This window comes from Myxococcales bacterium, from assembly GCA_016716835.1.
Classification (GTDB): Bacteria; Myxococcota_A; Polyangia; order Haliangiales; family Haliangiaceae; genus JADJUW01.
In genome coordinates this window covers 634,386-1,095,758 of sequence record JADJUW010000001.1, presented here as the reverse complement: position 1 = coordinate 1,095,758, position 461,373 = coordinate 634,386, and the positions used below count along the sequence as shown (strand labels likewise).

413 protein-coding genes, 8 tRNA genes and 9 pseudogenes (2 of these 430 running past the window's edge) are annotated in these 461,373 nt (G+C 63.6%); 178 read left to right on the top strand and 252 right to left on the bottom strand.

Annotated elements, in window-relative coordinates:
• The 9 genes from bamA to IPL79_04835 form a co-directional block, all read left to right on the top strand.
• A protein-coding gene (gene bamA, locus IPL79_04875) for an outer membrane protein assembly factor BamA (GenBank protein ID MBK9070322.1) crosses the window boundary here: on the top strand, positions 1-2,500 show its 3' portion. 23 nt of this gene lie to the left of the window's left edge; only the last 2,500 of its 2,523 coding nucleotides appear in the window; its start codon lies beyond the left edge, outside the window; the stop codon is at positions 2,498-2,500.
• 21 nt (positions 2,501-2,521) lie between these two features.
• A complete protein-coding gene (locus IPL79_04870; GenBank protein ID MBK9070321.1) occupies positions 2,522-3,049 on the top strand; it encodes an OmpH family outer membrane protein in 528 nt (175 codons plus the stop codon).
• Positions 3,050-3,259: 210 nt separating this feature from the next.
• Positions 3,260-3,709, top strand: a complete 450-nt coding sequence (gene fabZ / locus IPL79_04865) for a 3-hydroxyacyl-ACP dehydratase FabZ (protein ID MBK9070320.1) — start codon at positions 3,260-3,262, stop codon at positions 3,707-3,709.
• On the top strand, positions 3,709-5,049 hold the full coding sequence (locus IPL79_04860) for a hypothetical protein (protein ID MBK9070319.1): 1,341 nt from the start codon (positions 3,709-3,711) through the stop codon (positions 5,047-5,049). The genes fabZ and IPL79_04860 overlap by 1 nt, the downstream gene beginning before the upstream one ends.
• Positions 5,046-5,858 carry an MFS transporter gene (locus IPL79_04855; protein MBK9070318.1) on the top strand — a complete coding sequence of 271 codons (813 nt, stop codon included), beginning with the start codon at positions 5,046-5,048 and terminating at the stop codon, positions 5,856-5,858. Before IPL79_04860 ends, IPL79_04855 begins: the two co-directional genes overlap by 4 nt.
• Positions 5,846-6,280 carry a hypothetical protein gene (locus IPL79_04850; protein ID MBK9070317.1) on the top strand — a complete coding sequence of 145 codons (435 nt, stop codon included), beginning with the start codon at positions 5,846-5,848 and terminating at the stop codon, positions 6,278-6,280. Before IPL79_04855 ends, IPL79_04850 begins: the two co-directional genes overlap by 13 nt.
• Positions 6,277-6,951, top strand: a complete 675-nt coding sequence (locus tag IPL79_04845; GenBank protein ID MBK9070316.1) for a hypothetical protein — start codon at positions 6,277-6,279, stop codon at positions 6,949-6,951. The genes IPL79_04850 and IPL79_04845 overlap by 4 nt, the downstream gene beginning before the upstream one ends.
• A gap of 288 nt (positions 6,952-7,239) precedes the next feature.
• Positions 7,240-7,413 carry a hypothetical protein gene (locus IPL79_04840; protein ID MBK9070315.1) on the top strand — a complete coding sequence of 58 codons (174 nt, stop codon included), beginning with the start codon at positions 7,240-7,242 and terminating at the stop codon, positions 7,411-7,413.
• A gap of 25 nt (positions 7,414-7,438) precedes the next feature.
• A complete protein-coding gene (locus tag IPL79_04835) occupies positions 7,439-8,716 on the top strand; it encodes a tRNA cytidylyltransferase (GenBank protein ID MBK9070314.1) in 1,278 nt (425 codons plus the stop codon).
• A 246-nt stretch (positions 8,717-8,962) separates the two neighbouring features.
• On the opposite strand, the gene IPL79_04830 is transcribed toward IPL79_04835, so the two are convergent.
• The 3 genes from IPL79_04830 to aroC are packed head-to-tail and all read right to left on the bottom strand — an operon-like array spanning position 8,963 to position 11,881.
• Positions 8,963-10,420, bottom strand: coding sequence for an acetate--CoA ligase family protein (locus IPL79_04830; GenBank protein MBK9070313.1), 1,458 nt, complete (start codon positions 10,418-10,420; stop codon positions 8,963-8,965).
• Between the two features lie 32 nt (positions 10,421-10,452).
• Positions 10,453-10,779, bottom strand: a complete 327-nt coding sequence (locus IPL79_04825; GenBank protein MBK9070312.1) for a Rieske (2Fe-2S) protein — start codon at positions 10,777-10,779, stop codon at positions 10,453-10,455.
• Between the two features lie 22 nt (positions 10,780-10,801).
• Entirely contained in the window at positions 10,802-11,881 is a 1,080-nt protein-coding gene (gene aroC / locus IPL79_04820) for a chorismate synthase (GenBank protein ID MBK9070311.1), read from the bottom strand.
• A gap of 91 nt (positions 11,882-11,972) precedes the next feature.
• Between aroC and IPL79_04815 the strand changes: the two genes are divergently transcribed.
• Positions 11,973-14,423, top strand: a complete 2,451-nt coding sequence (locus IPL79_04815) for a hypothetical protein (protein ID MBK9070310.1) — start codon at positions 11,973-11,975, stop codon at positions 14,421-14,423.
• Between the two features lie 20 nt (positions 14,424-14,443).
• On the opposite strand, the gene IPL79_04810 is transcribed toward IPL79_04815, so the two are convergent.
• Genes IPL79_04810 through IPL79_04770 form a run of 9 tightly spaced genes read right to left on the bottom strand, consistent with a single transcriptional unit; the run spans position 14,444 to position 23,418 of the window.
• Positions 14,444-15,067 (bottom strand): threonylcarbamoyl-AMP synthase, encoded by a 624-nt coding sequence (locus IPL79_04810; GenBank protein MBK9070309.1) that lies wholly within the window; start codon positions 15,065-15,067, stop codon positions 14,444-14,446.
• An 18-nt stretch (positions 15,068-15,085) separates the two neighbouring features.
• Positions 15,086-15,694 (bottom strand): RlmE family RNA methyltransferase, encoded by a 609-nt coding sequence (locus IPL79_04805; protein MBK9070308.1) that lies wholly within the window; start codon positions 15,692-15,694, stop codon positions 15,086-15,088.
• A 43-nt stretch (positions 15,695-15,737) separates the two neighbouring features.
• Entirely contained in the window at positions 15,738-16,472 is a 735-nt protein-coding gene (gene rplC / locus IPL79_04800) for a 50S ribosomal protein L3 (protein MBK9070307.1), read from the bottom strand.
• A 55-nt stretch (positions 16,473-16,527) separates the two neighbouring features.
• Positions 16,528-17,334 carry a TatD family hydrolase gene (locus IPL79_04795; protein ID MBK9070306.1) on the bottom strand — a complete coding sequence of 269 codons (807 nt, stop codon included), beginning with the start codon at positions 17,332-17,334 and terminating at the stop codon, positions 16,528-16,530.
• Between the two features lie 14 nt (positions 17,335-17,348).
• Positions 17,349-18,374 carry a HEAT repeat domain-containing protein gene (locus tag IPL79_04790; protein ID MBK9070305.1) on the bottom strand — a complete coding sequence of 342 codons (1,026 nt, stop codon included), beginning with the start codon at positions 18,372-18,374 and terminating at the stop codon, positions 17,349-17,351.
• 42 nt (positions 18,375-18,416) lie between these two features.
• Positions 18,417-18,833, bottom strand: coding sequence for a PilZ domain-containing protein (locus IPL79_04785; protein ID MBK9070304.1), 417 nt, complete (start codon positions 18,831-18,833; stop codon positions 18,417-18,419).
• 24 nt (positions 18,834-18,857) lie between these two features.
• Positions 18,858-20,906 (bottom strand): methionine--tRNA ligase, encoded by a 2,049-nt coding sequence (gene metG / locus IPL79_04780; GenBank protein MBK9070303.1) that lies wholly within the window; start codon positions 20,904-20,906, stop codon positions 18,858-18,860.
• A 12-nt stretch (positions 20,907-20,918) separates the two neighbouring features.
• The gene (locus IPL79_04775) at positions 20,919-22,529 is read right to left on the bottom strand and encodes a hypothetical protein (GenBank protein MBK9070302.1); all 1,611 of its coding nucleotides are present in this window, start codon (positions 22,527-22,529) and stop codon (positions 20,919-20,921) included.
• A complete protein-coding gene (locus IPL79_04770; GenBank protein MBK9070301.1) occupies positions 22,507-23,418 on the bottom strand; it encodes a hypothetical protein in 912 nt (303 codons plus the stop codon). The genes IPL79_04775 and IPL79_04770 overlap by 23 nt, the downstream gene beginning before the upstream one ends.
• A gap of 121 nt (positions 23,419-23,539) precedes the next feature.
• On the opposite strand from IPL79_04770, the gene IPL79_04765 reads away from it, so the two are divergent.
• Positions 23,540-24,889, top strand: coding sequence for a pyridoxal phosphate-dependent aminotransferase (locus IPL79_04765; GenBank protein ID MBK9070300.1), 1,350 nt, complete (start codon positions 23,540-23,542; stop codon positions 24,887-24,889).
• 208 nt (positions 24,890-25,097) lie between these two features.
• Here IPL79_04765 and IPL79_04760 read toward each other — a convergent pair whose 3' ends face one another.
• From IPL79_04760 to IPL79_04735, 6 genes are read right to left on the bottom strand one after another with little or no spacing between them, the layout of a single operon-like run.
• Positions 25,098-26,042: a hypothetical protein gene (locus IPL79_04760; GenBank protein MBK9070299.1), complete on the bottom strand. Its 945-nt coding sequence runs from the start codon at positions 26,040-26,042 to the stop codon at positions 25,098-25,100.
• A gap of 48 nt (positions 26,043-26,090) precedes the next feature.
• Positions 26,091-26,285 carry a hypothetical protein gene (locus tag IPL79_04755; protein MBK9070298.1) on the bottom strand — a complete coding sequence of 65 codons (195 nt, stop codon included), beginning with the start codon at positions 26,283-26,285 and terminating at the stop codon, positions 26,091-26,093.
• Positions 26,266-26,706 carry a hypothetical protein gene (locus tag IPL79_04750; GenBank protein MBK9070297.1) on the bottom strand — a complete coding sequence of 147 codons (441 nt, stop codon included), beginning with the start codon at positions 26,704-26,706 and terminating at the stop codon, positions 26,266-26,268. Before IPL79_04750 ends, IPL79_04755 begins: the two co-directional genes overlap by 20 nt.
• Positions 26,691-28,202 (bottom strand): N-acetylmuramoyl-L-alanine amidase, encoded by a 1,512-nt coding sequence (locus IPL79_04745; protein MBK9070296.1) that lies wholly within the window; start codon positions 28,200-28,202, stop codon positions 26,691-26,693. Before IPL79_04745 ends, IPL79_04750 begins: the two co-directional genes overlap by 16 nt.
• A 50-nt stretch (positions 28,203-28,252) precedes the next feature.
• Positions 28,253-29,722: an FHA domain-containing protein gene (locus tag IPL79_04740; protein MBK9070295.1), complete on the bottom strand. Its 1,470-nt coding sequence runs from the start codon at positions 29,720-29,722 to the stop codon at positions 28,253-28,255.
• Positions 29,719-30,423 carry a DUF1287 domain-containing protein gene (locus IPL79_04735; GenBank protein MBK9070294.1) on the bottom strand — a complete coding sequence of 235 codons (705 nt, stop codon included), beginning with the start codon at positions 30,421-30,423 and terminating at the stop codon, positions 29,719-29,721. Before IPL79_04735 ends, IPL79_04740 begins: the two co-directional genes overlap by 4 nt.
• A 91-nt stretch (positions 30,424-30,514) precedes the next feature.
• Between IPL79_04735 and IPL79_04730 the strand changes: the two genes are divergently transcribed.
• Entirely contained in the window at positions 30,515-31,921 is a 1,407-nt protein-coding gene (locus IPL79_04730; protein ID MBK9070293.1) for a PD40 domain-containing protein, read from the top strand.
• Here IPL79_04730 and IPL79_04725 read toward each other — a convergent pair.
• Positions 31,899-32,630, bottom strand: coding sequence for a hypothetical protein (locus tag IPL79_04725; GenBank protein MBK9070292.1), 732 nt, complete (start codon positions 32,628-32,630; stop codon positions 31,899-31,901). The genes IPL79_04730 and IPL79_04725 overlap by 23 nt on opposite strands.
• Positions 32,631-32,681: 51 nt before the next feature.
• Between IPL79_04725 and IPL79_04720 the strand changes: the two genes are divergently transcribed.
• On the top strand, positions 32,682-33,464 hold the full coding sequence (locus IPL79_04720) for a sel1 repeat family protein (GenBank protein MBK9070291.1): 783 nt from the start codon (positions 32,682-32,684) through the stop codon (positions 33,462-33,464).
• 255 nt (positions 33,465-33,719) lie between these two features.
• Here the strand turns inward: IPL79_04720 and IPL79_04715 are convergent, their stop codons facing one another.
• Genes IPL79_04715 through IPL79_04685 form a run of 7 tightly spaced genes read right to left on the bottom strand, consistent with a single transcriptional unit; the run spans position 33,720 to position 38,252 of the window.
• Positions 33,720-34,397, bottom strand: a complete 678-nt coding sequence (locus IPL79_04715; GenBank protein MBK9070290.1) for a YcbK family protein — start codon at positions 34,395-34,397, stop codon at positions 33,720-33,722.
• Positions 34,398-34,399: 2 nt separating this feature from the next.
• On the bottom strand, positions 34,400-35,272 hold the full coding sequence (gene larE / locus IPL79_04710) for an ATP-dependent sacrificial sulfur transferase LarE (protein ID MBK9070289.1): 873 nt from the start codon (positions 35,270-35,272) through the stop codon (positions 34,400-34,402).
• On the bottom strand, positions 35,273-35,728 hold the full coding sequence (locus IPL79_04705; protein ID MBK9070288.1) for a Mov34/MPN/PAD-1 family protein: 456 nt from the start codon (positions 35,726-35,728) through the stop codon (positions 35,273-35,275).
• A gap of 11 nt (positions 35,729-35,739) precedes the next feature.
• Positions 35,740-36,114, bottom strand: a complete 375-nt coding sequence (locus IPL79_04700; GenBank protein MBK9070287.1) for a hypothetical protein — start codon at positions 36,112-36,114, stop codon at positions 35,740-35,742.
• A gap of 21 nt (positions 36,115-36,135) precedes the next feature.
• Positions 36,136-36,840 (bottom strand): ThiF family adenylyltransferase, encoded by a 705-nt coding sequence (locus IPL79_04695; protein ID MBK9070286.1) that lies wholly within the window; start codon positions 36,838-36,840, stop codon positions 36,136-36,138.
• A complete protein-coding gene (cysK, locus tag IPL79_04690; protein MBK9070285.1) occupies positions 36,841-37,785 on the bottom strand; it encodes a cysteine synthase A in 945 nt (314 codons plus the stop codon).
• Between the two features lie 20 nt (positions 37,786-37,805).
• On the bottom strand, positions 37,806-38,252 hold the full coding sequence (locus tag IPL79_04685) for an Rrf2 family transcriptional regulator (GenBank protein MBK9070284.1): 447 nt from the start codon (positions 38,250-38,252) through the stop codon (positions 37,806-37,808).
• Positions 38,253-38,390: 138 nt separating this feature from the next.
• Between IPL79_04685 and efp the strand changes: the two genes are divergently transcribed.
• The 3 genes from efp to IPL79_04670 all read left to right on the top strand — a co-directional run bounded on the left by efp (position 38,391) and on the right by IPL79_04670 (position 40,725).
• Positions 38,391-38,963 carry an elongation factor P gene (efp, locus tag IPL79_04680; GenBank protein ID MBK9070283.1) on the top strand — a complete coding sequence of 191 codons (573 nt, stop codon included), beginning with the start codon at positions 38,391-38,393 and terminating at the stop codon, positions 38,961-38,963.
• 178 nt (positions 38,964-39,141) lie between these two features.
• Positions 39,142-40,116 (top strand): EF-P lysine aminoacylase GenX, encoded by a 975-nt coding sequence (genX, locus tag IPL79_04675; protein ID MBK9070282.1) that lies wholly within the window; start codon positions 39,142-39,144, stop codon positions 40,114-40,116.
• 108 nt (positions 40,117-40,224) lie between these two features.
• Positions 40,225-40,725 (top strand): hypothetical protein, encoded by a 501-nt coding sequence (locus IPL79_04670; GenBank protein ID MBK9070281.1) that lies wholly within the window; start codon positions 40,225-40,227, stop codon positions 40,723-40,725.
• A 10-nt stretch (positions 40,726-40,735) separates the two neighbouring features.
• On the opposite strand, the gene IPL79_04665 is transcribed toward IPL79_04670, so the two are convergent.
• From IPL79_04665 to IPL79_04630, 8 genes are all read right to left on the bottom strand, one after another.
• The gene (locus IPL79_04665; GenBank protein ID MBK9070280.1) at positions 40,736-41,260 is read right to left on the bottom strand and encodes a methylated-DNA--[protein]-cysteine S-methyltransferase; all 525 of its coding nucleotides are present in this window, start codon (positions 41,258-41,260) and stop codon (positions 40,736-40,738) included.
• A gap of 12 nt (positions 41,261-41,272) precedes the next feature.
• Entirely contained in the window at positions 41,273-41,998 is a 726-nt protein-coding gene (locus IPL79_04660) for a VIT family protein (protein ID MBK9070279.1), read from the bottom strand.
• Positions 41,999-42,006: 8 nt separating this feature from the next.
• Complete coding sequence (uvrA, locus tag IPL79_04655; GenBank protein ID MBK9070278.1) at positions 42,007-44,964, bottom strand: excinuclease ABC subunit UvrA; 2,958 nt, start codon at positions 44,962-44,964, stop codon at positions 42,007-42,009.
• Between the two features lie 321 nt (positions 44,965-45,285).
• Positions 45,286-48,192, bottom strand: coding sequence for a DEAD/DEAH box helicase (locus IPL79_04650; GenBank protein MBK9070277.1), 2,907 nt, complete (start codon positions 48,190-48,192; stop codon positions 45,286-45,288).
• A 281-nt stretch (positions 48,193-48,473) separates the two neighbouring features.
• Positions 48,474-50,228, bottom strand: a complete 1,755-nt coding sequence (locus tag IPL79_04645) for a hypothetical protein (GenBank protein ID MBK9070276.1) — start codon at positions 50,226-50,228, stop codon at positions 48,474-48,476.
• Entirely contained in the window at positions 50,225-50,770 is a 546-nt protein-coding gene (locus IPL79_04640; protein MBK9070275.1) for a hypothetical protein, read from the bottom strand. Before IPL79_04640 ends, IPL79_04645 begins: the two co-directional genes overlap by 4 nt.
• Before the next feature lie 158 nt (positions 50,771-50,928).
• Entirely contained in the window at positions 50,929-52,731 is a 1,803-nt protein-coding gene (locus IPL79_04635; protein MBK9070274.1) for a sigma 54-interacting transcriptional regulator, read from the bottom strand.
• Positions 52,731-53,645 carry a hypothetical protein gene (locus IPL79_04630; protein MBK9070273.1) on the bottom strand — a complete coding sequence of 305 codons (915 nt, stop codon included), beginning with the start codon at positions 53,643-53,645 and terminating at the stop codon, positions 52,731-52,733. Before IPL79_04630 ends, IPL79_04635 begins: the two co-directional genes overlap by 1 nt.
• Before the next feature lie 109 nt (positions 53,646-53,754).
• Between IPL79_04630 and IPL79_04625 the strand changes: the two genes are divergently transcribed.
• The 7 genes and pseudogenes from IPL79_04625 to IPL79_04595 all read left to right on the top strand — a co-directional run bounded on the left by IPL79_04625 (position 53,755) and on the right by IPL79_04595 (position 63,199).
• Positions 53,755-54,417 carry a site-2 protease family protein gene (locus IPL79_04625; GenBank protein ID MBK9070272.1) on the top strand — a complete coding sequence of 221 codons (663 nt, stop codon included), beginning with the start codon at positions 53,755-53,757 and terminating at the stop codon, positions 54,415-54,417.
• A 9-nt stretch (positions 54,418-54,426) separates the two neighbouring features.
• The gene (locus IPL79_04620) at positions 54,427-55,335 is read left to right on the top strand and encodes a segregation/condensation protein A (protein ID MBK9070271.1); all 909 of its coding nucleotides are present in this window, start codon (positions 54,427-54,429) and stop codon (positions 55,333-55,335) included.
• A 55-nt stretch (positions 55,336-55,390) separates the two neighbouring features.
• Entirely contained in the window at positions 55,391-56,335 is a 945-nt protein-coding gene (scpB, locus tag IPL79_04615) for an SMC-Scp complex subunit ScpB (GenBank protein ID MBK9070270.1), read from the top strand.
• A 16-nt stretch (positions 56,336-56,351) separates the two neighbouring features.
• Positions 56,352-57,599 (top strand): rRNA pseudouridine synthase, encoded by a 1,248-nt coding sequence (locus tag IPL79_04610; protein MBK9070269.1) that lies wholly within the window; start codon positions 56,352-56,354, stop codon positions 57,597-57,599.
• Positions 57,600-57,677: 78 nt separating this feature from the next.
• Positions 57,678-59,132 (top strand): metalloprotease TldD, encoded by a 1,455-nt coding sequence (tldD, locus tag IPL79_04605; protein MBK9070268.1) that lies wholly within the window; start codon positions 57,678-57,680, stop codon positions 59,130-59,132.
• Positions 59,129-60,518 (top strand): annotated as a pseudogene (locus IPL79_04600) (TldD/PmbA family protein). Before tldD ends, IPL79_04600 begins: the two are co-directional and overlap by 4 nt.
• Before the next feature lie 179 nt (positions 60,519-60,697).
• On the top strand, positions 60,698-63,199 hold the full coding sequence (locus IPL79_04595) for a protein kinase (protein ID MBK9070267.1): 2,502 nt from the start codon (positions 60,698-60,700) through the stop codon (positions 63,197-63,199).
• Here the strand turns inward: IPL79_04595 and IPL79_04590 are convergent.
• The 4 genes from IPL79_04590 to IPL79_04575 are packed head-to-tail and all read right to left on the bottom strand — an operon-like array spanning position 63,196 to position 66,740.
• Positions 63,196-64,143 (bottom strand): hypothetical protein, encoded by a 948-nt coding sequence (locus IPL79_04590; GenBank protein MBK9070266.1) that lies wholly within the window; start codon positions 64,141-64,143, stop codon positions 63,196-63,198. The genes IPL79_04595 and IPL79_04590 overlap by 4 nt on opposite strands.
• 34 nt (positions 64,144-64,177) lie before the next feature.
• Entirely contained in the window at positions 64,178-64,996 is an 819-nt protein-coding gene (locus tag IPL79_04585) for a 3'(2'),5'-bisphosphate nucleotidase CysQ (protein ID MBK9070265.1), read from the bottom strand.
• Between the two features lie 8 nt (positions 64,997-65,004).
• Positions 65,005-65,847, bottom strand: coding sequence for a MaoC family dehydratase N-terminal domain-containing protein (locus IPL79_04580; GenBank protein MBK9070264.1), 843 nt, complete (start codon positions 65,845-65,847; stop codon positions 65,005-65,007).
• Positions 65,848-65,894: 47 nt separating this feature from the next.
• A complete protein-coding gene (locus tag IPL79_04575; protein MBK9070263.1) occupies positions 65,895-66,740 on the bottom strand; it encodes an HAD family hydrolase in 846 nt (281 codons plus the stop codon).
• Positions 66,741-66,844: 104 nt separating this feature from the next.
• On the opposite strand from IPL79_04575, the gene IPL79_04570 reads away from it, so the two are divergent.
• Positions 66,845-67,987: a hypothetical protein gene (locus IPL79_04570; GenBank protein MBK9070262.1), complete on the top strand. Its 1,143-nt coding sequence runs from the start codon at positions 66,845-66,847 to the stop codon at positions 67,985-67,987.
• Between the two features lie 79 nt (positions 67,988-68,066).
• Positions 68,067-68,140 (top strand) — tRNA-Met (locus IPL79_04565).
• 471 nt (positions 68,141-68,611) lie between these two features.
• Here IPL79_04565 and purN read toward each other — a convergent pair.
• Both purN and IPL79_04555 read right to left on the bottom strand, forming a co-directional pair.
• On the bottom strand, positions 68,612-69,193 hold the full coding sequence (purN, locus tag IPL79_04560) for a phosphoribosylglycinamide formyltransferase (protein MBK9070261.1): 582 nt from the start codon (positions 69,191-69,193) through the stop codon (positions 68,612-68,614).
• Between the two features lie 3 nt (positions 69,194-69,196).
• Positions 69,197-70,231, bottom strand: a complete 1,035-nt coding sequence (locus IPL79_04555; GenBank protein MBK9070260.1) for a phosphoribosylformylglycinamidine cyclo-ligase — start codon at positions 70,229-70,231, stop codon at positions 69,197-69,199.
• A 47-nt stretch (positions 70,232-70,278) separates the two neighbouring features.
• Here IPL79_04555 and IPL79_04550 point away from each other — a divergent pair, with 47 nt between their 5' ends.
• Both IPL79_04550 and IPL79_04545 read left to right on the top strand, forming a co-directional pair.
• Positions 70,279-70,959 (top strand): hypothetical protein, encoded by a 681-nt coding sequence (locus IPL79_04550; protein MBK9070259.1) that lies wholly within the window; start codon positions 70,279-70,281, stop codon positions 70,957-70,959.
• 46 nt (positions 70,960-71,005) lie between these two features.
• Positions 71,006-71,602 carry a Crp/Fnr family transcriptional regulator gene (locus tag IPL79_04545; GenBank protein ID MBK9070258.1) on the top strand — a complete coding sequence of 199 codons (597 nt, stop codon included), beginning with the start codon at positions 71,006-71,008 and terminating at the stop codon, positions 71,600-71,602.
• 272 nt (positions 71,603-71,874) lie between these two features.
• Here the strand turns inward: IPL79_04545 and IPL79_04540 are convergent, their stop codons facing one another.
• Positions 71,875-72,183 (bottom strand): hypothetical protein, encoded by a 309-nt coding sequence (locus IPL79_04540; GenBank protein MBK9070257.1) that lies wholly within the window; start codon positions 72,181-72,183, stop codon positions 71,875-71,877.
• Between the two features lie 193 nt (positions 72,184-72,376).
• On the opposite strand from IPL79_04540, the gene IPL79_04535 reads away from it, so the two are divergent.
• The gene (locus tag IPL79_04535) at positions 72,377-73,246 is read left to right on the top strand and encodes an acetyl-CoA carboxylase carboxyltransferase subunit beta (GenBank protein MBK9070256.1); all 870 of its coding nucleotides are present in this window, start codon (positions 72,377-72,379) and stop codon (positions 73,244-73,246) included.
• The gene (locus IPL79_04530; protein ID MBK9070255.1) at positions 73,227-74,549 is read left to right on the top strand and encodes a bifunctional folylpolyglutamate synthase/dihydrofolate synthase; all 1,323 of its coding nucleotides are present in this window, start codon (positions 73,227-73,229) and stop codon (positions 74,547-74,549) included. The genes IPL79_04535 and IPL79_04530 overlap by 20 nt, the downstream gene beginning before the upstream one ends.
• Here the strand turns inward: IPL79_04530 and IPL79_04525 are convergent.
• A complete protein-coding gene (locus IPL79_04525) occupies positions 74,546-75,796 on the bottom strand; it encodes a serine hydroxymethyltransferase (GenBank protein ID MBK9070254.1) in 1,251 nt (416 codons plus the stop codon). The two genes, IPL79_04530 and IPL79_04525, sit on opposite strands and share 4 nt — an antisense overlap.
• Positions 75,797-75,876: 80 nt before the next feature.
• On the opposite strand from IPL79_04525, the gene trpE reads away from it, so the two are divergent.
• The 7 genes from trpE to trpA are packed head-to-tail and all read left to right on the top strand — an operon-like array spanning position 75,877 to position 82,554.
• Positions 75,877-77,436: an anthranilate synthase component I gene (trpE, locus tag IPL79_04520; protein ID MBK9070253.1), complete on the top strand. Its 1,560-nt coding sequence runs from the start codon at positions 75,877-75,879 to the stop codon at positions 77,434-77,436.
• The gene (locus tag IPL79_04515; GenBank protein MBK9070252.1) at positions 77,417-78,025 is read left to right on the top strand and encodes an aminodeoxychorismate/anthranilate synthase component II; all 609 of its coding nucleotides are present in this window, start codon (positions 77,417-77,419) and stop codon (positions 78,023-78,025) included. The genes trpE and IPL79_04515 overlap by 20 nt, the downstream gene beginning before the upstream one ends.
• Complete coding sequence (trpD, locus tag IPL79_04510) at positions 78,015-79,055, top strand: anthranilate phosphoribosyltransferase (protein MBK9070251.1); 1,041 nt, start codon at positions 78,015-78,017, stop codon at positions 79,053-79,055. Before IPL79_04515 ends, trpD begins: the two co-directional genes overlap by 11 nt.
• Positions 79,052-79,843 carry an indole-3-glycerol phosphate synthase TrpC gene (trpC, locus tag IPL79_04505; protein MBK9070250.1) on the top strand — a complete coding sequence of 264 codons (792 nt, stop codon included), beginning with the start codon at positions 79,052-79,054 and terminating at the stop codon, positions 79,841-79,843. The genes trpD and trpC overlap by 4 nt, the downstream gene beginning before the upstream one ends.
• On the top strand, positions 79,840-80,517 hold the full coding sequence (locus tag IPL79_04500) for a phosphoribosylanthranilate isomerase (protein ID MBK9070249.1): 678 nt from the start codon (positions 79,840-79,842) through the stop codon (positions 80,515-80,517). Before trpC ends, IPL79_04500 begins: the two co-directional genes overlap by 4 nt.
• 7 nt (positions 80,518-80,524) lie before the next feature.
• Entirely contained in the window at positions 80,525-81,742 is a 1,218-nt protein-coding gene (gene trpB, locus IPL79_04495) for a tryptophan synthase subunit beta (GenBank protein MBK9070248.1), read from the top strand.
• Positions 81,739-82,554 (top strand): tryptophan synthase subunit alpha, encoded by an 816-nt coding sequence (trpA, locus tag IPL79_04490; protein MBK9070247.1) that lies wholly within the window; start codon positions 81,739-81,741, stop codon positions 82,552-82,554. Before trpB ends, trpA begins: the two co-directional genes overlap by 4 nt.
• A 190-nt stretch (positions 82,555-82,744) precedes the next feature.
• Here trpA and IPL79_04485 read toward each other — a convergent pair whose 3' ends face one another.
• From IPL79_04485 to IPL79_04475, 3 genes are read right to left on the bottom strand one after another with little or no spacing between them, the layout of a single operon-like run.
• On the bottom strand, positions 82,745-83,266 hold the full coding sequence (locus IPL79_04485; protein ID MBK9070246.1) for a DUF721 domain-containing protein: 522 nt from the start codon (positions 83,264-83,266) through the stop codon (positions 82,745-82,747).
• A 6-nt stretch (positions 83,267-83,272) separates the two neighbouring features.
• Positions 83,273-83,872, bottom strand: coding sequence for a PilZ domain-containing protein (locus IPL79_04480; protein ID MBK9070245.1), 600 nt, complete (start codon positions 83,870-83,872; stop codon positions 83,273-83,275).
• Positions 83,869-84,597: a polyprenol monophosphomannose synthase gene (locus tag IPL79_04475; GenBank protein ID MBK9070244.1), complete on the bottom strand. Its 729-nt coding sequence runs from the start codon at positions 84,595-84,597 to the stop codon at positions 83,869-83,871. The genes IPL79_04480 and IPL79_04475 overlap by 4 nt, the downstream gene beginning before the upstream one ends.
• Before the next feature lie 159 nt (positions 84,598-84,756).
• Here IPL79_04475 and IPL79_04470 point away from each other — a divergent pair, with 159 nt between their 5' ends.
• Together IPL79_04470 and IPL79_04465 are read left to right on the top strand one after the other, a co-directional pair.
• Positions 84,757-85,551: an aminotransferase class IV gene (locus IPL79_04470; GenBank protein ID MBK9070243.1), complete on the top strand. Its 795-nt coding sequence runs from the start codon at positions 84,757-84,759 to the stop codon at positions 85,549-85,551.
• Between the two features lie 9 nt (positions 85,552-85,560).
• Entirely contained in the window at positions 85,561-87,300 is a 1,740-nt protein-coding gene (locus tag IPL79_04465; protein ID MBK9070242.1) for a cyclic nucleotide-binding domain-containing protein, read from the top strand.
• 19 nt (positions 87,301-87,319) lie between these two features.
• Here IPL79_04465 and IPL79_04460 read toward each other — a convergent pair whose 3' ends face one another.
• Complete coding sequence (locus tag IPL79_04460) at positions 87,320-87,607, bottom strand: hypothetical protein (GenBank protein MBK9070241.1); 288 nt, start codon at positions 87,605-87,607, stop codon at positions 87,320-87,322.
• Positions 87,608-87,710: 103 nt separating this feature from the next.
• On the opposite strand from IPL79_04460, the gene IPL79_04455 reads away from it, so the two are divergent.
• From IPL79_04455 to odhB, 7 genes are all read left to right on the top strand, one after another.
• Positions 87,711-88,397 carry an HAD-IB family hydrolase gene (locus IPL79_04455; protein ID MBK9070240.1) on the top strand — a complete coding sequence of 229 codons (687 nt, stop codon included), beginning with the start codon at positions 87,711-87,713 and terminating at the stop codon, positions 88,395-88,397.
• Between the two features lie 22 nt (positions 88,398-88,419).
• Positions 88,420-90,030 (top strand): DUF2088 domain-containing protein, encoded by a 1,611-nt coding sequence (locus tag IPL79_04450; protein ID MBK9070239.1) that lies wholly within the window; start codon positions 88,420-88,422, stop codon positions 90,028-90,030.
• A 13-nt stretch (positions 90,031-90,043) separates the two neighbouring features.
• Positions 90,044-94,609, top strand: a complete 4,566-nt coding sequence (locus tag IPL79_04445) for an AMP-binding protein (protein ID MBK9070238.1) — start codon at positions 90,044-90,046, stop codon at positions 94,607-94,609.
• The gene (locus tag IPL79_04440) at positions 94,606-95,583 is read left to right on the top strand and encodes an NAD-dependent epimerase/dehydratase family protein (GenBank protein MBK9070237.1); all 978 of its coding nucleotides are present in this window, start codon (positions 94,606-94,608) and stop codon (positions 95,581-95,583) included. The genes IPL79_04445 and IPL79_04440 overlap by 4 nt, the downstream gene beginning before the upstream one ends.
• A gap of 20 nt (positions 95,584-95,603) precedes the next feature.
• Entirely contained in the window at positions 95,604-96,362 is a 759-nt protein-coding gene (locus IPL79_04435; protein MBK9070236.1) for a pyridoxine 5'-phosphate synthase, read from the top strand.
• 98 nt (positions 96,363-96,460) lie between these two features.
• Positions 96,461-99,259: a 2-oxoglutarate dehydrogenase E1 component gene (locus IPL79_04430; protein MBK9070235.1), complete on the top strand. Its 2,799-nt coding sequence runs from the start codon at positions 96,461-96,463 to the stop codon at positions 99,257-99,259.
• A gap of 38 nt (positions 99,260-99,297) precedes the next feature.
• Positions 99,298-100,518, top strand: a complete 1,221-nt coding sequence (odhB, locus tag IPL79_04425; GenBank protein ID MBK9070234.1) for a 2-oxoglutarate dehydrogenase complex dihydrolipoyllysine-residue succinyltransferase — start codon at positions 99,298-99,300, stop codon at positions 100,516-100,518.
• Here the strand turns inward: odhB and IPL79_04420 are convergent.
• The 5 genes from IPL79_04420 to IPL79_04400 form a co-directional block, all read right to left on the bottom strand.
• Entirely contained in the window at positions 100,501-101,778 is a 1,278-nt protein-coding gene (locus IPL79_04420; protein MBK9070233.1) for a hypothetical protein, read from the bottom strand. The two genes, odhB and IPL79_04420, sit on opposite strands and share 18 nt — an antisense overlap.
• Positions 101,779-101,812: 34 nt before the next feature.
• Positions 101,813-102,256, bottom strand: coding sequence for a hypothetical protein (locus tag IPL79_04415; protein ID MBK9070232.1), 444 nt, complete (start codon positions 102,254-102,256; stop codon positions 101,813-101,815).
• Positions 102,257-102,347: 91 nt separating this feature from the next.
• A complete protein-coding gene (gene rpmB / locus IPL79_04410) occupies positions 102,348-102,584 on the bottom strand; it encodes a 50S ribosomal protein L28 (protein ID MBK9070231.1) in 237 nt (78 codons plus the stop codon).
• 22 nt (positions 102,585-102,606) lie between these two features.
• On the bottom strand, positions 102,607-102,780 hold the full coding sequence (gene rpmG / locus IPL79_04405) for a 50S ribosomal protein L33 (protein ID MBK9070230.1): 174 nt from the start codon (positions 102,778-102,780) through the stop codon (positions 102,607-102,609).
• A 164-nt stretch (positions 102,781-102,944) separates the two neighbouring features.
• On the bottom strand, positions 102,945-104,648 hold the full coding sequence (locus IPL79_04400) for a SpoIIE family protein phosphatase (GenBank protein MBK9070229.1): 1,704 nt from the start codon (positions 104,646-104,648) through the stop codon (positions 102,945-102,947).
• A 245-nt stretch (positions 104,649-104,893) separates the two neighbouring features.
• On the opposite strand from IPL79_04400, the gene IPL79_04395 reads away from it, so the two are divergent.
• Genes IPL79_04395 through IPL79_04370 form a run of 6 tightly spaced genes read left to right on the top strand, consistent with a single transcriptional unit; the run spans position 104,894 to position 113,319 of the window.
• Positions 104,894-109,486, top strand: coding sequence for an aldehyde dehydrogenase family protein (locus tag IPL79_04395; GenBank protein MBK9070228.1), 4,593 nt, complete (start codon positions 104,894-104,896; stop codon positions 109,484-109,486).
• A gap of 7 nt (positions 109,487-109,493) precedes the next feature.
• Positions 109,494-110,699: a hypothetical protein gene (locus tag IPL79_04390; protein MBK9070227.1), complete on the top strand. Its 1,206-nt coding sequence runs from the start codon at positions 109,494-109,496 to the stop codon at positions 110,697-110,699.
• The gene (locus IPL79_04385) at positions 110,696-111,163 is read left to right on the top strand and encodes an aminotransferase class III-fold pyridoxal phosphate-dependent enzyme (protein ID MBK9070226.1); all 468 of its coding nucleotides are present in this window, start codon (positions 110,696-110,698) and stop codon (positions 111,161-111,163) included. Before IPL79_04390 ends, IPL79_04385 begins: the two co-directional genes overlap by 4 nt.
• On the top strand, positions 111,151-111,951 hold the full coding sequence (locus IPL79_04380; protein ID MBK9070225.1) for an aspartate aminotransferase family protein: 801 nt from the start codon (positions 111,151-111,153) through the stop codon (positions 111,949-111,951). Before IPL79_04385 ends, IPL79_04380 begins: the two co-directional genes overlap by 13 nt.
• Before the next feature lie 16 nt (positions 111,952-111,967).
• Complete coding sequence (locus IPL79_04375) at positions 111,968-112,684, top strand: CoA transferase subunit A (protein MBK9070224.1); 717 nt, start codon at positions 111,968-111,970, stop codon at positions 112,682-112,684.
• A gap of 8 nt (positions 112,685-112,692) precedes the next feature.
• Entirely contained in the window at positions 112,693-113,319 is a 627-nt protein-coding gene (locus tag IPL79_04370) for a 3-oxoacid CoA-transferase subunit B (GenBank protein ID MBK9070223.1), read from the top strand.
• Here the strand turns inward: IPL79_04370 and IPL79_04365 are convergent.
• Together IPL79_04365 and IPL79_04360 are read right to left on the bottom strand one after the other, a co-directional pair.
• A complete protein-coding gene (locus tag IPL79_04365; protein ID MBK9070222.1) occupies positions 113,316-114,542 on the bottom strand; it encodes a sigma-70 family RNA polymerase sigma factor in 1,227 nt (408 codons plus the stop codon). The two genes, IPL79_04370 and IPL79_04365, sit on opposite strands and share 4 nt — an antisense overlap.
• A 136-nt stretch (positions 114,543-114,678) precedes the next feature.
• Positions 114,679-115,056: an NUDIX domain-containing protein gene (locus tag IPL79_04360; protein MBK9070221.1), complete on the bottom strand. Its 378-nt coding sequence runs from the start codon at positions 115,054-115,056 to the stop codon at positions 114,679-114,681.
• 146 nt (positions 115,057-115,202) lie between these two features.
• Between IPL79_04360 and IPL79_04355 the strand changes: the two genes are divergently transcribed.
• The 4 genes from IPL79_04355 (at position 115,203) to IPL79_04340 (ending at position 116,863) form a co-directional block, all read left to right on the top strand.
• Positions 115,203-115,496, top strand: coding sequence for a hypothetical protein (locus IPL79_04355; protein MBK9070220.1), 294 nt, complete (start codon positions 115,203-115,205; stop codon positions 115,494-115,496).
• Positions 115,493-116,176, top strand: a complete 684-nt coding sequence (locus IPL79_04350) for a hypothetical protein (GenBank protein MBK9070219.1) — start codon at positions 115,493-115,495, stop codon at positions 116,174-116,176. The genes IPL79_04355 and IPL79_04350 overlap by 4 nt, the downstream gene beginning before the upstream one ends.
• A gap of 54 nt (positions 116,177-116,230) precedes the next feature.
• A tRNA-Val gene (locus IPL79_04345) sits at positions 116,231-116,303 on the top strand.
• Positions 116,304-116,470: 167 nt separating this feature from the next.
• Positions 116,471-116,863: a RidA family protein gene (locus IPL79_04340; protein MBK9070218.1), complete on the top strand. Its 393-nt coding sequence runs from the start codon at positions 116,471-116,473 to the stop codon at positions 116,861-116,863.
• A gap of 9 nt (positions 116,864-116,872) precedes the next feature.
• Here IPL79_04340 and IPL79_04335 read toward each other — a convergent pair whose 3' ends face one another.
• The 5 genes from IPL79_04335 to infA form a co-directional block, all read right to left on the bottom strand.
• Positions 116,873-118,360 (bottom strand): D-alanyl-D-alanine carboxypeptidase, encoded by a 1,488-nt coding sequence (locus IPL79_04335; GenBank protein MBK9070217.1) that lies wholly within the window; start codon positions 118,358-118,360, stop codon positions 116,873-116,875.
• Between the two features lie 8 nt (positions 118,361-118,368).
• A complete protein-coding gene (locus tag IPL79_04330; protein MBK9070216.1) occupies positions 118,369-118,647 on the bottom strand; it encodes a hypothetical protein in 279 nt (92 codons plus the stop codon).
• Positions 118,644-119,039, bottom strand: coding sequence for a Smr/MutS family protein (locus IPL79_04325; GenBank protein MBK9070215.1), 396 nt, complete (start codon positions 119,037-119,039; stop codon positions 118,644-118,646). Before IPL79_04325 ends, IPL79_04330 begins: the two co-directional genes overlap by 4 nt.
• Before the next feature lie 98 nt (positions 119,040-119,137).
• Entirely contained in the window at positions 119,138-120,436 is a 1,299-nt protein-coding gene (locus tag IPL79_04320; GenBank protein MBK9070214.1) for a serine/threonine protein kinase, read from the bottom strand.
• A 149-nt stretch (positions 120,437-120,585) separates the two neighbouring features.
• On the bottom strand, positions 120,586-120,804 hold the full coding sequence (gene infA / locus IPL79_04315; protein MBK9070213.1) for a translation initiation factor IF-1: 219 nt from the start codon (positions 120,802-120,804) through the stop codon (positions 120,586-120,588).
• A gap of 143 nt (positions 120,805-120,947) precedes the next feature.
• On the opposite strand from infA, the gene IPL79_04310 reads away from it, so the two are divergent.
• From IPL79_04310 to IPL79_04290, 5 genes are read left to right on the top strand one after another with little or no spacing between them, the layout of a single operon-like run.
• Positions 120,948-122,645, top strand: coding sequence for a hypothetical protein (locus IPL79_04310; GenBank protein MBK9070212.1), 1,698 nt, complete (start codon positions 120,948-120,950; stop codon positions 122,643-122,645).
• Positions 122,645-123,976: an NAD(P)-binding protein gene (locus tag IPL79_04305; protein MBK9070211.1), complete on the top strand. Its 1,332-nt coding sequence runs from the start codon at positions 122,645-122,647 to the stop codon at positions 123,974-123,976. Before IPL79_04310 ends, IPL79_04305 begins: the two co-directional genes overlap by 1 nt.
• Entirely contained in the window at positions 123,973-125,373 is a 1,401-nt protein-coding gene (locus IPL79_04300) for an NAD-dependent succinate-semialdehyde dehydrogenase (GenBank protein MBK9070210.1), read from the top strand. Before IPL79_04305 ends, IPL79_04300 begins: the two co-directional genes overlap by 4 nt.
• Positions 125,370-126,668, top strand: coding sequence for a bifunctional phosphopantothenoylcysteine decarboxylase/phosphopantothenate--cysteine ligase CoaBC (gene coaBC / locus IPL79_04295; GenBank protein ID MBK9070209.1), 1,299 nt, complete (start codon positions 125,370-125,372; stop codon positions 126,666-126,668). The genes IPL79_04300 and coaBC overlap by 4 nt, the downstream gene beginning before the upstream one ends.
• Before the next feature lie 53 nt (positions 126,669-126,721).
• On the top strand, positions 126,722-127,108 hold the full coding sequence (locus IPL79_04290) for a hypothetical protein (GenBank protein ID MBK9070208.1): 387 nt from the start codon (positions 126,722-126,724) through the stop codon (positions 127,106-127,108).
• A gap of 7 nt (positions 127,109-127,115) precedes the next feature.
• Here IPL79_04290 and IPL79_04285 read toward each other — a convergent pair whose 3' ends face one another.
• Entirely contained in the window at positions 127,116-127,712 is a 597-nt protein-coding gene (locus IPL79_04285) for a superoxide dismutase family protein (protein ID MBK9070207.1), read from the bottom strand.
• 74 nt (positions 127,713-127,786) lie between these two features.
• On the opposite strand from IPL79_04285, the gene IPL79_04280 reads away from it, so the two are divergent.
• Positions 127,787-127,860: transfer RNA gene (locus tag IPL79_04280), tRNA-Arg, on the top strand.
• A gap of 251 nt (positions 127,861-128,111) precedes the next feature.
• Here IPL79_04280 and dnaK read toward each other — a convergent pair.
• From dnaK to IPL79_04265, 3 genes are all read right to left on the bottom strand, one after another.
• Entirely contained in the window at positions 128,112-129,668 is a 1,557-nt protein-coding gene (dnaK, locus tag IPL79_04275) for a molecular chaperone DnaK (protein MBK9070206.1), read from the bottom strand.
• 358 nt (positions 129,669-130,026) lie between these two features.
• The gene (locus IPL79_04270) at positions 130,027-130,989 is read right to left on the bottom strand and encodes a hypothetical protein (protein ID MBK9070205.1); all 963 of its coding nucleotides are present in this window, start codon (positions 130,987-130,989) and stop codon (positions 130,027-130,029) included.
• Between the two features lie 151 nt (positions 130,990-131,140).
• Positions 131,141-131,425, bottom strand: a complete 285-nt coding sequence (locus tag IPL79_04265) for an HU family DNA-binding protein (protein MBK9070204.1) — start codon at positions 131,423-131,425, stop codon at positions 131,141-131,143.
• 172 nt (positions 131,426-131,597) lie between these two features.
• On the opposite strand from IPL79_04265, the gene IPL79_04260 reads away from it, so the two are divergent.
• A complete protein-coding gene (locus tag IPL79_04260; GenBank protein ID MBK9070203.1) occupies positions 131,598-132,059 on the top strand; it encodes a hypothetical protein in 462 nt (153 codons plus the stop codon).
• A 14-nt stretch (positions 132,060-132,073) separates the two neighbouring features.
• On the opposite strand, the gene IPL79_04255 is transcribed toward IPL79_04260, so the two are convergent.
• Together IPL79_04255 and IPL79_04250 are read right to left on the bottom strand one after the other, a co-directional pair.
• Positions 132,074-133,243, bottom strand: a complete 1,170-nt coding sequence (locus IPL79_04255) for a PQQ-binding-like beta-propeller repeat protein (GenBank protein ID MBK9070202.1) — start codon at positions 133,241-133,243, stop codon at positions 132,074-132,076.
• Positions 133,240-134,022 carry a hypothetical protein gene (locus IPL79_04250; protein ID MBK9070201.1) on the bottom strand — a complete coding sequence of 261 codons (783 nt, stop codon included), beginning with the start codon at positions 134,020-134,022 and terminating at the stop codon, positions 133,240-133,242. Before IPL79_04250 ends, IPL79_04255 begins: the two co-directional genes overlap by 4 nt.
• 96 nt (positions 134,023-134,118) lie before the next feature.
• Between IPL79_04250 and IPL79_04245 the strand changes: the two genes are divergently transcribed.
• A complete protein-coding gene (locus IPL79_04245) occupies positions 134,119-134,703 on the top strand; it encodes a hypothetical protein (GenBank protein MBK9070200.1) in 585 nt (194 codons plus the stop codon).
• Here the strand turns inward: IPL79_04245 and der are convergent.
• Genes der through IPL79_04210 form a run of 7 tightly spaced genes read right to left on the bottom strand, consistent with a single transcriptional unit; the run spans position 134,672 to position 141,039 of the window.
• Positions 134,672-136,180 (bottom strand): ribosome biogenesis GTPase Der, encoded by a 1,509-nt coding sequence (gene der / locus IPL79_04240; GenBank protein MBK9070199.1) that lies wholly within the window; start codon positions 136,178-136,180, stop codon positions 134,672-134,674. The two genes, IPL79_04245 and der, sit on opposite strands and share 32 nt — an antisense overlap.
• A complete protein-coding gene (era, locus tag IPL79_04235) occupies positions 136,177-137,145 on the bottom strand; it encodes a GTPase Era (protein MBK9070198.1) in 969 nt (322 codons plus the stop codon). The genes der and era overlap by 4 nt, the downstream gene beginning before the upstream one ends.
• A gap of 44 nt (positions 137,146-137,189) precedes the next feature.
• A complete protein-coding gene (locus IPL79_04230; protein MBK9070197.1) occupies positions 137,190-137,417 on the bottom strand; it encodes a hypothetical protein in 228 nt (75 codons plus the stop codon).
• 49 nt (positions 137,418-137,466) lie between these two features.
• Positions 137,467-137,952 carry a GNAT family N-acetyltransferase gene (locus IPL79_04225; GenBank protein MBK9070196.1) on the bottom strand — a complete coding sequence of 162 codons (486 nt, stop codon included), beginning with the start codon at positions 137,950-137,952 and terminating at the stop codon, positions 137,467-137,469.
• Complete coding sequence (locus IPL79_04220; protein ID MBK9070195.1) at positions 137,949-138,971, bottom strand: D-alanine--D-alanine ligase; 1,023 nt, start codon at positions 138,969-138,971, stop codon at positions 137,949-137,951. The genes IPL79_04225 and IPL79_04220 overlap by 4 nt, the downstream gene beginning before the upstream one ends.
• Positions 138,968-139,633, bottom strand: a complete 666-nt coding sequence (gene lipB / locus IPL79_04215) for a lipoyl(octanoyl) transferase LipB (protein ID MBK9070194.1) — start codon at positions 139,631-139,633, stop codon at positions 138,968-138,970. Before lipB ends, IPL79_04220 begins: the two co-directional genes overlap by 4 nt.
• Complete coding sequence (locus IPL79_04210; GenBank protein MBK9070193.1) at positions 139,633-141,039, bottom strand: restriction endonuclease; 1,407 nt, start codon at positions 141,037-141,039, stop codon at positions 139,633-139,635. The genes lipB and IPL79_04210 overlap by 1 nt, the downstream gene beginning before the upstream one ends.
• A gap of 101 nt (positions 141,040-141,140) precedes the next feature.
• On the opposite strand from IPL79_04210, the gene IPL79_04205 reads away from it, so the two are divergent.
• Positions 141,141-143,267 carry a transglycosylase domain-containing protein gene (locus tag IPL79_04205; GenBank protein MBK9070192.1) on the top strand — a complete coding sequence of 709 codons (2,127 nt, stop codon included), beginning with the start codon at positions 141,141-141,143 and terminating at the stop codon, positions 143,265-143,267.
• A 29-nt stretch (positions 143,268-143,296) separates the two neighbouring features.
• On the opposite strand, the gene IPL79_04200 is transcribed toward IPL79_04205, so the two are convergent.
• The 18 genes from IPL79_04200 to IPL79_04115 all read right to left on the bottom strand — a co-directional run bounded on the left by IPL79_04200 (position 143,297) and on the right by IPL79_04115 (position 159,545).
• Positions 143,297-144,034, bottom strand: a complete 738-nt coding sequence (locus IPL79_04200) for a metallophosphoesterase family protein (protein ID MBK9070191.1) — start codon at positions 144,032-144,034, stop codon at positions 143,297-143,299.
• Between the two features lie 63 nt (positions 144,035-144,097).
• Positions 144,098-144,727 (bottom strand): hypothetical protein, encoded by a 630-nt coding sequence (locus IPL79_04195; protein MBK9070190.1) that lies wholly within the window; start codon positions 144,725-144,727, stop codon positions 144,098-144,100.
• Between the two features lie 86 nt (positions 144,728-144,813).
• Positions 144,814-145,746 (bottom strand): hypothetical protein, encoded by a 933-nt coding sequence (locus IPL79_04190; protein MBK9070189.1) that lies wholly within the window; start codon positions 145,744-145,746, stop codon positions 144,814-144,816.
• On the bottom strand, positions 145,740-146,438 hold the full coding sequence (locus IPL79_04185; GenBank protein MBK9070188.1) for a zf-HC2 domain-containing protein: 699 nt from the start codon (positions 146,436-146,438) through the stop codon (positions 145,740-145,742). The genes IPL79_04190 and IPL79_04185 overlap by 7 nt, the downstream gene beginning before the upstream one ends.
• A gap of 8 nt (positions 146,439-146,446) precedes the next feature.
• Complete coding sequence (locus IPL79_04180) at positions 146,447-147,052, bottom strand: sigma-70 family RNA polymerase sigma factor (protein ID MBK9070187.1); 606 nt, start codon at positions 147,050-147,052, stop codon at positions 146,447-146,449.
• Between the two features lie 106 nt (positions 147,053-147,158).
• Positions 147,159-148,238, bottom strand: a complete 1,080-nt coding sequence (locus IPL79_04175) for a hypothetical protein (protein ID MBK9070186.1) — start codon at positions 148,236-148,238, stop codon at positions 147,159-147,161.
• Between the two features lie 113 nt (positions 148,239-148,351).
• Entirely contained in the window at positions 148,352-148,864 is a 513-nt protein-coding gene (locus IPL79_04170) for a hypothetical protein (protein ID MBK9070185.1), read from the bottom strand.
• 17 nt (positions 148,865-148,881) lie between these two features.
• Positions 148,882-149,676 carry a 5'/3'-nucleotidase SurE gene (gene surE / locus IPL79_04165; protein MBK9070184.1) on the bottom strand — a complete coding sequence of 265 codons (795 nt, stop codon included), beginning with the start codon at positions 149,674-149,676 and terminating at the stop codon, positions 148,882-148,884.
• 18 nt (positions 149,677-149,694) lie between these two features.
• Positions 149,695-149,771: transfer RNA gene (locus IPL79_04160), tRNA-Pro, on the bottom strand.
• 51 nt (positions 149,772-149,822) lie between these two features.
• Entirely contained in the window at positions 149,823-150,125 is a 303-nt protein-coding gene (locus IPL79_04155; protein ID MBK9070183.1) for an integration host factor subunit alpha, read from the bottom strand.
• 191 nt (positions 150,126-150,316) lie between these two features.
• Complete coding sequence (locus IPL79_04150) at positions 150,317-152,734, bottom strand: phenylalanine--tRNA ligase subunit beta (protein ID MBK9070182.1); 2,418 nt, start codon at positions 152,732-152,734, stop codon at positions 150,317-150,319.
• 105 nt (positions 152,735-152,839) lie between these two features.
• On the bottom strand, positions 152,840-154,228 hold the full coding sequence (locus IPL79_04145) for an alpha/beta fold hydrolase (GenBank protein MBK9070181.1): 1,389 nt from the start codon (positions 154,226-154,228) through the stop codon (positions 152,840-152,842).
• Between the two features lie 626 nt (positions 154,229-154,854).
• Positions 154,855-155,868, bottom strand: a complete 1,014-nt coding sequence (gene pheS / locus IPL79_04140; protein MBK9070180.1) for a phenylalanine--tRNA ligase subunit alpha — start codon at positions 155,866-155,868, stop codon at positions 154,855-154,857.
• A 51-nt stretch (positions 155,869-155,919) separates the two neighbouring features.
• Complete coding sequence (gene rplT / locus IPL79_04135; protein MBK9070179.1) at positions 155,920-156,258, bottom strand: 50S ribosomal protein L20; 339 nt, start codon at positions 156,256-156,258, stop codon at positions 155,920-155,922.
• A 40-nt stretch (positions 156,259-156,298) separates the two neighbouring features.
• Positions 156,299-156,493: a 50S ribosomal protein L35 gene (gene rpmI / locus IPL79_04130; protein ID MBK9070178.1), complete on the bottom strand. Its 195-nt coding sequence runs from the start codon at positions 156,491-156,493 to the stop codon at positions 156,299-156,301.
• Between the two features lie 132 nt (positions 156,494-156,625).
• The gene (locus IPL79_04125) at positions 156,626-157,357 is read right to left on the bottom strand and encodes a translation initiation factor IF-3 (GenBank protein MBK9070177.1); all 732 of its coding nucleotides are present in this window, start codon (positions 157,355-157,357) and stop codon (positions 156,626-156,628) included.
• Positions 157,358-157,541: 184 nt separating this feature from the next.
• Entirely contained in the window at positions 157,542-159,347 is a 1,806-nt protein-coding gene (gene thrS, locus IPL79_04120; GenBank protein ID MBK9070176.1) for a threonine--tRNA ligase, read from the bottom strand.
• Positions 159,348-159,473: 126 nt separating this feature from the next.
• A tRNA-Val gene (locus IPL79_04115) sits at positions 159,474-159,545 on the bottom strand.
• Positions 159,546-159,686: 141 nt separating this feature from the next.
• On the opposite strand from IPL79_04115, the gene IPL79_04110 reads away from it, so the two are divergent.
• Complete coding sequence (locus IPL79_04110; protein ID MBK9070175.1) at positions 159,687-161,456, top strand: serine/threonine protein kinase; 1,770 nt, start codon at positions 159,687-159,689, stop codon at positions 161,454-161,456.
• An 11-nt stretch (positions 161,457-161,467) separates the two neighbouring features.
• Here IPL79_04110 and xerD read toward each other — a convergent pair whose 3' ends face one another.
• Entirely contained in the window at positions 161,468-162,370 is a 903-nt protein-coding gene (gene xerD, locus IPL79_04105) for a site-specific tyrosine recombinase XerD (protein MBK9070174.1), read from the bottom strand.
• Positions 162,371-162,476: 106 nt separating this feature from the next.
• Between xerD and IPL79_04100 the strand changes: the two genes are divergently transcribed.
• The gene (locus IPL79_04100; GenBank protein MBK9070173.1) at positions 162,477-163,904 is read left to right on the top strand and encodes a hypothetical protein; all 1,428 of its coding nucleotides are present in this window, start codon (positions 162,477-162,479) and stop codon (positions 163,902-163,904) included.
• Here the strand turns inward: IPL79_04100 and IPL79_04095 are convergent.
• Complete coding sequence (locus tag IPL79_04095) at positions 163,870-165,387, bottom strand: hypothetical protein (GenBank protein ID MBK9070172.1); 1,518 nt, start codon at positions 165,385-165,387, stop codon at positions 163,870-163,872. The genes IPL79_04100 and IPL79_04095 overlap by 35 nt on opposite strands.
• 122 nt (positions 165,388-165,509) lie before the next feature.
• Positions 165,510-165,926, bottom strand: a complete 417-nt coding sequence (locus IPL79_04090) for a hypothetical protein (GenBank protein ID MBK9070171.1) — start codon at positions 165,924-165,926, stop codon at positions 165,510-165,512.
• Positions 165,927-166,518: 592 nt separating this feature from the next.
• On the opposite strand from IPL79_04090, the gene IPL79_04085 reads away from it, so the two are divergent.
• Positions 166,519-167,574, top strand: coding sequence for a hypothetical protein (locus tag IPL79_04085; protein ID MBK9070170.1), 1,056 nt, complete (start codon positions 166,519-166,521; stop codon positions 167,572-167,574).
• A 50-nt stretch (positions 167,575-167,624) separates the two neighbouring features.
• Here IPL79_04085 and IPL79_04080 read toward each other — a convergent pair whose 3' ends face one another.
• The 13 genes from IPL79_04080 to IPL79_04020 all read right to left on the bottom strand — a co-directional run bounded on the left by IPL79_04080 (position 167,625) and on the right by IPL79_04020 (position 186,588).
• A complete protein-coding gene (locus IPL79_04080) occupies positions 167,625-168,962 on the bottom strand; it encodes an MBL fold metallo-hydrolase (GenBank protein MBK9070169.1) in 1,338 nt (445 codons plus the stop codon).
• A 113-nt stretch (positions 168,963-169,075) separates the two neighbouring features.
• Positions 169,076-169,939: a hypothetical protein gene (locus tag IPL79_04075; GenBank protein ID MBK9070168.1), complete on the bottom strand. Its 864-nt coding sequence runs from the start codon at positions 169,937-169,939 to the stop codon at positions 169,076-169,078.
• A 66-nt stretch (positions 169,940-170,005) separates the two neighbouring features.
• Entirely contained in the window at positions 170,006-172,723 is a 2,718-nt protein-coding gene (mutS, locus tag IPL79_04070) for a DNA mismatch repair protein MutS (GenBank protein ID MBK9070167.1), read from the bottom strand.
• Positions 172,724-172,795: 72 nt separating this feature from the next.
• On the bottom strand, positions 172,796-173,542 hold the full coding sequence (locus tag IPL79_04065; GenBank protein ID MBK9070166.1) for an SPOR domain-containing protein: 747 nt from the start codon (positions 173,540-173,542) through the stop codon (positions 172,796-172,798).
• An 87-nt stretch (positions 173,543-173,629) separates the two neighbouring features.
• Positions 173,630-176,767, bottom strand: coding sequence for a hypothetical protein (locus IPL79_04060; protein MBK9070165.1), 3,138 nt, complete (start codon positions 176,765-176,767; stop codon positions 173,630-173,632).
• Positions 176,760-178,163, bottom strand: a complete 1,404-nt coding sequence (locus IPL79_04055; protein ID MBK9070164.1) for a beta-propeller fold lactonase family protein — start codon at positions 178,161-178,163, stop codon at positions 176,760-176,762. Before IPL79_04055 ends, IPL79_04060 begins: the two co-directional genes overlap by 8 nt.
• A complete protein-coding gene (locus IPL79_04050) occupies positions 178,160-180,850 on the bottom strand; it encodes a pyruvate, phosphate dikinase (protein ID MBK9070163.1) in 2,691 nt (896 codons plus the stop codon). The genes IPL79_04055 and IPL79_04050 overlap by 4 nt, the downstream gene beginning before the upstream one ends.
• Before the next feature lie 3 nt (positions 180,851-180,853).
• The gene (locus IPL79_04045) at positions 180,854-181,114 is read right to left on the bottom strand and encodes a hypothetical protein (GenBank protein MBK9070162.1); all 261 of its coding nucleotides are present in this window, start codon (positions 181,112-181,114) and stop codon (positions 180,854-180,856) included.
• A 193-nt stretch (positions 181,115-181,307) separates the two neighbouring features.
• Complete coding sequence (locus tag IPL79_04040; GenBank protein ID MBK9070161.1) at positions 181,308-182,969, bottom strand: glycine--tRNA ligase subunit beta; 1,662 nt, start codon at positions 182,967-182,969, stop codon at positions 181,308-181,310.
• The gene (locus IPL79_04035; GenBank protein MBK9070160.1) at positions 182,962-183,942 is read right to left on the bottom strand and encodes a glycine--tRNA ligase subunit alpha; all 981 of its coding nucleotides are present in this window, start codon (positions 183,940-183,942) and stop codon (positions 182,962-182,964) included. Before IPL79_04035 ends, IPL79_04040 begins: the two co-directional genes overlap by 8 nt.
• A 98-nt stretch (positions 183,943-184,040) precedes the next feature.
• Positions 184,041-184,766, bottom strand: coding sequence for a DNA repair protein RecO (gene recO / locus IPL79_04030; GenBank protein MBK9070159.1), 726 nt, complete (start codon positions 184,764-184,766; stop codon positions 184,041-184,043).
• Positions 184,767-184,777: 11 nt separating this feature from the next.
• The gene (locus tag IPL79_04025) at positions 184,778-185,770 is read right to left on the bottom strand and encodes a helix-turn-helix domain-containing protein (protein ID MBK9070158.1); all 993 of its coding nucleotides are present in this window, start codon (positions 185,768-185,770) and stop codon (positions 184,778-184,780) included.
• Complete coding sequence (locus tag IPL79_04020; protein ID MBK9070157.1) at positions 185,767-186,588, bottom strand: tetratricopeptide repeat protein; 822 nt, start codon at positions 186,586-186,588, stop codon at positions 185,767-185,769. Before IPL79_04020 ends, IPL79_04025 begins: the two co-directional genes overlap by 4 nt.
• 286 nt (positions 186,589-186,874) lie before the next feature.
• Here IPL79_04020 and IPL79_04015 point away from each other — a divergent pair, with 286 nt between their 5' ends.
• The 3 genes from IPL79_04015 to IPL79_04005 all read left to right on the top strand — a co-directional run bounded on the left by IPL79_04015 (position 186,875) and on the right by IPL79_04005 (position 189,729).
• On the top strand, positions 186,875-187,711 hold the full coding sequence (locus IPL79_04015) for an alpha/beta hydrolase (protein ID MBK9070156.1): 837 nt from the start codon (positions 186,875-186,877) through the stop codon (positions 187,709-187,711).
• Between the two features lie 98 nt (positions 187,712-187,809).
• A complete protein-coding gene (locus IPL79_04010) occupies positions 187,810-188,442 on the top strand; it encodes a TetR/AcrR family transcriptional regulator (protein ID MBK9070155.1) in 633 nt (210 codons plus the stop codon).
• A 51-nt stretch (positions 188,443-188,493) separates the two neighbouring features.
• Complete coding sequence (locus IPL79_04005; protein ID MBK9070154.1) at positions 188,494-189,729, top strand: serine/threonine protein kinase; 1,236 nt, start codon at positions 188,494-188,496, stop codon at positions 189,727-189,729.
• 29 nt (positions 189,730-189,758) lie between these two features.
• Here IPL79_04005 and IPL79_04000 read toward each other — a convergent pair whose 3' ends face one another.
• The 4 genes from IPL79_04000 to IPL79_03985 form a co-directional block, all read right to left on the bottom strand.
• Positions 189,759-190,979 (bottom strand): PQQ-binding-like beta-propeller repeat protein, encoded by a 1,221-nt coding sequence (locus tag IPL79_04000; GenBank protein ID MBK9070153.1) that lies wholly within the window; start codon positions 190,977-190,979, stop codon positions 189,759-189,761.
• A 73-nt stretch (positions 190,980-191,052) separates the two neighbouring features.
• On the bottom strand, positions 191,053-191,592 hold the full coding sequence (locus tag IPL79_03995; protein MBK9070152.1) for a hypothetical protein: 540 nt from the start codon (positions 191,590-191,592) through the stop codon (positions 191,053-191,055).
• Between the two features lie 1,349 nt (positions 191,593-192,941).
• Positions 192,942-193,247, bottom strand: a complete 306-nt coding sequence (locus IPL79_03990) for a transposase (GenBank protein MBK9070151.1) — start codon at positions 193,245-193,247, stop codon at positions 192,942-192,944.
• Positions 193,248-193,337: 90 nt separating this feature from the next.
• Entirely contained in the window at positions 193,338-193,688 is a 351-nt protein-coding gene (locus IPL79_03985) for a transposase (GenBank protein ID MBK9070150.1), read from the bottom strand.
• 111 nt (positions 193,689-193,799) lie between these two features.
• Between IPL79_03985 and IPL79_03980 the strand changes: the two genes are divergently transcribed.
• On the top strand, positions 193,800-194,222 hold the full coding sequence (locus IPL79_03980; protein ID MBK9070149.1) for a hypothetical protein: 423 nt from the start codon (positions 193,800-193,802) through the stop codon (positions 194,220-194,222).
• A gap of 179 nt (positions 194,223-194,401) precedes the next feature.
• Here the strand turns inward: IPL79_03980 and IPL79_03975 are convergent, their stop codons facing one another.
• Positions 194,402-194,617, bottom strand: coding sequence for a hypothetical protein (locus IPL79_03975; protein MBK9070148.1), 216 nt, complete (start codon positions 194,615-194,617; stop codon positions 194,402-194,404).
• Complete coding sequence (locus IPL79_03970) at positions 194,607-194,891, bottom strand: BrnT family toxin (GenBank protein ID MBK9070147.1); 285 nt, start codon at positions 194,889-194,891, stop codon at positions 194,607-194,609. Before IPL79_03970 ends, IPL79_03975 begins: the two co-directional genes overlap by 11 nt.
• A 115-nt stretch (positions 194,892-195,006) precedes the next feature.
• On the opposite strand from IPL79_03970, the gene IPL79_03965 reads away from it, so the two are divergent.
• On the top strand, positions 195,007-196,311 hold the full coding sequence (locus tag IPL79_03965) for a hypothetical protein (GenBank protein ID MBK9070146.1): 1,305 nt from the start codon (positions 195,007-195,009) through the stop codon (positions 196,309-196,311).
• A gap of 333 nt (positions 196,312-196,644) precedes the next feature.
• Here the strand turns inward: IPL79_03965 and IPL79_03960 are convergent, their stop codons facing one another.
• The 7 genes from IPL79_03960 to IPL79_03930 form a co-directional block, all read right to left on the bottom strand.
• A complete protein-coding gene (locus IPL79_03960; protein ID MBK9070145.1) occupies positions 196,645-197,397 on the bottom strand; it encodes a hypothetical protein in 753 nt (250 codons plus the stop codon).
• A 178-nt stretch (positions 197,398-197,575) separates the two neighbouring features.
• On the bottom strand, positions 197,576-198,805 hold the full coding sequence (locus IPL79_03955; protein MBK9070144.1) for a hypothetical protein: 1,230 nt from the start codon (positions 198,803-198,805) through the stop codon (positions 197,576-197,578).
• A complete protein-coding gene (locus IPL79_03950) occupies positions 198,757-199,293 on the bottom strand; it encodes a hypothetical protein (protein ID MBK9070143.1) in 537 nt (178 codons plus the stop codon). The genes IPL79_03955 and IPL79_03950 overlap by 49 nt, the downstream gene beginning before the upstream one ends.
• A gap of 325 nt (positions 199,294-199,618) precedes the next feature.
• The gene (locus IPL79_03945) at positions 199,619-200,299 is read right to left on the bottom strand and encodes a hypothetical protein (GenBank protein MBK9070142.1); all 681 of its coding nucleotides are present in this window, start codon (positions 200,297-200,299) and stop codon (positions 199,619-199,621) included.
• Positions 200,300-201,192: 893 nt separating this feature from the next.
• The gene (locus IPL79_03940; GenBank protein MBK9070141.1) at positions 201,193-202,551 is read right to left on the bottom strand and encodes an AI-2E family transporter; all 1,359 of its coding nucleotides are present in this window, start codon (positions 202,549-202,551) and stop codon (positions 201,193-201,195) included.
• Positions 202,552-202,598: 47 nt separating this feature from the next.
• Positions 202,599-204,290: a 30S ribosomal protein S1 gene (locus IPL79_03935; GenBank protein MBK9070140.1), complete on the bottom strand. Its 1,692-nt coding sequence runs from the start codon at positions 204,288-204,290 to the stop codon at positions 202,599-202,601.
• A 161-nt stretch (positions 204,291-204,451) separates the two neighbouring features.
• Entirely contained in the window at positions 204,452-205,123 is a 672-nt protein-coding gene (locus IPL79_03930) for a (d)CMP kinase (protein MBK9070139.1), read from the bottom strand.
• Between the two features lie 81 nt (positions 205,124-205,204).
• Between IPL79_03930 and IPL79_03925 the strand changes: the two genes are divergently transcribed.
• Genes IPL79_03925 through IPL79_03900 form a run of 6 tightly spaced genes read left to right on the top strand, consistent with a single transcriptional unit; the run spans position 205,205 to position 210,301 of the window.
• The gene (locus tag IPL79_03925) at positions 205,205-205,990 is read left to right on the top strand and encodes a hypothetical protein (GenBank protein MBK9070138.1); all 786 of its coding nucleotides are present in this window, start codon (positions 205,205-205,207) and stop codon (positions 205,988-205,990) included.
• 4 nt (positions 205,991-205,994) lie between these two features.
• A complete protein-coding gene (locus IPL79_03920; protein MBK9070137.1) occupies positions 205,995-206,183 on the top strand; it encodes a hypothetical protein in 189 nt (62 codons plus the stop codon).
• Between the two features lie 14 nt (positions 206,184-206,197).
• A complete protein-coding gene (locus IPL79_03915) occupies positions 206,198-206,563 on the top strand; it encodes a hypothetical protein (protein ID MBK9070136.1) in 366 nt (121 codons plus the stop codon).
• Positions 206,563-207,897, top strand: a complete 1,335-nt coding sequence (locus IPL79_03910) for a hypothetical protein (protein MBK9070135.1) — start codon at positions 206,563-206,565, stop codon at positions 207,895-207,897. The genes IPL79_03915 and IPL79_03910 overlap by 1 nt, the downstream gene beginning before the upstream one ends.
• On the top strand, positions 207,894-208,865 hold the full coding sequence (locus tag IPL79_03905) for an AAA family ATPase (GenBank protein ID MBK9070134.1): 972 nt from the start codon (positions 207,894-207,896) through the stop codon (positions 208,863-208,865). The genes IPL79_03910 and IPL79_03905 overlap by 4 nt, the downstream gene beginning before the upstream one ends.
• The gene (locus IPL79_03900; GenBank protein ID MBK9070133.1) at positions 208,862-210,301 is read left to right on the top strand and encodes a DUF58 domain-containing protein; all 1,440 of its coding nucleotides are present in this window, start codon (positions 208,862-208,864) and stop codon (positions 210,299-210,301) included. The genes IPL79_03905 and IPL79_03900 overlap by 4 nt, the downstream gene beginning before the upstream one ends.
• Before the next feature lie 130 nt (positions 210,302-210,431).
• Here the strand turns inward: IPL79_03900 and smc are convergent, their stop codons facing one another.
• Complete coding sequence (smc, locus tag IPL79_03895; GenBank protein ID MBK9070132.1) at positions 210,432-214,271, bottom strand: chromosome segregation protein SMC; 3,840 nt, start codon at positions 214,269-214,271, stop codon at positions 210,432-210,434.
• 253 nt (positions 214,272-214,524) lie between these two features.
• Here smc and IPL79_03890 point away from each other — a divergent pair, with 253 nt between their 5' ends.
• The 18 genes from IPL79_03890 to IPL79_03805 all read left to right on the top strand — a co-directional run bounded on the left by IPL79_03890 (position 214,525) and on the right by IPL79_03805 (position 238,725).
• Positions 214,525-216,195 (top strand): hypothetical protein, encoded by a 1,671-nt coding sequence (locus IPL79_03890; protein MBK9070131.1) that lies wholly within the window; start codon positions 214,525-214,527, stop codon positions 216,193-216,195.
• Between the two features lie 89 nt (positions 216,196-216,284).
• Positions 216,285-217,469, top strand: a complete 1,185-nt coding sequence (gene ftsY, locus IPL79_03885) for a signal recognition particle-docking protein FtsY (protein ID MBK9070130.1) — start codon at positions 216,285-216,287, stop codon at positions 217,467-217,469.
• A gap of 402 nt (positions 217,470-217,871) precedes the next feature.
• A complete protein-coding gene (locus IPL79_03880) occupies positions 217,872-218,738 on the top strand; it encodes an outer membrane beta-barrel domain-containing protein (protein MBK9070129.1) in 867 nt (288 codons plus the stop codon).
• 35 nt (positions 218,739-218,773) lie between these two features.
• Positions 218,774-219,616 (top strand): outer membrane beta-barrel domain-containing protein, encoded by an 843-nt coding sequence (locus tag IPL79_03875; protein ID MBK9070128.1) that lies wholly within the window; start codon positions 218,774-218,776, stop codon positions 219,614-219,616.
• An 86-nt stretch (positions 219,617-219,702) separates the two neighbouring features.
• A complete protein-coding gene (locus IPL79_03870) occupies positions 219,703-221,733 on the top strand; it encodes a hypothetical protein (protein MBK9070127.1) in 2,031 nt (676 codons plus the stop codon).
• Between the two features lie 65 nt (positions 221,734-221,798).
• Complete coding sequence (locus IPL79_03865; GenBank protein ID MBK9070126.1) at positions 221,799-224,369, top strand: hypothetical protein; 2,571 nt, start codon at positions 221,799-221,801, stop codon at positions 224,367-224,369.
• Positions 224,370-224,381: 12 nt separating this feature from the next.
• On the top strand, positions 224,382-227,552 hold the full coding sequence (locus IPL79_03860) for a BamA/TamA family outer membrane protein (GenBank protein ID MBK9070125.1): 3,171 nt from the start codon (positions 224,382-224,384) through the stop codon (positions 227,550-227,552).
• Positions 227,553-227,846: 294 nt separating this feature from the next.
• The gene (locus IPL79_03855; GenBank protein MBK9070124.1) at positions 227,847-228,302 is read left to right on the top strand and encodes an acyl-CoA thioesterase; all 456 of its coding nucleotides are present in this window, start codon (positions 227,847-227,849) and stop codon (positions 228,300-228,302) included.
• A complete protein-coding gene (locus tag IPL79_03850; GenBank protein MBK9070123.1) occupies positions 228,299-229,069 on the top strand; it encodes a folate-binding protein YgfZ in 771 nt (256 codons plus the stop codon). Before IPL79_03855 ends, IPL79_03850 begins: the two co-directional genes overlap by 4 nt.
• 11 nt (positions 229,070-229,080) lie before the next feature.
• A complete protein-coding gene (locus IPL79_03845; protein ID MBK9070122.1) occupies positions 229,081-230,304 on the top strand; it encodes a hypothetical protein in 1,224 nt (407 codons plus the stop codon).
• A 9-nt stretch (positions 230,305-230,313) separates the two neighbouring features.
• A complete protein-coding gene (modB, locus tag IPL79_03840) occupies positions 230,314-230,985 on the top strand; it encodes a molybdate ABC transporter permease subunit (protein MBK9070121.1) in 672 nt (223 codons plus the stop codon).
• Positions 230,982-231,716, top strand: a complete 735-nt coding sequence (locus IPL79_03835) for an ATP-binding cassette domain-containing protein (protein MBK9070120.1) — start codon at positions 230,982-230,984, stop codon at positions 231,714-231,716. Before modB ends, IPL79_03835 begins: the two co-directional genes overlap by 4 nt.
• Before the next feature lie 63 nt (positions 231,717-231,779).
• Complete coding sequence (locus tag IPL79_03830; protein ID MBK9070119.1) at positions 231,780-233,153, top strand: insulinase family protein; 1,374 nt, start codon at positions 231,780-231,782, stop codon at positions 233,151-233,153.
• The gene (locus tag IPL79_03825; GenBank protein ID MBK9070118.1) at positions 233,150-234,616 is read left to right on the top strand and encodes an insulinase family protein; all 1,467 of its coding nucleotides are present in this window, start codon (positions 233,150-233,152) and stop codon (positions 234,614-234,616) included. Before IPL79_03830 ends, IPL79_03825 begins: the two co-directional genes overlap by 4 nt.
• A 26-nt stretch (positions 234,617-234,642) precedes the next feature.
• Positions 234,643-236,283, top strand: coding sequence for a hypothetical protein (locus IPL79_03820; protein ID MBK9070117.1), 1,641 nt, complete (start codon positions 234,643-234,645; stop codon positions 236,281-236,283).
• A gap of 52 nt (positions 236,284-236,335) precedes the next feature.
• Complete coding sequence (locus IPL79_03815) at positions 236,336-237,382, top strand: hypothetical protein (GenBank protein ID MBK9070116.1); 1,047 nt, start codon at positions 236,336-236,338, stop codon at positions 237,380-237,382.
• Between the two features lie 96 nt (positions 237,383-237,478).
• Positions 237,479-238,213: a hypothetical protein gene (locus IPL79_03810; protein ID MBK9070115.1), complete on the top strand. Its 735-nt coding sequence runs from the start codon at positions 237,479-237,481 to the stop codon at positions 238,211-238,213.
• 50 nt (positions 238,214-238,263) lie between these two features.
• Positions 238,264-238,725 (top strand): hypothetical protein, encoded by a 462-nt coding sequence (locus IPL79_03805; protein ID MBK9070114.1) that lies wholly within the window; start codon positions 238,264-238,266, stop codon positions 238,723-238,725.
• 386 nt (positions 238,726-239,111) lie between these two features.
• Here IPL79_03805 and tkt read toward each other — a convergent pair whose 3' ends face one another.
• The gene (gene tkt, locus IPL79_03800) at positions 239,112-241,100 is read right to left on the bottom strand and encodes a transketolase (GenBank protein MBK9070113.1); all 1,989 of its coding nucleotides are present in this window, start codon (positions 241,098-241,100) and stop codon (positions 239,112-239,114) included.
• A 115-nt stretch (positions 241,101-241,215) separates the two neighbouring features.
• Here tkt and modA point away from each other — a divergent pair, with 115 nt between their 5' ends.
• On the top strand, positions 241,216-241,992 hold the full coding sequence (gene modA, locus IPL79_03795) for a molybdate ABC transporter substrate-binding protein (GenBank protein ID MBK9070112.1): 777 nt from the start codon (positions 241,216-241,218) through the stop codon (positions 241,990-241,992).
• Between the two features lie 16 nt (positions 241,993-242,008).
• Positions 242,009-243,292: an MFS transporter gene (locus IPL79_03790; protein ID MBK9070111.1), complete on the top strand. Its 1,284-nt coding sequence runs from the start codon at positions 242,009-242,011 to the stop codon at positions 243,290-243,292.
• On the opposite strand, the gene IPL79_03785 is transcribed toward IPL79_03790, so the two are convergent.
• From IPL79_03785 to IPL79_03770, 4 genes are all read right to left on the bottom strand, one after another.
• Positions 243,274-243,349: transfer RNA gene (locus IPL79_03785), tRNA-Glu, on the bottom strand. The two genes, IPL79_03790 and IPL79_03785, sit on opposite strands and share 19 nt — an antisense overlap.
• 34 nt (positions 243,350-243,383) lie before the next feature.
• Positions 243,384-244,040: a histidine phosphatase family protein gene (locus IPL79_03780; protein ID MBK9070110.1), complete on the bottom strand. Its 657-nt coding sequence runs from the start codon at positions 244,038-244,040 to the stop codon at positions 243,384-243,386.
• Positions 244,041-244,044: 4 nt separating this feature from the next.
• Positions 244,045-244,119, bottom strand: a tRNA-Glu gene (locus IPL79_03775).
• A gap of 13 nt (positions 244,120-244,132) precedes the next feature.
• Positions 244,133-244,204 (bottom strand) — tRNA-Lys (locus IPL79_03770).
• 169 nt (positions 244,205-244,373) lie between these two features.
• Here IPL79_03770 and IPL79_03765 point away from each other — a divergent pair.
• Genes IPL79_03765 through IPL79_03755 form a run of 3 tightly spaced genes read left to right on the top strand, consistent with a single transcriptional unit; the run spans position 244,374 to position 247,869 of the window.
• Positions 244,374-244,982, top strand: a complete 609-nt coding sequence (locus IPL79_03765) for a 5-formyltetrahydrofolate cyclo-ligase (GenBank protein ID MBK9070109.1) — start codon at positions 244,374-244,376, stop codon at positions 244,980-244,982.
• Positions 244,979-246,550, top strand: a complete 1,572-nt coding sequence (gene rny / locus IPL79_03760; protein ID MBK9070108.1) for a ribonuclease Y — start codon at positions 244,979-244,981, stop codon at positions 246,548-246,550. Before IPL79_03765 ends, rny begins: the two co-directional genes overlap by 4 nt.
• A 35-nt stretch (positions 246,551-246,585) precedes the next feature.
• Complete coding sequence (locus IPL79_03755) at positions 246,586-247,869, top strand: tyrosine--tRNA ligase (GenBank protein MBK9070107.1); 1,284 nt, start codon at positions 246,586-246,588, stop codon at positions 247,867-247,869.
• On the opposite strand, the gene IPL79_03750 is transcribed toward IPL79_03755, so the two are convergent.
• Positions 247,866-250,571, bottom strand: a complete 2,706-nt coding sequence (locus tag IPL79_03750; GenBank protein MBK9070106.1) for a hypothetical protein — start codon at positions 250,569-250,571, stop codon at positions 247,866-247,868. The genes IPL79_03755 and IPL79_03750 overlap by 4 nt on opposite strands.
• A 115-nt stretch (positions 250,572-250,686) precedes the next feature.
• Between IPL79_03750 and IPL79_03745 the strand changes: the two genes are divergently transcribed.
• Positions 250,687-252,597: an ATP-binding protein gene (locus IPL79_03745; protein MBK9070105.1), complete on the top strand. Its 1,911-nt coding sequence runs from the start codon at positions 250,687-250,689 to the stop codon at positions 252,595-252,597.
• A gap of 15 nt (positions 252,598-252,612) precedes the next feature.
• Here IPL79_03745 and IPL79_03740 read toward each other — a convergent pair whose 3' ends face one another.
• The gene (locus IPL79_03740) at positions 252,613-253,932 is read right to left on the bottom strand and encodes a VanW family protein (GenBank protein MBK9070104.1); all 1,320 of its coding nucleotides are present in this window, start codon (positions 253,930-253,932) and stop codon (positions 252,613-252,615) included.
• A 246-nt stretch (positions 253,933-254,178) separates the two neighbouring features.
• Here IPL79_03740 and IPL79_03735 point away from each other — a divergent pair, with 246 nt between their 5' ends.
• Complete coding sequence (locus IPL79_03735) at positions 254,179-255,924, top strand: hypothetical protein (protein MBK9070103.1); 1,746 nt, start codon at positions 254,179-254,181, stop codon at positions 255,922-255,924.
• Here IPL79_03735 and IPL79_03730 read toward each other — a convergent pair.
• Both IPL79_03730 and IPL79_03725 read right to left on the bottom strand, forming a co-directional pair.
• Complete coding sequence (locus tag IPL79_03730) at positions 255,914-256,165, bottom strand: hypothetical protein (protein MBK9070102.1); 252 nt, start codon at positions 256,163-256,165, stop codon at positions 255,914-255,916. The two genes, IPL79_03735 and IPL79_03730, sit on opposite strands and share 11 nt — an antisense overlap.
• Positions 256,162-256,749: an SDR family NAD(P)-dependent oxidoreductase gene (locus IPL79_03725; protein ID MBK9070101.1), complete on the bottom strand. Its 588-nt coding sequence runs from the start codon at positions 256,747-256,749 to the stop codon at positions 256,162-256,164. The genes IPL79_03730 and IPL79_03725 overlap by 4 nt, the downstream gene beginning before the upstream one ends.
• Positions 256,750-256,826: 77 nt before the next feature.
• On the opposite strand from IPL79_03725, the gene ychF reads away from it, so the two are divergent.
• Positions 256,827-257,921, top strand: a complete 1,095-nt coding sequence (gene ychF / locus IPL79_03720; protein ID MBK9070100.1) for a redox-regulated ATPase YchF — start codon at positions 256,827-256,829, stop codon at positions 257,919-257,921.
• Between the two features lie 9 nt (positions 257,922-257,930).
• On the opposite strand, the gene IPL79_03715 is transcribed toward ychF, so the two are convergent.
• The 5 genes and pseudogenes from IPL79_03715 to guaB all read right to left on the bottom strand — a co-directional run bounded on the left by IPL79_03715 (position 257,931) and on the right by guaB (position 262,911).
• Positions 257,931-259,121 (bottom strand): AI-2E family transporter, encoded by a 1,191-nt coding sequence (locus IPL79_03715; protein ID MBK9070099.1) that lies wholly within the window; start codon positions 259,119-259,121, stop codon positions 257,931-257,933.
• A gap of 19 nt (positions 259,122-259,140) precedes the next feature.
• A complete protein-coding gene (locus IPL79_03710) occupies positions 259,141-259,452 on the bottom strand; it encodes a PEGA domain-containing protein (protein MBK9070098.1) in 312 nt (103 codons plus the stop codon).
• Positions 259,453-259,475: 23 nt separating this feature from the next.
• Positions 259,476-259,817, bottom strand: coding sequence for a hypothetical protein (locus IPL79_03705; protein ID MBK9070097.1), 342 nt, complete (start codon positions 259,815-259,817; stop codon positions 259,476-259,478).
• A gap of 41 nt (positions 259,818-259,858) precedes the next feature.
• Positions 259,859-261,405 (bottom strand): annotated as a pseudogene (guaA, locus tag IPL79_03700) (glutamine-hydrolyzing GMP synthase).
• Positions 261,406-261,417: 12 nt separating this feature from the next.
• Positions 261,418-262,911 (bottom strand): IMP dehydrogenase, encoded by a 1,494-nt coding sequence (gene guaB / locus IPL79_03695; GenBank protein ID MBK9070096.1) that lies wholly within the window; start codon positions 262,909-262,911, stop codon positions 261,418-261,420.
• 137 nt (positions 262,912-263,048) lie between these two features.
• Here guaB and IPL79_03690 point away from each other — a divergent pair, with 137 nt between their 5' ends.
• From IPL79_03690 to IPL79_03680, 3 genes and pseudogenes are all read left to right on the top strand, one after another.
• Positions 263,049-263,774, top strand: coding sequence for an EI24 domain-containing protein (locus tag IPL79_03690; protein MBK9070095.1), 726 nt, complete (start codon positions 263,049-263,051; stop codon positions 263,772-263,774).
• Positions 263,775-263,885: 111 nt separating this feature from the next.
• Positions 263,886-264,602 (top strand): annotated as a pseudogene (locus tag IPL79_03685) (ATP-binding cassette domain-containing protein).
• Positions 264,603-264,686: 84 nt separating this feature from the next.
• Positions 264,687-265,418: an ATP-binding cassette domain-containing protein gene (locus IPL79_03680; protein ID MBK9070094.1), complete on the top strand. Its 732-nt coding sequence runs from the start codon at positions 264,687-264,689 to the stop codon at positions 265,416-265,418.
• Between the two features lie 353 nt (positions 265,419-265,771).
• Here IPL79_03680 and IPL79_03675 read toward each other — a convergent pair whose 3' ends face one another.
• From IPL79_03675 to IPL79_03665, 3 genes and pseudogenes are all read right to left on the bottom strand, one after another.
• A complete protein-coding gene (locus IPL79_03675; GenBank protein MBK9070093.1) occupies positions 265,772-266,419 on the bottom strand; it encodes a hypothetical protein in 648 nt (215 codons plus the stop codon).
• A gap of 3 nt (positions 266,420-266,422) precedes the next feature.
• A pseudogene (carA, locus tag IPL79_03670) lies at positions 266,423-267,546 on the bottom strand (glutamine-hydrolyzing carbamoyl-phosphate synthase small subunit).
• Complete coding sequence (locus IPL79_03665) at positions 267,543-268,856, bottom strand: amidohydrolase family protein (protein MBK9070092.1); 1,314 nt, start codon at positions 268,854-268,856, stop codon at positions 267,543-267,545. Before IPL79_03665 ends, carA begins: the two are co-directional and overlap by 4 nt.
• 87 nt (positions 268,857-268,943) lie before the next feature.
• On the opposite strand from IPL79_03665, the gene IPL79_03660 reads away from it, so the two are divergent.
• Complete coding sequence (locus tag IPL79_03660) at positions 268,944-269,663, top strand: competence/damage-inducible protein A (protein ID MBK9070091.1); 720 nt, start codon at positions 268,944-268,946, stop codon at positions 269,661-269,663.
• A gap of 24 nt (positions 269,664-269,687) precedes the next feature.
• Positions 269,688-270,962, top strand: a complete 1,275-nt coding sequence (locus IPL79_03655; GenBank protein MBK9070090.1) for a histidine--tRNA ligase — start codon at positions 269,688-269,690, stop codon at positions 270,960-270,962.
• Positions 270,963-270,977: 15 nt separating this feature from the next.
• On the opposite strand, the gene IPL79_03650 is transcribed toward IPL79_03655, so the two are convergent.
• Genes IPL79_03650 through IPL79_03635 form a run of 4 tightly spaced genes read right to left on the bottom strand, consistent with a single transcriptional unit; the run spans position 270,978 to position 275,029 of the window.
• Entirely contained in the window at positions 270,978-272,129 is a 1,152-nt protein-coding gene (locus IPL79_03650; GenBank protein ID MBK9070089.1) for a metallophosphoesterase, read from the bottom strand.
• Entirely contained in the window at positions 272,126-273,490 is a 1,365-nt protein-coding gene (locus IPL79_03645; GenBank protein MBK9070088.1) for a hypothetical protein, read from the bottom strand. The genes IPL79_03650 and IPL79_03645 overlap by 4 nt, the downstream gene beginning before the upstream one ends.
• The gene (locus tag IPL79_03640) at positions 273,411-274,349 is read right to left on the bottom strand and encodes a hypothetical protein (protein MBK9070087.1); all 939 of its coding nucleotides are present in this window, start codon (positions 274,347-274,349) and stop codon (positions 273,411-273,413) included. The genes IPL79_03645 and IPL79_03640 overlap by 80 nt, the downstream gene beginning before the upstream one ends.
• A 14-nt stretch (positions 274,350-274,363) precedes the next feature.
• Positions 274,364-275,029 carry a hypothetical protein gene (locus IPL79_03635; GenBank protein MBK9070086.1) on the bottom strand — a complete coding sequence of 222 codons (666 nt, stop codon included), beginning with the start codon at positions 275,027-275,029 and terminating at the stop codon, positions 274,364-274,366.
• 89 nt (positions 275,030-275,118) lie between these two features.
• Between IPL79_03635 and IPL79_03630 the strand changes: the two genes are divergently transcribed.
• The gene (locus IPL79_03630; GenBank protein ID MBK9070085.1) at positions 275,119-276,627 is read left to right on the top strand and encodes a serine/threonine protein kinase; all 1,509 of its coding nucleotides are present in this window, start codon (positions 275,119-275,121) and stop codon (positions 276,625-276,627) included.
• A gap of 14 nt (positions 276,628-276,641) precedes the next feature.
• Here IPL79_03630 and IPL79_03625 read toward each other — a convergent pair whose 3' ends face one another.
• Together IPL79_03625 and IPL79_03620 are read right to left on the bottom strand one after the other, a co-directional pair.
• On the bottom strand, positions 276,642-279,023 hold the full coding sequence (locus IPL79_03625; GenBank protein MBK9070084.1) for a carboxypeptidase regulatory-like domain-containing protein: 2,382 nt from the start codon (positions 279,021-279,023) through the stop codon (positions 276,642-276,644).
• Between the two features lie 7 nt (positions 279,024-279,030).
• Entirely contained in the window at positions 279,031-279,279 is a 249-nt protein-coding gene (locus IPL79_03620) for a hypothetical protein (GenBank protein MBK9070083.1), read from the bottom strand.
• A gap of 26 nt (positions 279,280-279,305) precedes the next feature.
• On the opposite strand from IPL79_03620, the gene IPL79_03615 reads away from it, so the two are divergent.
• Positions 279,306-279,974 (top strand): histidine phosphatase family protein, encoded by a 669-nt coding sequence (locus IPL79_03615; GenBank protein MBK9070082.1) that lies wholly within the window; start codon positions 279,306-279,308, stop codon positions 279,972-279,974.
• Positions 279,975-280,003: 29 nt separating this feature from the next.
• Here IPL79_03615 and IPL79_03610 read toward each other — a convergent pair whose 3' ends face one another.
• The gene (locus tag IPL79_03610; protein MBK9070081.1) at positions 280,004-280,288 is read right to left on the bottom strand and encodes a DUF2007 domain-containing protein; all 285 of its coding nucleotides are present in this window, start codon (positions 280,286-280,288) and stop codon (positions 280,004-280,006) included.
• A gap of 224 nt (positions 280,289-280,512) precedes the next feature.
• Here IPL79_03610 and IPL79_03605 point away from each other — a divergent pair, with 224 nt between their 5' ends.
• Positions 280,513-281,274: a hypothetical protein gene (locus IPL79_03605; GenBank protein ID MBK9070080.1), complete on the top strand. Its 762-nt coding sequence runs from the start codon at positions 280,513-280,515 to the stop codon at positions 281,272-281,274.
• A 12-nt stretch (positions 281,275-281,286) separates the two neighbouring features.
• Here the strand turns inward: IPL79_03605 and IPL79_03600 are convergent, their stop codons facing one another.
• Positions 281,287-281,583 (bottom strand): hypothetical protein, encoded by a 297-nt coding sequence (locus tag IPL79_03600; GenBank protein MBK9070079.1) that lies wholly within the window; start codon positions 281,581-281,583, stop codon positions 281,287-281,289.
• On the opposite strand from IPL79_03600, the gene IPL79_03595 reads away from it, so the two are divergent.
• Positions 281,485-281,967: a hypothetical protein gene (locus tag IPL79_03595; GenBank protein MBK9070078.1), complete on the top strand. Its 483-nt coding sequence runs from the start codon at positions 281,485-281,487 to the stop codon at positions 281,965-281,967. The two genes, IPL79_03600 and IPL79_03595, sit on opposite strands and share 99 nt — an antisense overlap.
• Positions 281,968-282,043: 76 nt before the next feature.
• On the opposite strand, the gene IPL79_03590 is transcribed toward IPL79_03595, so the two are convergent.
• Entirely contained in the window at positions 282,044-282,328 is a 285-nt protein-coding gene (locus IPL79_03590; GenBank protein ID MBK9070077.1) for a DUF2007 domain-containing protein, read from the bottom strand.
• Between the two features lie 141 nt (positions 282,329-282,469).
• On the opposite strand from IPL79_03590, the gene IPL79_03585 reads away from it, so the two are divergent.
• Complete coding sequence (locus IPL79_03585; GenBank protein ID MBK9070076.1) at positions 282,470-283,042, top strand: YdeI/OmpD-associated family protein; 573 nt, start codon at positions 282,470-282,472, stop codon at positions 283,040-283,042.
• A 12-nt stretch (positions 283,043-283,054) separates the two neighbouring features.
• On the opposite strand, the gene IPL79_03580 is transcribed toward IPL79_03585, so the two are convergent.
• Entirely contained in the window at positions 283,055-283,825 is a 771-nt protein-coding gene (locus IPL79_03580; protein MBK9070075.1) for a hypothetical protein, read from the bottom strand.
• Positions 283,826-284,056: 231 nt separating this feature from the next.
• Between IPL79_03580 and IPL79_03575 the strand changes: the two genes are divergently transcribed.
• A complete protein-coding gene (locus IPL79_03575; GenBank protein ID MBK9070074.1) occupies positions 284,057-284,977 on the top strand; it encodes an SRPBCC family protein in 921 nt (306 codons plus the stop codon).
• Here the strand turns inward: IPL79_03575 and IPL79_03570 are convergent.
• Positions 284,974-285,108, bottom strand: a pseudogene (locus IPL79_03570) (N-acetyltransferase). The gene IPL79_03575 and the pseudogene IPL79_03570 sit on opposite strands and share 4 nt — an antisense overlap.
• Before the next feature lie 136 nt (positions 285,109-285,244).
• Between IPL79_03570 and IPL79_03565 the strand changes: the two are divergent.
• Positions 285,245-286,183, top strand: a complete 939-nt coding sequence (locus IPL79_03565; GenBank protein ID MBK9070073.1) for a hypothetical protein — start codon at positions 285,245-285,247, stop codon at positions 286,181-286,183.
• Positions 286,184-286,222: 39 nt separating this feature from the next.
• Here IPL79_03565 and IPL79_03560 read toward each other — a convergent pair whose 3' ends face one another.
• Together IPL79_03560 and IPL79_03555 are read right to left on the bottom strand one after the other, a co-directional pair.
• On the bottom strand, positions 286,223-286,630 hold the full coding sequence (locus IPL79_03560; GenBank protein MBK9070072.1) for a DUF1398 family protein: 408 nt from the start codon (positions 286,628-286,630) through the stop codon (positions 286,223-286,225).
• Between the two features lie 80 nt (positions 286,631-286,710).
• Positions 286,711-287,385, bottom strand: coding sequence for a hypothetical protein (locus IPL79_03555; GenBank protein ID MBK9070071.1), 675 nt, complete (start codon positions 287,383-287,385; stop codon positions 286,711-286,713).
• A gap of 88 nt (positions 287,386-287,473) precedes the next feature.
• Here IPL79_03555 and IPL79_03550 point away from each other — a divergent pair, with 88 nt between their 5' ends.
• Both IPL79_03550 and IPL79_03545 read left to right on the top strand, forming a co-directional pair.
• A complete protein-coding gene (locus IPL79_03550; GenBank protein MBK9070070.1) occupies positions 287,474-288,202 on the top strand; it encodes a class I SAM-dependent methyltransferase in 729 nt (242 codons plus the stop codon).
• A 272-nt stretch (positions 288,203-288,474) separates the two neighbouring features.
• The gene (locus IPL79_03545; GenBank protein MBK9070069.1) at positions 288,475-289,236 is read left to right on the top strand and encodes a hypothetical protein; all 762 of its coding nucleotides are present in this window, start codon (positions 288,475-288,477) and stop codon (positions 289,234-289,236) included.
• Positions 289,237-289,252: 16 nt separating this feature from the next.
• Here IPL79_03545 and IPL79_03540 read toward each other — a convergent pair whose 3' ends face one another.
• Both IPL79_03540 and IPL79_03535 read right to left on the bottom strand, forming a co-directional pair.
• Positions 289,253-289,879 carry a hypothetical protein gene (locus IPL79_03540; protein ID MBK9070068.1) on the bottom strand — a complete coding sequence of 209 codons (627 nt, stop codon included), beginning with the start codon at positions 289,877-289,879 and terminating at the stop codon, positions 289,253-289,255.
• A 7-nt stretch (positions 289,880-289,886) separates the two neighbouring features.
• The gene (locus IPL79_03535) at positions 289,887-291,677 is read right to left on the bottom strand and encodes a M61 family metallopeptidase (GenBank protein ID MBK9070067.1); all 1,791 of its coding nucleotides are present in this window, start codon (positions 291,675-291,677) and stop codon (positions 289,887-289,889) included.
• Between the two features lie 169 nt (positions 291,678-291,846).
• Here IPL79_03535 and IPL79_03530 point away from each other — a divergent pair, with 169 nt between their 5' ends.
• The gene (locus tag IPL79_03530) at positions 291,847-293,433 is read left to right on the top strand and encodes a radical SAM protein (protein MBK9070066.1); all 1,587 of its coding nucleotides are present in this window, start codon (positions 291,847-291,849) and stop codon (positions 293,431-293,433) included.
• A gap of 72 nt (positions 293,434-293,505) precedes the next feature.
• Here IPL79_03530 and IPL79_03525 read toward each other — a convergent pair whose 3' ends face one another.
• Positions 293,506-294,174, bottom strand: a complete 669-nt coding sequence (locus tag IPL79_03525; GenBank protein ID MBK9070065.1) for a hypothetical protein — start codon at positions 294,172-294,174, stop codon at positions 293,506-293,508.
• A gap of 308 nt (positions 294,175-294,482) precedes the next feature.
• Between IPL79_03525 and IPL79_03520 the strand changes: the two genes are divergently transcribed.
• On the top strand, positions 294,483-295,313 hold the full coding sequence (locus tag IPL79_03520; GenBank protein ID MBK9070064.1) for a hypothetical protein: 831 nt from the start codon (positions 294,483-294,485) through the stop codon (positions 295,311-295,313).
• 56 nt (positions 295,314-295,369) lie between these two features.
• Here IPL79_03520 and IPL79_03515 read toward each other — a convergent pair whose 3' ends face one another.
• On the bottom strand, positions 295,370-296,755 hold the full coding sequence (locus IPL79_03515) for a hypothetical protein (GenBank protein MBK9070063.1): 1,386 nt from the start codon (positions 296,753-296,755) through the stop codon (positions 295,370-295,372).
• Between the two features lie 263 nt (positions 296,756-297,018).
• On the opposite strand from IPL79_03515, the gene IPL79_03510 reads away from it, so the two are divergent.
• Both IPL79_03510 and IPL79_03505 read left to right on the top strand, forming a co-directional pair.
• Entirely contained in the window at positions 297,019-298,767 is a 1,749-nt protein-coding gene (locus tag IPL79_03510) for an amidohydrolase (GenBank protein MBK9070062.1), read from the top strand.
• 129 nt (positions 298,768-298,896) lie between these two features.
• Entirely contained in the window at positions 298,897-299,100 is a 204-nt protein-coding gene (locus tag IPL79_03505; protein MBK9070061.1) for a hypothetical protein, read from the top strand.
• 124 nt (positions 299,101-299,224) lie between these two features.
• On the opposite strand, the gene IPL79_03500 is transcribed toward IPL79_03505, so the two are convergent.
• Positions 299,225-300,037, bottom strand: a complete 813-nt coding sequence (locus IPL79_03500; protein MBK9070060.1) for a hypothetical protein — start codon at positions 300,035-300,037, stop codon at positions 299,225-299,227.
• A gap of 419 nt (positions 300,038-300,456) precedes the next feature.
• Between IPL79_03500 and IPL79_03495 the strand changes: the two genes are divergently transcribed.
• The 4 genes from IPL79_03495 (at position 300,457) to IPL79_03480 (ending at position 303,779) form a co-directional block, all read left to right on the top strand.
• Positions 300,457-300,885 carry a hypothetical protein gene (locus IPL79_03495; GenBank protein MBK9070059.1) on the top strand — a complete coding sequence of 143 codons (429 nt, stop codon included), beginning with the start codon at positions 300,457-300,459 and terminating at the stop codon, positions 300,883-300,885.
• Between the two features lie 339 nt (positions 300,886-301,224).
• Entirely contained in the window at positions 301,225-301,842 is a 618-nt protein-coding gene (locus IPL79_03490; GenBank protein MBK9070058.1) for a hypothetical protein, read from the top strand.
• Positions 301,843-301,974: 132 nt separating this feature from the next.
• Positions 301,975-302,832 carry a hypothetical protein gene (locus IPL79_03485; protein MBK9070057.1) on the top strand — a complete coding sequence of 286 codons (858 nt, stop codon included), beginning with the start codon at positions 301,975-301,977 and terminating at the stop codon, positions 302,830-302,832.
• 74 nt (positions 302,833-302,906) lie between these two features.
• Complete coding sequence (locus IPL79_03480; GenBank protein MBK9070056.1) at positions 302,907-303,779, top strand: hypothetical protein; 873 nt, start codon at positions 302,907-302,909, stop codon at positions 303,777-303,779.
• 27 nt (positions 303,780-303,806) lie between these two features.
• Here the strand turns inward: IPL79_03480 and IPL79_03475 are convergent, their stop codons facing one another.
• Positions 303,807-304,100, bottom strand: a complete 294-nt coding sequence (locus IPL79_03475; protein ID MBK9070055.1) for an SRPBCC family protein — start codon at positions 304,098-304,100, stop codon at positions 303,807-303,809.
• Positions 304,101-304,529: 429 nt separating this feature from the next.
• Between IPL79_03475 and IPL79_03470 the strand changes: the two genes are divergently transcribed.
• Positions 304,530-305,525, top strand: coding sequence for a PPC domain-containing protein (locus tag IPL79_03470; protein ID MBK9070054.1), 996 nt, complete (start codon positions 304,530-304,532; stop codon positions 305,523-305,525).
• 10 nt (positions 305,526-305,535) lie between these two features.
• On the opposite strand, the gene IPL79_03465 is transcribed toward IPL79_03470, so the two are convergent.
• Positions 305,536-308,400: a TIGR03960 family B12-binding radical SAM protein gene (locus IPL79_03465; protein MBK9070053.1), complete on the bottom strand. Its 2,865-nt coding sequence runs from the start codon at positions 308,398-308,400 to the stop codon at positions 305,536-305,538.
• Between the two features lie 271 nt (positions 308,401-308,671).
• Between IPL79_03465 and IPL79_03460 the strand changes: the two are divergent.
• From IPL79_03460 to IPL79_03450, 3 genes and pseudogenes are all read left to right on the top strand, one after another.
• A pseudogene (locus tag IPL79_03460) lies at positions 308,672-309,168 on the top strand (glutathione peroxidase).
• A gap of 357 nt (positions 309,169-309,525) precedes the next feature.
• The gene (locus IPL79_03455) at positions 309,526-309,897 is read left to right on the top strand and encodes a hypothetical protein (protein ID MBK9070052.1); all 372 of its coding nucleotides are present in this window, start codon (positions 309,526-309,528) and stop codon (positions 309,895-309,897) included.
• 14 nt (positions 309,898-309,911) lie between these two features.
• Positions 309,912-310,967: a tetratricopeptide repeat protein gene (locus IPL79_03450; GenBank protein MBK9070051.1), complete on the top strand. Its 1,056-nt coding sequence runs from the start codon at positions 309,912-309,914 to the stop codon at positions 310,965-310,967.
• Positions 310,968-310,973: 6 nt separating this feature from the next.
• Here the strand turns inward: IPL79_03450 and IPL79_03445 are convergent, their stop codons facing one another.
• From IPL79_03445 to queD, 3 genes are all read right to left on the bottom strand, one after another.
• On the bottom strand, positions 310,974-311,753 hold the full coding sequence (locus IPL79_03445; GenBank protein MBK9070050.1) for a hypothetical protein: 780 nt from the start codon (positions 311,751-311,753) through the stop codon (positions 310,974-310,976).
• 77 nt (positions 311,754-311,830) lie between these two features.
• On the bottom strand, positions 311,831-312,649 hold the full coding sequence (locus tag IPL79_03440) for an endonuclease/exonuclease/phosphatase family protein (protein ID MBK9070049.1): 819 nt from the start codon (positions 312,647-312,649) through the stop codon (positions 311,831-311,833).
• Positions 312,650-313,009: a 6-carboxytetrahydropterin synthase QueD gene (queD, locus tag IPL79_03435; GenBank protein MBK9070048.1), complete on the bottom strand. Its 360-nt coding sequence runs from the start codon at positions 313,007-313,009 to the stop codon at positions 312,650-312,652.
• Between queD and IPL79_03430 the strand changes: the two genes are divergently transcribed.
• On the top strand, positions 313,008-314,315 hold the full coding sequence (locus tag IPL79_03430) for an MFS transporter (protein ID MBK9070047.1): 1,308 nt from the start codon (positions 313,008-313,010) through the stop codon (positions 314,313-314,315). The two genes, queD and IPL79_03430, sit on opposite strands and share 2 nt — an antisense overlap.
• A gap of 42 nt (positions 314,316-314,357) precedes the next feature.
• Positions 314,358-315,371 (top strand): serine hydrolase, encoded by a 1,014-nt coding sequence (locus IPL79_03425; protein ID MBK9070046.1) that lies wholly within the window; start codon positions 314,358-314,360, stop codon positions 315,369-315,371.
• An 11-nt stretch (positions 315,372-315,382) separates the two neighbouring features.
• Here the strand turns inward: IPL79_03425 and IPL79_03420 are convergent, their stop codons facing one another.
• The 6 genes from IPL79_03420 to IPL79_03395 all read right to left on the bottom strand — a co-directional run bounded on the left by IPL79_03420 (position 315,383) and on the right by IPL79_03395 (position 322,049).
• Complete coding sequence (locus tag IPL79_03420; GenBank protein MBK9070045.1) at positions 315,383-315,646, bottom strand: DUF2132 domain-containing protein; 264 nt, start codon at positions 315,644-315,646, stop codon at positions 315,383-315,385.
• 92 nt (positions 315,647-315,738) lie between these two features.
• Positions 315,739-317,196: a hypothetical protein gene (locus IPL79_03415; protein ID MBK9070044.1), complete on the bottom strand. Its 1,458-nt coding sequence runs from the start codon at positions 317,194-317,196 to the stop codon at positions 315,739-315,741.
• A 211-nt stretch (positions 317,197-317,407) separates the two neighbouring features.
• A complete protein-coding gene (locus IPL79_03410) occupies positions 317,408-318,886 on the bottom strand; it encodes a hypothetical protein (protein MBK9070043.1) in 1,479 nt (492 codons plus the stop codon).
• Positions 318,887-319,190: 304 nt separating this feature from the next.
• A complete protein-coding gene (locus tag IPL79_03405) occupies positions 319,191-320,138 on the bottom strand; it encodes a hypothetical protein (GenBank protein ID MBK9070042.1) in 948 nt (315 codons plus the stop codon).
• Between the two features lie 33 nt (positions 320,139-320,171).
• Complete coding sequence (locus tag IPL79_03400) at positions 320,172-321,077, bottom strand: hypothetical protein (protein ID MBK9070041.1); 906 nt, start codon at positions 321,075-321,077, stop codon at positions 320,172-320,174.
• Between the two features lie 3 nt (positions 321,078-321,080).
• Positions 321,081-322,049, bottom strand: coding sequence for a hypothetical protein (locus IPL79_03395; GenBank protein ID MBK9070040.1), 969 nt, complete (start codon positions 322,047-322,049; stop codon positions 321,081-321,083).
• 213 nt (positions 322,050-322,262) lie between these two features.
• On the opposite strand from IPL79_03395, the gene IPL79_03390 reads away from it, so the two are divergent.
• The 13 genes from IPL79_03390 to IPL79_03330 all read left to right on the top strand — a co-directional run bounded on the left by IPL79_03390 (position 322,263) and on the right by IPL79_03330 (position 337,413).
• Positions 322,263-322,610 carry a hypothetical protein gene (locus tag IPL79_03390; protein ID MBK9070039.1) on the top strand — a complete coding sequence of 116 codons (348 nt, stop codon included), beginning with the start codon at positions 322,263-322,265 and terminating at the stop codon, positions 322,608-322,610.
• Complete coding sequence (locus tag IPL79_03385) at positions 322,534-323,955, top strand: hypothetical protein (GenBank protein MBK9070038.1); 1,422 nt, start codon at positions 322,534-322,536, stop codon at positions 323,953-323,955. The genes IPL79_03390 and IPL79_03385 overlap by 77 nt, the downstream gene beginning before the upstream one ends.
• Positions 323,956-324,001: 46 nt before the next feature.
• A complete protein-coding gene (locus IPL79_03380) occupies positions 324,002-325,522 on the top strand; it encodes a ribose-phosphate pyrophosphokinase (GenBank protein MBK9070037.1) in 1,521 nt (506 codons plus the stop codon).
• Between the two features lie 19 nt (positions 325,523-325,541).
• On the top strand, positions 325,542-326,459 hold the full coding sequence (locus IPL79_03375) for an alpha/beta hydrolase (GenBank protein ID MBK9070036.1): 918 nt from the start codon (positions 325,542-325,544) through the stop codon (positions 326,457-326,459).
• A 146-nt stretch (positions 326,460-326,605) separates the two neighbouring features.
• Complete coding sequence (locus tag IPL79_03370; protein MBK9070035.1) at positions 326,606-329,131, top strand: hypothetical protein; 2,526 nt, start codon at positions 326,606-326,608, stop codon at positions 329,129-329,131.
• A gap of 520 nt (positions 329,132-329,651) precedes the next feature.
• Positions 329,652-330,467, top strand: a complete 816-nt coding sequence (locus IPL79_03365; protein MBK9070034.1) for a hypothetical protein — start codon at positions 329,652-329,654, stop codon at positions 330,465-330,467.
• A gap of 540 nt (positions 330,468-331,007) precedes the next feature.
• Entirely contained in the window at positions 331,008-331,253 is a 246-nt protein-coding gene (locus IPL79_03360; protein ID MBK9070033.1) for a hypothetical protein, read from the top strand.
• Entirely contained in the window at positions 331,250-331,408 is a 159-nt protein-coding gene (locus IPL79_03355; protein ID MBK9070032.1) for a hypothetical protein, read from the top strand. Before IPL79_03360 ends, IPL79_03355 begins: the two co-directional genes overlap by 4 nt.
• A gap of 7 nt (positions 331,409-331,415) precedes the next feature.
• Positions 331,416-331,814, top strand: coding sequence for a hypothetical protein (locus IPL79_03350; GenBank protein MBK9070031.1), 399 nt, complete (start codon positions 331,416-331,418; stop codon positions 331,812-331,814).
• A gap of 508 nt (positions 331,815-332,322) precedes the next feature.
• Positions 332,323-333,327, top strand: a complete 1,005-nt coding sequence (pdhA, locus tag IPL79_03345; GenBank protein ID MBK9070030.1) for a pyruvate dehydrogenase (acetyl-transferring) E1 component subunit alpha — start codon at positions 332,323-332,325, stop codon at positions 333,325-333,327.
• A 2-nt stretch (positions 333,328-333,329) separates the two neighbouring features.
• The gene (locus tag IPL79_03340) at positions 333,330-334,310 is read left to right on the top strand and encodes a pyruvate dehydrogenase complex E1 component subunit beta (GenBank protein ID MBK9070029.1); all 981 of its coding nucleotides are present in this window, start codon (positions 333,330-333,332) and stop codon (positions 334,308-334,310) included.
• 13 nt (positions 334,311-334,323) lie between these two features.
• Positions 334,324-335,784, top strand: a complete 1,461-nt coding sequence (locus IPL79_03335; protein ID MBK9070028.1) for a 2-oxo acid dehydrogenase subunit E2 — start codon at positions 334,324-334,326, stop codon at positions 335,782-335,784.
• 135 nt (positions 335,785-335,919) lie between these two features.
• The gene (locus IPL79_03330; protein ID MBK9070027.1) at positions 335,920-337,413 is read left to right on the top strand and encodes a hypothetical protein; all 1,494 of its coding nucleotides are present in this window, start codon (positions 335,920-335,922) and stop codon (positions 337,411-337,413) included.
• Here the strand turns inward: IPL79_03330 and IPL79_03325 are convergent.
• Positions 337,385-338,161, bottom strand: a complete 777-nt coding sequence (locus tag IPL79_03325) for a sigma-70 family RNA polymerase sigma factor (GenBank protein MBK9070026.1) — start codon at positions 338,159-338,161, stop codon at positions 337,385-337,387. The two genes, IPL79_03330 and IPL79_03325, sit on opposite strands and share 29 nt — an antisense overlap.
• Entirely contained in the window at positions 338,154-341,318 is a 3,165-nt protein-coding gene (locus IPL79_03320; protein MBK9070025.1) for a protein kinase, read from the bottom strand. The genes IPL79_03325 and IPL79_03320 overlap by 8 nt, the downstream gene beginning before the upstream one ends.
• 36 nt (positions 341,319-341,354) lie before the next feature.
• On the opposite strand from IPL79_03320, the gene lpdA reads away from it, so the two are divergent.
• Both lpdA and lipA read left to right on the top strand, forming a co-directional pair.
• Positions 341,355-342,773, top strand: coding sequence for a dihydrolipoyl dehydrogenase (gene lpdA / locus IPL79_03315; protein ID MBK9070024.1), 1,419 nt, complete (start codon positions 341,355-341,357; stop codon positions 342,771-342,773).
• Between the two features lie 43 nt (positions 342,774-342,816).
• Positions 342,817-343,755 (top strand): lipoyl synthase, encoded by a 939-nt coding sequence (gene lipA, locus IPL79_03310; protein ID MBK9070023.1) that lies wholly within the window; start codon positions 342,817-342,819, stop codon positions 343,753-343,755.
• A 23-nt stretch (positions 343,756-343,778) separates the two neighbouring features.
• On the opposite strand, the gene IPL79_03305 is transcribed toward lipA, so the two are convergent.
• From IPL79_03305 to IPL79_03290, 4 genes are all read right to left on the bottom strand, one after another.
• Positions 343,779-345,260 (bottom strand): serine/threonine protein kinase, encoded by a 1,482-nt coding sequence (locus IPL79_03305; GenBank protein ID MBK9070022.1) that lies wholly within the window; start codon positions 345,258-345,260, stop codon positions 343,779-343,781.
• Positions 345,261-345,325: 65 nt separating this feature from the next.
• Positions 345,326-346,222 (bottom strand): serine acetyltransferase, encoded by an 897-nt coding sequence (locus tag IPL79_03300; protein ID MBK9070021.1) that lies wholly within the window; start codon positions 346,220-346,222, stop codon positions 345,326-345,328.
• On the bottom strand, positions 346,219-347,154 hold the full coding sequence (locus IPL79_03295; GenBank protein ID MBK9070020.1) for a hypothetical protein: 936 nt from the start codon (positions 347,152-347,154) through the stop codon (positions 346,219-346,221). Before IPL79_03295 ends, IPL79_03300 begins: the two co-directional genes overlap by 4 nt.
• A gap of 31 nt (positions 347,155-347,185) precedes the next feature.
• Entirely contained in the window at positions 347,186-349,876 is a 2,691-nt protein-coding gene (locus IPL79_03290; protein MBK9070019.1) for a hypothetical protein, read from the bottom strand.
• Between the two features lie 20 nt (positions 349,877-349,896).
• Between IPL79_03290 and IPL79_03285 the strand changes: the two genes are divergently transcribed.
• The 7 genes from IPL79_03285 (at position 349,897) to IPL79_03255 (ending at position 356,573) form a co-directional block, all read left to right on the top strand.
• On the top strand, positions 349,897-352,653 hold the full coding sequence (locus tag IPL79_03285; protein ID MBK9070018.1) for a PBP1A family penicillin-binding protein: 2,757 nt from the start codon (positions 349,897-349,899) through the stop codon (positions 352,651-352,653).
• 63 nt (positions 352,654-352,716) lie between these two features.
• Entirely contained in the window at positions 352,717-353,178 is a 462-nt protein-coding gene (locus tag IPL79_03280; GenBank protein MBK9070017.1) for a hypothetical protein, read from the top strand.
• 148 nt (positions 353,179-353,326) lie between these two features.
• Positions 353,327-353,983, top strand: a complete 657-nt coding sequence (locus IPL79_03275) for a MotA/TolQ/ExbB proton channel family protein (GenBank protein ID MBK9070016.1) — start codon at positions 353,327-353,329, stop codon at positions 353,981-353,983.
• Positions 353,984-354,086: 103 nt separating this feature from the next.
• The gene (locus IPL79_03270) at positions 354,087-354,827 is read left to right on the top strand and encodes a hypothetical protein (protein ID MBK9070015.1); all 741 of its coding nucleotides are present in this window, start codon (positions 354,087-354,089) and stop codon (positions 354,825-354,827) included.
• Positions 354,827-355,387: a biopolymer transporter ExbD gene (locus tag IPL79_03265; protein ID MBK9070014.1), complete on the top strand. Its 561-nt coding sequence runs from the start codon at positions 354,827-354,829 to the stop codon at positions 355,385-355,387. Before IPL79_03270 ends, IPL79_03265 begins: the two co-directional genes overlap by 1 nt.
• 77 nt (positions 355,388-355,464) lie before the next feature.
• Positions 355,465-355,962, top strand: coding sequence for a hypothetical protein (locus IPL79_03260; GenBank protein ID MBK9070013.1), 498 nt, complete (start codon positions 355,465-355,467; stop codon positions 355,960-355,962).
• 35 nt (positions 355,963-355,997) lie between these two features.
• Entirely contained in the window at positions 355,998-356,573 is a 576-nt protein-coding gene (locus tag IPL79_03255; protein MBK9070012.1) for a hypothetical protein, read from the top strand.
• 57 nt (positions 356,574-356,630) lie between these two features.
• Here the strand turns inward: IPL79_03255 and IPL79_03250 are convergent, their stop codons facing one another.
• From IPL79_03250 to dnaE, 7 genes are all read right to left on the bottom strand, one after another.
• A complete protein-coding gene (locus IPL79_03250) occupies positions 356,631-357,434 on the bottom strand; it encodes a transposase (protein MBK9070011.1) in 804 nt (267 codons plus the stop codon).
• A gap of 307 nt (positions 357,435-357,741) precedes the next feature.
• The gene (gene rlmB / locus IPL79_03245) at positions 357,742-358,482 is read right to left on the bottom strand and encodes a 23S rRNA (guanosine(2251)-2'-O)-methyltransferase RlmB (protein ID MBK9070010.1); all 741 of its coding nucleotides are present in this window, start codon (positions 358,480-358,482) and stop codon (positions 357,742-357,744) included.
• Between the two features lie 270 nt (positions 358,483-358,752).
• Positions 358,753-359,451 (bottom strand): orotidine-5'-phosphate decarboxylase, encoded by a 699-nt coding sequence (gene pyrF, locus IPL79_03240; GenBank protein MBK9070009.1) that lies wholly within the window; start codon positions 359,449-359,451, stop codon positions 358,753-358,755.
• Between the two features lie 20 nt (positions 359,452-359,471).
• Entirely contained in the window at positions 359,472-361,205 is a 1,734-nt protein-coding gene (locus tag IPL79_03235; protein ID MBK9070008.1) for a proline--tRNA ligase, read from the bottom strand.
• A 51-nt stretch (positions 361,206-361,256) separates the two neighbouring features.
• Positions 361,257-363,086 (bottom strand): penicillin-binding protein activator, encoded by a 1,830-nt coding sequence (locus IPL79_03230; GenBank protein ID MBK9070007.1) that lies wholly within the window; start codon positions 363,084-363,086, stop codon positions 361,257-361,259.
• Between the two features lie 57 nt (positions 363,087-363,143).
• Positions 363,144-363,506 (bottom strand): hypothetical protein, encoded by a 363-nt coding sequence (locus tag IPL79_03225; GenBank protein ID MBK9070006.1) that lies wholly within the window; start codon positions 363,504-363,506, stop codon positions 363,144-363,146.
• Between the two features lie 183 nt (positions 363,507-363,689).
• Complete coding sequence (dnaE, locus tag IPL79_03220) at positions 363,690-367,202, bottom strand: DNA polymerase III subunit alpha (GenBank protein ID MBK9070005.1); 3,513 nt, start codon at positions 367,200-367,202, stop codon at positions 363,690-363,692.
• A 101-nt stretch (positions 367,203-367,303) separates the two neighbouring features.
• On the opposite strand from dnaE, the gene IPL79_03215 reads away from it, so the two are divergent.
• Both IPL79_03215 and IPL79_03210 read left to right on the top strand, forming a co-directional pair.
• The gene (locus tag IPL79_03215) at positions 367,304-368,866 is read left to right on the top strand and encodes a 3,4-dehydroadipyl-CoA semialdehyde dehydrogenase (protein MBK9070004.1); all 1,563 of its coding nucleotides are present in this window, start codon (positions 367,304-367,306) and stop codon (positions 368,864-368,866) included.
• Positions 368,863-369,621, top strand: a complete 759-nt coding sequence (locus IPL79_03210; protein MBK9070003.1) for a hypothetical protein — start codon at positions 368,863-368,865, stop codon at positions 369,619-369,621. The genes IPL79_03215 and IPL79_03210 overlap by 4 nt, the downstream gene beginning before the upstream one ends.
• Before the next feature lie 647 nt (positions 369,622-370,268).
• On the opposite strand, the gene IPL79_03205 is transcribed toward IPL79_03210, so the two are convergent.
• From IPL79_03205 to IPL79_03185, 5 genes are all read right to left on the bottom strand, one after another.
• Positions 370,269-371,060 carry a class I SAM-dependent methyltransferase gene (locus IPL79_03205; GenBank protein MBK9070002.1) on the bottom strand — a complete coding sequence of 264 codons (792 nt, stop codon included), beginning with the start codon at positions 371,058-371,060 and terminating at the stop codon, positions 370,269-370,271.
• A gap of 113 nt (positions 371,061-371,173) precedes the next feature.
• Positions 371,174-371,656 (bottom strand): DUF2314 domain-containing protein, encoded by a 483-nt coding sequence (locus tag IPL79_03200; protein MBK9070001.1) that lies wholly within the window; start codon positions 371,654-371,656, stop codon positions 371,174-371,176.
• A 107-nt stretch (positions 371,657-371,763) separates the two neighbouring features.
• Complete coding sequence (locus IPL79_03195; GenBank protein MBK9070000.1) at positions 371,764-372,132, bottom strand: hypothetical protein; 369 nt, start codon at positions 372,130-372,132, stop codon at positions 371,764-371,766.
• Between the two features lie 78 nt (positions 372,133-372,210).
• On the bottom strand, positions 372,211-372,573 hold the full coding sequence (locus tag IPL79_03190; GenBank protein ID MBK9069999.1) for a hypothetical protein: 363 nt from the start codon (positions 372,571-372,573) through the stop codon (positions 372,211-372,213).
• A 272-nt stretch (positions 372,574-372,845) separates the two neighbouring features.
• Positions 372,846-373,523, bottom strand: a complete 678-nt coding sequence (locus tag IPL79_03185; protein MBK9069998.1) for a hypothetical protein — start codon at positions 373,521-373,523, stop codon at positions 372,846-372,848.
• Positions 373,524-373,758: 235 nt separating this feature from the next.
• Here IPL79_03185 and IPL79_03180 point away from each other — a divergent pair, with 235 nt between their 5' ends.
• The gene (locus IPL79_03180; GenBank protein ID MBK9069997.1) at positions 373,759-374,814 is read left to right on the top strand and encodes a glycosyltransferase family 2 protein; all 1,056 of its coding nucleotides are present in this window, start codon (positions 373,759-373,761) and stop codon (positions 374,812-374,814) included.
• 19 nt (positions 374,815-374,833) lie between these two features.
• Here IPL79_03180 and IPL79_03175 read toward each other — a convergent pair whose 3' ends face one another.
• The 6 genes from IPL79_03175 to priA form a co-directional block, all read right to left on the bottom strand.
• Positions 374,834-375,610 (bottom strand): hypothetical protein, encoded by a 777-nt coding sequence (locus IPL79_03175; GenBank protein MBK9069996.1) that lies wholly within the window; start codon positions 375,608-375,610, stop codon positions 374,834-374,836.
• A gap of 180 nt (positions 375,611-375,790) precedes the next feature.
• Complete coding sequence (locus tag IPL79_03170; GenBank protein MBK9069995.1) at positions 375,791-376,465, bottom strand: ribulose-phosphate 3-epimerase; 675 nt, start codon at positions 376,463-376,465, stop codon at positions 375,791-375,793.
• A 4-nt stretch (positions 376,466-376,469) separates the two neighbouring features.
• Positions 376,470-377,846: a methyltransferase domain-containing protein gene (locus tag IPL79_03165; protein ID MBK9069994.1), complete on the bottom strand. Its 1,377-nt coding sequence runs from the start codon at positions 377,844-377,846 to the stop codon at positions 376,470-376,472.
• Positions 377,843-378,619 (bottom strand): methionyl-tRNA formyltransferase, encoded by a 777-nt coding sequence (locus IPL79_03160; protein ID MBK9069993.1) that lies wholly within the window; start codon positions 378,617-378,619, stop codon positions 377,843-377,845. The genes IPL79_03165 and IPL79_03160 overlap by 4 nt, the downstream gene beginning before the upstream one ends.
• Before the next feature lie 3 nt (positions 378,620-378,622).
• Positions 378,623-380,581, bottom strand: coding sequence for a DUF4388 domain-containing protein (locus IPL79_03155; protein ID MBK9069992.1), 1,959 nt, complete (start codon positions 380,579-380,581; stop codon positions 378,623-378,625).
• A gap of 54 nt (positions 380,582-380,635) precedes the next feature.
• On the bottom strand, positions 380,636-383,071 hold the full coding sequence (priA, locus tag IPL79_03150; GenBank protein ID MBK9069991.1) for a primosomal protein N': 2,436 nt from the start codon (positions 383,069-383,071) through the stop codon (positions 380,636-380,638).
• Positions 383,072-383,173: 102 nt separating this feature from the next.
• Between priA and IPL79_03145 the strand changes: the two are divergent.
• Positions 383,174-385,812 (top strand): annotated as a pseudogene (locus IPL79_03145) (polysaccharide deacetylase family protein).
• On the top strand, positions 385,809-386,810 hold the full coding sequence (locus IPL79_03140; GenBank protein ID MBK9069990.1) for a hypothetical protein: 1,002 nt from the start codon (positions 385,809-385,811) through the stop codon (positions 386,808-386,810). The pseudogene IPL79_03145 and the gene IPL79_03140 overlap by 4 nt, the downstream one beginning before the upstream one ends.
• Here IPL79_03140 and IPL79_03135 read toward each other — a convergent pair.
• On the bottom strand, positions 386,807-387,703 hold the full coding sequence (locus IPL79_03135) for a UTP--glucose-1-phosphate uridylyltransferase (GenBank protein MBK9069989.1): 897 nt from the start codon (positions 387,701-387,703) through the stop codon (positions 386,807-386,809). The two genes, IPL79_03140 and IPL79_03135, sit on opposite strands and share 4 nt — an antisense overlap.
• A gap of 59 nt (positions 387,704-387,762) precedes the next feature.
• Here IPL79_03135 and IPL79_03130 point away from each other — a divergent pair, with 59 nt between their 5' ends.
• Positions 387,763-388,524, top strand: coding sequence for a hypothetical protein (locus tag IPL79_03130; GenBank protein ID MBK9069988.1), 762 nt, complete (start codon positions 387,763-387,765; stop codon positions 388,522-388,524).
• A gap of 417 nt (positions 388,525-388,941) precedes the next feature.
• Here the strand turns inward: IPL79_03130 and IPL79_03125 are convergent.
• The 6 genes and pseudogenes from IPL79_03125 to IPL79_03100 form a co-directional block, all read right to left on the bottom strand.
• A pseudogene (locus IPL79_03125) lies at positions 388,942-390,552 on the bottom strand (2-hydroxyglutaryl-CoA dehydratase).
• A gap of 15 nt (positions 390,553-390,567) precedes the next feature.
• Entirely contained in the window at positions 390,568-394,149 is a 3,582-nt protein-coding gene (locus IPL79_03120; GenBank protein MBK9069987.1) for a CoA activase, read from the bottom strand.
• A 164-nt stretch (positions 394,150-394,313) separates the two neighbouring features.
• Positions 394,314-394,523: a hypothetical protein gene (locus tag IPL79_03115; protein MBK9069986.1), complete on the bottom strand. Its 210-nt coding sequence runs from the start codon at positions 394,521-394,523 to the stop codon at positions 394,314-394,316.
• 6 nt (positions 394,524-394,529) lie between these two features.
• On the bottom strand, positions 394,530-394,952 hold the full coding sequence (locus tag IPL79_03110; GenBank protein ID MBK9069985.1) for a TetR/AcrR family transcriptional regulator: 423 nt from the start codon (positions 394,950-394,952) through the stop codon (positions 394,530-394,532).
• 2 nt (positions 394,953-394,954) lie between these two features.
• Complete coding sequence (locus IPL79_03105) at positions 394,955-396,133, bottom strand: phosphatidylserine/phosphatidylglycerophosphate/cardiolipin synthase family protein (protein ID MBK9069984.1); 1,179 nt, start codon at positions 396,131-396,133, stop codon at positions 394,955-394,957.
• Positions 396,134-396,192: 59 nt separating this feature from the next.
• Positions 396,193-397,854 (bottom strand): hypothetical protein, encoded by a 1,662-nt coding sequence (locus IPL79_03100; protein MBK9069983.1) that lies wholly within the window; start codon positions 397,852-397,854, stop codon positions 396,193-396,195.
• A 14-nt stretch (positions 397,855-397,868) separates the two neighbouring features.
• Here IPL79_03100 and IPL79_03095 point away from each other — a divergent pair, with 14 nt between their 5' ends.
• Complete coding sequence (locus tag IPL79_03095) at positions 397,869-398,528, top strand: hypothetical protein (protein MBK9069982.1); 660 nt, start codon at positions 397,869-397,871, stop codon at positions 398,526-398,528.
• Between the two features lie 148 nt (positions 398,529-398,676).
• Here IPL79_03095 and IPL79_03090 read toward each other — a convergent pair whose 3' ends face one another.
• Positions 398,677-398,847 carry a hypothetical protein gene (locus IPL79_03090; GenBank protein MBK9069981.1) on the bottom strand — a complete coding sequence of 57 codons (171 nt, stop codon included), beginning with the start codon at positions 398,845-398,847 and terminating at the stop codon, positions 398,677-398,679.
• 286 nt (positions 398,848-399,133) lie between these two features.
• Between IPL79_03090 and IPL79_03085 the strand changes: the two genes are divergently transcribed.
• The 3 genes from IPL79_03085 (at position 399,134) to IPL79_03075 (ending at position 401,391) form a co-directional block, all read left to right on the top strand.
• A complete protein-coding gene (locus tag IPL79_03085) occupies positions 399,134-399,289 on the top strand; it encodes a hypothetical protein (protein MBK9069980.1) in 156 nt (51 codons plus the stop codon).
• A gap of 74 nt (positions 399,290-399,363) precedes the next feature.
• Positions 399,364-401,034: a leucine-rich repeat domain-containing protein gene (locus tag IPL79_03080; protein MBK9069979.1), complete on the top strand. Its 1,671-nt coding sequence runs from the start codon at positions 399,364-399,366 to the stop codon at positions 401,032-401,034.
• Positions 401,035-401,091: 57 nt separating this feature from the next.
• Entirely contained in the window at positions 401,092-401,391 is a 300-nt protein-coding gene (locus IPL79_03075) for a four helix bundle protein (protein MBK9069978.1), read from the top strand.
• Between the two features lie 421 nt (positions 401,392-401,812).
• Here IPL79_03075 and IPL79_03070 read toward each other — a convergent pair whose 3' ends face one another.
• Positions 401,813-402,310: a hypothetical protein gene (locus IPL79_03070; GenBank protein ID MBK9069977.1), complete on the bottom strand. Its 498-nt coding sequence runs from the start codon at positions 402,308-402,310 to the stop codon at positions 401,813-401,815.
• Positions 402,311-402,406: 96 nt separating this feature from the next.
• Positions 402,407-403,741, bottom strand: a complete 1,335-nt coding sequence (locus IPL79_03065; GenBank protein ID MBK9069976.1) for a lanthionine synthetase C family protein — start codon at positions 403,739-403,741, stop codon at positions 402,407-402,409.
• 1,605 nt (positions 403,742-405,346) lie between these two features.
• Here IPL79_03065 and IPL79_03060 point away from each other — a divergent pair.
• Positions 405,347-405,574: a four helix bundle protein gene (locus IPL79_03060; protein ID MBK9069975.1), complete on the top strand. Its 228-nt coding sequence runs from the start codon at positions 405,347-405,349 to the stop codon at positions 405,572-405,574.
• A gap of 59 nt (positions 405,575-405,633) precedes the next feature.
• On the top strand, positions 405,634-406,653 hold the full coding sequence (locus tag IPL79_03055; GenBank protein MBK9069974.1) for an SEL1-like repeat protein: 1,020 nt from the start codon (positions 405,634-405,636) through the stop codon (positions 406,651-406,653).
• Between the two features lie 236 nt (positions 406,654-406,889).
• Here IPL79_03055 and IPL79_03050 read toward each other — a convergent pair whose 3' ends face one another.
• From IPL79_03050 to IPL79_03040, 3 genes are read right to left on the bottom strand one after another with little or no spacing between them, the layout of a single operon-like run.
• A complete protein-coding gene (locus IPL79_03050) occupies positions 406,890-407,669 on the bottom strand; it encodes a trypsin-like serine protease (protein ID MBK9069973.1) in 780 nt (259 codons plus the stop codon).
• A complete protein-coding gene (gene polA / locus IPL79_03045; GenBank protein MBK9069972.1) occupies positions 407,666-410,452 on the bottom strand; it encodes a DNA polymerase I in 2,787 nt (928 codons plus the stop codon). The genes IPL79_03050 and polA overlap by 4 nt, the downstream gene beginning before the upstream one ends.
• Positions 410,449-411,336 carry an ABC transporter substrate-binding protein gene (locus IPL79_03040; GenBank protein MBK9069971.1) on the bottom strand — a complete coding sequence of 296 codons (888 nt, stop codon included), beginning with the start codon at positions 411,334-411,336 and terminating at the stop codon, positions 410,449-410,451. The genes polA and IPL79_03040 overlap by 4 nt, the downstream gene beginning before the upstream one ends.
• 122 nt (positions 411,337-411,458) lie before the next feature.
• Here IPL79_03040 and IPL79_03035 point away from each other — a divergent pair, with 122 nt between their 5' ends.
• Positions 411,459-411,788, top strand: a complete 330-nt coding sequence (locus IPL79_03035) for a hypothetical protein (protein ID MBK9069970.1) — start codon at positions 411,459-411,461, stop codon at positions 411,786-411,788.
• Entirely contained in the window at positions 411,770-413,026 is a 1,257-nt protein-coding gene (locus IPL79_03030; GenBank protein MBK9069969.1) for a PQQ-dependent sugar dehydrogenase, read from the top strand. Before IPL79_03035 ends, IPL79_03030 begins: the two co-directional genes overlap by 19 nt.
• 18 nt (positions 413,027-413,044) lie before the next feature.
• On the opposite strand, the gene IPL79_03025 is transcribed toward IPL79_03030, so the two are convergent.
• From IPL79_03025 to IPL79_03010, 4 genes are all read right to left on the bottom strand, one after another.
• Complete coding sequence (locus IPL79_03025; protein MBK9069968.1) at positions 413,045-414,184, bottom strand: hypothetical protein; 1,140 nt, start codon at positions 414,182-414,184, stop codon at positions 413,045-413,047.
• 3 nt (positions 414,185-414,187) lie between these two features.
• On the bottom strand, positions 414,188-415,525 hold the full coding sequence (locus IPL79_03020; GenBank protein MBK9069967.1) for a metallophosphoesterase family protein: 1,338 nt from the start codon (positions 415,523-415,525) through the stop codon (positions 414,188-414,190).
• Positions 415,525-416,757 (bottom strand): hypothetical protein, encoded by a 1,233-nt coding sequence (locus IPL79_03015; protein ID MBK9069966.1) that lies wholly within the window; start codon positions 416,755-416,757, stop codon positions 415,525-415,527. The genes IPL79_03020 and IPL79_03015 overlap by 1 nt, the downstream gene beginning before the upstream one ends.
• Before the next feature lie 102 nt (positions 416,758-416,859).
• Positions 416,860-417,456 (bottom strand): hypothetical protein, encoded by a 597-nt coding sequence (locus IPL79_03010; protein MBK9069965.1) that lies wholly within the window; start codon positions 417,454-417,456, stop codon positions 416,860-416,862.
• 142 nt (positions 417,457-417,598) lie between these two features.
• Between IPL79_03010 and IPL79_03005 the strand changes: the two genes are divergently transcribed.
• The gene (locus tag IPL79_03005) at positions 417,599-418,720 is read left to right on the top strand and encodes a M20/M25/M40 family metallo-hydrolase (protein MBK9069964.1); all 1,122 of its coding nucleotides are present in this window, start codon (positions 417,599-417,601) and stop codon (positions 418,718-418,720) included.
• Positions 418,717-419,871 (top strand): hypothetical protein, encoded by a 1,155-nt coding sequence (locus IPL79_03000; GenBank protein ID MBK9069963.1) that lies wholly within the window; start codon positions 418,717-418,719, stop codon positions 419,869-419,871. Before IPL79_03005 ends, IPL79_03000 begins: the two co-directional genes overlap by 4 nt.
• 26 nt (positions 419,872-419,897) lie before the next feature.
• On the opposite strand, the gene IPL79_02995 is transcribed toward IPL79_03000, so the two are convergent.
• Positions 419,898-420,413, bottom strand: coding sequence for a hypothetical protein (locus tag IPL79_02995; protein MBK9069962.1), 516 nt, complete (start codon positions 420,411-420,413; stop codon positions 419,898-419,900).
• 77 nt (positions 420,414-420,490) lie between these two features.
• On the opposite strand from IPL79_02995, the gene IPL79_02990 reads away from it, so the two are divergent.
• The gene (locus IPL79_02990) at positions 420,491-421,528 is read left to right on the top strand and encodes a hypothetical protein (protein MBK9069961.1); all 1,038 of its coding nucleotides are present in this window, start codon (positions 420,491-420,493) and stop codon (positions 421,526-421,528) included.
• 20 nt (positions 421,529-421,548) lie between these two features.
• Here the strand turns inward: IPL79_02990 and IPL79_02985 are convergent, their stop codons facing one another.
• Positions 421,549-422,430, bottom strand: coding sequence for a hypothetical protein (locus IPL79_02985; protein ID MBK9069960.1), 882 nt, complete (start codon positions 422,428-422,430; stop codon positions 421,549-421,551).
• Between the two features lie 26 nt (positions 422,431-422,456).
• Entirely contained in the window at positions 422,457-424,271 is a 1,815-nt protein-coding gene (locus tag IPL79_02980; GenBank protein MBK9069959.1) for a hypothetical protein, read from the bottom strand.
• 388 nt (positions 424,272-424,659) lie between these two features.
• On the opposite strand from IPL79_02980, the gene IPL79_02975 reads away from it, so the two are divergent.
• The 7 genes from IPL79_02975 to IPL79_02945 all read left to right on the top strand — a co-directional run bounded on the left by IPL79_02975 (position 424,660) and on the right by IPL79_02945 (position 433,704).
• A complete protein-coding gene (locus tag IPL79_02975) occupies positions 424,660-425,109 on the top strand; it encodes a hypothetical protein (GenBank protein ID MBK9069958.1) in 450 nt (149 codons plus the stop codon).
• A 149-nt stretch (positions 425,110-425,258) separates the two neighbouring features.
• Positions 425,259-426,443 (top strand): hypothetical protein, encoded by a 1,185-nt coding sequence (locus IPL79_02970; GenBank protein MBK9069957.1) that lies wholly within the window; start codon positions 425,259-425,261, stop codon positions 426,441-426,443.
• On the top strand, positions 426,440-427,267 hold the full coding sequence (locus IPL79_02965; protein ID MBK9069956.1) for a uridine kinase: 828 nt from the start codon (positions 426,440-426,442) through the stop codon (positions 427,265-427,267). The genes IPL79_02970 and IPL79_02965 overlap by 4 nt, the downstream gene beginning before the upstream one ends.
• 15 nt (positions 427,268-427,282) lie before the next feature.
• Positions 427,283-428,074: a uridine kinase gene (locus tag IPL79_02960; protein MBK9069955.1), complete on the top strand. Its 792-nt coding sequence runs from the start codon at positions 427,283-427,285 to the stop codon at positions 428,072-428,074.
• A 197-nt stretch (positions 428,075-428,271) separates the two neighbouring features.
• Complete coding sequence (locus tag IPL79_02955) at positions 428,272-432,219, top strand: serine/threonine protein kinase (GenBank protein ID MBK9069954.1); 3,948 nt, start codon at positions 428,272-428,274, stop codon at positions 432,217-432,219.
• The gene (locus IPL79_02950; GenBank protein ID MBK9069953.1) at positions 432,206-432,685 is read left to right on the top strand and encodes a hypothetical protein; all 480 of its coding nucleotides are present in this window, start codon (positions 432,206-432,208) and stop codon (positions 432,683-432,685) included. Before IPL79_02955 ends, IPL79_02950 begins: the two co-directional genes overlap by 14 nt.
• 107 nt (positions 432,686-432,792) lie before the next feature.
• Complete coding sequence (locus IPL79_02945) at positions 432,793-433,704, top strand: DUF481 domain-containing protein (protein ID MBK9069952.1); 912 nt, start codon at positions 432,793-432,795, stop codon at positions 433,702-433,704.
• Between the two features lie 65 nt (positions 433,705-433,769).
• On the opposite strand, the gene IPL79_02940 is transcribed toward IPL79_02945, so the two are convergent.
• The 43 genes and pseudogenes from IPL79_02940 to IPL79_02730 form a co-directional block, all read right to left on the bottom strand.
• Positions 433,770-434,204, bottom strand: coding sequence for a winged helix-turn-helix transcriptional regulator (locus IPL79_02940; GenBank protein MBK9069951.1), 435 nt, complete (start codon positions 434,202-434,204; stop codon positions 433,770-433,772).
• 174 nt (positions 434,205-434,378) lie between these two features.
• A complete protein-coding gene (locus IPL79_02935) occupies positions 434,379-435,440 on the bottom strand; it encodes an efflux RND transporter permease subunit (protein ID MBK9069950.1) in 1,062 nt (353 codons plus the stop codon).
• A gap of 78 nt (positions 435,441-435,518) precedes the next feature.
• Positions 435,519-437,546: an efflux RND transporter permease subunit gene (locus IPL79_02930; protein ID MBK9069949.1), complete on the bottom strand. Its 2,028-nt coding sequence runs from the start codon at positions 437,544-437,546 to the stop codon at positions 435,519-435,521.
• A gap of 38 nt (positions 437,547-437,584) precedes the next feature.
• Positions 437,585-438,673, bottom strand: a complete 1,089-nt coding sequence (locus IPL79_02925) for an efflux RND transporter periplasmic adaptor subunit (GenBank protein MBK9069948.1) — start codon at positions 438,671-438,673, stop codon at positions 437,585-437,587.
• 52 nt (positions 438,674-438,725) lie between these two features.
• Positions 438,726-440,150 (bottom strand): TolC family protein, encoded by a 1,425-nt coding sequence (locus tag IPL79_02920; protein ID MBK9069947.1) that lies wholly within the window; start codon positions 440,148-440,150, stop codon positions 438,726-438,728.
• A gap of 173 nt (positions 440,151-440,323) precedes the next feature.
• Positions 440,324-440,881, bottom strand: a complete 558-nt coding sequence (locus tag IPL79_02915) for a hypothetical protein (protein ID MBK9069946.1) — start codon at positions 440,879-440,881, stop codon at positions 440,324-440,326.
• Positions 440,878-441,159, bottom strand: coding sequence for a hypothetical protein (locus IPL79_02910; GenBank protein MBK9069945.1), 282 nt, complete (start codon positions 441,157-441,159; stop codon positions 440,878-440,880). Before IPL79_02910 ends, IPL79_02915 begins: the two co-directional genes overlap by 4 nt.
• On the bottom strand, positions 441,156-441,680 hold the full coding sequence (locus IPL79_02905; protein MBK9069944.1) for a hypothetical protein: 525 nt from the start codon (positions 441,678-441,680) through the stop codon (positions 441,156-441,158). The genes IPL79_02910 and IPL79_02905 overlap by 4 nt, the downstream gene beginning before the upstream one ends.
• Positions 441,638-441,802: a hypothetical protein gene (locus tag IPL79_02900; GenBank protein ID MBK9069943.1), complete on the bottom strand. Its 165-nt coding sequence runs from the start codon at positions 441,800-441,802 to the stop codon at positions 441,638-441,640. The genes IPL79_02905 and IPL79_02900 overlap by 43 nt, the downstream gene beginning before the upstream one ends.
• The gene (locus IPL79_02895; protein ID MBK9069942.1) at positions 441,795-442,112 is read right to left on the bottom strand and encodes a flagellar biosynthetic protein FliO; all 318 of its coding nucleotides are present in this window, start codon (positions 442,110-442,112) and stop codon (positions 441,795-441,797) included. The genes IPL79_02900 and IPL79_02895 overlap by 8 nt, the downstream gene beginning before the upstream one ends.
• A gap of 71 nt (positions 442,113-442,183) precedes the next feature.
• Entirely contained in the window at positions 442,184-443,689 is a 1,506-nt protein-coding gene (locus tag IPL79_02890; GenBank protein MBK9069941.1) for a hypothetical protein, read from the bottom strand.
• A gap of 246 nt (positions 443,690-443,935) precedes the next feature.
• Positions 443,936-444,397 (bottom strand): 50S ribosomal protein L17, encoded by a 462-nt coding sequence (gene rplQ / locus IPL79_02885; protein MBK9069940.1) that lies wholly within the window; start codon positions 444,395-444,397, stop codon positions 443,936-443,938.
• A gap of 33 nt (positions 444,398-444,430) precedes the next feature.
• Positions 444,431-445,444, bottom strand: coding sequence for a DNA-directed RNA polymerase subunit alpha (locus IPL79_02880; GenBank protein ID MBK9069939.1), 1,014 nt, complete (start codon positions 445,442-445,444; stop codon positions 444,431-444,433).
• A 61-nt stretch (positions 445,445-445,505) separates the two neighbouring features.
• Positions 445,506-445,892, bottom strand: a complete 387-nt coding sequence (gene rpsK, locus IPL79_02875) for a 30S ribosomal protein S11 (GenBank protein MBK9069938.1) — start codon at positions 445,890-445,892, stop codon at positions 445,506-445,508.
• Between the two features lie 52 nt (positions 445,893-445,944).
• Positions 445,945-446,328: a 30S ribosomal protein S13 gene (rpsM, locus tag IPL79_02870; GenBank protein MBK9069937.1), complete on the bottom strand. Its 384-nt coding sequence runs from the start codon at positions 446,326-446,328 to the stop codon at positions 445,945-445,947.
• Positions 446,329-446,340: 12 nt separating this feature from the next.
• Positions 446,341-446,454, bottom strand: coding sequence for a 50S ribosomal protein L36 (gene rpmJ / locus IPL79_02865; protein MBK9069936.1), 114 nt, complete (start codon positions 446,452-446,454; stop codon positions 446,341-446,343).
• Between the two features lie 12 nt (positions 446,455-446,466).
• Positions 446,467-447,267 (bottom strand): type I methionyl aminopeptidase, encoded by an 801-nt coding sequence (gene map, locus IPL79_02860; protein ID MBK9069935.1) that lies wholly within the window; start codon positions 447,265-447,267, stop codon positions 446,467-446,469.
• An 11-nt stretch (positions 447,268-447,278) separates the two neighbouring features.
• A complete protein-coding gene (gene secY, locus IPL79_02855; protein ID MBK9069934.1) occupies positions 447,279-448,604 on the bottom strand; it encodes a preprotein translocase subunit SecY in 1,326 nt (441 codons plus the stop codon).
• Between the two features lie 34 nt (positions 448,605-448,638).
• Complete coding sequence (gene rplO, locus IPL79_02850; protein ID MBK9069933.1) at positions 448,639-449,085, bottom strand: 50S ribosomal protein L15; 447 nt, start codon at positions 449,083-449,085, stop codon at positions 448,639-448,641.
• Between the two features lie 6 nt (positions 449,086-449,091).
• Entirely contained in the window at positions 449,092-449,277 is a 186-nt protein-coding gene (gene rpmD, locus IPL79_02845) for a 50S ribosomal protein L30 (protein ID MBK9069932.1), read from the bottom strand.
• A gap of 3 nt (positions 449,278-449,280) precedes the next feature.
• Positions 449,281-449,781, bottom strand: coding sequence for a 30S ribosomal protein S5 (gene rpsE, locus IPL79_02840; protein ID MBK9069931.1), 501 nt, complete (start codon positions 449,779-449,781; stop codon positions 449,281-449,283).
• A 15-nt stretch (positions 449,782-449,796) separates the two neighbouring features.
• The gene (locus tag IPL79_02835) at positions 449,797-450,177 is read right to left on the bottom strand and encodes a 50S ribosomal protein L18 (protein MBK9069930.1); all 381 of its coding nucleotides are present in this window, start codon (positions 450,175-450,177) and stop codon (positions 449,797-449,799) included.
• Between the two features lie 65 nt (positions 450,178-450,242).
• A complete protein-coding gene (rplF, locus tag IPL79_02830) occupies positions 450,243-450,779 on the bottom strand; it encodes a 50S ribosomal protein L6 (GenBank protein ID MBK9069929.1) in 537 nt (178 codons plus the stop codon).
• A 3-nt stretch (positions 450,780-450,782) separates the two neighbouring features.
• Positions 450,783-451,181 (bottom strand): 30S ribosomal protein S8, encoded by a 399-nt coding sequence (gene rpsH, locus IPL79_02825; GenBank protein ID MBK9069928.1) that lies wholly within the window; start codon positions 451,179-451,181, stop codon positions 450,783-450,785.
• A 7-nt stretch (positions 451,182-451,188) separates the two neighbouring features.
• Positions 451,189-451,368 carry a type Z 30S ribosomal protein S14 gene (locus IPL79_02820; GenBank protein MBK9069927.1) on the bottom strand — a complete coding sequence of 60 codons (180 nt, stop codon included), beginning with the start codon at positions 451,366-451,368 and terminating at the stop codon, positions 451,189-451,191.
• On the bottom strand, positions 451,365-452,021 hold the full coding sequence (rplE, locus tag IPL79_02815; GenBank protein MBK9069926.1) for a 50S ribosomal protein L5: 657 nt from the start codon (positions 452,019-452,021) through the stop codon (positions 451,365-451,367). The genes IPL79_02820 and rplE overlap by 4 nt, the downstream gene beginning before the upstream one ends.
• A gap of 48 nt (positions 452,022-452,069) precedes the next feature.
• Complete coding sequence (gene rplX / locus IPL79_02810; protein ID MBK9069925.1) at positions 452,070-452,387, bottom strand: 50S ribosomal protein L24; 318 nt, start codon at positions 452,385-452,387, stop codon at positions 452,070-452,072.
• Positions 452,387-452,755 carry a 50S ribosomal protein L14 gene (rplN, locus tag IPL79_02805; GenBank protein ID MBK9069924.1) on the bottom strand — a complete coding sequence of 123 codons (369 nt, stop codon included), beginning with the start codon at positions 452,753-452,755 and terminating at the stop codon, positions 452,387-452,389. The genes rplX and rplN overlap by 1 nt, the downstream gene beginning before the upstream one ends.
• Positions 452,752-453,033 carry a 30S ribosomal protein S17 gene (rpsQ, locus tag IPL79_02800; GenBank protein ID MBK9069923.1) on the bottom strand — a complete coding sequence of 94 codons (282 nt, stop codon included), beginning with the start codon at positions 453,031-453,033 and terminating at the stop codon, positions 452,752-452,754. Before rpsQ ends, rplN begins: the two co-directional genes overlap by 4 nt.
• A gap of 11 nt (positions 453,034-453,044) precedes the next feature.
• Positions 453,045-453,272, bottom strand: a complete 228-nt coding sequence (gene rpmC / locus IPL79_02795; protein ID MBK9069922.1) for a 50S ribosomal protein L29 — start codon at positions 453,270-453,272, stop codon at positions 453,045-453,047.
• On the bottom strand, positions 453,269-453,685 hold the full coding sequence (gene rplP, locus IPL79_02790; GenBank protein MBK9069921.1) for a 50S ribosomal protein L16: 417 nt from the start codon (positions 453,683-453,685) through the stop codon (positions 453,269-453,271). The genes rpmC and rplP overlap by 4 nt, the downstream gene beginning before the upstream one ends.
• A 3-nt stretch (positions 453,686-453,688) precedes the next feature.
• The gene (rpsC, locus tag IPL79_02785) at positions 453,689-454,345 is read right to left on the bottom strand and encodes a 30S ribosomal protein S3 (protein MBK9069920.1); all 657 of its coding nucleotides are present in this window, start codon (positions 454,343-454,345) and stop codon (positions 453,689-453,691) included.
• A 2-nt stretch (positions 454,346-454,347) separates the two neighbouring features.
• Entirely contained in the window at positions 454,348-454,689 is a 342-nt protein-coding gene (gene rplV / locus IPL79_02780; protein MBK9069919.1) for a 50S ribosomal protein L22, read from the bottom strand.
• Positions 454,690-454,794: 105 nt separating this feature from the next.
• A complete protein-coding gene (gene rpsS, locus IPL79_02775; protein MBK9069918.1) occupies positions 454,795-455,070 on the bottom strand; it encodes a 30S ribosomal protein S19 in 276 nt (91 codons plus the stop codon).
• Between the two features lie 35 nt (positions 455,071-455,105).
• The gene (rplB, locus tag IPL79_02770) at positions 455,106-455,930 is read right to left on the bottom strand and encodes a 50S ribosomal protein L2 (GenBank protein ID MBK9069917.1); all 825 of its coding nucleotides are present in this window, start codon (positions 455,928-455,930) and stop codon (positions 455,106-455,108) included.
• Between the two features lie 5 nt (positions 455,931-455,935).
• Positions 455,936-456,268, bottom strand: coding sequence for a 50S ribosomal protein L23 (gene rplW / locus IPL79_02765; protein ID MBK9069916.1), 333 nt, complete (start codon positions 456,266-456,268; stop codon positions 455,936-455,938).
• Between the two features lie 4 nt (positions 456,269-456,272).
• Entirely contained in the window at positions 456,273-456,899 is a 627-nt protein-coding gene (gene rplD, locus IPL79_02760) for a 50S ribosomal protein L4 (GenBank protein ID MBK9069915.1), read from the bottom strand.
• 27 nt (positions 456,900-456,926) lie between these two features.
• Positions 456,927-457,232: a 30S ribosomal protein S10 gene (rpsJ, locus tag IPL79_02755; protein MBK9069914.1), complete on the bottom strand. Its 306-nt coding sequence runs from the start codon at positions 457,230-457,232 to the stop codon at positions 456,927-456,929.
• 37 nt (positions 457,233-457,269) lie between these two features.
• Positions 457,270-459,332, bottom strand: a pseudogene (fusA, locus tag IPL79_02750) (elongation factor G).
• A gap of 73 nt (positions 459,333-459,405) precedes the next feature.
• The gene (rpsG, locus tag IPL79_02745; GenBank protein MBK9069913.1) at positions 459,406-459,894 is read right to left on the bottom strand and encodes a 30S ribosomal protein S7; all 489 of its coding nucleotides are present in this window, start codon (positions 459,892-459,894) and stop codon (positions 459,406-459,408) included.
• 21 nt (positions 459,895-459,915) lie between these two features.
• On the bottom strand, positions 459,916-460,296 hold the full coding sequence (locus IPL79_02740; GenBank protein ID MBK9069912.1) for a 30S ribosomal protein S12: 381 nt from the start codon (positions 460,294-460,296) through the stop codon (positions 459,916-459,918).
• 140 nt (positions 460,297-460,436) lie between these two features.
• Entirely contained in the window at positions 460,437-460,829 is a 393-nt protein-coding gene (locus IPL79_02735; protein ID MBK9069911.1) for a serine/threonine protein kinase, read from the bottom strand.
• A gap of 68 nt (positions 460,830-460,897) precedes the next feature.
• A protein-coding gene (locus IPL79_02730; GenBank protein ID MBK9069910.1) for a hypothetical protein crosses the window boundary here: on the bottom strand, positions 460,898-461,373 show its final stretch. Its footprint extends 664 nt past the window's final position; 476 of the gene's 1,140 nt are visible here — the last part of the coding sequence; its start codon lies beyond the right edge, outside the window; its stop codon occupies positions 460,898-460,900.

Here is a 461,373-nt window from a genome sequence, read left to right as displayed (position 1 = left end):
TATGCGCGCCGGCGCGCTGACGTTTGCGGCGTATTTCATGGTGCCTACCGCCGCGGCGCAACCAACGCCTGAGACGCCAGCCGACGCCGCGCCGCCCGCGGCGCCCGACGTAGGCAGCGGCATGGTGTCGCTCGCGGGCAAGTGCATCGAGCGCATTGAATTTGCCGGCAATCGCATCATCGAGTCCGACGCGATCGCCGCGACGCTGATCAGCGAAAAAGGTAAGCCGCTTGAGCTCGCCAAGCTGCGCGAGGACATTCGCGCCATCTGGCGCATGGGGCAGTTTGCCGACGTCAGCGTCTCGGCGGAGCTGGTCGGCGACAGCCTGGTGCTGACGTACGAGGTGCGCGAACGCCCGCTCATCCACAAGGTTTTTATCTCCGGCAATTCGGGGGTGGGGCTCGAGGCTATCAACGAAGTGATCGATCTCAAGCTCGACACCATCCTCGACGTCGCGGCGGTCAAGACCAATCGCGATCGCATCGCCGCGCTGTATCGTCGCAGCGGGTTTTATCTGTCGAGCGTTAGCTATGCGACCAAGGCGGTCAACGACGCCGAGGTCGACGTCTATTTCGAAATCACCGAACAGACGCGCGTCGAAGTGCGCGAGGTGTTATTCATCGGCAACAACGCGGTGCCCGACGCCGAGCTGCGCGGCATTATCGCGACGCGGCGCCCGACGGTGATGGCCGCCTTGTTTGGCAAAAAGGCCAGCGCGGATCCAGACGCGCCGCCGCCGCCCGGCGTTTATGACGAGAGCGCGCTGTCGCGCGACTTGCAAATTATTCAGGCGCACTACTGGGACAAGGGCTACGCCGAGGTCGCCGTCGGCGAGCCGCAGCTGCGGCTATCGCGCGACAAGCGTTACATGTACGTCGCCATCCCCATCAACGAGGGGCCAATCTACTCGTTTGGCGAGATCAAGTTCTCCGGCGAGCTGCTTGGCGATGTGGCCGAGCACCACAAGCGCATCGGCGCCAAGGTCGGCGCGCAGTTCTCCCGCGCGGTGCTCGCCGCGGACCGCGAGCGCGTCGCCGCCTACTACATGGACCAAGGCTATGCCTACGCCAACGTCAACCCCAACATCGAAACCGACCCCAAGAAGCGCCTCGTCAAGCTTTCGTACGACATCGAGCGTGGCAAGAAGGTGTTCGTCGAGCGCATCAACATCCGCGGCAACTCCAAGACGCGCGACAAGGTGATTCGGCGCGAGATGACCCTCTCCGAAGGCGACCTCTACAGCGCCACCAAGCAAGACATTAGCCGGCGGCGCATTCAGGCGCTGGGCTACTTCGAGGACGAGCGCGTGCAGATTTCGACCTCCAAAGGCTCCAACGACGAGTTCATCGTCCTCGACGTCGAGGTCGCCGAACGCTCGACCGGGACGTTCCAGATTGGCGCTGGCTTCTCGTCTGACGAGGCCTTCATCCTGCAAGCGCAAATCGCCGACAACAACATGATGGGGCGGGGCCAAGCGTGGCAGATTCAAGCCCAGGTTTCCGGGCAGCGCCAAATCTTGTACGGCCGCTTCCAGGACCCTTATTTTCTCGATAGCCAGTGGACGCTTGGCGTCGATCTATACAACCAAAGCCGGGGCTTTGGCTCATTTGCCCGCAACGCGCTCGGTGGCAGCTTGACGCTTGGCTACCCGCTTTCGTATGAAGCGCGCACGTTCCTCACCTGGCGCGCCGAAGACGTCTCGGTGACGACCGGCGGCAGCGGCTTTACAAGCTTTGGCGCCTCGCGCGCGCCCGTCGAAAGCTCGACCGTTGCGAATCTGTATCGCGGCGGCTTTACCTCGTCGTTGCGCGCGGCCTTTTCGTGGGACTCGCGCAACAACCGGCTATTTCCGAGCAAGGGCTGGTATCACAACATTTTTGTCGAGGTCGCCGAAAAGGTCCTGCTCTCGGACAACGTCTTCGTGCGCTATGGCGGATTCTCGCGCTATTACCGCCGGCTTGGCGGCCCCTTTGTGCTCAAGCTCAATGCCGAGGTCGGCGTCACCACAAGCCGCGATCCGCTCGGGGTGCCAATTACCGAGCGCTACCTCGTGGGCGGCATCAACGACATCCGCGGATTTGGCCTGCGCGAGCTTGGGCCCCGATTGCGCACTAGTCGGCCAGGCGACCCAGGCCAGGGGCTGGGGGAGATCTCACTTGGCGGCAATCTCCAGATGATCTGGAACAGCGAAATCGAGTTTCCGCTGCTTAAGCAGCTCGGCGTTTCCGGCGTGGTGTTTTTCGATGCCGGCAACGCCTACAACCTCGAGGACCGGTACTGCTCGGGGCTATCTGGCGACAGCAACGGGACTTCGATTAAGTTCGACCCGTGTTTTTCGATGCCAAAGTCACTAATCGATGGTATTCGGACGTCAGCAGGCTTTGGCTTTCGCTGGCAGTCGCCGATTGGGCCACTTCGATTTGAATGGGGCATCCCGCTCGATCGTCAACCGTCTGAACGCCCCATCTTGTTTGAATTCACGATTGGTAACTTCCTGTAATTACTTGGAGAAGCTCGCATTATGACCAAGACATCGAACGTAATCTTGCTCGGCGCCGCGGTGCTGCTGAGCCCATTTTTTATCGATTTTGCACGCGGGGCGGTGGCTGCAAGTGGCGGCATGAAGGTTGCCGTGATCGATCTCGATCGCACGCTGCAAGAGACGCCGGCCGGCAAACGCGCGAGCACGGCCTTTGAGAAGGGGCGCCTGGCCAAACAAACCGAGCTCGACAAGAAACAAAAAGAGCTGCAGCGCATGGGCGCCGATCTCGACAAACAGAAGGCGGTCCTTAAGCCCGACGTCGAGGCGGCCAAACGAGGCGAGCTCGAGAAGAAATTTGTCGAGCTGCAGGAACTCTACGTCAAGCTGGAGCGCGAGCTCGCTGGAGACCGACAGAAGCTGATTACGGACATCCTCAAGAAGGCCAGCCCGATTATTGAAGAGGTCGCGCAAGCCGAAGGCGTCACCTTAGTGGTCGACCGCAGCGCGGTCATATTTGCCGATAAAAGCGTCGATCTGACCGACAAGGTCAACGCCCGCATGAAATAGCCGCATAGGGCCCGCGAATAAACAATTCAATCGCGCTCGTGGCGGATCCCTCCCGGATCGCATCGTTGCTCCTCGGTCACGTACCTACGGGTACGCTCCCTCGTCGCGCCTTGCGCTCCGGGCGCCTCAACCACGCGATTCGATCGAATTGTTCATTCGCGGGCCCTTGGGTTGTGCTGTAATGCCGCGGTGACCATTTCCGCGGCTACGTTGGTTGATTCGCCCAAAGCGGTGCTGGACATCTTGCCGCACCGCTTCCCGTTTTTGTTGATCGATCGTGTGATCGAGGCCAACGAGACGCGGTTGGTGGCGATCAAAAACGTAAGTTTCGGCGAGCCGGTGTTCCAAGGCCATTTCCCCGGCTTGCCGGTGTTCCCCGGCGTGCTGCAGCTTGAAGCCATGGCCCAGGCCGGCGCGCTGTTTGGCGCCTGCATTGCCGCCTTTGATCCTCAGGTCGACGCCGTCGTCTTAATGGCGATGGATGAGGTGAAGTTCCGCAAGCCGGTGGTGCCCGGCGATCAGCTGCGCATCGTGGTCGAGCCGCTGCGCAAGGGGCGCATCTTCAAGTTTAAAGGCACCTGCTTCGTGGACGACGCGGTGGTGTCGCAGGCGGTGATGTTGGCCGGCGCGGTTAACAAGAACAAGTTGCAGGCGAGCTGATGCGGCTTGCGATGTGTTGCTTCGTTGGGCTTGCGGCTTGCTCCGAGCGGGCGCCGCGAGAACGCCCACGCGCCGACGTGCCGGCGGTGCAAGTGGCGGCCTCGGCCGAGGCGATGCCCCTGGTCGAGGTGCGCGCGCGCGAGCCCAACGACACGTGGGAGGCGGCGACGCCGCTGGCGGTGGGCGAGCAGGCGCACGACGCGATGAGTGCGGCAAGTGATCGCGATATTTTTGCCCTCGCCATCGACCGCCCGCGCGTGATCGCGGTGACGCTGAGCGCGCTTGCGGATGCGGATCTCGTGCTCGAAATTTCGGACACCAGCGGCACCGTGTTGGCGATTGCCGATACTGGCCCCGCCGGCACGGTCGAAGGCGTGCCCAACCTACGACTCGAGCCGGGGCGCTACGCCATCACCGTCACCGAATTTGTCAAAAAGGCGGCGCGCCCGCGCAAGGGCGCTAAAGACGCGGCGCCGGCAACTCCCGCGTCGCGCGACCCCGGGCAGGCCAAGTACACCCTTGCGATCGCCGACGCGGCGGTTGCGCTAGAGGACGAACGCGAGCCCAACGAAACCGCCCCGCAAGCAAGTCCGCTCGCGCTTGCGGAAAGCAAAAAAGGCTTTGTCGGCTGGCGTGGCGATCGCGATGTCTGGCAGCTGGCGACCGAGGGCCTTAGCGTCGACAACGTAATCGATGTGCAGGTTATGGGCGTGCCCGGGGTCACCTTGACCGTGGAGGTGCTCGGCGCCGACGAAGTTGCCGAGCCGTTGATGTCGCGACGGGCCAAGACGACGGGCCCATTTTTTCTGCGCGGGCTGCCGGTGGCCGCAGGCGCGGCGTGGTTGCGCATCTCTGGCTCGCCGGCCAATCCGCTGACCAGCTACGAGGTGCAATTTTTCGCCCGCTACGCCGAGCCCGATGTCGGTGCCGATGCCCCGGCGGAGTCCGAGCCCAATGATCGCGCCGAGACGGCGACGCGGCTGAGCGAGCAAGGTGTCTTGGGCTGGCTCGATCAAGGCGACGTCGACGTGTTCGAAGTAGAGGCGCAACTTTCGGCGATTGAAGTTGTCGTCGTGCCCAGCGAGTTCATGGATGTTGCCTTGGAAGAAACCGCCGGCGGTAAGGTGTTGCGCACGGCCAATGCGGGCGCGCTTGGCGTAAGCGAGCGCTTGCCATTGGCCGCGGGGCGTGCGGCTAGCTTCGCCGTGCGCCCCGTCAAGCGCCGCGGCGAGACCACGCTTGGTGGCGGCGAGGCTCGGTATAAAATCGAGCGCATCGAGGTCACCCCGGCGCCCGCGGCGTTGGCCCCAGGTGACGATGCGCCGGAGCCCTCGCCGTGAAGTTGACCGGCGGCTGGATCGTCGCCGGCTTGGCCGTGGCCAACCTCATCAGCTATGCCAGTCGCAACGCGCTCGCGCCGGTGCACGATGCGCTCGTAGAAAAATATGCGCTGAGCAATCAATTCCTCGGCATCCTCGACGCGGCGTTTATTTTTGCCCACGCCTTGGCCACGCCCGTCATGGGGTGGCTCGGCGATCGCGTGCACCGCACGCGCTTGCTGGTGTGGGCCGTCGCCCTCGCCAGCCTTGCCTTGGCGCTGGGCGCGATCGCGCCGTCGCCGTGGTTGCTGCTGGCTACGCGCGTGATCGGTGGCATGTCGACCGCGGCGGTGGTGCCGGTCGCCAACTCAATCCTCGGCGAGCTCGCGATGTCGCGCGGCGCGCTGGACGGGCGCGGCAAGGCGCGCATGCTCGCGACGTTTAGTCTGGGCCTGTTGTTTGGCGCGGTGGCGGCGTTTGGGCTCGGCACAACCCTGCCGTATCCGTGGCATCTGGTCGCCATTGGCGGCCTGGGGCTGGTGGTCACGCTGCTGCTGACCACCCTCGACGTGCCGGCTTTTCGTGGCGACGCGCAACACGCCGCGACGCGCGTGGGTTCCAGCCTAACGCAGCTCATCGGCGCCATGGCCGAGGTCGGCCGAAATGGCGCCTTGAGGCGCCTCGTCGTCAGCGCCACGCTGATGGCGTTTGGCGCCGGGGCCTATAACAAGTGGTTGCTCCAGTATTTGCTCCACGAGCGCGGTTTCTCGAACGATGCCGCGAGGAACCTTTTGGCGCCTCGATCGCGGTCGGGGTGGTGGGCATCCTGATCGGCGGCGCGGTCTCCGACCGCTGGCGCCGCACGCGCATCGCCGGGCGTCTCTATGCGATGGCGATGTCGATGGCGCTCACCGTGCCTTGCTCGTATCTCGCGCTACGCGGCCCGGATGTCACGTTTATCCCCGCCTGCCTGCTAAACATGTTTTTCATTTCTTGGTATCACGGCCCGATGGCGGCGACGATCGACGATTTGGCACCGCCCGGCATGGCGGCAACGGCGCAGGGCCTCGTAATCTTTTTCATGCATGCGGTCGGGACCAGCCTTGGCATTTACTCGGTCGGGTTGCTGGCCGATTCGTATCGGCTTTCGACGGCGCTGATGCTGCCGCTGGTCGCGATCATATTTGCCGCGGTCGCCATGATGAGGTCGACGGGGCGCTTTGTCACGCATATGGAGGGAGCCACGACATGAACAAGTTTTTACAACTGCAGCTATGCGGCATGCTCATGGTTGCCTGTGCCCTCCATGGTGGTTGCGGCGCGCGGCAGGGTGGCCCTGGCGGGGCCATCGCCTCATACCGCCGTGCCCTCGAACGCGGCAAGTTTTCCGTCGCCTACGATATGATGTCAGCCGAGTATCGCGCCCGCGTCAGCGAGAACGAATTTGTCGAGCTGATGAAGGCCTCACCCACCGACGTCGCGGCGACGGTCAAAGAACTAGGCGGGTCGTTTTCGACCGCCGAACGCGCGACGTTTCGTTATGGCGTGGGTGAATCGATCGAACTCATCGTCGAGCAGGGCCAATGGCGCCTCGCCCACGACCCAAGCCAGCTCTACGACCAAAGCACGCCGCATGCCGCGGTGAGAGCCTTCGCGCGTGCGTATCGTTTTTCAAAATGGGACGTCATGCTGCGGCTGGTGCCGTTGCCGTATCGCGATGCCATGTCGGTCGAGACGGTGAAAGCACAATTTACGGGCGAACAGAAAAACCAAATGGATACACTCGTGGAGCTGCTCGAGACGGCCCCCATCGAGGGCGTCGCCGTGGACGGCGCAGAGGCGACGTTGTCGCTCGGGCTTGCCGGGACGGTGAGGCTGGTTCGCGAAGCCGACGGCCGGTGGTGTCTACGCGACATACAATAGGCGCAAGAGACTGCCATTGGCGGGGATGTAGGCGGGCCGCGCCCTGAGGCTCAAACACGGCACAATGCGGCGCGCACGGGCGCGATGTGACGACAATTGTCACCAGCAAGTGTGGATCGCACAGCCCACAACGTCTCGCCAAAAGGATAGGAGCTTTTGTAGTTACCATGCGTTAGTATGAAGGTATGGGTTCAAGCAGGGTAGGCGTAAGACTTGCAGTAGGTTGCCGTGAGGCATTCATACGGCCCAGAAACGACGTCGCAACGTAACGAGAAAGGCGGGTGACCAATGTTAGATCCATGGATTATCGAAGAGATTCTTCGTCGCGAGCGCGAACAACGTCGCGACGAATCCGCCCGGATCGAACTGCCCGTCGACGCCCCGTCGTCGCGTGAGCACATGCCACCCCCAGCCAAGCCTGCCGAAGAATCCGAGCGCGGCGTCGTCGTTATCGACATGTAGCGGTTTTGCCTGTACGTAGGGCTCCATGACGACAACGCTGGCGGCGCAGCTCGCTGGGCAGCTCCCCGCCGATGTGGCGGGCGTTTGCGCCACGCTCACGCAGGCGGGCCACGCCGCGGTCGTGGTTGGCGGAGCGGTGCGCGATGCGCTCATGGGCCGGCTGGCTGCGGATTGGGATGTTGCAACGGACGCCGCGCCGGCGACGGTGCAGCGGCTGTTCCCGCGCACGATCGCCACCGGCCTTGAACACGGCACGGTGACGGTGCTCGCGGGGCCCAAGCGGCGGTGCGTCGAGGTGACGACCTTTCGCGGCGAGGGCGTCTACCTCGATGCGCGCAGGCCGAGCTCGGTGACGTTTGGCGTGCCGTTGCGCGAGGATCTGGCACGCCGCGATATCACCGTTAACGCGATCGCGTTTGATCCTGCGACGCAGACGCTCATCGATCCATTTGACGGCATCCTCGATATTGAGCGCAAGGTGATCCGCGCCGTTGGCGACCCGGTGGCGCGCCTGGCGGAAGATGGCCTGCGCGTGATGCGGGTCGTTCGCTTCGCCGCGACGCTGCATTTTTCGATCGAGCCGGCGACGGAGGCGGCGCTGAGCGAGGCGTTGCCATCATTGGCGAAGGTCGCGGGCGAGCGTATCAAGAGCGAGATGTGGAAGCTGCTCGCGGCCCCCGCGGTGGCGCCGATGCTGCAGCTGATGGCGAGGCGCGGCATCGCGCAACAAGTTGCCCCCGAATGGGCGCTTGCGAACGTGGCGGCGCTGGCCCCAGTCTTGGATGCGAGCGAGGCCGCCATGCGGCTCGATGCCATCGAACGCCTCGCCATCTTGATCGCGTCGGCATCTGCCGGCGATCCTGATCGCGCGCACGCCGCCGCCATTGCCCTGGCCATGCGGTGGCGCTGTTCCATCGCCGAGCGCCAGGCGCTCGCGGCGGTGGCGCGCGGCCTCGTCGAAAGCGAGTCGGTGAGCGAGGGCCTGGCCGCGGCGTCGTGTTTGGCACGCGCAGGGCGGCCGCATGTTGCGGCGCTGATGCGCGCGCTTCGCGCGATGGGCGCGTCCCTGCCGCGGACGCGTACGGCCCATGGCACCATGCAAGCAGGCCTTGATGCGGGGCTGGCGTTGTCGACCAAGGAGCTGCCTCTCGACGGCGCCGACTTGATGGCACTGGCCCAGCGCCCCGCGGGCGTCTGGGTCGGACAAACCTTGCAAGCCTTGCTTGCCTGGACCTGGGAGGCGCCGGCCGAGCGCACCAATGCAGCGGCCCTCCGCGCGCACGCGCTATCCATGATGGCATAGGGGGCGTCCCCGGTAAGCCACCTCGTTGCGCTGCTCACGACGCGCCAGACTACCGGCAGGTGGCGCACGTTTCTTCCGCGAGCATAGATTGCAGGGCGGTGGGGCTAGCACCAAGGGCTGTGGATACCACAGCCGTCTCGCACTACCCCGGAGGGCCGCTATCTGCGAGCAGGAAGACACGTGCGCCCACCTGCCGGTCCACCCACACTATCTGCGAGCAGGAAGACACGTGCGCCCACCTGCCGTTCACCGTGGAAACGTCGCGCCCGCGCGCAAGATATACGCGTCGGCGACGACGGAGGCCGCAGGCGAGCTCGCGACGACCACGCGGTCGAGCACGAGTTCGGTGATTTCGTTGCCGAGTTGGAACGCGAGATGCGACGCGCGCAGCATGATGTCGGCAAAGCCATCTCGGTCGAGCGCAGCCTCGCCGGCTCGCGTCGTCGTGACCAAGTTCGCCAAGTGCTCCGCGTCCTTGGGTGAGAGCGGAATCGGCACGATTTCGGGTGCGCGTCCCGCGCCAGGGTCGAGCACCATGGACCAGCCGAGCTGGCCGAGTTGCAAGAAGCGCAGGCGCGCGTTGCGCCCGACCGGCACGCTGGCGCGGACGACGGCGGCCGCCTCGGCCTCGCCCGCCTTCATCACGGACAGAAAGGCGCGGCGGACATCGGCGGCAGAAACAATGCCGCTTTCGACAACGGCGCCTTTGCTTTCGGGCAAGGCGTCGGCGCCCCATCGCTTCATCTCAACCGGATAGCCGATGGTCTTGGCAATGCGCAAGGCGGCCGAGGGCGTGGAGGCGATTGCCTGGCGCGTGACCGCGACGCCAAATGCGGCGAGAAAGACCTTCGTCTCGTGATCGCCGAGCTTGGCCTGCCGGTCAGCCAGCGCCATGCGTGCGCGGGCAAAGCGAACCTCGTCGACGGCGGGCGGCACAGCTTGTGCGCGTGAGCGACGCCGCTCTGCGGCTTGGCCGCAGCACATGGCCGCCAGCATGGCATTGCGCACGCCACGCAGCGCCCGCGGGGCGGCGTCGGCTGCACTTGGCAACACCGCGACGGGCACAACCATCGCGTTGGTTGCGCTGCGGGTCGCCGGCGCGCCGTCGTCGTTGGCGTCGATGAGCACGAGCTGGGCGGGCCCGGCGCCGCGCGTCGGCATGAGCTGCAGTTGTTGCCGTCGGCCTGCAAGCTCTAGGTCCGCCACGACCGTGGCGGCGACGCGCTCCATCCAGCTGCCGGGGGCGGCGACCAGCGCCACCGCCGCGCCTTGCGGCATGCCATGCCAGGCGCACAGCGCGATGACCTCGGTCCACACATCGGGGTCGTCGCAGACCACAGCGCCAAGCGACCACAAAAACGACGCGCCTGCGATCCGCTCGAGCGCGCGATCAGAGAGGCGGTCGCTGCTCTTTTCAGACGGTGCCAGGCGAGGCACGCAAACAATGAGCTGGCTGCCCGCCGATTGGGCGGCCGCGGCGAGCGCAACCAGGCCGCCCACCTGGCTCGCCTCGCGATCGCAATAGTACGCAATGATGGCGCCATCGCGGGCGGCGCGCTGCAGCGCGAGCAGCGATTCATGCGCATCGCAGGGTAGGCCGCGCGATCGCAAAACCTCGCACACCTCGGGCAACTGCGCGCCGCCTACCGCAACCAGCGTGGCGTCCGGTCGCGTGTTGGCGTTATGTGCCGCGGCAAGTCCCATATGCGCGCAAGATTGCTCGCGCTCTTGGCAAGCTAACGAGATCTCGCGGTGGGGTCAAGCAAACCGTCGTCACCGGCCGGCAAGGGGACCAGGCCGGGGCAGCCAGCGCGCGCCGTTGGCACGACAATCACCCCGTCTGCCAGCCTAAATTCCCAATTGTGCCGCGGGCATACAAGATTGTCTTGGTCGATGTAGCCTTCCGATAACGGCGCGTATTGGTGGGGGCAGCGGTCTTCAAAAACCGCGAGCCCGCCGCTGTGACCGCGCGCCACCACCAGCTCGCGGCCGTCCGCGGTTGCCGCCAGGACCTCGCCGGGCCGGCAACGCGCAAGCGCGGTTTTGAGGGAGGGTCGCGACATGAATAAGTGAATGCGTAGTTGGTTATGCATGCAGCTGATGCCGTTGGCGCAGCATCATGTCGACGAGCACGAGCGCCGTCATCGCCTCGACGATCGGCACCGCACGCGGTAGCACGCACGGATCGTGTCGCCCCTTGGGCGCTAAGGTGGCCGCATCGCCGCCCGGCGTGATGCTGGCTTGCGGCTGCATGATGGTGGCGGTGGGTTTAAACGCGATGCGCATCTCGATGCATTCGCCATTGGAGATGCCGCCTTGAATGCCGCCCGAGCGATTGGTCTTGGTGCGCACCTTGCCGTCGAAGTAGAACTCATCATTGTGCTCGCTGCCGCGCAGGCGTGTGCCCGCAAAGCCCGAGCCGATTTCAAAGCCCTTCACCGCCGGCAAACTCATCATGGCGCGCGCGAGCTCGGCATCGAGTTTTTCAAAGACCGGCTCGCCCCAGCCCGCAGGCACGCCGCGCGCGATCGCGGTGATGACGCCGCCGAGGGAATCGCCCTGTTTGCGCGCGGCCTCAATCGCGGCCTGCATGGCGGCGGCAGCGGCAGGCGCGGGGCAGCGCACTAGGTGCCTGTCGACGTCGCCGCGTGAGATGGCGAGGAGGTCGAGCGGTTCCTCAATGCCGATCGTATGCACCTGCGAGACCCACGCGACGATCTGTACGCCCAGTGGCGCAAGCACGGCCTCGGCAATTGCGCCCGCGGCGACGCGCGCCGCGGTTTCGCGCGCGCTGGCACGGCCCCCCCCGCTTGCGGCGGCGATGCCATATTTGGCGCGATACGTGTAGTCGGCGTGCGAGGGCCGCAAGATGGCCTCGGTGGCGTAATCCTTAGGGCGCGCGTCGGCGTTGCGGATCAAGAGGCCAATCGGCGTGCCAAGCGCCACGCCGTCGGCGACGCCCGAGAGCAGCTCGACCTCATCAGCTTCCTGCCGCTGCGTGGTGAGGTGACTCTGACCTGGACGCCGGCGATCCATTTGCGCCGCGATCGCCGCGAGGTCGATCTTGGTTTGCGCCGGGCAACCGTCGATGATGGCGCCAAGGCCAGCGCCGTGAGACTCGCCAAAGGTCGTCACGCGAAACGCACGGCCAAAGGTGTTGCCCATGCCATATTCTAGCGAGTGCCGGCCGATGGCGCGACGAGGTGGTGTACATTAGTGTCGCCTTAGGGCGCGCGGCGCCGACAGGACGATAGCGATGACGGACGAAGAACAACGGTTGCGTTCGGCGGTTGCCCGCGATCCCGGGGGCGCGGCGTTCCTGGCGTTGGGTGAGCTGTTGTTTGCTAGGGGCGATGCGGCCGAGGCGGTGTTGGTGCTTGAGCAGGGCTTGGCTCACGCAACGCGCGGCGCGCACCTTGAGGAGGCAAAAGAACTTTTGGCGCTCGCGATGCGTCGACCTCGCGGAGGCACTGGCCTGCTTGAGGGCTTGCGCAAGACGGCGCCGCCACCCCCACCGCTCAAGGCACCAGACACGATGCCCTCGGGTGCGCCGTCGGGCATGTTGCTTGCCTCGCCACCGGCGGCACCGCCCACGGTTGTGACCAGCGCGCCAAGACCGCCCGCAGCGCCGCCCCCCATACGCGTCACCGCGCCGCCACCAGTCGCGCCGCCGGTGCTCGCGACGTCCCCGATCGTGCCGCCCCCGCCACTTGCACCGCCGCGCGTCACCGCGCCGCCTCAGGGGCGACCATCCTCACCGGGTTCCAAGCACGTCCCAATGCCAACGCCACAAGATATCGTCGGGCTAGCGGCGAGGCCTCGGGTGGTCGGCGGCGAAAAGCCCGTCGATGCGGCGACGGCGGCGCTGCACTACGCCGCCTCGATGGGGCATGAGCATCTACCGGCCTTGTTGCGTGGAGGCCTGCTTAGCGTTCCAGGGATTTTCTTGCCGCCTTCGCAGTTGCAGGAACGCCGACGGCAACGCCGCCAACGGCGATGGGCGCTGCGCTTGGTTGCGGTTGCGGCCGTGCTGACGCTCGCGCTCGTGGGCATCTTTTTTAAGTCGCGTATCGAACAACAAGCCCGAGATGCCGCCGCACGCGATGTGCTGGCGCTTGCCGAGACGAGCTTGGTGGCCGGCAGCTACGACGCGCTGGCGAGCGCCCAAGCCAAACTCGAGACGCTCGTCGCGCGCGATCGCCGCCTGCACCACGAGCTGGTCTTGCTCAGGGTGCGCGCCGCGCGTGAGGTCTTGTTTGGTATCGCCCCGGGTGCCATGCCGGCGGCGATTCTCAGCTCGAGCGAGCCGGCGGCCGTGGGCGGGCGGGCGATCTATGCGCTCGCCCACGCCCTGGCGAGTGGCGAGGGCGATGTGGCCGCCTTCGAAGCGCTCGCGGGCTCAAGCGATCCGTTGGCGCGATGGCTGCGCGCGCGCCACCTCGCCAGCCGCGACCAAGCACAAGCGTTGGCGCAATTTGACGCGATGACGCCACAGGTGCCGATGGCGGCCATCGATCGCGCGGCGTTGTTGCTCGATAGCGGCGAGCTCGCGACCGGTGAGGCCTTGCTCGCCTCGCTCGAGGCTGCGGGCAAGGCCGCCGACGGGGCGCAAGACCAAGCGCTGGTATGGGTGGAGCAGGCCATCTTGCGCGCCGAGCGCGGCTACGAGATCGCGGCCGCCTTTGATATCCTCAACGTTGCGCTCGATCGCGAGCTGGGGCCGCGTATCGCCAACATGCGTTGGTATGCGCAGGCCTATGCCTCGCTGATGCTCGACGATTTCGGCGGCGCCGAGACTGCCATCGCAAAAGTAGCGGCGCCCTTCGAGCCACGCCTGCGGGCGCGGCTCGGCATCCTGCAAATCTTGCTCGGCGATATCAGCTCCGCGCGCGACTTGCACGCGCTGCTTCCCGTCGGCGACGCCTCGGTGTTGGCAGGTGAATTCCGCGCGGCCATCGCGCTGACGCAAGGCAGGCCCACCGAGGCCTTGCGCGCGCTTGGCGCGCCGGGCGCGACCCAGACGGTGCGCGCCGCCATCTTGCGCGCGCAGGCGATGATCGACCTTCGCGACTTTGCGGGCGCGAAGGCCGTGCTGGCGCCAAGGCGCGCCATTGCCGTCGATAGCCTCGAGGTCGAGGTGTACTATCAAATGGCCACGTTGCTCGCGACCGCGGGGGCGAGGGACACCGCCGAGCTTGAGCGCATTTCGCGGCGCAGCAAGTCCAAGCTTGGGCGGCACGTGCTGGCGGTGGCGCTGCTATGGCAGGGCCGCTGCGAAGAAGCCGAGCGTCAGCTGCGGCGAGCCACCGAGGATATTTCTCCCGAAGAGCCAAACCCGATGCTCTATCGTTCGTGGGCGGCGATGGCCGAGCAGCGGCTTTGCGTCGGCGACCTTGCGGGCGCGCGGCAATATGCGCAGCAGACGCTCGAGCTAGTCGACTGGTATGCCCCCGCTAAGGCGATCGACTCGACCGCGCTCGTGCTAGCGGGCGAAGGCAAAAAGGCGCGCGAGGCGCTGCTTGCGTTCGAGGCCACGCCCGAGGTGCTGTGCGGCCGTTGCGAAGTCGCGCTGGCGCAAGTTTTGGTCCCCGACGTCGCTACCGCGACGCCCGCTGATCTGCAACGCGCGACCGCCGCCGTGGATCGCGCGGTGGCCAAGGGCGCGGGCGACGTGGCAGCCGCCGAGCGCACGCGCCTTGGCCTGTAGGGCAGGCGGCGCGACCCTTGCTAGATCAAGTCGTCGATCTCGCCCGCGCCTTGGCGAAGCACGACGACCTCGTCGCCTTCGATTGAGAGCACGGTGGACAGCTCGCCCGCGGTGCGCGCCGCATCGACGACTAGGTCGATGCCATGTGGAAACGCCTCTAGCACGTCGTCGGCATCGGCGCACGGAGCCTCGGCATCGGGTGCCATGGCGGTCGTGGTCAAGAGCGGTTCGCCAAGCTCTGCGATGATGGCGTGGACGATGGCCTGCGCAGGCACGCGGATGCCAACCGTCTTGCGCTTGGCCTCGGTGAGCGTCCGGGGCACTAGCTTCGTGGCGGGAAGCACCAGCGTGTAGGGCCCAGGAAACAGCCGCTGCGCCAGCCGAAACGCCGTTTCTGAGAAGATCGCAAATTTCGACGCCATCGCGACGTCCGCGCACAGCAAGGCTAGGCGCTGGCTGCGCGGCAGCTGGCGCATGTTCGCAATCGTTTCTTGCGCGCCCTTGGCACCCAGCGCGCATCCGAGCGCAAAACAGGTATCCGTCGGGTACGCGACGATTTCGCCGCGACGCAAGGCGGCTACCAGCTGCGAGATCTTGCGCGGCGGCGGGTCGCCCCAGGCGTCAAAGAGGATCCGCTCGGCCATAATGAACTCTAAGCCTCGCTAGCGGCCTTTGAAGCCCTTAGCGACGACGTACTGCTCGATCGAGATCGCGCGGCTGGAGCTCGGCTTGGCGGTCTTGACCGTCGTAAAGTGCTTGCGACACGCGGTCAGGAGCTGGGCAAACGCCGGGCCTTGGAACAGCTTGGCGACGAAATGTCCGCCTGGGCTCAGCGTCTGCAAGGCCAGCTCAAGGGCATGCTCAAACAGCGCCTCGGACCGCGACTGGTCGGCGTGGCGGATGCCCGTGGTATCGGGCGCCATGTCCGACATCACGACGTCAAAGGCCGTTAGATCGCCGAGCAGCTGCGCCACCGGCGTGTCGTAAATGTCGCCGACGACGACGCGCGTGCGCGCAATGCCCGCGGCCAGCGGCAGGCGGTCGATGCCGACCAGCACGCCGCGTTCGCCGACGCGCGTGGCGGCGTACTGCAGCCACGAGCCAGGTGCGCAGCCAAGGTCGAGCACGCGATCGCCGGCGCGAAACAGCGAGAAGTCCTGGTCGAGCTCCTGCAGCTTATAAACCGCGCGCGCGCGGAACCCTTCCTTTTTCGCCTTTTGGTGAAAATGGTCGCGGCGAACCGCGGGGTCTCCCATATTGCGTTTCGCCATACGCGCGACCTAGTTAGCACAACAGGCGCGTGGCCTGGGCGGCTTATTTGCCCTTGGCGGCGGCCTTGGAGGCCTTCAGTGGGTTCTTCGAACGAACCTCTTCCTTGCCCATGCCCTTGCGCTTGTACTCGGCGCGCGTTGCGGCGTGGGTGACAACCACGTAGCCATTGGCTGCGCCAGGGATGGCGCCGCGAACGAGCAAGCAATTCTCTTCGTCGAGAATGCGGAATAGCTGGAGGTTTTGCACCTTCTTGGTGTCGACGCCCATGTGACCCGACATGCGCTTGCCTTTGTGCACGCGCTGCGGGGTGAGGCGGCAGCCGATCGAACCGCCGTGGCGGAAGTATTCGTGCGTACCGTGGGTGGCGCGAAAGCCTTCCATGTTGTGGCGCTTCATGACGCCTTGAAAGCCTTTACCTTTGCTGGTGCCGGTGACGTCGACGGGGCCATTGACCTCGAAGACATCTTTAGGCGCCAGCGATTGGCCGATTTCATATTTGGCGAGGTCTTCCGCGTCGAGCCGAAGCTCGCGGATAAAGCGCTGTGGCTTTTGGCCAGCGGCTTTATAGGAACCAAGCGATGGGCGGTTGGCCAAACGCAGCGGCTTCTCGTCAAACCCAAGCACCAAGGCCGTGTAGCCGTCGCGTTCCATCGTGCGCTTATCGAGCACGACGCACGGACCAACTTGAATCACGGTGACAGGTACGCGTTCGCCGTCGTCAGCGAACACTTGCGTCATGCCAATTTTTTTTCCTAATAATCCCATGCGTTGTGCCATGGCGGTCTCCTCTAGCGGGGGGGTACGAGTAAGGTCGTAACGTATACAGGCGGGTCTATACGGAGTCAAGCGCTGGGGCATCTGCGATCGAAAACGCGGCCAGCGTATTTGCCCACGTTTTTTGTGAAAGATATTGAGGTGTTACGCCAAGCTCGGCAGCGACGACGGCCGCCGTGTGTACCAAATAGCTCGGCTCGTTGCGGCGGCCTCGCATTGGCACCGGGGCCAGATATGGGCAGTCGGTTTCCAGCAGTATTTGGTCGTGCGGCACCATCGCGAGGGCGGCGCGGATGTCGCCCGCGGTCTTATATGTTGCGATGCCAGAAAACGACACGTAGTAGCCGGCCTCGGCATAGATGCGCGCGTCATCGGGCGAACCGGTGAAACAATGGATAATGACGCGCAGGCCATGCGCATGCGCGCGCAAGATGGCCTGGGCCTCGGCATGGGCGTCGCGAATGTGGCAGACGACGGCCTTGTCCACCTCGCGCGCCAGCTCGATGAAGCGCACGAAGGCGTCGTGCTGTAGCCCGCGTGGCGCATGGTCATAATAGAAGTCCAGGCCCGTCTCGCCGACGGCGACGACGCGCGGGTGCGCCGCGAGTTGCCGCAGCGTGTCCCACCAGGCATCCGTCATCGCGGCGACGTCGTGTGGATGCGTCGCGACCGTCGCCCACACGTTGGGGTGCGCGGTGGCCAACGCGACGGCGCGGTGCGCCGAGGAAATGTCGCCCACCGCCCCGATCGCGATCATCGCGCGAACGCCGGCCTCCCGCGCGCGCGCCATGGCGACGTCGCGATCGACATCAAACTCGGGGCCGTCGACGTGGCAATGGCTGTCAAAAAATTGCAGCGGCTGCATGGTGAGTTGATCGCTTAGGCGGGCTGTGCGCTGAGCGCGTTAATTGCGCCATGAATGCGTTTGCGCGCGGGCCATCCCTGCCAGCTGCGCGCGAAATCTCGCAACGCCGCGATCGCCCACGTACCACCAACGCGTTCAATTTGGCCCAGCGCGGCCTCGCGCAGCTGTAGCTTCCAGCGCGTCGCATTGGCGAGCAAGACCTGGCGGGCCGCCTCAGCCTCGCTCGCTGGACGGGGTGGCTCCCACGTGGTCGCGAGCAAGGCGCCGGCCGCACACACGGCGACGACGGCGAACGCGCCCCGCATCGTCAAGGCGGTTGCCAGCGCATCACCTGCCGCCGGCGTCGCCAAGGTTGCCAGGGCATCGATGGCGTACATCGCCTCTTGCTCGCGCGCCAAGGCGCCGCGCAAGATCTCGACGCCACGGTCGTCATGCAACTCGGCCAGCGCACACGCGGCCTCAAGCTGCACGTCGCGAACGTGGTGTTCAAGCAAGCGACTCAGATGTCCCGCCGCGCGACCATCGCCGATGGCGCCGAGCGCGAGCGCGGCGGCCGCGACCACTTGCGGATCTTGGTCGGCAAGCGCCGCGATCACATGGTCATACGCCGACGCCGGATCGATTTCAGCCAGCGAGGTAATAGCTTGGTAGCGCACGTCGGGGAGCTCATGTGAGCTAGCGGCCAACAGGGCGGGAAACGCGCTGCGATCGCCGATGGCGCCGAGCGCGATGAGGGCGGCTTGCCGCACCGGCGAGGCCTGGTCGTCGATGGCGGCGATGAGGGCGGCGATGACTTGCGGGGTCGGCCGCTTGGCGCCGATCGCACCGAGGGACGCCGCCGCCTCGGCGCGTACCTCCAGTCGGCTATCGGTCAGGGCGCGCAGGAGGGCGTCATGTACCTGCGCAGCTTCTTCCGCGGTGGCGCCGGTCGCGTCGCCCAGCGCATGAGCGGCGAGCGCGCGCGCGCGGGGTGAGCCATGGCCAATATCATGAAGCGCGGCCTCCAGCGTGATCGTGTTGCTCGGCAGCAGGTAGCTCACCGGCGATATCTAACACGAGAAATATGACAAATGTAGGCGAATCTACTGGCGGTGCACCAGGGCGGCGATGGCGGCCCGTCCATCGAGCGGCATCGCCTCAAACAGCACCCCAAACCCCGCGGCAAAAAACGTGGTGCCGCTCGCGGTTTCGAAGGAGCAGTCGGCGTCGCGGCGCCACATGACCCAGCCAACGCCTTCGAGCTGGCCAATGCCGTCGAGCGCAAAACTCAACGAAATGCGCGACAGCAGCGGCAGCGGCGGCCCAACCACAAAGGCGCCATTGGTTGAGATATCGCGGATGGTGCCGGAGAACTGGCGGCCCATGTGTTCGCGGCTCGCCTCGACCCGTGAGTAAACCGCCGCCAGCGACGGATGGAGCACGGGGTCGCTTTGCGCGATATTGGCGAAATGGACCGGCGCGTTGACGATGATGCGTTTTGCGATGCGTTGTTCCGACATGGCACTCCTTGGCGCTGCTAGGCGCTATCGTACACGCGTTCCGGGGGCGGCGTCGCCGTCTATGGCGCCAAGTCCGGCGATCGTCTCGTCGCCGGCGGCGAGCAGCATGCCTTCGGAGCGAATGCCTCGAATCGTCGCGGGCGCGAGGTTGGCGACCACGATGACCTGCTTGCCGGGCAAATCGCTAGGTTGATAACGCTCGGCGATCCCGGCGACAATGGTGCGCGGTGTGGCCTCGCCAACATCGACGAGGAGCTGGAGCAGCTTTTTGGCCTTGGGCACGGCCTGCGCCTCCAAAATGCGGCCGACGCGAAGCTCGATCTTACCGAATTCGTCGAACGTGATAGGGGCCGACGCGGCAGCGACAGCGGGGGCGGCAGGGGTGCGGGCTGCCGCAATGGGCCTTGTAAGCGCGGCTGATGCCGCTTCTTGGGCAATTGCAACCGGCGCCGCCGCATCCTGCGCCGGCGTGAGGCTGGCAATGGTGGCGGCGCGCTTGGCGGCATCGAGGCGCGGAAAAAGCGGCGTCGGATCGCGCACGTCGGCAAACGAAACCGTGGTCGGCAAGGCGACCGCAGGCCACAATAACGACGCGCCTTGCCCGACGAACTCGGCCATTAGGCCCGCGGTGCGAGGCATCACGGCCGCGATGAGGGCCGCGATCGACGAGATTGAAATCGCGAGATGCGCCAGCACCTCGGGCAAGGCAGGATCGTTTTGCTTGGCCATGGTCCACGGCGCGGTGGCATCGACGAAACGATTGGCCTCGGCGATGTAGCGCCAGATCGCCTCTAGTCCGCGCGCCATCTCAAAGCGCTCGAAGTGCAGGCGCGCCTGCTCAATGGTTGCTGCGCGCACCTTGGTGAGCGCGACCACCGGGGCCAGCGCGGAGGTGGCGGGCACGTTGGCAGCGCCCACCCCGAACTTGCGAATCATGGTGAGCGAACGGCTCACCAGGTTCCCAAGGTCATTGGCGAGGTCGGCGTTAAAGCGATCGAGGAGCGATTCATAGGTGAAGTCTCCGTCGTTGCCCAGCGGCACCTCGCGCATGAGATAGTAGCGCAGCGCATCGAGGCCAAGCCGCTGATCGCCGCCGCACAACGCGCCGAGCTCACGGCCTACGACGAGGGGGTCGACCCGCGTCGCCGGCAACGATTTGGAGATTTTCTCGCCGCGCACGGCCCACCAGCCATGCGTCAGGATGGTTTCTGGCAGCGGCAGGCCGGCCGCGAGGAGAAAGCACGGCCAGTAAACCGCATGGAAACGCAAGATGTCTTTGCCGATGAGGTGCACCTGCGCCGGCCACCAACGCTTGTACCCCTCGCCATCGATGTCGCCGAGCGCCGACATATAGTTGGTGAGGGCGTCCATCCATACATAGATGACGTGCGCCGGATCGCCGGGGACGGGGATGCCCCACGAAAAGCTGGTGCGGCTGACCGATAGGTCGCGCAAGCCCCCGCGCACAAAGCTCAGCACCTCGTTGCGGTATTGCTCGGGCAAGATGAAATTCGGATGCGCCTCGATATGGGCCAAGAGCGCGTCTTGGTATTTCGACATCGCAAAAAAGTACGACGGCTCCTTGGCCACCCAGGTGACCGGCTTTTTGTGGGTCGTGCAGACGTAGGCGTCGTCGACGCGATCGAGTTGGCTTTCGGTATAAAAGGCCTCGCACCCGACGCAATACCAGCCCTCGTACGAGGCGAGATACAAGTCGCCCTTGGCGGCAATGCGCTGCCACAGCGCCGCGACGGTTTTTTTATGCCGCGGCTCGGTGGTGCGAATAAAATCGTCGAGCACGATGCCGAGCTCGTCCCAGCATGCGGCAAAGCGCGGCGCGACGTCGTCGACGTGTTGCTGCGGCGAGATGCCGCGCGCGGTGGCGGTCGCCTCGATTTTTTGCCCGTGCTCGTCGGTGCCGGTTAGAAACCTCGTTGGTCGCCCGAGCTGGCGCGCAAAGCGGGCCAGGGCATCGGCGACCAAGGTGGTGTAGGCGTGGCCGAGGTGAGGGACGTCATTGACGTAATAGATGGGCGTGGTGATGTAGAACGGCGCACGGCTGGGAGTGGTCATGATCGGAGGGCCTTAGTCTTGCTCTGACTCTTGCTCGCGCGACGGGTCATCGTCGTGGCCGTCGTTTGCGTCGTGATCGTCGCTGCCATTGGCGGGCGGGGCAGCGGCGACGATATCATCGTCGGGCTCGTCGTCGACGTCGTCATCGCTTTCGGTTTCGTTCAGCTCGCCCAAGTGGGCAAGCGACGCCAGCTCTTGCGACGGCGCGCGCGTTCGCGCCTTCGCCGGGGCATCGCCTCGCGCCGCACCGGGCGATCGCGAGCGGTCGCCGGCGCCGCCTTGTTGCGACGGAAACTTCGCAGTCACCTCGCTGGCGGGATGCATCTGAGAATCGCCAGGGCCATACGCGACGCGAATGCGCTGGCGCAAGACGTCGACTTCGACGACGCGGCCTTCGCCAACGCTGGTGAGCACCCGCTTGCCGAGCCGCGGCAGGCCTTTGCGCATTTCGGTATAGCCGGCCTGCTCATAGACCAGACAGCACTTCAGGCGTCCGCACTGGCCCGAGACTTTGTTAGAGGTCAGCACGAGGCCTTGGTCTTTGGCCATCTTGATTGAAACCGGCACGAAATCGGGCAACCACGTGGTGCAACAAAGCGGCAGGCCACACGAGCCGATGCCACCCACGGCTTTGGCCTCGTCGCGCACGCCGAGCTGGCGTAGCTCGATACGGGCGCCGGTCTTGGCGCCATAGCGATGGGCAAATTCGCGCATATCGAGGCGATCGTCGCAGGTATAGTAGACGGTCAGCTTTTGGCCTGGTTGGCCCTCGATGCGATAGACCTTGCCCGCGAGCCGCAGTTGTTTGGCGATTTCTTTGGCGGCCATTAGCAGCTCGGCCATTTGCGCCAAGCGTCGTTGCTCGTTGGCAAGGTCGCTCGGGGTCGCGGCGCCAGTTAGCGTGCCCTGCGGTTTTTCGCGCTGCATGGTGCGGCTGCCATCGCTGCGCAGGATGCCGACGCGCGGGCCACGGTCAAATTGCACCGTTACCTGCGAGCCCATCGGCAACGCCGCAAGCGCCGCCGTGGCAGGCGCCTCGCAGGCCATCGTGCGACCCGCGCTTGGAAACGTCACGCGCGCGGTATGGCGCACCGGCACGTCGCCGACCGCGCCGACTTTACCGACGAGGTAGTTGCCATCGTCGGCCGGCAAATCGGCAGCGAGGGTCACGTCGGTTAACGGTTCGTCGTCGATGCCCCATGACTCGGTGGGCGGCGAAATACTCATGCCCATATCGTCTAGGATGGGCGCGGCTTCGCTAGCGAAACCGGCGGCGGCAGCGACGGCGGGCATGTTGGCTTGCAAGCTGCGATCGCGTCGGTCGCCGCGTTCGCCGCGGGCGCTGCGCTCGCTGCGGGGTCGCGGCGCGGCCTGGGATGCCGTGGGCGATGGTCGGTCGCCTCGTTCGGGCCGCGGCTGACGTTCGGGGCGTGCGGCGCGCGGCTCGCTCGTTGGTGCGCGATCGCCGCCGGCGCCAACGCTTGCGCCGCTGGCTTCGGCGCCGCCACCACCACCGCGACGTCGCCGTCGGCGTCGACGTTTTTCGCCGCCTGCGTCGCCGCCGTCGGCAGTTTCAGCGCCGGAGCTCGGCGCGTTAGCTTTAGGTTGATCGGAATCCGTCATGCAGTTCTCCTGTCGTGCGCATTTGCAGCAGCAGCGACTCAAGCGTCAGGGTGGGGGCAGCATTGTGTGAGGTAAGCGCGCGACCGGCCGCTAACGCCTGCTGGCCGCATAGGGCCCATGCATGGGCCACGCGGTTGGCGTTTGCACGCCCGGCTTGCAAGACCTTGCGACTCTGTGCGCTCGCCGTGCGCAAGATGGCGTCGATCAGCGAAATCGCCGCAGCGCGCTCGGCACCGCGCTCGCCGCCGTGCTGCGCGACGAAGTCGGAGATGCCGCAAAGGCCGCTGCTGCGCAAGACCGCGAGCAAGCCAGCGTCGAACCCTTCGTCCTGGGCACGCGCAGCCACCCCCGTCTCTTCGACACCGCGGCGCTGCTCGATAATGACGTGGCGCTGGCAGCGCGAGCGAATCGTCGGCATGACGCTCTGCTGCGAGCGCGCGCACAGCATAAAAATCGTGCGCGCCGGAGGCTCCTCAAGCGTTTTGAGGAGCGCGTTGGCCGCAGCACCCAGCAGCGCCCCCGCGTCGGCGATGACAAAGACGCGCACGCGCGCCTCGTGCGGCGGCATGGCCATGCTCGCGGAGATGGCGCGCACGGTCTCGATCGGGATCGCGCCGGCGGCCCCCTCGCCAGCAACGGTAATCACATCGGGATGCACGCCGTGACCAATACGCTCGCAGGCGGCGCAGGTGCCACACGCCACCGGCGCTTGCCCCAGTCCCGCCGGCCCGCCGGCGTCGCAGTTAAAATCCGCGGCGAGCGCCATTGATACTCCAAGGGCTGCCGTCAAATTGCCGGTTAACAGATGAGCATGGTGCAGCGCGCCCGACGCCCATGACTGGCGCAAAACCTGATGAGCCCGACAGCTTGGCTCTAGGGGCGGATGCATGAGCCCACGCTACCATAATCGCTGCTCAAATTAGCGGTGCCGGATCGGCCGTTAGCGTTCAAGCATTTCTGCGGGGCGGAGGCGCCCAGCCCTCGCGCAATCGGCTAAAGTGCCCGGCAATATGGCCTCCACCAAGCAATCCGCCGACGCTGCTGCGCGTGTGCCGCGCACCACCACCGTGCCGCCGTATGGCGTGACCGGGGCGGGCGCAGGCGAGACAGGTTTTTCCGCCTTTCGCGATGTGCCCAAGACGGGCGTTATCTTTGTCACCACCGAAGCGACCAAGCGAGGGTTCTCGCCGACCGCCGAAGACTGGTGCAATCTCGGCCAAGGCATGCCCGAGGCCGAGGAATTGGCTGGCGCCCCCGCGCGCGTGAAGCAGGTCGTGGTCGACATGGCCGATCAAGAGTACGCGCCGGTCGCCGGCATCTGGGAGCTGCGCGAAGCAATCGCCTCGCTCTATAATCAGATGTTTCGTCGCGGCATGCCGAGCCAATACAGCGCCGAGAATGTCGCCATCTCTGGTGGCGGACGCGCGGCGCTCACCCGCGTTGCGGCCTCGCTGGGCCACATTAACCTCGGGCATTTTCTGCCGGACTACACCGCGTACGAGGAATTGCTCGACGTGTTTCGCCTATTCTCGCCGATTCCGATCATGCTCGAGGCCGAGCGGGGCTATCAGTTTACGGCCGAGGAGTTGCGCCGCGAGGTGCTCGGCCGCGGGCTGGCGGCGGTCTTGTTATCCAATCCATCCAATCCCACCGGGCGCGTGATCGGTGGCGGTGAGCTTTCGCAGTGGCTGGGCGTCGCGCGCGACCTCGATTGCACGCTGATTATGGATGAGTTTTATTCTCACTACATTTGGCGCCCCGACCTAATCGGTGAGCACGGCATCGTCACCGCGGCGCAATATGTCGAAGACGTCGATCGCGACCCGGTGGTGATCCTGGACGGCCTGACCAAGAATTGGCGCTATCCAGGTTGGCGTGTGACATGGACCATTGGCCCCAAACGAATCATTGATTCGGTAACCTCGGCGGGCTCGTTTCTCGACGGTGGCGGCAGCCGCCCCTTGCAGCGCCGCGCGATCGAGCTGCTCACGCCCGAGAACACGATGGCCGAGACCCGCGCCATCGCGCAGGAATTCGGCCGCAAGCGCACGCGCATGGTCGAAGGCCTGCGCGCGCTTGGCCTAGTCGTCGAGGCGCCACCCGAAGGCACGTTTTATGTATGGGCCGGCACACAAAACTTGCCGGCCTCAATCAATACCGGCATGACGTTTTTCCAGGCCGCGCTCGAGCGCAAGGTCATCGTCGTGCCCGGTGATTTCTTCGACGTCGACCCCGGCAAGCGCCGCCGCGGCCGCAACATGCGGTTTCACCAGCATCTCCGCTTTTCCTTTGGGCCAACCATGGCCAAGCTCGACACCGCCCTGGCGCGCCTAAAAGACATGATCGCCAGCGCGACGTAGACTCGCAAGATGCGCGCACCGCTTCTGCGCTGTCCTACCGGCAGGTGGCGCACGTTTCTTCCGCGAGCATAGATTGCAGGGCGGTGTGGCAAGCACCAAGGGCTGTGGATACCACAGCCGTCTCGCCGCGCTCCGGAGGTCCGCTATCTGCGAGCAGGAAGACACGTGCGCCCACCTGCCGGTCAGCGTGCTATCCCCGACAAGCCGCTCAGAGCCGCAAGGCTAGGCCCAGCTGCGCGCTGATGTTGTCGCTGGCGTCGTCGAGGTTGTCAAAGCCGGCCGTCGCCCAGAAGTCAAACCGCGTCGAAATATTGTAGAGCATGCGGCCCTTGAGCTCGACGCCGGTTGGGTCGTCGCCAAAGTTAATTAAGAGCAGGCCAAATTGGCCGCCCACCGACAGCTTGTCGCTTTGCTGGTACATCAGGCCTGGGACGATGCGGATGGTGCCACGCGGGACCACGCCGTTGTTGGCTTGCGCCGCGGCGAGCGCAATGTTGGTGCCTTCGCTGAGCAACGAAGGAAAAAATTTGTGGACGCGAAATGAAACCACGTCTTCCAGGCCGACCAGGGCAAACCGCGAATTTAGCCTGACGTGGATCGGCGCGCCGATCGAGACGCCGGCGGCATACGGATCGAGATACATCGGCACCGTGGCGCGCACCGCCACGCCGTCGACGATGACGACTTGCAACTCGGCGCCGATCGACTTACCAGGCTCGACTGAGAAGGATGATCCACCGCCGTTAGTAGGCTTGTCATAGGCTGAAACACCGCCGTAGAGCAGACCAAATTGGACGCGCGGGGTAATGCCGTAGCGCAAACGCAGCAGGCCGCCCGCTTCTGGCAGCGAGGTCGCCTTGATCGACAATGCGATTTCGCCGACGCCGCCAGGCAGGCTGACCGGGCGGTCGACCTCGCGCCCTGGATAGCCGAGGACGGCACGCGCGGGCGGAGGCGGCGGCGCTTCTTCTTCGTCGCCAAAGCTTGGGGCCTGAGGGATGTCATCCTCGGGTTCTTCAAACGGCGTCGCCTCTTCTGCCGCGGGCGTAGGCGTCGGCGCCACCGGGTCGGCGCCCGCCGCTGCGTCAGGCTCGGCAACCACGAGGGAGGTAAAAAGCAACGTTGCGCAGGCGAAGGCGGCGCGGCCGCTCATAGAAATCCAACGTGGGCGTAGAGCTATCATGACGTAAAGTATACGGCACTACATGTGGCCGATCCAACGCGGCGGTCGTCGATTCCCGGTGGGGAGACTGCCATCGCCCGAGATCGGCGGCGGCGTGTTGTTCGTCGCCTGCTGGGCACCCGTCCGCAACCACTTTGTCGGCAACAGCGCCGTGAGCAGCGCGCCCAACATAAGTCGTCGCCGACCGCTGCCTTTATTCGATAAGCGCGTCATATCCGGTCGCCATTTCTTCGAGGGTGAGATCTTTGTAGGGGTCGACGTCCGCGAGGTCCGCGTCCGAGACGGCGTCGTCACCACGGCTGTCGCCAAAGTCGTCGGTGACGCCGTCGGGGGTGACGCTGGCGTCTTTGGCGAGCACGGCATCTTGCGGCGCAGCGGCGGCCTCGGCCAAGGCCGCATTGACGTAGCGCACAAAGCTAATTGGATGATAGTGGTAGACCACGCCATCGCGCGGCAAGCCCGCGTGGCGCGCGACCTGCTCGTCCCACCAAAGCGCGGGCAGCACCTCTCCCTCGACGCGCTCGGCGAGTTCGCCGGCCTCCATCGCGCGCCCTTGTGGCGTGGCGGCCAGGGCCTCCAGCCATGACGGCTCGGCCGTCCATTCTGAGGTGTTGTACGTCACCAGCCAGCGCAAGAGATCGCGATCGCCAGGCTTAGAAAAAGGTCGGTCAGTTCGTCGCGCGAAAAATCGCCGTTGCCATCGGCATCGACGAGCGCGACTAAGTCGGCAACATCGCAGAACCGACCGCCCGCGCTGCCATCGTACATGGTCCATGGCGAGGGCGAGGCGTCGCGAAATAGCTCGCCTGGCGAAAAGATCGAAAAATGAAGTTGCGCGCGCAGTAGCTCGGCGGGGCCGGCGAGGCCGACATAGCCAAGCACCTCGCCGCCTTCGACGGGCTCATCACAAAGAATAATCTCGCCAGCCTTGGATGGTTTTTTGCCCATTGCCGACGCCAGCCAGCGTGGCGGTGGGCGCGTCGCTTCAGCTTGGCGTTGCACGTCGGCGAGATGCATGTAGAGCGAATAAAACAGCAAGGGCTGCGGGCCGACGTTCATGCGGTGTTTGACGAGCGCGAAATTCGTGCTGCCCACCGCGCTCGTGCCGCCCATGCGCGCCGCGACGACGCGGCCGCTAAACGGCGAAAAAACCGGCGCCTGGTGGGTGGTCACCAAATGCACGCCGCCGTGCCACAGGCGCGACTGCCCCCACGGGCCAAACGGAAAGAAGCCGCCGTCGGCCGTTTCTTCGTTGGCGCGATAGAGCTCGTTAACCGCCGAGGCGACGGCCTCGGCCGTGGCCGGCACCTCGGGTTTTTCGCGCGCGTCCTTGGCGGCGGGAATGGCGAGCGGAAAACACATCGCGCCGCGCAGCGCCTCGCAAAACGCCTTTAGATCAAACGGGCCAGGGTCCCACTTGCGCGTCGTGCAATGATAATGCCCGAGATAGCCGCTATAGCCTTGCCCACCCTCGAGCATGCCCCACGCCTGATGCCCCGGCAGCTCTTGCGGGTATTCAAGTGGCAAGTTAGGCAGCAGCCGCGACAAACCGCCGGCCAGCGCGCGCATAGCTCGGTATTGTGCCTCGGTATAGTCAAAGGCCAAGTAGGTGTGGTTGTGCACCTTGACCGGACGGACGTCGCGTTTTTGCCCGCGATTGGCGTAGTACGACGGATCTTTCAGCGCATCGCCGCGGTTACTCAGCTCGACGCCAATGCTGTGCGGGTTGAAGTCCGCGGCGTGATAGCCATTGTAGGCGAGGTCTAGCGTCTGATAGATGGTGCCATCGTTGTCGATTAGAAAATGACACGAGAGCCCGCGCTCATTGTGGAGCACGTTCCAGCACGTCGCCGAGTCAGGGCAGCCGTCGTGGTGCACGACGAACTGGCGGATGACGGCGCGCACGGCGGCAAGCGGGGGATGGGCGCCGTAGCGGCGCAAGGCCGCGCGATACGAATAGCGTCGCGCGCGCTGGTTTTTAACGTCCTTGCCAAACGGATAGATGCCGTCGGCGCAAGCGTTGGAGCCAACGCAACGCTCGGCGCTGGCGTCCCAAAATGGCGCTTCCGCAAAATTGACGATGGGCGCATCAATGGAGAAACGCTGGCCCGCGATGATGAGGTCGCCCACGATGGCAAGCTTACCTAATCGCGGTGGGGGCGGCTACCGGCGCGGCCTGACTACGTCTGCGCCATCACGCGCCATTGGGTGGCGCCCAGCCCGACGATGGTGCCAAGTCTTAGCGTGCCTTGGGTGACCCGTACGCCGCCGATAAACGTGCCATTGGTGGAGCCGAGGTCGCGGATCACCCAGTTGCCCTCGCGATCGACGCGAATCTCCGCATGCTGATCGGAGACGCTGGGGTCGGCGATGGTGACGCGGCACCCTCGATGCTTGCCGAGTACGTCGCCGACGCTCACCTTCGCCGTGGCGCCGGGGGTCGGGCCGCGCAGGCACACCCAGGTTTGTTGCGGCAAGGGCGCGCCGCCGCGCCGCTTGGTGCCAGTGCGCCGCCACGCGAGGAGTAGCGCAAGCACGAGCACGGCGCCCAGCGGGTACGGCGCGAGGCGCCATAGTTGCGCCGCGAGCGGCCTCGTAACCGGTGCCGCCATACATGCCGTATCGCTGCACGCGCCCTCGATGAGGGTGCACGTCACGCCGCAGCTGGGTGCTCGCCACGCCAGCTCATTGGTCTTAACCTCCGCATCGCCAATGATCGCCAGGGCCCGCACATCGGCGGCGCCGGCAGGCGGCAGCACGAACGCGGTCAGGACGTACGCTTCGGCGAGTTCGGCGGCGAGCCGCGACATCTGCTCGCGGAACGCCTGCGCGGCATCGGTGCGCACCCACCGCAACGTGCCCAGGCTTTGCTTGGCGAGCTCGCCGAGATTTAGTAGCGGCTCCTTGCTCCCCGTGGGCGCATAGGCGACGGCAAAAAGGCGCACGCCCTTGCGCGCCGCGCGCACGCCCAGCGCCGTGATGCGGTCGCGATCAAGCGCGCCATCGATGCCGTCGGACACGACGATGACCACGCGCCGAACCAGCACGCCGGGGCGATCCGAACGGTAGCGTTCGACGGCCGCGATCGCGCGCTCGACGGCATCGGCAAACGCCGGGCTCGCCGCCTCTTCGTCGGGCGCGATCGCTTGCAGCGCCGCCTTGGCCCCAGCGACCGTGGCCATGCGACTCGTGCCGCCGATCGTAGTGGCGTAGGTCAGCACCGCGACGCGGTCGTCCTTGCGCAGCGCCGCAAGAATCTCTTCATCAAGCGCGTGCGCAATCAAAGGAAGCACCGTGCCAAAGTCGGGGGACGTGGAAATCACCAGCGCGAGCGCGGTTTCGACGTCTGCGGCGGACGCGCGCGAGATGACCACCGGCACGTCTAGCTCGCGCTGCCCCATGATCAGCCGCCATCCACCACCGCCGGACGCGGTTGCGATTGCGCGCGGGTTGCCCGTGGCATCAACCGCGCGCACCAAAAGCTGCAACATGGCGCGCCCGGGCAAGGGGCTAGGCTCGATGCGCAGCGCATCAAGGACCACCGGCGGGCGGACGGACGGCGGGTCGGCAAACGCGCGGCCCCATGGCCCTTGCTGCCACGACGCCATGGCGCAGACGACAAGCCCGCAGGCCATGCCGGCCCGCTTCATAGACGAAACCGATGGGTGATGAGCATAGCGCGCAGCAGCGGCAGCTCCGCCACGGGCGTGCGTGATGACAGCGCGCCAATCACCAGCGGGACCCCGTCGACCCAGCGATCGCTAGCAATACCGACATGGTCGGGCCCTTTCATGGCCCGCATCGTATCAAAGAAAATGATGTCCCCGGGCAACACGGGATCCGCTGGGTCATCGCCGCGTGGGCTGCGTTGCGCCACGTGACGCAAAAAGTACGGCAGCAAGGTTTTTACGCGGCGATGGTCGATATTTGGATCGCGTCGCCTCACCATCGGGTAGGCGCTGGGCGCGCGCGCGATGTCGCGCCACAGCTCGAGCTGGAGGTCAACGCCGGCATGGCGCAGCGCGCGCACCAAGACGTCGGCGCAGGCGGCGCGATCGGCCGGTATATCGCCGCGCGGAAACGTGAGCGAATAGTAAGCCGCGTCGTAGGTCGCGCGGTGTGCCAGGACCTTTTGGGCGCCGACGAGCACGTCCTGGCCGTTTGGAATGCCGTCGCCATCGTGGTCCGCGACCCAAATGCCAATGTCGACGCGGGCGGGCCAAAGAGCGCTCGGCGGCGCAACTTCACCGATCGCGCGCGCCGCGTCAAGCAGCCACAGGGCGGCGGCCATCACGAAAACCAGGCCGCGGGCCCTGGGTCCGCTCGTCCGTTCCGTGCGCGACTGCTTCACCCCGGCACCATAGCGCAAACGGCCGCAAGCCAGGGGCGACGGCGACGGGCGGCGCCATTGACGCGCGCGCGGGCCAGGCCTAAGGTGCCGCATGGACTTTTCGTCATTTCCGCCCGAACAAGAGCAGAGCTTTGTCGTCTACGAACAACACATGGTGGACGGCCTCGCCAAAGCCAAGACCGCCGCGATCGTTACCGCCGTCGCCTTGGTGGTGATGATCGCAGGCATCTTTTTCGCGGTGCCGCCCAAGCGCGTAGCTGAGACGACCGAGACCACCCCTGCCGAAGTTACCAAGACCGCGGGCCCGCGGCGGCGCCCGCCAGCAAGTAAGTTGTTGCGGCGCTCAGTGAGCTTCCGCATTTTTTTTTCGCGCGCGCTCGGCGTCTTGCCAGGCGCGGCTATTGCCCTAAGTGCGCTGCCCAGCTGCCAAAGCCCAACGGGGGGGCGGGCCGTCACCGCGGCGGGCGAGCGCCAGGAGCACGCGGTGGCCATTGTCACCGAGCGGCGGGCGGGTGGCAGGTTGGTGGCAATCGGCGGCAGCGGCGATCGTTTGTATGAGGTGGTGGAGGCGGCGCAAACCTCGGTCATTGACCGCGCGGCGAGCGTATCGGCCGATGGCAAGCGTCTCGTGTTTGCCTCCTCGCGTGGGCGCGACAGCGTGCATCAGTCAAGCTTGTGGGTCGCCTCCCTTGAAGGCCCCGTAGGCGTGCCATCGACGCCCGTGCGGCTAACGGTTGATGCGGCCATCGATACCGACCCGGTGTGGCTGGCCGATGGGCGCACGGTGATATTTGCTAGCAACCGCGGCGGCACATTTGATCTTTGGCGCATCGACGCATCGCTCGAAGGCACGGCGACCAAGCCGGAGCGCCTGACAGACGCGCCAGGCGATGAGCTGATGTTGTCGGCGCGCGCCGACGGCGCGGTGGCGTATACGTCGATCGTGCGCGTCGCGGGCGGGGCCGCGCAAAGTACGATCGAGGTGCGCTTGCCGGATGGGACGATCGAGCCGTGGACGCAAGGCCCGGCCGATACGACGCCAACGTTTGGCGCGGCGGGGATTTATTTCTCGGCGCCGCATGCGCGGGGCGGCGCCGTCGACGCGGATATCGCGTTTGTCGCCTCCCCGGGCGCCACGCCGCGCTGGGTGGTCGAGCTCGGCGGCACCGATGAGAGCGGGCCTTCGCTGTCGGCGGACGAACGCTGGATATTTTTTACGTCGGTGGTGCGCGGGGAGGGCGGCAAGCCGGTGTGGTCATCGGTGGCGCACCTCGATCAGCGTGAAAAACCGCCGCAAGCGCGTATGCTAGTCGATCGCGCGGGTGCGGTGATACGCAGCTCGCCGGCGGCTTTGGCTGGCCCTCACGACGCGGCGGCGCTTCATCGCAATCCGCCGTATCTCGATGAATTGCTGCGCATTCATGCCGACCTACGGCGCATCGGCGAGCGGGACTTGCGTACGCCAGCGCCGACCGCTACCCCAGCGGATCCGCGATAACCTCATTTTTGGCGGCGGCGCTGCTGCTGGCGCTTACGGTGCCGCCAAACGTCAGCTGCGGCGCCGCGGCTTGAATCGATGGCTTGCCGGTGATCTTGACTTCAGACGAGCCAATGACCGCAATCTCTTGCATGCCGGTGGCGGTAAGGGTGGTGCTCGCGACCAGCTCGACCTCCTTGCCGGCAATGACGACGCGGCCCTGCATCGAAGTCAACGCAACATCGCCGTCGGTCTTGATCGCGATGCCGTCCTTGCTCAGCGTCATGGTGGTTTTATCGCCGGGCGCAAATAGCCGAATCTCGTCGGCCTTGTCGTCAAACTCGATGCGCGCCCCTTTTTCGTTAGATGCCAAGGTTAGGAGCGAGCTTTCCGCGTCGGCGGCGTCATGCGGCGGTGGACGCTGCGCCGACCACAGCATGCCGAGTACCACCGGCCGGTTGATGTCGTCGTGCTCAAAGGCAACGAGCACCTCGTCGCCGACATTGGGCAAGAAGAACCAACCGCTCTGCGGTCCTGCCCCAGGCGCGACCAAGGGTGCCCACGCGCCCATGAGATCGTCGGCGAACAGCGGATATTTGCAGCGAACCCGCGCTAGCCCTTCCGGATCACAATTATCGGTAACGACACCCAACGTGGTGGTGGGGATCTCCGTCCTCGCCCTGGCCCCCGCATCGCGCGCGCGTCCCGCCATCTCTTCGACGATCTTCACGGCCAGACTATAGCCGGTTGTCAGTGGCCGCGAAAGCCTCTAAAACGCGGCATGCGTCTCGAAGCGGCACTGCTTATCATCGTTTGCGCGGCGGCCTGCGAGGGCGGCACGGCGTCACAAAAAAATGACGCCTCGCCGCGCACCGAGGCGCAGGCGCGCATTCCTGCCACGCCCGCGTTGCGAGAGGGGTTGGCCGTTTTGCTTGCGGCATGTGAGCGCCGCGACGGCGAGGCGTGTCGCAATGCAGGCGTGATCACCAGCGAGGGCATTGGCGTGTCGCCCGATCCCGCCAAAGCCGCGACACTATTTGCCCGCGCATGCGAGCTAGGCTCCGCGGCGGGATGCAACAACCTGGGCCTCGCGTATGCGCTTGGGCTAGGCGTGGTCGCCGATGCCCCCAAGGCCGCGAGCTTGTATGATCAGGGCTGCGCCGCGGGCAGCTCGCTTGCGTGCCGCAACTGGGCGTTGATGGCGCTCGACGGCAAGGGCCTTGCGCGCAACCCCGCGCTCGCCGAGCAGCGACTCACCGCGGCGTGCGAGAGCGGGCTGGCGCTGGCGTGCTCGTCGCTGGGCGCCGCATATCGCGATCAGAAGCTCGCGTCGGCCGATCCGGCGAAAAGCTCGGTGCCGTGGTTTGTGCGCGCTTGCAACAACGGAGACGCCAGCGCGTGCCGCATCGTGGGTGAGGCATACCTGCGTGGCAGCGGCGTACCCAAGGGCGCGGCACCGGCGGCCATGTGGCTCGGTTTGGCGTGCGATCAAGGTGAACTTCGAGCGTGCGAGCTGCTTGGCAAAACGCAACCATCGCCGGCGCAAGATAACGCAACGCGCTAACTAGTCGGAATCGCGGCAGTTCATGATGCGCTGCACCATTTGCGCGCACAGTTTATCCACAGCCGTTAGCGTCATTTCCGTTAAGTAGTCAAAATGTCAAGTAACATTTTGCCGCAGGCGATGTGGACAACTGAACGTCCGGAGCACGGACAGATGTGTCCGCCGACCGGACGGGTGTCAGGCTAGGGGGGCCAAAGCTCCTACTTGTCCTACATGGTTCGCGCGTCGAAAAAACCGCTAGATTCTGGCACCCAACTAGCGGCCAGACCACGAACGAATCGGACCGCTGTCGACGTGAACAAATCCGCTCGTCCGATAGATGCCGACCCCACCAAGCCGCTTGCCGCGAATCCATTTTGACAAGGCTCGGGGCGAAACATCTGGCAGCCGAATATCGACCGCGTTGCCCTTGGTGTGTTGGCTGTCGCGCGCGACCTCGCGGCCTTTCTTGCGCAGCATAAGATTATACTTGGGCGAGCGGTAGCCCGAAATAATGTCGATCCGTGACGCCTTAAAGTGGCGCGCAGCCTCGAGCGCTAGCCGCAGCGGGCGCTGGTCGAGCGCCTCGATTTCTTCATCCGTAAAGTGGCAGCGCAAGAACGCCCGCACGCGGGCGGGCGAGGGCGGTGAAATGTCTCCGCGCAATGGCACCTCGACGACGAGCCATTCCTTGGTCCAAAGGTTGTGCAGGTTGACGAGCCTCACCGCGGGCGCGCGGCTGCGCCGAGCGTCGCGGGCGCGCGCGTGCTTGCGATGTGGCTGCTTGGCCTCGTCGGCCTTCGCGGTCAGATACAACGACTTTTTGTCCGGCGAGCCCGCGGCCGCCAACGGCGGCGGCGCCACCGCCGCCGAGTTGGCCCGCGCCGCGCTCGTTACCAGCGCCATGAGCTGCGCCGCGAACAACCACCCAGCGACGTGCCATCGAGGCAACATGGTTACGGCACCACGCGCGTGCCGCGGCGGGCAAGTTGAATGAGCGGTGGCGCGAGGGCTTCGTTGAGCGAGCCGGAGCGAAAGCCCTGCAAATCGAGCGCAATATAGGTGAAGCCATGCTGCTTGCCGAGCGCGACGATTTGTTGTCGCAGCGACTCATCGGCGAGGCGGGCCATGCCAGCGGCGTCGAGCTCGAGTCGCGCGACTTGCTCGTGAAACCGCACGCGCAATTGGCCAAAGCCCAGCGCCCGCAGGGCGTCTTCAAAGCCATCGACTTGCGCGAGGCGATCCGTCGTGATGCGCGTGCCATACGGAAACCGCGACGACAGGCAGGCAAGCTGAGGCTTATCCCAGGTGCGTAGCCCAAGCCGTTGCGACGCGGTGCGAATCTCCTGCTTGTAATAGCCCGCGTCGACCAGCGGCATGATGGCGCCTTGTGCCTGCGCCGCCGCAATGCCAGGCCGAACGTCGCCCAAGTCATCGAGGTTGGTACCGAGCGCGATGGCCGTAATGCCAAGCGACGCCGCCAGCGGCCGCGCGATGTCCATTAATTCTGACTTGCACATCGCGCAGCGATCGGTTGGGTTGTCGGCAAAGCCTGGCCGCGCCAGCTCGTGCGATGGTGCCAGGACGTGGCGCTCACCGAGGCCAAGCTCGCGCCCCAGCGCCTCGGCATCGCGCGCCTCGCTGCGTGCCATGGTGGGCGAGACGGCGGTGATCGCGTACGCGCGATCGCCAAGCGCATCGACCGCGGCTTTGAGCAAGAAGGCCGAGTCGACCCCACCCGAAAAGGCGACCATGACGCGCTCGTGCGCTCCCAGCAGGCGATGCAGGTGGGCGAGTTTGCTGTCGACAGGCGTTGTGGCCACGACCATTTATATCACGTTCCAGCGATCCGTCTCGACGAAGTCGCGGGCCTCATCGCACCATGCAAAGACGGCCACCTCGGTAACGCCGCGTGCCGCGACGCCAACCACGATGTGGGCGACGGGGTAGGCTGGCCCATCGCCCCACGGGTCAAGGGCGCAGGCGCGATCGGTCGGCGAAAAATACGCGCGGCCGTTGGGATGCGAGTGATAGACCGCGAGAGGCAGGTCGCCGCCGGCAAAGGCCGACGCAAACGCGATCAAGTCGTCGCCGTCGATGACATACGCGGTCTCGGCGCTGCGGTTGATGGTGGTGGGATGCGCCGCGGTGGCCTGCGCGTTGTGGCATGGGCGCAGCGACGTCGCCGTCAGCCAGCCGCAGCATTCGTTCGGATAGGCGGCGCGCGCGGCGTCATAGAGCGCGGCGCGCAACGCCTCACTGACGACAATCTGGCGCGCTTCCATGGTCAGCGCCCTCAGGTGGATTCGGCCACGGCCAAGAGCAGGCGGCCAATTTGCCACAGCGCGACCTCGGGCGCCGCTGACAAACCTGGCAGCTCGCGCGCGTCTGCGGGTGCGCTCGCCACCACCGACACGCGCGCATCGGGTCGTAGGCCGCGTAGCAATGCACACAGCTGCCTCGCGTCGTCGTTATCAGTCGCGCCAACTAACGATAACTCGCCGAGGCCCGCGGCAATCAAATAGGTTAGCGCCAGTGATTCCCCGCCGTGCCCCGCAAACGGCACCGCGACGTGCGCGTTGCAGATGCGCGTTTGGCCGGCATCGCCTACCGCGGCGAGCACGAGCTGCCGGCTATAGCGTAGGCGTTGCGTTGGAGATAGTGGCTGCATGGGGGGCCGGGCCTTAGCGTCTTACGAATTGTTGGCGTAAACGGCCAGCGGCGCGCGGCGGTGCTGGCATGCGCAGCCAACGCGCTGCTGGAAGGTTGTGCGGCGCCACGGCGGACCTTCGCCGTCAAGGCTAGCGCTAGTTAACGAGCCGAAGGGCACGGTCGTGGGCGAGCGCAGGAGCTGCATCGCTGCTTGCACCGCGAGTTGGGCGACGATGCCGCAGATGGGTGCCAGCACGCCGGCGCTGGCGCACGTGTCGGCGTCGTCGGGTGGCGCCTCGAACAAGCAGCGATAACAAGCGTGACCCGGCGCGCCGATAAACAGGTTGCCTCCCGTGCCAATAGCTGCCGCGATCAGGTAGGGCACGCCATGCGCGATCGCCTGATCGCAGGCGAGGAATTTCGCCACCGGGCTATCGCTGGCATCGATGATTAGCGCGACGTCCGCCAGCAAGCGGCGCGCATTCGTCGCAACAAACCGGACCGCCTCTACCTCTATATCAGGCCCGCCGGCCTCGCCGCCGGCCTCACGCAAACGCTCGCGCAGCGCGACGACCTTGGGTCCCCCGACATCGTCATCGCAAAACTGGATCTGTCGCGGCAAATTCGAGAGCTCGACGACGTCGTCGTCGACGATGCGCAAGGCGACGCCGTGCGAGGCTAGGCCAAGCGCTATGGGGCCGCCGAGGGCGCCGGCGCCGATTACCAGGCAGCGGGGCCCTGGCATTTAGGCGAAATGTCCTTCCATGGAGAAGTAGCGCTCGCCGGTGTCGCACAACACCGTTACGACGCGCTTGCCAGGGCCGAGTTCCGCAGCGAGCTGCCGTGCGACAAATACGTTGGCGCCGGCAGAGATGCCAACCAAGAGGCCTTCTTGCTTGGCGAGCTGCCGCGACGTCTCATAGGCCGCGCGTTCATCGACCGCGCGGATCTCGGTGACGACGCTGCGATCGAAATTGCCCGGTATGAAGTTGGCGCCGATGCCTTGGATCTTGTGTGGGCCTGGCTTGCCGCCCGACAGCACGCGGCTGGTGCTGGGTTCGACCGCGACGATTTTCACGCCGGGCGAAACCTTGCGCAGCACGGCGCCGACGCCGCTAATCGTGCCCCCGGTGCCGACCCCGGCAACAAATGCATCGACGGGGCCCACTGCCGCCATCTGGGCGAGAATTTCCGGACCCGTGTGGAGGCGATGCGTCGCGGGGTTGGCCGGATTGCGGAATTGATCGAGGATGATCGCGTGTTTATCGGCGGTGCGAATTTTATGCGCGGCCTCAACGGCGCCTTGCATGCCGTGTTCGGCAGGCGTGAGCACTAACTTAGCGCCATACGAGGCGAGCAGCTGGCGGCGCTCAAGGCTCATCGATTCCGGCATGGTTAATATGAGCGTATAGCGGCGGGCCGCAGCGACGAGCGCTAGTCCAATGCCGGTGTTGCCGCTGGTTGGCTCAACCAGGGTCGAAATTCCGGGCTCAATCTGGCCCGCAGCCTCGGCCGCATCGACCATCGCCAGCGCAATGCGGTCTTTGACCGAGCCGCCTGGACTAAAGTGTTCGCACTTGCACCACACCTCCGCCGACCCGGCGAGCTGATGCGCGAGCCGTATCATCGGCGTGTTGCCAATGAGTTCGAGCGGGCTGCGTATTGCGCGATGGGGTGGGCGACCTGACATCATGGATGACTCGTTAGGGGCTAAATAAAGTACATCGCAGGGGCGCCAGTTCGCGGCACGCCTTGCGCCGCCGCGCGCTCGACCAGATCGGCGAACGTAATCGCGTCAAACCAACTCGCCATGGCGCTGGCAAATTCGCGCCACAGCGGTGAGGTGACAATTTCGCTAGCCTTGGGCCCGCCGTCGTCAAAGACGACCCAGGCATCGACCGGGCCCTCGATCGCGCGCACGACATCGCCAAGCCGCAGCTCGCGCGCCGTTCGCCGCAGGGTGTATCCGCCCTTGGGGCCGCGCTTGGCATCGACAATTCCAGCGCGCTTTAGGTCCTGAAATATCTGCTCGAGGTAGCGCAGGGGAATTTCCTGGCGCGCGGCCACGTCTTTGGCCAAAACCGTATCAGATTCGCTGAAGTAGGCCATGTCGAAGACGGCGCGGACGGCGTATTGGGTTTTCGTGGATAGCTTCATGGCTACATTTCCGACCGGGACGATCGGAAATATACCGTGACCCTGCCAGGGCGGTCAATTGCGATCCCTGGCACCGCCGCGCCTAAGCCCGCAAGTTGGGTTGATTTTGCACGGGGCGCTTAGTACAGCATGCGCCATATGTACGATACCTCCGACATTCGCAAGGGCCTCAAGGTACTCATGGACGGCAACCCATACACCGTCGTCGAGTTCCAGTTCGTCAAACCGGGCAAGGGCGCCGCGTTTACTCGGACCAAGTTCAAAAATCTGCTCACCGGCGCGGTGGTCGAGCGCAACATTCGCTCCGGTGAAAAGCTCGAGCCGGCCAACGTCGAGCAGCGCACGATGCAATACCTCTATCGCCAAGATGATGAGCTCACGCTGATGGACGAAACCAACTTTGAGCAAATCAATGTTGCGATCGAACTGGTAGGCGATGCCCATGATTTGCTCAAGGACAACATGCCTTGCGACGTGCTGTTTTTTAACAGCCGCCCAGTCTCCGTGGAGCTACCGACCTTCGTTCAACTTGAGGTCACGGCTTCGGAGCCGGGCGCGCGCGGCGATACCTCGGGCAACGTGCTCAAGCCAGCCACGCTGGAGACGGGCGCCGTCGTTGGCGTGCCGCTTTTTATTAGCGTGGGCGATCTGCTTCGCATTGACACTCGTACGCACGAATATGTCGAGCGCCTTAAACAAGCCGGTAAATAGGCCGCTTGCTGGATTCGGCCCGTGGCGGCGTTAGGCTTCCCGCTCGGATTCGGTCATGTACCGTCGTACACTCCCTCATCCTCGGGGGCGCCTGCCTTGCCACGAACCAAACCAGCTTCGCTCTAGGTGCTAGCGGAGAGCGCGTACGATGAAGCAGAGAGCTCCTGAGCAGGAGAGGTTGACGGAGGGGCGGAAGCGGAATTTGGTGCGGCGGGCGGGGATGATGCGGGCGCTGCGGGGGTTCTTTGAGGAAAGAGATTTTTTGGAGGTCGAGACGCCGGTGTTGGTGCCGACGCCGGGGCTTGAGGTTCATTTGAAGGCGGTGGGGGCGGATGGTGGTTATTTGATCACGTCGCCGGAATATCAAATGAAGCGGCTGTTGGTTGGTGGGCTGGAGCGCATCTATCAGGTTTGCAAGTGCTTTCGCGCGGGCGAAGAGGGCAGGCATCATTCGAGCGAGTTCACGATGCTGGAGTGGTATCGCGCCGGTGCGGAGCTTGATGAGATTGTGGCGGACACCGAAGCGCTGGTGGCGCACGTGGCGACGGCGGCGCATGGCAGGCCGGTGGTGCACGTCGCTGGCCGCGCGTTTGACGTAACGCCGCCATGGCCGCGCATGACGGTGGCGCAGGCGATGGCGCAGTTTGCCGGCATTGAACTAAAGGCGGGCGAGCCGGCGGCGACGTTGGCCGCGCGCGTTCGCGCCGCGGGCGTCGATCTCGGCACCGCGACGGCATGGGACGACGTCTTTTTTACGGCATGGGTCGAGCGCGTCGATCCTGCGCTGGCGGCGCTGCCGCATCCCATCATCGTCGAGGCGTGGCCGGTGGAGCTTGCCGCCTTGGCCAGGCGTATCCCCGGCGCGCCCCATCTCGCTGAGCGCTTTGAGGCCTATATCGGCGGCCTTGAGCTGTGCAACGCGTTTGGCGAGCTGACCGATCCGGTTGAACAGCGCGCGCGCTTCGAGCTAGACCTCGCGCAGCGCCGCGCTCGCGGCTTTGCCGAGTATCCCATCGACGAAGCGTTTTTAGCAGCGCTCGCCGAGGGCATGCCGGCCGCCAGCGGCATCGCGCTTGGCGTCGACCGCCTTGCGATGCTGCTTTGTGATAGCGAAATGCCGGGCGTGTTGACGTTTAGCGCAAACGAGCTGTAGACGCGCTGAATAATATGTTTCTTCAGGGAAGATCGTTTGCGATCGTGCGGCGTTAGACCGTGGATGCTCAATGTCTATAGGTTGTGCTTGCTTGCTTTGTTAGGGAGCATGCTTGCTTGCTCAGCCCGGCCCCCGGCCGCGTCGCAGGCCGCTAGCTCGGCCTCGGCTAGCCCGTCGCCACAGCCAGTGCTAGCTGGCAACGTCGCCGTCGCAGCGGCGAAATGCGATCCTCGCCTGGTCGTGGTGGTTGACCCGCAACTGCACGCTGGTGCTATTGAGGGCATCTACGCGTCGCTGCGCTGGTGCGCCTACGCTGAAGATAGCGCCGAGTTGGATGCGCTTTCAGTGTGGCGCGCACTCGAGAGCGAGCAGCGTAGCGCCGGCTGCGATTGCGAAACCGCAGGCCTGAGCCAAGGCATCATCAAGCTATCGCTGGCCGAGGGTCGCGTGGTAGCAAGCGTCATGTGCGGCAGCATTTGGAGCCCCGTGGCCGAAGACGAATTTTTGCCTCGCAAATTTGATATGCCTGGTGCGGCGGGCAGTTTGCCGCGGCTGGTGACGCAAGTGCTCGACCACGGGTGGTCAGGACGGTCCGTTTGCCAGCCGTAACATTTTACGATCAGAGCGACAACGCGTCGCCAGGGCGAGCCAAGCGCTCGCGCCGCAGCAGTTCGCGCTTGCGCTCGATGCCCCAGCGGTAGCCCGCGAGCGCGCCATCGCTGCGCACGACGCGATGGCACGGGATGGCAATCGCGATGGGATTGGCGCCGCAGGCCTGCGCCACGGCGCGCGTGGCTGATGGCCGGCCGATCGCTTGCGCCAGGTGGCCATAGGTGACGGTTTTGCCGGCGGGTATGGCGCCTAGCGCGTGCCACACGAGTTTCTGAAATTCAGTGCCGACGGGCTCGAGCGGAGGGGCTGCCACCACTGGCGCCCCGTCGACGAGGGCACGCGCGGCCGACATCATCGACGCGACCGCATCACCATCCGCGATGAGGTGGGCGCGCGGAAATCGCGCCGCCAGATCGGCGATCAGCGCATCGTCGTCGTCTCCGAGCAACAAGGCGCACAGGCCACGGTGATTCGCCGCGACCAAGACGCGGCCAAGCGAACATGCTGCGATCGCGTAATGGAGCGTCATCATCGCCATTGTCGGTTACGAGATCGAAACGCCGAGCAGGTGGCCAATCGCCGCGGTGAGGCCCATGGCGAGCGCGCCGCCAAGGGTTACGCGCAAAGCCGCGCGGGTAACAGGCGCGCCGCCGAGATAGCCGCTGAGCGCGCCGAGGCCGGCAAGGCTGGCCAGCGAAACGCCAAAGATCATCGCGATGCGCAGTGAGGCAGGTGCTGCGAGCAAGGCGGCAATCGGTACAAACGAAAACGTCGCAAAGCTAGCGGCGGAGATCCACGCCGCCTGAAATGGCCGCGCCAGCGTCGCGTGATCGATGCCGAGTTCGTCGCGCATGTGCGCACCTAGACCATCGTGCGCGGTTAGTTGCACCGCAACCTGCCGTGCCAGCGTCGCATCGAGCCCCCGCCGCTGATAGATCATGGTCAGCTCGTCGAGCTCGATCTCGGGCAATTCCTCGAGCTCCTTGCGCTCGCGCGCGATGTCGGCGTTTTCCGCATCTCGTTGTGAACTTACCGAGACGTACTCGCCGACGGCCATCGACATCGAACCGGCGACGAGGCCCGCGACGCCCGCGACGAGGATGGCGTCCTTGGACGCCGAGGAGGCCGCGACGCCGAGCAACAAGCTCGCCGTCGAGACAATCGCGTCGTTGGAGCCAAGCACCGCGGCGCGCAGCCAGCCGGCGCGGCCAATGCGATGGCGTTCGCCATGGGCGGGTGGGCGCAGGTCGTGGGCGTTGAGATGGCGCATGGGACTCCTTAACCGCGGCTAGCCGCAAGGCCCACTTTACGCTTGCTGGCGTGCGCCGGTTTGCCCGGTGCCACGGCGATCGCCGCCGGCGCGCGTTTTTTCGCGGCCAACAGATCTTTGAGAAAGCGCCCAGTGTGGCTCGCCGCGACCTTGGCGACGGCCTCGGGGGTGCCGCAGGCCAGCATTTCGCCGCCTCGGGAACCGCCCTCGGGGCCCATATCGATCACCCAGTCGCAGGACTTGATGACATCGAGATTGTGCTCGATGACAAGCACTGTATTGCCGCCCTCCACCAAGCGCTGCAGCACCTCGAGTAGCTTTTTGACGTCGCCAAAATGGAGGCCCGTCGTCGGCTCATCGAGCAAGTACAAGGTGCGTCCGGTCTGCACCCGCGCCAGTTCCTTGGCTAATTTTACCCGCTGCGCCTCACCGCCCGAGAGCGTGGTAGCCGCCTGGCCTAGCGAGAGATAGCCAAGGCCGACATCGACCAGCGTCCGCAGGATCCGCGACAGCTGCTTGTGGTGCGCGAAAATCTCGGCCGCTTCGTCGATTGGGGTCTCTAGAATCTCTGCGATATTTTTATTTTTGAAGCGCACGCGCAGCGTGGCGTCGTTGTAGCGCTTGCCCTTACAAACCTCGCAGGTGACGAACACGTTGGGCAAAAAGTGCATCTCGACCTCGCGCATGCCGGCGCCTTCGCAGCTTTCGCAGCGACCGCCGCCATTTTTTGCCGACACGTTGAACGAAAAGCGCCCGGCCTGATAGCCATAAGTCTTGGCCTCTTGAGTCTGCGAATAGACCTCGCGAATAATGTCGAACGCCTTGGTGTACGTGGCGGGATTGCTCCGCGGCGTCCGCCCAATTGGCTTTTGATCGATAACGATGACCTTGTCAATTTGCTCAAGGCCCGTGAGCGACTTGTATGGCCCGACGCGCTCGATGCTGCCAGTGAGCTTGCGATTAAGCGCCGGGTAAAGCGTGGCGTTAATCAGCGATGATTTGCCGGCGCCCGAGACGCCGGTGACCGCGACCATCACGCCAAGCGGAATGTCCGCATCGACATGCTTGAGGTTGTGTTCGGTCGCGCCCTTCAGCGAAATCCAGCCCTTGGCGGCGCGCCGCTGCGCCGGTGCCAGGATCGCATCGCGGCCGGAGAGAAACTTGCCTGTCGGAGAATCGGCCGCCGCCGCGATCGCTGCCGGCACGCCCTCCGCGATCACGCGCCCGCCGTGGCGACCGGCGCCGGGGCCAAAGTCGACGACCCAATCGGCGGCCTCGATCGTCGCCTCGTCATGCTCGACCACCAGCACGGTATTGCCCAAATCGCGCAGCCGGTGCAGCGTCGCGATCAGCCGCTCGTTATCGCGTTGGTGCAGGCCGATGCTCGGCTCATCGAGCACGTACAGCACGCCCGAGAGCTCCGAACCGAGCTGAGACGCCAAGCGAATCCGCTGCGCCTCGCCGCCCGAGAGCGTGCCGGCGTTGCGATTGAGCGTCAGGTAATCGAGGCCGACGTCGAGCAAGAACGCGAGGCGGTTGCGGATTTCCTTCACCACCTCGGTCGCGATCTGCGCCCTGTTGCCGGTTAGCCGCAGCGTCGTGACGAATTCGCTGGCGGCGCGCACGGTCATGCTTGTCACGTCGACGATAGATTTCTCCGCGACATAGACATGGCGCGATTCGGGGCGCAGGCGCTCGCCGCCGCAGCCGGTGCAGGCAATCGCGCGAAAAAAGGTCTCATAGTACTGCCGCGCGCGGTCGGAGTTTGACTCGCGATGGCGGCGCTCCAGTTGCGGCAGCACGCCCTCAAAACGCATGTCCCACGCGCCGTTGCCGTGCTTACCTTGCCACTCGACTTTCACCCGGTCGTCCCCCGCGCCATACAAGATGACGCTCTGGTGTTTTTCGCTCAGCTTGTGCCAAGGTTTGTCGAGGTCGATCTTGTGCGCCTTGGCCACGGCCTTGACGATATTGATCGTCCACCCCGAGTCCTTGGACACGCTGTCGCCCCACGTGGCAATCGCGCCGTCGCGGATGCTCTTGCTGGCATCGGGCACCACCAGCGCGGCATCGGCCGCCATGCGCTCGCCCAGGCCATTGCACTGCACGCACATGCCCAGCGGCGAATTAAACGAAAACGATTGCGGCGATAGTTCCGGAAAGCCAATGCCGCATTTGGCGCAGGCGTTATCTTCGGAGTAGGAGCGCAGGTTGCGCTCGCCGGCGATTTCCGCGAGCAGCTTGCCGCCACCCTCGCGCAGCGCGGTCTCCACCGAGTCGGTGAGGCGGTTCTTGTTCTCCTTGCTGATGGTGACGCGGTCGACGACGATTTCGATCGAATGCTTCTTCTGTTTTTCGAGCGCGGTGACGTCTTCGAGCCGCACCACCATGCCGTCGATGCGCACGCGGACAAAGCCCGCCTTCTTGGCGTCTGCCAGCACGTCGCGAAACTCGCCTTTGCGATTCTCCGCCTTCGGCGACAAGATCGTCACCTGGGCGCCGGCGGGTAGCGACGCTAGCTCGTCGACGATTTCAGAGGCCGAGCGCGCGCTGACGGCGCTGCCGCATTGGTGGCACATCTGGGTGCCAACGCGCGCGAACATCACGCGCAGGTAGTCGTAGATTTCGGTGACGGTGCCGACCGTCGAGCGCGGGTTAGACGTTGCCGATTTTTGCTGGATGGCGATGGTTGGCGACAGCCCCGAGATGCGCTCGTATTTGGGCTTTTCCATCTGGCCCAAGAATTGGCGCGCGTAAGCCGACAGCGATTCGACGTAGCGGCGCTGGCCCTCGGCATAGAGGGTATCGAACGCCATCGATGACTTGCCTGAGCCCGAGGGTCCGGTGATGACCACCAGCTTGTGCTTGGGAATCTCGAGCCGATCGACTTGGAGGTTGTGCTCGCGCGCACCCTCGACAATAATCGAATGTAGATTGTGCTGGTCGGAGCGAGCAGAGCGAGACATCGCGTGCAGGCTATGTCAAATGACCGCTTAGTCAAGGCGGCTACTGCTCAAAAGTGCAGCGACGATCTCGGACTAGGGCTGTCCCTAAAACCGGCAGGTTGGCGCACGTGTCTTCCTGCTCGCAGATAGCGACCCTCCGGAGCGCGGCGAGACGGCTGTGGTATCCACATCCGTCGGTGCCACGAACACCGCCGTGCAATCTATGCTCGCGGAAGCAACGTGCGCCACCCGCCGGTATGATAGCGCGCCGCTGACTTTTTGGCTTACTTCATCCGAAAGTGCTTTGGACTGGGAGGCCTATTAGGGGCACCCCCAGGTCGGTTAGGCAGTGAACGCTACGGCGACGCCTTTGACTTTTTTCTTGCCAGGCTTCTTGAGCAGCGTCGTCGCTACGACGTCGGTGACGCGAATCACGGCCGAGTCATCGCGCAGCATTACGGACGCGATGTCGGCGCTCTTGTCGCCCGCGAGCTCGCGCACGAGGTCGCGGATCGAATCCGCGGTCATGCCATGTGACTTGCCGACGTTGATGACGATGCGGCTTGGGCTGCCCGCGGCGGGCTTGCTTGCCGCGGCGGGTTTGTCTGGCCCCTTGGTCTTGGCGGCAGGTTTTTCGCTCTTGCCGGCATCTTTCTTGCTCGGGCGTTTGGCGTCCTTCGCTGCAGGTGTAGCTTTAACGGTCGCCTCCTTTGCAACGTCCTTCGTCGCGTCCTTGGCCGTCGCTTTGGCGGCTGGAGCCGGCTTGGTGCCGACTGCCTTGCCGTGTTTGGCGCCGGCGGTTTCCGTCACTGCGGCAACTGGTGCAGCGGGCTTGGCTTGCTTGTCCTCGGCCCAGGTTTCCCAGAATTCGCGCGCAGGCGCCTTTGGTCCCGCCGAGTTCGCGGCGCCGGCCGCGATGTCTGCGTCAATGGCTTTGCTTGCCGCGGCAACTTGCGCGGCGCGGTCGTTTTGCGGCGGACGCGGCTCGCCGCCACGGCCGGCTTGGGCGCGATGATCGGGCCCACGGTCGCGGCCGCCGCGCCCGCCTTCTTGTTGGCCGCGTTGTTCGTCGCGAGGTGGTCGCGGTCCACGTGCGTCCTGCCCGGCTTGTGGCGCTGCCGGTGGCGTGGCGTCTTTACGGTGATCGATATGGGCGGGACGCGCAGGCGCCGTGTGGCGATCAGCGCGATCGCTACGATCGCTGCGTTCGTCGCGCCGAGGCTGCGCGTCGCGATTTGGTGCAGGGGCGCTGCCATCTCGCGAAACCCGGTTGATGCGGCCGCCAAATTGCTTTTCGCTGCCGCCTTGGACAGGGGCAGTTTCGGCAGCCACCGCTGAAGTGGTGGGTTGAGCCGCGCCGGCCGTGATCGCCGCCGCTGGTGCGCGATCGCGGTCATGCCGCTCTGGGCGGTCGCTACGTTCTGGGCGAGCGCTGCGCTCTGGACGGTTGTCTCGGTCCGGACGGTCGCTTCTCTCTGGACGTGCGCCGAACTCTGGACGGTCGCTACGCTCTGGGCGGTCGCTGCGCTCGGGGCGGTCACTACGCTCGGGACGTGCGCCGAACTCAGGACGGTCACTACGCGCTGGGCGGTCGTTGCGATCATGTCGCTCGGCACCCTCGCTGCGCGCCGGCCGATCGCCGCGATCGCCTCGCGCATCGCGATCTGAGCGCTCGCCAAAGCGAGGACGGTCGCCGCGGTCGCCGCGCTCGGGACGATCACCATAACGCGGGCGATCGCCGCGGTCGCTGCGCTCGCCGCGATCACTGCGTTCGCCTCGCTCGTCGGCACTGTCGTCTCGCATCATCTTAGGCGCCTGCTTAGCCAAGCGCTCGCCAATGAGCAGCGCGATCAAGCGTTCAGCATCGCCGTCGGTAAGAATACGTTGCGCGACGGTGCGGTGCTCCGCCGTCGGTTCGCCAACCAGCGCGCGCCGCAGCGCCGACATGGCATCACGTGGCTGCGCGTAAATTGGTGGCAGCGGCGCGGGCAGCTTGCCCTCGAGGATGGAATCGGGCGGCAGGATTAGCTCTTGCGGCTTAATCTTGTGTTGCAACTTCAGATACCAGAACGACCCCAGCTCCTTGGGGCCAACCAGCGAAACCGCCGTGCCGTGTTTGCCAGCGCGGCCGGTGCGGCCTGTGCGGTGAACATAGATGTCGGGCGCATCGGGAAAGGCGTAGTTGACGACCAGCGACAGGTTCGAAATATCGATGCCGCGTGCCGCGACGTCGGTTGCGACGAGGAAGCGAAGATTGTGCTGCCGCATGCGTTCCATCACGCGCTCGCGGTCGGCCTGCGACAAATCGCTGGAAATCGCTTCGGCGTCGAGGCCTTGCTTGCGCAAGAAGCGCGCGACGGCGGTGGTCTCATCCCGCATGTTGCAGAAAATGATCGCGCTCTCGGGGTTTTCCTTGAACAAGATCTTGAGCAGGTCGCGCATGCGGGCGATGCCGCTGACGACGTAATACTGGTGCGTAATATTCGCGACGCCGACGTTGTCGCCCGACAGCGAGATGGTCTCGGGCTTGGTCATGTAGCGCTTGGCATAGCGGCCGACTTCGTCGGGCATGGTCGCCGAGAAGAGCAGCGTCTGGTGCTGCTTGGGCAGCTGCTTGGTGATGCGCTCGATGTCTTCGAAAAAGCCCATCGACAGCATTTCGTCGCATTCGTCGAGGACGAAGGTGCGCAGATGGGAGACGTCGAGCGTCTTGCGTGCGAGATGGTCGAGCACGCGGCCCGGCGTGCCGACGACGATATGAACGCCTTCTTGCAACGCGCTAATTTGTTTGCCGATCGGCGCGCCGCCGTAAATCGCCTCGACGCGCACGCCGCGATGCTTGCCGAGATAACCGAGTTCCTTGGCGACCTGGATCGCAAGCTCACGCGTCGGCGCGAGCACGAGCGATTGCACGCCGGTTAGGTCGGTGTGCACCGCGTTGATGATGGGCAAGCCAAAGGCCGTGGTCTTGCCCGTGCCGGTGCGCGACTGCACCATGAGATCTTTGCCGGCGCTGACCGGGCCAAACACCGCGAATTGCACCGGGGTCGGCGTGACGTAGCCGAGGTCGTCGAGCGAAAGCTGCAGCTCGGGGTGCAGGTTAAGCGCCGCAAACGTAGGCGCGACAACTTGCTCGTCGCCGCTTGGTTCGTCGGCGCCCGCATCGGGCTTGCCCGCTAGCAGGGCATCGGTGGTGGCGAGGAGGTCAGCGTTGGGGGATTCGGGGAGCAAAGATATATTGGTTGACATAGGTGGCTTCCGTGCAGGCTGCGACGTGTTTGGTGCGCCTTGTGTTGTGTCCGTGCGTTGCCGACGTGCCGCCATACCGCGCATGCGTGTTGTCCATTTCTAGGACGGTGCGGGGGAGGCGTGCGTGGGAGGGCATACGGGTGGACGTATCTGCTGATTGTCTGTCTAGTGCTATTTGGGGGGACCATAGTCGCATGGCCCTGTCGCGTCAACCGTCGACTGGCGCTACTGCGGCCAGTCACGCAAACGGGGCGCCTGAGCCTGTTTGTCGGGGTTAGCCGCTACAGCGCGGGCAGCGAATTTGGGATGACTAGCAGCACGTCGCCATTGGCATCGGTGATCCCCGACGCAACGACAACTTCAGGCAGCTCGCAGCTCGGCGGCGCGAATTCGCTGTTGAGGCATGGGTTAATCGAATTTACCCGGTAGAGCGTGATGCGAGCCCCCTCGGCCGGGCGGCCATTGGGAAAGATGGCGCGCGCGTGGGCGGCGCTGGCGCTGGGCAACGACAGGTCGATTTCCCTCGAGGCGGCGGCGCCGAGTTCGAGCACCGTTGCCCAACGCGGCAAGGGTGTTGGCGACGCCTCAGGTGGCACGATACTTAGCCGCCAATTCCCAAGGTCGTGCCACGACGTGTCGACCCACAGCACGTATGACCCGTCGGGCGCCGTCAGGGTTGCGGCCGCGGCTTGCGCGCTTATGATGGCCTGCAGCTCGGGAGGCTTGCTCCACAGCGTGCCGACGCTGGGCACAAGCGTTAGCGTCGCGCCCGCTACCGGTTCTCCCAGCGCCATCAAGCGACCCACGACCGAGGTGCGGCTCGGCAGCACGTGCTCTTGTTTTAGTTGCGCGAGGGTGACTGGCTTGCGATAGAGGCTGCCGATTTCACCCGCGCCCGCGTGGATCACCGTGAGGTAGTACGTGGCGGCGTCGGTGGGCACCTGGAGGACTTCTGGTCCTGTCGCATCGATTGGGACCTCGACGCGAAACATGGCCGTCGCCGAAGCATTGGGCGCCGGATCAAACTGCGCCTCGATGATGACCCGGCCGGCCTCGGGGACCACCTTGGTGCCGCTGCTCGCATAGCCCGCGGCCTCAATCGTGACGAACGTCGACGGCGTAATGGTGACCGTGACGTCGCCCGCGACGGTCTCGCCGTCGCCAAGCGCGATTGGCGTTTTGTACGTCGGCGCGATGGTCAGCGGGCCCGGTGCCACCACGAGGTCGGCCTGCGACAAAGCCAGCGGCGACACGGGCACTGAAAATTCACCGTCGGCATTTGTGGTCACCACCGCGGAGATGCGCTCGCCCGCGCGGTCGGTGGCAAACCTGCCGTGCAGCGATACTTCATAGCCAACGGCGGGGGCCGCATTGCTCAGCACGACGCGGCCAACGACGCGACGCGCCTGACCGTCGATTAACACGTTAAGCGGCGAGAGCACCGAGAAGGGCGTGGGAACGGCAATGCGCGTGCTTGGCAGCCATGCGCTCCACGCCGCGCCCTCAGCATTCATCGGGGTGATCGCAAGCGAGGCCGTCTGCGCCGGCGCGCTCTGTGCGGCCACACTGAACTGAAACACGCCTAGCGCCGCCTGATCGACGGGCAACGCCGTATAGCTTGAGGGGCCTCCCACAAAGGCGCTGCGCTGCGATAAGGTGAGCAAGGCCTGCACCCCATCGAGGCCAACGCAGGCATCGCACGCGGTGGCGAGCGCACCGGGCAGCACGATGGTATCGGCCAAGGCATAGGTGCCCAGCTCGCCCGCGCCCGAGATAAACACGTTGGGATACGACGCCTGCGACGCATTCGTGCTCGCGCCGGCAGGCGAGACGACGACCCCGAACGCGCCGCCTGGTGGGTCGCCGTAGCACTGGTTCGCGAGACAAATTTGGTCGCTCGGGCAATCGCTGGAGGTTTGGCACGATGCGGGCGGCGAGGTTGCGTCCTCGGGTAGGGCGATGCAGCCCGATAACGCGACGGCTACACCCACCGCCGTGCCGAGCGCCCGTGAGGACGCATGGAGCAAGCGCATCATAAGACGGCCTCCACGTTGGCCTTGCCGGGTAGATTGTCGCCGTCGTCTGCGCCGCCGCCGCTATCGTCGGTCAGGCTGTCGACGCACAAAAGTGAGTATACCTTTTCATAGCGGTAGCCGGGCTCAGGCACCGCGCGAAACAAGTCGTCGCCGGTGCCGAGCGCGGGCTCGCGATCGTAGGCATCGACGAGCAAGGTGCGGCTGATGCCGATATCACCAGGCAGACATACGCCGCGGATGTCACATGAGATCGTGCGGTCGGTGTTTTCGCCGACGACAACCGGCCCGACGCGGCAGCTCGGCGTGCGCGTCGGTTGCGGATCAGGCAGACCGTAATCGACAAACAGTTGCACGAACAGCGCGTCGGACAGATCGAGGTCGCGCACCAGCAGCGTCGCGGTGCCGGCGCCGCGCACCAGCGTGACGGGCCCAGGCCACGGCAGCTCATCACCGGTGGGACCGCGCACCGAGAGAATGACCGGCGGCGAGTTTGACTCGGCCGGCGGTTCTAGCTCAAGCGTTGGCGGAAAGCAGCCCAGCATGGGTATGAGCCCTATAACAAGCATACGGCGTGCCAAGCGGTGAATCCGAGTTTGCTTGTGGTTATGAGTAGATAAGCGAGTCGCGTCGAGCAACTGCAGCCCTAGCGCGACACTACCCTGACACGGATGTCCGCGTTCGCGTCGATAGCGCCTAATCATCATTCCAGGTCCTCGCCCTCGGCGCGCTCGATATAGCGATAAATTGTGCGTGGATCGACGTCCAGGTCGCGCGCGGTTTGGCTGCGATTGCCGCGGTTGCTGGCGAGCACGTCGCGCACATACTGCCGCGCAAAATGTTCTTTGGCGTCGGCGAGCGACATCGGCTTGGCCGCCGCCGCATCGGCGAAGCCAACGTCGGCGAGATCGATGATGGGACCACTCGAAAAAACCACTGCGCGGCGCAGGCGGTTTTCGAGCTCGCGAATATTGCCCGGCCAACCATAGCGGCGAAACGCAGCGACGGCTGACGGCGAGAGCGACCAGGCGGCAGCGCCGGTCTCCGCCGCGAGCTTGCCGAGGATGGTGCGCGCGATGATGACGACGTCGTCGCCGCGATCTCGCAGGGGCGGCAGGTCGATATGCACCACGTTGAGGCGGTAAAAAAGATCTTCGCGGAACCGCCCGGTCTTGACGTCGGCCTCGAGGTCGCGGTGCGTCGCGGTAACAATACGGATGTTGACGGCTTCGGGCTTTTCGGCACCGACGCGCATGATCACGCGTTCCTGCAGCGCCCGCAGCAGCTTGACCTGCAGCCCCAGCGCAAGCTCACCGATTTCGTCGAGAAACAGCGTGCCGTTTTGCGCCGCGCCGAACATGCCGAGCTTGGTGGCAACCGCCCCCGTGAAGGCGCCCTTGACGTGGCCAAACAGCTCAGACTCCAGCAGCTCGGCCGGGATGGCCCCACAGTTAACGGCGACAAAGGGGCCGGCGCGCCGTGGCGACCGGCGATGGATTTCGCGGGCAATCAGCTCCTTGCCGGTGCCGGTCTCGCCGGTAATGAGGACGGAGACCTCGGTCGCTGCGACCTTATCGACGCGGGCAAAGACGGCCTGCATGGCGGGGCTGGTCCCCACGAGCTGGCCAAACCGCGGCTCGGCGATGCGCGACTTTAACTGGGCGGTCTCGCCGCGTAGTTGCGCCACGAGCATCGCGTTGCCGATAAGCAGCGCCGCCTGCGAGGCAAACGTCGAGACCAGCCCCTGCGTCTGCGTGGTGAAAAAATTCGCGACGGAATGGCTGCCGAGATAGATCACGCCAAGCAAGCGGGTGCGATCGAGCAGCGGCACGCACAGCGCGCTGCACAGCCCCAGCGCGACAATGCTCTTGGCGCCGGCCAGCTCGTGCTGCAACGAACTCTCGACCAACACCGGCGCGCGCGTCTCGACGCAGCGCGCGACGATGGAATCCGACATTTGCTCGACCGCGTGCGCGACGTTTTCGCGCTTGACGTTGCGGGCGACCGCGACCTCGAGCACGCCGTCGCGGCTGGTCAGCAAAAAGCCGCTGTGCGCGCGCGAGAGCTCAATGAGGGCGTCAATTAGTTCTTCGAGCAAGGCGTCGACGTCGTCGCGGCCAGCCAGCGCCGCCGAAAAGGCCGCCAGCTTGCGATAGGCGTCGATCTCAAGCTGGCTGGCGTTAGCGGGCCCACGGTCGGCGAGGGGGGGCGGCGCCGCCTCGAATAGGCGAAACGAAAATTGGCAGATGCCAATCGAAAACACGTCGCCATCGCGCAGGGTGTGGCGTCCACGTTGCTTGTCGTTGACGAGCAGCTCCAGCTTGCGGTCGGTGGTTTTGAGTTCAAACGCCGTGCCGTCGCTGCGGATGACGGCATGGCACGGCGAGGCCAGGGGGTCGCTGATGACAATATCGCTCGCCGGGTCACTGCCAATGGTCAACTCGGGCCCCCGCAGCGCAAACACGCGCGGCGCTTGGCCAGGAACAAGGTATTGCAGCTCGGCCATTAGCGTTCCCAGACCAAGCCCAGCCCCGCAGCCAGCCCGCGGTGCTGCTCGAGGTCAACCATCGGCAAAAGGCGCGGGCCCTTGCGGCGAGACGATTTGGCCCTTGCGGTCGCCGCGGCCGCGGGCAGCGTTTCCTGCATCAGCGACTCGTCGGCCTGAATTTGTACCCGCGGTTGGTAGTTGACCAAGGCGTCGACGACGCTCCACGCGTAGAGCGCATAAAACGTTACGCCAAAGGCAATGCCAGCTTGTTGCAACGAGCGCACCGTGCGTGCGTCCTCGGGCGGCACGGCACCCTTGTAGCCATACGTGCCAACGAGATAGCCCCACACCGCGATCGATGCGCCGCCGGTGGCCGCCTGCCCAACAAACGAAATCATCGCCTTGGTGCGCTGTTTATTTTGAAATTGGCCGGCGCCCAGGGGTACAAAATTAACCACGTACGAGCGTCGTTCGACAAAGACCAGGCTCTCGCGAAACTTACGCAGGCGGTCTTTTTCGGCCGCCAATTCGCGTTTATCATCTTCGCGTTGTTCGCGCTCGACCAAGGCACGCTTGGTCTCGCGAAAAAAGGCGACCGTCTCGGCTGCATAGACGAGCGGGTCGATGTCGGTCCCGCGGTCAAGGAACAGCGCTTCCTCAAATTCGCGCCGCGCCGCCGCCGCGTCGCCAGCCTGCAAGCGACACGCGCCGAGCAGAAGGTGCGCCTCGATGAGATCGTTGGTGCGCGCCAGCCGCGGCGTTGGGTACAAAATATCAGAAAGTCGGGGCGCCGCCTCGGCACAGGCGGCACGGCGGAAGGCGGCGCGCGCCTCGCTGAGCTGCTCAGGCGGCGTCGGGTCCGCGGCGGCGGTGGCGATGCCGACGAGCGCGCACGCTAGTGTCGCAACCCAAGGATGCAGCCGAAACGCCATCGCGGCGATGCTAACACAAGGGGGCACAGCGCGGTCGCCCCAAATCGCCGCCGACGATCGCCGCGAGGAGGCGATTGCAACCTCGACCAAGCCCGGTCATAGTGCCGCCATGGACACTAGTCCTGAAAACATTCGCTTTGTGATCCAGGCCATGGTCATCCTGGTCTTGTCGATCGGCGTCCACGAATTTGGCCACGCCTTCGTCGCCGATCGCTTGGGCGACGGCCTACCGCGCAGCCAAGGCCGCGTGACGCTCAATCCGCTGGCTCACGCCGATCCGATCGGCACCTTTATGTTTCCGCTGTTTGGCATGCTAGCCGGCGCTGCGGCGCCTGGTTGGGGTCGCCCGGTCATGGTGCAGCCGACACGCTTTACGCGGCGATTTTCGATGGACATCGGCCACTTGTTTGTCGCCATCGCCGGGCCCGCGATGAATTTATTGTTTGGTTCGCTGATCGGTGTGCTGCACATCGTGCTCATCAAGACCGGCGTCTTGGGCGGGGGCTCGCCCCTGCATGGCGCGCTGCAGCTCGGGGTGGTCCTGAACTTCATGCTGATGATGTTCAATCTCATTCCCATCGCGCCGCTTGACGGCGGCACGGTCTTACGCGGCCTGCTCTCAACCAAGGCGCGACATACGTACGACCAGGTCGCCGTCTATGGCCCGTTTATCGTGATTGGCTTTATGATCCTGCCGCCGCTGCGCGGCTTCATTACCGGCCCGGCGCAGTTCCTCGCGCGCCAACTTTACTCACTCGGTGGCATAGGGTAACGAGCTGGGATGGCGGCACCAACCACGAGGCAGGGCGGCGACACGTATAGTGTCGAGCTCGAAATGTTCGAGGGGCCGCTCGATCTGTTGCTGCACCTGGTAAAAAAGCACGAACTCAATATTCTCGATATCCCCGTCGGCTTTGTCACCGAAAAATACCTCGCCTACCTCGACGCCTGGCACAATTTAGACGTCGATGTTGCCGCCGAATATTTGGTGATGGCGGCGACGCTTTGCTACATCAAGAGCCGCGAGCTCTTGCCGCGCGATGCCGTAGTGGACGCCGACCCGGGCGAGGACGAACTCCTGGCCGGCGAAATGATCGACCCGCGGGCGGAGCTGATTCGCCGCCTGCTCGAGTATCAAAAGTACCGCGAGGTGGCCGATGGCCTCGGCAATCGGCCCGTGGTCGGTCGCAACGTTTGGATGCGCGGCGCCGATACCGAAGATGTCGTGGCCGAAAACGTCAGCCCGGACGCCGTCGCGCCGCTGGCGCCGTTTCCGGTCGGCAAGCTGATCGAGGCCTTCGATCGCCTGATGCAACGCGCCAAGCTCAAGGTCAGCCACAACGTCATCATCGACCGGCTTTCGGTCAGTCAGAAAATCGCCGAACTCACCGAGCTGATCGAGCGCGAGGCGAGCGTTAGCTTTTTTGCGCTATTTTCGTTTATCCGCGATGGGCGCGAGGTCAGCGCCGAGGAGCTGCGGCACGAGGCCGTGGTGACGCTATTGGCAATTTTGGAGCTCGGCAAGTTGCGGCTCATTCGCATCTCGCAGGCTTTGGTGAGCGATGACGCCGTAGGCGAGGGTGCCGAAGGTGGCGAACGCTTGGGCGGCGATATCATGATCGAACGCGCCACCGACGACCTGCGATCGCGGGTTTCCGAGACCGTCGCCGGCGCCGACGAGTATCGCTAGGGGGCTAGCGACGATTCCGGTTGGGCCTGTCAGGGGGCCGTGATAAGCCCCTGCCGTGGCCCGAAATAAGCGAGCGCGCAAGCAAACTGGCCAGGCAGAGGCCCCCGAGGCCGTTGCCGACGTAACGACCGAGGTGGTCGAAACGGCGAACGACGATGAAGCCCCCGTGGGCGACGCCACGCTTATGGCGGCCGCCGAACCGACCGCAGGCGACGACGCGTCTGAGCGTGGCGAATTGGCGGCGGATGGCCAGTTAGACCAAGAGGCAGGCGATTTGGCAGCCGATGCGCCCGACGATGCACCGCTCGACCTCGCCGCAGACGACGATGAAACCGATGCCTCGGCGCTCTCGGATGACGACTGCAAGCGCCTGATTACGGCGCTGGTATTTGCCTCGGACCGGCCGCTGCCGCTGCCGCGAATTCGCCAGCTTTTGCGGATGCGCGATATGAAACGCGTGACACGACTGGTCGCCGAGTTGGTGGCCAGCACACAGGACGATGGCATCGTTTTGGGCGAGGCGTCGTCGGGCTTTCAGTTCCGCACCAACCCGCGCTTTTCCGGTTGGGTGCAGCACATCATCGCGGGCCGCCCGGTGCGCCTGTCGCGCGCGCAGCTCGAAACGCTTGCCATCGTCGCGTATCGCCAGCCAATTACGCGGCCGGAGATCGATGACATCCGCGGCGTCGATTCAGGCGCCACCCTAAAGATTTTGCTCGAGCGCAATTTAATTAAGATGCTCGGCAAGCGCGAAGAAGCAGGGCGGCCCATCTTATATGGGACGACGCGAGAGTTCCTCGATTTCTTCAGCTTAGGGGACCTTCGCGACTTGCCTACGCTGCGTGAATTCACCGAGCTTTCGCCCGAAAACCAGGCCTTGCTGGAACGTCAGCAGCCGCTTGCGGGCGACGATCTCGACCCAGGTACGCCCGCGGTAGAGGTCTTGGCGCAATTGCCTGACTTCGATGACGTCGACGAGGGCGAAGTCGCGATGAATTAGGTACAACGCACGCGTTATGTCGAGTAAAATTAGATTGCAGCGGTTCATTGCCCAAGCTGGCATCGCCGCGCGGCGCAAGGCGGAGGACCTCATCGTCCAAGGCCGCGTCAAGGTCAACGGCAAGGTCGTGACCGAGCTCGGCACGCAGGTCGATCCGACCACGGACATGGTGTCGGTGGACGGGCAGGGCCTGCACAAAGAAGACGCCGTCTATATCTTGTTCAATAAGCCCAAGGGCTGCATCACGTCGCTGGCCGATGATGAAGGCCGCCTGACGGTGATGGACTATCTGCCGAACTTGCCGGCCCGCGTTGCCCCGGTGGGGCGACTCGATTTCTACACCGAGGGCGTGCTCTTGCTAACCAACGACGGCGAGCTCGCGTCACGCCTGCTTGCGCCCAAGCACCACGTCGAGAAGACGTATCACGTCAAAGTGCGCGGCACGCTTTCAGAGCTCAACATCAAGCAGCTGCGGCGCGGCGTCACGCTCGACGATGGCAGTAAGACCATGCCGGCCGAAGTTTCGATGCTGCCAGGCGAGAGCAAGCACAGCTGGGTGGCGATCACCCTGCACGAGGGCAAGTCGCGGCAGATTCACCGCATGATGGAGGCGGTTGGGTTCACCGTAACCAAGCTACAACGCGTCGCCTTTGGCAATTTGACGCATTTTGGCCTGCGCGTCGGCGATGCCCGCGAGCTGAACCAACACGAGCTTAACGAGCTGCGCACGCTAGCCGGGCTAGGGCCCAGCAAGGGCGTCGCGCGCGGCAAATGGACCGCCAAGCGCGAAGACACCGAGCTGGCGCGTCGTGCGCATGCGCGGGGTCAGCTCGAAGCGGCTGCGGCGGCTGGCGCCAGCGAACCCGTTAAAGGCCCGAGCGCCGCACCGCCGCCGCGCGCGCCGCGGCCATCGTCGACGGGGCCTCGTGGTGGCGCGGAGCGCGGCTCCGATCGCGGGACGGGTCGCGCTGCCGATCGCGGCGGACGCAGCAGGCCTGGCGGCGCCGCGAGCAAGCGCCCCGGATCGGATAGGCCGCAGGCTGGTCGCCCCGCGCTCGCACGCGATAGTCGACCCGCGCGCACGGCTGGAGCATCGCGCGCGGCTGGGGCATCGCGCACCGCTGGGGCATCGCGCACGGCTGGGGCGTCGCGCAGCGCCGCAACTGCCAAACCCAAGACTCGCACCTTATCCTCCACCGCCAGCGGCCGCAGCGCGCCACGCGATAAAAAGCCGGCGGCCCGAGCGCTTAGCAAACGGCGCTAGCGCGGGTCCTGCCGCAATAGGCAGCGAGTATGCGCCGCGGCGATCGCTCGTGTGCGCATTTGTGATTACACTACCGCCATGCCTGTTAACGCACCCCTTGGGCTTCGCGCCCCCTTTGCCCCTGGAGGCCTGCACGCCATCGATGACGCGCTCGCGACGTCGCTGCTAGACGCCGCGCTGCAAAGTGGCGGTGACTATGCCGACCTATATTTTGAATTTCGCGTTAGCGCCGACTACGCGCTCGAGGAAGAAAAGGTCAAGACCGTTGGCCGCGGCGTTTCGCTCGGCCTTGGCGTCCGCGTCTTGGCTGGCGACGCCACCGGCTATGCCTATACCGAGGATTTGCGACCAGAGCGCATGCTGCATGCGGCGCGCACCGCCGGGCAAATCGCCGCGACGGGCGCGCGGGTGGCACCGGTGGCGGCTAACACCGCCCAGGTTGCCGATTACTACGCGGTTCCAACGCTGTCGCTGGTGGTGCCCGTCGCCGAAAAATTAGCCTTGCTCAGGGCTGCCGATCAGGCGGCGCGCGCCTACGATCCGCGCATCGAAAAGGTCGAGGCTTCGTTCGCCGAGAGCCTGCGCGAGGTGCTGGTGATTACCTCGGATGGCCGCCGCGCCACCGATCTGCAACCGATGATTCGCTTTGGCGTGCGCGCCGTCGCGGAAGACGGCGGCAAGCGCCAAGCCGGCAGCTCGGGCGGCGGCGGACGCCTGGGCCTTGAATACTTTGGCCAGGCGGAGCGCGATGCCGCGGCGCACGGGCGCGAAGCCGCGCGCATCGCCATCACCATGCTGGGCGCCGTCGACGCGCCGGCGGGCGATATGCCGGTCGTGCTTGCGGCGGGTGATTCGGGCATCTTGCTGCACGAGGCGGTGGGGCACGGCCTCGAGGCCGATTTTAATCGCAAGAAAACCTCGAACTACACCGACCAGATCGGCCAGCGCGTCGCCTCAGACCTTTGCACCGTGGTCGATGACGGCACCATTGGCGATAGCCGAGGCACCATCAACGTCGACGACGAAGGCTATCTCCCTAAGCGAAATCTACTCATCGACAAGGGCATCCTGGTTGGCTACATGCACGACCGCCTCAGCGCTCGCCATTTTGGCGTCGCGCCGAGCGGCAATGGGCGGCGCGAATCGTTTCAGTCCATGCCGCTGCCGCGCATGACGAACACGCTGATGCTCGGCGGGCAGGAAGACCCCGCGGACATCATTGCCTCGGTGACGCGAGGCGTGTACGCCAAGCGGTTTTCGGGTGGGCAGGTCAATATTTCCAACGGCGATTTCGTGTTCTCGTTGACCGAGAGCTACCTCATCGAAAATGGCAAGATCACCGCGCCGCTCAAAGGCGTCAATCTAATCGGCAATGGGCCCGCCGTGCTGCGGCAGCTCGACCGCCTGGGCAACGACTATACGCTTTCGGATGGCATGTGGACGTGTGGCAAGGATGGCCAGTCGGTGCCGGTTGGCGTCGGCACGCCGACGGTCCGCATCGCAAGCATCACGGTGGGAGGCACGCAACGATGAGCACCGCAATTAACGAAAACGAACTAAAAGAACTACGCGACCTCTCCCAGCGCGTCGTCGAGCTTTCGCGCGCTGCGGGCGCCACCGACGCCGAAGTGCTGACGCGCTCGGGCAGCGAGCTGACGACCAAGATTCGGCTCGGCGAGCCCGAGCTGGTGCAAGAGGCGGGTAGTCGCGCGCTAGGGCTGCGCCTCTTTTGTCGGCGATCGCAAGGCGATCACGTACACCTCGGATTTGCGCCTCGACTCGTTGCGCGACTTTATCGCCTCGACCGTCGAGCTGGCGCAATATGCCGAACCCGACGACGTCGGCGGCTTGCCGGAGGCGGCCGAAATGGCGAAGGAGTTTCCGGAACTCGATCTGTATGACGCCGCCATGCCTGAAATCTCGGCGGCGTGGGCGCTTGAGCAGTGTCGGCGCGCCGAACGCGCGGCGATGGCGCATGACGCGCGGCTGCACAATTCCGATGGCGCAACGTGGTCGTCGACGATCGGCGCCACTGTATTTGCCAACTCGCGCGGCTTTGTTGGCGGCTACCGCGGCTCGTATGGCTCACTCGTCGTCGAGCCGATTTGCGACGACGACAAAGACCCAACCAAGAAGCGCAATGGCCATTGGTGGACGGCGGGGCGCTTCTTGGCGCAGCTTGAGTCGCCCGAGGCCGTTGGCGTTGAGGCCGCGCGCCGCACGCTGGCTCAGCTCGGCACGCGCAAAATTGCGACGCAGGATTGCCCTATCGTGTTTGACCCCGAGGTGGGGCGCGCGATCGTCGGGTCGGTCTTTTCGGTTACCAACGGCGCGGCGATGTGGCGAAAGTCGACCTACCTCGTCGGCAAGGAGCACCAGCAGATCGCCTCGCCGTTGCTAACCATCGTCGACGATCCGCATCTGCCGCGCGGGCCAGGCTCCAAGCCCTTTGATGGCGATGGCTTGGCAACGCGGCGCAACGTCGTCGTCGATCGTGGCGTCTTGGCGACGGTGCTGTGTGACGTCTACAGCGCGCGGAAATTGGGTCGCGCTTCGACTGGGTCAGCGGGTCGAGGCATTGGCGGCAATCCCGGACCTACCACGAGCAACCTCATCATGGCGGCCGGCAACATGACCCGGCAGGCGCTGCTGCGGGACACGAGACGCGGCCTCTACGTCACCAGCCTAATGGGATTTGGCTTTAACCCGACCACGGGCGACTTCTCACGCGGCGCGCAGGGCTTCTGGATCGAAGACGGCGAAATGGTTCACCCGGTGAGCGAGGTGACGATTTCCGCCAACTTCGCGGAAATCCTTGGCCGCATCGACGCCGTCGCCGACGACCTCGTGATTCGCAGCTCGACGGCGTGCCCGACATTTCGCGTGTCAAGCATGACGGTGGCTGGCGGCGCAACGTAACCCGCTAGCGGTGCAGGTAGGAACGGCGCCTACAGCGCGGCGAGGTAGGCTGTCGCGATAGCTGCTGCGTTGACCGCAATCGCCTTGACCCGGGCTGAGCTACCTGAAAAACTTAGATTTAGGTGCATCCTTTAGCCTCTAGCGTCGCAGAGGGACAACGTCTCGGAAAGTACGAGATCGTGCGTCCGCTCGCCACCGGCGGGATGGCCCAGCTCTATCTCGCGCGCATCGCCGGCATCGGCGCGTTCGAGCGCTACGTCGTGGTCAAGGTGATCGTGCCCGGGCGCGCCGCCGACGCGATGGCGATCAAAATGTTTCTCGATGAGGCGCGCCTCGCGGCGAGCCTGCACCACAATAATATCGCACAAGTCATCGAGGTTGGTGCGGAAAATAATTTGCACTACTTCGTCATGGAGTACGTCCACGGGCAAGACCTGCGCGCGATCCTAGCGCGCTGTGGCGAGACCGGCCGGCGCATCCCGCTCGAGCTGGGCCTGTTTATCGTCGCGGCGGCGGCGGCGGGGCTGCAACACGCCCACGATCGCAAGGGGCCCGACGGCATGCCGCTGAAGATCGTCCACCGCGACGTGTCGCCGTCCAACGTAATGATCGACTACGACGGCGCGGTGAAGATGGTCGATTTTGGCATCGCCAAGGCGTCCGAGCGCTCCGCCGAAACGCAGGCGGGCACCATCAAGGGCAAGTTTGCGTACATGTCGCCCGAGCAGTGCCGCGGCCTCGAGCTCGATCGGCGCAGCGATATTTTCGCGCTCGGCATTATCTTGTACGAGACCACCACGCAGCAGCGCGCGTTTCGCGCCGACAGCGATTTCGAGACGATGCAGCGCATCGTGCACGGCCGTTATCGCAAGCCGACGTCGCTGTATCCCGACTTTCCGCTTGGGCTGCAGGCAATCATCGAGCGTGCGCTCGCGGTTGATCCCAAGGCGCGATACCAGCACGCGGGCGAGCTCGCCGAGGCGATCGAGCAATTCGCCGTGGGGGAGCGCCTGGCGCTATCGTCGCGGTCGATGTCGCGATTCATGAAAGAGCTGTTTGGCGAGGTGCCTGAGCCGTGGATCGGGCATCGCGCGGCCTCGGCGCCCGTGCTCGCCCCGCCGCGCGAGTACACCGTATCCGACGCCGAGGCGCGGGCGCTGCGCTCGTCGCAGGCGCCCATCAACATGGACATGGATACCGAGGCCGACGATGGCCTCGATATGGACGCGCCGACGATGCCCGTGCCGCTCACGCGTGAAGGGCGCGTCGACGAGGCGCAGCTCGAAAAGAATCGCCGCCGCGCGAGAATTGATCAGCTGGTGACAAGCCCGCCGTCGGCGCCGCTTGCCGCCGTGCCGACCCGAGTCGATCCGCCGCGCCCGGTCGATGACGGCGATACCGAACGCCAGCCTAAGGGCGCGACCACGAGGACCGCGGGCGGCGCCATCGCGAGCGCGGGACCCGTGCGGCTTACCAAGCCGGTCGCGGATGTCGCGAGCGTCGTGCTTGAGCCGCAAGGGGGCGCGCCGGCCGAAAGGCCTGCGCCTGCCGCGAGTAAAAAAATGCCGATGCCGATCGCGCCCGCGACGGCCGGCAAGACGGCGGCGGTCCCGGTCGCGCCAGCGCCGATTGCGGTGCCTCGCCTAGCATCGACCGGATCGACAGTGCCGCCACCGTTCGCATCGCCGGCCGCACCGCCTGCTGTTTCGCCTGCTGTGGTACCAGCCGCCGCAGCGTCCCTTGTTGGCAAACGCCCGGATACGCGTCAAGGCCATTTCGCGCCACCACCGGGTGCAACGCCGACGGCCGATGCGGCCACGGGCTCGCCCGCTGCCAATGTCACCAGCGCCGACATTGGCGCTTCAACGTCGCCCGCCGTGGTCCCCCCGCCGCCATCGCGACCGGCTGCGCCTGCGGTTTCGGCAACCATCCCAACGGCACAGCCTGCCGCAAGCTCGGCGCCTACGTCGTCAGTGACCGACCTCGTGCTGGGACTGCCCGCCGGGATGTCCAGCGAGCCGGTGCACGTCGCGGCGCTCGGCGGCCAGGAGTTGTCGGAATTAGCCGTGCAACGCCCCGCAACGTTTTCGGCGGACACGAGCAGCGCGTTCGCCAAGCAGTTGCGTCCAAGCCGGCGGTCGCTATGGTTGTGGCTCGCGATAGCAGCGGTTGCCGTCGTCGCCGTGGGATACGCCGCCTTTGGCGGTGGCGGTAAAGACCAAAATGGGCGCGGCGCTATCATCGATGCCGGTGGAGCGCTGCAGCTACCGGATGCGGCCTTGCCCGTTGACGCCGCGATCGCGATCACGCCCGACGCGCAAGGTGCCGTGCCCCCCGTCGACGCACCTTCGGTCGATGCGCCGGTTGTAGATACGCCTAAGACGCGCGTGGTGCGCATCACGTCAGTGCCCAAGGGCGCACAAGTCTATGTCGGTCGCAAAAGAGTTGGGAAGACGCCGCATGAGCTAACCGTCGGGGTTAACGAGGCGTTCACCGTGACCTTGAAGTATTCGAGATATCGCGATGAGGTGGTTGAGATTGCCGCGGGCGAAACTAGCCAACACGTGAAATTAGACAAGAGGTCGAGCTCAGGGCCTGGACGAACCACGACGAAACCTGGAGATCCATGTGCATTTGGTACTCCCTCGTGGAACGCCATGGCGTGCAAAAAGAGCCGCTAGAACGTACCGACGAGCACCGCCGAGACGCCGCCCTCGGCATCGATCGAAGGCACTAGCGTGACCGACGTGCGCCCCGCCTTGGCTTGCTTGTGGCCTAACCAATACAGCACCACGCCGCCGGCGAGCGCCGCGCCGCCGATGGCGCCAAAAATAAACCCGCGCCTGTTGTAGAGCTTGCCCTTGGTGTTGAGGTCGTCGGCCCGTTCCGTGTCTTTGCAATCTGCATCGGCAGCGCAGGCCGCGGAATCATCGGCCAACTGGCCGCCGCGATAGATGCCGTAGTAGCCAGCCACGGCGCCGGTGCCCAGGCCAGCCGCCGCAAGGCCTATACCAAGCAGCTTCTTGGTACGCCCTGGGCGGGCCGGGGTGCGGGGTTTCGTCACTGGCACTTTCACATCGGGCTTGCCGAGATCGGGCTTATCCAGCGGCGGCTTTTCGACGTCGGGATCGTCGCTTTTAGCCCAGCTTGGGTTCTTGGTCTCAAGCGCCAGCTTGCGCTCGATGGCCAGTGCCGTGTATTCGCCTGCCTGTTGCTCGGGAGGCAACGCGGCGCCCGCCTCAAGATAGCCTGCGTAATATAGGTAGGCCGCGCGCTCGTCTCCAGCCTCAATCGTGGCGACCGCGTCGTTGACCGCGTCGACCAAGGGCGACGTCGGCAGCCGCGCATTGAGCAGCAGATAATGGTGCAGCGCCTTCGTCGGCTCGCTGGTGCGCTCAAAACACTGCGCGAGGTCGAACAGCACATAGTTGTTCTGGGTCAGCGCCAGCGCCTCGGCAAACTTGGGCAGCGCCGCCGCGCAGTCGCCTTTATCTTTTTCGGCCTTGGCTTTGTCGTAAAGCGCTTCGCCCTTTTTCTGGTCCTTGCGGCTCGGCTGCGCCGTCGCCACCAGGGGGCCGGCCAGCAGCACAAAGATGGCGGCCCACGCGGTGGTTCGCAGTTGCATGCCTAGCAGGGTAGCAGACCGGCCGGCATCTTAGCTACTTGCGAGCGAAGAGGGGGCGCAATTTCGCGACGACCTCGGCGTGGATGTGCCCATTGGACGCGACCAGGCCCTCGCGGAGGGCCAGCTCGGGCGCGGCGTAGGACAACATGGCTGGGGCCAGCGTCGACAGCTCGCCCCCAGCGCCGCGTAAAATTGCCTCGGGCGCGCATGTATCCCACAGCCGACAACGCGGCCGCGGATTGACGTAGAGATCAAACTCGCCGCAGGCAATGAGGCACAGCTTAAGCCCGATGGAGCCAATGTTGAACTCATGCTGCACCGCCAGCTCGTCCTTGACCGCGTCGACATCCGCCGTGCGCCGCGACCGCGATGCGACCAATCTGGCATCGCTGGCCTCGGCCACGGTCGAGACCGCGAGGATCTCACGCCGCGCGCCGGGGCGTTCGCGATAGGCGCGGCCCTTTACCGTGTAGTACATATTACCGGTCGTCGGCTGATACACCGCGCCGAAGGCTGGATGGCCGGCGATGGCGAGCCCGACCATGATCGTAAAGCCGTCGCGCCCGCTGACGTAATCGCTGGTGCCGTCGATCGGGTCGATGTACCAGATGCGATCGCCGCCACGGCCCGCAATCTCATCGACCGCCTCCTCGCTGACAATGCGATCGTCAGGAAACAGGCGGTGCACCTCGGCCATCAGCTGCGCTGAGGCCTCGAGGTCGGCGTTGGTGACGACATCGCCGGGGGACTTTTCGCGTTGCGTAAGTCCCGCGTCGCGCATCGCGATGACGCGCGCTCCGACCTCGCGCATGGTGGCGAGCAAGACGGCCTGAGACGTCGGCGTCAGCGGCATAGCGCAGCTTACGCCGCCGCGATCGTGGCGGTGCTGTGCGAGAGCACGGCCTTACCATCTTGGTTTTTGACTTGCACCGCAAACGTGCCGTCGCCATTTGCCCAGCCCTCGGTGGTTAGCGTGTCGCCGGGAAACACCGGCGCCGCAAAGCGCGCGCCAAACGAGGTTAGCTTGGCGACGTTGCCGCCCGCAGCGTGGCGCAAGACGGCGCGCCCCGCGATGCCGTACGTGCACAGCCCGTGCAAGATCGGCCGTGCGAAACCGACCTGGGTCGCGAACATGGGCGAGATGTGCAGCGGATTGTAGTCGCCCGAGAGGCGATACAGCGCCGCCTGGTCAGGCGACGTCGTCTCGGTTACGGCAAAGTCGGGCGCACGGGTTGGCAGCTCGCCGCTGCCAGCATCGGGACCGCGTTCGCCGCCAAACCCGCCGGCGCCACGAATGAAGATCGAAAATTTGTTGGTAAATAGCGGCTCGCCCCGCTCATCCGTGGTGTCAGCACGCACCACCGCGAGCGCGCCCTTGCCCTTGTCGAAAATGCCTTCGACCACCGCGCGGGTCTCCAGCGATCCGGACGGCGGAATGGGACGCAGCAAATTGATCGCTTGCTCACCGTGCACGACCATCGCCATGTTGGCGCCGAGGCGGCCACACACCGAGAGCATCGCCGAAAACGACGGCACCACCGCAAACGTCGGCAGCACCTTGGGGCCGTTCATTTCAAAGAGAAAGTCGAGCTCGGCGGCGGTGGTGGCGCCGACCCCGAGCGCGTAGAGCACGCAATCCTTCCACGCATACTTATGTGTCAGCGGATCGGATGGTTTGCCAATGAGATCAAAATTGAGCGCCATGGCGCATGCTTAACATGCGCGTGGGCGCCGTGCCATGGGGCGGCGCCTTAGGCGAGCTGCCGCAGCGCCGCCGCAACCTCGGGCAGCGAGCGCACCACTTGCCCGCGGGCGTGCGCGCTGACGTAGGCGATCTCGTAGGGCGGCGTCGCGTGATTTGCCATCAGGATCACCCGCGCGCCCATCGCCAGTGGCATGGCGAGGTCGAGCTCGAAAATGTCGCCCACCACCACGAGGTCCGCAAACGATTCGTTCGCCGCCGCAAGCAAGCGCGACAGCACGTCAAAATACGACTTGCGTCGCAGCAAGATGGGGCGCGCCAGGCCTGGCATGGTTAGCGCTTCGGGCATCGCATCCGCCTTCGGTACCACGACAAATTTTCCCGCATCGCCGACCACGCGCGGCGTCAGCCACGCGACCTCGCCGCTGCCCCCGTCGAGCTCGGCGATCTTGCCGCAGACATGGGTGGTGTTGGAGTTGGTGACGACATGCACATTTTGCGCGCGCAGGCCGGCGAGGAGCGGCCGCGCGCCGTCGCGAAACACCGAGCGCGTTTTTTCGTAGTTGTAGCGATACAGGACCGAGCGCAAGAGCGGCTCGCGATCGCTGGCGGTCTTAAAGGCCCCGTAGTGATCAAAAATGGCATCGGCGACCAGGGCCATGCGCAGATAGGGGTCTACCGAGGCGGGCGCCACCGCATAGCCGCCCCAATAAAACGCGTGGTCGCTCGGTCGGCTGACAATATCGGCGATCACCGCCTCCGAGCGCGCCGCAACCTCGGCGTCATCGGGCGATTTGCCGACCAAACGTGCGATATCTTCCAAATAGCCGCGCACAAACGGCGCGCCCTCCGCCTCGGCGTCAGTTAAGGTGCCATCGAAATCGAAAACAATCACGGCGGCAGGCTAGCACAAGCGGCGCGGGCGGGCGGCCGCGATCGCACCCACAATCAGGCGCGCGCGCGTTGCCGCACCCGCGCAAATGCCGCTAGTGTCGGGCCATGAAGCATTTGGCGGCATGGCGGTTGGCATGGCTTGTGAGCTGCGGCTTGGCGGCGGCCGCTTGCAACCAGGCAGGGACCGAGCCGCCGCCCCCGCCACCAACGCCATCGATATGCGGCAATGGCGTTATTGAGGAGCCGGAGCAATGCGACGACGACGATACCATCGGCGACTTGACGTGCGATAGGTGGTGCGAGCTCGCGTGTGGCAACGGCACCGTCGACGACGGCGAGGCCTGCGATCCGGTGACCGGTGCTGGTTGCCCGACGACCTGCGACGACGGCGACCCGTGCACGCTCGACGCGGTCGCCGACGTCGACTGCCAGTCAGCATGCCTACACACCGCGGCGAATACGGAGGTCTGTTGTAGCAGCGGCAGCTCGGTCGGCTCGCCCGCGTGCGAGTCCACGGTGTATGCCTATCGTCTGACGTCGTTTAAGCTGCGCGATCCGCACGCGTTTATCGAGCTCAGCGTTTGTAGCGACATTACCGATGTCGGCTCGCTCGCGATCAATCGCCAGTATGCTGACAACATTAACGAAGACAATGACAGCGACGGCTATCTCGACTACTCGCCGGTGCTCCTACTCGAAGCTGCCCCGATCCTCGCGACGGCGGGCGACGAAATTGCCATGCATTTTAACTTCGCCAATTGCATCGCCGGCGGCGCCTGCTCGCCGAGTGGCCTCGACATTGCCGCGCCTGCGATCGTGGTGGCCAGTGGTACCTGCCTCGACATCGACGAAGGCACGCTTGGCGGCTATACACCGGGGCTCGTCGAGCCTGCCGCCGCTTGCATCGTCAGCACGCCGACCACCGCCTCGCTGTCGCTGGGCGGCATTCCGCTGGTGCTCGAGCAAACGCAAATTTCAGCGACGTTGGTGGGAGACCCCGCACAAGGCATGATCAATGGTGTGATTCGGGGCTTTCTTACCGAGGCCACGGCCGACGCGACGGTCATTCCGCTCAGCCTGCCGCTCGTCGGTGGCAAAAAACTCTCGATCATGCTGCCGGGCGGCACGCCTGGCAACGGGAAAAACTGTGCGCTGCACGACGACCGCGACACTTATGACGGTCAGCTGGGCTGGTGGTTTTACGTCAACTTCACCGCCGTCCGAGTCGACTGGCTAGTAGCTCCGTAATACTTTATTTGCAGGCAGTCCTTGACGCCTCAGGGCCGCCATGGCATATCGCAGCTCTCAGCTCGTCTGAGCACCTTATTGCGGGGTGGAGCAGCCTGGTAGCTCGTCGGGCTCATAACCCGAAGGTCGTTGGTTCAAATCCAGCCCCCGCTACAACAGTCGCGACCGGGTACGCGCTTGATGGCCAGTGCGATGCGAATCGCCAGACTTGCCATGCCGCGGGCAAGGGCGCGCTTGCCGCCACGGCGCGACCCATCTTTGGCCTTGCGATGCGGCGTCCCAACAGCCAGCGCCAGCTGTGCACGCGACCTGCGTTTCGGTATTGTAACCGGCAATGCCAATTGATTCGGCATTAGTAGAATGTTTTGCCCTTTCGGGGCGCGTTCAAATACCGGGTACAAACCGGGTACATGCTGACTTCGGGTTTTGTTCTTTCCTGCATGTCCGGCCCATCAGCTCCCCGCCCGGGCCCCTGGAAAGCCCGGGGCGGGGGACGCTGCAGAAAGGCTGCTAAACCAGATCTTGAGCGAGAGTGTCGAACTACTGAGCGCCGGGGCGCTGGCTATTTACAGCCGCGCCCGGCGCCTATTGGAACGAGTAAGTGAATGAAATCGAAGCGGGCGCCTACGTTGCTGCCGCGAGGCGTGTGATCACTTCGCACAAAAGTGGCGCTTCCTGCGCAGCGATGCGGCGGTGAAGTGAATCGGGGGTGTCGCCGGGCTCGATGGCGACGTGCCGCGAGGCGATGGGCGCGCCGGTGTCCATGCCGGCGTCGACGAAGTGCACGGTGCAGCCGGTGGTGGGCACGCCGGCGGCGAGGGCTTGCGCGGGCGCGTCCATGCCGGGAAAGGCTGGCAGCAGCGAGGGGTGAACGTTAATGGTCGGGCAGGCGATGCCGTCTAAGAAGGTGGAAGTCAGCAGACGGCGAAAACCAGCGAGCACTACGAGGTTCGGACGGTAAGGCGCCATCGCGGCAAGCATCGCGGTTTCATACGCGGCGCGATCTGGGTAGTCGCGATGCGGCAGCACGAGTTGTGGGCACGTTGGCGTGAGCTGCGTTGCGAGCGCGCGCACCGGCGCGTCGGGCACGTTGACGACGAGGCAGGCGAGTTCAAAGCGCGACGGCTCGGCGGCGCAGAGTTCGACTAGCGCGGGCAGCAACGTGCCTCGTCCGGACGCCAACACTGCGAGCTTAAACGGGCGCATTGGCTATCCGATAAATTGCACGGGGTCGCCGCCATCGCGAGGCACTAATTGCCCAATGCGCCGCGCGCCGTGCGGCGCAAGCGCCGCGAGTGCCGCGGCTTCGTCGCCGGAGCGCACAGCGATCACCATGCCGACGCCGCAATTAAACGTCCGCAACATTTCGTGGGCGTCGACACCGGCCGAGGCGATGAGATCAAAAATCGGCGGCGTTGGCCAGCTGCTGCGCCTAAACGCAAACGCCAGCGACGCGTCGGCAAACATGCGCGGCGGGTTCTCGATAAGCCCACCACCCGTGATGTGCGCCGCGCCCAAGAAACTAACGCCCGCGGTTGCGAGCGCGGCAAAGGCCTTCGTGTAAATGAGGGTTGGCTCCAGCAGCGCATCGGCGACGGTCTGGCCGCCGAGCTTTGCCGGCGTCGCATCGAGCGGTAGACGCAAGACCTCGAGCAAAACCTTGCGTGCCAAGGAATGGCCATTGGAATGCAGGCCCGACGAGGGCAGGCCGAGTACGACATCGCCGGCCTGCAAGTTCGCTTGCGGCCGAATCTCGTTGCGCTCGACCACGCCGACGCAAAAGCCGGCCAGGTCGTATTCGCCGTCTTGATACATGCCGGGCATCTCGGCGGTTTCGCCACCGACCAGGGCGCAGCCGGCCTGTTTGCAACCATCGGCGATGCCGGCGATGACGTCTGCGGCAACGTCGACCGAGAGTTTGCCGCTGGCAAAATAGTCGAGAAAAAGCAGCGGCTCGGCGCCGGTGACTAAGAGGTCATTGACGCTCATGGCGACCAGATCGATGCCAATCGTGCGATGCCGGCCGGTGGCAAAGGCGGTCTTGAGCTTGGTGCCAACGCCGTCGGTGCCGGTCACGAGAATTGGCTCGCGGTATTTCGTCGGGATGCTGGCGAGCGCGGCAAAGCCGCCGATGCTGCTGAGCACCTCGGGCCGCATGGTGGCCTTGGCGAGCGGGCCGATGCGGTCGACGAGCCGACCTCCGGCGTCGATGTCCACGCCCGCATCCTTATACGAAATCGACATGCGCGCAGTGTCCCATACGTCGCCCGCGCCATCCATCTTTTGACACCATGAACATTGCGTCCTACACTTCGCAGATGGCGGTTGATGCGGTGATCCTAGCAGACGACGCCGCCGGCGCGCGGCGGGCGCTGGCGACGCTGCCATGGCGTCGGCTGCGCAGCACGATCCTCGTCGCCCCCGCGGGCATCGAACTTCGCGCCATCGCGCTCGACGCCGGCGCGACGTTTGTGCCGGCCGGCGCTGGCTACGGCGCCAACTGTTTGGCGGCGCTCGCCAAGTTGCAGGCCATGCCGGTCGCGCCTGACGTCGTCGTCTTTGTCCCCGCAAGCAAGCTCGCGAACGCGGCTGGCGTGACGCAGCTCATCGACGCACTCGCGGACAACACCGTCGATGTGGCGCTCGCGGTCCCGGCGGGCGGCCACATGTCGCCGACGTGGTTATTGTCGAAGTTTGTCTCCGGCGTTTATGCCCGCCGCGTGTCGTCGATTAGTGGCTACTACGCAATTGCCTACGCCGCGTTGACGGCCCTGGGCATGAGCGCCTCGGGACGCGGCTGGGACGTTGAGCTCGTGGTGCGTGCCATGCGGCTCGATCTCCGCTTGGCCGAGGTGCCGATCGCATATGGCCTCGGCGATGGAAGCGAGGGCGCGATCGCGACGCGCGTCGCCAACGCCAAGACGGCGGTGCACGGCGTCTATCACGTGCTGCGGCACCTCACAATAAAGTAGCGCGCGGGCACCAGGCCGAGGCGCCGCGCAGGTACAATTGCGTCGCATGGTCCAGCATTTTAGCAAAGTCTATGATCCAGGCTCGCAGGTCTTCGGCGAGGGCGAGCCGGGCGATTTTATGTACGTCGTGCAATCGGGCGTCGTTGAATTGCGCCGCACGATTAACGGCGTGGTGCGACCAATTGCAACCATGCGGCAGGGTGATTTTCTCGGCGAGATGGCGCTCTTGCTCGGCAGCCCTCGCACCGCCACCGCGGTCATCGTCGAGCGCGCGCAGTTGCTAGCCGTCGATAGCTCGACGTTCGAGGCCATGTTGCGCGATCGCGCCGAAATCGCGGTGCGCATGATTCGTAGCTTTGCGACGCGGCTAGCCAAAGCAAATCGCCAAATCGAATTGTTGCTCAACCCCAGCGCCAGTCACCGCGTGGCGCAGTATCTTCGCCAGCTCGCCGAAGAAAGTGAATCAAGCGATGGCAACGCCGTGTTTGTCGCGTGCGAAACGGCGTCGATCGCCGCCGCGGTCGGCCTCGACGTGCGCACCGTGGAAGACGCCATGCGCCTGCTAGGCGACGCCGGCCTCGTCGTACCCGCTAGCCACGACGAGCGCGATGGCGTGCTCATTCCCGAGATGATGTTGCTTTAGGTAGGGGCGTATCTGCGCTGACCGATAGGTGGGCGCACGTGTCTTCCTGCTCGCAGATAGGTGGAGGACCGGCAGGTGGCGCACATGTCTTCCTGCTCGCAGATAGCGACCCTCTGGGGCGCAGCGAGACGGCTGTGGTATCCACAGCCTTTGGTGCTAGCCACACCGCCCTGCAATCTATGCTCGCGGAAGAAACGTGCGCCACCTGCCGGTAAGTTTGCGCATGGAAGAAACGTGCGCCACCTGCCGGAAGGACAGCGCGCCGCGAGGGTCTAGGCGGCGGCGACGCCGTCGCGAATAGCGCACACCTTGCGCACCAGCCGGCTGAGCTCTTCTTGCTTGTTATGCACGACGACTTCAATTTCCGGCGCGAGCTGCCCTAGCTGTTGCTTGAGCGCCGTCGAGGTCGTGCCCGTGAGCAAGGTCGGGATGACCGCGACGATAAAGGTGCCGGCCCAGATTTCGCGCACGGCGTCGGTGGCGCTTTGCGCCGCGGCGACCGTAAAACCCTCCGCCTGTAAGGCGCGAACCACTTCTTCGCGCTCGCTGGTAATTTCATTGAGAACTAAAACAGCCGACATAGCAGCCTCCGCGGGCCTTGGTTAACTCTAATTATTGTCTGCGATGCCGGGCGCGTCAGCAAGGGGGCGCGCAGGCAGAACTGTGACCCCACGCGCCCGGGTGCAGCCGTCCAGGCTGCCTGGTGCCGGCGGCGGCCGGGGCGGGCAGGCCCGAGGCTTGCGCCGCCTTGGCCAAGTGCGGTATGCACCGGCGATGGCTTGGTGGTCTCGAACCGGTGGCTTGCCCGCCGACGTTGCGCCGAAAAAGTCGGTGCCCAAGGGGGTTTGGACCAAGTGCGACCGCTGCAGCGCCACCATCTATGACGCCGAGTTGGTCGCGGCAAATTGGGTCTGCCAGCACTGCGGCCACCATTTTCGCCTCGAAACCGCCCGCCGGATCGCGCTGCTGGCCGATGAGGGGACGTGGCACGAGCACGATGCCACGTTGCAGAGCCAGGACCCCTTAGATTTTCGCGTCGACGGCAAAAAATACGGCGACCTGCTGCGCGCGAGCAATCGCAAGCTCGGCCAAGGCGACGCGTATCGCGCCGGCGCCGCCAGCGTCGGCGACATCGCGGTCGAGCTTGGCGTGTTCGCGTTCGAATTCATGGGTGGCTCGATGGGATCGGTGGTGGGGGAGAAAATCGCCCGCCAATTTGAGCGCGCGCTGGCGCGGCGCGTGCCCGCCATCGTGTGTTGTGCCTCGGGCGGCGCGCGCATGCAGGAGGGCGTGTATTCGCTCATGCAGATGGCCAAGACCTCGGCGGCGCGCTCGCGGCTGCGCGAGGCGCGCATTCCCTACGTGTCCGTCTTGCTGCATCCAACGACGGGCGGCGTCGCGGCCTCGATCGCCATGCTTGGCGACGTCATCATTGCCGAGCCCGACGCGCTGATTGGCTTTGCCGGCCCGCGCGTGATCGAACAAACCATTCGCCAACAATTGCCGGCGGGGTTTCAGCGCTCGGAATTTTTGCTTGAACACGGCATGGTCGATATCGTTGTGCCGCGCAAGGACCTCAAGGCGACCATTGCGCGCACCCTGCGCTGGTTCGCAGACGTGCCAAATGGCGCCACGCTCCGCTGACTACGCCCATGCGCTCGGGGGGCTGTTTGCCGCCAGACGCTTTGGGGTAAAGCTTACGCTCGACGGGTTGCGTGCGTGCTTGGCAAGGTTGGGCCATCCCGAGGCGCAGCTCGGCGCGATTGCGCACGTCGCGGGGACCAACGGCAAGGGGTCCACCGTTGCGATGCTCGCCGGGCTGGCGCGCGCGGCGGGGGTGCGCGTCGCGCAATACACCTCGCCGCATCTGGTGACCGTCCGCGAACGCATCGTGGTGGACGGCGTGCCAATCAGCGAGGGCGACTTTGTCGCGGCGCTTCGCGCAGTGCACGCCGCCGGGGGCGCGGAGCTGACATTTTTTGAACAACTCACCGCTGCCGCGCTTTGGTATTTTGCGCAGAGCGCGCCCGAGCTGACCATCCTTGAGGTCGGCCTTGGTGGCCGAGGCGACGCGACCAATGTCATCAATGGCCACGCCGCGGTCTCGGCCGTCACCGGCGTCGCGCTTGATCATATGGATGTGCTCGGCGATAGCTTGGCCGCCATCGCGCGCGAGAAGGCGGGCATCTTCGCACGCGGCGGCCACGCTATCATTGGCGGCGCCGGCGACCCGGCGGCGGCTCCCGAGCTAGTTGCCTGCGCCCAGCAAGCGGGCGTGGCGCACGTGACGCGCGTCGGCGCGGCCGAGCTGCTCATGCTGCCGCGCGAGCTCGCACTCATCGGCCCGCATCAGCGTCAGAACGCAGCGTGCGCGGTTGCCATTGCCAATGCTTTGGCGCTGGGCGCCTTGCCCACGCTCGCGAAGGGCAGGGGTGGCGACGGCGTTTGGCGCGCACTTGCAAGCCCGCAGTGGATGGTGCACCCGGGCCGCTACGAGCGATGCCGGTGGCGCGGCACGGCGGTCATTCTCGACGGCGCACACAATCCAGATGGTGCGGCGGCCTTGGCGATCGCGCTTGCGGCGGATGCGTCGATCGCGCGCGCCGCGCCGCGCGTGCTGGTGTTTGCCGCCAGCGCAGATAAAGATCTCGCAGGCATCGCGCGGCCGTTGGTGGCGTGGGCGACGGAGGTCATCGGCACAACGTTTAGCAATGACCGCGCAGCCTCTGCGTTAGCCGCCGCCGCGGCAGGTCAAACCTCGCGCCACGAGGCGGCGATGCGCGCCGCGCTCGATGCGGCGGCCACGCTCGCGGGCCCTGGTGGCACCGTCGTTGTCGCTGGCTCGCTGATGGCCATCGGCGAAGCGCGCGCGCTGATACTTGGGCTAACACCGGATCCAATTGCCATAAGCGATCCGCGTGCGGGCACCAAGCCGGCCGCGACCTAAAGGCCTGGCGCGGGAAATGCCGCGCAAAACTCGCGCACCGCGCCCGCGATCTTCGCATGTAAGGCGGCATTGGTTGGCTCTGCGACCACCTCGCCGATCCACCGCCCGATGTGCGCCATCTCGGGGGCCTTCATGCCGCGGCTCGTCACCGCCGCCGTGCCAATGCGGATGCCAGAGGGGTCAAACGGCTTGCGCGGGTCAAATGGCACCGAGTTGTAATTGAGCACGATGCCAGCCGCATCAAGCGCCTTGGCCGCTACCTTGCCCGGGACTTGTTTGTTGGTGAGGTCGGCGAGGATGAGATGGTTATCGGTGCCGCCCGTGATGAGGTCAAAGCCTTGCTGCGATAGCGACGCCGCAAGCGCCTTGGCATTGGTCACGATTTGCGCGGCATAGTCGCGAAAGGCCGGCGTCGCCGCTTCGGTGAGCGCCACCGCGAGGGCCGCGGTGGTGTGGTTGTGCGGGCCACCTTGCAAGCCCGGGAACACCGCGCGATCGATGGCCTTGGCATGGCCTTCCTTGCATAAGATCATCCCGCCGCGCGGGCCGCGAAGGGTCTTGTGCGTCGTGCTCGAGACGACATCCGCGACGGCGACCGGCGAGGGGTGCGCCCCGCCCGCGATGAGCCCCGCAATGTGCGCAATATCTGCGACAAAGATTGCGCCGACGCTGCGCGCAATCTCCGCATAGGCCGCAAAATCGATGGTGCGTGGAATCGCCGTGCCACCGGCAAAAATCAGCTTGGGCTTTTCCCGCTTGGCGAGGTCGGCTACTTCGTTCATGTCGACCAGCCCGGTGTCCTTGCGCACGCCGTACTGCACCGCGCGGAAAAACGAACCGGTGATCGAGACGTTCCAACCGTGCGTGAGGTGTCCCCCCGCGGGCAGCGCCAGCCCCATGATCGTATCGCCCGGTTTGCAAAACGCATACAGCACGGCGAGATTGGCGGGCGATCCGGAATAGGGCTGCACGTTGGCGTGCTCGGCGTGAAACAACGCCTTGGCGCGATCAATCGCGAGTTGTTCAATTTGGTCTATGTTCTGCTGGCCTTCGTAATAGCGCTTGCCGGGATAGCCCTCTGAATACTTGTTGGTCAGCACGGTCCCCGAGGCCTCGAGCACGGCAGTCGAGACATAGTTTTCCGAAGCGATCAGCCGAACCTTTTCGCGCTGCCGCCTTTCCTCAGCGGCAATCAAGGCGGCGATGGCCGGATCCGTTGCGGCGAGCGATCCTGCGGTTGGTTGCATGGGCGGATTGTGCCCGCGAAAACGCAGCTCCGCAAGGTCAACACCCGCGCGCCGGGGCCATTGTGCGGTACACTTTTTCCATGCAAGTGCCGAGCAAGGAAGAGTTTGTCGAGCTGGCGGCGCACGGCAATCTCATCCCCGTCTATCGCGAGGTGGTTGCTGACGATCTGACGCCCGTCGCGGCGCTGCACGCCTTGGGGGCCACCACCAGCTGCGAGCCAGCGCCCCCATTTGACCGCGGCCATCGCTTCCTCCTTGAATCGGTGCTTGGCGGCGCGCAATGGGCAAATTACTCATTTGTCGGCGGGATGCCTCGGGCGTCACTTCAAGTATCCGGCACCTCAGCGGTCGCGACCTGGCGCGATATTGAATCAGGCGGCGGCGTCCGCATCTCGACCTCCACGGTGGCCGATCCAACCGATGCGCTCGCCGCCATGCTGCGCGAATTTCAGCCGGTCTCGGTGCCAGGCCTGCCGCGCTTTTGGGGCGGCGCGGTCGGCCATATCAGCTATGACTGCGTGCGCGCCTTTGAACGCTTGCCGGCGCGCGCGCCGACGGATCTTCCGGTGCCCGATCTTCGCTTTATCTTTTCGGACATCGTCCTGATCTTCGATCACTTGCGGCAAACGATAAAAATTGTCGCGACCCCGCTAGTAAAAAATCGCGCGGCTGCGGCCGCAGCCTATGATTTGGCCTGCGAGCGGATCGAGCGCGTGTGGCAATTGCTGCGCACGGTGCCGCGCCTACCGCCCGTCCTGCCACCCTCCCGCGAGGTCCCCGCGGTCGCCTGGACCTCGAGCTTCGCGAAGCCCGATTATCTCGCGGCGGTCGGCCGCATCAAGGAATACATTCGCGCCGGCGATGCCTTTCAGGTCGTCCTGTCACAGCGCTTGGCCGCGACGCCGCAGGGTGTGAATCCGCTCGATGTGTATCGCTGTCTGCGCCTGGTGAATCCCTCGCCCTATATGTATTACCTTGAGTCGCCGGAGTTCACCATTGCGGGTGCGTCGCCGGAAACCTTGGTGCGCTATGAAGGCCGTGAGATCGCGGTGCGGCCGATTGCCGGCACCAGGCCGCGCGGGGGCACCGCGGCGCGGGATGCCGAGCTTGCCGCGGAGTTGCTCGCCGACCCCAAGGAGCGCGCTGAGCATTTGATGCTCGTCGACCTGGGCCGCAACGACGTCGGGCGCGTTTGCGTGCCAGGGAGCGTCGAGGTGACCGAGCTCGCGGCGATCGAGCAGTATTCTCATGTGATGCACATGGTCTCCAGCGTGCGTGGCACGGCGCGCCCGGACGTAACGTGGCAGGACGTGCTCCGTGCGACGTTTCCAGCCGGCACGCTTTCGGGCGCGCCCAAGATTCGCGCGATGGAAATAATCGACGAACTCGAGCCCCATCGACGCGGCGTGTTTGGCGGTGCCGTGGGCTACGTCTCATACGATGGCAACATGGACGTCGCCATTGCCATCCGCACGCTGGTTTCGCTGCAGGAGCGCATGTATGTCCAGGCCGGCGCGGGCATTGTCGCGGATTCGGACCCGGCGGCCGAGTATCAAGAAACCATCGACAAGGCGAGCGCGGTGTTTCGCGCGCTGTCGCTGGCCGAGGAAGGATGCCGCGATGCTGCTGCTGATCGATAATTACGATTCGTTTACCTACAACCTCGTGCAATATTTTGGCGAGCTGGGCCAAGAGGTGCGCGTGGTGCGCAATGACGAAATCGCGGTTAATGACATCGCCGCTATGGCGCCAGCGTATCTCGTGATTTCGCCGGGCCCCTGCAGCCCCAATGAGGCGGGCATCTCGCTCGACGTGGTGACGGCGTTTGCCGGGCGCATTCCGCTGCTCGGGGTTTGCCTTGGTCACCAGTGCATCGGTCAGGCCTTTGGCGCACAAATCGTGCGGGCGGCGCAGCCCATGCACGGCAAGACCTCGCGCGTGTTTCATCAGGAGTCGGGGCTCTATGCCGGCCTGGAAAACCCACTTCAAGTCATGCGCTATCACTCGCTCGTGATCGATCCAGAGTCGCTGCCCGAGACCTTGGAGATCACGGCCAAGACCTGGGGCGATGAGATCATGGGCGTGTCGCATCGCGGCTTTGCAAGCACGGCTGCGCCCTGCGAAGGCGTGCAGTTCCATCCCGAGTCCATCATGACGCCAGCCGGCAAGCAGCTGCTCGGAAACTTTTTGGCAAGCGGCAGGCCAGTCGCGGAGCGCCGTGTCGGCTGAAACGCTCGACCGCCTGTGCGAAGGCTGGGTGCCAGGCGGCCCCGACATGCAGCGCATTGTTGGCGACATGATGCAGGGCAGGTGGCCGTCGGCGCAGACCGCCGCGCTGCTGGCGCTTTTGCGGCGCAATGGCGAGACGGCGGCGCAGCTCGCCGGGGCCGCCGCCGCGATGCGCGCCGCGGCGACGCCGATTTCATTTGCCTCGCAGCATCTCGCGGTCGACACGTGCGGCACGGGTGGCGACGGCAAGGGATGGCTGAATATCTCAACCACCGCGGCCCTCGTCGTCGCGGCCATGGGTGTCCCCGTGCTCAAGCATGGCAACCGCGCGCAGTCGTCGCGCTCGGGCTCGGCGGACGTGCTGGCCGCCTTGGGGGTAACCATCGATCTTACGGCGCCGCAGGTCGTTCGCTGCGTCGAGGCTTGCGGGCTAGGCTTTGCGTTTGCGCCCGCCTTTCACGGCGCGACCAAGCATGTTGCACCCGTCCGCCGAGAAATGGCGATCCGCACGCTGTTTAACTTGCTTGGCCCGCTGACCAATCCCGCGGCCGTGCCCTATCAAGTCGTCGGCGTGTTCGCGCCGAGGTGGCTCGACCTTGTTGCCGATGCGCTCGTGTTGCTGGGCGTCACGCGGGCGTATGTCATCTCGGGCCACGACGCGTCCGATGAAATCGCCGTCGATGGCGCAACCCATGCGCGCCTAGTCGAGCACGGCCAGGTTGCGACGCTAACACTTGCGCCCGAGCAATTTGGCCTCTCGCCGGTGGCCGCGAGCGGTCTGGCTGGTGGCGACGCAGCGTACAACGCGCAGGCTTTGACGGCGCTGCTCGGCATGGGCGAGACGTGTCCCGATGAGCTTCGCGCCTATTTTCATGCAACCGCGATGACCGCCGCGCTGGCGTACGCGGTGGCAACTGGCCAGCGCGATTTGGTCGCGGCGACGTCGCTCGCGACGCGGGCCATTTGCGGCGGCGACGCCAGGCGCGTGCTTGACGCCTTGATCGCGACGAGTCGCGAGGTGGCGGCATGAGCATCTTGCAGAGGATTATCGCGCACAAGCAGCATGAGCTCGCCGAGGCGCAAGCCGAGGTGCCATGGCCAGAAATCGTAGCGCTCGCCGAGGCGGCACCGCCCGCGCGCGATTTTTGCGCCGCGCTTAGGCGGCGCGACGGGGCGATTGCGATCATCGCCGAAGTTAAGCGAGCCTCGCCGTCCGCAGGTTGGATCGCCCAGGATGCCGACCCGAAATGGGTTGCGACGCGCTACGCCGCGGCGGGTGCCGACGCCATTTCCGTGCTCACCGACGAAACCTTTTTCGGTGGGCATCCGTCGTTTTTGCCGGCCATTGCCGAGGTTGCGGCGATTCCGCTGCTGCGCAAGGATTTTATCATTGATGAGTATCAGGTGTACCAAGCCCGCGCTCTCGGTGCGGATGCCGTGCTGCTGATCATCGCCGGGCTCGCGGCTGACCAATTCGCGGCGCTCGCAAAGCTCATCGCGGCGCTAGGCATGACCGCCTTGGTAGAAGTGCACGACGGTGACGAACTCGACGTCGCGGTAAACGGCGGGGCCAACCTCATCGGCATCAATCATCGCAATTTGTCGACCATGCAGGTCGACATGTCGCTGGGGGAGCGCCTGTTGCGTCGCCTGCCCAAAGAGGTCACGGCCATCGCCGAGTCTGGCATTGCGACCCATGCAGATCTCCTGCGCATGCAGGCGCTTGGGTTTCACGCGGCGCTGGTCGGCGAATCGCTGATGCGCAAGGTCGACCCCGGAGCGGCCTTGCATGCGCTGCGCACGGGTGAGCTGGCGTGACCCTGGTCAAGATCTGCGGCGTCACGACACCGCTCGACGCCGCGGCGATCGCGCACGCGGGCGCGGATTTTGTCGGCATCAACTTTGCGCCGCGCTCGCCGCGGTTAATTAGCGCCCGGGTCGCCGACATCGTGGTGAATGCGGCGCGCGAGGCCGCGACGACGGCGGGGTCCACGCTGCGCGTCGTCGGCATCTATGTCGATCAAGAGGTAGCCGCGATCGTCACGCACCACCGCGCCGGCCTGATCGATATTGCGCAGCTTCATGGTGACGAGTCGCCCGCATGTGCCCGCATGCTCGTCGACGCGGGCGTGCCGGTGTGGAAGGCGTGCACCCTGCCTTCACTTGCGGCGATGCCATCCGCGGCGTGGCAAGCCGTCGGCGTCGGTGCGCTCGTTTTGGACGCGGCCGTGACGCAAGGTGCCGTGCCAGGCGGCACCGGACAGGTCATCGACTGGATGCAGGCGCGCGCCGTGATCGCGTCGTCAAGCTTGCCTGTCGTCCTCGCGGGCGGCCTACAACCCGGCAACGTTGGCCTCGCCATCGCGCAGGCGCAGCCGTGGTGTGTCGACGTCGCCTCAGGGGTAGAGCTCGCGCCCGGGCACAAGGACCTCGCGAAGGTGTCCGCATTTGTGCAGCAGGCGCGCCGCCGCGGCACCCCGAACATGCCATGATGCGCCCATGCATGAGCCCAAGCCGGTAGGGGAGGCCACGCCTGGCCGGTACGGCGCCTTCGGTGGCCAATACGTCGCCGAGACCTTGATGCCAGCGCTGCATCAATTGACCAGCGCGTGGAGCGCCGCCAAGGCCGACCCCGCATATTGGCAGCTCTACGATCGATATCTCCGCGATACCGTTGGTCGGCCCTCGCTGCTGACCGAGGCCCCGCGGCTCAGCGAGGCGCTCGGCGCGCGGCTGCTGCTCAAGCGCGAAGATCTAAATCATACCGGCTCGCACAAGATCAACAATTGCATCGGGCAGGTGCTGCTCGCTAAACGCCTCGGCAAGACGCGCATCATCGCCGAAACCGGGGCCGGCCAGCATGGCGTCGCAACGGCCACGGTATGCGCCATGTTCGATTTGCCCTGCGAAATCTATATGGGCGCGCGCGACGTCGAGCGCCAACAACTCAATGTCTTGCGCATGCGCATGCTAGGGGCGACCGTTCACGCCGTCGCCGCAGGCAGCGCCACGCTCAAGGACGCGCTCAACGAGGCGCTGCGCGACTGGGTGACCAACGTCGGCCACACCCACTACATTATCGGCTCGGTGGCGGGCCCCCATCCGTATCCGGAAATCGTGCGCGACCTGCAGGCGGTCATTGGTCGCGAAGCACTTGAGCAAACGCGCCAGCTCACCGGCGACCTGCCTGATGCCGCGGTCGCCTGCGTGGGTGGCGGCTCGAACGCCGCCGGGCTCTTTGCGCCGATGGTGCCCCATGGCGAGATTCGCCTGTTTGGCGTCGAGGCCGCGGGCGATGGTCTCGACACCGACCGGCACGCGGCGACAATTTCGCGCGGGGTGATCGGCGTGTTGCACGGCGCCAAATCGCTCGTGCTCTGCGAGCGCGAGGGCGCCGCGATCGGACAGATCATCGAACCGCACTCGATTAGCGCAGGCCTCGACTACCCCGGCGTTGGCCCGGAGCACGCCTATTGGCACGCCACCGGGCGCGTGACCTATTTGGCCCGCACCGACGCAGAGGCCTTGGCGGGCATGTCGCAGCTGGCGCGTCTCGAAGGCATCTTGTGTGCGCTTGAGAGCGCGCATGCGGTGGCCGCCTTGCCCGATGTCATTGCCGCGGTTGGTAAAGGTAAACCCATCGTCGTTAACATCTCGGGGCGAGGCGATAAGGATATGCACACCGTCGCGGCGCATCTCGCGAAGGAGTCCGCATGAGCGACGTGCCCGCCGGCGCCGCGCGCCTCCGCCACTGCTTTGCCTCAGCCCACGCAAGCGGCCGTGCCGCGCTGATCACGTATCACACGTTTGGCTATCCCACGGCGGCCGTTAGCCTTGAGTGCGCGCTTGCCGCCGCACGCGCCGGCGCGGATATTATCGAGCTTGGCGTGCCTTTTTCCGATCCCAGCGCCGATGGCCCGGTGATCGTTGCCGCCATGGAGCAGGCCCTCGCGGCCGGCGCATCGCTGCATGGCGCGCTCGCGGGCGCGGCGGCGATCGCCAAGGCGAGCCCGCAGACCGGCATCGTGCTCTTTGGCTATTACAATCCAATTTGGATCATGGGCCCGTCGGTGTTCGCGAGCGCGTGTCGCGACGCGCGCGTCGACGCCGTGCTCGTCGTCGATGTGCCGCTCGAGGAACTCGACGAAATTTCGCGACCGCTCGCAGCGCACGGCGTTGGCTCGGTGCCGCTGCTGGCGCCTACAAGCGGCCTTGATCGCGCGGCCATGGTCGCGTCGCGTAACGCGGCCTTTACCTACTATATTTCGATGGCGGGCGTCACCGGCGCTGCTGCGGTGCCGGTATCACCGGCGCGCATTGCCGACTTGCGCGCGGCGACAAATGGGCCGGTTGCGGTCGGGTTTGGCATCAAAACGCCGAGCGACGTTGCCGCGCTCGCGCCCCACGCCGACGGCGTGGTCGTTGGGTCACGCTTGGTCGCGGAAATTGGCGCCGGCGACCCTGCCACCGCCGCCGCCCGCACCGGCGCCTTAGTTACCGCACTCGCGGCCGCGACCCGTCGAACTTAGGCCGCGGGTGTCAGCGGCGCGCTATCGTACCGGCAGGTGGCGCACGGTTCTTCCGCGAGCATAGATTGCAGGGCGGTGTTTGTGGCACCGACGGATGTGGATACCACAGCCATCTCGCCATGCCCCGCAGGGGCGCTATCTGCGAGCAGGAAGACATGTGCGCCCACTGCCGGGTACATAGGGACGCCACCTAGCGATCAATGCGTTTGCGCAGATCGGCAATTAGCGCGCGCAGTTGAGGATCTTCGACAATGGCTGCCTCGCGGTCGATTTCAGCTGCGCGCGCGGCCGAGGCTGGTGCGAGGCGTCTAACCGGCAGGGCGGGGCGTCCGGTTGGCCTCACGGAGTTCGCTAACAAATCATCATCGCTGGCGCGTCGGCTGCCGAGATGAAAACGGAGCTCGTCAAATAGGCTCGGTGGCGGCAAGGCGGCGATCAGCCCCGCGAGGAGCTGGCCCTTAAGCAAGGTCAGCTCGTGCAGCCACGCTGAGCTCGCGACCCTCACCCACAGCACGCGCCCACTCAGGCCATCGGGCCAGGTTCGCTTGGCGATGCGATCGCCGACCAGCTGCGGCCACTGCACAATGATCTGATGCGCGCTCAGCTCTTCGGCTAAGCGATGGCTGGCAATCACCTCGGCGATGACGTCGTGACAAGACGCGACCTCTTTACGCCGCGGCGCGGCCGGAGGAGGTCGTTTAAGGCGGGCCACGTGCTGTTATAGCGCGGCGATGATGCGGCGCAAGACCTCGGAGATGCGCAACGCGCCATCCGACGTCTTGGTAATGAATTGCGCCCCCGTGATCCACTGGCCGTGGCGATCGACGCGGCGATGGACTAGCTTGGCGGCCACCGAAATCGGTAGCCCGTCGCCAGGCGATGGAATCTCAAGCATGAGCGTCGTGACATCGGCTGGCAGTTGCCCCAAAAGCGCCGCCCCGCCGAGGCTAATATCCTTGGTGAAAAGCGCCACGGTGCGCCCCTCGAAATGCGCCAACACCGGCAAGGTAACCGGCAGGCGGTCGTGACGCCGCCTGACCATCGGCTTGCCGCGCTTGGCGGCGGCGTCGAAGGCCTCGATTTTTTCGATCATCATGCCGTCGAGTGAAACCCACACGCCGGCGCGCTGGCGTTGCCGTGGTCTGGCGGCTTGTACCGACGTCACCGCCACCGCGATGACCAGGCTGTTTGGCCACGACTTGTTGGTAAGCGCTAACAAAAAACGTTCGGCAACGCCAAGGCGCTGCGTGGTGGCGATGAAGAGTGGGGCCTGCAACGCGCCAGCCAACTCAAGGTTGCGCACGACCACCTGCTTCATGAGGCGCCCCTGCGCAGCGTGCGCCGCAGGTGCCATACCTTCACGATTGCCTCGGCGGCGATGCTGGCCGTCATCTTGGACGTGCCTGCCTGACGCTCCTGGAACAAGATGGGCAACTCAACCATGGTGAGGCCGAGCTTCGCCGCACGGGCCTTCAGCTCGATCTGAAAGCAATAACCATTCGAAACGATTTCGTCCGCGACCAGCCTAGCCAAAGCGGCGCGTCGGTAGCAGACAAAGCCCGCGGTGAGATCGCGGATGGGCACCCCAAGCAGCGTGCGCGCATAGAGGCTGCCCGCGCGGGAAAGCCATTGCCGACGGCGGCTCCATGCCACCGTGCCGCCACCGGAGACCCATCGCGACCCGATTGCGACATCGGCGCCGTCGCGACAAGCGGCAATCAGGGCTGGTAGGCGCGTCGGGGGGTGGCTGAGGTCTGCATCCATTTCGCAAACAAAGCGCGCCCCGTGGTAGTGCGGCGCGTGCAACGCGTCGGCAAATCCTGCCAAGTAGGCCGGGCCGAGCCCATTTTTTTTATGGCGATGGCGTACGGCGATCCGCGGTTCGCGCGCCGCCATCTGATCGAGCAGCACACCCGTACCATCAGGTGAGGCATCATCGACGAACAGCAGCGCGCAATCAGGCGCCGCGCTCAGCACCTGTGCCGCAAAGGCCTCAACGTTTTGCCGCTCGTTATACGTCGGCGTGATGACCACGGTTTCCATATTCCTGGTCTGTTCATCATGCCATAGAGTCCGAGCGATCCGTGGGATTCATTGGTTTCCGCGGCGCGTGAGTATGATCTGTCACTTTTTCCGTAATCGAGCTTACAGATCCTTGGCATTCGCATCGCCTGTGCGCATCGGCACGTTATGATGACCTCCATGGCGTTGTTCCGTGACGGTGAACCGAGCCTTCGGCGGATGCCTCGGGGCGGCGTGTTCACCACGTTGCGCGCACAGCGCGGCCGCGCCGTCGACGGCACGGCGCATGCCGCGAGGCTGGCGTCTCACGCGGTCGAACTTGGGCTGAGCCCGCCACCGGCGGCGCACATTGAGCGCGTGCTGGCGCGTGTTGCCGCGGCGACGGCGGGCGACGACGACCTCAGGTTGCGCGCCGTCATCGCGGCCGCTCCCCACGACCAGCAGGTGTGGTGCGAGGCGATCGCCGCGGACGCGGCTTTGAACCACCAAGCCGCGCCATGGCGCTTACATCCGGTCGCCTGGCCGCGTTCGCCGCGGTCGCATCTAAAGCAAGCCGAGCGCCGCGAGATGGCCGGAGCGTTCGCGGCCGCGGCGGCCGTCGGTGCGGATGATGCGCTGCTTATCGGGCCCGACGGCGAATGGCTCGAAACCACGCGCACGGCCATTATTGGGGTGCAGGGGCGTTCGCTCATAATCTCCGATAGCCATCACATTTTGCAAAGCGTTGGGCGCCGTCGGCTCATCGAGCTTGCGAGCGCTGCAGGCCTTGACGTGCAGCAGCGTCGGCTAGACGCCGAATCCATGGCGGCCTGCACCGAATGCCTCGCGGTCAATAGTTTTCGTGGCGTGCTCGCTGTCGGATGGTGTGGTCAAACCAGCTGGCCGGCCCCGGGCGTTGTCACGACGGAACTTAAGGCGCGCTACGCGGCGTTTGTGGCCCACTTCAATTTTGCAACGGTCCCGGAAGCCCTATAATTTAGGGCGATGGCCGCCGATGTCCGCTCGCTACGCGATGCTGCCAATAAGGCGGCGGCGGCGGGGAAATTCAAGAAGGCCGTCGAGCACTATCTGGAGCTTGAGCGCGCCGAGCCTAAAGATGCCGCGTGGCCCAAGCGCACGGCCGAGATGTACCGTCGACTTGGCAAAGATCAGGAGGGCATCGAGGCCTATGAGCGGTGCGTCGCCAGATATGCGGAGGCGGGTTTCCTCGCCCAAGCGATCGCCGTTTGCAAGATGATCTTGCAGCTCGATCCGACGCATTCGCGCGCGGCGGCTGCCATGGCGGATATGAACGAAAAATTGCGTGGCCATACGTCGTCGCGGATGACCAAGGCGATGCCACTGATCGAGCTAAATCTCGATGGTGACGCGCCGGCGTCCGCTGGCGTGACTGGTCCGCCTGCGACCGCGCCCGAGTCCGCGCCAAAGCCGCCTGCACCACCGCCGGCCGCGCCACCGGCGTCGCGCTTGGCGCGCGATAGCCTTTTCGAGGTCAAGCTCGCCGCGACCGACGCGCCCGAAATAGAAATCGATGACGTCGTCGAGCTCGATGACGATGACGCCGTTGAGGTGGTTGATGATGAAGGCGTCGAGCTCTTGATTGCGGCCGGCGACGATGATGGTGGCAACAGCCTTGAATTCGCCATCGAGCCGGCCGAAGGCTCGGATCTCGACATCCAGCCGACCAATCTCTTCAGCTCCTTCCAAGACCGCGGTCGCAGCGGGCCGAGCATTCCGCCCCCCGATAGCGGCGTGCCGCTTAGCGTCTTTAAGTTGGCCCAGGGGGCATATGGCTCGCCCAAGCCGGCGGCCTTTGGTGGCGAAGCCGCGCCTGCGAGGCCCGCATCTCCCGCACCCGAGGTGCTAAATTTATACGTTCAAGAAGTTCCGGACGAGGCCTTCGAAGACCCCGACACCGGCACTTCGCCAACCGCGCAAGATGCGCTGCTTGGGATGACGATGGATACCCTGCGACGGGTGCCCGCCTTTGAGCACGTTCCTGTCGAGCAGATGCGCCAGCTCATCGACTCGATCGAACTGATCAATCTGCCCGAGGGAGAAACGATCGATCTTTCGGCTCAAAATGGCCGGCTGTTCGTCATTTCCGACGGCTCAGTCGAAATTGCGGAGGGCGCGCTCGGGCTTGACCATCGGGGCGCGGGCGACTATTTCGGCGAGGCCGGCGCCCTCATGGGCTGCGCCGATGACGCCGTCGCGTTGGCGCTGGCCGACTGCGAATTTATCGCGATCGAGCGCGACGCCTTTCATGCGTTGCTGTCGGAGAATGCGGAAATCGCGCAACGCCTGGTCGATGAAACCCGGCAGCGCCGCACCGCGCGCTTGCTCGCCCATCATGAGCTGTTCGCGCCCTTCAACTCCGACGATAAAGAATCGTTATTGGCGAAGTTTGAGTTCCGCCGGCTCGCACCGGGTGACGTCGTCGTCGAAGAAGGCGAGCCCTCGAAGGCCCTTTTGGTCCTGCTGACCGGTCACGTGCAAATTCTAGCGAAGGGCGATCTCGTGGGCACGCTGGGACCCGGCGAGATTCTTGGTGAGTCTGGCATGTTGCCCGGCGAGATCTCCCCTGCGACCGAAGTCGTGCTCTCTCGCGCTTGGGCCCTGGAGCTCTCGGACCGGTCGTTTCGCGTCTTGATGATGACGCATCCGCATGTGCTCGAAGTCGTCGGCAACGTCATGGAACGCCGCCGCCGCTTGCTCCCGTAGGGCGCGAGCTGCGGGCCAGCTATTTCGACGATTTTACAGGGGGCGCCGATCCCTCGCCAGGCGTCGCGGGAAACCACGGCGTCAGCGGACTCCAGCCGAGGCTGCTCGCGACGAGCATGGCGGCAAGCAATAAATAGATTGTGCCGAGCAAGGCGTGGCGTCGCCGCGACTGCCCAAACAGCCCGCCGCGTGTCTGGGCGGCATGCTGGGCGGCTTTTGATCGCATGGCCAGCGCAATGCGATAACCGCCCCAACTTGCCACGGCCAGCGCCACCGCCAACGTGAGCCAAAACGGCACTTTCACCATAGGGCGTACCTAACATTGCTGCCCGGGCGGCGCACGCGTGCCCGGCGGGAATTGACACCGCTGCGCCGCTAGGGCAAAACCCTGGTTCACCGCAGGGTGATTCATGCAGCCATCGCCCATAAGTTTTAACAATTCCGCGGCCTTCTATGATGTAGACGGCACGCTGATCAAAACCAATGTGGTGCATGCATTTTCGTTCTACGCGACCCGCCAGCCGTCGCTGCTTGCCACCGGCAAAAAAACTCTAGGCACGGTGCTTTCGCTGCCCTTGTTCGCCGTCGCCGATAAGGTGTCGCGCAAGTGGTTCAACGAGCTGTTCTACGAGACCTATGCCGGCACCTCCGAGGACCGCCTCGTCGTGCTAGCCGACGAGCTGTTTGAAGAAGTGATCTTGCCAAATATTTACCCGCGCACCAAGCACCTGATTGACCAGAGCAAACGCGCCGGCATTCGCCAGGTCCTCGTCACGGGCGGTCTCGATTTCACGATGTCGCGGCTGGCAGCGTATCTAGGCGTCGACGACGTGATCGCCAATCGCCTCGAGTTCCGCGATGGCTACGCGACGGGCAAGCTGCAAAAGCCTTTCGTCGCCGGCGCGACCAAGGCCGACATCATGCGCGCCTATGCCGCGCAACATCAAATCGATCTGTCCAAGTCGTGGGCCTACAGCGATTCGTTTTCTGATTATCCCATGCTAGCCGCCGTCGGCCATCCAACGGCGACCAACCCCGATGCCCGCCTGCGCGCGATCGCGCGCTCGTACGACTGGCCGACCTTAGATCTCCGTTAAAGCCTAGCCCAACGAGTACGCCATGAAACCAGCCCGCCCTAAAACTCGCGCCTCTAACCGCGATCACGTGGTCACCATCGACACCGACTCCGCGCCGCGCATCATGTTCTCGGGCGAGAATTTTCTTTGTGAGGATCTGCCGGTAGGCACGCGCGTCATCTACCCCAAGGCGCCGCTGGCGGGGGTTGCCAATCCCAAGGCCACCATTCGCTATGCGCTGAATCATCCAGAAGACTCTGAGCCGCTGCACGCGCTCTTGCGCCCGGGCATGAAGGTCACCATCGCGGTCGACGACATCTCGATGCCGCTGCCGGCGATGCGGACGCCGGATGTCCGCCAGCTTGTGCTTGAGATCGTCTGCGAGATGCTGGCCGACCACGGCGTTGACGACGTCCACATCGTGATCGCGCTCGCGCTGCATCGCCGCATGCACGACTGGGAAATCCGCCGCATGGTCGGCCCTAAGGTGTGGGCGGATTACTGGCCTGACCGCCTCTACAACCACGATGGCTGCGACCCGGACAACATGGTGGTCATTGGCAAGACGCGCCATGGCGAAATCGTCGAGGTCAACCGCCGCGCCGCCGAGAGCGACCTGGTCATCTACTGCAACCTCAATTACGTGCCGATGAACGGCGGCCACAAATCGATGGCGGTAGGCCTTTGCGGCTACGAGAGCCTCAAGGCGCACCATACGCCGGCCAGCATCGCCAGCTCGGACTCGTTCATGGATCCCAAGCGGTCGACGATTTCGCATTCGTTCGTCCGCCAGGGCCGCGTCGTCGAGGAAAACCTCAAGATTTTTCATATCGAGACGGTGCTCAACAACCGCGTCTTTGACGGCCCGCTATCGTTTCTCATGAAGAACGAAGACGAGTTCACCGAGGCCGATCGACTCAAATTTCAGGGCATGAAGTGGGCGCTTGACCGGCTGCCATTTGCCGCCCGACGCGAGATTTTCATGCGCACGCCTTCGGCCTTTGAGCTGGTGGCTTGCTATGCCGGCGCCTGCGAGCCGGTGCACGATAAGATCCTCGAGAAAAGCTACGAACAAAGCGCGATCGAAGTGCAGGGCCAAGCCGACATCCTGCTGATGGGCATCCCCTACATATCGCCGTACAACGTCAACTCCAAGGCGCTCAATCCCTTGCTAGTGCAGGTAATGGCGCTTGGCTATTTTTATCACATGTACCGCAACAAGTCGCTTTTGCGCGAGGGCGGGGTGCTCATCCTCACCCACCCGTGCTCGGACAAATTCGATCCGGTGCATCACCCAAGCTACATCGAGTTTTTTAACCGCTGCCTCACCGAGACCACGGACTCATACACGCTGCAGACCAAGTACCAAGACGAGTTTGCTTACAATCCGAGCTACGTCGAGATGTACCGCCACGGCAATGCGTATCACGGCGCGCATCCCTTCTTTATGTGGTACTGGGGCCAGCGCGGCCGCGAAAAAGTTAGCCGGGTCATCGCCGTTGGCGCCGACAACACCACGGTGCCGGGCATCATGGGCTGGGAGACCGCGAGCACGGTTGCCGAGGCGATCGACATGGCGCGCGGCACCATGGGGCGTAACGCCCAAGTCACGATGATGCACCATCCACCGTTTGTCATCTCGGACGTGGTCTAGAGAGCTGGTCGCCATGTCAACCTCGCCAACCCCTACACCCACGCGCCACCTTCGCCCGCGCGCGCCGAGCCCCGCGACGCCGCTTTCCGTGTTGCCGGGACCCGCCATCGATGTGGCCGAAACCTTGGCGGGCAAGAACATCTTGCTCATCGGCACCACGGGCTTTGTCGGCAAGGTCGCGCTGTCGATGTTGCTCACCAAGTATCCCGATGTCGGCCGCGTCTACTGCCTGGTGCGGCCGGGCGCGGGCAACACGGCCGATGAGCGCTTCTATCGCAAGGTCGCGACGTCGGAGGCCTTCGATCCACTGCGCGAGCTTCACGGCGACGGCTATGAAGCGTTTTTGCGCCGCAAGATCGTCGCGATGCCGGGCGATATTGGCAATGCGCTGTGTGGCTTTACTGAGGATGACTTTGCGCGCTTTGTCGCCGATGGCGGCCTGCACGTCGTCGTCAACAGCGCGGGCCTAGTGTCGTTTATGCCGTCGCTCGAGAGCGCGCTGCGCATTAACGCGCTCGGCGCGCAGAATGTGCTCGAGACGGCCAAACGCGCCGGCGCGCGGTTGGTGCACGTGTCAACCTGTTATGTCGCGGGCATGCGCCACGGCGACGTGTGGGAGGACGAGCCGATCGTTGGATATTTTCCGCGCCGGGACGAGCTCAAAGACACGGATTTTTCGCCACAGGCCGAATGCGCCGATTGCCAGCGCATCATCGATCAGACGCGCGAGCGTGCCAATGACCGCGCGCACATCTCGCTATTTCGCGAGCGGGCGGCGAAAACGCTCAAGGAACAGCGGCGCGACCCTGACGACGACGGGGCGCTTCGCCTCGGCGTGGCCCGCGAACGCAAGCTGTGGATGAACCAGGAGCTGACGCGCCTGGGCATGGAGCGCGCGCAGCACTGGGGCTGGACCAATACGTATACGTATACAAAGTCGCTCGGCGAGCAGCTCATCTTAGCGGACGACCAAGTCATCTCGACCGTCGTGCGCCCGGCCATCGTCGAGAGCGCGGTGAGTTTTCCATTTCCCGGGTGGAATGAGGGCTTCAACACGACCGCGCCGCTGGTCTATCTCATGCGCAAGGGGCATCGCTCGATTCCCGCCGGTGAGAACACCGCGCTCGACGTGATTCCCGTCGACTACATCACCGCGGGCATGTGGCTCGCCACCGCCGCCGTGCTGCGCGGCGTGCACAAGCCTGTCTACCAGCTCGGCACCAGCGACAGCAACCGCGTCACCTCGCGCCGCGTAACTGAACTCACCGCACTAGCTGTGCGTGGCGAGCAGCGCGGCAAGGCGGCGGCTGGTGAAGATGAGTTTAGCAACCGCGTGAAGGCGCGCCTGGAGGGCCTGGCGGTCAGCTATGACCACTTCAACCGGTTTTCGGCGCCGATGATTCGCCGCGCCGCGGACGCCAGCAGCGCGTGGATCGACAGCAATCTGCCGCGCTGGGGCGCGCCGCGCTTGGAAGCCCTGGCCGAGCGCGCGCAGGAAGAGCTGGCGGGCATCTCGCGCTTCACCGGCCAGGTAATCGATCTCGTCGAGCTGTTTAAGCCATTTAACTACGACCGCGACATCGCCTTTCGCTGCGACAACATCCGCGAGCTGTGGCGCAGCGTGACGCCGTACGACCAAGATGCCTTGTCGTGGGAGCCCGAGCGCATTGACTGGCGCGAATATTGGATTGGCGTCCATTATCAGGGGCTTAAGACCTGGACGTTTAAGACGCTGGACGAAGAATTTGGCGCCAAACCGCGCTCGGTTTACACCCATCGCGATTTGGTCGAGCTGTTCGACGCCACGGTCAAGCTCAACAAGCAGCGGGTCGCCTTGCGCTTTCGCTACGCCAAGGAGCACGGCGATGCCGAGCCCGATGTCTATCGCTACGAACGGGTCGGCGAGTTGGTGGGTAATGTCACCGGCTGGCTAATGGAGCGCGGCGTCGCGCCTGGCGACCGCGTGATGCTCATGTCCGAAAACCGGCCTGAATGGCCGATGGCCTATTTTGGCATCCTCAAGACCTCGGGTGTCGCGGTGCCGCTCGATAGCCAGCTCTCGCTTGCCGAGGTCGTCAATGTCGGCGCCGCGAGTGGCGCGCGCGTGTTTTTGCTCTCGCCACGTCAGGCGATGCGGCTACTCGACGACGCCGGCATCGCGTATGCCGATGGCGAGCCGTTTGCCGTCCTGCGCGCGCGCTTGCCTGCCCACGACGTGGTTGACCTTGGAGAACCCCTGAGCGGCACGCCACCGGCGGCGTGGCCCAACGTCCGCGGCGATCAGGTTGCCTCGCTAATTTTTACCTCGGGCACCACCGGCCAACCCAAGGGCGTCATGTTGACGCATAAAAACCTCACCGCCATGGTGAGTCGCCTCGCCTCGGTGTTCTCGCTGTTTTCGCGCGATGGCTTGCTTTCGGTGCTGCCGCTGCACCACACGCTTGAGTTTTCCGCGGGCCTGCTTATGCCCATGCTGCACGGCAGCTCGATCACGTATCTCGAAGAAATCAACGCCGATGAGCTCGCGGATGCGCTGGCCTCCGGGAGCATCACCGGCATGGTCGGCGTACCGGCGCTGTGGCAGTTGCTCGAGCGCAAGGTCTTTGCGCCCGTGCGCGAACAAGGCCCGCTCTTGCTGCGCGCGTTGGAGAACGCCGTGGAGTTTCACTACAAGCTCGGCGACTGGGCGCCGTGGGGTGGCGCGCTGGGCAAGGTCGCGTTCTTCCCGGTTCATCGCAAATTTGGCGGCCGGCTGCGCCTGTTAATCTCTGGCGGCTCGGCGCTGGGCCCTGACACGATGAAGATCTTCCGCGGCCTTGGCTTTGATCTCTACGAGGGCTACGGCATGACCGAATCTTCGCCGGTGCTCACGGTGACGCGCCCAGGCGACAAGCTCATCCCCGGCTCGGTCGGCCGTGCGCTGCCCGGCCTTGACGTGCGCATCGACGCGCCGGATCACAACGGCATCGGCGAGGTCATCGCCAAAGGCCCCAACGTCATGCAGGGCTATTACAACAACGAGGCCGCGACGGCGCAGACCTTGGCCGACGGCTGGCTGCACACCGGCGACCTCGGGCGCCTCGATGCCGATGGCAATCTGTTTATCGTCGGTCGTAAAAAGGAACTCATCTTGGGGCCGCAGGGCGAAAACATTTACCCCGACGAGCTCGAAGAACTGTACGCCACCTCCGAGTTCATCAAGGAGCTGTCGGTCGTCGGCGTGCCCGCGGGCGACAACGAAATCGTCGGCGCGCTGGTGGTGCCAGATTATAGCAAGCTCGCGCCAGGCCAGGAACGTGAGGCGCTGCGCGAGGCCGTGCGGTCGCACCTTAAGGAAATCTCAAAGACGCTGGCGCCGTACAAACGACTCAAGATTGTTCACCTGTGGGAGCACGACCTGCCGCGTACTTCGACCCGCAAGGTCAAGCGCCGCGAGGTGGTTGCCGAACTCGTGCGCCTTGAGCGAGCAGCCAGCGAAGGGGCGCAGCTCGCCACCGACGCCGCCAACGCACGCGTCGAAAGCGGCGGCCATTGGGTGCGCGATATCGTCGCTAATGTGGCTCAGAAGCCTCGCACCAGTGTTATCGCAACCACGCGGCTGGCAGATCTTGGCTTTGATTCGCTTATGCTGACCGAGCTCGGCGTAGCGCTTGAGGCGGCGGGCGTCGCGTTGCCGGATCCAAGCGAGTTGCTTGCGATTGAAGTCATTTCCGACCTCGAAACGTGGGTGGCGCGGCAAGCGGCGAAGGGTGCCGCCGCCAAGCGCACCATTGCCGCGACGTCGGACGCAGAATCCCGCGGCGTGTGGGGCGGGGGCGAGCGCACGCCGCAGGCGCAGGCCGACGACATCGACGTGCCTGCCTCCGTTGTTCGCGCCGGTCGCGCGATCTTGCGCCGAGGCCAACGCGCACTCTACGACAACGTCTTGCATACCAAGCTCCACGGCAAGATCCACGTTCCGCCGTTTGGCGGCTACATCGTCGCGGCCAACCACAGCAGCCACCTCGACATGGGCCTGTGCAAATACGCGCTGGGGGAGCAGGGCGACGCGCTCGTGGCGCTCGCCGCGAAAGATTATTTTTTCGACGACCCCGTGCGCCGCATGTATTTCGAGAACTTCACCAACCTCGTGCCGATGGAGCGCCATGGCAGCTTGCGCGAATCGCTCGCGGTGGCGTCCGACGTCATTCGCAATGGCTATATCTTGCTGATTTTCCCAGAGGGCACGCGCTCGGAAACTGGCGAAATGATCGATTTCAAGCCGTCGCTTGGCTATCTCGCGATGCAGAACAAATGCGGCATCTTGCCGATGTTCCTCGATGGCACCCACCGCGCGCTACCTAGGGGGGCCTATCTGCCCAAACATCGCGACGTTGCCGCCCATATTGGCCCATTCATGGACTATGCGCAGGCGGCGGCGATCGCCAGCGGCAAATCCAAGGCGACGGGCTATCGCGCCATCACCACGCACGTCGAAGGCATCGTACGCGGCTTGGTCCCACAAGGCTCGGCGTGGATGCTCGGGCCAAGCGGGCGCGCCCCCGCAGCGACGGCTGATAAGCCAGGAGAATCCACATGACCACGAGCGTTGTCGTGACGGGTGCCTCTGGCTTTCTTGGCGAGCACGTCTGTGCGTCGCTGCGCACGCACGGCTATGCCGTAACGGCGATGGCGCGCAGCGGCCTTTCGCCGCTGTCAGCCTTGGGCTGCACGCCTTTGGCTGGTGACGTTATGCACGCCGATTTGGCGGCGGCTTTTGCCGGCCACCGCGCGGTCTTGCATCTCGCCGGCATGGTGTCGCGCAAGGCCGATGACGCGACGACCATGATGCGCTTGCATGTCGACGGCACGCGCCGCGTCCTGCACGCCGCCAAGGCCGCAGGCGTTACGCGCGTGATCGTCGCCTCGACCTCGGGCACGATCGCGGTGAGCAAGTCGCCACAAGTGTTTGACGAAACCTTCCCGTATGCGACCGAAACCGTCGCGGGCTGGCCGTATTATGCGTCAAAGATCTACCAGGAGACGCTCGCATTTGATCTCGGTGCCAAGCTGGGGCTTGAGGTGGTGTGCGTGAATCCGTCGCTGCTGCTTGGCCCAGGCGATCGGCGGCTATCGTCAACCGGCGACGTGCGCAAGCTGATGAATCGGCAGATTCCAACGCTCACCAGCGGGGGCGTTAATTTTGTCGACGCGCGCGACGCCGCGGCCGCGGTGGTCACCGCGCTCGTCGCCGGCAAGGCAGGGCAGCGCTATCTGCTCGGTGGCCCCAATTGGACCGCCGCGGAATTTTTTGGCAAGACGGCGCGCATGGCGGGCGTCACGCCGCCGCTCGTGAAATTGCCGGACAAGCTGTCGCGCTGGGGTGCCTCGGCGCTTGAATTTGTCAGTGATCGTCTCGCCAAGACGCCGACCATGGATCGGGTGTCGGTCGAAATGAGCCAGCACTATTGGTGGTTCGACTCGAGCAAGGCGATGCGCGAGCTTGCGTTCGCGCCGCGCGATCCACTGGTCACGCTGGCCGACACCATTGCCTATCTGCGAACCTCCATCTAGCCATCGCAAACGAGGATCTCATGGCCATCGCCCTCTCGGTCAATCTCAACAAGGTGGCGCTCTTGCGCAATTCGCGCGGCCACGACAACCCCTCGCCGCTGGTGGCGGCCCGCGCCTGCCTCGACGCCGGCGCGCATGGCATCACCCTGCATTGGCGCGCCGACAACCGCCATACGCGCAAGGACGACGTCATCGCGCTGCGCGCGCTTTGCGCCGAGCGCGGCGTCGAGTTCAATTTGGAGGGCGATGCGCGCGCCGAGCTCATCGACCTCGCTGACGAGCTGCGCGTCGATCAATTTACCTTGGTGCCGGTATCGCCTGGTGAAATCACTAGCGACCACGGGTGGGACCTCCCACGCGACCAAGGGCTTATCGCACCCATCATTACGCGCCTGCGCGGGCGTGGCATTCGCACCGCGATCTTCATGGACGCGGTGCCCGGCGCCATGGCCAATGTCCCCGCAACTGGGGTCGATCGCGTCGAGCTGTACACCGAACCCTATGCGGCGGCGTTTGGGGGCCCTGACGAGGACCGCGCCTTTGACCAGCTTGCCGCCAGCTGCGCCGTCTTGGCACAGCAGGGCATTGGGGTGAACGCGGGACACGACCTCGACTTGCGAAATCTGCCCCGAATGGCTACGCAAATATCTAATATTAAAGAAGTTTCCATTGGCCATGCGCTTATTGCCGATGCGCTTTATCTGGGCCTGGCCGAAACGATTCGGCGCTACCTGCGAGCGCTTGCGGGCGAGCGGGTCCAGGCGCCAACCACGCGATAGCGACTGTGCCCCGGTTCGCGCGCAACTCCTGAAATTCGCGACAAAAACCCCTGGCCTGCATGTGCGGGCCCGGACAGGCGGATTACAATAGAATTGCCATGCCACAAGACCTGCTGGGCCTCGCAGCTTCGCGGGGATTTCTCGACGAAATTTACGACACCTACCGCAACGATCCAGCCAGCGTCGATGAAAGTTGGCGCGAGCTGCTGGCGAGCGAAGAAGCGGGCGCGGCGGCGCCTTCTTTGCGCGGCCGCTTTCCAACTGTCACGCTGGATCAACCCGCGGTGCTAAATGGCACCAACCCATCCAATGGCCGCCGCACGCGTCGCGCGCTGCGTGCGCTTAAAAATAGCAGCGGCGCCGTCGCCTCGCTGATCAACGCGTTTCGCTCCCATGGCCATCTCATCGCGGAGCTCGATCCGCTTGGCCTCATGCAACCACCTGCTGCGCCCGAGCTAACCTTGGGCGAGTGGGGCCTGGCGCCAGATGACGAGGTCTCGCTGCCGCTGGCCGGCTTTTCGGGTCAGTCCGCCGGCGAGCTCGAACGATTTTTGAAACAGACCTATGCCGGCGCGTTGGGCCTTGAATTTATGCACATCCCCGACGCCCGCCGCCGTAGCTGGTTGGCCGAACGGATGGAGACCAGGCACATCACGCCGCTCGCCGCCGACGTTCGCCGCACGATGCTGCAGTATCTCGTCAACGCCGAAGGCTTCGAGCGCTTCTGTCACGTCAAGTATCCCGGCACGAAGCGCTTTTCGCTGGAGGGCAGCGAGTCCTTGGTGCCGCTGCTCGACCTCGCGCTCACGCGCGCCAGCGAGCTAGGCAGCAAAGAGGCCGTCATCGGCATGGCGCATCGCGGCCGGCTGACCGCGCTCGAAACCATTTTGAAGCGCCCGGCGCGCGATATCTTTTCGGAATTTGAAGACGTCGAGCCCGAGGCGCAGCTCGGCGGCGGCGACGTGAAATACCACCTCGGCTATTCGACCGATCGTACCTACGCCGACGGCCGCAAGCTGCACCTGTCGCTCGCCTTTAACCCCAGCCATCTCGAAGCCGTCGATCCCGTCGTGCTCGGCCGCGTGCGGGCCAAGCAATCGCGCAGCGGCGAATGGCAGCAGGGCAGCACGTTTGGCGTGTTGGTGCATGGCGATGCCGCGTTCGCCGGCCAAGGCCTCGTCGCCGAGTGCTTTAATCTCATGGGCCTGCCGGGCTATCGCACTGGCGGCACGCTGCACGTCGTCGTCAACAACCAGGTCGGCTTTACCGCGTCACCGCAGGAGGCGCGTTCGACGCCATATTGCACCGACATCGCCAAGATGGTCGACGTGCCGGTTTGGCACGTCAATGGCGAGGACCTCGACGAGGTGGCCCACGTCGTCACCATGGCGATGGAGTACCGCCACTTGTTTCAGAGCGACGTCATCATCGACCTCTACTGTTATCGCCGCTACGGCCACAACGAGATGGACGAGCCCGGGTTTACCCAGCCGCTCATGTATGACCGCATCCAACAAAAATCATCAGTGGTCGAGCTTTATAGCCACGTGCTCACCGCCGACGGCGTGCTGGCCGACGCCGACGTCAAGACCATGGTCGCCACTCGCCATGCCGCGCTCGAGGTCGAGCTCGCCGCCGGCAAGTCGCAAAGCCGCCGGCCGCGCACGCAGGCCATGGCTGGCGTGTGGCAAAACTTTGCGGGCGGTCCCTACGCCGCGGCAGGCGATGTCGACACCGGCGTCTCGCGCGAGGACCTGCTCGCCATTGCGACGCAGCTAACCGCGGTGCCGGCTGACTTCTCACCGCACCCTAAGCTGCTGCGCTTGCTCGAGCAACGCGCCCAAATGGGTCGCGGCGAGCGTCCGATCGATTGGGGCATGGGCGAGATGCTCGCCTATGGCTCGCTCATTAGGCAGGGCACCAATGTTCGCCTCAGCGGCCAAGACTCGGCGCGCGGCACCTTCTCGCATCGCCATGCACATCTCGCCGATATCAAGACCGGCCTTGAGCACAACACCCTGCTTGGCTTTGGCAAGGGCGGCGCCGCGTTCAAGGTCTTTGACAGCCCGCTGTCGGAGGCCGGCGTCATGGGCTTTGAATACGGCTATTCGCTCGATGCGCCTGATCACCTCGTGATGTGGGAGGCGCAGTTTGGCGATTTTGCCAACGGCGCGCAGGTCATCGTCGACCAATTTCTCGTCGCGTCTGAAGACAAATGGAATCGCCTCAGCGGCCTTGTGCTGCTCTTGCCGCACGGGTTCGAAGGCCAGGGCCCTGAGCACTCAAGCGCGCGCCTCGAGCGGTTTTTGCAATCGTGCGCCGAGGACAACATCCAAGTCGTGCAACCGACGACCACGGCGCAGATGTTTCACTTGTTGCGCCGCCAAATCATGCGGCCGTGGCGCAAGCCCCTCATCGTGATGACGCCCAAGAGCTTGCTGCGCTTGCCGGCGGCGGCGAGCCCGATCGAGGACCTCACCAGTGGCCGCTTTCAAAACGTCATGGTCGATCCGGCGCCCGGCAAGACCTGCGAGCGCGTGGTGTTTTGCAGCGGCAAGATTTACTACGAGCTGGCGGAGTCGCGGGCGGCGCGCGGAGCCCAGAGCACCGCCATCGTGCGCATGGAGCAGCTCTATCCCTGGCCCGAGGCCGAGCTTCGAGCCGCGTTGGCGACCATGCCCAAGGCCAAGGAATTCATCTGGGTGCAAGACGAGCCCGGCAACATGGGCGCGCAATTCTTTACCGTGCCGCGGCTTAGCGCGCTGGCCGGGAAAGCTGTCACCGCCATTTCGCGCGATGACAGCGGCAGCCCTGCGACGGGCTCGCATAAGGCGCACGCGATCGAACAGGAACGCATTTTATCAGCGGCATTTGGCAAGGTTTCCTCCGCCGCCTAGCCGCTTGGCACGACCGATAGTTGAGATAGGACAAAAGCATGGCTGATTTAATTGTTCCACCACTTGGCGAATCGATCACCGAGGCCGTCGTAGGGCGCTGGCTTAAAAACGTCGGCGACGCGGTCGCGGCCGATGAGAACGTGCTTGAGCTGGAAACCGATAAGATTACGGTGCAGCTGCCGGCGCCGGTGGCCGGTGCGCTATCGGAACAACGCGCAGCCGTTGGATCGACGGTGAAAGTCGGCGAGGTGTTGGGGCAGGTTGCCGCTGGCGCCAAAGGCAGCGCAGCGGCACCCAAAGCAGCAACGGTGGCGGCAGCGCCCGCAGCTGCTGCGTCTGCGGCTGCGAAGCCCGCCACCGCGAGCAGCAACGGCGCGGCCTCACCAGCCAAAACCGCCGCCGCGAGCGTCGCGACGACCAGCGCAGGCTCCGCCTTGAATCGCGACGCCTTGCTTAAGCTGCCGCCGTCGCAGCGTCAGGTCGCGCGCCACAACAACGCGCTGCCCGCCGCGACCAGCAAAGTCGCGAGCGCCGCGCCCGAGGCGCCGCTGCAGGTCGACGAGCGCGACGAGGTCATCGAAATGTCGCCGCTGCGCAAGCGCATCGCCGAGCGCCTAGTGCAAGCGCAGCACGAAACCGCGTCGCTCACCACGTTCAACGAGGTCGATATGACGGCGGTCATGGAGCTGCGCGCGCGCTTTAAAGACAGCTTCGAGAAGCAGCACGGCGTCAAGCTCGGCTTTATGTCGTTCTTTGTGAAGGCCTGCGTCGAGGCATCCCGCCTCTTTCCCGGCGTCAACGCCGAGGTCCATGGCAGCAAGATCATCTACAAGCACCACTACGACTTCGGCGTCGCCGTCTCCACGCCCAAGGGCTTGGTAGTGCCGGTGCTGCGCGACGCAGATGCGCTGTCGTTTGCCGAAATCGAAGGAGGCATTGGCCAGCTCGCCGAAAAGGCGCGTACCGGCAAGCTGGCGATGGAAGACCTCATCGGCGGCACGTTTTCGATCACCAACGGCGGCATCTACGGTTCGATGATGTCGACGCCGCTGCTCAATTTTCCGCAAACCGGAATTTTGGGTATGCACAACATCGTCAAGCGCGCGGTCGTCATCGGTGACGAAGTCAAGGTTCGCTCGATGATGTACCTCGCGCTGACCTACGATCACCGCGTCGTCGACGGCAAAGAAGCCGTGTCATTCTTGGTCGCCGTCAAAGAGCGCATCGAGCAACCCGAGCGCTTATTGCTCTCGGTCTAAGCCCTGCCATCGCAGGTTCTTGCCGTCATAGCTGACCAGCAACAGCGTTCGGCTTGCGACGATTGGCGCCAGCCACAGCGCGGCTGGCGTTGGTACCTCCAGGCGCAGGATGTTGTCCCACGCCTCGCGACCGGCGCGAGCCACAAAGCCGCCGCTGGCATCGGCGACTAAGACGTGCCAGGCCTCGCCGCGCGCCACCAAGCCCGCAACCGACGCGCCCTCCTGCAGCGCCATGCGGCTGATAGCCTTCGTCATGCCATTGCGGCCAAGCTCCCATACAAAGCCATCGCCCGCCGCGGCCGTGGCCGCAAGTTCGCGCTCGCTGCCGCCATCGACGATCACCGCGCCGCCACGCATGGTGCCGGCGATCGCCGCGCGTTCACCGCTTGGGGCGACCCGTACCGCGGCTGCAAAGAGGGGCGCGGTACTTGAAAGCGTGGTTGTCCACTGCACCTCACCCACCGGCGACAACACCGCGGCCACCATCGAATGGGACGTGCCACCACGCCGCGCCGAGGCCCGGGCCACGGGGCGGTGGTCGAGGGGCGTGGTTGCAAGCAGCGCGCGCGTGGCGAAACGCCCAATGATGAGCCAATCCGCCTGCGCCTCCGCACCGCGCCCGGGCCACGCGCTCAGCGCAATCACGCTCTCAAAATCGGGCCCCGCCAGCATGGAGACGCCGGTTACTTCGCACGTGCGCGACATCAGGACGACGACGGCATCGCCATCTTGCGACGCCGTTACGTGATGCGCACCCGCCCGCAACGCGCCGGTCACCTCACCGGACCATGCCAGTCCGTGCTCGCTCGCGGCCATCGCGGAGGTGGTCATGCGGCCGGTCCCCTCAAGCGTAAGCCCGCACGTCTCGCCACCGGTGGCATCAACGAGCGAAAGGCGCAGCTCGGGCAGCGTGGCCAACCGCGACGCATCCGCACCCGCCGGCGGCGCCGCGACAAGAATGCTGTCTCGCCCGGGATCCAGCGCCGCCCACTGGGCATCTTCGACGACTTGCGCGGCGGCGTCAGGAGTTTGAAGATTGATGATCTCAACCTGATTGCGCGACGCCGTGCGGTGCGCGACGGCGACCCGCCATGCGCCGCTTGGTGCCAGATCGACATCGAGCAACGACGTCGGCGGTGCAAGGTCGCGCAGCCCCGGGACCACCTCAATAGCGGGTAGCGCGGTCGGCGACCTCGGCGCGCCCTTTTGGCAGGCGGCACCAGCCATGCCGCAGTAAAGCAATAGCCAAGAGATGCGCATGGCGGCATCCTAGCCCAATCGCCACCTCGCTGTCTTACCGCGACGGCGGCCTTGGCATTGGCGTCGGGCGGCGTTGCTCGCAGCGTAGCTGAATCGGAAATGACTGAGAAAAGGAGAGTTCGACGACACAGTGGTGATGCCCGGTGGCGGAAAACCTGATTTTCTTGATTGGCGGCTCGGTGCGAATGACCCCAGTGGCCACCTCAATGCGGCTAGCGCATCTCTCCGCCTTCAGCAACTCCACCACGGCATCTACCGCAACCTGAGTCTCGACGGCTGCTGGGGAAGACTCCGAGAACCCTGCCGCCTCCATCGCCCGCGCATGGTCTCGCCGCAATATGCGCTGCGCGGTGCCGTAGTCGCTGGCATCAAGCGCCTCGCAGAACTGCTCCGGCGATCCTGTCAATGGCGTGACGCGCGCGCGGCAGCCGCCCAGAGCAGACAGGACAAAAAAGGCGACGACGATTCGACGATGCATTACCACTCGACACTACACACAAATGCAAACGCCGCGTCAGCGAAAGCCGCGCGGCGAGAGGCCCGGTTAGAGCCGTTGATAATGCGAGAGCCTAGATCTTCAGGCCGTTGCGACGCATGTCGGCAACCACCGAGGCGAGACCATTTTTGTTAATGGTGCGCAGGGCGCGGGCCGAAAGGCGCAGCGAGAGCCATCGCTTTTCCTCGGCAAACCACAGGCGCTTGCTGATGAGGTTAATCTCCGAGCGCTTTTTGGTGTGGCGGTTGGAGTGGCTGACGTTGTTGCCGACGAGCGGCGATTTTCCGGTTACTTGACAAATACGTGACATGGCGTCCTCGCTTAGTAAGATCTTAGATCTTGGATTCTTTAAATTCGCAGTGCTTGCGCGCGACGGGGTCGTACTTTTTCAAGACGAGCTTATCGGGCGTCCGCTTGCGATTCTTAGAGGTGACATAAAAGAACCCCGTATCGGCAGTTGAAACCAACCGAATGAGTTCGCGACCTGATTTGCCTTTTTTCGCCATAAATTCATTCCCCAAGGAGGGTTTTGCCGTCGCGCTTGCAGGGGCCAATCGCTGCGGGCCCCAACGTATGCCACAACGTATTTTGGGTTGCAAGGCCATCGCCCGCTCAGATCAGTCCGGTGATTGACCCGGCGACCCGCCGTGGGCCCAGGCTTGAGTCAGGTTCATTTTTGATCGCTTGGCGCGATGTCATCGCCCGCCGAGCCTTGCACCAGGCCGGGCAGGGTATCGGTTTGCCGCCGGGCGCGGCGGTCGCCGACCGACATGCCCAGCAGCGTCACGTCATCGCGCGCGGCGCGCTGGCGGGTAAAGCTATCCATATCCTGCAACACCGCCTTCGCGACGTCTTCGACGTTCCCTCGCGCTGAGGCAATGCGGCGCACGAGCCGGCGCAGGCCGTAGTAGCTGCCCGGCTCGTTCTCCGCTTCTAAGATGCCGTCGGTGACCAAGAAAATCATGTCGCCAAGCTCAAGCGTTACCCGCGCCTCGCCAACTTCCGGGTCAGGCATCACGCCCAGCGGCGGCACCTGCGCCCGCTCGCTCTCGAGCGAAAACACGCGATCGCCGCGCTTGAGCAACGGCAGACAGTGGCCAGCGTTGGTAAACACCATCGTTCGCGTGGTCAAATCATAGGTGCCATAGAGCAGCGTCGCGAACATGCCGTCCTCGCCGAGCGCAAACATCTCTTTGTTGACCCGCGCCACGAGCCGCGCCGGCGAGCGCGCAATGCCGGCGCGCGAGCGGATCTCGGAGGTGAGGCGCGCCATATAGATCGCGGCGGCGACCGCCTTGCCGGCGACGTCGCCGACCATGAACGCCAGCGTCGTCTCGTCGAGCCAGATGAAATCGTAAAAATCGCCCCCGACCTGATAGGCAGGCTCGTAATGCACCGCGAACTCTAGGCCCACCACGTGCGGCGGCGACTTGGGCAGCAGCGAGCGTTGAATCTGGCGCGCCATGGCGAGGTCGAGCTCCATGCGCTTTTGCCGCCCAAGATCGTGTTGCATGCGCAAGGCGCTCATCGCCAACGAGGCATGCGCGCTGATGCTTTGGAGCAATTCGACATCGACGTCGCGAAAGTGAGGCGAGGGTGCCTCTATATAGATAATGCCGACCGAGGCGTGCGCGGGCGCATCGCCGGCGACGGTGACGCGCAACGGCGCCGCGATGGCATAGCCGGCCGGCGAACGGCCGAGGCCGCTATCGGTGAGGAGCACCGCCTGCGGATTGGTCGCGAGATAGCCCGGCAAGTGGCTGGGCAGCACCAGCTCCGTCGTCCCGAGGTTGCGCTGAAACTTTATTTGCAGCGCCTCGTCGGCCTCGCGGACCATGATCGCAACGTGCACGGAATCGGGCCACATCAAGGCGAGCTGCTCGCCCAGGGTTTGCCAAAGGCTCGCCAGATCGGCGGTATGCGCCGAGGCCTCGAGCAACGCCGTCAGCACGCGCATGCGCCGCTCGAGATTGGGGACATTTGAGAAATACCCCATCAGCGAGCTGGGGGTGGTCATGCCGGTCGTGATCTCGGCGTCGGCGCGCTCGCCAACCAACGTGCGTGGCCCTGGGGCTGGCTGCACCGTGCGCACGCGAAACTCCAGCACATGCTGGCCGACCCGCAGCAAGGCGCCACCGCCGAGTTCGCGTCGTGACGCGAGCCTCACGTTGTTGAGAAACGTCCCATTGTTTGACCCGAGGTCTTCGACAAACCACGACGCCCCGTCGCGAAACACGCGCGCGTGGTGGCGCGACACCCGCATATCCGGAATAAAGATTTCGCAGTCGGTGCGCCGCCCAAGCGTGTAGGAGTCGCCGGTGAGACGCACCTGCCGTCCGAGTTCCGGACCTGCGACAAAGGCGAGCATCTCCACGGCGGCTATATACCGAAGATCGCCAAGGCGTTGCAAATTTCCTCACGTTTTCAGTCGTTTACCTGATGAGGCAGGTGAGGCCCGTATGGCCGGCGCCGTCGCTTTGTGGCAGCCCCGTACGAGTTGATGTTGCCCAGGAAGTTGAACGGGATTTACTTGACCGTCCTAAGGGGCCGGAGTACCCAACATGGGTGCGCGCACTAGGCAATTTTATCGGGGGAGAATTCGTCCTGCCAACGGGCGAGATGCTGACATCTAAGAACCCCGCGGCCGATGGCGCCGTGGTGTTTTCCGCGCCGTGGAATGCCGAGGCGACGGGGGCCGCGTGTGAGGCCGCCGCGGCCGCGCAGCCGGCATGGGCGGCGCTTTCGCGCGGCCAACGGTTTACCAAGCTGATGGCCTTTCGCGAGGCGATTGCGGCGATGCAGGCCGACCTCGTCGACGCCATCGTGCTGGAAACCGGCAAGCTGCGCGTCGAGGCGAAACAGGAAGTCGCCGCGCTGCTCGGCCGTTTCGATCTCAGCAAAGCCGCCATCGATCAAGATCTCAAAGAGGGCGCGGTCGCGCCGGGCGAGGCCTTGCGTTATCAGCCCCTCGGTGTGGTCGGCGTCATCGGCCCTTACAACTTCCCGTTGCACCTCTGTCACGCCTACGCGGTGCCCGCGCTGCTCGCCGGCAATGCGGTTGTCATTAAACCGTCTGACATCACGCCGCTCGCCGGGCAGCGTTATGCGCAGGCGGCGCAGGCGGCCAACTTGCCACCGGGCGTGCTCAACGTCGTCCTTGGCGGCGCCGCCGTCGGCGAGGCGCTCATCGCCAACCCGTTGGTGCACGGCCTCTATTTTACCGGCTCGTCGCACGTGGGCCTAAAGATCAACGCGGCCGCCGCGGCGCGGCCCGAGCTGCTGGTCGCGCTCGAGATGGGCGGCAAGAACGTCTCGATCGTGTTTGACGACGCCTCGTTGCGGCAAGCGGTGCACGAGATTCTGATCGGCGGCTATCTGTCGGCGGGGCAGCGTTGCACCTGCACCGACCGCGTGTTGGTGCAAAAGCACATCGCGCCGAAGTTCATCGACGCGCTGGCGCATGCGGCGCGCCTCTTGCCATTTGGTCATCCCGATGACGCGAAGGCGTTTGCGGGCCCGCTGGCCACGTTTGGCGCGCGCGACAAAGTGGTCGCGGCCACTGACCGCGCGGTTCGCGCCGGTGCCGAAGCGGTCGTCAAGGGCGAGGTGCGGCCTGGCGGCGCCTACCTCACCGCCTCGGTGCACCGGCTGCCCGACGGCGTCCATCACGTCGCGGGCTATACCGATATCGAGGTGTTCGGCCCCGACCTCTGCGTCGAGACGTTTGTCGACGAAGACGAGGTCGTGCAGGTGCTGAACGCCAGCCCGTACGGCTTTGCCAACGCGGTCTTCTCTGACGACGCGGGGCGCATCGGCCGCCTCGCGGCGCGCGCGCGAGCGGGCATTTGGAACAGCAATCGATCGACAAATCTCGCCAGCCCACGCCTGCCGTTTGGCGGCGTTGGCAAGAGCGGCAATTACCGACCAGGCGGCGCGTTTGCGCATCGCAGCGCGGTGAGCGCCGTGGCCATGCTGACGCAGACCTCGGGCAGCCTGGTGCCGAATGCGCAGTTGGTCGCGCTGTTGCCCGCGCCGGATCTCGACGCGCTGGCCGACAAGCACGACCGCGAAGAGCGCAGCGAGCTGGCGCGATCGCTGGTCGACGCGCCGCGGCCGTCGGGGCTGCGTCGCCCAGCTGGCGGCCACCTGCCAACGTCCGCGGCATGGATCGAACGGCTCTACGCCGGCGACCGCATCGCCAAAGAAAAGAAGCTGCCGGTCTTTGACCACCTGCGTTCGTCGGGACCGTGGTTTGTCTCTGTCGACGACGAGCCGCTTTCCATCCTCGATAGCATGTCGCAGACCGCAACCGTTTGCGGCGGTTTTTCGGAAGACCTTGTGGTCAAGGCCTTCGTCGAGGGCGAGTTTCGCGACACGGTGATGTCGACGCGCGACACCACCGCCCCTGATTGCCACGAGACCGAGGCCTTTGCCGAGACGTTGAGGCAGCTAGTCTCGGGCGTGCCGCACGTAACGTTTGTCGCGTCGGGCGCCGAGGCCAACGAGAAGGCGATGTTGCTGTGCAAGCTCAACTGCACGCGGCCCCTCGCAAATCGCGTGCTCGCGTTCGAAGGTGGCTTTCACGGCCGCACGCTGCTGTCGCTGCATGCGACGCATAGCCCGAGCAAGCGTGCGCCGTTTGAGCTCGCCGGCTATGAGCTTGGGTTCATGCCGTTTCCGGTGTGGAATCATCCCGGCGTCGAGCCCGCCGCGCCCTCGGGGTTTTATGCGGCTTGCGCCTCGGGCGATGCCGCGGAACTCGAGCGCTTTGCCGCGGATGACGATGCGCTGCTGGCGCAAGATGCCCGATCGCTGCTGGCGACCCATCAGCAACTCGCGACGGGAAATTACTTCTGCGTGATCATCGAGCCGATGCAATCAGAAGGCGGCGATCGCTATGCGACCGAGCGTTTCTATCGCGCGCTGCGCTTGCTTACACGCTTTCACGACACGTTCTTGGTCTTCGACGAGGTGCAAGTTGGCTTTGGCCTGGGCGGGCCATTTGCGTGGCACTCCATGTTTCGCCTGCTCACCAGCCGCGGCCAACCTGACTATCCCGATGCCGTGACGTTTGCCAAGCGCGCGCAGGTTGGCGTCGTGATGAGCCGCTTTGACGACCCCGAGCCGGTGCCGACGCACGGCGCGTCGTTGGTGCGCGGGCGCCTGCACGCCGAGATGATGTCGACGGGCCACGCGGCGGCGCGCATCGAGGCGTTGGTGCGCCCCAAGCTCGCTGATATCGCGGCCGCCTTTCCGCACCTAGTGCAATACCCGCGCGCGACCGGCTATGCGCTGGCGTTTGATGTGCCAACGCCGGCGTTGCTCGAGGCCTTCCTCGCGCAGCGGTTCTGGCGCGGCGCCATCGCCTTTGCCGCTGGCACCAAGACCGTGCGGTACCGCTTGTCCGAGACGTTTTACGCGCGCGAAATTGATTTGCTGTTTGACGCCATTCGCCGCTCGCTGGCGTGGCTCGATGCGCATCCGGGCAAGAAGGCGCCTGAGTGGGACGACTTTCCGGCGCCGGCAACGGCGGCGGCTGACAACGACGTCGAGCTGCGCTACCGCGACATCACGGGCAGCGAGGCGATGGACCTCTTGCCGGCGATCTTGGATATCGAGTATCAAGTTTATGAGCCAGCGCGGCGCACGCCGCCGGCCGAGATTCGCGCCGCCTTGCAAGACGCAGAGGGGTCGGCAATCATCTGCGAAGCCAAGAGCGCCAGCGGCACGTGGCAGCTCGTCGGTTTTGCCATCGGCGCGCCGCTAGAGCATTCGGCAGATGTCGAAGGCCCGAGCGAAGACGTCATGCTCGGCAAGCAAAACACGATGTACTCCGCGTCCATCACCGTCGCGCCGCGCTATCAAAACGCCGGCGTCGGCCGCAAGCTCAAAGAATTGCAGCTCCGCGCCGCGAAGTCGTGTCGCCGCGCCGACGGCACCTTGCGCTACGCCTACGTCACGGGGCGCAATCGCGTCGGCCGTACCGCGCAGATGACGCATCTCAATCGCGTCTTTGGCGCGCATGTCGTCAACGTGCTCAATGGTCAATACGCCGATCCAGAAGGGCAAGCCATTTACTATCGCATCCCGCTCGGCGCGTTTGCGCCCGATCGCGGGTTAGCGCCAAAGGCGACGGCAGCGCCTTCGGCCGAACACGTCGCGATCGACATCGGCAACGGCCTGATCGATCCATTTGCGCACCCGACGGCGAGCCTGGTCGCGGCGGAGCGCGCGGGCGCGCTGTATGGCCCGACGGTTAACAAGTTGACGGTGCTCAACTACGTCACGCCGGGCATCGTGCGCGCGATCGAGTGGTTGGGCGCCATCGTGCCCGAGATGCAGCATCTGTATCTCACATCGAGCCGCGACGAAAGCTTTGACAAATCGCTGCGCTTGCTGCGCTGCACCCGCAAGAAGGCCAATCTCGCGATCGGACTCGAGGGCGGCTACGTCGGCCATACCATCGCTTCGACGCGCTCGCTGTCGGATCCGTCGCTGCACCATGGCGGCCCCGGCCACTTTCGCTGGCCCCGCGTGCCGCATCCTCAGACCGTCGGCGCCAAGGCGGCGCTCGCGGCGTTGCGCGCCACCATTGCCGAGCATGGCGCCGATGACATTATCGGGTTTTACTATGAACTGGTGCAGGAGCGCACCGGGTGGGTGCTGCCACCAGAATACCTCGAAGGCCTCGCGGTGCTTGCGCGTGAGGTTGGCGTGCCAATGGTGGCCGTCGAGACGACGACTGCGCTCTATCGCAGCGGGCAGGGCGCGTTTCTCAGCCCCAGTTCGGGCCTGATGCCCGACGTCATGTTGTGGTGGTCGGGCGGCCAGACGGGCTATGTCCACTGTACGCCGAAGTGGTTCGTATCGACGCCGATGGCGTTGGTGTCGACGTGGGATGGCGATGAGCTCTCGCTAATTCGCCACTATCATCAACTGCGCGCGGCGCGCACGATCGATGTCGCGGCTGGCGTGGTTGCGCTGGATCGCGCGCTCGGCGCGCTCGAGGGACGCTATGCCCACCACGGCGCGGGCCTATACCGCACGATTGCGGCCGGCGCCGATGCCGGCAAAGTCGTGGAGGCCTTCGCAAGGCGCGGCTTGCACACGCGCCGCTACCCAAATGGCACAGTCGTTATTGCGCCCAAGCTCGATGAAGCCATGGCGGCCGCGTCGCGCCTGGCTGGCGCCGTCGCCGAGGAGCTGCGCTAGGTCGCCTATGCGCACGCTGCACTACCAACCCGGACATACGCCGACGCAGTGGGGCAGGGCGCACGGCGAGGCGTTTCGTCATGAGATCGCGGCGCTTGCCGAAATTCGCGGCTACTTGTGCACACGCGTCGGCGGCTTTGCCTCGGTGGAGGCCGCGCGCCGCGCTGCCCGACCACATCTCGTGGCGCTACGCCACGTTGATGCGGCGCTGTACGATGAACTATGCGGCATCGCCGAGGGCGCACGGGTATCGCCCGAGGACATCGCAATCGCCAACCACTATACCGACTTGCGCGATCTGTCGCCCACGGAAGCGGACTGGCAATGGGCGCCGGAATTGCGCGCGCGCGGCCTGGCGGTACCTAGCCACTATGCAGACGCGACCGCCTCCCGTGGGGCACAGCCTAGCACCGCCGACGCGGGCGATCCGGGCGGCTGCAGCGTGGTGTGGTCAACCGCGGGTGGCGACGCCTTGCTCGGCCAGACCTGGGACATGCACGCTACGGCAATTCCGTACGTGATGATGCTGCATGTGCCGAGCGCGGGCCCGGCGCCGGCGGCGTGGCTGCTTGGTCTCACGGGCTGCCTGGGCCTCGCCGGCATGAATGAATACAACGTCGGCGTCTGCATCAATAATCTGTTCTCGACCGATGCGACGGTTGGCCTGGTGTGGCCGGCCATCGTGCGTCGCGCGCTGCGCGAAACCACCGCACGTGCCGCGTTTGAGGTCTTGAAAGCCAGCCCGGTCGGTTCGGGGCATCACTATTTTGTCGCCGATGCCACCGAGGCGTTCGGCATCGAAACCTCGGGGCAGCGGCGCGAGGTGCTATTTGACAGCCGCCGCGAGCCCAAGCAGAGTTATTGGCACACCAATCATTGTCTGCATCCTGAGGTCGCGGCGGCTTCTAAGGTGCCACCTACGAGCACCACGCAAGCGCGCTATGATTGGTTAACGAGCAGCATCGAGCACACGCCCGTCGCTGACCTAACCGACTTGTGGCGGCGCCTTGGCTCGACCGACGGCTGGCCCAATTCCGTTTGCACCAATATTTCGACGTCGGCTAATCCGCACGGCGCGGCGACGTGTGGCGCGATCGCGATGAACCTGACGGCGGGCACGCTGTGGGCGCAGAGTGGCCTCATCAATGGCGTGGCGCCCGAAATATATTCGTTCGCTGCCGGCTCCGCGACGGCAAGCAAAGGCACCCCATGAGCCCAGATCCCTATTTCTACACGTGGACGGCGCAACGCCACGCCAAGCCGCAGCACATGACCGGCGGACGCGGCGCGCACTTTACGACCAGCGACGGCCAAGCGTGGCTCGACCTCGGCGCGCTGTCGTATCAAGCCAATGCAGGCCATGGCCACCCCGGCATCACGGCCGCCATTATTAAGCAGGCCGGCGAGCTGTGCCTGGTCGCTCCGTCCACCGAGTTTGCCGCCAAGCGCCAGCTCGCGGAAAAACTGCTGGCGCTGGCAGGACCGAGTTACAGCAAGGTGTTTTTGCGCTCGGCGGCGCCGAGGCCAACGAGAACGCGCTCAAGATCGCGCGCCAGTTTACGGGACGGCATAAATTTATTTCGCGCTATCGCAGCTATCACGGCGCCACCGCAGGCGCGATCGCGCTTACCGGCGATTGGCGACGCATCGCGGCCGAGCCCGGGATGCCTGGCGTGATTCACGTCAACGATTGCTCGATCGACCACTGTGCCCATGGCCACGCGCCTGCGGCGTGCGCGGCGACCTGTCCGGGCGAGCTCGACGCGATCATGACGTTTGAAGGGCGCGGCACCATTGCGGCGGCGATCTTCGAGCCGGTGCCTGGCGCCAATGGCGTCTATATCCCGCACGATACCTATTGGCCGGCAATCGCCGCCGCCTGCGCGAAACACGGCGCGCTGCTGATTGCCGACGAGGTGCTCACCGGGTTTGGTCGCACCGGGCTGCCGTTTGCGCACAAGCGTTGGGGCGTCGTGCCCGACATGATTACGGTGGCCAAGGCGCTCACCGGCGGCTATGCGCCGCTGTCGGCGGTGATCGTGCACAAGCGCATCGCGGACCATTTTGACGACGTCGTGCTCGCGTGCGGCCTCACCAACTATGCGCACCCGCTTGGATGCGCCGCGGGCGTGGCGGCGCTAACGGCGTACGAAGACGAGGGCATGTATCAAAATGCCGAAGCGCTAGCTCCGCAGTTGCGTCAAGCGTTGCAGGCCACCGCCGCCGCGCTCGCCCCGCGCGCGGTCAAGGCGCGCAGCCTTGGCCTGATGGGCTGCCTCGAAATCACCGCCGAGCTGCCGGCGTGGCAGGCCTTCGCGCGCGAGTTGGCGGCGCGCCATGTGGCGCTCCATGTCGATGCCTCGCGCCAGACGGCCATCATTACGCCGCCACTTTGCATCACCAGCGCCGAGCTTGCCGATGGCATGGCCCGCTTTACCGCCGCGGCGCGCGCCGCCTTTGCCTAAGGCCTAAGGAGAGAGCATGGGACGACATCAGAAAAAAGTTTGCGCGTCGACCGCGGAGGCCCTCGCGGGTCTGCAATCAGGGATGCGCGTCATGGTCGGCGGCTTTGGCCTGTGCGGCAACGCCGAGGCGCTGATTGCCGCGGTGCCCACGCTGGGCGTAACGGGCCTCACCCTCATCTCCAATAATGCGGGCAGCCTTGGCAAGGGCCTCGCGACGTGGCTGCAAGCGGGCATCGTCGCCAAGGTGATCTGCAGCTACATTGGCAACAACGAGGATCTTCACAAGGCAATGGCGCGCGGCGACGTCGAGGTCCAGATGACGCCGCAGGGCACGCTCGCTGAACGCATGCGCGCCGCGGGCGCGGGCATCGCCGCGTTTTTCACGCCGACCGGCGCGGGCACCGTGGTCGCGCAGGGCAAGGAGGCACGCGAATTTGGCGGCCGGCAGTATGTGCTTGAGCACGCGCTGCACGCCGACTTTGCGCTGATTCGGGCCCACCGTGCCGACCCATTTGGCAATGTTCGCTTTTGGCGCACGGCGCGCAATTTTTCGCCGCTGATGGCCTCGGCGGCGACCACAACCGTGGTCGAAGCGGATCAGGTATGCGGCCTAGGCGACCTCGATCCCGACGACGTGCATCTCCCTGGCATTTTTGTCCACCGCGTGCTCGAGGTGCCCGAGCACGAAAACCATATCGAGTTCAAGACCAACCGACCTCGGCCGGAGGCATAGGAGCATCCATGGTGTGGAATAAAGAAGACATGGCGCGGCGCGCGGCGGCGGAGATCGAGGCGGGCTCGATCGTCAATCTAGGCATCGGGCTGCCGACGCAAGTCGCCGACTACTTGCCGGCGGGGCACGCCTGGCTGCACAGCGAAAACGGCCTGCTCGGCATGGGGCCATTTCCCTATGATGGCGAGGAAGATCCGCAGCTCATCAATGCGGGCAAGCAAACCGTGACCGTCCTGCCCGGAGGCTCGACGTTTGACTCGGCGCTATCGTTTTCGATGATTCGCGGCCGCCACGTCGATCTCGCCATCCTAGGTGCAATGCAGGTTTCGGCGCGTGGCGACCTCGCCAACTGGGCGGTGCCCGGCGGCAAGATGCTTGGCATCGGCGGCGCGATGGATTTGGCCTCGGGCGCGCGCCGCATCATCGTCTTAATGAATCACGCGACCAAGGATGGCGAGGCCAAGCTGGTCGGGGCTTGCACCTATCCGCTCACCGCCGTTGGCGTCGTCTCGCGCGTGATCACCGAGCTCGGCGTGTTCGACCCAACCCCGAGCGGTGGCTTTGCGATCGTCGAGCTCGCACCTGGCGTTGCGCGAGCGCAGGTCGAGCTCGTCACGGGTGCACCGCTTGCTTAAAAGACGACGACGCCGCGGTGCTCGCGCTCTAGCGCCTTGCGCAGCTTGCCGAGCGCGGCGTTTTGGATCTGGCGGATGCGTTCGCGCGAGAGGTGATGGCGATCGCCGATTTCGCGAAAGGTTTGCTCGTCGTCCTCGGCCAGGCCAAACCGTTGGCGAATGACCTCGGCCTCGATGGGCGAGAGCCGCTCGACCATTTGAGAAATTTGGTCACCGAGCGACCTCATCGTCATGGTATCAACCGGTGAGATATCGCTGGCGGGGTCGGCCATCGTGTCCACCATGGTGCGGTCGTCGTCGTCGTGAACCGGGCGATCGAGCGAGATCGCGCTGCCGAGCAGGTAGCGATGCATTTGGTTGATCTTCGCGAGCGGCACGCGCGCCTCTTTGGCGACCTCTTGTGGCGACGGCGGCCGCCCAAGCTCGGCCGTCAGGCGTTGCTGAACTTTTTGTAGCTGCGCCTGCGCCTCGAGCATGTGCACCGGAATGCGCACCGCACGCGCCTTGTCAGCGAGCGCGCGACCAATGGCGTGGCGAATCCACCAACATGCGTACGTCGAAAACCGCAGCGCCCGGCGGTGATCGTAGCGACCCACGGCGTGCATCAGCCCCAAGTTGCCTTCCTGAATTAGATCGGCCAAGGGCATACCGCCGCGATCGAAGCGGCGGGCCATGGTGACGACCAGGCGCAGGTTGCTGCGGATGAAGGTATCGCGGATTTGCGAGGCGCGAAGGTAGTGCTGGCGCACCAAGGGCAGCCGTGCAGTCACCGAGGCGGGCCGAACCCGCGTCGGCAACGCCGTGACCGCTGCGTTGACATCCCCGGCGAGGCCAAGCGCGGTCAACTCGCGAAGGATCCAGTCAATATGATTTCGGTCGAGGTCAGATGCGCGAAGCAGCCGCGCCGTCTGGCGAATTTCGCGGCGGAGCACGACGTCGCGCGCCCCGCGCTGCGACTTATTGGCACGCGGCAGTTGATAGGCCGCTGCGAGCGGGGCGAAGTTCACGCGCGGCTCTAATTTGCCGCCTAAGGTCACAGCCACAAACCGCGCCATTGTGCGCGACGAGAGCACCACGGCCCAGGCCCGTGTTTCAGCATCAGCCAGTTGTTTGGCCAGCGATAGCTCGTCCTCGGCGGTAAGCAGCGGCTGGACTGCTAAGTCGCGGAAATAGGCAGACAGGAAATTGTCAGAGGCGGCAGGTGATGCGATTTGAGTGCCCATGGGGTTCTCCTTGAAGGGTCGGCTGCGCGGCGGCAGCCTTCGATACCTTCACTACGACCAACCTCCGGGCCGGTTTCACAAATTCGTTGTTTTTTAAGCGTGCTACCGGCGGCTGCCCTTATGGGTAGGTGGCCAGCTAGCTCGCCAAAGGATCTGCAAGAAACGCGATGAGGCGGTCGACAAAAATGACCTGGTCTGGATGCATTATGCGCCGGGCGCGCGATAGCTCAATGAACTGCACCTTGTCGACTTCGTGCGACGCGCACCGCGGCACGACGCCCGCGGGCGCCTCGCCGACAAACGCATGGACGCGCTTGGACGACCGCGTGTATTCGACCAGCCCCATGGGCAGCAGCGTCTCCACCACGATGCCGGTCTCCTCCCACGTTTCGCGCCTCGCCGCGTCTTCGAGGGTTTCCCCCTCATGCGGCTGGCCCTTGGGAATGCCCCATGGCGCGCGGCGATTGAAGTTTCCCGACGGATGCACGAGCAAAATTTCGACGTCGTTGCCCACACGTCGGTACAACACCGTACCTGACGACTCTCGATGACGAGATTGGGAAGCGCCCATCGGCGCTAAGTTGCGGCAACCGCGGCGAATATGCAACGCATTGGCGCCGCCATGTCGACATTGTGATCACCGTATGCGACGATCGAGGCATGAGCAATGACACTCGCGCCCGATGGCTTGCGCGGATGGTAGAGGCGGGCCTCACGCACAAGGTGATTTCGCCGGCAGCGCTCGTGGCCCATGCCACGCCCGAACTCATGGCTGAGCACTTGCCGCCTGAGCTGCTCGCGCAATTGCTCGCGAGCTCGCTGCAGTCGGGCCAATTCACCCCGGACTCCGTGCTCGCCCACGTTTCAACTGAGACGCTCGTGACCTATTTGCCACACAATATTCTCTGGGCATGTCTGGCGGCTGGCCTCGCGAACGGCACGGGTGAAGCATGAACGACCTACAGCTTTTCTTGCTCACCTCGCTGCGCATTGCGCGCGATGAGGGCTTTCTTACCGCCGCCGATATCCTGCGCCACATCACGCCCGAGGTGATGGCCGCTCATCTGCCTCGCGCCATCTGGGCAAAGTTGCTGGGGGCGTTGGTGACCGGAGGCAAGGCCGACGCCGAGGCCGTGATGGGTGCGATCGATCTCGATACCATCGTAACTCACATGCCAACCGAGATTTCGGCTGCGATGCTGCTCGATGTCGGGGGGGCACAGTTTGGCACCGCCGGCGCGCACAGCGTGCCCGCCGCAACCTGGGGCGCGGCGACGAGTAGCAGCAAGGCTGGCCCAACCGAGGCGACGGTTGCCGTCCCCGCTGTTCGCCCGAGCCAGGCCGCCGAGGCCGCCGCGCGCGGTCCGGTGGTGGCGCGGCCGTCTGCGCAATGGAGTCGCGTCAGCGCGCCCAACCCAACTGCCGCCGCGATGAGCGCGCCGAGCGTTGTTCCAGGGCGGCGCCCGCAATCGGCGGCGACCGTGCGCGCCAAGCCACCCACCATTGAACCTAAGCCCGCCATGGCGGACGTGGAGCTCGACTTGGGGGAAGAGCGCCTCGACGCCGCTGAACTCATCGATTGGAATCCAACCTCCGAGGCGACGGCTAGCTTTGACGAAAAACGCAAGCGGTAGCGCGCCGAGCCCGGGTTGACACCAAACGCGCAATCGGCTACCAAACACCGGTTCGGGCGCATAACTCAGCGGTATGAGTGCCACCTTCACACGGTGGAAGTCGTAGGTTCAATCCCTACTGCGCCTACTAGAGCGTATCTCATAACCTCGGGCCGAGCGAGCGAGAGGCAGGTTGGTTAGCTGGCAAGGCGCGAAAGAGGCTCATACTGGTTGTATGGGCCGATTGAGCAACGCCGCCAGCTGCCAAGCTGGCCTCGCTCGCGACGGGAGAGGTTATGAGATACGCTCTCGCCTATGGAAAAAAAGGTCATCCATTCGGATCAGGCACCGGCGGCGATTGGCCCCTATAGCCAAGCTATTGCGGTGAGCCTTGCGGGCGCGCAATTTCTCTACTGCTCCGGGCAAATTCCGCTCGACCCGGCATCGGGGCAGGTGGTCGGCAACACCGTCGCCGAACAAACGGCGCAAGTGATGACCAACATCGCCGGGCTGCTTGCCACCGCGGGCGCGACCATGGCTGACGTCGTTAAGACGACGGTGTACCTGCGCGACATGGCCGACTTCGCGGCGATGAACGAAGTGTATCAAGCGCGCTTTGGAACGCACAAACCGGCGCGGTCGACGGTCGCGGTGGCCGGCCTGCCGCGCGACGTGCGCGTCGAAATCGAAGTCCACGCGATCTTTTAACGGAGCGCCCTAGGGCGCCGAAGCGGGCACGGTTGGCTCATCCTCTACCTCGGGGATGACCTCTTCGGTCACCGCGGGCGCATCGGCCGAATGGCCTGTTGGCATCTCGTCGCTGAGTTCGGCAGGTTCGGCCGCGTCCGCGGCGGTCTCGGCGGCAGCCTCCGGGGCAGGTCCCTCCAGCGCGTCCCGCGCGATTTGCCCGTCGAGGTAGTCGGCGAGGGCCTTTACCATCTGTTCATGCGCGACTTTGGCGACGCCATGCTGGCGCGGGCGCAGCTCGTTGCTGACGATCGCGAACACCAGCTCGCGCCGGCTATGCGCGCCTTTGGCCGGCGTTAGAAAGCCACCGAGGGCGATGACCGGATTGAGCGTGCCCGTTTTGCCCAGCACGCGACCATGCAAGCCGTGCTTAAAGCGCGCGCGCAGCGTGCCGTCTTGGCCGCCGACGGCGAGCGAGGCGCGAAACGCCGCGGCTGCGCCCTCGGCCAGCAAATGCGAATATCCCCCCGCGGCGCGCAGCGTCGCCACGATGTGAGCCGCGCTGATCCGCGTCTCATATGACAAGCCCGAGCCGGTGTCAAAATTCACCGCGGCTCGGCTTACCCCCGGCATGTCGGCAAGCCAGGCATACATCGCCTCGATGCCCAGCGTCCGCGAAGGCTCCGCCTGACCCGCGATCGCCGCCGCGGTATAGATCACGCGGTCCGCAAGCCAATTGACGCTGCGCTTGTTGACGGTGGCAATGATCGCCGCCAGCGGCGCCGATTCGTGGACGGCGAGGTCCGTCGCGAGCGTGCCGGCAGCGGCCAGGCCGGCGACGAATTCGTCAAACTCGCGCACTTCAACATGGCCCGCCACGGCGACGCCGGCGCCAGCAAGGCGCCACTTCAGCAGCTCCGCGGTGAACCGACCAACATGCTTAGGCGCGACGTGATGGCTGACGGCGCGGCCCTTACGCACCTTGCCCGTCACGATGACGCGCAGGATCGCCGCCCCGTGGTCATCGCGGCCCGCCTCCGTGCGGACCGAGATCGCGCTACGGCGCTTACCCGTCGTCGTCGCGCGATTCACGAGCACGACGCCCGGCAGCGGCGGAAAAAGCGATAGCGACGGCGCCTTGCCAACCTTACCTGCGGCTACGCGCACGCTGTAGCCGCCGCCGTAAATACCATCTCGCGTCGCTGGATTGCCGATGTAAACGTTGCCCTCGATCGACGTGATACCGGCCTGCGCCACCGCCTGCGCCAGCGCGGCGATGTCGGCCGTATCTAGCGTTGGGTCGTAGTTGCCGCGCAGGTAGACGCCACCCGCGACCACGCCTTGCTTTGGCATCGCCCCAACCACCCGCGTCGCATACTGATAATCAGCGCCAAGCAGGGCGATGGCCGCGGCCGTTGAGACGAGCTTGGTGTTCGATGCTGGGTTTAGCGGGCGCTCGGCCTGGTGGGAAAACAAGGTGGCGCCGGTTGCGCTATCTGCAACGTAGAGCCCCGTCACCGCGCCGCCTAACCTCGCCATCTGTTCTTGCAGCGCCTGTTGGCGGCCAAAGCGGCCGCGTAGTCCACGGTGCCGGGCGCGCCCGCGGCGAGCCCGACCTCGACGCGTGGCAGCGCCGGCGCGGGCTTGGCGACCCTTGCCGACTTCGCGGTCTTAGACTTCGCCGCGGGTTTTTTAGTTTTTGCCGTTGAGCCCTGCTTGGGCTTGGCATGCACCGCCTGCGCGCCTGGCGCAAGGATGGCCAGCGCCAGCGCAAGGCAGGCGAGCACGCGTGGTGCGTGCCTCATGTTGGTCCCACCCAGAGATATGCCGCGCCGAGGCCGCCATCCGCGGGCCGTGCGCTCGCGATGGCCAAGACGCCAGCGATCGATCCGCTTACGACCAGATCATAGGTGACATCGCGCAGCACGCCGCCGCCGATCGAATGATTGCCGCGACCGAAGATCACGAGCACCGTCCCCAGGCCGCGAAGCTGCGCATCCTGAATGAACGTGCTTAGGGCGCTTGCGACCTCGGCGGCTTTTTTTCCGTGCAGATCAAGCCTCGCGGCGGGGCGACGCTTGCCCTGCCGGAAGGCGGCCAGCTCGGCCTTGCCGACGCCTGGCGCATGCGCCAAGATCCAGCCATCTTCCCGCAGCGGAATTGCCATGGCAGACGGCGAGGGGTGCGCGGCGAGCATGAGATAAGCATGCGGCATTCCTCGGGGCGGGCCAACTATTTTTCCGCACCGATCGCTTTGCCCGTCGCGCCGTGCGGCCAAGCCTCGGCGCCGTGAATTTACGCCTTGCCGTCGTCGTCCAACGCCGGCATCCCGACCTTAAGAAAGTACGCAAGGTCCGGATCGCGGACATTCTGGCCGCGGTTATCACTGGCCTTGGCATGCTCGGCCTCCGCTACTGACCCCTGCGCGCGCCGCCTCGGGGGCATCGGCGGGGGCATCGGTGGACGCGCCTGCGCAACCACCGTGGCGTCGCCGCCCGCGCCCGGCTCACTCGCGTGCGCGGCGGTCTCCTCAGAATTTGCTCGCCAATGGATTCGACTCAGCGGCACGACGTCTTGGTCCTTGCTCCAGATCGGCACCGTTGGGGCGCCAACACACGCGTGCACCGCGCGCGCCACTTGCCCCTGCGTGGCAATGAGGCCGAGCGGCGCCAGCGACTCAAGCGCGTCGACGAGCTGCGCCGACGAGGCGTAGCGTCGACTCAGATCGCGCTCGAGCGCCTTCATCGCGATGGCCTCGACGCTCGGCGGGACCTGGCCGTTGACGAGCCGGGGCGATGCAATCGCCAGCCGGTGGACGCGCTCGACCGTCTCGATATCGGTTTCGGCCATAAACAGCGAGACGCCAGTTAACAGCTCATACAAGATGATGCCGAGCGCAAAGACGTCGGCGCGACCATCAAGCACGCGTTCGCCCGCGAGCTGCTCGGGCGCCATATACGCGTACTTGCCTTTGACGATGCCGAGCTGGGTGAATTGCGATTGCACGTTGGAGCGAGCCACGCCTAAATCAATGAGCTTGGCCGCGCCGATCGGGCCGATCATGATGTTGGTCGGCGAGACATCGCGATGCACCGCGCAAAGCGGCGCCCCGTGTACGTCGCGCTGCGAGTGCAACGCATCGAGCGCACGCGCGATGTCGAGACAAATCGCGGCCGCGACGCGAACGTCAAGGCGCTCGCCTTGGCCGCGCAACGCCCGCAACACGCCAAACAGGGTGGGGCCTGGGATATATTCTAAGACTAGATATGGCAGCGTGCCGTCGACGCCGGCATCAAAGGCGATGGCGCAGTTTGGATGCACCGTTTGCAGCGATAGGCGACATTCGGTGGCGAACGCTTCGAGAATGTCGGGGTCGCGCGCGAGGTCGGGCCTAATGCGCTTGATGGCGACGAAGCGCTCACCGCCGGCGTAGCGTTCATCGACGGCCAGCAACACCTCGGCCATGCCACCAGTGCCAAGCTTGTCGATGATCAAATAAGACCCGCAGCGCGTGCCGATGACGCTGCGATCGTCGGCCTTGAGCGTGCCGGCGCTGGGGGTGCGCGGCGGGCTGACTGCGGAAAATTCGCCCATCTGGGGCTCATGATACCGTCAGCAATGCCGGGAACGGGAGTGCTAAGTGCACATTCCAGGCGCCCTGGTGTGGGCCAACAGGCGCGGTTTCAAGACGTTACGCGTCCGCCTTGGCGGTGACACCTATCGGTGGCGCCTCGCTGTGACGCTTACCGGTGACGATAGACGATGAAGCCGCGGGTGGGATCGTAGGGCGAGACCGCCACGGTAACCTTGTCGCCAAGGACGACGCGGATACGGTTACGCCGAACCTTGCCAGCCAGCGTGGTTAGGACCTCGTGGCCGCTGTCGAGTTTGACGCGAAAATAGCCACCTTTGGCGATTAGGACGACTTCGCCGTCGAGCTGTACATTGTCTTCTTTGGTCACGTAGTCTGCCTATGGAAAGAGGCCCCATTGCTACCATTGCTGGTCCATAAGGCCAAGGGGCTCCCCGTGTTTCGTGCGGGATTCCCTCCACGCAACGCCGAGCAGATCTCGCGTTTACCCCTTAATTTCGCTACGGTACGGGTGTGGACAGGAACGCGCCCCGAGCGACCAGCGATGAAATCGACCTCTATATACGCACGTATTATTCGCTGCTGCGCTCAACCGGCGACGTCCGCGTGCGCGCTATCGAGGAGGCGCACCTATACAGCCGCTCGAGTCTGCATCTAGGCGCGCTCGGGCAAGAGCCTGACTTGGCGGCGTTTGCATACAGCGCGGCGCGGTTGCCTGATTGTTTTTATCGCATCAAGCGCATCGTCATGGGACAGAGCCTCGAGCAATTTGAGCGCGCCGGCTTGCCCGTGGAGCAATGGCAGGTGGTCAAGACGCGAGGTCGCCGCCGCCCGCTGCGATGGGATGGCGAGGACACGCTCGCGGTCTATATTACGTCGGCATCGGACATCGATGACCTCGTCCCCATCGTCACCGCCTATCAAATTGAGTGGAACAAGATCCACGGCCGGCTCGCGCGCACCGGCAATACCAAGGTCGAGCCCGAGCTCGTGGTGGCGCGCCTGGGCATGGATGAGGAAGCGGTCGAGACCTTGCGCCGCGCGCTAGGCGTGACCTGGCGGCAGGTGCTCAGCGACATGGAAGATCGTCCATGCGACATGGGCATCCGCCTGCTCGACGGCTCGTTTCGCGAATACCAACGCACGTCGCAGCGGTGGTGGCGCGCGATCGAGGCTGTGGCGCGCGACAAGACGCGTGGCCCAACGCGGCCGGTGTATTTCGTTTCCTCCAATAGCCATTCGATCGCCAATCTGATGGGCGGCTATGCGGTGCGCCACCGCGACGACATCTTGGCGTTCACCAAGCGCGTCAACCTCGAAGGCCTTGGCCCTCATCTCGAGCGCGCCATGGCTAAGCAAGACGAGACGACGACGCTTTCGATCTTGTATTACGCGCTACGGGCCTATCTGCACGAAGAGGGCGAGTCGGACAAGCGCGTGGCCGACGTCCAGGCCAGTGATGCCGCGGTGGGGATTCGCACCATCGCCAGCCCCGCCAAGATCGACGTCGACGCGCAGGTGGTCGACGTCGCCAAGCTCAACCCCGCCAACCTCGATCCCCGCCTGGCCATGGACGGCATCGAGCTGCTTGCCAAGAGCAATGCGATCATCATCAACATCGATTATCCGCTTGGCATGGCGGCCTATCATCACCTAAGCGCGCTCGCCGCAGGCATCGACGACGTGCGCGGCGTCTACGTCATGGGCAAGGCGGCGACGCTCAATGGCCGCGTCGGCGACGTCATGATCAGCAAGGTCGTGCACGACGTGCATTCCGGCAATACGTATCTATTTCGCAATGCGCTCGCCGCGCACGATGTGCAGCCGTACATGAAACACGGCACGGTGCTGGATAACCAAAAGGCGCTTACCGTGCGCAGCGCGTTTCTACAAAACCGCGACTTCATGGACAGCTATTATCGCGACGGCTTTACCGTTATGGAAATGGAGGCTGGCCCGTACCTCAGCGCGGTATATGAGACCACCGCGCCGCAGCGCCATCCACGCGACGAAATCGTCAACCTCGCGGACAATATCGACTTCGAGCTTGGCGTCATCCACTACGCCTCGGACACGCCGTATTCGCGGCGGCAAGAGCTCTTGTCCAAGAGCCTGTCGTTCTTTGGCGTCGAGAGCACGTATGGTTGCGCCATTGCGATCGCGCGCCGCATCTTCAAACGCGAAATCGAACGCATTAGGGCGATGGGGTAATGGCCTCGCCGGTACAGGGCGTTGACGTCTTGGTCGCCGGCGCCGGCATGACGGGGCTCGGCGTTGCCGCCTTTTTGCGCGAGGCCGCGCCCGAGGTGACCGTGCAGGTTGTCGAGCAGGCGAGCGAACCCGGCGGCTACTGCCGGACGGTGGTGCAAGACGGCTTTACCTGGGATTACGCCGGGCATTTTTTTCATTTTCGCCACCCCGAGATGGACGCGTGGATTCACCGCGATATGGCGCCCGGCAGCGTGGCCACCATCGTCCGCCAGGCCAAGATCGCCTACGGCGACGTCGAGGTAGACTTTCCGTTTCAGCGGCATATTCACCAATTGCCGCGGCAAGATTTCTTGGCATGTCTAGCCGACCTTTATCATCGGCCGGCGGCGGGCACGGCGGCAGCGGGCTCGTTCTACGACTTTCTCGCGCAGCAATACGGCCCTGCCATCTCGGAGCGTTTTTTGATTCCTTACAATGAAAAGCTATACGCCTGCGATTTGCAACAGCTCGATGCAGACGCGATGGGACGGTTTTTCCCGCACACCGAGTTTGCGGACGTGATGGCGCAGATCGCGCGTGACGCCAGCGGCGGCGCGCAAGGTGACGGCGCAGGCGGACTTGGCTATAACGCGACCTTCCGCTACCCACGCGGCGGCGCCGTGCAGTATGTGCGCGCCTTGCACGATCGTCGGCCGCCAGATGCGCTGCATTGCGATGAAGCGCTGGTGCGCGTCGATCTCGCGCAGCGGGTTGCCGTCACCTCCAAGCGAACGGTTTCGTATCGGCACCTCGCGAGTTCATTGCCGTTGCCGGCGTTGGCGGCGTTGTGTGGCCTAAAGGTCGAGCCTGGGGTTTTTAGCGCCAATCGCGTGCTGGTCTTTAACCTCGGCTTTGACCGCAAGGGGCGACCCGACTTGCATTGGCTTTACGTGCCTGATCGCGCCATCTCGTTTTACCGCGTCGGCTGGTACGACAACATGTACGGCGACGATCGCATGAGCCTGTACATCGAAATTGGCCTGCCGAGCGATGGCGCGCCGATCGACGTCGAGGCGCAGCTGGCGCGCGTCTTGGCGGATTTGGCGACGCTCGGCATCACCGCGGGCCACCGCTTGGTGGCGCATCATCACGTGGTGCTCGATCCAGCGTACGTCCACATCAGCGGCGCCTCCATATCGCACGCCGCCGCGCTTATCTCGCAACTCGCCGCGCACGGCGTGCACAGCGTCGGCCGCTACGGCGCGTGGACGTACTGTTCGATCGAGGACAATTTGGTTGAGGCCAAGGCGCTGGCAGCCAAGCTCGCGCGCGGCGACGAGGTGGGAGCATGAGCGCGAAAACCTTTGCGGTGCACAATCCCGCCACCGACGAGGTCATCGGCGAGGCGCAGGGCCACGACGCGCACGACGTCGCGCGCGCCATCGATCGCGCCGCGGCGGCATTCTCGACCTGGCGGCACACGCCAGAAATGACGCGAGCGGCGGCGCTGCGACGGATCGCGGCCTTGCTTGAGGCTAGCGCCGAGGCGTTGGCAGCAACCATGACTGCCGAGTCGGGCAAACCGTTGCGCGAGAGCCGCGCCGAGGTGCGCTACACCGCAAATTACTTTTCGTGGTTTGCCGGCGAGGCCGAGCGCATGTATGGCGAGCAGATTCCGGCGCCCAAGCCCGAGCAACAACTGCACGTCATCTCGCAGCCGGTTGGCGTTTGCGCGCTGATCACGCCGTGGAATTTCCCGCTCGCCATGGCCGGGCGCAAGGTCGCCGCCGCGCTGGCCGCGGGCTGCACCGTGGTGTGCAAGCCCGCCGAGGCAACGCCGCTGTCTATGTTAGCGCTGGCCGCGATCTGCGCCGAGGCTGGCGTGCCGCCGGGCGTGATTGAGGTGGTCACGGGACCGCCGGCGCCGATCGGCCAGGCCCTGTTGGCGCCGGACAACGCCGTCGCCAAACTCAGCTTCACCGGCTCGACCGCGGTCGGCATCGCCCTGGCCACGGCCGCTGCGGCATCGCTTAAGCGCGTCAGCCTTGAGCTTGGCGGCAATGCGCCGTTTTTGGTGTTTGCCGATGCGGACCTCGATGACGCGGTGGCTGGCTTTATGGCGGCGAAGTTTCGCAACGCCGGGCAGACCTGCGTCGCGGCCAACCGTTTGCTCGTAAACGCGGACATCTACGACGCGTTTATGCAGCGGCTGGCCGCCAAGGTTGCCGCGCTGCGCGTCGGCAACGGCGCCGATCCTGGCACCGATATCGGGCCGCTGATCTCAACCCAGGCCGTAGCGCGCGTCGCTTCACATGTGCGCGAAACGCTTGCCGCCGGCGCGACGCTGCGCTTTGGCCAGCTTCCTGCCGATGCCTCAGCGCGGTTCTTTGCGCCGATGATCGTCGAGGGCGTCGCGCCGGGCATGCCGCTATGGCAGCGTGAAATCTTTGGCCCCGTGGTCGCCGTCACGCGCTTTGGCAGCGACGCCGAGGCGCTGGCGATGGCGAACGACACCGACAGCGGGCTATGCGCCTATGCCTATACGACCAGCGCGTCTCGCCAGCGCGCGCTGGTGCGCGGCCTCGACGTCGGCATGCTCGGCGTCAACGAACCCGCCATTTCCAACCCGCACGCGCCGTTTGGCGGCATCAAGCAATCGGGCTACGGCCGCGAAGGCTCACGCCACGGGCTAGCCGATTACACCTATCTCAAATATATTGCGACGACGACCAAGGCGGCACCGCTATGACCAGCCCAACAACCAACTCGTCGGCCGGCTCGCTGGCCTTTCCCTTGCGCGGCAAGACCGTGGTCGTCGGCGTCGGCGGCGGCATCGCGGCGTATAAGGCGTGCGAGCTGGTGCGCCTGCTGATCAAGGCCGACGCCAAGGTGCGCGTCGTCATGACGCCCGGCGCGCAAAAGTTTGTCCAGCCCTTAACCTTTCAGGCGCTCACCGGCCACGCGGTGTTCACCGACTTGTTTAGCCTCGAACAAGAATCGACCATCGGCCACATCTCGCTCGCCGATCAGGCAGACTTAATGATCATCGCGCCGGCGACCGCGAACTTGCTGGCGCGCATGGCCGCTGGCATGGCGACCGACGCGCTCACCGCGTGCTGGCTGGCGACCAAGGCGCCAACGTTGGTCGCGCCGTCGATGAACGTAAATATGTGGCAGCACCCGATGGTTGCGGCCAACGTCGAGCGCCTGCGGCCGCATGTCGCCTTTGTCGGCCCCGACAGCGGCTTTTTGGCCTGCGGCTGGACCGGCAGGGGGCGCCTCGCCGATCCAGACATGATTGCGCATGCGGCCGAGCGCTTGCTCGCCGCTAAGGATCTGGTCGGGCGGCGGATTTTAGTGAGCGCCGGCCCCACCCATGAGCCGATCGACGCGGTGCGCTTTCTCAGCAACAAGTCGACCGGCAAGATGGGCTTTGCGCTCGCCGAGGCCGCGGCGCAACGCGGTGCGAGCGTTACCGTGATCGCTGGTCCGACCGGACTTTCGCTGTCACCTGATATCGCGCGCATCGACGTGCAAACCGCGCAGGAGATGGACGTAGCCATTCACGCCGAGGCGCCAGGCGCGGACGTCGTCATTATGGCGGCGGCGGTTGCCGATTTTCGCGTCAAAGCCCCCGCGCGCGAAAAACAAAAGCGCGGCGCGCTTGGCAAAACCATGGCGCTGCCGCTGGTACAAAATCGCGATATTCTGGCGTCGCTGGGCGCGTTGGCGTCGCGAAAAGGCTCCTCGCCGCGGCCCGTGCTCGTCGGCTTTGCCGCCGAAACCAGCAACCTGGTGGCTGCCGCGAAACAAAAGCTTACCGGCAAGGGCTGCGACTATATCGTCGCCAACGACGTCAGCCAGCCCGACGCCGGGTTTGGCGTCGACACCAACCGCGTCATCGTGGTTTCGCCGCGCGGCACCACGGCCGTGCCGCTGGCCAGCAAGCGCGAAATCGCCCACGCGATCCTCACCGAGGTCAGCCGCCGGCCGCCGGCTAAAACCAAAGCCGCCGCGTCAGCACCGCGGCCCAAGCGACGCTAATCATCATATATATAGCCATTGAGAAGGGCAGTGGGGTCGCTTAAAGTGCCCTCATGAAGCTTCTCCATCGCGCCGCGCTCACGCCCTTTTGCCTCGCCATCGCCCTGCTTGGCTCCGCGTGCAGCAAGAAATCGGAGCCCAAGACCGCCGAGCCTGCGCCCGCGGCCAGCGAGGGGGCGCCGACCGACAAGATGTGCGCCCAGCTCGCGCCCGCCATCACCGATTGCGCGCTCGCCGACGCGGCAACCGCCGACGAAAAGCTGTCGCCCGAAGAAACCGAGCGCGTCGCCGCCGAACACACCAAGACCATGTTTCACGCTTGCCGCAGAGAAGTCGGCGACAACACCGCCAAGCTCACCGGCTGGCAGACCTGCCTCGCGGCGCATCACGCCGGCGGCTCGTGCGGCGACCTAGAGGCCTGCCTCGCCGCCGTTAAATAAGCGCGTATTACTTCGTTTCGATAACAAGCGACTGGTCAATGACGCCGCAGCCGATGCGGGCGCCGGCGTTGCCGGTGGGTTGCGTAACGTAGTCGTCGGGCGCAGCATGCAGGATGAGCGAACGGCCGCCGATGGAATGCGGCAGGCCGGGCGTGAGCGTGATGCCGGTGATGGTCAACTCGGCGGTCACGTTGCCGGCGGCGTCTGCCTCGACATTGCCCATGTCGCCAGCGTGGCGCGCCTCAACGTCGGAAGCGCCGTGGTTGGCGCCGTGCGGATTAAAATGGCCTCCGGCGCTGGTGCCATCGGGGGCGCTGCAGTCGCCAACCTCGTGGACGTGAAAGCCGTGCAGGCCTGGCGTGACGCCAGCAAGCGCAAGCTTTACCGCGACCGAGCCAGCCGATTCGCGAAACGCCACGGTGCCCGACACCGCCGAGCCGCTGCGCGCCAGCAGGGGGACGGTGACTTCAAAAACCGGCTCGGCAGGGGGCGGCGCCTCAGGCGTCACCGGCGTCGTCACCGGAGCTGATTTCGACGCGCAGCCCGCGAAGGCTATGGCCGCCAGCACGGCGCAACATGAGAGGAACAATGGGGTCTGCTTCATGTAACCAGTATGCCTCGCCAGAGCTGCCGCGCAACCTTGCGCACGCGCTCGATCGTCGGCACGATTAGCGCGCCGGTCCCATAGCTCAGTTGGATAGAGCAACGGTTTCCTAAATCGTAGGTCACAAGTTCGATTCTTGTTGGGATCACAAGTTGCGTGAACTGGCGCCGGGGGAGCGCACTTTGCCAGGCCAGGGCATCCCCTCCGGCTAAATCGAAATGTCGCAGAATCTATCTTATGTAAACTGGCCAGGGCCTTGCCAACCGCAGCAGCAAGGCCCTGGCCAGTTTACATAAGATAACGAAATCGTTACGATCTCTACGGCATCTGTCTGCTCGCCTCCACGGGAGACTGGGCGGACACCAATGACTGAGCGGGCTGAACTACGAGGCGCGGTGACTACGCCCGACGGCCCTTGAAGGACTCGGCGAGGCGTTCAACCTCGGACTGCTCCAGGCCGCTGGTCATCTCGACCTTCATCGACGTTGAAATGCCGGTCGCCCGGTTCTTCGCCGCGACCTCGACGATGCCGTCGGCATTCACCATAAACTCGACGTCGACGCGAACTTGCCCCTTGGCCGCCTCCGGCAAGCCGCCGAGCGTAAACCGTCCCAGGTGGCGGTTTTTCGAAGCCGCATCGTTGGGCCCTTGGTAGATCTCAATGGCGACAAAGGTCTGATTGTCGGCCGCGGTCATAAACGTCTTACTCTCGCTATGCGGGATGCTGGTGTTGGCTGGAATTAGCACCGACATCTTGTCGCCGGCGACGCGCACACCCAGGTTGTGCGGCGTCACGTCGAGCAGCGTCACCTCTTGGATTTCGCCGCCCAAGATGCCGCTGTGAATGGCGGCGCCCATGGCGACGATTTCGTCGGGGTTAACGCCCTTCGATGGCGCCTTACCAAAGATGCGGATCACCTGCTCTTGCACCGCAGGCATGCGCGACATGCCGCCAACTAGCAGCACCTGGTCGATATCGGCGGCCGTGCAGCGCGCCGCCTTGAGCGCCTCTTGGCATGGCTGCTCCAGCCTTGCCAATAAGTCTTTACATATGCGCTCGAGCTCGCCTCGCCCCATGTCGCGTTGCATATGCATCGGGCCGTTTGGCCCCACGGCGAGAAACGGCAGATTGATATCGGTGTGCATGCTCGACGACAATTCGACCTTCGCGCGCTCGGCGGCTTCCTTCAGGCGCTGTAGCGCAGCAGGCTCCTTGCGCAAGTCGATCCCATGCTCCGATAAAAATTCGCTCGCGAGAAATTCGATGATGTGGCGATCGAAATCGTCGCCGCCAAGCTGCGTGTCGCCATAGGTCGACAGCACCTGAAACACGCCGCCTTCGATGGCGAGCACCGAAATGTCAAAGGTGCCGCCGCCGAGGTCAAACACCGCGACGCGTTGATCCTTTTGCCCAACGCCATACGCCAGCGCGGCCGCGGTTGGTTCGTTAAGAATCGCGCGCACCGTGAGGCCCGCGATGGCGCCAGCATCGCGCGTTGCTTGGCGCTGGACATCGTCGAAATACGCGGGAACGGTGATGACCGCCTCGGTGACGGCCTCACCCAAATATTCTTCGGCAACCTGCCGCAGCTTATTGAGCACGTGCGCCGAGATTTCTTGCGCCGAGTAGAGTTGGCCTTCGATGCTAACGCGCGCATCGCCGTTGGTCGCCGCGACGATTTGATACGGCATCGTCGAGACCAGCTCCGCCACTTGCGGATCGGTCATTTTGGCGCCGATGAGACGCTTGACGCCAAATACCGTTCGCCGAGGATTGGTCACCATCTGCCGCTTGGACGCCGCGCCGACCACGACATCGCCATCCGCCGTCCACGACACCATCGAGGGCGTCGTGCGCCCACCCTCTTGATTATGAATCACCGTCGGATTCGTGCCGTCGAGAACGGAGATGCACGAATTCGTGGTACCGAGGTCGATCCCCAGTATCTTGCCCATGCAGCGAAGCTAGCACCGACCCGGGATCGGAATATAGCCTAGTGCTCTGTTTCATAAGTTGTGAGCTACCATGCGCCGGGATGGCGTCCGAGGCCAAGGCGCGAGGAGGGCGTTTGGTGGTTCCAAACAACCGACGAGCTACGCCGGCATTCGGGCGGCAGACCAAGCAGGGGGGCTCAGAACTTATGAAACAGAGCACTAGTGCTCTTTCCCAACGAAGATGAGCCCCTCTGCTTGCCCTGGCCGCCGATCCCATCGTTGCGCTTCCCTCATTTGGAACCACCCAAACTCGGTCAGCGCGCCTCGGCCTCAGCGACCAGTCCGGCGCATACCGGCTCATCTTCGTTGGGACAGAGCACTAGCGTTTGAATAAGCGCCCGAGAAACCCTGGGGCCGGGAGCTGGCCTAGCGCGATACGCGCCGACGCGAAGGTGGCGTCGAGGCTCAGTGCGCGCTCGTATTCTTGCCGCGCGTCGGCGATGCGGTTCTCCTCTTGGGCTTGCCTGCCGCGGACAAAATGGCGAAAGACGCGAAATTTCTTTTCCATCGGCTGGGCAACGGCTAGCTCGCCCAGCAGCACGTCGGCATCGGTCCAGCGCTGTTGATTAATCGCCAGCTTCGCGGCGTCGAATTTGACGTCTTCCGGTGACTTGGGCGCCACCGCCTTCGCTGTCGGCGTGGCGGCCTTGGACGTGCCAGGTCCTGGTTGCGCCGTCGATGTCGCAGCCTTTGGCGGGGCGGTGACGGCGGTCGGCGTCGTCGCGACCTGCACGGATGGCCGCGATGGCGCAGCCCCAGATTGAGGTTGTCCTTGCGGCTGCGGCGAACTCGTCGTGCGCGCGCGGGTGCCGTGCGGCAACCATTGCGGCACCGCCGAGGGGCGCCGCGAGCGTGCAGCGGCGGCGACTTCGATGGGCTGCGACGGATGAGGCATCGGGCCGCTGGGACGGCCTGTTGGCGGCGCCATTGAGGGCGTGCCGGTGCGCAACACGGACGCAAGTGACGGACGCTCGCCAGCCGCGCCTTCGCGCGGCGGCGGCAAGCTGCTAGCGCCGCGTGCGCCTTTCATTAAATCATCGTGCGCGCGCTTGATCGCCACGAACACGGTATTGGCGCGGCGCTGGGTTGCCGCTGAGAAACGGGCAAAGCGATTGGGATGATACTGCTTGGTTAGCTCGAGAAACGCCTTGCGCGTCGCCTCGGGCGTGGCGCCTGCCGCAAGGCCTAGCGCATCGCGCGACCCCTGCTTTAGCTTGGCCTCCATAGCGGCCAGCTGCAGCAAGGCTTGCTCCTCGTGCTGCATTCCTTGCGCGGCCGGCATCAAGCCTTATCCTACCGTTAACGCGCAGGGGCTCAAAGAAATTGCCGCGCATTCCCGCTAATTCGCCAGGGATGTGGGCTCCCAGGTAAGCCTGCACCTTACAGCCATAGCCAGCCAAGGCGGCGCCGCTCGCCACGCGGAAAACCGCTGCTTAGCCGTTGAGCGCGTCTTTAAGCGCTTTGGCGGCCGAAAACTTCATCGCTGTCGACGCCGGAATGTTGATTTCTTCCTTGGTCACTGGGTTGCGCCCTTTGCGAGCCGCGCGCGCCGAGGTGGCAAAGGAGCCGAAGCCCGGCCACGCAACTTTGTCGCCAGCCTTGGTCTTGCTGACCACAATTTCAAAAAACGAATCCATAACCTTCTCGACGTCTTTCTTGTCGAGTGCTGCGCGGGCTGCCAATTCGTTGATTAGATCGCTCTTGTTGAGGTTTGCCATGGCAGTCTCCTATCACACCCCTGCCGCTGGGGCGCGGCGAAATCGCATTTTTGCGCGGTGTGGCAACAGCAGTAGTAGCCACTATTAGGTCCAGTCGTCGCCATAACTATTTGTAATTATTGCGACATGCTGGCGATCGCGCATGGCACCGCGATTGCTTAGTTAAGGTAAAATGGTAGTCGCACTGCTTCGCAGCCCTGATCTCTGTCCACTGGTCGATCTGTCGCGTTCGTTGCCGGTGCGCGCGGCCGTCGCGTTTGAGGCCTTTGCTGACGTCGTCCACACGCCTCGGTGGTTTCGCGGGATGGTCGAGGCCAAGGTGGTATTTCGCGATCCCAGCGGGCGCGCGACCCGGGTCCAGTTTTCCAGCGACGCGCCGCCCACGCTGGGCGAATACACCCTCGACTACCGGTACAACGTCAACGATTTTGCCGTTACCTGGACCTCGGATGCCGCCAGCGCCATGTTCATGCGCGGCGAGGCGCGATTTGTCCCGATTTCCGCGACCACGTCGCTCATGACGTATCGCCTCGAAAAGGCGCTCGCCCTTCCACTGGGCGCGCTCGAGCGCTCGATGCAAGAAGAGGCGGCGGACGTGGTGGAGCAATTTTGCGCCCACATGACGCGGGTGTGAGCTGGGCGCCGCGACTACTCGTCGAGCGTCATAGAAAACAACGTGCCGCGGTTAGACACAACGTAGAGACTCGCCCCGGCGCCTAGGCTGGGGGCTGCGCTGATGCCGCCGCCCGGATCGAAGTACTGCACCAGATCACCAGACGATTTGCGCAGGGCCAGAAGGCCAAAATTGGCGTACGAGACCAGGACGTAGTCTGCCAGCAGCAGCGGCATGGAAGGGTCGCCGCCGCCAGCGACGGCGTGCTGCCACAAGACGTTGCCATCCAGATCAAGGGCAAATACGCCGTCGGTCGCCGCCGTGACATACAAATTGGTGCCGTCGGTTGTGAGCTCGGACAGGCCAACGCCATCTTTGTCGCCCAGGGACCGGCTCCACACCGTAAGCCCGGTGGTTCGATCCAGCGCGAACACGCCACCGGCCCCAGAGGCCACGTACACCCGATTCCCCAGCAAGACGGGCGTTGAGTCTACGTCGACGTATTTGGGCTGCCGCACGGTAAGCCGCGACGACCAACCGACCGAACCCGAAGCGATCCGCAAGGCCACCACCGTCGCGTTGGAGAAACCGGTATAAACAAATTGGTCATCGGCGGCGAGGCCCGCGTGCCCGCGCAAGAGCGAATCCGCGCTGCCGGTCTCATTTTTGTATTGCCACTTAAACTCGCCGGACAGGGCGTCGAGCGCCGTTACGCGGTCGGTCTCGTTGGCGAAGATCACCAAGGTATCCGCGACCACCGGGGCTTCCGCGATAGGTCCATTGCTGAGAAAGCGCCAACGCACCTCCCCGGTAAGCGTGTCGACACACACCACCTCACCGTTGCCGGTGCCGACATAGAGCAGGTCGCCACGGATCACCGGCGCTGAGGCAATGGCGTCGATATCGACGCGCCAACGCACGCGCCCCGTGGCGGCGACAATGGCGAGGAGCTCACCCCCGACGGCTGAACCGACGTAGACGTAGCTGCCACGTGCGGTCGCAACGGCGGTTTCTTGCGGCAGCCATTCCATCCGGCGGTCGGCGGTGCTGACCTTCCAGCGGTAGCCAAAGAGCGAGCGTCCGGCGGACTGCTCACTGGCTGCGAGCGGCGATTTTGGCGTCGGCATGGGCCCGCAGCCCAAGGCCGCCGCGGTGGCGACGCCGGCCAATAGGAGTTGGCAACGAAGAAGTAGACGTGGGTTCACGGCAAGTCACTTGCGACCAAGCCAAGCCGCGCGTCGATGAGCGCCTTGGTGACTGGTGTTGGTGAAGACGCCAACGCCTTGTCAAGGGTTGCCTGCGCCTCGGCCGCTCGGCCAAGTTGGTGCAAGATGCGTCCCTGATGGTAGAGGCTATCGGCGGCGGCGGCTTCCGTCCGCCCCGCGCCAGCGGCTTCAAACTGCCGCAGCGCCGTCTCGAGATGAGTTTGTTTTTGCGCCGCGTTCGCAACGTCTTCGGCGCGCGCTTCGGCGACATAGCCAAGCCCAAGCGCCGCGTTGAGGCCAACGGACCCCGAGGCGCGAGCGAGGCCTTCAAATAGCGCCTGCGCCTTGTCGAATTGCCGGGCTTCAAAGTGTAGCCGCGCGACGTACAATTGGCTTTCGGCGGTGTTTACGCGAGTGGACCCCAGGGCGGCCAGCGCGGCCTCGGCGCGCAGCTGGCGCGACGCAAAGCCTTCGGTGCCAGCGGCTGGCGTCTCCGGGCTGACAATAGGTCGGCTGGCGACCGCAAGCGCTTTTACGTACGCCGCGGTCGTGGCCTCTTTGCCGACGTTTTGCCGCCAGCGCACCGTGGCGAGCACGAGCGCTAGCACGGCAATCACGCCGCCAATGACGAAGATTTTTTTGATATGCGGTGCCAACCGGTCGGCGAGTGATTCGCCGCCGATGCGAACCGGCTCTACGGCAGAGGCTGCCGCTGGAGCGTCGCCCTGCCCGCCTGCGGTGGTGTCCGATTTAAGTGCTGCAGATTTTGTGTTAGCCACGGAAAATACCCCGATCAAAATACGACGAGCCCCGCTCATACCACTGGCCGCACGGGGGCGTCAAACCGCCAGGCGGGCTCATGGTATGCTTGGGGCATGAACCCTGTCGCGAGCGCGATCGCAGGTGCCGTAGGGCTGGTGCTATCGCTGAGCATGCTGTCGATCGCCCATGGCGAAAAACGCGCGTCGGTTGGGCTTGGGCTTGGCATCTTGGCTACCCCCGCGGGTGAGGCCGATGCCAGCGCGGACACCAAATTCGCGAGCAGCGTCGGCGCCGCCTTCGAATCCGACGCGTCACTTCGCATGGCCTGGCACGCAGGGCTAGACGCCGGCCACGCCTTTGGTGACGCCAGGGCGTCGTACCTAACGCTCGATGCGGGGGTTAGCTATCGGCTAGATATCTTGGCCTGGGTGCCTTACGTGCGCGGCACCGTGGGCCTAAGCGCCATCACGCGCGCCGGGGACGAGGCGTTGGCGCCAGCCGCGACCGCCGCGCTGGGCCTGATTCGCTTGCGCGATCGCGACACCAGCTGGCGCGGCGAAGTGCGCTACCGCATGCTGTGGAATCTGTCAGCCGGCGCGCCGCGGGGCCTGCGAGGCCACGCTGTGGCTTTCGCGCACCTGGCATTGGGACTACTTTTAGGCCGCGCTACGCGCCCGGCTGCGACTTGTTGCGAATAAAAACGCGCAGCGGCGTGCCGCGAAAGCCATAGCGCTCGCGGAGCTGGTTCATGAGAAATCGCTTATACGAGGGCGAGATGCCCTTGGGCTGATTGGCCCACACGACAAAGGTTGGCGGCCGCACGGCGCCTTGCGTGATGTAATAGATGCGCACGCCCTGGCCGCGATAAATCGGCGGTGGCGTCACCTCGCACACCTCGGCGAAGAACTTGTTGAGCTCGGAGGTCGAGATGCGGCTGCGATGCTGTGCGCTCACGCGATCGACGGCGTCCATCATTTTATCGACGCCATCGCCGCGCGCCGCGCTGATGAGCACATAAGGCGCCCACGACATGAAGTGAAAATTGTCCTTCATCTTCTGGGCAAGCTCGCCGGCGGCGGTGGCATCGAGGAGGTCAGATTTGTTGCAGACGATCAGCAGCGCGCGTCCGGCGTCGGCCACCATGCCCGCGAGCCGCGCATCTTGTTCGCTCGGGCCAAGTGACGCGTCGATGACGAGCACGGCGACGTCGGCGCGTTCGAGCTGCGAGATGGCCAGCGTTACCGACAACTTCTCGACGTCTTCTTCGATGCGCGCCTTACGACGAATGCCCGCGGTGTCGACGATGGTGTAAGCGCGGCCGAGGAAGTTGATCTCGGTGTCGACAGGATCGGTGGTGGTGCCAGGCTGGTCGTGCACGAGCGACCGCTCCTCGCCAATCAGGCGGTTAGCCAGCGATGACTTGCCGGCGTTAGGCTTGCCGATAAAGGCAACCCGCAACGGCCCAGTGGGCGCGCGCCGCAAATCTTCTGCCGCGCGCTGTTCGTCACTCGGCAGCGCCTCGCCCACATCAGGCGCAAACAGTTCGTCAAATTCGTCGACCTCTGGCTCGATCGGCGACGTCAGGCCCAGGGCCTCGGTCATGGCATCGACGAGGTCGTCCATGCCGCGACCATGCGCCGCCGAAACCGGCCACAGATGCTCAAAGCCGAGGCCGAAAAACTCGCTGGCGAGATTGTCGCGCTTGGGGCTATCGATCTTGTTGACGGCGACAAAAACCGGCTTACCGAGCGTACGCAGGGTCTTGGCGAGCCCGACGTCGACGCTGGTGAGCCCCGCGGCGCCATCAAGGACGAATAGGATGGCGTCGGCCTCGGCCAACGCGCGATGCGCCTGGCGATGGATGCCAGCACCGATCACGTCGCGCGCCGCATCGGGGTCAAGGCCGCCCGTGTCGACGATGCGAAAGACGCGGCCAAAGTACTCGACGTCGCCGTAGCGACGATCGCGGGTCAGCCCGGGCGTATCGTGGACCAAGGCTGGGCGGCCGCCGACGAAGCGATTAAACAGCGTCGATTTCCCGACATTGGGACGACCAACCACGGCAACGAGCGGCGCCTTGCTGGCAGCGGCGGCGAGCTCGGCGCTGGCCTTGGGCACGGCCGCGGTTTGGCGCACGCCGGTTTTGCCGGCGGTGGCGCGAGGTTTTCTGCTCATGTTCGACCTTTGCCAAGGCTGAGGCCCAGCTGCAACAACGACCGATCGTTTTCGGTCCATAGCGGCATGACCTTGACGAACAGCTTGAGATGCACCGCGCAACCAAATGTTGCGGAGAGGGTGCGCCGCGCGCGTTCGCCGATCTTGCCGAGCTGCTGCCCGCCCTTGCCAATGATGATGCCCTTTTGCGAATCGCGCTCGACGATGACGAGCGCCGAGATCACGACGTCGTCGCCTTGGTCGGTTAGCGATTCAACGACCACGGCCGTCGTGTACGGCAGCTCGTCGCGCAGTTGCGCGAACACCTGCTCGCGGATGAGCTCGGCGGCGATAAACTCATCGGCGCGGTCGACGTCGACATCGGGCGGAAACATGGGCGCGCCAATCGCAAGCAACGCCACCAACTCGCGCTCCATGGCGTCGACGCCCTCGCCGCGGCTGGCCGCGATGGGCACGACGGCCTTAACGTCGAGGCGGTCAAACGCGCTCCACGCCGACAACAGTGGCAGCAACGCGGGCTTTTCGATGCGGTCGATCTTGTTGAGCGCGACGACGACGGGCATGCCCGCCACCGCCTCGCACAACGCCTCGCTATCGCTGCCCAGCCACTGCTCCGGCAAGGCGCGGCGGCCAAGCGCATCAACCACCACCAGCGCCACATCTGCGCTGCCCGCGGCATCGACGGCCTCCTGCTGCATAAACTTGCGCAGGGCGCCGCGGCCATTCTGGATGCCTGGCGTATCAACGTATGCGATCTGCGCCCCTGGCAAGTTGCGCACCGCCACCACCCGCTGCCGCGTGGTTTGCGGGAGCGGCGACACCGCGGCGATGTGCTTGCCGAGCAGAAAATTCACCAGCGTTGACTTGCCCGCATTGGGCAGGCCAACCACCCCGACAAACCCGCTTTTTGAGGTGCCGACATGGGCCTCGGCGGCGGCGCCGCTAGTGGCAAGGGGCTGGGGCATGGAGGGCGGTGTATAGGCGTCCTTGCCCGCTGCGGCAAGGGTTTTCACCCACCGAGCCACCGCTGCACTTTGTCGAGCGCCAGTATGGTCAAGGCGATGCGAGCCCCCGCAAGCGCCGCGGCCGCGGCGGACACCCCCAACGCGACGGCGCCCACCACCCGCACATTTCCAGAGGCCCGGCGATCGCGATAAACGAGATACCCAAGCCCTACGCCAAGCAAGGCCAGGCCAAAGCCGGCAAAAAACCATGGATATCCCAGGGCGCCAAGCACTAACCCTAAAACGCCCGCTGCTAGTGCTACTAGGTGCATTGTTTACGCTCTATAGCTGCTTGTAGTAGGTAATAAGGGCATCGCCGGGGCTGTAGAAATCTGGCAAGACGCTCGCCTCTGGGTACCCGAGCCGCGCATACAGCGCTCGCGCGGCACCATAGCCCTCGGTTTCGCTAGTCTCGACGCGCACGTGCCGCCCGCCGCGCGCCTTGACGGACGCTTCCATAGCGGCAACGAGGGTGCGCGCGGCGCCAAGCCCGCGATGGGCCGATCCGACGACGACCCAATAAAGATCCCAGGTTGCGTCTGTCATTGGCGTCGGACCAAAACAGATATAGCCGACGATGCCCTCGTCGCGCAATGCGACCAAGAGCAGGTAGTCGGGTGATGCCGCCAGCGCGGCGTCGATAAGTTCGACCGCGACCGCGACCTCGGTGGCCTTAAACGTCGCGTCGCTCGTGATCGTCGCGACAATGGCATCGCGCTCAGCGAGCTGCGGTGTCCGCACCTCAAGCGCGGGTCGGTGCGTCATCATGCAGGCCTCGCCTCGTACCGCGCGATCGCGCTTTCGACGATATGTTTGAGCAGCGCGGGATAGTCGAGCCCTCCGGCCAGCGCCGCGCGTGCGACCCCTGCGTCGGGCGAGATATCGCAATTAGGATTGACGTCGATGACCCAGGGCACCTGCCCGTCGTCGAGCCGAAGGTCGACGCGGCCATAGTCCCGCAGGCCCAGCGCGCGATACGCCGCCAAGGCGGTGCGTTCGATCGCGTCGCGCGTTGCCGCCGAGACCCCTTGCAGCGGCACGGGTGTGGTGCCGCCATACTCTTCGTGCGACTCGTCCCATTTTGCGGCGTAGCTGACGATGTTGGGCCGGCCCGCTGGCATCTTGGAGAAGTCAATTTCGTGCAGCGGCAACACGCGCGCCGAGGCGCCCGCACCCAAGATGGTTACGTTGACTTCGCGGCCCGCTATAAAATGTTCCGCGATGACCGGCTGGCGGTAGCCATCCCACAGCGCCAAGACGCGTGCGCGCAGCGCCGCCGCCGTGTGCACCACGTTGCTGGTGTCGATGCCGACGGAGGCATCTTCGTGCGCCAGCTTCAAAAACCATGGACGCGAATAATCCTCGACCAGCGCGAGGTCGCCTTCCGTCGCCAAGCAGGCGCCGGGCGGTGTAGCGACGCCGTGCCCGCGCAGGATGGCTTTGCAGCGGTCTTTGTGCAGGCAGCTGCCCAGGGCCAACGCATCGCTGCCGGTATATCGCTGGCCAAAGAGGTCGAGTACCGCCGTCATGGCGACCTCGTTGCGGGCATCGCCGGCGAGTGATTCGCAGAGATTAAACACGATCGCCGCGCCGGCGCCCTGCAAGGCCTGCACGACTTCGAACAGGTCGGCGCCTTGCACGCCGACGAGGCGCGGCGAAAAGCCGGCGTGGCGCAACCCCGCGGCCACCGCCTCGGCGGCCACGAGCACGGCGCTAACGTCGACCGCGGCGGTGAGTTCGGCGTCGTAATCGGTGTTATGGAGGACGGCGACGGGCAGCGAGGTCACGGCGGATTTATACGCGGACCGTACGACACCCACGGCGCCATCGCGCGCGTCACCGCAGCGCCAACGCGCGGCGCCCACGCGGCGACTGCCGGCGCTTCGAGCAACGCGGGCGCGACCTCGCCCGCGATCGACGTCGCCGCCGCACCCTGGCCGCAGGCGACGATCCATTGCCAGGGTTCGGGATCGTGGTCGACGTTGAGCGCAAACCCATGATTAATAATGCCGTGGCGCACGTGCATGCCACATGCCGCAATCTTGCGCTCGCCCACCCAAACCCCCGCGGGGTTGCATCGCCAACGGGCGTCGATACCGGCTCCACACAGCTCGTGCGCTATGGCCTCGCCGATCGCATCGATGACGTGACGCAACGAGCGCACGCGCACGACGGGATAGATCATGAGTTGGCCCGGGCCATGATACGTCGCGTCGCCGCCACGCTCGAGCCGCACCACGGCCACGCCCTGGCGTGCGAGTTCTTCGCGCGAACGCCGGACGTTGGCCTCCTGCCCGTGGCGCCCGAGCGTAATGACCGGCTCGTGCTCGACGAGCAGCAGCGCCATCGCGGGTTCGCCGCGACGCAAGGCCTCGTAGCGCGCCTGTTGCTCCGCGAGGCCAACCTGCAAGGTTTGGCGGCCTCGCCAAAACCACGGCACCTCGGTCATCAGCCGGCCGAGAGCTCGGCGATGAAGGCCTCGTCGAGGTAGCTAATGGGCGCGTGCGACACCGCAACGCCGACGCCGGCGGCGATAAGCGCCTGCACCAGCGCATCGCCCACGCAGAGCGCGACGCTGCGCCCGGGCTTGAGCAGTTCGGCTTGCGCGTCGTCCGAGAGCGTACCCGCGCTAAATAACAGGCCCGTCGGTAAGTCCTTGGCCTCGGTGCCAACGCGTAATTCGCCGACGCCACGGCGATCGATCGCGCCGTCGCCGGCACGAACCGAGATGAGGACGGTGCCGCCGCTTGTGTCGAGAGCGGTGGCATAGCTATACGGCGCCGCGCGCTTGACCCAGGCGATGGAGGTGTAATGCTGCGCCTCGAGCAAGGCATGGACGAGGCGTTCAAAGGCGGGAGCGGCGAGGCTTGCGACGTGCCGCTGCAAGGCCTCTCGCACCGCGGCGCCATGGTCTCGCCACGCCGCATAAAGTGCCGCTTCGCTGTCCGCCGTGGCGGATAAGCGGGCCGCGCCGGTCGCGAATAAATCGCGACCGCGATAGCTCACAACGCTGCGGAACCCAGCCGCCTTGCGCTCGCGCTCATCGGTGATGAGTTGCCATTTTAGATCTTGCACGACGCGTTCCGGGTCAGCCGCGAACAGCTCGCGTTTTTTCATCATGTGCGTCAGCTGGCGCACCGGGATAGATTGTGCGGTCGCCATGCTGGCGAACACGGCCTGCGCGGCGCTCGCGAGCGCGCGGTCGCCATCGCCCGCCTTGGGGGCCAGACTTGCCGGCTTGGCACTAACCAGGCCTTGCGATCGCGGCGCGCCGGCGCGTTCAACGTGGCTGCGGCGTGCATTTGATGGGTGCGAAGCGGCTGGCGAGGTTGGCGCGGCGCCGGCAACTGGCGCTGTCCCACTGTCAGACTTTGATCGCGACTCGCGGCGCGATTTGCGTTCCTCGCGCAGGCGCTTCCAGTGGTCTCGCCGGTCCTGGCGCGCATCGCCATGGGCCGCACGTCGAACGGCCTTGGCCGTGTGTTCCGGCGACATCTCGCGATCTTCATCGGCCGTGCGCGCATCGCGAAATTCGCCATGTGCCGCGACGGGGCTTTGCATGTCATCTGCGTAAAGTGACGCCAGCGCCAGCTCCTCCTCTGAGGGCATATGGGCGGCGGCGCGCGCGTCCGACGAGGCTGGCTTGGCGATCACCTTTTTGGGCGGTCGAGCAGCCTTGGGTGCGTGCTTGGGTGACGCCACGCCTGCCTCGCCCGCGGGCGCCTTTGCTGCCGTGCGCGTGGACGCCTTCGCGGCTACCTTGGTCGTCGCGGGCTTCGCGGATTTTGTCGGCTTGCCGGCAGGGATCGCCGGCGCCGATTTGGCAGCGGAGCTGGCAGTTGCTTTGCGCGTCATTCCGAGTGGATACGCTGACCGGCCAGCGACGTCAATCATTGCTCGCCGCAAGCGGCCCCGCAAAAGTTGCCCGCCCGCCGGCCCGCTCGTAACGTCGGGGCGTGACGATCGCTCATCTCGTCGACCACTCACTAGCGGCCGGCGTCTCAACGCGCAGCCTGACGCTGCGTCGCGCCATCCCCGCTTGCGGCGTCGCGCTGATCGCGGCGGCTATCGCTGGCTCCGCATTTCTGTACGTCGAACGTACCTTGCACCGCAGCATCGAGCCGCGCTTGGCGACGCGGCTTGGCGTGCCGGTCCGCATCGGCGCGATCGCGGCGAATCTCAGCGGCAGCGTCGAGCTCAGTGAGGTCGAGGTCGGCTCGATGTTCACCGCCGAGACAATTGAACTCGGCGCGTCGTGGCGGTCGATGTTAGCCGGACAGTTTCGCCCCGGCGAGGTCGTTTTGCGTCGTTTTGCCGTACATGCGCGCGTTGACGATGCGGGGCTCGCTAGCCTCGCCGAACTCTATCGGCGCGCGCTGGGAAAGGCCGGCGATGCAGGCCGCGCGGCCCAAGGTGAGGCCAGTGATGCCACGGCGCTGCGGATCGTCGCCACCGACGGTACCGTGAATCTAGCGTATGGCGCCCTCGCCTCCGTGCAGCTGACGCATGTCGATATCGTGCCCACCGGGGAGCAGCTTCGCGTCACCTCGCAGGGCGTCGAGCTTAAGCTCGCACACGCTGGCTACCTCGCGCGCTTTCATTTTGATCGCAGCGCCGCCGATGTTGATCTGGCGTCGCATCGCGTGGTGCGGGCGCTGGCGGTAGCGGGCAGTGGCGCCGTCGAGCACGGCGCGATCCGCGAGGCGTTTGTCGGCCTCTCGGCTTCCTTTGGCACCGATCGACAGCACGATGTCGTGGCGGCCGGCGCCTTTGCGGGCGCACCCGAGCAACCATTTTCGATCGCCTGGCACCGCGACGACACCCTCACGCTGCAACTCAATGAGGCGCCGCTGGCGATCCTTGCCCCCGCCCTGCCGCCGACCTTGGACGTTAGCGAGGCAACGGCCACGGGGCACCTGGTCCTGCAACACATGATGTCACCCGCGCCCGGCCAGGCAATTGTTATGACCGCACACGGTCAGCTAAATGGCGCGGCCATTACCCAAGGTCTCGTTGCCACCGAGCCGGTTCCGCTGTCGCTCAAGGGCGAGGCCACGGCAAGCTTTGCCCAAGACGTGACAACCATAACGCATTACGCGGTCTCGCTCGGCGACGTTGCGCTTGCGGGTAATGGGTACCTCGATACCTCAGATGGCATCGTCGCGTTGCGCCTGGCGGCAAACATCGCGCCGGTCGCCTGTCTCGACGCACTCGAGTCGATTCCGCCGGTGCTGCGCGGCGCCCTCACGGGCCTTACGCCGCGCGGCATGCTGCAAGGTGGCCTAGAAATTCGCTACGACGCGACCAAGCCCGTGGGCCATGGCGCCATGATCTTAACCACGCTGGACGTCGAAGACTGCGAGATCCTCGCAGACGCCCAGGGCGCCGACCCGTTGGCGTTGCTAGCGATCGCGCCGCGCCGCTTCGTCGATGGCACGACCCGCCTAGTCGGCCCAGGCGCCCCCGGCTACGTTGGCCTTGCGACCTTGCCGGCCCACGTCGATGCCGCCTTTGTCGCTGGCGAGGATGCGAGCTTCTACCTGCACGACGGCTTTGCGCCCGATCAAATCGCGCGCAGCCTCGATTTTAATTTTCGCGAGCAAGGCGTCTTGCGAGGCGCCTCGACGATCAGCCAACAACTCATCAAGAATGAGTTCCTAGATCGCCAGCGCACGCTCGCGCGCAAGCTGCAAGAGGCGATCCTGACCTGGCGCCTTGAGAGCCTGCTCACCAAGCGGCAAATCCTCGAGCGCTATCTAAATGTCATCGAGCTTGGGCCCGGCGTGTGGGGCGTTGGCCAAGCGGCGTCGTTTTGGTTTGGCGTCGACGCCGCCAAATTGACCGCGGCGCAGGCGGCCTTGTTTGCGGCCATGACCCCAGGGCCGATGTCTGCGGCGCGGCGGATTGCCGGGGCCGGACGGCTTGATGACGTCACCTGGGAGCGCACCAAGCTAATCTTGGGCGCAATGCGGCGCGCCGGCGCGCTGTCTGATGACGCGCATGCCGCGGCGACCGCAAGTCGCCTGGCTATACCGCCGGCCGTCGTCGTCAGCCTGCGCGCGCGGTTGGCGACGGCGCCGTAGCGTCGAGCTTGCCTCGCGAGATGGGGACGCTAGATGCCGAGGCGCAACCGGTTGGCGAAGCCATTAAACAGGCCCGCGTCCAAAATGCGCTGCGCGGCAACCTCGGTATCGTAGGGCACGCGGAGAAATTCGAACACCTTGGTTTCGGCGTCGTACACCGTATACGACGCGCGTGGGTCGCGGTCGCGCGGCTGCCCTACGGAGCCCACGCTGACGATGTACTTAAAGCCCGGTCGCAATTCGAAGCGATCGGCGACGACCTCGTAGACCTCATCCTTGGTCAGCGCAAAGGCCTTGCAGAGATGGGAGTGGCCGACAAACGTAATCTGCGCCAGATCCTGCCAAATTTGCAGGCAGCGCTCGGCGTGCTCGGGCGCGAACACGTATTCAAACTCTTCGAGATTGATCGGCGAGCCGTGGCAAAACGCGACGCCCTGCGCGGCGTCGCGCACTTCATAGGGCAACGTCTTAAGCCAGGCGAGGTTTTCTGGCGTGATGGTGCGCGCGTGCAGATCGAGCGCTTCGCGCGCGGCATCGTAGTAATACGAATAGTCCATGCGCCCTGCCACCGCGGCGTCGTGATTGCCGAGCAAGGTGTACGTCGTCGCCTCGCGCACCAGGTTGCAGCACTCATCAGGCGCGCCGCCATAGCCAACCGTGTCGCCGATGCAGACGAAGCGATCGATGCGCTGGTCGCCAAATGCCGCCATCACGGCGCCGAGGGCCTCGATGTTGGCGTGAATATCCGAAAAAATCCCGTAGCGCATGCGATCGATCCAACCCCCAGTTTACCTGGTCTTACGCGGCGTTACAGCCCGGGCATGCAAAATTCAGTTCCATGGGCCGCCCGGCGGCTTGGTGCCCGCGCCGCGCACCGGCGAGCCTGCCGCGCCCTGCGTCGACGCCTCAGCTGGCGGTAAGTCGGCAAGGACTTCGTCGGCCGCCTCCTGGGCCGCCTCGACGGCGTCCAGGCGCGACGCCGCAACGGCGACCAAAACTTCGTGGAGGTGCGCCAGGGTGTCGTACCGGCCGCACAGCGAGTAGTACTCTTGGTCGGATTGTTCGGACATGTTGCCGAGCGTCACTTCGACATAGGGCAGCATCGCCGGCGGCGCGTCAAATGCGGTGTCGACATCCCCAAGTTCGTCGCAAACGATGGCGGCAGCGACAAAGCCCATCGGCGAAAAATTGAGCCCCGTGGGCAAGACGATACGCCAGGACATCGCTTGCGCGGGGTTGTCTATTTCCCAGCGACCGCCGATTTGTCGCCTCACCACTTCGCCTAGATACGCGCCCGCGGTGACGGTAACCAATTCGATCATTTCGGGGCGATCACGCGGCACCGTCGAAATATAGTGATCGAGGACCGGCAAGGTCTCGCTATCGTAGCCAAGCGTTATGCCCAGCGCGCGCTGAACATAGGCCACGGCCTGGCCGGCTAGATCGTCAACTTGATGCACGCCGCGTCATACCAAACCGCGGGCCTCATGGGCCAGCGTTGTGTCGCCTGAATGCCGTGCCGTGGCGATGGCGGTTGCCCCGAACGCTACGGCAGCGCAAACGTGACGCGGCCCGCGGCACCGGCGACCAGCGTGACCGCGGTTGCATTGCCGGCCCCGCCAAAATGCCACGAATCGCGGGCGAGCACCCCGCCCCCGGGCAAGACCACCGAATTGCCGCGGGCGCGCAATTGCACGCCCGCCAGCGGGGTGAGCCGTACGGCGATGTCGCCTTCTGTCGTCGAGATGCGAACATCGCCGTTGGCAAACCCATGCGCTTGCAGGGCGACGTCGCCGCGAAAGACGCGCAAGACGATGTGGCGCGAGGTGATACGCGTCGCGGTGATGTCGCCTCGGTGCACGCCAGCTTGTAGGCGGTCGCCGGCGATATCACTAAGCAGGACATTTGCCGCCAGCACCTCGACATCGACGTCGCCCGCAACCTCGCGAATGGTGGGCGCGGCAAAGGTGGAATCAACCAGCAGCGCGCCGACGATGCGGCTGACCTCGATGGCGCCGGCGTTGGCGTAGAGCGCCGCGCCGCGCCGCAAGTCCGTCGCCCGCAGCACGCCGGACTGGATATGCGCCTTGACGGCGACCTGACGCGGCACCGAGATAAACAGATCAATGCGGGGCCGTCGCAGCGATCTCGTGGACGCTTCGCCGCCATGATCGGTCAGCGCGGTCCGCACCGAGGCGGTGCCGTCGGCGCCCGTCATCACTTCGACCTTGGCGCTGGCGTTTTGGTCATCGTCGCGCCGCACCGAGCGCACGACGATGGCGGATCCATCATAGCCTTCGATCGAAATGTTGCCGTGTGAGTTATCGATTTGCAGCCGAGAAAAGGGCGCGTGTTGTGGCACTAGCTCCACCACGTCGCCTTGAGGGGCGATGGCCGGAAGCGGCGATTGCGCGTCGGCGACCGCAGCGCCGAGCCAAAGCCCAACGCTGGCGAAAAAGGCCAGGCCGCGCCTCACCATGACGACCTCGCGATGAGATCGTTGGTGCGGCTCGCTGCCAACGCCTCGCCAAGATAGGCCGCGGTCGCGGACGCAAGCTCGCGCCGTTCGCGCGGGGTCGTCGCACGCGCGAACGCCTGCTCATAGGACGCAAGCTGCACGCTGACCGCGCGCCAGGTTGCCTCATCGGCGGCATGGCCGAGGCGCAGTTGCCGGCGGAGCGCGCTGCGGAGCTCGCCGACCACTTCCAGGTAGGCGTCTGATGCCTCTTCGTCGCCTAGGAGCGACGTGGCGACCAAAGCCTCTTGCGGCGCTGCCGGCGCTGGTTGACGCGGCGACGCCGGGGCGCTGGGACCTCGTTGGTGCAGCGTGCCAACGACGATCGCCGCCAACGAGGCCGCCGCAAACGCGCCACTCACGCGCAGGCCGCGCGATGACGCCAGCGCTTGCAGCCACGACTGAAGGTGATAGCGCCACGCCCTGCGCTCGCTATGCGCGATGTCTTGTTCCGCCAACGTTTTTTCAATGCGGGCAAAAAGGCCCGCGGGTACGTCGGGCGCGGGCAATTCGCGTAGCCCGCGCTGCAGCTGCGCGAGCTCGCTCGCCATTGCCTTGCACGCCGCGCAGGTTAACAGGTGGCCATGCACCGCCCGCCGCCAAGCAGGGCTGAGCTCGCTATCGAGGTAGGCCGACAGCCGCGCGCGAGCGCGCACGCACTGCATTAGGCCCCCGCCTTGGCTGGGTGAAGGTGGGCGAGTTCGCCGCGTAAGCGCAGGCGCGCCTTATGAAGTTGCGACTTGCTGGTGCCGACGGTGCAGCCAAGCACCTCCGCGCTTTCCTCATGCGACAGGCCTTCGACGTCGTGCAAGACGACAATCGCGCGATACCCGGCAGGCAAGCGTTCGAGCGCGAGTTGTAATGTCGCGGCCAAATGCGGATCGCGTTGCAGCGCCAGATGCGCCTTCTCATCCGGCATCGCGTCGAGCGCGGCCTCGTCGGTTTCGCTAACCTCGCGCCGGCGCTTTTGCTTGGCGAGCCGTGAGAGCGCGGTGTTCATGCCTAAGCGATAGATCCACGAGCTGAGGGCGCAGTCGCCGCGAAAGCCGCCGATGCCGCGATAGATGCGAATAAAGACGTCGTGGGCCAGTTCCTCGGCATCAGATTTGCCAACCATGCGATAGGCGAGCGAATACACGCGGCGGCGATACTGCACATACAGTCTCGACATCGCCTCGCGATCGCCACCAGCGCAGGCCGCCGCTAAAGACGCATCGTCAGCGGCGTCAAACGCGACGCTCGGACTAGGGGCGATCGAGACATCAGCCATGGTGCAGCAGACCGATGCTGACCATAGAACGTTGCCTGCTCCACACAAAAAACGGCGTTATTGCCAGCGCCGCGAGATCGCGCGGGCTGTGAATACGACTCAAGCGCTAATCCCCGCAGCGTGCCTCTCGCAATTGGTCGTCGATGTCGCGCTTTGGATGGAGCCGTTGCACCCAAGACCGAAATAAGGCGTGGGCCTTGCTGCCGCCGTATCCAAGCATCGCCGCGGCATGGGCGAGCGCGGCGCTGACCGCCGCTGGCTCGCGCGCCGCGGCCTCGGCAATCAGCAACCATTGCTCGGCGCCGTCGAGATTTCCGCGCAGCCCCTCCGCGAGGGCTCGCCCCATCGTCGCCTCAAGGCCAGGCTGATGGGTGTCGCCGCCATCAATTTCTTGCGAGTAGGCAAACCATCTCGCGGCGCGCTTGGGCTGATGCGTGCGCAGCAACGCAACGCCAACTTCAAACGCGCAGGCGCCGTCGTCGATCGCGCGGTCACATTGTCTGCGCGCCGAGGCCTCGCCCGCGATCGGATTGGCAACCAATAGCTGCCAGGGCCCCTGTGCCACCGTCGCCGTAGAGACACGCGGCGCGAGCGGCGCAAATAGCTGGCACATGGCCGGCACGAGGTCGAGTTCGCCGCGATGCCACGCGCGAAACTGTGCCAGCGCCAGGTCGTCCAAGAAGATACGACTCGATAAGCGAAAGCCCAGGCGCATGTATCCCTCGGTGAGCAGCCACGAGGTGAGCCGCTTTGTTTCCTGCGGTGGCACCATCGGCCGATCGCCTCGCCACGCAAGCCACGTGCGCGCGAGCGCTTGTTGCGACGACGGTAGGTGGTCGAGATGCCGCGCGGCCAACGTGGCCCTGCGCGCTTTTGCGTCCACGGGATCGTTGCCGGCCTGCAGCGCCATGCGAAACGCAAGTTGCGCCGCGCTCGCGGCGTCGATCGATTCGCCGAGCATCTCAGCTCGGCGCCAATCAGCGTCAGTCGCCTCGAAGGCGCCGCGTGCAAAGCGCTGCCGGCCGCGCTCAAGGTAGTGCCTAGCCAGGCGCCGACGCAGCGACGATGAGTTGCCGCGACGCCACGGCTTCATGGCTGCCAACTCGCGCTCGGCCTCGCGACGCCATGCGCTCGTCGGCTCCGGATCGCCGGCCAACGTTGCGGCGGTGAGGCGCGATGGCTTCACCGAGGCCTCACGCCACCACGGGGCTGACCTGCCCGTCCCCATTCGTTTTGCGGGTGGCCGCGCACACCCGATCGCCAGCACAGCCACAAGCGCGCCGAGCAACCACCCCCTGATCATGGCGTTGCCCGCGGCACGACCCCCAACGCGGCGCACCTCGCCATCACCGCTTGCAGGTCCTGCCACGCCACACGCTTGAATTCATTTTTTTCAAGCAGCTCGGCGGGATGATAGATGGGCATGACGTCGATGTCGCCTGCGCGTTGCCACGTGCCACGCAGCTCGGCAAAGGTCGCATTGCCACCAAGCACGTGCCGCATCGCTTGCGCGCCGAGCACGACCATCACGCGAGGCTTCACTGCGTTTAGTGTGGCGTCGTCCGCGGTCGCGCACACGCCAACTTGGTCGCGAGGCCACCCCATGGCGGCAATCATGTTGTCGAGCAAGGCAGTTGCCCGGACGTCGCCCGCGTGCGGGTCGATGCCGACGAACAGCAAGCTCGCTTCGTGAGTGCGCGGCAACTGCCGTCGCAGGCGATGCCCCAAGCGCAGCGACCGCCTGGTGTATCCGGCAAACCCGCGGACGAGGCGCGTCAATTCGACTAGGTCGTCGCTATCGCTTGGCGCCACAAAGCCTCCGCATGACGTTAGGCCGGTAGGCCCGTAGGCTTGGACGCAGGAGGCAAGAGCGAAAATCCTGCGAGGTCGCGTGGCCGAGTCGCGGTTATTGCAAGATGTGCCTGCGCCAGCGCGGTGAGGCTTGCCTCGCCAGCGGCGACGGCCACGCAATCACTGCCGGGGATATCTGCATGCCCCGTCGCGCCACCGCCGAGCCAAATGTAACTGCGTCCCCACGGATCCTCGCGCTCAATGACGTCATTGGCGTAGTGCCGCTGTCCAAGCGAGGTAGCCCGCACGCCCCTGAGCTCGCCGCTTGGAACGTTGAGATTGCACAGCTCAGGTTTTGCGGCGGTGGCGTTGGCGACCATGTCGTTTGCGACGGCAACCGCGAGCTCGATCGCAACGCGCGTGGCGTGCATCCTGGGCGCAAACGACACCGCAAGCCCGCTGCAGCCGCGCAGCACACCCTCGAAGGCGCCAGCAAACGTCCCCGAATAATAGATATCGGTGCCGAGGTTGTAGCCATCGTTTGGCCCCGACAGGACGAGCGCTAGCGGCGGCAGGTCCGCAATGGACGGCAGCACTTTTTGGATGCCGACATAAACACAATCGGTCGGCGAGCCCGACAGCGAGTACGTGTCGTCGCTCACTAGCCGCAAGCGCAACGGCTTGTGCAAGGTGATCGAATGTGAAACCGCAGAGCGCTGGCGCTCGGGCGCTACCACGATCACGCGATGTTTGGCCCGGAGTGCCTCGGCCAGGCCCAAGAGATGGGCGCTATCGACGCCATCATCATTGGTCATGAGAATCGTGCGTTGCATGACGACGTGCTCTGAAAATGGTCGGGACGACAGGATTTGAACCTGCGACCCCCAGTCCCCCAGACTGGTGCGCTACCAGGCTGCGCTACGCCCCGAACGCGCTGTTGTTACAAGAATGTCTGCAGCGACGCAACGTGGGCCGCGCGTTAATGGCCGGCTTTTGGCTTCTCGTCGGGATTAAGCAGCTGGCGCACGACTTGGCTCGGCTTAAAGGTGACGACCCGGCGCGCGAGAATCGGAATTTTTTCGCCGGTTTGCGGATTGCGACCCACTCGGTCGCGTTTGTCGCGCAATAGAAAATTACCAAAGCCGGAAATCTTAATTTTATCGCCGCTCTCCAGGGTTTCTTTCATTGTATTGAACAATCGCTCGACGATATCAGCGGCTTCTTTTTTGGAAAGGCCGCCTACTTTTTCGTAGACGATTTCGGCGATATCGGCCTTGGTCATTCGTGCCATGCGTCCTCCAGCTCTAACCACATGATATCACGAACATATTGCTGGATCCAAGCACCGGCTTGTGGGCGCGATGTACGACACGCAAGTTATCTCTTTAATTACGTGCAGTTACGCCTCGGAGTGGTCTCCTAGAAAACCGCCTGAGTCGCATTTCTCGTGCGAGGTCAATTGGTTAGGACCTTTCACCGGGCGGTCGCGCCAAGTTGCGCTTTCGCGGCGACAAGCATGCTCTCGTGCGCGGCTTCGACGTCTTTTTCGGTCAATGTTCGATCGGCGGCGCGATAGGTAACTGACCACAGCATGCTCTTGGTGCCGCTTGGCAATTTAGCGTCGCGGTACTCTTCGAGCAGGTCGATGCCCTCGACCAAATCCGTCGCAGCTGCCGCCAAGACGGCGCGCATGTCGGCCGCAGCGAGCGACTCGGCCACGAGCAACGACATATCGCGGCTTGTCGCCGGGAAGCGCGGAATCGGGCGAAACTGGGCGACCGGCTTTAGCAAAAGCCCTGACAGATCGAGGTGGAGCACGAAGGCAGCGCCATCGATATCAGCGCGCCCGCGCGCGTCGGGATGCAGCTCGCCAAGCAAGCCCCACACCCGAGTCGCGCCATCGATAGCGATGGAAACGGTCGCGGACGCGCCCGGATGCAAGTACGCCACGTCGCGTACGGGCGTGAAAATCGGCGTCACCTCAAAGAGGGCGGCGAGCCGCTCGACCACGGCCTTGAGATCAAAATAGTCCCACGTCGGCGCGTCCTTCATGCGCACCTGACGACGGCCCGAGACGACCGCGGCGACGTGCAAGGGCTCGCGTCCCAGCGTGGTGACCACGCCTGTGGCGTTGCCTTCGGCGCGCCAAAACACGGAGCCAACTTCGAACAGCGCGACGTCATTGACCTGGTGCGCCTCGTTGCGCGCGAGGGCGGCGAGCAAGTTGGGCAAGAGATGCGTTCGCATGAGCGCCTGATCTTGCGTCATCTGATTCTTAAGCGGCATTGCGCGCGCAACGAGTGTTTCGTCGCCAAGCCAGCGCAGGCGCTGCTCGGACAAAAAACCGTAGGTAATGGCCTCGCACAGGCCGGCAGCAACCATAACGTCGCGCACCGCGCTGGCAACATCGACGCGTGACCCCGTCGGCGCCGCTGACAATTTTGGCAAGGTGGTCGGCACGCGATCGAGCCCACCGTGGCGCAAGATTTCCTCTATGAGATCGACATCACGGGTTACGTCCGGACGCCACGAGGCGGCCTGCGCCACGACGACGTCACCCTGCTGCTCGGCGGCAAAGCCGAGCCGGCGCAACAAGGCGAGGACATCTTGCGGGTCATAAGTAACGCCGGTAAGACGCGCGAGCTTGGCGAGCGAAAGGCTAACCGGTGCAGCTTGCCACGCCACCGGCTGCAGGGCGCTTGGCGCGCACACCTTGGCCCCGCCATGCGTCTGCAGCAAATAGGCGGCGCGCGCGGACGCGTGCAAGACATTGGCCGCATCGACGCCGCGCTCGAAACGCTGCGAGGCTTCGGAAGGCACATTGAGGCGCGTGCGCGTAGTGCGCACCGATTTCGGCAAAAAGTGCGCCGCCTCGAGCACGATGCTCGTGGTCTTATCGCCAACCTCGGAGTTTGCGCCGCCCATGACGCCCGCGAGCGCCACGGGCTCGTCGCCTGCAACGATGAGCAAATCGTTGTCGAGCGCATGCTCCGCGCCATCCAACGTTTTGATTTTCTCACCGGCTCGCGAGCGACGCACGCCGAGCGGGCGGCCTGCCAGCGCGTCGGCGTCAAAGGCATGCAGCGGCTGCCCGCTTTCGAACATCACGTAATTGGTGACGTCGACGAGCAGATTTTTCGGCCGCACGCCAATCGCGCGCAAGCGATGCTGAATTAGGCGCGGTGATGGAATCGATGCCACGCCGGTTACCAGCCGCGCCGAGTAGACGTTGCAGTCGGCGCCGTCGGCTATCTGCACCGCGGTGGGTGTTGCCCCTTGCCCGGCCTGGCCGTCGATAAACAACGGCGGCAGCTTCACGCTGCCGCCGCACACCGCCGCCAATTCGCGCGCAACGCCCACGTGCCCAAGGCAATCAGCGCGATTGGCCGGCACGTTGACGTCGAGCACCCAGTCGCTGGCACCAAGTGCGGCCTTGGCGTCTTGCCCCGCATGCACGCCGCTGCCCGGTGCCAACACAATAATGCCGCTCGGGTCATCGCCAATGCCAAGCTCGGTCTCGCCGCACAACATGCCAGGCGACACCACGCCCTTGAGCGTCTTGGGCGCCATCACCATGTCGCCAACGCGCGCGCCCGGTTTGGCCCACACGACAAAGTTTCCCGGCGGCGGCACATTCGGCGCGCCGCAAACGACGTCGATGCCGTCGCCGCCCTTGTCGCCGCGCACCGTAACAATGCGCAGCTTGTCGGCGTCGGGATGCGGCCGCACCGCGAGCACTTCGGCAATGACCGCGCCCTCAAAGCCGGTGCCGAGTTGCGTCACCTGCTCAACCTCAAGCCCAACCGAGGTCAGCTTGGCCGCGCCCTCCCCCGCCGTCAGCGGCGTCGGCAACTCCACAAGCTCGGTAAGCCACGACCAAACAATATTCATAGGGGCCGAAGATCACCACAGGCCTATGCCGGGCGCAAGCGATCTGGAGCGCACCCTGCCTCGGTGGAAGGCACGGTTGCCCCCCGGCGGTCCAATCGTTGATGTCTACTTGGCAGCACCCGGCGATTTGATCCACTTGGCGATTTCGGCGATTACGGCTTCGGCCACGTGTCCTGGCTGACGGTATTCGTCGGGCGTGCTGGCCCCGCTGCCCGCGATGAATAGGTGATTGAGCGCCGGGTAGCTCGCAAACGCGACGGTCGGCTTGTGCCCAAGGCCCTGCTTCCACAAACCGAATTCCTTCATCGTCACCTGATAATCGCGCTCCCCCTGCAGCACGAGCATCGGGCGGCTTATTTTCTTAGCGACAGCGATGGGATCATACGACTTCAGATCGATCCAATAGCTTGCCGGTACACCTAGCACCGGCGCCGAGGTCGCCGCGAAATCCTTCGCATCGAGCTTGGCGAGCTCCGCGGAAAGTTGCGAAATGCCCGCACGTTCCGCATCCGTCACCTCCCCATCGATTTGCGCTATGTGGTCGACCTGTTCGCGCATCAGCACCGGCATCGGACGCACCGAACCCGCAAATATCACGCCCCCGGAGATTGCTTCATCGGCCGCCAAGATGCGAGGTGCAAGATACCCACCCAGGCTGTGTCCAAGCAGAAATATGCGCCCCGGGGCAATCAGCTTCGTGTCGCGCGCGAGCGCCACGGCCGCAAGTGCGTCATCGATGGCTTCTTCTTTTACCGTTAGGCCGGCCAAGCTTGCGATTTTGCCGCGATGAACCAATGTCCGTTTGTCATATCGGATCACCGCGATGCCGCGCGAGGCCAACCCCCAGGCGACATCGCGCAACGGTTTATTGGGCCCCAAGGTTTCATCTCGATCGCCAGGCCCCGAGCCGTGCACAAGCACCACCGCGGGAAACGGCCCAGCCCCCTTGGGCATGGAAAGGGTCCCCGGCAACTCCCACTCCCCACGGCCAATTTTCACGTCGCGTTCCTCAAACGCCGCTTGGTCCACATAGCTCGGCGGTGTCCATGGCGCTACCGCGGCCGCGACGGCTTTAGAAAACAGGCCTGCGACTCGATGCGCCTTGTCAATAACAACCTTGATATCCATGGTTTCGCGGCTAAATTTCACCGTTACGTAGATGCTTTCGTAGTCACCGCTTAGCTCGGAGCGAGTGGCGGCAATCGCTTGAAAGGCGCCGAATTTTTGTTCCCACGAGGCCCATAGTTCGCCCAGCTTGTCGCCGGGCAGCGCGGCCTTCATGGCGTCATCGGTTTGGCTTAGGGCTTGAGAAAAATTATGTGCAACCAGCAATTCCATAAAGTGCCGCGCGCGAGCGTCGTTATCCGCATCGGCAGCAAGTGCCGGCACCCCCGAGCCCTGCGTCTCCTGCGTGGCCTTACCACCGGCACAGCCGGTCGCAAGGCTGCTGTATACCGCGATCGCGACGCACCAATAGCTATATCTCGATACCATGTGGCTTATATCGGCCACCACATGGCTCAGATCAAGCCATTTTGCTCGCCGCGGCGTCCGCGCGCACCCGAACGTCTACAAGTCCTTTACAGGCACGCCATGGGGCGGATGACCGCAGATCCCAACAACCGCGGACTCAGAGCCCTAGGGGTGTCCCTAATTATGCCGCCCAGTCCAAAGCACATTCGGTTCAAGTAAGCCAAAAGGTCAGCGGTGCGCGAGCACATGCTTCGGCTCATCGCCACGGCAGTTCGCTCTGCTCACGACGCCTTGCGCTTAGGGGGAGGGCACTGCTTGCCAAATGGCTGCAGCCAACGTGCCTTCGCGAAATGCTCTGATCCGAACATGTCTCGCGCACCGCTTCTGCGCGGCGTAGCTGCGGCGCGACGGCGGACAGGCAGGTGGCGCACGTTTCTTCCGCGAGCATAGATTGCAGGGCGGTGTTCGTGGCACCGAGGGATGTGGATACCACAGCGGTCTCGCGGCGCCCCGGAGGAGTGCTATCTGCGAGCAGGAAGACACGTGCGCCCACCTGCCGTCAGCGCGCGCGTCCCGCGCGCCGAACGACCTAATTCACTCCGGGCACATCACGCCTAGGTTGCCCTCAAAAAACTAGGGACACCCCCCTAGAACTGCTTGAGGAACCGCATGTCCGGCTCGTAGTACCATTTGATGTCGCGGACGTCGTGGCGCAGCATGGCCATGCGCTCGATGCCCATCCCGAAAGCAAACCCGCTGTAGACGTCGGCGTCGATCTTGACGTGTTCAAAGACGTCGGGGTCCACCATGCCGGCGCCGCCGATTTCGATCCAGCCAGAGTGCTTGCATAAGCGGCAGCCGCTGCCGCCGCAGAATACGCATTGCATGTCCACCTCGGCGCCAGGCTCGACAAATGGGAAGTAGCTCGGGCGCAGGCGAATCTGCAACTGCTTGCCAAAGAAGCGGCTGACGAAATGCATCAGCGTGCCTTTGAGATCCGCAAAGCTCACGTCGCGGTCGACGAGCAGGCCTTCGATTTGCGTAAACATCGGGCTGTGCGTCGGGTCGTCGTCGCGGCGATACACCACGCCGGGCGCGATGATGCGTATCGGCGGTTTGTTCGCCAACATCGTCCGCACCTGCACCGGCGAGGTGTGCGTGCGCAGCACGATATCGTCGCTGAGATAAAACGTGTCTTGCATGTCGCGCGCCGGATGATCTTTCGGCATTGCGAGCGCTTCGAAATTGTTCCAGTCGGTTTCGATCTGCGGTCCCTCAGCAACCTCGAAACCGAGCTCGCGAAAGATATCGACCGCGTCACGCCGCACTTGCGTCAGGATGTGCAAGTGACCTTGCGGCACTGGCCGCGATGGCAGCGTTACATCGATGCGGCGCGCCAAGTCGGCCGCGCGAGCCGCCTGCGCAAGTCCTGCCAAGGCCGCCTCGGTCGCCTGCTCAATTGCCAGCTTGCTGCGATTGACCGCCTCGCCGAGCTTGGGCCGCTCCTCTGGTGCCAGCCCCGCCAGCTCCTTCATGATCGAAGAGACTTGGCCCTTTTTGCCGAGGTACTCGGCCTGCAGCGTGCGAATGGCCAATTCGTTTTGGCAGCCGGCGAGACCGCTCGCAAACGCGGCGACCATGGTCTCAAGCTGTGACTGCAACTCTGCTATGTCGCTCATGATCGGCGACACCGTAGCAAATTTGAAAGCGGCTTACGCTTTGGTCAGCGCGACAAACGCCGACGGGTCGGAGATCGCGATTTCGGAAAGCATCTTGCGATTGACGCTAACGCCAGCCTTATTGAGGCCGCCGATGAGCTTGGAGTACGAAAAACCAAGCGTACGCGCCGCGGCGTTGATGCGCTGAATCCACAGCGCGCGATAGTCGCGCTTGCGCTGCTTGCGGCCGCGATACTGATGCATCCACTTGTGCTGCACCGCTTCGTTGGCCACCGCGTGGCTGGTGCTGCGCTTGCCGCGAAAGCCCGAGGCTTCCTTGAGCAGGCGATTACGACGACGACGAGCTTTGAATCCACGTTTTGCGCGAGGCATGACTTCTTCCGTTCTCTCTTAAATCTTGCGATCCAACTAGTTACTTCATGATGAGGCGAGCGATTTGGTGCGCATGCGATTCATGCACATACCCACCCATGCGCAAATGACGCTTGCGCTTCTTGGAGCGGTTGCTCAGCAAGTGGCGGCGGTTGGTCTTTTGCATTTTGAACTTGCCGGACGCGGTTCGCTTGAAGCGTTTTTTGGCGCCGGAATGGCTTTTCATCTTGGGCATAAAGTTCTCTCGGTAGGAGGGCACCCGCCAGCGGGTGGGCCCCAGTTTCTGCCATAACGGGTGGGCAACTGCAACCCCCGGATGGCAGATCATCCGACGGCAACTCAATAGCGCCGTGAACAGGCCTCAGACTCAGGCGGGCTTGGCAGCGCCGTTTGTGGCGCCAGTGCCTTCGGCGACGTCATCGTCGTCCAAATCATCGTCATCGTCCGCATCGCCGTCGTAGTCGTCGGCGGCGATCGCCTCCTCGGCGGCTTTCACGGCCGCAGCCTGCGCACCACCGGCGGCAAGCGCCGCGCGCTTGGCTTCCGCCACCTTGCGCGCAAGGCCCGGCTTGGGCCCGATGATCATGATCATGCGCTTGCCCTCGAGATTTGGCTGCGCCTCGACCACCGCGACGTCTTCCACCATGCCGACGATGCGCTTGAGCGCCGCGTGGCCGGTTTGAGGATGCGCGATCTCGCGGCCACGAAAGGTCACGAGCAAGCGCACCTTGTTGCCCTCTTCGAGGAAGCGGCGAATGTGCTTGGTCTTAAATTCGAGGTCGTGTTCTTCCGTGAGCACGCGGAGCTTGATCTCCTTGATTTCGACCACCGAGGCGTTCTTGCGCGCCTGCTTGGTCTTTTTGGAAAGCTCGTATTTGTACTTGCCGAAATCGGCGAGCTTGCATACCGGCGGCACCGCGCGCGGCGAAATCTCAATTAGGTCAAGGCCTTTGTCTTCGGCGAGGCGCAGCGCCTCATGCGTTGGCATGACGCCAAAGGCTTCGCCGGTATCGCCGACGACGCGTACTTCGGGGACGCGAATTCTGTGGTTAACGCGAAGACCGGACTGGGGGCGGCGGCGGTCATCGCGACCACCCATACTGGGACGACCATTCATGGATATCTATTTTGCTCCTGCAAGTTGGGAGGCTGTGTAGCACGGAAATCTGCGGGGCCGCGGGGCAAATTCGCCGCCAAATGTGGGGCCTGCGCGGGAACTTGCACCTGATCCGCGACAATTGCGGACGCGGTCGCGGCCTGGCGGACGCGCGCGGCAAGCGCTGCTAGGCCACCGTGTGCGGCATCACACCGCCTTTGGGGATCGCGGCCTCGATGGCTAGATGCGCGAGCAGCGCCGGCACGTCCATGACGGGCAATTGCTTGCCCTCGCGGGTGCGCGGCGCCACCGTTTTAGCTTCCATTTCCTTGTCGCCGCAGACCAACACCAGCGGGATTTTTTCGACTTGGGCTAGGCGAACCTTGGCGCCGAGCTTGTCGTTGGAGGCATCGATGTCGACGCGATAGCCGGCGGCGATGAGCGCGTCGCGGACTTCGTTTGCCCACGCCTCTTGCTTCTCATTGATCGAAACCACGCGCACCTGCACCGGCGCGAGCCACATCGGGAAGGCACCGGCATAATGCTCGGTGAGCACCGCGAAGAAGCGCTCGACCGAGCCCATGAGCGCGCGATGCAGCATGACGACGCGGTGCTTTTGGCCGTCGGCGCCGATGTAATTGAGATCGAAGCGCTCGGGCAATTGAAAGTCGACCTGCACCGTCGAGCATTGCCATTCGCGGCCGAGGCAGTCCTTGAGCTTGAGATCGATCTTGGGACCGTAGAACGCGCCGCCGCCGTGGTCAATTTCAAACGGGATGCCGCAGGCCTGCAGCGTCTTGAGCACCGCCGCCTCGGCTTCGTCCCACATCGCTGGATCGCCGACGAATTTGTCGGGACGCGTCGCGAAGTACAGCTTGAAATCGGCAAAGCCGAACGTGCGCAGGATGTACAAGCAAAAATTGAGCACGCGCTCGAGCTCACCGGGCAGCTGCTCGCGTGTCATGAACAAGTGGGCATCGTCCTGCGTAAAGCCGCGGACGCGAAGTAGGCCATGCATGACGCCCGAGCGCTCGTAGCGGTAGACCGTGCCGAGCTCGGCCCAGCGATGCGGCAGCTCGCGATAGCTGCGCAGGCCCTTCTTAAACATGGTGCAGTGAAACGGGCAATTCATCGGCTTGACCAGGTATTCTTGGCCGTCGATATCCATGCCCGAATACATATTCTCTTTGTAAAACTCGAGGTGCCCCGAGGTTTTCCACAGCTCGTCGCGCGCGACGTGTGGCGAGCCGACTAGTTCATAGCCATTGGCGAAGTGCTCTTGGCGCCAAAACTCTTCCATCACGTAGCGAATGCGCGCGCCCTTGGGGTGCCACAGCACGAGGCCACCGCCGATGGTTTCGTCGATTGAAAAAAGATCGAGATCCTTGCCGATGCGGCGATGATCGCGGCGCTTGGCCTCTTCGAGGCGGTGCAGGTGTTCGTCGAGCTCGGCCTTGGAGGCAAAGGCGGTGCCGTAGATGCGTTGCAGCATCTTGTTTTTTTCGTTGCCGCGCCAATACGCGCCAGCGACCGACAAGAGCTTGAACGCTTTGATTTCGCCGGTCGACTTGATGTGTGGCCCGCGGCAAAGGTCGATCCAGTCGCCGGTTTGATAATAGCTAATGACGGCATCTGCCGGCAGCGCCTCGATGATTTCAACTTTGTAGGTTTCGCCAAGGTCGGCAAAGCGCTTAAGCGCCTCGGCGCGCGTGACCTCGTGGCGAACGAACGGCTCATCCGCCTTAACGATGGCGGCCATCTCGGTTTCAATCTTGGCGAGGTCTTCCTCGGTGAACGCGCGATCGATATCGAAATCGTAGAAGAAGCCGGTCTCGATCGACGGACCGATCGTCACCTTGGCGTGCGGAAACACGCGTTGCACGGCCTTGGCCATGACGTGCGCGGTCGAGTGCCGCAAGGTTTCAAGCGGCGACAGCGGCATCGCCGCGCCAACGACTTCTTCGAGGACATTTGCTTCGAGTTCGGCTGCCATAAGCCGCCGCAATATGACCGGTTTGGCAAAGACCGTAAAGCCCCGGGGCCGAGCGTTGCGGCGAATCCCGCCCGTCGGCTAGGTTCGGCCGCGGCGGTAAGCGCGCCCCCAAGGGGCGGTTTGTTGTTGGCGTACACAGGATTGAACTGTGGACCCCTACCGTGTCAAGGTAGTGCTCTGCCGCTGAGCTATACGCCAGTTTGTGCGACGCTAGGTACCTAAGATTTGGGGCAGATGTCAAGAGGAGGCCCCGGCAACGTCCGCGCGGGCCCCTGAATTTGTCTTTGGCGACGCAGACTTCGTGTTAGGTTTCGCCTCGCTTATTAGGTAGCGCGCGCGATGGAATCGGGGCAAACGGTCGGCAAGTATCAGGTTGGCGCCCGCGTCGGCCAGGGCGGCATGTCCGTGGTATTTCGCGGCCGCGATACGGTGCTGGGACGCGACGTCGCGATCAAGGTTTTGCACCAGCACCTCGCCGAGTCCCATGAGGCCAAGGCGCGGTTTGATCGCGAGGCGAAGGCCGTGGCGCGGCTGCGTCACGCTAATATTTTGGAGATCTACGATTACTCCGGCAATGACGTCGTCGACCACTACATCATCTCTGAGTTTATTGAGGGCAAGACCCTCAAACACATTATCGAGCAACGCCCAATCGCATTGCCTGAGATCGGGGCGGCCATCGTTTGGCAGCTAGCGGTGGCGGTGGGTCATGCCCACGAGATGGGCGTCTTGCACCGCGATCTCAAGCCCGAAAACGTAATGGTTCGGCAAGATGGCGTCATCAAGCTCACCGATTTCGGCATCGCGCACGTGCTCGAACTCGGCAAGCTAACCGTCACCGGCCAATTGCTGGGCTCCCCGGCGTATATGGCGCCCGAGCATGTCGAAGGGCGCGCGCTTTCGGCGCAAACCGATATCTTTTCGCTCGGCACCATCCTGTACCAACTGTGCGTCGGCGAGCTGCCGTTCTGCGGCACCAACGCGCACGAAATCCTGCTCAAGATTGCCGATGGGCGCTTCGTCGACCCGGTGGTGGCAAACCCTGCCATCGGCAACGAGCTCGGGCACATCATCCGGACCGCGCTCGCGGTGGATCCAGCCGCGAGATATGTCAGCGCTTGCGCGATGGCGGATGCCCTCGAACGCTACATCACCGCCTCTGGGTTGCCCGAGGTGCGCCACACCTGTGCCGCCTATTTTGCGAATCCAAGCGAGTTTACCGCAAGCGCGACGGGTCAGGTCGTCGCGGCGCTTGCCGCGCGTGCCGCCACCGCGAGCCAGCGCCGCAATCGCGCCGCGTGCATCGATATTGAGCGTCGCCTGCGCGCGCTGGCGCCAGGGCATCCCGCGATTGCCAAGCTTTCACACGCTAACCGCGTCCGCAGCCTGGTGCGCCGCGTGGCGCTCGGAGCCGGCGCGCTTGCGCTTGCCATGGCCGGCTGGATCGCGTTTAGCCGTAGCGCCTCGCCCCCGCCCGCGGCCAGCCCGTCGACATCGCTTGCCATCACGCGACTATTTGACAACGCCCGCGCAACCAGGCCTACCGACGCAGCCCTCCCGCTGCCGTCGGTGCCGCGGCCATCTACTGAGCGTCCAGCCATGCGCAATGCGAGGCCCGCGATCCGTCCATTCGGCAAAAAAACCGAGCCACCGCCGGTCAGCTCGCCTGTGTTGGGCAGCATTACGCTTCAGGTCTCGCCGGCCAACTCCTTGGTACAAATTGATGGCGCGCCCTGGCGTCAGCTAAGCGGTGGACGAATTGAGTTGGCGTGGAGCGGCAAGCCGATTCGCGTTGAGGGGCGCAACGAGACGTGTTGCGAGAATGCGCAGCGCACGCTGCACGCCAGCGACGTCGGCGCCACGGTTGGGCTAGCCTTGTCGTTCCTCCCAGCCCGCGTGATTCCTCAATGCGCAGCTGGCAACGTTACGGTGCAAATCAACGGACGCCCTGCCCGCCTTGGCGGGTCGAACATCATTACATTTGGCGATTCGACGCAGACGCGGCAATCGGTCACGGTGGAGTTTATCGGCGAGCGGGTAACCACCAAGCGCATCGTCGTGCGCGCCAATGAGACCGTAACCGTGCCCTGCGACGCGACGCCAAGGTAGTTCGCGACGCCTTATGATCGGGAACGCGGATGCGCCTTGCGATATTGTTCAACGAGGTGGGCCTGGGACACATGCGTGTAAACTTGGGTCGTCGAGATGTCGGCGTGGCCCAGCATGTGCTGCACGGCGCGCAGGTCGGCACCGCCCTCTAGGAGATGCGTTGCAAAGGAGTGGCGGAGCTTGTGCGGCGAGATGGCGCCACCGGGAAGCGAAATTCCCGCCATGGCGGCGTAACGGGCGACCAATTTCCAAAATGCTTGACGCGACATGGGGCGCCCACGCTGCGTGAGAAACAAGGCCCGCTGCCGTGGATCGCGCTCCCACGCGGGACGCGCGCTCGCCACATACGCCACGACCGCGTCGCGTGCCGATTCCCCCATCGGAATCACCCGCGTCTTCTTGCCCTTGCCGGTGACGCGCACGAAGCCGCCGTTCGTGTTGACGTCGGCGCGCGGCAGGGTCACCAACTCTGAAACTCGCACCCCGGTAGCGTAGAGCACTTCGAGCATGGCGGCATCGCGCAGCCCTCGCGGCGTTGCGCGATTGGGCGCCGCCAACAGCGCCTCGACGGCGCCAATGCCAAGCACGCCCGGCAAGCCACGCCGCTCCTTGGGGGCATCGACCAATTGCGCGGGGTTGCGTTCAACGAGCCGCTCGGCGAGCAAATAGCGAAAGAGGCCGCGGACCGCCACTAGGGCGCGCGCGCGACTTCGCGCCGCGAGGCCTTGCGAAGCCATCGCGCCGAGGAAGTCGGCGATGTCGACCTCTGCAACGAGCGCCGCCCGCGCAAGGCCTCGCACCTCGCAAAACGCGAGAAACCGCAACAGATCGCGGCTATAGCCGTCGAGCGTGTTCTTTGACATGCCGCGCTCGACGCGCACATAATCGAGGAAGGCCTCGATCGCGTCTGCCAGAAGGGCGCTAGGTGCCACGTTTGCAAGTATCGGCTACCGCGCGACCACGAGGCAATAATTTGTCGCCAGGCGCCCAGGACCCCTGCGAATTCACCTATGCTGAGGCATGCGCGCGGATCGCTGGCTCGCCCATGGGGTGGCGCTGTGGACCGGCGCCGCCTTGGTGGCAAGTTGCGCCCATCGAGGGCCCAGGCCCCCGCCAGCGCAAGCGCCCATACATGTCTTGCAGGACGCCTCGCCCGATGAGGTGTTCGCGGCCATCGCCTCGACGACGCGCGCCGCCTTGCCATCGGGTCCAGCGGGCCTTGATCTCGCCATCTTGCCGCTGTCACCGCGCCCCGTGACGGTGTGGTTCAGCGAGCCCGCGGCACGCGTAGAGGTCGTTGCCGCCATTGACGCCGCACAGCCACACCTAGTGGGGCCCGTCCCGCTTGTGAACCTCACCACGCAATCGGCGCAGGTCGCGGCGCGAGTGCTAGGCAAGGTGCCGGCGGCAATCTCGGCGAGCGCTGGCGCGGTCGATGACGCGGTGGTGCTGGTCGATTTGGCGCGTCTGGCCGATGCTAACAGCGCCGCCGAGACTCTCGGGATTGTCGCGTCGCTGCTTGGTCACTCGACCGATCCGGCAAAGATGGTCGTTGCGACGCTACATCGCGACGGCATGCTTGCGGCCGTGGCAGGCGTCTTAGATGTCTCGAAGTTGCCCGCCGCCATCACCGCCATCGCCGTCGCGCCCGGCACCCGCTGGCAGGTAACGGGTCGCCACGTCGCGGTCGTGGAGGCAAGCGACATTTACGACGTCTACGAGTTTATCACCGGCAAGCAACTGCCACGGGCGTCGTGGTCAAGCGAGGCCACCACCGAGTCCGACCGCCGTGCCGAGCGGCTGGCGCGACTCGCGCCACTGTGGCCTCGCGTGCTGACCATCGCGCACGATTACCCCTCGCCTGTGGTGCGGGACATAGCGGCGCGGAGCCAGGCCGCGGCTCGTTCGAGCGAAGTCGCAAACCAAGTCGGTGCCCTCGATCTGGCGAGCATCTGGGCCGGCGAGGCATTGACGCTGGCTCGCGCGGCCGGGGCGCTGGCGGAACGCGCTGGCTCCCCGCAGGCCGCGGCACCGCGCGATGTCATCGACGAGTATCGGCTCACCACGGCCATGGAAGACGTCCCCCCGGCAGAGCGCGCCGAAGATGCGAGCCTGGCCGAGAACATTGCGCGCTTGCGCTGGGCAGCCGCCCCAGCGGGATATCCGTTGATCGACGGCTCGGCGCCTCACCGCGGCCTGGCGGCGCAGCTGGCGAGGCTACATCACCTCGGCCAGCCCGCCTCTCCCGCGATGATCCGATGGCATCAGCTTGCCATGCGCTATCTGAGCGTCGAAGCAACGGGCGATGGGCTTGCTGGCGTCAATGCCGACGAACTCCACCGCGTCGCCGCGCTTCGCCTGTTTTCGCTCACGATGCTCCTCGATGAACTTGTCGAGCAGCGCCTGCGCGAGCTTATGTCCGCGAGCCCGGCGCTTGGTCTACAATAGGCACCGGCTTGAGCGTGACCTTGCCCTCGCCGACAACCACGCGAAAGCGTACGGCCTTGCATTGAAACTGCACCTTGAGCTTGGCCTCGTTAACCCGCAGCTTAGCGATGAAATTTTCGAAGGCGACCTTGTCGGGCTGCCCCATCGCGGCGCGCGCCGACGTGTATTCTTCGAAAATCCGCTTGTAGTAGTCGGGCTCGGGCTCTTGCGCCAACGCCGCCAAATCCGGCGCCATCGTCGGGCTATCTGGCACGTGCGCCTCAAAATCCATGCGCGACGCCGGCATTTGGTGGCCCAAGTCATCTTGGGTTTCCTCGCCTGGCTCGGGGCGGCCAAGCAGCCGCGCCAGCATAACGTTGAGGCCATTTGATAGGCCGTCGAGCTCCTCGCCAACCGGCGCAAACGTGCGATCAATATTGCCGTTGATAATATCGCTGATGCCGAGTTCGACTTGGTCAATTTGCGCCAGCACGCGCTTGCCGGTGAGGTACATCCCGACCAGCGAAATGATGAGTGCGGCGCCGCCGAGCAAAATGACCAGGCGTTGCGCGGTCGAGAGCACGTCGCCTCGCTCCATCGGCGACGTCAAGGCGATTAGCCGGGGCGTTGGCGCTGGATATGCCTGGGGAAAAGACTCAGACGCAAAACGCGGAAACGGTACGCTCACTCCCTCATAGGCCTCACCGCCAAGCACAAACGCGCGTGTCACCACGCCTGCCGCCTGCATGGAGGGCGTGGCTGCTACCACGGCCGAGAGTTCACGTTGGCGCTCGACGTCTTCGCCGTTGCCACGCACAAAGCTCGAGACGAAGACGCTGGTGTTATCGGCGTAGGCCACGTTGGCGCCAATGCCAGCGGCGCGTGTGCGTGCATCTTGCGACGTCAGCGCATGTGCGATAACGATCGCCCCAATCACCGGCGCGCTATTGGGATTGGACGTCACGGCATACTCGTAGTCGACGACCGAGGCCACGCCGACGCGCATGAGGCCTTTGCCAGGATAATTCCAAACCTCCGATACCGACACGCGCTTGGCCAAGGCCCAGGCGACCGCGGGGAAGATGACCTCGCCATCTTTTTTGCCGTCAACCTTCCAGTCGGAGGCAACTGGCAGCGACACGCCATCGAGCGCGATGATCTCACCAGTGGCATCTACCATCGCTACAATGTCAGGACGGTTGCCTTTGTACGTCTTTAAAAATGTGTCAAAGGCGAGCTGTTTGGCGGCGGCGCGCCCGCGCGTGGTCTGTTCGCGGGCGATTTTTAAGACGTCAGGTGCCGCGGCTAGCACTTCCGCATCGCGGAGCAGCTGCAACAGTTCGAGCTTGGCGCCCTGGTCGACCAGGCGAGCCGCGCGGATGACGCGTTCTTTGCTGTCCTTGGTCAGCAGCGCGCTGATCTGCCGAGTCGTGGCCCAATAACAAGCGGCCGTCAGCAGGACAACGAAGGTGGCAACGAGAGCAGCCAAAGCACGGCGAGACATAAGTGGGTTCCTCGACTTCGCGGCGACGGCTCCCTAAACCAGAGTCATCCCGCGCGCCTGCATACTACACGAACAGGCATGGAGGTGGGCCCTACGGCCCCATAGTTGGCGGCGGATCTCAACTAGAAGCGAATCATCGCCCCTAGGAGCGCCCTCGAGAGTCGCTGCGACTCCGAGGATTCGCCGTTTACCGAGATCGTTGTTGGGCTTGAGTCATCGGTTAGCAAGCCCCCTCGCAACTCGGCGCTTAGCTCCAGGCTGGGCCCGACATGAAGGCGCAGCCCTGCGCCAACCTCGACGTAGGACGCATCGGTGCCCAGCTCGGCGCCTAGCCCTCCCAGCACGTAGGGCGACAGCGAGGCATACGGTGCGAGCTCCGCGAGCAGGCTCGCGCCGACGTACTGCTGGCGCTCGTCGGCTTCGATGGACCGGGTTTGGCGCAGCGATCCCTCGATGAGCCAGTGTTCGGCAAATCGTGCCCGCAGCGCGAGCGCGGTTTCCGCGTGTTCCGACGCGGGCGCGCCATCCGCATTTGCCACCGCAGCAACACCAACGAAGCCGCCTAGTGCGTATCGGTTTAAGGGCCGGCGCGGCGCGGCTACTGCGACGGTGCTAGGGCCACCCGGCGCATAAACGGGCGTGGCAGCACTTGGGCTCGACTCGTACGCTGGGGGCACGACGACGTAGGTGGGCCACCACGGCAGTATCGGGCGCGGATAGAAACGCACGCGCGGCGCGTGGACGCGTACTCCGCCGCGAAAGCGGAAGCGAAAATCGGCCGCTGCCGGCGCGGGAACCAATAGGAGCGCGCAGGCGGCGAGCGCAAAGGCGACTAGGACGCGTGAGGTTGTGCGGGATGGCGACATACCCAGTCCACGATAGCAGCTTTCGTGCCAGCCCCAAGCACAACCCGCGGCCCGCCGATTCAGGCGGGCACCCGGCACGCCGTATCCTCAGATTCACAGTTGTACGAGGCAGCAACGCAACACGACAACGCAATCCTGCGCATCTTGACAGTAGCGCGGCATCACACATACACTCCGCCCACCGTGACCGAGTCCAATAAGCGCACCACTCCAAGCCGCGACATAACCGAGCTTAAGGCACGACTTGGGCTTAAAAACGGGCTCGATGACGGCCGCGCGGCCTAGCGTCGCGCCACCACCTGGCATGGAAGGCCCGACGGCTACGTCGACCATTCAGGTACCGCGCGCGTCGGAAGATCCATTTGGCGCAATGGGAGCGATGGCGCAACAGGCGCAGGCTCAGGCGTATGCCGCGCCGCGCGCGCAAGAATTTGTTGTCGTCAACGATGGTCGACCCGTTGAGCAAGTTGCGCAATCCGGCAAGGCCGCGCGCATCGGCAAAATTGCCGCGATGGTGGTGGCGCCGCTCGTGGTTGGCGTGTTGGTGGGCGGGGCCGGCAAACAAAACGCGATCCATAATCGAGGCGTCTCCGATGCGGCCGTCGTGCTTACTGATGTCAGCGCCATTCGGCGAGACCTCGTCGCCATTGAAAGCGCGATGGTCGACGCCAAGGGGGCGATGGATAAGAAGCTAACCGAACAGATGAACAAGTTTCTCGAAACGAAGTTTCAGCCCGAAGTCGTGTTTCAAGCGCAGCCCATCGCTATGGGCGCCAACACATCGGCGCAGGTAAATACTTTCTATGCCGGCGTCACTGAACTGCGCGCCCTCATCAAATCGCACGTGGTGCTCGCCACCCAAGACGACGCCAAGCTGACCGAGGCCGCCCGAAAAGCCGCGGCCGCACGCTATGGCGAGATGCCCTACCGATATGCAGTCGTGGTCACGGCGCCGCCCGATGGTCAGCAAGGAAAATTCGGCGCGCAGCTCGTTGAGCTAGGTGCGCCAACCTGCACTGATGCCGATTGCAATCAGGTCACTGGATTTGAATACTTCTTAACTTCCGGTGGCACTAGAATTAAAGGCTCGCTCGCGTCGCCCGGCGCCATCGAGCCGAACCAGGTCATTCCTCTGCTCGCGACGAATGCTATGAACGGGCTGGTGCAAGGCTCAGAGGCCTCGGCCGCGGAATTTCACTATCGCCGACGCGTGGCGTTGATCGCGGACAAGCTAAAGGAACTCCTCCAAGCCGGCAGTGCGCTTGAGCAAAAGCTCAAGCAAGTGTCTAATACCCGCTCGCGCTTTACGTTCTTTATGTAACGCACCGTTTAATGTGCGCGGCGGCGACTCGTTCTGGCCCCAGCTAAGCGTTACAAGTCTGCGACGGTAAGGTTGTCGCCGAAATTCCAAAGCTTGACCTTGGTTGCGGCGCCCGCAGCCTGCAGCAGCTCGGCGATCTCCGCACAGTGTTTGATCTCCGCGTGGTGAACCTGCCCCGGCCGGACATAGCCTTGGGCATACGGCATGAAGTATCGCGCCTTAGCGGCGAGGCATACCTCCGCGATCCCTTCCGGGCCGAGCGTCATGCTTTTTTTTTCGCGCGCCAGCGTCGGCAATTGCTCAAATGGCACCATGAACAAGTAGTCGGGCAAGCCGGGGTTGGCGGCCTCGCGGAACCTCAGACAGCAGCTCATGACAATATCGATGGGGCCCTTAGCGGCGACCGATTTTGCCACGACATCGACCATGTTACCTTCCGGGTCAACGCCGCTATCAAACAGCAGCAACAGTGAATAGGTTGGCGTGTTAATGCGATAGCAGTTCCCCCAGTTTCGAGCCTCAGGAAATGGCCGCACCACGTTTCGCGTGGGCTGCTCGCCGTAGAAAGGCAGCACGTCAATCGTTACGTCGTTATCTACGATTTGGCCGCCCCAAGCGGGGTTCTTGCAGGTTAGCCCCGCCGCAGAAATTTCGGCCGCAACATCGCTCGCCAAAAGGCTGGAGCGAGGCACGCGTGGCGCGACCACGACGGACGCGTCGGTTTCCCAGCCGATCATGGAACTCAACGAGTAGTGGTCATCGTGCGTATGCGACAACAAGATTGTAGAAGCGAGCTCGCTGCACGACCGTGGCGCCGCACCAACGTCAGACATCCATCCATCTTCGAGCTGAACCGGATCCGTGACAATCCGCGTCGGGCCGTGATTAATCACGATGCTCGCATGCTCTCGACGTTGAATGGAAAATTCTGGCATCGCGGGCCACTGCCCCCCGCCATCGGATTCGCCATAGCAGTCTTTCAAGACGTCAAAGAAATACTTCATCGATTCGGGCGCGTCATCGATCAACTCCATCAGCTCGCCACAGCTCTCGCTCGAAAACACCGCGCGCAAAAGATCGGCCTGAGCGCGCAGGTCGGTGGATTCAAAAACCGCCTTCCGCCCTCCAGGGCTTGTAATTACCAAGCGAAAACCGACCTCCCCTCGTCCCTCGAGAAAAACTAGCGATTCAGTTGCGAGCGGTCCGCCCTGCGTGATCGCGCTCAGATTAAACCAATCTCGAGCCTCCGGGTATTGCTCAATAAAACGTCGCAGCAATGCATCTGTGGCGGCACGATCGAAATCCTGGCCTATGATTGCTTGGCTCAGCGCCCCCAACCCCCGCGAGGTCTTGACGCGCTCGAGATTTGCGAACCCGGAAAACGCCATGCAGTTATTTTACACGGATTCAATACCCCCGAAATCTAGCAGGGACTCATTTAATTGGCTTCCGCGAGCCGGCGACGCGTGCTGAGGCCCTTGGCGAGTCGACCAATTGCCGACTAATTGCCTTTGAGTAATTTGTCGACGGCGTCCTTGCCGGCGTCGAGGCTTGGGCCGTCGTCATCGTCGGCGGCCGTGATCGACTTGATGAGGCGGTTCTCTTCTTTGGGTTTCACGCCCATGGCAACCCGCGCCGCGACGACGTCGGCTTGCCGCGCCGCATCGGCAAACGCGAGGCGAAAGGCGTTGTAAAATTCGAGCTCATCGGCGGCCGCGACGGTGGCGGCGCGCAGCTTCCACGCGGCGGCGCCGCTGCTTTTGGTTGCAGCGCCGAGTCGCGCCTCGATGAGGCCCACGAAAAACTCGAACGACCGCTGCGCCTCTTCTAACTGCCGCGCGTCGATCTGCAACACCATCTTGTAGAGCTTGCCGTTATGGAAGAAGAAAAACCGACGTTGGTTTTTGCCGCCGGCATTTTCCCAATTCTCCAGCAGCGCCTCGTTATTGTTGTGGACAAACTCCTCGTCAATCAGCGAGACGTCCCACCCGGTCTTCGTCCCGGTAAACTCGGTATAGCTTTTGCCCAGGCGGTCGAGCTCGAGCTTCTTGCGCGCCTGGATCTGGTCTTGCCGATAGACGTCTTGCGTCGCCTCAGACTCGGCCTTGTAGCGCGCATCGAGCTGGGCACGCAACACGGCGAGGACTTCGTCCTTGGTCATGCCAAACTTGTAGGGGCCCAAAAAGTCGCTCAGGGCTTTTTCTTGCGCCTCGGCCGAAGGACCTAGCTTGACCGCGGCTTTGGGCTTTGGCTTAGCGACGGCCATGGGCACGCCACCTGCGACCAGCACTGCCAAGGCCATGGTGCCCGCAGCTGCTAAGCGCGCAAAAACAGGGTTAAAACGGTTTGGTCGAGACTGGCGCATAATTACCCACACTGTACCGGAGCTTGATAGCCGGTGCCAAGTGGGACGTCTTGGCCCAGGCTTTATTCAACTAAAAGGGAGAATCGACGAGCCTCGCCGTTCGTTACGGGGGGCGACTTCGGCCCTGGAACGTCCGGCGAGCTCGTGCAATTTGGCTATCGACTGCACCGGGGTCATCTCGTCGGTAAGAATGCCAGCTAATTCGACCAGGACGGCCGACGTCGTCGGCGCGCCATGGTCAACGTCGCGGCGGTCGGCTGGCGACGACGCGGTGGCTGGCCCGAGCTCCAGGCCGAGTTGCGCGTGTGACCCGCGCCCTGCCGACCCTGCCACGGTCGCTTCGAGTCTGGCGAGCACGGCCTTGGCTCGCTTCAAGACGTCGGCCGGCACCCCGGCACGCCCCGCGACGTCGATGCCATAGCTGCGGGCAGCCTCGCCTGACACCACCTTGCGCAAGAACACCAACTCACCTCGCTGCTCGCCCACCGCCATCGACACGTTGCGCACGCCCGCGCCTTGCGCGGCGAGCTGACCGAGTTCGTGGTAGTGGGTGGCAAATAACGTCCGCGCCCGCGCGCGATGCGCCAAGCGCTCGGCGACGGCCCAGGCGATCGCCAGCCCATCATAGGTGCTCGTGCCGCGCCCAATTTCGTCTAAGAGCACCAACGAGCGTTCCGTGACGCCATGCAAGATCGCCGCGGTCTCGCGCATCTCGACCATAAACGTCGACTCGCCGCGGGATAAATCGTCGGCGGCGCCAATGCGCGTAAAGATGCGATCGACCACGCCGATGTGAGCCGACGACGCTGGCACAAACGAGCCGATCTGCGCGAGCAGCACGATCAACGCGACCTGCCGCATGTAGGTCGATTTGCCTGCCATGTTGGGGCCGGTGATGAGCAGAAACCTCGCTGCCTCGTCATCGCTCGATGAGGCCAAGCCGAGCACGCAGTCATTGGCGACGAACTGGCCTGCGGTCGCAGCAGGGCTAACCTCGACCACCGGATGTCGGCCATCGCGAATCTCGAGCCTGGCGTCGTCGGCGAGCTGAGGCCGAACGTAGCGCCCTCGCCGCGCCAATTCCGCAAAGCCGGCAAGCACGTCGACGGAGGCCAGCCAGCGCGCCAGCATCATGAGCGGCTGCTGGACCGCGACGACGGCCGTGGTGAGCTCTGCGAAGAGCGCCTGTTCACGCGCCAGCAATTTGCCCTCAGCGCGCTGCAGCTTGTCTTCAAGCTCGGCCAGCGCCGGCGTAACGTAGCGCTCGCCGCCGGCCACGGTTTGGCGACGAACAAAGTCGCTGGGCACTTTGCCTAACTGGCTCTTGCTGACCTCTATAAAAAATCCAAACACGCGACTGCGGCCAATTTTTAAATTGCCAATGCCCGTCCGCGCGCGCTCGCTGGCTTCTAGCGCGTCTAGGCGCGTCGACCCGCCGGTGCAAAGCGCGCGCAATTCGTCGACTTCGGCGTCGTAGCCCGCGGCGATCGTGCCGCCGTCGCGGAGCTGCCGCGGCGCCTGCTCCTGCAGCGCGCGCGCCAGCGTGTCGCCTAGTGCCGCAAGGGCTGGCGGCATCAGCGCGGACGCGGCAGCGCCGCCGGGCGACAGCAACGCCGGTGGCGACTCCGCGTGCGCGGTCAACAAATCGGTCAACGCCGCGGCCGCATGCAAGGTCCGCCGCAGGCGCACGAGTTCGGGCGCCGAACCTTGCTGCAGGCAGACCCTCGTGACGATGCGCTCGATGTCATAAACCTCCGCGAGCGCCTCACGGGCCGACGCCGTCGTCGCCTGATGCGTGACGAGCCAGGCGACGGCGTCATGGCGCTGCGCGAGTTCGCCGAGGTCGGCGGTTGGTCGTGCCAGCCAATGCCGCAACACGCGGCCACCGCCCGCGGTGACGGTACGATCAATAACCGCGAGCAGCGACCCTTCTTTGCGCCTGGCGAGCATGGTTTCAAACAGCTCGAGCGTGCGCACCGCGGTTTCATCGAGCCCCACATCAGTCTTGCGATCGACCAGTTGCAATTGCGTCACCGGCAAGTCGCCGCAAAGTTGGGTCGAGCGCGCATACGCCAGCACCATGGCCGCGGCTTGCGCGATACCCGGCGAAAGCGGCGACGTGAGCGTCGCCAACGCGCCCAGCTCCTGGTCCGGGCTCTGATGCGTCGGCACGGACGTCCACGCCACCGACCACCGCGTCCGCAGGCGTTGCCAGAGCGCGGCGCGCCCGTGCGCCTTGCTTTCAAGGGGCCCAACCACCTCGCGCGGGGCGATGCGGACCAATTCGCTTATCAGCTCGGCCTCTGAGCTGACCTGCGTCGCAAAAAATGCGCCCGTGCTAACGTCTAGATAAGCAAAGCCAAAGCCGTCCCCGACCGGCGCCACCGCCGCAACGTAACAAGCCACGGCGGGATCCAGCACCGCGTCGTCGGTCGTGATGCCGGGGGTTACGATCCGCACGGCATCGCGGCGCACTAGTCCCTTGGCCTGCGCCGGGTCTTCGACTTGCTCGCAGACCACAACGCTTCGACCCTGGGCGGTAAGTTTGGCAATGTAGCCGCTGGCCGCGTGATGCGGCACACCGCACATCGGCACGGCGTCGTCGCGGCCCTTGTCGCGTGTGGTGAGCGTTAGGTCGAGCAGGCGCGACGCCTCGACGGCATCGTCGTAAAACATTTCGTAAAAATCGCCGAGCCGAAAAAATACGATGGCCTGCGGGTACCGCGATTTGATCTCGCGAAACTGCTGCATCAGCGGGGTTTGAGAAGGATCTCGGCGGCCCACGCCTAGGAGGTTACCCCCCAGCTCTGACAAGGGCGGCCGGGGCCTCCGCGTGTCTCGGGGCCAATTTGGACGCTACGGCTCAACCGTAAGCACGTAGGCAATCTTGCGCATATTGGCCTCGTACTTCAGCTTGGCGGCCACCGCCGCCTCGTAGGTAGGGTGGCGGCCGATGCAGACCCTGATCCACGCCTCGCCATCGACCGTGGCCGGCATCGAAAACGGCTGATAGCCTCGGCCTTTTAGCTGCTTGATCAGCGCATCCGCCTCGGCGGCGTCTTTAAATGACGAGACGCGCAGGGTGTGGAAGCGTTTGCCCGTCGACGCCTCCGGGGTTGCCGCCGTGGTCTGCGGCTTGGCAGCGGCGATAGTCGGTTTTGCCGGAGCGGTTTGCGCTGGGGAGGCTGCGATCGCCGCGGCGGCGACAGCCGTGGGCGCCTGAGCGACCGGCGGCAGCGTCGCGGCTGGAAGGGCGGTTGTGGAAACGGGCTTGGCGGCGGTCGTCGCAGCCGTTGTTGCCGCAGACGCCGCGCGCGCCACCTCGGCGTCGACCGCGGGCGCGACGCGCTGCTGATCGCGCAGGGCCTGACGAAACGAAAGTGACTCACTCGCCTCGCTCACGCGATCAAGCGCCGCCAAGGGGTCACGGCGAGCGTCGGCTTGCTGCGCCACCAGATGTGAACGCGACTCGACGCGCTTGCCAACCATGACGCCGAGCACGAACACCAAACAGGACAGCACCGCGCCGCCCACAAACATATAGAAAATCTGCCGTCCGTCGAGGCTGACCTCGATGCGCTCTTTGTATAGGTCTGTGCTCACGAGTTATGGCACCCTCCTACTGTGGTGCCATAGGAAGCAGCTTGCGGCAAGTAATTCACCGCGGCGCGCCAGCTGCGCGCAGACAAGTTATTGAAGTGAGAGCGCCTGCTGCGGATTGCTCGATTCGACGCGAAATACGCGCCCTCGCAGGCTGGCCTGGGCGGTGACCAGGTCGCCAAAGTCGAGCACCCACATGCTTTGCTCGGGCCCGGTTTTGACGGCGGCTGGCACGACCGGGTCGATTGGCAGTTGATAGGGGGCAAAGCCGCCAATCTGACGAAACTCGAGTCGATACCCTTGATACGCCGCGGGCACCTGCCCTAGTGCCAGGGCGCCATCGGCGCGGCACTGGGCATCGCCCTCGTAAAATGGCGCCACCAGATGAAATTGAAACAACGGCGTGCGCACCCAGATCGCGGGCACGTCGGCCGTGACAAGGTCCTGGGTGTCGAGCACGCAGGTCTCGCCGACATACGTCGGCACATATTGCGTGTGCGAAACCGTGGTTAGGCATGGATTTGGCGCCAGCGCCAGATCGTCGCCGCAAGCCGGTGCCACGAGCGGAATGCGCCCTACCAGGTTGGCTTTGGCAGGGTCCAGGACGAAACTGTTAGAGCCCTCGTCGTAGCGCCATGGATGGAGATACCCGGTGCGCTCGCCCATAATGGTGAACGCATCGCTGGCGAGAACTTGATAGCGCTGCAGGGTAATCGCGCACTGCAAGGGCGGAATGACACCTTCATCGCATCGCCCCGCGACGCAGGTCGTCCCCGCATCGCAATCATCCGTGGTCTCACACGTCATGACGCAGCGATCGATGAGGTCGCTGCCAGCGCGCGTCGGATCGGGCTCACACGCCCACGTGCGGGCATCGGCGTCGTCTGCCAACTCGGAGGGGTGTTCGCTCTGCCGCAGCCCTTGTTCGTAGCTCGCCAAATCCTCACATTGCGCGTCGCTAACGCAGCCATCCAGCGGGGTCGTCCGCAAGACGTGACGGCGAGGCACCAGGCGCAAGCGATCGGGCGCGACGGTCTGCACCGCGTAGTGCCGCTTCGAAATGAAAAAATCGCGGCAGGGTCCCGCGAGGATTCCGATGTCTTCCTCGCGCACGCACACGCCGGTCGACACCACGGCATCGGGGTGAACGTAACAAACTTCGTCGACGCCGCACTGCAAATCGCCGAGGCTGAGGTCGCAGCCGCGCAACACGACATCATCAAACTGCTCGACGCCAATCCCGCAGTAAGGCGCCATGGGCTCGATCAATTGTATGCCGGTGCCGTCGATGAAAACTTGGCCATTGCGGATCGCCGGACCGTCGACGACCGCGTTTGGCGAGTCTTGCGACAAGGCGCCCTCGAAGGTGATGTCCCACGATTCCTCATACGGAATCGCCGCGAGATCTGGATAGGCCGCAAGCCGCACGTCCAGGGGCGCAGCATATGAGAGTTCGGAAACCGGGCGCGTCGTGTCGAGACCCTCGCAAAGCACATTGCGCAGCCGCGGCAGCGCAAAGGCCTTGTTGGCGTCAACGGTGCCGTTGAGCACCTGCGACGGCTCAGCGGCCAAGCGCGCGCCACCCGCCGATTCAGCCGGGATGAGGCCCGCATTAGGGCCAGAGGTTTCACAAATGGGCAGCAGGTCGCCGTTGTCGTCTTCGCCGACGGCGCGCAGATCGCGCGATTTAACTTGGTCGCGAAATTGGTGCGGCAAGGCCAGCGCCCACGTCGCGGCCAAAGGCTCGCTTTTGCCAACGGCATCGGCGTAGTTGTCATCGTCGATGTTGATGAGATAGGAAAGGCCGGTGCTCGACGAGATGAAGGCGAAATGCCCAATCAGCCGATCCGGCCCATCGGACCGCGTGTCGCTGTCGTCTTGCTCCACGGCAACGGTATCAACGCCGACGGGGACGCCACCATCTGGGCTGCGCAGACCGGGGCCCGTCGCGCCAGGGCGCCGCGGATAGCTGCCAATCGAAAGGCATGCCAGCGTCGCCATTGAGGGGGTGTCGGTGAGGGCGCGCGGGTCGACCTGAGTATCGCATTCGCGCGGCGTGCCAAGCACGCTGGCGACGCGAATGGAGGCATCTGTCGCGATGGCGTAGATGAATTGAAATTGGCCACCTGCGGCAGTGGCGTCGTTGAGAAAGCCGGAGGAACCGCCCATGCCAATTTGGCGCGTGAGCGCGACATCGCGCACGCCGATGTCACCCTCCAAGGCGATCTGGCCCACCGCGGACGGTAAGCCCGCGACGTCGAGGTCGACGATCGTAAGTTGCGCGCGATTGCCAAGACCTATCGCGAGGCGCGTGGTGCCAACGCGGGCGTCGACTTGTAACGCCAGCGACGACGGCTCGGCACCTGGCGTAAGCACGGGCGCCTCGTCGCAGTCCGAGGGACAGATCAGCGCCCCGTCGCCAAGCGTGGCGGTGCCGTCGGGGGCAAATTGGATGCTGGCGACGGCCTGCCGAGTTTGGGCGTCGTACACGGCAACCGCGTGACAGCTTGGATACGCGACATAAAACATGCCACGCGGCGCGTCCGGGCATGAGACCCCAATTTCTGATGAAGGGGTCAAGGCGGCCATTGCCGCGGGCCGCGCCATGATCGGATCGCCGTTGCTATTTTGCACGGTCGTGCGAATCACGCGCGCACCTGGCGTGCCGTCGAGCAAGGTATTAATCTCGAGCTCCGAGAGGTCACAGCTGCCCGCATTGGCGGTCAGCGCATAGCAACCGCTCGCGTCGGTCGCAACCGCAACTGGGTTGCTGCCGACGGTCGCCGAGTTCTTGCCGGGCGCGGCGGCATCGGTATCGACAACCGTCGCCTCGCCAGGAATGAAAGCCGTCGCGGGTCGCGCTGGGAACTTGGCTAAGGCGACCGTGCCAGGCCCGGATTGCAAAATAAGCGCGAGATACGAGACCGTGCCCAGCGCGGTGCCGCCGTCGATCGGCTCTTGACCGTCGGGCACGTTGGGCGGATCGGTCTCGAGGGCCGGCACCTTGCGCGCATAAATCGCGCAGGCCTCGTTCGGCATTGCGGAGGTCGTGATCGGATCGTCAGCCTGCGCGCCATCGTCGCCCACGAGGCGGAGGCCACCGTGGCAGGCGAACGCGATATCCGTTGGGCGATCTAAGTTGTAGATCGTTGCCGCAGAGTTGTCGTCGTCGCTGCAGGCTGCGGCGAGGACCATCGCGAGGGCAAGGACCGACCAGAATTTATTCACGAGGCACCCCCATGCGCATCACAACGCGAAACTGTGTCGGTGACCCTGGCACGGTGTCGACAATGGCCAAGGTGTCGTCGAGATAATTGGCGACATAGATGCGGCCTCCATCTGGCGAGATGGCCATGGCTGCGGGCCCACGGCCCACGGACACGGTGGCCACTAGCGAAAGCGACGGGTCGGCGCGATAGACTTGGATGGTGCCCTCGTTAAAACACGACACGACGACATACGTCTCCTCGCCGGCAGCCGCGACGACGATCGCCGTCGCCTGGCGGCACGTATCAACGCCGCTGAGCAAGGCGCGCCTCACCTGGCCCACCTCGTCTACGCTGACGTCATATTGCAGCACGCTCGCCGGCGCGCGGCCGACGAAATACATGCGTTGGTGAGCGTCAAACGCGATGCCTCGCGTGTCGGCGCCGCCGCCCGAGTTGCTGCCAACGCCGTGGACAAAAAAGTAGTCGGCGGCGAGGAGCTTGGCCTGGTCGTAATAGTCCGCCAAGACGACCGCGGTCTGGATGCGGTCTTCGCCGGAGCTGCCGATATAGGCAATGCCAGGCGCCTCCGGCTGCGCATAGTTAGGGCGAATCGCCACCGCGCTGGTGCTCAGGACGCCCGTATTGAGATTGCGCTGAAACAGGCCATCGACCGCATCCGACAGCACCGGGGCCGCACCGCGGGCGTCGACCACGGTCACGGCGCCGCGACCAAAATGAGTTGCGATGGCGTAAAATCCGTTGGGATCAGAGGCAATCTGATACGGCTCGGAGAAGATGGTTTGATGGACATCCGCGACCCCTTCGCCGAGCTTGGTGAGGCGCCGGTCCAGGTCACACAACGAGAAGCTCGGGGCCTCGCGACACGCCAAGCGCTCGCCGTCAAAGTCGGCCCACGTAATCGACGGGTCGCCGCGGACCGTGAATAGCACGCGTTCGTCGCCCGCTTCGTTGAGCAAGGAGGTCACCGCGGAGGCGAAATTGCCGAGGCGCACGCCGTCGCCGGCGCGAACAAAATCGGCTTCGTCGCACACCATCGTTTCGGCAAACTCAGAGTCCACATAGCACGAGGCCGCGGTGTCGCGCGTGGCAAGCCAGGGCGTGATCGCGGCCTCCGTTGCGGCGACATCGACCACCAAGGCCGTGCCGGAATCGTATTGCAAATTTGCGTTGGCGCTGACCACAAAGACAGCCGACCCGTCGCGGCTAAAGGCGAGCGCCGAGGGATAGGTAAACGCATCGTCGGGGGGCGCAACTTGATCGCCGTCCGCGGTGCACGCACCTAGCGCGGTAAACGCGGTCGCGAGCAGGACACCTGGCATAAACGCGCTTGCCACGACGACTACGACTCGGGCGCGCGCGATCGCGTTGCCCACCAAACATTGCCGATAATTCATGATCGTTCTCCGAGGCCCGATGGCGCGCCCGCAGACGGCACGCGAGGATGCAAGATAGCTGCTCGCGCGGCGGCGACCCGGGCGACGGGGACGCGAAACGGCGAGCAAGACACATAATCAAGGCCGATCTCGTGACAAAAGGCCACTGAAGCCGGTTCGCCGCCGTGCTCGCCGCAAAGACCCAGCTTGAGCCCAGGGCGCGCTTGGCGACCACGCGTGACGGCTAGCCTTACCAGCTCACCGACGCCGCGGCGATCTAGGGTGACAAAGGGGCTCGCCTCGAGAATGCCGCGCTCAATGTAGTCGGGCAAAAAGCTGGCGACGTCATCGCGCGAGATGCCAAACGTGGTCTGCGTCAGATCGTTAGTGCCAAATGAGAAGAAGTCGGCGTGCGCCGCGATCTCGCCGGCAACAAGACATGCTCGGGGCAGCTCGATCATCGTGCCTAGCAAATAGGCAAGCGTCGCGCCGCGCGCATGCAAGACACCGTCAATCACCTTGGTCAGGCGGTCTCGCAGCAGGGCGAGTTCATTGGCCTCCATGACCAACGGAATCATGATCTCGGCGTGTACGGTAACGCCTTGCGCCTGCGCATCTGCCATGGCGTGCGCAAACGCGATGACCTGGGTTTCGTAGATTTCCGGAAAGCTCAGGCCAAGCCGGCATCCTCGATGACCTAACATCGGATTGGACTCTTGTAATTGATCCAGCCGTTCGGCAATTGCCGCCACGGAAACGCCGAGCGCTGCCGCCACGGCCTGAACGTCGGCCGCGGCATGCGGCAAGAATTCGTGCAGCGGCGGATCGAGCAGCCGCACGGTCACCGGCAGTCCGTCCATTTCGCGCAATAGCCCGACAAAATCGGCGCGTTGCATCGGCAGGATGGTTGCGAGCGCCTCGCGGCGCGCCTGCTCCGAGGTTGCCAGAATCATCTGCCGCATCGCCAAGATGCGTTCGGGCGCGAAGAACATGTGCTCGGTGCGGCACAGGCCGATGCCCTCCGCGCCATACGCGCGCGCCGTCTTGGCATCCGTGGGCGTATCAGCGTTGGTGCGCACCTTGAGTTGGCGAAACTCATCCGCCCACGCCAAGAATTGTTCAAAGGCGGGCGTACGCTTGGCCGGCATGAGCGGCAGCGCCCCCAAAAATAGTTCGCCGGTCCCGCCGTCGACGGTGACGACATCGCCTTGTTTGATGATGGTGTCGCCCACGCTTGCCTGGAGGCGCGCCGCGTCGACGCGCAGCGCCGAGCACCCTGTGACGCAGCACTTGCCCATGCCGCGCGCCACGACGGCCGCATGCGACGTCATGCCACCGCGGGCGGTGATAATGCCCTGCGCCGCCTGCATGCCGTGAAGGTCCTCAGGCGACGTTTCGGTCCGCACCAAGATCACCGCGTCGCCGCGTTTGGCCGCTTCCTGCGCCGCCTTTGCCGAAAATACCACCGCGCCAACCGCCGCACCCGGCGAGGCCGGCAGTCCCTTGGCCAGTGCTGCCGGCGCGTGCGATCTGTCGACGGCTGGATGCAGCACCTCTTCGATTTTGCCGGGCTCGCAGGTTGCCAGCGCCTCCGACGGTGTTATCAGGCCTTCGCTTACCAAGTCGACCGCGACCTGCACCATCGCGGCACCCGTGCGCTTGCCGGCGCGCGTCTGCAACATATAGAGCTTGCCGTGCTCAATGGTAAATTCGAGGTCCTGCATGTCGCGATAGTGCGTTTCGAGCTGAGCGGCGACGCGCGTTAGCTCCGCGTGGGCCTGCGGCACCGTATCCGCGAGGTTCGCGATGAGCTCGGGCGTACGGATACCGGCGACGACGTCTTCGCCTTGAGCATTAAGCAGAAACTCGCCATATAGACCGCGTGCGCCCGTGGCCGGATTGCGGGTGAACACCACGCCCGTGGCGCAATCCTCGCCGAGATTGCCAAACACCATGCTCTGCACAGTGACCGCCGTGCCCATGCCGGCGTCGATGCCATGCATGCTGCGATAGAGCTCGGCACGGGGGTTGCGCCACGAACGCATGACGGCCACAATAGCGCCGACGAGCTGGACGTTGACGTCTTGCGGAAAGTCGCCACCGGTGGCCTGCTTGACGTGCGCCAAAAAAGCCGCCACCAGCGCCTGCAACGCTGGCAGCGAAAGATCTGCGTCGCGCGTGGCGGCATCGCGCCGCTTAGCGTCGTGCAAGGCTTTTTCGAAAAAGCCCTCGCCGCTCGCATCGGGCGCACCGAGCCCGAGCACGATGCGCGCGTACATGGCGATAAAGCGGCGATAGCAATCCCAGGCGAAACATGGCGAATTGGTCGCCGCGGCCAAGGCCTGCACGGTTTGGTCGTTTAATCCGAGGTTTAAGATGGTATCCATCATCCCCGGCATCGAGACGGGCGCGCCCGAACGCACCGAAAGCAGCAGCGGCAATTCGCCCGCAGCGCGGCCAAATGATCGCCCGGTCAGCGCCGCCAGCCACGAAAGCGAGGTCTCCATTTCGGCGACGACGCCCGACGCAAGTTCGCCACGTTGCCAAAAATCTTTGCAGACGTTCGTCGTGAGCGTAAAGCCGGGTGGCACCGGCAGCCCAAGCCCGGCCATTTCCGCCAGGCCAGCGCCCTTGCCGCCAAGCAGCATGCGATCTGCGATGAGCCGCGGCGCCGCGGGGCCGCCAAATTGCACGATGGTCTGGCTCATGCGCTACGCCCCTGCTCCGCTTTGTGCGGCGAGCCGAAAATCGCATACGCGCGCCAAGGGCGCGATGACCCCCGCGATGAGCAGTAGCCGATTGTTGGCGATCTGTGGGTCGGCATCCATCACCATGACCCCGCCCTTATCAAAGAAGGCCGCAACCGGCACCGACAACGTCGCGACGGCATCAAAGAGCGCTGCGTAGTCGCCGCTGTCGGCGGCACGTTGCAGCTGCGGGCCAGCTCGTGGCGCGCACGGTGCAGCCGCCATTCGGCGTTATCGGGCGCGGCGAACAATTCGGGACTAACGTTGCCTGCGGGCACGATGCCGCGCTTTTCGGCATCGGCGAGGATGTTGGCTATGCGCTTGAATAGCTCACGCGCAGCATGCGGTACGCTGGCGATGCTGCGCGCACGCAACGACGCGTCGTAGACATCGTCCCATGCGACGCCCAAGGTGGCATCTACGTCTTGTGGCAAGACGCCGGCGTCGAGCAAGAGGCCGCGCAGCCGGACTTTGATGAAGGCCAGCAGCGCTTGCCTATGCGCCGCCGTATCACAAGGGATTCGCCGAAGGCCCCGCAGGCCCCATCGACGAGCTCCGACAGCTTTAACCGCCACGCAGGCGAGGCGGCAGCGCGATCGAGCACGATGGCGAGCACACCCAGCGTTGCGCGCCTAAGGCCATATGGGTCGGCCGAGCCGGTGGGCTCAAGCCCCGACGCAAAACAACCAACGAGCGTATCGAGACGGTCCGCGACGCTAACCACGGCGGCTTCAGGCGTTAGCGGCAGCGCGGCGCCGGCGCCCTTTGGCCAATAGTGCTGCTCGATAGCGGCGCCAACCGCCGCGCCCAAATGCGGCGTCGCATACACGTTGCCCATCGCGCCTTGCAGCTCTGGAAATTCCCCAACCACGCCGGACATGAGGTCGGCCTTGCAGTTGCCTGCGGCGGCGCGCACGACGTCGACGTCGGCCCCCACCCTACGCGCAATGGCCTCGGCGAGCGCCGTGACGCGCGCCACTTTGTGGGCATAGGTCTTGGCCGCATCGCCGAGCTTTGCTTGAAACACCACGGCAGCGAGCTTCTGGTTCCAGGTGGCCAAAGGCGTGCGCTTGTCGAGCTTGAAGAAATACTGGGCATCGCTGAGGCGCGACGCGAGCACGGTCTCGTTGCCGCGACGAACGACGTCGTCACTATTGGTCGGCGTACCCGCAATGGTGACAAACGCAGGCGCCAGCGCGCCGGCGGCGTCAGTGACGGCGAAATAACGCTGATGCGTGCGCATCGCGGTAATGATCACCGCGGCTGGCACTTCGAGGTAGTCGGCCGCAAAGGTACCGACCACGGCACGTGGGTACTCGACGAGATTGCAAACTTCCGCAAGCAGGCCCGCATCCGGCACGATCGCCACGCCATGTGCGGCCGCGGCGCGTGCCAACTCGGCTTCAACCGCGGCCTTGCGCTCACTAACGTCGACCAACACCGACGCCTGCCGCAGCGTCGCGACGTACGCATCGGCATCCGCAACTTCGATCGCCTCGGGGGCCAAGAAGCGGTGGCCGCGTGTCGTACCGCCCGCGTGCACGCCGCCCCACGACACTGGTACTAGCTCGGCGCCAAAGCGCGTCAACAACCAATGAACCGGGCGCACAAAGCGCGCCTCGCCATCGCCCCAGCGCATGGATTTTGCCCACGGGATATCCGAGATCAAGGCAGCGAGTAGGCCAGGCAACAGCTCCATGGTTGGACCGCCGAGCGAGGTTTTGCTGCCGATGAGATATTCGCCTTTTTTGCCCTCAACCGCCGCGCGCGTGCACGCCGCGAGATCGAGCCCGTTCTTGCTGGCAAAGGCTTGTGCCGCCTTCGTAGGCGAGCCATCGGCAGCAAAGGCGGCCGAGACCGACGGGCCCACCACGGTCTCGTTTTGATCGCGCGCCATCAGTGCCACGTCGTGCGCCAGCACCGCCAGCCGGCGCGGCGTGCCGAGCACCCTCGCCTCGCCGCAGTCAATACGCGCCGCCGCGAGCCGCACCGGCACTTGCGCGGCTAGCCAGCCAAGCGCCAAGTCGAGTTGCCTCGCCGGAATTTCTTCGCAGCCGACTTCAAGCAGTAGGTTAGGCATGCTGGCCTCCTAGTTCGCGCACGCTGCGCGCCGCGGCCATCGCGGCAGCGCTGGCACCTGCAGGCAAGGCGGCGTCAAAGGCGCCCTGTGCCGCCGCGCCCGCGTGCGCCTTTAGCAGCGGAAAGCCAAGCGTTGCCCGGCGCGCGACATATGCCTCGGCGACGCCTCGCGCCATCGCCCGCACGCGCCCGATAAAGCGCTGGCGCTCGGTCACGCTGATCGCGCCGCGCGCATCGAGCGAGTTAAACGCATGCGAGCTCTTCATGCACATCTCGTACGCTGGGAGCACAAGGCCTCGCGAGAGCAAGTGCTTGCACGCGCCCTCATAACGATCAAACAGCATAAAGTAGAAATCGGCGTCGAGCTCTTCGAACTGAAACTTCGAGTACTCGACCTCCCACGGATGACGCAATTGCCCATAGGTCACGTGCGCGTTCCAGGTGAGGTCGTACATGCTCTTGACGCCCTGCAGATACATGGCGATGCGTTCGACGCCATAGGTAAGCTCGGCGGTGACTGGCAAGAGATCGATGCCGCCGGCCTGTTGGAAATAGGTGAACTGCGTGACTTCCATGCCATCGCACCACACCTCCCAACCAAGCCCCCATGCGCCCAGCGTCGGCGATTCCCAGTCGTCCTCGACAAAGCGAATGTCGTGCACCAAGGGGTCAAGCCCAATGGCGCGTAGCGAGCCCAGGTACAGCTCCTGAACATTATGCGGCGCCGGCTTGAGGCCAACCTGAAATTGGTAATATGCCCCGGCACGATTGGGGTTGTCGCCGTAACGTCCGTCCGTCGGACGACGACAAAACTGCACAAAGGCGGCGTTCCATGGCTCGGGCCCCAGCACGCGCAGAAACGTCGCGGGATTAAATGTTCCCGCCCCGACTTCAACATCAACCGGCTGTTCGATGATGCATCCTTGCGCCGCCCAATATTGCTGGAGCGTTAAAATTAGATCTTGAACGTGCATAGGTGTTGGCCTGGCGGGACCCTACCAAAGTGGCCCTTGCGAAACAAGCACGCAACCATGCGTAAACATTCACGTTGCGCCGGATGATTTTGCCCAGATTACGCGCGCGATCGCCGCAAGCCGGCGTTCATCTTTTGCAGGAAAATGACGCTTTGCAGGGGCTTGTTTACCACCCTTGCAATGAGCGCCCCGAGCACCTCTCGCAAGCGCGTGACGTCTGGCGGGCTTGCTACTAGCGTTGACGCTTGCGAAAGCGACGTGGCGTCGAGCAGGGACGCCAACAAGTGGTCCAAATCGGCGCCCGGCGCGCCTTGAACACCTGCCTGTGCCGCAGCAACGGTCACATCGGCCATCGCCATGAGGTCGGCGCGATCGGGCAAGGAACCGTTGGCATCAAGCATCCGCAGCTCAAACCAACGCAGCCCTACGGGCGTCAGCGTATGCGCCGCAAGGGCCTCATGCATGGCTAACAAGTCTTCAAATATGGCCGGCTCGGCATGGCCGGCGACCGACAACTCCTGTGCCAGCTCGCATGCGTACGCCGCGTGCGCGACGGCGGTCAAATCACCGCCAAGATGCACAAAGGATTGCTCGACCTCCGCCGTGGCGAGCCGCCACATGTCGCCTGGGGTAGGCGCCAACTCAAGGCGCGCCAACGTCATGGTTGATAAGGCACCAGCAAACCGTTTTTTGGAGCCACGCGCTGACCTCGCAAAGGCCGTCAGCTTGCCTAATTCGCGGGTTAGCCAGGTTGTGACAAGATCGGCGTCGCCGTGAGGTACCGCGCGCAGCAAAAATCCCGACGCAAAAACCGGCTGCGCCATCCCTGCGTGCGCTACCCAATACCGAGCATCGGCGCGGAGGCCGCAGTCACGCCGCGCGTTGCGGGTGTCGTTTTCATTAGATATGACAGCGCGATCGTTGCCGCGACTAGCAGGACGATCACGGCAAGCGTCAGGCCGGTTTGCTTTGGCTCTTTCTCACCGCGTAAAAATGGCGAGGAAAAACCGCCCTCGCCCCAGTCGCGATCCGCGCGCGGCCCTTTTGCCCGTGCACGCTCAGCTAGGTCGGGATTGGCATCGTCGATGACCAAGTGAGGCCGAGGCATCTTGCCACTCGCCTGGACCACGAGGGGCGCTGCAGGCACGCCATCCGGCTCTTTCGGGGCGGCAACCTGAACCGGCGTTTCAATAGACGGCGCCGCCACCGCGGGCGTAACCGGGGCATCGGCCACGGCAGCAACCGCGCTTGGCGCCGCACCAAATCGCATCGTTGTCGCGGCAGATACGATGGTACCGACGCGCCCAGCGTCCGGCGCGGCGACTGGACCAGGCGCTAGGCCACACGCCGCGTAGCGTTGCAGCACCGCGGTTGCGTCTAGCCCCACACACTGCGCATAACTGCGCAAATAGCCGCGGACAAACACGTCGGCGTGGAGGGCGTCAAATTGTGCCGCCTCCAAACACGCGAGTACGCGCGCCTGAATGCGCGTGGTCTGCGCCATTTGTTCCAGGCTTAGCCCCTTGGCCTGGCGCGCTTGACGCAACCAGTCCGCGAAAGCCTGCCGCGAGTTGGGTGGCAGCGCCGGCTCGTTGTCGCCGCTCTCAACGTGCGTTGCCTCGGGAGCCGAGGCCGAGGCGTCGCCGACCTGTGCGTATGGCGTAGGTTCAGTGGCGCGCGCAAACCGCGGTGCCGCCGCGGCGGCGAGCGCGGAGGCCGCTTCGACCACGGTCGCTGGTGCCGAAGGGGGCGCCTCAGCGCCGCCTGTTCGCCGTTGCCGGCGCTTGGTGCGCGACGCCTTGCCGGTTGGATTGGTGGGCTCGCTCATGGCGATTCTCCTTCGGGCTCAAAGGCTGGGGGCGGCGCCTCGCCGAGGTCTGCACCCTCCTGCTTGCATTGTAAAGCGATGCAGCTCTTGGGCGCCATGGCCGTGCACGCATCGCGCGTGATAGCGGCGTCGGCGATTAGCCCCTGCTGGCGCTGAGACTGCATCAAATAAAGATACGCCTCGTGAAGCTTTGCGCACTCTTTGGTTTCGATGACCGAAATGAACCGCTCGTTGGCCTCAGCGAACTCTTGTTCGTCAAAGTGGACCCGGCCCAGGCGATAGTTGGCGACGCACATATTTGGAATTTGCTGCACGGCCTGGAGAAGTTCTTTCTTGGCGAGCGAGAACTCCTTGTTTAGGTAGTAGGACCACCCAAGGTGCGCCCGGGTGAGCGCGGGGCTGATTAGGCGCGACGGGTTGCGCAAGGCCTCGACGAGGAAGGTCTTGGCCAGCTCGGGGTCGCTCTGCAGATTGGCCACAATGCCGCGGGTGGACCACGCTTCGGCGTTTTTCGGATCAAGCTCGACCGCCTTAGCAAACTCCTTGGCAGCGCGTTGCAAGTAGGACTCTTGCTCATCGCGAAGCGCGCCGGCTGCATCGCCACGCATGCACGATTGCACTTCGAACAAATTGGTCGCTTGTTGGGCGCGATGAAAGTAGGTCAGCCCGCGGACCATATAGGCATCGCTATTCGAAGCGTCGTAACGAATTGCTTGGGTTGCCTCAGTTTCGGCCGCGTCGAGCTCGCCCGCAGCCAGCCGCGTTTGTGCGAGTTCAAGCCGCGTCCGCGATCGTTCCGGATCGTAGGCCGATTTCACGCACGCCGTAAGCATGGCAACCAGAGCCACCATAACTAGCAAACACGCCGACGGCAGCCGCGCAAATCCAAATGAAAATAGGGCGTTATGGGACAAGGCGGTCGGAACCTACCCCGTGTTCTGTCGAGCTGTCAACCGACTACTTAAGTTGCCACCGGCCTTCGGTGGGCGTATCTGCCCGCCCACCGTCGCCCTTAACTCAAATCTATGATGGATGGCCATTTTTGATCAGGCGTTTGTGGTCATGGCGCAGGCATTCAGAGCCAATGGTGGCACATAATTAAGCGTGGCGATTTCAAGCACCTTCTCGTTCCCATCCCCAGACGGCACGGGCCTCGTCGGCGACTGGTACTTAGCGGGCAGCAGCCGGGGCGTGGCGCTCATTGTCCACGGCTATGCCGAACACGCTGGCCGCTACGCCGAGGTAGCGGGCCAACTATGCGATGAACAACTCGACGTCCTGGCCTTTGATGTCCGCGGTCACGGGCGCTCAGCCGGACGACGCGGGCACTGTCATGAATTTAAAGAGTTTATTGGCGACTACGACGCCGCTTATGAACAAGCGCTGCGTCGCGCCGAGGGCAAACCCGTCATCGTGGTCGGCCACTCGCACGGATCGCTAATCGTGCTGCGAGCCCTATGTCGCGGCGACAAACCACTTCCTCAAGCGGCGATCGTCTCGTCGCCATTTTTGGGTCTTAAGCTGCAGATCTCACCGTTTACCCGAGTTGCGGGAGAGATCGCTAGCCGCGTGTGGCCATCGCTGGCCTTCCCCAACAAGCTCGTCGTCGAAGATCTCACCACCGACCCTGCCAAGCAAGACGAACGCCGTCGCGACCAGTTCTGCAATACCGTCGCAACAGCGCGCTGGTTTACCGAGGCGACGCGGGCGCAAGCTGAGACCCTTGCAATGGCAGAACAAATCACCACGCCTACCTGCTGGCTGGTCGCCGGCGACGACCCGATCGCAGATGCCGCGGCGGCGCGGCGGGTGCAGCGAAGCCTCAAGGCCCAAAGCGAGTTTCACGAGCTAGCGGGTTTTCGCCACGAGGTTTTTAACGAAGCGCAACGCAGTGTCCCCTTTGCACTGATGCGGAAATTTATCAAGCATCAACTGACGTAACTAGTTTCAGCCACTTGCGCCAGAAGATTGGTCAAATTCCGACGCGCATTCACTTTCTCGTTGACACGACGCGTCGGTTTTCCTATGGCTAGCGGCATATGACAGCCCAGGAACGCAAACAGCAAGAGAAGCAACTCCGACGGCGACGCATCCAGCAGGCGGCGCGTGCCGTCTTCGACGAACGCGGCTTCGCCAAAACGTCGATCGAGATGATTGCAAAATCGTCCTCGCTCTCGGTCGGCGCGATCTATTTGTATTTTCAAAGCAAGGAAGATCTCTACGCGTCGCTGCTCGAAGAGTCGTTGGGCCAAATGGACGAAACGCTGCAAACGCTGGGCGCCGCCAATGCGGACCTGCGCACCGTGCTCGCGTCGCTCAGCGCGTGGATGACGCAAGACCAAGAGAGCGCGCGCGTGTTTCGCTTGCTTGCGACCCCAGGCATCCAAAGCCAGCTTTCCGCCGAAGTAAAAGATGCCGTCCGCGACGGCCTCGGCAAGCTGCGTGCTCACCTCTCGGCGGCGATCGCACGCGGCATCCACACCGGCGCGTATCGCGCGATTTCGGCCGACGGTGCCGCGGAGCAAGTCTGGGCCACCTTGCTCGGATGGCTTGAGTACGGCGATTTCCGACGCAATCTTGGGGAAACCGAGATTGACGTGGCGACGCTTTCGATTGCGGCCGCTGAGGCCTCGCTCTCGGCGTCATCGTCGGCCATGCGCGCCGCGGCCTAAGCCTACGTACGCAGGGCTGAATAAGCGCGGACATGCCGCGTCAAACTACATGTGAGTGGCCTTGCCGATCGAACGCTACCGGGCGCCTTAGCCGAGGCTTTCGCCATAGGCGAGGTTATCGGACGCGGCGCGACCAGCCTGGTCTACGCCGCTACCTCGCAACGGGGTCAAGTTGGCGCGCTCAAGGTGATATTTCGTCAGGCGCCAGGCCCCGTTGCGTCTGGCCAGGGTCAGCGAATGGCCGATTGCTCGCGGCTGGTCGAGATCTATCAACGCGGCGCAGTTGCCGGCGCGGCCCACGTTGAATTTGTTTTTATGGAGCGGCTGCAAGGCGACTCCCTGCGCGAGCGGTTGCAGGACGGGCCGCTGCCCTGGCGCGCGGCGCTTCAAACCGCGCGTGACCTAGCGGAGGGGCTCGAGGTGCTCCACCGGGCTGGCTTATTGCACGGCGATGTGAAGCCAGACAATGCGATCGTAACCGCGCGCGGCACGGTTTTGGTCGACCTTGACCACCTCGGCCGCATTGATGACGAACAAGCTGCCACGGGCGCAGGCACGCCCGCGTACATGGCGCCCGAACAAGCGACGAGCTCGCGCCTTTCCGCGGCCGTTGACGTCTACGCCTTGGGGTGTGTTCTCTTCGAAATGCTAACGGGTGCGCCGCCATTTCGAGGGAATGGTTTGGCGCTTGCCGTTGAACATGCATCCACGCCGCTGCCGCTGCGTCGCCTCGGGCGCGGCGTGCCAATTGAGATCGCTTCGCTGCTCGAGTCCCTGTGTGCCAAACAGGCCCGTAAGAGACCATCGGCGCACGAGGCTGTGGCGCGGCTCGAGAGGCTGCTAAGGCCTTCGGCACGTCGTGCACGCGCTGCCTGGGCAACCGTGCTCCTCGGCGCGCTGATCGCAGCGGGGCTCGGCGCGTCGGAGCTGCTGGTGCCAACCACGATCGCCGCGCCCCAGTCGGCGCCGGTTAACGCGTGGGTGTATATGCTTGCCGCCCACGCTTCGCCGCCGCGCCAGGTTATGGTTGGCGGAGATGACCTCCAATTGACGTTGTCGGCGGTGGGCGGCGTCATCACGCTGGACATTTCTGATGAAGATGGCCTCCCCGTGCCGCTGCGTGAAATTGTTGTGGCTGTTGCAAGTGCGGATGAAACCCCGATCATATTTTCGGCGCAGGTGGTGCGTCCGGGGCGCTGGCAGGTTCGCGTCCCCGCCGCGATGGCCAGCGTAAATGTCGCGGTCTATCTACCCGATCGCGATGCCTCGCTGCGGGCCTTGCTGTAGTTAACCGCGATGCACGTCGCGGATGCCCCTTAAAATAAAGCCGTTTGTTTACCAGTTTTCAATGAAAATGCCGCGATGTGGCTAGCCGTGACCGCATAAAAACAAGTGAAGTCGACCGCGAATGCCCGCCGGGAGCTGCCGTCGATCGCAACCGACCACGCGATGGCGCCCGTGGCGGTTTCATAGGACGTTACAGTTTTATCTCGAACGACTACTACGCGCTCCCCCACGACGGCCATAAACTCCGCGTCACCCGCTTTACCATCGCTCGGCGTTTGCCAGACCGGTACATTCTTTTCTGAGATTGCTACAACTGCACCGCGTAAGGTGCCATCCAGCATTTGGCACCCCAATACGTTTAGAGTGCCCGCCTTGATGGTGAGGTTGCACTTCATGTCGGACCGCTTAAATGAAGTCCGTTTGCAAGCTTGCCCTTCTGGGCAGTATGTATCTGACAAATCTCGCGGCCTACACGCGGCAGCTCCGTCCACCTTGGCGCCGGTGCGGGTATCGAATTGCAGCCAGCGATTTGCACCGTAAGGCCGCCCGAATGCGATAAGTCCGCCCGCGACACAGTGCTCATCCAAGTCGGCTTCATTGTTGGTCACTGCGCCTTCGTAGCGCTTGACCACCGCACCCGAGGCTTTGTCATAAAACATGATCACATCGCTGAGCATGACAATGACGCGATCCCCGGTAACCACTAGCCCTGCAGGGTAATGGTCGCTCTCAGCAAAAGGCTGCGCCCATTCCAACCGAAGCGAACTTCGCGCCGCGCGCACAATGTGAGAATTGGTCGCGAAGTAGACGCTACCTTGATGAACTTGAATAATTTTTGGGTCGGCGCCGTACGAGGGCTTGCTGTCGCCTCTGCTAACTGACGTGACCGCAGTTCTCGTCAACGCATCGGCCTGTTGCCTCTTTGCCCCGTAGAACGAAAACGCGGCCAACCCACATGCAATCACCACACCTAAAACTAAGAAGACAACATGATACGCCGCGTAAGGGCGATATGGCTTGCCAGGCGTCCACGCTGGCTGATGAGGGGTGACGAGGTGGCCGTCCAATACATCGGGAATGCCGTCGTTGTTGCTATCTTCGTACACCACATCGCGAGCGATTTGCCGGATCGCCGTCTTGCCCGGCAGCCCGCTTGGATTATTTGGCTTGTGGCAATAGGTGCAAATGACCACGCCCAAGTCGGCGGCGAGTGGAGCATTGCAGTAGGCACACTGAATCTTCGGCGTCATGCGCATTTATTGTCCCATACATGGTCGGGTGACCAAATCGAAATTGGAATCCCAGTCTTTGCGGAGGTGGCCCCTATTGGCAAATAAATCCGTGGAAGCTGCCGTTGTTGACCGCGATGCACGCCCCGGCGCGTTCCGCGCGCGAGCTCACCTGGATGGCAGCTGCATCACTTTCACAGTGTAAGCTATAGAATGGCAGCGGGGCTGGGGCGCCTGGGAGGCCGGGGGCACCTATGTTGAAGAGTTTGGCCTCTGTCACGACATGGCCAGACTGCGTCTGGCCCCAGATGCCTGGAGGTGGCGCTATCCCAGGCGATCCATAATCTATGCCCTGGGATTTAAATGTTGACGCCATGTTGTGGATGAATTCCGGGCACACATAAAACTTCCAACCCATCTCCGTAATCGCCGCTTGCGACGATTCGTTAATCGATCCAATTGGAATACTGGCATCCACTTGCTCTTCAAAGCCCAACTCGGGCGCGGTGGGCACGGGGGCTAGGTCCCTGGCTTTGTACATGTCGTCGGCGCTGCCCGACTCGCCCGAAAGGCAGCCGGCGCCCATCGAGCAAACAAGCGACATCGCGAGGATTGATTTGGTTTTTATTTTCATAGCGAGACTACCTAATTCAAACCCCGTGCCAGATTGGTCGGACATCTGCGTGGCGCCTCCAAGTAGTACTCTCAACAACTTACGAGACCAAACCGCCATCAAAGCGCCGTTGTCCACCCTGCTATGAGGGGGAGAGCCCCATGCCTGCCTCGGAGTCAGCAACCGCCCCCGCGGCGCCGGCGCAGTTCTTTGCCCACACCGCCATTTAGACCTACAATTTGGGAGCTCCTCGTGCGTGGCCCCTTCCTCCCTCTCCGCGCGCTTTTCGGGCTGCTACTGCTGGGGCTGCTCTCTACCGCTGCATGCAAGCAACAGGGACCTTTCGTAGATGGGCCCGATCGTCGAGAATCGTGGGTCGATTGGCTTGGTCGGTTTGAATCCGCGGTTAACGACAGTACGCTACCTGATCGAGATCGGCGCCAGCTGAGTCTCGACTTCTGGTCCGTGCAAGCGTCACTGCCCCCGCCGCTCGCGCAGCAGGGCGCAGCTTGCCTTCATGCGCTGTTCCGGAGATCCCGGGACGTCCGCGACTGCTATCGTACGCTTTCATTCGCTGCGATCGAAAACGAGCGCGCCGAATTGGCGGCGCTAGTCATTCCGCAGACCTTGGGTATGGCGGCACAACGGGAGGCGCTCGCGAGTACCCAGCTTCTCGACTCCCGCGTCTTCTGGAGCAATTATTCGACCGCAAACTTCGGTGCGTGGCCCGATACGCTAGTTATCGGCCTGGTCGGGGCGGCGATCGCCGGTTTACTCTGGCTAATTGGCGGGCGGCGCAAGCGACCTTGGTACGATTGGGCCGTGCTGATGGCGACCGCGCCGTTCGCGCTGGCGATCGCCCTTTCAAGTCTTTGGGTCGGCATCGCGGCGGGCTTGGGCGTCGCACTGCTCAGCAGACGTACTCGCTACGCGGGTTGTCTCGGACCCTTGCCATTGTTTCTTGCATATTGGGCTGTCGAGTACTCGGATTCCTTACCCCCGCGCTGCGAGGCGTGCACCGCAGAAACTACGGCAGTCATGCAATCGGTTTGTGTCAATAGTGCCAAAAATTGTAAATCTAAGCTCGAGTACGAATTTCTCGGCGGACTAGGGGGTGTCCCTAGTTTTTGAGCGTGGCCCATGCGTGATTTGCCATGGCGCGAAGTGCTTGTCCGATATGTGGGCCGCGCAAGCGGACCGGCAGGTGAGCGCACATGTCTTCCTGCTCGCAGATAGCACCCCTCCCGGGCGCTGCGAGACCGCTGTGGTATCCACATCCCTCGGTGCTAGTCACACCGCCCTGCAATCTATGCTCGCGGAAGAAACGTGCGCCACCTGCCGGTAGGTGGCCCACGCAGGCGAGGCGCGGCCTAGGTTAGCCACCTCCAGGCACAGGCGAGTTCGACCAGCGCGAGGTAGTTACGGGCGGATTTCTCGTAGCGGCTGGCGACGGCACGAAACCGCTTAAGGCCGTGAAAACAGCATTCGACGAGGTACCGACTGGCGTAGGCGTGGCGATCAAGTCGACGCCGCCGCGTGCGTACCGGAAGCGCGGCAATCACGGGCCGCATGTCCCGCGCTCTGACTTCAGCGACGAACGCGTCGGAGTCGTAGCCCGTGTCGCCGAGGAGCGCTGCGCCCTGAGCATAGTCGAGCAGCTCCATGGCGGCGGTCATTTCGTGGCGCTGGCCGGGCGTGAGCGTGACGTGGAGCGGCCGGCCCCGCCGTCGGTGATCGCGTGGATCTTGGTGGAGAAGCCGCCTCGACTACGACCCAAACAGTTGAATTCGGGCCCCCTTTTCCACCCGCGGCATCTTGGTGGGCGCGGACGTTACTGCCATCAACAATAGATCCGGATTTATCGACACGAACCTGCAGCGCCTTAAAGATGAGTTTCCAATAACCGCGCTTAGACCAGTTGTTGAAGCGATTGTAGACGCTTTCCACGGCCCGAAGCGCTCGGGCAGATCACGCCACGGCAGGCCTGTCTTGGCGCGAAAGAGCACCGCATCTACGAACTGTCGGTCGCCGATTTTGGCGCTTGGCCCACGCTGCTGCTTGGGTATGACCGCGACCAAGCGCGCCCACTGCTCGTCTGTTAAAGCATGCCGTCGCATGCCTTGGTTGGATCACATGCTCAGTAGCGCGGACAAGCCGCGCCACATGCTTTCACGTAACCGATCGAAATGATCGAGGTTTCCGCATGCAAAAACTAGGGACGCCCCCTAGTGGTGGCACAACAGCCGTTCGACAGAAAACTGCTCGCGCAGGCATCGGTTCGTGTGCGCTATAACCCGGCCAACCCGTTCGAGCATCGCCTGGTCGGCGATCGCCGCGACACTGAAGCGCTGTGGATGTCCGGTAGCGTGGTGGGGTGGATCTTGTCAATTTTCGCTGCAATTCTCGCATTTAAAAATAACAAGCATCCACGCTTGCGGAGATTTCTGAATACTCTGGCGGTCGTGCTTGGAACAGCAAGCGCGGTCGGTTACGCAGTCGTGTTAGTCGAGTTCCGGCAGGGCCGCCTGGCCGACGGGATGTACCCACTCAACATGGGAGTGTTGCTTGCATTGGGCGCGCTGGTAGTGTGGTGTTTATGGAACGAAAAAAATAAAGTCGCTCGCCGTGGCGACCGCGCGCCAATGATCTGAGGGCTTTCCAACCTCCCTGATCCGGTCACGTCCCGCCGTGCAGGCACTTCGCGCCGCTTGCCGTACCGCGCAAGCTCGGCCTAGAATTTCTTCGCCCCCGAGGATTGTGACTATGTTACAGGGGATTTAAATGCCCGCCTTCTAGGCTTGTAGCGTTAGATGCCGCAAGGGACTCTGGGTCAGGCGGCTTTGCGGCGCTTGAACTTCCCAGCTGAGGGGATAGCGGCGGCGATGGTTCGTAGAATAGCAACCGCCTTGTCTGGGCCGCCTAACTTCTCAACAATTTCTCGTTCGAGAATCAGCGTGCCCAGAGACCGCTCTGCCTTTGACAAGTATTTCCCACGTTGGGATTTTGACCAGTCGTAGTTGCGCATATCAAATTCACTACGTGCCATCGCGATACCTCTTTCTCTGCTGAGGAGATGCTTTGCGTGCGCTAATAATTCGAATTCGATCGCGGATCTCAATCGAGACCACGAACAACACACGGTCGTTTTGGGTTGCCCCGATTAACACGAAACGATGCGGGTCATCTTTGTCTGGTGCTGTAATCGCCAGAGGATCGAGAAAACATTCGATGGCCTCAACAAAGCTAACATGATGTTTTTGAAGGTTAGACGCTGCCTTGGCTTCGTCCCATTCAAAGTCACCAAACCGCACCGTCGCCATAGTTTCGATATTAAACTAACACAGAGGCCCGCCTCGGAGCCAGCAGCCACCCCTGCGGTGCCGACGCAGTTCCTTGCCCCCACCGCCAATTTGGCCTAGAATTTACTTGCTCCTCTTGCGCCGACCCTTCCTACCTCTCCGCGCGCTGTTCGGGCTGTTGCTGCTGGGGCTGCTCACGACCGCTGCGTGCATGGAACAGGGAACTCTCGTGGATGGGCCCGATCCTTCGGGATCGTGGGTCAATTGGCTTGAGCGGTTTGAATCCGCGGTCAACGGCAGTACGCAATCCGATCGAGATCGGCGCAAGCTAAGTCTCGACTTCTGGTCCGTGCAATCGTCATTGGCCCCGCCGCTCGCGCAGCAGGGCGCCACTTGCCTTCAGGCTCTCCTCCAGAGTTCACCGGGCGTTCGCGATTGCTATCGAGCGCTTTCATTCGCCGCGATCGAACGCGAGCGCGCCGAATTGGGGGCGCCTAACGTTTCGCAGAGCTGGCGCCTGAAGGCACAACATGAGGCGCTCGCAAGTACCGACCGTCTCGATGTTACCGTATTTTGGAGGATGTATTCGGCCGCCAAGCGCGGCGCATGGGTCGATATGTTGCTGCATCGACATGGTCGAGAGCTAGTCATCGGCCTGGTTGGGACGGCGATCGCCGGTCTGCTATGGCTAGTTGGAGGGCGGCGCAAGCGACCTTGGTACGGTTGGGCCGTGTTGGTGGCAACCGCGCCGTTCGTGCTGGCACTCGCCCTTTCAAGCCTTTGGGTCGGTATGACGGCGGGCTTTGGCGTCGCATTGCTCAGCGGACGTACACGTGGCGCGGGTGGTCTCGGACTATTGGCATTGCTGCTTGCATATTGTGTTCTCTGGTATCTCGCAGATTCCTTTCCCCCGCGGTGCGACGCCTGCACGGCAGAAACCACGGCAGGTGCGCAAGTGGTTTGCATCGGTCGCGATCATGTTGATCATGGATGTTTCACCCAGCTTGAGTACCAATTTCTACAAGGTCTTGTGGTCGCACAGCGCACGGTCGACAGAACATTGCGCGCTCAGTCAAACGTTCGTGTCCGCTATAACCCGGCCAATCCCTTCGAGCATCGACTGGTCGACGATCGCCGCGATCCTGAAGCGCTGTGGGTGTCTGGTAGCGTGGTGGCGTTGATCTTGGCGGCTTACGCCGCATATTTTTCTTTAGTAAATAGCAAGCGTACGCGCTTGCGAAGATTCCTGAATACCTCAGCGGTCGTGTGTGGAACAGCAAGCGCGGTCGGTTACGCAGTCGTGTTAGTCGAGTTCCGGCTATACGGAATATACCCGCTCATCATGGGAACGTTGCTTGCGTTAGGCGCGTTGGTGGTGTGGAATTTCTGGGCCGAAAAAAAAGAAGACGCTCGCCGTGGCGACCGCACGCCGATGATGTGAGGGCTTTCCAACCTCCCTGATCCGGTCACGTCCCGCCCTACAGGCACTTCGCGCCGCTTGCCGTACCGCGCAAGCTCGGCCTCGGTTCCCACACGAGTCAGAAAATTCTAGGCCGAAATGCGAAGGTTGCTCAGGGGCAGCGGCTGGCATACAATTAGCTACTGCCCAAAGTGCGTGATTTCATGCGTTCGCGCAAATCACGCACTTTGCTGGACAACCAACTACAATTAATTTGAATTTCGGAGGGGTACGTGACCCCACGCCAATGTAGCCATCGTCGACAGGCCGCGGCGGCGATCGCCCGGCTCGCCCACACGCCGGTCAGCGTCGTCGCTAACCAGTTTGCGGTAGTGACCGCCGGTTGCGCCCCATCACCCAGTGCCGTAGCGCGAAGCCAAGCGCCGTGCCGATGGCGAACACCGCCCAAAATGCCAGCGTGCTCCGTTGGTTCAGCGGGTGCAGCAAGTTCATGCCCATGACGCTTGCGATGGCGGTAATGGGGAAAAACCATGCCGCCAGCGAGTTGAGACGTTGGCTTGCAATCAGCGCCTCGCTGGCCAGCGCGTTTTGTTCCTCCGCCTGCTTGGCGATGCGGTATTGCAAGGCGTTGCGCGTGTCGGCGGTGAGCAGTTCGAAGTCGCGGTCGATCTCGTACGCTAGGTCGCGGAAGGTCACCAATTCCGGTGCGTTGGCGATGGCGTCGCGAGCGCTCTGCAGCGCGATGTACAAGTTGCGGGCGGCGCGGGAGAGCGGTGCCAGACGCTCCAAGAGCTGAAACAAGTCGGCTACGGAGTCGGCGCGCTCGTACTGATCGGTCAGATCGTCTTCGATGCGGGCAAATGCAGCCAGGTGTTGCGGCAGGCCTTGTAGCGCAGCGCCCCCTGCACTGGTCGAAGCGCTCCACCGACCCGTTGGGTCTCGCCAAAAGAATACGCCGCGCCTGGCGTGCTCGTTCGCGTTGGGGGGCGCGTGGAGAATCAGGACTAAATGTCCATCGGTGGTCAGCGCACGTTGGCGGCCGATCGTAGTCGCGCCGACGCGCTCGCTAATTGCGGGCGGCACTGCCCATTCGCTTGGTAACCCCATAAGGCGTTATCTTATGCCGAAACCAGAGGATAGGAAATTCTAGGCCGAAAGGGCGGAGGGTGGAAGGCGCAGGGCCGGGGCTGCCGGGTTGCAAGATGCCGGATCCGCGGTGATTTGAAGCCTTCAGATCACTGAGATTGGCGACAAAGCACCTCATGTGCCACGTCCGCGTTGGCGACTAGCGAAACTCCCACGTATCGCCAAATAGTACCGCTGGTCCACCACCCCACTCCTGCGCGGCACCGCCAAAGAGCAACACGCTGGTGCGCGCAGCGTCGTACACCATCGCCCCAAACATGCGAGCAGGCGGCGGACCATCGCCGCCTGCCGGCAGCTCAACAAAGGCGGTACCATCCCACGACCACGTATCGTCCGCGGGGCTATTGCCTTGGCGGCCTCCAAACAAAATGGTTCGTTGCCGAAACGCGTCGTACGTCATGACTCGACCTTCTGCCGCCTTCGGTGAAGCTTGCGGCACGACTTGTGTCCAGTTAAGGGCGTCCCATTCCGATGTCGTGACATCGAGTGACTGTGAATTACTGCTCCCCAACAAAACAACTCGCTCTCGATGGCCATCGTATGCGATGGGAGCATTGCGATGGAACCACGGCGTCGTCATCGCAAGCTCAGTCCACGTTGTGCCATCCCATTGCCAGGTGTCCCTGAAGGGGATTGTGGACTGGCCACCGGCGAGCACGACTACCTCGCGAGCCGCGTCATAAACCATGGCCGGGCCATAGCGCGCAGGTGGCGACGTCGGCGGCGACAGCAACGTCCACGTCGTACCGTCCCACTCCCACATGTCGCCGAGAACTCCCCCCGAAGCGTAATTTACGCCACCAAATAGCACAACGCGCTGCCGCTTGGCATCATAAGCCATGCCGGCCTCACGACGTGCGGGCGGTGACACCGCTGGCGTGCGCAGCGTCCACGTGGTGCCGTTCCACTCCCAAGTATCGTTGTAGTGGTAGTTTGCGTTACCCCCACCGCCAAACAATACAGCCACGCCGCGTTGCGCGTCGTAGGCGATGGCGGCTTGCTGCCGCGCCGGCGGCGACTCTGCAGGCTGCAACCGCCGCCAAACCGCTGGCTCAAACTGACAAGTACTGTTGCAGCCGTCGCCGTCCTGCGTGTTGTGATCATCGCAGGCCTCGCCCGATGACGCCGAAATCTCACCATCGCCACACGTCGGCAGCGCGGGTTCGCAGCCTGCGCCGTCACATGGCGCCAAGGCGGGGTCAATGCACGCAACACTAAGTGTTGTCGCAAGTAGCGACACCACGGGTATCATATTTCGAAATGTCATGTGTACCTTTTTTGGATTCGAGCGAAAATAAAAATCCGTCTTTGCAGAAGTGGCTATTGGCAAATAAAGCCGTGGAAGCTGCCGTTGTTGACTGCCACACATGGCGTGCCGGAGAAGCGCGCCCCCACAGAAATTGCTGGTACGTCGCTTGAGCACCACAACAAATATGCAGGCAATGAAGGAGTCCCACCGATTGGCGGGGGGATTGTAAGATCGTCGAATCTGGCTTCAGTCACCACATGGCCAGACTGAGTCTGGCCCCAGATGCCTGGAGGTGGCGCTATCCCAGGCGATCCATAATCTATGCCCTGGGATTTAAATGTTGACGCCATGTTGTGGATGAATTCCGGGCACACATAAAACTTCCAACCCATCTCCGTAATCGCCGCTTGCGACGATTCGTTAATCGATCCGATTGGAATACTGGCATCCACTTGCTCTTCAAAGCCCAACTCGGGCGCGGTGGGCACGGGGGCTAGGTCCCTGGCTTTGTACGTGTCGTCGGCGCTGCCCGACTCGCCCGAAAGGCAGCCGGCGCCCATCGAGCAAACAAGCGACATCGCGAGGATTGATTTGGTTTTTGTTTTCATAACGAGAATACCTAATTCAAACCCCGTGCCAGATTGGTCGGACATCCGCGGGCCACATCCAAGTAATGCTCTCGCCAACTTACGAGACCAAACCGCCATCAAAGCGCCGTTGTCCACCCTGCTATGAGGGGGAGAGCCCCAGGCCCGCAGGGGGACGCCGCGCAGAGAGATTAGTAAACTCTGAGCGAAATTGGCGGACGTCGGTCAGCTAGGGCAGCGGCTGGCAGTCGGGGACTCACCAGATTTCGACATGCGCCACCCTCAACCACAACGACGGTCAGCAACCGGCAGCCATCGCACGGCCCTGCCGCGCGTCGCGATGCGCTTAAAAGGCGATCGGCAGGTCAAACTGTCCGCCGTTTTGGGTTTTCTTGAACGTCGCCGTTTGCAGCGCGGCGGCGACGCATGAGCCCACCGCGTCGTCGAACGACCCAAGCACTGTGGTGCTGCTTACCCTACCATCGCCGCCAATTTTTACGCGCACGTTGATTTTGCCCCTGGCGCTAGATTTTGCGCTGCACGATGTCAAGCGGGCTTTCACGCTGGAAACGCCGCTATGAAACGCCGCCATGTCGAGATCTTCGTCAAGCTCGGTCGTGCTTGCGGCCGGCCTGCTGCGGCCGCTCTGAGTCTCCGCCCGGTCAAGATCTTCGTGCGGCCCGCTCGTGCTTGCGGCCGGCCTGCTGCCGGCGCTCCTCCGGTATTTTGTGCAGCACGCCAGCGGCTTCTCCGCCAACATGCAGTCAACCTCCGAGCAGCCCGTGGGCGCCTTGGTTGTCGCAACGACAGGCGCAGCGCCTGGGGTCGCCACCATCAACTGGTCTCCACTTTCGTTGTCCGCCTTTGTTGTCGCAATGACAGGCGAACCAGCCTCGGCCTCTCCGGCATTGGATATTTTGCCATTTTGCTTGTTGCTGCACGCAACGGAAATTGCGGCACCCAGCAGCAATACCAGGCGCACTCGATATAAATTTTGCATTTGGCTCGCACTGCGCATATTCGTCATTGTCTTTCCTTATCAGTGTCTCATTTTTCCGACAAAGCCGGTTAGGTCCGTCGCCATTGCGATCGCCACCAGTCGCCTCGCGATCGCACTCGCAGTGACAAACCTCGGCACGCTACTACCGAGCACAGATGCGACCATCCCCCCTGGGTCCTAGATATGGGCTATTGGCAAATAAAGCCGTGGAAGCTGCCATTGTTGACAGCGAAGCACACCTCAGTTCCTGGCACGGTCGAGCTCACTTCGATGGTTAGTACGTCACTTGCACAGGTGAGTTGGCTTAATCCTTCTTGTCCGGGGTTTTTCGGGGTTGATGGCGTTGTACGCGTGGAATATGGCCTGGGTCACGACATGGCCAGACTGGGTCTGGCCCCAGATGCCTGGAGGTGGCGCTATCCCAGGCGATCCATAATCTATGCCCTGGGATTTAAATGTTGACGCCATGTTGTGGATGAATTCCGGGCACGCATAAAACTTCCAACCCATCTCCGTAATCGCCGCTTGCGACGATTCGTTAATCGATCCGATTGGAATACTGGCATCCACTTGCTCTTCAAAGCCCAACTCGGGCGCGGTGGGCACGGGGGCGAGGTCCCTGGCTTTGTACGTGTCGTCGGCGCTGCCCGACTCGCCCGGAGGCAGCCGGCGCCCATCGAGCAAACAAGCGACATCGCGAGGATTGATTTGGTTTTGTTTTCATAACGAGAATACCTAATTCAAACCCCGTGCCAGATTGGTCGGACATCCGCGGGCCACATCCAAGTAATGCTCTCGCCAACTTACGAGACCAAACCGCCATCAAAGCGCCGTTGTCCACCGTCCTATGAGGGGGACAGCCCCAGCCTCACACCGAAACGGCGCGCAGTCCGCCGGCGCTCGCTTCGCGCAGAGTCGGCTTAGGCGAAAGCCTTGGGGTCTTTCCACGCCTTGCGGTAGAAAAACAAGAACAAGACCTGGATCGTCGAAGCGACAGGCACCGCGAGCAAGGCCCCCACCAGCCCAAAGCTGTGCTCGCCGAGCACGAGCGAAAACACCACCAGCACAGGATGGATATTGGCAGCGGTGCCAATGATTTTTGGATTTAAGAAGTTCGCCTCGAGGAGGTGGATACCCGCGATCCACCCGCCGGCGGCGGCGGCGCGCACGATATCGATGCCTTCAGGCCCCGAGACCAAGGCCGAGATGACGATCGGAATCGTCGACAGAATTGAGCCGAAGATTGGGATCAAACTCATGATGCCGGCGACGAAGCCAAGCACCAAGGCGTATTTCACGTCGAAAATGACGAGCCCAATATAGGTGAGGATGCCGTTGACGAGGCAAATAATGAGCTGGCCGCGGATCACCCCCGACAGCCCGCGATCAACGCCGGCAATAATCGCGTCGTAGTCGCCGCGCGCGCTGGGTGGAAATAGCAGGCGCAGAAACTTATGGACCTTTTCCATATCGATGAGGATGAAGGCCGCCAACATCAAGACAATAAAGAAGGTGAAAATGCCGCGAAACACGCCACCAACAATGCTCTGGCCCGTCGCCACCAGGCGACGTCCTTGAGATTTCAGGCCCACCATGCTTGAGGCCACCCAGGCGCGCAGGCGGTCCTCCAGGCTCGCCGCTGCCGGCGGGTCCTCGTTGGGCAGAATGCGATACCCCGAGCCTACGGGACGCACCTCAAGGCCACCGGGAAGCAACTGCACCGCGACCCGGCCATCCGCCATTTGCTTGGTCGTGAAGATGGTCCCAGGAGGCAGTCCCGACCCATCAAGATCAAGCACCGACGGCGGCACGGGCTTGGGTTTGAGGAACGGGAAATGGCTCTCGAGCCAGGCCGCCGTCTTGGGCAGCCACTCTTTATCTAAGGCTTCGATCATGCCCGGTGCCTCCTCGCCGACGCGCTGGACGTCGTCGGCAATTCGGGGCGCCAAAATGGTGACAAACCCCCCGACGGCGGTAAGAAACGCCGCATAACACAGGACGATCGCGAGGCCACGCGCCATGCGTGGCTTGCCCGACTTGGTCTGCGCCAGCCACCGTACAACCGGCGCTAGGAGGTAGGCGACCAGCACCGCGAAGACAAAGGGCAATAGCACGCTTCGGCCCAAAATTAGGACCAGCAAGATAAACAAGGGAAAGCCCCAGCGACGCAAGAACCGCAGCAGGGTGGCGATCGCCGTGTTGGGTGGCAGCTCGACCGGGCGTAGATTCGGCTGCGATACGTCGTCAGGCTGAGGTGACGGCACTGGTTCGTCTGCCATGGCGCCGCACTATAGCAAAGATGCCTGCGCCCGCTCGGCGCGTGCCACTATTCCGCGTTCTTGAGCGTGCCGAGCTTGTTGCGCATGACGTCGCCGAGCGTCGCGCCGCCGGCATTGGTCGAGGCATAGCCCGCGGCCGCGTCGGTAATGTCTTGCGTCCGCTTGGCGGTCTTCATCGAGAGCGCGATCTTGCGCTCGGCGCCATCGGCCAACAAGATCTGAACCTTGACAGTTTGCCCGGGTTGCGCGACCGACCGTGGGTCTTCGACATGGTCGTCCGAGAGCTCGGAAATGTGGACCAGCCCCTCGATGCCCTTGTCGAGTTCGACGAAGGCGCCGAAGTCGAGCACCTTGAGAATCTTCCCCTCGACAACCTTGCCGACCGGAAACTCGGTAGGGATGCGGTCCCACGGGTCCTGCACCAGCTGCTTGATCCCCAGCGAGATCTTCGGCTTTTCGCCATCAGACGTGTCGATGTTAAGCAACACGGCCTCGACGTCATCGCCCTTCTGAAACATTTCCGAAGGGTGTTTGACGCGTTGGGTCCACGACATATCGCTGATGTGTACCAGGCCGTCAATGCCCTCCTCGATTTCGACAAAGATGCCGAAGTCGGCGATGTTGCGCACCTTGCCGTGCACGACCGTGCCCGGCGGGTACTTCTCGGTCAGCTGCTCGTATGGATTTGGCTCGAGCTGCTTCATGCCAAGCGAGATGCGGTTGGCCTTGACGTCGACATCCAGCACGACGGCCTCGACCATGTCACCGACGGCGACCATCTTGGATGGATGCTTGACGCGCCTGGTCCATGACATTTCGCTGATGTGAACCAGCCCCTCGATGCCCTCCTGCAGCTCGATAAACGCGCCGTAGTCTTTGAGCGAGACGACCTTGCCGCGCACCACCGTGCCGGGGACGTATTTCTCCGATGCCGACACCCACGGGTCTTCGGTAATTTGCTTAAGGCCCAACGAGACGCGTTCGGTCTCGCCGTTAAAGCTGAGCACCTTGACGCGCACGTGGTCGCCGACCTGAAACATTTCAGAGGGGTGATTGACCCGGCCCCAGCTCATGTCGGTGATGTGGAGCAAGCCGTCGATGCCACCCAGGTCGATGAAGGCACCATACTCGGTAAGATTCTTGACGATGCCGTCGGCGATCTGCCCTTCGGTCAGCCGCTCCAGCGTGGTTTCCTTGAGCGAGGCACGCTCCTTTTCTAGCAGCGCGCGCCGCGACAACACGATATTGCCGCGCTCGGGATTGAATTTCATGACCTTGAACTTGTGCGATTGTCCAAGAAACGAGTCGAGATTGCGCGCTTGGCGAATGTCGACCTGCGAGCCCGGCAAGAACGCCTTGACGCCGCCCTTGATCGTAACCGCGAGGCCGCCCTTTACGCGCGCCGTAATGATGCCTTCGATGAGCTCGTCGCGTTTGCACGCCTCCGCGATTTCGTCCCACACCTTGAAGCGGTCGGCCTTCTCCTTGGAGAGCACGCACATGCCGGTATCGTTTTCGCGCGATTCGAGAATAACCTCGATTTCATCGCCGGGCTTCACTTCGATCTGGCCGTTGCCGTTGCGGAACTCTTCGAGGGCCACTTGGCCTTCCGACTTGTAGCCAATGTCGACGATGGCAAAATCTTTGCCAATGGCGATTACGGTGCCCTTGAGGACTTCGCCCTCCTTGATGTCATCTTGCTGAAGGCTTTCCTCCAGCAGGGCCGCGAAATCGTCCATTTGTTCCATTTTGCTCATGTAGTCGGTACCGTCCTTCAGATATTCCGAGGGCGCAGGCGTTGCTGCGGTCCCCGGTGGCCGCCAGACGTACTCTGCCGGGGTAGGTTTGTCAACCCGGATTGCTAAGCGCAAAACGCCGCCAGCAGCCTGGCCGTAGGCGTCTAGCGCGGTTTCTGGATTGCGTGCACGACCTTCAGCATTTCGCGCAAAACGTCTTCCAAATCTCGTCCCGACGAATCGACGACGACCGCATCGTCGGCCGCCTTGAGCGGCGCGGTACCACGCGAGCTATCGCGCTCGTCGCGTTGCCTGATTTCCTTGAGGGTCTCGGCGAAATCGACGTCGTGGCCAGAGGCTTGTTGCTCCGCGACGCGCCGCCGCGCGCGAACCTCATCGCCGGCGGTTAGAAAGAACTTAATGGCCGCGTGAGGAAAAACCACGGTGCCCGTGTCACGGCCTTCGACTACGACGCCTGGCTCGACATCGCCCAGCTGCCGCTGGAGATTGAGGAGCGCGGTCCGCACCCCGGGATGCGCCGAGACCTGCGACGTTGCCAGCGAGATATCAGGCCGCCGCACCAGCGCCGTTACGTCTCGACCGTTGACAAAGACGCGATTGACGTCGCCTTCAAACGCAAACCGGAGGGTCATCGTGCCGGCGAGCGCAGCCAAGGCAGGCGCGTCATCCAGCGAGGTGCCGGCCTCCAGCGCCAGCAGGGCGACGCTGCGATAGATCGCGCCGGTGTCGAGCAGTGCGAGGCCTAGCGCCTGCGCCAGCATGCGCGCCAACGTCGACTTGCCAGCGCCGGCGGGCCCATCAATCGTAATAACCAGTGCCACGGCGGCGGACACTACACAACGCGGCGGCAAAACTCTACGTCAAAGCCTGATCGAAATGCTAGCCTCGTGGCTGCGATGCAAAGTCCCCGCGCCGACTACGCGCCTGCCCCGCGCGCGCGTCAAACCCTTACCAATGGGCTAATTGCGACGTTTTTGGGGCTTAATGCGTGGGCGCAGCTGTTGCTGTGGCCCATGCTATCGCGCGCGGGCGATGGTTGGACGGTGGCGGACGTGGTGATGGTTGCGGCGCCACCTTTATGTCTGGGCCTCGGCATTTGGCGGCGGCGCGAGTGGTTGCTGCTGTGGGCCGTTCCCTTTTGCCTGCTCGCGCCGCTTGTTGCGATGCCGGAGCTAGTCTCGTTGGCGCGTTATCCCGCGCTGCGCCTGCTCGCGACCAGCGCGAGCTTGGTGGTCTACATTCTATCGATCGCGTGGGTCGCGGCCGGCGCCCTCCCTGCCGGCGGCGCCATCGTGACGACCAAGCTGAGTAGTCGCCCTCGCCCCCCAAGGTGGGCCCGCCGCGAACGCATGTTCTGGGGCCTGACTGCCGTGACCGCCATCATGCCCGTCGCGCTGCTTGGGCATATATTGTACGACACGAGGTTTCTCGAGCGCATCGTTGAGCTCTATGGCGAGCGCCACCGCGCCATGCAAATTCTGCTTGGGCTGGGCGCGCTGTTGACGTGGCTCGGCATCGTCGTGTGGGCGATCATCGGCGTACTCGACCGCCATCGCGCAGGCGACCCAGCGCTCCTTGCGAGCATCGACGCGCTTGGGCAACGCGCCACGTTGCGCCCTGGCTTTGTCATCGCGATCGCAACCGGCGTCGCCGCCGTCACGGCGATATCCGTGCTACGCTAACATCATGCGGCGCCTGCTTTACGAAGTGCTCGCCATCGCCCTGTTGCTGGGTAGCCTGGTTTTTTTTCGCGAGGCCCTGAGTTTCCTTGCCGAGCGTGACTACGCGGCCTCCACGCTGGTCATGGTCATGGGCGCCTGCGTGATCGCGGCGGGCCGCGAGCTGGCTCGATTGGCGTTGTTGCAACGCGACTAAGCGCAGGGCTGGGTATGGCATCGACGTTTCAGCAGATCTTGCAACAAGCTGTGGAGCGCGCCCCAGGCGCGATTGGCGGCGCGTTTTCTGCGTTCGACGGCGAGCTGGTCGACGCCCATGGCGTCCCCAGTATCGAATGGGACCTTTTTGCCGCGCACTTTGGCGTCGTGCTGCAAGGCATCCAGGCCGCGCTGCATACGCTCCATTTCGGCGATGCCGAGCACGTCATTGTCGAACATCGCAGGCTTGACGTGCTGATCATGCCGGTGAGCGATGGCTATTACATGGTGCTTGCGACGCATGCGCCCATGGCAATCGCCCAGGCCTTGCAGCATGCCAAGCGCGCCACCGCCCTGCTCCGCGTGGAAATGGGATACTGATGAATCAGCGCGCGGTGCCGACCATGCGCGGGTGGCTGGCCGCGTGCATCACGGTCGCCATCATAACCAGGGCCGCCTCAGCTGCGAACGCCCAAGCGGGAGCACCGGCCGATGACACCGCCCCTGCCGTGATTGACCAGGACGGCGAGCATGAGGTCGGAGGCGACGCTCCGCGTTGGAATGCGCTTTCGAGGTTCTATGGCATCGTCCGCGGCCTCGGCTGGCAAGTCGAAACGCCAAGTGAACTAGATCTAAGCAGCCTCGCCTTGGGCGATATTTTGGTGCTCGTGGCGCCAACGCCGACCTTGGACGCAGGCGAGATCTTAGCATTCGTTGAGGCCGGCGGCGCGCTAATCATCGCCGATGAGGCAATCGATAGCGAGCTCTGGCAACGCCTTGGGCTGGTGGCAGTCGGCGAAGGCTCGATCGCTGCAGACGCGTATTGGCAAAATCTAGGTTGGGCGCCCATTGCGGGCCCGCAGCAGACGTCCCCGCTTTGCGAGGGCGTAGCCGAGGTCGTCACCAACCACCCGTTGGCGTTTGCGCCGGATCAACGCAACATCATCGGGTTTCAACGTCGGCTCGGCCTGGTCGCCGTAGGCCAGCGCGGCCTCGGCAGTTACGTCGCCTATGCCGACGCCAGCCTGCTGATTAATCGGATGCTTGAATTCTCTGGCAACGCGAGGCTGGCGACGAATACCTTGCGCTGGTTGGCGAGGCCTGAAACCTCGCGGGTAATCGTGCTTAGCCAAGAGTTCTCGGTGAGCGGTTCGCTCAGCCGGGTTGATGACCAGCGCAACCCCTACGCTCGGTCGCTCGCAGATCTCAACCGATGGCTCAGCGATCGGCGTGAGTGGATGTTGACGCCTGGCGCCGTCTACGTCGGCGTCGGCCTCGCGATCGCGCTGATGACGATTGTTTCCCTGCTGGCGTTAGGGCGCCGCCAGCAGCCGGCCCACGCGCGCCTAAGCGCCTCAATGGCCACCAACGCTCGGCCGCCGCTAGACCCTGCCGACGGTCCCCGCACCGCGGCCGATACCGTCGCGGCCGCGATTTGGCTAAGGGACGAACTCGAAGCCGTTATCTCGCAACGTACCGGCGTCGCGCATGCGCTCACGTTTGAACATCCGGCCGCGCTCGCCGCCATGCAAGCGCGCTACCCGGCGGCTGCGCGTGCCCTAGCCGGGGCGATACGGCTCACCCGACGCTTGCCCGCCCGATATGCCGCCCTCGCCGCCGACCAGCGTGTTACGTTCACGCCTCGCGCGCTACGACGGTTGCTCGCGCTGCGCACGCAACTGTTTGCCGCAATGGGAGTAAAAGACGAGCCATGAGCACCATAGCCCCTCATGATTTGGCGCAAGTGGCCAATGTATGCCAACACATTTCAAACGCGGTGCACGCGGTCTACGTCGGCCCGCCATCCGTTTCGGAGGCGATCTTGGTCGCGCTCGTGGCGCGCGGCCATCTGCTCCTCGAAGGCCCGCCGGGCATCGCCAAGACCACGCTCGCCCGCGCGTTCGCGACGGTAATCGGGGGCAACCATCGCCGGATTCAATTTACGGCGGACTTGTTGCCGGCAGACATCACGGGCACCTACGTGCTGGACATGAAGACTAATAACTTTGTGCTGCGCGAAGGCCCCATTTTTACAAATATCTTGCTCTGCGACGAAATCAATCGCGCGCCCGCCAAAACCCAGGCCGCGCTGCTCGAGGCCATGCAGGAACGCCAGGTCACGATCGAAGGCGAGACCCGCGCCCTGCCCTCGCCATTTCTGGTGTTGGCGACGCAAAACCCGATCGAACAGCACGGCACCTATCCGCTGCCCGAGGCTCAGCTCGACCGCTTCTTGATGAAGCTGCGTCTTGGCTTCCCGACGGCTGCCGACGAGCGCAAGATGCTCGACATGTATGGCGCCGCGGTCGCGCGGCCTCCCGTCGTCATTGCCGCGGCCTCCCTGCTCGCGCTGCAAGCCCTCGCCGACAACGTTCACGTCGCACCTGAGCTGCTCGACTATATCGTAGCGTTGGCGCAATTCACCCGTAACCATCGCCAGGTCTTGCTCGGCGTCTCGCCGCGCGCCGCGCTCGCGCTGTTGCAAGCGGCCAAGGCACGCGCCCTCGTGCGCGGCCGCGCCTACGTGACGCCCGACGACATTCGCGATTTGACCAGCGCGGTGTTTACCCATCGCATGCTCATGGACGTCGACAACGGCACCGACGAAGCCCGGCGCGAGGCCATTATTGCGGAGGCCTTGGCCTCGGTGCGTTTTCGCACCCCCGTCGGCATCGCGTCATGATTCCGCGGCTGCAGGCGCGGGCGGCGATCATCCTAGCGATGGCGCTGACGCTCATCTTTGTCGGTGCGATTGCGATGGCGCCCGTGCTCTTGGCGCTGGGCGCCGCGGTGCTGACATCGCTGGTTACGCTGTACGTGAATTTCTTCCCGACGGCTATCTACCTGCGGCGTAAGAAGATCGACGTCGCCTGGTGGGCGAGGCAGGCCGAAAACGCGGTGGCCGGCACCGCGCTCCCGCTCGAGCTGACGATTCGCAATCACGGCTTTCGTCGGTTGTACATCCGCGGCATTCGGCCGATTGCCTCCGAAGGCATTGCCATTGATGATATCGACGAGCCGGTGATATCGCCGGGCCACCAGGCGGTAATCACCACGTCACTTCACCTTCGCGCCTTTGGTCGTTGGTGTGTCCATGGCTGTGAGCTGCACTTTCGCGATCCGCTCGATCTGTTTGTCCTGCGCGCCTATTTCCCAAGCTTTCTCGAGTTGCGCGCCAACGCCCCGGCGGCCGCCCAGCGCCTCCGCCTTGGCTCAGCGCCCCATGCGCCGCAAGGCTACGAAACCACCCGCAGCCGCCGAGCCGGGCAAGGCGATGAGATCCATGAGCTGCGCGAGTACAAGCCTGGCGACCCTTTCAAAAACATCAACTGGAAGGCCAGCGCCCGCCATCGCCAACTTATTACGCGCGAGCTCGAGGCGTCGAGCAATCTAGCTCACGCCTTCATTCTTGATATCGGGGCCGCGATGCGCGATGGCCCGGCAGGCAAGACGTTGCTCGATGCGGCCGTCTCCGCCATTTGGCGTCACGCCAGCGAATTGCTCGCTGGTGGTCATCGCGTCGGCCTGACCACGTTTGATGCCGCGCCGCACTGGCATCTGCCGCTGGGCACGACCGCGCGCTGGCGCCACGCACTACGCGCCATGCTCGCCGAGCTGCCCCACGCCGCTGATGCGACGACGACGGAGGCCCAGCCCGCGTATCTCGTCGAGCTGGTGGCGCACTATTTGCGAGAGCAAAATGGCATTTCGTTTCGCGTCGCGGCGCCACCTGCGCTCGATGCCTCCCGCTGGACCAATCTGCAAATCGGCGCAGATGCGAATTTCTACGATCTAGGCCGGATGGTCGAGCATCTTGCCGCGGCGGCTGCATCGGCCACAACACCCTGGCGCGAGCTGACGCCGATCGATCCAGACCCGGCAATGGCCGTGCTTCGCCGGTTTTGCCAATCGCGATGTCTGCCGCTGCCACCCGCAGGCAATACCGCGGCTGGCGCGCGCGCGCGGCGTTGGCCGACGTTATCCAGGTGGCGTCAACCCAACGCCCGAGCCAACTGTCGATCTGGTCAACTGGCGACCGGCTGCTCGAGCATAGGGCCGTCATCAAAGCTCAAATCGCCGCTTGTCGACGCAAGGGCATCGCCATCACCGCACCCCTAGCGACACCGACCATCGACGACGCCCCACATGACGAAATTGGCAGGGCCGCATGGTATGTGCTCACGCGCCAACGCTCATTGTTGCGTGCGGTTGCGCGACAAACCTGGGGCTCGCTCGGCCTCGCCGCGCGCTAGATCGCGCTGGCGGCCTGGGCGCCGAGGCGCTGCAGATTGACCGTCACCAGCTTGGAAACCCCAGCTTCTTGCATCGTAACGCCGTACAGATTATCGGCGGTCTCCATCGTGCGCTTGTTGTGGGTGATGATAATGAATTGCGAGCGGTCGGTCATTTCTCGCACGATCTCATTGTAGCGGTCGACGTTAGCCTCATCTAGCGGTGCATCGACCTCGTCGAGAATGCAGAACGGCGATGGCTTGATCAAGAAAATCGAGAATACCAGCGCCACCGCGGTCAAGGCCTTTTCGCCACCTGAGAGCTGATCGACGGTCGCATTCTTCTTGCCGGGCGGCTGGGCCATAATCTCGACGCCCGCCTCTAGCAGGTCGGTATGTTCGCCGCCCGTAAGCGATAGGCTTGCTTGGCCGCCGCGGAACAGGCGCGGGAACACTTCCTTAAAGGTATTGTTTATCTGCTGAAAGGTTTCCTTGAACAGCTTGCGCGACGTCTTGTTCATGCGATCAATCGCTCGCTCAAGCTGGCTAACCGCGGTTTCCAAGTCGTCCCGTTGGCTGCTGAGAAACTCAAACCGCTCGGCGACCTCGTTGTATTCGTCGATCGCCAGCAAGTTAATGTCTGTGCCCATGCGCTCGAGCAATTCGCGCAAGTCACCAATTCGCGCCTCCTGATCGGTCGTCATGTGCGGACGCAAGTGGTAGTCAAAAAGCACGTCTTCCAGCTGGAGCTGATAGCGCTCGAGCATGGCATCGCCGAGCACTTGCTGATTCATCTGCGCCGAGCTGCGCCTCAGCTCGAGCTCGGCACGTTCAGACGCGAGCGCCTCCGCGATGCTTCGCAACGAGCGGCAGGCAACGTCTTGCATCGCAACCGCTGCGTGCTGCGCCTCATTGCGAACGCGCAAGCCCTCCACGTCCGCGCCGCGAACCGACCTTTCGCCGTTGGCGCGCGCTAGCTCGTCGGTCAGCTCGACCTCCTGCGCCTCAACCTGCGCCACGCGCTGTTGGTACTGGCTTAAGGCTTCAACCAAGCGCTGCTGGCGGTGCTGCAGCTCGCCGACCTGCTGCGCGATGCGGGCCACGCCGGCCTGCAAGGCGGTGAGCTTTTCGGCGAGCATCGCGTGCAATACCTTGGCGTCGGTCTCGCTGACCTGGGCGGTTTCCAGTTGAATCCGCTGCGACGCGATCGCTTCCTCCGTCGACACGGCCTCGAGCTGAGCGGCGTCTAGTTCGAGCGTGGCTGCGGCCATGCGCTGCTGATGTTCGACGAGCTCGGCATCACCGCGAGCCAACATATCGACCAACTCGGCCAGCTCAAGCGAGAGCCGGGTCTGCAGGCCCCGCTTGGCCTCGCAGTCCGCACGCAGCCGTCCTAAATCCTTTTCGTAGCCCATGACCGCCAGCTCTTCGGCGTGCGTCTGCGCGCGGAGCGCCTCCACCGCGAGCTGCAGTTGCTTGCGTTCACCTCGCACCGACACCAGCGCCATGCTCTTGCTGCTTAGCTGCTGGTCGAGCTGTTCGGTCAGCTCGGCTAATTCGCGCATTTCGCGTTTTTGCGCGAGGACGCCGACCTCGCTTGCATCGCGCGAGCCGCCGCGGATAACGCCGTGCTCATCGACCACGTCGCCGTCCAAGGTAACCAGTGGCCTCAGCATGCCGGCCGTGCGCAACGAAATCGCGCGGTCTAGCGAGTCTACGACTAAATAGGGCGACGTCATGCGGGTGGCGATGGCCGCAATGTCAGGCGCAAACTCGACGAGCTGCGCCAGCTCTCCCACGATGCCTGCCGTGCCGACCTGCGCCAGCGCCGCGACGTCCGCGGAGCGGTCTTCCACGACAATGCCGTGCGCAACGCTGGTTGCCGTCATCATGTCTCCGGATGCGGCAGCGGCAAGCCCAGCAACCGGCACAAAGGTCGACCTGCCGGCACCCTGCTGCTTGAGATATCCCGCCGCCGAGACGCCGCTAGGCAGATCGCGCACGATGACGCCTTCAACGTGCGCGCCGAAGACGGCCTCTACGGCGGCCTCAAGCATGGCTGGCACCTTGACGGAGTCTGCGACCAGCCCAAGCACGCCGGGCTGGCCGCCCATGCGATGCATAATCGCCCGCGTCCCGGACGCATAGCCTTCGAGTTTTTGCTGAATCTCCTCAAGCGACTGCAAGCGCGAGCGACGGCGATGAGCCTCAGTTCGTACGGTTTCGATTTCGGCCTCGAGCTGCATGACCTGGTCGCCAAGGCCCTCCAACTTTCCGGAAAAATCGGACTCGCGCTCGCCGAGCGCCAAGCGGGTTTGGCGGCGTGACGCCACCTCGCGCTCGCAGGCCGCAAGCTCGGCCGCGAGCTGCGACGCCTCGTCCGCGAGACCGCCGTGCTGGGTGCCAAGACGCTCACGTCGCGCCGCCAGCTCTTCGCGGCGACCTTGATAGCCTTCGATCGAAGCTAGCAGCGAGGCCTGTTCGCGTCGGGTTGCAAAGACCCGCTCGCGCGCGCTAGCCAGCATGGGCTCAAGCCGCGCAACTTCTGCGCGCAACTGGGAGACCTCGTGTTGATGCTGCGTCTTGCGCGCCACCGCCACGTCGTGTTCGCCACGGGTCGCCTCGAGCTGCGCCGCCAACTGCCGCTCATCTTGCGTGCATTGCGCAAGCGCCGCCTCGACGCCGCCCCGTTCGTCTAGCGCCTGTTGATTGCGCGCAACTAATTCCTCGCGTTCACGCACGGCGAATTCGCGTTTGCTCGCGGCCAAGGCGATGGCGCCGTCGAGCGCCAGCACCTGTTCGGTCGCATGCGCCAGTTCATGATCGGCGGCCTGCAAGGCTTCGCGCAGCTCGGCAATCGCCGTTTCGTGGTCGGCCACGCCGCTGCGCGCGGCGGTCAATTCCTCGCCGATCGTCGCCAGCCGACGCGCCGCCACGCCTTCGTCGGCACGCAGCTCAAGGCAACGATGTGCGGCCTTCCAAAGTTCGAGCTCACGCAGCTCACCCTTGTAGCTGCGGAAACGTTCGGCCTTCTGCGCCTGCCGACGCAACGCGCCCATGCGCTTATCGAGCTCGGAAACGATGTCCGACACGCGCAACAAATTTTGCTTGGTTTGGTCGAGCTTCTTTTCCGCTGCTTTTTTACGCGACTTGAATTTGGTGATGCCCGCGGCCTCTTCAATGATCGATCGGCGGTCTTGTGGGCGCGACGAAACGATTTGCCCGATGCGGCCTTGTTCAATGATGGAATACGCCTTGGTGCCCACGCCGGTGCCAAGAAAAAAATCGGTAACGTCGCGCAAACGGCACGCGGTCTTGTTGATGAGGTAGTGCGACGAGCCATCGCGATAAAGACGACGCGTAATGGTCACCTCCGAAAATCGCGCGAAATCCAGCCCCGGCGCGTCCGGATCGGCCCAGTCCTCAAAGACCTCCGGCGTCGCTTGGGCGGGCGCGCTTTGGCCCCCATCGCCACCCTGAGCGTCGGCAGAAGCCTCCCCGCCCTCGGCGAGCTGGGGCTCCTCGCCCTCGTCAAACGCGTCCACTTCGTCGGCGCCTTCAATGCGCGCGACTTCTAAGGTGTCATTAGAAAAACCCACCTCATCAAACGTCAGCGACATTTCGGCCATCGGCGCTGGTCCGCGGGATTCAGAGCCGGCAAAGATGACGTCTTCCATCGCCTTGCCGCGCAGGTGCTTGGCGGACTGCTCGCCCATGCACCACCTGATGGCGTCGACGATGTTTGACTTGCCGCAGCCATTTGGGCCTACCACCGCCGTAATCGACGAATCTAGATTGATGACCGCACGATCGCAGAACGACTTAAACCCAATGATTTCGACGCGCTTGATTCGCATGATGTGTCCCTGCCCTGCACCGCGGTTTTATGCGCGCCTGCACTCTGCCCGATCCCTCTGACAATGTCTGCGCTTTGCAGTACAACCAGGGCTCTGTTTCATAGGTTATGAGCTACCATGCGCTGGGATGGCGTCCGAGGCCAAGGCGCGAGGAGGGCGTTTGGTGGTTCCAAACAACCGACGAGCAACGCCGGCATTCGGGCGTCAGCCCAAGCAGGGTGGCTCAGCACTTATGAAACAGAGCCCTAGGGCCATGAATCCGGCTCTGCGTGCACGCGCAAAAGGTAGCTGTGGGCTGCTCATAGCGCTCGCGTGCCTGGCCTTATCTCCCGCTTGGGCCGCGCCCCGCCTCGATGTCACCGCGACCGCAGCCATCGAGATCCAAAGCATCGAGCCGGTGGGGACGCAAGGCTTTCGCGTGGTGGGCCGGGTGGTCGATGCCACCACCGGCGAGCCGATGCCGGCGCTGCCGCTGACAGGCCACATCGATGACCGGTCCGTGCGGGCGCAAACCGATGACCATGGGCGATTTTATTTCGACCTAAACGCCGCGACGCCCCCGCAGCGCATCGAATTGCAGCTCGCCGGCCATCGCTTTGTGCGTGCGACGCCACTGCAAGTTGACCAGCCGGCGGTCAATCGCCCGGTGCCACTTATCTCGATTCACGCCGCCATGGGTCGCGATTCGTTTCGCGTCGAAATCCGGCGACAAGTTGCGTCCTCCGAGACCTCTGACCCAGGCATCGCCTTCGACCTGCCCGTTGCCGTTGTCGCATCGCAGGGCGACACGACGATTGCGCTAGCCGCCGCGCTGGTCGGCTCACAGGACTTTATGCTGGCGTTGCTGCCGACGCCGGGCGCCTGGCAGCTTACCGCCAACTTTGTTGGTGATGACCGCACCGCGCCCTCATCGGCGACGACAACGCTTACGATCGCCACCACCGGCACGATTGCGCTCGACCTCGAAACGGCCCGCGTGGCCGCTGACGCAACGATCGTCGCACGGGGCAAAATCACGCGCGCCGATGGCGGCAAGCTGCCGCCGGCCGCCATCGTGCTCATGGCTGGCGAGCAGCGACTCGCGACGACGCAGACCGCGGCGGATGGCACCTTTGTGTTGCGGCTGCCGGCGCAGTTGTTGCCAATCGGGCGGCATGCGCTCTTTGCGTCGCTCGATACCCCCATTGCCGGCGCCAACGTTGCCCCCTCGCCGCTTAGATGGCTCACCGTCGCCACGGTCGCGGCCCCGTCGCGGCTGGGCGCAGTGCTCGGCATCGCGCTCGGCGGGCTTGCGCTCATTGCCGTCCTCTGGCTGCAGCTGCGTTGGCGGCGGCATCAGCGTCCCGAGCCCACCGTCGTGCATCGTCCAGGCTTTGTCCCCGCGAAGCAGGGCGTCATGCAGCGCATATTACGTGCTGACAAGCGTAGCGTCGGTGTTGTCATTTATGATGCGGCATCGCAGCGCCCACTAGCGGGCACCGTGACCGCAGCGCGCAACTCGCCGGGTGCGTCCGCCGCCACGCAAATCCATGCATCACCGACCGGCGGCGCTGCGCTCGAGCTTGCCGACGGCACCTACCAACTCACGGTATCGTGCGCGGGATACCGACCCGTTGCGACCTCAATTTCGATCCCGCATCGCGGGCAATGGAGCGAGCGCCCGGTGTACTTGGTCTCGCTGCGCGACGTGCTGTTTGAGCTTTACGCCGAGGCGGTAGCGCCATTTAGCGAGCTGTCGCCCAACGTCGCGTCGCCTGCCAGCATCTTCGCGCACGTGCGCAGCAAGCTCGCGCTGCTCCCCATGGCCCAGCGAGATATCTATGCGCCCATTAAAGTGCTTACCGAAGAGATCGAAGCCCTTTACTTCGGCGACCGCGAGGTTGTCGTGGATGATATCGGCGCGATCGAGCGCCTTTCTGCCTAAGTGCGCCCCGTGCGTGCCGCGACGCCAGCATTGGCGACGCTGAGGCGCAGCGGCTTGCGATAGCCAATTGATTGGGCTATGCGTGCCGCATGGGCAGCACGGAGCTTGTATATCTTGCCATTTTTGGCGTTGTGATCGCGCTGTTGGTGTTTTGGCTGCGCCGTGCTGCTGACGCCTCGCGCAAGCAGGCCAGCAGCGACCTCCGCGAGCGCTTGCAAGCCAAGCCTAGCGCACGCCAGCGCCGTGACGACGCCGCGCCGGCTCCCCCCCTCGCGACAACCGCCGACGCCGATGATGAACCCGCCATACCTTCAGCCACCGAGCCATCATCGGTGGCCCAAGAAACGCCACCCAACGACGACGCACGCGCGGTCCGCGAAGGCCTCGCCAAGACACGCGGCGGTTTTGTGTCGCGGCTCGGCAAACTGTTTGCGCGCAAGGCCTTCGATCAAGCGACCCTGGACGAACTAGAGGAGGTGCTGTTTACCGCGGATATTGGGCCGCGTGCGGCCGACAAAATGTTTCAGGAGGTCAAGGCGGCCCTTTCCAAAGACGACCTCGCCGACACTTCCAAGGTGTGGGCGCAGCTTAAATCGATCGCCAACGCCATCTTGCGCGTCGACAGCGCGCCGCTTGATTTCAGCGCCCAGCGACCGCTCGTCCTGCTCACGATTGGCGTCAATGGCGCGGGGAAAACCACCACCATTGGCAAATTGGCGGCGCACCTCACCAGCCAGCGCAAGCGCGTCTTGCTTGCCGCCGGCGACACCTTCCGCGCCGCGGCGACCGAGCAATTGGTCGAATGGGCCAAGCGCGCCGGGGTCGACGTCGTCACTGGTAAGTCAGGCAGCGACCCATCAAGTGTCATCTTCGACGCCGTCAAAAAGGGCGTCGAAGAGGGCTTTGACGTCGTGATCTGCGACACCGCGGGGCGCCTCCACTCCAACACCTCCCTGATGGAAGAGCTGAAGAAGATTCGTCGCGTATGTGACAAGGCGTGTCCCGGCGCGCCTCACGAAACGTGGCTCGTGCTCGATGCGACCAACGGACAAAATGCGATCGCCCAAGCCAAGACGTTTAAGGCCGACATGGCGATCACCGGAATCGTCCTGACAAAACTCGACGGCACGGCAAAAGGCGGCGTAATTCTAGGTATTTGCGATGAACTTTCGGTCCCGGTTCGCTACATTGGCGTGGGCGAAAAGATCACCGATTTGCGTCCGTTTGACGCCGAAACGTTTGTCGATGCGCTGTTTGACCAAGGCGCTGCCTAAGTCTGGTCCCCGAGCCCGATCCGAACGCACGCAGCGGGCCTGGGGATCTGGACGCGATTATTGATGCGATCGTCCGCATAGCCTTGAAGCCGCAAAAATTATGGTGATATAGTCCGCGAACTTTGAGGGGCACGGGCATGTCAGGGCTACGAGTATGTCGCAAGATATGCTGTGGAAATCATAAGCAAAGCGGCCAGCGCCTCGCTCCTGTGACCTCCCCGATTTCGCTGCGGCGTTGCCGCAAAGGACGCCCCCCAATATCTGTTCTGCTACCCCGTGTGATGCCCGCTTCGGGGCCGGCACAAACGTTAGCGCGTTGGAGTAACTAGCCAAATGAAACTCAATTCTAACAATGTTGTTGCAGTCCTCTGCGCCGCGCTTTGCGGAACGACGGTCGCGGCCATGACGCTAGTGGCCGTGCCCGCCTTCGCCCAGCCAGCCGAAGACGAGATTGAGGTCGAGGGACCGGAGATCGAAGTCGATACGACCGAGGATGCACCGCCGGCGGACGATGGCACGGCGACTGATGGGCTCGAAGCCACGCCGATTGACCTACCCGACGCCGAAACCAGCGGCTCGGCCGATCGCAAGCCTACCTACAAGGTGTCGTGGAGCGACATCGTGGTCGTGCCGCGCAAGGCGTTCCTCAAGCGTAAGCGGCTCGAGTTGCAGCCATTTTTTGGCTCGACGGTTAATGACAACATGATTACGCACCGCGCCCTTGGCGGCCAGCTCGCTTACTACCTGTCGGAAACTCTCGCCATCGGCGCCGAAGGCCAATACATGCTCGACAGCTTTCGCGAGCCCTTTGACTTGGTCGCCAGGCAGGCCCGTCGCCTGCCGACCGTCAACCAATATAAATGGAGCGCCATGTTCAACATGCAATACGTGCCGGTCTACGGCAAGTTTGCGCTGCTCAACAAACGCATCATTACGTGGGAAGCCTACTTCACCGGCGGCGCCGGCGTGACCAACACCGAGGTCATCCCGCGCGATACCCGCTTTGACCCCTTTTCGAACTATCGCATCACCTTTCACGCGGGCGCCTCGATGCGCTTCTTTATCTCGAAGTTTCTTACCGTCAACGTCGGCGTCAGGGACTACATTTTCTCGGACAAATTCGAGCCGGAGAATCGCAGCGAGACCATGTTGCCATCGGCCCATGAAGCCAAACACATTGCAAGCTCGGCTCTAATCAACAACGTCATGTTCCAAATTGGCATCGGCTTCTGGCTGCCGCCAACGTTTGAGTACACCACGTTTCGCTAACGCCAATTCGGCTTCACTTCAAGAGTATGGGCAACATGAACAAAACAACCATTCTAACCAGCTTGGCAATCGCGTCCGCGGTCGCGTCCGGGCTCTTGCTCGCGCCCGCCGCCGTGTTCGCCGAACGCCCAACCCGCGTCTATGAGCCCGTCGTGCGCAATCGCGTGCTCTACGTCAAGAAGCGGCTCGAATTGGCGCCGTTGTTTGAAATGACGGTCAACGGTGACTTTCAGCAAATTCTCGGCGGCGGCCTCAAGCTTGAATACCACCTAACTGACCAGCTCTCAATTGGCGCGGTCGGCGTGTACGGGATCAATCTCGACACCAAGCTAACCAAAAAGATCGTGCCGACGCTCGAAGACGCCGCGGATAACAACACCGCGGAGCCAAGCAAAACTGAGTTCCGTCAGCACCTCAATAAGATGCCCTTGCATGGCGCGCTGTACGTAAGTTTTACGCCTTGGTACGGCAAGCTCGTTGCCTTTGGTAAATCCAACCTCCCGTTTGACTTTTACTTTCAAGGCGGCATGAGCTTTGCCTCGCTAACGTCCAGCTGTTCGTCGAGCGTGTGTTCCGATCAATTTGCGGGTCAGCCTTCCGATGACCACCCCCTCGACTACAATCCCACCAATGACCAGCCGCTCAATGACGGCACCAAGATTGGCCTGTATTTCGGTGGCGGCATCCACGTGTTCCTGAGCGAATTTATCGCGCTTGACCTCACCGTGCGGGACTATTGGTTCTCAGACAATCCTTCTGGCGCTGACTTCAATGCCGACACCTTTGTCAGCGAGTCAGATTCGCGCTTTTTGCATCACCTCTTTGCCGGCGTCGGCATCTCGATCATGCTCCCAGCCAACGCGAAGCGAACGCCTTAGCCAAATGCCGCCCAGTGCGTAACCAGGCGTGGTTTCACAAGCATTGGCAAAGACTCTGGACTGGTCTGCGAGGGGGCCTACGCACCTTGCTCGGCTGGCTACGGCGCTCCAAGTGGCTCGCCATCGCGGCGGCTACGGCGCTAGGTGCCTTGGCGGTCGTCGGGCTGGTGCGCTGGCGATTTCACGGGCAGCCACTCGGCGGCCTCGTCGAAAATCTCGTCAATAGCCGCATCCGTGGGCAGCTCGCCATTGGCTCGGTCGATTGGCCGATCGCGCAGCTCGGCACCTTAATCAGCGGCGGGTGGGTCGACGTGCAGCTAAATGATGTGGAAGTCTGGGACGACCAGGTGCCGCGCAAGCTGGTCGCCAAGGTCGCCACCATTACCGCCCAAGTCGACGTGCATGCGTTGCTCGCGCCGCCGCATCACTTTGTCTTTCGGCACGTCAAGACCCAAGGCGGCTACGTGCTCATAGAGGAAGTCGAAGAGCCGTTCCCGCTCCACGATTTTGACCGCTCGACGTACAGCATCATGTCGGCGTTTTATGGCGCGCAACAACCGAGTTTTCGCGTCGGCATTAATGGCCGCAGCGGCACCACGTGGGACATCCAAGACTTTTCCGTGCGCGACTTTACGGTTGATCTTAAGATCGCGCGCGATGATGACGAGGGGTTTCTCTATACCTCGCATTCGACGCAGGTTAGCTCCGATGGTTTTCTCTACTATGACGGCACCGACCCGCTCCTATCAAAAATGTACTTCTCGCTGGCGCCCACCGCGGGCCCGACGGTGGTCCGCATTTTCGATAATGGGAGGCGCGCCGACTATGAGATTCCAATGGCGAAGGTCTCGTTGCCGCGCCTGGCCCAGTTGCCCCACGGATGGCCGCGATCGGCGGCCGCCAATAGCCTAGAGGTTGCCATCGCGGGCACGACGTCAGTCGCAACCACCGCCGACGGTACCCCCGTTGAGGGCGCCAGCGTGACCATCACGGGCCAGCTCGCCGATTGGTGGGACCGACCCTACGACGGCCGTTGGGACTTGCACGTCAAGGCCACAAACTTGGGCCCCACACTGGGTGCCATCGTGTCGCCCTCGCTCCACGGCGAAGCGGTCACGGCCTCGATTGATCTCACCGGTCCCTATGCCGCGCTACCTCGCGTTGACGTCGCCCTATCAGGGCTCTCCTACGATGTCTTCGTCGACGCCAAGTCGCCGCCGATCGAGCTGCAGCTTGACACCCTCGAGGCATACATCGACATGGTCAACTATCGCGGCGCGGTCAAGAAGACGGTCGGACGCGGCGCCGGCGGCGAGCTGCTACTGACCGCTGAGTTCGGTCTCAGCGGCAGGCCCTATACGAGCGCCGACATCGTGATTACCAAGCCATTTGATATAGGGCGGTACTTGCCACGCGAGGTGCGCCGAGCCGTCGGCGGCAAGCTCGGCGGTCGCTTTCATCTCAGGCTGGGCAAACGCGCCGAGGACGCCGACCCCTCCATTCCCGAGGAAAGCATCCTCGTCGACAACATTGCGGTCTCGCTCGGCACGTTGGCCCTGCGCGGTGGCAGCGTGCTGACCGAGATGAGATTCCGGGCGGACGTTGAAAAGAGCAGCGTCGAGAGCGTCGCGATCACCGGCCTTGAGTTGGCGCACAAGGCCACCCGCGTGCGCGTGGGCGGGACCATCGGCGTCGTCGCCGATACGATCGACCTCGATGTTAATGCCGAGTCTGGCAATCTCGCACCGTTGCTGGCGATGCTGGACGTCCCGGCGGTGGTCAAGACCGGTCAGGCCAAGGCCCATATTTCGGGGACCCTCAGCGATCCGTCGGTCGACGCCAGCGTCACCGCGGGCGGCGTCGTCGTGGCCGGTGAGGTTTCGGCGCAGCTCGCGTATCGGCAAGGCCGCTTGCGACTGACCTCGTTATCGACGCCGCGCATGCCGCCTTCCACCAAGGCGTCGCTTGATTTGCAGGTGCGGCCTTCGATGTATCTGCATGGCGCCGAGCTGCGCACTGGCGACCTCGACGTCGGCAAGCTACCCGCGTTGCCGCAGCTTCATGGCGGACGCATCAGCGCTTTGGCCTTAGCGCCAAAGGGCCTCCGAATAACCTAACCTTCCGCGGCTTTGCGGTCGCACGCGACGTCGAGTTCGGCGACGAACAAATTGCCCGCCTTGGGGTGTGTCTCAATTCAAACGACCCCAGCCGTTGTCGCGGCTTCCTCGCGCCCTCGGCGCATGAGGAGTTTGACCGCTGCACTGCGACCTTTGTCGCGGGCGGCCAGTGTGTCGCGTCACACGTTGCCTTTGCGGACACGGGCGATGCCGCTTCGGGTGCGAGGCTTGACACCGTGCTGTATCAAACCAAGCGCGGCCTGCTTGGAGGCATCGTGGCGACCACCGCCCTCCCGATCCGAATCCTCACCGGGCTCGCGGGCCAGCCCGTAGACGTCGTTGGTGGCGACCTAAGCCTTGCGCTTACGTTGGCCGGCACCTCGCGTAAACCCGTGGCCTTTGGCACCATCGAGATAGGCCGCTTGTGGCTGCTCGGGGCGGCGCTTGGGGATGCGTCCTTTAAGGTCCACGTCTCGGCGGATGACCAGCTTGTGGTGCAGGGCGAATTGCTCGATGGCCGCCTCGCATTGACGACGACGCTGGGCACCAGGGCGCCTTATGAGCTGCGCTCCGAGGTGCGGTTCACCCGGCTCGACATCGATACGATCTTGCCGCCCGAGATGCTGGCCAAGCTGCCGCTGCCGATGCGCATGTGGGGCACTGGCGTCGCCGTCATCGAGACCAACCTTGGCGATGACTCAACCCCAAGCCTGCAGCTGGACCTCAGCGAGGCGCGCGTGATCGCGGACTTCTTTGATGCCGAGGGCCGACCGACGCCACTCGACCTGCGCTCGCTTTCGCCGTTCTCGCTGGTGGTCAAGGACGAAACCTTTGCGATCATGTGTCCCAGCGATGCCACGCCGAGCCAGCTCGTGCCCTGCGACGCGAGCTTTGCCACGCCGGCCGGGCCGCTGCGGATGCGCGGCACCCTCAGCGAAAAGCACCTCGACGTTGCGATTGTCGGCCGCGTCGACGCCGGGCTGCTCAGACCATTTTTCGCCGCCTACGTCGATGCCGCCGGTGGCTACGCTGACCTCGCCATCACCGCCGTGGGGAGCCCCTCGGCGCCCATCATCGACGCGCAGCTCGCGCTCGACAATGCCTGGGTGCGGCTCGCTGGCCAAGATAGCGTCATTCGGCTGCCCAGCGGCGTCATCGCCCTGCGCCAGGACAGCGTCGGCTTTACCGGCGTAAAGGTCGTCGTGCAAGACGACTACACCGGCGACTCATCCGAGCTATCGCTGCTTGGAAATATCATGCTCAAGAATTACCGGCCCGCGCTGTGGGCGCTGGATCTTGAGGGCGAAATTTCCGGCCCCGTGCTGGTCGCGTTAGCCCCAGAAACGCTGTCGCAGGCCTCGGGTGTCGCCAAGATCTCGGCGACGCTTTTTGGCGCTGGCGAATGGCCGGCCTTGTTTGGGCAGATCGAATTTGATCCGCGGCGACCACTCGCGCTGACCCCGCGCGCGGCGCGCAGCCAGCTGGTCATGGAGCGTGGGCTCATTCAGGTAAGCGACAACTTCGACCCGTCACAGAACGACGCCTGCGACCTCGGCACGCGCAGCGGCGCCGCCAGAGGTGCTCGCACCTACCGTATCGGGCTCTGTGCCCTCGGCGGCAGTTTTGACAACGAAGGCCTTATTCGCAATCTCAACGGGATCATGGACGTCGACGCCAGCGGCATCATCGCCGCCAACGTCCAGGTCCTGGCCGATGCGATTCCCTTCCGCGTGCCGCGCACGCTCGATCTAGTGGTCAATGCCAAGATGGATTTCGTCCTGCGTGCGGCCTCGGCGGCGTGGGATATCAGCGGCCGCATCGAAATGGTCTCGGGCAAGTACATCAGCGACTTTGAGTTTGGCGAGCTCATCTCGCCCTCAAGCTCAAACGAGCCCGCGGAGGCACCTTTTTGGGAAACGTCGCCAAGCTTAGGCGGCGCCCGGCTCAATGTCGCCGTCGACGTGCGGCGCTTCTCGATCGTTAACAACCTCGCCAATATCGACATGGATGGCACCGTCAATGTGGGCGGCACGCCAAGGACGCCCCAGTTTTCGGGAGAAATCACCGTGCAGCGCGGCACCTTTCGCTTTCCAACCTGGCAGGCGACCTTTACCCGCACCTCGGGTGCGGTCCAGTTTTCACCGCTCAGGGATCTGTACACCTCGACGGGCTTTAACAAGGGCCAGACGGCGCAGCTGCTTATTTTTGGCCGAACGCCCGATCAGTTTCGCCGCAGCCTTGATGGCACGACCCAAACGCAGACCGCAACCGACCCGTCGACAAATCCCAGCGAGAGCTTTACCGATCAGTTGATTAAGGATGCCTCAGGCGACGTGGTTGCCCTTTTCATCGAGGACCCCATCCGAGACTTTATCAAGCTCGACGTCGCAAGGCCCGTGATTGGCGCCGGCTCGGTGGGCTTTCATGGCGAAAAGAAATTCACCGACAACATCAACGTCATCGGCGATTGGCAGACTGGCTCGACCAGCCAAAATTTCAACATCCGTGGCGAGGTCAGATCGCCCTACCGGGTGAACTTGCAGATCGGCTACCTCAGCCGGCGTTTCGATGACGCCACCGAAGACGACGTGCAAAATTTCGAGCTAAAGCTTGTCTATAGCCTGCCCCTCTTTTGATCTCGCTCGCCCATGCTGCCGCTTCTATCTCCACGTTTTTGGCCGGGCCTAGCCGGGCGGCTCGCGGCGGTCGTTTGCGTGCTCGTGATGTCGGCGCGCACCACCGGCGCCGACGACGCGGCGGAAGCGCCAGCGGCGCCTGCGACACCGCTAACGGGTGAGCCCGAGCCAAGTATGCCCGCCGCCGCGCGCTTTGACAGCTTTGCCATCGCCGGCATCCTCCTGGAGGACGAGGCCACGTTGCACGCGGTCTTGACCCCAGACGTGCTTGCGCCGCGCGAATCAAAGGCCGCCGCCGAACTCGCGATTCGTGCGGCCTGCGCACGCCTGGGCTACGAGGTCATTGGGCTGCTGCCACAAACCGACGGTCAAGGCACGCGGCTCGTCCTGACGCTTGAGCCCCTGCCGCAGATTCGCCGAGTTGACGTCAAGATCAAGCAATCCCTGCTCGACCCATTGCTCGACGATGAGATCGCGCGCCGGCTTGGCATCCGCCGCGGGGCCTACCTACCCTACGGCGCCGAAGCGAGGCAAGCCTTGTTCCGCGACGAGCAAGAGCGCATCGCGGAGTATTTTCGAGATCAAGGCTATTTCGAGGCCAAGGCGGTGATTACGTCGACCCGCACCTCCGCCCACGTCCACACGGTGACGGTGCAAATCGACCTCGGCCCCGCCTACAAATTGGGCAAGGTGAGGCTCGCCAAGGCAGGCACCTTGTACATCGCCGAGGACGAGGTCTTGCAGCAATTTCGCCACGCGAAATTTTGCCTCTTCTACCGCATTTGTGTCGGCCAGGCGCGGTTTACTCGCAGCCAGCTGCAAACCGACATCGATGCGGTCGTTGCGCTGTACCAGGCGCGCGGCTACCCCGGCGTCAAGATCAGCAGCGATTTCGACCCCCGCACGTCATTTGATCGGCGGACCAAGAGCGTCGACCTGACGCTGGAAATCGACGAGCGCCGGCCCGTGGATGTCGTGTTTCGCACCCCCACCGGCGTGCCGCTGCCCGAGGCGGAACTGCGCCGACAGCTCACGTTTAACGAGGCCGCGTCGGCGGATGACTACGAATCCAGCGCGTCCGAGGCCAAGCTTCGCCGCTACTTGCAAGGCCTTGGCTATTTTGACGCGTTCGTCAGTTGGTCCAAAGAGCGCCTGTCGATTGTAGATCGCATCGTGTTCGATATTGATCTTGGCGTTGCGCGGCGTGTCGATGCCGTGGAGGTCGTCATTGTCGCCGGCGATGGGACGCCAAGATTCTCCGAAGGCGCCATCAAGGCCGACTTGTCGGTCGAGCCATTTCGTAGCCGGGTCCTTACCACTAATCGCTTTGCCATTTCTGAGCTGTTGCAGGCCGACCGCGAGCGCATCCGTCGCAAGTACGCCGCGGTTGGCTACCCCAACGCCACCGTCGAGGTCGACATCGCCCACGCCGCGGGGGCGCTAGGCAACCCCGCACTTGTCGCCGGCGACCTCGCGACCGCCACCTCCGGCCGCGGCCTGCACATTCGCTTCCGTGTCGACGAGGGCTTACCCGATACCATCGACCAGCTCGAGATCGAATTTGTCGGCGACCACACGTTGACGTGCGAGGCCGCCCTGTCGCTCATGCAAGCGTCCATCAAAACGCGACCTCGCGAAAAAACCGACGGCTGCATCGTCGCGTCCACCGATCTGCCAAATATCGAGGCACCCCTTCGCGAGGCCGCTACGGCCATCCAGGCCGCGTTAACCGCCAAAGGCTTTCTTCATGCCGAGGTGCTGTACGAGGTACGCGCCCCAGGCCCTGCCGACAACCGCAAGAGCGTGCGGTTTACCGTGACCGAGCGCAATCGCCTGCGCATCGGCAAGGTCATCGTGCGCGGGAACTTCCTAACCAAGACGTGGGTCTTGCGCGATGAGCTTGGCTTTGCCGAGGGCGAGCTGCTTACCGGCCAACTCTACAGCGACGGTCCGGCGCGGCTACGCAGCACGAACCTGTTTGGGTCGGTCATCGTCGATGCGCTCAACTTCGACGATCGCGAACAACAAGTCGCCAATGTGCTGGTGCGCGTCGTCGAACGCCACGACCGCAAGCTCTACCTCGATTTCGAAGGTGGCTTTTCGACGCAGAACGGGCTCTTTGGCCGCGTATCGCCGCGGCTGCCCAATCTGTTCGGGGTTGGCATCGCAGTCGATGGGTCGTTGCTGCTAGGCGTCGAGACAAGCGGCGCCGAGGCGAATGCGCGCTTGCCGCGGTGGGTCGTGAGGCGCGCGCTTGGGCCTCGTCTCGATGTGGACCTAACGTTTTTTGCCCGCTCGCAGCAGACCGAGCGTTTCGGTCGCCTCACCACGCAAGGTGGCGCCCTCAAGACTAGTCGCACCTGGCAACGCCCCCAAGCCGCCGACGTCTCGGCGCGGTCGATTAGTCTGGGGTTTCGCTACGACTACCGCCGACGCAATCGCGATGAGACGACAATTCGGCTGCCAGTCCAGGCGACCACCGACGCGCGCGTGCCGGTCATCGATATTACCGGCCTGGTTGGACTGGTTCTCAATGTCGATACACGCACCGACCGCAGCGGCGAGCTCAATCCCTTGGCCCCCGTTAAGGGCTATCGCGTCGAACTCGGTGCGAGCTACGCTAGCCCCTACTTGCTGGGGCAAGATACGTTTGCCAAGCTTTACCTCAATGGCCAATGGATGCGGGCGCTGGGCTCGAGGTTGGCGCTGCGCCTCGATCTGAGGCACGACCACGGCATCCCGCTGGGCGGCGCGGTTTTCTTGCCCGAAGTCGAGCGCTACTTCGCTGGCGGCGACAACACCGTCCGCGGCTATGCCGAGGATCGGCTGGCGGTCGAGGAAATTGCCTTGGCGGTGCCGCCGCTGTGCTGCCTCGAACAAATCATTATTTTGCCGGCGGGCGGCAACATCCGCACGGTTGGCAACATCGACCTCGAGATCAAGCTGGCGCGGCTCGGAGGGTTCGCCTCGGTGGCCTCCGGGTTTTTCTTCGATACCGGTGCCATCGTCAATAACGCGACCACGCTGTCGCTGGGGGCCTTCCGTAGCGCGGTGGGGGTGTCGCTGCTGCGCCTCGTTACCCCGTTTGGTACCGTCTCGGCAGACTGGGCGCTGCCCCTGTACGCCCGGCCCTTTGACCGCGCCACGGGCCGATTTCACCTCTCGATCGCCCTCCGCAACTGACACCGCCGTGCCCGCGTATTGACAGCGCCACGCGGGAGAGATATTCACCCCGGGATACCACAGGAGAACGCCATGGGACGCCGAGATAACCGCAACACGCCAAAGATGCGCCGCCGCAAATCGCAAGCCAAAAAGAAGGCGCGCGCCAAAGCCAAGGTGGTCACCACCAAGGCCGCCAAGAAGCCCGCCACCAAAAAGAAGTAGCCTCGGCGTTTCCAAACGCGCCTGAGCGCTCGATGATATAGTCGAGCCATGCCATCCGGTATTCTCACCCCAAGCGCCTCGCGTTGCGAGATGACGCAGATCGTGATGCCCGGCCACGCCAACGGCGAATCCGGCGTCATGTTTGGCGGCATCATGATGCAATGGATCGACGTCTGTGCGGGCGTTGCGGCCATGCGGCATGCTGGCGGCACCGTGCTGACGGCGAGCATCGATCGCCTCGATTTCATGTCACCGGTGCGCGTGGGTGAGGTGGTGATCTTGCAGGCTCAGGTTAACTTTGCCCATCGCACCTCCATGGAGGTGGGGTGTCGCGTCGACACCGAAGACATGGCCTCGCGCAAGCCGCGAAATACGACCACGGCCTACCTAACGTTTGTCGCCATCGATCAGGCGCAGCGACCTCGCGACGTGCCGGCCCTGATTTGCGAAACCGATGAGGACCGCCGCCGGTTTGCGCAGGCCAAGATGCGACGGACCGAACGCCTTGCCGCCGCTGGCAGACTGGCCGCCGAGGGGCAGCCATGACGCTCGTGGTCAGTCAGTCGGACTACCCGTTGCTCCGCGTAACCGGTGGCGACCGCGTGCGATTTCTACAGGGCCTGACCACCGTAAACGTCGAGACGCTGGGCGTGGGCGCGCAGACGTGGGGTGCTATCCTAAGCCCCAAAGGTCGCCTCTTATCCATCTTTGAAATGGGCAAGACGGCCGAAGATATTTGGCTGCTGTGCGAGCCGTCGCTTGGTGAGGCGACGCGCGCGCTACTCGAAAAATATGCGGTCATGGATGACGTCGTCTTCACGCCCGATGATCGGCCAAAACACCGCGTATGGACCTCGCCAGCGGCGGCATGGCACGCGCCGATCGTGTTTGGGCCCGCGAGCGCGCCCGCCTCCTCCGAGCTCGTGCATGCATGGCGCGTTGCGGCCGGCATCCCCAGCTACGGCGTCGATGTCAGCGACGCGCACCTACCCTTTGAGACGCCACTGGCGAACTTTCTCGACTATCAGAAAGGGTGCTACGTTGGCCAGGAACCGGTGTTTCGGGTCCATGCGCAAGGCAAACCACAAAAACAGCTGTGCGGCCTACGCTTAACGGGCGCGCAACTACCGCTGCTTGGCGCCAACGTCTCCCACGCCTCGCGTCCAAGCGCCGGTACGGTGACCTCGGTGGCGACGTCGCCAGAGCTAGGGCTCATTGCCTTGGCCATGCTTCATCGCTCGTGTCTTGAGCCTGAGGCTCAACTTTTTGTCGACGATGCCCCGGCCCGGCTGGCCCCGCTGCCCTTTGTATGATGGAGCGTCGGATGCAGCGCGCGGTCATTCGCTCCACGGTGCGCCGCGTCTGCGCAGGCGCCATCGCGTTGACGTTGGCCAGCTGCGCCCGCGATGAAAACGTCAGCGACGCCCGCGCCATTGAGGTGAATGCCGCGGGTGGCATGATCGTGGCGCGCGTTGCCACCAGCGATGAGGCCGCAAAGCCCGCGCTCATCGACGTGCTGTCGCCGCTGACCGTCCGCCAGGCGGCGCTTGGGGAGCCGATCGAGCGCCGCGCCGAAACGCTGTACCTCTACGCGCAAGGGCCAGACGGCGCGCCGCGTGCCGCGCTGGGTGGCTTTTTTCGATTTGCATTTTGCGGCGCGGCCACCTGCCTCGCGGGACCGGCAGACGCGACGACCCCGATCGAAGCCGTCATTGGCGCCGACGCGCTGGCGGGCAACGCCTTGCGCATCAATTTCGTCGCCCAAGTGCTTTACCTGTTTCCCGACATCGTCGGCACCACGCTCGAACGTTCTCGCGAGTGCGATGCCGTCTTCACGGCGCCCTATTACGGTGGCGGCACCATCTATGTCCGCGGCACGCCGGTCGTCCTTGGCGCCCGTCGCCCGGTCCTTGATGGCTGTGTCAATGGCTCGATTTCGACGACGAGCTCCGGCGCCGGCGTAAACACGATGTTCACAATATCCACGGGAATCGCGACTAGCTTGCTCGGCGAAGCAACCTATGAGCGGCTTCGCCTCGCCGACCCTTCACTGCCGATGCTGGCGGATCTGCCCGCGTCGCAAACGTACTATGCGGGCACGCGCATCAGCGGTCGCGCGGCGGTGCTGCCACGGCTAGAGCTTACGTCCAAGCCGTCGACCACGACGGGTGACGCGGGGGGCGCGTGCGAATCGTTGGTGAGGCGCGCCCGGGTCCTTGCCGGAGACGCCTGCGACAATTCGGATTTGTGCATCAACCTGCCCGCGCATGTTGGCATCGCGCCAGCCGCGGGGATCGACTTTTTGGTGGTTCCCGACGCCTTGCCGTTGCTACAGGGTTTGCGCGCCGAGCTACGCGAAGATGAGCTCGCCGAACTCGATGGCGTCCTCGGTGGCAACGCCCTGCTCGCAAGCGAACTCGATTTTGACATCCCCAATAATCGCATCCTGTGGCGTTGCCGCGCCGAGGGCTGCCGCGCCGAACCGCTCTTTGCGCTGGCGCAAAAAACCGACCTCGCGGCTTGTTTCGCGCCGCCGACGGTGCCGTAATCGGCGCACGTGGAGTGGGCGCCCTATCTCTTATCGTTTCGCGTCGCCGGCGTCGCCACCTTGATTGCGCTGCCCCTGGGCGTGGCGCTGGCCTGGCTGCTGAGCCATCGCAATCTGCGCGGACGCCACCTGCTTGATGCGATTGTCACGGCCCCCATGGTCCTGCCGCCGACCGTGCTTGGCTATTATCTGCTGGTATCGCTAGGACCCAATAGCGCGGTGGGACGCTTTTATCACGCGCTGACAGGGTCATCGATTGCGTTTACCATTACGGGCGCTACCGTAGCCGCCGTCGTCGGGGCGCTGCCGCTCATCATCAAGGGTACGCGCCCGGCGCTTGAGGGCGTCGACCCAATTTTGCCGCTGGCCGCGCGCACGCTTGGTGCAAGCAAATGGCGCGCCTTCCTTACCGTCACGCTGCCCATCGCCGCGCCCGGTATCTTGAGCGCAACGATGCTTGGCTTTGCCAAAAGCCTCGGTGATTTCGGCGTCACCTGGATGCTCGTTGGCTCGGTGCCGGGACGCACCGAAACCGGCGCCATCTACGTCTACAACCAAATCGCAGCCGGCCACGACCGCCGCGCCGAGGCCATGGTCGTTGCCATGACGATCAGCGCCATCTTGCTTATGTATGGTGCCAATCGCTTGTCCATGCGCGGTAAACAAGGCCTGCCACCGTGACCACCGCGGCGTCGCTGCTAGTGGATGTAACGCTGCGGCATGTTGGCGGGTTCCAGCTCGTCGCGGCGCAGGCGTTTCCGCCCGGCATCACGTGTCTGCTCGGGCCATCCGGCTCAGGCAAGAGCTCCTTGCTCGCCGCCATCGCGGGCATTTCCAGGCCTGCCGAGGGGACGATTTCACTTGGCGACGCGACTTGGTTTCGCGCCCCTTCGTCCGCACCAGGTGCGGCAAGCGTCGGCGTCGACCTTGCGATCGAAAAGCGGCGTGTCGCCTTTGTCTTTCAGAGGCTGGCGTTGTTTCCACATCTGACGGCGCAGCAAAACGTACGCTACGGCCTTTACCAAACCAGCTCGCGAGAGGCGCAAGAGGCGACGGCCACGCACTTGCTTGCGCGCCTTGGCGTGAGCCACCTCGCGCAGCGCAAGCCGGCGAGTTATTCCGGCGGTGAGGCGCAGCGCGTGGCGCTGGCACGCGCGCTTGCCATCGCCCCCACCGTCATGCTGTTTGACGAGCCATTTTCGTCGCTCGATTTTGAGCTGCGCGTGGCCCTCGCCGAGGTCGTCAAGCAAGTGGTCGCCGAGGTCGGGGTGCCTGCGGTGTTTGTCACGCATTCGTCCAGTGAGGCCGCCGCGTTAACTGACCGCGTCTTGTACGTACGCGAGGGACGCCTGACCGCCACGCCGCCTCGCGCCTCGCAGCGGCTGCGCCGCCCGACGCCATTTCCGGCGTGATGGTGGGGACAAAACCCATATCAAGGCTTGTCAAAGCATGAGCTGTTCGCCACATTCCACAACATGAGAAACCCACGCTGCGCCGTGTTGGCCTGCGCCCTGCTGGCCGTCGGCTGTCAGTCGCGCGCCTCTGCCGTGCGGCACCCCCATGATCCGATGGCGGCGCTCACCATCGAGCACTATCGCCTAGCCAATGGGCTTGAGATCATTCTCCAGCCAGATCCCTCGGTCGGCTCGGTCGTGGTCCACGTTTGGTATCACGTCGGCTCCAAAGATGAGGTCGCCGGCAAGACTGGCTTTGCGCATCTCTTTGAACACGTGATGTTCAAGGGCTCAAAGCACGTGGGCGACGGCCAGTTCGACCTCTTGCTCGAGGAAGCTGGGGGCGTGAACAACGGCACGACCAACAACGACCGCACCAACTATTTCGAACAATTGCCATCGGGCCAGCTCGCCTTGGCGCTGTGGCTTGAGGCCGATCGCATGGCCGGGCTTTGGGACGCGGTGACGCAAGCGACGCTCGACAACCAGCGTGACGTCGTGAAGAATGAGCGACGGCAGTCGTACGAAGACCGTCCCTACGGCATGGCGGATCTCGCCTTACCCGAGTTGCTCTGGCCGGCAGGGCACGGCAACGCCCACCCAACCATTGGCAGCATGGCCGATCTATCGGCGGCCACGCTCGCCGATGTCGAGGACTTCTGGCGAACCTTTTATATCCCCGCCAATGCGACGCTCGTCGTCGTCGGAAATTTTGACGTCGCCACGGCCCGACGCCTGATAGACACCTACTTTGCATGGATGCCATCAGCGGCGCGGCCCGTGACCAGCGTCGCCGAGGCGGTTACGCCACTGGCCGGCCCGCGCCTCCATGAGGCGACCGACGACGTCTCGGCCGATAAGGCCATCATGGTATGGCGAGCGCCCCCAGCTTACAGCGAGGACATCGTCGCGATGCAAGTGCTTGCGTATATCCTCGGTGGCAGTGAATCGAGCCGGCTCGTGCGGCGGCTGACGATCACCGATCAACTCGCGATCGAGGTCGCCGCGTTTGTCGACACGATGCGCCTGGGCAGCGAGTTCCATATCCACACGGTTGGCCGCGACGGCGTCGCGGCGAGCACCATGGCCGCGGTCGTCACCGAGGAGCTCGCCCGCATCGCAGCGGATGGCGCGACGGAGCCGGAACTCATCCGGGCACGCCAAATGATCAAGAGCAGCCTGCTGCGGGGCATCGAGGCGCTCATCTCGCGCGCCGAAACCCTCGCCGAATACGCGGCCTATACCGGCAATCCGCGCTATGCCATCGAAGATCTACGGCAACTCGACGCCGTCACCTCGGCTGATTTGCAGCGCCTGGCGCGCACCTGGCTGGCACCGAGCGCGGCGCTGCACCTCTATATTCGACCGGCCCTGGCCGCGAAAGGAATTCCATGAAATTGCAGTTGGCGTTGGCGGCGTTCATCGCGTGTAGCTCACACCACGCCCTCGCCGTAGCCGATCCGGCCCCCCGTCCAGCCGTTCCGTGGGAAACGGCCGGCGTGGATTGGGCCAAAATCCCTCCTGCATCAGCGGAGGCTCCATTCGCCCCGCCAAACCTTGAGGAATTTACGCTGCCAAACGGCCTGCGCGTGGTGGTGGCGCAGCGACGTGGCGTGCCGCTAGTGAGCGTTGCGTTGGTTGCCCTCCAAGCTGGCGCAGCCAGCGGCACGCCAGGCTTGGCCCAACTGACGGGTGACCTGCTCACTCAGGGCGCCGATATTTATACGCGCGATACCTTTGCCGAGCGACTGGAAGAGCTGGGGGCCGTGCTTGAGGTGGTTGTTGGTCGTGACACCAGCACCGTGAGCGTGCGAACCCTGGCCGCGACGCTTGAGCCGACGCTCGAGCTGATGGCGCGCATGGTGGCCAACCCGCTGCTGCCGCGCGGTGACTTTGAGCGACTAGGCCATATCCAACTTGAGAACGTCTTGCGCCGCGACCAGGAACCGGGTCGCATGGCGGCGTTTCTGTGGCATCGTCTCGCATTTGGGGCGGCGCATCCCTACGGCAATCCGGTGATCGGACTGCCCGAGACGCTGCGAGCAATTTCTTTGCAGGACGTTCACGATTTCCATGAGCAGCATTACCAGCCCGCAGCGGCGTGCTTGATTATCGTGGGCGACGTCGCCGCCAAGGACGTGCGCAAAATGGTCGATAGGCGATTTGCGAGTTGGCAGGCCCGGCGACCACCCTTGCCCTCGCCGCGCCCTGTGGCCCCGGCCCTGCCGTCGACCTCGACGATTTACGTCTTCGATAAGCCCGGCACTGAACAGGCCGTCATTTACGCGGGCACCCCCCATGCGGCCCATGCCGACGATCAGCGCGCGGGCGTCGAGGTAGTTAATACGGCCTTCGGTGGCACGTTTGCGTCACGCCTAAATGGCACGCTGCGCGAGCAACTCGGTTACACCTATGGCATCTCGTCCAGCGTCATGCGCCTGCGCGCGGCGACGTTGCTGCTGGTCTCTAGCTCGATCAAGACCGCCAACACGGTCGATGCCGTGCGCCAAATCCTTGCCATCAAAGACCATACGCGCACGACGCCCTTGCCCGATCTAGAGCTACAGAAGACTAAGCGTTTTCTCATGCGCTCATTCCCCCACCAATTCGAGACCAACGGCGACGTCGCGCGCGCGCTGCGCGACATCGTCGTCCAAGCTCGGCCACTGGCGACGCTTCGCACCGCCCAGGCCGAAATCGCGGCTGTGCGCGCCGAGCAGGCTCAGCGTACCGTCGCGGAGTCGTGGCGTCATTTCACCATCGTCGTCGTTGGCGATCGCGCCGCGATAGGCGATTTGGGCGTGCTTGGCATGCCTGTCGTTTACGTCAATGCGGACGCAAAGGTCGTCGGTCCATGATCCCCCGGCACGGCGTTGTGGCGAGCGTGGCACTCGTTCTCGGTTGCGGCGGCGCGGCGCCCACGGGCGATGCCACGGTGGAGATAGCCCACTATGAGCTAGCGCTCGATCTTATTTCGCGCGCCACGCAAGGCACGTTAACCGCCACCGCGACCAGCGATGGCAACTGCTTTGCGCTGGCCGATGCTACGCGCGCGCTCACAGATGTCCGCGTCAATGGCGAGGCGGCGACGACGACGTATACCGCTGACGACAATACCGAGCTAACCATCTGCGGGCCCGGCTTTTATGCAGGTGACGCGCTGACCATCTCGTATAGCTCGGTCATTCCCGCCGAGACGCTGGGCGCAAGTCAGGTTGGCTTTTCCTCCCGCAGCATTGGCGGCGGCAATTTTTACTACATGCTCAATTGGGTGGCACAATGCGCGCGCCTTGGAATCTGTGATCCCGCGCCCGATCGTTTCGCCACCTACCGCTTCGTCGTGGCGCATCCGGCCGAGCTCACGGTGCTTTGTCCAGGTGACATCTCCACCTCGCCCACCCAGACCATCTGCAATTTTTCCAGCGCCGGCGGCCCGCTATACAGCACCATGGGCATCATCGCCTATGACCGCTGGACCTCGCGATCGCTTGGCACCTGGGACGGCGTCGCCGTAACCGGGTTCGAACGCGCCGGCGGCCGCGTGCTCGATGTGATCAATGCCGACTATTTTGCAAACTTCATGGCCTGGATGAGCGAACGCTTTGGGCCGTATCCCTATGGCGACGAGCTGCGTATCGTCGTCGCGCCAACGTACTGGGCTGGCTTTGAACACCCCGGCAACATCGTGCTCGACGATGCCCTCGTCTCGGCGCTTGGCGGCGACGAAGATGCCGTCCACACCTTGCTGCACGAAATTGTTCACCAGTGGGCCGGCGATCAGACCACCCTGGCCTCGACCTACGACTTTGTGTGGAAGGAGGCCATGGCCGAGTATCTGTCGTTTGTCTACGAAGATGAAACCGACGGCGAACTCGCTCGGCTGACGCGCGCAGGTTGGAAGGCGTATTCCAACGGCGCCGCATACCACCCGGTGCCCGAGGAGCAGCCCGCCCTTTTTACTTATTATGGTCACGTTTACGGCCCGGGGCCGATGGTGCTGTTTCGCCAGCTCGAACGCCTCACCTCGCGCGATGACGTACTTGCCGCGCTGCAGACGCTGCTCGGCGCACAGCGGGCGCTCTCGGTTGACGAGGTCGTCGCCGCGCTAGAGCAGACCACTGAGCTCTCGCTGGATGCCTACGCTGATGCCTGGATTTACGGTACTGGCGCGCCGGCGTGGCATCGCATCCAACTTACCGGCGGCGTCGCAAATGGCTTCTACAAGCTGACGGTGCAGGCCACCAACGCCCAGGCGGTGCCACTCGCCTGCCGTTTCAGCGTTGGCCTTATGTCCGCGGATCAAAGCGAGTCCCAATTAGTTAGCGTCGATCTTTGGAACGATGGCGCGCCGATCGCGACGTGGGAGGCAGATCTCGCGTTGCCCAGCTTTGAAGTGGCGAGCCTAGTGCTCGACCCGAATCACGAATGCCTCGTGTACCCGGCAGCCAGCTTGGTCACCATGCCGCGCGGTGTCAATTGGTCGCCCTGGGTGACCGAAAATCGGTATCGCCCTGGTCGCCCTTAACTAACTCCGCGTTGGCGTTTCATGCGCGAGGCGCAGCCTGTAGGATGCGCGCATGATTAAAGCGCACCCTCGTCGTATCTCTCTCTGCCTTGGCGCGATCGTCGCCGCGGGCGCTATCTTCGTCGCCTGCAGCAAGCTGCCAGGCAAATCGAGCGTGCCCGGCGTCGGCGGCCTGGCCGGCAACGACGGCAACTCCCTCGAAAGCAACGCGTGTGGCGATCTGTCGGGCAGCGACGTCGGCCGCAAGTACATGGCATTTATCGACGCCTCGGCGGACCTCCAGAAGGCCGCCACGTCGGTGGAATCTACGATTAAGGACGCGTGCATCGCGATGGGGCGCGAGCTGCAGCTGTCGGCCGCCCAACTTAGCGGCGACACCAAGACGATTTGCACATCCGCCTTTGCGACGCTGAGCGATTTCCGCAAGGTTGGCATCAAGGCCGGCGCCAAGGTCAATATCAAATATACGCCCGCCGTTTGCACGGTGAACATGAAGGCCGCGGCGAGCGCGGCAGCCAAGTGCGAAGGCAAGGCGTCCGCCGACATCGAGGTGCAGTGCTCCGGCCAATGCTCGGGCACCTGCAACGGCAAATGCGATGGCACGTGCGAGGGCAGCAGCAAGTCGGGAACCTCATGCAATAGCCAATGCGATGGTACCTGCGAAGGTAGCTGCGAAGGCGAATGTAGCGGCCATGCCGATGTCAAGGCGGAAGGTCAATGCCGCGCGAAGGCCGAGGTTTCCGCCTCGATCGAGGCGACCTGCACCCCCGCCAAGCTCGACGTTAGCGCCAAGGCCGGCGTCATGCTCGACAAGTCCAAGGCGGACGCGGCCTTTGCCGCGATGCGCGCCGGCATTCCAACCATCCTCTCAGCCGGCGCGCGCCTTGAATCGCTGGGCGCGGCGACGCGCACGTGGGCCAAGGCGGCCGGTGAACTCGCCAGCTCGGGCCGTGATCTAGCGTCGGAATTTCGCTCCCAAGCCATGTGTTTCACGGGCCAGGTCGCGGCGGTTGCCCGCTCGGTCACCGAGGTGAATGCCTCAATTTCCGTCTCGGTTGAGGTGTCAGCGTCAGCATCTGGCTCCGTAGGCGCAAACTAGGCTTCGGCCTGGTTTTGGGTCGCCCCGCCCCACGAGGCGCGACTCTGTATTGATTCGCCCCACCTACGTGGTATAGGACGGCCCTTAAGGACTCCTATGAAGACACTTACCGAATTTTCGCAAGTCGCCTTGCGCCGCGCCGCGGACGCGCACAAAGCTGCCGTCGCCGCCGGCCTGGAAGGCGACGCCCTCGCCGAGGCGCTGCAAACCCAACTCGGCATCCCCGCCGAGCGCGTGCCGCGGGTCATCGAGGCCGTCGAAATCGTCGGTGATGCGATCGAAACCCTGCGCTTGGTCCGCGTGTTTCAAGGCGAAGCGGGTCCGCAAGGCGCCATTTCAAAAGGCGAATTTCACTATGTCGTAAATCGTGCGCCGACGCCTAAGAGCGGCGCGGCCCCCGCCCGCAGTAACGACCGTCCTGGTCGCGACAAGGGCAAGAGCGGCGATAAGCGTGGCGGCGGTGGTGGTGGTGGCGGCGGCGATCGCCCCAGGGCCGAGAAGCCACGCGGCCTCGGCGCGCTGAAAGCCGGCGGTAGCAAAGACACCGGCCCCTCCGAGCGCGTGAATTTTGCTGAGATTCCCCGCGCCGGCATGGGCTGGCAATGGACCCGCGCGCCGCGCGATCCTAACGATACTCGCCCCGATCGTCCGCGCAAGGGCCCACCTGGCCGTCGTCCTGATGGCCGCGGTCCAGGTCGTCCCGGTGGAGGTGGCGCTGGCGGTCCCGGCGGTGGTCCTCGTGGCCCACGCCCACAAGCCGCCGCACCCGTAGCGCCTGCTGCCGCAGCCGCGCCAAGCGCTCCACCAGCGACCACTCCTTCGGCCGAATAGCGCGCGATTAGAACGACGCCGAGGCAGTGATGCGAAGCAATGCTTTCCTATTGCTGGGACTCTTGCTGCAAGCTTGTTCAAGCGCCACGGCACCTCCGACCAAAACCAACCACATCGAGTACAAGCACTCCAATGGGCTTTCGCTGCAACTGCCCCCAGGGTTTGCCGCGTCACAAATCGCTGATGGCTTCGTCGTGCGGGACACCGCAAGCCTCGACACCCGCAACCCCAAAGTAGCGCACATCACATTGCAGCAGCGGGCCGAATTGCCTGCGGGCGAGTGGTTGGAAACCAAGAGCGCGGCGGGCCGTCGTTGTTTATTGAGACGTGATCGCGAAGACGGTGGATCAGGTGGTGAGAGCCACAGGCTGACCGCTAAGTGCCCATATTCGGAGGGGTACGTGCAAATTGTCCAAGTCACCCAAGCTGAATGGCCGAGTTCTCTGGACCATTCGCTGGCATCGATGGTTATTGACGCCATCAACGAGCCCAGGCCTCCCAAGGTCCATTAGGGAACGGTCAACTGGTTCGTTGAGCGTGCGACGCTGCGAATGGCCGGCGTAAAGTGGGCGCGCGGCTACCGACTGGCCGTGATTCGAAACCAAATGACTTCATTGATTCGGCACTAGTGCTTCGCGGCGCCGACAACGCCACCGAAATCACCAAGCGCGCAAACTCTGCCCCCGGCCCGGGCCCCTGGAAAGCCCGGGGCCGGGGACGAGCCAGCACCATCGTTAAACCTTCTGACGACCATGGGCGCCATGGAACTGTCTGAGGTGTCGCATAGCGTGCGATGGAGCGCCGGGGCGCTGGCCATCTAACGCCGCGCCCGGCGCCTAATCGCCTAGCGATGCGCAGGGAGTCGCGGTGCGGCTACTCAACAGGTGCAGCCCGCTGCTTACAGCAGCGACTTCACCGCGTCCACGACGGCTTTTTGCGTAAGGCCAAATTTTTCGTAGATCGTCGGTCCGGGCGCAGATGCGCCGAAGCGGTCGACGCCGATCGCGATGCCGCGATCGCCAACCCAGCGATGCCAGCCAAAGGTCGTGCCGGCCTCCAGCGAAACGCGTGCGGTCACGCCGCGAGGCAATACCTGCTCGCGATAGGCCACGGGTTGCGCCGCAAACAGCTCCCAGCTCGGCATCGACACCACGCGCACTGCGATGCCCGCGCTCGCCAATTCCTCAGCCGCGCCAAGTGCGATGGCAACTTCGGACCCCGTTGCCAGGATGAGCGCCTTGGGATCAGCGGCGTCGCGCAGCACATAGGCGCCGCGCTCGGCGCCCGCGGTGTCCTTTGGCGAAACCACGGGCAAGTCCTGGCGCGACAGCACCAACGCAACGGGGCCGCGCGCGCCAGCCATCGCGATCCGCCAACCGGCGAGCGTTTCGTTGGCATCCGCGGGGCGATACGTGATCAGCCCCGGCATCGCGCGCAGCGACGCCAATTGCTCGACCGGCTGATGTGTCGGGCCATCTTCGCCAAGGCCCACCGAGTCGTGCGTCCAAATAAATAGCTGCGGTAAATGCCCGAGCGCCGCCAAACGCACCGCCGGCCGCAGATAGTCCGAGAAGACAAAAAAGGTCGAGGTGTACGGCCGCAGGCCACCGTGATAACAGATGCCGTTAGCGATCGCCCCCATCGCATGTTCGCGCACGCCAAAGCGCACATTGCGGCCGCGCGCGCCATCAAAATCACCGCCCGCGACGATGGTTTTGGTCGAGCCGCCAAGGTCGGCGTCGCCGCCGACGAGCCACGGCGCCAACTCGGCGACCTTGCCGAGCAGTTGGCCAGATGCGGTGCGGGTCGCGATGGCCTTGCCGGCGTCGTAGCCCGGCAACGCAGCCAGTTGTGCGCTCGTTAGCGTGCCGCTTTCGCCCGCGCGCCATTGCGCCAACAACTCGGGATGCGCCGCACCCCATTTGGCAAACAGCTCGTTCCACGCCGCATGGGCCGCCGCGCCGCGCGCGGCGCTCGTCGCAAATTCTTCGCGCGCCGCCGGGGGCACCAAAAACTGCGCCTGCTCATCCCACCCTAGCGTGCGCTTGGTGGCGGCGACCTCGCTGGCGCCAAGCGGTGATCCGTGCGAGGCGCAACTGCCCTGCTTCTTGGGCGAACCAAACCCAATCGTCGTCTTGACGATGATGAGCGTCGGCTTTTCCTGCGTCGTCGCAATGGTCATGGCATTCGCGAGCCCGGCAAGATCGTCATCGCCTTTCGCAACCGTCTCGACATGCCAGCCGCACGCAACAAACCGCGCCGCTACGTCTTCAGTGAAAATGAGTGACGCCGGGCCATCCAGCGTGACGTCGTTGGCGTCGTACAAATAGGTGAGCTTGCCAAGTTTCCAATGCCCTGCCAAAGAGGCCGCCTCGTAGGCAATGCCTTCCATGAGGTCGCCATCGCCGACTAACGCCCACGTGCGATGATTGACGATCTCAAACCCGGGGCGATTGTACATCGTCGCGAGCATGCGCTCCGCGAGCGCCATGCCGACCGCGTTAGCCGTGCCCTGCCCAAGCGGACCGGTAGTGGCTTCGACGCCCGGCGTGTCGTGGAATTCCGGGTGGCCCGGCGTCTTGGCGCCCCACTGGCGAAACTGCTTGAGGTCATCAAGGGACACGTCAAACCCAGCGAGATGGAGCAGCGAATAAAGCAGCGCCGAGCCATGCCCGGCGGACAAAACAAAGCGATCGCGATTGGCCCAGGTCACGTGCTTGGCATCGACGTTCAAAAAGTGTCGCCACAATACGTACGCCATCGGCGCCGCGCCAAGCGGCAGGCCTGGGTGGCCCGAATTTGCCTTTTCTACCGCGTCGATCGACAGCGTCCGCAACGTGTTCACAGCGAGCAAATCGGGGGGGCCAAACGCGGCGGGTGCCTTCATCACAAAAATGTAACATAGGGCAAACCCCTAGCAGAAGGGGCCCAGCCGCGATGCTCGCGCAACACGACAACGCGACCATTGCATGGCTGTGCGAAGCGATATAAACCAAGGGGCGATGACAAAGATGCTGCTGTTGCTTGCTACCTTGGCCGCGAGTGGTTGCGGCCAACGCGCCGCAAGCGAGGCCGGGGAAATCACCGTCGCGGCCGCGTCCGATCTGGCGATCGCTTTTGAGGAGCTGGGGCCAGCCTTCACCAAGGCGCACGGCATCAAGGTCAATGCGACGCTGGGCTCGACCGGCCAGCTCGCCAAGCAGCTCGCACAGGGTGCACCCTATGACGCGTTCTTCGCGGCCAATGTCGCGTTTCTCGACCAGGCCATCGCCGCCGGCGCCTGCGAAGGTGCGAGCAAGGCGCTATATGCGCAGGGCAATGTGGTGATTTGGGTAGCCAAGTCCAAAGCGCCGGCACCCGCGCTCGCGACCCTGACCGATGCATCGATTCGCAAAATTGCGATCGCCAATCCCGATCATGCGCCGTACGGCGTAGCCGCGAAGCAAGCCTTACAACACGCCGGCATCTGGGAGGCGGTGTATCCCAAGTTGGTGTTTGGCGAAAACATCCGCCAGACCCTGCAATATGCCCAAAGCGGCAACGTCGACGTCGCCATCGTCGCCTTGTCGCTTGCCAAACACGCCGACGACGGTGTGTTTACGCCTATTGATCCGGGATGGCACCAACCCCTCACACAGGCCACCTCGGCCTGCAAGGGCGGCAAAAACCTCGCCGGTGGCCGCGCCTTCGTCGAGTTTGTGACCTCACCCGCTGGGCAGGCAATCTTGGCCAAGCATGGCTTTGCGCCGCCCCCAGCCGTAGCGTCGCCCGCGAGCTAGTGCTAAATCGCGGCGTGTGACCGCATCCATTGGAGCTGCCAACCCGCGCGAGCGCTCCATCGTCTTGCTGCTGGCGTTTGTCCAATTCGCCAATATCGTCGACTTTGTCATGGTCATGCCACTGGGGCCGGACCTCGCGCGCGCCTTGGCGATGCCACCCAGCCAGCTCGGCTATGTTGGCGGCGTGTACATGCTCGCCGCCGCGATCGCCGGCATTATCGCCGCGCGCTTCCTCGATCGTTTTGATCGGCGATCGGCGCTCGTCATGGCGCTGGTGGGGCTGGCCATCGGCACCGCGAGCGGCGCGCTGGCGTTTGATTTCTGGAGCCTGCTTGCCGCGCGCTTTTTGGCGGGAGCCTTTGGCGGCCCCGCCACGGCGATCTGCATGGCCATCATCGCGGATGTCGTGCCGTTTGAGCGGCGCGGCCGCGCCATGGCAACGCTCATGGGTGGATTTTCGTTTGCGTCGATTCTTGGCGTGCCTACCGGGTTATGGCTGGCGCGCGTGGGTGGCTGGCACGCGCCGTTTCTCGGCGTCGCCGCTTTGGTGGTTGGCTCGGCCATCATCGCACGCACGATGCTGCCCTCGCTCACGGCGCATCTGGCGACGAGCCGGGCGAGCATCGCGACCAACGCGCTGCTGCGCCGCCCGGGCGTGGCCATGTCGTTTGCCCTGGCCGCGGTGCAGTCGTTCACCATATTTTTGATCATCCCCAACCTATCAGCCTATTTCCAAGGCAACCGCGGCTACGAGCGCGCGAATCTGGAATCGCTCTACCTCATCGGTGGCTTGCTCAACGTCGTTTTTATCGCGGCCAGCGGGAAGTTGGTCGACCGCCTGGGGGCCCTTCCGGTCGCCATCGTCGGCAATGTCATGCTGCTCGCCGCCTTGTTGCTGGGCATGACGGGACCTGCGCCCGCGCTGCCGGTGTTGCTTACCTTTATCCTCTTTATGTGCAGCGGCGGGCCGCGCATGGTGCCGATGACCACCGCGACGTCGCAGGTGCCGGCGCCACATGAACGCGGGCAATTTATGTCGGCACTTTCATCGGCACAAAACCTCGCCGCCGCCGCCGCCGCGATGCTTTCGGCGGTAATCCTTGGAACTAGCGCGGTGGTCGGCGAAATCGCGGTCGCGCCCGCCTCGGCGCAAGTGGAGCCCTTGCTGCACGTCGACTGGCTGATCGCCATCGCCGTCGGCCTCACGCTCGCGACGCCCGCCATGATTTGGAGCGTCGTTAAGGCGGGACGGGCGCGACGTGCCGAGCCTGCGCTGCCTAGCGACCCTAGTGGGATTTGAACCACACGTTTCCGGTTTGAGAAAACCAGCGTCCTAAGCCTGCTAGACCATAGGGTCGATCGGCAACCTAGCACGACCCACGCGCAGCGGGCTACAGCGCGCCATGCACGCGATCGCCGTCGATGGGGCACACGTGCGAGGCGTCGTTAAGTCGCACCACGATCAGCTCGCCCGCGCGCGCGCCGCGCAACGTATTCAACGTCGCTGGCGCCTGATCGAATGACCACACGTGCTCGTAGGACAGCCCGAGCGCATCGCACAAGATGACGCGATTCACCGCGTCATGCGCGACGATGAGAATGTTTTCGCCGCTTGCGGCCGCGCACGCGCGCTGCACCGCCGCCGCCGCGCGCACCCCAACATGCGCCAGCGATTCGCCTCCGGGCCCTGCCGCCATCGTCGCCGGCGGGCGACCGCGCCACGCCGCGAACATGGCGGCGTCGTCGCGGCTCACATCGGTCGCCAGCTTGCCTTCCCATGCGCCGTGCGAAATTTCGATCAAGTCGGCGTCCGTGTGCAGAGTTGGCACGACCGCCCCTCGATTTGCGCGCAAGATCGCCTGCGCCGTATCCTGGGCCCGCCTCAAGGGAGACGCCACCGCATAGGCGAAGTCGACGTCTGCCAAGCGGGCGCCAAGTGCGGCCACCTGCTCGATGCCAGCGGGCGCCAAATGGGTGTCCGTTCGTCCCTGGTAACGCCCCTCGGCGTTCCATGTTGTCTCGCCATGGCGAACTAAAAAAATCCGCATGCGATGGTGACCCCAACGAGATTCGAACTCGTGTTACCGACGTGAAAGGCCGGTGTCCTAACCGCTGGACGATGGGGCCGACTATTAAGTTGTGAGCCCAGATGGATTCGAACCATCGGCCACCGGCTTAAAAGGCCGATGCTCTACCGCTGAGCTATAGGCCCGGTAGGTGGAGACTTATGCCCGAACTTGGCTAGCCTGGCAAGTCTTTGCCGGCGGTTTGACACCAAAAAGATCGCCACCGCGAACGCCCTTATTTGCAACTGCTCGAAACCTGGCGAATGCCCGTGCCGCTGCCCGTCGGCGTGACGATGCCTTGGTATCGTCGAGTCCGTGGAACGCCACGCCACGCCCACAGCGACCAAGCGGATGCTCCGCCAGCAATTACGAGCGGCACGTGATGCCCTTGCGCCCAGCGATCGTGCGGTGCGATCCGCGGGGATTTGTGCCGGGCTGCGCGACCTCGTGGCCGCCATGGCAGGCCACGAACTGACCATCGCCACCTACTGTGCCATTCAGTCCGAGGTGGATCTCGCGCCCCTGCGCCACATGAGCCTACCCGACAAAACCATCCGATGGGCATTCCCCTTGCTCGACCGTCGCGACATCCACTTCCACGTCGGGGAGCCAACCGAGCCTGGCCCATGGCAGCTCTTGCAGCCGCACCGGGACTCGCCCCGTCTGGGCGCAAGCGATCTGAACCTCGTCATTGTGCCCGGAATGGGTTTCGACCGCCGCGGCCACCGATTAGGATACGGGGCTGGTTACTACGACCGCGCCTTGGCGCGACTCTCATCCTCCACGCGCTTTATTGGCGTGTGTTTTCGCGAACAACTCATCCCTATGATTCCCGACTCAGATGGCGACATCCCGATGCACGCAATCGTCAGCGACGACGTGGACGGCGACGTCATAGTCCATCAAATTGGAGCGCTCCCATGAATCCCTTGCTTCTTCTGCTCGCGATTGCCATCGGCATCGCTATAGGCGCGACTGTCGGCGCCGTGATCTTTCGCGCCAAGCGCAGCCCTGCCACCAATGCTCGCCAGCTTGCTGAGAGCGAGGCCGCGAGGCTGCGCACCGCCGCCCAGGCTGAAATCGCTACGCTGCGTAAGACCGCGGAGATCGACGCGCGCGATCAGGCCCTCAAGCACAAGGCCGCGTTGGAAGAGGACCTCAGCAAACGCAAAGAAGAGCTGGCCACCAAGGAGGCCGCGCTGGCGGCCAAGCTGCGCGATGCCGAGCGCCAGCGCAAAGACGCCGAGCGCAAGGAAGCCGACCTAAAGGGCAAGGAGCGCTCGCTTGAGGGCCGACAAAAGCAGGCCGAGGCCGCCGTCGCCAAGGCCGAGGAGGCGCAAAAACAAGCCAAGGAGCGGCTCGAGCAAGTGGCAGGCCTCTCGGCCGATCAAGCCAAGGCCGCGCTCGAGCAGGCGCTGCGCGGTGAAGCGCAGGCCGGCGTCGCGGCCGAGCTCAAGCGCATCGAAGACGAGGCCGCCAAGGAGGCCCACGCCCGCTCGCGCACCATCATCGCCGCGGCGATTGCGCGCTATGCGAGCGAATTTGTCCATGAGCGCACGGTGTCGGTGATCCCGCTGCCATCTGATGACCTCAAAGGCCGGCTCATTGGGCGCGAAGGTCGCAACATCCGCGCGCTTGAGGCGGCGACGGGCATCGACCTCATCATCGATGACACCGCCGAGGCGATTTCGATTAGCTGTTTTAATCCCATGCGCCGTGAAGTCGCGCGCCTGGCGATTAGTTCGCTCGTCGCCGATGGCCGCATTCACCCAACGCGTATTGAAGAATCGGTTAAGAAGGCCGAAAAAGAAGTCGACAAGAGCTGCAAGGCCGCCGGCGAACAAGCTTGTTTTGATCTAGGGATTCATCGGGTGCATCCCGAGCTGGTCAAGACGCTGGGCAGCCTTAAGTTTCGCTCGTCGTACGCGCAAAACGTGCTGCATCACTCGATCGAGGTCGCCTACCTCGCGGGCCTCATGGCCGCCGAGCTCGGCATCAACGTCAAGCTGGCGCGGCGCGCCGGCCTGTTGCACGATATCGGCCGGGCGATCGATCACGAGCACGAAGGCGATCACGGCGCGGTCGGCGCTGACTTCGCGCGCAAGCACAACGAATCGCCACGCGTCTGCCAAGCGATTCGCCTCCACCATAGCGAGAGCAGCGAGATGGGCGTGCTCGAGCACGTCATTGCGGCGGCCAACTCGCTCTCGGCGCAGCGCCCCGGCGCGCGCCGCGAGACGCTCGCTAGCTACGTCAAACGCCTCGAAGACCTCGAAAAGCTGTGTCAGTCGTTCGAGGGCGTCGATCGCGTTTACGCGTTGCAAGCCGGTCGCGAGGTGCGCGTCATGGTCGAGAACGCCTCGCTCGACGACGCGGCAGCCATGCTGCTCGCCAAAGACATCGCCAAATCCATCGAGCAGCAGGCCGCGTATGCCGGCGGCGTCCGCGTGGTGGTTGTGCGCGAAACGCGCGCCTCCGACTATGCGCGCTAACAAGGCGCGATGACTGCCAACCGCGGAGCCAACGCATGAACATTCTCGAAGAACTTCGCGCTCGCCAGCTCGTGGCCGATGTCACTCATGAGGCGGAGCTCGCTGCCCTGCTCACGGGCGATAAGGTGCCGCACTATGCCGGGCACGACCCAACCGCCACCAGCCTGCACGTTGGGCACTTGGTGCCGATCATCATTCAGGCACGGCTGCAACGCGCCGGCCATCGCCCCATTGCGCTGGTCGGCGGCGCCACCGGCATGATCGGCGATCCGTCGGGCAAGAGCGCCGAGCGCAACTTGCTAGACGCGGAGACCTTGCAACAGAATGTCGCGGCGATCGGCACGCAGCTGCGGCGCTTTTTTGACTTCGACGAAGGCCCCGCCGGCGCCAAGCTGGTCAACAACTTCGACTGGACCAAGGACATCTCCTATATCGATTTTCTGCGCGACATCGGCAAGCACATCACGGTCAACTACATGCTCGCCAAGGACTCGGTGCGCACGCGCCTGCAAGACCGCGAGCAAGGCATCAGCTACACCGAATTCTCGTACATGCTGCTTCAGGCCTACGATTATGTGCATCTCGCCAAGCACTTTGGTTGTCGGCTGCAAATTGGTGGCTCCGACCAGTGGGGCAATATCACCGCGGGCACCGAGCTATGGCGCAAGCTTGGTCATGAGACGCAAATCTTTGGCCTCACGGCGCCGCTGCTTACCGACAGCGCCGGCGAAAAAATGGGCAAGACCTCGACCGGTCAACGGGTGTGGCTCGACGCCAGCAAGACCTCGCCTTACGCCTTCTACCAATACTGGCTGGGCGCGGCCGATGCCGACGTGGCGAAGTTTCTCAAGATGTTTTCGTGGCGGCCGCTGCAGGAGCTCGACGACGTCATCGCCGCGCACGCCGCCGCACCGCATGAGCGACTGGCGCAAAAAACCCTCGCCGAGGATTTTACGCGTTGGGTGCATGGTCAGCCTGGGGTAGCAACCGCGCAGGCCGCGACCGCGGTGATGTTTGGCAGCAGCCTCGAGGGCATCAGCGACGATACGTTGCGCGCCTTGCAGGCCGACCTGCCCACCGGCGACATCGACGGGGCAGCGCTTGCGGCTGGCCTAAGCGTCCTCGACTTGCTCGTCGCCGGCGGCCTTTGCAAATCCAAAGGCGACGCCAAGCGCTTGGTGGCCGCAGGCGGCGCATATCTCAATAACGTGCGCGTGCCCGATGAAAAGCTCATCGTAACCAACGAGCACCGCGCCTCGGCGTCGTTCATCTTGCTTCGCAGCGGCAAAAAAGACTACCGCCTGATTCGAATTAGCTAGGCCCCAGGCGCAATCTCGGCGCGCATCGCCTCGACGTAGCTCGCGCCTTCGGCAATTTCGCCGGGCAAGGCCTGTTGCATGTCATCAAGGGTCGCGCGTAGGGGTACGGCGTGGGCGATGGCGCCGCGGCTTTCGAGCACTTGCCCAAACGCAGCTTGCTCGTCCTCGTGCACCAGGCCGTGCAACGCCTCGCTTTGCGCCACCGCATCGGCATTGGCACCCGCCGCATCCAGCGCGCCCGCCTGCCCTTGCGCCACGGCGTGCGCGCTGCCAGTCAAGACGCCTTGAAATTCCTTTTTTGACATGCCGGTAACCAGGCTAAGCACGCCCCGCGCCAGCCATTGCTCGACGCGGCCGATCGTCGCCTGCGCCAAAGCGCGCACCTTGCGCCGCACAAACGCCAGCGCGCGCTGCCACCATGAGCCACCGACCACCTCCGGAATTGAGGTATCGCCGACGGTCGCCTGGGCGATGGCTGCGTCCTGCAAGGCGATCGCGGAGGCAATCGGCTCAGCCGCTTGCAGCGCGTGCTGTTGCTCGCCGAGCACCGTCTGACTGGCCTCTAGCTTTTCCTGATTTCTAGCGACGAGGCCACGTCGGGCTTGGTCGAGCGCACGCAGCGCGGCGGCGGTTTGGCCGATATCCTGGAACTCGAGCACCAGGCTCTTGTGGCGGCCGATATAGGTTTCGATCACGCGCCTGGCCTCGGGTAAACGGCGGGCGGCGTGGGTCGCGGTGGCCAGCGCCTCCGGCGTCCAGGCGACGGTCAGATCCTCATCGCAACGTGCCGCACGTTCGCCTTCCGTTGCTAGCGGCTCAAGGTCGAGTGACCTATGTGGCAGCTCATCTAACGACGCTGGGGCTGACGGCAGCGGGCGGCCGCGCTGCTTGTGCCACGGCGCGAGGAGCATCTCCCCGGCCTCGATGGTCTCGACATGCGCGTCATCGCCGTGAAACGCTTTGAGTTCGCGGCCTAGCTCACGATCGGCGATTTGACCGGCTTGATCAAGCTGCCGATCAGGGTGCGGCGACGCCTCGCGCGAGGTCAGCTCGGCGACGCTGGTGTTTGCCCGCGCCTCCGCCAAGGCCGCAGGCCGCGCCGCAATGCGCGCGATTTCGTCGTCGAGTTGCTGCCGCGCTTCGGAGGCCTGCGCGCGCTGCACTTGCAGCTCATGCCGCGCGCGCTTGTCGGTCGGTAGCGCGCGGCGGCCGAGCTGCCGCCGCTGCCGCCGATTTGCCTGCGCCGCCTGCGCCAGCTCCGAGAGCGCCGCATCGCTTTCTTGGGTATCGGTCGCCAGGTGCGCCCGGATCCGCCGCTGCCGCAAAGCAACCGCATGCGCCTCGCCGTGCTCGGCGGTCGCAAGCCCCGCGCCGAGGCGCTCATAACGCGCCACCGTGACATCTCGCGTCTGTGCATACGAAGCCGCGGTGCCGCCGGCCTGTAGGTGTGCCTCGAGCCGACGCTGGTCGTGGCGTCGCTGACGGCTTTCAACCAGCCGCGCCGATTTTCGCTGCCACCACGCGAACGGATTTTTTCGCGCCGCTAGGCGAGCGCCGGGAAGACGTGCCGCGACGGTGCGCACGCGCTCCGCCACGCGCAAATAGCTAGGCTGCATCGCCGCCGAGCGCGCCGCCCGCGCCTTGGCAACCGAGCCAAGTGTCCGCGCCGCCTTGATCGCACCACCGGCCTCCTTTTTAAGCAATCCGGCTAGGGCTTTGGCCTGAAGCGGGTCCCCACTGTTTTTAAGATCGCGAAACCTAAGCGCGCCCAGCGCGAAGATCGCGAGATCGGTGCAGGCCGCCATCGCCTGCAGGCATTTGCTGGCAAGCGCAATGACCGCGGCGATGATGGCGACAGGCGGCGCTACCGGTCGATAAACCTTGGCCAAGATCTTAGCCGCCCACAGCACCTCGGTCACGACGTCAAGCACGGCAAGCGACGCGCGATACGTCGCGCGTTGGCCATCGAGACGCACCAGCATTGCGCCGACGACGCCGTCAATGGCGACATACGGACTTTCATAGGTCCCGGCAAAGGCCGCGGCATCGAGCGCCAAGATCGACCCGACGGCGGGCACTTGGTGCCACGCGCTGGTGGCAGCCTTGTCGGTGGCAAGGAAGGCCGCGCATTCATCGACCTGACTCAGCATCGCGGTCAACGCATCCAGCTGTTGTTGTCGTTCGGGATGTAGCGGCAGCCGCCCAAGCGCGGCATCGACCGCCGCCGGCCGGGAAACGCCAGGAACCGCATCAAATAGCTCGCTGGCCGCCAAGGCCTCGCTCGCCGCGACATCGCCGAGCGCTGGCGCCGTGGTACCGCCACCCGTGACGCGCCGACGTGCACGGCGGGCGTGAGGCTTTGCCGCCGTGCCTCGCACCACCTGGTTTGGCAGATGCTGGTCGGCGCAGGCACCCGCCGAAAGCACATCCACCGGTATCGGCTCGTCGGTGGGGGCCTTATCGCGGTTGTCGGCAATCACCTCCGCGGCCTCATCCGCGCAGGCCTCGCCGTCGCTGCGCAACCTGGCCAGATGAGTGCGCACCACCGCCCCTAAATCGGCAAGGGCAAAGCCCCCGGACGCCGCCGGCAACGCCGCCGTGAGCGGCTGCATCGCGGCCGCGTGAAGGGCCATGGGCGCCTGTTGCTGGGCCACCGCACGCGTAAACGCCGCCGCCAGATCGCGCTCATCGCGCTTCACCATTGCCAGCCCATCGCCTGCTGCAAGATCGCCATGTCCTGTTATCAGCGGCCAAAGCCGCCGGTTGCGTGAAATCGTATTTACGCAACGCGGACGCGTCGCGCCCGATAATACGAGCATGACCATGCACGCCGCCGCCCACCATTACCTCGACCAAGCCAACGATACCCAGGCCCCGGCATCGCCCCCCACTCCCGCTCGTGCGGACGGCGGCGCAGATCCATTCCTGGCGCTCGCCTGTGACTACACGCGCGCGCAGCTCGCCTTAATTGCGCGGGCTCGCGGGTTGGCGCCCGCGCTGCAACACTGCGCGCTCTCCGAGCTGGCCGCCAGCAGCGCCGATTACCTCGCGGCCCAGGCGCAGCTCGCGCAGCTCGCCGAGATCATAACGGTGCAATCGCGCCAACCAACCAGCCCCCTTGCCCGCCGGCTCGGCGAATTGGCGACTCGGCTCGCCCTCACGGCCCACGAACGCGTGCTGGTGGCGGCCATGTTCTCCGTCGACGCAGGCCTGGTGCTCAATCGCCATTTGGCGGCGACGCCCGTCGCCGATGGTCGCCTCGATGCCGCCGCCGTCGCGCTGCTGGCGTCGCGCGATCCCCGCAGCCCAGATCCGCATATGATGGCATCGCTGCGCAGTCACGCCGCGCTGGGCCGCAGCCATGTGGTGGTCTGCGACGGGCCTCAGGCCACGTCGTGGTCGCACCGGTGTTTGCGCCTTGCCGACGACATTGTCGATTGGCTCAGCACGGGCCGCGTGCCGCGCGCTGGGCTGGGTCTTAAAATTACGCCGCCGTTGCCTCGGCCAACCGCCCCGCCCGCCGATGGCTTGTCGCCTGCGCGCGATGCGGCGGCGCTCGCCGCCACCTGGCAGCCGGGCAAACTGGTTGTCGTGGACGATTGCGGCGACGCATTCACCGACGTGCTGCTGCATGCGGCCGCGCGTTGTCAGCGGACCATCATTGAATGTTGCGTGCACGTCGCCACCGACGTCTTGCTAGGCGAGATGTGGGCCGCCGCCAATCGCCTCGCCGCGACGACAGACGCCGTGCTCGTCGTGCGCCTTGACGACGACCACGCCGCCCATGACGCCAGCCTCCACCCAGGCAGCGCGGCAAGCCTCGCGCCGTTGCTCGCCGACCTTGCCCCCCACGCACCCATCGTGCTTGCCACGCGCAACCTGCCAACCTGGCTGGCTGGGCTGCCGCACGAGCGCTGCGACCTTAGCCAATCGGCGCCACGGTTTTGCGGGCTGGCGACACAGGTTCACCACGCGCCCTCGTGGCAGAGCGCGGTCTATGACGACGACTCGCGGCAATTGCTGCAAGATATTATCGACGCCTGTCGATTCCGCGGCGAGCTGCTTAAAGGGTGGGGCTTTGCCGTCAAGCTGCCATACGGTGGGGCCGTCACGGCCTTGCTCGCGGGTCCACCTGGCACCGGTAAGACCATGAGCGCGGCCCTCATCGCGCACGAACTCGGACGCCCGCTGTTTCGCGTCGACCTAGCGCGGGTCGTCAGCAAGTACATCGGCGAGACGGAAAAGCAGCTCGCGCGCCTGTTTGACGAGGCCGAGGCGAGCGGCGCCATTCTCTTATTTGACGAGGCCGACGCCCTGTTTGCCAAGCGCACGGATGTCAAATCGAGCAACGATCGCCATGCCAATCTCGAGGTGAACTTCTTGCTCCAGCGCCTCGAGACCTTTGGCGGCGTGGTGCTGCTCACCACCAACCATGAGCATTTAATCGATGCCGCCTTCAAGCGGCGGCTGCGCTATCGCGTCGCCTTGCCGGCCCCAGATCTCCGCGAGCGCACGTTGCTGTGGGAACGCCTCATGCCCGCGGAGGCGCCGCTCGCGTCGGATGTCGACCTTCCCGGCCTGGCTGCGCGATTTCCCTTAACCGGTGGCCATATGCTCAATGCCTTGGTGCGGGCCGCGTCGCGCGCGCTGGCCGCGGGTTCGGCAATCACGCAAGCCCAGCTCATCGAAAGCTGCCACTTGGAGCAAGCTGCGAGCGGCCGCGTGTAACGCCTTCGCCGCGGCCTAGTGCGCGATCTTGGTCGCCATGTTCTTGGGCTTAGCGGGCTCAAACTCCACCGGCGGCGCCACCGTGGGCGGCGGCTTGGCCGGATTGGTGCCGACGTTGACGTACTCAACCACCGGCTGGTACGTGATGTCCCATTTGTTAGACTTCACCACCTTGCCATCTTGATAGAACCGCCGATATCGCCGCAGCTTGTAGCCGTTCATCCCGGGCTGATCGAGCTTTTTGTCGCCGAGTGCGAGCATCGGATCGTCGCGCGTTTGCTTTTCATATGGCACCTGGTCGATGATGTCGCGTTCAAACACGATTTTTTCGTAGGGGCGCTGCTTGCCCAAAATTTCCACGAGCGCCTCGCCATTGGCGACGCGATAACGAATGACCACGGGAAACTCGTACGGGTTTTTCAGCTTTAGATCAATGTGGGGATACGTCACGGTGGCGTCCATGCCCATAGGGGCATATGCCAGCGGCCGCGAATGGGTCGTCGTGTTGACAATATCAAGGCCGGCAAAAAACGCCGCGCCAAACAACGTCGTCGATATCTGGCAGGTGCCGCCGGCGAGGCCATCGACCATTTCGCCCGCGGAGATGACGTGCGCGACGCGATAGCCGGTTTTCTCGGTGCGATCGCCGACGACTTCGTTAAATGATATTTGTTGCCCCGGCGCGATTACCAGCCCGTGCAGATGTGACGCCGCGAGCTTGAGATTGAAATTGCGATCGCGGTCGCTCACCGAAAAGTTGGTTTTGTACGAAGCCAGGACATGCGAGATATCGGAAATGCCCAACGTCGAGGTCGTTACCGACGGCGGCATCGCCTTGCCCGCCAGGGTCACGGCACCTTCCATACGCCGAGCCGCCAACGTCAGCGCGACCAGGGAACCTTCGACGTCGAGCACAAATCCGTTTTGCTCAGGCACGATGACGCGTCGCTCTAAATCGAGCATGGCATCGGTGGGTAAGGTGTCGACGTGCCCCTTGATCTCTAAGAGGGCCTGCCTCGCCTTAGCCGGGTCGACGTCGACACGCGCGCCGTCGCTGGTCGTCACCCCCAAATCGCCCCACGCGCGCTCGAACGACTTCTCACCGAGCGACAGCACCGCTGGCCGTGCCGTCCACGCCTCGTCGTCGCGCGGCGCCGCCTGCGAACCCGTTGCCGAGCTCGCCGCCACCTCGGTCGCCGACCGGCGGTGCGCCACGCGTGGGCCAACGACCGCCGCCACCAAGAGTGCGGTACCGGCGAACGCACACACGCCGCTCACGAGGAAAAGCCGACGGGCCTTGCGTTCGGACGGGTTTGGGTGCTTTGAAGTAACCACGGCTAAGCCTAGCAGGATTTTACCAACTCACCCGCAAGAACGCACGCGCGCCGCGATCTATTCCCGCTCATCTCGAGGCCCGCGTTAGCCCCGCGCTTGTAAGCGAATGTCTGGCAATGTCCACGATGCCTGATGTATGCATCATGCCCACGCCATGACAATTCAATCTTTCCACGATCAGGTGACCGGCAAATTGACGCCGGCATTTAGGGATACGTAGACTAGAGCCGTGGGAATGCCGGTTATATGAGTTCACCGCCCACGGCGGCCAAGCGGCCGCAAGCAACACCGGCTACCGATCGCAGCGCGCGCGGCGGGCCGGGCACAAAGAGTTCCGCGGTCGCGCCGCGTGCAACGACGGGCGTGTTGCACGGCGTTGGGTACGCCCTGCACTACCAGCATGGCCGCGCGCTGCGGCTCGACGACGCGTTGACCTCGTCGTCGACGTCGCTCGAGCTATTGTCCGTGGGCGTTGCGCGCCTCGGCGCGCTGGGCGAGCGGCGTGACATAGCGCTTTGCCATGCCAGCGCCGACCTTGACTTTCATGGCGACCTCGACCTCGCCTCTACGTTGCCTGGCGGCTCGCCGCTGCAAGATGTCGTCGCGGCGCGCGGCCCCTTGCCGGCCGATGCCGTCGCCACCATCATCGCCCAATTATTTGAAAGCCTAAAATCGGCCGGAATCCATGGGGCCATCACGCCGGCCTCGCTCTGGCTGCTGCCAGGTTCGCAGCTGGTGTGGCTTGACCTCGCGTTGGCGCCCGCCATTTGCCACGCGGTGGGCAGTGGGCGCCTGGCCGCACCCTTCTGCGTAGCGCCCGAGGTCGCCAACGGTTCGCCCGCCAGCGAAGCGTCTGACGTGTTTGGCCTCGGTGCCTTATGCTATTTTTTGCTGACCGCCACGCCGCTGGTGCGCGGCGGGCCTCGCCCCAGCGATATCCGTCCTGAGCTCGGCGAGACCGTTGACCAGCTCATCGCGCGCGCCTGTGCGGGTGAGCCTTCCAAGCGGTTTGGCTCGCTGCGGGTCTTTGGCGAGCTGGTGCAGGAGGCGCTGGGACAAGCGGCTCAGGCGCCGAGCACCAGCGGCGAGCGCGCCCCACCGGCTCGCAATAAGCGCGCCGCACCGAGTGACGACAGCGAGCGATGGCTCGTCACGAAGGAACGCCTCGACTACGGACCCTACACGCTCGCCGACATCGCCGCGCAGATCGATCGCGGCGACATCGCGGCAACGCATGAAATCACCGACCAGTTCGACGGCCGCAAGTGCGCCGTTGGCGAACATCCGCTGCTCGCCGCGCGCGCCACCGCCGCCGCCCAACGGCTGGCCGTGCAGCGCGCTGCGCAGGCGGCCGCGGCCGCTACCTCGCGCAAGACACGCAACCAACGCGTGCTTGGCCTGGGCGCGCTGGCGGGCGCGGCCATCGTCGCGGTGTTGGTCTATGCGTCCATACCGGAAAAAAAGGCTTTGCCGCCGTTGCCGCCTCCAAGCGTCGCGGAGATTACGCCGATGGCGCCAACGACCGAGGTAGCGACCAATACGGGCCCCGCGAAAGCTGGCGACCCCGCCCAGGCAAATAACCCTGGCACCGCAGCCGCCGCCGCGGCGAAAAATGTCAAGCGCGGGCCTAGCGGCAAGCGCACCGGTTCGGCGGGGGGCGTGCCCGGCACCTCTGATGTCGCCACGCTCGACATGTCGGGCGACGGCGAAGATGACGACTCCATGGGCAGCCAAAAACTCAGTCAGTCGCAAATCTACGACGTCTATTCGCGTTACGCGCGGCCGCTTGGCAGCTGCGTGCGCGCCAGCGGCGTGCGCCACGCCAACATTGCCTTTTCGATCGATGGCCCAACTGGCGTGCCGGGGAGTGTGCGCGTCAACGATCAGGCCGGAGGCGGGCTGACCTCGTGCATTGCGGGCGTCGTGCGGCAAATGCGCTTCCCCGCCATCAACGGGCGCCGAACGAATGTGTCGTTTCCGATCAGCTACTGAGTGCGTGCGACGGCAGCTGTACTAGTTCGCGGCTGACCCGCCATAGCCAATCGCGCAGCTCATCATCTTGCGCCGCGTGGCTTGGCGGCGTCAAAACGCCTTGCGCAACGTAGCCGCCGCTTGGCAAGGCCGCGACGTCGGCGCCATCCGCTGTCGCAAGCCATACGCTGGTCGTCGCGCCGCTCTCGACCTCCGCACCACGCGCGGCAAAGCCGGCCTTGAGCAGCTTGGTGCTGATCACGCCCGGTGCAGCGAATACGCGAGGAGCCGCGGCGGCTCATAGGCCGCAGCCAGCGCGCGCGCATGCAGCACGTTGGCGAGCTTGCTTTGTGCATAGGCGGCGTAACCGGTGAAGCTGCTTGCCAAGGTCAAGTCGCCGCGATGGAGCTCGCCCCTGGTATGCGCGATCGAGGCGACGTTGATGACGCGCCCTGGCGCCGCGGCGAGCAGCGCGGGCATGAGCAATTCGGTGAGCAAGACCGCCGCGAGATGATTCACTTGGAATGATAGCTCGTTGCCATCACCGGTGACCTCGCGCTCGCTGGCGAAAATACCCGCATTGTTGATGAGCACATGCAGCGGTGCGCCCGCCAACAACCCAAGTACGTCCGCGGCACCGGTCCTCACCGACGCCAGGCGCCCGAGATCAAAACTCACGGCCAGTGGCGCTGCCCCCGGCACCGCCGAGCGCACCTCTGCCACCGCGGCTTGCACGCGCGGCTGATTGCGCCCGTGGACGATGACGCGATGCCCAAGCCTGGCGAGCGCGATGGCCGTCGCCTTGCCAATGCCGTCGGTCGAACCCGTGACGAGAATCGTTTTCATCGCAGGCAGCCTAGCATGCCAGGCGGTGGCCGCCGAACCGGTTGCGAAAGGCGCCAAATCCGGGTACCAGTGGGCCCATGGCGTTATCCGTTGGCATCGTCGGGCTTCCAAACGTAGGCAAGAGCACCGTGTTTAATGCGCTCACCTCGGGCAAGGCCGAGGCGGCTAACTACCCATTTTGCACCATTGACCCCAATGTCGGCATCGTGCCGGTGCCGGACGCCCGGATGGACCGCATTCAGAAGTACGTTAAGACGCAAAAAGTCATCCCCGCCGCGGTCGAAATTGTCGATATCGCTGGCCTGGTCAAGGGCGCGTCGCAGGGCGAAGGTCTGGGCAATAAATTCCTCGCTAACATCCGCGAGACCAGCGCCATCTTGATGATGGTGCGCTGCTTCAAAGACGGCGACGTCGTGCATGTCGCGGGCTCGGTCGATCCGATGCGCGATATTGAAATTATCGAGCTCGAGCTGGTGCTCGCCGACGCGGAGTCGCTCGAAAAGCGGACCAAGAAGGCCTCGGGCCTGGCCAAGACCGGCAACAAAGAAGCCAAGATCGAGTTTGCGCTGTGCGAAAAAATTGGCGCGCATCTGCAGAGCGGCAAGTCGGTGCGCAACTTAGACATGACCGACGACGAGCGCGCCATGGCCAGCACCTTTGGTCTGCTCACCACCAAGCCGGTGCTCTATGTCTGCAACGTCGGCGAGGAAGACCTGCCGGGTGGCAATGCATGGAGCGAGGCCGTGGCCGCGCGCGCCCGCACAGAGGGCGCCGGCATGGTGATTTTGTGCGGCAAGATCGAGGCCGAGCTCGCCGACTGCAGCCCCGAAGAGCGCAGCGAGCTGCTTGGCTCTTATGGCCTCAAAGAACCCGCGTTGGCCACGCTGGCGCGTGAATGTTATCGCCTGCTCGGCTTGCAGTCGTATTTTACCGCCGGCGAAAAAGAAGTGCGCGCATGGACAATTCGCAAGGGCGCGCTAGCCCCCGAAGCCGCGGGCGTCATTCACACCGACTTCGAAAAAGGCTTTATCCGCGCCCAGGTCTACTCGCTCGAAGATCTCGAGACCCACCACAGCGAGGCCGCGCTCAAGGCCGCCGGCCGGCTGCGCATGGAAGGCAAGACCTACGAAGTGCAGGACGGCGACATCATGCACTTCCTGTTTAATGTGTAGGACCTGAGGTCAAGCCTTGTCGCTAGGCGACTCGGTGACGTGGTCGCCGGCGTGGGGGAGCACGGGCTCCACCATCACCGCCTCCATGGCGGGGGTCACCGTCACGTGGGCATCGGCCTCATCGCCGTAGAAATCGCTGTGTTCGTATTTGCGGTAGTAGATCGAGATGAGCACGCGCACGGTGGCGGCCAGCGGCACCGCGAGCAAGATGCCGACAAAGCCAAACAGGTTGCCGCCAACGATGACCGCGAGCAGCGCGGCTGATTCCGAGATGCCGACGCTGTGTCCGACAATTTTTGGCGTGAGGTAGAATGACTCGACCAGCTGGCCGACGCCAATCACGATCGCGACGCCCGCCAGCAGGTCAATGCTACCGCCCTGCGCCAGCGCCACCAGCACCGCGACGACGCCGCCAAAAATCGGGCCGATGTAGGGGATGACGGTCAGCACGCCGGCGAGCGCGCCGACCGGCAACGCAAAATCAAGCCCCGCGAGGGAGTAGCCCACCGAGTAAAGCACCGCGAGAATCAGCACCACCGTCGACTGGCCGCGCGCCCAGCCGGCGATGATGGCGTTGACCTCGCGCCCAAGCTCGATGGCACGCTGCCGCCGCCGCGGCGGAATCGCGTGTAAGATGCGCTGCTGGATATTGGGCCAGTCGACCAAGAAATAATAGGCAAACACCGGCACCACCAGCAGCAGGCCCAAGAAGCCAAGGATCGAGAAGATGCCACCGAGCGCCGCCGTCGCCGCCTCGCGCGCCATGCTCTTGGCGTCGCCCGCCTGTCCCATGATGGCGCCGAGGTTGGCGATGTCGGTCCAATCCGTCGGCAGCTGGGTGTGAAATTGACTATTGATCCACAGCGAGCCGCGGCTCAGCAAATCGGGCAGCTTTTCGACGAATTCGATGAGGTCGTTGGCTAGCATCGGCACCGCGATCGCGATCGCGACCGGCACGATGGCCGAGATAATGCCAATAATGATGAAGCTGGCGACCGAGCGCGAGAGACCTCGCCTTACCAGCGCGTCGCATAGCGGTGACATGAGGTAGGCCAGGCCGAGGGCGGCGAGCACGGGCGCCAGGATGTCGGCGAGGAATGCGACGACGTAATAGCTCACGACCACCAGGGCGCAGATTGCCAACCACCGCCACGGGCCAACGACTGAGATGGGCGTCGCGGGGACCTTGGGCTGTTCCATGCGGCAGTTTTGGCACAGTTTAAGGACGCGGCGGCTCGCGCACGACCGGAAAAAGCGTGGCCTCGATGCGCGGTGGGGGTGCCGCTGCCTCGACGACGTCGACGACCACGAGATATGGGTAATAGCCCTCGCGCGTGATTTCGACCTCATGCACCCCCACGGGTACGCGCAGGCCGCCAACCGCCTCGGCCACCGTCGCCACGTAGCGACCATCGACCCAGATCTCGGCATCGGGCGGCGAGGCAATTACCTCAATCACGACTTTGGCGGCCGGTCGCGACGTGGCCGCCGGTCTCGTACACGCACCTGCGACCGCCAAGGCCAAGACCATCGCTTGGGGCGAAGCGTATCGCACTATTTGACCTCGGCGACGCGGCGCGGGCCGCTGCGCAACGACGCCACGGTCGCGGCGGGAAGCGTGAGCGTCACCACCGCCGAGCCGTCGGGGTTGCCGACGACCTCTGCCGGTGCGCGCTCACAAATCCACGCCAGGCGAGCCAATGCAGCTGGCGCCATCGCAACCTTTGGCGAAACGAGCGCGGTGGCCGCCGCGACCAAGTCTGTAACGGCAGCCGCGTGCGCGGTGCGCAGCGCAACATCGAGCGAGCTGCGCGCATCGGGTGCCAGGCGCAGCGCGGGCGCGCGCCCGGTGGCGCGAAGCTCGCCGTCGGCGAGCGCCACAGCTGCGACGCTCATCAAGATGGCGCCGACTAAAGCAAGCGAGCCGCGCCGCGTGGCTACTCCCATTCGATAGTTCCCGGCGGCTTGGAGGTTATATCGTAGAGCACGCGGTTGATGCCTCGGACTTCGTTGATGACTCGACTGGAGATGGCGCCGAGCACCTCATAGGGCAACGGCACCCAATCGGCGGTCATGCCGTCTTGCGAGGTCACGGCGCGCAGCGACAACACCTCTTCATACGTGCGCGCATCGCCCATAACGCCCACTGACTTGACCGGCAACAACACGCCAAAGGATTGCCAGATCTTGTCGTAGAGGCCGGCCTTGCGGATCTCTTGCTCGATGATGGCGTCGGCCCGTCGCAGCACCTCAAGGCGCGGCGCCGTGATCGCGCCGATGCAACGCACCGCGAGCCCCGGTCCCGGAAACGGCTGCCGCCACACCATTTCGTGCGGCACGCCAAGGGTTTCGCCGAGCGCACGCACCTCATCTTTGAAGAGCTCGCGCAACGGTTCAACGAGCGCCAGCTTCATGCGCTCGGGCAAACCACCGACGTTGTGATGCGACTTGATCACCACGCTTGGGCCCTTGAACGACACCGATTCGATCACATCGGGATAAAGCGTGCCCTGGCCCAAAAATGCCGCGCCTTCAATTTTGCGCGCCTGCTGCTCGAACACCTCAATGAAGACGCGACCAATCGCCTTGCGCTTAAGCTCGGGGTCGGTGAGGCCGGCCAGCGCCTCGAGAAAGGCAGCCGTCGCATCGATGACGCGCAGATCGACCGGAAAGTGCTTGCGATAGGTCGCCTCGACCGTGTGGCGCTCGTCTTGCCGCAAGAGGCCATTGTCGACAAAGATGCACACCAGGCGATCGCCAATGGCGCGATGAAGCAAGGCCGCGGCGATCGAAGAATCGACGCCGCCCGAGAGGCCCATGATGACCTTGCCGCGGTCGCCGACCTGCTGCCTGATGTTCGCGATCGCCGCATCCACGAACGAGGCCATCGACCACGTGGCCGCCGCCTTGCAGATGCTGAGCACGAACGCGCTAACAATCTCTTTGCCGCGTTCGGTGTGCACCACTTCGGGGTGAAATTGCAGGCAATAGATGCCCCGCGCGTCGTTATGAAACGCCGCCCACGGACAGTTGGCCGAGCTCGCGGTGCGCACAAAGCCCTCGGGGACGCGCTCGACGTGGTCACCATGCGACATCCACACCGACGTCGTCGAGCCCGCCGGCAGCGCCGCCAGGACGCCCTCGCCCCGCTCGACCGCGATTTCGGCGCGGCCGTATTCGCGGTGCGTCGCGGCGGTCACATGGCCACCGAGTAGCTTGGCGGTGAGTTGCGCGCCGTAGCAAATCCCGAGCACCGGGCAGCCAAGCTCATAGATCGCAGGATCAATCGATGGCGCGCCTTCATCGTATACCGACGAAGGTCCGCCCGAGAGCACGAGCCCCTTGGGTGCCCGTGCGGCAATCGTCGCTAGCGGCGTGGTACACGGCAGAATCTCGGAATACACCCCAAGCTCGCGAATGCGCCGCGCGATGAGCTGGGTGATTGCGAGCCAAAATCGATGACTAAGATGGTGTCGTGATGCATGGCGGCGCCTGGCTACTCCACTCGGTAATTGGGGGCTTCTTTGGTGATGATGACGTCGTGAACGTGGCTTTCGCGCAGGCCCTGGGACGAGATGCGGACGAATTGCGCCTTGGTGCGCAGGTCATCGATGGTGGCGCAGCCGACGTACCCCATGGCCGAGCGCAGGCCGCCGACGAGCTGATAGATCGATTCTTGCAGCGGGCCTTTGTACGGCACGCGCCCTTCGATGCCCTCGGGTACTAGTTTTTGCGCCGAGCTGACGTCTTCTTGAAAGTAGCGGTCTTTGGAGCCCTCGCCCATCGCGCCAATAGAGCCCATGCCGCGATAGGTCTTGTAGCTGCGGCCCTGATAGAGAATAATCTCGCCGGGCGCTTCGTCGGTGCCAGCGAACAGCCCGCCGATCATCACCGTGCTCGCGCCCGCGGCGAGCGCCTTGGCGACGTCTCCGGAATACTTGATACCGCCATCGGCAATCACCGGCACGCCATGCGCGCTCGCCACATCCACCGCGTCGGCAATCGCCGTGAGCTGCGGCACGCCAACGCCCGCGACGATGCGCGTGGTGCAAATAGAACCCGGGCCGACGCCAACCTTGACGGCATGGGCGCCGGCGGAGATGAGCGCCTGGGTCGCCTCGCCCGTGGCAACGTTGCCGGCCACGAGTTGCAGCTTTGGAAACGCCTTGCGCGTGGCCTCGACGGCCGCGAGCACGCCCGCCGAATGGCCATGCGCCGTGTCGATGCAGATGACGTCGACGCCGGCGGCGACCAGGGCCGCAATGCGTTCCGGCCGATCGCCGCCCACGCCAACCGCGGCGCCAACGCGCAGGCGACCGACCTCGTCTTTGGCGGCGAGTGGATGGCTTTGCGCGTTGTTGAGATCGCGCACCGTGATCAGGCCCTTAAGGCGCCCCGCGGCATCGACCACCAGCAGCTTCTCAATGCGATGCTTGTGCAGCAACTCCTTGGCATCGTCGATCGCGACGCCGTCGGCGACGGTAATCGGCGGCTTGGTCATGACGTCGCCGACGCGTTGGTCCATGCGGCGCTCAAAGCGCACGTCGCGGTTGGTCAAGATGCCGACCGGCATGCGGTTCGCATCGATCACCGGCAAGCCAGAAATGTTGTGATGCCGCATCACGGCCAGCGCGCGCCCGAGCTCTTCGTCGGGGCCAATGGTCACTGGGTCGACGACAATGCCGGACTCGGCCTTCTTGACGCGCAAGACCTCGCGCGCCTGCGCTTCGATGGAGAGGTTTTTGTGGACAAAGCCAAGCCCGCCCTCGCGCGCCATGCGAATCGCGGTCGCGGCCAGCGTGACCGTGTCCATCGCCGAACTGACGAGCGGAATCTGTAGGCGAATCGTGGCTGTTAATTGGGTATGGGTGCTGACGTCCTTGGGCAAGACGTCGCTGCGTTGCGGCACGAGCAGCACGTCGTCAAACGTGATGGCCTGGCGCAGGTGATCGGCTTCTAAGCGGCGGCGAAAACTGGGAGCGGAGGTCATCGTGGCGGCGTCCTTTGGCTGGCCCGACCATACGCCCAGCGGGCCCATGGAGCAATGCGACGCTCGCCCGGGCTGGCGGAATTGGCGCCGCGCCCTTTCGCCCCGCCCAGCGACGGCGATACGCTGGCCGGGCCGACATGAACGACTTTCTCGAGGGCATCTTGTCATATGCAGAGGCGCTGAAGCTGGTTTCGCGCTTGCGGCTGTGGTGGTACCTGATCGTGCCGGCGGTGGCCAGCGCCGCCCTTGGCATCGGCATCTTCGCCGGCGCCTTGGCGCTTGCCGACGATGCGGCTCGCACGATGCTCGCGTGGGCGCCGTGGGCCCGCGACGTGCCGCTGATAGGCGTGGTCGCGCAAATGCTCGGGCTTTTGCTCATGCTGGGGCTAGGCCTGATTTTCTTCAAGCAAATGGTCATGGCGATCTGCGCCCCGGTGATGTCGCCACTGGCCCAACGCGTGCAGCGCCACCTCGCCGGCACCACCGACGACACCTCATTCTCACTAGCGCGCGCGGCGAAAGAGCTTGCGCGCGGGCTCGCCATGGCGACGCGCAATATCGTGATGGAGGCGTTTTTCTTTCTGCCGATCTTCATGCTCGGGGTAATACCCGTGCTCGGCCTCGCGGCCCCGCTGCTGGCGTTTTCCGTGCAGGCCTATTTTGCTGGGTTTGGCAATTTTGACTTCGCGCTCGAGGCCAACCATTCAATCTCGCAAAGCGTCGCCTTTGTGCGGCGCAACCGCTGGCTGGTGGTCGGCAACGGCGCCGCCTATGTGCTGCTCCTGCTCACGGGAATTGGCTTTCTGGTGGCCTTGCCGCTTGGCACCATCGCCGCGGCCATCGCCACCCATCGCCGCCTGTGATACACCCGTGGCAAAGGTTTCGTGACCGTGTCGCCCCACCCCCCCCACTACGAGCGCAGCAACCTCTTGTTGCCAGGCCTCACCAAGTGGCCGCTCGATCCCAATAAGCCCATCATCGAGCTGGCAAATGTCTCGGTGGCCTTCGGCGACAAGCGCGTGCTAAATGGGCTCAACCTGCGGATTCTGCCGGGCCTGACCACCGTCGTCGTCGGCCGCAGCGGCTCGGGCAAGTCGGTGCTGATGCGGCTCATGATGAGCCTGATGAATCCCGATAGCGGCAAGGTGACCATGTTTGGTCAAGACGTCGCCACGTTATCTCCGGTGGCGATGCTCGAGGTCCGCAAGCGCATCGGCGTGCTGTTTCAGAATTATGCCTTGTTCGATGCGCTAACGCTCGAAGGCAACGTCGAGTTTCCGCTTACCACCAATTCAAATCTACCGCCTGACGAGGTTCGCACGTTGGCGCACGAGCTCATCCGCATCGTCGGGTTGGCGGGCAGCGAGCGCCTCTTGCCGGCCGAGCTCTCGGGCGGCATGCGTAAGCGCGTCAGCTTGGCGCGCGCGCTCATCGCCAATCCTGAGATCGTCTTATTCGACGAGCCGACCACGGGCCTGGACCCCGTGATGATCGAAAAAGTCGACGAAATGATCCTAGATGCCAAGCAGCGCTTCAAGATCACCCAGGTCATCATCAGCCACGATATCGCCAGCACCAAGCGGCTCGCCGATCGCGTCGCGTTTTTGCATGAGGGCCAGATCATTTTCTATGGCACCCATGAGGAGTTTATTCACTGCGACCTCCACCCGGTGCGCGAGTTTCTCGATGGCGCCAGCACGACGCGCCTGGGCGCGCACGCCACCGGGGCCGGCGAATCCGCGGATGCCGCGCGCGATGCCGCCACCACCCCGCCCATCATCGAACTGATCGACGTCTATAAGACCTTTGGTACCAAGCAGGTGCTCAAGGGGGTTTCGCTCGCCATCCCGCCCAAGAAGATCACCGTACTCATCGGCGCCAGCGGCTCGGGCAAGTCCGTCATCATCAAGCACCTGATGGGGTTGTTTAAGCCGACGTCCGGCGAAATCCGCGTCTTTGGCAAGAACATCGTGCCGATGAGCGTCGACGAGCTGTATGAGGTGCGCAGCCGCTTTGGCCTTTTGTTTCAACACGCCGCCCTGCTCGATTGGCTGTCCGTTTACGGCAACGTGGCGTTTCCGCTCAAGGAACGCAACGTGGCGCCAGCGGAACTGCACGAGCGCGTAACCGAGGTGCTCGAGCGCCTGCAAATCGCCGACATCGCCAACTACATGCCGTCTGACATCTCGGAAGGGCAAAAAAAGCGCGTGGGCCTGGCGCGCGCCATCGTCATGAAGCCCGAAATCATGATCTACGACGAGCCGACGACCGGGCAAGATCCGCTGCGCACCCGCGCCATCGACGACATGATCGTCTCGACGCAGCAGCAATTCGATATCACCAGCATCGTCATCAGCCACGACATGTCGTCGACCTTTCGCATCGCGCACCGCATCGCGCTGCTGCACCAAGGCAAGATCGCCGCCTACGGCACCCCGGCCGAGGTGCTCGCGTCGCAAGATCGCAATGTGCAACACTTCATCCACGCCGGCATGGTTGAAGTCTAGCCGGGGTGCGACAGTCCGCGGCGCGCGACCACATGCTTCGTCTCAGAGCTACGGCTGTTCGCTCTGCTCACGACGCCTTGCGCTCAGGAGGGCACCGCTCGCCCACTGGCCGGAGCCAACGTGCCTTCGCGAAACGCTCTGATCCGAACATGTGTCGCACGCCGCTCCTGCGCTGTACTTCCAACACGCAAACACCTACCGGCAGGTGGCGCACGTTTCTTCCGCGAGCATAGATTGCAGGGCGGTGTGGCTAGCACCAAGGGTTGTGGATACCACAGCCGTCTCGCCGCGCCCCGGAGGGTCGCTATCTGCGAGCAGGAAGACACGTGCGCCCACCTGCCGGTTGCGTTGGTCTACGCGCCGCGATCGGCGAGGGCTTGGTCGAGGGCGTAGATCTTGTGCGCGGGCATGTGCGAATAGCGGCCGACCTTGGCGAGGAGCTGGGCTAAGGCATCCATGATGCGTTCTGGGGGCGCCCCCGCGGCCGTCGCGTCTTGGCACTGCCGCGCGATCGCGGTGCGCGCGGCGCGCGCGTGGAACAGCATCGTTGGCCCCAGCCACACCCGGCCGCCAAAGCCAACGAGGCGAACCTCGGCGAGGTCACCAGGTTGCACCCCTGCCAGGGCAATCGCCGTCGTGGCCTCAAACGTCGCGCCGCGCAGGACATCGACCACGCGCACGCTTGGCTGTAGGCGCGAAAATTCACACAGCGTGCGCTGCGAGGCCAGCCAGGCCGCCACGGCGCTGCGCAGATCCGACGGCGCGGCGTCGAGGCACGCCTGCCGCGCGTTAAGATCTTGAGCGTCGATGGCGCACCACTCGACATAGAGCTGACACCACGTCTCCCATAGCGTCTCTTCTTGAAACACCTTGCCGCGCGCCGACTCAAAGTTGGCGCGACGCGCAGGCTCGGAGGCGATCGGACTGGTGGTGGAGAGCAGCCATTCATGCGCCGCCGCGAGCTGCGCGGCCAGCACTTGTATGTCGTCACCGAGGTCCATGTGCTATTGCCGTTCGAGCACGAATTGATGAAACGACGCAAACAGCGCGTCGGCATCGTGCGGTCCCGGGCTGGCCTCGGGATGGTGCTGCACGCTAAATGCCAACTGATCCTTAGCGACCAGGCCTTCGACCGTGCCGTCGTAGAGGCTCTTGTGCGAGACGACGCAGCCCGGCGGCAAGGTGGTGGCATCAACGGCAAAGCCGTGATTCTGCGCGGTGATCTGCACGCGACCGCTCGCAAGATCAATTACCGGGTGGTTGCCGCCATGATGGCCAAACGGCAATTTGTACGTCTTGCCGCCAAGGGCCAAGGCCAAGATCTGGTGACCGAGGCAGATGCCCATGATCGGCGTCTTGGCCGCCATCAGCTCGCGCACGGCGTCGATGGCATAGGTAACCGCCGCCGGGTCGCCGGGCCCATTGGAAAGAAAAACGCCGTGTGGCTGGCGCCGCAATACCTCGCTGGCGGTGGTCGTCGCGGGCACGACCTCAACCACAAACCCAGCGCCGACGAGTTGCTGCAAGATGGAACGCTTGACGCCAAAATCGTGGCCACCACACGTAGCGGACGGGGCGCCGCAGATGGTGGTACGCGCATCTGGTCGGGCGCAGTCCATGACGCTTCGGTAAAGGCATAGGGCGCCGCACAGGTAACCTGCGGCACTAAGTCAAGGCCCGTCATCACCGGCGCGCGCCGCACGCGGGCCAACACCGCCTCGAAATCGCGGTCTGGGGTGATGGCGCCGCGCATCGCGCCCTCGTCGCGCAAGATGCGGGTCAGCCGACGGGTGTCGATTTCGGCCAGGCCAGGAATGCCATGGCTCGCGAGCAACTCGCTGAGGCTGCCCTCGGATCGCCAATTGGACACCGATGGCGAAATCTCGCGCACGATGAGGCCACGGCACGCCGGGGACGCCTCATCATCTTGGCGATTTTGCCCGACGTTGCCAATGTGGCTCGCCGTCATGACGACCATCTGGCCGCAATACGATGGGTCCGTGGCGATCTCTTGGTACCCCGTGATTGAGGTATTGAACACGACCTCGCCAATGGCCTCTACCGGCGCGCCAAACCCGACGCCGCTAAACGTCGCGCCATTTTCGAGGACTAAGGCTGCCGGTTTCATCGCGCGCTCAACATACTATGTCGATCGTAGTGAGCGATACCACCGACAATGGTCGCCGTTACGCGACCGGTCAATTGTTTGCCCCACAAGGGCGTGTTGCTCGCCCAGGAACCCACGGCCTGGCCATCGACAACCCAGCGTTCCGCGGGATCAAAGAGGCAGAGGTCCGCGGCTTGCCCAATTTTCAGGGTGCCGCACGAAAGCCCCAAGCTGCGCGCGGGCGCAGCGGTGACCGCATCGATGGCGCGCAGCAACGGTAAGCGCCCCGCCGCCACCAAGCCGAGCAACGCCGCCAAGCAGGTTTGCAGCCCAAGCGCCCCTGGCTCGGCATCTTCAAACTCGGGCTCCTTGGCCAACTGCCCCAGCGGCGTATGCGCTGTTGCGACGCAGTCGATCTCGCCGCTCGCGACGCCCGCGATAAGCGCGTCGACATCATCGCGCCGGCGCAGCGGCGGGTCTAGGCGGAAATTGGTGTCGTACGGCGCCGTTAGCAGCGCCGTCTCATCAAGCAGCAAGTGGTGCATGGGCGCCGCCGCCGTGATGCGCAGGCCACGCGCCTTGGCGGCGCGCACCAGCTCGACCGCCCGCGCCGTCGTGATGCCAAAACATAGCAACGGCGTCTGCGCCAACGCGGCAATTTCCAAATCGCGCGCCAGCGCGGCGTGTTCGCTAGCCGCCGGATCCGGGCGATAACCCATGCGCGTCGCAATCGCGCCCTCGGTCGCAACGCCGCCCTCGCGTAAGGAGACATCGAGCGGCGAGGCGATGGCTGTTACCCCAATGGTCTTCGCGTGCTCCAAGGCGCGTCGCATGATGGCGGCGTTGGCGATCGGCTGCTCGCGATGCCCCACGTTGCCAATCGCTACCGCGCCCGCACGCACCATGCCCGCAATGTCGGCAATCTCGACCTGGCCGTCGCCGCGCGTGCGCGTCGCGGCAGCGATGATCTTAATGGCAATCGGGACCTCACTCGCCCTCGACCGCAGCGCTTGCACCATCGACGGATGATCAATGCGCGGCGCGCCTGCCGACATCGATGGGCTGAGCATCAACGTTGCAAACCCGCCTGTCAGCGCGGCCTGTGCGGTTGCGGCAAGCCCATCTGAGCCATCACCGCCGGCTTCACCCGCATAGGTTCCGACATCGACGAGGCCGGGCAGCACCCACTGCCCCGAGACGTCGACCAACTTTCCAGCGCGCTGCGCGCCGATTCCGCTAATGCGCCCGTCCGCGTCGACCGACACATTCGTCACCTGATCCATGCCGCTCACCGGATCGAGCACGCGGCCGCCGATGAGAGTAAACGACATGCCCTCTAAGTAGCAGCGGCGCTAGGCGCGCGCAATACCGGGGTGGCGCAACCATTGCCCCAGGCGTCCGCGTGCTAAAGTGGCGACGTGGCGTCGACGGCGAGCGCGGTCATTATTGGTGATGAAATCCTCAGCGGAAAATTTGCCGATGAGAATGGCCCATTTCTCGTCGCCGAGCTGCGCGCGCTAGGCGTAGACCTGCGCCGCATCACCGTGCTGCCGGATGTCGTCGGTGAGATCGCCGATGCCGTCGCCGCCGAGGCGGCCAAGCACACCTATGTTTTCACCTCTGGCGGGGTTGGGCCGACGCATGACGACGTCACCATGGCCGGGATCGCGCGGGCATTTGGCGTCGACGTGGTGCGCGACCCCACGTTAGAGCAGCTCGTCCGCCAGCATTGGGGCGAGCGCCTCGCAGCCGCCAATTTGCGTCTGGCCGAGGTGCCAAGCGGCACGACGCTGCTTACCAACGGCGACCCTGGCTGGCCGGTCATGCGGTTTCGCAATGTGTTTATTTTGCCCGGCGTGCCGTCGCTATTTCGGCGAAAGTTTGCGGCGCTGGCGCCCACCCTCGTCGGCGCGCCGATGTGCACCGAGCGTCTCATCGTTCGCTGCGATGAGGGGACGCTCGCAGATGACCTCACCGCCGTAGCCGCGGCATTCCCACACCTGCAGTTTGGCAGCTACCCGCGTTTTGATGAGGCATCGTTTCACGTCATCATTACGATTGAAGGCCGCGACCGCGCGGCGGTGGCGGCGTCACATGCCGAGCTGTGTCAGCGCCTGGGCCCGCACTTACAGAAATAGCCGGCGTGTGCTAGCGTGCGCCCCATGGCCGAGACCATTACGTCCGTACGCGGCATGAACGATCTGCTGCCAAGCGATACTCGCAAGTGGCATCGTCTTGAGGCGGTGTGTCGCGAGACGTTCGCGGCGTATGGCTATGGCGAGATTCGCACGCCGATCGTCGAGTCGACCGACCTCTTTGCCCGCGGCATCGGCGAGGCGACCGACATCGTCGAAAAAGAAATGTACACGTTTGCCGACCGCGGCGGGCGCAGCCTCACCATGCGCCCCGAGATGACAGCCGGCTGCGCGCGCGCCTACATTGAACATTCGCTGCACCACCACGAGCCGGTGACGCGGCTTTGGTATGAGGGCCCGATGTTTCGCTACGAGCGGATGCAGACCGGGCGTTATCGCCAGTTTTGGCAGATCGGCTGCGAGGTGTATGGCATCGCCGAGGCGGCGATCGACGCCGAGCAAATCGCGATGCTGCATCAAATGTTTTCGCGCGCGGGCCTGCGCGATGTCGAGGTCTTGGTCAACAGCGTCGGCACCGGCGAGGACCGCGCCGTCTACCGCGAGCAGCTGGTCGCCTATCTCACGCCGCGCGCTGAGGCGCTCTGCGGCGATTGCAAACGGCGCCTGCACACCAACCCGATGCGGGTGCTGGACTGCAAGGTGCCGGCGTGTCGCCCGATCATTGCGGAGGCGCCATTGCTGTCGGCGTCGCTAGGGGATGCCTCGAACGCGCACTTTGAGGAAGTGACAGCGCTGCTTTCCGCGCTCGCGATTCCGTTTCGTCGCGACGAGACCTTGGTGCGCGGCCTCGACTATTACACCGGCACCGTCTTCGAGATGAAGTGCTACCATCCCGAGCTCGGCGCGCAATCCACCGTCGCCGGCGGCGGGCGCTACAACACGCTGGTCGAAAGCCTCGGCGGCCCGGCAACGCCCGCCATGGGCTTTGCCTTTGGCGTCGAGCGTGCCATCTTGTGCATGGCCGACGCCCCCGGCGAGGCAACGCTTGACCTGTTCATTGCCAGCCTCGGCGATGCCGCGCGCAAACAAGCCATCGTGCTCGCGCATGCGCTGCGCCCGCTTGGCCTACGCATCGAAACCGAATTGCGCCAGGCCTCGGCCAAGGCGCAGTTCAAACGCGCCGACAAGCTTGGCGCCGCCGCGGTGCTAACGCTTGGCGATGACGAACTCGCCGCGGGCACCGCAACCGTTAAGCATCTACGCGAAAAACGCCAGGTGACCGTCTCGTTACTTGATCCAGCTGCGGCGGCCGCGGCGATCAAGCAGCTGCTCGCGGAATAAAGTCGCCTCGCACACTCAGCGGCCGAGGCGTATTGCGCCAAACAGCACCGCGGCGAGGCCGATAAGCAGCCACAGCGGCGATGGCGCGGCCTGGCGCGCGGCCAACGGCAACGCGCCGGCGGGGTGACCTTGCGACGCACGCGCTGCTGAGCCCGGTGCAGGCGACGCTCCACCGACCGCCCCGGTCGTCACACTGCCCTCGCCGACCCCAAGGTCGCGCAGCAGGCTCATGGTGGTTCGAGCGCGCGCCGCGCCATCGCCCTGCGGGACGAGGCCCCAGCGCACGCTCTCGATGATCGATCCATCTAGCTTCACCGCGGTGACCTCTATCATTTGCGGCACCACGTGCACCCGCAGGTAGTGGTGCACGCGCGCGTGATGTTTGACCGCCGCGACGTCGAGGTCATCAGGATTGCGCGACTTGCCATACAGCGGCGCGCCTGCGCCTCCGGTAACGAAATAGCGCACGCCGCCGGCCTCCGCGCGCGCATACACATGATCATGGCCTGAAAAGACCGCCTGGACGCCGTAGTGTTCAAACAGCGGCGCCCAGTGTTCGCGAATCGCCGCATGCCCGCCGTGCAGCGCGATGGAATAGACCGGGTGGTGCATGACCACAAACATCTGCTGCCTCAGCTTCGCGCCGGCGTGCAACGTATTGGTGAGCCACTCGGTTTGATCAGCATTGGCATACGTGTTGGAGTCAAGCACGATGAGCCGCAACGCGCCGCGGTCGACAAAGTAGTAGCGCTCGCCGTGCGGCCCCTTGTGGGGTTTAAAGGTATCGCGAAAATGTTCGACACGGCGTCCGCGCCCTTGTCGGTCGTGGTTGCCAATGGCGGCATACAGCGGCGCGCTGCCCATCAACGGTTGAATGAGCTTGCGAAAGGCCACCCATTCCTCGACATTGCCGCCGTCGTTCACATAGTCGCCGGTCGCAACCACAAAGTCCGGCGCCTCCTCAACCAGCGCCGCGATCACCCGGGCCGCCACGTCGAGATTGGTGCGCGCATCGCCAAAGACAACAAAATCGGTGGCCAGCGGATCGAGCGACGAGGGCTGCGTCGTCACCGCGGCAACCGACGGCAACCAGGGCTGGTCCGCGCGCGCGCCCGCAGCGCCCAGCCACAGGCCACACACCGCGATCGCCGCAAGCCGCCGGCTCATGCGCTACCCGCGAAACCTCTCGGCCTGCAAAAACCGAGCAAATCGCGCGCGCTCGCCTCATGGTAGCCCTTGTCGTAGAGGCGTTGCAGCGATTGCGAGATTTCAGGCGCGGCATGGCCAGCGAGCGACTGTAACAAGGCCTCCAGGCCGGTGGCAATTTTACTGCGGACCTTGCCGTAGTAAGCGGCCTGCAGCCGTTCGTGCTCTTCGGCGAAGACGACCTCGAAATTGGGCCGTTGGCCAGGGTGATCGACCGACCACGCTCCCACCTTGGTCACCAGCGCCTCGCGAAACCGCTTCACGTCGGCGGAGCTCTGCCCCAGGCTCTCCTCAACGCCTTCCATCAACCGAACATCGGGCGCCTCCATATTGCCCGTGCTGGCATTGCGCAGCTTTTCGCCGCGCACCCAATGCGTCACCTGCATCATGTAACGCTCGAAGATCTTGGCGTGCTCCGCATCGGCCACCAGCCCCAGCGCATCCTGCACGTCGCGCTCGACCAATTCGGCCAGGCGATCGCGCACGGCCTGCAACATGGCGACATGATCGTGAAAGCCGCCATCGGGTTCGAGCCGCAGGTATTCATACAGCGACGTCTGCTTGATGAGCTGCGCCAGCTCGTCGAGCACGACAAAGGGCGAGACATAGGAAAATTTCGTCGAGCTTGCGGCGGCCATTAAGATGGCGAGCATCTCGCGCGGCGACGCGCCGTATTTGCCTTCGTAATGCGGATACTCGTCAGACTCGGCAACGAGGTCGCGCGTGAGTTGCCGCAAGCGCTTGGCTGCCTCGCCGGCGACGCCAGCCGGCACCCGACCGTCGGCGTAGAGATCCGCCTTCGCCAGCGGGGTCAGCGTCCCGATGAGCTCGCGCGCCGCCTGTGGATAGTGCTCGAGCTGAGGCTTGCGCATGCGCGTTAGCACCGCAAACAACGCCAGGACGTAGTCCGTATGCGGCGCGACATGCCGGCTGCCCGCGGCCTCGCGCAGGCGTTGCTTGTAGAGCTGGCGTTCAAGCGACACCGAGAGCAAATACGGCGCGCGCACGAAGGCAAAGCGGCCGCGGAAGCTTTGGAAATCGGGATACTCCTTGAAGGCGGCGACATGCGTCTCGTTGCTGCTCGCCATATAAAGCACGTCGAGCGACAACGCCGAGTTGGCCAGGCTTACCGCGCCGCGCTCCACGGTCGTGAGCAAGTATTTGTAGGACTCAAGCGGGCGCTTGAGGAGGTCGTCGTATTCAATCAGCCCGCGATTGGCGTTGACCAGCTCGCCGCCGTATTCAAACAGCGCCAAGGTTTGCAGGCTCGCCGGCAGCGCGCCGGAGGCTGCGATCGGCGGTGACCTGGCGCTCGCTGGCATCGACCGACATTTGCGGCTCGACGGTGACGTAGCCCTGGCGAAAACGCTCGTCGATATAAAAGCGCTCGACCCGCACATGGCGCAGCACCCTCAGGTAGTCGCCGCCATAGCTCGCGAGCAGCGCGTCAAAGATGGCGCGATTCTTTGGCGACAGCGCGCCGTGCTCAAGCGTATCGGGCACCAGATGCGTGCCGGTGAGGCCGACGCGCTCCAAGGCCTCGGCCATAAACGTCCGGCGTTGCGCGGTTGGCAGCAAGAGCAGCGGATGATCGCGCAGCTCATCGCCCACCCGCGCGTCCACCTCATCATCGCTCGCCAGCGCAAAGCTCTCGAGCGATTCAAGCTCCGCCGCGCCGCCGAACCCAATCGACGACTTGCCCAGCTTCGTCTTGGGAAACACCCACGAGAAGCGATACATCGCGCCATCGGGCAAGGTGGCGTAGTGTTCCATGGCGCGGCCGATGGTCCGAATCAACGTCGATTTCGCCGATCCATTGGGGCCATGCAGCAGGATGACGTTGTTGACGTTACCCTGACGCACGCTGCTGGCGATGAGGCGGTAGACCGCCGCGGCGACACCCTCCTGCCCCACCAAGCGCTCCTCGCCGGTGGCATCCCATGGCGCGTCAAAGAGCTTGTAGCGCGTCTCGCTGCCGCGCGGCGTCGTCACCTCATACGTGCCGAAGTAGTCCAAGCAGTCGAGCACATAGCGCGCGGCATCGCGGATGTGGCGGGTCGGCTGCGACGACGCCAGGTCGAGATACGCGGCAAAGGTCAGCACCCGGCGCGTGTCGGCGAACTCCTCGCGCATGGAGTTGCCAACTTGCAGCAACCATGCGCCGGTCGCGTTATTGGACATAGGATAACGTTACGCTATTTCACATGTAGGTCTAGCGCGATCGCCTGCTTCTTCGGCATGCAGTTGGCGTCGTCGCACATCGCAAACTTGAGCAGGCCCTTGACCGCGTAATCGCCTTTCGCGGTTGCCGACATTTGCACACCAAACGTCAGCTCGTGATCGTTATCCACCAAGGCCGCGCTGCGCTCGATGCGCGCGGGTGAAAATGCGACGCCCGCGGTTGGATCGAGCTGCAGCGTTGCGGGGAATTCCTTGTTGATCTTGTAGCCCTTCCCGGGCAAGGCCGTCACCTTGGCGGTGACCGTGGCACCCGGTGCCGCATGCCCCGGATTGGTCAGGGAAATCGTAAACATCGGATCCGACGTAGCGACCGCAAGGCCGCTGCTGGGGAGCGTTGCCGTGCCCAGTGCGGGATCTGCGGCTGCGTGCGGAGGCGTGGTTGTCGGAAGCGCCGTAGGCAAGGCATCCGTGGTCGGTGCCGCGTTCGCAGCGGCCGGCATCGCAGTGGCGGCGGCGGCCGGCGCCCCCGGCACGGCGATGGTCGATGGCGCCTGCACCGCGGCCTGCGGCGCCGCTGGGGCGGGCTCCTGCTCTGCCTTTGCACACGCGGCGCCCAACACGACGGCAACGCCGACAAGTGCGCGCCCAGACCACATCGAACATTGCTTCACGGGCTTCATGGAAATAGTGTAGCGCTCCCCGCGCCCGTTGCCAAATGGTCGGGATGCGCCTTGGCCCTTAGCCTGAATCCTCGTACCATGAGGGCTACGTGCAAAAAGCGCAACAACTAGGGCGCTACCACCTGCTCGACCGTTTGGCGTACGGCGGCATGGCGGAGATATATCGCGCGCAGACCTTTGACGCTAAGGGACGGGTCCACTTCGTCGCGATCAAGCGCGTGCTGGCGCATCTTGCCGAGGACAACGACTTCATCCAGATGATGATCGATGAGGCCAGCATCGCCAGCAGCCTGCGCCATCCCAACATCGCGCGGGTCTATGAGTTTGCCCGCGCGGGCCACGAGTACTTCATCGCGATGGAACACGTCGACGGCAAGGACCTGCGCTCCACGCTTGAGCGCTGCCGCCAGACTAAGACCTATATGTCGCCCAAGCACGTCGCGTTTATCGCGGCCGAGGCGGCCGCCGCGCTGCACTCAGCCCACGCCGCCGTCGATGCGGCTGGCGAGCCCTTGCGCATCATTCACCGCGACGTGTCGCCTTCCAATATTTTGCTGTCGTACAGCGGCGACGTAAAACTCTGCGATTTTGGGATCGCCAAGGCCACGCTCTCAAAGGTGCAGACCAAGACCGGCGTCATCAAGGGCAAGGTAAAGTACATGAGCCCCGAGCAAGCGCTCGGACGCAAGCTGGATCATCGCAGCGATATTTTTTCGCTCGGTTCGGTCATTTACGAAATGCTGACGCGGGTGCCGCCGTTTGTCGCCTCCAGTGAAATGGGCCTCTTGCTCAAGGTGCGCGATGCGAAGTACCAGCCCATCTCAGAGGGGGCGCCGGCCGTGCCGCCTGAGCTGGAAGCCATCTGCGACAAGTGCCTCACCAGGGTGCGCGGCGAACGTTATCAGACCGCGGCCGAGCTTGAGGCCGACCTCCGCGCGTTCCTTCGCAAGTACGTGCCGGGATACAATCGCAGCCACTTGGCGCACTATATTCGCGGCACGTTTGCCGACGACATCGATCGCGAATTGCGCATGCTCGAGGAGTTCGTGCTCTCCGAAGAGGTCTCCGACGACGTCGGCGAAAACCTCATCGCGCAAGGCGGCGCGGTAGAGGAAGTCCCATTTGTACCTAAGCGGCAGCCTACCGCCGCGGCGGTCAGCGCACAGCGATCGGCTGCGCGCCACCCCAACACGATGCCCAAGCCGGTCGACTCGGCGATTCCGGAACACATCGATCGCGCCCCGACGCGGCCTGAGCCGATGAAATTCGACGCCATCAAGACCGCCATCGACGCCGAGCCGTTTGGCGCATCGGTGCTGCCGCTCCCGCGCGTTCCAGGGGCAGGCGCACCGACCGTGGCCGCGCCAGCCGTGCCGGCGCGCAAGGCCGCGCCAACGCGGCCGCCGGCACCACCCGCATCACATGCGCCGGCTACGAAAGTTGCACCGCCACCGGGTGGCCCTGGAGCGGCGCCCATCCCGCGCGCGACGCGGCAGCAAGAGCGCGAAAAAACCGTCGAGGGCGCGCCGCCGGTCCACGTCGAGCCGACGCTCATTATCGATCGCAACGCCGAGCGCCTGAAGTCGAATAAGAAATAGCGCGCCTTACGCCATTAGCGGACCGTGAGTTCAAGCGAGGTGAGTTCGTCGGCCGGGCGAAGTGTCCGTTTTTCGGACGTTTGCTGCCCTCCCAGCTCCGCCGTAACCACCACCTCGCCAGACGGCGCACCCCGCACCACGAAGGCGCCTTCGCTGGTGGTGATGGCCTCGGCCACGACGCCGTCAGCGGGGCGCGTCACGCGCACGCGTGCTTGGCTGAGCCGCCCGCCAAATCGATCGCGCACCACGCCCGAGACGAGCGCACCGCGCTCAAATTCGATGCGCAACTCGTGTAGCGCCGCATCAAGCACGATCTCGCGCCGAATCGATACGTAGCCGGGCACGTCGACCGCGAGTCGCCAATGCCCCGCGGCCGCGGCGCGAAACCGCAGCACGCCGGCGTCGTCGGCCGACGCGCGCATGGTGAGGTCGCGCATGGAAAGGGTTGCGGTCGCACCCGGCACCGGTACGCCGGTGTGGCGATCGAGGATGGTCGCGACCAGCGTGGAGCCAGCGCGGAGCACCAAGCGCTGCGGCAAGCCGGCATCGCCTCTGACCTTGAGCTCAAGCGGCAAAAAATCGCGATGCGTCACGCGCAACTCGTGGTCGCCTGGATCGATTGCCATCAGCTCGAAGGCCCCGCCGGCGCCCGTAATGGCGGTGCGGCCGGTCGCGCCAAGGGCGAGCTGGGCGCCTGCTACGGGTGCGCCCGCTTCATCAACGACCTCGCCGCGCAATTGCCCGAGCAGCCGGTGCAGGATAATCGTTTGTTGCTTGTGATCGCCTTCACCTAGCTCTAGCGCAACCTCCGCGTCCCCCGCAGTGGGCGAGGATGCGAGCAGGGTGCCTCGCCCCAGCAGGCGCGTGAGGGAAAATTCACCACGCGCATTTGTCACCGCGAAGGCGTCGGAAGCGCCCTGTTCGCTACCACCGCGATGCCATCGCACCACCGCGCCGGCGACGGGCGCCAGCGACGCATCTGTGACGCGGCCCCCGACCGATCCACCTTGGTGCAACGTAAGCCGCAGGGGTGCCGCGGCGCCCGCGTCGGTCAAGGTCATGGCATGCGGAACACTGTCGACATAATCGGCATGCGTTGCCACGATCTCCCACGCAACAGGCGCCAGACCTACGAGGCGTACCTCGCCGCCTGCATCGGTTACCTCGCCCTGCACGCCGCGCGCATCGGGCAATACTAGCCGTTGGTGGGTCATGTCGAGCGCTGGGCCGTCGGCGCCGTCGTTCATGGCCTGCGCAACGTAAACATGGCTAGGTCGCGCGACCGCGCCAAGAGGCGCTGCCGCCGACGCAGCGGGCACACGAGGAATCAGCGGCACTGGACCACTGGTCACGCCCAACTCCGCACGCGACTGTAACTGCAAGCCTGCGCCGCTGGTCCGTGATATCGCGGCGATGCTGCCCGCACCGCCCTCGCCCGCACGCTGCACCCATACCGTGGCGCCGGCCACCGGCCGCTGTGCACGATCTAGCACGCGCACCTCGAGCGTTTCACCGCGGCGCAGCGTCAAAGCAACGGGCGCACGCATGGCCGCCGCCTGCACCACCTCTTGTGGCGTGCTGGCGAGATAGGCTGTTGCCGCCGCGGATATTTGCCACCTCCCGTGCGGCACGCCTTCAAAACGAAACTGGCCCTCGCTATTTGCAACGGCCAAGCGGGCGGGCTCATCGTGCCCAACTGCCGTGATCAGCACGTGCGCTGCGAGACCCACCTGCGTCTGTGCATCGCGCACCGAGCCTACCAAAATGAAGGCAGGCTCGACGCTCAAGGTGAGGGCTTGCAGCGCCGCGCCGCCGCGATGCTCGACCAACCGCGAGCGCGCGACTAGATCGCCCGCATACGCGTAGATGCGATACGAACCCTGCGTGAGCCCAGCGAACGCAAAGTGGCCATCCGCATCGGCGACCACCGCAAATTCTTCAATGCCGTCACGCACCGCCCTCACCTGGGCGCCGCGCACCGGCGTTGTCCCATCGAGCACAACGCCGGCTAACCCGACCGCGCGCGAGGCGATGATGCGCAGCGCATCGGCGGGCCATGCCACCTCCGCGATCGTGGCCGCGAGCAGGCCTGGCCCGCGCACGTCAACGCGATACCGACCGGCCTCAAGCACGCCGCGCAACATGCCCTCGTCATCGCTCGCAACTACAAGCGCGCGATCGCCGTCGATTGACGTAAAGGTCACCTCGGCGGCAATGACCGGCTCGCCCGCGCCGTCGACGACGATGCCAAGCAACCCCTGCGCGGCGTCATGATCCTGTGGGTGCGGCATGCCAGGTGGCACGGGACCAGCGATGACGACGCGTACTGGCGGCGTCGGACCGCTACAGGCAACAACCAGACCGAGCAGCAGGGCGAGCGACCAGCGCCAAATCATTGCCAGCTTAGCGTCCGCGCGGACCTTCGTCGGTCGCAAGGCCGACGGTGACGTTGGGGGACAGCGTAAGCTCGTCGACCTGGCCGACGGTCTGGCCTTTGGAGTCAACCATCTCGACGTGCTTGAGCACGACAAATTCGACCTGGCCTTTGGCCGGTTGGCAGCTGGCGAGATAGCCACTCACGTGCGCACCGGTGTCGTAGTCGATGCGGATGCGATGGCTGAGCATATCGTGCAACTTTGAGTAGTCGGGCATAACGCCGGCGGGTATACCACGAGGCCATGGCGAGTTCTGCCGATCGCGTCGCAACCACGCTGTTTCTGGTGCGTCACGGCGAAGCCGATTCCAATCGCGAAAGCCGCTTTGGCGGGCACAGCCCGTCGCCGCTCACCGAGCGCGGCCGGGCGCAAGCCGCCGCCGTCGCGGCACGCTTGGCGGGCGTGGGCGCCAGCGCGCTGATCACCAGCGACGTCGTGCGCGCCGCGCAAACCGCTGAGGCGATTGCACAGGCCACGGGGCTGGCAGCAACGGCCACGCCACTTTGGCGCGAGCGCAGCGTTGGCATATTTGATGGTCTACGCTTTGACGAGGCTAAGGATCAGCATCCGACTCTGTGGGAAGCGTTCATGGCCGACCGGCATTTTTGCGTGCCGCCGGGCGGCGAGATCACGACCGCAATCTTCGCCCGCATCGGCGAGGGCCTGGCGCAGATCATCGCGAACCACCGAGGGCAGCGCGTCGTGGTGGTAAGCCACGGCATTGCCATCTTCAACGCGCTTTGCCACGTTGTCGGCGCCGGCGCGCCCACCGACCACACGCCGTTTTTCGCGCTCGTCGACAATGCGTCGATTACGACGATTGAACACGTCACCGAGTCCGCCACCGGACGGCAGCGTTTTTGGATCAAGAGCCTCAACGAGACCGCGCACCTGGCGGGCGTCGCGGGCTAGCCCGTTCGTGCCAATGCAAGCCCGCGGCCCTAGACGTTGTCGTCATGCGCGGCGAGCGCCTTCGCTTCTAAGTCGGCGTCGTCGAAGTCCGCGGCGACTTCTTGCTTGACCTCTTGCCAGATCTCAAGCGCGGACTGCGCGTCCTCGTCGCTCACCACAACTTGAACCCCGCCGATGGCGATCTGGATGTGCGGCAGCAGGCCAATGATATGCTCATTTTGGCGGTGCACCGCGATGCCCGCCTCTTCGAGCCGCGACAACAAGAACATGTAATGCGCGTCGGTGATGTGGCTAAACTGGGCAATGGTCTTCACGCCATTAGCCTAGCAGCGGCCAGAGGCAACCGGGGACGAGGCGCGCCACCGCCGTAGCCAGGCCAGTGGGCGGGCGGTGTCGCTTGGCCCCAGGTCGCGCGTCAAAGGGGGCTCATCTGCTTATAAGTATTACATGTTTTCGTTTAACTAAGGCTAACTAGCTAAACCTTAGCCGCGCGCTCGCCGCGACTGCATTGGCATGCGCCTTGCACTTAGGTCCTGCCATGAAGAAAGCCCTAACCATTCGTTTAGCCTCTCTATGTCTCGCTGCCGTGGCGCCAACCGCATTGGGATGCCTGGCCCCCGATGCCGGGTCGGGCGATGAGCTGCCCGACGGCTTTTCCATTTACGAAGGCAGCGTCGATAAATCAGCGGCAATTCGCGGCTGGCTGCGTGCCGATGCGTTAACCAACGACTTTACGCTTTACGCGTTTAGCGCCTTTGATTGTCCGGGGGCTTCGCGTGGTACGTCGTGTCGCCTTGGCAAGGTTGCGCTCAGCGAGGAGATGCAGCCATACGCAGCCGAGATCGTGCAACGCATCGGTGACGACTCGATCGTATTGGACGTGGTGGTGTCGAGCGGCGTGTCAACCTCCGAAGGGGTGCTCAACTTCGAGAGGCCATCGATTGTAATTACCAATGCGTACCGAGGCATGTTCGCCGGCGGGGCACCAAAGCTCGAGCAATGGCTGGGGCAACCTGATGTTTGGATCGCGCACGGGGTAGCCTCGCGAGGCACAGATGATCATTTCTTCATCAATGGCAGCCGGGTTAAGTGCGAGGGTACGCCGCGCAACGGTTACATCATCGATGACTATGGAGACTGGGAGAGAGCACAGCGGGTGCTGGCAGGTGCATTTGCCCTCGAAACGGCCCCTACCGAGATCCTTGCCACATTCACCCCTTCTTATTGGATAGGCAGGTGCGTAATTAGCCCTGATCAAGTTTATTCGCCAATTAGCGACGTGGTCATCGGCTCGCTGTAGCGAAACCAGCGGTTAGAGCTTGGTGTTACACACCAGCATGACGTCGGTTGACGGCACGTCGACGACGGCCTGCCCAACTAGGTCGCCGGGGATTTTTGCTGATGGCGTCGCTGTGGTTGTCGACGCCCGCCTGCACCACGCCGCGCGCCGCTTTGCTGCCCCGCGGCCGTTGATGACGCACGCGTGCGCGGCTGATTCGCGACAAAACGGGTGTTCGGCGCCTGGCCCGCGCTTGTTGAGAAAGCGTATGCGCGATTCATCGAGGAGCATGGCAAGGCTGAACATGATGAGAACATAGGCCTTGCTCATCGCTTTATCCTCGGCGCCAAAGCATTCATTTCGGGCAACGATAGCGCGTACAAAAAAATGGAGTCCGACCTCTCATCGGTGGCGGGGAGACACCTCGGCCTCGAAGCCCGCGAACACCAGGGGCAGCCAACGCTTGCGATGCTGAAGCAAAACCGAGTCATAGCGGTATGGCGCAGCCCAGGATTCGCAGACGATCGAAAAGATAAATTCTACACACGTCATGCCTATGCAATCCTGGGAACGCATTGGGTTGCCGATGCGTACGGCGCGCCCGATCGAACCAAGAGCATCGTGTCGCTGTACAACCCGCATGGCACCAGCCACACCCAAACGGTGTCCGAGTTTATGCAATCTTGGAATCAGTACGCGCTGGCAGATGATTAGCGTTCCGCAGCGATGCGGCTTGCCCGTTCAACCGGTCATGGGGCTCCGGCCCCCTTGGCCAAGGCGCCCCGCACGCCTAAACATTATCATCATGCGCGGCGAGCGCCTGCGCTTCTAAGTCGGCGTCGTCGAAGTGCGCGGCGACTTCTTGCCTGACCTCTTGCCAGATTTCAAGTGCGGCCTGCGCGTCCTCGTCGCTCACCACAACTTGAACCCCGCCGATGGCGATCTGAATGTGTGGCACAAGGCCGATGATGTGCTCATTTTGCCGGTGCACCGCGATGCCCGCCTCCTCGAGGCGCGATAACAAGAACATGTAGTGCGCGTCGGTGATGTGGCTAAACTGGGCGATGGTCTTCACATGGATAGCCTACCAGCACCAGCACAGCGCGCATCCTATTTCTCGCGGCGGCCTGCACCCCTGACCTATGCCGCCGCCATCACGACCGCCTAATTGGATTGGCAGTCGAAGATTATTGGCTAGACTCTCTACCGCGTGCCGATGGAGATCACGGAAACCTTAGATCCCAACACGCGACGAGCGTGGCGCGCGTGGCTTGCGGCCAACCACGCGTCGGCGCGAGCGATCTGGTTGCTCTTGCGGCCCGGCAGGCCTGACACCATCACGTACCTCGATGCCGTTGAAGAGGCGATTTGCTTTGGCTGGATCGATAGCACCGCCAAGCGCCACGACGATGCAACCGCGCAACGCTTTACGCCGCGCAAGGTGCGCAGCCATTGGACCGAGCTCAATAAGGCGCGTGCGCGCCGCATGATCGCCGCAGGCCTCATGAGCGACGCGGGGCGCCAAACCTTGCCTGATCTAAGCCAGGCGGCAGAGGTCAGCGTGCCAGATGACATTCGCGAACGGCTCATGGCCGAGCCAGGCGCGTGGACGAACTTCCTCGCCTTTCCAAGCCAATACCAGCGTGTGCGGCTTGGCTATATTGAAGAGATGCGCACGCGCGACCCACGCGAGTGGGAGAAGCGGCTCGCCAACTTTGTCGCCAAGACCAAGCAAAACGCGCAATTTGGCAACTGGGACGACGCCCGGCTTCCTCGCACCGAACCCTAAGTCGCGGCTTAGCTACGGGTACTCAATAAGGTAAGCGGCCACCGCCTCGTAGAACTCGCGGACCAGTTTCTCGTGAAAGGGCACGTAAAAATAATCGTCGCGGAATTCCGAATCGCTCTTAAAGCGAGTCTCGTGTTTTATGTGTGCGCCGGCGCCTCGATCGGAAACCGTGACGCGTTGAATGCCCTGGGTCTTATTCTGGGTGACGTAGGAAAACGCGAACCGACCCGCAGCGGCGTCCATCTCGACGATTTCGAAGGCTACGGGGAGGTAGATGAGCGGCGCGATCCGCAGCCGCAAAACAAACACCATGCCCGTCGCAATGCGCGGGGGTGCCTCGCCCGGCTGCGACAAGACGCCGGTCTGCCGATTAAAGCCGAGGCGATACTCGCTGCTGCTCGCCCAAAGGGCTTCGGGCGACATCGTCGCGAGGGCCTCAATGAACTCGCTGGCGCGAAACGGCAAATCTGTTTCGTAGACGTGCTCATTGAAGCCTTCGGTAGTCGAGAAATCGCGGTGGCCGGCGGCGAGCTCATAGAGCCGTGGATTGGCGGTCACGAACTTGCGCACGGCGCGGCCCAAGGTCGTGGAGATCTTGCACGCCTCATTGCGCGCGGCGGCATCGGGGGTTGCGGCATCGACGCACAGCACGCGCGGGACGCTGGCACTTTTGGCTTCGTCATCTGAGCCATAGGCGTCGCTATCAAGAACGGGCCCGGCGTCCTCTTGGATGTCCAAGCACGACGCCAAGATCGAAAACGCCAAACACAGCCCTAGCCTCATAGGAGATAACATTTGCAAGCCAGGTGCCAGCCGTACCCCAGGCGCACACCCCGACGCGAGGCGTGCGCCCGCGGTAGCGTGCCCAGGACCCCGTCCCCGAGATGACCAGGCGAGGTCTCAATACCCCAGCTGCGGCAGCCTCGGCGGCTGGCGCAGCGACGTCGCCTGAAACGAATGCCCGCCAGCCTCCGCGCGTTGGCGGCGGCGCCACCCGCGTGATAGCGTCGCGCCATGCCGGTCTTCCACGTGTCCGAAACTATTGTTATTGCCGCCCCGCTCGCCAAGGTTCGCGCCACCATCTTAGATGCCAAGCAGTGGGGGCCGTGGTCGCCGTGGGTAGTGGCCGAGCCAGATTGCGCGATGACCTATGACACCGACGGCGCCAGCTACGGCTGGGAGGGCAAGATCATGGGCAGCGGCCGCATGGAGTTGGCCGCGCAGCGCGACGACGGCCTTGACTACAACCTAACCTTCCTAAAACCGTTTAAGTCTCACAATAAATCATCCTTTCATTTTGAGACGGTGCCAGAGGGCACAAGGGTCACGTGGCGCATGGAGGGCTCGCTGCCGTTTTTTATGTTCTTTTTAAAGAAGATGTTGGCGGCCTTTGTCGGCGCAGATTTTCGCCGCGGCTTGGCGCGCATGAAAGACTACATTGAGGCCGGCTCCGTGCCCTCCAAGCTCGCCTTTGCCGGCGTCGGCGAGGGCCTGCGCACGCCGTATATTGGCATCACGGCGCGCTCGCCCATCGCGGCGATCGGGCCGGCTATTAGCGCGCAGTTTGAAAGCCTCGCGACCTGGATGAAGGCGCATGACGTTGCGGCGGCTGGCGCGCCCCTGACCATCTATCACAAGTTCCACATCGTCGCGCAGGAGACAGATTACACGGCGGCCATCCCAGTCGCGTCGGTGCCCGCGTCGCTGCCGCCCGAGTTCACGAGCGGCACGCTCGATGTGCCGCGCTCCTACAAGATCGTTCACACCGGCGTGTATCGCCATCTCGCGTCGGCATGGGCCGCGGCGATGATGCATCAAAATGCCAAGCAGTTTAGACCCAACAAGGGGCTGCCTGGGTTTGAGCGCTATTTGACCGATCCGAGCGCCGTGGCCGATGCGGCGGCCGTCGTAGAGGTTCATCTGCCGGCGGTCTAAGGCCGCCAAATCTCGCGATGAATCGCCCACCGCTCGTGGTCCTGCCATTCATCGTTGATCTTGAGATATTTGGGCGAATAGCCTTCTTTGATGAAGCCGCATCGTTTGACCAGCGCGACCGAGCGCGCATTGGGCGAATAGAAGCTCAAGGTAAGCCCCGATTCCGCGTTGGGGCTTGTTGGCCCCTTAACCTCGCTGAAGAGACATCGAGTCCGCCAGTTTCCACATAGATATGCGGATGGCCTATGTCTTGCACATCATGCACCCATGGCATTCCCGCGCCCACGTACGGCGTTCTCACTCATTTGCGTGCTCGCAAGCACCGCCGTTTCGGCGTCCTCAATTGAGGCTGGTTTTGCGTCGAACACCGCCGCGCACCCGGCTAAAACGGTGCAAAGCGCGCCCCAGCGCAAAGGAGATGCGTCCAAGGCCGCCATCGCACGCGCGCGCCGCGAGCGCAAGAGCGCCCTGACTCAACTCAAAGTCGCCAAGGAGACCGGACGCGTCTCGGTCGATAGTAGCCTAACGGCGAACCTCACCACCGCGCCTGACGCACGCGGCATCGAGTCAGATATTTGGGCATCCGAAGATGGAACAGGCGGCATAACGTCGAGCCATACCTTGCGTCCTGGTTACGCAGAATCAAAGGACAGCACCGTTTGGCGGGCCGACAAACCAACCGGGAAGCTCGGGCGCCTCACGCGGAGCACCAGGTATACCGACTTGCTGAAAACCAACGATAGCAGCGATGCGGGCTATCACATCCGAACGCGCATCTTCCACCGCGAGACCGACGCGATTGTAACGCCAAGCGGTCGTATCAAAAGCCTCAGCGAAACCAGCGTATCATTGAGAACAAGTATCGGCGCGGCTGGCTCACCCGAGGAAACCCAAGGCGAACTCTTTGCCGCCAGAGTCGAAGACAACGGCACGTCCCGCAGCACGTTCGTGCTAGAGCCTCTCCGCTCTGTGTTTTCGTCTGGGGTGCAATTGACAATCTACATCTACCAAGCCGGGGACAAAAATAGCCCCGTAAAAAATACAGTGGTCAATACGGGCTACCTCAAATCGGAGGCGCTCATGGTCGAGCACCATCGGCCCTTCCTCGAAACCGCCTTTCGCTATCTGGAGCGCACAGGCAGGTCCGTCGCGGCACGCGCGGCCACCGCGACGCTAAAGCAGCTGCTCGACGCCCCGGCTAAATAGGTCCTGCGCGCGCCAAGACAGACCGGGCATCGCGTACGTTTACTTGCTCGGGAAATGCTCAACGTGCGCCTCACCGCGCCTGCCAAAATATTGCACATGCCGGCCCGCGATCCACACCATGTAGCCCATGCAGCCCGCGTGCATCGTGCGCTCCACAAACTCGGGGTACTTGACCTCTCCGCTTTGGGCGCCCCGAATCGCAGCCTGCACGCTCGCGGCATCGAACGCTTCTGCAACAGGCACCGCGGGAGCGGGCAGCGTTACGCGGACCACTTGGCCGGTCGCCAAATAGTACGTCGTCGCCTTACCGCGATAGTCCGCATAGTAGGCCTCAACGCCGCGTGCCGCTAAGGTTTGCACGACCTCACCAAACGACATGGTGCCCGCATGCGCGCGGTGGGCGCATTGCTCAATCGTGGCTGCGGTTTCTTGGTTTGCGTCAATCATCTCCCGCTCCTTGCAGTCAATTTGGACAGCATGCTGCCCCACGTCCTAAAGGCTACCGACCCATGCTGACAACCCACGGTCTACCAATCAAATTCGAACTCCGCTTTGTAAACCGAGGGGAACTCATTTATGGGGTAGATTTCGGGCTTATAAAACAGGCGTGCAATTTCCTTCGACTTTTGTTCGGTGAATATGAAGTACCCCTTGTAGCAAAATTCACTCAAAGCAAACAGCTCCTTCCCTGGCGCCTTAAGCGCGAGATTTGAGTACAAGTAAGCATGGCTGTTCTTATCAAGTGACTTAACTCTGCGTCTCCCCTTCGTGGGAAAATTGAAGAGCGCATCATCGAATTTTCCGATCCTTACTGCATAGTAAGCCTTCACTCCGAGAAGTTCCGCGCCCTTGTCGGAGACCACCTTAAGCCGGGCGCTTTCATAAGCAGATTTGAAACCGTTGCCATCTAAGAACTGTAAAAACAAATCGGAAACCACCAGGATGTCGCTGTTGAAGCTTAAACAATCAAAACTCAACTTTCGGTGTTTCTTGACGACATAAATCAACCGCGAAGGCAGTCTGTCCTTCGCCGACTTGGGTGGAAACCCGCTTTTTATAAAGTCATAGTCCATCCAATCGTAGGCCATGCCTTCGAGGTCTTTGCTGGGATCGAATTTTTCAACTAAAAAATGTTCCAGTATATTGGGCATGCCCTTGGCGCTGATTCTCGCGGTTGGAAACCAAATGAATAGCTCGCTCATGGAAGGTCAAACAGTAGGTCGAAATGGGTAAGGTTCGCAAGCCGGCTCGTTTTCATCGCGGCACCGTGCTATGACACTGGGCTGAGCCATGAGTGAACCAATGCAGACGCCAAAATCAAATATCGAGTGGCAAGCCTACGGCAGGCTGAACTACGGCGCTTCCAACGAACTCGAATTGGGCCTGCGCGAATGGGCCATGCTGCGCGAGCACCTGCGGCAATACGGCTTTGAGCGCGAAGGCGTCTGTGTGGAAATTGGCTGTGGTGGCGGGCGCCTCACCAACGCGCTAGCGCAGCACATGACCCACGTCCATAGCCTCGATGTTTCCGAGGATCGATTGCAGCGCGCGGCCACCTTGCCGTGTGCGCACAAATGCAGTTTTCATTTGGTAAGCGAGCCCGTCATCCCCTTGCCCGCCGCCTCGTGTGACCTGGCCATCACGACACATGTCTTGCAGCACATCCAAGAAAAAGCAGTTAGCGATGCCTATTTTCGGGAAATGTTCCGCGTCCTAAACGCGGGCGGCGTGATGCTGGTCCACATCCCGGTCATCGGCGCCCACGGCACAACCGGCAGCCTGCGCGAGCTGATCTTTCGCGGGGCGAAAGAATCGGCCAAAGAGGTGGTGCTCACGTTTACCCGCGGCCTAATGGCGATGGGCGTGCATAAGCTGCCGTGGAAAATCGACAAGTATCGTTACTTCGAGTTTACCGAGACGGCAAAGTTTCTCGAGGGTCTCGGCTTTATCGACATTGAGCTGCGCATCCTGCCGTGGGACGGCTATCACAGCTACGTTTTCGCGCGCAAGCCGGCCTAACCCAGACGCCCGCGCGTGCTTGATATGAAATAACGCCAGGCCGGAGCGCGCTCGATAGTAAAATTCTTAACATTTGAGCGCAGTTGCGGTGCTCACTGCAGTTGCCAGCGTTGCCAGCAGCTGTTGCCACTTGGCTCCAGCGCAATTGTCGGCCATCCGACGCTCTCGATCACAAGTCATACATGTTTGCGTCGCGCTAAGGCTAACTAGCTGTTCCTTAGCTGCGCGCTCGCAGCCCCGAAGTTGGCCGCCGCCTTGCAATAGGCCCAGCCATGAAGAAGTTATCAAACATCGGTTTTACCTCCCTATGTCTCGCGGCCTTAGTGCCCTCCGCCTTAGGATGTATGTCGCCCGACGCGGAGTCAGGCGACGCACTGCCCGGTGGCTTTTCCGTTTACGAAGGCAGCCTCGACAAGGCTGGCGCAATTCGCGGATGGCTACGGGCCGATGCCGCCACGAACCAGGTCACGTTGCATGCGTTTGGCGACTTCGATTGTCCCGCGAGCGGACGCGGCAAATCGTGCCTGGTCGGCGACGTCGCGCTGAGCCCCGAGATGGCGCCATACGCCGCGGAGATTTTGCAGCGAATCGGCGATGCCTCGATCATCTTTGATGTTGTCGTCGCCAATGGCCTATCGACCACAGACGAAGAGCTTGCGGTCGCGAAACCATCGGTCGTGCTCACCAATGCCTACCGAGCCATGATAGCTGACGGCGCGAAGGCGTTCGAGGAAGTCGCTGCCAACCCCAACGTCAATGTCGGGCACGGCATGGCTACGCGTGGCGCGGATGGCCTTTTCTATATCAATGACCAACGCATTGACTGCGTTTCCGAGCCATATGGTGGCTACGCCGTCGATCACGCCGACAATTGGTGGAATGGTCAGGTCGCTTTGGCGAGCGCATTTGCCCTCGAAGCTGCCCCGACCCAGATGCTCGCTACGATCACGGCGAGCTACTGGCGCACCCTATGCGTTATCGGGGTCGCGCAAGTGTATGCCCCCATTAGCGATGTCGTCGTTGGCTCGCTCTAGGTATGTTTAGCAGGCGTTAGAGCTTGGTGGAAAACACCAGCTTGACGTCGGTCGACGGCACGTCGACGACCGCCTGCCCGACGAGGTCGCCGGGGTTCTTGCTGATGGCGTCGCTGTCGTTGTCGACGCGCGCTTGCACCACGACGCGCGCAGGGAAATGCGTGCCCGCGACCATGGCCTTGGCTTCGTTGAGATCGAAATCGATAGGCCACGAGTCGATCGTCAGGCGGTCGACCGCAATCGGCGGCCCGGCGACGGCCTGCCCGTTGGCATCGGCGGCGCGAAGCGAGAGAAAAATCACCGCGCCGGGCGGCACCGCGTCTTTAAGCGCCGCGCTAAGTGATAGCGTGCCGCGCACATATTTGGTGGCGTCGATGGCGCGGTTTGGGTCGGGCGGCGGCATGCCGAGGGCGCCGACGTCAACGCCTCCCGCGCCCCCGCCGGACAAGCTTGGCGCGCCAGGAATGCCGGCGTGCGGATCACCGGCCGGCATGCCGCCGATGGCGGCGCCCGCCGCGGGCGCTTGCCACTGCGTCGCCGGCGGCAGGCCAGTCTTGGCTTCTTTATCTTTGCAGGATACCGAGGCGACGCCAGCGCCCGCCACGAGGAGCCCGATGGTCAAATGGTTAGATCGCAGCTTCATGCGCGAACTATAGCATCCGCGCCGTAATCGACACGGTCGCGATCGCGCCTTTCCCCAGCTCCTCGCCGATCCACGCCTTGTAGGCCGCCCGCGCCGCATCGCTTGGCGCGTCGACGACGCAGATTTGGTGCTTGTTCATCGGCGCGGCGGCGAGCGTGACGGGCACTTGATGAAGCCGGCCGCGGCGAAACACCGTGGCCGTTACTATGTCGCCCGGTTGGCGGCCCATGAGCTGCGCGCGCACGTCGGCGTCGGCCTGGGCGCGCACGCCATCGAGCGCCACCCATTCATCGCCAGGCGAAAGGCCAGCGCGCGCCGCGGGCGTGTCGTCGAGCACGGTGCCGATGCGGCCGCTGCCGGTGACGCCAAGCCAAACCGCGGGCCCGGCGTCGCCATTTTCTGAGCGCGTCGCGACAAGCGCGAGGCCGACGCGTGCAAGCAGCTCGCCGAGAGGCGGATCTTGGGTGCCGCGCACATAGCGGGCAAAAAATGGCTCCAGATCCAGTCCGGACACCTCCGAAAACAACGGCGCCAACTCCTCGGGATGCGGCGTGCCCGTTTGCCCATAGCGCAGCCATAGCGCTCGCATGATGTCATCGAGCGATTTGGCCCCGTTGGTTTCCAGGCGCACGTGCAAATCGAGCGCAAACATCACCAGGCCGCCCTTTAAGTAGTAGCTGACCGTGGTGTTGACGTTAGACTCGTCGGGCTTATAAAGCTTGATCCACGCGTCAAACGACGACTGCTCAAGGCTCTGCTGCGCGCGCCCCGGCGTGTGCAACAGGCGCGTCCAATCGTCGAGCACTTTTTCGAAATAGCTGCCCGCGGAAATAGTCTTAGCCTCCAGCAGGCTCCACCGATCGTAGTGGCTGGTAATGCCCTCCATCACCCATAGGCATTTGGTGTACGCCTCCTTGGTGTAGTCAAAATGTAGCAACGCCGCCGGCGCGATGCGCTTGCCGTTGTAAGCGTGGAAAAACTCGTGCGACAGCAGCTCGAGCAACCCTTCGTAGGGCTTGCGCGCCGAGAAGGCATTCGCGCCGTAAATATTGATCGACGAATTGCGGTGTTCGAGGCCGCCGTAGCCGTCGGCAACGAACATCACGACAAAGGCGTAACGCGTAAAGGGAAAGCCTCCGAAGCGCTTACCGTGCGCGTGCAAAATGGCCTGCAAGTCGCGGCACAGCGTCGCGACGTCGTAGGTACCGCGGGCGGGCACCTCGCCCCATAGCGCCAAATCAAACGTAACGCCATCGACATAGAATTCGTGGATGGTTTGCTGACCCAGGTGCAGCGGCGCGTCGTAGAGTTCGTCGATGTTGGCGGCGTCAAAGGCAAATTGGCCGCGCTCGCCGCGCACCGGCTGGCCAACGACCAGGCTCCACGCGACGTCGCAGGTCACGGCGACGGTGACCGCGGCCTCGCGGGCAGCGGGGACGTAGAGAAACGTCGCGGGTCCGTGCAAAAACGCATGCGTGACGTCGATGTGATTGGTGCGCACGGTTAGATCGTGGCCGTAAACGGTGTAGCGCACGGTGGTGGTGCCGGCACCGCGCGCAATGCGCCAGGTTTGCTTGTCGAGCTTGGTGATGGGCAGCGACGCGCCCGTACTGTCCACGGCGACAAGGTCACGCACCCAGCGCGCATAATCGCGAACCAGATACGACCCCGGGCACCACGCGGGCATCGCGACGTCGACAGTGTCGCCGGGCGCGACGCTCGCAGGAATATCGAGTTCTAGTTGCGCGGTATGCGCCTGCGGCTGCAGCACCGAAACGCGAAAGGCCAAGGTCCCCATCTAAATATTGTCCGGGCAATGCGCGGTGACGACAAGCGTGGCCTGGGGCGCAATGCGCACCGGCGGCAGTTCGATAAGCCGGGGCCGAGCTACGGCGAGGTGCAAGTGACTGTTTTATGGTTGCCCGGCGGGCGCAGGCGGTCTAGAACGACGCTGACGCCCATTTACCATGTCTGCCTCCCTCGCCAAACGCCGCTCGCAACGCGCCAATCGCCATGGCGACGATCGCACCGCGGCGCTGCTGGCGGACGAGCGCGGCACGCTGTTTAAGGAGGCGCCGTATCGCGTCGCGTTGGTGTATCCAAGCCCCTACAACGCCGCGATGTCGTCGCTGGGTTATCAGGTTATCTACAAGCGCATCCACGACATGCCGCAGTGGGCCGCGGATCGCGCGATGTTGCCGCCACCTGCCGACCGCGTGGCGATGGATGCGCCGTTTGCTACGCTAGAGCGTGGCGACGACGTTGGCTCGTATCCGGTGCTCGCGTTTTCGGTGGCCTACGAGCTGGAAATCGCCGGCATGCTCGAATGCATGGAGCGCGCCCGCGTGCCGCTGCTCGCAAATGACCGCGACGACCGCCATCCGCTTATTATTTGCGGTGGGCCGTTAACGTTTTCCAACCCTGCCCCGCTGCAGCATTTTGCCGATGCCATCATCATGGGCGAAGGCGAAGAGCTCATCGCCACCGTGCTCGAGCTTGCCAGCGCGTCGTCCTTTGCCCGCAGCAAGTTCATCCCGGAGGTTGCCAAGCTGCCGGGCGTTTATGTGCCGTCGGTGCACGGCGAGACCATCCCCGCCGTGGCGCAGGTTGCCGACGCTTTGTTACCGGCGCGCTCGGTGATCATGACGCCACATGCCGAGCTATCGAATATGTTTCTTACCGAGGCGGCGCGCGGTTGTTCACGCGGCTGCACCTATTGCGTTATGCGACGCACCACCAACGGCGGCATGCGCGCGGTGGACGTCGCGACGATCTTGGACGCGATTCCCGCCGATGCAAAACGCGTCGGCTTGGTCGGCGCCGCGGTGACCGACCATCCCGACATTATGGAAATTGTCGCCGGCGTGGTGCGCGGCGGCGATCGCGAAATTGGCATCTCGAGCCTACGCGCTGACAAGCTCACCAGCGAATTCGTCGGCTATCTCGCCAAAGGCGGCTATCGCACGCTCACCGTGGCCGCCGACGGCGCGAGCGAGCGCATGCGACGCGTCATCGAGCGTTCGACCAAGGAGGCGCATTTGCTGAGCAGCGCGCGCTATGCCGCGGAACACCGGCTCAAGACCACCAAGATCTACATGATGGTTGGCGTGCCCGAGGAGACCGACGACGATATCGACGAGCTGGTGCGCTTTTCCGCCGAGCTCGCCGCGGCACATGCGTCGATCGCCTATGGCATCGCGCCGTTCGTCGCCAAGCGAAATACGCCGCTCGACGGCACCGACTTCGCGGGCATCGACGTCGTCACTGCGAGGCTGGCGCGCTTGCAAAACGGCATCCGCGCCGCGGGCCTCACCGAGCAAGTCGAGATTCGATCGACGTCGGCAAAATGGGCGTGGGTCGAATATATGTTGGCGCAGGGCGACCACACCGCCGGCCTCGCCGTGCTCGACGCCTATCGAAATGGGGGCACGTTTGCGGCGTACAAGCAGGCGTTCCTAAAACACGGCACCACGCCGACGGGTCCGCGCGCCCGCGTGCTCTCGGGCCGCGAACAAATCGCCGCCCACAAGCGCCGGCTTGCCGTGCTCACGTAAGAGGTCAAGTTTACCAGCGCAGTGCGGTTGGTGGGGCCTAGTAGTCCCACGATCGCTGAGCGTGCGTTACTGCTACTGCTGAAGGTAGCCGGCCAGGCGTTCCTTGAGCGCCGCGGGAATATCGCGGGCGCGCATGATAAACGGCAACGCTTGCATGAGCGTGTTGCCCGGCTTGAGCACAAGTTCCGACAGCGTAACCTCCCCTTGCGGATCCGCGAGGCGGGTAGCGAGTTCGATAGACGAACCCGAGGCGGCATCTCTTATTAGGTGGCCCCTCAGTGTTTGCTTGCCGTTCGTTTTGTGGATGACTACATCGTAGGTGAAGGCGCCGTCCAGCTTGGCCTTATACTCGGACTCTTCGACGAGACCTTCCGCGGTTTTCCGGATGTCGTGGATAACCGTACGCTCTTGCTTGCGCGTAGCGCGCTTGGTTTGCAAATTAACGGTTCTCGTCGCACCGTTGGGCGTAAAATCGAGAATCCTTGTCGCTTCGACGGAAATTTTTTCATCGACCGGTGATTCGGTGGCCATACCGGTGCGCTTGCCCGTGCGCTTATTTGAGGCTTCAAATGTCTTCGTGGTGGAAGCAGAGAAGTCACCATTTTCCCAGATCCCAAAAAGGAGCCATCTCGCCTTAGCGCCCGTGCGCGGATTGACAACGATTTGTTCGGCATGACCGTCGCTTACTTGCGTCCAGGTGGTGCCGGGGAGGCCAGCGCCGAGGTCTTCACTGCGGTGCATGGTTCCCTCGTTGGCGCCAGAGATGAGGCGCGGCATAGCGCGCGGGGCGGCCACGGCTTTTTGCCACCGCCGCTGGGACGGCGATACCCGTGGCTTTGACGTAACGACGGCGCCTCGATCGGCAACGGCAGACCCCGCTTGGCCGAGGGTCACAAGCCCCCAACAAATAGGTAAGGCCGCGAAAGCCATTAGAAACCTGGACATGGCAAGACTAAAATGCAAAGCGCGAGCCAATAAAAGCGCTGACGATATGCGACGTCTTATGGTAGCTAGCCAGACTTATTCGTCGGTTACGAAAAAGGGTGCATATGGCGAGAAGTGAAATTGTTTGGATCATCTCTGTTGGCATCAGCGCAGCGGCAGCGTGCAAGGCGCCTGTGGAAAAGCCTCCTGCTGTCGAGGCGTCTGCGCCAGTCGCAGTTGCACCTGCTCCGCAACCCACCGCGCAACCGAGCGCGCAGGTGCTAGCGCCCGCGGAACCCGCCCGCAGCGTAACGCCTCGAGCCGCTAGCGGTACGGTCGCCAAGTTTTCCAAGCAAGTTGGAGATTGTGAGCTCAGAGGTACCTACGATGCCGGCCGCTACACTGAGGCCGAACTGCTCGCCACGGCGGAGCTGCTCGACGGTTCGTTCGGCGGCTTCTATGTCAATTCAAGCGGTATCCCTGATCCTGCGATGGCGGCCAAGCAGGCCGCTGATTTGGCGCACCTAAATGGCCTGCTCATCGTGGCCGAGCCCGCCTGGGAACAGCGTCGCGCCGACGTCATAACGTGGGTAAAACGGCATCAGCAACTCGAGCAATCAGTTGTCACGGCGCACCAAAATCCCGCGCAGCTAGCGGCCTCACCGTTTTATGGGGCGTGCCGTGACCTTGCGGATGGGCTCATGTCAAAAACACCCGATGGCGTCGTGGCGGCCTGGCGCGTGCTTGCAACGGCGGAGGCGGCCAGGCCTGGTGCGGCGCCGTCATGGGCAGAGAAACTTGCCAGCGGCGTCGACGCTGAGGCCGCGCGCGCCGACCTGGCAGGCTATGGCTGGAACAATTGTGCCAACCTCCAAATCCAGGAGCTGCCCGACGCCACCGAGAAGTTTTTCGACCTCTTCATTACCCACAAGTACGACTGTTCGGCGAACGAATAGCGGGTGTGCCCCGTTCCGAGCGGGTCAATACTTCATAAGCCTAGCGCTTAGGCAAATCACTCGGCTTGCCAGGGCGGGCCGACGATGGCGTCGGTGTCGACGTCGAGGTCGACGAAGCCGTGGAAGATACGGCCGCGATCATCATACTCGCGAACCAAGTCGAGCATGCGGCCCAGATCTGGCGCGACGACGCCCGTGAAGGCTACTGCGCCGTTCACCTTGATGGTGACGGGGGTCGCGAGGTCAATGCCGAGGTCGGGATGCAGCATGACCGTAAGCCGCCGCACCTCTTGCGTTGTCAATTCGATGATATTGCCAGGCTGCACCCGCCCGCGGATGTACTGCACCTTGGTTAGATCGTCGTCGCGCACCCCCAAGCGCACAAAGCGATGGCTATTGTACATCAGCGGGCGCGTGGCGCTAATGGTGTGTTCGGGCCAGCTCTCGATGTCCCAGTTGGCGACATATTGCATGGCGCCGCCACCACGAAAATACAGCGTGGGTGCGTAGAGCTGCCGGCTGACCTCGCCAATTGCCGCAACGATGGCGTCGAACTTATCGGTGGCGATTGGGTGTTCGCCCGCGGCCGACTCGCCGTGCCAGGCATAGCCGTGCTGGGTGAGAAATTCCGCAATGGCTTCGTTGGTGAGGTCGAGATCGTAGATCTCACTCTCGCCCCACGTGTGGTAGCCAACGGTATCCCATGCGTTGTAGAGGGTCTCATTTTTGCCGTCGGCCCACTCGGGATAGCCGCCGCTCATCGGGAGGAACGCCGCATAGGTGTCGCTGAAGTTGACGGTCGAGCGCCACGCAAGGTGCCCGCCCATGGATTGTCCAGTGAGATAGATGCGGTCGGGATCAATCGCAACCCGGCGCTGCAGCTCTGAGAGCACCGACAAGATCAGTGAGTCGCCGATAGGGCTCCAGCCGCGCTCGCTCGCCGGCGCCACCAAGACGGCGCCTAGCGCATCCGCGAGCGGCGCGTAGGCCTGCGCATAACTGAGTGCGGTGCTGCGCGCAAAACCCGCGTCCATCGACGAGTTGCCGCCATGCCCCACCACTAGCACCGGCAGCGGTGAGCTGCTCGCGCCGGCGGGCATGCGCGCGTAGTAGACCGAGTCATAATCGACGTGGAAGCATGAAATCGCATTTTCGCCGGTGATGGTGCCAGGTGCCCACGCAGCGGGCACGAGGCTGGAGGGAGGACGCCGAATGAGCTCCTCGAGCTCGGTCGCATTGATTGCCAACGCCTGCAGATCAGCCAAGAGGGCTTCGCGGTCGGCAGGGGTGGCGTCGAAGCGCTTGTCGATGTAGGCGGTAATTTGCGCGGCTGCAGCATCTAACGAGGCGGGCGACTTGGGGGCGGGCGAACTCTGGCATCCAAAGGTCATGGCCAACGCGATCGTTAGCGCCGCGGCGTTAATTGACTTGGTATGGGTCATCGGCAAGAAGTACCACCAAGGCGGGCGCTTGAGCGGCGTCGGCTCGCGAAATGTTTCCCGGCCCCGGCGGGGCACATACGACGTTCCTTTGGCGAGCGATAATTCCGCGGGTTTACCGACGCGCGCCCCAATTTGCCGCGTCGCCCGGCCGAAAAAGTCGACGGCATCGCCAAGATCTGCAGCTCGTATCAGCCGTAGCAACTTTTGATGGCCGCCGCGCCCATGCCGTTCCGCGTGGCCGCGGCTCTGATATAACCGCGCGCATGATGCGAGCGAGTGCGTATTTTGCAATTTTTCTTTTTCTGGTCTCGTGCGGCGCGGGGAGCAAGCGCATGTCAACCCAGGCTCGCGACACCAACCACGCCACCGCCGATGACATCTATCTTGGCGGCGTGCTCTACACCATGGACCCGGCGGCGCCCTCGGCCACCGCGATGGCCGTTAAAGATGGACGCATTCTCGCGGTTGGCAACGACGTCGAAATGGCAGCGTACGCCGGCCCCGGTACGGTCAAGCATGCGCTGAAGGGCGCGTTCGTCATGCCCGGCTTCATTGATGGACATGCCCACCTGTTTGGCGTCGGCACCAGCCTAACCACGCTGACCTTGCGCGAGTTTCTCACATGGGAGGCGCTTATCACCGCCGTCGCCGCGCGCGCCGCAACCGCAGCGCCGGGGGAGTGGATCTTGGGCCGTGGCTGGCATCAAGAAAAATGGGCGGCAGGCGCTAGCACCGTGCGCGTTGCGGGTTATCCGACGCACGACGCACTTTCACGCGTGACCGCGGCCAACCCTGTGGTCTTGCGGCATGCCTCGGGCCATGCCCTGCTTGCCAATGCCGCTGCCATGGCCGCTGCCGGGATCACCGCCAAGACGCCAGACCCTGCGGGCGGCCACATCGTGCGCGATGCGAGCGGCAACCCGACGGGCATTTTTGAAGAGAACGCCATGGACCTCATCAATGTGGCCTACGCGACGTCGCGTAGCTCGCGCACGCCGGCGCAGGTGTTTGCCGAGGAACGCGTGTTGGTCGAGGCCGCGCAGCAGGCCGCCTTGGCGCTGGGTATCACTACCATTCAAGACGCGGGTAGCTCGCGGGCTCGGCTTGAGGTGTTGCGCCAACTCGCCGAGCAAGGCGCGCTACGCGTGCGGGTGTGGGCGATGCTAGACACCTCGGCGGCGACCGCGGCGAGCGATGTCAAAGGCCTGCCGTGGCATCACCTAGGCAATCGAATGCTAACGGTGGGAGGCATCAAAGTGCTCACGGATGGCGCGCTGGGCTCTCACGGTGCGCGGCTGCGCGAGCCATACGCAGATCGCAGCGAGACATCCGGACGTTATGTCACGAGCATGGCCGATTTGGCCGCGCAAGCCGAAATCGCGGCCACCCATGATTTGCAACTGTGCGTCCATGCCATTGGCGATCTTGCGATCCGCGAAGTCCTCGATGTGTACGAGCAAGCCTTTGCGCGGCACCCCTCGCCCCACGCGCGGCGCTGGCGAGTCGAGCACGCGCAACACGTAGCTCCGCCAGACCTGCCGCGGTTTGCGGCGCTCGGCGTGCTTGCGTCGGTCCAGCCCATCCACGCCGTCTCTGACGCGCCGTTCGTCGAAAAACGCTTAGGCTACGCACGCACCGAGGCAACCGCGTATCCGTGGCGTCGCCTCATCGACGCTGGGGCTAAGCTGGCGCTGGGCACTGATGCCCCCGTCGAGGCGCTCGATCCATTTGCCAACCTGCACGCCGCGGTCACCCGCGCCAGGCTCGATAACGGCGAGCCCTTTTTTTCGGCACAGGTGATGACTCGCCAAGAGGCGCTCTTTGGCTACACCATGGGCAATGCCTACGCCGCCTTTGAGGAGGCGGACAAGGGTTCGCTCACCGCGGGCAAGCTCGCCGATTTTATTATTGTCTCGGAAAACCTCGCGACGTGCAGCAACGACGCGTTGCGCTCCGCACGCATCTTGGCGACGTACGTTGGCGGCGTGTTGGCTTATCGCGCGCCAACGTAGCCATGTGCAATTCGCCGCATCGCTGGGCCGCGCGCGCAAATGTAATGGCTTAGACAGTTTGGCCTTTTTGTGGGTGGCACCGACGCGTGCAAATTGCGAGCAGCGGTCGACCGATGCTACGAGTTCTCGATGAAGCGAAAACTAGTTTTCAAAAAGCAGACGCTGCACGCCCTTGCCGGGGAGGACCTGCAAGAGGTGTACGGCGGCCACTGGGGCAGATCCGGGGGCTCGAAGAGCTCGCCATCGGGTTGCAACACCTGCGGCCTAACGCAACACGACTACTGTACGATCACCTGCCATGCGAGCTGCGATACGGAGTGCTTCAACGCCTAACATGGGCCACGCACGACCTGGCTCCTTGAGGCGCTTGGCCACCGCATCTTTGGTTTAGCTGGCGCGGCGCCTCGTCCTGCGGCTGGGCGAACTAGTTCCGCAAAGCGCGCGCGGCCGACGCTGGCTACCAGCTTGCCATGGTTAGCTTGATCTTGGCGCGAATATCGGCCAATGGATCTGCATTCACCGCGACCGTAGGTGATGCCGTCACCACGGCGGCGATGCCTTCAATTGCCGCCGCCGCCAGGCCAAGCTCAGGCAATGCCAAGAAGGCCTTTAGCTCCGTGAGCGCGTCCGCCGCGAGCGCCGTGATCGAGCCCGTCAGCGCGGGCGTCGTCGCCAACAGGTCGATCGATGCAAACGCCCCTTGCGATGAAATCTCGAGCGTGCGCGCCGCGGGCGCGAGCTGCTTGGGCATGCGCTTGCCGAAGCGATAGGTATCGCTCACGCTGAGGCCGACGCCATTTTTCGCGGTGCGGCTCAGCGTACGCTTCATGGACGTGGTCACCGGCTTGGCTTGGTCCGGCATGCCCTCATAACCTGTACGCGAGATATCGATCGATTCAAAGGCCAGGTCCCCGTTGGCGCGCCTTTGAGTGGTGCGATAGGTGGTGGCAAACGGATAAGGCGCATCAACCACGGTCGAGGCCTCCGTCGTGGTGTTGCCCTTGGTGGTCTTGACCGTCCAAAATGCTAACGGGCCATGGCTCGTAGGACCAATTGCCAGCTCGACGTCGGTCGCGCCACGCTTGTATGCGAGGGATTTCTCGTTGGTGGCATCGCGAATAGGCCTGACCTTGGCGAGTCGCGCTTTGGTAAGAAGCTGCTTGGCCTTTGTAGCTGGATGCTGGGTGACCTCACCACGCGGTGCCGCGGCGGCGACCTGGGTGAACACCATAGTTACGATTAGCGTGGTGAGTAGCTTTGCGCTGGCCATGTGCGGATGCAGTGCAAAGCCCGCGCCAAAGGGTGGGCCCGCGACATAAGATGCGGCGCGCCGAGTCGAGGCTATCTCGTGCGCGCGGCGGGGACGCAGGGCACCAGCCGCAAGCCGCGCTCGCTGATAAAGTGGCAACCGCCGCCGCCAGCAGCTGCTTGCTGAGGAAGCGCCCACTGATTCTTAGGGGCCGCATCATCGGCACGGGGCTTGCTTGTAAGCCAGCCGTGCTTCGTCGTGTGGTTTTGCTTTCGTACACGCTAACATCGTGCCTTACGCTGGTGACGGCTATGGGCGTGACGAGTGCGCAACCAAAGCGCGTACAACCACCTAGCAAGGTTGCGCGCCCCGGTCGCCATCTCGCGCCACCTGACCATGGTTTAAGCAAACGCAAGCCGCCAGCTCTTGGCGCTCGCAACATGGTCAATCCCGGCGCGCCGCTGCTCCTCGCTGCCAACGGCGCGCCGTTGGTGGTTTATCATGGTTCCGACGTCGCCGACTCGCGGGTTTCGCTCCGCGAAAACGCGGATGGACTGGTTCACGTCTCAACCCGCGCAGGCTTCGCTAAACAGTACGGCGCAACCCTGCAAGCCTTTCACATATCGGCGCCCAACATTTTCGTATGGTCCGAGCATGGCCACATGGTGCGCCAAGTGGTCGGCCCTCACTCGGTTGTCGATCAAGAGTTGGGCGTGAACAGCCACCGCGATGCGGTCCTGCACGCCGACTTGCGGCGCTTGGGATTCATGGGGTATCGCTACCAGCAATACGACTTCGAACGCGATCGCGCAGTAACCAACTACGCACTGTTTGACGCTCAACACCTTGAGAAGTCTCCATCGCCATAACTCAGGCTAGGGCCGGGACTCGCTAAGCAATTCCACGACCCCAACGATGGCACGCCGCTTGCTTTTGTCGACTTCACTATGAAACCGATCGCATTCCACCGATGTAGGTACTTGATTGTCTTGGCTGCGACCCTTGGCATGGCCATGCCAGCCCTGGCTAATGGGCCTGCCACTAAACGCAACACTGGGGCCGCGCGACCCGCGACTCCGACGACGGGAGCGGCTCGCGTGCTCAAGGCCACGAAGGCACGACCTTCCGTTGGCAAGCCGCGCGTCGCGTGGCAAACCAGCTGGGAAACGCCCGCGACACGTTCGGGCGTAACCAAAATGAGCAGGCAGGTGAAAAGCTTCCGGGCTACCGGCGGCACCACCGCGCAGAACATTGCCTTCACGGGGCTTACAAGTTCGGGCAAATGGGGCAACGACAAAACCGTCGGGACCTTGGTATTTGAGCCCAAGCCGCAAGGCAAGCACCGCTTGCTGCTGCGACTGCCTAACAACAACACGCTTGAGGTCCTGCCTACCCGTAAAAGTTCGGGTGCGGCAGGCACGACGACTCGAGGCACCAACAATCGCATTCGCCTGATCAACCCGGGCGGCATGATGGGGCGGATCGAGTTGGTGCAATTTTTCAAGGCAGCGCAAACCGGCAAGCGCACCAGCTACTACGCGGCCTATGGCGAAGAGAACCTCGCTGGCGCCGGTCGCACCAAGCAAATCCTGACTCACATTGTTAACATCACCACCAAGCGCGTGATGTCCATACCGTACAACTTTATCAGCGTATGGAATGGCACCACGACTAATGACGCCTATGTCTTGGTCGAGCCGCTCACGGCGAAGGGCAAACCCGACGTGGGGAAGGTCCTGGGCATTCCCATCCATCTGCTAAAGAACGATTTCGCGGGAACGTTGGCTGACCCTTCCAAATGGATCGTTAAGGTTGGCACTAGGTAACAGCCCACCACACGAGCGCGCTTATCGCTGAAACTCACCCGCGGCCGGCGTCGCAGTTAAGGTGGTATGCATATTGCTTAACGCAGGAACACTATGAAGCAAATTGCGTCACAGCGCTGTAGGTACTTGATTGTGTTGATCGCAACCGTGGGCATGGCTTTGCCGGCGGTGGCGAATCGCCGAGCCACTCCGGCCACCGCGGCGGCCCCGCGACCCGCGGCAGCGGCCGCGACCAAACCCCGCGTGCTCGTGGCCACCGCACCTCGCCTCGCCGTGACGAGCAAACGCGTCGCGTGGCAAACTGGCTGGCAAGCCGCGCCGACTGATTCGGGCGTGACCATGCTGCGCCGACAAAGCGAACAACTCGCGACGGATGGCACGACCACCGCGCGAAACATTGTCTTCACCGGACAAACCAGCCGCGTCTCGCGCTCAGGTGGCGGGGCGCCTACCTACGACTTTGGCCGCCTCGATATTGGCTCGCTGGTGTTCGAACCACAGGCCGCAGGTCAACACCGGGTCCTGCTCCGGATGCCAGACGACGCGACGTTTGAAGCCTTGCCAACTCGCACCAGCGCCGGTGCGACAGCGCGTGGGTCGGCGGCACGCCGCACGGTCAACTACACGGGCGGATCCGCACGCATCGAGCTGGTACAGTTTTTCAAGGCGGCGCAACCGGGCGCGAAGCGCACGACCTATTTTGCAGCCTACGGCGAAGACGGCCTCGTTGGAGCCGACGGCACCAAGCAAGCCTTGACGCACCTAATTAATATTACCACCCGACGCATCGTGTCGTTACCGTACAAGTTTATCAGCATTTGGAATGGCACCGGCAGCAGCAACGGCTACGTCATGGTTGAGCCGCTCAAGGCCGACGGCAAACCCGACATTGGCAAGGTCTTGGGCATCCCGATCGATCTGCTTAAAAAAGACTTCGCAGGCACGGTGGCTAGCCCTGCCAAGTGGACGGTCTTAGCGGGCGGCAACTAAATCGGTTCGCAAGCCGCACCGAGTGTTGGCGGGCGGTCGCTGCTGGCATGACCCTTGCTCTACGTGGCAAGACCATGAGCCCGATTACATCAAAGCGATGTAGCTACCTGATTACGTTGGCCGCCACGCTTGGCCTGGCCATGCCAGCCCTGGCCAATGGCCCCGCCACCAAACGTGCCGCTGGGGGCAAGAGGCCCTCGGCCAGCGCAGCGACGAACTCGCGAGCGCTCAAGGCCACCACGACAGCTCGCCCCGTGGTGAAATCCCAGGCCGTGTGGGAGACGAGCTGGGAAGCGCCGCTGGGCAAGACGGGCGTGACCCTGCTAGCCAAACAGAGCGAACAGACCAAAGGCGACGGAACCACGAGGGCGAAAAACGTAGCCTTCACTGGGCTAACGCTCCCTCGCCAAGCCGTCAATAACGTCCCCATCGGCTCGCTCGTCTTTGAGCCACAAGCCGGGGGCCAACACCGCGTTCTGCTGCGAACTCCGAGCGACCGCACGTTTGAAGTCCTCCCCACGCGCAAGAGCTCAGGCGCCACCGGACCTCGAAGTCGCGTCGCCGACAGCCGCATCGTCAATCGCAACGGCACATGGGGGCGCATCGAGCTGGTGCAATTTTTCAAGGCGGAGCAACGAGGCCAACGCACCAGCCTATACGCCGCCTACGGCGAAGACAATCTCGTGGCCGCTCCCGGCCCCAAACAAACGCTAACTCACATCATCAACATCACAACCCGCCGGGTCATGTCGATTCCGTATAGTTTTATCAGCATCTGGAATGGCAACGGAACCCGCGATGCCTATGTCCTCGTGGAGCCGCTCAAGGCCAACGGCAAACCCGACGTCGGCAAGGTCTTGGGGATTCCCGTTCACCTGCTGAAGCAGGACTTTGCGGGCACGCTGGCAGACCCTTCGAAGTGGGTAGCGAAGGTTGGCAGCCGGTAAGCTTGCCAAGGCAGGCATGGCGATTATCTAGTTGGACGCCAAGGCGCAACGAGGTCGACGGCACGAGGCAAACCGCGGTGGGGCTGTGGCCGCTGGGGCGCCGTCGTCGTGGCGAGCTAAGACGTTTCGGCTAGTGCAGCGGCCAACGCCTCTGCTGGCATTTACGTCGTAGGCCGACCCGACGTCGCGGCCCAGCCCCTGCACGAGCACGCTGCGTTTAACGCCAGGATCCCAACTTGGAAAGTTAGTCACGTCCGCCATGTAGTTAAATGCCTCGGCAGGCTCAAGAGGCGTCTCGACGGTGGTGCTGTAACGGGCCATGTTATCCCGTACCACCCAACGGGGATTAGGCAAGACAAGATGAATTCATTTTCCGAGCATTCGCAACGTCGATTTGCCTGCCAGACCAGCTCGATATAGTGCGCGCGCAGCTCGCCGCCAGCCTTGGCCTCACGTTGCCGTTCAGCCTTGGCAATAGCGATGATGAACGCAGCAGCGGGTTTGGCAATATCATCACCCCGATGGCAAGCATGAGCTACAGTTGGTGAGGTACGGATGGCGCAATTGATCGCGGCGCCATCAGCGATTGGCATCGAGACGCCTGCAAGCGCGCGGCGCCTTCGGCCAGACGCGGTGGCGACTGAACTTGCCACTTGCACGCCTTGGTGTTTACAAAGCGTTGCTCGTCACGCCGCCGCGCCAACGTCGGTTTTGCTTGCGGAGCGCGGGCGAATGTAGTCTGACTGCCTCATGAAGCACGTTCTAATCCTGCTGGTGGCATCCCTCGCCAGCAGCTGCTTGTCCACCGACAACCTTGAAGCGTCCGGCGAAAAAGATGCGGCGAAGCTCGGCGTCGCGAGCAGCCTGCCCAGTGGTCAAGTCAAGCTCCTCGGCTCGCTGGACTTCGGGCAGATTTCGCCGCTGGTGAAATACAGTCGCGGCAGCAAGCGCTTTAAGGCCTACAAGTTCTACGGCAACGCGGGCGATGTCTTGCAAGTCGCCGTTACGTCGCCCAACGGCGGCGACGCTATGGCGTGGGTGCTCGACAATGACTTCAACGTCATTGGGTATAGTGACGACGCCAATGGGTCGCTTAACGCAGCGATCTCGCTTACCTTGCCCGAGCATCCAAGCGGCACGCACTACGTGGTCTATCGCGACTACAACTATCGCGCCCGCAAGTTTCAGGTGTGGCTCACCGGTCACGAGGCCTCGGTCGTCGCTTGTGAGCGCGACAGCGATTTCGAAAAGCTCGCCGGCGGTTGCTGCGGCTTTGATTGGACCGCCATTGGCGCCGGCCAACAAGAAGCTTACAGCGAGGGGCTCGCGTGCGACCCAGCGCAAGTTTGCTCGCGCCAAGCCTTGCACCTAATCGACGACCTGGCGCTGTGCAACGTCGACACCGGCGCTTGCGAGCTGACGGCGCCAGCCGATATTGCCTGCGGTGGCCGCTCGATCAACCCACACGCCTGTCCCGAGGGCTACGAATGCCAAGGCGATGGCCTTGCCTACGACGCGCCTGGTGAGTGCGTGCGCCAATGCGGCGGCGAGTCGGGCAGCGAGTGCCCCGACGGCTTTGCCTGCGCCGACAACCCCAATGACGATTGCACCCCGTTTCACGACGGCGCCGAGGACTGCCCCACCATGTGCGAGCCAGACTGCTCGACCTTGGTTTGCGGCGAAGGCGAATACTGCACCGGTTGTTGGGGGCACTTTGCGTGCATCCCTGACGGCGCGGCCTGCTGAGGGGGCGTCTCTAAGCGAGCGCGACGGCTAGTTCCGACGGCGCGACTGGCGGCGGCCTAGTCGCAACCGGCGTATCTAGCCCATGCAGGCTCAGCCGCGCGATGAGGGCGTGCGGCCCGCGCAAATCCTCGCCGCCGTAGATGCCAAGGGCGCGCGCGATTTCACTCGGTTTAGCCGATCCATCCGAATCTGACCTCACGGTCACTGCTAGCAACGCCTCGACGCGATCCGCGGCACCACCTACGGCGGGCCAATCCAGCGCGGCGCAAAGGCGATTGGCGTCGGCGCCCGCTACCACCTCGATCGAGGTGACGAAGCTGCGAACGTCGATGACTTTCTCGCCGCGCGTCACGTCGCATTGCGCCCGCGCCATAAATGCATCTACGACACGGCGGGCTCGCGACGCGTCAAACACCATGCCGTCGCCCGCGGGCCGCACCAACCAGTCTATGCCGGTGACGAGCTTGCCAAGGCTGCCTTCAGCAGCCGTCACCGACTGCACGACTAAGCCCTCAGGCAGCGCCTGCGCGAGCCGTGTCGCCACCTCGTCGCACGAGAGTTCGTGCAAGCTGCCATGAGCCATCACGTGCTCGAGATCTAAGTCGATCACCTCGCATAGACTTGGCATGCCAAGGCCCAGCGCGGGGCCGTACGACAGGCGCGGCTTGGGCGAAAAGCCGCGGCTCATCGCCAACGGCAGCTGGGCGCGCCTTAGGCTGCGCGCCATTAAGCGGCCAATATCAAGATGGCCCAAAAACGCGACGCGACCGAGCTTGGCGTAGCGCACGCGATACGACGCATACGGCACATCGGCGTCTTTGTAGCCATTTTCGAGCACGCGCTGGCGCCTCGCATTGTCGCGCACATCTTTCGCATTTCGGTTGGCGACATCGTCACCCGTAGCAACCTCGGCAACGACGGGCGTGCGCGGCTGCAAGGCGCCAAGGGTGCGTAGCGCCACCAAGCGCTCGCCGCGCATTTCAGACAAATCGCAAGCGACGCCGCAGTCATAACAAACCAGCTTGCGCCCATCGGGCTCGGCGTCTGCAAGGTTGGTGTGGTGCACCAACATCCCCGCGACCTTGCCGCACGGCGGGCTAGCCCTGCCCTTTAAGGCCTTGCGGTATTCCGCGAGCAGAAAGCCGTCTTCGAGGCCAACATCTAAATGATCCCATGGCAGCCGCGCATGGGTTGGCCGCGTGTCGAGATAGCGATGTGCATCGATGCCACGCTGCGCCAGCACCCGCTGCCAGCGCTCGAGGTCAAACATTTCTTCCCAGCTATCAAACCGCGCGCCATCGCGCCAAACGGCTTCGATTACGTCGGCCAACGGGCGGTCGCCGCGCGAGAGCACGCCTTCCACCCACGATACGCCGGCGTCGTGATACTTGAGCCGCATTTTTCGATCGCTCAGCGTCGCGCGCAGCATTTGTTGTTTGCGTTCAATTTCGCCCAGCGAATTCTGCGCCGCCCATTGAAACGGCGTGTGCGGCTTGGGCACGTGCGAGCTCACCGAAACCGTCACCTCGGCGTGGTTACCGACGAGCTGACGGCCCACCGCCATCATGCGCTGACCAGTGTGGATGATGCCGAAGACATCCTCATTCTGCTCCGTCGGCAAGCCGATCATGAAGTAGAGCTTGAGGCGATGCCAGCCGCGCGAAAACACGCGCCGCGCGCTCTCCTCTACATGCGCCTCGGTAATGTTCTTGTTGACCACGTCGCGCATGCGCTGCGTGCCGGCCTCGGGCGCAAACGTCAGCCCCGAGATGCGCGTCTGCGCCATTTCGTCGAGGATTTCTTCGCCCAGGCCATACGCGCGCAGGCTCGCCACCGCCATGCTGACGTTGCGCTCGCGCAATTGCTTGCCGAGCTTGGCGACCAGCGGCGTAATGCTTGAATAGTCTGCGGTCGACAGGCACGTCAGGCCCGTCTCTTCGTAACCGCCCTTTTCGACGCCGCCGATAACGCTTGCGATGATGGACTCCGGGCTGCGCTCGCGCACGGGGCGGTAGATCATGCCCGCCTGGCAAAACCGGCAACCCTCGGTGCAGCCGCGCGCAATCTCCACCGCCGCGCGCTCAAACACCGCCTCGGCATAGGGCACCGGCGCATCGGTGGGAAATGGGTAGGCATCGAGGTCGCGCACCATGGCGCGCACAACGCGCGCCGGCACGCGGGGATCAAGCGGCGCGTCGACGACCTCCATCCCCGTCGCCTCGTCGAGCTTGGTCGCGTAGAGCGACGGCACATACAGCGGAAACTCGCGCGCTAGTTCGCACAAAGCATCTCGCCGCGTCCGCGTGCCCGCGCCAATCTCGCGACGATACGCCGCCCAGCGCAACACAAGCCGCGGCAAGAGTGCCTCGGCCTCGCCGAGAAAAAACGCATCAAAAAAAGCCGCCACTGGCTCTGGGTGGCTAGCCACGGGACCGCCGCCTAGCACCAGCGTGCCATCACCCCTGCCCTCATGCCTGGTCGCCGCGCGCAGCGGGATGCCGCCCAAATCGAGCAGCGTCAGAATGTTGGTAAAGGTCATCTCATACTGCAGCGAGATGCCGAGCACGTCAAAGTCTGATAGCGGCCGCTGGCTCTCGAGCGCCACCAGCGGCAACTCGTGCGCCCTGATCTGCGCTTCCATATCGGGCCACGGCGCAAACACCCGCTCGCACGCAATGCGCGGTTCCTTGCCGAGCAGGCTGTATAGGATTTTCGTACCAAGGTGCGACATGCCGATGTCATAGACATCGGGGAAGCCAAGGCACACCGTGGCGTCAACGGCGGCGTGATCCTTGACGATCGACTGAAACTCGCCGCCAAGATAGCGCGCCGGCTTGGCGACGGTGTGAATGAAATCCGCGTAGAGATGCCGCATACATCCGGCGCCTTGCCTTGGCCCAGGCGCGTCTTATAGCAGAATTAGGCGGGACAAATTGCCGGGAGCGCGCTAAGCCTTTTGTATGCGCAAAGCCCGCCTAGTTACCGTCGGTCTCCCACTGCTCCTATGTGCTGCCGTGGGCTGCAAAAAAGAACCCGCGACCAGCGCCACCCAGGCGCCCGCGGTCGTCGCCCCGGGGGCGGCACCAACCACGCCACCAATTCCACCAGCAACCGCCACGCCTGCCACGCCGCAAGGAGCCTCCACCATGTTCGATCGCATCGCCGCCCTCCCCATCAAATCGCTATCCGGTAGCGCCACCAGCCTCGACGCGTACCGCGGCAAGGCGCTCCTCTTGGTGAATGTCGCCTCGCAATGTGGCCTCACCCCGCAATATACCGCGCTCGAAGCCCTGCAAAGGAATATGGCCCGCAAGGCTTCACCGTCATCGGCTTTCCGTCCAATCAATTTGCTGGCCAAGAGCCTGGCACCGCCGAAGAAATCGCGGCGTTCTGCAGCACCAAGTTTGGCGTGACGTTTCCGATGATGGAAAAAATCGAGGTCAATGGCCCGGGCGCGCACGCGATCTATAAACAACTCACCCCGATCGCCGATGCCTCGGGCCATGCTGGCGACATCCGGTGGAACTTCGAGAAGTTCGTGGTAAGCGCCAGTGGCAAAGAAATTGTCCGCTTCGCGCCCAAGGCCGCTCCCGATGATCCTGCCGTCGTCGCCGCGATCAAGGCCGCACTGCCCGCGCGCTAGCGCGAGGCAGCCACATGTCGGCGCGGCCGTGGCCGCGGGCTGGCACCCCGACGCCCCCGCGTCTAGCGCGGCGCCGCTGCAAATTTTCTTGTTTGCGGCCGGAGCGCCTCGTGCTAAGTCCGACAAATATTATGAAGTCACACATTTTAGCGATGTCGCATGCCCTCTCGGTTGCCCTTGCACTGGTCGCGAGTTGTAAGCGCGAGGCCACCCCCACGGCCACGCAGGCCGCCCAGGCGGTCGCGCCGTCTTCCGCCAAGCCGGCGCCAAGCGAGGTGACCGCCGCCACCCCCGCGGTCGACCGACCCATGTGGCAAGAACTAGGGCCCGTGGCCTTTTATCAGCGCGAGGGAGCGGTTGCCAAGCTGCTCGGCGCCGCGACGGCGATGTCCGCCGCAGAGTTCCAAGCCGCCGACGGCTCGTGGGTTAAGACTGGCAGGTGGCCATCGCAAGGGCTCACCATCAAGTTCGGTAAGAGCCGAGGACGCCGCCGACACCGCATACGAGGTCGTCGAGCTGACCATCGAGGCGCCAAGCTCGTTTCGCACGAAAGCCGGCGTCGGCATCGGCAGCAGCGCTGACGAGGTCAAGGCCGCGTATGGCCGCGACCTCAACACCGACGACAGCAGCGCCGAGTTGCTGGTGGTCGGCGACCTATACGGCGGCGCCATTTTCTCGATCGAAAACAACCAAGTCAAATCGATCTTCATCGGCGCGGCCGGCGAGTAAAGGGAGCACCCGTCATGAACCAACAATTTGCGTTTCGTTCAACAAGCGGCGCAGCGAGTGGCGTTACCGCGCTTGCGCTGCTTGCGCTCATTGCATGCGGCAAGGCTGGCGACAACGCCTCGCCGGGCGCGTCGAGCCATTCCAAGGCCTCCGCCGCCGCCAGCGCCGCCGAGCAAGTGACCCAACACCTCAAGCTCGGGCGTGAGGCCTATGGCAAGCGAGGCGACTATGCCGCGGCGCTGACATCGTTTGAGCCCGCGAGCGCCGTGGCGGCGGACGATGCCACCGTGCTCAATGAGGTAGCCCTCGCCGCGCTGATGACCGGGGACTACGGCAAGGCCGAAACCGCCGCCAAGCGCGCGCTCGACGTCGCCGCCGACAACAAGCTCAAAGGCGCCGCCTCCTACAATCTGGGCCGCCTAGCGCAAGTGAGGGGCCGGCTCCAAGAGGCCGCGTCCTACTACCTGCAATCCCTGCAGCTGCGGCCCGACAATGCCACCGTCATGGCATTTCACGACGATGTCATGCAGCCTGCGCCGCCATGCGAAGGCAAGCTGCAGCCGACCAAGGCGGCGCTATGCGAGTGCCTCGTCGAGGGGGCAACAGTCGGGGCCTGCGAACCGAGCCACGTGAAGCTGCCGCTCGGTGAGATCTGGAGCGCGGAACACCCCGAATACACGCGTACGTACCTGGTGAGCCGCGAGAGCGGTGGCTTCCGACCGATCTTGGACTTAGGCGAGCCCGCCACCGTCGGCGACCAATTCATTACGGGCAAGGTGAGCAAGGCTGGCGGCAAGAGCTACCTCGCCGTCGAATTAAAATCTGAAAGCCGGATGGGCGGCGATGAGTACCTCGAAGAAGAGGTCGTCATGCTGTGCCAAGCACCGCTGGCAACGTGCACTGTCGTCTTAAAAACCGCGAGCCACGCCACCAATGTGACGGACAACAAACCGTCGCCAGAGGCGTCATGGGCTACCGCGTACAAACTCGACGACGCTGGCATCGTCACCGTCTCGCGCACGAAGGGCAAACCGCCCGCCGCCGTGCTGACAACCCAACGCCTGTGGTGACCGCGGCTAGCTGATCACCAAGACCTCAAACGGCAAGCGGAAGATGAGCAGCGAGCTATCTGGCAGCGCCGCCGCAAATGGGTCAGAGGTGCCACTTGGTGCGTACCAAATCCAATTCGCGGTCGGCCCGACGCCGAATTGAGGGTGGTCATCGCGGGCGCAGACCGCCGTAAAATGGCCGGCATCGCCATCGTTGGCCTCGCCAACCGCCAAGCGTCCGGTGGCGCCGGCCGTGATCGGGCCATCCGCTGCCACCCATCCCCCGCTGCGACCTTCGCCGGCGCCGCAGGCCTTGATGAGGGCATCGAGCGCTAAGCGGTCCTCCTCATCGCTGGCGGGGAGTGCAACCTGAGCGGCCCCCACCGCGCAGACCTGCCACGCGTTGCCGGTGGTAACCTTGACCTCTGGCGTCTCGCGCACGAACTCGGCGATGACGCCGCGTGGATTGCCGCCGCGATCTTCGACGACGAGATAGGCGTAGCCATCGGACTGCGCCGCCTCGCCAAAAATCAACACGGCATCAGGCGACGAGCCCACCGCGCACCCGGCATGCTCGCCCACCATCGGCGGCAGCGCCGACCACGCCGCTAGGTCGTCGCCGCGTCCCCAGCCCATGCCATAGAGGTTGGTCGATTTGCTCGACGCATAGACATTGCCGAGCGCTTCCGGCGGGTTTGTCCCGTCTTGCGGCGGCAGCGGCCCATCGCCCGGTGGTGGCTGGCCCTCGCCGCCACTGCCACCGCATGCCACCAACGCTGCCATCAATATGCCGCCCCACGTTCGCATGCGCACAATATAACCCGCCTGCCTCGCGAGTGCGAGCGTGTCCGCCCCGCCCAGGCGCGAGCTGCGGCACCGCGGCGCTACCAGTGAATCTGTGCCACGACCCCAAGGTGATCGCTGCCACACAGCTGCGTCGCGCCGTCGCGGTGGCGCATGGCGAGTTCGCACGCGGCAATGCTGCCAACGCCATTTTTGTGGCGCGTCGAGACATATATATAGTCGAGACGCCGATCGACGTCACATGTTCGCGCCGCACGCCGCTCACCTACGTCCGTCGACCACGTCGCGCCGTCGGCGCCCTCGGCATGGTGCCGCAACCACGCATCTTGCCAATGCGCGCTTACGCCACCCAGCGCGGTCAGCCCGCGCAAAAAACGCATTTCGTCGGCGTCAGGCGTGGCATTGAAATCGCCGACTAGCAAGTGCAGCGCCGGGCCATCCGCATCGTCGCGCCACGTGGCGCAGTGATGATGCATCGCCACCACCTGCTGCTGGCGCAGGGCGCTGGCAGCAAGCGCATGGGCGAGGTGCGCGGTATGCAGCAGCGCGCGCCGCGACGGCTGCGCAATCGCCTCGACGGCGACGGACAACACGCCCAACGGCGCCTGTTCGTCCCCACCAGGCAAGGGCAACCACCACAGGCCCGTGACCTTTAACGTCCGGCGAATCAACCACGCCAGCCCGCGGCCTTCGACGATCGGCCCCATCTGCACCACCGCCATGTCGAGCGCAGCCGCTAGCTCATCGGCGTTGCTCGTGGTGCCGCCGCTGGTCCACGCCACCTCTTGCAGCGCGATCGCGTCGGGCGCCAAGCCGGCAAGCTGCGCGACGACGAGTGGCCGGCGGGTCGCCCAGGTGGTGAGGTCGTTTAAGACGTTGTAGGTGGCGATGCCGAGCATTTAAGCGCCGCGATAGTAACATCGCGAGCTGACGGTTTCACTAACCATGACCTCGGTGACGGGCACCTTGCCGCGCAGTTGGTCGAAAAACCATACGGCGAGCAATTCACTGGTGGGGTTGTTCAGCCCTGCAACCTCATTGAGCGTTTGGTGGTCGAGCCGCTCGATCAGGGGCTTTACCACGACGTCGAGGTCGGCAAAATCGAGCAGCCAGCCGGTGGCCGCGCCAATCTCGCCTTCGATCGCGACGCGCACGAGGTAGCTGTGGCCGTGCAGCTTGCCGCACTTGTGGCCTGGCGGCACCTTAGGCAAAAAGTGCGCCGCCTCGAACCGATAATCGCGCTCCAGCCGCGTTTGCATGCTGCCTTTTAGCGGGGGCGAGTTGGCCGCGCAAGGGCCACCTCCGGCCTTTGGCGATGACGCCATAATCATTGCCAAAACGTTGACCGGCGCCAACTGGGTAGTAGTTTGCGGGGTCGTGACCTCGCTGGCCCCCACCATCGCCGCCTGGCGCGCCCTCGACGGCCGCATCTGGCGCTTGGCGTTTGCGCGGGGCGTCGGCACCTTTGGCCTGTCGCTGGTGATGTCGTTCCTCGGCATCCACATGGTGACCGAGCGCGGCGTGGCCGCCACGCACTACGGCATCATCTTGCTGCTGGCCAACAGCTTTCAGGCCATGGTCAGCGCCTGGGCGGGCAAGCGCTCGGACCAAGTGGGGCGAAAGCGGCTCATCTTGCATTCGCTTTGGTGGCGCTCGCTGATCATCGCGCTGCTCGGCGCGGCGGTCTGGGTGCACGCGCCACTGTGGTTGATTTCGCTGTGCATTTTGATCAGCTCGGCGCTCCGCGGATCGTTTGAGCCGGTGGCTTACGCCATGGTCGCCGACGTCGCGAGCGGCGCCGAGCGCATCCATGCGTATGCCCTGCAACGCGTGGGCATCAACCTCGGTTGGATGTTTGGCCCCGCGGTCGGGGGGCTCTGCAGCCTGTGGTTGCCATATGGCGCCGTCTTCCTAATTGCCGCGGTGCTGCTGGGCCTTGCGGGCTATTTAGTGTGGCCGATAGCCGACGTGGCGCCCTCGCCGCGCACGCAAGCCGAACCCGCACCAGCGCTGCCGCGCGCCGGGCGCTATTTAGTCGCCGCGACGTTCTTGGCCGCCCTGGTGCACAGCCAGGTCTTCACCACGCTCTCGGTGTATCTGACCGAAGAGCTCGCCATGACCAAATTTGATATAGGGCTGCTCTATTCGATCAACGGCGGCATCGTTGCGCTGTTTTTGCTGGTCTCGGCATCGCTCGCGCACTGGGTCGGCATTGGCCGCATGCTGTCGACCGCCGCGCTGCTCTACGCCGCCGGGTTTGTCGTCATCGGCGCGGTGCACAGCTTCGCCGGCGTCGCGGTGGCGCTAGGCATCATCACGCTGGGCGAGGTCATGTTTGCCCCGGCGCATCAAACCGCGATTGCAAATCTTGCCGAGCCGCATCAACGCGGCGCGCGCTTTGGCCAGTTTCAGCAGATGCAAACCTTCGGCGTCGCTTGCGCGCCCTTGCTCGGAGGTGTCTTGCTCGACGCATTTGGCCACCAACGCCAGCTATGGTTGGTGGTGGCCGCCGCTGGCATCGTCTTGGTGGCCGTGCTCGTTGGCTATCGCCGCGCGGCGCGCTGAGGCTGTCGGAATAATGGCGGCATGTTAGCGTTGGGTTGCGTTATGAACCACCATGGTAAGACACTCCCCACCCTGATGTGCCTGGTCGCGACCGCTGCCGCGCTCGCGCCGGCATGTAACGACAAGGCGAACGCCCCAACGGCCGTCACGCACGCACCGGCTCCGCCAACGCCGCGCGCCCAACCCGCTACCTCGCCGGCTCCGGCACCAACCGCCATCGACGTGCGTGCCCTGGCCGAGCAAGAATCGCGCGCGCTCGCGACGGCCGCCGGCCACATCTGGAACAATATCGTCATCTACGACGTGGCGACGCAGCAAGTGGTCGCCAGCGTCGGGATGGTTGGCGGCACGCTTGGCGCCGCCGATGCGCGCTATCGCCCTGGCTCGGTGATGAAGGTGTTCACCGTCGCCGCCGCGCTCGCGCAGGGCAAGCTCGCCGCCAACGATCGTTTTGACGGCAAACGCGGCACGTTGCGCCTTGGCGGCGTGGTGCTCAAAGATGGCATGGCCCACCAGCCCATGTCGCCGAGCGAGGTCCTAGGTTTTTCCTCAAACGTTGGTGCGGCGCAAATCGCGCAGCGGCTTGACAAGGCGCAAGCCGCGGCCATGTGGTCGCGCCTGGGCTTCATGCGCGAGCTACCAAATATCTCGGCGATGTCCGTGGGCGAGTTCGCGAGGTTTGCCGCCGGCTCGGCGCCCGATGGCGTCGTCGACGCGGTCAGCGTGGCGAAGGCCTTTGCCGCCGTGCTGCATCAACGGGACGGCCTGCTTTCGAACGCGCAGGCGACCTTGTTGCGCCAGTGGCTTCGCGCGCCGACTGAACAAGATGGCGGCACCGGCAGGCTGGCTGCCGTCCCAGGGATGACGGTCATCGGCAAAACCGGCACGGCTCGCGGCACGACGCCAGGCGCCGCGATGGGGCACTTTGTCGGCGCCTTTCCGGCCGACAAAGCGAAATACATCATCGTCGTCGCGGTCGAAACCACCGCCGATGGCTATGCCGGCGGCGAAATCGCCGCGCCAGCGTTTGCACGGCTTGCCGCGCGCTTGCGTTAAGGCTCGTCGCTTTACGTGCGCAGCTCGTTGGTGCGCAGCTCGACGTAGAGCGCCTCGATCTGGCTGCGCGCCCAAGGCGTGCGGCGGAGGAACTTCACTGTCGACTGAATCGACGGATTGACGGCGAAGCAGTTGATCGGCACGCGGGCCGCCAGCCCCGCAAAGCCGAGGCGCAAAACCAAATATTGCACGATCTGCAGCAAGGTGACGCCGTGCAACTCACGCAGCAGATGGCCCGATTCATCGCGAACCTCATCGTCATCGCCGTGTACCATGTCACCGACATGCTAGCGCATCAGCGGCGCCAGGGGTGACGTGACGACGCGGCGTTTGCGAGCACATCGCGACGCCCACACGGGGCGTAAAGCTAACGTTGCGCGCCCTGGGCCCACTGGGCAAGCGCAGCGTCAGCGTCCATCCGATGTTTCAGTGACGCGCGGAACAGCTTGGCGTTAGCCGCGGGGGGCTTAGGGCGCCGATTTAGGTCATATGGCAAATCGTTCGGACCGTTTTTGGAGCTGCCAGGTCGAAATTTTTCATAGGGTGCGATGAGATTGAACGACCGCGTGCCTATCTCACCGAACGTGGCGCTCGAGAACACCATGACATCATCCAGGCCAGCTTGCGGCCCCTGCTTGTCGGCGGTGGTCATGCCTACGATCTTGATTTGGTTGCCGTAGCCCTTGGCGGCCATCCATCGCTGCAGCACCGGCTTCAGCAAGCGCAAGCTGTCCCCCGAGTCTGACTTCTGAAATAGGACGACGTCGCGATTGCCGCGTAAGGCGTCGGGCGGAATAAAAGCTTCAAATACCTCGTCGAAGGCTTGCAGCTGCGCGGCCGAAAGTGGTTTCACCTTGCCACCCTCGACATACCTCGATAGCCCATCGATTGGCAGGTAGCCCGCGACGTTGCTACCTAGCAACTCGAGGAAGGAGGCCATCGGCGCCGCCGAGCGGCCGACCCCAATGAGGTAGGCTTGCGTATGCGAGTATTTTTTGGCTATCGCCAACGAAACATCGCGCAGCTCGCCGTACTGCGGTTTAGAGAGGTATTGGTGTGAAAGCTTAGTTTCTGGGTCTACGAGTTCAAACGACGCGCCGTCCCGCCCGAGCTCTCCTTTGCCTACGAATTGCGCGAGCTTGACGTTTGGAGGGCCGCCAACCGGCGCTAGCGGTCGCACTTGCGGCGCCGGGGCAGCCGCGACGCGTGCCGGCACTGGTGCCGCAACGTTTGCCGCCACCGGCACCGCTGCGTCCAAAATTGCTTCCACCGCGACCAGGTTGGCGACGCCATCCGCCGCAGGGTTAAGCGCGTACGCTTGGATGGCATCGAGACGCAGCAAGACGCTGCGAATTTGGTCGGTGCTCAAGCCTGACGCCCGCAGCGAACGCGCCACCCGACGCGGATTGATGTTCTTGATCAACGTGGCGTTTTTCGGGGAAAGCGTGCGATTCACCGTAATCCCCGTGCGCGTGTTATAGGTACCGAACTTTGGGGGGGGCGCTCCCTTGCCGGCCGCGGGAAACGTATTGTGGCTGTGATCGATCGCCACCAAGCGATTATCCGCCTTGGTGACCAAAAAATTGCCCGGATGACGATCTCCGTTATTGATGAGATAATCAAATACCAACAGCAGTTGGTATTCCTCAGCTGAGGCCGTCCGGCCCCCATCAACACCGTCGACAAAGAGTTGTAACGTGTTGTTGCCTTCGAGCTTGGTCGTGGGCGGCACGAGATCAAATCCCGTGGCCATGCTAAGCGCATAGGCCGCAACCTCATGTCCGCCCGTCAGTTTTTTGGCGTGATCAAACGACGATTTGAGCACGCCCCTCATCCCACCCGCCAGGTCGACGAATTTAGGACTAGTGGCGCCGCGGCCAACATTTCTCGGATTGCTTTGCGGCGACTTCCTTATCTTAGGCGCGGACGACGCCCACGGCCCGGCTTGCACGCGTGGCGCCCCCTGAACCAGGGCCACCAGCAGGGCTGCGATTTGTAAGGGCGTTCGGAGTTTCATATTGATGCTTCCAGATGGGCTAAAATTTCAAGGTCACCAGCGCGGGGTCATTGACCATGCGCTTGCCGAGCTCGGCGGCGAACGTCTTGTATTCGACCGACGTTGGCTTGGCTTGCTTGGACTGCAGATCATACGGCGTGTCGGCGTCGGTATTCTTTGAGCTGCCTGGACGGAACTTGCCATACGGCGCAATGCCGTTGTATTTGCGCGTGCCAAGCTCTTGAAGCGTTTTCGTCGTCGACAAAAGCAGCGCGTCAAAGCCCGCCTGCTGGCCCGCGGCTTCTGTTATCCCGGCGATCAAAACCTTATTGGTGCGCCCCTTGCTCTTCAGCCAAGCTTCGACCACAGGCTTAAGCAAGAGCAGGCTCCCGCCCGAGCTAATCTTTTGGAACAGCACGACGTCGCGATTGCCTTCAAGCGCCTCGGCGGGGATAAACGCGTCGAAGGTCTCGTTGAATGCTTTAAGGTCATTGGCTGAAAGTGGTTTGCCCCGTTCCACGTAGGTCGAGAGCCCATCGATCGGTAGGTAGCCCGCGACGTTTTCGCCCAGGCGCGCGAGAAATGCTGCTGGCGCTGCTACCGACCGGCCGACGCCGAGAAAGTATGCCTTCTTGGGCGCGTAGGTCTTGGGTAGTAGTAGCGATAGGTCGCGAAGCTCCTCGTACTCGGCCCTAGACAAATAGTCGTACGCTTGATTGGTTTCTGGATCGACCCACGCCATTTTGCGGCCGGCGTCCGGTTGGCCGCGGCCCGCGAACTTGTGGAATTTAACCTTCGTCGCGGGGTTGGCGGCAACCGCGGGCTGCGGGGCGGCAACTACGGGCTTGGCTTGCGCCTCGGCGGCCGCGGGGTCCAGCAGATGAGGAAATACTTGCTCGAGGAACTTCAACCATTCCGCATCCGCGCCCAGGTTCTCTCGAATGGCGGCTTCAAGGATTACGCGGTCGGGATTTACCAGCTGCCTAAGTCGGGTTGGCGTGTTGGCGCCTGCAACGTTGCCGGTGGCGAACACGGCAACATTTTCTTTGCCAAATGCGTAGCCATTGACGCCATGGGTCACCACATGGTCGACCCGCGCGCCGCGGAATACGAATGGAGATGCTACTGTATTTGGCTCCCCTTTGGCGGCGGTGGCCACGAGCGAAAAGGTCTCGATTTCAATGCCGTTGATCCCTTCCTCATGCAGGAACCTGCGCACCGCGTAGCGAAAATTCTCGGTCGAGACGCCCGACGTCAGATCGATGAGGAGAAGCCGCTTGGCCCCTTTGACTTGCTTGACGGGAAGGAACTCCCTGAAGAGCTCTTGATAGGCCGGCCACGAAGCGTCGATGGTGCTTTGCCTAGAACCATTGTGGCCCAACCCACTCACCGGAAAGTCAACCGCGCCAAAGTCGTCGTCGTCGCCGCCGCCACCCGCGGCCTTGAGATACGCCATCACGCTGGAGGGTGAACGGCCGACACCAATGTAAACGGTTTCGCCGGGCGGAAATCGCTTCATGATATCCATGGCCGCGGACCTAACCTGTGCGTAGGCGCCGGCGCCTCCGAACTTGCCTGCGGCGAAAGCATTATTGGGTGGTGCGGCGGCTTTTACGGGGCGCCTTAGCACCGGTTTTGCGCGGGCACCGGCCTGCGCGAACGGCGCCGTCCAGGCGCTTAGCGCAAGACAAAAGGCAATCAAGAGCGCCATGGGCCCATGCGCGTGGCGCGGCGCGGCGGAGGCACGACTTTGTGGTCGCTTGAGTTGCTGGTTTGTGAGGCGGGTACGTTTCATGGTGGTCCTTGATGTTGCCGGCTAGGATTTAGTCGCGGGACGTGTCGCGTTTGGTCTTGAGCGTCGCGACATGACGAGCGATGGCGGAGGTAAGGCCGTGGTCCTGCACCAGCTTGGCGCGTTGCTGCATGCCAAGCGCTTGTTCAGCAGAAATGCCGTACGTGCCTTGGATCTCCGCAACGGTTGCCGACGTTAGCGCGTCGATCAAGTCTCTCGCCTGCCAGGGCAGGTCCTTGGCCGACGTCATCTGTGACGAATACCCGAGGCGCTCGCCGGGAAAAAAAGAAGAGCGGTAGGCGCTGCTTTTGGCGCCGAAGACCGAATCAGGATCGACAAGAGATACCTCGCCCTGTTCCGTGACCATGACGTTAGAAAGCTTGCGGTCATGATGATCAACGAGCAAGTCGATCACGGCGGCGGAGATGCGTGTATTCTCGCTGACGCGGCCCAGCCAACGGCTTGACGCCTTGTCCGCCGACATGGCGTCCGAGCTAACCGCGCTCATGAGCATGTACGGTTGCGCCACGTCCTGAGAGGCAGGAGTCGCCACGTCGGCGACGATGGCGCCTGGCACCTGAACGTGCCCGCCCAACTGTTCGGCCAAGAGTAAGATGGTGTCGTTGGCGGCGACGCCCCACGCCGCACCTCGGCGGGGTTGACGCAGCACTAAGCGATAGCGCTTGCCGTCGGCGCCCCCCTTGAACCGCGCCATCGTGGTGGAGGCAGCGGCGCCTCCCAGAGAAAGGAAGCTAACGTCTCGCCGCTTCGCTTGCTGCGCATAGACGTCCTTGCGTTTTTCAACCCTTTGCTTGGACTTCTGCAAGGCGTCCGCCCCGCGGCCCAAGATAACGGCGCGTTGCGGCGCTGAAAGGTTGCCCGCCGATGCCAGCGCGCCAAACAGCCCAAACACCAAAACCGCGGCGGCGAGCTGCTGACACCAGGCGTTGGCGGAGATGGAGCGGGTTAGTGATTTCATGGGGTTCTCATTGGGCATGCAGGGCAGATCTAATTAGTTTGTAATCTTCCCGAGTTCGGCGTCGAGGTCGGCATCGTCTTGCATGAGTTCGCGCAGCCCATCCTTGAATTCGCCGTAGATCGGATTGGTAAATTCTTCGCCCACGTTATTGGTGCCGATGCGATGCTTGCCGAAAAACTTATCGTCAATCTGGACTGGGCTGCGGCGACCTTGAATTTGCCCCACCCATTCGTCGCCGTCGAAGTGGCCTTGGCTATAGAGAAACACATTCGGGAACGCCCCCGTGTTCACGTACTCGACGCCAGCGATGAGCGGCCCATCGGAAAACCCGACGGCCTTGACTTTTACGGTCGAGCCTTTCCGCGCCAGATAGTTTTCGAGGACGCCCTTCAAGAAGAGCAACGATTTTCCCGAGCCTCGGCGCGAGCGGTCGATGAGCACGATCGCCTGGCCCTTGGCGCCAGTGACGACGTCGGCGGGGAGGTATTTTTCGAAATGCGCGTCATATGCCGGCTGCGCCTGCGCAAGATGTTGAGGGATGCCTTCCTTCTCGACCAAGCGGAGATCGCTGGCCGGAAAGGTCGTTGACAGCGTAGGATCCAAATTTTCCATAAACGCGGCGAGCGCCATCGGCGAGCGCCCCAGCGTTACGAAGTAGTGCTGGCTAGGCGAATACGTCTTTAGCAAGAACAAGGTGGCGGCCTTGACGTCGCGATAATGCTCTGGCGAGAGGTGCTCAATCTTCGGCAGCGCATCAATATGGCGGGCAGCATGGACCTTGACCAAGAGATTGCGCACGGTAACCCGGGCGGCAGCCGCCTTGCCTTTGACGGCCGCCGATGAAGGCCTGCGTAGCGGCGCCGCAGCTGTGTGGCTGGCAAAACTGGCCAACAAGGCCGTAACCGTGAGGAGCAAGAGTTTATGTCGATGGGTCTTCATAGCTCACCAAACCATTTTCTTCTGAGCGCTTTTTTCGACGTAGGAACCCGCATGCTGGGCTCGCAGCGCGCCTATCGCTCCGACTAATCCGCGATCTTTTACTAACGTAGCCATCTCGACCAGCACCGCGGACTCCTTGGCGTTCAGCCCGTAGCGTGACGCGACGTCGGCGATTGGCATGCTCGCCAGCTTGGTTACCAGCGCTTGCGCGGGGGCCGGGAGGTCAGCGAAGGATTGGACCTTGTTGGGATCGAAGGCTAAATTTCCTTTGGGATCATTTGGAAAAAAAATCGAGCCCATGTGCTTGGTGGTGTGAGGCGTGCCAAACGTGACATCGTGATCGATGAGCACCAGCGCACCGTCGGCGGGACGAATCAGGGTGCTCCCCGCGTTGCCGTCTAGCTGCCTGGTTAAGACATGCATCAAGGCGCCGGTGACCCGCATTTCCTGCGATACGGCGGCCAGTGCGCTGCTCGTGCCGAGCGCGTCAAAGGGCTGGAAGCCCTCGGGGGCGCTATTTACGACCATGAGCGGCTTCCCGGCGTCGATGACCTTTACCTTATCGCTGCGAGCGACTTCATAAGAGGTGGGCGCCGTGCCTGCCGCCACCTTCGGCACCATATCTGGGTGCCCAAGCTCGTGCGCAAGAATCAGGGCCGCCGTATGCAAGCGAATGCCATGCGCGACGCCGCGAAACGGAATTCGCAAATATACCGGCAGCTCGCCCAAGCTCGCTTTTATCGTCCTGGAGGATTTGCCTAGTTGCTTGCCGCGCGCCGGCACATGGAGGCCGCGGGCTAGCTCGCCTTGGAATTTTTCGACCTTTTCAACGGCCTTGGTCCTCGGGCCCGCAAGAGCGCCACCGGCCGAACCTGCAACCAGGCCCATAAACATGATGCTGCAAGCAAGCGCGCGCAACCGCGGCATACGGCCTGGCACCGTCGAGCTTGGTGGGGACTGACGAAAAAGCATACGAGGGGTTGTGCAAGGCACATGCCAGCAACTAGGCGCCGTGAAATCAACGTCGCGACATCGCGGCAGGCCATAAATTGGGGGCTGGCTTGGGACCTAAGTCACCACTAGTGGGGCTTGGCGAGTACGTCACGCCGGCTTCGCCTACACCTCAAGCACCTGTTATTATGAGGCTTCGGCTTGGCTTGAGCGTTGCATAGCAAGTTAGGCATCATGAAACGCTTACGTCGACCTGCCCTCCCGGCTTTGCTGAAATCGATCGGTTTTACTTTACTGCTCGCCAGCGTCGCGGTGCCGCAGACTTCGGGTGCCGGTTCGAAACACCGGCGCAACAAGCATGGAAACAAGAGTCAGCCGCACGGCACAACCTCATTCTTCAAAGACTCTAAAGACGCCCCGGCCACCGCTAGTCGGCATGATGGCGGCAAAGGCCACTTGCAAGAGCCGGCGCCCCAGAAACGAAAATGGAGTTGGTTTGGCGAGGATGTTGAGATGCCGTCAGAACCGAAAAAAATCATTCGCGGGCAATACCATTCGATCGACGGGCAGCCGGAGGCTTGAGCTAACGCTGCCTGGCGCACCGGATAATCAGCTCATCATTTCTGTATTTGGTAGCGCCTCAAAAATTCCCGGAAAGGTTGGGGTCGCACGCGACATCGGGGCCCAAATTGCTAAGCGGAAATATATTATGGGGCACGGCGGCGGCCATGGCTTGCCTCGCGAGGCCGAGAAAGAAGCCCTCTTGAACAACGGCGTGACGATCGCATTTACCGCGGCGTCGAGCGTGGAATCCCACGAAGCCGCGCATGGTGGCGATGGCGGCGTCGATTCGACGCACTTGGTCCTGGTCGGCAGCGGTTCGGGCATGGGCTCGATCGTGCGCGAAGGCCCCATGGCGGCCGCGAGCGCCGCGGGCATCTACGTCAATGGCGGCTCGGGCACCTTCGGCGAGCTCATCGCCTTGGTGCATAACGACGCGGGGGTCATTGGTTTAACCAAGGGTACCGGCGGCGTCGCCGACGCGGCGTATGAAAAAATCTTGCCCTTCATCGGGGTCGACTGGAGCAGCTTTAAGCTCTACATCGATGATAGTCCCGAGCGACTTACGGGTGGCATGACCCGGGGCATCGAGACGCTGGTCGCGATGGGCAAGCTATCGCCCAACCGCCCGCGCGTCGTGCAAAGCCCAGGCAAGGGCCGCGACGACATTCTAACGTTCCAAGAAAAGCGGGGCATGGTCGCGACGTTTCTCGCCGACGACCCACGGGCCACCGAGGAAGACAAGGCTGCCACCGTCGAACTAGCGCGCTTGTGGGTTGATTCGTCGCCCCGCGTTGCCCGTATCAACAAAATCTGGTCTGACAAATCAACCGTCGTCTTGCCCGAGCGCAGCGCCCTTATCAGCGCCCTGGTTCGAGCTAGCTCCACCGGCACCGACCCTCAGAAGGTCGTCGTCATCTCACCCAAAGCAGGAAGCGACGACGCTGGGGCCGACGGCGCGCAGGAAATTTTCCTCGGCTACGGCGACGCCAAGCAAGCCAAGTTTTCCGCGACCCGCGAGGTGGTCCAAGACGCGAACGTCGTGTTTATCACCAGCGCGCATATGCACAACCTGGCCGGCCTCGCACATCTTATGCGGCGCAAAGATAGGCCCGTCATCGCCGTCCTACGCAACAAGTCTACGTTTGGCCACAAGATCGTCGAGATGATGCAAGCCATTGAGGGCACCACCTCGCTCGAGACGCTCAACGTGGTCGTCGCCGACACGCCGGCGGATCTAATCCAGGCCGTAGAGGATCGCTTCAAATCCCTCAACGCTCCCAAGCCGTGGGAGCGCTTCAAGTCAGATGAGAGCGACAGCCGAGAAGAATTGTACAAGGCCCGCGACAAGCTGGGGCTCGACTAGTCCGCGCGGCTTAGCTAAACCAACCTCCACACCTGAAAGCATTGCCATGAAACTCCGCCCCCAACTCCTTGCTTACTTGCTATCCGCAGCGACCGCGTTAGGCGGCTTGACGGCGGGTCGCGATGCGGTTGCCGATGCGCGTGGGCCCTTGTCCATGCGCAGCACGCCGTTGCGGAAGGCCGCGACGGCCGAAAAGCGGGCCGCTGGCGACCGGCGGCACGACCGACCGCTCATCACCAAATTCGCCAACAGCGAAGGCACGGTCAAGATCCAGCGCTCCATGCTCGGCCGCCGCGCGGCCGTGATGCTGCGCGGCTCCGATGAGCCGGCGACCTCGCTGTGGCATGCCTTCATGGCGATCGAGGCCTCGCACATGGCCGGCGCCTTAGGGGTCGACGTGACCGTCGATGCCGCGTTTTACCCGCGCTACGGCAAGCAATTCGTTGACACTACGCTGCGCTGGCTTCGCGCCCGCAACGTCTCGACCTCGTCGGGACGGCGGGTCGAACGCAACGTCGGCGTGCCCGAAGAACGCGTGAAGTTCCGCCGCAAGGCCTCAAAGAGCAAGACCCTGATGTGGGGCGGTCAAATCCACCCCGAACTCTTGGGCTCGCTGGCCACCAAGCTCGACATCGTCGGCGACGTCATCGACGGCGCCAGCATGAATGCCGAGGGCCTTACGCTGCCGGAAAACCCGCGTGGCAAGGACATCTATTACGTCATGGGTAAATCCGTGACCGCGAGCGAAACCTTCCACGCCGAGATGCTCGACATGCTACGCGTCGTCAAGGCCGCCAAGCAAAGCGGGGCACGGTCCGTCACGATCATCACGCCGTATCTGCCCTATTCGCGGTCGGATCGCATGGACAGCGCGGGCATTGCCGTGGGCGCCGCCCTGTTGCCAAAACTCATGAGCAAGGCCGGCGTCGACCGCGCCATGTTCTTCTCGATCCACCAGGCGCAGGAACTCGGCATTTTTCAGGCCGCCGAGGTCATGCCGATTCACCTCTCGGGCGAGGCCATCTTGGCCGCCACGCTCGGCGCGCGCATCAAGGCGGCTAACCTGCCAGTTGACAAGGTCGTCGTGGTTGCGCCTGACGCGGGTGCCGAAAAGCGCGCCAAGGTATTTGCCAGGTTTCTCGCCGCCGAGCTCGGCGTCCCGGCCGATGGCTTGGTCAAACGGGTGAAGGTCGCCAGCAAGGAGCGTCGCGGCCTCGATACCACGACGCGCTTTTCAGACTCCGTCAAGGGTGAGATCGCGGTGGTGGTCGATGATGAAACCGCGAGCGGCGGCACGCTAATGGACCTTGCCAAGGCGGCGCGTGGCAGCGGCGCGACCCATGTTTTTGCCGCCGTGAGCCATCTAACCGGCAACGCCCGCGACAAGATCCGCCCAGGCGGCGACATCGACAAACTATTTGTCCTCGACACCTTGCCACAAAAAGAAACGCGCGAGTCGGGCAATCAAGCAATCGAGGTCGTCGGCATCGCCGAGACCCTTGGGACGGTGATCGGCAAGCTGCAACAAAACAACAGCATCGAAGCGCACCTTTTTCTCGAACAATAACCCCGCCCAGGAGCCCGTCATGAAACCACGCAACATAATCTTCGTCATCGGCCTGGCGCAGGGAGCGCTCCTGCTTTCGACGTCCGCCGAAGCCTCCCGGCGCCCGGGCGAGCACAAGGTTTCCCCCAGGCCTTGGTTCAGTAGGCTCCCCAAAGCCGCGCGGACGTCAGGTCCCAAGCACAAAGACGCCACGGAGACGCGCATGAGTCGCGCCGCCAAACCCGCCAAGCGCCTCTCCGCGACCAATAGCAAGCTGCCGCTTTTGACGCGTGATGCTTCTTACGAGGGTGCGCACCTCACGACCATCTTCGAAACGGGCGTCCCAAGCCAGCGCACCGTGCTCTTGTCGTTCCATGGCGCGGGCCAAGCGCCGGACAATGAGCTCATCCGCCGCATGACCAATTCGTTGCAGTTCGTGGGCGCGTCACTCGAGATCCATGCCGTACCCTATGGTTACGGCGCAGAAGGAGATTTCAATACCGACTATCCCGAGGCGGCGGCGGCGCTCGTTGGCAAGGGCAAGGTCTTCATTGGCGGCCATAGCGCTGGCGGCCGAAAGGCCTACGAGCTCGCGGATAAGTACCCCGAGAAATTCGCCGGGCTTATCACCTTAAACGGTGCGGGCGTTGGGACAACCACCGCGCCGGCAATTCCCTCGCTCATCGCGATTGGTGAGAACGACGGCGGCGCTCGCTTCCTTACGCGCCGCGCCACCAGGAAACTTGGCAGTCAAAAAATTGTTGCCGTAAAGACCCCACACGCCAACCTCACGCATCTCGTCGCTTCGCAAGGCGATCACTCGATGCGCTTTCGGGTAGAGGGCGATGGCGACAAGGATGCCGCTTCGCGCTCGCCGGATACCGAAGCCATGAATACAGCCCTCGCGAAAGCGATCGCAGGCTTCATGGTTGCTAACGCTCCGTCGCTGGCGCCATAGGCCAAAGCGGGAGGCGCTCCGACGCACATGGGCAGCCCGACCCCAGTCGGGGCTCATGTACCCCGCTTGCGAGCGCGACCTGCGAGGCAACCGGGCCGGCGCAGCGCTCCCCTGCCCTGGCATATCGCTTGCACTAACAGGTGTAGATGTCTCGCGTCTTAGTGCCTCGTACCCACCGGATGGCCTGCCTTGCCGCAGCCGTCGTCATAGCGTGGGTGGCCATGTTTTCGCCGGGCGCCCACCGCGACGGGGCGCACGCCTTCGCCGCACCGAGCGCCAAAAAGCCAGCCGCGATCCGCCAGCGAGTTGCCACCGCGGCCGCCGCAGTGCACGCCGCGCATCCTGCGTCTGCCTTAAAAGGTCCCAAGCGCCTCAAGGCTGCAACCTCGCCCGCCAAGCGCGCCCCGCGCCTCTACCGCCCAGACGCCGAGCCCTTGCCAGACGGCCCCTATGTCGTCAATGGCCAAGGCTACTTGGCAAAGGACGTCTACACCCAATTGCGCGGCGATGCCGAAGCCGTCATGACCCAGCTGCCGCCTAAGACGCACTATTATATCGGCGTCGGCCGCTCGCCGACCGCGCTGGTTACCTTCCTCAGCCTGGTGGCACCCGATAACGCGGTATCGTTTCCATCTAGTGGGCTTCGACACGGCGTCTCGCCGCAGCACATCGCCGAATTCGAACGCCACCTCGAAGCGCTCATTCCGCCCGAAGCGTTCACCAGCGGAAAAACAATCGTCCTGATGGACACGGTCTCCGGCGGCGGCTCGCTGCGCGCCATGCGCGACCGCCTTGCCGCCTATAGCCTTAAAAAATATGGCAAGCCGGTGAACATTGCCTTGCTTGGGCTGGGCGGCACCGCGGATGGCATCACGCACCGCATTAGGAGCACCGCATTCCTGAAGGCCGGCAAAGACGACATCGCCCCGTACATCGGCGAGCATCTGATTGGCCGCAACACCCTGGAGGAATTGCCCGCCAAGCGCAACCCCAAGCACGCCGACTTTCGCATCGCGCTGGCGCAACGCATGATCCGCGACCCTGAACTCAACGACATTATTGCCGCCACGTGGCGGCTAGCAAAGCCGAAGGTGTTTAGGCGCATGACCCAAGTCGGCGCACCCGTCTCATTTGCGATATACAGCCAACCAATTGGCCCCGCCGACACCGCGGTCGCGCAGGAGGCCATCGTCGCGTTGCTTGGGCCTATTGCGTGGGACGCCGCGCCGGGCGCCACGATTCGGCTTGCGATGACGCCCACAAGAGAGGGCGTTGTCGTGACGAGCAATGTCGATGCGAAATGGCTCGCCCGCTTGCAGGATCCCCGGCTCCTAAAGTCGTTTGGCGCTTTTATGGCGGGACCTGTTTATGGCCGCGCCCAAGCCATCGAGATCGAAGCCACACTTGACAAAGACGGCCGGGTATCGGGGCGCGACGCTGTCGCCATTATCCGAAAAGGCATCGCGGTATCGCCTAAAGAGTTTCGCAGCAGACCAACTAAGTTTTCGTATCCGCCCAAAACCTCGGCAAGGCCATCATACGAGCAGGCGAAGGGCGTCATACAAGGGGACTTAGCATCGGCGCTTAGCAACGTAGTTATCGCTGGCGGAGGGCCCATAACGGCGCACATACATGTGCGGACGTTGCGGATTGGCGGCGCGGCGGCGGCCGAGGGGTTCACCACGTTACCCGCAAGCCTGCAACCGACCATCGAATCCGAGCACATACTTGGTCTCATCGCGGCGATGGCTAATGGGGACGATAGTGCCGTGCCACGCGACGTCGACATCGCGATCAAGTTCGGTGCCGACGGTAAGCTCGCAGGCCGCGACGCCATTGAAATCACCTTCCCACTTCGCGAGCTCAAGCGCCAAAAGCGCATGGTTCCGCATGGCACAACTGGCTACCGAGGCGTCGCCATGCTTTCCAAGGCGGACGCAACGACTGACGTGCGCCGGCGACTGGCACGCGATTTGGGCAACACGCGTGTGGCGGGAGGCGCCGGCCCCGTGGTCATCGAAATTGAGCGGAGCATGATTAGCAGCGGCCGCTATGAATACACGATTGCCAGCGACCTGCCGCCTGGGGCGTTGACCTGGGTGCAAGGCAACAGCGTATACGAAGGCATAGAAGGGCTCTACGTGGCTAGAGACTGGGACGGCAGCGGGATCCAGACCGTGCCTGGGACGCTGCGAATTGAAATTGACGTCGACCAAGCCGGCCGGCCCCTGGTGGACGACTCCATGCGCATCATGAAGGTCGCGCGCCGCGTGCCGTTAAAACCTGCTTCTCGCCATGCGTCGGGCGGGGTCGCACGTGCGGGAGGCCCGGCCGAAGGCATGGCCGACAAGGTAGCGCACGACATTGCCTCATCGTGGAAACACCTAGTGTTCGAAGGCGGCGGGAATCGCGCGTTTACCGTAACGTACGCGGCCGTCGTCGATCCCCAATACGGACTTGATTTTAAAATCCACACCGATCTTCCATCAGAACTACTTCAGGACCTGATGCATAGCGCAGACCCTTCTAAGTCCCCGACGGGGATGATGCTCGCTCGACTCGCACTAACTGACGAAGGGAAACCTGGGCCGCCCGTTACCATGACGATCAAGCTCGACAGCAACGGCCGCGTCGCCGATGCATCGGCCGTGCGAATCGAGCGAGGAAACTAAGATGCCTGGGAGGTGCGGGTGCTAACGCCTCGCAGCAACCGACGGGCTTGGCTTGCCGTCGCGGTATGCGTGGCGTGGGCCGGTATAGCTTCACTGGCTGTCGCCGCACCGAGCGCAAAGAAAACCGCGATTCGCCAGCGGGTTGCCGCCGCGGCCCGCTTGGCTGGTCGAGACGGGGCCTGGCCTAGCCTGATGTTGGCCATGTCGCGCACCAATGATTGGACCAGGCCGAGCGACGTCCAGATTAAGATCGAGTTTGGTCCCGATGGTAAGCTCGCAGGTCCCGACGCCATTGAAATTACCTTTCCGCCTCGCTGATGAACTCAGCGAGACATCCTAGGGTGATTGCGCGTCGAAGTGGGGCATTTCAGCCCCTGAGCCACCGGCCAGTGGGCTTGCCAGGCAACGCAAGACGCCCGCAAAACCTTAACTCCTTTGCGTAACCAGCCTTCTCCACCTTAAGTTTTCAGACGTCGAATCGCTCTAAGTTACTGGCACGAGGGTTGCTTATGACTACAGCATGTCAAAAATAACTAAGGTTAGTCTATTATCCACCCCACCCAAGCTCCACAGCGGCGTACGGGCCGCGACGCTGCTGCTACTTGCAACGGCTGCATGCATCAGCCCCGATTCAGGCGACGCCTCCCAGGCGGAAGACGAAGACAAGGCGCGCGGGGAATACATCTTGCTGACCTACCAGCCCGGCGGCTATGTGATTGCGCCGGGCATCGCCGACTGGAGGCATACGGCTGGTGACTACCTGCCCTATGAATGGGGCATGTCCGCCTTCGAAGAGCGTGGGCCGAGTCAGCACTGCCGCGAGTGGCGCGTTGATCCCGCAACTGGCCGTTGCATGATCGAATGGCAACCACCAACCGACATCGCCCAGCAAGTGGCGGCGCAGTTCGCCGAACTGCAAGCGCTCGGCGAGCCCGACGCTTCGGTATCAATCATGGTGCGCGCCAAAATCGTCATGGGATACGACGAGGGGCGGGACGAATACCGCTATTTCGAAGGCGTAGGCAAGGTTTCGCAATACTTCCTCATGCCGATCGCGCGCCCACTAGCCGGCACCGCCGTCCGCATTCGCAACGAGGGCGATGGCGAGCTCCTGCTTGCCGATGCCTGGAACGGCGGCGAGTGGCGCGGCATGTACCAAATGCCGATCGCATTTGACGCGTCTTATACAGCCGCCGAACAGGCGGCCTTCCGCACCGCTATTGACGACAGCTATTTTGTCTTCGCATGGGGCTCCCACGACCTCTTTGATGAAAGCCTCCCCCTAGAAATGCCCGCGACCTACACCGTCTCCAATCTGTTTGTGCGCGTGCGCTAGCGGCGGCCTGATTTCGATGCAGCGGACCGGCCATGCTCAGCCATGGCAGCGCCATCCGCCAGCGCTGGGGTGCGCGGTGACCAGCGACGCTTGCCGACCCCCTGGCGAAACCGAACAATTACAAACACATCTGACTTATCATTAAAAACCGTCTGGGCTCGTTTTCCTGGCACGAAGCCTGCACTGCAGGTGGGCATGAAAAGAAAACTCATCAAAGCCCTGTTGCTCACCGCCTTTGCCCTTGGTTTCTCGGCTTGCGAAGGCCCTTGCGACTACGACCAATGCCTATTCTGTGGGCTCTAGTGTTGTTGCGCGCAGGTCGCATCGACGCCCCTCGGTCTGCCGATGAACTTCTTGCGATGGCGCCTTACACGCCGCCACAACCCAGCCAACATACGCAACGCTTGCCACGCGCCACCCTCGGGTCAGGCGCTCAGTGTAGCGAGGCGTGGGCGCCGCCTGGCTTGTGGCCGCCAAACGTGTGGCGATCGTTGTATATATTTGCCTCCCGCCGAAACAACGATTGATGTATCATAAGGCGTGCGCCCTCGTGACACCGACCAGGCCTCGCATCAGGCGCAGGTGGAAGCGCTAAGGGCGCTGGGTGGGGATGGGCGCTTGGCGCAAGGGGCTCAGCTAAGCGAGGCGGTGCGCGCGATGACGGTGCAAGGGATTCGTGAGCGCCATCCGCATTTTACCGAGCCGCAGGTTATCCACGAGCTCATTCGGCTGCTGTACGGCGACGAGCTCGCGGCGCGGGTAGCGCACCAACGCGCAAGCAAATGAACGTCGCCGAGCTGCTAACTCGCGTGACCGAGGCGCTGTCCGCATCGGGCGTGCCCTACATGGTTGGCGGTTCGTTCGCCAGCACCAAGCACGGCTTGCCGCGGTCGACTCTGGATATTGACCTCATCATCGCCCCCTGGGGCGGCCAGCTTTGAGGCGTTGGTGGAGGTATTTTGTAAGGGCGCCTACTATTGCGATCGCGAGGTGGCAACGCGCGCGTACCGCGATCGTGGGATGTTTAACGTCATCGACCATGCGACTGGCTGGAAGGTCGACTTTATCTTATGCAAAAGCAGGCCGTTTAGCCGCGAGGAATTTCAGCGCCGAACGCCAGCCTCGATGTTTGGCGTGCCGGTTTTGGTTGCCACCGCCGAAGACACGATCATTTCGAAGCTCGAATGGTCGAAGAGCTCGGGCGGCTCAGCTCGCCAGCGACGAGACGTTGCGGGGATTGTCGCGGTCGCGGGTAGCCAGCTCGACCATGGGTACCTGCAACGGTGGATAGCTGAGCTGGATCTTGGCGATGAATGGCGTGCGGCCAACGAAGCGACGACCGACTGAACCATCTGGGGAGCGAAAGCGCTGGGCGCTCCACCGCCCACCACAGCGCCCACCGGGTCCCCCGCGTTAGGCAACCGCAGGGCGCGGCGCGGTTTTGCCGCGCAAAACCCGCCGCGGTGCTCGCCGGCACACCACCAAAGCCCATTGCGCCCCCGGCGCAGTGGGCGTTCCAGCCAGCGGGGTTAACTCACATGTTCTTTTTGGCGCCGTCACGAGACTCTTTGGTGTCGCAAGCGGAAAGCACGAAATTGCCTGTGTCGAGTGCCAGCCGTCGCGAGCAGCGCGAGCAGGCGTGGCGCCATAAAAGAAGCATGTGAGGGAATCCCCGCTGGCGGAGCTACAACACGATGCACCCGCCGGCGGGCACGGAGGGGCGCATGCGCCCGACCCCGCAGGGCGCCGGCCCCGCGCCCATGCGCTGCGACACCGCCAGCGCGCGGGGAAACGCCCAAAATAATTGGCAAAAGTGAACTAGTCGAACCCCGCCACGCTGGCTATGGTAGCGGCAATGTCCCTCCCCGAGGCTTCTTCTACTCTATCGGCCGACGACGACCTCGGCCCAGTCACCGCCGACGAATTATTGCCCCTCTATCGCCAGATGCTCGCCATCCGCCGCATGGAGGAGGCCTCGGCCAAGGCGTATTCAGTCGGCAAGATCGGCGGCTTTCTCCACCTTATTATTGGGCAAGAGGCGGTGTGCGTTGGCGCCATCGCGACGCTCAAACCGGAAGACTACGTCGTCGCAACCTATCGCGAACACGGGCACGCGTACGCCAAGGGCGTCGCGGCAAGGCCGATCATGGCCGAGCTCTACGGCAAGAAAACCGGGCTCGTCAAAGGCCTCGGCGGCTCGATGCACCTGTTTGACAAGCCGACCAATTTTCTCGGCGGCTACGGCATCGTTGGCGGCCACGTGCCAATCGCCGCCGGCGCTGCGTTTGCGTCAAAATATCGCAATGACGGCCGCGTCACGCTTTGTTTTTTTGGCGACGGCGCGTCGACCATCGGCGGCTTCGCCGAGGGCCTAGCGCTCGCGGCGCTGTGGAAGGTGCCGTGCGTCTTCATCTGCGAAAACAATCAGTACTCGATGGGCACGCCAATCTACCGCAGCCTCGCGGTCGAAGACGTCTCGCTGCGGGCGATTGCTCACGGCATGGCGCGCGATCGTTTTGATGGCGACGACGTCCTAAAAGTAAAGCGTCGCATCGCCGAGGCCGTCGCCCGCGCCCGCGAAACCGGCGAGCCGACCCTGGTCGAGGTGGTCACCTATCGCTTCCGCGGGCACTCCATGAGTGACCCAGGCCTGTACCGCACCAAGGAAGAAGTGGAAGAATGGCGCCGCCGCGATCCGCTCAACCGCGCCCGCGACCTCTTGGTTTCCATCGGCACCAGTGACGCCACGCTCGAAGCGCTCGAGGCCGACGTCAAGGCGGAGATCGAAGACTCGGTGCAATTTGCCGAAGACTCGCCGCCCGCCGATGACTACAAATCCTATGTCACGAAGGAAGCCTAAGCATGCCGGTGATTAGCTATCGAGAAGCCTTAAACCAAGCCATGCGCGAGGAGATGGACCGCGATCCGGACATCTTTATTATGGGCGAAGAGGTCGGCCACTACCAAGGCGCCTACAAGGTCACGCAGGGGCTGCTCCAGCGCTTTTCCGAGCGCCGCGTCATCGACGCGCCGATTGCCGAGATGGGCTTTGCCGGCATCGGCGTCGGCGCCGCCATGGTCGGCCTGCGCCCCATTATCGAGTTCATGACGTTTAATTTTTCACTCGTCGCCATCGATCAAATCATCAACAACGCGGCCAAGATCTATCAGATGAGCGCGGGGCAGTATCACATTCCCATCGTGTTTCGCGGTCCTGGCGGCCCGGCGGTGCAGGTTGGCTCGCAACACAGCCAATCGCTCGAATCGTTTTACGCGCATGTGCCGGGGCTCAAGGTGATTATGCCGTCCAATGCGTATGACGCCAAGGGCCTGCTCAAGGCCGCCATCCGCGATGACAACCCCGTGGTCTTCATCGAAGGCGAAACGCTTTACAACACCACGGGCGAGGTGCCGACCGATGAATACGTCTTGCCGATCGGCAAAGGCGACATCAAGCGGCAAGGCCGCGACGTCACGCTGATTGCGTGGTCCAAGATGGTCAACACGTGCCTCGACGCGGCCAAGACGCTCGCCGCCGAGGGCATCGAATGCGAGGTCGTCGACCCGCGCACGCTGCGCCCGCTCGACACCGAGCTCATCGTCGACTCGGTCAATAAAACCAGCCGCGCCGTCATAGTCGAGCAAGGCTGGCCCGTTGCCGGCTTTGGCGCCGAGGTGGCCTACCAGATCCAGCGCCACTGCCTCGACCGCCTCGATGCGCCCGTCGAACGCGTGACCTCGGACGATGTGCCGATGCCGTACGCCAAAAACTTAGAAGACGAAGTTCAACCCCAAATTCACGATGTCGTCGCCGCGGTGAAGCGCGCGATGTATCTGCAATAGGCAAAGAGGCACCATGGCGCAAATTCTCGGATTACCCAAGCTCTCGCCCACGATGGAAGAAGGCGTGCTGCTGCGCTGGGTCAAGAAAGAAGGCGACAAGGTCTCGCCCGGCGATTTGGTCGCCGAGGTCGAAACCGACAAAGCCAACATGGACTTCAATATTGAAGATGAGGGCACGCTGCTTAAGCTCCTCGTCAAAGAGGGACAGACCGTCAAGCTCGGCGCGCCGGTGGCGATTATCGGCAAGCCCGGCGACGATATCGCCGCGCTGCTCGCGCAGGCGCAAGGCCAAATGAGTGCAGCCCCGGCTACCGCGACCCCACCGGCTGCTGCTGCCCCGGCAGCGACTGCCGTCCCTGCTGCAAAAGCTACCGCCGCGCCCGGCACGCCCGCCGCCGCCGCCGCCATAGCATCACCACCCCGTGCAGCGGCGGTCGCGGCGACGCCAGCCCCACCCGCGCAAGCTGGCGCTAAGCTGCTCGCCTCACCGCTTGCGAAGACCCTAGCCGCTGAGCTCGGCATCGACCTGCGCACCGTGCGCGGCAGCGGTCCAGGTGGTCGCATCGTCGAACGCGACGTACGGGCCGCGGCCGGCGACAACGACGCCGGCGTGGTCGCCGCGCCGCTTGATGCCAACGATAGCGCGATCGTCACCGGCGCCATCGCGAAGAATTTTTCGACACCGATCGACGTTTCCTTTAGTGGCCCCATCGCGGCGCCACACGCACCAGCAAGCGTCAACGTCAATGCGCTTGCAACTCGCCGCACCACGGACGACGCGGCGGCTGGTGACTTCGTCGACGTGCCCGCGTCAAATATGCGCAAGCGCATCGCCGCGCGCCTGACCGAAGCCAAAAATGGCGCGCCGCATTTTTATCTCATGCGGCAATTCGACGCCGCGCCGCTGCTCGCGTTTCGCGCGCGGCTCAATGATCTGCTCGCCGGCAAAGGCAAGATCTCGGTCAACGACCTAATTATCAAAGCGGTCGCGCTGGCGCTGCGTCGCGTGCCTGGGTGCAATGCCTCGTGGATCGGCGAAGGCATCCGCTACTTCCAGCGCGTGCATATCGGCGTCGCCGTCGCCATCGAAGATGGCCTCGTCACGCCCGTGGTGCGCGACACCGATCTCAAAGGCATTGGCTCGATTGCCAGCGAGGTCGCCGACCTGGCCGACCGCGCGCGTACTAAGCACCTCAAGGGGCACGAAATTACGGGCTCCACCTTCACCATCTCCAACCTCGGCATGTTCGGCATCGAGCGCTTTACGGCCATCATCAATCCACCCGAGGCCGGCATCTTGGCGGTCGGAACGATCGTCGATACCCCCGTCGTCAAAGATGGCGCCGTGGTTCCCGGCAAGCGCATGACGCTAACTATGTCGTGCGACCACCGCGTCATTGATGGCGCGCTCGGCGCCGAGTTTCTCGCCGCGCTCATCGCGCTGCTTGAGAAACCAGAAGCCCTATCTTTATAACAGGTTAGACCCCGTCCGCCGCCAACCGGGCCGGCCCGTGCGTTTTTCGGCGCTACAGCTACGACCTCGCCCCGTCTAGCAAGCAAGCGATGGGGTTTTCCCGCCGCAGTCCGCAACACACAGGAGCAACGGGTTATGAGTTTAGTTGGTATTATTTTAATTGTTATCGCCTTAGCAAGCTTGGGGTTTGGCATCTTCAAGCATCTCCACGCCAAGAAGATTTTAGCGGCGCCGTTTGCGCGCACCTCATCGGTACCCGGCGCGACGCTTGGGCCTAAAGGTGCCATCTCGACCGAAGGCGTCGCCGAGGCGCGCGAGCTGCTGATCGCGCCATGCTCGGGCACCCCCTGTCTCTATTATGAATTGGTCGCCTATCAAAAATGGGAAGAGGTCGAACAAACCGAAGACGGCGAGAAGAAGAAGACCGGCCGCGACAAGCACGAAGAGCAAAAGCTCGGCATGGCGTTCTCGCTCAACGACGGCTCGGGCCCCGTCACCGTCGACGGCCGCGAAGGCATCTCCGGCAAGCTGGAAAAAACCTTTTCGGACTCACGCGCAATGACCGCGGGCCACGTCACGTTCGGCGCCTACAGCACCAGCATCGACCAGCTGCCGGGCAGCAAGTACTCCAAGGGCATCGAAGTGGAAGAGCACGTGCTTAAGCCCTCGCCCACCATGTTCGTCATGGGCAAGTGGAATGGCCAGGCAATCGTCAAGGCCGATGGCCTGCTCGGCAATCTCTTCATCTCGGGCAAGGGCCGCGAAGCCCTGCTTGGCGCTACGACCAAGCAAGCCAAGTTCGGCATGGCCGGGGGCGGCGCGGGCCTCGTGGTTGGCATCATCTTGTTCGCGCTCGGCGGCCCAATTGGCGGCAAAGACTCGTGCGACAATCTAAGCGACGTCACCAAAAAGGCCTGCTCGGTCAAGCTCACCGACAAAGACTGGAAAGAATACGAGTGGACGGTCACGCAAAAAAGCGACTTCGCGATCGTCGCCAAATCACCGGCTGGTAAAAAAATCGAGAGCTTCCCTGAAATAGAGATCTTCGCCGCCGGCAGCAATGAGCCACTGGTCTCCAGCGCGATCGGCGAAATCGACGAACAATCCTTCGCCCCCGGCAAATACAAAATCCGCATCAAGGACGAATTTGCCAAGAGCGTCAAGGGCGGGCTCTCCGTCGACCTCAATATCACCTCGTCGACTTTGCCTGCCGCCGGCACCACCACCGCCAAGCCCGTCGAAGGTGGTGGCAGCGCGTCCATTAACGGCACACCGCTCGCCGACGCCACGGCTCAGGACATCATTGACGCCTACTCGATGAGCGAGGACTTTGAGGTGACGAGCCAGAAGGAAACCCCAGCCGGACCGATGAAGCTGCTCATGATCCAATTGGTGCGCAAGAACATCACGGGCCCAAAAACGCTCAACTCGGTCTCCATCACGCTCATACGTCCAACGGATGCCTCGTCGCCAGTCCCGCAGGCAACCCTGCAGGCCAACTACGACGCCATGGCAAACTCAGAAGGCGGCGCCGGTAAGTTAGTCGACGGCATGGTTTTCACCGTAAACACCAGCCTCTCCAAAGAGGCGGCCCAAGAGATCATTGATGATGTCCTAGACCTTGAGTAAGCATTCGCTCGAGGCTGACCGATAGCTGCGACACATCGTCGGCTAGTTCGTCGGCTGCGACGCCCATGCGCGCGAGGACCTTTTCGCGCAGCTTGTCGCGAATCGACGAAATACGCCTCGCCACGCTGACGCGGTGCAGCCCCACGGCGCGCCCGATTTGTTCGGCAACGAGGCCTGACAGATGCAGGCGCAGCACCTGGCGGTCGATGTTGTCTAGCTCATCGAGCGCCAACCCGACGGCTCGCTTGAAATCGTGCTTGCGACCCGCAGGCAAGTCATGTGGCGCGGGCGCTGGCATCGCAATGGATGACAGCAACGTGTCGGCGAGCGAGGTGGTCCTGGGTTGCCGCACTAGATCAACCCCGACACGGGCTGCCACCACCGACAGCCAGGCCTGCAGTGGGCCCTGCCCGCGGTAGCCTTGCAGCGCTGGCGGCGCGGGCGGGCGCCCGACCAGCACCTTGACCAAGACATCCTGCAGCACGTCCTCGGCATCAGACGCCGACAGGCAGGCTCGCCGCACCACGGCGCGCATCGGCTGGCCATAACGCACGATGAGGTATTCGGCGGCGCGATAGTCGCCCTCGAGGCACGCCGCCGCGAGACACACGTCTTGCAGGTGGGTGGTTGTTGGCAGCTCGAGCGCCGCGACCCGCGCGATGATGGCATCAAGCGGCCCCCCGAGTTCGACCACCTCACCAAGCAGCGCCAGGGCGTCCTGAATCTGGGGCAAGGTCGCGCTACTCATCGTTCACAGGCTCCGCCGTAAACCGCTCGCCCATCACCACGCGCATGGTGGCGAGGGTTTGCCCAAGTCCGCTCAGATCGGCCTCGATCTGGGCCAAGCCAAAATCCGCGTTTAGATCGATTGCGCCAATCGCCCCGCGGTCATCGAGCAAGCATAGGTTGGTTATGGTGGTATCGATGGGCAGCTCGGCAAATAGCTTCCACGTCGAAAGGTTCCATACATAGAACTCCGTCATCGTCTCAATCGCAAGCAGCTCCCCCAGCACGGCGACCGAGTTAAGCGATTGCGCGCCAAAGGGCAGCTGCGCCAGCTCTCGCAACGTTTCCGCTTCCAGTACCAGCACCTGGCCGGGCCGAACGACCAGCCAATGCCCTTGCCACGCCCGCGCTTCTTGCCATCCGGCAGCCTGCTCTACCTGTGTCATCAAGCGCGCGGGCCCATCGCCCGTCACATCATACACGCGCAACGCGCCGCCCACGCCGAGCAACACGCGCGTGCCAGCATCGTTAGCGATCAGCAGCGAGGCATCCCCCTCAAAGGGCGTAGCCGGCTGCGCCTTGCCATCGCGCCAATGGGCTAGGTGATTCGAGGCGCCAACTCGCGCGACCGCGACGATGAGCGGACCCGTGGCCATAGCGAAGCGATAATCCCCTGCGATCGTTTGGCTAGGCCCCTGCGCACGCCAGACAAACATGCCTTGCTGCGTCGTCACCAGCACGTTCTCGTTGCCATCGAACAGCTTGGCCGCGAGGATCTGGCCGGTGCCCACCGGCGGCACAACCTCTCGCGCCTTGCCGTCGACATGGATCATCACGCGCTCCGACGTCGCCTGCATCACCGCCCGGTTTGCGCCACACTGGTAGCGCAGCACCTCGTGCGCGTCGACGCTATCGCGGGCGTACAACAAAATCGGCCGCGAGGGCGTCGGCCGGGTTTCGATGATAACGACGCTGCTGCCACTCGCGAGCGCGACCCGACCATCGGGCCTCGCGGCCACCCCGACAAAATCAGCGGATGGCAATAAGATGTCCGACGTCGACTCGTGCTGACCCGAGAGGGTACCGAACGACACCTGCCCCGTCGGGTTCACCTCGATGAGCGCGGTCTCGCTAAGCTGCGCCACCGCGCGTGGACGATCGACATCGCTTGCTTCCGCATTCACCCCGCCGCTCCTGCGATCGACGTCCGGTTCATCCACCCGCTGCAAGAACTGGTCGACAAAGATGCCGTCCCCATTGCGTAAGCGAGTAACCGCGGTCGAGGGCATCATTGCCTCGTAGCGGCGCACGAGGCGGCGACGCTCAAAATCCCACACCTCGACGTCGCCGAGCACGGCGCCCAAGACGACCCGCCGATCTGGCGTGGTAACGAACGCCATCGGGCCCCCCAGCATGGATTCGGCGTGGCCGGTTACCTGCCACGCGGCATCGAAGAAGACTAGCTTGCCAGGGGTCGTCGCGATCACACCCGACAGATCGGAAAACAGGGCGCTCGTAATCTCGACGCCGCGGTCCTCTTGCATCGCCAACTCGCGTACCAGCACGTCGCCGCGATACAGGTGCAGGCCGTGCCGGTCGGTGACGATGAGCTCGCCGGTCGGCCCTGCCCAAGCGAGGCTCGTCGCGGCAACGCCGGTGCGGAGGCGATAGACTTCCTCCCCATTGGCGTCAAGCACGATGACACCATCGCTCTGCGCCGCCGCGAGCTGCTCCCCCGACGGCGACCAGGCCATAGCGATGACTGGTAACACTTGCGGCAGCGCCAGCGTCTTACGCGCCACGACACGTATGACGGGTTGGTGCGCGGCCAGCGCGACGATGCCGCGCAGCGCGGCGCGAGCCTGCGCGGAGGCCGGCGAGGCGTCGTCGAGCTGCGCATACGCCGCCGCGGCATATACCTGCGCATCGAGGTGTCGCTTGGTATTTAGGAGCGCACGCGCCTTAGAGACGTACCCAGCCAGCAGATGGCGCTTGGCGACGCTGGTCTGATTGCGCGCCTCCATCGTCGCCGCACGTTCTGCGTGATTCGAATTGCGTGCGCTCACCAGGGCTTGGGCGGTGAAAATCAAGGCGATGAGGAGCACGATGCTGAGCGCGAGCGCGGCGCGAAAATAAAGGCGATTGCGGCGGACCCACAAGCGCACGCCCTCAAGCGTCGAATAATGGTGCTCGCTGACGCGCTCGTACGCGAGCAGGCGCCGGATATCATCGGCCAGCGCGCTCACGCTGACATAGCGCGTTTCGTGATTAGCCGCCAACGCACGCCGCACGATCGAAATCAGCGGCGCTGGCGCCGTGGCGTGCTCAAAGTTGATTTGCGTCGGGTCGAGCCCCGGTGGCCGCGCCCAAATTGACTCGTACAGGATGGCGCCAAGGCCCCACACGTCGACGCGTTCATCGACCAGCGAGCCGCGGAGTTGCTCGGGGCTCATATAGCCGGGCGTGCCGACGACGGTGCCTTCGATCGTGGCGTCAGGGGCGCTCGGGGCGGACGGGATGGACGGCTCCCCGCCGGCGAGCTCCGTCGCATCCTCGCCCGCGGCTTCGCGCGCCAGGCCCCAATCAATGACATAGGTCTCGCCAAAATCGCCAACCAGCACATTGGCCGACGTTAGGTCGCGGTGGATGATGCCATGCTGATGCGCGTACGCAACCGCCTCGGCGGCGCGCAGCAAGTGCGGTAGCAACTCCGGCCAAGCTGGCGTGCTCGCATCGGCGCGGGCGATCTGTCGCACCGTGCGGCCGGTAATAAGCGGCATGGTGTAATAGGCGCGGCCATTGCTACGTAGACCGATGTCATAGATCGGGAGGATGGCCGGGTGCGACAGACGCGCAATCATGCGTGCCTCGCGGACGAACCGCTTGCCGGCGGATGCCGATTCGCTGTGCAGTTCTTTGAGCGCGACGTCGCGCCGCAACTGATGATCAAAGACGCGGAGCACCAGCGCCTGCCCTCCACGCCCTAGCACCTCTTGAAAGGTGTAGCGGCCCACGGCTTCGGGCGGCAAGCTGGCGTCGTCGAGCATGTCGAGCGCGACGCCCGTGGCCAGCGCGAGCGTATCTCGACACGCCATGCACTGCGCCAGATGCGCCCGGACCTCCGGCGACATCGCCGAGTCGCTTACCTGCGCAAGCAATTCCTCACTGAGGCAGGGCACCCTTGCGATCGTACAGTGGTACGGTCGCCACTGCCTATGACGACCGACAATCAGTTTGATTTAATTGTGATCGGCGCCGGCCCTGGTGGGTACGTCGCGGCGATCCGCGCCTCGCAGCTTGGCCTTCGCGTCGCCTGCGTCGAGCGCGAGGGCCTCGGCGGTATTTGCCTTAACTGGGGCTGCATCCCCACCAAGGCGCTGCTGCGCTCAGCCGAGGTCTTTGAGCTCATGCACCGCGCCGCCGAGTTTGGCCTCAAGGCGAGCGGCGTCGAAGCTGACTTCGCAGCGATCATTGTGCGCAGCCGCGACATCTCGAGCAAGATTTCCAAGGGCGTTGCATTTTTATTCAAGAAGAACAACATCACCCACATTGCCGGCACCGCCACGCTGCTCGCGCGCAGCGGCGTCTGGCAACCGCATCGCGTGTCGGTGCAGGGCGCCGACGGTAGCGCACTCACCTACGCGGCTAAGCACGTGCTCGTCGCTACCGGCGCACGCGCGCGCCCGATGCCCGGCGCAGCTTTTGATGACGCTCGCATTATCGATTACCGGCGCGCGATGACGATGCCGGCGCAACCTAAGCGGCTGGCCGTGCTCGGCGCCGGCGCGATCGGCGTCGAGTTCGCGTCATTTTACCGCGCGCTTGGTACCGAGGTAACCATTGTCGAGTTTGAGCCGCGACTGGTGCCGCGCGAGGACGCGGAGGTATCCGCCGAGCTCGGCCGCGCCTTTGCCAAGCGCGGCATCGCGCTGGCGCTTAACACCAAGCTCCTCAGCGCCACCGCGAGCGCCTCCGATGTCACCCTTGCGCTCGAGGCGCGCGAGGGCGGCGCGGCGAGCACGCTCGTTGCCGATGCGCTGCTCGTCGCCGTGGGCGTGGTTGCTAACACGGAAAATTTGGGGCTTGAGGCGCACGGGATTTCTACGTCGCGCGGCTTCATCGTCGTCGACGACGCGTTGCGCGCCGCCGACGGCATCTATGCCATCGGCGACGTCATCGGCCGCGGGCTCGCGCATACGGCGAGCGCCGAAGGCGTGTTTGTCGCGGAATATCTCGCGGGCCTTGCACCAAAACCGGTGCCCTATCACGCCATCCCGGCCTGCACCTATTGTCATCCCGAGGTCGCCTCCGTCGGCATGACCGAAGCCGCGGCCAAAGACGCCGGCATTCCCTTACGCATCGGCAAGTTTCCGTTTAAGCCGCTGGGCAAGACCATGGCCGCCGGCGAATACCCGGGATTTGTCAAAACGCTGTGGCACGCCGAAACCGGCGAGCTCGTCGGCGCACATCTGATCGGCCCCGCGGTCACCGACCTCATCGGCGAGATGACGCTCGCCAAGACCACCGAGGTCAACGCCGAGAGCCTGCTGCACACGGTGCACGCGCACCCAACATTTGCCGAGGCGCTCAAAGAGGCCACCGAGGCCGCGCTCGGCCATGCCATACATCTCTGAAAACGCGGTGGCTTTTTTGCCGTACCCGGAGTAAACCGCCACCATGGATCGGTTGCATCTGCCCGTCGTAGGCCAGGACTCCACCGCCGCGGCCCAGGCAAGCGCCGTCGTCGCCCGCCGCCATCCCGAGTGGATCCGCGTGCCGCTGCCGACCAAGCCGTCTTTTTTTGAGACGCGCGAGCTGGTCAAAGAGCTCAAGCTGCACACCGTGTGCGAGAGCGCGAGCTGCCCCAATATCGGCGAGTGCTGGACGAACAAGTCGCTGACCATCATGATCATGGGCGACATCTGCACCCGCTCGTGCCGCTTCTGCGACGTCACCACCGGGCGGCCTGCGCCGCTGGATGCCGACGAGCCGCGTCGCGTCGCGACCATGTTGTCGCGGCTTTCGCTCAAGCACACCGTCATCACCTGCGTCACGCGCGACGACCTCGACGACGGCGGCGCCGCGCATTGGGCGCAGACCATCACCGAGGTAAAGCGCGCCTGCCCCACCATGACGCTCGAAGTGCTCGCCAGCGATTTCAAGGGCGACACGGCGGCGGTCGACGTCGTGCTCGCCGCGGCGCCCGACGTGTTCGCCCACAATCTTGAGACCGTGCCTCGGCTGTCGCGCCAAGTGCGCGTGCAGGCAAGCTACGAACGCAGCTACAAGATCTTGGCGCATGCGCACAGCCGCGGCGCCATCACCAAGGCCGGCATCATGCTCGGGCTGGGCGAGACGCGCGATGAGATCGAAACCGTCATCCGCGAGGTAGCTGGCCTTGGTGTCGATATCTTCACGATGGGGCAATACCTGCAGCCTTCCAAGCAGCACCTCCCCATCGATCGTTATTTATCGCCCGCAGAATTTGACGAGCTTGGGCAGTTTGCGCGTGACGCTGGGATCACCCATGTTGAGTCGGGGCCGCTCGTGCGATCGAGCTACCACGCCGATGGCCAGGCCGACTTGGTGCGGGCGTTGCGCGCGGCCAAAACCTAAAGCTACCGATCAGCCGCGAACGGCTAAAGGCCGAGCTTGACCAGCACCGTAACCGCCGCGCCAAGCGCCGCGAGCAGCACGAACAGCAAAAGCCAAAACCACGGAAAGCCTCGGCGCGGCGCTTTCATTGCGCGCGGCGGCAGCTTGTCGACGCTCGTCGGATCGTCGTGACGACCGCCAAGCACGGGCGCGACCGGCGGCAACCTGTCGAGGCTGGCAAGGGCGCCACTTCGGCTTTGTCCTTGGCTTGCGACGAGCGGTGCGGCCATGGGCACCGGGCGGGCCGCAGGCGCCGCAGCGTCCGGTCGATACATGATGCGGGTCGCTTGATCGTCGTCATCCTCAGGCGGCGGCTCCCGCCTTGGCGCTGTCGCGGCCATCGGTGCGGGCGCGGGCGGCTTGGCCGGCGGGCGCGCGGGGGGACTCGCCTGTGGGCTCGCGTTCGCGCCGCCACAGGGCGCAGCAGGCGCGAGGTGAAACGGGCCGCGCACCTTGTCGTGCGTTACCTCCTCCGCCGTCAACGCCGTGGCCGGCACCAGCCCGCGTCGCAGGCACAGATCCCACGCCTCGCGCAGGGCTTGCTCCATCTCCACGGCGTCGCGAAATCGCTCACTCGCGTTGGGTGCCAGCGACTTCATCACCACCTCGACCAGCGGCATCGGGATCGACGGATCATGGCGCGTTGGCGGCGGCGCATCACCCTTGAGCACATAGCCGTTGGTGGTCTTGGTGTCGGGGCCTTCATACGCGATGCGGCCGCAAAACAATTCGTAGAGCACCGCGCCCCATGCAAACACGTCGGCCTGCGCCGTGTAGCGACCCTCGCGAATGGCCTCGGGGGGCGCGTAGCCCGGTGTCCCCATAAAAATACCGACCTGCGTTAGATCGGAATCAGGCAGCCGCGCGATGCCAAAGTCCGCAAGCTTCCAGCGATTTTCCCCGGCGTGCAGCACATTCGCCGGCTTGACGTCGCGATGGACAATGCGCTCTTTATGCGCAAAGGCCAGCGCCGAGGCCAGGTCCAGCCCGATTTGCACGCATCGCGCCAAGGGGATGCGCACGCGATCGAGGCGGTCCGCTAGCGACTCGCCTGGCAGGTATTCGAGCACCATGAACGGCGTCTCGGCATCCTCATCGACGCCAATATCAAAGATCGTGACGATCGACGGATGCTGCATCTTAGCGGCCGCGCGCGCCTCGCGTTGAAACCGCTCCAGGTACGACGTCTTGCCGCGGCGGACGGCATTCTGCGGCGCGACGATGGTCTTGATCGCGACGATGCGGTCGAGCAGTGGATCGCGGCCTTGGAAGACCTGGCCCATGGCACCCTTGCCGAGCAGCTTGATAATTTCGTAGCGGCCGATGCGTTTGCGCGCGTCGAGCGATTTGTCTCGCCCGCCGGGGGGCGCCAGATCTGGCGCGACATAGCGGTGACGCGATATCGTCCGCGGCCGCTCGAGCTCGTCGGCCCCGCTTGGCAGCCCACCACCGGGTTGTTGCGCCATCAGCTTACAAGGCTAACACGGCTACCAGAGAGCTACGCCATCGCGCGCGCACCAAAAACAAAGGCTTAGCGCCCGCCGTGAACGCCAACAACGGTCGCGCCCGCGGGCACCGACGACGTCACCCATGCGTTGCCGCCGATCACCGCGCCGCTGCCGATGAGGGTCTTGCCGCCCAAGATGGTTGCCCCCGCGTAAACAACGACATTGTCACCCAATGTAGGGTGACGCTTGGGTCCGCGTGGGCGTTCGCTGAGCCCCACAAGCTTGTCGGCGGCAATCACCGGCACGCTCAAGGCGCCCAATGTAACCCCCTGATAGATGCGCACCGAATTACCAATCACGGTGGTCTCGCCAATCACCACGCCGGTGCCATGGTCGATAAAAAATGCGTCGCCAATCGCGGCGCCGGGATGAATGTCGATGCCGGTCTTGGCGTGAGATATTTCAGCCATGAGCCGCGGGATGAGCGGCACCCCGGCTTGCCATAGGGCATGGGCGATGCGGTGCACCATCACCGCCTGTAGCCCGGGGTAGCAAAGCAAGATCTCGTCTTTGTTGGCGGCCGCCGGATCGCCACCCAAGGCCGCGACAAGGTCAAGGCCGATCCGGCGCTGCAGCTCGGGCAAGCCCCTAATTAGGTCGTCGACGACGCGGGCGGCGTGCGCCATCGCCTCTGCGCGCGCCGTGGCGGCGGCATTCATCATGGCCGCGACGCCGACTTCGTGCACCAAGACCTCGCGCAGCTCGCGGATCGCCGCCTGCATCGCGGGCTTAGGATCGGTCAGGCCATGGGCGTCGGCGGCCAGCCGCGGGAAAAATAGTTGTCGCGTGAATTGCAGGCAGCGCTCGATCGCCGCCGGCGAGGGCAGCTTGCATGCGGTTGCCCGTTGCTGGCTCGCGCAGGCATCAGCGCCGGCGAGCAGCGCCTCGATCACGTCGTCATGGTTCGTTGGTTGCTTCATGTCTCATCCGCCTCTGGGGTCGCTGCCGCGGAGCGTGGCGTCGGCAGCGGTGCGCTGTTGATTTTCTCCAGGGCCTCGGTGAGCCGCTGGTCGGGAATTGAGATGCGCGTCGGCATGCCGCCGGCCAGTCCTAGCAGCGACACGAAGTCCCAGCCCGACGCAAACGCCGCGGCAATCGCGAGCTGACCCGAATCTCGCACCATCGCCACCGGCGCCATCGTTTGCCCAGCCAGCAACAAATCGGTCTTGTCGTACGCCACCGCCGACTTGCTGGTGGCGTCGAGATAGGCGACGCGGCCACGCACGACGTATCGCGCCGCCAACTGTGCGGTGCCTGCGGCACGCGCGGCAAATTCCGCGCTGGCCTCGTCGATGCGATCGCGATGCACGCCGGCCGCCTGTCCGCCGATCAAGAAATGGACCACCGACCGCTTGAGCTCATCGTCGCGAAAACGCGCGCGCAACGCGTTGTCTATTGTCATGGCGATGGCCGAGGGCACGCCCAGGCGCGTATCCACCGCATAGGCATCGGCATCCGCGCCCGCATACGGCTCTTGCCCACCCAAGATCCATTTCGCGGCGGCGTAAAGGCCATCGAGGTCGACGTGGCACATGATGGTGTCGACGGGGCCAATCCGTGACACCAGCGCGGGGGTTATCATCTCGGGGCACGCGCCGTGCGCCGCCTTGGTCGCGAGCACGAACCGATCGTCATCGGCATAGTCGACATGACGTTCGTGGTCGTGGTGATCGACCCACGCCGCCAGCCGCGCGCCGAGCTTGGCGAGGAAGGGCTTGGTGATCGCCTCGTATGAAACGGACGCGCTGATGTTGGCCGCAAAGGCGACGTCAAGCACGACGACCCGGCCGGTCAGCTTGCCAGGCGACGGCAGCTTGCGCGGCGTGGCAAAGGTCAAGGCCGGCACCGACATCGACGTATCGTAGCAAACAAATGCAGGCGGGCTATGGGCAGCGCATGCCAATGGTTAGGCCATCGTGAAGATACACCTCGCGCACCGTGCCCTGCACGCCGCACGCGACCCCCGGACCCGTGAGGCACACCGTATGGCCGCCGGCGTTTGAGGAAAACCCTCGCACCACGCTTGGCTCGACGCGGCCGATGGCGAGCCCGTCGACGGTTACCTCGACGACATCAGGACAGCCGCGGTTATCGACAAAAAAGGTAATCACCGTCGCCGCAATGCTCGTCGGCTTGGGCGTCGGCGCGATTGGCAAAGGAGGCGCCTGCCGCCGCGAGGGATCGTACGCCGCGGCGAGCACGGTGGCCGTGCAGCCTGCCGCCGCAAGTTCGCCGGCCACCAGCACGTCGCGCGTAAACCACATCTCGCGCAGGTCGAGTTCGGCCTGGGGCACGCCCGCAACGACTTCGTCGGCGCGCAGCCGTGCGAACCGCGATAAGAATTCGACATCCCCGAAGAGGCGCGCATTTTCGATCTTGGTCTCCAGCCGTTGCAGATCGACGCCAAGCTGCAAGTAGTGCCGCTCGAGCTCGCGTTGCCGCGCGAGCAACTGCGCAACGTTGGCGGCGGGGCATCGGCGTACGCGTCGGGTTTCCGAAAGCGGCAGCCGGCCAAGCACGGTTAGGATGTCGCGCGAGGCGGCGAACCACGCGCCGCGCACGCCATCGCGCGCCTTGCGCCCGGCGATGACTTGTTCGATTTCGCGTTGCGCGAGGACAACGTCGGTAAAGGCGCGATGCGGCCGCAGCCCACCGTGCGCGAGCATCGGCGCCCCGTTGTCGATCGCCGTGGCAGCGCGCTGGGCATCGACATGCGTCGGGTCAAGCGCGAGCACGTCGGTAAGCCCTTGGCGGGCGCGCGACGCCTCGCCCGCTTGGAAGTGGCTAGCCGCCAAAATATAGGCGAGGTCGACCTGCCCCGGCATGCGCGCAATCGCCGCGGCGGCGGCCACCTGTGCGGCTTTGGGCGTCTTGTTCATAAGCAGCGTCCACACCAGATTGTACCGCGTGTCTAGATCGTCAGGATAGAGCGCGATCGCCTCGCCGAAGGCATCCGCCGCCGCCGCGAAGCGCCCGCGATAAAACGCCGCCTCGGCGCGAATCCACGGCGACTGTGACGCGAGCTCGGGAATGGCCACGACGTCTTCAAGCGCCGCCTCAACCATTGCATCTTCCACGCTGGCATCGCGCGCGCGCAACATGGCCCGTTCGTACACCGCACGCGGATGCAACAACGGCGGCAACCCCGCACGACGCACCGGCCCGGCATCGCTGACGATCGCTTGCTCGTACCAGGAGATCGCTTCGCCGGCTCGCCCAAGGTGCCGCGCCATGTCACCCATCCATAACTTAAACGAAATTGGCACGTCGCCGGCCGCGCGTGGCGCGAGCGCTTCCGAGGCCCGCGCGATGTCGCCGCCGGCAATGTACGCCGCCGCGAGCTCAAGCTGCGTTGCCTCGTCCCCGGGCGCCAAGGCCGCAACCGCGAGCAATTCCTGCACCAAGGCGTCCAGCTCGCCGATCGCATCATAGGCGGTTGCGAGCAAGCGCCTTGCCTCGAGCAACTCGGGGCGCACGCGCTTGACCTCAAGCAAGGCCTCGATCGCATCGCCGTAACGTTCGGTGGCGATGCGCGCCCGTGCCCAGCCGACGCGCGCGCTGAGGTCCCACCGCCGCAACGCGATCGCCTTGCCATACAAGAGATCCGCGTCGCGCCACACACCGCGCGCGGCCGCCGCAGCGGCGGCACCGACGACGGCGGCGCCATAGGTTGGATCCAGCTCGGCCGCCAACGCCATGCTGCGGTCCGCCGCGGCGAGCGCCTCCGGCGTCGCTTGGGCATGGTGCCAGAATTCTCCCAGCAGCCTCATGATCAGGGCATTGGTGGGATCAATGCGACTTGCTTTCGTCAAGTCCGCGAGCACCGGCGCGTGGCTCTGCGGTGTCAGGCCTGCCAAGACGCCTTTGAGCCCGCGCGCCGTCAGCATGAGCGAATAGTTGTCGCGCGTAAGTGGTTGCAACAACCGCGACTCGGTGGCCTGGTCAACCGGCATGCCCGCCTCGCGCAAGATGCCGGAGAGCAAGCGCGCCATAATAAGATGGGAATCGGCCAAGGGGCCGCTCGCGGTGGCCTGGGCAATTTGCACCGCGCCAACGCCATCGACCCGCCACAGCGACAACCCAGCCGCGAAGGCCCAATTGGGTCGATCATACCACCCGGTAAACACATAGCTGGCGCCGCTTGCCCGCGCGCGCTCGGCAACTTGTGCCGCCGTTGTTCCCGCCGCCACGTCGACGACGAGGCCACCGTATCGCGGCGTCCACCCCAGCACGCGCTCGACGGCTTCGGCAACGCCAAGCGGCCCGGCAATCGCGACCCAGTCAAGGCCTGGTGCGCTGGTACGCGCCTCCCATGCCATGACGATAAAGGGGCGATCGAGTGGTGCGATTGGTGGCAGCACGGCGTCGCGCGCAACTGTGCGGGACGCGGCGGGCGCGGCTTCCCCCACCTTCGGCACCGCCGGCGCGACGACGCTCGCCTCGTTCGATGCCGGCCCAGCGCACGCCACCACGCAAAGCATGGCCAGCCCTACGCCAAGACGCGCAGCGATCCGCGCGCGCAGGCCATCCGCGCGATGACAGGTCGGCAATGATGCGCACGCGGGGCGACCCATGTACGCTGAGTATACGCTCAATGGGCAACCCCGCGCCAGCGACCTCACCTGCCCACCCCGCGGATCCGCCGGCGGTCGCGCCGCGTAAGCGCCGGCCGCCACGCGTCTTCTCGCTGATGCGGCTGCTTGGCGCGTTATGCTTGTGGGGGCTGTCGCTTGGCGCCGCTGGCGCCGCCTTTGGCGTGCGCTTTGTCAATCGCACGCTGCCAAGCGATCTATCGCAGCTCGTTTCCTATCAGCCCATCCGCGGCAGCAGCGTGTTGTCCAGCGACGGCGAGCTGATCGGTCGCTTCTCGATTCAAAATCGCCGCATCGTCGCGCTCGATCGCATGCCGTCGCATGTGCCGGCCGCCTTTATCGCGGCCGAGGATCGCAGATTTTGGCAACATGGCGGCTTTGACATCTTTGGCATCGGCCGCGCGGCGTGGGCGAATCTGAAGAGCGACGGCATTACCCAGGGTGGCTCCACCCTTACCCAACAAATCATCAAGCAAACCATCCTTGCCGGCGAAGAACAAGAACTCATCGGCCTTGTGGGCGAGGCGCGCGTGGCCGAGGCCAAGCGGCAAAAATATCGACGCAAGGCCAAAGAGGTCATCCTCGCCGTGCGCGTTGAGCGCGAGTTGTCTAAGGCCGACATCTTGACGATTTATCTCAATCACATTTATCTCGGCAATGGCGCCTATGGCGTCGCCGCCGCCGCCGCCGCGTACTTTGGCAAGACCGTCGAGAACCTCACCATCGCAGAAGCCGCCATGCTCGCCGGGTTGGTCGCCGCGCCGTCTGAATACGCCCCGCATCGCAACATCACCGACGCCCGCAAGCGCCAGCGCTACGTGCTCGACCGCATGCTGCAGGATGGCTACATCAGCGACGCCGAATTCCTCGCGGCGCGCGACGCCCCCATAGGCCTCATCAAGACCGCCGACCTCAACGCGCTCGCCGCGCCCTACTTCGTCGAGACGCTGCGCCAGGAGGCCACGGCGAAATTTGGCAACGACGTGCTGTTTCACAACGGCCTGCGCTTTTACACGACGCTAGATACCCGCATGCAAGCCGCCGCCGAGGCCGCGCTCCGCGAGGGCATCGAGGCGCTCGACCGCAGGCTTGGATTTCGCGGCCCCATTGCCCGCGTCAGCGACGGCGAAAAGCCGCTGTTTGATCAACCTGCGTATCGACCGTTTGCGCCGGGCATGCGATGGACCGACACAAGCTCGCCATCGCTCACGCTTGGCACCCGCTATGTCGCCATGGTCACGGATATCACCCGCGGCGTCGTCGTCGACTTGGGCGGCAAGGAACTGCCGGTCGATGCCGCGGACGTAAAATCGCTGCTGGCGTGGCGGGGACCAAAGGGCGTGCGCCTGGCACCGGGCGACCTCATCTTGGTGCGCTTGGTGCCGCCACCTGGGGCCGTCGCGACAAGTCCTGCCGCCGCGCCGGCTGAAGGCACCCCCACGCCTGACCTTGACGACGCTCCGGCCAAGGCGACGCCGGTGCTACCAACGGACACCGAAGACGCCGAACGCGCGACCGCGGTGCGCGTTGCGCAGTTGCCAAGCGTCGAGGGCGCCCTGGTCGCGATCGAGCCCGCTACCGGACGCGTCGTCGCCATGGTTGGCGGCTATGACTGGCAAGTCAGCCAGTTTAATCGCGTGACGCAGGCCAAACGGCAAATCGGCTCGGCCATCAAGCCGTTTATCTACGGCGCCGCGCTCAGCAAGGGGCATACCCAAATCGATGTGCTGTTCGACGCCCCGATCGCGGTGCCGACGGCCACCGGCATCTGGACGCCATCCAACTACGACGGCAAATTTCACGGGCCCGTCACGCTGCGCACGGCGCTAGCCAAGAGCCTCAATACGATTTCGGTTCAGCTGCTGATCGACGCCGGCCTCGATCGCGTCATCGCCATCATGCGCGGCTTTGGCATTTCGTCGGCGATCCCGCGCCACGTCTCGATTAGCCTGGGCACGCCCGATCTCACCCTCATGGAGGTGACCGCTGCCTACGCTGGCATCGCTGCCGGCGGCCGACGCGTGACGCCGCGGCTCTACGATTTGGTGACGCAAGACGGCAAGGTGCTCGATGATCGTCGCAACTTGCCCGCGGGCCCTGAGGTGCTGCAGCCCGAAGTTGCATATGTGCTTACGGATATGATGCGTTCGGTCGTCGAAGCTGGCACCGCCCGCCGCGCCAAGAGCCTCGGGCGCCCGGCTGCGGGCAAGACCGGCACGTCCGCCAATTATCGCGACGTTTGGTTTGTTGGCTACACGACCGATTTGGTCTGCGGCGTGTGGCTTGGTCGCGATAACTCCACGCCCATTGCCAATGCCATCACCGGTGGCACGGCGGCGGTGCCGATCTGGCTATCGTTCATGGCCGCGGCGCATCCGGCCACGCCGGCGCGCGATTTCGAAATTCCCACCAACGTCGTCTTCGCGAGCACGGGCGTCCAAGCCGGCAATCAGACGGGGTGGATTCCATTTGCGCGCGGCACCGTGCCAGCTCAATTCGCCCACCCCACCACCAAACCGATGGCTGCCATGCTGCACGACTACGTCCCGCCCGAAACGCCGCTGCCGCAGTTTGGCTCGCTACCGCCGGCCGCGCCGATTCCACCGTGGCAGCGCCGACCCGCGCGAAGGTCCGTGCCATTTAGGCCCCCGATTGCGCCAACCGGACCTGAGGCCGCACCGCCGCAAACCGTGCCGCCGACCGTGTCACCGGCCTCGTCCGGTACTGTCATCGCGCCAACCGCACCGACTGTGCGCTAACGCACTGCGCAGCAACGCTGGCGATCGGCGCGCCGAAATTTGGCGAGCATGCTAGCGTTGGTCATGCGCGCGCGGCTCCCCTCCACCGAGCTGTCAGCCGTGTTGCCAGCCATGATGTGGATGGCGTGTGCGGCACCGGTTGACCCAATGCCCGATGCACCCCCGAGTCCGAACTGTATCGCCGCCACCGAGCATTCGGACCTCGCGTGGATCCAGGAGCGCATCTTCACGCCTACATGCTCAGCGTTTGAGGCATGCCACAATGATGGCGAGGACCCCGCGGCCGGGCTGAGCTTGACCGCCGGGATGAGCCACGATTCGCTCGTAGCGCAGCCATCGTCGCTGTTTCCAACGCGGACCTTGGTAACCCCCGGCTCGCCGGAAGATAGCTACCTAATGGTGGTGCTCGGCTCGTTCGATGGCCCCTTGCCCGATGATGGCACCATGCCGCTTAACAACCCCATTTTATGCGTCCAGCAGCGCGAAGCCATCGCGCGGTGGATCGCGGCTGGGGCGCTGCCGTGACGCTGAGGCGGCGACCACATACACGTCGGTATGGCCTCTCCAGATCTCAAGTTTTTGAAATAATACCGGCCATTTATTGACCCTTGGCCGGCCTGACGAGTAAAACTGCGAGGGTTAGCTTTCGTAACTAGAAAAAGGACTTGCGCCTATGGATTGGCTCAGCGACGTATTTCACAAGGGCGGACCGTTCTTCGTCATCAACACCTTCTTCCTCGCGGTGTGCATTGGCATTATCGCGGAGCGGTCGATCTACTTCCTGGGCAAGGGGCACATCAATGCCAAGGCCTTTTTGGAACAGATCCGGCGCTTGCTAGCGGCCAACAATATCGACCGTGCCAAGAAGCTGTGCGACGCAACGTCGGCGCCGATTGCGCGCGTCGCCAAGGCGGGCCTCAACAAGCTTCATCGCGGTGACGCCGCCGTCGCGCAAGCCATGGAAGAATCGATGAGCGATGCGCTGCCTGAGGTGAAAACCCGAGTTGGCGCGCTGTGGTCAATGGCCAACATCGTAACCCTCACGGGCTTGCTCGGTACCATCACCGGTCTGATCAATACCTTTGCCGCGCTTGGCAGCGCCTCAGCCAGCGAGCGCAACGCGAAGCTGTCGGAAGGCATCGCCGAAGCCATGTACAACACCGCCTACGGCCTGGGCATCGCCTTGCTGTGCATGGTGGCTCACCTCTTGATTTCAGCGTCGATGAAAAAAGTCGTCGCCGATCTCGAAGGCTTTACGTTGCGCTTTGAAAACATCGTCGCCGAATCCGGCGGCGGTCAGGGCGCGGCGCAACATCAACAAGGCGCGTAATGAACCATTCGCCACACGCCGTCAGAGCAAAAGCGCGCGGCGCGGCGCGTCGGCGTGAGGACGCCATTGAGGCCGAAGAGATGGAGAGCGGGAAATCAACCTCGTGCCCTACCTCGACATCGTGACGAATCTAATGTTGTTTATTCTCTCCACGGTCGCCGCGACGGTGGTCCTCGGCCAAATCAATGTGCTAATTCCCGACGGCGGCGCGCCATCACAAGGTGCCACCGCCCCCAAGCCCGAGGTAAAGCCGAACGAACAAGATCTGCGCCTGTTTATCAGCGTTAAAAAAGATCAACTGCTCGTGTGGTCGGCGACCGAGCTGGAAGGCACGCTGCTGGCGCCCAAGCTGGTGCTCAAGCGAAGCGGCGCTGATGGCGACCGCTGCGACGGTGACTACATGTGTGAGTCTGGCTATTGCGAGAGCAAGACCGGCCAGTGCGAGGCACCCAAGCCCAAGGCCGATGCCCCGCCCGCCCCGCGGCAAATGGTTTTTGACTACCGCATTCTCAATGACACGCTGTTTCAGATCGTTACCCAGCGCTATAGCGGCCAAAAGCGCGCGCTGCCAACCTATCGCATCACGCTGCAACCCGACCAATCGGTGCCATATTCAACCGTCGTCGCGCTCATGACCGCGGTGAGGTGCAAGATGCCCGAGTTTGGCAAGTCGTCTGACCCGTGCCTGCTGCCGTCTACCGACATCGAAATCAAAGATGTCGCGAAGTTCCCGACGGGCATCGATCCGGAGACGCTTACCTACGACACCGAGCGCATCGAGTACGACCCCGCCAAGCACGCGCTCTTTTCTGGCATCATTCTCTCGGATGGGTTTTTAAACTAATGTCGTTTACGCCCGCCCAAGCGCGCTCGATGGTCCGCAAGGCGGTCAAGCGCGTGCCCGAAGGCGAAGAAATTCGCCACCTCAACATCATGCCGATGATGGATATGATGACCATTTTGCTCGTGGCGTTTATCGCGCAGATCTCGCAGAGCACGGACGTCGTGGCCAGCGCGGTGTCGTTGCCCGAGTCCGCAGCCATCGAAAAAATGCCAGAGAGCGCGACCGCGCTGATCATTACGACCACGGCCATTATTGGCGACGGGGAGCCGCTGGTCGCGGTCAAGAACGGCGACATCGACGCCTCGGACCGCGACGGTGGCACGCAAGGCGTCGGCATCCCCAAGCTGACCAAGTTTCTCGCCGCCTATCGGCAGGCCGAAGAAGGCAAGCTGCGCGCGACAGGCAAGCCGGTGAACAAAACGCCTGAGTTGTTTATTATCGCGGACAAGTCCATCCCGTTTGGCCTGCTGTATTCGGTGCTCGCCAGCGCTCGCGAAAAAGAAGCCGGCTATAAGCGGTTTCGCTTCATCGTCGAAGAATTCTCGCCGGTCCGGCCGTAAGCCGAGTGCCGGTTTCGCCGCGGCGCTTGGTAATGCGCCAGCGCCTGTGGCACAATGGGATGGTGCGACGGTTGTTCTTGGCACTTGTGATAGTCGGTGGCGCGCTGGGCTGCAGCGGGCCATATGCTGGCAAGCCTTCACCTCTGGTGCGGCCAGTCAAGAAGAAGCGCCCACAGGCTGCGGCGGCGACATTTGACGACCAGTGCAAGACAGATTTTTTTGCCGATGCCTCGCGCGTAAAGCCGCGCACGCGCGACGCCGACCAGCTCGTGGTGCAAGGCAATCGCATTCTGACCAGCGGTGATGACGAAACCGCGACCATGCTCGACGCCCTGGGCAAGTTTCGTAGCGCCCTGGCGGCGGATCCGTACCAAGCCGAGGCCACCTTCAAGATGGCCGTCGTCTACGCCCAGCTGCGCAAGAAAGGCTGCGCCGTCGCGCTCCTCAAGCGCCTCGCCGAGCTCGAGCGCCATCCTGATTTTGAACGGCAGGCCACCTTGATGATCCAGGCCGCCCAGGGCGAGAGCAGCTTTGATGCCTTTCGCGACGAAGCCAACGCGGCTGTGGGGCGCTGAGCATGCGCGTCGGCTGGATAATAGGATTGGTCGCGGTGGTCGGTGTGTTGGCCGCAGCCTGCAAACCCAAAAATAGTGCCGGGCCGGCACCCTTTCGCCCCGAGGCGAGCGCGACCGAGATTGGCACCGTGGCGGACTGCGCCCCCACTAACCCCGACGAGCAAAGCACCCCGCTGCGCTTTGGCGAGCGTTCCATCGCCGAGGCCGCGCGCTTGGTCGAGCGCGCGCGCGATGAATATGCCGAGGCGATGACCACGGAGTTGTCGCAGCCGCTGCGCCTTGAGGCGCTGCACCGCACGCTTGAGACCTTGCACACCGCGCTGGCCGCCGACCCCTACAACGTCGACGCGACGTATTTGCTGGCGGCGGCGTACGCGCGCGTGCAGCGCAAGCAGTGCACGCTCAACCTCCTTGAGCGCTTGCTCGAGATGAAACATCACCACAGCCGCAGCGCGGCGGTCGAGCGCCGCCTCGACTCGCTGCTCGGGCGCCGCGGCACGCCGCTAGATACCAGCTTTGATGGCCTGCGCCGCGACGCGGGCTTTCGCGAACTCATCGCCGAAATGTGCCGCGACGAAAACGACGCCGACTGCGTCCACGGCGCGCCGTAAGCGAGAGCAAGCGCCGACCAATGAAAGCCCAGCTACGCGGCTACGAAGAATGGCGCCCTAGCTTCGCGGCCCATCACGCTGCGGATCGATGAGACCATGCCTACGCCACCCTGTGGTTAAAAGCCAGGTGGTGGCAGCCGCAACGGGGGGTTCAGGCTCCGTCGACGTCCCCGCATCCCACCAACTCGCCTCGCATGTCGGCGAGAAGCCCCGAAACCACGGAGCCGACGTGCAGCGCGCATCGACCAGCACCTGCGTGCTCGTTTGCCTGCGTCCTGCCGCTAGGCGGTCCGGCTTGTGCTTGATGCTGTTAAGCAGCACGTAAACTAACGCGTTGCGGACTTCTTTAGGCATCGTGAGACGCCGGGCATAGTAGCGGTCGCACCACACCTTGTCGTCGCGACCCAGCACGCGCTTGATGGAAAGGGCGATGCGAATCGAGAGACTCGACATTCCGCGGACCATCGCGCGCTTATCGCCGGCTTCGGCAAGTATGTGAACATGCGTGTCTTGGATCGAAAATTCGGCGATGCGAAATGCGCCGCGGCTGGCGTCGTCCCGCTGTAAGGCATGAACCTGGCGCATCGCGTTCTTGATGACGCGAACGAGGCGCGGCTGCCGTAAGTTCGGAACATCTGGCAGAGCCTTCATCGAAATGTGCAGTGGATGCGCCGCCTTGTGAGGGGGACGCCGCGCGTGCGAGACCATTGCGACGGTGCCGTTAGGCTTGCGACCCGCGCCCGGGCGCTTTCCCCCGCGGCGCGATCCATCTTTCGCCTTGCGATGAGGCGTGCCAACGGCCAGCGCGAGCTGAGCCCGCGACCTGCCGATTTTGCGAGAATTGATACCGGCGCGCTTCATTGATTAGGCGATAGTATACAAATCGCGTCGCCGACGCTACTGAAATTAAAAAAATCGAACCGCCGCCGCCCGGCCCGGGTCCATAAAAACCCGGGGACGGGGCCTGGCAGCACTATTGCCACCTCTCTCTGATTGGTTCGCAGCCGAGCACTGGCAATTGACCTTCAGGCGACCGAGACAGGTCTTTCAGTGACGATCGGCTGGCGACGGAGCGCCGGGGCGCTGGCCATTTGACGCCGCGCCCGGCGCCTAAAATATCGTGTCTAACTTTGTGCGCGCGTGCCGCGCCCGCTGGCGCCGGCGGACTTCAGCCACGGCGGCCGCGGACGATTTCGTAAAGCGCCATCGCGGTGGCGACTGAGACGTTGTAGGAGCCGACGCCGGCGGCGTGCATCGGCAGCTCGACGATGAAATCACATTGCTTGGCAACTAGCGGGCGGATACCATCGCCCTCGGCGCCGGCGACGAGCACCAGCGGCAGCGTGCCATCGATTTGATGTAGCGACATCGGCGCGGGGGCATCAAGGCCGATGACCCACGCGCCGGCGGCCTTGAACTCTTCGAGCGCGCGCACGACGTTGGTGACTTGGGCAATCGGCAGCAGCTCGGTAGCACCGGCCGAGGCCTTGGTGACGGTGGCGGTAATGCTGCTTTGGCGATGCACCGGCACCACCACGCCGTGCGCGCCCATGAGATACGCCGTGCGAATAATCGCGCCGACGTTGTGCGGGTCTTGCACCTGGTCGAGCACCACCACCAGCAGCGCCTCGCCGCGATCGGCCGCGCGCGCCATGATGTCGGCGAGCTCGGCAAAGACAAACGGCGCCACCACCGCGATGACGCCTTGGTGCAACGCAAATTCGCCGGCAATCGCCGTCAGCATCGCTTTATCCGCCATTTCTGTGGACAGGCCAAGCTCGCGTGCCTTTATCAGGAGCTGGCCGACGTCGTCGCTGGCCTGATCGCCGCGGCGCGGTTCAATATAAAGGCGGCGCACGGCGTCGGGTTTCGCTGCGAGCAATTCGCGCACGGGTCCGACGCCGTAGATGAGCCGCTCGTCGCCGCCAAGGCGCGGCGCGGAAACGGTGGGCGCCGCAGCTCGCTCGGAAAATCGTGCGCGACCTTCAGGAGCCCCAGAGCGCCCCTGCGAGAACGGTGCGCCACCTTGGGATGGCGACGGACGGCCCTGCGGCGACGACGGACGGCCCTGCGGCGACGGCGGACGGCCCTGCGGGGAAGACGGGCGGCCTTGCGGCGACGGCGGACGGCCCCTGCTCGGACATCGAACGACCAGGCGCGGGGCGAGGTTTCTTTTTGATCATGACGCCGTCTCCATCTCGCGCAAGATTTGGCGCGCCATCTCGGCGGGGCTCGCCGCATCGCGAATCGGTCGGCCTACCACGATCATGGAAACGCCGCTGGCGATGGCCGCCGCCGGCGTCGCGACTCGTTTTTGATCGCCGACGTCGCTGCCTGCCGGGCGGATGCCTGGCGTCACGATCAGCGCCTGTGGGCCAAGCGCCGAGCGCAGCGCCGCAGCCTCATGCGGCGACGACACCACGCCGGCGCAGGCCGCAGCACAGGCAAGCTGCGCCCGCGCCAGCACCAAGTCGGCGGGCGATAGGCGATTGCCATCGGCGGCGACGTCGCTGGCATCGAGCGAGGTCAGCACGGTGACCGCGAGAATCCCCAAGCCGCTTGGCGCCGCGGCCTTCGCCGCCGCCTGCAACATCGCCGCGCCGCCCGAGGCATGCACGGTGAGCAGGCTCGCACCCAAGACGGCGCAACGCTCGGTGGCGCTGGCCACCGTCTGCGGAATATCGTGCAGCTTGAGATCGAGCATGATCTTATAGCCTGCATCGGCCAACTTGCTGACCAGCGCCGGGCCTTCGGCGCAAAACAGCTCAAGTCCAACTTTCAGCCAGCGAACGTCGCGGCCAAGCTGCGCCGCAAACGCCAGCGCGGTAGCGGCATCGGGGACGTCGAGCGCAACGATGAGGCGCTCGGCAACGGGCAAGGTCGGCGAGAGACCCACGATCAACCTTGCGGTGCCTGCTTGGCCGCGGCGACCAGGCCCACGATTTGCGCGCCGGCGCCAGCGACGTCGAGCATGGTGGCTTCCTTGTCGCGACGCCACTTCAGTTCGAGCTTACCTTCTTTGAGCGAGCGCGCGCCGACCGCGATGCGCAGTGGCACGCCGATGAGGTCGGCATCCTTGAACTTGCCGCCCGGGCGCTCATCGCGATCGTCATACAGCACGTCGACGCCGGCGGCGCGCAGCTCGGCATAGAGCGCCTCGGCCGCGGCGACGACTTGTTCGTCGTTGCTTTGCAGCGCGATTACTTCCACTTCGTACGGCGCGATCGACATCGGCCAGATGATGCCATTGGCATCGTGATTTTGCTCGATGGCGGCGGCCGCAACGCGGGTGACGCCAATGCCGTAGCAACCCATAACCATTGGCTTCGATGCCCCAGCGAGGTCGATGAAGTTGCAGTTCATCGGCGCCGAATACTTGGTGCCGAGGAAAAACACGTGGCCAACCTCGATGCCGCGAAAGCCGCGAAAATGGCCCTTGGCGCAACGCGGGCAAGCATCGCCGGGTTCGGCGACGCGCAGCGCGACGTAGGTAGCGTCCGGCACATCGCGCGCAAGCGAGACGCCGGTGAGATGCGTGTCTTTCGCGTTGCCGCCGCACACGACGCCGGTGGCGCCGCGCAATTCGGCATCGATGAGAATGCGCACGCCGGGTTTGGCGAGCTTAACTGGCCCGATATAGCCAGGCGCCAGGCCGACGGCGTCAAACACTTCGTTGTCGCGCGCCATGTAGATTTGGCTGGCGCCGACGGCCTTTTTCAGCGCGATTTCGTTGAGCGTGCGATCGCCGCGCAGCACCGCCATGACCGCCGCGCCGTCGCACATATAGATGAGCGCCTTGACGGTTTGTTTGGCGTCGATCTGCAAAAACGCGGCAACTTCTTCAATTGTCTTTTTACCGGGCGTCGGCACGGATGCCAGCTCGCTGCTGCCGACAATGGCCGGCGTGGTCGTCGCCGCCAGCTCGGCCTGCTCAACATTGGCGGCATAGTCGCAGGCATCGCACGAGACAATGGCGTCTTCGCCGGATTCGGCGAGCACCTGAAATTCATGCGAGCGGCTGCCGCCGATGGCGCCGGTGTCGGCCTCCACGGCGCGAAAATCGAGGCCGCAGCGGCGAAAGATGCGCTCATAGGCAGCATACATCGCGTCGTATTGCTGCAAGGCGCTGGCGTCGTCGACATCGAACGAGTAGGCGTCTTTCATGATGAACTCGCGGCCGCGCATCAGGCCAGCGCGCGGCCTCATCTCGTCGCGAAACTTGGCCTGAATCTGAAACAGGTTAAGCGGCAGCTGGCGATAGCTGCCGACATCGCGCCGCACCATGTCGACGATGACCTCTTCGTGGGTTGGCCCGATGCAAAACTCGGCGCCCTTGCGATCTTTAAAGCGCAAAAGCTCAGGGCCGTATTGGTCCCAGCGGCCAGATTCTTGCCACAGCTCGGCGGGGACCGCCGCCGGCATCAAGACCTCTTGCGCGCCTGCCGCGGCTAACTCCTCGCGAATGATGCCTTCGATCTTGTGGATGACCTTCCAGCCATTGGGCAAAAAGTTATAGACGCCCGCGGCGACGCGGCGAATAAAACCGCCACGCATCATCATGACGTGGCTCACCACCTGCGCGTCGGCAGGCACTTCTTTAAGGGTTGGCGAAAAAGCCCGGGAGTAGCGCATAGATACGGCTTATCTACCATAGGCGCCGATGCGGCCGCGGCCACCCTGCCCCTATTTTGCCAGGCGCGTCAGGGCGCGCAGGCCGGTCGCCTCGTCGTCCACGACCACATACAACACGCCGTCGTCGGCGCGGCGACGGTCGGCGCCAAAGCGGATGGTGCCGGTGAGCCCAACCAGCTCGGTGGTGGCGAGGGCGGGCACGCCGGCCCCAGCCGTCTGCAGCAGCGTCACGGCGTCAAAGGCGTAGGCCTCAAGCGCCGACGGCAGCTTGCCCGTAGCTGCCTGATACTGCGCCACCACCTCGGCGCTGACCGCATCGACGGCATTGGCGGCAAACCCCGGCGCAAACACCGCGCCGAGCAAGTAGCGCCCCGCGCTGGCCAGCAGCTCAGCGCCAAGCCCATCGGCGGTCGACAGCAACACGAAGCCGCCCTTTTTGCCTACCGCCATCGCCTTGTGGCCCGCGGCCGCAAGGGCTGGCGCGATGAGTTCAATCCGCGGCGCTGAGTCGGCAATAAAAATGCAGCTCGTGCCCTTGGCGACCTTCGCCACCACGGCGCCAAAATTAGTGGCCTTGCTGTCGTATGAAAATAAAGTGGTCTTTAGGCCCAGCGTCTTAGCCTCGGCGACAAAGGCCGCGCTGACCGCCTTGCCATAGCCACTGTCCACCGCCAACACGACGGCGCCGCGCAGGCCCCTCTGCTGCGCATAGCGCGCCAACGCTCGCGCCCGCGCCGTCGCCGAGTGAACCACAAAAAACTGATGCGGCCGCGCCGCAAACTCCTCGGCGACCAAGCTCAGGCTTATCGACGTGACGCCCTTGGCCTCAAGCGTCGGCACCAGCGCCGCATGCGCGTCGGCGTCAACCGGTCCAACGACGGCCTTGACCCCGCGACCGATGAGCGTCGCCATCGTCGCTGCGCCCTGATTGCTATCGTGGAGCCACAATCTGTCGTCCGCGGCCTGCCCTTTTTGCCCCAGCATGCGCTCGAGCGCCTCGCCAAGCCGCACCGACTTACCTGACTGCGGAATCAGCGCGCCTATTTCGCGAAGCCCCAGTGGCATCGGCGCCGCCGCTACCTCGAGCCCGAGCGCGCGGTCATTGGCGATGACCGCCTGCCGCACCGACTCGCGAGTCTCAGCGATTTCCCATGATCCCGCCACGAGTAACTTGCGCCCGACGAGCGAAACGCCTGGCCATGCAGCGGCCCCACGCGCGCTCCACGCCGCCACCAGCTCGTCGCGCGATGCGACGTCGACCAACCCTTGCGTCGCCGCATCGTCATACGTGATGCACATCCAAACCTTATTGCAATACTCGGGGACGATCCGCAGCCCAATTTCTTTCCACGCGCGGAAATGCCACGGCCACGCCACCGCAAGCCCTTGCGAGCCGCTCGTGACATACGTTGCATACAACCACTGCTCGCGCTCGCCGGCGGTCTCGGTGGCCGCCTCGGCGCCCTCCAAATATGGGAACGCATCGCCGGGTTGGCCACCTGTTTCAAAAATTGTCAGTCCTAGCTCAAGGCGCACGCGCCGCGCGATCGCAGGGTCGGCATCGGGTGAGTCTTTCACCAAGGTATCGAGCGCCGCCTGCGCCGCCGCAACATCGCCCGCCTTGCGCGCGCTCTTGGCGGCGTAGAGCAAGGCATGCGGCGCGATGGGATCGTCAGGAAACTCCGTGGCGACTACCTGAAACTCGTCGGGCGCGACGTGGCCGTCCTGCTCGAACTGGCGCTTAAGCTCTGAGAAGCGCGACCTCGCTGCGACGTCGCCCGTCTGCGGCACCGGTGGCAACAGAGTTCGCGACTTGGGCGATTGGCAAGCAGCGCCAAGCACCAGCCACGTCGCGGTTACAATAGTAGCGAGGCTGCGCATAATGGCAGCCTACCGCGCAGGACTTCGGCTATCAACTAAACGCCTTCTTGCTACGCGTTAAAACGGAAAGCAGCCGAGGCCTGGAATTACTTCGCCTGGTGAACACATTCCGGGCAGGCCGAAGTCGGGGCCAAAGCAGCACAACGAGGGGGCGCACTCGCCGTTGCTGGTGCAGGCTTCGCCCTCTTGCCCCGTGCCCGTGGGGGCATCTGGAATTACCGGCGCATCGGGGACGGTCGGAGCATCGGGTTGCGACGCATCAGGGGTTGGCGGTGGCGGCGGTGGATTTGGCACGGTCACCGGATCGATATCTTCTTCGCCTGCAGAGGCGCATCCGGCAATTCCGCCGACGATCCCGACAAACGTCAAGGCGGCGAGCGCGATGGTTATGGAACGACCAAATTTGAGCACAGTTGTCATGGTGTCTCCCCGTCAGCCAATTAGCCGATGGAGGAGATTATGCTTTTTGGTTGCTGAATCAAACTTTAAAATCAGCCTGGCCCGTGTTTTTGCAGCGCCGCTGCGACGCGGCGAGTTATGAATTGATTTCAGCGGCTTAGCGCCTCGGCCTAGACAAGATGGTCGGCCGTCAAACCATCTTGTCTACGCAAAGGTCGCGACGCGTGCGCCAAATAGCGCGTCGAGTCGGGCGAGAAGTTCGTCGGACGGCGAGACGTTCCAGGCATCGCCCAGGGCAATGACGGTCTCGGACCGGCGGGGAATTTTGACGCGCAAGTAGAGCGGACAGCTACCTGGGTTGGTTGCAAAGATCGCCTTGAGATCGAGGATGGTCTGCTCGGACACCGCTTCGACGTCAATCGCGATGTCGAGGCGCTTGGTTTTCTCAAGGCGCAAGTCCGCGATCGGCTGCGCATTCTCGAGAAACATCTTCCAGTCGTGCTGCTCGGCGCTGCCTTCGTTTTGCAGCTTGCCGGTGCACAAGATTGGCTCATCGGACACCAAGACGCTGCGCGTGCGCTCGAACGTCTTGGGAAACACCACGACCTCCATGCTGCCTGTGGCGTCTTCGAGGACAAAGCGCGCCATGCGGTCGCCCTTTTTGGTGAGAATCTCGCGATACTGCGACACGATGCCGCCGACGTGCTGCTCGCCGGCGCTGCGCTTGCCCTCGTGGATCTCGGCGAGCGTCGCCGAGGCCCACTTGGCGAGCTCATTGCGAAACCGATCGAGCGGGTGGCCTGAAATATAGAAGCCCAAGGCTTCCTTTTCGAGCGCCAAGAGCTGCTTGGGAGGCCACGTCTCAACCTCGGGATAGGTTTCTTGCTCATTGGCGCTGCCGGACGCAGCCGCAGGCGCGGCGGTCATCAGGCCAAACAGCGACGTCTGACCCGATTTGCGGTCGCGCTGGTCCGACGCTCCGCGCTCGATCGCCTGGTCAAGCGCCGCCGTGAGGCGCGCGCGGTCAACGCCGGCTTTTGTCGCCACCTTGTCGAACGCGCCGGCCTTGATGAGTTGCTCAATGACGCGGCGGTTGGCCTTTTGCGTATCGACGCGGCGGCAGAATTCATAGATCGACGCAAAGCCGCCGTCGGCCTGGCGCGACTCAATGATGCAATCGACCGCGTTGAGCCCCACGCCCTTGACCGCGCCCATGCCAAATTGAATGATCTTGCTGCCGTCTGGCCGCACCAACACGCCGAAGTCGGCGACCGATTCGTTGACGCACGGGCGCTCGACGGTGAGCCCCATGGAGCGCGCCTCGGCGATGAACTTGACGATGTTGTCGACGTTGTCGGCGTCGCAGGACATTAGCCCCGCCATGAACTCATGCGGATAGTGATGCTTAAGATACGCGGTCTGGTAGGTAATCCACCCGTAGGCTGCCGAGTGCGAGCGGTTAAAGCCGTAGCCGGCAAAAAAGGCAATGAGGTCGAAGACGCCCTCGGCGATGGCAGCGTCGACGCCGCGGCCAATCGCGCCTTGCACGAAGCCCGCCTTCTCCTTGTCCATGACTTCTTTTTGCTTCTTGCCCATGGCGCGGCGAAGCAAATCTGCGCGGCCCAGGCTGTAGCCGGCGAGCACCTGGGCGATTTGCATCACCTGTTCCTGGTAGACAATGACGCCGTACGTGTCGGCGAGCACCAGCGCGAGATCCGGATGCGGGAACTCGACTTTTTTGCGGCCGTGTTTGCGATCGATGAAATCGTCGACCATGCCGCCCTCGAGCGGACCTGGACGATATAGCGCGACGGCAGCGACAATGTCTTCGAGGCAGTCGGGCTTGAGCTTCTTGAGGATTTCGCGAAAACCCGACGATTCGAGCTGGAACACGCCGGTGGTGTCGCCGCGCGAGATCATCTTGTAGACCTCGGCGTCCTCCTTGGGGATGAGGTCGATGTCAAACGGCTGATCCGCCGGGCGCTGCGTGTTGATGAGCTTGACCGCGGTTTGAATGACCGTGAGCGTCTTAAGGCCCAGAAAGTCGAACTTGACCAGGCCGGCCTTCTCGGCCTCTTTCATCGCGAACTGGCTGACAATTTCGCCGTTTTGGCCGCGAAAACACGGCACGTAGTTCCACAGCGGCTCTTCGGCAATCACCACGCCCGCGGCATGCATGCCGGCGTGGCGGTTGAGGCCTTCGAGGCCGGCGGCGATGTCGAGCAGGTCGCGGTGCAGCTTGGATTCGCCGTAGAGTTTTTTAAGCTCGGGCTCGGCCTCGATGGCCTCGCGCACCGACATAGATTTTCCTTGCACCGGCTCGGGCACCAGCTTGGCGAGCTTGTCGGCCTCGGCGTACGGAATATCCATGACGCGCGCGATGTCGCGGATGACGCCGCGTGCTTTTAATTGGTGAAAGGTCGCGATCTGGCCGACGTGATCGCGGCCGTATTTTTCTTGGACGTACTTGATGACCTCATCGCGCCGGTTCATGCAGAAGTCGACGTCGAAGTCGGGCATGCTGACGCGCTCGGGGTTGAGGAAGCGCTCAAACAGCAGCTTGAACTCGAGTGGGTCAATGTCGGTGATGCGCATGGCATAGGCGACGCAGCTACCCGCGCCCGAACCGCGGCCCGGGCCCACTGGAATGCCGTGGTCCTTGGCCCACTTGATAAAGTCCCAAACGATGAGGAAGTAGCCGGAAAAGCCCATGCGCGCGATAACGCCGAGCTCGACCTTGCAGCGCTCGCGATATTCGTCGGCATCAAAGGCGCGGCCGATGGCGGCAAATTCGCGAAAGCGGCGCGTCAGCCCCTCGTCGACGATGTGCGCCATGTAGCTGTCGAGCGACTGGCCCTCGGGCACCTTGTAGTGCGGCAGATAGGTCTGGTCGAGCTTGAGCTTGACGTTGCATTCCGCGGCAATCTTAGCGGTGTTCTCGATCGCCTCGGGGCAATCCATAAACGCCTGGTTCATTTCGGCGCCGGACTTGATGTAATAGCTATCGACGGTGTGCTTGAGGCGTTTCTCGTCGTTAAGGCTCTTGCCGGTTTGGATGGCCATGAGCACGTCGTGCGCGGTGGCGTCGGCCTGGTTGACGTAATGGCAGTCGTTGCTGGCGACGAGCGGAATGCCGAGCTTGCGGCCCATGCGGATGAGCTCGCCGTTGAGCGTCTGCTGCTCCGGCGTTTTGGTGGGCATGAGTTCGAGATAGAAATCGCCGGGCGCGAACATGCTGGCGTATTCCTTGGCGGTCTCTTCGGCCGCAGCGACGCCGTTTTTTTCTAAGGTCTGCGCGATCTCGCCGCCAAGGCACGCCGACATACCGATGAGACCTTCGCTGCGCTCTTTAAGCAAGGCCTTGTCGATGCGCGGGTTGTAGTAAAACCCTTCGAGATAGCCCATCGAGTTGAGATAGGTGAGGTTCTTGTAGCCGACCTCGTTTTTGGCGAGCAGCACGGTGTGAAAGTTGCGGCGGTTGGTGCGGTCAAAGCGGTCGGTGGCGGCAACGTAGGTTTCGCAGCCAAAGATGAGCTTGACGTCGTGCGCCTTGGCCTCGGTATAGATATCGATGGCGCCGAACATGTTTCCGTGGTCGGTCACGGCGACGGTTTTTTGGCCGAGTTCGGCGAGCTTGGGGAAGAGATCTTTGACGCGGATGGCGCCGTCGAGCAGGCTGTACTGCGTGTGCAAATGAAGATGCGTAAAGTCTGCCATCGCGCCCCGGTCGGTAGGGTTACCACAGCAGCCCGGAAGGCGGCACGGACAGTGACGATGAACCAACCTCAGTTGGCGCGTTTGGCCTACAACCTAAGGCGATGAAAACGCTCGCGAGCTTTCTCTGCGGCAGCTGGCAGCCCGGCCACGGCGACGCCACAATTTTGGTGAATCCCGCCACCGAGGCCCCGCTGGCGCAGGTGCATGCCGAAGGCTACGATTTAGCGGGCGCGGTGGCGTTTGCCAGGCGCGATGGCGCGGCGGCGCTGGCGGCGCTGACGTTTGCACAGCGCGGCGAGTTGCTGGCGGCGTTTGCTAAGGCGATCGCCGATGCGCGCGAGGAATTGATAACACTGGCGATCGCCAATGGCGGCAATACGCGCGGCGATGCCAAATTTGATATCGACGGCGCGAGCGGCACGCTTTCGTATTACGCCGACCTCGCCAAGATGCTAGGTAACACGCATTTTTTGCCCGATTACGCGCCGGTGCAGGTTGGGCGCACGGCGCGCTTGGTCGGGCAACACGTTTACGCGACCAAGCCGGGCGTCGCGGTATTGATTAACGCGTTCAATTTTCCAGCATGGGGCCTGGCCGAAAAAGCCGCCACGGCCCTGCTCGCTGGCATGCCGATCATTGGCAAGCCCGCGACGGCGACGTGCCTTGTGACCCATCGAGTCGTCGAGCTCGCGGCGCCGGTGTTACCTGCGGGCGTGTTGCAACTACTTTGCGGCTCGGCGCGCAGCCTGCCCGATTTGCTCGATGGCCGCGACGTGCTGGCGTTTACCGGCTCGAGCGATACCGCCGCGACCTTGCGATCGCATGCTGCGGTCACCACCCGCGGTCTGCGACTGTGCGCCGAGGCCGATAGCGTCAACGCCGCCGTGCTTGCGCCAGATGTTGAAGTTGGCGGCGAGACGTGGGGACTGTTTCTCGCCGATGTCGCGCGCGACATGACGCAAAAAACCGGACAAAAGTGCACGGCCATTCGCCGCGTGCTGGTGCCGCACGATCGCCTGCGCGAGGTATGCGATGCGCTGGGCGAACGGCTGGCGGCGGTGGTGGTTGGCGACCCGGCACACGAAGGCGTCCGCATGGGGCCGGTTGCGACAAAAACGCAACAACGCGATGTGCTCACCGGCATTGCGCGTTTGGCTGAAAGCACGCAGCCGGTGTTTGGCGAGGCGGGCGCGGTGACGCCGCAGCATGTGCCCGCGGGCAAAGGGTATTTTGTCGGCGCGGTGCTGCGGGTTGCGCCACGCGCGGCCGATTGTGCGGCAATGCATGCGAACGAAGTGTTTGGCCCAGTGGCAACCGTTGCCGGCTACGACGGCGAGGCGCACGAGGCGGCAGCGTTAGTCGGTCGCGGCGGCGGCAGCCTGGTTACCTCGATGTACAGCGATGACCGCGCGTGGGTGCGCGGCTATGTGCAGCACGGCGCGGCGCACAACGGCCGGCTGTATATGGGTTCGGAAAAAATGGCGGCGCAATCGCCCGGACCCGGCACGGCGTTGCCGCAATTGCTACACGGCGGCCCTGGTCGCGCTGGCGGCGGGCAGGAACTCGGCGGCCTGCGCGGCCTGACCACGTACATGCAGTGCGTCGCGCTGCAGGGCGATGCCACAGTGATTAAAGCGCTGCTTGAAGGCGAAGGTGCAGTATGAGCGGATGCACGAATTGCAAGGGCAAGGCCGGTTGCGACGATCAGAAAGGCGACATGTTCGCGGATCTCAATGCGGCGCTAGACACGCTGTATCCGACCAAGACATGGGGCGACTGGGTGCGCGAGGCAGTGAGCGGTCCGCTCGACAGCGACTCGCTGCACGGCCTAGCAAATGAGTTAGCGCAGGAGCTCAACGCCGCGGTGTTTGTGCAGCAAAATCCGCCCAGCGATGCTCTCGAGGCGCCGCATTGCGACTTTATATATATTTTGTGCATGGGCCGCGCGCCGTGCATCGCCGAGTTTGCGGTAGCCAGCAGCATTGATGCCGTGCCAGCTGCGGTGCCGCCAGCGTTTCTTGCCGGCATTGCGCCGGGCGAGCCGGTGAGCGAGATGTACTTGCGCCTGGCGATTTCGCATTTGGCGCCGGTGGCCGCCGTGCAACAGCTCGCAATTGGTGCGACGTACACCGATGAGGCGTGGGGCAGCGGCCTGTGGCTGTCGCAACTCACGCGTTCGGGCGTGTTCGATCCGCCGCTGCTTCCGCGCATGCAAAAGTTAGTAACGCTGCTGCCCGCGTATGGCCTGCGCCATTTAGACTTCGGCGAAATTTCCGCCGCCCTCCCCGACTACAACCCCGGCCCATGGGCCAACATGTACGCCGGCGCGCCGTGCACCGCGAACTATCTATTTTTCCCCGAGCCTGTGACGCTCGCGAGCGAATGGTCCGTGCCGCTGCCGGCCGCCGAAGCGGCGTAGTTACGCGCGGATCGCGATGAGGCCGATGACGGCCGCGGTGGCGCGCATATCGGTTAGAGGATTAGATTACGTGCTATTTGGCTGCCTCGGGCCAGGCGTCCCAACGTTCCAAGCCCCACATCTCTTCGAGCGACGATCCGTCTTTGCCGACGCTATGAACTTGTGTGACAAACACTTTCGCGGACTTAGTCCCCGTTGGAGGGTCAAGCTTCACGTCAATTTGCGCGGACTTGCCGGGTTCACATTTATAATTGTCGCCTGAGATCGAAATAAAATCAGTATCTTTTTCAAACGACGTCCCAGGGCCTCCCTGACCACTCCCCCTTTCCCCCCCTCCTTCCCGCCCCCGTACCCCCGCCCCCCGGCGGGCTCCCGCCCTGGAGTTGTGGACGCCCTATTTTCTTCGGCGGGGCCGAAACAAACCCCCCCGCCCCCCCCCGCCCGCCGGGGCCGCTGCTTGGCCCCCCCCCCGCCGCGGCGGACGTGAAGGTCGAGAGAGACAAAATAATAGGGAATAGAAGTTTCTTCATAAGGTCCTTTTGGCAGTGGTCTGCGTATAGACGCCAACCTTGCTCTGCGGTTCCTTAACATTCCCGCTCAAGGCCTTAAGAACGATCTCTCGGATTTAGCGTGGGCGGACTGATTCATCATGAACGCATCGCAACCAGGCCAATGACGGCTGCGGTAGCGCGCAAGTCGGCTGGCGCGGCGGCGACGTGAGTGCTGATGATGGCCGTCAATTGCGAGATTGCCGCAGCATCGAGCGACGCAAATTCGTATTGGCTGAGCAACCACGGCAGCACGAGGTCGCGCGGGAAGTCGATGACTAGATCTGCAAGCTGCACGTCGCGCCACAGCGTCGGCGCGAACATCGCGCGCAGCTTCTGCGGATCGCGCAGCGCGGTGCTGCCAAGGCGCGGCACGTCGCCGGCAAACGGTAAGGCCAGCTCCAGCGCCGATTCGAGCAGCGACCCGACCTTGGGGCCGCCGCCGGTGACAAGGGCCAACGTTCCGCCGGATTCTATTACGCGTGCGATTTCGGCGATCACGCGCGCCGGCTCTGACATCACCGTCACGCCGAGATGCGACGCCATGCCGTCAAAGCTCGCATCGGCAAACGGCATGGCCTGCGCGTTTGCCTGCGCTACGTCGGTGGCGTTGCGATCGCACAACGCCAGCTCAGCCGCCGACATGTCGAGCGTGGTCCACGCTTGTCCTGCTGCGTCCGCCCGCCGACTCTGCTGTGCGATCATCGCTAGCGCGCCGTCGCCACCGCCAACGTCGAGCACGCGCTGGCAATGCCGCAGTTGCTCCGCCAGCCATTGATAGGTATTGCCGCTGGCGCCATCAATGACGCCCTGCCGCCAGACGGCCGCCGTCCGGCCTGGCGCGGCCGCGTGCGCCTGCGCGAGAAAGTCATCTGGGTCGACCGCCGCCACGCCGCGATTCTACCTCACGTCAATAACAGGCGCTCAACGTTGGGCAGCGCACCTGGAAACTAATGCGATCAAACCCATCTTTGGGTTGCCTCTCTAAGTGTATGGCGCGGGTTTCAATCTTCAATAATGAGGCCGCTGTCCTGATCGAACTGTTTTCGCTCGGCGTCGGACATGCGTTTTCTTAGCACCCGGATCGTGTACCCGCCGTGCAGCTTGCCACCTTCGAGGTACATCCAGTCGCTGATATTATCGTTGACGATCTCGATGGTGTCGCCGAGTTTAACGGCGGTGGTTCGCTCGGGCACATTGCCGACGACCCCAGAGTATTTGCCCTTCTTTAATGAAACCTCGCCGACCCAGATGTGCTCGCCGCCACTTGGCGCGTCAAACCGCACCTTGATCGCAAAATTAGCGAGTTTTGGGTTCTTGCTCTTTAGCGCCGCGTTGAACTTATCCAGGGTCTCCCGCGCGGTCTTCATGGCGCTATTCATATCCACATCTTCATCCGAGACCATGTGAACCGTCGGCGCCGCTTCCGGCGCCATCTTCGCCTTTTTTTCGGTTTTGCCGTCGCACCTCGCGACTGCCAGCAACATTGCAATTGTTAGAAGGTGTGGTTTCATTGCTGCTTCTTGTGCGAGTCGTTTAACAAGCCGTACTGGCCGGATGTCCGGCGAATTCGTCGCTCACGCCGGGCTCGCGCCTACTTGCGCGACTTCTTGGCTTTGGGTGCAGGCTCGGCGGCCTTGGCGGCGGAGTCGCCGGCCGCTAGCACCTTGCTGATGCACTCGGCGCCGGTATCGGCGTGGGCTTGCGCGGCCCTAAAGATGCCGCCTTCTTGCGCGGGGTGTTTGTCGATGAGCTCGTCGAGGCGCTTGGCCTGGGTTTCGGCGCAGGCCACGTCGACGCAGGCGCAGGCGTCTTTGCTCCAGGCCTCGAACACCAACACGGGCTTGGCGGCCGCAGCCGCAGAGTATTCCGCGGCGCCGCCCAAGAGGCCGGTCTTGGCCGCGATGGCCATGCCCACGATAAAGATGCCGCCGCCGATGGTTTTCATAGTTTTTTGATTCATTTGGTTTCCTTATTGCTTCGCTAACAGATGTGGATGGTTTGGGGCGTCACCGCGAGGCTCGCGGCGACAGCTGATAGATTAGTTGCGGGACTTCTTCGATTTGGTCGCGCGCTTGGCCGGCTTGGCTTGGCGCTCCTGGGCGGCCGCAATCAACTTGCTTAGGCAGGCGTTGCCGGCGTCGACGTGCGATTGTGCGGCGTTATAGACATACCCTTCGTAGAGGGGATTTTGGTCGATCAGGTCGTCGAGGCGAGTAGATTGAGTTTCGGCACACGCCATGTCGACGCAGGCGCAAGCGTCCTTATGCCATGCCGTGAAAATCTCGATGGGCTTGTGAGGATCGGCGTACGTCTTGCCGCCGATAAGACCGGTCTTGGACGCGATCATGCAGCCAACGAGAAGCAGGCCCGTACCGATTGCTTTACCTAGATATTCGCTCATATGGTTTTCCTTGTGCTAGTTGCGGACACCAACAGGTAATGCAACCGTGGTGCCATCGCGCTGGCCCCGGATCCCGCGCACTTACGCGCGCAATTGGCGATACGCGCGAGGGGCTGGCACCTCGCTTGTGGGGGAGCGCCCCAGTCGGTGCGATAGGCAGGCAGGCTGAGCAATGGCGCGCTGAGGTGGCCCACCCGAAAACGACCTAAGGCATGCGCCCGCGCGTTGCGGAAGCATGCCTTAGACATTGAGGCGGTGGTGTAGCGTGCCGCTTAGCAAATCACGGCTGTGCACACGGTTGGTGGCACGGGGGTGCCAGGCGATGGAGGAGGCGTCGGGGTTGGGGTAGTTGGCGTTGGCGTGGACGGTGGCGTCGTTGGTGGGGTTGGCGTCGTCGGCGTTGGCGTGCTGGTCGAACACAGCGCGAGGTGGGCCGCATCGCAGTCGGTTACGGAAAGCGGAATCGCGGCACAGAGCTTGTCGACAAATTGGTCACAGGTGACGGCGGTTGGGTTGCTACACAACGCGGTCGCGACGCTGTCGCAGAGTGCGTCCGTGCCGCCAAGGCTGATGCAGGCGTTGAAGGTGTCGTCGTAGCAAACGCCGGGCGTGGTAAAGCTGGTGCAGGCCTTGGTGGCGGCGAGACCGCACTCGGCCTGGCCAATGCCATAGGATTCGCAGGCGCCTGAAAACTTGGCTTCGCAGGTGGCGACATCGACGGAGATAACATCAGGACAAATGCCGCCAAGGCCAATTTCGCAGGCCGCGGGGTCGCTGGCAAGCGCGCAAACGCCGGCGACGACGTCGAGGCACAAAGTGATCGAGCCAAGCGGCTCGACATTCTGTTCTTGCTGGGGCGAGGCGTCGCTTGCACAGCCGGCAAATAAGGCGGCAGCAGAGACCGTGAGAAGGCAGGTGGAAAACAGCGATTGGGAATTGCGTTTGGTCATGGTCTTTATCCTCTTGCGTAAGTACTAATGCAGGCGCCATGCCAAGAGTTTTTCTTAGTTTTAGCGGAGTTGCGCCGAAAGGCCCGATTGCAGATTGACGTAATTGTTTAATTTCATTGAGGTAATTATTTAATGAGCGTTCCGTCGCAGGGGGAATTTCCTCCACGTCACCGGGGGCGCACCCCTCAGCCCCGACCGCATAGACACCGCGCCGCCTACCGACCATAATTTCCCGATGCGCTCAGAATTGGCCGCCCTCCCGATGGTCTCGATCGTCATGCCCGCCTTCAACGAAGAGGCCTACATCGGCGCCTGCCTGCGTTCGATTCAAGCGCAGCAATACCCGCGCGATCGCATCGAGGTGCTCATTGCCGATGGCCGCTCGACCGATGCAACGCGGGCGTGCATCGCCGCCATCGCCGCCGATGACCCGCGCATCGTCGTCATCGATAACCCGGAGCGCCTGCAGGCCCCGGGCCTCAACCGCCTGCTCTCCCACGCGCGCGGCGAGGTGATTGTGCGCATGGACGTACATTGCGAGTATGCGCCGAACTACGTCAGCCAGTGCGTCGCGGTGCTGCAGGCCACCGGCGCCGACAATGTAGGCGGCGCGCAGCGACCCAAGGCCAAGACGGCGTTTCAAGAGGTTTTGTCGTCGGTGCTCTCCAGCCCGCTAGCGGTCGGCGGCGCGAAATATCGCGATGCCTCGCAAGAAGGCTTTGTCGATACGGTGTTTCTAGGCGCGTTCCGCAAGGACACCTTGGTCGCGGTGGGCGGTTACGATCCCAATGCAGTCACCAACGAGGATGCGGAGCTCAATTGGCGCATTCGCCAAAACGGCGGCAAGATCTATCTCTCGCGCGACATCGAGGTCCACTACTACCCGCGCGACAGCTTTGCCACCCTGGCTAAACAGTATTATCGCTACGGCATGGGCCGCGCGCGCACGATGCTCAAAACGAAACGCATCGACGCACCGCGCTCGGTCGCGCCCTTTGCCATGCTCGTCGGCTTTGCCGGCCTCGTCGCCGTGCGGCCACTGCGCTCGCTCGCGCTGCCGGCAGCCGCGGCCTATGGCGCCATCTCCCTAGCGGAGGCCATTCGCGTCGCGCGAAAGCACGGCCCTGGCGGCGTGCTGCAGGCATGGGGCATGTTTCCGGTCTTGCATTTCTCGCACGGCGCAGGCTTTGCGATGGGGCTGTATCACTATGCCCAGCATGGCGATTGGCAAAATGCAGAAACGGCAGGTGCCGCGCCTAGCGACCCTGCCGAAGATGCGGCGCTTTCGTAGCGCGCCGAGTCCCCAATGATTAGTGAGCCTGGCTACCTGCGACGGCCGCGTTTTCGCGGACATATACCATGCCGAGATGCGCGTATTGTGCCTTTTGCGCGTCCACGCTAGGGGTTGCGCGCACCAAGACCTCGCCGTGCACCAGCGCGTCGGCAAGCAGGGCCTGCCCCTCGATATTGGTGATCACATAATCTAGGTCGCTGCACCGTTTGGCCGCGGTCTCGGTCGCCTCGATGCGCTCAGAAATGTCGAGCCCCTGTGCGAGGACGTCACTCGCTTGCCCAAGCTGGGCGCCGCCCTGCCAGGTCGGCACGGTCACCGCGCCCTCGGAAAATTCCTCGCCAAACCGCGGCCCGGCAAGGGTATCTTGCACCGCGCAAACTCGATACTTACCGGCGGCCATCGAGAGCGAAAAGAGATCGCCCGAGCCATCGCCCCACGTACGCGAGCCGCGATACACGGCGTCGACGCGCAGGCTTGCCCGATCCGCAAACACGGCGCCGGCTACGAGATAGCCATCCGCCTCGGGACGTAGCGGCGTAACAAGGCCGCTTGGCGTGACCTCGCACGGCTGCGCCGAGCAAATCTCGAAGCGGAGTTGCGACGCGATGCGTAGCTTGGCGTCATCAAACGCGACGACGTCAAAAATGCCGGTGGTGGACTCACCGAGCAATGAAATGGCCGTGGTGCGGTCGACCTTGTCGCCCACCTCGTTGGATGGAGCGTCGATGCAGCCGACCAAGGCCATGCTTGTCCCGAAAAAAAATGCAGCAAACGTAGAATTGTGTTTCGTCATGAATAGCTACAACAGCAAGCTGCGTGCCAGCGGCAAACGAGGCGTGTCCTGCGATTAACCGATGTAATTGCGAGGTCTTGAAGCTTCGCTCAGGGCGAACCAAATTCAATAAACCATGACCTCCCAAGGAGTCCCCACCCGCATGGGGTCTGCAAGGCTCACCACAAAAGACCCGCGCGCTTAGCTCGCGCCGCGCGATGCCGCATTGCGCAAGTCGACAATCGCCTCGCGGTAATCGGGGCGGCCAAACACCGCTGTACCCGCGACAAATACGTTGGCGCCGGCGCGCGCGAGGGCGCCAATGTTATCGGCCGTGACCCCCCCATCGACTTGGATGTCGAAGCTTAGCCCCGCGGCCGCGCGCATGGCCGCCAGCGCCGCAACCTTATCGAGAATTTGTGGAATAAACGATTGGCCGCCAAAGCCTGGATTGACCGACATGAGCAAGACCATCGCGACGTCGCCCAAGACCCATTTCACCGCTTCGAGCGGCGTCGCCGGGTTAAGCACCACGCATGGCTTTTTTTGCCGTTTGGCGATGGCTTGCAGCGTGCGATGCAAGTGTGTGCAGGCCTCGACGTGCACGCCAATAAGATCGGCGCCGGCGTCGGCATAGGCGTCGACCCAGCGCTCGGGGCCCGCAATCATCAAATGGACGTCGAGCGGCAGCGTGGTGGCGCGGCGCAGCGCCGCGACAATGGGGGGGCCGATGGTTAGGTTGGGCACAAAGTGACCGTCCATGACGTCGACGTGGATGTAGTCAGCGCCCGCCGCGGCGACCGCCTGCGTCTCGGCGCCTAGGCGCAAGAAATCGCATGACAGCATGGAGGGCGCAATTTTGATTGTGGCCGACACCGAGCTAGCCTACCACGGGGGCGCCGCCAGCCCGCCGCAGCCGCGCCGCGAAGAAGCCGTCGCAGTCGTGCAGATGCGGCCAGGTCACCAAGGTGCCGTCGGCTGCGAGGTAAGGTGCCAAGAACGCACCCGCCTCCGCCAGCACTTCGTCCCGCGAGCACAGCGTGAAATCGGGATGGCGCGCCAAAAATTCGCTGAGCTGGCGCGGGCCTTCGCGGCGCGTCCACGTGCACACGGCAAATACCAAGCGCCCGCCCGGCCGCACAAGCTGCGCCGCGACGTCAAACAGCGCGCGTGAGGTGGCAGCCGCGCGATCGAGATCCTCGGGTTTGCGGCGCCATTTAATCTCGGGGTGGCGGCGCATGATGCCCAGGCCCGAGCACGGCGCATCGAGCAAGACGGCGTCGTACGGCGCAATTGCGGCGAGCTGCTCCGCGCTGCTGGTTAGCCAATCGCGCTGCGTCGCCGCGATATTGGTGACGCCAAGGCGCGCGATGCTTTCGGCCAGGCGCGTCAGCTTGGCCTCGGCCATGTCGCTGGCGTCGATCTGTGCCTGGGGCGCTAGCTCCGCAAGTTGCGTTGCCTTGCCGCCGACGCCCGCGCACATGTCGAGGATGCGCTCACCAGGCTTTGGCCCGAGCATGTGGCCACAGAGCTGCGCCGCGACGTCTTGCACCGCAATCTGCCCGCTTACAAAAAGTGGGTGTTGGCGCAGATTGCCAAGTGACTTTACCGTCAACGCGCCTGGAACTTCTCCGACAAGCGCCGGCGCCGCCTGCGGATCATCGGTTGCCAGCCTCCCGCACACCTGCGCCGCCGACTCGCGCTGCGCATGGACACGAAGGCCCAGGCGCGCGGGCACCGCAAACCCAGCCGCACCTGGCGCAAGGTCGCCGCCGAGCGCGCTTTGCATGGCGGCCGCCATCCAGTCTGGTAGCGAGTAAGCCACGGCCGGGGTTAGCGAGGACTGCGCTTCGCGCCAATGTGCGCTCGCCGCCGCGACCTTGCGCAAGACGGCGTTGCAAAATCCGGCGACCTCGTCGCCGTGGCGCCGCCCCGCCATTTGGGTCGCCTCATCGACGGCCGCAAACGACGGCACGCGATCAAGCAAGACGATCTGGTAGGCCGCAAGCAACAAGATATCGAGCACCGCGGCCTTGGTTGGCGCCAAGTCGGCGTACTGCGCCAGCACATGCAGCAAAAATCGGCGATGGCGCGAGGCGCCGTACACAAGCTCAGTGGCGAGCCCCTTGTCGGAGGCGGACAATGCGGTGCCCGCTTGCAGAAAAGCGTCGTGCAGCGCTTCGCTGGCCAAGACGTCCTCGGCGCGCAGCCGCGCGAGCACGGTGCGAGCTAGCTCACGCGCGGAGGATGGCGTCATCGGGCGTCTCCAATCTGTCTCCAAGGCAAGGCCGCGCCCCGCCAGCAGCTCGCTCGCGCGCATGCGTCGGCGACCTCGGCACCTGGCCATGGATCGACGCCGCGCACCAAGGCCGCCACCTGCGACGCACGGCGTGCAAAATCGACGCCGCCATGGCCCTTGCGAAACATCGACGCATAGGTCGCCTTGGCATCGTCTTGGCGGACGGCGGGCAAGGTCCCAGCAGCGATCGCGGGCAAGCTATCGACTAAGGTTTGTGCGCCAACCATCGCTAGCCGATCCATAAGCTGCCCGGAGGTTTCCGCGGCGCCGATCTCAACTTCGGTGGTGGCAAACACGGGACCGGTGTCGAGCCCAGCCTCAAGCTGCATGATCGCCACCCCGGTACGCTTCTCGCCATTAATCACAGCCCACTGAATCGGTGCGGCGCCGCGGTACGCCGGCAACAACGAGGCATGCACGTTGAGGCAGCCAAGCGGAAAGGCGTCGAGCACCGCCTGTGGCAAGATCTTGCCGTAGGCAACAACGACCGCTAGCTGCGCGCCTGTGCCGCGCATGGTCGCGAGAAATTCTTCCGTCTTGGCCGAGCTGGGTTGATAGACGGGCACGTTCGCGGCCAGCGCGGCAACCTTGACCGGCGGCGGGGTCAACGTGCGACCGCGCCCACTTGGCTTGTCGGGCTGGGTGACCACCAAGGCAATTTCGACGCGCGTAGCCAGCGCCTGCAGCGAGGGAACGGCGAACGCCGGCGAGCCCATAAAAACGATGCGCATAGTCTACTCGGGCGATGGCGAAAGCTGCATTGCATACGCCTGTCGCAACACGTCGTCAACCAACACGCCATACGCCTCGTCCACCGCGCGGGCAATGGCCGCCAGCTCCCGCGCCATCTCGCCGCGAATTGCGACTGGGAACGCCTCCGCCGCAAACTCGCGGCGCACGGCCTCGTACGCGCGGCGAACTTCAAAGCGCGTCGCATCGCGCCCCAGCCCGAGCAAGCCGAAGTAGTCGCCATGGCTGGCCATCTTTAGCCGGCGGGTGATGCGCGCGCGATCGACCGCCAAATCGGTATCGCTCACCAAGACGGCATCCTCGTGAAAGGGGCGAAACACATGCACCGCGCCCAAACACGCCGCAAACCACACCAGCGCCAACAGATCGGCGCCGTCGTCGAGCGCCTCAATTTGCCGCACCGCCTGGCGCCCCTGGATCGCGAGCAGCGCGTCGCGCTCGTGTTGCGAAAGATCTGCGGCCACTAAGAGCTCCCCAAGCTTTTGCCGATCGCCGAGCTCGAACTGGGTGTCTTCGTCGCCCAGGCAACGCGCCTGCGCCGCCGGCGACCATTTGCGCCGAATGCCCTCGGCGAGCAAGGCCAGGGTATGACGCGTCAGGAGCACGCGCTCACCCGACTCCACGTCGGGCGCGACGACGTACGTGCCTTCCATCCAGCCAAAGGCGTGAAACACGATGGCTTCGAGCTGCCGCCGCAACGCGGGCAAGAGCTCGCGGCGCTTCATCAGGCCGCGCTCCACCAAAACCTCGCCGTGACGGCGCCCCGAAAGCGCCGCCTCTTCCCACGCGAGCTTCGCCTCTTGCGCCGTCAATTTACCCTCGCGCACCAAAATCGCGCCCAGGCGAAATTGCGGAGCGCTGGTCGCCGCGAAGACCAAGCGCCCCGCGACGAAGAAGAGCTGGTGATGCAGCGGCGGCTCGGCGCGCGCGGTGAGTGTTAACTGCCCGGTAAAATCACGCTGCCACAGCCGCGCGATCAGCGTCGCCGCGTCGCTGATGCCGACGGCGAGTTGCCCGGTCTCGAGCGCCGAGATGGCGCCGCCTGGGCCCGACGACGCGGCGGGCACCGAGCTCATGTGCAGATCGCTGTGGTCGCGCGGAAAGCGCGCATCCTGCGGGGACGCGGTGTTCATGGCGTTGTCGATGGCGGCAAAATCGACATCGGTTGAGACGCGCGGCGTGGGGCGCCGAGGCGCGGCCGGGGTGTCCTGGAACAGTCGGCGCGCCATTTCGGCCATTTTTTCGCGCAGCTTTTCGCCATAGCTCTCGTCGCCCGTGGTGATCGCGATCGGCACGCCTGGTTCGGCGCGGCTGGCGTCGGCGCGTCCTGCTTGGTTGGTCGTGCCAGGTATCGTCGAATGGCGCTCGTCGTGAAGATCAAGGGTGGCGACGCGGCCACGCGGGCGCGCGGCGATCGTCGGCTCACGGCGGCGAAACGGCATGTCGTCGGTATCAGACTCGTCGACGTCGCCGTCGTCGTCTTCTTCATCAGCGCCCATCGCATAGTCGGACGCCGCCGGTACCGAGGCAAGCGACTGCGACGATGGCGTGGCTCTTGCCTGCCCCATCAGCTCGCGTGGGACCACCGCAAAGCGCAGGCCATTGCGATTGAGTGGCCGCCCGACAAAGCGATCGATCATTAGGTCGCTGGCATCGGCCGCGGTGCGGATGGGGCCGTCGGCGTCGCCAACCAGCACGACATGAAATGGACGTGGCCGCACCAAGTCGCGCAAGGCTCCGACCATGGCGGTGCCGTCTCCCACCGCAAGTGAGGACGTGACCACGACCGAGTCAAAATGCAGGCGTTCGGCCAATACCAGGGTTTCATCTGTGCCATCGCCGCGGTGAATGACCACGCCGGGTGACGCGAGCATCTCCAAGATTAGCTGCGCGTCGGGCTCATCGGCGATGACCAGTATCGTAAGCCCCGCCGGAAGATCCATGCCGCTTTTATTGTAACAAGCAACGCCTGGGCTTGGCACCGCCGGCCAGGCTTTTCACAAGGTCGAAACCGGGTCGACATCGAGCGTGACGCGCACGCCCGCGGGAATCACCCCGCGTTTGGCCATAAAGTGGGCGTGCACCGCGCGCGCGGCCTTAAGCGCCTCCGGCGCGCCGCGCCCCCACAGCTGATAGCGAAACCGCCCCTTGAGGCGTGTCAGCGGCGCCGGGGCCGGCCCAACCAAGACCAGCTCGCCCGCATGCCGCCGCAGCGACTGCGCCAAGGCCTCCGCGATGCGCGCCGCGTCGGCATCTACCGAACCATCGATATGCCAGGCAAACATGCGCACGCGCGGTGGGTAATCCAGCTCATCGCGCGTCGCCAACTCGGCGGCATAGAATCCGGGGTAGTCGTGTTGCTGCGCAAACGCGATGCACGTCGCCTCGGGCCGGTAGGTTTGGATGAGCACCTGCCCGCCCTTTTTGCCGCGGCCCGCGCGACCGGCGACCTGTGAGATCAATTGATACGTGCGCTCGCTGGCGCGAAAATCAGGCAGCGAGAGGCCGATATCGGCGCACAGCACGCCGACCAAGGTCACGTTGGCAAAGTCGTGGCCCTTGGCGACCATCTGCGTGCCGACCAGGATATCAATGGCGTGCTCTTCGACGTCTTGCAAGACGCGTTCGATGGCCTCGCGCCGCCCGGTGTCGCGATCGAGCCGCCCGATGCGCGCGGTGGGAAATTGCGCCGCGATGGCGGTGGCAATTTGCTCGGTGCCAACGCCGTGGCCGCCGAGCGAGGCGCCGCCGCACGCAGGGCACGCAGGCGGCCTAGGTTGTTGATAGCCGCAGTAGTGGCAGATCATGGTGCGGGCGTATTCGTGCCAGGTCATTGACACCGCGCAGTGTTTGCACTGCACCGGCGCGCCGCACGTTTCGCAAAGCAGGCTCGACGCAAAGCCGCGGCGATTAAGCAGCAAGATGCTCTGGCCGCCGCTCGCCAGCGTATCGGCCAGCGCCTGCCGCAGCGGCGCGGTCAGCAGCGAGGTGGCCTCGGCGCGGTAACGCCGCATGTCGATGATGGTCACGGCGGGCAAGGCATCCGCCACCGCGCGCACCGGCAAGGCGAGCAGGCCATAGCGCTCGCTTTGCGCCGCAAAATAGCTCTCGAAGCTCGGCGTCGCACTGCCGAGCAGGCAGGGGATGCCCGCCTGCTTGGCGCGCATGATCGCGACGTCGCGGCCGTGATAGCGCACGCCGTCGTCCTGCTTGTAAGAGCCATCGTGCTCCTCGTCGACGACGATGACGCCGAGGTTCGCCACCGGTGCGAACACCGCCGAGCGCGCGCCAACGGCGATGACGGCCTCGCCGCGTTGCAGGCGCTGCCATTCATCGTAGCGCTCGCGCGGCGTGAGGCCCGAGTGGAGCACCGCGACCGCATCGCCAAAGCGCGCGCGAAACCGTGCGGCTACCAGCGGCGTAAGCGAGATTTCCGGCACCAGCAAGAGCGCGCCCCGCCCGCGCGCCAGCACGTCTTCGATGACATGAAGATACACTTCCGTCTTGCCGCTGCCGGTGACGCCAAAGAGCAGGGTGCAGGAAAAGCCATCGAGGCGATCGCGCAAATAGGCCAAGGCGTCGGCTTGGTGCGGGTTTAGGCCGGGGCGCGAGCTGCCGCCGAGCGCCGCGACCACGGCCGGCTCGAGCGTCATCGCCGTGCGATGCGTGATGACATGGCCGCGCGCGATAAGCGCCTTGACCGCCGCCGCCGCGCCCGGCACCTCGGCCACAAGGACGCGCATCGGTAAGCCGTCGCTGGCCTGCGCCGCACCTTGCTGCGCGGCCTCGTGCAGCGCCTGCAACACCGCGCGCTGTTTGCCACTGCGACCGCACGCCACTTGCGCCGCGGCAACATCCACGTCAGGCGCCAGCGCTATCATAACTTGTTGCTTGAGCGACACCGCGGCCTGCCCAAGCACCTTTTCCACGACCCATCCGCGCGTGATCGCGCCAGGCATTGCCTGCTTTTGCGACGGCGTCAGCGCCCGCAATTTGCCGCCGCCGGCCGCCAAGGCCGCGAGCAGCGCCCGCTCGTCTTTACCTATGCCAAAGCCATCGGCTTGCCATGCCGCCTGTCCCTCCGTCGTCCACGCATACACCGTCCGCGTCGCGGTGTGGCTACCGGGCGGCGTCGCCAGGCGCAGCGCCTCGCCGACGGGCGCGGCATAATACTCGGCGAGCCATCGGCACAGCCCAACCACGTCCGCGGGCAACGACTGATGCGCCTGCACTTCGTGCAGCGGCAGTGCCTCATACCCCTCGGGCGGCGACGCAGGCCCTAGTACAATCGCGGAAATCTTCCGCCGGCCAAACGGCACCAGCGCCATCGCCCCAACCGGGGGGGCCTCAGCCCAGGCATTGGGCACCGCATAAGTGAAGGTCCCGGTCACCGGGACCGAGACCGCCACTTCGACAAAGCGAGGCGCCGCCACGCCGCACCATAGCAAATCGGTACGACCGCAAGAACTCGCCGCATCTGCTATCATTAGGCGATGCAAGCAGCTCGAGGTCGTGCGCCATGGGCCTTACGCTGGATGCTGGTCGTCTGCAGTGTTGCCGTGGCCGCGCTTAGCTGCGGCTCGCCTGCCGCCAAACCCGCCCCGGACGGCCCGCCGTCGGTCCCCACTGGGATGGCGTCAGGTGACGCGTCGGTCGAACCACTGCGCCATCTCGCCGAGCAAATGGTGGCGAGTCATCGCAAGCTGATTGTCTTGCTCGACGGCGTCGATACCCAGCCCGCGCCCGCCCGCGAGGCCGCGCTGGCGGTCGGACAACAAGTGTTTCACGACCTCATCGACAAGCGCGGCGAATTTGATCGCCTCGCCGAAGCCACCATGACCGGCGGCGACCCAAAACGACTCGTAGCCGTTGAAACGCTGCTCGAATATATCGAGTCAGACGCGAGCCTGCGCGACGCGGATCGCTTGGCCTTTCGCGAGGCGCTCGCCTCCTTGCGCACCGCGCTGGCTCGCGACAGCACGTTGCCCGCGATCAAGCTGCATCGCCGCGCGAGCGAAGACCTCGACGCGATCGGCGAAATCGAGCGGCTCTATGCCAAAGAAATCGAGCGTGTGTTGGGGCGCTTTTCGCCGCGCGCCATCGCGATCACCCGCCAAAAGTGGAGCGACTATGTCGCCTACCTAAAGACGATCTATACAACCCAATCCATCTTGCGCGACTATGGGGTGATCGTGCCCGACAAGGCGGCGCGGGCCACGCCTAGCGAGGGTGAGATTACCGGCCGTGAGCTGCCGCCCCACACCGTCGCGCTGACATTTGATGATGGCCCGCACCCGCAATACACCGACGAAGTTCTCGCCATTTTGCAGCGCTATGGCGTGCCCGGCGTGTTCTTTCAGGTCGGGCGCAACCTTGGCGAGGTCGCCCCCGATGGCACACCCAAGCTCGCCGCGCGCGCTGAGATCAGTCGGCGGCTTGCGGCCGCAGGTTTTGCACTCGGCAACCACAGCTTCTCGCATGCCAAGCTAAAGGCCCTTAGCGGCACCGCGCTGCACGACGAAATCGCCAAGACCGACGCGTTGCTGCGTCACATCGACAAGGGCCGCTCATCGCTATTTCGCTTCCCCTACGGCGCTGGCAGCGACGAGGGCCGCGCCGTGGTCGCCGAGCTCGCGCTGCGGTCGACCATGTGGAACATCGATTCGCTTGATTGGTCAGACCCCATCGCGGAGTCGATTGCGCAGCGAGTGCTAGCGCAAGTCGACGAACAAAAACGCGGCATCATCTTATTTCACGACATTCACGAGCGATCGCTCAAGGCCTTGCCGATGGTGCTGGACCAGCTCGTCGCCGAGGGCTATCAATTTGCCAAATGGAACGGCACGCGCTTTGACGTCGCCACCGCGACGGGGCGGGCCGCGCCGGTGCGCGCTGATTATCGCCAACGCTTTGCCGTCGTGATCGGTATCGACGACTATGCGCATTGGCCCAAGCTGCGCCATGCCGTGCGCGACGCCAACGCGGTACGCGATGCCCTCATCGCCCGCCACGGGCTGGCCGCGGACCATATTTTTACGCTGACAAATCAACAGGCGACGCGCGCCGCAATTGCCGCTCTGCTAACCACTGGGCTCACCGAGGCGGGGATGCAGGACGGCGATAGCCTTTTTGTCTTCTTTGCCGGCCATGGCGCCACCAAGACGATCGCCAGCGGTCGCGAGCTGGGCTACCTCGTGCCGGTCGACGCCTCGGTAGCTGGCATCGCCGCTGAGGGCATCGCCATGAGTGAGCTACAGAACGCCAGCGAGGCCTTGGCAGCGCGCCACGCGCTGTTTGTGATGGACGCCTGCTATAGCGGCCTAGACTGGCTCGCGGCGGCAGTTACTTGCAAGAAAATGCAAAGCGCCTCGGCCGCCAGATGCTCACCGCGGGCGGCGCCGACCAAATGGTCTCCGACGATGGCCCAGGCGGTCACTCAATCTTCACGTGGACGCTGCTGCAAGCGCTCGATGGGCGGGGCGACCTTAACAAAGACGGCCTGATTACCGCGACGGAGCTCGCCGCGTATGTGGCGCCGGCAGTCGCGGCCGTCTCATCGCAAACACCTGCGTTTGGCAGCCTGCCTGGGTCACAAGGCGGCGAGTATGTGTTTGAGTTGCCAAGCGACCAACAGTTTCTTGAGCCCTCGACGCCGCAACTTGGCGACGACGAGCAGGCGCTCCTCGCCAAGATCGCCGCGGAGACTCAAACCGCGGCTGGTGGCGTGAAGCCGCCCTCGGTTGCCACCTTGCAAGGAGGCCAGGCAACGCTAGCCATTGGCCCCGCGGCGCCACTTAGCGCGCGCCAGCAAGCGCAACGCCTGCACGACGAGGGCTTGCTGCGCTTTCGCGAGGGCCGTTTTGCTGAGGCCGAGGCGCAGTTCGGCGCGGCGCTGGCGTTGCGACCCGATTTTGCGTTGGCCATGAACAACCTCGGCTATGTCTACTACAAGCAAGGCAAGCTGGCCGAGGCGTTGCGTTGGTACGAGAAATCAATTGCGACCGATCCATCGCGCGCGGTGGCATATTGGAATCTAGGCGATGCGCTGGCGGACCTTGGGCGCGAGGCTGAGGCGCGGCGGGCCTTTGATACCTATCTTGCGCTGGCGCCGAACGGGTCAGGCACCAAGTACGTGCGCGCGCGCCTGGCGACGCTTGCGAGGACCCAACCATGAAGTTAGCGGCTCATAGCCTTTGGATCATTGCGATGGCGCTCGCGCGGGGCGCGCACGGTGATGCCGCCCTGCCCGCGGCGGCTCCTACGCCGGCCGCGCCGACGTGCCAAGTGCCAACCTTCAAACCACCTGCCCCCACGGGCTGGCGGCACCGACGCTATCAATTTTTTACTCGCATGGGGTCACCGCAGCACATGGTGCACGATGACATCGTGCTCATAGGCCAACCCAGCCAACTCGTCGGCAAATTTGCCTACGGCGACGCCGGCAAGGATCTTGAAGATGAGACGATTACCCTGCATATCGGCACTTGCTCCGGGTGGCGCGCGCGTGGCAGCGCCCGCACCGACGATGATGGCAAGGTCTACTTCGCGCTGGCGGCGATGCCCGTAGGCACGTACGCCGTGGCGATGTCAGTGGCAGGGGATGCCTCGTATGCCATCGGCCGCTTGCGCGTGGCACCGCCTGGTGCGCGGGTGGCGGTCTTCGACATTGACGGCACGCTAACTGTTTCCGACCGCGAGCTTTTTAAGCAGCTCGCGGGCAAGGCGCGCCTGCGCCGTACCTATGACCCGAGGCCCTATGATGGCGGGCCCGCGCTGACCGCGGCCGTTGCGGCGCGAGGCTTGGAGATTGTTTACATTACCGCTCGCCCGTATTGGATGGCCGACCTCTCGCGTGCATGGCTGACCAAGCACGGTTTCGCGGCGGGAACCGTCCGCGTCACCTCAAGCCTGCGCGACTCCATGCCCAGCGAAGCTAGCGTTGGCGAATTCAAGATCGAACAGCTCGCCGCGCTGCGCCGCGCGGGCTTTGCCTTCGAGGCGATGTTTGGCAACTCGACAACCGACATCTCGGCGTATGCGTCAGCGTCTGTGCCAGCGTCGCAAGTCTATATTATTGGTCCAAACGGTGGCGTGCGCGGCACCGTCGCGGTTGGTTCGTCGTGGCGCGCCATCGCGTCGCGATTTGCCTGGTCGCGGCGCAAGGGCCCTTAGGAGGGCTCATTTTGTGAGCCAACGAGCTCCCGCATCAGCGCCAGCACCTCATCGCGCAGCTCAGGTCGCTTGAGCGCGTAGGCGAGATTTGCGCGCAGATAGCCGATGCGATCACCGGCGTCGTGGCGCACGCCCTTGACGACGACACCGACCAGGCCTTCGCGATCGGCGAGCAGCGCGAGCGCATCGGTGAGTTGAATTTCGCCACCGGCTCCCGGTTTGCCGTCGGCCAAATGCGCCCAGATCGCCGGCGGCAGCACATAGCGCCCCACAATGGCAAACCTCGACGGCGCCTTGCCAGGCGCGGGTTTTTCGACCATCCCAGCAATGGCCATCTGTCCCGGCGCGATCCAGGTGCCCTGGACGATGCCATAGCGATGTTCGTGCCCTGCCGGCACCTCCATGATCGCGATGGCGCCCTTGCCGGTGGCGGCATAGACGTCGGCCAATTGGCCAATCGCGGGCGCCTCGTCATTATCGATAAGGTCATCGCCGAGCATGACCGCAAACGGCTCGTCGCCCACGGCGGCGCGCGCGCACAGCACGGCGTGCCCCAGCCCCAGCGGCTGCTTTTGCCGCAACGAGTGGATTTGCACCGATTGCGCCAGCGCCACCAAGCTATCGGCGAGCGCCACGTTGCCCTTTTGCCGCAATACTGCCTCCAGCTCCACCGCGTGATCGAAGTGATCTTCGATCGCGCCCTTGTGGCGGCCATTAATAATGATGACGTCTTTAAGCCCGGCGGCGACCGCCTCCTGCACCACCAATTGAATGGTCGGCACGTCGACGATTGGCAACATCTCTTTGGGCACCGCCTTGGTCACCGGCAAAAAACGCGTGCCGAGGCCGGCCGCGGGAATAACTGCCTTTCGAACATCTGATCGCAATGCCATGCACCGTTGTAAAAGATCGCCCTCGCCTACGCAATGCGCCGCCGTGATAAGCTCGCGCCATGGCCACACGCCCGGCGCAGGACCGCAGCACCTGGGCCAGCGCCATGGTCGGTATTTGGCTTGCCGCCTGTGTCAGCGCGGCATGCCTCGCGGGCAACGTGCTGCCAACCGCGCGCGCGAGCCTGCGTGCCGTTGCCGCCAGCAGCGACCTAACGCCAACCCACCTAACGGCAGCCTTGCGACCGTGGGGTGCGTTTGCCGCGGTGGTGGCGGGGCTGCTGCTGCTGGCGCTCGCGAGCGGCAGCGTGCTTTACGCGCTGCTGGCGCGCTGGGAACGCGCGCAGCTGCCACCCTTGCCCGATAACGCACCGCCAGCGCCCGAACCTAGCTGGCAACCAGCGCTGAGCGCGAGCGGCGGTGCTATCGCGGTCGCGGTGGTCGCCATGCTGCTTGCTGGCGTGATAATGGCGAGCCCATTTGCGCCGCGCCCACCTTGGTGGGGCTGGGGCCTGCCGCTGGCGGTGATTTGGGGGTTGGCGATAACTCGCGCGGTCGTCGCGACTGCCGCGATGCTGGCGCGTCGCGGCGATCACCAAGCTCGCCACCTCGCCGCGCGGCGCGACCAGCATCGGCGCCAGGCGCAGCGTAACCCGCGACACCCACCGAGCGACCTGCACGATCGCATCGTCCGCATCGTGCTGGCGCCGGATGCGATTGTGCTGCACACCAGCACCGCGCAACGGCAGCTACCCCCGCACGAGCTAGATGCCGCGCTGGCGCTGGCACGCCGCGATGGCGCCGTCATCGAACGCGCGCCGTAGCGCTAAAGATCACCAGTAGCGCACAATCTAAGATTCAAAATTACGGAGGACAGACCGCGGACACGCTAGTGTCCGAATGCTGGAATCGTACGCTTGTGTTTCGTCAGAGCCAGGCCGCGCCATCCCATGGACGCGCGATGCGGAGGCGAAGCCGTACACCGGGCATCTATTGCTCCGGCCCCACCCAATGCGGTTCTGTTTAGTGAAGGACGTTGAGCTGCTTGCGGCCGGTGGGCACTGCGGGGCGCGCGTCGTCGTCTAGATTTGGCTCGGCGACCGTCACGATCGACTTCTTGGAGCGCGTCTTTTCGGCGGCCTTGCGCGCCACGGCGAGCACGCGATCGTGCGCCACCGCGTGTTCTTTTCTTCGCGCTTGGTAATCGCCGCAACCACGCGGTTTTTCCAATAGGTAAGCCCCTTGCGGTGTTCCGCCACCTCGTACACGAGGTCGGCCGTGGTGCAGCCCACCTTGTGCGGGCTCTTGTGAAACGGGCTGCTGAATTTCGGGTGCTTCTCGATGTAGGCCCGCACCTCGTCCATCGTCATGCCGGTTTCTGCAAGCGCAAGATCGACTTCGCGCGCCGCATGCTGCCGCGCCTTAAATAGCTGCATCTGCACCCGGCTATACACATTCACCGCGCCGTCGCCGTTGGTCTCGATCGGCAAGAAGATCGCTTGCGGATAAAGCTCCGTGATCAGCGACTGGATGCCATCGGAGACGGAGCTCGACGGCATGCAGCCAAACGGCTTGACCGACAAGGTCATGTTGACCTTGCTGTACGCGACGTTTTGGATCAGCTTGCCGACTTCCATGTGGCCTTCACCGCCACGCAAGTTGTTGTCGTAGAACGCATGCGAAATCGCGGCGATCTCGTCCATGTCGGCAAGGTGGTAGTCGTAGAGGCCCAGCAGCTTGGCGACGCTCTGGAACATGCCGTGCAGCACGTGCTCGCCGGCCCACAACGACACCATGCGCTTGCGCACGTCGACGTTTTCCAAGGCAAACTTGGAGGCGCTCTTGGCATCGACGCCCTTGAGTTGGCTGCGCTGACGGGTGTCATAGCGGCCCTGCCAGATCATGTACTTGAGCCACGCGGTGACGATCTGAATATCGACCTCGGCGCCCTCGGCTTCCAGAAATTTCTGCAGGCCGTAGTTGCCATCGCCTTCGGTGGTCATGGCCCAGAACTCGCCAATCACGCCGACGCGCGGCTTGACCTTGGTACGGTCAACCTTCACCTTCGCGAGCGCCTGGCGCGCGCGCCAGATGGCGAGGCTCATCGACGTGTTATGCGCAAATGCGGTGGAGATGTGGAGCTTTGCCTCGTCGAGCGCTTTGTTGGTGGCGCCCGCCTCGACCTCGTAAGGCCGGATGCGGTAGCCGAGCGCATTGAGCGCATCGCCAATCAAGATGGCGCGCACGACGCCCCAGAAGAACTGGGGATTCATCTGCAAGCCAACCTCTTCGCCCGTGGCCTGCTTGAGGCCGCCGGTTTGTTGAAACAGCAGCACGCGAAAGCCGTCAAAGCCGGAGTCGCGCAAGGCCTTGCGGTACTCGGTGACGTAGGTGCCAAAGCGGCATGGGCCGCAGGCGCCGGCCGTGATGAAGACGTTGTTCTTGATGATGTCTTCGGTGCTCTGGCCGGCTTGGCGCAATTCGTCGAGGTATTTGACCAAGTTGCCGACCGTGAAGTACGTCGGGTTGCACTGCCCGCGGTTGCCATATTCGCGGCCGTATTGCAGCGCATCGTTGTCGGGCACGTCCATGGCCTTGACCTTGTAGCCAATGCCTTGCAGCGCCGCCGAGATAAACATGTCGTGCGCCATGGTGAGGCCGCTCACCAGCACCGTGGTGTGCGCGCGCTGCGCGGCGGAAAAATCGCGATGCACCGGATCGGTCCATTGCGTCGTCGGCTCGACCGGCAGGCCGAGGCGCTGGCGCTCTTCGCGTTCAAATTTGGCCATCTCGGCCTCAATGGCCTCCATTGAGAAAGCGTCAGTGTCATTAGAGTGTGATGAGTGGTTCATGGCGATTCCTTGCAATTAACGAACAATGGCGAGCGCCTGGCTGCGGCGCGAGGTGGCAGAGGCAGCGGCCCCGGCTGGCAACGGCAACGCCGCGAGCTGGCTCTTGGTGGCCGCGAGTTCTTTGGTGAGACGCGTATCGGGCATGCCCTTTTGTGACAGCACCCGCTGCATGTGTTCGAGCAGCTCCTGCCGCTTGACCAGCACGCTGCGCGTAAGCTCGACCTCTTTGTTGGCCTGATCTTCAAGCCGCTCGCGCAAGAGCATGAGCGTGTAGGCATAGGTCTTGACGCGGATCTTGATCGAGCCCGACGGCTTGTTGGCGTCGATGTCGTGCAGCGCCGAATACGCCTTGCCCGCCGAGGCGATGATGCCGTCGATGAGGCCGTAGGTCGGTGCGTCATGGCCGCATTTAAAGCTCGAAAGATCGAGGACCGCGACGTTGGGATGGCGCGCCGCGAACTTGGCGCACCAAACTTTTTGCACCGAGTTGGCGGAGTAGTTTTCCGGCCACACGTCGCTGACGTCGAGCGCAGACGGCACGAGCTCCTTGCGCAGGTCCTCGGCGAAGTACTTCTCGAGATAGGCCTTATCCTTGGGTAGCGAGCGCATCGACAAGATCGGGTAGCCCAGGGCCTGGAACTCTTCGAGCACGCCGTGGTTGAGGCCCGGATCGGTGTGATACGGCCGGCCAATCATGAGGAGCGCGACGCGGTTCTCGCGCTCAACCTGGTCGAGAATCTCGCGGCCCTTGCGTTGCATCTCGAGGTCGACGACGTCCAGGGCCAAGAAGCCCTGCTCGACCGCGAAGTTATTTTCGTCTTCGGAGACGCCGAGCGCCGCGCCCCACGCCTCGAACATCTGCTGCTTGCACATTAGGTTCTCGGCCATGGTGACCGCGGTGTCGAGAAACGAGATCTTTCGCTCAGCGAAAAAGTCGGTCTCCTTGGTAAACGCCGCGCGCATCACCTTGGGCGTGCCGGCCACCACCGGGCACGAGGTGTTGTCCATGGTGTTTTCGACATAGCTCGGCACGTGCGTGATCGACGGAAAGAACACGTAGTCGAGCGGCTTCTTTTCGTGGTGGTGAAACAAGAGGTTATGGATGTGAGCTTGTGCGACCTTGCTTGGGTAGCAGGGGTCGACCGAGCCATACTTGCAGCCCTCTTGCCACATCTCTTCGGTGGTCTCATCGGAGAACACCACGTTCTTGGGGGCAATGCCGATGCTCTCGAAATAGGCACGCCAAAACGGCGCCGTGCTCCAGATGTTGAGCACGCGCGGAATGCCAACGCGCACGTCCTTGCGCCGCGCCCAGAGCTCCGGCGAAGAGCGCACAAACGGCCGCTTAATGGGTTTGTGTTTGATGGCGCCCAGCAGAGTCTTCTTGACCACGACGTCGTCGATGAGCTCGCCGTCGCTCGGCATCGGCGCCGGCTCGTAGAACTGCTTAAACATCAGTGACGCCTCGTAGTCGACGAGGTTGGGGTATGCCTTCATGCGCTTGCTACGCTCTTTGTTGAGCAGCTTGAGCGCGTCGAGATTTTCGACGGTGCCCTTCTCGCACGAGAAGCCCGAGATATAACGCGCGGTCATGCCGTCGAGCGTCGCGGTGTCGATGAACGTGCGCGAGCAGTTATTGGGGCAGAAATCGCACTTGGTGGTCTCGTCGTTGGTGCTGGTGTACTTGATGTCGATCGCGGCATCGAGGCCGACAAAGGTGGTGGTGCCGCGGCGGCGCGTGATGCGCAGGGCCTCAAAGGCCGCGCCAATCGCGCCCGCCTCGCCGCAGTGCGGATGCAAATACACCTCGGCATTTGGCACCCGCTTTTCGATATAGTCGACCTGCGCCTTGAGCGCGGCGAGGTTTTTTTGCGTGCCGCCTTGCAGCACGAAGACGCGGCCAAGCTCGGCCATGCGCGGAATCTGCACCACGTATTGCCAGACGTTCTTGGGCAATACCAGCGCCAGGCCGGCGAGCAGCTCTTCCTTGCTGTAGCCCTCTTTTTGGAAGTTCACGCGATCGGAGTCGAGAAACACCGCGCAGCCATAGGAGAACTTCGGCGCGAGCTTGGCGCCAAACGCGACGTCGGCATACTCCACGACCGGGAGACCAAACTGGTCGGCCATCGCCTGCAGCAACATGCCGTTGCCAGCCGAGCACGAGTTGGAGAGGCGAAAGTTTTTGACGTCGCCGTTCTGCATGAACAAGACCTTGATGTCTTGGCCGCCGATGTCGCAGATGACATCGACCTTGGGAAAATAGCGCTTGGCGCTCATCATGTGCGCCACGGTCTCGACGATGTTGGCGTCGGCGCCCAGCGCCTTCTCGAGCACGTCGCCGGCATAGCCGGTGACGCCAAAGCCGGTGACTTGCAGGGTCGCGCCTTGGTCGGTCGCCCACTGCCGCAGCTCGGCAAACATCTCGCGCATGTCCGCGATCGGGTTGCCCTTGGAAAGGACATAGACCTTCTTGAGGATGACCTCGTTCTCGTCGATGAAGACGCACTTGGAGCTAGTCGAACCGCCATCCAGGCCGAGCACGCCGCGCACGACGGTGCCCGGCACCAGCTCGGCGTCGATAAACTTTTCGGTCTTGTATTTGTCGACGAAGGTCTCGCGCTCCTGCACGTGCTCAACTAAGCCAGGGCCGGCGGATTCGCCTAGCTTGGCCTTGCGCCCGTGCGCGATGAACTCGCGCAGGCCGGCAAGGCCCGTATAGACGCCAATGTGCGCCGGCTCATGTTGGCCAAATAGCACCGCGCCGAGCGCCGCATAGTACTCGGCGTTCTCGGGCACGAACACCAGCTCTTCGATGGGCACGGTCTTGTCAAACTCGTAGCCGCGCTCGGCCCACGTCTCAGGGATGCGCAGGCGCCAGCATTGCTGCAGAAACGGCAGATACGTATTGGGGCCGCCGAGGAGCAGGACCTTGCTCTTGAGCGTATTGCCACGCGTGAGCACCGAAAGGTTTTGGCTCACGATGGCGTCCGCCAGCGAATTCAAGATCTCGTCGCGCGGGATGCCGCTCTTGACCAAGTTGACGATATCGGTCTCGGCAAAGACGCCGCACTTGGCGGCGACGTGATGCAGCTTAGTGGGGTCAAACACGAGCCGGGAAATGTCTTCCCGCGGCATGCCGACCTTGATCATGCACTTGTCGATGGTGGCGCCGGTGCCCGACGCGCACTTGTCGTTCATCGAGGTCTGCGCCTGTTTGTCGCCGGTTTCCTCGTTTTGGCGAAACATAATGATCTTGGCGTCCTGGCCACCGAGTTCGATGACGCTGCCGACGTCCGGGTGCAGCTTTTCGACCGCCATGGTGACGGCGTTGACTTCTTGCACGAACTTCGCGCCGATGTGCGGCGCAATCGGCCCACCGCCGGAGCCGGTGATGAAGACGCGCGTATTAGACTCATTGAGCGACGGCAGCGCCGCGTGGATTTCCTGCAGCATCTCGAGCGTCATCTCGGGCTGGCGCGTTTCGTGGCGCTCGTATTTGCTCCACAAAATCTTCTCGGTCACCGGGTCGACCACCGTCATCTTGACGGTCGTCGAGCCAACGTCGATGCCAATAAAAACCTTATCAACGTCTGTCATACTTTTGCCTTCGAATGCAGCTAGACTGACACGTCAGTCTAGTTAGCGCGAGCGGCATACTGCCAGGCGGCCCGAGGCAGATTCAACAAAAATTCCTGTTATTTACGAGGATGATCCGCGTCAATCCCCGCGCCGACTCAGCAAATTCCAGGGCTGAGTCTTATTCAATATATTTTTACAATCCCACGCAGGCCGGTGTCCAAAATGGCATCGATGACGGCGTTGGCATCGGCCGCGGCGGGCTGGCGATTTTCGGTGCCCAGCACCACGAGCTCCAGCATGCCGCGCGCCATGCCGAGCAAGCCCGCGGCGGTCACGGCGACGTCGCACGGCCGCACCAGCCCCATCGTAATGCCGTGCCCCAGCGCGCGCATGAGCAGCTAGCGGACGCGCGCATAAAATGCATCGAGTCGCTCGGCCGCCTCCGCCTCATGCACGACATTGCGCGCCAGCAGCACCGCCGCCCGCGCGCGATCTTCGGTGAGATATCCCAACACGCGCGCCAGGTTTTCGCGCAGCTGCAACTGCGGCGGCGCGGCGGCGGGGTCGTCAATGTCAACCGGCCGGATCGACCGCGTCAGGCCATCGAGCGCGTCGTCAAGGATGCTGCCAAACACCGCCGCCTTGCTGGCGAAATAGAGATAGAACGTGCCGCGCGCGATGTCGGCGCGCGCGATAATGTCGTCGATCGACGCGCCGTGGTAACCGCGCTCGGCAAAAACATCGATCGCCGCGCGCAGGATTTGCACGCGGCGGTCGGCGCGTTTTTTTGCGGCGCGTGCGGCGACCACCAAGGTCGACATGGTCAGCTCCCCCGCCGCGCTTGATAGGCCATAATCACGCGTTCGATGCCGCTGGCCATCGCGCGGTGCCTGATCATCGTGACGTCTTGCCCTTGCGCCGCGTGGCGCTCGATTTCCGCGAGGACCGTGGCGGCAAATTCACGCGAATCGACGAACACATTGACCTCGTCGTAGACGCCATGCGACAGCGGCGTGAAGTTGGCCGAGCCGAGGTCGACAAAGCGCTCATCGACCACCACCACCTTGGAATGCACCATGCGAGGATGGAGCACCACGCGCACCTTGCCGTCTAGGCTGCCATGGCGGAGCAAGAGATTGCACACCGCGTGGTTGAGATTGCCGAGCACGTCCGCGCGCGCCGCCGTGACCAGCGTGACCGCAACGCCGCGGCGGACCGCAGCGAGCAGCGCGTCGGTAAAGCGGCGATCGCCGAGGTAGGCCATTTCGACGACGATCGAATGACGCGCGCTCTCGAGGATGGCGAGCCGCTCATGCACCATCGCGCAGTGGCGCGCGCGCTCGGTGCCCTGCGAGTGCAGGATGAAGTCGAGGCCCCGCGCTGGCTCAAACGCCGCGCGGCCCGCCAGACGATCGGCGAGGCGGTGCGCCACCGCGGCGCCTCGGAGCTCGACCATCATGTCGATCCAGTCGAGGTGATGGTTGTCGCCAATACCCATCGAGCCAAGAATGACCGCGTCGTCGATGACAAACACCTTGGAATGGTCAAAGCGCTTGGCCTGGCGCACGGCGATATTGCGATGGTTATTGACCGCGCGCTCGAGTGAATTGGGCCGTTGCCGCATGGAACCTGGCGCGCGGTAGACGCGGCTGAGAAACCACGCCTGGAACCCGCGCACGGGGTCGATCTTTTTGTGGAAAAAGCTCTGCTTGTTGCCGCCCGTGTACTCATAGACGGCGGCGATGCGATCCTTATAGATGGTCACTTGCACGCCGCGTTCGGCGGCCGCTAGCAGCGCCGCGGCGAGCTGATTGCCGATGGCGTCGTCGCGCCATAAAAAGGCGCGAATGACCACTTGGCGCTGGGCCCCCGCGATGCGATCGAGGATGGTGGCAAACGCCGCCGGCCCATCGCCCAGCAAGGTCGGCGCGGCGCCATCGGGCACGGGCTGCGAGACGGCGTAAAGGTCACCCGGTCGCGCAACACTGTGATCAACCGACATCTTGGCCATCGAACCCATTACGTGCGCGGGTTCTTACCAGCGCAGCGGCGGCGGCGCAATCATTGGTTTATGGGGCCGGGGCGGCGGGTCACCTTGGCGAAATCGACCCAGCCGCCCCGGGCTGCCACCCCGGCCAAGGAGGCCGCGAACGCCCCTCGCCCTGCGCTGCGGGCCAGCGGCACGATCGGCATCTGTTCCGCCAGCTCGCGCGCCAATAAGGCCGCGGTTGCTCGGCGCGCCTCGGGCCGTTGCGACGCCCTCAGTTCCCGAAGCAAGACGTCACTTTGGGGCGACGAAAACCGGCCAAGGTTTTGCGAACCGCCCGTGCCAAGCATGGCGGTCAAATCCGCGTCGCGCCACACCTCGGTCTCAACCACCGCGACGCCAAACGCACCGTTGCGCAAGCGGGTCTGCACTACCGATTCGGGCGCAAAGGTCATCTCGACCCCAATGCCGGCCGCCTTCCATGCGGCGATCAGCGGCGCGGCCTCATCGGGCCAGCGCTGGCGCGACGTGGTGCCGCGATCGACAAACAAGGCGTTGACGCGAAGCACCTGGCCCGCACGATCGCGCAGGCCATCGCGATTGGTGTCGACCCAACCCGCTTGCGCCAGCAAGTCGGAACCGAGTGAGGCTGGGGCGCCCGCCACAACCTGCGATGACTCGACGTCGAGCGGGCCGCCCGGCCATGCCAGGCTATTGATGGGGACGTCGTTGCGCAGCGCCGCACCGGTTTGAGATGTGCGATCGATGAAAGCGGAAAGCGCTCGCCGCACGCGCGGATCGTCGAGCGGGGGCTTATCGGCGCGAAGCACCGCGTAGCGCAGACGTGGCGCGAGTTCGAGAGGCACGAGCCCCCGCGCGGCGACCGCTTCGGCCAGCGATGCCGGCAGGCCGAGGGCCATATCAGTTGTCTTGCTGGCGATCCATTCGCCGAGTTGGCGCGCGTCGCGTGAAAACCGGAAATGAAGGCTCGCAACGCCCGCCGGCGCGCCCCAATAGTTGTCGTAACGCGCCGCGCGCAACTCGCCAGCCTGGCGCGAGGTGACCTTAAATGGCCCGCTGCCAATTGGGAGCGGCACGGCGCCGCGCTTGCCGTACACATGCGCCGGCACGATGGGGATTTCGCACAGCACGCGGAGCAAGTAGCCGTCCGGCACATCCGTGCGCACGCGCACCGTCTGCGCGTCGACCACGGTGATGCTGGTGACCGTCGCGAGCTGCCCCTTGTATTGCGTCGCGATGGTACGCGCCGAGTCGAGCGAGAATTGGACATCGCGCGCGGTGACGGGGGTGCCGTCGTGAAACGTCGCGGCGCGCAGCGAAATGGTCCAATCGCGCCCGGCATCGTTCGCGGTCCACGTAAGCGCCAGCCGCGGTACATACGCATCGGCCTCGCGATCAAACGCAATCAACGGCTCAAAGACGCTGCCCATCGCGATGAGCCGCGCCGCCGCAGATGCGGATTCGACGAGGCGAAAATTTCCCGGATCACCTGCAACCACGACGGTTAGTTCCGCGGTGGTCGCGGCGGGGAGTGCGGGGGCGACCGCCGCGTCGCTGGCCGTCGCCGCATCGCCTGCAACTTGCGCATCGCCGGCCGGCTGCCACGTGGTGCGCGGCAGGGTCTCGCAACTAAGCAGGCTCGCCAGCACGCCGATCGTGGCCGCGTTCACCGCGGTAAGAACCCGCGCCCAGCCTTGTCGTCGTAAACCGGCCATGTTACTCCTTCACCATGAACCAATTGTCCGTGCGCATGGCAGTTGCAACGCCGCTTTATATTGGGCTTTTTTGTGGTGTCCTGGCTGGATGCAGCGAAGAAAAAAAGGGCCCCGTCTATAAATACAAGGAGCCCGCGGCCAAGGTGTCGCTGCCCTCGGTGCCCGCGTTTGATCTGCCATCCCCGGGGCCTGATGGCTCGCTGGTGCCGCGGCTACTTCGCGTCAATGGGCGCAAGCATCTCGACCAAGAGATCAAGGTCCGCGGCTTCGTAACGTGGGCGTACGATTGCCTCACCGACGTCACGCAGCCCGGCATGGCGCCGGCTGATGCGCAAAAATTGATCGACGAAGACCCAAGCCGTTGCGACCGTCCACAATTTTATCTCGGCGATACGGCGGCGACCGCTGGCGATCGCTCGATCTGGGTGGTCGGCGTGCCGCGCATGGTGCGCGAAGACGAGAAGAAAGTACTCGAGCCAGCGGACATTAAGGCCAAAGACGCGATGGTGCCGCCATACAAAGTTGGCGATGAGATGATCATCACCGGCACGTGGGCGATTTCGGCGCCGAGTGGTCAGGGGAGTTCCGATGGCTTGTTGGTTTATAAAGAGGCGCAGAATGTGACGCAGGGTTGGACGTCGCCGCCGCCTGTTATTGTACCTGCGGCGCCGTAGTTACGTAGCGTCACACTTGAAGCTCTCGCGCGAGTGCGATGAGAGGGACTGGGTTCAGGATCGGGAAGAGGCTCCCGGAACCGGGGTTTTGGGTTCAGGGCCAAGGGTTTGGGGTTCGGGGGTTCCCGACAATCGTGCCGCGGTTGACTTAACCCTCGAACTCGAACTCGAACTCGCACCCGAACTCGAACTCGAACTCGAACTCGAACTCGAACTCGAACCCGAACTCGCACCCGCTCCCGCACTCGAACGTGCTCCCGAACCCCTCGTCCCAGTCCCCTCTTCCTGTTTCCCTCTTCCTGAACCTGAACCCGCTCAAAAGCTCGCGGATGCAATTGCATCGGCCACACCCACCATCGCGCAACCGCCGCGGCCAGCACCACCGCGACCGACCGCCATGTCAACTGGGCAGCGGCTGATCGGGTACGTTGCTGCGCGCCCCGGCACGCCTATTGCACTGGAATCGACCATGCAATACCGGCATCCGTTGGTCGTCCATGGCGTCACGAGCCCAACCCAGCGCGGCTCAGCGTCCGGCCCGGCCACGCCGACGAACGACAACCGCGAAGGTTCGAGCGTCGAGCGACACGACCAGGGCTCTTCGGATGAGCGCTTCAGAGTCGACGACCGAAGCGGAGCTAAAGCGAAGCCGAGCGCCGCTCGACCCGCGCGAGTGGACCGATCTGGCCGAGGTGAGTCGCCTGCGCCACATGATGAGAACGGATCGCCACACCTGTCCCGACGAGAGCGTCCATCGGTGAGGGGCGATATGCGGAGAAGCCGCCGTTTGAAAATCCAGTCGCCCACGACCGCCCGACTTACTGGAGGTTGCTACATGCGCGCGACGTACATGGTGTCCATGATTACGATCCTATCAGCCGGCGTGCTGGCCATGGTCGGCGCGTGCAGGAGCGTCGGTCGGCCGCTGCCTGACAACCCTGTTGCTCCGATCAGCGCAGATCTTGTTACGGCGCCGGCAGGCGTCGTGGAGCGTTCGTTCTACTGCACCGGACCAGTGCCGAGAGAGGCCCTCGATGCAACGGTTGTTCATTGCAGGGCGGCCACCGACGACGGCCTCGCCCATCTCGCCAGTCTCACCAAGCTCACGTCGTTGGACCTGTCGGACACCGGCGTCACCGACGCCGGCCTGGTGCACGTGGCGAAGCACCCACACCTCACCAAGCTTGACCTCTCTGGATACCGCAACAGGATCACCGACGCCGGCTTCGTGCATATAGCCGCGCTCACCAACCTCACTGACCTTCGTCTCGGCAAGAATCGGGGAATCAAAGGGGAGCGCCTGGCCTCGCTGACTCACCTGCGGGGGCTCACGACACTGGATCTTGATGCCAGCCATGTAAACGACGCCGGACTGGTGCACTTGGCCCAGCTCCCAGAGCTCGCAACGCTGAACCTCTCGAGCACCAAAATCACGGACGCTGGCCTGGCACTTCTGACCCAGCTTCCGCGACTTACCACGCTGATCATCACTAACAACAAGATCACCGACGCCGGGCTAGTACACCTGGCCAAGCTACCGAAGCTCACCACGCTGAACCTCTGGGCAAACAAAGGGGTCACCGACGCCGGCCTGGTGCACCTCGCGAGCCTCTCAAAGCTCGCTACGCTGGACCTCAGGGTTACCGAGGTCACCGACGCAGGCCTTCGCCGCCTGGCGAGCCTCACGCAGCTCACCACGCTGATACTTGCGCGCAACGACGCAATCGCCAACGCCGGCCTGACGCATCTGGCCGCCCTCCCGAAACTCACCACGCTAGACCTCCGCTCCACCGCGGTCACCGACGCCGGGCTGGTGCACCTGGCCAAGCTCCGTCGGCTCACGTCACTGCAACTCTCGTATGGAGTCACTGACGCCGGGATGGTGCATCTTGCCAACCTCACGGAGCTGTCCGAGCTGAACATCGGGGGCGGCAAGGTCACTGACGCTGGCCTTGTACACCTAGCCAACCTCACGCAGCTCACCTCGCTGAATCTTTCGAATAGCAAGATCACCGACGCCGGCCTGCCGCAGCTGACCAAGTTCACGCGGCTCACCTCGCTGGACCTCCACCGCACTAAGATCACCGACGCTGGCCTGGCGCACTTGGCCAAGCTCTCGCAACTCTCCGTGCTCATGCTCGGGCAGACCAGGATCAGCGACGCCGGGCTTGTACACCTGGCAAACCTCACCCAGCTCACCACGCTGGGCCTGCATTACACCGCCGTCACCGACGCCGGCATGGAGCATGTAGCCAAGCTCACGCATCTCACCACGCTAGGTCTCCAGGGCGCCATGGTCACCCACGCCGGGCTGGCGCATCTGACCGACCTGCATCAGCTTCGCGAGCTCGACCTCTATTTTGCTAAAGAGGTCACCGACGCAGCGCTGGTGCACCTGGCCAAGCTCACGAGCCTCGCCAAGCTTGAAGTCTCGGGCACCCAGCTCACTAAGGAGGGGTTGGGGTGGCTGAGGCGAGATCTTCCCGGGATCCGAGTTCTCCGCTGATAGTCGTCGGCGTATAATGTAGCGCTCGAATTACTTGTTTGTGCCCGCGCGGCGGACATCAAGGATCCCAAGCTCAAAGATCAGGCGCTGCGGACGGCAAAGAGCGCATGTCTCAATATCGCCGAAGCCGCGTCGCGCGTGTCGGCGGCGGACAAGGCGCGGGTGTTTGGCATCGGGCGCGGCGAGGCCGGCGAAACCGCAGCGGCGGTCGAGATTGCCGCCATCACGCACGACACCGCGGAGCATTGGATGTCGAGGGTCACTCTCGGGCAAAAATTTGACAGCTATTTTAGGTGGTTAACCACGCTGCTGCGTGATCACGTACAACCGAGGGTGACTACGCAGCACCGGATCTAACACCCGGCAATTAAAGGCAAATCGGGCGGCGAGAGTGACCCTATTTGCAATACCGCGCTGGCGGACGCTTGCAACGTAATGACTCGCAGCAGGTTGCGGTGGTGGACGGCCATGCTCCTCGGCGGCGCAGTTCCGCAGCGTTCATTTGGGAGCATTGCGATCTAGATCTCGCCAAACGCCCGCGCGATCTCTAGTGCCGCGCCGTCTCGTCAACGCGAGGACTGTTTGAGCACGCCGAGGTGCATGCCGGACGCCGCGGCGACCGTCGTGGCTGACGACCATCCCTGCCCGCTTCATCACGTCGATTGCGCTAGCCGGCAACCCGGACGACGCAAATCATGGGCAGTTTGCTGATGTGCTAGGGCGTAGCCACGTGACAGCCTGCGCGTCGGCGCGAGTTAGCGCGCTGACGCTGGCGACGTTAGGTTTCGACGCTGCGGACAAAAAGGCCGACCAGCGCGCGCGAGTTGCCTACGGCCTTGCCAACGACCAGATACGTGTAAAACCCTTGATCTTCGATCAGCTTGCCCTCGGCGACGGCCGGGCCGATCTTAAACAGGCGGTATGAGGTGCCGGTGTGCTTGATCATAAAGGCCTGGACGTCGCGCCACGCCAGGTCGAATTCGCCCAGGCTGGTAAATTCGGCCCGCGTCTTGGCGAGGCTGAAGGCCTTGATGGCAAAAGCATCGTCCATGCCGAACGAGGCGCGCACGGAGCTCTCGGTGGGGGTGCGCGTCGTGCTGTTGCGCACCTGTGTGTAGACCGGGCCGCTGTCGATTTCCGACATCCAGGTCGCCAACTCAGCGGCTACAATAAACTCTTGCTCGCGCAGCTGCGGCGCGGAAATTGAGAATGGCAAAACAAGCTGTTCGACAAAGCCATCGACCTCTGCATAGCCACGCGAGGCTGTCGATGTCAAATTTTGCTTCGGGCAAAAACTTGTCGCCAACCCGCCAGCCTCCACCTAAAGATTTTACCATCGCCTTTTCTGCCTGAAAATTTTGACCCGGCCGGCTTAGCGCTCTGTGGCGAGAGGGGGCAGACTGACCAGAAGCACGCGATCCCAATTCGGCTCGACATGCGAGACAGCCGCAAGAAGTGCTAAGCCAACGCCTGAGCTGCCGGTCAGCACGGTGGGGTCATCGACATAGGCCCCCTGATGGTGATAGGTCGCGTTGCGATCTAGCTCTCCATTCGTGCCCCACGCCTTGTAGCCGCCGATGCCCGTGCCTGCGCGGTACGCGTCAATCGTTGCTTCATAGTACGCGATGGCTCTTGCCCGCAGGCGCTCGTCCCCGGTCGCTTGATACAGGCGATTGAACAGGTGCGCGTTACCCGCCATGCCATGACACAGGCCCTGATCCTGTAGCGGCTTCGCGGCGTCCGCCGTCGCCACGCAGGCAAGGGCTATCTCTATAGCCTGCGCGCGCCAATCGTTACGTTCAAAGACCTGCGCCGCACGCAAGATCGCCGCGGCAACGCCAAGGCCGCCGTAGCACCAGGCAATTTGTCGCCCCCCTTCGTTCGTCTCGCCCACCCGAATCCAGCTCGCATACCCTGGCGTGCCGTCGTTAGTGCGAACCCGCAAGAGCCAGGCTACGACCTCGCTTGCCAACGCCTTACTTAGCGCGGGCGCGATGCCTTTGGCATAGCTCTCAGCCGCGAGCACCACGACGCCAGGCAGACCATGCGCTAAGCCGAGGTTGTAGTAGCCTTGAGGCGCAACTGCTTGTTGCCAAGCCAATAGCTGCTCGGGTGGCGTCAGCAAGTAGCGCCCGCCTTGGGCATCCGTAAGACTGCGCCGATGGAGCAAGGCCAGCACTTCGGCGACAACTTGCTTGCGCTCGGGCGCATTGGCAAATTCAAGGCCGATGACGCCAATGCCCACCAGGCCGACGATTAGATCGTAGTCGGCGGGTGGCATGGAGCGTAGCCGCGTTAGAACCATGGCTTCCACGCCTTCGCCGTCGCTTCTGGCGGCGTGGGCATCAGGGGCCTCCCCCCCTTCCTCGTCGAACAACTCATTGGCGAGGTGGGCGTGCAACCACGTCAGCGCGCCGACGCCGCTATACAACCTAACGGGAAGACCATAGTCCACGGTAGTTGCGGCAAAGCGATCCATTTCCTCGGCGACATAACTGGCGTCGTCCTCGCGCGCATTGTCGTCGGCCCAGCGATACGCTTGCAACAAGATGCGCCACGGATGGCCCATGCCCTTGGGCTTCGTCGACTCGCTGGCAGAAGGCGATGCACGGCGCCGCACATCCTCGGAGATGTCGCCGACTATATCACGCGCCCGCTCGGCGTACGCGCCCATCAGAAGTGGCCGCCACGAAGAGGCTGATTTCATCTGCAAATAGTAACAGAGTTGGGCGCCCTGGCGATAATTACGTCGGGGCAGCCAATGAGCCCACGCCGCCTTACCTCGCCGCGGCACGCAAATGGCGACAACGTCCCCCTAAACGGCGAGAGGCGCCAAGCAAGCAACATCCTCCACGTCGACGACTTCTAAGCGACTGCGCCTTTTCGCTTCGTCTCCACGTATCAGATCTTCGGAGACGTGATGTGCCAACCTTGAGCACGAACACAGGCGACTCGTTGCGCCGAGACTTGCTGACTCGTTTCACGTTCAGCACCACGACAACCGCGGCCGGACCTGCGTTCCGCGCCTACCGTTGACTTGTTCGCGCTGGAGACACGCGGGTTCGAAGCGAAGATAACCCCTATCGGGACACCGCGTCACCGTGCGCAATGCAGCAGGCAATCCTCGGGTCTAAACGCAGAACGGGGCACCTTAACAAGCGCAGGTGTAGCAAAAGGTCCCCCAGTCGGTGGTTCCGGGGCCTGGGTCGGGACAACCGCAAGAATCGCCGCTGCAATTGCCGATCGACGTACAATAGAAGGTAGTGACCGTATCCTTTCCGCCCGCGACATCGCCAAGCATGGCCATTGGTTGCGATTTGAGTTCAAGTTTTCGATTAAAGTTTTTTTTCATGTGCCAACTTGATAACGAGCAAGCCCCAACATCGTCAATCGTAAAATCGTCGACATTTTCTGTTCTCTAGCGCGCGTAGGAATATTTTTTCACGAACGCGATTAAGTACGTTTTATTAACATGAACATCGTCACGCTAGATCATAACGGACATGACGTGACTCATTGCGTAACGATGCTCGACGCGCCGCGCTGATAAGACTGTTTTATTGTCGTGCACCCGCGCGCGATAAGCATTTTTTTCAAACGTCTGATTTATTTCCACGCAACCACGCGGTGTCATGCGCGTGTTCGCCATCGCACCGCCGTCAAAATGCGCATAGCCTACTCGCGTCGCGCTAGGCTGATTCGAACGAATCGAACTTCTTCAGTGCCTGGCGCGGGAGAGGGTTTGGGTTCAGGATCGGGAAGAGGGTCCCAGAACAGGGGTTTGCGTTCAGGGCCAAGGGTTCGGGGTACCCGCCAATCGTGCCGCCCTTGACGGGCCCCCTCTTCCCCGTCCCCTCTTCCTGTTTCCCTCTTCCTGGACCTGAACCTGAACCCGCTCGATAACTCGCGGCTGCAATTGCATCGGTCACACCCACCATCGCGCAACCGCCGCGGCCAGCGCTTAAGCTACTCAAGCACTTTCGAAGCGCTGTCACGGCGCCTGCGCGCCATTAGGGTATGACCAATGCAATTACAGCCGCTCCACGTTCTCGGTTAAATCATCACGGCCTCTTGGCGTACGAAGTTGCGCTTGAGTTACTTGTTTGCGTCCGCGCGGCGGACATCAAGGATGCCAAGCTAAAGACTTAGTGCCGTGTCCCAGATAACATGAGCCACCCTGCTAGGTCTGACGCCCGATGCCAGCGTTGCTCGTCGGTCGTTTGGAACCACCAAACTCCACTCCTCGCGCCTTGGCCTCGGACGTCATCCCGGCGCAGCCTAACTCATAACATCTGGGACACGGCACTAGGCGCTGAGGGCAGCCAAGAGCGCGTGCCTCAATATTGCCGAGGCCGCATCGCGCGTGTCGCCCGCGGACAAGGCGCGGGTGTTTGGCATCGCGCGTGGCAAGGCTGGCGAAACCGCCGCAGCGGTCGAGATTGCCGCCACCACGCACGACACCGCCGAACACCATGCCGTGCGCTGCATCGCCGTCGCCGATCGGCTGGTCGCGCTGCTCACGGGCCTCATCCGTCGCTAAGGCTTGGGCTGCCCCTTAATTAAGTTGCACGCCCCAAGCCTCCTTGCTAGCCACGCACAATGTTGCCAACTCCCCGAACCCTCCGCGCTTTAGCCACCGCTAGGCTGTGCGCACTGCTGCTTAGCGCCGCCGCGTGCAACAAGAAGGCGCCACCATCCGCCGAAGCCGCGAAGTCGGCGTCCGCCCCCGAGGCCGCTCCAGTCGCTACGGCTGCCGCACCGGCTTCTGCTGATACGCCAGAACTAATTAAAGCTGCTGAGGCCGCTTGCGAAAGCGGCGACATGACAGCCTGTTCTAACCTCGGCGGGTTCTATCTGAGCGGCACTGGCGTTGCCAGAGACGCCGCCAAGGCCGCAACCCTATACGACAAGGCCTGCCGAGGCGGCGACATGCATCGCTGCTCCAGCCTGGGCGTGATGTATGCCCGCGGCAACGGCGTAGTCAAAGACCTTTCCAAAGCCGTATCACTCTTTGAGGCGGCTTGTCATGGCGGCGATATGGGAGCGTGCTCCTTGCTCGGGTCTCTGTATGAGAACGGAAGCGGTGTATCCCAGGACGCCGGTAAAGCCGCAGCACTTTACGATAAGGCCTGCCAAGGCAACGACATGAATGGATGTTTTAGCCTTGGCGAAATGCATCTGCATGGGATCGGCGTTGCCCGCGACGTCGCCAAAGCCGCGGCCCTTTACGAACAGGCCTGCAAAGGCGGCATCATGCGGTGCTGCTTCAACCTTGGGGTGATGCATCACGAAGGTAGCGTCATCGCCAAAGACACTGTCAAAGCCGCTGCCCTTTACGAACAGGCCTGCAAAGGCGACTACATGAAAGGCTGCTACAACCTTGCAGTCATGTACGAGACCGGCGCCGGTGTTTCGAAAGACGCCCCTAAGGCCGCTGCGCTGTACGACACGGCTTGCCAAGGGGGTGACATGGGAGGGTGTTTCACCCTCGGCATGCTGTATGTTGACGGCCCTGGTGTTACCCCGGACGTAGCCAAGGCCCTCGCGCTTTTCGAGCAAGCATGCCAGGGTGGATTTACCGAAGGATGTGCCGTTGTTGCGAAATTGCGCGCCATGTGATGTCGCGGAACACGAGAACACCGCGGTGGCGAACATCTCCAACGCATACGCCGCAGGTCGCGGTGGTGGACGGTCATGCTCCTCGGCGGCGCAGTTCCGCAGCGTTCACTCGCGAGCACACCTGATCGCGTTCTCGCCAAACGTCCGCGCAGCCGCCAGCGCCGCGCGGTCTCGTCAACGCGAGGACTGTTTGAGCACGCCGAGGTGCATGCCGGACGCCGCCGCGACCGTCGTGACTAGCGAGCCATCCTGCGGCGCGGCATCGCGACGAGCATCGCAATAAACAATGGTAACCATGCAGCAACCGTTGGCGCGCTCGCGGCGCAGCTGCCGCCGCGGGTGTCGCTGACGACAATGTCGTGGCTGCGGAGGAATTCCGCGGCATCGGCGGTGATGCGGGTTGCAGTCGCGGTGCCGGTGCAGCCGGGGTTAGTGACGGTGGAGATGACGCCGAGCAAGGCGTCGGGCTGCGCGGCGGACCAGAGCGGCGCGCCGCTGTCGCCGAAGCAAACGCCGCGGCTCGCGTCGGCGAAGCAGACCTTGTCGACGCTGCCGGCGGGGCATGTGGCTTGTTGCAAGTCGCTCAGCGCGTGCAGCACGCCGGCGCTGCTGGGGTCTAAGTCATAAACGCCAAAGCCGGCGGTGGCGAGGCCATCGCCGAAGCGATCGACGACAGTTGGCACCAGCACCGAGATATCGTCAAGCGCCGCGGTTGGCACCAACTCGACCACGGCGAGGTCGGATGGCTCGTAACGATGTACGGCGATGACGCCGACTTCGATGCCAGGATCGTCGCTTGGATTGTTGGTACCGACGTGCACCACCAACGCGGCAAACGTTGGATCCGTAAGCGCAAACGCATCGGTGCAATGCCCGGCGGTCAGCACGTGGCGCGCGGAAACCAACGCGCCGGTGCAAAGCCCGTCGCCGTCGACCAGGGCGACAACGGCGGGCACCACGGCGGACGCAATCGGCTCACCGCCGATGATGTTCGCGTCGCCACCTGCCCCGCTCATGCATCGGCCCAGTTCGCGGCGATGCCAACTTCAACTTCGAGCGGCACCGAGAGCTTGGCGACGCCTTCCATCTCGTGCTTCATCGCGGCGGCCACGGCGTCGGCGTGTTTTGGTTCGACCTCGAACACCAGTTCGTCGTGCACCGATAAGATCATCGCAGCCGGCAGCTTGCCCTGCGCAATGCGCCGCTCACAGGCGATCATTGCGAGCTTAATGATATCGGCGCCGGCGCCCTGCATCGGCGTGTTTTGCGCGATGCGCTCGGCGGCCTTGCGCGCCGGGATGTTCTTGGAATCGAGATTAGGGATGGGGCGCCAGCGACCAAAGATGGTGGTGATGCCGCCATCGCGCCGCGCTTGGTCGACCACCGTCTGCATAAATTCGCGAATGGTGGGAAACGTCTGAAAATACTTGTCGGAGTATTCTTTGGCCTGCCGGCGCGGAATATCGAGCGCGCGCGCCAAGCCAAAATCGGACTGACCGTACATGAGGCCGTAGTTGACCGCCTTGGCGACCCGGCGTTCATGCGACGTCACCTTGGCAGGCGGCATGCCGAACACCAGCGCGGCAGTTTGAGTGTGAATATCGATGCCTTCGCCAAAGGCCTTGATCAGCATCGCGTCCTGCGACAGATGCGCCAGGATGCGCAGCTCGATCTGCGAGTAGTCGGCCGCCACCAGCACCTTGCCGGGGCCGCCGACAAAACCGCGGCGAATCTCGCGGCCTTCCTCGGTGCGGATGGGAATGTTCTGCAGATTTGGATCTTGCGACGAGAGGCGCCCGGTGGCGGCGACAGCCTGATGATAGTTGGTGTGCAGGCGGCCAGTGACCGGATGCACCAGCGGCGGCAAGGCATCGAGATAGGTGCCTTTGAGCTTGAGCAGCTCGCGGTGCTTCAAGATCTTGCTGACCGCGGGATGCGTGTCGGCAAGTTGTTCGAGCACTTCGTGATCCGTCGAATAGCCGCCGGTCTTGGTCTTGCGCACGCCGGCTGTGGGCAGGCCCAAGGTGTCAAACAAAATGTGTCCGAGCTGTTTGGGCGAGCCGAGATTGAATTCGCCGCCGACGTCATTAAAGACCGAAGCCTGCAGCTCGGCGATGGTTTGCGCGATCCGCTGCGACATCGCCGCAAAGTGCGCGGCATCAATCGCCACGCCACGCATTTCCATAACTGCCAAGAGTTCGCAGGTTGGCAGCTCCATGTCGCGATACAGCGGCATCAAGGCATGGGCGTCAAGCGTTGGTCTTAGGGCCGCCGCCGCCGCCGGCAACGCGCGCGCCACCGCGCCGACGTGCGCCGCCGCCGATGCGACGTCGACCGCCGCGAATGAATCGTTTGACTTGCCCATCGCCTCTCCGCGCGGTGCCACCTGTGTGTGCGCCAGGTCGCGAGCCAAGGCCTCAACCGACGGCGCTGGCACATCGGAGGCGGCCAAGAACGCCATCAGCATGAGGTCGTCGATGGTGCCGGCCACGTCATAGCCGGCGCGCAGCAGCACTTGCCGCGCAAGCTTAGCGTCGTAGGTGAGCTTGCTGACGCTGGGATTGGCAAATAGCGCGCGCAGTGGCGCCAAGGTCGCCGCCGAAAGCGCTGATGGTGCGCCCAAGTAATAATGCGCGATGGGGACATAGACCGCTGGCCCCGCCGCGGTGGCGAGAGCAATGCCAACCATCGTGCATCGATCAGAGCGCTCTTTGGTCGTCTCGATTATGCATGCAACGCTGCCGGCTGCGGTCGCCCCCGCGCACAACTCGGCAAGCGCCGTGTCGCCGTCGCGCGCGATAGCGAAGGCGCTCGCTACCGACGTGTGGGTGACCGGCTCTGTCGCTGTCCCGGTGGCGGTTGGCGCGGCGCTATCACCTGCCACCGGCGCCGCTGGCGCAGTCGCCGCTTGCTCCACCCGCGTCGCCATGCCGGTGAACTCGAGCTCGCGAAACAGCGCGGTTAGCTTTGAGACATCGCGCGCCTGCCATGGCGCCACCGCAAACGCCTCGAAATTTTTCTCAACCGGCACATCGGTTTTCAGTTCCACGAGCGCGCGCGACAATTTGAGCCGCGCCACCACCTCTGCATCACCAAAGGGCTGTTTGACTTTCAGCCGCGGCACCACGGGATTTGCCGCAATCATTGCATCGATCGATCCATACGTCCCTAGCAACGTCGCGGCCGTCTTGGCGCCCACGCCGGCCATGCCGGGGATGTTGTCCGCGGTGTCGCCAACCAAGGCCAAATAATCCGCAACCTGCGCCGGCGGCACGCCAAATTTTGCCTCAACGTCGGCGGGCTCGTACCGCTTATTATTGAGCGAATCGACCATCTCAATGCCGTCGCCGACCAATTGCATTAAGTCTTTGTCAGCGGAATACACCGTGGCCGCCCAACCTTGCGCCTTGGCCTGCACCGCCAACGTGGCGATCACGTCGTCAGCCTCGACGCCTGGCACCTCGAGCACGGGCCAATGCATCGCCTCCACCACACGGCGGAAAAACGGAAACTGAATCTCCAAGTCTTCCGGGGCCTCTGGGCGATTCGCCTTGTACTCGGGATACATGTCGTTGCGAAAACTCTTGGAACCCGCGTCGAACACCACCACCACGTGCGCCGGGTTCACTTCTTCGTGCAGGCGCATCAGCATGCGCGAAAAAATATACAGCGCCCCCGTGGGCATGCCGTCGGCGCGCGACAGCCGCACATCTCGTCGGTCGCCTCGGCCACCCGTCATCAGCGCGAAGTAAGCGCGAAAAACATACCCGTGTCCGTCTAGGATATAGATTCGTTTCATATCGACCCCTCTGGACGCAATTGCTTGGCCCACGCGCGCAGGCGCGGCGCTGCCTCAATACTCCACGCGCCCGGCCAAAACAGATCTTTGCCCGCCACATGTGACACGCGCAGCTGCGGCATGGCGCAGGTCAGCTCGGCGCCCTCCGCATCGCCAAAAATGTAGGGCTCATCGGGCAAGACAGCTAAGCCCGGGCCGCGCGCGACAATATCGGCCAAGGTGACGCGTGGCTGCCGGCTATCGGCCGCGCCATCGCCAGTCTGTGGCGCCTTGCCCGCCAGGTCCATCGCTAGCCGCTTGAGAGTGGGCCCTCCGCCGAACACGTTTGCCATGCCGACGCGTCGTAACATGTTGGCGCCAAAGGTTTCATCATTAAGCGTCGTCCAAGGATCATGCCAAATCGGCACAAAAGCGGTAGTCCACACCGGCCAAGGCGGACGGTTAATTTCGTCGTAGCCACGACGTAGCAATGCCTTCGCGGGCTCGCTTCCCGCGACGCCGAGCAGCTTGGCGAGCCGCGCGACGTGAGCGACGCCATCGGCAAAGCGCCGCGGCAGGGACACATAGAGCGCCACCCGCGTGCCGTCGAGGTCCGGCTGCGCCAGCCGTTCCAGCAACCAGCGCGGGTTTTGTTCCTGGCTCGCGAGCACGACATCGGGGCGCAGCGCCAGAATGTCATCGAGCCGTGGATGCCCGGGGCCACCGACACGCGAGGCCTGCACCGTGGGGCCCGGGCTGCAATAGTCGCTAATGCCAACCAGGCGGTCGCCGCAATCCAAGGCCTGCAGCGAATAGGTGTCGCTTGGCACCAGCGACACCACGCGGCTGGGCACGGGCAGCACTAGGTGGCGCCCCAGGTCATCCGTGATGCGCACCATCGCCATCTGGGCACCTTAGGACCCAGGCGCAAACCGTGCAACCCCGCGATGTGACTGCGCCCACCGTAACCCCAATTTTTTTTGCGGCAAACCGGCCCGCTTAGCGGCCTGCGTGTAGAGTTGACGCCATGGCGGCCAAGCCCACGTCCGAGCAACCACCGACGCGCAAGCTCGACGTCGATCCGCGAGATCCGGTCGCAATGGCCGCCCTGCTCAAACAACTAACGCCGGCGCAGACCGATGCCTTTCTCGGCCGCCTCGAGCGCATCATGCTTAAGAAAAAGGTTCAGGCGTGGGGGTATTTGCTCGCGGCGTTGGTGTTTGCGCTGGGGGTCATGGTGGGACTTACCTACTGGGCGCTGGTGCAAACGTGGGCAAGTGTGATGCTTATGGTGGTGCCTGTCGCCTTGGCTGCGCTGGTGCTGATTGGATTTGGAAAATGGGCAAACCGACTTTAACCTTACTGCTCGTCAGCGCAATCGGGTGCCGGGGCGGCAACGGGGCGACGCCCGATGGTCAGGTGGATGCGCCCAGCGATGCCGCAAGCGACGCGCCAACGGATGCCCCTTATGAGCCCATTGCGCCATGCGTGGCAAGCGACGACACGGGCGTCACCAGCGATGTCGTTGCCTCTGGCTTCCTTGACCCCGTCTTAGTCACGGCACCTGCGGGCGATGCCCGGTTGTTTGTCGTCGAACAGGGCGGCCGCATCATCATGCTCGGCGAGACGCGTGGGACGTTCCTTGACTTGCGAGCGAGCGCGGGCGGCCCGGTGCGAGCGACTGGCAACGAGCAAGGCCTACTAGGCCTCGCCTTCCATCCGGGATTTGCCGAGAATGGCCGCTTCTTTGTTAACTACACCCGCTCGCCCGACGGCGCGACCGTCGTTGCCGAGTACGGCGTGGGCGAAAATGGCCTGGGCGATGCATCAAGTGGGGCGACCTTGCTCGTCGTCGCGCAACCGTTTTCCAATCACAATGGCGGCATGATCGAATTTGCCCCCGATGGCATGTTGCTCGTCGCGCTCGGCGACGGCGGCAACGCCAACGACCAACCTGACAACAACGCCCAGAACAACACGCGGCTGCTCGGCAAGTTGCTCCGCATCGATGTCGATGCGGTCACCGCCGGCAAGGCGTATGGCATACCGGCCGACAATCCCTTCGCAGGCAGCGCTGATGGGGCCACCGACCCGCGCCCAGAAATTTGGGCGAGCGGGTTGCGCAACCCGTGGCGGTTCTCGGTCGATGCCGTTGCCGCGATGCTTTACATCGGCGACGTCGGGCAAAACGCAATCGAAGAGGTCAACGCCGTCCCAAGCACCACCGCCAGCGTCAACTACGGGTGGCGGCTATGGGAAGGAAATACCTGCACCGGCATCGGCGGCGGTGGCTGCGACACGCCGCAAACGCCGCCCATTAGCGAGCATACCCACGGCGACGGTTGGTGCTCGGTCATCGGCGGCGCGGTGTACCGCGGCACTTGCATGCCGGCATTGGTGGGCGACTACCTCTACGGCGACTATTGCGCCGGCGAGGTATGGGCGCTCGCCTATGATGGCAACAGCGTCAGCAACCGGCGCCAGCTTGCGGGCTCATTCGGCCAGGAAATCACCAGCATCTATGCCGGTGGCGACGGCGAATTGTATCTCACCAACCGCGGCGGCACGCTGCGCCGTTTGCGCGCGGCGCCCTAACAACGTGCGAGCGAGACCCTAGGCGGGATCGTGGCCGTAGCGCCAGGTTTCGATCAACATGTCGATGAGGCGGTCTTGCGTGACGGCGACGTACACCAGCGCCGCCGCCGCGATCACCGCACCGCCGATCATTGCAAAGGCTACGGCCTGGCGCGGCTTGGTGCGCAGGGCGCAACCGAGTACCCAGGTCAGCAAAGTGGCAACTACGACGATCCACAGCGTCGCCGCGGCCACCATGGGTTGGCGTGAATAGGACATGGCCACGAGACCCGCGCCGATAGGGATCATGTAAGCGACCGCAAGATCAGGCGCTAAGCGTTCGCGCCATTGGCGCGCCCCACGACGCAACACGAATACAACCATGACCAGCGCAAACCCAGCGAGCCACACCAAGGCGACCGTCCGCCACATCCGCTGGCGCTGCGCGCTGGCCAACTTGCGCCTCAGTTCGGCCAAGGCCGCGCGTTGGGTGACGTCGCCCTTGCTGTCTAGCGAGGCGATGATGGTGGTGGCCTCGCCTAAGCGACCAACCTGCACCAAGGCCGAGGCTAACGCGCGCTTGCGAGCGTCTGCGTTTTCACCGGGACGAGCCGCGAGCTCGCGAAACCACGCCAGGCCGCGATCAAGATCACCTTGCTGCAGCCACTGCTCGCCAAGCCAGCGCGCCGCATCGGGCCAGGCGGGCAACTGCGGCTCGCGGCGCAAGAGGGCTTCGAGGGCGACGAGCGCCGGCGCCGGATCTTCGAGCCGAGCCGCCTGCTGCATCAGCGCCTCGCGCTCTGCTTGCGCCGCGCTGAACGCCGCGTCTTCACCAACGATGCGCGCCAGATAGCCAAGCCTCGCTTCGGCGTGGCGCACGTACGGGCTTTCAGGAAAGCGGGCGATTAGCTCGCGATAGTGCGCCTGCGCCTCGCCGTAGCGACCGCGCAATTCGGCGACGCGCGCCGCCTCGCGCAGGCCATCATCGGCCCACGCCGCGTCGGCGCCTCCAGCCACCGCCTCAAAGCCGCGCTGGGCGGCCGCCAAATCGCCGGCAAGCATCGCCTTCATGGCGCCGTCAAATTCGGCCGGCGTTGGCGTGGCGGCGCCGGCGCGAGGCATCGCCAACAACACGGCGATCGCGACGGCGACGGCTGCCCAGCCTTGGCGCGCGCGCAAGCGCTACTCCGTCGTCTCACCAAACGGCGACTCAATCGGCGTGCCATCTGGTTTAAACGAGGTGACCGTCCACGAGTTCTTGCGCACCTCGATGACCGCGGCGTTGTAGGTCTTTTCCGAATATTCGGTGAAGGCCGGCGTATCGCCGTTTTCATAGAGCGAGGCGCCCGCGCCGCCGGTCACCAGGTACACGGTGCCGTCGGCCGGCGAGGCCTGCGCCGCATTGCCTTTCATCGGTTTGCTGCGCTCGTAGTTGTGATCGTGGCCATTTAGGACTAGGTCAACGTCGTTGGCATCGAAGATGGGTGCCCACAGCGCGCGCAACGTCTCGTCGCTGCCATGGCTCGTCGACGATGAATACGTCGGACGATGGTGCATGACGAACTTCCACGGGGCGCTGGCGTTCGCCGCGAGATCGGCGGAGAGAAAATCGGCGATCTTGCCCGAAAGGTCCGAGGTATTAAGCGGCGTGTCATTGAGCACCGTGACATGCGCATGGCCATAATCGAGGCTGTAGTTTTCTTCGTCGCCGGGCAGCGCGACCTGCGAATAGTAGGTCACCGAATTTGCCTCGTGGTTGCCGTGCGCGGCCACCATGGGCACTTTGGTCAAGAGGCTCGCCCCCTGCTCAAAAAAGGTCTCCCACTCCGTCTGCACATGACCAAACATCACGGCATCGCCTGAAAACAAGATGAGGTCCGGCGACCGAGCATCGAGCTCGCCAACCAGCGCACTCCACACGTCATAGCCGCTGCGGCTATCGCCCACGATCGCGAGCGAGACCACCGTATCGTCGGTCACTTCGGGCGCGGTGCGAAACGAATACACGGGCGACCAGTGCGCAGCGCCGTCGGTTTCCCCGCCAACTTTGTATTGATACTCCGTGCCAGGCTGCAGCCCGCACAGATGTGCCTCATGGATGCGCACCTCTGGATCTGTCGCCGAGATGCCCGGCTTATAAACAAACGTCACGCCCTGCTGCTCGCTCGCCAAATCCGCGTCGGTCCCAAAGCGAACATAAGTCGCCTTGGTCGTTTCGTCGGCGGTCCGCCACGAGATGGTCACCGACGTTGTCGGATCGCTGGCGAGCCCGAGGTGAACCAGCCGCGGAGTTGGATCGCTGCCAAAGGCGCCTTCGCCCAGTACCGGCGGCGACGCGCCCTCGCGCGTGGTCATGCTGTAGCCGCAACCTTGCAGTGCGATGGTCCCGCCGGTGAGCTGTTGATTACCCGGGTCGCTTGAGGGGGCGCCGCGCACGCACGCCGCAAGGCCCAGCACCACGCCCGCTACGAGCGTAAGGCGCACGACCAACGGCGCCAATTGTTCATTAAAAGAGTTCATTATTGCTCTCCTCGATACGTCATCTGGAGCAAAAACTGATCGTTGCCAAAGGTCGCATCATTACCATTGCGATCGACATCTTCGACTTCGACGATGTGGGCGTACGACATGGAAACTTTCAGATCATGCTTGGCAAAATAGTGCGACACCACGCCGCTGTAAGCGCGCAGCGACTGATTTTCGTCGCCGGGTTGGTCGATGCCGATGGTGTCGTTTTCGTCGATCTCGTCGACGCGCGCGCCAATCTCGAGGCGCCCCGGCACCCCGCCAATCGGCGGTAGCAAATAGTTGACCTGGGCCGAGAACCCGTTAGCGCGATAGTTTGGAATTGCGACGCTGTCTTCAAAGGAATGTTCTGCTTGCAAATACTCGATGGCGCCTGAGAACCCACCATAGGACCCAGCCAGGTCAACGCCTAAGGTGACGACTTCCTCGCGATTGGCGCTGACCTCAAGCGAGTTGGTCGCGGCCGAAACCGCCAGCGTGACAAAATCGCCGCCAAAGGCCGACTCGGCGTAGCGATCGGTGCCAAGCGGTGTGATCGCGAGGCGTCCGGCAAACAGATATTTTTCGTCGATATTCTGGGTTTGGTTGCGGCCTTCGCCGTTAAACACGCCCAGCGACAACGTGACCCAATCGGTAAACGGATCGCGCGCGCGGAGCAGCGCGCCGATTTGTCGCCCAGGCGCGAGCTGCGCCAACGCCGCCTGCTCGGGAAAGGCCAGCGACGACTCCGAGGTCAAGCCGCGCCGCGACACCGGCGCGCGTTGTTGCCCAACGTCGAGCGAATAGCGGCCATCGATCACGACGCCCATGAATGCATCGACCAAGCCAAATTGCGGCATGAGTTCGCCCTCAAGGCGAGCGCGCGCGATGACGCCCGGCGATATCTCGCGCTCGGCTTGCCAGTTTGGCCGCACGCGGCTGAGCGCAAAGCCATTTTCGTCGGACACCGAATCGGGGTCGTTTTGCACCCAGCGATAGCGCGCGTGCGCATAGAAACCCAGGCGCATGATTGTCGTGCGCTTGCTAGCATCAGGCTCAATGTCAGCGTCGGGTGCACTTGCAACCGGCACGGGCCCCAAAACCGGCGTCGCCTCGATTGGGGGCGTCGCCTCGCTAAGCGGCGGCTCGACCGAGTCCGCTTGCGCCACGGCACCGGCCATTGCGCTGATGCCACCAATGGCACCTGCCGCCAACACGCCAACGACGAATAATTTGATTGCGTTCACGACGTTCATATTGCCTAAGCTGGCGGAAATACACAACACCGTCCCCATGAATCTGCGAGCTGGCGATCGCGGCGATTGCCGCACCACCTGTCCCTGGAGGCACTAACCCAGCTCGCGCTGCATGCGCTCAATCACCTCGGTGTAGCTCGTGCTTTTGACGACCTCGGCGAGCTCGGCGGTAAAGCGCCCCACGAGGTCAACTCGTCCGCGCTGCTGCGCATCTTGCCGCGCATTGTAAAGCGTCACGAAGGCGCGTTCGGAGTTTACGAAGTGCTCAACCATGGCTAGCACGGCGCGCGTCGCTGACGAGGTCATCGACCGCGACGTATCCTGGAAGGTAAAGCGCCGCCCCATCGAATTGGTAACGTCGATTGTCACGGTACACGTCGCATCGGTGCGAATACCGCGGCCCGACTCGATCGCGGTCGATACCGCAAAACCAACCAAGGCGATCGAACTTAGCGACTGGTACTCGGGGGCATAGCGCGCGTGCAAGGCTTGGAACACGGCATCAACTAAGCCAACCCCTTCGCTATGCACCGCGACCTCAAGCGCGCCCTCTTTGACCACCACGTTGACCTTGGTAACGCCGTCACCTGGCCGCTCGACGACGCCAAGCTCGACCAGGGCCAGCGCCACATACCCATCGCCCAGCACGCGTCTAATCATCGACAAGTTGTCTGGTGGTCCTGGCGGCATGTCTTAAGGGTAGCGCATTGCCGACGAGAGTCGATCAAGAGATCGCAGCGCCGCGCGCCCACATGTGAGGGAAATCATGGCACTGTCGATGTAAGGCGTGTCCCGACATGAATCGGCCGGGGACGCGAGGAAGGCCCCGCTCATGACCACCAACGTTGAACGCCTGACCTCGCGCCTCGCCGCGCTCATCGCCATGCCGACGCATCAGCGCCTAGACGCGACGTCGGTCGGCGACGAATACGCGTGCTGCCAGGCGCTGGCGGCCTGGCTAGGCGAGTTTGGGCCCGATGAGATCGTGCTGCAGCGCGTGCCACGCGGCGACGGCGACCCAGGCGCCTACGTTTTTGCCCGCTGGGGCACGCCCACGCTGGTTATCAATGCCCACGTCGATACGGTGCCGCCCAACAGTGGCTGGACGCGTGCGCCGTGGACGCCCGCGGTCGATGCCGCCCGCGTTTGGGGCCTGGGCGCGTGTGATACCAAGAGTGCGATTGCCTGCACGCTCGAGGCGCTGGCGCAAGTGCCCGCAGCCGCACGCCAGCATCTCGGCGTGCTGTTTTCCGGCGACGAAGAAAACCACACCGCTGTGATGCAAGCGTTTCTCGCCTCGCCCCACGCCGCTGGCATTGAGCGCGTGATCGTCTGCGAACCCACCGCGCGTCAAGCCGGCATCGCCCACCGCGGCATCATGGGATATCGCGCGCAGGCACATGGCCCCGGCGGGCACTCATCGCGTGCAGATGCCACCCCTGCGCCATTGCTCGACCTCGCCCGCCTCGGCGACGCGCTTGCCGCCCTCGCGCGCGCAACGCAAAGTACCGCGGCGTGCGGCGAACGCACCATGTGTTTCAATCTCGGGCAGCTCACCGGCGGCGTGGCGTTCAATGTCATCCCGCAACACGGCGACATGGTGTGGTCGGTGCGACCGCCGCCTGGATTTGACGGCGCCGTGTGGGCGCGCGAAGTGGCCGCCGTGGTGGCGACGATGCCACCTTCGGTCACGCAGGCGTGCACGCTCGACCAACCGCCGTTTCGCGCCGCGCATACGTCGTGGCTTGAGCCCGTGTTGCAACGCCACGGCGTGCCTGCGGTGCAGGTCGACTTCTGGACGGAGGCTGCGTGGTGGGCGGAGGCTGGCATCGATGCGGTGGTAATCGGCCCTGGCGACATCTCGGCCGCGCACGCACCCGATGAGTCGGTCGCCATCGACGACCTTCTTTGGTTTACTTCGCTGCTGGTTGGTGTATTGAACGACCCGCGATGAGCCTCGTTCCCAGCGTGCCAACCGCCGACCCGATCGAACCGCGCGAGCTGGTGCTGCGCTTCTTGTCGAGCATCGGCCGCCCCAACGAGGCCGAGCAATACCTCAAGCTGTTTCGCGCCGAGCCGGAGCAGTTCGCCGCGATTCACGTCTCGGATAACGTCGCCAAGGACGCGCTGCTCGCCCTCGTCGTCGATTTGCGTTTTTTGGCGCAGCTAAACCTTTTTCCCGTCCTCGTGTTTGGCGCCATGGGCACCAAGACCGCCGGCCGCACGCTTGAGCGCGTGCGCGCGGTGCTCGAGCGCGAGGTGCCCTGCGACGTGGTGACCGCCAAGGATGCGCGGCATCACATCCGCCGCGAACGCGTGCCGATGATCGCGCTTGAAGATGGCAGGGACCCGGAGGGCTTTGACGCGCTCGCCGAGCTCGTCACCGAGCTGCGCACCCGCCGCGTCGTGTTTCTCTCGAGCCGTTCCGGCCTTATGCCCCGCGGCGGTGGCGTGGTGTCGATGGTCAACCTCACGACCGAGAAAGACGCCCTCATCCCGCGCTTGCCACCTGCCCAAGCCGAACTGGTGCGGCAAGTCGACCGCCTCATCGCCACGGTGCCGCAAGCGCTGACGGTTTCGGTGACCTCGCCGCTCGATCTTTTGCGCGAACTCTTTACGGTCAAGGGTGCCGGCACCATGTTGCGCCGCGGCTCGATCGTGCAGCGCTTTTCTGATTGGCGCGAGCTCGACGGCGACCGCTTAGTAACGTTGGTCGAGGCGGCGTTTGGCAAGACGCTGGCGCCAGGGTTTCGCGACCGCGGCTTTGAACGCGCCTACGTCGCCGATGTCTATCGCGGCGCCGCCGTGGTGACGCGCACCGCACTTGGGCCCTATCTCAGCAAGTTCGCCGTCACCCTTGAAGCTCGCGGCGAAGGCGTTGGCGGCGACCTATGGCGCGTGCTGTCGCAAGATTACGAGCAGCTGTTTTGGCGCAGCCGCATGAACAACCCGATCACCGCGTGGTACCGCGAGCAGGCCGATGGTTGGCACAAGATGGTCGTCGGGGACGTGCACTGGGCCGTGCTGTGGCGCGGCTTCGCACCGAGGGCGCTGCCTGACCTAATTGAGTACTGCCAACAAACACCGCCCGACTTTGTCACTTAGCGCCGCGGCAAACCGCGTACACAGGCTTAGAGCTGCGGCTCAGAGTAGTGCTCGTACTCGCCAGCGCCGCCTATCACGCCGTCGACCTCGATCGGCCGCAAAATCGTAAGGCTTAAGCCATCGGCCGCGCCGAGCTCAAAGTTGGCCTTGCAGTCGCCATTGTTGGAATTGGATGAGACGCTGAAGTACAAATCCTGTTCACCTTGTTGCGCATAGGTCGCCGACAAGGTGTCGTTGCCGTCGCGGACAACCACAAACTCGTACGAGGTTTCGACGGGCACATCTTCGCAGGTGCCAGGGTCTGCGACGGCGACCGCCAAGGTCCACGTGCCATCTGGCACGCAACCGTCCTCAGGGGCCGAAGCGCCCGAGGGCGCAAACGTCCCGGTCAGCGACAAGTCAGCGATGCAGTCGATATATTCTGGCAGATCGTCCATGGGAGGATCGCCCCCCACGCCGCCGGTGTCGCAGCCCACAGCCAACGGCAAGGCCGCCGCGCACATCGCCAACATCACCGAGCTACCAAGCGTCTGCTTTTTCATTGACGTAATTGTCGCTTCATTGCAGCGACAAGGCAAGCCTTGCTGCACGCTGCGCCAACGTGCGCTAGGCTGCGGGCGTGCAACGATCACAACGTTCGACGGCGGTGCTTCTCTCACTTGGGTGCCTGGTGGTAGGTGCGTGTGGCGACGACATCGACGCGCGGCCGAGTCGCGTGGCCCTCGTCGGCGCGTTTCCCGCCCCCATCGCCAAGCACGGCGAAAAATGGCAAGACCCCGAAAACGCGAGCACGCGTGGCCAGGGCTGGCGCGAGCCGTTGCTCTACGTCGATGGCGTGCCTCGGGCCGCCTTTCGCGCCGCGGAGTTCCCCATCGACATCGTCACCACGATGAGCCAGGAGCGGCGCGACCTCGACTTTAATGCCGGTGATCCGGGCCCACGCACCGCGACTTACTATGCGCCAAGGTGGAACATCGCCTCATATCTCGAACGCGTCGGCGTGCCGGTCGCCAAGGTCACCGGCGTGGTGTTTCACGCGGGGCGCGGCTCGACGTTTGTCTCTGGCGACGATCTGCGCCGGCACCGCCGCGAGTTTTTCTTTGATCTTACCGACGAGGGCAAAGGATTTTTACGCATCTATCGCCCACGAGATTTTGCCGTCAACACGACGTATGACCGCTACGTCGCCATGTCGGTGTTCGTCGCCAAGCCGGCGCCCACGGTCGATGCACAAGACGAGGTCGTGCTCGACGGCGTGCCGATCGTCGGCGTGCCGTATTACGGCCAGCCACTGCGCGGCGGGATTCGTGTCTATGTCGATGACAAGATTGCAACGGTGCTCAAGCGCAACCTGCTGGGTAGCGCGCGAGGCGAGCGGCCAAGCCTTGCGCAGACCCTTGGCACCTTTGGCGTCGACACCCAAGGCGTCAAAGCGGTGGATCTCATCGTGGGCACCGCCCGCACCGCGCGGCTAACCGGCGAGCAGTTTCGCGCCGCGTGGTTTGCTTCGTCAGAACAGGCCAGCGGCACCATCCTGCTTAATGGCGAAACGCCAGCGACGGCGCTCATGCTCTATACCAAACGTAGCGTTTCGCAGCTGCCAGCGCTCGACGCACTAACGGGCCGCGGACTTCAACGCGATACGCTGGCGCCATAAGCACCAGCTCGGCAATTTGCCTACGGAGCCGGATAGCCCGGCGGCGTGGTGCGACAAGGGTCGGCGGGATTAAGGAACTTCGCCATGACCGCGTCGTTAAACGTCTTCAGGCGCACCATATACTCGTTGTTTGGCAAGTAGCCAAAGTTGGGATGCGTGCTGCCGTCGCCGCCAAAGGCCGCGAACACGCCATAGTTCGGCTCGACGATGCTCGAACCCGGCAGGTTTGGATCGGGGATGGGGCGAAACCAACCAAAGCTCGTGGCCTCCTTGCGCGCATTGTCAAATGTGGTAGCGGTGTTGGCCGAGATGTATAGGCCGCCCGCGCCGGCATTGTGGCAGCCGGCGCATGCCGTGCCGCCGTTGGCCTGGCGCGTGCTCCACGTGCCCATGTTGGCATTGTTCCACAGCGTAATATCCATGCAGCCAGAGAAGCGCTCCATCGCCTGAAACGCGTTAACCGAGCCATCGTCGGGCGGTGGGCCGCCGGTGATGCCGCGCTCATCGGCCTCCTCGGCAAGCCAGCCGGAAATCGCGTCGATTTGAGTTTGCGTCCACGCCGCCATGCCTTGGTGTGGGCCGACCAGCTTGGTGAGCAAGGCCGCGCCGCCGCCGTTAAAATTGCCGTTGACGTTTAGGTCCGTAACGATCTTGTCGTAGTCGTCTGCCGCGCCAGTTTCGCCAAGAAACAGCGACCAGCTTTGATTAGCGTCGGAGCCTTCATGGCAGCCGCTGCCACCGCCCGCGCAGCCGCGCAGCATCGGCTGCACCTCGGCCACAAACGTCGCCTCTGCGGTGCCTGCGGGAGGTGGGGTGACAGGATCGGGCGTGCCCGGGTCGATGGTGCCAACGCAGCCGGCCCCAGCCACCAGCATGATTGAAAAGAGCTTGATTGATTTCATCACGGGATTCCTCTTTCTGAAGCTCGTTAGTTGCGATTCATGCCGCGGCGGCGCGCGCGTGCCAGCAGCAGGCCCATGGCCATCAGCATCGGGGCGCCACCAAGGCCGCCAGCGCCGGCGGAACAACCGCCACCCGCATTGCCGTTGCCGGGGTTATTGGGGTTGCCGGGGTCAGTTGGGTCGGTCGGATCCGTTGGGTCGGTTGGGTCCGTTGGCTCCGTGCCAGGGGGCACCGTTTCAGCGGCAAACACGCCGATGCCAAAGGCGAGCTTCTCGGACATGCCCTGCGTCGAATCGTTGTTGCGAAACTTGCGATACGAGGTTGGGATGATGAGCAAGTTCTTGGCGAGCGGCATAAAGCCGTTGGCCATGCCAAAGCCAGGGTTGGGCACGTTTGGAATGCAGCTGGCGTGGTTGCGGCCTTGCGGGGTATTTGGGTTTTGCCCGTAGATTTGCGACATCCAGCCGCCGTCGGTCGCAAACTGGTTGCTGGTCTCAAGCGTCAGCGCCTTGGTGACGGTGTCGAACTTAAAGGTGCGCAGCGATCCGCCACCGACGTTGCCGATAATGCTGGGCAGCATAACCACGGCGCGAAAGGCGCCGTCGTCGCCCATGTTGGCGCCGCAAAGTTGGGGATGGCCAGCGTCGCCAAGGCCGCCGAGCGAAAAGTTTGGAGGCGACACGATATCGATGGTACCCAGCGCGCCGTCGGCACGCACGACCGCCAGGCCAAGCCGCGTTGGCGCCTTGGTCTTGCCGATGCGGTTTTGGTAATCAACTTCGACCACCTGCACGATATAGTCGCCGGTCAGGTTGCCGGCCGCATCGCGCACCGCGACCACGCCTGGCGTCGCATAACGATAACCATTGCCGGCGGCCATGATGCGCTTATTGGCGAGGCGCGATTGGCGAATGCCGAGGTTTTGCGTCTCAGACATATCCATGATAGCGCAGTCGACGCCGCGATTTGGCGGTTGCGTGTTGCCAACGGCCGAGCAAACCAAGACGCGGTCGGCCGCGATCATCGGCGCCACGCTCGAGCGCGAGCGCTCTTCTTCTTCGACCATGATGCCAGCCTTGTATCGGCTGACGGTGATGGTGTTGCCGGTCTTGACGACCTTGAGGCCAAGCGTCCAACCGGCGTCCTCGCCGTTGCCGTTGCCGATGCCCGAGATGACGGTGCGGGTGGTGGTTGCGGAATCTTCGAGATTGCTAACGTTGGTGACGACTTGCGCCGAGCCGAGCACGTTGTCGTTGTTTTGCGTAAACAGCAGCGTTTGGGGGGCAAGCTCCTCGCAGCGGGGGCCGACGACCAGGCCATACACGTTGGTGTTGTTGGCGCCGTTGGGGCGATATTCATAGGTCGTAAGGACCGCCGTGCCAGCCAGCACCGTCGCGGCGGTTGGGTCATGACCGTTGCGGCGATTGTTATTGTTGGTCGTGTTGTTGGTCACGTAGCGTGACACGACATCGGTAATGCCGCCGGTGGCGCTAAGCGCGGCGCTGACGCAAAGGCTTTGCACCGTGTTGTTTACCGGCACGGCGTTGACCGTATACGACGACGTCATGAAACAAACCAGGCGCGTGCCGGCGCCCTCGGTCGCCAAGGCGCAACGCGTATGCTCGGCGCCCGCGCCGATTTGATTATTGTTAGTGCGCTGGACTGGATTTCCAAGGCGCTCGTTTTCGAGGTAGGTGCCGGCGCCGTCGCCGTTGAACAACTCAAAGAGCTGCCCTTCCAGCGCTTCTTCCGCGCTAGCGGTCGCCGGTACCGAGGAAAGAGCCACCAGGGCAGCCAGGGCCGTCAAAGCACGCACATTTTGTTTCATTGGCTTGTTCATAGTGTCTCCTAGTAAATCGACGTTACCGGCTTGTTACAGCAAGGTTCGTGCCGAGCGCAGAGGCCGCTGCGGCGCAGGCGCGCATGGCAATTTTGCCGCAGGCTGGGGGAATACTCCCCAGATTCGGGGTGTGCGCCCCCACCCCGCTCAGCGCCGCGATGCCGCTGGTCAAGCGCGGCGCCGCGTCGCATACTGAGTCATGGCATCGTCGCGAAGCACGCGAGCAATGTGGACGACGGTCGCGCTCGCCGCGTTGGCCGCGACCACATGGTTGCTTTATACCCGGCCTTGGAACACAAACTCGACGCACGATACTTTAAAGGCTACTGCAGAACGCGGGCACGACGGGGCGTCGCGGCCGCGTATTGACGCAAAATCGACGCCTACTATGGTCAACACTGTCGCGACGACACCTACACCTGAAGCATTGGCGCCTGCGGATCAAATCGTCTCAACGCCTATTCTCGCCGAATCGCCACCAGATGAGGCGACGCTGCAGCGCGAAGCACAACTCGCCGTGAGACGCCGGCTCCCGCAATATCTCGCCAACGAGGCGGCGCTGTGTGTTGCCGATCGCGATGACGTCGCGGACGTTCGCGGCGCAATTTCGATCCGGTTTCAGTTAACCGCGCAAGCAGACTCGGCCCGGCTTGGCGCGCTGCAGCTGACCGCGAGTTCGCTGCGAGCCGATCTTACCGAGTGCATCACGGGACGGCTCGCGCGCGTCGAGATCCCGCACCGCCACCTCGGCGCCTTCACCGACGATGCCGTGGAGCTGACGTTTACGGCGGATGATCTGCTGAAGAAAGCGCAGGCCTGGATGAGCAACCGCGATTGATTTTTTCCCAAACGCGGCGCCTACCCACGGGATTGCTGTTAGGTTGCGGCGGTGATCGGCCGGCTACCTTCATGGGTAACCCCAAGACAGCGCGTGCTTTTCGTGTTGTTGGTGGCGCTGGGCGTTTTTTCGTTCATCACGCGGCGGCCTTGCTCCTGGTTGCCATGGCCTTGGCGACCATGTACCTCGCCGCCGGAATTGGGCTGGGCACCCTCGGGCGCCAGCTGCGCAAGCTGGTGCCGATGTCGGTGTTAATCATCGCCAGCTTCAGCTTGTTCGCCAGCGAGCAGCCGACGCGCGACCAATGGCATGCCATCGATCTTGGGTGGTTCACGCTCCGGCTCAATGCCACGTCGGCGCTCTACGGCTGCGCTATGGTGCTGAGGATCGTCATCGTCGTGCTGAGCTCACAACTTGCACGCGCGGGGGATGCCCGCGCCATTGCGACGGGACTGCGCGCTATCGGGCTGCCTAATGGTATTGCAACCGCGATCGATGTCACGCTGTTGTTGCTCGACGGTGGTGGCGGTGGTGGTGGTGGTGGCGGCGGTGGCGGTGGTGGTGGCGGTGGCGGCCGCGGGATGTTTCGCGGCGCAGCCCCCCAGGCCGTGGGCGACGGCACGACGACGTCTGACGCCGCGCCAGGCTTCATGCAATCAGTTCGCCGTCTGGCCATGGGCGATGCGAGCGTGCTCGTCGCCGCCTTTGACCGCCACGTCGCGCGCGTCTCGGCTCATCTCGACCGCGTCGCGGGCTCCACCGACCAGGCAGATCCTGCGTATTTGTCCGCAGACGCTCGCCGCGACATCGCGGTTATTTCAGGCATGGCCCTGACAATGATTGGCATCAAAATGCTGAAACTGCTGCCTGGGCTGCCGTTTGCGCCGGGACACAAAGGCGTGATCTTGCTGCCGCTCTATCTGCTTGCCGCGGCAAAGACACGCACCAAGTTTGGCGCCACCCTCACCGGCGCCACCATGGGCACGGTGGCGTTTCTGCTTGGCGACGGCCGCTACGGCATCTTCGAAATCGCCAAGCACATCATGCCGGGCCTTATCATTGACTTGCTCTACCCTCTCGCGCACCGCGTCGCGGGCCAGGCCCGAGCACGCCGCCTGCTGGTGTGGTCCATCGTCGGCGTCATCGCCGCACTCGGCCGTTTTGGCACGGTCATGCTGGTGACGGTGGCGACCGAGCCTCCCGCGATTGTCTACGCGATCCTGCTGCCCGGCCTGCTGGTTCATGCCATATTCGGCGCGCTTTCGGGCATGATCGCGCTGCCGCTGCTTGCCCCTCCATCAGAAACTCCCCCCGCCTCCCAGGAACCACCATGACTCAACTCGTAACCGGCGATGGCCGCACCCACATCTCCTCGGCGCTCATGCGTGAATCGCTGCAAAATCGCGACGTGCTCAAGGGCACCGAGACCGAACGCGATCTGCAGATTCTGCCCGACGTCACGCTGATAAGCATCGGCGGCCAGAGCATCTTCGATCGAGGCAAGGCGGCCATCATGCCGCTCGTCGAAGAGATTATCCCGCTTATTCCAAAGCACAAGATGATGATCGGCGTCGGCGGCGGCACGCGCGTGCGGCACACCATGGCAGTCGCGCAAGATCTCGGCATTCCCGTTGGCGGCATCGCGCAGCTCATTGGCGCCATGGAAGAGCTCAACGCTATCTTGCTCAATACCTTGCTGGCGCGCCACGGCTCGATGCCGATGCAACGCGACCACTTTTGGGATCTGCCACTGTATCTCAAGTCCGGCATTTTGCCGATCGCCATCTCGGTGCCGCCGTTTCACTTCTGGGAGCCGCCCCCAGAGGAAGGCAGTCTCCCTGACCACGGCTCGGACTTTGGGCTCTTTCAAATGGCCGAAGTGCTGGCCATGAAGCAGCTCATATTCATTAAAGATGAAGACGGCCTCTACACCGCCGATCCAAAGCGTGAAAAGAGCGCGACCTTTATTCCTAAGATCACCCTGCGCGAGCTGCTCGACAAGCCGCTGCCGGAAAATATTCTCGACCCGGCGCTCTATCGCGCGTGGGAACACGCCAAGAACACCACCAGCATCCAAATCATCAATGGCCTAAAGCCTGGCATGCTCACCCGCGCGCTCGCGGGCGAGCACGTCGGCACCATTGTCACCAAGGGCTAACGCCAGGAGCACGCCATGGAACGAATCGCTATCTCATCATTGCTGAAGCCCTTAGACGCCAACCACTCGCAGGCCTACACCCCAGTCGCCTTAATGCCGAAGGTGCGCGTCGTTAAAATCGGCGGCCAAAGCGTCCTCGATCGCGGCAAGACGGCGCTCTACCCCATTCTCGACGAAATCGTCGCGGCGCGGCAAGAAGGCATTCAAGTCGTTGTCTTGGTAGGCGGTGGCACGCGTGCGCGTCACATCTATTCCATTGCCTCCGACCTCGAAATGCCGGTCGGCATTATGGCCACCCTCGGCAAATATATCCCGATGCAAAACGGCCGCATGGTGCAGATGCTGCTCGCCAAGCACGGCGGGATCTACATGTTGCCCGACGACTTTGAAAAGCTGCCGCTGTACCTGACCATGGGGTGCATTCCGGTCATGAGCGGCATGCCGCCGTTTGGCTACTGGGAAAAGCGCAGCGAAGGCAGCCGCATCCCGCCCCATCGCACGGACGCCGGCGTATTTTTGTCCGCCGAGTTCCTCGGTTCGCCTCGCGCCATCTTCATCAAGGATGAGGAAGGCCTCTATACTGACGACCCCAAAAAGAATGCGGCAGCCGTCCATATTCCGCGCATCACCGCCGCGGAACTTGAAGCCAAGCAGCTGCCTGACGTGGTCGTTGAGCGGGTGGTGGTCGAGTACGTGCAGCGCGCGCAGTTCTGCAAGGAGCTGCAGATCGTAAACGGCTTGCGTCCCGGCGAGGTCCTCCGCGCACTGCGCGGCGAGGACAACGGCACCATCATTTCTGCCCATTAGGCCGCTCGATAGCGTGCGCAAATTGGCCGCCGGGGCTGCACGCTTGCCCACATGGCGCGCGAGGTCGCACAAGGGCCTACCCTGCGTAATCCCGTCATATTTGGGATGCCCGGGTACATTTTGCTTGGCCGATTATGCATGATCATTAGGTGCGACAACTTCATGCGCTTCTGGCGCTCCTAGTTCGACGAAGCGGCGTGGCCCTCTTGCTCGCGGCCACATGGAGCATGACATCGGCCACCGTCGTCGAGGCTCAGCCCGTCGTGGTCGCGGACGTGTACGGCGATCCTTATGTAGCCACCGAGGCCGCGGCCGCCTCGCTATTATTGCGTCAGGCGCTCACCCGCGACGATCGTCCGGTCGTCGCGGGCACCACGCTGCTCGCTAAGGGCGGCGTCGTGCGCGGTGCCATATCCACCTTCGATCGCAGCAAGCCCGGCGAGGTGTTTACCGCAAGCGGCGCCAAATATGGCGTCCAAAGCGAAGTCATTCGCAATGGCAATACCTTGCGCATGATCGTCCACGTTATCGACAGCAACGGCGACATCGTTGCCGCGCACACCGCGACCTCGACCGATGACAATGTCGCCGAACTGGTGCGCGCCGCCGTAGATGGGACCCGCCAGACACTCGGCGGCGTCAGCTCGCTGCCAACCATTTCGGCGCCCTCGCTCGCGACGTACGCCACGGCCGAAACCTTTTTGGTTCACGGTGATGCCTTGCAGGCAGCGGCCCGCCTCAGCGCCGCGGACCCAAGCGTCGTGCTCGAAAGCGGCGCCGCCCGAAGCCTAGCGCGCTCGGTGTGGACGGCGCCCTCGCTGACCGCCGAGACGCGCATCGACCTGGTCGGCCGGTTTGGCTCGCCACAAGATATTGCTAGCGTCGCGACCGGCACCGATGCGCGCTCGCGCATTGCGCGGGCGCGGGCGCAGTTTTCCTTGGCAGATCTGGATGCGGCAGAAAAAGAGCTCAAGGGTATCCCCCCGACGACCCCCGATTACTGGGCGGTCGAGGCGGAGCTGGCCCACTTGCGCGGCGATAGCGCGCGCCGCGACAAGGCGATTGGCAAGATCATAGCCGCACCGACGCCGGCTGGCATCTCATTTCTAAGCTCGCTGCCAAGCAAATCGCTTTCGCCCGAGCTTGAGCGCAAAACCCTGGTGGCCGCCGAAGCGTTAGGGCAAGACACCCGGCATCTGCGCGCCAAGCTGGCGATTCGCAGCGCCACCGCGGATGTCGATCGCGATCGCGCGCTTTCGCTGATTTCACTCGATGATCTGCGCCCGAGCGACATCGGGCAGCTCAAAGGCGCCATCGAAACGGCCGCGACCGGCGGCAGCGCTTCAGGGCTACGGCTGCGCGCTGAACTCAAATTGCGCGATGGCGATGTCGACGGCGCCAGCAAGGACCTCTCGGCCGCGCGCGCCGCGGGCGTCGAAGATGGCGCAACATGGGAATTGCAAGCGCGCATCTATATCGCCCAAGGCAATTACCGCGCCGCAGGCGACGCCTATGCCCACGCCGGGCTGCCCCACGAGCAAGCTCGCGCCTTGCGCGCGGCTGGCGACAGCGCCGGGGCCCTCAAGGCGCTAGATGGCAACGCCTCGCCCTCGTTGCTCGTCTTAGCCTTGCGTGCCGAGACCGCCGCAACACCCGCCGACGCCGCGACGATGCTTGCCGGCGCCGCCCAGCTGTATCCGCTCAACATCGAGCTCAACCGCAACCTAAGCACCGCCCTCACCTCTTCGGGAAATGCCGAGGGTGCCAAGGCCAGCGCCACGCTCGTTGGCAAGATGGAATCGTTTATGCCCTCGCTCAAGGATGGGCGCGCGGCCACAAGCACGAACACCAAGGCGGCGGCCGCCACCGCCAGCGAAGGCCCCAAGCTTGGGAGTGACCCAATCGTCAGCCAAATGCGCGAGCTCCTTGCCTCCTCCGGGGCGGCGGCCTTTAGCGGGCGTCGCATCGCCGTGGGCTGGCTCACCGAGGACTCGCTGTTTACGCCTATCGTCCTCGATCGCGATGCGGCCTTCGATGTGGTTCGCAAGGCCCTGTCACAACCGCCGTTCAATGTCGTCGTCCGTCTTGGCGATGAGACATTTTCCAAGAGCAACCTCCTCACCCCCGAGCTCGCGGCCTTCGCACGCGACATGCAGAGTGATGGCGTGTTGCTTATTGGGGCGAGCAAGAGCGGTAGCGGCATGCGCATTGAGGCGTTCGTCTTTGACCCCGCGTCGGCGCGCGGCAATGGCGCCGCGGCCGTCATCCCCAAGCTCGATTGGATGACGATCAACATGAAGCTCGTTGCCCTGGCGGCGGGCGTGGTGCTGCTGCTCTTCGTCATTGGGCTCGTGGTGTGGATTCGCGGCTACGGCATCATCGAGGTCAGGATCAAGTCTGACCCCGGCGGGCGCAACGAGGCCTTTCGCATCGTCGTGTCTCAGCTTTCGGCGCGCCCCTCGCTGGGCGACCCCAACGCCTTTCGCGCGTCGGCCAAGCGCGATGGCCACAAGCGCACCCGCAAGACCGTCGACCTGGCGGGGCCCTCGACGCAGTTCCGACTTGTCCCCGGCCAATGGTTTGTCCACGTCGTTGGCGTCTACGACCGCGGCGACGAACTGCGCGAGCTAGATGAAAGTTGTACGCGCTTCGTGACGCTTAAGCGGGGCGGCAGCGAGCTGGCCACCATCGATCTGGCCCCTACCTATGCCGATGTCAAGATTCATATTTCCGACGTTCAGTCGCCGATCGTCAAGCTTTGGATCGAAGGCCGCGAAACCGACACCACCACCATGACCAATCGCGATGGCGAGGCGTTGCTCAAGCTGCCGGTTGGCTCCTACATGCTGGTCATCGACGGCAACGGCACTAAGCTCACGCGTCCGATCTCGGTACCAACGCTCACCATTCACAAGATCCACGTCAATCTCGAACGGGAACGCAAGCTAGCCGAGGTCTCGGGCGGCCTCACCCTGGAACGTCAAGCCGTGAAGGCACAAGCGCCACAGGCGGCGAGCACCAAGGGGGTGCCGTCATCAAGCGGACTTACCGGCGGCCTTACCCTCGCCGATGGCACGGGCCCGGCAATGCCGCCCGATCATGGCCCACCTGACAACTATCTGCAGTCGATGCACAACGCGCCTGCGGAGATGCAAACCGCACACATGATGGCCGCGCCCTCGATGACGCAAGGCGTCCGCATCAGCGAGCTCGGAAGCATGGGCGGCGGCGAGACCACTGGGTTTGGCGCGACCGGCTTTGCTGGCAGCTTCGCCGGCGGCGGCGCCACTAGCGGCGGCGGGGGCCTGTCCTTGCCCGGGCTGGAAACCCAAACCACGCTGCTGCTCGGACGCTACCAGATCATCAACGAGCTTGGCCGCGGCGCCATGGGCTTGGTGTTTCACGCCTGGGATACCAACCTCGAACGTGCCGTTGCGATCAAGATTCTCTCGCCCGAGTTGCGAGAGCACCCGCAAGCGATGGCGTTTTTTGTGCAAGAGGCCAAGTCGCTCGCGCAACTAAACCACTCCAACATCGTTTCGGTCTACGATCAAACCTCGCAGGGCGCGCAAACCTTGCTCATCATGGAGTTTGTCGACGGCACCACGCTTGAGGGCATCCTCAAGCAGGTAAAACCCCTGCCCCCCGAGCGCGCCCTGGCCATTATCGAGCAATTGTGTAATGGCCTCGCCTACGCCCATAGCAAACGGATCATCCATCGCGACATCAAGCCCGCCAATATTTTCGTGTCGCGCGAGGGCGTGGTCAAGCTCGGCGATTTCGGCCTGGCACGGGTCGTCAATGAACTCGCCATTCGCAAGACCGAGGTGCGTGGCACGCCGCTATATATGGCGCCCGAGCAAGTGCTCGGCACCGACATCGACCATCGCGCGGACCTCTACGCGGTGGGCTGCACCCTGTTCGAGCTGCTGACCGGCCAGCCCCCGTTTATCGAGGGCGCTGTCATGTATCACCACGTGCACACGCCACCGCCCGCGCCCTCGTCGCTGGTGCCGGAGCTTACGCCCGAGCTTGATGCCCTGGTCCTGAGCTGTTTGGCAAAGGATGTCAATGAGCGCGTCGGGTCGGCGACGCACCTTATCGAGGCCATCCACGGGGCGTTGCGCGCATATGGGCGCAATTAAGCGCGCCGCGCCGCGTTTTGACCGCCTCATGGTGCTGCGCGCTTATGCGGGCTTCATCGACGCGCTGGTGACGGCCCTCGTCGCGGCGCCCTTGCAATGGATATTTTTCGCCGTCGATGAGTTGTCCCTTTATTGGCTAACCCACGCCGTGCTGCACCTCGCGATGCACCGCGAATTCGAGGGCACGCTCGGCATGAAGCTGCTCGGGCTAGTCGCGCTACAGGGCCGCGAACGCCCCCCGTCGCGAACCATGGCGGCGCGGTTTCTTTTTGCCTATGCGCCCGCCATCCTGGGATTCTGGCTCGCCGCGCGCTATCCCGCCGCGACATGGAGCTCGCTGGTCTCGCCCGTGCTGGTGTGTCTGCCGATCGCCGAATGGGCGCGCGCGACCTTGCGCTTGGATGGATGGCCGAGTCACGCGGTCCTATGGGATCGGCTTTCCGGGGTCAAAGTCATGCACGTCTAGCGCAACCGGCACGGGCCGCCCGGCATTCCGTGGCCCACTGCCTTGCCGGCGCAAGAGGTTCTTCGTAAGGTCCGCCAAATCTTGACAAAGGACTACCTATGCGGCCCATGCTTCCCCTCTTCACCGCCACGCTAACCTCGCTGCTCCTGCACGCCCACACGGCGAATGCCCAGGCGCCTGCCCGCCCGGACCCAGCCGCCGTCAAAGACGTCAAGGCCCCGGCGTGGAGCGCCAACGCGGAAGCTGGCGCCTTGGTCACCACCGGCAACTCGGCCAATCTAACGTTTACGGGCGGCAGCAAGATTTCACGGCTTACACCCGAGACCAAGCTTGAGCTCACGCTTGCGGGGGCGCTCGCCAAAAATGGCGCGCTGACGGTGGTGGACGCAGGCAATGACCAAATCATTTCTAGCGACCAAGAGCTCGATACGGTCTATAAGACCACCGCTCAGAGCTGGGCCGTCAAGGGCCGGTTTGATAAGTTCCTCAGCACCACAGACACCCTCTGGGCCGCGGGCCTTATGAGCGGCGATGAGCTGGCCGGCAAGGAATTGGTCGCCGGCGGCCAACTTGGTTATGCTCGATACTTGCTCAAAGAGGCCGACCGCGAAGCCGTCGCCGAGCTGGGCTACGATTATTCATTTGAAAACCTTGTCGGCACCGGCCCTGGCACCTCAGTCCACATCCATTCCGCTCGCGCCTTTGTCGGCTACAAAAACAAGCTTGGCGACGACACCAGCTTTGACACCAGCGTCGAGGCGCTGATCAATGTCAACGAACTGGAAACGCCAACAGGCACGGCAGGGGCCGGGGAAGATTTGCGAGTCAACGCCCAAATCGGCATCACCACCAAGCTAAGCAAGAGCGCCTCGCTCAACGTAAGCTTTGCGGTCAAGTTTGACGCCAACCCTGCGCCGCTGGGCGCCATCGCTGGCTACACCTTTGCGCCAGGGTATGTCCCAGAAGCCGATAAATTAGACACCATTTCAAAGGCGTCGCTCATCTACGCGCTGTTCTAGGGCGTTCGCATTGCGGCCGCCACAACCGCTAGCTGGTCGGCTCAGCGTGTTTCGCTCGGCAGATGCTACGCCTCAGAAACGCGAGCGAGCCGCACCAGCGTCGCGCGCAGGGCCTCTAGGTCTTTTTTGCCAACTTGCTTGATCCACCGCTTTTCGACGGCGTCGAGATAGGCATGCTGCTGGCCGAGCCACTTGCGTCCTTTCGTGCCCAGCGTAACTCGCTTCTTCACACCGTGATCGGGGTCGGAAATTCGCTGCAAAAAACCGCTGCGTTCCAGCTCGGCAACCAAATCGCTGACGGTTTGCTTGGGGAGCGACAGGCCGGCCACAAGATCCGTCATGTATTGACCCCGTTCGCCAACCAGCGAGAGAATTTGTTCGTGAACGGGTCGCAGCGGCGACTTGGCTGCTGGCTCGGCACGCAGCGCATTGAGCTCGCGCGAGATTTCACTCTGCACTAGCCACAAAAGTTGACGAAGGTCAGTGCGTTCCGCGCCCATATCCACCCAAACAGACGCATTTGATAGCAAAATCCCAGGCGCGTTGCGAGTGGTTGCAAAGAGAATGCGCAGAGAAAACCGGCCAGCTACGTCGTGCTGGCGATGCACCCGCCCTGCCTGTGGCGCGCATGTGCGCTGGCGTGAAGCCCCCAAACACTGGTCTAACCGAGTCGGTTAACCTTCATTGGTCCGGCTGCTTGACGCCGCCAGCACCTCCTGCTCGCCACGGTCGATGACCTGCCGCGGGAATAGTTGACCCAGAACGCGCTTCACGGCGAGGCCGGCGTCGTCAAAGAGCGAATAGAACACCGGCGTCGCCAGCAACGTGAGCAGCAGCGAAAGCGTTTGCCCACCAACGACAATGCTCGCCATCGACTTCGAGAAGCCGCTGCCAATGCCATGGGAGAATACCAGCGGGAGCATACCGGCGACAAAGGCTACCGTGGTCATCAGGATCGGCCGCAGGCGGCTGCGGTTGGCCTCCATGATGGCCTCAAAGCGCGGCATGCCGGTGGCACGGAGTTGGTTGGACTGGTCGATCTGCAAGATCGAGTTCTTTTTGACCACCCCAAACAGCACCAAGAGCCCAAGCATCGAAAACATGTCGAGCTGGATGCCAAACAGGATGACCGCCATGAGCGCGAATGGCACGGTCAGTGGCAGACAAATTAGAATCGTCAACGGATGCACCCAGGATTCAAACTGGGCGGCTAGCACGAGGTACATAAAGACAAAGGCGAGGAAAAAGGCGAACGCAAACGCGGCCCCTACCTTCGCTGACTCGCGCGAGCGACCAAACGGTTCAGCCTTGTAACCCGGCGGTAGTTTTTGCGCTGCGACAATCTTGCCTAGCGCCGCCATCACCTCGTTTTCCTTGCCCCCCGGGGCCAGATTCGACGTTATTGCGACCTGGCGCATCCGAGACAGCCGATTGATTTGCGCCGGCCCGGTGCCGGCATCAATTACGACGACGTCCGAGAGCGGGACGCTCCCCAGGGTGCGAGACGGTACCGACAGCATGGCCAGCGCCTCGATATGCGAGCGAAAGCGCTCCGGCCCGCGCACGACCACATCGTATTGCTCGCCGCGATCTTCGAACGTCGAGGCGGTATTGCCGGCGATAAAAAGGCGCAACGAGCCAATAATGTCGGCACCGTCCACGCCGAGCGCCGCGGCCCGCGCAAAATCGGGCCGCACGGTGGTTTCTGGCATAGGGTCGACCACGCTGGTCGGCATCCACCACGCCCGGCACCTTCTTAAATTCCTTGAGCACGGCCATGGCCGTGCGCTCGAGGCGGTCCAAATCCGGCCCGGTTATGACATAGGCCACGATCGAGTTTTGCGTGCCAACCGAAAAGTCGGCGACGAGCTGAGCGGCAACGGTCGTGCCCTCGGGCACATCCCCAGCACGCGCTTGCGGGCGAGCTCCATGATCGCATCCTGTGACAGCGTGCGCTGGTTTGGGTCGACCAGCCGCACATACACATTGGCCACGTTGGGCTGCTCTTGCGTATTGGCCCCCACAGTCACCAACGTATGCGCGACGCCCGGCAGCGCCCGCGTCCGGCGGGCGATGCGCTCGGCGACTAGGGTCGTGGCATCAAGGCCAGAACCTTCCTTGGTCTTGATATAGATCTCGAAATGCGCCTCGTCATTTTGCGGCAAGAACCCCGCGCCGGCCTTGCCTGCCAAGGTCGGCACCGTGAACATGAGCCCTACGCTAACGAGCACGATCACCCAGCGATGCGTCATCGACCACCTCAGCATCGCGAGATAGACGCGCTCAATGGGGCGGTAGAACGCCTCGGAAAACCGCTGCAGCGCGTTGGGTGTCCGCCCCGCATCGTGGGGCTTGAGCATGCGCGCCGCCATCATCGGCGTCAGCGTAAAACTCACCAACATCGAGACCAGGATGGCAAACGCCATGGTGAGCCCAAACGACGACAAAAAGCGTCCCACGATGCCGCTCATAAAGGCGACGGGCAAGAACACCGCCATCAGCGACAGGGTCGTCGCCATCACCGCTAGGCCAATTTCCTTGGTCGCCGCCATGGCGGCCGGAAACGGCTTCATCCCCTTTTCCTCGATAAAGCGGTGGATGTTCTCGAGCACCACGATCGCGTCGTCGATCACAATCCCTACCGCGAGCGCCAACGCCAACAAGGTGATCATGTTCAGCGTATACCCAGCCCACGCCATGAGGAGAAAACTGCCGATAATCGAAACTGGAATCGCAATTGCCGAAATGATCGTCGACCGCACATCGCCGAGGAACATCAGCACGACCAGCGCAGCGAGCAGGCTGCCTACCACCAAGTGCTCGAGCACCTGGGACGTGCTGGTGCGCACCAGCTCAGAATTGTCGCGTACAATATCGAGACTGTATCCGGCGGGCAAGCTGCCCGCGATGCTCGCAAGCGTCGCCTTCGCCGTGTCGACCACTTCAATCGTGTTGGCACCGGACTGCTTGGTCACCGATACCAGGATTGTCGGCTGACCATCGCGCAGGGCTAGCGATGTCGGGTCGTCGACGGTATCCTCAATCTTACCATCGACGATCAGGTCGGACACCCGGACGGGGGTATTGCCGACTTGCCGCACGACAATGTCGCCGAGCGCGGCGGGCGAGGTGGCGCGGCCGTCAATGCGCATGCTCGAAATTTTCGCGCCCAGTTCAAGCCGGCCACCTGGAATGCTCGCATTGCTGATGCCAATCGCACGCTGCACCTCTAGCGCCGAGATGCCATAGGCCCGCAGGCGCGCCGGATCGACGACGGCGCGGATCTGCCGCTTCTGCCCGCCAATCACCTGAACCTGCCCCACGCCCGCGATGCTCTCAAGGCGACGCTTAACTATCGTCTCGGCAATGCGCGTCAGCTCGCGAATGTCGGAGGGTCGGTCGCTCGGGCCGCGGACGGCAAAGTTGATAACGGGCGCCGCGCCAGGATCAAGTTTTTGTACGGTCGCCGGCTCGCCCGAGCTGGGCAGGTCGCGCAGCGTGCTGACCTTGTCGCGGAGCTCCTGCGCCGCGACATCGACGTCTTTCTCGAGCTGAAACTGCACCACGACGAGCGATGCGCCCTCGGTCGAGATCGACGACAGCGTGTCGATGCCACTCACCGTGTTGACCGCCGCCTCGATCTTGTCGGTCACGTCGGCCTCTACCGCGGTAGGCGAGGCCCCGGGATAGATGGTCGTTACGACAATAATTGGAAAGTCTACCTCTGGGAACTTATCGACGCCAAGCCGTGTGTAGCTCACCGCGCCGACCACCACCAACGCCAAAATCAGCACGGACGCGAACACCGGCCGACGAATCGAAATCGCGCTTAACCACTGCATATTGAGCTCCTGGATAGAACGTGCATGGGCATTCGCGGTTAAAAGCTAATCGTCACGCCGTCCACCACTTGCTCGGGAATTGGCGAGATCACGCGTTCGCCAGCGGTCAGACCGCTTTGAATGGCAACCTGGTCCCCCACCTCGACGCCGCGCTCGACGACGCGCTCTTCGGCGCGCCCACCATTGACCACGAACAAGCGCCACGACATGCCTCGCTTGATCAGGGCCGTCTTGGGCACCATCACGCGTTTCTCAGTGCCCAGCACGATGCGCGCCTCGGCGAACATGCCGGCGCGAACGGGCGACCCCGGCGCCACATCGGCCTCCACGGTCATCGTTCGGGTCTGACGTCCAATTTCGCCGCCCATGCGCGCGATGGTCGCGGCAAATTGCTGCCCCGTGAACGCGGCCACGGAAAATTGGACCGGCTGTCCCTTGGCGACTTTGCCGGTGTAAAGCTCAGGCACCGACAGCTCGAGCTTTAGCGGCTCTTCATCGACAATCGTAATTAGACCCATGCCTGGTGCGACCCATTCGCCAACGTTGACGCGCCGGCCACTTACGATACCCGCGAAGGGCGCGCGAATGACGCCGTCGCCTACCGCCTTGCCAACGCTCTTGGTGCGCGCGGTGGCCGCCGCCAGCGTTTCATCTAAGGCGATACATCCCACGCGCTCGCGCTCGTATTGCGACTTTGAGATGGCGCCTTTGTCGAACAGCTCTTTGGATTTGGCGCATTCGGTCTCGCCGTTGGCCCTTTGCGCCGTCGCGGCTCGCAGCTGCGCTTGCGCCTCCTCGGCACCCAGCGCCGCATTTGACGTATCGAGCCGCAAGAGCGGCTGCCCGGCCTTGACCTCCTGCCCCAGCTCAACCAACACGGCCAACACCTTGCCCGGCACCTGCGCCGCGACGTTTGACGATTGGTCCGCAGTCACCGTACCCGTGACCGTTATATAGGCCGGCGCATCAGCTTCGGCCACGGCGACGGTAGCCACCTGCACCACCGCCTCGGCAACCTTCGCTCCTTTGGTCTTTTCTTTGCCGCCACACCCACCCAAGGCAAGCGTTGCCGCCATCAGGCCGCCAGCGACCGCTCCAACAAATCGTTTCTCTGCTTGACCCACCATTTGACTCCTCACGGCCCCACACGGACCTCGTGCCTGCGAAACTTGTCGGCAGCTATGGCTGCACTCCCGTTGGCGCATCGCCCAGGGCCCTTTGAAATTGTGCGCTTGCGATGCGAATATCAATGCGCGCGTTGATCGCGTCGGCGCGCGCGCGCGTCAGCTGGGTCTGTGCGCCAATTAGCTCCAGGCTGGTGGCGCGGCCAGCGTCAAACAGCGCCCCCCGCACCCGCGCACCCTCTTCGGCTGCCGCGACGCCGCGTTGCGCGGTGGCGAGCGAGGCAAGCGCCAGCTCAAGTTGCTTTTTAGCCGACAAAACCTCAAGTGATACGCCCTGCGCCAGCAGCTCTTGCTTGGCGCGCAGCGCGCTCAGTGCTGCTTGTGAGTCATCCAGCTTTGGCAGCGTAAACAAGAGGTCGTTAACCGACCAGGTTAGCCGCGCGCCCACCGCCCAGGCCGAGGTGAACTTATCTTGCATCGGAAAGATGCGTTGGTTGGGATTGTCGTACGAGGCCTGGCCAAAAAGTGCGAGCTTGGGCAGCATGTCGGCCTTGTGCGCCTTATGCAACGTCTCCTGCGCGGCGATCGTGCGCGTCATGCCCGCCACGTCCGCGCGCGCCGCCATGGCGCGAGCCGTCAACGCCGACGCGTCCGACGCCAGCGCGTCCTCGCCGTCTACCGCCTCATCGCCTAGCCGTTCGCCTATCAGCAACACCTCCGACGGCGACGCCCCAATTTGAATTCGCAGCTGCGCCTCGCGGATCTCGGCCAGGCTCCTAACTTGGGCGAGCGCGAGTTCGGCGCGTGCCATTTCGGCTTCGAAGGTTAGCACCTCGGCCTTGGCCAAGCGCTCGACATCGGCCTGGGCGCGCAATTGCCTGAGCGTCTGCTCGAGTTGTGCCACCAGCTGAGCGGCGACCACCACTTGCAAGGTGATGCGGACCCACTCGTAATAGGCGCTCTGTGCGGCAAAGACGATGCCTGAGCGCGAGACCGTTTGACCAAACTGCGCCGCCTCTAGCCCCTGCTTGCCGGCGCGAATGTAGCGTGGATTTTTAAACAAATAGTCGGTGATAGGAAGCGTCAGCGTAGCGCTCAGCGAGGCGCTATGATTTGGAATCTCGAAGGAAATGCCGGGGCCAAACTGCGGATCTTCGACATCGCTTAGGCGGGTATAGCTCGCGCCCACCGCCAGGTACGGCACGTTTGACAGTTTAGCGACCGCGGCCCGCGACTGCGCTTGCAACAGCTCGGCCGTTTTGGCCCGCAGTTCTGGGCTCGCCTTGAGCGCGCGCTCCGCGGCCTGTATCGCCGTTAGGCCGCCCGGGCGACCGAGCTCGCTAGCCAGAGCCGTTTCGTACGTGGCAGCGGGCGAACCACTTGCGTCTTGCGCCGCATCCGCCTGCGCAACCGGCTGAGCCCACGCCACGTTGGCTTGGAGCGACACGGCGATTAACCCCAACAGGAAAAATCGTTGCACGCTCGGGGTCTTAGCATACTTTGCTGGGGCCGGTAGGCCTGGGCCGCACGCGTCAATTCGCCGCAAGCGCGACCAACCGCCAAATACCTCGGCGCTCCCACCCATTACGGCGCGGAGTATGACCGGCCCCAACATCAACAACACGACTAGCCCGACGAATCCATTCACCCCGATCACCTGCTCGGGATCCAAATTCGGCGCGATCCCTGAGATGGCAACGCTGAACAGCGCAGCCATCGCCGCGACGGACACCCCGAGCCACATCCCATGCACGGCGGCCGCAGCCACCCATCGCGCGACGTCTCCGGGTTGATGGACCAAGCCCACCCGTGCGGCGGAGATCGTAATTTCGACCAGCGATGAAACCCGCCACCCGCCACAAAGGCCCACAGCACGGCAACCTCAAGCATTTTTGCCATCACTGCGTGTCGCCCCGGAAACACCCCCGCCCCGAGTTGCAACACCAACCACGGCAAAGCGCATACGCATCCAAGCAGCAGCCCCGACACCACCGACTGCAGCAGGCGGGCCCCGTCAAGCTCAACCCCTAGCTCCGCTCCAAGTGCCGCCGCGAACGCCCACGCCACCACGGTCAGCACAACCCATCCCAGGCGGGGCACAACGGGAATCAGCAGCCCGCTGACGACGAACGCGGGCACTACATAGAGCGCCATCATGAGCGCAGACGGAGAGTGACCCCCAAGCACCCCGACGTTAATGCCGGTGCTCATGGCCGTGGCTCGCCGCGGGCGGGCGGCGCGGCCGATACATGCGTCGGCGCAAATGCTTTGCGCGCAAATGCCACCACGCGCGCCCCACCGAATTGCACGCTCCATGCGATCGCGACCAAGACCAAGGCCCACCTTATCCCTGCTGATAGCGCGGTATCGACATGACCAAGCCACCAGCCTAACCCCGTCGACACTAACCCCGCGATGACCAACGCCCCTAGCAGTGGCAACACCAGCCACAGCGCCAGTACCAACGCCTCGTGGAGCAGCTCCATCACGGGAAGTACCCGCTGACGAGCGTTTCGCTTACGAGGCGCCAGCCATCAATAAAAATAAAAAGCATCAGCTTAAGCGGCAGCGCAACCGACGCGACCGCGACATTTCCCAGCCCCAATATCGAAAGCGCCACGCCCGCAACTACGTCCAAGACCAAAAATGGCAGCATCAGGATCAGGCCCAACATGAGCGCCTCGCGAAACTCAGTCAGCGCAAACGCCGGCGCCACGACCAACCAATCATTGGACGCCACGTTTGTACGACCGCTTTTGGCGGCCAGCCTGCGAAATACCTCCACGTCTGCCGCCGCCGCATGCTTGACTAGAAAACCCCGCATGGGTTCACGCGCCGCCTCGGCCGTCGCCAGGACGTCCTGCCGTGAATTGGCTGCGACCGCCCCGCCAGCGTCTCCCGCGCGCGCCTGCGCCTGGGGCGCTGCCTCCCGCGCCACAAGAAAAATGGGAGCCATGACGATGATGGTCAAGGCGGCGGCCCAGGCCGTCGTAATAACCGCGCTCGGCACCCTGGCGCGCCCAAGGCATTGCGCAAGAGCGCCAGCACGACGGTCATCTTGGCAAAGCTCGTCAGCAAGACCACCCCACCCAGGCCCACGATCCACACCACCCACGACGGTACGTCAGCCATCGCTGCCTCCCCTAACCGGTGCCGGTGCTGACACCTCGGCAAGCAGCGCGACGCCGCCATCGCCCACGCCAAGCAGCAGCGTCTGCTGGTCGACGGCAATCAGCACGAGGCTTCGCCGTGGCCCCAGTGCCAGCCGCTGCAGCACGACCATACGCGCCGGCTCGGCGGAGGTGCCATGCAAACGCTCACTTACGCCGCGCAGCCACGGCATGCCCCACCTGCGGGCCACAACGGCGAGCGCGAGGATGGCCGCGCACATGGCGAGCAAGACGAGCACCGTCGTCGCGAGCAACCCACCATCCCCAACCATGCCGCGACTTGTATCGCAGGGCTGTGACATCTCGCGCGCACGCCGGCGGCGCAACCCTCGCGGTCAGCTCGCTAGTTACAGGTGCCGCCAGCGACCACGTCGGCTGGGCTGCGCGGCAGGAGCAAGATTTTTTTGTCGAACGCATTGTAGTGCACGACGCCGGTCACGGAGGCCAAACAGGCGCCAACTGCTGGCCGCACGATCGAGGCGCCGGATGCAACGTCGTCGAGCATGAGGCTGAGCTCCGCGGTGCCGACCGTCCATTGACCAAACGTCAAAGCGTTTTCGAGCACCGGCACATTTGCCAGCGTCACAAGTACGCCCTCAAATTGCTCAGAGGTGGTCGGATTGGTGATGCCGTCGATAGATACGCCGGCGGTTAACACCGCAGGCGACACCGTCGTGCCTTTGGGCGTAATCGTGGCGGTGGTAATTTCCGTCAGCGGATCGGTGCCATCGGCGGCCACGTATTCCTTGGTCAAGCCGACGACATCGATCACCGAGCCCACAACCACGGACTCTGGCAGGGTCGCGCCGCCGGCATAACTAAAGACATAGACGCCATTGTTAAGCGCCGCCGCGCCCTGGTCTTGGATCCAAATACCCTTGCGCACCCCGGCCTGCGTTGTCTCTACCGCAGTCACCACGACGTCGACGAACTGAACCGAACCTGCCACGTCGCCACTTTGCACGGCGCTAATCGTCGTCGCGCAAAGCCCGGAGTTACCACAGCTAAAATCCGCGCAGTCGGCAAAGCCGTTGGCATCGTTGTCGAGACCATCATCGCACTGCGCATCAGTTTCTGGCAGCAGGCAGCTATCGCCAGCAACCAAATCCTCCGCGGATGTTGGCAAGAGTTTGTAGTTAAAGAAATAATCGAGGATGCCGGTCACCGAGCCGTAGCACGCGCCGATATCCACTGACTCGGGCAACGCCGTCAAGCTGGAATCAATTCGCAGGCCCCCGGTGCCCTTAAACTCCACAAAGGTAGGGTCGTCCGCGCTAATGCTTCGCAAGCTCGACTGCGCTGCGATGTTTTCGACGGTGACGTAAACACCTTCCCATTTTTCCCAGGTTGCGTCGCGGGCGGCTTCGTCGAGCGCGGCCACTTCGATGGCGTCAATGATCGCGGGCGCGAGCGCGTCGCCCGTGCCAACTCGCTTCACGAGCAGCTCCCCGCCCTCAGGCGGCACCAACTCAGTGGTCGTGCGTCCCGAGGTGTCCGCCTCAAGCGCAAACTCATCTTTCACCGCGTTTTCAACATCGACGATGTCGCCGACCGAAAGCGTCGCCACGGTGTCGAGGCTCACGCCGTAGACCATGACTCCGGATAGTTCGCCGCCGGCTGGTTCCTGAACCCAAATATTGCCTTTGCGCGCGCCAAAATTATCGACGGCCGTGACAACCACGCCACGAACATTGATAACTGAGCCGACTTCAAGATCACCTTGAATCTTGTAAATCTCAACGTCATCGCCGTTAGGGATCGGTCCCGGAGGCGGGGGATTGCCACCGCTATCGTTACGGCACGCTGCCAGAATCGCGAGTGAAACCAACAAAAAACTCAGTTGTCGCATGAGGCCTCCAATGATGGCCTCTATATGCGAAACCTCTGACGCTGTGTAAAAAAAGCGTTCTTGCGCGCGAATTGTCACATTCCCTCGGCAGGGCCGGTCGGGGCCACCAAACCGCCGCCTTTTCCCCGTGGGCTGCTCGGTGCTTTAACGACCGCTGGCAGTGCGTTGCCGAAAACGGAAAACGCGACCATCGTCGCGTCTTACAATTTGGCCAGCGTGACCGCCGCCCGTTAGCTTATGCGCAACCTACGCAACCAGCGTAACAATGGCCATCGACGCCGCGTCGCCTTTGCGGATGCGCGACTTGAGGACCCGCGTATAGCCGCCTTTGCGCTTGGCCAAGCCTTGCGCGACTTCGCCAAAAAGTCGGGCCATAGCGTCTGGGTTTTCAAGCCGCCACGCTGCCAACGCCGAGGGGGAAAGATCCCGAGGGGCGGTCGGCGGACGAAGCACTTTTCGAGCGGCGCGCTTGGCCGCCACGATCTTGGCTTTCTCTTCTTTGGTGGCCTTATCGCCCTTGTTAATCAGCGGCAATACATCGATGCCAATTTGCAGCACGGGCTCTGCGAACATGCGCAGCTCCTTAGCCTTAGCTTCGGTGGTCTCAATCTGACCACGCGCAACGAGCGCCGTGACCAAATTGTTAAACAACGCATTACGGTGTGAGCTATTGCGGCCTAGACGACGGCCCGAATTCTGATGACGCATGACTTGTCTACCTATCTACTTCTGAATGTTAGGCTATTTCTTAAGTGGGTTCGGCCCCGGCCAATTGTCGAGTTTCATGCCGAGGCTAAGCCCCATGCTCGACAACAGCTCTTTGATTTCCTTGAGCGACTTGCGGCCGAAGTTCTTGGTCTTGAGCATCTCCGGCTCGGTCTTTTGCACGAGCTCGCCGATATACTTGATGTTGGCGGCCTGCAAGCAGTTAGTCGAGCGGACCGAAAGCATATGCTCATCAACGGTTCGCCATAGGGTTTCGTTAAGTTTCTCAGCCGCCTCATCGCGCGGGCTTTCGACCGGCTCGGCCATCTCTTCAAAATTGATAAAGAGGTTGAGCTGTTCTTTGAGAATCTTGGCCGCAAAAGCGACGGCATCGTCTGGCCGAACCGCGCCGCTGGTCCAAACCTCAAACGTCAACTTGTCGTAGTCGGTCTGTTGGCCAACGCGGGCGTTGTTGACGGTAAAGTTAACTTTCCTGATTGGCGAAAACAACGCATCGATTGCGATGGTGCCAACGGGAATGCCTGCGGAGTGGCGCTCGGCAGGGGCGTAACCGCGGCCGGTCGTAATGGTCAGCTCCATCGAAATCTTGCCATCGCGCGACAGCGTGCAGATTTTATGGTCAGGGTTGAGCACAACAAGGCCGTCGACGGATTGGATATCCGAAGCGGTAACCGGGCCTTCGCCCGTCTTGTCGAGCCGCACCTGGTAGGTCCGGTCGGCTTCGACTTTGAAGAGGGTCTCTTTGAGATTCAAGATGATATCGGTAACGTCTTCGACGACGCCAGGCAGCGACGTGAACTCGTGCAGCGCGCCATCGATGGCGATGTGCGTGACCGCTGCGCCTTGCAGCGAAGAAAGCAACACGCGACGGAGCGCCGTGCCAAGCGTCGTCGCGAACCCACGCTCGAGGGGTTCGCAGCTAAACTTACCGTAGGTCTCGGAACGCTCTTCGATTTCGAGCATGCGTGGACGAATCAGGTCTCGCCAGTTCTTGGCCATCAATGCGGTTTGTTCTGGGCTAGGTTCCATCGAGAATCTCCGGGTTCATGAAAAAGGAAGAGCGCCAACAGCCAACGCTTAGAAAAAATACCTAAACGCGTCGACGCTTGCGCGGCCGGCAGCCATTGTGAGGCACGGGCGTAACGTCGCGAATGAGATTGATCTTAAATCCCGCAGAGGCGAGCGCGCGGAGCGCCGACTCGCGCCCCGAACCCGGGCCTTTGATGTAGACGGTCACCGTGCGCACGCCGTGTTCAAGCGCCTTGCGAGCCGCGTCTTCGGCCGCCAGCTGTGCCGCGAATGGCGTCGACTTGCGCGAGCCCTTAAAGCCGCACGAGCCCGACGACGACCACGAAATCACATTGCCACTGACATCAGTGATGCTGACGATGGTGTTGTTAAACGTTGCCGCAATATGCGCGACGCCGGTTTGGATGTTCTTTTTAACTTTACGTTTGGTGGTCTTCGCTTGCGCCATCTGTCAACTCCACTTGAGACTTTGCGGCTTACAGCGCCGCATGGATATCTAACTATTTCTTAGTTGCCGAACCTTGCTTCTTGACAGCCATACGACGAGGGCCCTTACGGGTTCGCGCGTTGGTATGCGTACGTTGGCCGCGAACCGGCAGGTTGCGCCGGTGACGCGAGCCGCGATAACAGCCGAGGTCGATCAAGCGCTTGATGCTAAGCTGCACGTCGCGACGCAAGTCGCCTTCGACTCGAAAGTTCTTTTCGATCGCGTCGCGAATCTTGCGGACATCGTTCTCGTCGAGATCGTCGGAACGCTTGTCAGGTGAAATCCCGGCCTCTGAGAGCACCAAGTTTGATGCATGCCGGCCGAGCCCATAGATATAGGTCAAGGCGATTTCGATTCGTTTGTTTCGTGGAAGGTCGACACCTGCAATACGAGCCATAGCTATCTCCTACTACCCTTGGCGCTGTTTGTGACGTGGATTGACACAAATGATCCGCACCACGCCGGCGCGCTTGATCACTTTACATTTTGGGCAGATTGGTTTTACGGATGCGCGAACTTTCATGGTCTTGACTACTTATGAAAAGGTGATTGGTTCAAGAGTGCCTGCCACTCCGGGCTCAGAATCGATGCGTGTAAGTACCCACGGGCCGTTATCGGTGATTGCGACGGTGTGCTCAAAATGTGCTGAATTCTTGCGGTCTTTGGTTACGGCGGTCCACTCGTCGTTAAGCACAATGTGCTCAGGGGTCCCGGCATTTACCATAGGTTCTATTGCAATGACAAGCCCACGCTTGAGTCGTTTTCCTTCGCCTGCCCGACCAAAGTTACGAACGGCTGGCTCTTCGTGCATCCGACGACCGATGCCATGCCCAACGAAGTCTCGGACCACTCCGTAACCCTTTGATTCTGCGTACGTTTGTACTGCAGACCCGAGGTCGCCCAGACGATTGTCGACGTGGCACAGGTCAATTGCGAGTTGCAACGATCTCTGGGTATCGACGACAAGTGAACGGTCCTCATCGGAGGCAGCACCGATGATCACTGTTCGCGCCGTGTCGGCACAGAACCCGTTTTTAAAGATGCCAAAATCAAGCCCGATGATATCTCCGCTTTTGAGGATGTCCTCTTTGCGAGGAATCCCGTGCACGATGACGCTATTTATCGAGGCACAGATGACCGCAGGGTAGTCGTAGTAGCCAAGGAATGCGCTCTGAACGTTGTGCTTGGCGATGAGCCGCCTCGCCAACAGATCTAGCTCCAGGGTCGTTACGCCGGGCCTCGCGGCGCGACATAGCTCTTCAAGGATGTCGGCACAAACCAAGCCAGACTCGCGCATCAGGCGCAACTCTTGGTCGGACTTGAGATGAATCGGCACAGCGGGCCAAGCTACCGAACGCGGGCGATGGCGCGCCCGCGGATTCTTGGACCGCGTGGCCCAGCGAAGCCGTCGTAATTTCGCGAGATGAGATGGGCTTCCATCTGCTGAACGACGTCAAGCGCGACGCCGACTACGATCAGCAGGCCGGTGCCGCCGAACTGAAACGGCACGTGCATAAAGTTCCGCATCAGCACCGGCAGCAAACACACCGCCGACAAGTACAGCGCCCCGACGATCGTCAGCCGCGAAAGCACCTTGTCGATGTATTCCGCCGTGCTTTTGCCGGGGCGAATTCCTGGAACAAACCCGCCGCTCTTCTTCAAATTATCTGCAACCTCGACGGGATTGAACGCCACCGCCGACGTATAGAAATACGCAAAATAGATGATCAGCACGACAAAGACGACGTTATAGCGCCAGTCGGACGGATTGAAGATTGCCGCCAGGTCCTGCAACCATGGGCGGGACGACATATTGGCGATCTGGCCGGGAAACATCAGCAGCGACGAGGCAAAGATGGCCGGGATTACGCTAGCCATATTTACCTTCATCGGCAAAAAGCTTTGCGCGCCTTGGTACATTTTCCTGCCAACTTGGCGCTTGGTATACTGAACGGGAATGCGTCGGTGGGCTCGCTCAAAGTAGCAAATCACCGCTACCGTGCCGAGGACGACAAGGGCAAGCACGAGCATGCCAAACCCACCGAGCCCAGATTCGCTATTGCTGGTTGTAAACAACTGGGCAATCGCATCCGGAAAGCGCGCCACGATCCCGGCAAAGATGATCATTGAGGCGCCGTTGCCGATGCCCTTCTCGGTGATTTGCTCGCCAAGCCACATGATAAACGCGGTCCCAGTGGTCACCGTGAGCATGGTCATGATCGTAAAAGTAGGGCCTGGATTGGGCACCAGCCCGTTCATGCCAGAAAGCCATTTGGCAAAGAAATACGACTGCACGAGGCCGACCACGATGGTCCCGTATCTGGTGTATTGATTGATTTTTTTACGGCCCTGCTCGCCTTCTTTGTTTAGCTGCCCCAGCCGCGCCACGACGACCGTCAAGAGCTGCATGACGATCGAGGCCGAGATGTACGGCATGATGCCGAGCATAAAAATCGAGAGTTGCTCGAGCGCACCGCCGGAGAACATGTCGAACATGCCGAGAAAGGATCCAGCGCCCCCCTTCGAGATCACGTTCTCCATCTGAGAACGGTCCACAAACGGCACCGTGATGAACACGCCGATGCGATACACGGCGAGCATAGCGAGCGTGAAAACTACGCGTTTACGCAGCTCAGGTAATTTACCGATATTTGCGACAGCGTTCGTTGCCACGAGGTATCCTCTGCAAGGGGAATTTACTTGGCGATCAGTTCGACTGAACCGCCAGCTTTTCGACTTTTTCTTTTGCCAACGCCGAAATTCGTTGGACTTTAAGCGTCAACTTCTTGCGCAAGTCGCCTTCGCCGAGCACTTTGACCACCTTGGTCTTCTTGGGCAGTACGCCCTTTTCACGCAACGACGCGATGTCTACCGTCGCGCCGGCGTCAAAGATTTTCTCCAACAGCGCGACGTTGATAGGAAACGCCTCGACGCGAAAAGGATTTTTGAAGCCGCGCTTCGGCATCCGGCGTGGCAGCGCAACTTGGCCGCCTTCGAATGCCTTGATCGCGCCGTGATGCCCAGGGCGCGCCTTCTGACCCTTGACGCCTTTGCCCGACGTCTTGCCCGTGCCCGAGCCGCGACCGCGACCAAGACGCTTTGCCGCCTTCGTCGAACCCGCGTTGGGAGTTAAGTTATGTAAGTTCGTACCCATTTGAGTTTACTCCGCAGGCTCGACGACGATTAAGTGGCTAATTTTCCGCACCATCCCGCGAATTGCGAGGGTGTCGGCTAGCACGACCGAGCGATTCATTTTGCCAAGACCAAGCCCCGCTAGGGTGCGGCGCTGGGTCTCCGGACAACCGATGCCGCTCTTGATCTGGGTGATTTTCATTTTAATCGCCATGACTTAACCTCGAATCTCGGCGAGCGACTTACCACGAACGCGGGCAACATGCTCGACTGAACGCAGGGATTGCAAGGCGTTTACAACGGCGTGAATGACGTTGTGTGGATTGGACGTTCCAAGCGACTTGCTAAGGATGTCCTTGACACCGGCAACTTCGAGTACCGGGCGCACGCCGCCACCGGCAATAACGCCAGCGCCAGGGGCCGCGGGCCGCAGGAGGACTTGCGCTGCGCCAAACTCGCCGGTCACCTCGTGGGGGATCGTGCCGTTAACCAAGGGGATCTTAAAAAGGTTTCGCTTGGCCTGGTCGGTTCCCTTGCGAATCGCCTCGGGGACTTCGTTGGCTTTGCCGAGACCGGCGCCAACGTGACCTAGCTGATCGCCAACAACAACAAGCGCGGAATATGAAAAGCGGCGACCGCCCTTCACGACTTTGGCAACGCGGTTAACAAAAACCACTTTGTCGACTAACTCGCCTACTTCTTCTGGTTTAACTGACATCGCTTCGTTCCTTCGTTAGAATTGTAGGCCAGCCGCGCGTGCACCGTCGGCAACTTCTTTGATGCGCCCGTGATAAACATAGCCGTTGCGATCAAACACAACAGCGCTGATATTCTTGGCTAAGAGCTTCTTGCCAATGGCCTCGCCGACCAAACGCGCGCGGCCCTTTTTGTCTTTATCGTTTGCGGTCGTAGCCACCGCCGCCTCAACGTCAGAAGCCGCTGCCAGAACCTTGCCAGACTGGTCGTCGATCGCTTGGATATAAATATGTTTCGCCGAGCGAAACACAGACAAACGCGGTCGCTCCGGCGAGCCTGTCACGCGCATACGAATATGAATCTTGCGACGGCTTCGGCGGCGTTCTTTAAGAGAAGTGATTTTGATATGTCCAGCCATGTTGTCCTCTTGGTGTCGTGGGGTTCGCGCTAAACGTTACGGCGGTACCACAACGATTGTCAGGCTCACTTGCCTGCGGTCTTGCCTGCTTTGCGGAGAATGGTTTCTTCCATATATTTGACGCCTTTGCCCTTGTAGGGCTCTGGCGGCCTGAAGCTGCGAACTTTGGCGGCCGCAGCACCAACGGCTTGCTTGTCGATGCCCGAAAGCGTCAACACGTTCTTTTCGACCTTAGCCGCGATACCCTCGGGCAGCTTGAATTCAACAGGGTGCGAAAAACCGAGGCTCAGCACCACAACGCTGCCTTTAATTTCGGCCTTGTAGCCAACGCCGTTAATTTCGAGCTGACGTTCGAAGCCTTGCGAAACGCCCTTGATCAGATTCGCCGTCAATGCGCGCATCAGACCATGCGCAGCGCGCGAAGGGCCTAAGTCATCGGCTCGGTGAAACGTGAGCTGACCTTTGTCCTCTTTAACTTCAATGGCGCTGTGCCGCGGCAAAACCAAAGAGCCTTTAGGCCCCTTAGCCGTGATTGCGGTAGCCGTGACCGAAACAGTTACGCCCTTTGGCACTTCTAAAGGTTTACGTCCAATTCGCGACATACATCACCAGATTTCACAGAGCAACTCACCGCCCACGCCGCGCTTGCGCGCTTCGCGATCGGTCATCAGCCCTTGGGAGGTTGAAAGGATTGAGATACCGAGGCCGTTGCGCACGCGCTTGATATCCGTGGCAGGAATGTACGAACGCTGCCCTGGACGCGAGACGCGGCGCAAGCCGGTAATGGCGTTTGCGGTCCGGCCGTCGTAACGCAGCGCGACCTTGATCGTGCCTTGGACGCTGTCGTCCGTCGTGGTGACGGCATCAACAAAGCCCTCGTCGCGAAGGATCTCGGCGATGCGGTGCTTAATTTTAGACTTGGGCGCAACAACCTCAGCCTTGCGCGCGCCAATCGCATTGCGAATGCGTGCTAGGAAATCTCCAATAGGATCTGTCATCGACATAGCGGCCTCACCAACTCGACTTCACGACACCGGGGATATCTCCGCGAAGCGCGAGTTCCCGGAAACAACAACGACAAAGCGCAAACTTGCGGTAAACCGCGCGGGGGCGCCCACACCGAAGACATCGGTTGCGATGTCGAACTTGAAACTTGTGCTTCTTGGGAAGCCGGTCGATCAACGTGCTCATGCTGCGGTTCCTTGCTGAGTTGAAGCCTGGCGAAATGGCATGCCGAGATGGGTCAGCAGCGCGCGGCCTTCCGCGTCGTTAGCGGCGGTTGTAACGATGCTGATGTTCATGCCTTTGATGGAATCGATCTTGTCGTATTCAATCTCAGGAAAAATAATTTGCTCCTTGATGCCGAGCGTAAAATTGCCCCGGCCATCAAAGCCCTTGGCTGACACCCCGCGGAAATCGCGAACACGCGGCAGCGCGATGTTGCAAAGTCGGTCCAGGAATTCCCACATGCGCTCACGGCGCAGGGTCACCATCGTGCCGATTTTCTGGCCCTTACGGAGCTTGAACGTCGCGATGTCCTTCTTGGCTTTACACACCACAGGTGCCTGACCGCAAATGGCCTTTAGCTCCTCCACCGCGTTTTCCATGACCTTGGCGTCTTGGTTTGCGCGGCCGAGACCCATGTTCAACGTGACTTTGACAATACGGGGCACTTGCATCATGCTCGTATAGCCAAACTCCTTGAACATCGTCTCGCGCACTTGCGTGTCATAGACACCCTTAAGGCGCGGCGCCGCCTCGCGCTTGTATTTTTGCGCGGGCTCGGCCGGTGTTGCTGATTTCTTGCTGCCTTTATTCGAGGCTTTTTTGTTGTCTGTTGCCATCGTGATTATCCTTGTTGCGATGGGTCCCTGACCGTCATCTGAAGATTATTAAATACTCGCCGATTGGAATTTGGTGCCAGATTTGACGCCAACCCGAATCTTGCTATCGCCTTCGATAACTTGTTTTGTGCGAGTGCCTTTTTGGGTTTTCTCGTCCCACAGCAGCACGTTAGAAATGTGGACCGTGCCTTCACGCTCCACGATGCCGCCCTGCGGGTTCTTTTGATTGGGCTTGGTGTGGCGCTTGACCATGTTCACCTTCTCGACGACGACGCGATCGCCTTCGAGCTTGAGCACCTTGCCGCGCTTGCCTTTGTCTTTGCCGGTCGTGACCACGACGGTGTCACCTTTGCGAATATGCGCCATTACAGCACCTCCGGTGCGAGCGAGATGATTTTCATAAAACGCTTATTGCGCAACTCGCGCGCAACTGGCCCAAAGATACGTGTGCCGATCGGCTCGTTTTCCTTGTTGATCAGCACGGCCGAGTTGCCGTCAAACTTGATGAAGGTGCCGTCGGGACGCGCCATTTCACGAGCGGTACGGACGATGACCGCGCGCGCCGTGTCGCCCTTCTTAACCTTGGAGCCAGCAATGGCTTCACGGATCGAGACGATGATCACATCGCCGATCGACGCGTATCGACGTCGGCTGCCTCCGAGAACTTTTACGCAAAATACTTTCTTGGCGCCGCTGTTGTCAGCGACATCCAATACAGAGGTCATTTGAATCATGACAACACCTCATTCGACGCCTTGACGGTGCGAAGGACACGCCAGCGTTTGGTCTTGCTATAAGGTCGGGCCTCGATGATCTCAACGAGATCACCGACGTTCGACTTGTTGTGCTCGTCATGCGCCTTGTACTTGACCCGGCGTGTCACGAACTTGTGAAAACGCCGGTCGCGGACGCGACGAATCACGGTGACGACCACGGTTTTGTCCATGGCGTTGGAGCTCACCGTACCTTGAATGGTGCGGCGGGTGCCTTGTATTTGTTCTTGCTCGCTCATGGTCATAACTCTTACTTTTGACCTTGTTGTTCAAGGCCGATTTGGCGACCGTGCAGGATAGTATTGATGCGAGCGATTTCGCGTCGCTTGGAACGCACCAGCGCCGACGAAGTCACCTGGTTGGTATAGGTACCAAGCTTGAGGCGAAACAGCTCATCGGTCGTCCGGCCACGGGCCAAGAGCAGCTCGCTCTTTGGAAGATCGCGAAGGGTGGCGATTGAATCTTTCGTTTTGCTCATAATACGGCCTCGCGTGCAACGAGCTGAGTTTTAATTGGCAGCTTGTGATGGGCGCGGTGAAAGGCTTCCTCGGCCAATTCTTTCGAAACCCCTTCAACTTCAAAGATCACGCGACCTGGCTTAACCACGGCCACCCAATACTCGGTGTTGCCTTTACCGGCACCCATTCGAACTTCGGCTGGCTTCTTGGTGATCGGCTTGTCGGGAAACACGCGGATGTACATCTTGCCGATCTTTTTGATCGACCGACTAATGGCAATACGCGCGGCCTCGATCTGGCGGGCCGTGACCCATCCAGGCTCAAGCACTTGCAGCCCGAAGTCGCCGAACGAAACTTCGGTCCCGCCCTTAGCGGCGGTGGTCATCCGACCCTTGTGCTGCTTACGAAATTTTGATCGTTTTGGTGACAACATGACTTACGCCCCAACCTTGCGGGCTTGACCGCGCGAGGTCAGCACCTCGCCGTGGAAGACCCACGCTTTGACGCCAATGATGCCGTATGTGGTGTGGGCCTCGGCAAAGCCATACTCGATGTCTGCGCGCAGCGTATGAAGCGGGACGCGACCTTCGCGGTACCACTCGCGGCGACACATCTCGGCGCCACCAAGGCGGCCGGACGATGCGACGCGAATACCCTTGGCACCGAACTTCATGCCGGTCTGGATGGCTTTTTTCATCGCGCGGCGAAAGGCAATGCGGCGCTCGAGCTGCGTAGCGATGTTTTCCGCCACGAGCTGCGCGTTGGTTTCGGCCTTGCGAACTTCGATGATGTTGAGGAACACTTCGTTTTCTGTAAGCGCCTGAACTTCTTTTTTGAGAACTTCCACGCCAGCGCCACGCTTGCCGATAACAATCCCAGGGCGGGCCGTGTGGATGTTAATCTTGCACTTGCTAGCCGCGCGCTCGATTTCGATAAAGCTGACGCCCGCGTTGTTAAGCTTCTTCTTGATAAAAGCCTTCAACTTGAGGTCTTCGTGCAACCACTTTGAGTACTGCTTTTCGCCGTACCAGCGGGAGGACCACGTCTTGATGATTCCGAGCCGGAATCCCGTAGGATGTGTTTTCTGACCCATGACTATGCCTTCTCGCTTACGACCACCGTAAGGTGGCTGGTTCGATGTTGAATACGATTGGCGCGCCCCATCGAGCGCGGCATGAAGCGGCGGACAATTGGCCCGCCATCAATTTGAATCGTTTGGATTTTAAGGTCTTCAACGCTCACCTTGCCGCCCGACTGGTCTTCGGCGTTGTGGGCGGCTGACTTGATGGCCTTGGAGATATGCTGCGCCGCTTTTTTGGGCATGAGATCGAGCATGCCAACGGCCTGCTCAACGTCTTTACCGCGCACGAGGTTAGCGACGACGCGCATCTTGCGCGGCGACATCGATATACCTCTTACGAATGATTTGGCTTCCATGATGGTCTTTTCCAGTGTGCCCACGGTTACGTTGCCTTGAGAGACGTTGGCTACGTATTGGCGGGCGGGTTAGCTATCAGACAACTGCGCTGAGTGCAAGGTCGGCTATTTCTTCTTTTCGCCGCCGTGCCCAGTGTAGGTCCGGGTTGGTGAAAACTCGCCCAGCTTGTGACCGACCATGTTCTCAGAAACAAAGACGGGGATGAACTTACGGCCGTTGTGGACGGCAAACGTAATCCCTACCATATCCGGGGTAATCGTGCTGCGACGCGAATACGTCGTAATGACCCGCTTCGCCGGATTGGTTTCCTTGTGTGCAGCGGCGATCTTTTTGATAAGAAAGTGCTGAACGTACGGGCCTTTTTTAATACTGCGTGGCATGCTGGCGCTCCAATATTCCTATTATATTCAATACGTTACTTGCGACGACGAACGATGAACTGATCGGTCCGCTTGTTGTGGCGCGTTTTGTAGCCCTTGGTTGGCTTGCCCCATGGCGTACATGGATGACGTCCGCCAGACGAACGACCTTCACCACCACCCATTGGGTGGTCAACTGGGTTCATGGAAACGCCGCGTTGATGCGGACGTTGGCCCAACCAGCGTTTGCGGCCGGCCTTGCCCCACTCTATGTTGGCATGCTCCGTATTGCCGATGGCGCCAATCGACGCCCGACAATCAATATGGACTCGTCGCATTTCGCCCGATGGGAGGCGGATGGTCGCCCATTCGCCTTCTTTGGCCATGAGCACGATGCGGGCGCCTGCGGAACGACCCATTTGAGCGGGACCGCCAACCTTGAGAGACACGCAATGAATTTCCGTACCGACTGGGATGAAGCGCAGCGGCAACGAGTTACCAGGCTTAATGTCAGCTGAGTTTGCCGACACGACCTGATCGCCGACGGACAGTTTCTGTGGTGCCAAGATGTAGGCCATGTCGCCGTCGCCGATATACTGAATCAGCGCGATGCGCGCGGTGCGGTTTGGATCGTACTCGATCGCAACTACCTTGGCGGGCACGCCGGTCTTGTTGCGCCGGAAGTCAATGACGCGATACTGCTGCTTGTGGCCGCCACCGCGAAATCGCGAGGTGATGCGGCCGTGATTGTTGCGGCCACCCGAGGAGGTCTTCTTTTCGACCAGCTTGGCTTCGGGCTTGGATTTGGTGATGTCGCCAAAGTCTTGCGAAGACATGCCCCGGCGGCCGGGTGACGTTGGCTTGTATTTTTGGATCGCCATGGTCGTTAGACTCCCTCAAAAAATTCAATGGACTCGCCGGCCTTCAATGTGACGACCGCCTTTTTTTGCGAAGGCTGACGTCCCGCAAATCGGCCGACGCGCTTCTCTTTGCCACGCGTGATCAACGTATGAACATTAGTAACGGTGACGTTGAACAGTGACTGAATCGCCTGGCGAATCTCGATCTTGTTGGCGTCGCGCGCCACTTCAAACACGAATTTCTGGCGAAACGCTTCGCCTTCGGCCGGCGCCGTGGCCGCGCCGCCGGTTTCGCGCAAGCGCGCGCTCTTCTCGGTCAGCAGAGGGCGTTTAATGATTAGTTGGGCTGCACGCATGATTGCACTACTCGGCGCCGAGCGCCGCCTCCAGATTTTTCATCGCTTCGCTGGTCATAATGAGCGTGTCGTGGCGAAGGATGTCGTAGACATTGATCCCGTCGACGGAGAGCCACTTGGCACCCTCGAGGTTGCGCGCGCCGCGCGCGAGCATATCGTTGTCGCCTTGATCGACAATGAGCGCCTTGCGGTCAGCGCCGAGCTTGGCGAGCGCGGTGGCGACTTCTTTGGTTTTACCGGCGGTCTCGAACTTATCGAGCACGATCAACTTCTTTTCATTGGCGCGCAAGGAGAGCGCGGAGCACAAGGCGAGGCGCTTGGCCTTCTTGGGCATCTTGTACTCGTAGCTGCGCGGCTTCGGCCCGAACACGCTACCGCCGCCGACGAATTGCGGCGCCTGGAAGCTACCTTGTCGCGCCTGGCCGGTGCCTTTTTGCTTGTAAGGCTTGATCGACGAACCGCGGACTTCACTCATTCGCTTGGTGGAGTGCGTGCCCGAACGTCGCTTGGCAAGTTGCCATTTGACAACTTCCCACAGCAGGTGCTCGTTAATCTCAGCGGCAAAAACAGCGTCGCTCAAGTTGATTGAGCCAACCTTCTGTCCTGCGATATTTTTCACATCAATCGTCGCCATAATAATTCTCCGCTCTATCCCGGGCTGCTACTTGATCGCTACGTCCACGCCTGCCGACAGGTCGAGCTTCATCAGCGCATCGAGCGTGGCTTGCGTTGGCTCGAGGATGTCGATCAGTCGCATATGCGTGCGAATCTCGAATTGCTCGCGCGATTTCTTATCGGTGTGAGGCGACCGCAGCACGCAATACTTGTTGATTTTCGTTGGCAAGGGGATCGGCCCCGCGACGCGTGCGCTGGTACGCAAGGCGGTATCAACAATCTCCTTGGTCGACTGATCAAGCAGTTTATGATCGTAGGCTTTAAGGCGAATTCGAATGCGTGGCGTGCTCATATTGTTAACTTCCGTCTGGTTGCGTCGATTTCCACAATTAGGTGCTGTGGGGGCGGGAAACTAGCCCAGATTTGCCGGTGGTTGAAATAGGTTGGTACTCTTTAAATTCCATTAAAAATGAGGCTCTACCCCGGGTTTTGGACCGTAACTCGGTCGCATAACCGAGCATGGATGCCAGGGGCACCACGCAGGCGACGGTCTGTACACCAGTCTGTGAGGAGATTCCAGTGATCTTTCCACGTCTCGCGTACAAATCGCCGATCACATCTCCGACGGCATCATCGGGTGTTTCGACCAGCACCGACATGACCGGTTCGATGACTGTTGGGCCGGCCGCCAGGACGGCCTCCTGGCAGGCCTGATACGCCGCCTGGCGGAACGCGGCCGGGGCGGAGTCAACTGGATGGCTGCTGCCGCCAACCAGCCGCACCACCAGGTCAGTTACTAGGTGGCCTGCCAGCACGCCTCGGTCCAGCGCGTCGTGGATGCCTTCCTCTATGGCTGGCAAAAATGCTCTTGGCACAACAGAAAACTGAATATCGTTCACAAAAGTGAACCCACCGCCCCTCCGTGCGGGCTCGACGGCCAGCACAACATGGCCAAACTGTCCGACCGGCCCAACCTGACGGACAATTGATCGCTCCGCCGTCGCGGCCTGGGTAATCGTCTCGCGAAAGGCGACCCGCGGTCGGCTTACGCGCACGTTTAGGCCAAACTCGCGCCGCAGTCGTTCGCTGGCAATTTCCAGGTGCAACTCGCCCATGCCAGAGACGAGCGGCAGCGAGGTTTCTTGATCGATGGCCACGCGAATCGACGGATCCTCCGCGGCTAGCTTCTCAAGCGCCATTACCAACCTCGGCATGTCCGCCCCCGCCGCTGGTTCCATGACCACCTCAATAACTGACTGTGGGACGGCGATTCGATCGAGCAGGATCAGGTGATTTGGATCGCACAACGTATCACCCGTTGAGGCGACATCTTCGCCCACGAGCGCGCCAATTGACCCCGCGCGAATTTCACTGATGGCCTCGCGACGATTGGCGTGCATTTGCACCAGCGCCGCGACCTTAAAGCTGGCGTCGCGGTCAGCGTTGCGCACGGTATCGCCTTTGCGCAGGACGCCGCCGTAAACCCTCACGTAGGCGATGCGTTCATCGGGTAGGTTGGCAACCTTAAAAACCACGGCTGCCAGCGGCGCCTCTGGGGTTGCCGCGCATTGGACAAACTCGCCCGTGGTCGGGACGATGGCTGACACGGTGGCGCGCTCGCTTGGATCTGGCAGGTATTCGACCACGGCGTCGAGCAGATTGTGAATGCCCTGATTGCGGAGCGCCGCTCCAAACACCACCGGCACCCAAGGCGCCGCAGCGTTGCGCGCCGGATTGCGCGATGGAGCGAGTGGGCGTCAACCAAGCCGGCAATGTACGTCTCAAAGAATTGGTCGTCGATTTCGCTGAGCGTCTCGCAAAGCTGCTCGCGCCCCGAGGTCGATGCCTCGATGAGTTCAACGGGCACGGGGCCATCGACAAAGCGCATGCCCTTGGAGCCTTGATCCCAACTTCGATAGGTCAACGTGATGAGGTCGACGACGCCTAAAAATGACGTGCCGGCGTAGTGCGGCAATTGCAGCACGATCAGGCGGGCGCGTAAGCGCTCGCGCAACGAGGCGACCGCAAGCGCGGTGTCCTCGACGCGATCGCATTTATTGACAAAGACGATGCGCGGCAGCTCGTACCGATCGGCCTGCCGCCAAACCGTCTCGGTTTGCGGCTCGACGCCTCGCCGAGCGTCGATCACGACAACGGCGCCATCGAGGACGCGCAGCGAACGCTCGACCTCGAACGTAAAATCGACGTGGCCTGGCGTATCGATAAGGTTGATCGCGGCATTGCGCCAAGGAAAGGTCGTGCAGGCCGAGGTGATGCTGATGCCACGCTCTTGCTCGAGCGCCATCCAATCGGTAAAGGCCGAGCCTTCGTGAACCTCGCCCATCCGCTCGATCACGCCGCCATAAAAAAGCACTCGCTCGGTCGTCGTGGTTTTCCCAGCGTCAATGTGCGCGAGAATGCCGATATTGCGGATGGCACCGATTGGCTGCATGGTGGGTCGCTCGGTGGTTCGGCATGCGCCGCCTGCCGAGCCTCAAATGTAGGGGGCCAACGCGCCTGGCTAACTACCAGCGGTAGTGAGCAAACGCCTTGTTCGAATCAGCCATCTTGTGGACGTCTTCGCGACGCTTCACGGCTTCGCCGCGATTTTGCGCGGCGTCGACAATTTCGCTGGCGAGCCGCTCAACCATGGTTTTCTCGTTGCGCTTGCGCGCGAAAATGACGAGCCAACGCATGCCGAGGGCCGTCGAACGATCTGGGCGAACGTCGATGGGCACCTGGTAGGTCGAGCCACCGACGCGACGCGACTTGACTTCGACGCGCGGGCGTACGTTGCCGAGGGCTCGCTCCCACACCTTGACGGGGTCGTCTTTGGCGCGTTCCGCGACTAGATCGAGGGCGCGGTAGACAATTTGCTCCGCGGTCGACTTCTTGCCGTCAGACATGACGACGTTGATAAACTTGGTAATGCGGCGGCGCAAATCCATCGGCGAATCCGTAAATTTTGGATCCGGGAGAACGCGGCGTTTGGGAACTTCACCTTTACGTGGCATGGCAACCTCTCTACTCTGCGATTACTTGGCGACTTTAGGGCGCTTAGTCCCGTACTTGGAACGGCTTTGTTTACGGTTCGGCACGCCGGTGGTGTCGGCCGTGCCGCGAATGATGTGGTAGCGAACGCCCGGCAGGTCCTTAACCCGGCCACCGCGAATCAACACCACCGAGTGCTCTTGCAAGTTGTGACCTTCGCCGGGGATGTAGGACGTAACTTCCATCCGGTTGCTAAGGCGAACGCGGGCGACCTTGCGCAGGGCCGAATTCGGCTTTTTAGGCGTCGTCGTATAGACACGGGTGCAAACGCCGCGCTTTTGCGGGCATGATTTCAGTGCGGGCGAGGCCGTCTTCTCGGCGATTTTTTGGCGGCCCTTGCGAACAAGTTGATTAATGGTTGGCATGTCGTTTCGCGTTTCCTTGAGTTCCCGTGGGAGGCGCATTCTAGGGAGATGACGTCGTTAGTCAAGCGAGACCCGCATAAACGCGTTCAGCTAGGCGACGATCCCAATCGGACACATCTTAACTTATTGAAATTATTGCACTAATGAGACCATCGTTCTTCATGGTCTTCGTCTTCATACCCGTGCGATAGCAGGAAGTGATAAACGACATCGCGACCGTCTTCGGCCTCGGCGATGCACTCAAACGTCCACTCGCCCTCAGCCTCTTCAGACGGCTCCACCTGCACGTAAGCGACGACGGCAGGAACAATGATCAGCTCGCCGACAAGGTCTTTGGCAACGGCGAGCTGAAGGATAAACGTGTTTTCTTCGTCAGCAACGACGTTCCAATGAAATTCATCGTGATCAAACAAAACCGAATCACCCGTACCTGCGCGACGGATGCAGTTGGTATGGCGTTGCAGCCATCCCCAAAACTTGTCGAACGTCATGGTCGTCGCGACCTTCGTCAGCTTTGAGGACGCTTGGCTCATGGCCGCGAACCTATAGGTTTAGCCTTGTAATCGCCACCCAGGTCGACGACTTATTTAGCCGCCTTAGGCTAGTAGCTGCCCGTCCACGAAATCCCGATAAGATCGCTCTCGATGACGGGCACTACGCTTGGCGCGATGGCGCTGCTGGACGGCTCGGGCTGCGCGTGGTCCTTGAAATAGAGCAACGAGGCGATGCCGACGGTTGCGACCGCGACGCCGCCGCTTACCAAGCCCCATTGGCGAAAGCGGTCGCGCTTGGTCCGATGGTCTTCGTAGGCCGCGGCTTGCGGCAACGTAAGGCCAACCGTTTCGCTCGTACGATGCAGCGTATCGGCGCGATCGTCGTGATAGAGCGCTAACGCGGCCAAGACACCTCCACCCACCGCGACGGCGCCGCTGGTCCAAAACAGCCCCTTCGCCCATCGGCGCTTGGTCGAGACGGAGAGCGGCTGGCTTGCATCGACAAGCTCATCGCGCGCAACGTTGAGCTCAAGCACGCGCGGATTTCGGCCAGGGCGTGACAGCACCACGACGTGTGATCCCG

Excerpts from the sequence above, each read along its gene's own strand:
- IPL79_03395 (MBK9070040.1), bottom strand. The coding sequence starts at position 322,049 with ATGCTTTTTCGTCAGTCCCCACCAAGCTCGACGGTGCCAGGCCGTATG.
- IPL79_03185 (MBK9069998.1), bottom strand. The coding sequence starts at position 373,523 with ATGACCAAACGCAATTCCCAATCGCTGTTTTCCACCTGCCTTCTCACG.
- IPL79_03600 (MBK9070079.1), bottom strand. The coding sequence starts at position 281,583 with ATGAGCAAGGCCTATGTTCTCATCATGTTCAGCCTTGCCATGCTCCTC.
- aroC (MBK9070311.1), bottom strand. The coding sequence starts at position 11,881 with ATGGGCAACACCTTTGGCCGTGCGTTTCGCGTGACGACCTTTGGCGAG.
- IPL79_04110 (MBK9070175.1), top strand. The coding sequence starts at position 159,687 with ATGGAATCGGGGCAAACGGTCGGCAAGTATCAGGTTGGCGCCCGCGTC.
- IPL79_04355 (MBK9070220.1), top strand. The coding sequence starts at position 115,203 with ATGAGCAATGACACTCGCGCCCGATGGCTTGCGCGGATGGTAGAGGCG.
- IPL79_04775 (MBK9070302.1), bottom strand. The coding sequence starts at position 22,529 with ATGACGGATTCCGATCAACCTAAAGCTAACGCGCCGAGCTCCGGCGCT.
- IPL79_03400 (MBK9070041.1), bottom strand. The coding sequence starts at position 321,077 with ATGAAGACCCATCGACATAAACTCTTGCTCCTCACGGTTACGGCCTTG.
- IPL79_04740 (MBK9070295.1), bottom strand. The coding sequence starts at position 29,722 with ATGAAGCGGGCCGGCATGGCCTGCGGGCTTGTCGTCTGCGCCATGGCG.
- IPL79_03995 (MBK9070152.1), bottom strand. The coding sequence starts at position 191,592 with ATGAAAATAAAAACCAAATCAATCCTCGCGATGTCGCTTGTTTGCTCG.
- rplD (MBK9069915.1), bottom strand. The coding sequence starts at position 456,899 with ATGGCGACGATTGATGTGAAAAATATCGCAGGACAGAAGGTTGGCTCA.
- IPL79_03010 (MBK9069965.1), bottom strand. The coding sequence starts at position 417,456 with ATGCCGCCAGGACCACCAGACAACTTGTCGATGATTAGACGCGTGCTG.
- IPL79_04870 (MBK9070321.1), top strand. The coding sequence starts at position 2,522 with ATGACCAAGACATCGAACGTAATCTTGCTCGGCGCCGCGGTGCTGCTG.
- IPL79_03160 (MBK9069993.1), bottom strand. The coding sequence starts at position 378,619 with ATGCGCATCGTTTTTATGGGCTCGCCGGCGTTCGCCGTTCCCTCGCTG.
- IPL79_04545 (MBK9070258.1), top strand. The coding sequence starts at position 71,006 with ATGGTCCAGCATTTTAGCAAAGTCTATGATCCAGGCTCGCAGGTCTTC.
- guaB (MBK9070096.1), bottom strand. The coding sequence starts at position 262,911 with ATGACCTCCGCTCCCAGTTTTCGCCGCCGCTTAGAAGCCGATCACCTG.
- trpB (MBK9070248.1), top strand. The coding sequence starts at position 80,525 with ATGCATGAGCCCAAGCCGGTAGGGGAGGCCACGCCTGGCCGGTACGGC.
- IPL79_04525 (MBK9070254.1), bottom strand. The coding sequence starts at position 75,796 with ATGCAACCAACCGCAGGATCGCTCGCCGCAACGGATCCGGCCATCGCC.
- IPL79_04300 (MBK9070210.1), top strand. The coding sequence starts at position 123,973 with ATGAGCGCGAAAACCTTTGCGGTGCACAATCCCGCCACCGACGAGGTC.
- IPL79_04440 (MBK9070237.1), top strand. The coding sequence starts at position 94,606 with ATGACCACGAGCGTTGTCGTGACGGGTGCCTCTGGCTTTCTTGGCGAG.
- IPL79_03110 (MBK9069985.1), bottom strand. The coding sequence starts at position 394,952 with ATGTCGACCTTGGTGGTCGCCGCACGCGCCGCAAAAAAACGCGCCGAC.
- IPL79_03605 (MBK9070080.1), top strand. The coding sequence starts at position 280,513 with ATGAAGAAAGCCCTAACCATTCGTTTAGCCTCTCTATGTCTCGCTGCC.
- pdhA (MBK9070030.1), top strand. The coding sequence starts at position 332,323 with ATGTCCCTCCCCGAGGCTTCTTCTACTCTATCGGCCGACGACGACCTC.
- IPL79_04380 (MBK9070225.1), top strand. The coding sequence starts at position 111,151 with ATGCCTGGCGTGATTCACGTCAACGATTGCTCGATCGACCACTGTGCC.
- IPL79_04340 (MBK9070218.1), top strand. The coding sequence starts at position 116,471 with ATGGAAAAAAAGGTCATCCATTCGGATCAGGCACCGGCGGCGATTGGC.
- IPL79_04100 (MBK9070173.1), top strand. The coding sequence starts at position 162,477 with ATGCGCGCGGATCGCTGGCTCGCCCATGGGGTGGCGCTGTGGACCGGC.
- dnaK (MBK9070206.1), bottom strand. The coding sequence starts at position 129,668 with ATGGGCAAGATACTGGGGATCGACCTCGGTACCACGAATTCGTGCATC.
- IPL79_03745 (MBK9070105.1), top strand. The coding sequence starts at position 250,687 with ATGACCATGCACGCCGCCGCCCACCATTACCTCGACCAAGCCAACGAT.
- IPL79_04665 (MBK9070280.1), bottom strand. The coding sequence starts at position 41,260 with ATGATGACGCTCCATTACGCGATCGCAGCATGTTCGCTTGGCCGCGTC.
- smc (MBK9070132.1), bottom strand. The coding sequence starts at position 214,271 with ATGCGAATCAAGCGCGTCGAAATCATTGGGTTTAAGTCGTTCTGCGAT.
- IPL79_03050 (MBK9069973.1), bottom strand. The coding sequence starts at position 407,669 with ATGAGCGGGGCAGGTGGCGACGCGAACATCATCGGCGGTGAGCCGATT.
- IPL79_04045 (MBK9070162.1), bottom strand. The coding sequence starts at position 181,114 with ATGGCGGCTGCACCGTGCGCGCCACGAGCTGGCCCGCAGCTGCAACGT.
- IPL79_03875 (MBK9070128.1), top strand. The coding sequence starts at position 218,774 with ATGAACAAAACAACCATTCTAACCAGCTTGGCAATCGCGTCCGCGGTC.
- IPL79_02835 (MBK9069930.1), bottom strand. The coding sequence starts at position 450,177 with ATGGCTGGACATATCAAAATCACTTCTCTTAAAGAACGCCGCCGAAGC.
- IPL79_04795 (MBK9070306.1), bottom strand. The coding sequence starts at position 17,334 with ATGCAGCCGCTGCAATTTTTTGACAGCCATTGCCACGTCGACGGCCCC.
- rpsE (MBK9069931.1), bottom strand. The coding sequence starts at position 449,781 with ATGTCAGTTAAACCAGAAGAAGTAGGCGAGTTAGTCGACAAAGTGGTT.
- IPL79_04245 (MBK9070200.1), top strand. The coding sequence starts at position 134,119 with ATGAACCCTGTCGCGAGCGCGATCGCAGGTGCCGTAGGGCTGGTGCTA.
- IPL79_04620 (MBK9070271.1), top strand. The coding sequence starts at position 54,427 with ATGGCGGCACCAACCACGAGGCAGGGCGGCGACACGTATAGTGTCGAG.
- IPL79_03130 (MBK9069988.1), top strand. The coding sequence starts at position 387,763 with ATGGCCACACGCCCGGCGCAGGACCGCAGCACCTGGGCCAGCGCCATG.
- IPL79_03560 (MBK9070072.1), bottom strand. The coding sequence starts at position 286,630 with ATGATTGACGCAAACCAAGAAACCGCAGCCACGATTGAGCAATGCGCC.
- IPL79_03385 (MBK9070038.1), top strand. The coding sequence starts at position 322,534 with ATGTTGAGATGCCGTCAGAACCGAAAAAAATCATTCGCGGGCAATACC.
- IPL79_03580 (MBK9070075.1), bottom strand. The coding sequence starts at position 283,825 with ATGAGGCTAGGGCTGTGTTTGGCGTTTTCGATCTTGGCGTCGTGCTTG.
- IPL79_03330 (MBK9070027.1), top strand. The coding sequence starts at position 335,920 with ATGAGTTTAGTTGGTATTATTTTAATTGTTATCGCCTTAGCAAGCTTG.
- IPL79_04290 (MBK9070208.1), top strand. The coding sequence starts at position 126,722 with ATGAAGCTTCTCCATCGCGCCGCGCTCACGCCCTTTTGCCTCGCCATC.
- IPL79_03285 (MBK9070018.1), top strand. The coding sequence starts at position 349,897 with ATGGGCAACCCCGCGCCAGCGACCTCACCTGCCCACCCCGCGGATCCG.
- IPL79_04730 (MBK9070293.1), top strand. The coding sequence starts at position 30,515 with ATGGACTTTTCGTCATTTCCGCCCGAACAAGAGCAGAGCTTTGTCGTC.
- thrS (MBK9070176.1), bottom strand. The coding sequence starts at position 159,347 with ATGGCAGCCGAACTCGAAGCAAATGTCCTCGAAGAAGTCGTTGGCGCG.
- IPL79_03900 (MBK9070133.1), top strand. The coding sequence starts at position 208,862 with ATGATTCCGCGGCTGCAGGCGCGGGCGGCGATCATCCTAGCGATGGCG.
- IPL79_04035 (MBK9070160.1), bottom strand. The coding sequence starts at position 183,942 with ATGCACGTTCAAGATCTAATTTTAACGCTCCAGCAATATTGGGCGGCG.
- polA (MBK9069972.1), bottom strand. The coding sequence starts at position 410,452 with ATGAAACGAATCTATATCCTAGACGGACACGGGTATGTTTTTCGCGCT.
- IPL79_03615 (MBK9070082.1), top strand. The coding sequence starts at position 279,306 with ATGGCGAGTTCTGCCGATCGCGTCGCAACCACGCTGTTTCTGGTGCGT.
- IPL79_03960 (MBK9070145.1), bottom strand. The coding sequence starts at position 197,397 with ATGGGGTTACCAAGCGAATGGGCAGTGCCGCCCGCAATTAGCGAGCGC.
- IPL79_02995 (MBK9069962.1), bottom strand. The coding sequence starts at position 420,413 with ATGAAAAAGCAGACGCTTGGTAGCTCGGTGATGTTGGCGATGTGCGCG.
- trpA (MBK9070247.1), top strand. The coding sequence starts at position 81,739 with ATGAGCGACGTGCCCGCCGGCGCCGCGCGCCTCCGCCACTGCTTTGCC.
- IPL79_03515 (MBK9070063.1), bottom strand. The coding sequence starts at position 296,755 with ATGACCCATACCAAGTCAATTAACGCCGCGGCGCTAACGATCGCGTTG.
- IPL79_03470 (MBK9070054.1), top strand. The coding sequence starts at position 304,530 with ATGAAGCACGTTCTAATCCTGCTGGTGGCATCCCTCGCCAGCAGCTGC.
- IPL79_03475 (MBK9070055.1), bottom strand. The coding sequence starts at position 304,100 with ATGGCCCGTTACAGCACCACCGTCGAGACGCCTCTTGAGCCTGCCGAG.
- IPL79_03690 (MBK9070095.1), top strand. The coding sequence starts at position 263,049 with ATGAACGACTTTCTCGAGGGCATCTTGTCATATGCAGAGGCGCTGAAG.
- IPL79_04535 (MBK9070256.1), top strand. The coding sequence starts at position 72,377 with ATGGCTTGGTGGTCTCGAACCGGTGGCTTGCCCGCCGACGTTGCGCCG.
- IPL79_03905 (MBK9070134.1), top strand. The coding sequence starts at position 207,894 with ATGAGCACCATAGCCCCTCATGATTTGGCGCAAGTGGCCAATGTATGC.
- IPL79_04375 (MBK9070224.1), top strand. The coding sequence starts at position 111,968 with ATGGGACGACATCAGAAAAAAGTTTGCGCGTCGACCGCGGAGGCCCTC.
- rpmI (MBK9070178.1), bottom strand. The coding sequence starts at position 156,493 with ATGCCCAAGATGAAAAGCCATTCCGGCGCCAAAAAACGCTTCAAGCGA.
- surE (MBK9070184.1), bottom strand. The coding sequence starts at position 149,676 with ATGCAACGCACGATTCTCATGACCAATGATGATGGCGTCGATAGCGCC.
- IPL79_04580 (MBK9070264.1), bottom strand. The coding sequence starts at position 65,847 with ATGGCGCTCAATTTTGATCTCATTGGCAAACCATCCGATCCGCTGACA.
- IPL79_03950 (MBK9070143.1), bottom strand. The coding sequence starts at position 199,293 with ATGAAAACAAAAACCAAATCAATCCTCGCGATGTCGCTTGTTTGCTCG.
- IPL79_03085 (MBK9069980.1), top strand. The coding sequence starts at position 399,134 with ATGAGCGCTTCAGAGTCGACGACCGAAGCGGAGCTAAAGCGAAGCCGA.
- IPL79_04350 (MBK9070219.1), top strand. The coding sequence starts at position 115,493 with ATGAACGACCTACAGCTTTTCTTGCTCACCTCGCTGCGCATTGCGCGC.
- IPL79_03250 (MBK9070011.1), bottom strand. The coding sequence starts at position 357,434 with ATGAAGCGCGCCGGTATCAATTCTCGCAAAATCGGCAGGTCGCGGGCT.
- IPL79_04785 (MBK9070304.1), bottom strand. The coding sequence starts at position 18,833 with ATGTCGGAACAACGCATCGCAAAACGCATCATCGTCAACGCGCCGGTC.
- IPL79_02985 (MBK9069960.1), bottom strand. The coding sequence starts at position 422,430 with ATGAAATCAATCAAGCTCTTTTCAATCATGCTGGTGGCTGGGGCCGGC.
- IPL79_03810 (MBK9070115.1), top strand. The coding sequence starts at position 237,479 with ATGAAGACACTTACCGAATTTTCGCAAGTCGCCTTGCGCCGCGCCGCG.
- IPL79_03100 (MBK9069983.1), bottom strand. The coding sequence starts at position 397,854 with ATGGCCGGTTTACGACGACAAGGCTGGGCGCGGGTTCTTACCGCGGTG.
- IPL79_03725 (MBK9070101.1), bottom strand. The coding sequence starts at position 256,749 with ATGAAAACGATTCTCGTCACGGGTTCGACCGACGGCATTGGCAAGGCG.
- IPL79_03625 (MBK9070084.1), bottom strand. The coding sequence starts at position 279,023 with ATGATTTGGCGCTGGTCGCTCGCCCTGCTGCTCGGTCTGGTTGTTGCC.
- modA (MBK9070112.1), top strand. The coding sequence starts at position 241,216 with ATGACAAAGATGCTGCTGTTGCTTGCTACCTTGGCCGCGAGTGGTTGC.
- IPL79_03845 (MBK9070122.1), top strand. The coding sequence starts at position 229,081 with ATGCAGCGCGCGGTCATTCGCTCCACGGTGCGCCGCGTCTGCGCAGGC.
- IPL79_03655 (MBK9070090.1), top strand. The coding sequence starts at position 269,688 with ATGGCCGAGACCATTACGTCCGTACGCGGCATGAACGATCTGCTGCCA.
- IPL79_03945 (MBK9070142.1), bottom strand. The coding sequence starts at position 200,299 with ATGACGAATATGCGCAGTGCGAGCCAAATGCAAAATTTATATCGAGTG.
- IPL79_02940 (MBK9069951.1), bottom strand. The coding sequence starts at position 434,204 with ATGGGCGCGGAACGCACTGACCTTCGTCAACTTTTGTGGCTAGTGCAG.
- IPL79_04305 (MBK9070211.1), top strand. The coding sequence starts at position 122,645 with ATGGCCTCGCCGGTACAGGGCGTTGACGTCTTGGTCGCCGGCGCCGGC.
- rpsC (MBK9069920.1), bottom strand. The coding sequence starts at position 454,345 with ATGGGTCAGAAAACACATCCTACGGGATTCCGGCTCGGAATCATCAAG.
- IPL79_03975 (MBK9070148.1), bottom strand. The coding sequence starts at position 194,617 with ATGGCACGTAGTGAATTTGATATGCGCAACTACGACTGGTCAAAATCC.
- IPL79_04720 (MBK9070291.1), top strand. The coding sequence starts at position 32,682 with ATGCGTCTCGAAGCGGCACTGCTTATCATCGTTTGCGCGGCGGCCTGC.
- IPL79_03355 (MBK9070032.1), top strand. The coding sequence starts at position 331,250 with ATGAACGTCGCCGAGCTGCTAACTCGCGTGACCGAGGCGCTGTCCGCA.
- tkt (MBK9070113.1), bottom strand. The coding sequence starts at position 241,100 with ATGAAGGCACCCGCCGCGTTTGGCCCCCCCGATTTGCTCGCTGTGAAC.
- IPL79_04445 (MBK9070238.1), top strand. The coding sequence starts at position 90,044 with ATGTCAACCTCGCCAACCCCTACACCCACGCGCCACCTTCGCCCGCGC.
- IPL79_04270 (MBK9070205.1), bottom strand. The coding sequence starts at position 130,989 with ATGCCGGCCGCGCAAGGAATGCAGCACGAGGAGCAAGCCTTGCTGCAG.
- IPL79_04515 (MBK9070252.1), top strand. The coding sequence starts at position 77,417 with ATGCTGCTGCTGATCGATAATTACGATTCGTTTACCTACAACCTCGTG.
- IPL79_03970 (MBK9070147.1), bottom strand. The coding sequence starts at position 194,891 with ATGGCGACGGTGCGGTTTGGTGACTTTGAATGGGACGAAGCCAAGGCA.
- IPL79_03275 (MBK9070016.1), top strand. The coding sequence starts at position 353,327 with ATGGATTGGCTCAGCGACGTATTTCACAAGGGCGGACCGTTCTTCGTC.
- IPL79_03860 (MBK9070125.1), top strand. The coding sequence starts at position 224,382 with ATGCTGCCGCTTCTATCTCCACGTTTTTGGCCGGGCCTAGCCGGGCGG.
- IPL79_04210 (MBK9070193.1), bottom strand. The coding sequence starts at position 141,039 with ATGACGCGCAAAGCAACTGCCAGCTCCGCTGCCAAATCGGCGCCGGCG.
- rpsH (MBK9069928.1), bottom strand. The coding sequence starts at position 451,181 with ATGTCGATGACAGATCCTATTGGAGATTTCCTAGCACGCATTCGCAAT.
- IPL79_04590 (MBK9070266.1), bottom strand. The coding sequence starts at position 64,143 with ATGCAACTGCGAACCACCGCGTGGGCCGCCATCTTTGTGCTGCTGGCC.
- rpmC (MBK9069922.1), bottom strand. The coding sequence starts at position 453,272 with ATGAGCAAAACGAAAGATTCAATCGCCACCCTTCGCGATCTTCCAAAG.
- IPL79_03445 (MBK9070050.1), bottom strand. The coding sequence starts at position 311,753 with ATGCGAACGTGGGGCGGCATATTGATGGCAGCGTTGGTGGCATGCGGT.
- tldD (MBK9070268.1), top strand. The coding sequence starts at position 57,678 with ATGCCTGTTAACGCACCCCTTGGGCTTCGCGCCCCCTTTGCCCCTGGA.
- IPL79_02895 (MBK9069942.1), bottom strand. The coding sequence starts at position 442,112 with ATGGTTGGGGATGGTGGGTTGCTCGCGACGACGGTGCTCGTCTTGCTC.
- IPL79_04450 (MBK9070239.1), top strand. The coding sequence starts at position 88,420 with ATGAAACCAGCCCGCCCTAAAACTCGCGCCTCTAACCGCGATCACGTG.
- IPL79_03230 (MBK9070007.1), bottom strand. The coding sequence starts at position 363,086 with ATGCGCAGCCTCGCTACTATTGTAACCGCGACGTGGCTGGTGCTTGGC.
- IPL79_03040 (MBK9069971.1), bottom strand. The coding sequence starts at position 411,336 with ATGGCGATGGTGCGCATCACGGATGACCTGGGGCGCCACCTAGTGCTG.
- IPL79_03665 (MBK9070092.1), bottom strand. The coding sequence starts at position 268,856 with ATGTCGTTTACTCTCATCGGCGGCCGCGTGCTCGATCCGGTGAGCGGC.
- IPL79_04670 (MBK9070281.1), top strand. The coding sequence starts at position 40,225 with ATGCTTGCTTGCTCAGCCCGGCCCCCGGCCGCGTCGCAGGCCGCTAGC.
- IPL79_04650 (MBK9070277.1), bottom strand. The coding sequence starts at position 48,192 with ATGTCAACCAATATATCTTTGCTCCCCGAATCCCCCAACGCTGACCTC.
- rpmJ (MBK9069936.1), bottom strand. The coding sequence starts at position 446,454 with ATGAAAGTTCGCGCATCCGTAAAACCAATCTGCCCAAAATGTAAAGTG.
- rplN (MBK9069924.1), bottom strand. The coding sequence starts at position 452,755 with ATGATTCAAATGACCTCTGTATTGGATGTCGCTGACAACAGCGGCGCC.
- recO (MBK9070159.1), bottom strand. The coding sequence starts at position 184,766 with ATGGCGCAGCCGGTTTTTGCGTCGGGATTTTTGCTGCGCGCGGTACCT.
- rplV (MBK9069919.1), bottom strand. The coding sequence starts at position 454,689 with ATGGAAGCCAAATCATTCGTAAGAGGTATATCGATGTCGCCGCGCAAG.
- IPL79_03495 (MBK9070059.1), top strand. The coding sequence starts at position 300,457 with ATGGTCAATCCCGGCGCGCCGCTGCTCCTCGCTGCCAACGGCGCGCCG.
- IPL79_03985 (MBK9070150.1), bottom strand. The coding sequence starts at position 193,688 with ATGCGACGGCATGCTTTAACAGACGAGCAGTGGGCGCGCTTGGTCGCG.
- IPL79_04835 (MBK9070314.1), top strand. The coding sequence starts at position 7,439 with ATGACGACAACGCTGGCGGCGCAGCTCGCTGGGCAGCTCCCCGCCGAT.
- IPL79_04700 (MBK9070287.1), bottom strand. The coding sequence starts at position 36,114 with ATGCAGCCACTATCTCCAACGCAACGCCTACGCTATAGCCGGCAGCTC.
- IPL79_04125 (MBK9070177.1), bottom strand. The coding sequence starts at position 157,357 with ATGGGTGGTCGCGATGACCGCCGCCGCCCCCAGTCCGGTCTTCGCGTT.
- IPL79_03555 (MBK9070071.1), bottom strand. The coding sequence starts at position 287,385 with ATGAGCGAGCTATTCATTTGGTTTCCAACCGCGAGAATCAGCGCCAAG.
- IPL79_03505 (MBK9070061.1), top strand. The coding sequence starts at position 298,897 with ATGAAGCGAAAACTAGTTTTCAAAAAGCAGACGCTGCACGCCCTTGCC.
- lipB (MBK9070194.1), bottom strand. The coding sequence starts at position 139,633 with ATGACCGAGGTGCCGTGGTTTTGGCGAGGCCGCCAAACCTTGCAGGTT.
- IPL79_04190 (MBK9070189.1), bottom strand. The coding sequence starts at position 145,746 with ATGGTGAGGCGCGGCCTGGCCTTTTTCGCCAGCGTTGGGCTTTGGCTC.
- IPL79_04630 (MBK9070273.1), bottom strand. The coding sequence starts at position 53,645 with ATGGCGTTTCGGCTGCATCCTTGGGTTGCGACACTAGCGTGCGCGCTC.
- IPL79_03705 (MBK9070097.1), bottom strand. The coding sequence starts at position 259,817 with ATGAGCGTCGCAGCTGTGGCGCTCGCCGACGGCGAGCTTCGCGCCACC.
- IPL79_03325 (MBK9070026.1), bottom strand. The coding sequence starts at position 338,161 with ATGAGTAGCGCGACCTTGCCCCAGATTCAGGACGCCCTGGCGCTGCTT.
- IPL79_03940 (MBK9070141.1), bottom strand. The coding sequence starts at position 202,551 with ATGGCAGACGAACCAGTGCCGTCACCTCAGCCTGACGACGTATCGCAG.
- IPL79_03020 (MBK9069967.1), bottom strand. The coding sequence starts at position 415,525 with ATGAACTCTTTTAATGAACAATTGGCGCCGTTGGTCGTGCGCCTTACG.
- IPL79_04260 (MBK9070203.1), top strand. The coding sequence starts at position 131,598 with ATGGTAGTCGCACTGCTTCGCAGCCCTGATCTCTGTCCACTGGTCGAT.
- IPL79_04085 (MBK9070170.1), top strand. The coding sequence starts at position 166,519 with ATGACGGCCGCGCGGCCTAGCGTCGCGCCACCACCTGGCATGGAAGGC.
- IPL79_04055 (MBK9070164.1), bottom strand. The coding sequence starts at position 178,163 with ATGAATTATCGGCAATGTTTGGTGGGCAACGCGATCGCGCGCGCCCGA.
- IPL79_03030 (MBK9069969.1), top strand. The coding sequence starts at position 411,770 with ATGGGCAAACCGACTTTAACCTTACTGCTCGTCAGCGCAATCGGGTGC.
- IPL79_04610 (MBK9070269.1), top strand. The coding sequence starts at position 56,352 with ATGTCGAGTAAAATTAGATTGCAGCGGTTCATTGCCCAAGCTGGCATC.
- rplE (MBK9069926.1), bottom strand. The coding sequence starts at position 452,021 with ATGGCAACAGACAACAAAAAAGCCTCGAATAAAGGCAGCAAGAAATCA.
- IPL79_02945 (MBK9069952.1), top strand. The coding sequence starts at position 432,793 with ATGCTTCCCCTCTTCACCGCCACGCTAACCTCGCTGCTCCTGCACGCC.
- IPL79_03565 (MBK9070073.1), top strand. The coding sequence starts at position 285,245 with ATGGCATTCCCGCGCCCACGTACGGCGTTCTCACTCATTTGCGTGCTC.
- IPL79_03910 (MBK9070135.1), top strand. The coding sequence starts at position 206,563 with ATGAATCAGCGCGCGGTGCCGACCATGCGCGGGTGGCTGGCCGCGTGC.
- IPL79_03915 (MBK9070136.1), top strand. The coding sequence starts at position 206,198 with ATGGCATCGACGTTTCAGCAGATCTTGCAACAAGCTGTGGAGCGCGCC.
- IPL79_04550 (MBK9070259.1), top strand. The coding sequence starts at position 70,279 with ATGAACATTGCGTCCTACACTTCGCAGATGGCGGTTGATGCGGTGATC.
- der (MBK9070199.1), bottom strand. The coding sequence starts at position 136,180 with ATGAGCAGAAAACCTCGCGCCACCGCCGGCAAAACCGGCGTGCGCCAA.
- IPL79_02980 (MBK9069959.1), bottom strand. The coding sequence starts at position 424,271 with ATGAACAAGCCAATGAAACAAAATGTGCGTGCTTTGACGGCCCTGGCT.
- IPL79_03375 (MBK9070036.1), top strand. The coding sequence starts at position 325,542 with ATGAAACCACGCAACATAATCTTCGTCATCGGCCTGGCGCAGGGAGCG.
- IPL79_04685 (MBK9070284.1), bottom strand. The coding sequence starts at position 38,252 with ATGAAGCTATCCACGAAAACCCAATACGCCGTCCGCGCCGTCTTCGAC.
- IPL79_03265 (MBK9070014.1), top strand. The coding sequence starts at position 354,827 with ATGTCGTTTACGCCCGCCCAAGCGCGCTCGATGGTCCGCAAGGCGGTC.
- IPL79_03165 (MBK9069994.1), bottom strand. The coding sequence starts at position 377,846 with ATGACGCCATCCTCCGCGCGTGAGCTAGCTCGCACCGTGCTCGCGCGG.
- IPL79_03135 (MBK9069989.1), bottom strand. The coding sequence starts at position 387,703 with ATGGCATTGCGATCAGATGTTCGAAAGGCAGTTATTCCCGCGGCCGGC.
- IPL79_02960 (MBK9069955.1), top strand. The coding sequence starts at position 427,283 with ATGGAACGAATCGCTATCTCATCATTGCTGAAGCCCTTAGACGCCAAC.
- ftsY (MBK9070130.1), top strand. The coding sequence starts at position 216,285 with ATGGGCAGCACGGAGCTTGTATATCTTGCCATTTTTGGCGTTGTGATC.
- IPL79_03530 (MBK9070066.1), top strand. The coding sequence starts at position 291,847 with ATGTCTGCCTCCCTCGCCAAACGCCGCTCGCAACGCGCCAATCGCCAT.
- IPL79_03380 (MBK9070037.1), top strand. The coding sequence starts at position 324,002 with ATGAAACTCCGCCCCCAACTCCTTGCTTACTTGCTATCCGCAGCGACC.
- rplT (MBK9070179.1), bottom strand. The coding sequence starts at position 156,258 with ATGCCTCGCGCAAAACGTGGATTCAAAGCTCGTCGTCGTCGTAATCGC.
- IPL79_03955 (MBK9070144.1), bottom strand. The coding sequence starts at position 198,805 with ATGTGTGGCAGTCAACAACGGCAGCTTCCACGGCTTTATTTGCCAATA.
- IPL79_03000 (MBK9069963.1), top strand. The coding sequence starts at position 418,717 with ATGAGCCTCGTTCCCAGCGTGCCAACCGCCGACCCGATCGAACCGCGC.
- IPL79_03890 (MBK9070131.1), top strand. The coding sequence starts at position 214,525 with ATGAATCCGGCTCTGCGTGCACGCGCAAAAGGTAGCTGTGGGCTGCTC.
- IPL79_03065 (MBK9069976.1), bottom strand. The coding sequence starts at position 403,741 with ATGAAATCAGCCTCTTCGTGGCGGCCACTTCTGATGGGCGCGTACGCC.
- IPL79_04810 (MBK9070309.1), bottom strand. The coding sequence starts at position 15,067 with ATGGCCGAGCGGATCCTCTTTGACGCCTGGGGCGACCCGCCGCCGCGC.
- IPL79_03520 (MBK9070064.1), top strand. The coding sequence starts at position 294,483 with ATGGCGAGAAGTGAAATTGTTTGGATCATCTCTGTTGGCATCAGCGCA.
- IPL79_02975 (MBK9069958.1), top strand. The coding sequence starts at position 424,660 with ATGGTCAACACTGTCGCGACGACACCTACACCTGAAGCATTGGCGCCT.
- IPL79_03850 (MBK9070123.1), top strand. The coding sequence starts at position 228,299 with ATGACGCTCGTGGTCAGTCAGTCGGACTACCCGTTGCTCCGCGTAACC.
- IPL79_03190 (MBK9069999.1), bottom strand. The coding sequence starts at position 372,573 with ATGAGCGAATATCTAGGTAAAGCAATCGGTACGGGCCTGCTTCTCGTT.
- IPL79_03195 (MBK9070000.1), bottom strand. The coding sequence starts at position 372,132 with ATGAATCAAAAAACTATGAAAACCATCGGCGGCGGCATCTTTATCGTG.
- IPL79_04415 (MBK9070232.1), bottom strand. The coding sequence starts at position 102,256 with ATGCATCGTCGAATCGTCGTCGCCTTTTTTGTCCTGTCTGCTCTGGGC.
- IPL79_03545 (MBK9070069.1), top strand. The coding sequence starts at position 288,475 with ATGAAGAAGTTATCAAACATCGGTTTTACCTCCCTATGTCTCGCGGCC.
- rpsS (MBK9069918.1), bottom strand. The coding sequence starts at position 455,070 with ATGCCACGCAGTATTAAAAAAGGCCCGTACGTTCAGCACTTTCTTATC.
- IPL79_03550 (MBK9070070.1), top strand. The coding sequence starts at position 287,474 with ATGAGTGAACCAATGCAGACGCCAAAATCAAATATCGAGTGGCAAGCC.
- uvrA (MBK9070278.1), bottom strand. The coding sequence starts at position 44,964 with ATGTCTCGCTCTGCTCGCTCCGACCAGCACAATCTACATTCGATTATT.
- IPL79_03755 (MBK9070107.1), top strand. The coding sequence starts at position 246,586 with ATGAACATTCTCGAAGAACTTCGCGCTCGCCAGCTCGTGGCCGATGTC.
- rplF (MBK9069929.1), bottom strand. The coding sequence starts at position 450,779 with ATGTCGCGAATTGGACGTAAACCTTTAGAAGTGCCAAAGGGCGTAACT.
- IPL79_03115 (MBK9069986.1), bottom strand. The coding sequence starts at position 394,523 with ATGCGCGCGCTGGGGCACGGCATTACGATGGGGCTGGTGCGGCCGTGC.
- IPL79_03425 (MBK9070046.1), top strand. The coding sequence starts at position 314,358 with ATGAACCACCATGGTAAGACACTCCCCACCCTGATGTGCCTGGTCGCG.
- IPL79_03210 (MBK9070003.1), top strand. The coding sequence starts at position 368,863 with ATGAGCGGATGCACGAATTGCAAGGGCAAGGCCGGTTGCGACGATCAG.
- IPL79_04455 (MBK9070240.1), top strand. The coding sequence starts at position 87,711 with ATGCAGCCATCGCCCATAAGTTTTAACAATTCCGCGGCCTTCTATGAT.
- IPL79_04365 (MBK9070222.1), bottom strand. The coding sequence starts at position 114,542 with ATGGGCACTCAAATCGCATCACCTGCCGCCTCTGACAATTTCCTGTCT.
- IPL79_03525 (MBK9070065.1), bottom strand. The coding sequence starts at position 294,174 with ATGCACCGCAGTGAAGACCTCGGCGCTGGCCTCCCCGGCACCACCTGG.
- IPL79_03280 (MBK9070017.1), top strand. The coding sequence starts at position 352,717 with ATGCGCGCGCGGCTCCCCTCCACCGAGCTGTCAGCCGTGTTGCCAGCC.
- rplX (MBK9069925.1), bottom strand. The coding sequence starts at position 452,387 with ATGGCGCATATTCGCAAAGGTGACACCGTCGTGGTCACGACCGGCAAA.
- IPL79_04040 (MBK9070161.1), bottom strand. The coding sequence starts at position 182,969 with ATGCCTAACCTACTGCTTGAAGTCGGCTGCGAAGAAATTCCGGCGAGG.
- IPL79_03635 (MBK9070086.1), bottom strand. The coding sequence starts at position 275,029 with ATGAAGCCCGTGAAGCAATGTTCGATGTGGTCTGGGCGCGCACTTGTC.
- IPL79_03575 (MBK9070074.1), top strand. The coding sequence starts at position 284,057 with ATGCCGGTCTTCCACGTGTCCGAAACTATTGTTATTGCCGCCCCGCTC.
- IPL79_04465 (MBK9070242.1), top strand. The coding sequence starts at position 85,561 with ATGGCCGCCGATGTCCGCTCGCTACGCGATGCTGCCAATAAGGCGGCG.
- IPL79_04755 (MBK9070298.1), bottom strand. The coding sequence starts at position 26,285 with ATGACGCGCTTATCGAATAAAGGCAGCGGTCGGCGACGACTTATGTTG.
- trpE (MBK9070253.1), top strand. The coding sequence starts at position 75,877 with ATGCAAGTGCCGAGCAAGGAAGAGTTTGTCGAGCTGGCGGCGCACGGC.
- IPL79_03450 (MBK9070051.1), top strand. The coding sequence starts at position 309,912 with ATGAACCAACAATTTGCGTTTCGTTCAACAAGCGGCGCAGCGAGTGGC.
- IPL79_03005 (MBK9069964.1), top strand. The coding sequence starts at position 417,599 with ATGACCACCAACGTTGAACGCCTGACCTCGCGCCTCGCCGCGCTCATC.
- IPL79_03480 (MBK9070056.1), top strand. The coding sequence starts at position 302,907 with ATGAGCCCGATTACATCAAAGCGATGTAGCTACCTGATTACGTTGGCC.
- IPL79_03035 (MBK9069970.1), top strand. The coding sequence starts at position 411,459 with ATGGCGGCCAAGCCCACGTCCGAGCAACCACCGACGCGCAAGCTCGAC.
- IPL79_04585 (MBK9070265.1), bottom strand. The coding sequence starts at position 64,996 with ATGCCGCTGACGCCGACGTCTCAGGCCGTCTTGCTCGCCACCATGCGC.
- IPL79_04285 (MBK9070207.1), bottom strand. The coding sequence starts at position 127,712 with ATGAAGCAGACCCCATTGTTCCTCTCATGTTGCGCCGTGCTGGCGGCC.
- IPL79_03815 (MBK9070116.1), top strand. The coding sequence starts at position 236,336 with ATGATTAAAGCGCACCCTCGTCGTATCTCTCTCTGCCTTGGCGCGATC.
- IPL79_04080 (MBK9070169.1), bottom strand. The coding sequence starts at position 168,962 with ATGGCGTTTTCCGGGTTCGCAAATCTCGAGCGCGTCAAGACCTCGCGG.
- IPL79_04625 (MBK9070272.1), top strand. The coding sequence starts at position 53,755 with ATGGACACTAGTCCTGAAAACATTCGCTTTGTGATCCAGGCCATGGTC.
- IPL79_04330 (MBK9070216.1), bottom strand. The coding sequence starts at position 118,647 with ATGAGGCACGCACCACGCGTGCTCGCCTGCCTTGCGCTGGCGCTGGCC.
- IPL79_03990 (MBK9070151.1), bottom strand. The coding sequence starts at position 193,247 with ATGACCGCCGCCATGGAGCTGCTCGACTATGCTCAGGGCGCAGCGCTC.
- IPL79_04025 (MBK9070158.1), bottom strand. The coding sequence starts at position 185,770 with ATGAGCGAGCCCACCAATCCAACCGGCAAGGCGTCGCGCACCAAGCGC.
- odhB (MBK9070234.1), top strand. The coding sequence starts at position 99,298 with ATGGCTGATTTAATTGTTCCACCACTTGGCGAATCGATCACCGAGGCC.
- IPL79_03295 (MBK9070020.1), bottom strand. The coding sequence starts at position 347,154 with ATGTCGGTGCCGGCCTTGACCTTTGCCACGCCGCGCAAGCTGCCGTCG.
- IPL79_03120 (MBK9069987.1), bottom strand. The coding sequence starts at position 394,149 with ATGACAGACGTTGATAAGGTTTTTATTGGCATCGACGTTGGCTCGACG.
- IPL79_04155 (MBK9070183.1), bottom strand. The coding sequence starts at position 150,125 with ATGACCAAGGCCGATATCGCCGAAATCGTCTACGAAAAAGTAGGCGGC.
- IPL79_04395 (MBK9070228.1), top strand. The coding sequence starts at position 104,894 with ATGCTGACATCTAAGAACCCCGCGGCCGATGGCGCCGTGGTGTTTTCC.
- rpsM (MBK9069937.1), bottom strand. The coding sequence starts at position 446,328 with ATGGCTCGTATTGCAGGTGTCGACCTTCCACGAAACAAACGAATCGAA.
- rpsQ (MBK9069923.1), bottom strand. The coding sequence starts at position 453,033 with ATGAGCGAGCAAGAACAAATACAAGGCACCCGCCGCACCATTCAAGGT.
- IPL79_03935 (MBK9070140.1), bottom strand. The coding sequence starts at position 204,290 with ATGGACGATTTCGCGGCCCTGCTGGAGGAAAGCCTTCAGCAAGATGAC.
- IPL79_03420 (MBK9070045.1), bottom strand. The coding sequence starts at position 315,646 with ATGGTACACGGCGATGACGATGAGGTTCGCGATGAATCGGGCCATCTG.
- IPL79_02930 (MBK9069949.1), bottom strand. The coding sequence starts at position 437,546 with ATGCAGTGGTTAAGCGCGATTTCGATTCGTCGGCCGGTGTTCGCGTCC.
- IPL79_04540 (MBK9070257.1), bottom strand. The coding sequence starts at position 72,183 with ATGTCGGCTGTTTTAGTTCTCAATGAAATTACCAGCGAGCGCGAAGAA.
- rpsK (MBK9069938.1), bottom strand. The coding sequence starts at position 445,892 with ATGGCGCAAGCGAAGACCACCAAACGTAAAGTTAAAAAGAACATCCAA.
- IPL79_03290 (MBK9070019.1), bottom strand. The coding sequence starts at position 349,876 with ATGGGTCGCCCCGCGTGCGCATCATTGCCGACCTGTCATCGCGCGGAT.
- IPL79_04460 (MBK9070241.1), bottom strand. The coding sequence starts at position 87,607 with ATGGTGAAAGTGCCGTTTTGGCTCACGTTGGCGGTGGCGCTGGCCGTG.
- IPL79_04570 (MBK9070262.1), top strand. The coding sequence starts at position 66,845 with ATGAAGCATTTGGCGGCATGGCGGTTGGCATGGCTTGTGAGCTGCGGC.
- IPL79_03500 (MBK9070060.1), bottom strand. The coding sequence starts at position 300,037 with ATGGCCAGCGCAAAGCTACTCACCACGCTAATCGTAACTATGGTGTTC.
- IPL79_03430 (MBK9070047.1), top strand. The coding sequence starts at position 313,008 with ATGCTGCCTTTTAGCGGGGGCGAGTTGGCCGCGCAAGGGCCACCTCCG.
- IPL79_03225 (MBK9070006.1), bottom strand. The coding sequence starts at position 363,506 with ATGACAACTGTGCTCAAATTTGGTCGTTCCATAACCATCGCGCTCGCC.
- IPL79_04470 (MBK9070243.1), top strand. The coding sequence starts at position 84,757 with ATGGCGTTGTTCCGTGACGGTGAACCGAGCCTTCGGCGGATGCCTCGG.
- IPL79_02820 (MBK9069927.1), bottom strand. The coding sequence starts at position 451,368 with ATGAGCACGTTGATCGACCGGCTTCCCAAGAAGCACAAGTTTCAAGTT.
- IPL79_03925 (MBK9070138.1), top strand. The coding sequence starts at position 205,205 with ATGCAAAGTCCCCGCGCCGACTACGCGCCTGCCCCGCGCGCGCGTCAA.
- lpdA (MBK9070024.1), top strand. The coding sequence starts at position 341,355 with ATGACGACCGACAATCAGTTTGATTTAATTGTGATCGGCGCCGGCCCT.
- cysK (MBK9070285.1), bottom strand. The coding sequence starts at position 37,785 with ATGTCAGGTCGCCCACCCCATCGCGCAATACGCAGCCCGCTCGAACTC.
- IPL79_03105 (MBK9069984.1), bottom strand. The coding sequence starts at position 396,133 with ATGTCGGTTGATCACAGTGTTGCGCGACCGGGTGACCTTTACGCCGTC.
- IPL79_03650 (MBK9070089.1), bottom strand. The coding sequence starts at position 272,129 with ATGAGCCGGCGGCTTGCGGCGATCGCGGTGTGTGGCCTGTGGCTGGGC.
- rpmD (MBK9069932.1), bottom strand. The coding sequence starts at position 449,277 with ATGGCGATTAAAATGAAAATCACCCAGATCAAGAGCGGCATCGGTTGT.
- IPL79_03880 (MBK9070129.1), top strand. The coding sequence starts at position 217,872 with ATGACGCTAGTGGCCGTGCCCGCCTTCGCCCAGCCAGCCGAAGACGAG.
- IPL79_02735 (MBK9069911.1), bottom strand. The coding sequence starts at position 460,829 with ATGAGCCAAGCGTCCTCAAAGCTGACGAAGGTCGCGACGACCATGACG.
- metG (MBK9070303.1), bottom strand. The coding sequence starts at position 20,906 with ATGACCACTCCCAGCCGTGCGCCGTTCTACATCACCACGCCCATCTAT.
- IPL79_04660 (MBK9070279.1), bottom strand. The coding sequence starts at position 41,998 with ATGCGCCATCTCAACGCCCACGACCTGCGCCCACCCGCCCATGGCGAA.
- IPL79_03215 (MBK9070004.1), top strand. The coding sequence starts at position 367,304 with ATGAAAACGCTCGCGAGCTTTCTCTGCGGCAGCTGGCAGCCCGGCCAC.
- IPL79_04640 (MBK9070275.1), bottom strand. The coding sequence starts at position 50,770 with ATGCTGGGCTGCTTTCCGCCAACGCTTGAGCTAGAACCGCCGGCCGAG.
- IPL79_03465 (MBK9070053.1), bottom strand. The coding sequence starts at position 308,400 with ATGCGGCATCTCTACGCGGATTTCATTCACACCGTCGCCAAGCCGGCG.
- IPL79_04695 (MBK9070286.1), bottom strand. The coding sequence starts at position 36,840 with ATGCCAGGGCCCCGCTGCCTGGTAATCGGCGCCGGCGCCCTCGGCGGC.
- IPL79_04050 (MBK9070163.1), bottom strand. The coding sequence starts at position 180,850 with ATGAGCCAGACCATCGTGCAATTTGGCGGCCCCGCGGCGCCGCGGCTC.
- IPL79_03540 (MBK9070068.1), bottom strand. The coding sequence starts at position 289,879 with ATGAAGCTGCGATCTAACCATTTGACCATCGGGCTCCTCGTGGCGGGC.
- dnaE (MBK9070005.1), bottom strand. The coding sequence starts at position 367,202 with ATGGCAGACTTTACGCATCTTCATTTGCACACGCAGTACAGCCTGCTC.
- larE (MBK9070289.1), bottom strand. The coding sequence starts at position 35,272 with ATGGTCGTGGCCACAACGCCTGTCGACAGCAAACTCGCCCACCTGCAT.
- IPL79_03365 (MBK9070034.1), top strand. The coding sequence starts at position 329,652 with ATGTCAAAAATAACTAAGGTTAGTCTATTATCCACCCCACCCAAGCTC.
- IPL79_02965 (MBK9069956.1), top strand. The coding sequence starts at position 426,440 with ATGACTCAACTCGTAACCGGCGATGGCCGCACCCACATCTCCTCGGCG.
- IPL79_04000 (MBK9070153.1), bottom strand. The coding sequence starts at position 190,979 with ATGACGCCGAAGATTCAGTGTGCCTACTGCAATGCTCCACTCGCCGCC.
- IPL79_02740 (MBK9069912.1), bottom strand. The coding sequence starts at position 460,296 with ATGCCAACCATTAATCAACTTGTTCGCAAGGGCCGCCAAAAAATCGCC.
- IPL79_04860 (MBK9070319.1), top strand. The coding sequence starts at position 3,709 with ATGCGGCTTGCGATGTGTTGCTTCGTTGGGCTTGCGGCTTGCTCCGAG.
- rpmG (MBK9070230.1), bottom strand. The coding sequence starts at position 102,780 with ATGGCGAAAAAAGGCAAATCAGGTCGCGAACTCATTCGGTTGGTTTCA.
- IPL79_03750 (MBK9070106.1), bottom strand. The coding sequence starts at position 250,571 with ATGGTGAAGCGCGATGAGCGCGATCTGGCGGCGGCGTTTACGCGTGCG.
- IPL79_04760 (MBK9070299.1), bottom strand. The coding sequence starts at position 26,042 with ATGAGCGGCCGCGCCGCCTTCGCCTGCGCAACGTTGCTTTTTACCTCC.
- IPL79_03780 (MBK9070110.1), bottom strand. The coding sequence starts at position 244,040 with ATGCGGATTTTTTTAGTTCGCCATGGCGAGACAACATGGAACGCCGAG.
- IPL79_04845 (MBK9070316.1), top strand. The coding sequence starts at position 6,277 with ATGAACAAGTTTTTACAACTGCAGCTATGCGGCATGCTCATGGTTGCC.
- IPL79_03140 (MBK9069990.1), top strand. The coding sequence starts at position 385,809 with ATGAAGTTAGCGGCTCATAGCCTTTGGATCATTGCGATGGCGCTCGCG.
- IPL79_04555 (MBK9070260.1), bottom strand. The coding sequence starts at position 70,231 with ATGTCGATTTCGTATAAGGATGCGGGCGTGGACATCGACGCCGGAGGT.
- IPL79_03235 (MBK9070008.1), bottom strand. The coding sequence starts at position 361,205 with ATGCGCTACTCCCGGGCTTTTTCGCCAACCCTTAAAGAAGTGCCTGCC.
- IPL79_03175 (MBK9069996.1), bottom strand. The coding sequence starts at position 375,610 with ATGACGAAACACAATTCTACGTTTGCTGCATTTTTTTTCGGGACAAGC.
- IPL79_04645 (MBK9070276.1), bottom strand. The coding sequence starts at position 50,228 with ATGATGCGCTTGCTCCATGCGTCCTCACGGGCGCTCGGCACGGCGGTG.
- IPL79_03405 (MBK9070042.1), bottom strand. The coding sequence starts at position 320,138 with ATGAAATCACTAACCCGCTCCATCTCCGCCAACGCCTGGTGTCAGCAG.
- trpC (MBK9070250.1), top strand. The coding sequence starts at position 79,052 with ATGAGCATCTTGCAGAGGATTATCGCGCACAAGCAGCATGAGCTCGCC.
- IPL79_03390 (MBK9070039.1), top strand. The coding sequence starts at position 322,263 with ATGAAACGCTTACGTCGACCTGCCCTCCCGGCTTTGCTGAAATCGATC.
- IPL79_03340 (MBK9070029.1), top strand. The coding sequence starts at position 333,330 with ATGCCGGTGATTAGCTATCGAGAAGCCTTAAACCAAGCCATGCGCGAG.
- IPL79_03920 (MBK9070137.1), top strand. The coding sequence starts at position 205,995 with ATGCGGCGCCTGCTTTACGAAGTGCTCGCCATCGCCCTGTTGCTGGGT.
- IPL79_04145 (MBK9070181.1), bottom strand. The coding sequence starts at position 154,228 with ATGGTATCGAGATATAGCTATTGGTGCGTCGCGATCGCGGTATACAGC.
- IPL79_03645 (MBK9070088.1), bottom strand. The coding sequence starts at position 273,490 with ATGCCAGCGAGCGCCAGGTCACCGCCGATCGCAGCCTCCGGCGCGCTG.
- IPL79_04420 (MBK9070233.1), bottom strand. The coding sequence starts at position 101,778 with ATGCGCATCTCTTGGCTATTGCTTTACTGCGGCATGGCTGGTGCCGCC.
- IPL79_02880 (MBK9069939.1), bottom strand. The coding sequence starts at position 445,444 with ATGGAACCTAGCCCAGAACAAACCGCATTGATGGCCAAGAACTGGCGA.
- purN (MBK9070261.1), bottom strand. The coding sequence starts at position 69,193 with ATGCGCCCGTTTAAGCTCGCAGTGTTGGCGTCCGGACGAGGCACGTTG.
- rpmB (MBK9070231.1), bottom strand. The coding sequence starts at position 102,584 with ATGTCACGTATTTGTCAAGTAACCGGAAAATCGCCGCTCGTCGGCAAC.
- IPL79_03410 (MBK9070043.1), bottom strand. The coding sequence starts at position 318,886 with ATGAAGCGATTTCCGCCCGGCGAAACCGTTTACATTGGTGTCGGCCGT.
- IPL79_04150 (MBK9070182.1), bottom strand. The coding sequence starts at position 152,734 with ATGAATATTGTTTGGTCGTGGCTTACCGAGCTTGTGGAGTTGCCGACG.
- IPL79_03300 (MBK9070021.1), bottom strand. The coding sequence starts at position 346,222 with ATGAAGCAACCAACGAACCATGACGACGTGATCGAGGCGCTGCTCGCC.
- IPL79_03675 (MBK9070093.1), bottom strand. The coding sequence starts at position 266,419 with ATGGACCTCGGTGACGACATACAAGTGCTGGCCGCGCAGCTCGCGGCG.
- IPL79_04480 (MBK9070245.1), bottom strand. The coding sequence starts at position 83,872 with ATGAAGCAGGTGGTCGTGCGCAACCTTGAGTTGGCTGGCGCGTTGCAG.
- era (MBK9070198.1), bottom strand. The coding sequence starts at position 137,145 with ATGCCCCAGCCCCTTGCCACTAGCGGCGCCGCCGCCGAGGCCCATGTC.
- IPL79_04705 (MBK9070288.1), bottom strand. The coding sequence starts at position 35,728 with ATGGAAGCGCGCCAGATTGTCGTCAGTGAGGCGTTGCGCGCCGCGCTC.
- IPL79_04010 (MBK9070155.1), top strand. The coding sequence starts at position 187,810 with ATGACAGCCCAGGAACGCAAACAGCAAGAGAAGCAACTCCGACGGCGA.
- IPL79_04840 (MBK9070315.1), top strand. The coding sequence starts at position 7,240 with ATGTTAGATCCATGGATTATCGAAGAGATTCTTCGTCGCGAGCGCGAA.
- IPL79_04225 (MBK9070196.1), bottom strand. The coding sequence starts at position 137,952 with ATGATGACGCACCGACCCGCGCTTGAGGTGCGGACACCGCAGCTCGCT.
- IPL79_03855 (MBK9070124.1), top strand. The coding sequence starts at position 227,847 with ATGACGCAGATCGTGATGCCCGGCCACGCCAACGGCGAATCCGGCGTC.
- queD (MBK9070048.1), bottom strand. The coding sequence starts at position 313,009 with ATGCAAACGCGGCTGGAGCGCGATTATCGGTTCGAGGCGGCGCACTTT.
- rplP (MBK9069921.1), bottom strand. The coding sequence starts at position 453,685 with ATGTTGTCACCAAAACGATCAAAATTTCGTAAGCAGCACAAGGGTCGG.
- IPL79_02925 (MBK9069948.1), bottom strand. The coding sequence starts at position 438,673 with ATGGTGGGTCAAGCAGAGAAACGATTTGTTGGAGCGGTCGCTGGCGGC.
- IPL79_04075 (MBK9070168.1), bottom strand. The coding sequence starts at position 169,939 with ATGCGCCAGTCTCGACCAAACCGTTTTAACCCTGTTTTTGCGCGCTTA.
- ychF (MBK9070100.1), top strand. The coding sequence starts at position 256,827 with ATGGCGTTATCCGTTGGCATCGTCGGGCTTCCAAACGTAGGCAAGAGC.
- IPL79_03510 (MBK9070062.1), top strand. The coding sequence starts at position 297,019 with ATGATGCGAGCGAGTGCGTATTTTGCAATTTTTCTTTTTCTGGTCTCG.
- rplQ (MBK9069940.1), bottom strand. The coding sequence starts at position 444,397 with ATGCGTCATCAGAATTCGGGCCGTCGTCTAGGCCGCAATAGCTCACAC.
- IPL79_03335 (MBK9070028.1), top strand. The coding sequence starts at position 334,324 with ATGGCGCAAATTCTCGGATTACCCAAGCTCTCGCCCACGATGGAAGAA.
- IPL79_03440 (MBK9070049.1), bottom strand. The coding sequence starts at position 312,649 with ATGCTCGGCATCGCCACCTACAACGTCTTAAACGACCTCACCACCTGG.
- IPL79_04715 (MBK9070290.1), bottom strand. The coding sequence starts at position 34,397 with ATGTTGCCTCGATGGCACGTCGCTGGGTGGTTGTTCGCGGCGCAGCTC.
- IPL79_04200 (MBK9070191.1), bottom strand. The coding sequence starts at position 144,034 with ATGCGCTACGGGATTTTTTCGGATATTCACGCCAACATCGAGGCCCTC.
- IPL79_03535 (MBK9070067.1), bottom strand. The coding sequence starts at position 291,677 with ATGGGGACCTTGGCCTTTCGCGTTTCGGTGCTGCAGCCGCAGGCGCAT.
- IPL79_03825 (MBK9070118.1), top strand. The coding sequence starts at position 233,150 with ATGAAATTGCAGTTGGCGTTGGCGGCGTTCATCGCGTGTAGCTCACAC.
- IPL79_04530 (MBK9070255.1), top strand. The coding sequence starts at position 73,227 with ATGGCGCCACGCTCCGCTGACTACGCCCATGCGCTCGGGGGGCTGTTT.
- IPL79_03735 (MBK9070103.1), top strand. The coding sequence starts at position 254,179 with ATGAGTTCACCGCCCACGGCGGCCAAGCGGCCGCAAGCAACACCGGCT.
- rpsJ (MBK9069914.1), bottom strand. The coding sequence starts at position 457,232 with ATGAGCACGCCACGCATTCGAATTCGCCTTAAAGCCTACGATCATAAA.
- IPL79_04805 (MBK9070308.1), bottom strand. The coding sequence starts at position 15,694 with ATGGCGAAACGCAATATGGGAGACCCCGCGGTTCGCCGCGACCATTTT.
- rpsG (MBK9069913.1), bottom strand. The coding sequence starts at position 459,894 with ATGCCACGTAAAGGTGAAGTTCCCAAACGCCGCGTTCTCCCGGATCCA.
- IPL79_02950 (MBK9069953.1), top strand. The coding sequence starts at position 432,206 with ATGGGCGCAATTAAGCGCGCCGCGCCGCGTTTTGACCGCCTCATGGTG.
- IPL79_03095 (MBK9069982.1), top strand. The coding sequence starts at position 397,869 with ATGAACCAATTGTCCGTGCGCATGGCAGTTGCAACGCCGCTTTATATT.
- efp (MBK9070283.1), top strand. The coding sequence starts at position 38,391 with ATGTACGATACCTCCGACATTCGCAAGGGCCTCAAGGTACTCATGGAC.
- IPL79_04765 (MBK9070300.1), top strand. The coding sequence starts at position 23,540 with ATGGCCTCCACCAAGCAATCCGCCGACGCTGCTGCGCGTGTGCCGCGC.
- IPL79_03200 (MBK9070001.1), bottom strand. The coding sequence starts at position 371,656 with ATGTTGCTGGCAGTCGCGAGGTGCGACGGCAAAACCGAAAAAAAGGCG.
- rplC (MBK9070307.1), bottom strand. The coding sequence starts at position 16,472 with ATGGCACAACGCATGGGATTATTAGGAAAAAAAATTGGCATGACGCAA.
- IPL79_04635 (MBK9070274.1), bottom strand. The coding sequence starts at position 52,731 with ATGGCCGAGCTGCAATACCTTGTTCCTGGCCAAGCGCCGCGCGTGTTT.
- IPL79_03155 (MBK9069992.1), bottom strand. The coding sequence starts at position 380,581 with ATGGATCTTCCGGCGGGGCTTACGATACTGGTCATCGCCGATGAGCCC.
- IPL79_02900 (MBK9069943.1), bottom strand. The coding sequence starts at position 441,802 with ATGGCTGACGTACCGTCGTGGGTGGTGTGGATCGTGGGCCTGGGTGGG.
- IPL79_04385 (MBK9070226.1), top strand. The coding sequence starts at position 110,696 with ATGAGCCCAGATCCCTATTTCTACACGTGGACGGCGCAACGCCACGCC.
- IPL79_03585 (MBK9070076.1), top strand. The coding sequence starts at position 282,470 with ATGGAGATCACGGAAACCTTAGATCCCAACACGCGACGAGCGTGGCGC.
- IPL79_02915 (MBK9069946.1), bottom strand. The coding sequence starts at position 440,881 with ATGAGCACCGGCATTAACGTCGGGGTGCTTGGGGGTCACTCTCCGTCT.
- IPL79_04825 (MBK9070312.1), bottom strand. The coding sequence starts at position 10,779 with ATGTCGCGACCCTCCCTCAAAACCGCGCTTGCGCGTTGCCGGCCCGGC.
- IPL79_03620 (MBK9070083.1), bottom strand. The coding sequence starts at position 279,279 with ATGCCCGACTACTCAAAGTTGCACGATATGCTCAGCCATCGCATCCGC.
- IPL79_04325 (MBK9070215.1), bottom strand. The coding sequence starts at position 119,039 with ATGCTCGCCGCGCACCCCTCGCCGTCTGCCATGGCAATTCCGCTGCGG.
- IPL79_03180 (MBK9069997.1), top strand. The coding sequence starts at position 373,759 with ATGCGCTCAGAATTGGCCGCCCTCCCGATGGTCTCGATCGTCATGCCC.
- lipA (MBK9070023.1), top strand. The coding sequence starts at position 342,817 with ATGGATCGGTTGCATCTGCCCGTCGTAGGCCAGGACTCCACCGCCGCG.
- IPL79_03715 (MBK9070099.1), bottom strand. The coding sequence starts at position 259,121 with ATGGAACAGCCCAAGGTCCCCGCGACGCCCATCTCAGTCGTTGGCCCG.
- IPL79_02890 (MBK9069941.1), bottom strand. The coding sequence starts at position 443,689 with ATGCGACAACTGAGTTTTTTGTTGGTTTCACTCGCGATTCTGGCAGCG.
- IPL79_03370 (MBK9070035.1), top strand. The coding sequence starts at position 326,606 with ATGTCTCGCGTCTTAGTGCCTCGTACCCACCGGATGGCCTGCCTTGCC.
- IPL79_04095 (MBK9070172.1), bottom strand. The coding sequence starts at position 165,387 with ATGTCTCGCCGTGCTTTGGCTGCTCTCGTTGCCACCTTCGTTGTCCTG.
- IPL79_03305 (MBK9070022.1), bottom strand. The coding sequence starts at position 345,260 with ATGGCGCAACAACCCGGTGGTGGGCTGCCAAGCGGGGCCGACGAGCTC.
- IPL79_04265 (MBK9070204.1), bottom strand. The coding sequence starts at position 131,425 with ATGGCAAACCTCAACAAGAGCGATCTAATCAACGAATTGGCAGCCCGC.
- IPL79_04430 (MBK9070235.1), top strand. The coding sequence starts at position 96,461 with ATGCCACAAGACCTGCTGGGCCTCGCAGCTTCGCGGGGATTTCTCGAC.
- IPL79_04370 (MBK9070223.1), top strand. The coding sequence starts at position 112,693 with ATGGTGTGGAATAAAGAAGACATGGCGCGGCGCGCGGCGGCGGAGATC.
- IPL79_02935 (MBK9069950.1), bottom strand. The coding sequence starts at position 435,440 with ATGCCGACCAGCGTGGTCGACCCTATGCCAGAAACCACCGTGCGGCCC.
- IPL79_03640 (MBK9070087.1), bottom strand. The coding sequence starts at position 274,349 with ATGTCCAATAACGCGACCGGCGCATGGTTGCTGCAAGTTGGCAACTCC.
- IPL79_03830 (MBK9070119.1), top strand. The coding sequence starts at position 231,780 with ATGAGAAACCCACGCTGCGCCGTGTTGGCCTGCGCCCTGCTGGCCGTC.
- IPL79_04475 (MBK9070244.1), bottom strand. The coding sequence starts at position 84,597 with ATGGAAACCGTGGTCATCACGCCGACGTATAACGAGCGGCAAAACGTT.
- IPL79_04815 (MBK9070310.1), top strand. The coding sequence starts at position 11,973 with ATGACGGACGAAGAACAACGGTTGCGTTCGGCGGTTGCCCGCGATCCC.
- rny (MBK9070108.1), top strand. The coding sequence starts at position 244,979 with ATGAATCCCTTGCTTCTTCTGCTCGCGATTGCCATCGGCATCGCTATA.
- IPL79_03710 (MBK9070098.1), bottom strand. The coding sequence starts at position 259,452 with ATGGTCTTGGCCTTGGCGGTCGCAGGTGCGTGTACGAGACCGGCGGCC.
- rplB (MBK9069917.1), bottom strand. The coding sequence starts at position 455,930 with ATGGCGATCCAAAAATACAAGCCAACGTCACCCGGCCGCCGGGGCATG.
- IPL79_04320 (MBK9070214.1), bottom strand. The coding sequence starts at position 120,436 with ATGGGCGAATTTTCCGCAGTCAGCCCGCCGCGCACCCCCAGCGCCGGC.
- IPL79_04435 (MBK9070236.1), top strand. The coding sequence starts at position 95,604 with ATGGCCATCGCCCTCTCGGTCAATCTCAACAAGGTGGCGCTCTTGCGC.
- IPL79_04770 (MBK9070301.1), bottom strand. The coding sequence starts at position 23,418 with ATGCATCCGCCCCTAGAGCCAAGCTGTCGGGCTCATCAGGTTTTGCGC.
- coaBC (MBK9070209.1), top strand. The coding sequence starts at position 125,370 with ATGACCAGCCCAACAACCAACTCGTCGGCCGGCTCGCTGGCCTTTCCC.
- rplO (MBK9069933.1), bottom strand. The coding sequence starts at position 449,085 with ATGGGTACGAACTTACATAACTTAACTCCCAACGCGGGTTCGACGAAG.
- IPL79_03080 (MBK9069979.1), top strand. The coding sequence starts at position 399,364 with ATGCGCGCGACGTACATGGTGTCCATGATTACGATCCTATCAGCCGGC.
- IPL79_04390 (MBK9070227.1), top strand. The coding sequence starts at position 109,494 with ATGCGCACGCTGCACTACCAACCCGGACATACGCCGACGCAGTGGGGC.
- IPL79_03055 (MBK9069974.1), top strand. The coding sequence starts at position 405,634 with ATGTTGCCAACTCCCCGAACCCTCCGCGCTTTAGCCACCGCTAGGCTG.
- IPL79_04830 (MBK9070313.1), bottom strand. The coding sequence starts at position 10,420 with ATGGGACTTGCCGCGGCACATAACGCCAACACGCGACCGGACGCCACG.
- IPL79_04180 (MBK9070187.1), bottom strand. The coding sequence starts at position 147,052 with ATGGCTGATGTCTCGATCGCCCCTAGTCCGAGCGTCGCGTTTGACGCC.